This is a genomic window from Bradyrhizobium sp. AZCC 2289, assembly GCF_036924615.1.
In the GTDB taxonomy this organism is placed as follows: domain Bacteria; phylum Pseudomonadota; class Alphaproteobacteria; order Rhizobiales; family Xanthobacteraceae; genus Bradyrhizobium.
In genome coordinates this window covers 1,076,970-1,538,342 of record NZ_JAZHRY010000001.1, presented here as the reverse complement: position 1 = coordinate 1,538,342, position 461,373 = coordinate 1,076,970, and the positions used below count along the sequence as shown (strand labels likewise).

The window sequence follows — 461,373 nt, the reverse complement described above, 5'->3', positions numbered from 1 at the left end:
GCGTCGCGAGCGAGTGTTCGGCTCGGCCAGGAAATGAAGCCGGCGAATTCAGTCGGGCAGGGGGGCGGGAACAGCTTGCTCAGTTTCAGTCGCGGGAACAGAATGAGCTTCTGTCAAGCGTTGTTGACCTCTGTAGAGCCTTAACAAGAACGAATTTAGCGGGGCTTCCACCAGTCGGTAGACAATCGTGCCGGAAATGATGGCCAGAATCGCGAAGACCAGAACGACCAGATCGCCAGGAAACCGTAAAAGGTCGATCAGCTTTCGTGCAATGTCCCGGCTCTCGTAGATCACGATAACATGAAACAGATATATGGAGTAGGATGCGTCCCCAAGCAACAGAAGAACCTGGGGACACTTGATGTGTGCGAGTTCGAGCTTCAGGCACGATAGAAGCACGATCATCGACGGAATTCCCCAAAATATGAACCTTGCGCTTTCCGGGAATGCAAACGCCGAGCCAGCAATCATCAGCCCCAGGCCGATGAATAGAAGGGGCCATGCGTAGGCGGCTGTGATTGCTCGTCGCTGAAACAAGCTGCCGATCGCGCATCCGAACAAAAATTCGAAGACAATGGTATTGGCGAAGAACTTGGATATTGCATCGTGTCCACCGAATATCCAGGCGGTGGCGTTCGCCGCACAAAATATGACGGCTAGCGCGCCGATGATGCGTCGTCGAAAGATCGCTACGACGGCGGCGAAACAGACATAGAAAAACATCTCGTAAAACAGTGTCCAGCCGACACCGAGGATCGGCTGCACGTTGCCGTTTTCGTCAAACGTCGGAACAAATGTAAACGCTGCGACGATTCGGCTCAGGGAAATCGGCGGCAAGGCGTCGATCGAAGAGTGACGATAGAAGTGGAGAAAGGCAATTGCGACGATCAGCGATGCAGCTATCGCATACATCGGATAAACTCGAATTGTCCGTCTGATAATGAAGTCCCGCGCCGGCTTCTCGCGGTTGACGTACGGGGGCGAGACGAAAACCATGATGAATCCGCTAATCAAAAAGAAGATATCGACCCCAATCGCGCCGGCTCCAACAATTCGTTCGGAGCTGAAGATCCGAAAGCCTGGAAGGGCGGCATCCACCGGCCAGTTGGCCGTGAAAGCTCTTGCGGCATGATGAAAAACAACGAGGGAAGCGGCGAGCCCGCGCAGCATTTGCAGCGACGACAAGGTATTCAGGGCATTTGCTTTGGTCGACAAAGTTCTCTCCATGGGTCTGGAGCGCGATTGCGTCTGAAGGAAGCGGTTCAAAGCCGCCAGAGCATTTTCTTCGATAGCGTCACCCAGCCGCGCGGCCAGAAACCGAGCGCGGTAAACCGGGCAAGGTCCTTTGGCGTCGGTTTGATTCCGTAAAAGGTGGAGAACACCTGCAACATCAGTTTCTGCCGGGCCCTGGAATCTTCCGGGAAATGCAAATTCGAGACCAGCTCGTATGCGGCTCTCACGCGGTCCTGTTTCGATGAAATGCGATCGCGGCTTGGCGTTACGTCGAAGCGATAGAGTGGCATGTCCAGTAGCCGAGCCGGTCCAAATCGCTTGACGATCCTTATGAAGAACTCGAAATCCTGCCAGGCCGGCAGTTTCTCGTCGAACAAGCCCGCTTCTCTGAATGTTGAGGTTGGGGCAAATACCTGATTGCCGATATGATTGGCTTCCGCCAGATCGGCGAACTCTACCGTTCCTCTCTTCTTGGTGACAAAGAGCTCCTTTCCGCCGCTCAGGAAAACGTCCTGCGTGTAGATGCATGAAACGGCAATGTCGTGCCGCGCGTACGATGCCCAGCAATCGTGCAGCGCGCTCAGCCGTTGCGGCTCGAACGTATCGTCATCGTCCAGCCCCGTTATGAAGTTACCGGTCGCCTGGGTTATGGCCTTGTTCCGCGAGGCCGGAGCCCCGCGGGGGCTTTCGTTGCGCAGCGCGCGAACTCTCTTGTCTTCGCGGACGATAGACTCCAGGAACAACGCCGTCCCGTCAGTGGAAGCGTCGTCGACCACGATCAGTTCAAGATCGGTGTATCGTTGAGCGAGGACCGATCTCACGGCGGCCGCCAGTAGATCGACTCGATTGTGCGTCGGGATGTAGACGGAAATAGTCAAGATCTTCACCACTCCGGAGCTGACGATTGTTTGTGCTGTGAGGCGGCCCTGTTTAGAGGCTTTATTATCACGTAGGTGCGTGCATGGTAAGCTGCCATGCTCTTGGAGAGTTGGCGCGAGGGAGCGCGCCAAAAGCGCATCAAGGCTTCGATGGGGAGCAAGCATCAACCGCAGGTGCATCCTGCAAGCGGCCCCATTGGCAAAGGGAAAAGCGAGCGCGCGAGCAAAAGGATCCAAGAAGATCCGCTTTGGCTACTTCAATATGAGGCGCCTACTGCGCCAGAGAAGTTCGCGCTTTGCACCGAAGGCCAGGATGACGCCGAGATATACAAGATAAGAAAGTGTCACGAGTGCTGCCATCTGAGCAAGACCTACGGAATGCAGGTTGTATTCGGCGATCTTTAGAATGAGAGCGCTGGCGAGCGTGGCTATCGCGTGAGGAATTGCGAGCTTGACCAGATCACGAGAGCTAACTGGCCCACTGCGTCCGCTCGCGATCCATATTAGCGGGACAAGAGCGATATAATTCATAATTGTATATGACGCGGCAACGCCGACGGCGCCCCACGGGAGCCCGATTATAAATGATGTGACAGTAAGCACCGCTGAATAAGTACCCAATTTGAAGAATTCACTACCACGGCCTTGGCTTAGAAAGAGCCAGCCTGTGGTAGACGACATTACCTGATGGAGGCCGGCCACCCCCAGCCACTGAAAAATTGGAGCGGCTGGAATCCATTTATCGCCTAGCAACAGTTCGAAGAACTGAGGAGCGCATATGATCGCGAATAAGATTCCCGGTTGGGCGGCAATCATGATCAACGATACCGCCTCTGTGTAGGTGCTGCGATAACTGCGTGCGTCACCTTGGATGCGCGATAAGAAGGGCACGAGTACCTGTCCGATGGGCCCATGCAGCTGAGAGATCGGAAAGAGTAGCAACCGATAGGCCCGATCGTACAACCCGAGCTGATCGCTGCCGAGGAAGCGCCCAATCAAGATGTTATCGAAATTCCGCGAAAAATAATTCACCAAGTTGAATCCGGAAAGATGCGAACCAAAGCGGAGCATCTGTGCGGAATCTTTGTCAAAATGCGGTGCACCAGGCCTGTATTTTGTCGCTAGCCAAATGCCAACTCCTGTGATGATAGTCGCGGTAGCGGCAGAAACGAACAGAGCCCAATAACTTCGCCAAATCAGGGCGCCAGCGACGCCGACGGCGAGGGCAATCGTAGCGCTTACGATGTCAATAATAGCGAGCTTGTTAAAGTGCGAGTCCCTGTTCAGAATTGCTGCGGGAACGGCCTGAGGTCCGCCGATTAGAACAAGAACTGAAAACGCAATTGTCAGAAGCTCTACCCTGGGCTCGGCATAGAAGATCGCTAGCAGAGGGGCGCTGGCTCCAAGCAAGACAGCGAAGATTACTGAGGCGACGACAGATACCCAGAACAGAGAATTGATTTGGCCCTGGGTAATCCTCTCGCGCTGTATGATGGCCTGACCGATCCCCAGGTCTTTCACGAGCGCTACCAACGCGGTGGCGGTTGCAGCCATCGCGAGAATGCCAAAATCGGCTGGTGTCAAAAGCCGCGTGCTGATGATTGTTAGGGCAAAGCCGGTGATGAGACGCCATACCTGGGCAATGCCAGTAACGACAATATTTTTGGCCGCCCGAGATTTGCTGTTATTTTCCACCTATCGAGCCATTCCAGTTTCGTGAGCGCCGCAGCCGCTGCCCTGCAACGGCACTCCAGTTGAAAGCCTCAAACATGGTGCGTATAGTAGAAGCGATGTCAGAAGCTGGATCTTTGTTGTGGTTAGGAAAGCCAATGACACGAAGCCATCCCGGAAGCTCCATTCAGAGCCCGAAAAGATATAGCAGAGGGGTTCCTGGCGCCGCTAGTCTTGCAGGAACGCCTAGTCCTTATGGAAGAAATAGAAATCGGCCCACGACGTGTGACTGGGTCTCGCCGGATCTTCCGGAAACGGATTGTCGATCTTTGACAGAAGCTTCCAGGTCGGAGCATTGTTCGCCATCCAGTCGGTGAAAACCCTGTGGCGGACGTGCTTGTCCGGCGACTCTCTGGCGGCATTGCTGCTATAGATGCAGATGAATTTTTCGGCAGCGGAAACGAGGCGCGTCATATACTCATCATAAACGGAGTCCTCAACGAGGTGATAAATCACGTCGAGTGACATCGCCAATTCGGCGCGGGCGGAGCTCGCTTCTGGGCTTGATGCCAGAATGAATCGCTTGGACGGATCGGCCTTGAACCTGCTGCGGCAAAGCTCGACCGCGCGAGCCGAAACGTCGACGCCCGTGTAGGCAGGATAGCGCGCCAGTTCGAGCTGCGCGCCGTCGCCGGAGCCAAATTCGATGACACTTTGCAGTCCGCGGTCTTCGACAAATTTGTTGAGGATCCGGGCTTTGAATTCCGCAAGGTGGCCGTACGAGCCGGCTCCGGAATTGCCTCCGAGTGAATAACGATCTTCCCAATATTGTGCAGAAGAGGAAGAAAACTGCAGTTTCTCTGTCCCCGGTACGATGGCCCGGTAGATGGACTTCGCGATCGGTCCTATGACCGGTAGTTGGCCGACGGTCTGTCGAAGATCTTCTGTCACGTATGTGTCCTTTGAGGTCAGCGCGGCAAGACAGCGGCATCGTACAGGATTTCGAGCTGCCTCGCGCGGTGAGTGAGATCAAATTCCTGCGCAACGTATCGGGAACCCTGTTCGGACATTTGTCGCAAGATTTTGTTCTCCTTGAGGAGGCTGATCAACTTTGTCGCCAATATTTCAATATCACCCTCCGCGAACCTGTATCCGGTTACACCTTCGCGAATGCCCTCCGCCGCTCCACCTCGAGCTGACGTTACGACGGGTACTCCACTGGCCTGGGCTTCCAGCAAGACGAGCCCGAATCCCTCGGCATCTCCGCTTTCCGCCGTAACGCTGGGGAGACAGAAGACGCGCGCAGCGTTGAGTTCCCGCTTTACGTAAGCACTTGATTGGGCTCCGCGGAAGTCCACATTAACGCCGCTTCTTTGTGCAAGCTGTTCAAGGCTGTGGCGCAGCGGCCCGTCGCCCACGACAATGAGGCGAGCGTCCGGAACGTCCTTTTGTACCGCGGACATTGCCTCGATCAGATACCGGCAGCCCTTTTTTTCGACAAGCCGGCCCACGAACAAAACGTGTGCCGGACGTTGTGCGATAGGAATGCTGCCCGGCGCGAACTTGCTGGTATCGATGCCGATGTAGTTGACGGTAATTTTCTCCCCAGGAATGCCGAACTCGATCGCGCGCTGACGAATTGCCTGGGAAACGGCAATGAAGCCGACGCGTGGTTGCTCCACCAACTTCAGCAGCCGCCTGGGATAGGTTCGCATGGTGGGGCCGCCTTTTCCGGCCTCCCACCAATCGCGGTAAGTGTTGATGTCATAGCCGTGCAGGGTTACGAGCATCGGCAAATTCAGCGCCCGGGCGAGCGGCCAAGCGTCGAGCGCATCGGGTCCAAAATGGGCGTGAACAAGGCAAGGGGCCTCGGCTTCCAGGCTGCGCTTGATGTGCGACGGAATGCTGCGAAGCAGCCGGTGTGCTTTCCACGACACTCTGCTCGAGAAAGCAGGACTCGCGGCTCCGACGATCCGAACATTCAGATCGTCCAACGGCAGCTCATTCAGCCGCTTGCGCCCGACGAGCACGGCTCGCCAATCCTCGAGGGCGAGGATCTGCTCCTTGATGAAGGTTTCGGAGACGGGCAGAAGCTCGTTCCGGTACACCAAGACGGTCTTTCTATTAATGGCCACGACTGCAATGCCTCAACAACCGGATTGACGGCAGTACGCGCGTCTCTTCATCAGCCGACCACTCGCCAGTGTTGCCAACGTCATGAAAACTGAACGACCTTCACACCCGCGATATCCATTCGCGCAGGAAAGTCCTTCGGATCGACTGGCGGACCGACCAGGCCGCCAACAGCTACGTCCATCAGCATATACCATGGGCCTGGGCCGACCAAATTCGGCATCGCGTGGTAGGGTCTGCCGTTAAAATAGCAGACGATCTGCGTCGCTCCGAGATAACAGCCGAAACGATTGAAGCGCGCGAAGATGTCGGCGTTCGGTTCGATCTCGCCGAGCTTGATGGGCGTGCCGGATTTTTCATGGCCTTTTATGAAAACCGACCTTCGGCGCGAATATTGAGCTTTTAGATCGCTGGACGTGCCCACAGGGCTGCCTGCCGCGACGTCCATCAGCGCTCAAAGTGTTTCTATCCAGAAGGAAAACCCCTCGGGCTTGCAACCCAATGGTTTGGTGATTGTTTCTATTTGAGCGCGAAGGCGTTCGTCCTGTCCTGCAAACCAATTCGGCAAGAGTATTTTGAACGGTTGTTGGGAGCACAACATCATTGCAGCCAAAATGTATTGCTCGGAATAAAGTCGTCTGTTCCAGCGTGGAGGATAATCCCAAGGAAGGAAGATATCATGGATTTGAACAATGATGCCCGGCTCAAGGCGCGGCAACAGTTCAAGAAAGAACACCGTTACATCCGAATTTGTAAACGTCCGGTGCGAACCATCGAAAAACAGGACGTCGCCCGCTTGCAATTGATCAAATAGAGAAAGGTCGCAATCTTCGACAGGTTGGCGAATTACGTTGTCGCACAGGCTGTCAACTGAACTTCTGGGGTTCGGGTCCAAAGAAGTGATCGTGGTTTTAAGCTTCCCATGATTAATGGCAAAGCGCGCAAACTTCGTCGAATTGCCGGAGCCAATCTCGAAGTAGCGCCTCGGCTTTCGGGAGACCAAAATTCCGATCAGGGCCACCGCGTCGAGGTCTCTAAACCAAACGTTCTGCCAGCCGGGCGTCGTGGATAGCTCGTCGCTAGTGAGCGGTATCTTAGAATAAATGTCCTCGCAGCCTGAGAATGTTTGAATTAGGTGGAAATAATCGGCTCGACCACGTTCAAGGACTTCTGCAAGTTTGGCGTGAGGGGGATTTCCGAAACCCCACCGTGGCTTCGGGTCGACAGGATAGTATTCATCAACGCCGTAGCCCCATTTCCAATCTGTCTCGGAATAAGGATGCAGGTCAAAACCAACTAACTTCGTAGCGGTCCGGACGGTCTTCTTGATCTGACTCAGCATGAAAGACCCTAATCTGAGACCGGAGGTTTCAAAGAAATACTGGACTTGAATTATGGCTTTTTGGTCGCGCTTTCTGCGGAACAGATATCGCGTAGTCGGCAGTCGCTATCGGAGCGGCAAGGAAATACGCAGCGGGTGGCCCGGACGAGGATTGAAAAGATCAGAACTTGTTGTTGGTCTGTTGCCTACCCATACTGTACGACCTTCACGCCGCGAATGTACATCGGTGCGGGAAAGATTGACGGATCGCTCGGTGCGGCAACCAAGCCGCCTACGGCTACATCCATCAGCATATACCACGGACCTGGACCGACCAAATTCGTCATCCCGCGGTAAGGCCTGTCGTTGAAGTACCAGACGATCTCAGTTTCCCCAAGATAGCAGCCGAAACGATTGAAGCGCGCAAAGATATCAGCGCCTGGCTCGAAGTCGGTCAACTCGACCGGTGCGCTCGAGGATTCTTGCCCCTTGTCGCTAACCCAGTGAAGATTGGTCGTCACGCGATCCTGCGGATGAGTGGGCGAGGAAATGAAGGCTTCGATGACGTCGATCTCCGGCGGCCACATGTCGCCGGCGCGCAGGAGCCACAGCGCGGGCCAGCTTCCAGCCATCTTCGAGAGCCTAACCTCAAACTCGACATAACATCCGGTTGTGATCCGGTTGAAGAGCGTTCGTGACGTGACGATCGCCGCGGTGTAGGTGACGGGCACCTCTTTCTGCCAACCGAGTGTGATTTTGCCGCCGCGGCCGTCCGAAAGCCCCTCCGGTATGTATTCGGCCTGAATGAACCGGCGTCCAGTCGATGGGTCGATGCCCCACACTTTGGCTTCCGGATTGAGAGCGGGATCGGCATAGTAGCCCAATTCCCGGTTGCCGACCTGCTGCCGCGTCTTTGCAAGCCGGCTTTGCCAGCAGGGGCTTCCGTTCGGACGAAACCCGCTGTCGCACGCGAAGTCCGGGGCAAGGAGATCATCCGAAAAGACGATTGAGCCGCCGGCCGGAAGTTCCGGGAGCTCGCGGCGCGGCACGGCCGTTTGCCCCTGCGCCTGAGCGCGCAGCAGGGCAGGGGAGGCCACCGCCAGCGCGGCTGTCGCAGCGCGACCGAGGAATTGTCTTCTTGTCGAAAACGCCATTGCACCTGTGACTATGGTTTGCGTGTGTCGGCCTCAAGGGATGTATGAAGCCGATGAAGCCACTGCCGAAATTCGAACAAACATGTGAGCATGGTTTGAAAGCCAAGGACTGCAACGCCGATCGGGAACGCAACAACAAGCGCCCCGTAGCACTTCTTCGAAAGCGCATATTGCGCGGCCGTTGCCATCTCGGTGCGCAGGGCCCGAATGCCGGGCCAATCCCGCCGCAGCCAGGCCGATCTCAACCAGCGAACGACATAAACCGCGCGCGTATCAGAGCGGAGAATGTACTTGGCGAAAAAGCTGCCGCGTCCGCGATCGTAAAATCGAAGCAGCGAAGGCACATCCGCCTCCACGCGACCATGGTCATGCTGCACGACAGGCCGCGGATCAAAACGGGCGTCAAAGCCGGCCCACAGTGCGGCCGTCACCGCATCTATGTCTTCGCAGGGGAAGAGGGTTCCAGCGCCCAGTTCCGGATCGATTCCGTCGATGGCTTCGAGCGCAGCGCGCCGAAACGCGATATTTGCACCCTGCAGCAAGCCGGCGTGCAGGAAGGAGCGCCTTGGAAACAGGTGAGGGGATTGACCTTCTTCGATGGTAATCCTGGCATGCTGCGGGTTGTAGAGCAGAATGCGCCCCCCGATCACGCCGACATCCGGATAGTCGGAGAACGCGGCAATCAGGGCGTCGACATAGTCTGGGGACGGATAGCAGTCATCGTCGGTAAAGGCGACGATCTTGCCGCGTGAGGCCTTCCAGCCGGTGTTTCGGGCGGCTCCTAATCCTATTCTCTCGCCAAAGATGTACCTCGCCATGGAATCATCGGCCAATTCGCTCTTTAAGACGGCTGCGGTGTTGTCGTTCGAGGCGTTGTCCACCCAGATGACCTCGTAGGCATGCTGAGAGCGCAAGGCTCTCAGCGCACCCAGCGTTCTCGGCAATCGGCTCGCACGATTGCGCGTGCAGATCACGATCGATACTTCGACTTCCCTGGTCGAGTCAGTATCCACATCAATATCCGCGCATGTCTCCAAGCCGGTTTCGCCGTGCCGTGAGTGCGGCATCGAAATTGGCTTGTCTGTCGGGCCGACGATCAGTCCGCGGCTCCGGCAATGAAATGAGTAGCGAACAGTTACGTAGCGACAAGGCGACGACACCAGGACCGTACGCGTACGGCAGATGGCGAACCAAACAGACCAGGCACGACGCCAGCCGTCTGAGAGCAGTGTGCGCTCTTCACCAGATCGCCTCCTAGGCGGCTAACCTGTTCCGGTGAACCTGTCGTTCGATCCATTCATAAGTCTTCTCGAGACCGGAGCGCAGCGTTGCTGACGGCTTCCATCCGAGCTTCTGTCCGATCAGCCGGTTGTCTGAATTTCTGCCGCGCACGCCGAGCGGTCCGGGAATGTGTTTCTTGATCACCCTCTTGCCGGCGATGTCGGAAACCAGATCGACGAGCTGGTTGATGGTCACCATCTCCTCCGATCCAACATTGACCGGACCTTCGAAGTCCGACCGCGTCAGACGGATCGTTCCCTCAAGGCATTCGTCGATATAGAGGAACGAGCGCGTTTGGGTACCGTCGCCCCAAATCTCGACCTGGCCATTGTTGGACGCCTGCGCCACCTTGCGGCACACCGCGGCAGGGGCCTTTTCTTTGCCGCCCTCCCAGGTCCCTTCGGGACCAAAGATATTGTGATAGCGCGCAACGCGATTCCGCATTCCGTAGTTGCGATTGTAGGCGAGATATAGCCTCTCCGAGAACAGCTTCTCCCAGCCATACTCGCTATCGGGCGCCGCCGGATATGCCGAGTCCTCCGCGCAATTCGGATTGTCGGGATCTTTCTGATTATGTTCCGGATACATGCAGGCCGACGACGAATAGAACAGTCCGCGCATGTTGCGCTTCTGGCAGACGTCGAGAATGTTGAGGTTGATCGTCGCCGAGTTGTGCATGACGTCGGCATCGTGTTCGCCGGTAAAGATGTAGCCGGCACCGCCCATGTCCGCGGCCAACTGGTAAACCTCGTCGAATCGCCGGTCGGCGATCTGACGGCAGAATTCCTGGTCACGAAGATCGCCGACGGCAAAATCATCGGCCTCGGTATCGGCGAAAGGCGGGAATTTCAAGTCGACGCCGCGTACCCAGAAGCCTTCCCGCTTGAGACGCTTGACCAAGTGACTGCCAATGAAACCACCCGCGCCGCAGACCAGCGCACTTTTCGTCACCATCAGATTTTCCTTTCCACAGTTTTTGCACCGATAGCGTAGTCGAATACTCTCTCGAATCGGTCCGTTACCTTTTTGATATCGTAGTTGTTCAGCGCAAACGACCGTGCTTTCGCGGCGGCATCCGCGCGCAAGGCGTCATCGCCGAGAAGCCGCAACGCGGCTTCGAGGAAGCCCGCCTGATCGACGGGATCGACGACCAGTCCTGCTCCGTTGCTGCGAACAAGCGCGGAGGCGAGGTTTTCCTTGGGGGCTGCGAGCAGCACCGGACGTCCCGCGCAAAAATAGGACTGAACCTTGGACGGAACGGAAAACATGCCCGCTTCGGGTTCGATCGTTGCAACGGCGACATCGGAGGTGGCGAGCACCATGGCAAGGTCGGCAAAGGGCTGCAGCGGCAGCAGGATGAGATTGTCGAGCCCCTGTTCGGCCCTGGCCTGCTCGAGGTGTGAAACGCCAACTCCCTGGCTGACGGTCACGACATTGGCGCGTCCCTTCACCGCCTTGGCAAGCCGGACCAGCAGTTCAGGATTGTGCTTCAGGCCAAGCGTGCCTGAATAGAGAAAGTTGAACGAGTTATGCAGCCCATGACGGCGGGCCCAGTCATTGTCTTTCGGACGGGGCTCGATGTCGTTGAGCGCGCCCCAATTCTCGATGACAAAAACGTTATCTTCCGAACCGGTCCATTGCCTTGCGAGCGGCGAGAATGAATCTGTGATCACCACCACGGCGTCGGAATTCTGGAACTGCCGCCGTTCCAGGAACCGGTAATAGGCACCGACCACGGCGCCGGGCGGCCCCAGTTTTTTGCGCAACAATTGCGACACGGCGATGCTGTAAAAGTCCTGCACCCAGAACACGAACGTCGATCCAATCTTGCGGCACGCCTCGACGATGGCCGACTGCGCCTCTGTCGGCGTATTTCCGGAGATGACGATGTCCGGCCTCTCCGAATGCAGCAATTGCGCGACGATCTTTCCGTAGGACACGTCATCGAATCGACGACGCACGAACGACGCCTTGTCATAAGGACGCGACAGCTTGACACCGGTAAAGGAGAGGCCGCGGGGGTCCGAAGAGCCTCTCTCGAGCTTGCCCTTTGGCCCGAGGTCACCGTGGAAATAGGCGTGGCTGACGCCATGTCCCCTCTGGGCAAGCTCACGGCTGAGATCGACCTGGAAAGGGTGTCCCGCATAATCGTGTACGAAGATCTTCAAAGCGCCCCGATCCTTGCAACGAGCAGATCGCCGTTATGAAAATGCCTGCAACAAGAAGTTGTAGGACATGTATCGGCGAATGGGATTTGTTTATCTTCGGTCGGCATCATCGTTCACTGTAGACTTTGCATCGAACCGCATCGATTTGAAATCTGCGGATTAGTACGTTTAGGAGGCATTCTGCTCGAATGTTAGACATCAGCGAATGTTCACTGATGTTGGTCCCTTCTATTCAACGAGTAAGAATTTCTTGTGTCCATGTGAATTCAAATTCGATGCCAATCGCCTTTCGCTCAGAGCACTCCCGCGTTGGAACAAAGATCATCGCAAAATGGTGCCGGCGATTTGCCTCAAAGCGGCCATAGGATTGGCGAACGTATGCAGAGGTCCGCGCATGTCGCTCGCTTGCGCTGCCGATTGTGCTGGCGCCAAATGACGGCAGAGCATGGACAGGACAATGAACCATTACCATATGAGGTTTCGAAGGCAGGAATCTGCAGCTGGCTCGGCGGTCGCCGGCGGCGCCACTTCCAGCAAAAAAGTGTCAGGTTCATGGCGGCCGGTTGAGCGTTGATCCGTCACCGGACTTACCAATAGCTATTGATGCTCATTTTAAAGAGGATGAGAGTTTCTGGTATTGACGGCGCGGCGTAAGCTGCCGCGGGAAGATAGAGTTCGAAATGGGGACGATATGTCATTTAAAGCTATTGTGGTTGCGCTAGCTGCACTACTGACGACAGGCTATTCCGCTTTCGCCGACCCGATGACGCTGGAGTTTTCCTGGCGTGGATCCAAGGGCTGCGTCACTCTCTTTCCAAATCCCGAGATTCGCCTTCGTAACATTCCTCGCGAAGGCAAATTCCTGTCACTTACGCTGATGCAAGGTCTTCGCGAGATGGGAGGGCAGGAACTGCCGATCCCGGAGGATGGCGTCTTGCCGTTTGGAACAATTCGAACGTTTGGTCCGTGCAACCCTGGCGTATATACGTGGACCGCACTTGTGAAATCAGCGACGGGAGAAATTCTCTCTGAGGCGCATCAAGCTCGCTTCTATCCCACCGATGACCTTGCGCCGGAAAAGCCATAACCGAACCTGCTCGACCAGCAATGCCCCACGAGCGATTTTGTTGCGTGCCCGAGCGCCTGAAATGCGGGAGGCTGCGGTCGCGCCGGTTCGGCCCCTCGGTCGTTGCTATGTGCTTGCCAACGTTCACATAGCATCCCGGCGTCACCGGTCCGTTCGAGCCCACGTTTAGTTACCTCGTCGATCGCGATCGGGGTAAGTTGCGGCCAACGATGCATCTTGACCGCGTGATTGTGAGCCCGGGCACAATGATCAACGACAAAACGATCAACGACAAAACGTCGTATTGGCTGCCTATCCTTCGTGCATCTGGAACTTCGTTTCTGTCTTGCGGAGTGCAGCCATGTCGCTCTCACCATCACATGATCAGCTCGCACCTTCCGTGATCAGCGCCGGCGAAAGTAACAGCCAGTCTGGACTGGTGGACCTCGCAGTCGCTATCGGATTTGGCTCGACGGTATCTTTCGCAATGATTGCTTGGCTTTGCATGCTTGCCTTAGCTCTGTGGGCAGGCTTGCGCTGGTTGATATCGTAATCGCTTGAGCCAGTTCCGTTGGAACCGCGGACGCCACGAAATGTGCCTGAAATCTAGTCATCAACTATTGATACAGCGCCGGGACGTTTCCGGGAGCGCCGCGATTTCTTCGCTGCCTTGCATGACAAATCCGCACGCAGATAGAGCGGGATGTGCGCCTTCGGCGTGACCGACATTGGAAATCTGGCGAGAATGTGCTTGCGGGCGTGCGCTAACTTGCGAGCGTCCGCCAAGAAAAAGCCACCGTAGCATAGGTTAAGGTTCCGTTGACGTGGTTACGCGGGACGATTCAAGACGCGTTACGTAATTGAAGACGTGGTCCCCGCCATTGCGCAGATACCATGACTAAGAATGGGGATGATATTTCCGTTTGATCCGAGGAGGCCATCATCAACGACGATGACTGCATGTCACGGCGTCTCGGTTCATGCCTTGGTTTTCGTCAAGAGTAGCTGCAGGCTGAATGCTGGAGACAGGGAGTTAAGTCATTGTTGGCCCGAAAGAAGCGAATTCTGGTAACGGGTGGTGCCGGTTTTTTGGGTTCGCACCTGTGCGAAAAACTGGTTGACGGAGGACATGAGGTCCTGTGCGTCGACAACTTCTACACGGGCGACAAGGAAAACCTGGCGGGATTGTTGGGTTCGCCCCGGTTCGAAATCATCCGACACGACATCACCTTCCCTCTCTATTTGGAAGTCGACGAGATATTTAACCTGGCGTGCCCCGCCAGTCCTATTCACTACCAGTACGACCCCGTTCAGACGACCAAGACGAGTGTGCATGGCTCCATCAACATGCTTGGATTGGCCAAGAGATTACGCGCAAAGATTCTGCAAGCGTCCACCTCCGAAGTTTACGGAGATGCCGAGATTCACCCGCAGGATGAAACATATTGGGGCAGGGTCAATCCAATCGGGCCGCGGTCCTGTTACGACGAAGGAAAGCGTTGCGCCGAAACATTGTTTTTCGACTATCGACGGCAGCACAATCTTTCTATCAAAGTCGCTCGCATTTTTAACACCTACGGCCCGCGATTGCGTCCTGATGATGGACGCGTCGTTTCAAATTTCATCGTGCAGGCGCTGACCAATCAGCCGATCACAATCTATGGTGACGGGCAGCAGACCCGCTCATTCTGCTATGTCGACGATGTGATTGATGGCCTTGTGAAGCTGATGGATACGAACGACGAGGTCGTCGGACCGGTCAATCTCGGAAATCCTTCAGAGGTTACAATGATGGGACTGGCCGAACTGGTGATCGAACTCACCGGGTCCAGATCTGCTATCGAATTCAAGCCCCTTCCACTTGATGATCCCAGACAACGCCAACCTAACATCAAGCTGGCCCGGGATAGGTTGGGATGGGGCCCATCGGTGCCGTTGCGGGACGGCCTAGTGGAGACGATCGCGTATTTTGAGAACTTCATAATCGCCGCCGACCGCGCAGGTGCGGCGGCATGACGAAAACGGTCCTTATTACTGGCGGTGCCGGTTATGTCGGATCTCACTGTGGTAAGGCGTTTGCGAGGGCCGGCTGGAACGTTGTGACTCTCGACAATCTCTCCCGGGGCAACCGCGACGCCGTACGATGGGGGCCCTTGATAGAGTGTGACATTCGCAATTCAGCCGAGGTTTGCGCCGCCCTGGAGAAATACGGGCCGGAGCTTGTCGTGCACTTTGCGGCATTTGCCTATGTCGGCGAGTCCGTCGCCGACCCCGCGGCTTACTACGGCAACAATACGGCGGGCACGCTTGCGCTTCTCGACTCGATGCGGACGGTGGGCTGCCATCGTCTGCTGTTTTCCAGCACCTGCTCAAGCTATGGAATACCACTTCGCCTGCCGATAGACGAAGCGCATCCGCAAACGCCGATAAATCCTTATGGCTGGTCCAAGATGATCATCGAGCGCATCCTGGAAGATTATGGCCGCGCATATGGACTGGCTTCCGCCTCACTGCGTTACTTCAATGCCGCAGGCTGCGATCCGGAGGGCGAAATCGGCGAACGCCACGAGCCGGAGACGCATGCGATCCCGCTCCTGATAGAATCCGCCCGCCGCGCCGACCGGCCGTTTACGATTTTTGGAACGGATTTTCCCACGCCGGATGGCAGTGCAATCAGGGATTATGTCCACGTCAACGATCTGGCACAGGCCCATCTGCTCGCGGGAGAAATGCTGGTTGCGAGAGGTGGCACGCATGTTTTCAATCTCGGGACCGGTATCGGCACCAGTGTCCTTGAGTTGATCGAAGCCGTGAAGAGGGTGGCCAAGAACGACCCGGTCGTCTGCCATGGCCTGCGCCGTCAAGGAGATCCGCCCGTACTCGTTGCCTCTTTCGCCAAAGCCGAGCTGGAGCTTGGTTGGAGACCGCGCCACTCCCAGATCGATTTCATCATCGAGACCGCGCTCAATTGGCGCGACAGCATGATCCCGCATTGATATGACCGAGGTCAGATCGATCCAAGGCATGTCACTGGGGAAAGGCGTCGCGCACGTTTCCGTGTCCTCGCTTGCGGATATCGCGGAAGCGCAGTTGCCGGAGGGTATGACTGTGTTTTGGCGCCGCGAACGGCCCATCGGTCACGTGCTCATGCATGACGGTTGGGTGACGGATTCCAAGGTAGAGCACATCGATGCCGAGTTTCTCTCGGCGGTTGATTCCCGGATGCAAGCGCCTGCCAAAACGGGGCTTTCGGCGAGCGTGGTAATCTGTACGCGCAACCGGCCGGATGAGCTCGGCATGTGCCTTTCCTCGCTGTCTCGGCAGAGCTATACGGCGCGGGAGATCATCGTTGTCGACAACGCTTCCCATGATCAGCGTACGCGAAATGTCGCGATGGCCGCAGGGGTCACCTACATTCGCGAGGATAGACCCGGACTTGACATCGCACGCAACGCCGGCGCGCTCCGGGCCACCAGCGACATTGTCGCCTATACCGATGATGACGTTTTGCTCCATCCCCGCTGGCTGGAGCAGCTCGTATCGGCATTCGATGAACCACAGATAGGTGCCGTAACGGGACTCGTCCTTCCAGCGGAACTCGCGACCGAGGCGCAGCGGCACTTCGAGACTTATTGGGGTTTTGGCCAGGGCTACGGCGAGCGGGATTTCGACAGTGCTCGCTTCAAATCGCATCGCGGAGGCGTCTTCCCTGCCTGGGACATTGGCGCCGGCGCAAGCATGGCCTTTCGCCGCGAGGTGTTTCAAAGCGTCGGACTGTTCGACGAAAGGCTCGATGTAGGGCAGGCGGGCTGCTCGGGAGATTCGGAATATTGGTATCGACTGCTGGCGAACGGGTATGCCTGTCGTTACGCCCCGGCGTCGGTTGCGTTCCATTTCCATAGAAGGACGATGGAAGGACTCGCCAGCCAGATCTATCATTACATGCGAGGCCACACGGCGGCTCTGCTGGTGCAGTACGAGAGAACAGGAATCGCGGCAAACCGGTCGCGCGCCTTTTTGTTCTTCCCGCAGTGGTATTGCTATCGGCTTCTCCGCAAGCTGCTCCGGCGCGACCGTATCGGCGGCCGCTTCCTAAAACAGGAGGTTGCCGGCTATCTTGCCGGGTTGCTCTTCTATTACCATCACGGGAAGGGCTGGAGGAATCGGAGATGATGTCCGATCCGCTGACGTCCGTCGTGATCCCGGCTCGCGATGCGCAACAAACCCTTGCGCAAACGCTTGAGAGCCTGCTCGCGCAAACCGATCCCGGATGGGAAGCTCTCGTGATCGACGATGGTTCAGTCGATGCAACGTCCGCAATCATTGTCGATTATGCAGCGCGGGACTCTCGCTTTGTTGCTCTCCAATCCCCCGCAAAGGGAGTTTCGACGGCCCGCAATGTCGGCATTTCCCGGGCCGTCGGTGAGCGGATATTGTTCCTGGATAGTGACGATTGGATCGATCCGCAGTTTCTTGCCAAGATGAATGCGGCCCTGAATGCCAATCATTCGGCGGTGGCTGCCTATTGCAATTATTGTCGCGTAATGCCGGATGCCGCAGAAACGCCTGGCGGCAGCGATCCACGGATCAAGACAAGTCCGTTCGAGGCCTTCGCGCGCAGCTGCGCCGCAGCGATCCATAGCGTGCTCGTAAAAAGAAGCGCCGTGATTGGAGTAGGCGGCTTCGATATCAACCTGGGCACATGCGAAGAATGGGATTTATGGCAGCGGATTGCGCGCGCCGGTGGAGACTGGGTTCATGTCAATGAGAAATTGAGTTTTTATCGGGTAAGCGACCACTCCCTGAGCCGAGATGTTCGGCAGATGCTTGCCGACGCGCATATCGTGATTACGCGGGGATTTTCCCGCGATGAGCGGCTCGACGAACCGTTATCGATACACCGAGCCGGCGCGTCGGCGACGTATGGCAGCGCATCGATGGCGTACGCCTATTTCGCATTATGGTGTGCCGGCCTTGAATGCGGTCGAGGGCAAATCGGTGATATCTCGCAGGAAGCTCTCGCTGGCATACCGCAAACGGAGGCCGCGGCCGATCTGATTGCCAATACTCTACTGGACTCGATCACGGTGGGTGCCCGAACAACCCCCAACAGGCTGGCGGAGCGCTGGCATGATTACGGGAAGGGGGCAACTGATGTAATCGCGGCAATCGGACAGGCATGGAATGCCCCGATGGCCGCCCGAAAGGTTCAATATCGATTTGAACGGATGGTACTCGACTATGACGATCTTTCAGCTCCGCGTGCTCTCTCGCTAACGTTGGGCTTGCGTGTTGACCTGAATTGTCTTCCTACGCTCGGGCCCGACGATAACATCGATCGGCTATATGTGTATCTCTGTGATGGTCCGAATATCCTGGCCTTACTGGACATCGGTATTCTTGGCCAGGTCGACCGTGATTTCTGGCTGAAGCTGATCGACGAACATCTCCACCATTTGCCTATCGAAGAGAAGGTTGCAAAGCCGGTTCGAGAAGCGACCAAGGGGCTCAACCCGAGATCACGCATTCGGAGCTTCTTGCGAAACGATCGTACTCATTGCAACCGGCTACGCTTGTTGCAGACCAGGATGTCCCGTCAGGCCACGTCGCTGGCCGTTCCAGGCTCAACCGCATCCAACAGTGGCCTTGGTCGAAGAGCTGGAAAGGCGCATGACATCGCACGAACCGCAAGCAGCCCTGCCGGATCCGAAATGCGGTTGCTCGTTCCTGTCTTGATGTATCGCCGAATCGCCATTGATGGACCAAGCGGTCTCTCTCGCTACCACCTGTCTCCGGATGCGTTTGGCGAACAGATGGCGTGGCTGCGCCGCCATGAGTATCACACAATCGATTCGGAACAACTCGCTTGGTTTATCGCAAACAATCATCCGTTCGTCGGCCGTCCCGTGCTGATCACTTTTGACGACGGCTACGACGAGTTTGCCAGGTATGCGTGGCCGGTTTTGCTGGCGAGTGATTTTTCGGCAGAGGTGTTCATCGCCACGGATCTCGTGGGCAAGAGCGCGGAATGGGATGCATCGCCTGGAGATCCTGCCCCGCTGATGGATGCGGGCAAAATTGCCGCGCTCGCCTCCGAGGGCGTATCCTTTGGAAGTCATTTGGCGAGCCGCCCCCGCAGTGACGAACTTGCGACCCGGAATCTCGCCGAAGAGTTGATGCGGTCGCACGAACAGCTGGAGAAATGGGTTGGGCGATCGGTAACGTCGTTTGCGGCGCCGTTCGGCTGCACCGATCAGCGGCTTAGGATTCTCGCCGCGGAGTGCGGATACAAAACCGGGTTCGGTGCGGTCGGCGAGGCCGCAAGCCTGGGAGGTGATCCGCTGAACCTGCCCAGAATAGAGGTGCGAGGCGATTGCAGACTTGATGAGTTCGTTAGCTGCATGGAGGCGTATCTATGACGGATATGTGCCTGGTGAGCGTGGTTATTCCTGCACACAACGCGTCGTCAACAATCGATGAAACGCTCCGGAGCGTCAGATCGCAGTCGCATGAGCAACTCGAGATTATCGTTGTCGATGACGGCTCGAGCGACAACACCGTTGCTATCGTCCAGCAACATGCCGCGCAGGATTCTCGTATCAAGATCATCGGGCAAGACAATGCGGGAGTGGCAGCAGCCCGAAATCGCGGGTGGCAAAGCGCCAGTGCAAATTTCATCGCGTTCATCGACGCGGATGACCTTTGGGGATCCACCAACATTGAACGCCAGCTTCAGACCCTGATCGCGGGAGGGGAAAGGACAGGCCTCGTCTACAGCTGGTTTACGGTCATTGACGCAGCGAGCCGCGCGCTTGCCAAGGCAGCCCCATGTTTTCACACCGGCGACGTCCTGGACGAGCTCTTGGCGGGGAATTTCGTCGGTAATGGCAGCAGCGTGATGGTCCGCCGGGAAGCGTTGCTTGTTGCCAGGGGCTTCAATAGCCAACTGCGCGCGGCAGGCGCTCAGGGATGCGAAGACCTGCTCTTCTATTGCCGCGTGGCGGAAACATATGACTTTGCCGTTGTGCCCGAATATCTCATTGGTTACCGCTATCTGCCGAACAATATGTCGAGCAACATGCCGCGCATGCTTCGGTCGTGGATGCTGGTCGCAGACGAGATGGCCGCTCGCCATCCCGACCGGACACGCAGGTTAAAGCATGGATTTCAGAACTACAGCGTCTGGCTGATGCGAAAGGCGCTGACTGGCCGCAAGTTTGGCCATTTCAGAACCTGCTTGGAGCTCGTGCTGCGTCGGGATCCGTTGTTGGCGATGAAAATCCTGGCGTTCAAGCTGCCACTCGATATTCTGGTGGTAATACGCTGGCGGCTCGAAGCACGGCTGAGGCGGTGGCGCCGCGGATTTCGGGAGCCAAGTGCGTGTTTCAGCATCGGCGAGCCGAAGCGCGTAATTGGGCAACAATGATCGCATGCCTATGCTAACGCCGGGAGCTGCTCGACGCGCCGCCTTCGCTGATCTGCTGCGGCTGCTCAGGATTACGCCGTTGCCCCGCTGGGCGACGCCATTGCTCATCGTGCTAGGCTTGCTCTCTTCACTGGCCGAGACTGTGGGAATTACACTCGTCCTTCTCTTCTTCTATTTTGCAATGGGCCAGGTAGAACTGGCGACCACCACCAGCGGCCTGCTCGGCGATGCCTTGCGGCATACTGCCGGCTGGTTCCATAACTCTGCGGAAACCGCCGGGGTGATCTTTCTCCTCATTGTGGCACGGGGAGCGCTTGCATTTTCCTATGCGCTTCTGAGTGCGCGGATCGGCGAGCAGATCAGCGAGGTTGCGCGCAACCGTATCCACCTGCAGTATCTCACGGCTTCCTATTCCTTCATTCAGCGTCACGAACAGGCGCAGCTTATGGAAGTATTGGGAACGGAGTCATGGTTGATTTCGGGGGCCTATAGCAGCGTCACCCGCATCATCATCAGCGCGTGTTCCATCCTGCTCTTTACCGCGTTCCTCTTTGCGCTGTCCTGGCGGATTACTGTTATAGCGGTCATCGCTTCGATACTCATTTCAGCCGGGCTTCGCCAGCTGTCGAGCCCGATGCGGCTGCTCGGCAGCAGGGTCAAGAACGTCCATCAGTCGTTGGGCGAGCACATGCTGATGACCATCGAAGGTATGCGCACGATCCGTGCCTATGGCCAGGAGGAGGCGCATCAAGGCCGCTTTGAACATGCTTCGGCAGAGGCTCGTCGCATCGCGCTTGGCCTTACGCGCCTGTCTGCCTTGATCGGTCCGCTGACCGAAGTGGGGTATCTCCTGATATTGTGCCTGATTATCGCCGCTATGGGTTTTTGGGGCACCAGCTTTGCCACCACCCTCACCGCCGTAGCGCTGCTTTATCGTTTGCAACCGCATGTTCGCGAGCTGGAGAGCAGCTTGCTGTACATGGCGCAATTGGAGCCTCAGTTGCGCTCGGTCCGGCTTATGCTGTCGGCGGAGAACAAGGACTATCCGAAGCCCGGGCACTGTCCCGTCACGGCGCTGAGTGATGGGATATCGTTCGAGCGCGTGAGCTTTTGTTATGAGTCAACCTCGGAGCCCGTTCTTGATGAGGTCTCCTTTGCTATTCCCGCAGGCAAGACGACTGCGCTGGTTGGCGCGAGCGGCGCAGGCAAAACGACAATCGTCAACTTGCTGCTTCGGCTCTATCATCCTGCCGCAGGCGTGATCCGCATTGATGGTCGCCCGATGGAGGACATCAGGCGATCAGATTGGCTGGGTTTGCTCGCGATCGCCGGCCAGGATGTCGATCTGATCGAAGGAACAGTGATCGATAATATTCGCATGGCAAAGCCCAATGCGACGCAGGAAGAAGTCATCGAAGCGCTCCGTGTCGCCGGCATTTCAAACCTCGTCGAGGGCTTGCCCGACAAATACGATACTTGGGTAGGACAGCAGGGATTGCGCTTTTCCGGTGGGCAACGTCAGCGTCTGGGTCTGGCACGCGCCATCTTGCGAAATCCGCAGTTCCTGATCCTCGACGAGGCGATGAGCGCGCTTGATCGGAATCTGGAGCGCGCCGTTAGACAAGCCATCAATCAACGATTGGCGGATCGAACCGTCCTGCTTATCACCCATCGTCTTGAAACCGTGATCGATTCAGATCACGTCATCTATATCGAGGCGGGAAGGGTAAGGCTCGAAGGACCGCCAACCGAGTTGCTCAAGGATTCCACAAATAGCTTTTCCAGGGCCTTGAGAGTTTCCGGGACGTCCTCAGATAGCGTGATCACGCGATCCCACGGCACGTACGGTGGCTAGCGTTGACAACGCGCGCGGCCAATTGCCCCACAGACAGCGATCTGCTCAAGCGCCTGACTTGGCCTCGAGTGTGATCGCATTGGAACCCGATCACGACGCGCGCTTCATGCAAGGTTCCGAGCGGGGAACTGTCGTTTCTAGATGGCGCCGCAAGATTTCGCGACTTCAGGAGTTCCGTGGCGCCGCTTCCGTAGTTTTATGTGCTCATCCGTAGTCTTGCGGGCTTTTCGATTTCGAGCATCAACGAGTCGTTCGTGTTTTGCGTGATTGTGCCTGCGGCGCTGCATGATTCCGATCGTGCATTGCCGCTTTCGTTTGAGAAGAGGCGCAGAGCCAACCAGTCGGGCTTACCTCCTGCGTAATGTTGTCGGAAATTCATTAACTGACTTTTGAAAGTCATCGCGGATGGTCGCCGCGCGAAGGAGCGCGGAATTCATCATGGCGACTGCACCGATTTATGCCAGCGTAATCACGGGAACTTCTGGAACTGACATTCTGTTTGGCGGAACCGGCAACGATCTTCTAACAGGAGGAGGTGGCAGCGACGTCTTCGTCGTCTCCAAGGGCTACGGTTCCGACACCATCAGCGACTTTCAGGCCGGAGCCGGCGGCGATGTACTGCGGGTACAAAATTATGGCTTTGCGACGTTTGCGAGCTTTCTTGCCGCCACCCAACAGGTGGGTTCCGATACTGTCGTGACGCTTTCCAGCAGTGAAACCGTCACGCTTCAGAACATCAACCTCTCATATCTGACCGCCGCGAACGTTGTCCTTGATAATCCGCTTCCGGCAAGCGGCTCGCCCAATACCGCAGCGGTCACCGTTCCGGCCGGCGGCACGCTCACGACTGGCGCCACGAACGACTCGCTGCAGGCGTTGGGTGACGGGGTCACCTTGATCGGCGGTGCGGGCGATGACACCTATTTCATGTACAATCACAACACCAAGGTCGTCGAACTGGCGGGCCAGGGCATCGATACCATCTACGACGGGATGGTCGACGGATACAGCCTGTTCAATGCGCCCAATGTTGAAAACCTAATACTGGCAGGTAGCAGTTATAACGCTCCTGCGACCGGCAACGATCTCGATAACATCATCGTCGGCAACGCTGGCAATAACATGATCGATGGCGGCCGTGGCAACGACGTGCTCACCGGCGGCGGCGGCATCGATACCTTCGTCGTTGCCGCGGGCAATGGAAACGACATCATCACCGATTTCCAAACCGGAGTCGGCGGCGACATCCTGCAGCTCAACAACGCCGGCTTCAAGACACTGGCCGATGTCACCGCCGCGATGAAACAGGTCGGCACCGATGTCGTTCTCACGATTGCAAGCGGAGAAACCATCACCCTCGAAAATACCAGTATTCAGAATTTTACCTCGGCAAACGTCAACATTGTCACTCCTCCTGCGGGGCTGATCCAGACCTTCAACCACGATTTCAACGCACTCTCCGCGGGCCAGGATCCGAGTTTGACCTGGCGCACCAGCTATGCCTGGAGCGGAGCAGCCAGTTACTCGCTAGGCAACGAGCAAGAGGTCTACGTTGATCCCAGCTTTTCCGGGCTGCCCGGAACACAGGCCTCACAGCCGCTCGGACTGAATCCGTTCTCGGTACAGAATGGCCAGCTGATCATCACGGCGCAGCCGATTCCCGCGAGCGATGCCCCCTATGTGGGCAATCATCAGTTCTCGTCGGGCATGATCTCGACGCAGAACAGCTTCGTCCAGACCTACGGCTATTTTCAGATGACGGCCACGCTGCCCGGCACCACCGGGGCGTGGCCAGCTTTCTGGATGCTGCCGATCAACCCGCACGGGCTGAACACGGAACTCGATGTGCTTGAAGGGTTGGGGCAGCATCCTGACCAGGCGCATTTTGGTTTCCTTTCCTCGACGACTCCCAATCAGGGATATTGGGCCAACACCGCTAACCTCACGGCTGGCGAGCACACATTCGCGGTCGAATGGACGCCCTACGCCTTGACCTATTTCGTGGACGGCGCCGAGATAGGGCAGGTCGCCACTCCGTCCGACATGAACACCGCGATGTACATGATCGCCAACCTCGCCATGGGCGGGAGTTGGGCGGGCACTGCCGACCCGGCGGCGACGGCGACGATGACCATCGATTCGATCACGGCGTACCAATTGCCGCAGTACACCCTTGCGCACTACACGCTGCTCACCAGCGGAGCCGCGACCAACACAATCGCCGGGACTGCGAACGCCGATACCCTGACCGGAACTAGCGGCAACGACCTGCTCGGCGGAGCAGGTGGTGCCGATACGATGAGCGGCGGAGCCGGCGACGACACCTATATCGTTACCGACTCGAACGCGAAGGTTGTCGAGAGCTACGGCGGCGGCGTCGATACGGTGATCGCTTCAGTGAGCTACAAGCTCCCTGACTACGTCGAGAATTTAACCCTCACGGGCAGCGCAGCCACTAACGCCACCGGCAATTCCGAAGCCAACATCATCATTGGCAACTCCGCGGCAAACATCATCACCGGTGGTCTCGGCAACGACATCCTGACCGGCGGCGGCGGCGCGGACACCTTTGTGATCAACTCCGGTGACGGCTCGGACATCATCACCGACTTTTCTCCGGGATCAGGTGCGGGGCACGACATCGTCCAGCTGAACGGCTTTGCCTTTACCTCGTTCGGCGACATCCAGGCAGCCATGAGCCAGGTCGGCAACGACGTATACCTGGCGCTGACGAGCCAGGACACCCTGGTGTTCCGCAACACGACGGTCTCGGCCTTTACCAGCGATGATTTCCAGCTCCCCGCAACCCTTCCGGTCGGCGGCACGATCACATCCTGGATCAGCGGAAGCACGAGCAGCCACACCGTCTACGGCACGGCGGCGAACGATAAAATCACGGCGGTAAACAGCGATGACACGCTCGTCGGATGGACGGGCGACGATACCTACGTCATCGGCAATTCAAATCAGAAAATAGTCGAGAATCCGGGTGGCGGCATCGACAGCGTCGAGGCCTGGGCCTCCTATACGCTTCCGGCCAACGTCGAAAACCTGACCCTGATGATGGGTGGGTTGACCGGTGTCGGCAACCGTTTGGCGAACCGGATTGTCGGCTCGAGCGGCGCTGATATTCTCAATGGCGGCGGCGGAAATGACTGGATCTTCGGCGGCGCGGGCAACGACACGTTCATTTACGCGCCAGGAAGCGGCAACGTTACGATTGCGGATTTCCACGTTCTTACGAGCGCGACTTCCGAGCACGACAAGCTGATACTGAAGGGTTACGACGCCTCAGCCTATCTGACCAGCGTGAACGATGTGTGGACCGTTCACTATGCGGGGGGAACGGATACCCTGCATCTTGCCGGCGTGACACAGCTGTCCTCTTCGGATTACTCGTTCGTCACTGCAACGAACGCGTCGATGAGCATGACGGCACTGACGGTGCCGACGATCTCGTTCGCTGCCGGAACCAGTCTGACCGGGGCCGGCCTCACCAACGTCAACCATCTGACCCTGACCGGCCAGGCGCAGGCAGGCGTCACCGTGACTGTATTCGACGGGTCATCCCAGATCGGAACAGCGATCGCGGACAACAATGGAGCCTGGAGCTTCGCCACCGCCACGCTGATTGACGGCAGCCACACGTTTGCGGCGCTGGCGTCCGATGGTGGTGGCCATCAAAGCGCGGTCTCGGCCGGGCTGAACGTCGGCATCGACACGGTAGCCCCTGGTGCGCCGACCGTGGCGTCGTTCTCGCCTGACAGTAATGTCATCGGCGACGGCATCACCAGCGCCAATCAAGTGACGCTGACCGGCGCGGCAGAGGCGGGCAGCACTGTGCTCGTGTTTGACGGCGCTGCGCAAATCGGAACGACCATTGCCGATGCCAATGGCGCCTGGTCCTTGGCGACGGGAACACTGGCTGACGGCAGCCATGCCTTCACCAGCAAAGCCGTGGACGCCGCTAAAAATGCCAGCGTCGCCTCGTCCGCATTGAACGTAACCGTGGATACGGTTGCGCCCAATGCGCCCAACCTTGTCTCCGATACGGTCCTCTCCGCGAACACCATGGTCATCTCTGGAACGGCAGAGGCGGGAAGCGCTGTCAAACTGTATGAAGGGGCCACTTTGCTGGGCACGGGCACGGCGGCGTCCAGCGGAGCCTGGAGTATCAATGTAGGCTCGCTTGCCGCAGGTCCGCATCATTTAGCTGCAACCGCAATGGACGCGGCCGGTAATACAAGCCAGTTGTCAAGTGTCCTGGCTGCGGTGGTCGGCACGGTGATCGAGGGGGCTGGCACAACGACGCTCACCGAGGTTGGCAGCAACTTCTATCTGTCCAATGCGAGCGTCGCCGTCCTGCTGAAATACGCGGGCACGGCCTTTGTGGCGGGGCAATTCGGCGCATGGGCGCCGCTTGGCGCGGAGGTGACTTCCGGCGGCTACGAGGTGGCCTGGAAGAATACGTCCACCGGCCTGTACACGGTTTGGAACACCGATAGCAGCGGCAACTTCGTCTCCAACCTGCTCAGCAACGTATCCGGAACGAGTACATCTCTTGAATCGATTGAGACCGTCTTCCATCAGGATCTCAATCGAGACGGCGTAATCGGTATTCCCCAAACGACGATCGAGGCATCCGGCTCGACCAGTCTGGTTCAGATCGGCAGCAACTACTTCCTAAATCCGGTTGCCGGCGGGACTGGGGTCACATTGAAATACGGCGGCACGGACTTCGTGGCGGGGCAACTCGGCGCATGGGTGCCGATTGGTGCCGAAGCCACGTCGAACGGCTATGAGGTTGCCTGGAAGAATACGTCCACCGGCCTGTACACGGTGTGGGATACCGATAGCACCGGCAACTTCGTCTCCAACCTGCTCAGCAACGTACCTGGAACGAATACGTCTCTTGAATCAATGGAGACCTTTTTCCATCAGGATCTCAATCGGGACGGCATAATCGGTCTTCTCACAACGACGATTGAGACATCCGGCTGGACCAGTCTGTCTCAAGCTGGCAACAACTACCTCCTCGGAGCCGATGAGCTTACGCTGAAATATGGTGGCGTGACCTATGTGGCGGGACAGTTTAGCGGCTGGGTCCCGATTGGCGCGGAGGCGACGTCCGGCGGCTACGACGTAGCCTGGAAGAATACGTCTACCGGCCTGTACACGGTGTGGAGCGCTGATAGCAACGGCAACTTCATATCGAACCTGCTGTCCAACGTATCCGGGACCAGCACGTCGCTCGAATCGATTGAGACCACCTTCCATCAGGATCTCAACGGCGATGGCGTAATCAATACTCCATCGACCGTTCTCGAAATCTCCGGAAAGGTCGTATTGAACTTGAGCAACATGACGCAAGCGGCCACGATCGACCCCGGCGCCACCCTCGAATTGTCCAATGCCGCTTCCGGGTCGATCACCTTCAAGGCCTCGACCGGCAACCTGGTGCTCGACCACGCGTCGCAATTCACTGGGACGCTCATCGGTCTAACCGGCGACGGTACGACATCCAACTCCAACCAGATCGATCTGAAGGATATCGCCTACGGATCGGGAACGTCGATGTCCTTTTCCGGCAACACATCCGGCGGCGTGTTGACCGTGGTCGATGCCCAAAATCATGCGGCACACCTTTCGCTTCTCGGAGACTACACCCACTCGACGTTTAATCTGTCCAACGATGGAAGCGGCGGCACGCTGGTGATTGATCCGCCCAAGGAGAGATTCGATTTTGCGCCCGTCGCGGCGCAGCAACCGGCACCGGCCGCGCAACCCGTTGCGCTCGCGCGTTTGGGAGGTGATGGCTTTGTCTTTGGCCATACCGACGCCTCTGGAGGCCCGGATAGCCTCGCCATCGAAACCATCAATGACGCAGGGGCCAAATGGATGTCGATGGCGGATAGCCTCCGATCAGCGTTCGATGCTGGCAGCTATCATCTGGAACTAACTCACACCGCGACGCCGGCAGATGTCCACTTCGCGGAGTTCCACAATTTCATGCTTCACCAGTAGCGCTCGGATGCCGCGGCACCGAGCGGTCCGGACCGGTAGAGCAAGCCGGCGCCGTCCGATCGCCGCCGGCAATTCAAAAGAACGAAATGATCGCCCGCTCACCGAGGGGCGTTCGTCCTGTTACTGTTCAGGTTGGGGTTCGAGGAGACAGCCGGAGGAACACCCTGGCCGATCGGATTTTGGAACGGATTGTTGCTGGGTTGAGTGGCTACGGGCGTGCGCGAGCCGGTCGTGACATGTTGTGAGCGGTTCGTGGTACCTTGCTTTGTCCCTTGCGCAAGCGCGGGTGCGGAAAGGACGAGCTGAACGATCAGTAAAGTTCGCAGCGGCAACATTGAAGCCTCCATCTGCCCGAACCAGGGCGGTCAAAAGACAAGTTCGTGTTTCTCACTTAAGTTCCCGGTCCCGGTCCGGGAAGAGGTCACGGCTTCTTGCAATCGGTATAAGAGGTGCCGTTAGTAGCGACGATCCGCTCGATGCATTACTTGGGATCGACGGGGTTGCCCTCAACGGTGAAATCATAGGCCTGGGTTTTCAGGACAAGCGCATAACGTCCCGGCGTCAGCTCCAGCGCGGGGTCCTCGCTGTGGGCTGATACATTTCAGGATTGTCCCGGCAGCGGCGAGGTTCGAAATGGGAATGAAGCGTTTCGGATGACCCACGTGTCGCCATCCTCCGGTTTCTTGCCGGCGGCCTCGGCGGAGAATTCGCGGGCGATCCTGGCGACGATACGAACCTCGGCGCGATCGGAGAAATTCGCGGCAATATCCCGGCGGAACACAATGAATTTTGGATGGCCGTTCGGCAGCACGGTGTGGCCCGGCATCTTCAGGGCGGCGGATACCGCAACGCGGATGTCGGGCGCGCGCCGGGCAATGGCTGCAGCTCGATAACAGAATCGTTGTCGACCGCGTAGACGCCGTAGTCGGTCGGACGCAACGGATTGGGTTTCGCAGGGGCAGCGTGACCGCGACTGCCGGTCTAGGCGGCGGGGGCTGCTCAGGGGCAATCTGCTTTTGATAGCCCGAGAGGCTGTGCACGACGGAAGCGAGTCGCCCGCACTCCTGGATCACCACAAACACCCCACCGAGAATGATGAGCATTGCGGCGGCGCGCTTGATGATCGGCCATTCGGGATAACCGAGCGCGGATTGGACGGCCGGCGTCGGGTCAATTTGTCGCGCCGGCTGTCGGAGCCAAGCCGGAGGGCAGGATCCGCAGCGGGGAAACTGCCCGAGACCGAACCGTCACCGAGTAGCGGGGCCGGCGACGGCGGTGGAATATCGATCTGTTGCCTTGAAAACGCCTCGACGCCGCGAATAGCCTTTTCGAGAGCCTGCTGCGCACGCTGAATATCTTTCGCGTCCGCATGGGTGAACTGTTTCTGGAGTTTGTAGCGGGCAAGACCGTAAACGGCCTGGCGCATGTGCTCGGGGCTGTTCTTCACCGTGTAGATCATTCGGGCGATGACGAGCGCGAACTGGACCTCGTTGGCGACCGGCTCAACGTGGTCGTGATCGTTCGGTATCAAATCTCCCGAACTCATCGGTTTGGCTGCGTCCCTGTGTGCGCAGTTGCAGATTAATCCAACCCATGCGCCCTGAACGCGGACTTTTCGCCTGTACCAAATTCAGCGTTCTGACTACAATGACCCGTAATCGACGCGGAAGGCAGCGTGTCGTTTGCGGCAGGCAAGGAGAAGGATGACATGTTCGCCAGGGTGAAGTCTGGATGCGTATTGCTCGCATTGGTCTGCATCGCGCTCAGCTTGGTCACCGATTCTGCGTCGGCGATAACCGCCGAAATTGCCCGAAAGTGTAATGCGCTGACCACCAAACAATTTCCGCCCCGCGAGCCCGGTAACCCGGCGGCGGGAAGCGCGAAAGGATCCGGCCGCGCGCAGCACGACTTTTTCAACAAGTGCGTCGCGAATGGCGGCAAGGTAGACGATGATAACGCTAAGTGATCCGACTCAAGCAGGCAAGCCGACCGTCTTACCTGCAATCGGGGAAAGCTCCCTTAGATCTGGGCTGCCGTTTTTCCGTAACCGTAGCGCAACAGACGCTTTGCGAGCGCCCTTTTCGGTGCGGAGTACAGGATGGCAATGAGATATGAGGAGTAGGACAGGGCCAGCAGCGTCGCCAGGCCGGTCAGAGAATTTTCGTCCAGCAACGAGGCAGCCGAGGTCTTTGTGATCGAGGGGCCAGACCGGCAGTTCTTCGGCGCGGACGACATCATCCGCATCGCGCACGATCATCAGCAGGTGTCGAGCAGATGGGAATTTGAAGACGTCGCAACGCAAGGTACTGCAATGCGACGAAATCCGCGGCATTCGCCTGCTTTCGCGGCAAACGATTTGGCTAGAACGCGGTTCGTGATTCAGGCAGCTGTGCGGATGCCTCCGACTGCACCCGGTCGATCACCGAAAGGCTTTCGATGAGCATATAGGTTACCACGATCGCGAAATAAAAAACTTGCATCACCATTGCGCTGACGACGAATGCCGTCACGCCGGTGGCGAAACCCTGCTCATAGCCCAGATACCCCGCTGGAACCATGATCAGAATTGTTGCTGGAACAACCGCGTATCCGCGAAAAAAACGTCCCAAAAGAACACCGGCTATGCCGCTTGCGATTATCAGTGAGACCAAGATCCACCCCCTCCCGCCATTGCGTCAGCGACGCCCAAGGCACGGGCATCGTCGCATTTCAACCACAGAACTGCTGAAAAGATACCACTTTCCGGCTGCGCCGACTAGTCGATTGGTGCGCCTGTCACTTCGCTGGGGCGGACAGCGGAGCAGTTTCCTGGAACATCCTCAGCCATTTACTAACTTCATCCCGCAGGTTGTGGCCGCATTGGAGTATTTCTCTGCGCGAAGGCGCACGCCGGGACTATGCGGCCTGTTCGGTTTCATTCTCGCCCTGCTGTGCGCCGGCCGTCACCCCCGGAACGCCACGCTGCATGTGTGGCTCTGATTTAGCCGGCGGGGTACGAAAATGACCCATAGGGCGGACTTATCTCGCGCGGTAAAACAAGCGACGCAATCGACCAGAAACGTCTCGCGTCCCAGGAAGCATTGTTCTGAAACATTGTTCTCAAGTATTTTTATCGTTCAAACAGTCGACCGGGATAAGTCCGCTTCCCGCATGAAGGCAAGTCCAGGGCGATCTCAAGTCGAGGTCCGCAAAATGCGAACTCGCGTACAGGGCGAGAGAGACTTTCGATCAACCGGAGTACAGGCTTAGCCGTCATGCCTGCGTCGCTGCCAAAGTGCGACCAATTCCTCAAGGCTTTGTTCGATGCTTGCGGGCTGCAAAGGACCGACATCCGGCTCAGGTCGATGAGTCTGAACGAGGTGCAAGTTTGCGCCGGCGGGCTTCGCAGGCTTCGACCCGTGAATGGATACGTCCTGAAATGAGCGCGTGATGTCGTGGTTCGCTCGCCGTCTTTCCGTCATTGGCGGTTCAGACGCTGCATCTCGCGTCCTCGTGCCTTGATCCGAAGCTGGTTGCCTGGGTCTGAGCGTGGGCGAAGTGTAGGCTTGGAATTTCAGGTATTCCGCGTGCCGCTTGCGGGAGATCAGTCCGCGCGTGCCATAGCCGGCGGCGAAACCAATCGCGAGCAGAACAATTATGATAAGCAGCCCTACCATCAAACTATACGTGTGCTCTCACCATTCTGCCCCAAAGCCAGCCTGCTGCATTCTGCCCCAAAGCCAGCCTGCTGCTGTTGCTGTCTATATCCCGTAGTTGACTATTTGAAGGCACGGTTGTTCACCTTCGTGTGCATCTTAAGCTGCGCTCGTTTCAGGATCATGATCTGACGCGGCTTGATTTGTCGGCGACTGCCAATGGAATGAACGAAGCCCGGTTGCAGATCATATAACTCAATCAAAAATCTCAAGAGGAGGTGTGGGCCCAACTGCTGGCGGCTCGCCAGAAGATCAATGCCGCGAAGACGAAGTTGCTGGTGGCTGATGGATCAGCTGAATCGTCTTGAAATTAAGGCGCCCCGCTCTGGAACCGTGCAGAGATCAAAAGTTTTCACGGTGGGACAGGTCATTCGCAGGCGAGTCGCTGATGGAAATTGCACCCAGTGGTGAAACATTGGTCGTGCACGCGCAACTTCCCGTCAATTCGATCGAGCATCTCATGGTCGGGCAGACCGCGGAAAATTCCCCGCGCTGCGATCGCGTCGGATGCAAATGATGACGGGCAAGCTCGCCTCGATCTCCCATGACCGGCTCGTCGATGAGACGACCAAATAGCCTTACTTTCTGGGTCTGATCAATCTATCGGACGCGACGATCGACGAGCGTTCTCGCGAGAAACTCGTCGCGGGAATGCAGGTGGACGTGGTGATCGCCACCGGTGAGCGTACGGCTCTGGAGTACATGGTCTCGCCATTGGCCGACGCGCTGCATGGTTCATTCAGGGATTGATCCAGCCAGGCGGTCATTCGCCTGTTCTGGGTAAAATATGGGCTATATGAGTTGAACGCATATCTGCCCGCCATTTTGCGGACAATATCGGAGGTCATGGCACCATTTTTGCGTATTCAATCTTGTCATCGGCAGTTCGTAAGCCGCGTGCAGATTGAGTTCGAGTGGTGGGAGAATCCTTCGTGCAAGAGACGGGCGTGCATAACGGTGCCTTTGGCGCCGACAAATTCGGCTTAAAAAATCTTGGGGGCGTGAACTGGAACTTTGGCGCGCCCCAGCTTTACGAGCACGCGCTGCGTGCGGGCGAAGCCGTGGTCTCGGCCGATGGCGCGCTCTGCGCCGATACCGGTGTATTCACCGGCCGCAGCCCGAAGGACAAGTTCACGGTTCGCGATGGCTTGACCGACAAGAACATGTGGTGGGCCGGCAACCAGTCGATCACCTCGGACCAGTTCGCCACGCTTTACGCCGACTTCCTCAAGCACGCCGAAGGCATGACGCTGTTCGCGCAGGATCTCTATGGCGGCGCCGACCCGAGCCACCGCATCAAGACCCGCGTCTTTACTGAATTGGCCTGGCACTCGCTGTTCATCCGCACGCTGCTGATCCGCCCCGAGGCGTCGGAACTTGAAAGCTTCGTACCGGAACTGACCATCATCGACCTGCCGAGCTTCCGCGCCGATCCCAAACGTCACGGCTGCAAATCCGAGAACGTCGTCGCGATCGATTTCGCCCGCAAGATCGTCCTGATCGGCGGGTCTTATTATGCCGGCGAGATGAAGAAGAGCGTGTTCACGACGCTGAACTATTATCTGCCCGAAAAGGGCGTGATGCCGATGCACTGCTCGGCCAATGTCGGCCCCGACGGCGACAGCGCGATCTTCTTCGGCCTGTCGGGCACCGGCAAGACCACGCTCTCGGCCGACCCGAAGCGGACGCTGATCGGCGACGACGAGCATGGCTGGGGCGAGGACGGCATCTTCAATTTCGAAGGCGGCTGCTACGCCAAATGCATCAAGCTGTCGAAGGAGGCCGAGCCCGAGATCTATGCCGCCAGCAAGCGCTTTGGCGCGGTGCTGGAAAACGTGGTGCTCGACAAGAACACCCGCGCGCCCGACTTCGACGACGGTTCGAAAACCGAGAACACCCGTTCGGCCTATCCGCTCGACTTTATCCCGAACGCCTCGCGCACCGGCCGCGCCGGTCATCCGAAGAATGTGGTGATGCTGGCGGCCGACGCCTTCGGGGTGATGCCGCCGATCGCCAAACTGACGCCGGCGCAGGCGATGTATCATTTCCTGTCCGGCTACACCGCAAAGGTCGCCGGCACCGAACGCGGTCTCGGCAACGAGCCGCAGCCGGAATTCTCGACCTGCTTCGGCTCGCCGTTCCTGCCGCGCGATCCTTCCGTCTACGGCAACCTGCTGCGCGAATTGATCGCCAAACACAATGTCGACTGCTGGCTGGTCAACACCGGCTGGACCGGCGGCAAATACGGCACTGGCCGCCGCATGCCGATCAAGGCGACGCGGGCGCTGTTGACCGCAGCGCTCGACGGCTCGCTGCGATCAGCCGATTTCCGCACCGACAAGTACTTTGGCTTTGCGGTGCCGACCTCGCTGCCCGGCGTCGAGCCGCACATCCTCGATCCCATCAAGACCTGGGCCGACAAGGCCGAGTTCGACAAGACCGCCCGCGCGCTGGTCGGCATGTTCCAGAAGAACTTTGCCAAGTTCGAATCCCAGGTCGACGCCGAAGTCCGCGCCGCCGCGCCGGAAGTGAAGCTCGCGGCGGAGTGAGGCTTTCGTGTCGTTCTTGGCACGCGCGAAAATGTTTGGAGGCTGCCAATGCAATGTGTTGGGCTGGAATTCGAGTGACTCTAGAATATCGGAAGGTAAACAATGGCTCAGATCCCCTCGTCAATGGTTACGTCAACAGCTGGTCATCGAATTTTTCCCCTGATCATGTGCGGCGGCGCCGGGACGCGGCTGTGGCCGGCGTCGCGCGAGGTCCATCCCAAGCAGTTCCTGCCGTTGTTCGGGACGCGCTCGACCTTTCAGGAGACGCTGCTCAGGGTTTCGGATGCCGCGCTGTTCGAGCGGCCGATCGTCATCACCAACAATGCCTATCGTTTCATGGTGCTGGAGCAATTGGCCGAGATCGGGCTCGAGGCCGATGTGCTGCTGGAGCCGATGCGGCGCGACTCCGGGCCTGCGATCGCAGCGGGGGCGGCTTTCGCGCAGACGCGCGACAAGGACGCAATCGTTCTGGCATTGGCCGCCGATCACGTCGTCCGCGATGTCGCCGCGTTCGTCGTCGCCTGCCGCGAGGGGCTTGCCGCCGCGGAAGCCGGCCGCATCGTGACCTTTGGCGTGCAGCCCGAACGCGCCGCCACTGAATACGGCTACATCAGCCCCGGCGAGACGATTTCCGGCGCGGTTCGCGCGGTCGCCAAATTCGTCGAGAAGCCGGATCCCGCGACCGCCGCCACCTACATCAAGTCCGGCTATCTCTGGAACAGCGGCAACTTCATGTTCCGCGCCGCGGTGCTATCAGATGAATATCGCAACGTCGACGCGGCAAGCGTGCAGGCGGTCAGCGATGCCGTGAGCAACGCCGGAACCGATCTCGGCTTCGTCAAGCTCGATGAAAAAGCCTTCGGATCGGCCAAGGCGATCTCGATCGATTACGCGGTGATGGAAAAAACCTCGCGCGCCGCGGTGGTGCCGGTGGCGTGCGGCTGGTCCGATGTCGGCTCCTGGCATGCAGTGTGGGAGTTGTCCGACAAGGACGGCCAGGGCAACGCGGCGCGGGGCGCTGCCGTGTTCGAGGATTCCCGCAATTGCAATGTCTCGACCGACCGCGCGCTGGTCGCGCTCGAAGGCGTCGACGACCTCGTGGTGGTGGCAACCCAGGACGCGGTTCTGGTGTCGCGGCAGAAGGACGCCAACGGGCTGAAGCGGCTGGTCGCGAAACTGAAGGTCAGCGCACCCGAAGTGACCGAGAGCCACATCAAGGTGCACCGGCCCTGGGGCTCGTATCAATCGGTCGACAATGGCGACCGCCACCAGGTCAAGCGAATCATCGTCAAGCCCGGCGGCCGGCTCTCGCTGCAGAAGCACCATCACCGTTCCGAGCACTGGATCGTGGTCCGTGGCGCCGCGCGCGTCACCGTCAATGAGCTGGTCAAGACCGTGCACGAGAACGAATCGATCTACATCCCGATCGGCGCGGTGCACCGGCTGGAAAACCCCGGCAAGATCCAGCTGGAATTGATCGAGGTACAGACCGGCAGCTATCTCGGCGAGGACGATATCATCCGCATCGAGGACGATTATCAGCGCGTGTGAAATTGCGCAGCATCGTCGGATGATTTCACGACGTCATTCCTGAACACCCCTACAGATCTGCTTTTCCAAGCGAAGAATGCCAAGTGGGTCCAGAGCCTGGTTCGCAAGGGAGAAGTCGATGATATCGTCGGTGACGAATGCCACCATCTGTCGGCGGTAAGCCTTGAACTAGTCGCACGCCGCAGCAAGGCCCGATACATCCTCGGCCTGTCAGCAACGGTTACGCGAAAAGACGGGCATCACCCCATCATCATTATGCAATGTGGCCCTGTCCGCCATCGCGTAGATGCACGTTCTGAGGCCGTCAAGCGCCCATTCGATCACGTGGTGCGGATCAGGGATACCAGCTTCCAACTTCAAGCCACATTGGACACCTCTTCTTCTTCCATCCAGGATGTTTTCAAGGAAATGGTCGCCGATGAAGCGCGCAATGACCTCATATTCGATGATGTCTTGCGTGTGCTGAAAGCGGGCCGTTCACCAGTCGTGATAACCGAGCGTACCGCCCACTTGGAGACCATCGCAGAGCGTCTCGAGCGTTTCGCAAGGCATGTGATCGTATTGCACGGTGGGCAAAGCGAGAAGCAGCGCCGCGACATCGCCGCGCGGCTTGCAGCAATTCCCCAAGCCGAGGAACGTGTCATAGTCGCGACCGGACGCGACCTCGGCGAAGGTTTCGATGATTCGCGCCTCGATACCCTTTTTCTTACTATGCCAATTGCTTGGAAAGGCACGCTTGCCCAGTATGCCGGCCGGTTGCATCGGCTCAACGACGCCAAGCGCGAGGTGATTATATATGATTATGTCGACATGAGAGTGCCGGTTCTGGCCCGCATGGCTGCGAAACGCCGTATTGGCTATCAGGCAACTGGTTACAAGATATTGGGTGCGCGCGATTTGTTTTCTGGTCAGGTGGTCACGTTGAACGTACCTGCGGCAGCTACGCGATAGTTAAGCGACCAAATAGCTAGAGGAGCGCGGGCGGAATAAAAAGATGCGACCAAGCCGGATAGTTCCTTTCAGCCTGTCCGTCGACAAGGGCGGATTTTGTGAGTGGATATCGCCGGCTCTCAAAGGAACGAGACCAACTCCCGGCTATCATTGCAAATGATTCGCGGAGGCACCTCGATGAGCCGAGCCCAGACAAAATCCTCGCCGACGGATGAGCATGCGAGACGGATCGCGCAGGCGATCGCTAAAGGTCGACCGCCCCCGTTCAACGATGCCTTCGATCGGTATTGCGAAAGCTCCCCACGCGAAATCTTTGCCGCTTTCACGGGCGCGGCTCGCCACATGCCTCCGGTCGGCAAGGATGAGCCACTTGCGATCGGTTATCTGTTCCTGCTTCAGCGGCTGCTTGAGCATCTACGTTATCGCACCGATCGCGGCTACGCGGACGCAAGCCAACTGATCGCGGATTTTCAGGCCGATGTCGTCGCACAGGTCGAGGCCGGAAACGTCGACGGGCGCATGCTTGCCTTTGTGGGGGGAGCGCTGCATCAGTCGAAAATCCCTGCGTCGCCAGAGCTTGCCGCGGCGTCGACAAATCAGCTCGTTGATCGGAACCAGGACGGACCGCTTCCGACCGACGTCCTCGCCGCGCTCGCCGGCATCCTCGAAGCGTGCGACGGCGATCCGTTCCTGGCCGTCGGCTCGCTGATCGAAAGCGGCCATGCCATGCCGGCGGAAACCCGCAGCGCCTTGGCGGTGGGCCTGGCGCTTGCCAGTGTCCCCGAAGCGCGTGGCGCCGCGGTTCTGTTCTTGCTCGATCCAAATTCGACTGTGCGCCAGGCGGTTGCCGAAGCGCTTGCGCAGGTCGCAGCCTCGCTGACGTCGACCGAGGTTCGGCGGCTGATTGCGATGCGCAATTGGCGACCCGAGAACGAGCGAGCCGCAGTCGACGCGGTCATCCGCAAGGCGCGGGCGGCGGGGATCGATTGCGCACCATGGGAGGCTGGCAGCATAGAGGCAATTGTCGCCACTAGCGTCGATGGCGCGACAGCGCAAGGATTCCTGCTGATATCCCCGGTCGGACGGAAAAAGCGGATCTCGTCGGTCCTGACCAAAGGCGGGATTGCGAATGCCTGGAGTGGCGAACCGGAATCGCGCCGCCAGATGGAGATGAGCCTCGCCGCCGCGGGGATGGATACCCCTACGCTTGCCGTATCCCGATCATATCTCGATCGCATCGTGGCGCACGAACTGGCGCTCAGTATCGAGAAACGGGAAGCGCCGCCGTTCGGCCTGCTCCAAGTCGCCGAAACTATCGGCGGTGCCGATTGGCAACCCGCGCGCATGGCCTTTGGTGAAATGCTCGCTGGGCTGATCGCCGAGGTCCCCAAGGCGATGTGTGAGCCCGCCGCGCTCGCATCGGTGCTGCGGAAGAGCAACGAACTTGAAGAGCTGGAGGCCGTCGCACAATCTTGGTTCGAGGACGACCCGCAGGTCGCTCAAGCGGTGGAGCGCGCCCGCGGCCGTGATCGCGCCAAACTTGCTACCTATCTATTGCAGAGCGTCATTACGCGACATCGTGATAGATGGGCTGACATTGTTTTGCGCACGGCCCTATGGATGCGCGAGGCTCCACCGGAGGCCGACCTATGCTGGCGCGAGCTCGCGATCGTTGCAAAAGCGCTCGTCGACGGACTGGATGTGACGGAGATCGGATTGATGCGCGATATCGCATCGCGGACGATCGCGGTCCTCAGGGACGCTGGGCGGATGTGAGAGAGCCGGGGCGCGTTTTGCGCCGCCTATTCGCTGAAGTGGGGGCGTAGCAGATGAGATGGCGCTCCCAATGGAATCGATCGCCAAAAATTATACAGCAATTTCAATGACATAAGAGTTCGCGGTTTTATTCTGAATGGCGCGCCAAATTGCCACCGTTCAGAATAAAACTGCGAACTCTGCGGATTCCGTTGGAAGACTGATGGTCTTCCCATCTCGATTGATCTCTGGCGGCGAAAGGAAGTCCGTGTGTCGTTCTCCCGCCCATTCATCGAGATCGTTCCGGTTGCCGCCATGGACGCGGCCATGGCGCCGCCCTTCGTCGTCGTTCTCCCGGTCAAGCTCGCGGCCGGACCAAGTGCGGTCGGTGTGGAGCGCCCAGTGAAGGTCCGCAAAGGGCGCTGGCGGCCGGATGATATTGACTGATTCTGTACGGTGCTGTACGGTTGCTGTCGGAGACAGGCATGGTGAACCTCATCTTGAGTAAAGGCGCTGAAGAAGCTCGCAATCAGCTCCCGGATCTTCTCGAGGCGGCCGAGAAGGGCCGTTCGACGATCATCACCAGACATGGCCGTCCGGTTGCAGCGTTGGTGCCGATCGAGGCGTATAGCGCGGCCATTCGCCAGCAGCCGCTGATTTCCGTCGCAGGATCCGGTCGCGGGTTATGGGGAAAGAATAGTACCCGTACGCTTCGAAAGCTGCGTGACGAATGGAGCCGTTAGATTTTCGGGATCTGCCGGAGGATGCGCTGGTTCTCATCGATTCGGCACCCATCATCTACTTCCTCGAGGGGCACCCGAAATTCGGACCGCGCTTCAAGCCGCTCTTCGAAGCCCATGGAACTGGGCGCCTGCGCTTCGCCGTAACGACCATCACCATCGCCGAGGTGCTGACCGGGCCGCTCCAGGCAGGTGATGACGCGCTCGCGCAGCGTTACCGCGCGATCCTCGAATCGTGGCAACCGATCGCGCTTGACGTCGACATTGCGGAAAGCGCTGCGAGACTGCGGGCGTCGCTCCGCCTCAAGCTTGCAGACGCTGTTCAAGCGGCCAGCGCATTGGCGATCAACGCGGCTGCCCTGGTGACGCATGATCGTGATTTCTCACGCGTGCGTTCGTTGCGTTTAATTTCTTGAAGGCCCAGCACGTCGACATGACGATCGTTCACGAAAACGCTGTCCAGCTTGCGGGGAGTTGCCATGTCGTCGATTGGTACCACGCTGCTCCACAGCCTTCGTTCCATTGAGCGTCCGGGCGACTTTTGCGTCGGCGGAATTCGGGAAATCTTTATGCCGACGATCGATATCGACGGCTTGGGCAGGATCGCCTTTCCGATCCTGCCCGTGCAGGCCGAGCGGCTCGCCGCAATCGCCGAGGCCGCCCCTATGGGCGCGGCGAGGAGACGGTGGTCGATCGCGAGGTCCGGAGGATTCCGCCAAAGTTCGGATCGGAGGGCGTCACTGGGATAAGACCTTAGCCGGCCTCGTCGCCGACATAGCCCTCGGGCTCGGTGTGAGCGAGCCGGTTGCGGCCGAGTTCTATAAGCTTCTTGTTTACGATACCGGCAGCTTCTTCGTCGATCAGCGCGTGTGAAATTGCGCAGCATCGTCGGATGGTTTCACGGCGTCATTCCTGAACACCCCCTACAGATCTGCTTTTCCAAGCGAAGAATGCCAAGTGGGTGGCGAAGTCCGGATCATAGGACTCTGCCTATTTAGAGATTTCAACGCACGGATGGGAAGCTGACTCGTGCAGCTCCCTATCGCAGGGTAAGTTATCTCTCAGCCAGACTCACCTTATCGATTGGGATCGAGCAGAGGCACATCAAGGCAGACGAAGAACGTCGGCTCAGCCGGAGCTTGTGCGAGTGAGACGCGCAGAGTTCCCAAGTCACACATTGACGCGGTGCCGTTTCCACGATGGTAAAGGCGAAGCCCCCGCAGTGCAGCAGCGGTCACGCGCCATCGGGCGGACCTATCATGGTCTTGTACTCTCCCGGGGCCAGCACCAATTACGAGCTGTGGGAGGCAAAATCGCTCCAGGGAGCTACGCGGTGCGACGATTACGCTGTCGAACTTCGGGATGATTGGAGGTCGGTTTGCCAACCTGATCGTCGTACCGCCGCAAGTGGCCATCATCGGCGCCGGCCGGATTGCCCAACGGGTGGTCGCGCATCGGGGCCAGCCACCAACGGTGAGATGGGTGCTGCCGTTGTCGCTCACATTTGACCATCGCGTGGTGACGGGTGGCGAAGCCGCTGGTTTCCTGGTAGCGCTCAAGTCGGATCTTGAACGGATTTCGTGAGACACCTGTTCGCAAGAGCTTCCCTATGACTCTCTCGGCTGGCGTCGATTCAATTCTCCAGAACCTTGGCGTTCACCGCGACCGATATCGGTACGGTACGCGCGCGGTGCGCTCGCCGTTGACCGGCGAGACCGTTGGCCAGGTCAAGGACGCGGACCCTGCTGGCGTTAGCGACGCAATTGAGCAGTCAGAAAAGGCATTTATCGCATGGCGGTCGTTTCCGGCGCCTCGACGTGGAGAATTCGTCCGCCTTCTTGGGGAGGAGTTGCGCGCAACCAAGACCGAACTTGGCCGGCTTGTCACCATCGAGACAGGGAAAATCTTGTCCGAGGGTCACGGCGAGGTTCAGGAGATGATCGATATCTGCGACTTTGCAGTCGGCCTCTCCCGCCAGCTCTATGGCCTCACAATCGCCAGCGAACGTCCGCATCATCGGATGATGGAGCAATGGCATCCTCTCGGGCCCGTGGGCATCATCACCGCTTTCAATTTTCCCGTTGCAGTCTGGTCGTGGAACGCTGCCCTGGCACTCGTCTGCGGCAACCCGGTAATCTGGAAGCCCTCGGACAAGACACCGCTGACGGCGCTCGCCGTGGAGGCGCTGGTCGGGCGTGCTGCGACTAGGTTCGGCGACGCGCCAGCTGGCCTGTCGACAGTGCTCATTGGCGGACGAGAGATCGGCGAGATGCTGGTCGATGATGCAAGGGTGCCGCTAGTCTCGGCGACCGGCTCCACCGCCATGGGCCAGTTGGTGGGCCCCCGACTGGCCCGGCGCTTCGCACGAGCCATTCTGGAGTTGGGCGGCAATAACGCTTCGATTGTCTGTCCGTCGGCCGATCTCGACCTCGCACTTCGCGCGATTTGCTTCGCCGCCGTTGGCACGGCAGGCCAGCGATGCACGTCGTTGCGTCGTCTGTTCGTTCATCACAGCGTCCATGATTCGCTGGTTGCCAGATTGAAACAGGCCTATGCCGCTGTGCAGATCGGCAACTCGCTCACGAACAGCGGCCTGCTCGTCGGCCCGCTCATCGACGAAGCGGCCTTTCACAGAATGCAAGAGACCTTGGCAGAGGCACGAAAACTCGGCGGACAGGTTGTCGGCGGCGACCGCTTCGAGGCGGTGTCATATCCCGCCGCCTACTATGTCAAGCCGGCGCTGGTAGAGATGCCGGAGCAGATCGGTCCAGTACTGCGCGAAACCTTCGCGCCGATCCTCTACGTCATGAAGTTTTCTGACTTTGACGAAGCCTTGGCACTGCACAACGAGGTGCGGCAGGGTCTTTCCTCGTCAATCTTTTCAACCGACATTCATGAGGTCGAGAAATTTCTCTCCGTAGTCGGCTCGGATTGCGGTATCGCAAACGTCAACATAGGACCATCGGGCGCGGAGATCGGCGGCGCATTTGGCGGCGAGAAGGAAACTGGTGGCGGGCGCGAGGCCGGCTCCGACGCATGGAAGGCGTACATGCGCCGGGTCACCAGCACGATCAATTTCGGCAACGATCTTCCCCTCGCTCAAGGTGTCAAGTTTGACATTGTCTGAGACCAGAGCGGTTGACCTGCGATCCGGACCCCTCTTCAATGATTTGCGTTGCCGTCGGTTGTTTTCGTGGGTTCATAACTGCTGTGCGCTTAGCATCCGGCATAGATGCTCGTTAAGGTAGCCTATAGACAGCCAATCGAGTGATGCTCACCCGAAACGTCAAGAGCCTTGATTTATCTATGCCGCCCGATAATCGACTAGAATAATTGAAGGATTGACTAAGGCTGACAACCAGGGGGAGTCACGATGGTAACTTAGGTCGTGCTTGCCAACTTCACCGACCAAGGTATCCGTGGCGCGAAGGAGCCACCGAAGCGGGCAGAGGCTTTCAAGAAAATGGCCGAGACCTTTGGAGTGGTTGTAAAGGAGTTATTCTGGACGCAGGGACGGTATGATGTTGTGACAATTCTCGATGCGCCGGATGAATTTTCCGCCACGGCGCTTAATTTGAATCTTAGCGCCTTGGGCAACGTTCGCACCGAGTCGTTGCGAGGCTTCTCGGCGGCGGACATGACGAAGATTGTCGGCAAGATGCTCTGACAGTCGCGTCTGCGCCAGGACCTGATATCTTCCGCATATGAGTCCAGTCGACGTGCCGAAGATGCGGTGCTTCTGCCGTGGATGACATTCACCGATACCCCGTCAGTCGATGCAGCTCCGGTTCCGGAACGCCATGTTGCTAGACAACTGATCGTGTCCCGTGGCGTGGTGTAGCTTCTTGATGGCCACCACGATCACGGGCCAAGGCCGCGAAGGAATATTGCCCATCTTCATCGACCGTGGCGCGCCATTTGCTTACAAAACCAAGAACATTGTCGTTCGTGGTCTGTTTTCCTGTATTGACCGCCTGCAAGATATCCTTGCTGCCGATGATCCGGAATGCCTCGTGAAAATGGAGGTGATGACGACGGCAACGATGTGGAGGATCACGATCCGAGAAATGATCGACTTGAACCGGATCACGCTACTTTTCCTCGGCGATGAGGTATCCGATTCCACAAATGTATGAATCTGGACCTTGGCGCCCCGCTCCGAAAGTTGCCTGCGCAAGCGGTGAACGTAATACGTGAGCGCCCCGCTACAAGGTGTTCGCCCGTCGTCCGTGCTGAGCAAGTCGCCGCCGGGCCACCCAGATTCTGCGCTCTGGCAAGAGCCAGCTGGAACTGGTCGAGGTTCAGACCCGGAGCTATTTCGGCGAGGACGACATCATCCGCGTCGAGGACGATTACCAGCGGGCCTGAACCGGCCGCTCAGCCGCGCTGCCATCGGTGATGGAGGAAATGGTGGCCGGCGGATCGTTCATCGGCCTTCATCTCCGAAAGCGAGCACCAGAACTCACGCGTGACCGTTCGCTCTTTGCCGTTTACTTCGACGACGAAATTGTTCGCGCCTGTGAACCGTACAAAAGTGGCGGCGTACCCGTCGAGCTGTTTTGCCAGAAACAAATGCGACATCCGGGCCTCCCTTCGAACAACAGCGTTTGCGCCGGCTCTCCCCAATCAAAAGACTGCGTGCAGCAACGCACGGGGCCTACCGGGAACGGGAGAACCCACTCGATGGGCGTTTCCTGATTTTCATAATTCGCGCGCAGTTTTGGGGCGGGCCTTACCTGACGCAACGTCAAAAAAGTATCGTGTCGCTAAATTGGCGGTCAGCGCCTGATGCGGAAAATCATCAATGCCACTTCAGCCGCCCGATCCAAACCCGTTTCGGCCACATGGCGACCAATATCCATCGCGGGATCGCGGCGTCATTGAACCTGGCGACCCCTGCGACCGACCACACGGGATGCGCACCATTTCCAGGCTAGCTGCCTTCCTTGGCTCCATCTTGATGCTTTCGAACACCGTTGCCGCGCCGGCGGCGGCTTCGCCGGAGGATCGTTACATTGCGGCGCGCGATGCGGCGATTGAAAAGTCTTCGAAGCTTTATGACGCCCGCAAATTCGATGATAGCGCGCAGAAGGCCGAGGACGCGACGCGCGGAGAACTTCAGGCGCAGATGAGTGCGATGCTGGCAGAGCCAAATCGAGCAGGATTCGGTCCTGCCAAGCTCAATCTCGATACCTTCTATAAGGGAGACCAGGGATTTGGCATGCTCGACGGCCTGCGCTTCGATGCCGAGACTGGGATAACCGGCGAGAAGGCGGGCAGCAACGGCGCCGATGGCAAATATGTCGAGCCCAAGGCGCACATCATCGTCACGACAGAGCGGTTGTTCGCGCGTTGGCTGCGCGCCCACAAGGACTGGTGGGACAAGGGCCTCAAGAACGTACCGCAGCAGATCGATGCGGCGTTGAAATTCGAAGGCTTCTATACCCAGGCGATTTCGACCGACTCGGCGGTGATCAACTTCAATTCCTTGCCGATTGCCAGGCCGGCCTCCGCCACCTTCGCCCACGGGTTCCTGGCGGGCCGCACCCAATCCGACATCCCCAATGAGGCCGACGAGGTTTTCGTTTCGGCCGAGGTAAACGGGAAGGTGTATCTCGCCTACGGCTCGATCGAACCTCCAGTCCAGGTTCCGGCATGCTCGGCCGTCCGGGCCGGCTTCAACAAACGGGCCGAAGAGGCCGACGACAAGCTTCGCTTCAACCAGATCGACAGGAAGGCCTATGACAAGCTCGGCGACTTCCGTCAGCAGGGCGAAGACGCCTTCCGGCGCTGTTTCACCCAGCGCGCTCCGCAGCAAGCGTCGTTCGCCCTGGCTGTCAAGCAGGCTCAAGCGCTGCTTGAGACCGCGATCGGCAAGTAGCAAAGCCGCGGGCGTGATCCGTCGCGCACTCCGTCGGGCGGATTGGAGCCCAACGGGTCCGCGCAAAGCGCGGCCCGATGGCAGGCTCCGGCGTAATCCGCCGTTTAGCTACAATATCCAATCAGGAGCTCCCGTCGCAGCGAGGAGCGGCTTGTCCGACATCAAGCTGCGGAGCATGATCAGTGCTTCGCCGTACGCTTTGAAGGAAATTCCATGAGCACCGCCATCAAGCCCTTTCGCATCTCGGTCGGCGACGATGTGCTCGACGATTTGAAATCGAGATTGCGCAGGACACGCTGGCCGGAAGCCGAACTGGTCGATGACTGGAGCCAGGGCGCGCCGCTGAAATGGATTCAGGAGGTCTGCGGTTATTGGGCTGAGCAGTACGATTGGCGCAGCCGTGAAGCGCTGCTCAATCGCTTCGCGCAGTTTACGACAGGGATTGACGGGCTCGACATTCACTTTCTGCACGTCCGTTCGCCACATCCGGAAGCAATGCCGCTGATCATCACCCATGGCTGGCCGGGTTCGGTGGTTGAATTCCATAAGGTGATCGAGCCGTTGACCGATCCGACCGCCCACGGCGGCAACGCGGCCGACGCGTTCCACGTCGTCTGCCCGTCGTTGCCCGGCTTCGGCTTCTCGGCCAAACCGGCCACCACCGGCTGGGGCGTCGATCGCATTGCATCAAGCTGGGCCGTGCTGATGGATCGCCTCGGCTATGTCAGGTACGGCGCGCAAGGCGGCGACTGGGGCTCGGCGGTGACGACCGCGCTCGGCGCGCAGGACGGCGAGCACTGCGCCGGCATCCACATTACGCTAGCCATGAGTGCGCGGCCCAACGTCGACGGCAAGCCGACGCCGGAGGAGGCGCGGGCGCTGCAGGGAATCCAGTATTACGCCGACTGGGATTCCGGCTATTCCAAGCAGCAATCGACCCGGCCGCAAACCCTGGGCTACGGGCTGACGGACTCGCCGAGCGGGCAGGCGGCCTGGATCCTCGAAAAGTTCTGGGCCTGGACCGATTGCGACGGGCATCCCGAAAACATCCTCAGCCGCGACGAACTGCTCGATAACGTCATGCTGTATTGGGTGACCGCGACTGCCGCCTCGTCCGCCCGTCTCTATTGGGAGAGTTTTGGGCCAAAACGCCGGACCGCCCACAAGGTCACGATACCCAGCGGCGTGGCGGTTTTTCCCAAGGAGATCGTGGCACCGGTGCGGCGCTGGATGGAGGCGAGCTATACCGACATCCGGCACTGGCACGAAATGCCGAAGGGCGGTCACTTCGCGGCCTTCGAGCAGCCCGACCTGTTTGTCCGGGAGGTGCGGGACTTCTTTCGGCTGTTGCGTCGGCCCTCCGCATAAAGTCGGCTATCGGGGCACCGGGTTCACGGCTAGATTCCGGAAATCAAGGCTCGCCCGAGGGGAAGAAGAAGCCACGCCATCTGAGGAGTGGATAGCCATGCTCGCTTTAGTCGAGGGACACCCGAACATCGACGTCATCATCTTCTACATTCTCGCGTCGACGATCCTTGCAACGATCCTCTATCGCCATCATCGAAAGACGAGTTAACCGGGAACCCGCATCGATATCCCCGGCAGGGCTCAAAAAGCGTCATTTAAGGCCACCACCGCGGGCGAATTTGGCCCGAAACACCGTCACTCGGCACGTTTGTTGCATTTATTTGAGGCAACAAGGGAGTGTGCCGATGACATCCAGGATCCGCCGTCGTGAATTCATTGCTGGTCTTGGGGCCGGACTTGTCGCAGCGCCTGCGATCGTGCGCGCCGAAGGCCAGCCGGTCGTCATCCGGGCCGGCGCGCTCAAGCTGATCCACTCCATCGCGCCCTATTTCTACGAGCAGTTCGTGCCCGCCGGCTACAAGGTCGAGGTGCTGCCGTTCGAGACGCCGACCGAATGCAAGAATGCGGTGGTGACCAAGTCGGTCGATTTCGGCGCGTTTGGCATCGCCGCAGCCCTGCTCGGCGCCGCGGCCGGCGAGCCGGTCGTGGTGATCGCCTCGACCTGCAACCGCGGCATGGCCATCATCGCCAGGAAGGATTCTGGCATTGCCTCGATCAAGGACCTCAAGGGCAAGCGCGTCGCGGTGTTTCCGGGCACCACGCAGGAAGTCTTCTTCCTGGAGCGGCTGCGGATGGAAGGCATGACCATCAGGGATGTCGAGCCGGTTCGTGTCTCCTTCAGCGAAATGCATATCGCTCTGTCGCGCGGCGACATCGATGCCTATGTCGGCGCCGAGCCGGGGCCCGGCGTGTCCTTGTCCAGTGGTGTCGGTTCGCTGGTCGAATATCCCTATTCGACCGCGATGGGATCCCTCAACATGGTGTTCGGCACCCACCGCGACGTGATCGCCGAGAAGCCGGACCTGGTCCGCGTCATGATCGGCATCCACCAGCGGGCGACCGACTACGCCGCCACCAACAAGGACGCCATGGTCGCGATGGCGTCCAGCAAGCTCGGGCAGAAGAAGGAAGCGATCGAAGCCTCGGTCCCCAATGTCGAGCTGACGTGGCGACTGGGGCCGAAGGAAATCGAGGAATCGAAGATTTACGCCGATCACATGCTGGCGCTGAAGCAGATCAAGCGCATACCCGATTTCGCAACCTTCATCGACACCAGCTTTGTCGATGCAGTGAAACCGACCTGATCGTGACCACGCTCACGTCCGATACCGGGGATGAGACTTCCTCCGCACGCGAGAGGTCGTGGGTGACGGTATGGTGGCCGCGCCTGCGGCCTTTGCTGCTCGCGGTCACGTTCCCGGCCGTGCTGCTGGCGATCTGGCATTTTTCCACGGTGGGGCGGCCGGCTAGCTTGATCCCGCCGCCTTACGAGGTCTGGCTCGAGCTGAAGGATCTCGCCTTTGGCGGCATCAATGACGATGCCTACAGCAAGACCCTGCACATCCATCTGCTGGCCTCGATCAGCCGCGTCTATGGCGGCTTTGCGCTGGCCCTGGTCGTGGCGCTGCCGCTCGGGATGCTGATCGGGCGCGTGCCGCTGGTTCGGGAATTGATCGATCCGACCATCCAGATTCTCCGTCCGGTTCCGGTCACGGCGTGGCTGCCGCTGGCGATGATCATCTTCGGGCTCGGGCCGCGCTCGGCCTTCTTTCTGGTGTTTCTCGGCGCGTTCTACCCCATTCTGGTGAACACCATCTTTGGCGTGCGTTCGGTCGAGCCGCGATTGTTCGAGGCGGCTTCGATGCTCGGCTGCACCGGGTCGGCGCAGTTCTTCCGCGTCGTGCTGCCCGCCGCACTGCCGTCGATCTTCACCGGGATGCGGCTCGGACTGGGGTTTGCGTGGGTCGTGATTGTCGTCGGCGAGATGACCGGCGTGCAAACGGGGCTGGGCGCCATCATCATGGAAGCACGCCAGCTCTCGCGCACCGAGATTGTGATTTCCGGCATGATCGTGATCGGCGCGTTCGGCTTTCTGTCCGACCAGCTGGTGATGCTGATCGGGCGTCGGTTGCTGGCCTGGAGTCCGTCGCATGGCTGAAGCCACGATTCCGATCCTGGAAATGAAGAACGTCGGCAAGATCTATTCGCAGAACGGGCGGGCGATCGAGGCGCTGCGCGGCGCCAATCTGCGCGTCAAGAAAGGCGAGTTCATCTGCCTGATCGGCGCATCGGGCTGCGGAAAATCCACGCTGCTGCGTATGGCCGCGGGCTTTGAGGCCGCAACCCATGGCGATGCCTTGATGTGGGGCATGCCGATATCGGGGCCGGGCCCGAGCCGCGGCATGGTGTTTCAGGATTACGGGCTGTTTCCCTGGCTCAATGTCCGCGACAATATCGGTTTCGGTCCGAAATCGCGGGGCCGCACCAAGGCTGAAATTCGCGAGACCTCGGATCATTTCATCGAGCTCGTGGGCTTGCAGAATTTCGCCGACGTCTATCCGCACCAGCTTTCTGGCGGCATGAAGCAGCGCGTCGCGATCGCCCGCGTGCTGGCCAATGATGCCGAAATCGTGCTGATGGATGAGCCGTTCGGCGCGCTGGATGCGATGACACGCGAGCGGCTGCAGGACGAACTGGTCGAGATATGGTCGCGAACCGGTCTCACCGTTCTCTTCGTCACCCATGCAATCGACGAGGCGATCTTTCTGGCCGACCGGGTCGTGGTGATGTCGCCCGGGCCCGGCCGGATCGACAACGAATACAGCATCGATCTGCCGCGGCCGCGCGATACTGCGAGCAACGAGTTCAACGAGTGGCGGCGCCTGCTGTCATCGCAACTGCACAGCCACCACGGACGCAAGGCGGGTTAATCGCAGTCCCTTGCATGAGTGCGCTGCACTCCGCATGTGAGCCTCGCGGAAAACCCCGCTGGCAACCCTGCCGTAAATGTGCAGGGTACGCCAACCCGTAGGGCGGATTGGAGCCCAAGGCGTATGCGGCCTTGGTGTTGACGGTCGGCACGGCCGACATGCCCGGGCGCAGCAGGCCGTTCAGGCTCTGGCCGTCGAGCACGATCTTCACCGGCACGCGCTGCACGATCTTGGTGAAGTTGCCGGTGGCGTTGTCCGGCGGCAGCAGCGCGAATTCCAGGCCACTCGCCGGCGACAGGCTGTCGACATGGCCCTTCCAGTATCCCGGTCACGGCCCCGGACATCGCGGGTGAGAAGCTCGCGCCTGCTCTAGCCCTGCCCGATTCCCCGTCGATCGCGATCCTGCCGTTCCGGAATCTCAGTGGCAACGTCGCGCAAGATTATTTTGCCGACGGGATTGTCGAGGAGATCATCACGGCCTTGTCGCGCATTCGCTGGCTGTTCGTGATCGCGCACAACTCGAGTTTCACCTACAAGGGCAGGACGGTGGACGAGAAACAGGTGGGGCGCGAGCTTGGCGTGCGCTATGTCGTCGAAGGCAGTGTACGCCAGTCCGAAAACCGGATTCGTATCACGGGACAGCTCGTCGATGCGTCGACCGGCACCCACCTTTGGGCCGATCGATTCGCAGGAACACTCGACGATATCTTCGAGCTTCAGGATCAAATCGCGACCAGCATCGTCGGAGCGATCGCCTCCCAGCTCGAGCGGGCGGAGATCGAGCGTGCCACGCGGAAGCCGACCGGAAATCTCAATGCCTACGATAACTATTTGCGCGCCATGCCTCACCTTCATCGGGGAACACGGGCGGCGATCGACGAGGCGCTGCCGCTGTTCTACAAGGCCATTCAGCTCGATCCGGAGTTTGCTTCCGCCCATGCAATGGCGGCCTGGTGTCATTTCTGGCGGAAGATAAATGGCTGGATGACCCGCAGGAAATCGCCGAAGGCGTTCGATTGGCGCGCCTCGCGGTGGAATTGGGCAAGGACGACGCCGTCGCGCTCACGCGGGGCGGACATGCGCTTGCCCATCTCGCCGGCGAACTGGATGGCGGCATCGCGCTGATCGACAGGGCGCTGGTGCTCAACTCGAATCTGGCGGCGGCCTGGTTCCTGGGCAGCTTTCTCAGAACGGTGCGCGGTGACCCCGAAGCCGCCATCGAATTTCTTACGCGCGCGATGCGTTTCAGCCCGCTCGATCCGGAGATGTTCCGGATGCAGGCAGGTATGGCGCTGTCGCATTTGTTTGCGGGGCGCTTTGATATGGCCTCCTCCTGGGCCGAGCAATCGTTCAGGGAAGCGCCGACCTTCTTGGCTGTCGTTGCCATTAACGCCGCAAGTCACGCGATCGCCGGCCGAACTGAGCAAGCACGGACTGCCGTAGAACATTTGCGGAAGCTGGATCCCACGTTTCGTATCTCTGGTCTCGAAGGCTGGATTCCGATCCGGCGGCCGGAGCATCTCGCCCAATTCACGACCGGCCTGCGGATGGCAGGGCTGCCGGAGTGACCTCCCTTCGGGCTCCCAGGCACAAAGCGGACATATCAAGTGACCATCACTCCGGGAGCCCCGCTCCACACAGACCGTCCGAGAAGATCGCGAGGTCTTCCTGGTCGCCGGTGGTATCATCGGCTAGTTCGGCTGAACCAGCAACGATACCGACGTGCCGACGTCGGGTTACGTCGGCATGGCATTGGGCGTCATTTTCTCCTTGGTCGTCGGCGTCGGTTTGATGGCGCTTATCTTTTACAGCAGCCGCAAAGGGTATGACGAACCACCGGTGCAAGCCGCCCACCGCTAAGACGGTCATCAAGGCGGCTTTGCCGGCTACGGTCCACGTATGCCGTCGGCTACGCGGGCGCGGCTCTGCTTTATGCCCGGTTCGGGGTGTGGTGTTTCGTTGTTCCGCCAATCATCTCAGGCATCACGGTTTTTCGTCTGGTCGCTCGCGAAGCGCGAGTTGTGAACGGCTTCGTGCGGATCGGAGGCCAGCCTGGCTGCAGTGCATGATGACAAAATTCCGTAACGCCTCATCCGCGAATCCGCCCAGCCTAAAAATGCCTGGCGGCCCGAAGGGCGAGCAGCACCGCCCCGAGACGGCAGTGACTGCGACCATATTGATCAGATTTTGCGTTGCCACCGATGCCATTGATGCTCCGTGGGCCGGCGTCTACAGCTAGATTTCGCCTATCGGCACGTTATGCAACGCGCGTCGCTATTCAGGCATGACGTTGGTGAACTTGATCACCTTGGCCGACGTTCGTCGGCAACTCAAATTGGAAAATCGAGCCCTTGTCGATTCCCCGCGTCACCCAAATACGGCCGTTATGGCTTTCGATAATAGAATGGCAGATGGAAAGGCCAATTCCCATACCACGCTCTTTGGTCGTGAACATCGGGTCGAAAATACGATCGTGGTTGGATGGGGCGATACCCGTGCCGGTATCCTCGACGGCCACGTGAACAAAATTTGGTTTGCTAACGCAGGATCGTATGCTCAATATTCGCAGCGCTCCCGTCTGCATCGCCTCAATGGCGTTCATGACCAAGTTTAATACGACTTGCTGCAATTGAACTCTGTCGCCTTCCAAGGCCGGGAGTGATTCATCGAGTTCTGTGCGCAGCTCTACTCCATGCCTCTGCAACTCGTGGCGCACAATAGCAAGAACCGTGAAGATCAGCTCGTTAATGTCGATTGGGTTTCTCGCCTGCGTTTCCTTTTTGAACATTCCGCGAAGGCTTGCGATGATTTCACCTGTACGGAGACCATCCCTTTCGATTTGATCCAGCGCGTCTCGCGCCTTTTCTATGCTTGGCTCTCTCAATGCAAGCCATTGTCGGGCGGCACTGGCTTGCACTACAATCCCGGTTAGTGGCTGATTGATCTCATGAGCAATGGACGCTAAAAGGACGCCCGCTGCCGCTAGGCGATTCATGTGGACCAGCTCAGCCATTGTCCGCTGCAATTCAGCCGTCCTTTCCATCACCGTCATCTCAAGTTCGTCGCGGGCTTTGCGAACTTCCTCCTCAGCCCGGCGCCGTTCATTAATCAAGTTCGCGCTGCGGAAGGCTGTCGCCGCATGATTAGCAGCCACTGTGAGCAGCATCCTGTCATTTTCGGTTGGGAAGTTGCTACGCTCACAGCCGATGGCTACAAGACCAGCGTCAGCGTTGAACCCAAGAGGAATAATGATACCGCGGAGCGATTTCAGTCTGTCGTCAAAGCTAATAACATTTGGAATGATCTGCCTACGCAAAGACCCATCGAAAGTAGAAAATTGGGCCTGCAGCCAGTCTAAAAATTCCCTGGTGGCGCATCCACTCGTGACGTCGATCGTTACCCCTCCGGTGGGATCGAGCAAGCGTACGAACGCAAAATCAAAACCCAACGACCCCACCAGTATATCGGCTAGTCCGGCGGCGATCGTGCGCGGTGCGATCCCGATCCACCCCGCCGGGATGGTCGAAAGTGCGACTAAATCCCGAAGCGCTGCTCGCAGCCGGCGATTCTCGTCAGCCATCACTATCAATGTGCTTGGATCGCGCTGCGCCGAGCCGATTTTCTCTCTCGGAGTTCAAGGAGGAACTGGTCTGGAGGAACAAAGAACGGGTTCTCCTGGAGCACCCCTCCGACAATCACGACGGGGTGAACCCGCAACATGTCCATCACCAAGCTGGCACTGAAGTTCGTCAGATCGTAGGTGCAGATTACCGGATCGTTGTATTTGGAGACCGCGTAGTTGACGCGCGTCTCGTATTCCAACCAGTTATCTTCGCCTGCCTTGTCCACCAGGGACGGTTCCACGCGTGACACAAATCTGACGAGGGCATTACCGGCTGCCGCCCCTGATCCGAGCACCTCTTCGAGCAAGGCGAGCATCCCATCTTGATCGAAGCGATCGTCGCGCAGACCAACCGTTCCATCCGTATCGCCGTGCTGCATTTTTCCCATGAAACCGTGACGTTCCTGAAGAACGACACGACCCTCGACGACTTCATCTATCCGGGGTCGCCGGCCAGCGGCGAGGCGTTGCTGGGATCGTATCCGAAATCCTATATGGGCGGCTTTGTGAAGCTGGCGCGGGAGTTCGACGGCGTCGAACTGGTCGGAATTGAATCGCCGTTGTGGCCCAGGACAGGCACCGGATCGGGTTGGATCACCGAACAGGCCTTCGAGACCTTCGTCGCCAGGATGATTGCCGGCATCAAGACTGACGGTCCGTTCGACGGCGTCTATCTCTGCCTGCATGGTGCCATGGCGGTGCGCGGCGTGCCGAGGCCGGAGGCCGAACTGGCGCGGCGGGTTCGCGAAGCGGTCGGGCCGAAGGCCTTCATTGCCGCGACCTTCGACCTGCACGGCAACGAGGATGAGGCGTTTTTGCAACATGCCGATATGGCGTTCACGGTGAAATACTTCCCGCATTACGACGAATATCTGCAGGGCGAGCGCGCGGCGCGCATGCTGGTGCGGGCGATCCGGGGTGACTACAAGCCTGCGCACGTGACCATCCGCGTTCCCGTCATCTCACCCACGGTCCTGCAGTGGACCGGTGCCTTGCCGTGGATGGATCTGGTGCAGCGCGCGTTGGTCTGGGAAGCGCGCGAGCCGGACGTATATGTGAATGTCTTCTTCGGTTTTCCGTTTGCCGATGTGCCCGACGTCGGCATGACGGTGCAGGCGCTGACCAACGGAAATCCTGAACTTGCTGAACGTATCGGCCGCGATCTTTCGAACGCGATCTGGCGGCAGCGCGAGGCGCTGCTGACATCCACGAAAATCCACACCATCGCGGACGGCGTCACGCTGGCGAAGCTAGCCGTGGCCAGCGGCAACACGCCGGTGGTGTTGGCCGATCACAGCGACCGCTCCGGCTATGCGACCTGGCTGCTTCGGGAGATCGTGGCGCAGGATCTTTCCAACACGCTGATTGCGACCATCGCCGACGCCAAGGCCACTACCGCGCTCAAGGCGATGGGCGCCAAGGCCGGTGACAGTTTTGACATGGAGATAGGTGGCTTCGCCGATGAATCCGCCGGCGATCCCGTGCGCATCCAGGGAACGATCATGAACGCGGTCGAAGGCTACGGCCAATTCTGGGTCTGCGTCCGGTTCGGCCGCAACAACGTGCTGATCCTCACCACGTACCTGATGCAGATCATGGAGCCGTTTTCATTGAAGGCGCTGGGACTGGACATCAGCGCGTTCGAGGTCATGGCGATCAAATCGCGGGTTCATTTCCGGCGCGGCTTTGACGACAACGGTTTTGCCAGGACGATCCTGCTGGTCGAGCCGGAGCAGCCGTTCCTCGGAACGACCCGCCTCGACAAGCTGGCGTATGAGCACGTCGACCTCACGCAGTATTATCCTTACGGCGATCCGGCGTTTCCTGCCTGACCTATCAAGAGAGCACTGCGATGACCGAAGGACGCTATCGCCTGATCGGATCGACCGCGTCGCCCTACGCCATCAAACTGCGCGCGCTGATGCGCTATCGGAGGATTCCCTTCGACTGGATCATCATGACCAAGGCGCTGCGAAAGGCGACCGAGCATCTGCGCCCGAACCTGATCCCGGTGCTGCAATATCCCGACGGCACGTTCCGTGGCGAGACCACGACGCTGGCCTACGATCTGGAAGCGCGTCATCGGGCACGTTCTGTCATTCCAGAAGACAAGGCGGTTGGGTTCGTCTGCGATCTCCTGGAAGACCTCGCCGACGAATGGGCAGTAAAGCCGCTGTTTCTGTACCGGTGGTGGGATCCGGAGGATCAGGCCTATGTCTCGCGCTGGGCCGGCGAGGAGTGGTCGGTGTCGGAGGCTGCGACCGGCAGCGCTGAAGAGATCGAGCAATTCCGCCTGCGGCAGATTTCGCGCATGGTCATCCTCGGCGCGACGGCGGAAAACAGGCCGCTGCTCGAGGAAAGCTACTTAAGGGTGCTGGCGGCATTCGAGCCGCATGTCGGCATGAACAGCTATCTGTTCGGCAGCCGACCGTCGCTGGCGGATTTTGCCTGGTTCGGCCAGCTCAGCGAAATGGCGACTGATCCGACGCCGATGCGGATCATGCGCGCGAAGGCGCCGTTCACCGATCATTGGATACGGCGGCTGGATGATGCCTCTGGCGTTGAAGGCGAGTGGTATCCGCGCGAGCGTGCGCTTGGTGGAATGGCCGAGGCGTTGCTCCAAATTGCCGGCGAACTCTATTTACCGTTCCTGGTCGCCAATGCGGAAGCCTTTGCGAAGGGCGTCGATCGGCTGGAGATCAGCGCTTGGGGTTTGCCATACACCCTGGCGCCGTTCAAATATCAGGTCAAATGCCTGCAGCAACTTCGCGAAAAATTTGCCGCGCTCAATGCGGAAGACCGGGCGGCGCTAAGACCCGTGCTGGAGCGTACCGATTGCTGGGAACACCTGATCGCCAAATGAGCGGCTCAGCACTTTGGAAAATCCTTGCGCATCGCGATTTCGGCGGCGTCGCCGGGCGACAGGACAGGGCGGTCGAACGCCGGCTGGCGTTCTGTGAAAATGTCGTAGAGCGAGATTTGCTTGATCGGCTTGGCCAGCAGTTCCCTGATGCAGTCCGCCAGCGTGCCGTTGTAAACGAGATACGGCGTCTTGCTGGTAACCCGCTCGTTCCTGAGCGAAGGCCACTTTTTCAGGTCGGCAGGCGCGTCATAGGCGATCGGGAGGCTTTCTCGGAACATGCCTCGGTTCCGGCGTTTCAACCATCCCGCAGGGTAGCCAAGGATGGTAAACAGATTCGAAACGCGGCGGGCGTCTCATGTCCGATGCCGGCTACCCAGCGCGGTCGCGATGGATTCCGGGTTTTTGATGCGCTCGATCAGCATGTCGATGCGATCGCCGCCCCAGAACAATTCGCCGTTGAACACCATGGTCGGCACGCCGAATACGCCGAGCGTCTCCGCTTCGTCGATGATGCGGTCATGCTCGGCCCGCGCCGGGCCGCGGACGTAAGCCTCGAACTCGCTCGCCGAGCCGCCGACCGAAGCGATCACGCCCGAAATATCACTGAGCTCGTCGATTTCGAGGTCGTGGCTCCAGAAGCGGCGGAACACCGTGTCATGGTAGGGCCGGAACAAGCCGTGACGTTGCGCGAACAACATGCCGGCGCTGGAATAGAAGGCGTCATAAATGCGCCGCGGGCCTTTCATGGTGAGGCCCTGGGCGTTGGCATAGCGCCGCGCGTCCATATAGGCGTAACGCACCTTGCGCCAGAAATGCGGCGTCCGCTCTTCCACCGTTCCCATGAATTCGGCGACGCGCAACGTATAGGGCAGCCATTCCAGTTCGACGCCGTATTTTTCTTCCAGCTCGAACAACCGCTTGTTGGCTACAAACGCATAAGGACTCTTGTAGTCGGTGTAGATGCGCACGCGCGGATTGGCCATCGCCGGTCCTCGTTCCGATCGAACGATCCTTCCCGATCCGGACCAGGGATGCAATCTGCAGGCGCGATCATTGATGTGGGAGAGCGGTCGACTGATCTGGTGTTAGCAGATTTGGAATCAGAAGATTTGAAGTCAGCAGAACTTGCGCCAAAACGAATGGGCCCCGGTGCATTCAAGCATCGCGGGGCCCTACATCTTCGTTTTAGGCGAAGGATCTCTGATAGACATCAGTTCATTTTCAAGATCGAACACCGCGTGGCCTTTGCGTTCCGATCCCGTGGATATGATGTTTGGATTGTTGGCGGCGCAACGGGGGCGAGCAGCTGCTGTTCACCTCTATGCGCCGAGACCTTGCCGTTGAGCAAGGTCACTGGCCTGAGCCGGTGGCATCATGCTCCTCTCCAAGTGTGGTCCCCACGGACAACTGTCCGCGTCCGCTGCCTGCCGTTCGATCATATGATCGGGCGTCATTACCCGCGAAGCGAGGAGCCAGATGCTCCGCTACCCCGATGGGCGCAGCATCGAAATGCTGCGGCAGATATCGTCGGGTGTCAAGTTAAGTCGGACGGAACCCGCTTGAGTTCCACCGCCGGCCTCACTATCCACACGCGAAACATGCGGCCGATCGAGCTCAGGCCTTGGTCTGGCGATACTGGCTGAAGTCGGGATCGTGGGTCATTTTCCAGTAGTCCACGAACCGCCACGGCATCGCCGAGAAAACCCGGCCCTGATTGTTGCGGTAGTACGTCGTCATGCCCGGATGCGTCCAGATCAGCTGCTCATGCTCGGCGTCCACTTGCCGGATGTATTGATCGTGCGCGTCGTAGCGAACGTCGATCGCGGCGATGCCATGCTCGATCATCTCGACGAGGCACGCTGAGATGTAGCGGCTCTGACACTCCGATTGAAAGATCACGCTGCCGCCATGTGCCGGACCGGAATTGGGACCAAGCATCAGGAAGAGGTTCGGAAAGTCCGGTACGGTAAGGCCGAGATAGGCAGTGGGATTGTCGTTGGCCCAGGCTGCCTTGAGATTCTTGCCGTCGCGTCCACTGATGTTGAGGCGCGCCGCCATTTCCGAGACTTTGAAACCCGTCGAAATCACGATGATGTCGGCCGGCCGCAATTTCCCATCAGATGCAACGATGCCATCGCGCGCGAAATGGTCGATCCTGTCGGTGACCAGCTCGACGTTGGGCTTGGTCAGCGTCTTGAACCAGTTATTGTCCAGCAGGATGCGCTTGCCATAGGGCGGATAGGTCGGCACGCATTTCTCGATCAGGTCGGGGCGCTCCTTCAGTTCGGACAGGATGAAATCGGTCAGTTCCTCGCGATGCCGGTCGTTGCCCTTGTTGACAGCGCGATCGGGGTGCGGCCAGTCCGGGTCCTTGCGCAGAAACGGCAGCAAGCCGTCGCCGTAACGCCAGAACATGTTGAAGCGGTACCACTGCACGTAGAACGGCAGATGCGCGAGCAGCCATTGCGCCCCCTCGGTGATCGGATCGGAATAGCCCGCGACCGGCCGCGCCCATTGCGCGGTGCGCTGATAGACCGTGACCGACGCGACGCGATCGGCGATCGCCGGCACCAGCTGCATCGCGGTTGCGCCGGTGCCGATGACGGCAACGTGCTTGCCGTCGAGCTGGATGTCATCGGACCACAACGCGGAGTGCAGCATCGTGCCCTGAAAATTTTCCTCGCCCTTGAAATGCGCGGGCGAGGGGTCGTTGAGCTGCCCGATCGCACTGACAAGCGTGGTCGATTCAAACGTCTCCTCGCCATCTCCGGTCTTCAGAGTCGAAATCCAGCGTCGCTTGCTTTCGTCCCAGCGCGAGGCGATCAGTTCCGTGTTGAGGCGGATGCGGCTGCGGATGTCGTATTCGAGCGCAACCTTCCTGAGGTAATCGAGCAACTCCTGACGCTGCGCGAAATACCGTGTCCACGGGTTTCGCGCGCCGAACGAGAAGGAATAGGAATGGTTCGGCGTATCGACGCCGCAGCCGGGGTAGCGATTGACGTACCAGGTGCCGCCAAGCTCATCGTTCTTCTCGACAATGGTGTAGGGAATCCCGAGCCGGCCGAGCGCGACGCCAAGCGCAATGGCGCAGACGCCGGCGCCGACGATCAGCACATGCTGCTGCGCCAGCGCCTCACTGGGCGGGCGCCTGGTCCAGCGCGCGTCGCGGGGGATGAAGCCCATCTCCTCGCGCATCAGCGGCGCATATTCCGGCGCGACGTTTTCGCCTAGCGTTGCGCGCATCATTCTCAGCATCAATTCGTTGCCGGGATCAGTAATGACGGGCTTGGGTTCACCTTTCGAAAACAGGTTCAGCACCGCGGCGCGGATTTCGTCCTGGATTTTCGGCGGCAAACCGGCCTGGGGATCGGGGATCAGGCGGACATCGCGCCGGGGCTTGTAGGGCGGCTCCAGCCAGCGCGCGTCACCGGTCATGTGCACCAGCACCATCAGCAGGACGCGGATATCGCCTTCGGCGATCGCCGACGACAGATCGAGCTTCTCGCGCGGTACCTCGATGTTCATGTCCGTGTCCTCTTACGCTTCCGGTGCTTCCGGCAAACCGCCATAGGCGGCCCATGTGGTGCCTGCGATGAATCCGGCATCGACCGGCAGATTGATGCCGGTCACGCCGCTGCTCATCGGCGAGAGCAGCCAGGCGATCGCCTGCGCCACCTCGACCGGCTCGACCAGCCGGTTCATCGCCGTGGGGTGTGCAAGCAGATCCTTGTTCAGCGCGCCCGAAGCGATGCCGGCCTCGAGTGCGACGGTGCGGGTAAATCCCGGTGAAACGGCGTTGACGCGCACGCCGACGCGGCCCCATTCGGCCGCAAGCGTCTGCGTGATCTGAATGACGCCGGCTTTGGCGGCGGTGTAGGCGTGGATCGGGCCGGACGTCATGCCGGCGATGGACGCGACATTGACGATGGCGCCATGCCGCCGCTGCGCCATGCGCACGCCGACGCTGCGGGCGACCAAAAACGTGCCGCGCAGATCGATGTTGAGCTCACGATCCCATTGGTCCATCCGTACCTGTTCGACCGGATGCATCTTGCCGAACACGCCGGCGGCATTGACGAGGCCTGTGATCGGGCCGTGCGCGGCCTCGATATCGGCGATGCCGCTGACCACGGCGCTTTCGCTGGCGACATCGAACGGGGCGGGCCAAAGGATCGTCTGCGTTCCCGCGAGCGGCTCGGGCGCGATATCTGATATCACCACGCGCCGGCCTTGATCGGCCAGAAGCGTTGCAGTCGCGGCACCGATGCCGCGGCAGCCGCCGGTGACGAGGACAATGCCGTCAGCGGTCATGGCCGTTTCCGTTGTCGGGCACATTGAACAGCCCACGGGTAATCAGCTTTTGATAGGCCGTGATGACGTGATCGGGCACGGCGGTGACTGCGCCGTCGGAATAGGAGTAGCGCCGGCTGAGATAACCGCGCGCGCCCATCAACATTTGAACGACCGCTTCGAACTCCTCGTCGCGGTAGCCCTCGATGGTGCCGGCAAGCCGCGCGCGTTTCAGAATGCGGACATAGGCGGTCGAAATGTTGTCGAAATGCTTCTGGTAGCCGACTGGCGCAAAGAATTCAGCCTCGTTGAGAATGCGCAGGAATTCCGGTACCTCGCGGATGAAATCGAAGAAAGCGCTGAAGCGTTCGATTTCCTGCCGCGCGGTTTGCGGCGTGCCGGTCCGCTCGCGGATGAAGCGCACCATGTCGGTGCCGATCTTCGGCAGCAATTGATCGAGCAGTTCCTGGCGGTTTTCGAAATGATTGTAGAACGTGCCCTGTGCGACGCCGGCAGCTTCCGTGATGCGGGCGACGGAGGCCTCGGCATAACCATATTTGCCGACGACCTTGGTTGCGGCGTCGAATATCTTGCGCTTGGTCCATGCGTTGCGCTCGACGCGGTTGAGCTTTGTGACCTTGCCGGATGCTTGCGAGGTTTGCGTCATGCGTGGGCCTCCAGTTCGGCGCGCAGCACGCGCTTGAGCACCTTGCCGGATGGGTTGCGCGGCAGGCTGTCGCGGATGATCAACTGCTTCGGGATTTTAAAGCCGGCTAATCGTGCACGGCAGTGGTCGGTCAGATCGGGCAATTCCAGCGCGGTGTTCTCCGCCAGCACCACGATCGCGACCGGCTTTTCGCCCCAGCGTTCATCCGGCAGGCCGATGACGGCGACTTCGCGGACTTGCGGCAGTTCGTAGATGACACGTTCGACCTCGGAGGAGGCGATGTTCTCGCCGCCAGAGATGATCATGTCTTTCTTGCGATCGGTGAGATAGAGGAAGCCGTCCTGATCGAGATAGCCGACGTCGCCGCTGCGAAACCAGTCGCCGAAAAAGGCGGCCGCGGTTTTCTCCGGATCTCTCCAGTAGCCCTGCGTGACCTTCGGTCCCCGCAGGCAGATCTCACCGTTTTCGCCGGGTGCGAGACGATTGCCCTGATCGTCGCGGATTTCGATCTCGACATGGGCGATGGCGCGGCCCGTCGAGCCGATCTTTTCGATCTCGCGTCCGGCCTCCATAAAGGTGTCGCCGCCGCAGGTCTCCGTCAGTCCGTAGGCGTCGATGTAACGGGCATTTGCAAAATATTCGGAGAAGGCGCGGATACGTACCTCCGGCGTCTTCTCGCCGCCGCCGATTGCCCACCGCAGGCTGGAGACGTCATAGCGTTGACGAGCAGGGCAGGTGAGGATCGCCGAGGTCATCACAGGGGCGAACCAGGCGGCGTTCAGCTTTTCCGATTCAATCGCGGCCAGTGCCTGCTCCGGTTCGAAATTGCGGTGGATGGAGAGCATGCCGCCCTGCCAGAGCACCGCGATCCCCGGCAGATCGAGCGCGCCGACATGGTAGAGCGGACCGACCACCAGCAATCGCGTATCCGCGTTCAGCCCCAGCACCAGCGTCTGATCGGCCGATTTCCAGTAGATGTTCTCGTAAGTGAGCATCACGCCTTTGGGGCGATCCGTGGTGCCTGACGTGTACATCAACCGCATCAGGTCGCGCGGCTGCCGCGGCTGTATCGGCGCCGGCGCGATATCCGGCGCCAGCCGTGTGGCGCTCGATTGCGCGGCTTGGTCGAGCAGCACGACCGGCACGCCACCCGCGGCGATACCTGCGAGTTCTTCGTCTGCGATCAGAATGCGCGCGCCGGAATTGCCGACGATATAGCCGACCTCGTCAGCGGAGAGGCGATAATTGATCGGCAGAAACACCGCGCCGATGTGGCTGGTCGCGAACACGAGTTCGAGGAACGCGGCACTGTTTTTCATCAGGACCGCAACGACGTCGCCGGCGCCGATCCCTTGCGACGCCAGCCAGCCACCCACCTTGCAGATCCGCTGGTCAAAGCCGGCGTATGAAATGTCTTCGCCACGGTATTTCAGCGCGCAGCGGTCCGGGGTCCGCCGGGCGTGAAACGCGATGAAGCTCGAAAGATTGATCATTCGCCGCTCAAAAGGGCCGCTTTCGGCCTCGTTTCACCCTATATGAATTATGACTCGTAATTCATCTTTGGCTTGACGTCACCCCCCTTGCTCTGAAAACATTGTGGACATGGAGACGGAACGATCTCCGCCAGGGATTCCTGGGAATACGACCCACAGGGAGGGGAAAATGCAGAGAACCCGCAAACCGGGCATTAGCCGCCGCTCGACTCTTGCACTGATGGGCACCGGCGCAGTGACGTTCGCGACGCCATGGGTGGCGCGCGCGCAAGCCAAAACCATCAAGGTCGGCATGCCGACCATTCTGTCCGGCCGCGTGGCGCAACTCGGAACCTCATCGCGCAACGCGGTGATGCTGGAAGTCGAAAAGGTCAACGCCGCGGGCGGCTTGGCCGGCCGGCAGATCGAAATGGTGATCCGCGATTCCAAGGGGGCGCCGCAGGAAGCCGCGCGCGTCGCCCGGGAACTGGTCAACACCGACGGATGCGAGCTTCTGATCGACGCCGAGGCATCCTCCGGCGCGTTCGCCGTGCACGAAGTCGCGCGCGATCTCGGTGTGTTCTGCATTCACACTAACTCGGAAACCTCGGCACTGACCGCCGATCCGAAGCAGCACATCCCCAATGCGTTCCGCACTGCGCGCCAGGGCGTGCACGACTCGATCGTCGGCGGCGGCGGCAATCGCTAAAACCAAGGGCCTGAAGAAATGGGCAACCTGCGCGCCCGACTACGCCTACGGCCGCGACACCACCGGCGAGTTCACGCTGTATCTCAAGCGCTTCGCACCCGATGTCGAAATTATCAGCGAGTCCTGGCCGAAGCTGTTTCAGCCGGACTACACGGAAGTCGTCACCAAGATACTGCAGGCGAAACCGCAGGCGCTGTATTCCTGCCTGTGGGGCGGCGATCTCACCTCTTATATCGATCAGGCCAATATCTACGCGATGTTCAGCCAGATGGAAGTGTTCGCCGTCAACATGGCTGATTACACCGCGCTCACGGTGGTGAAGAACCTGCCGAAGGGCATTCATTCCGGCAACCGCTACATCAAGACCTATCCGGCGACCGCGGAGAACGCCGCCTGGGGCGACGCCTACAAGGCGAAATACAACGAGTACCCGACCAACTGGTCGTGGGAGAATGCTACCGCAGTCATGCTGATCGCCGAAGCGTCGAAGAAAGCCAATTCTGCCGACGGCAAGAAGATTGCGGAAGCGATGCGCGGCCTGACCATCAAATCGCCGTTCGGCGCCGATGGCACCGTGACGATGCGGGCCGAGGATCAGACCCTGATCGGCTACGCGATCGGCTGGGGGACGACGATCCCGCAAGAGCCCTACGTGCCGGACGTGAAGCCCGGCGACTGGAAGACTATTCTCGAACTCGAAGCCGAGTGGAAGAAGAGCAAGGGTTACGCCTGACAGTCCGGCGAAGGCGGGGGTGGCGCGAGGTGCATCCGCCAACCGCTGTACATTTTCTCGCGAGCCGATAAGCCCGGCCACGCCGTAACGGATATGTTCCTTGGATATCGACGCGCTCACCGGCTGTCTCGCCAGTTCCGCCTGTCTGGTGACGCAAACCACCAGCGGCTTCATCATCGGTATGCTGCTGTTTCTCGTCGCCGTCGGGCTGACGCTGATCTTCGGCGTGCTGAAGGTCGTGAACTTCAGCCACGGCGCCTTTTATATGTTCGGCGCCTATTTCGCGATGACGGCCTATCAGCTTTCGGGCAGTTTTGCGCTGGCGATGCTGTGCGGTGCCGCCGGTACCGCGCTCCTGGGCCTGATCTTCGAGCGCGTCTTCATGAGCCGGGTCTATGGCGCCGACGTATTGATGCAGCTCCTGGTCTGCTACGCCTTCGTCCTGATCTTCGACGACGTCGTGCGGATGGTGTGGGGCCCTGAATTCAAGTCGATGGGCATGCCCGCGGCCTTCCAGGTCGCGCCGCTGTTCATCGCCGGTGGCGTGGTGCCGCCATATTATCTGCTGCTGATCGGCGTTGCGCTGGTGATGGCCGTGATCCTTGGGCTCGGGCTTGCCCGCACCCGGCTTGGCAAGGTGATCCGGGCGGCGGCGCATAATCCGGGCATGGTGTCGGCGCTCGGCATCAATACCGGCCTGATCTATGGCGGCGTGTTTGCGCTTGGCGGCATGCTGGCGGGCCTTGCCGGCGCGCTCGCGGCACCCGTGCGTTCATTGACACCGGGCATGGGATTCTCGGTGTTGATCGAGTCCTTCATCGTCACCGTGATCGGTGGCATGGGCTCGATCCTGGGCGCGCTGATCGGCGCGCTGCTGATCGGCATGATCCGCTCCTTCGGATCGCTCGGCTTTCCCTTGTTCACGGAAGGCCTGATGTATCTGTTCATGGTGATCGTTCTGGTGATCAGGCCCACCGGCCTGTTCGGCAAGGAGGTCGCATGACCGAGCTGCAGGCCGGACGGACCGGCGAGGCCCTCAGCGTTGCGCGCGTCGAGGCCGGGTCGCAGCGCTCGCGCTACCTCGATATCTTGATTGCGCTCGCGGCTTTTGGCGTGCTCGCCAGCCTGCCGCTGTTCTTCGGCAGCAAGGCGCTGCTGGATTTTGTGATCCGTTGCTCCGCGTTCGGTCTGTTCGCGACCTCGCTCAATCTGCTGGTCGGCTACACCGGCATGATTTCGTTCGGGCACGGCATGTTCTTCGGTCTCGGCGCCTATGGTTTTGGGTTGATCATGCAGCGTACCGGCGTGCCGGTCCCGATCGCCTTTGTCGCAACGCTCGTCATCACGGCCGTCATTGCGACCGTGATCGGGGCGATCTGCGTGCGGCTGAAGGAAATCTATTTCGCCTTCGTGACACTGGCGTTCCAGATGCTGATCCACTCGACGATCCTGTCCTGGGCGTCGCTGACCGGCGGCGATCAGGGCCTGCGCGGGGGCATCCCACGTCCGGTCTTCCTCGGCATCGATCTGTCGAACCACGTGCATCTGTATGTCACGAGCTGCGCGCTGCTGGTGATCGGGCTGCTGTTGATGCGCCAGATCGCGCAATCGCCGTTCGGCTACACCTTGCGCATGATCCGCGACAACGCGAACCGTGCGAGTTTTATCGGCATCGACGTCTGGCGCGCCAAGCTCACGATCTTCGTTCTCGCCGCACTGTTTGCATCCACCGGCGGCATCGTCATGGCGCTGTTCGTATCGGGCGCCTATCCCGAATTCGCCTACTGGACGATTTCGGGCGAGGGCATCTTCATCAACATGCTCGGCGGCGTCACGACGTTCCTGGGCCCGATGGCAGGCACCGTTTTGCTGCTGATCCTCAATGATACCGTCACGCGCCTGACCGAGTATTACGGCATCGTGCTCGGCATTGTGATCCTGTTCTTCGCCATCGGCCTGCGCAAGGGCCTGATGGACTTTGTGGTCGAATGGTACGTGCAGCGCCGCGACAGTGCGGAGGAGCGTAGCTAGCCATGCTGGAGATACGCAGGCTTTCAAAATCGTTCGGCGGCGTCAAGGCGACCGACAACGTCACGCTCGACTTTGCCGAGGGTTCGCTGACCGCCGTGATCGGCCCCAATGGCGCGGGCAAGAGCACGTTCTTCAATTTGATCACCGGTGCGCTGAAACCGGATTCCGGCCAGATCCTGCTCAACGGCGTCGATATGGCGGGACGAACGCCGCCCGACATCGTGCGCCACGGTATCGGCCGGGCATTCCAGGTGGCGAGCATTTTTCCCTCGCTGACCGTGCATGAGACGATGCTGGCTGCGGTCTGTGCCGATCAGCGCCGCGCCAGCGTGCTGCACCGGCGCTTTCCGCTCGCCGAAACCCGCGACCGCGCCGAACACGCGATGGAATTGCTTGGTCTTGCCAGCAAGCGCAACCGCACCGCAGCGACGCTGTCGCATGGTGACCAGAAACTGCTCGATATCGCGCTCGCTTTGGTGCTCAAGCCCAAGGTGCTGCTGTTGGACGAGCCGACCGCGGGCATGGGGACCGAAGAACGCTGGCGGATGATTGACAAGGTCAGGGAGCTCTGGGAGAGGCAGAAGATCACCGTCGTGTTCATCGAGCATGACATGGATATCGTGTTCAAGATCGCGCCTGCGATCGTCGTGCTGTGCTACGGTCGGATTCTCGCCACCGGCACGCCCGATGCGATCCGGCGCAACGAGGCCGTCATAGAAGCCTATCTCGGCACCGAACATCACGCAGAGGCCGCGATATGAGCGAGCAGCCGGTCGTGCAGGTCGAGGACCTCGACGTCTATTACGGCACCAGCCAGATCCTGTTCGGGGTCGGCCTCTCCGTGCGGCAGGGCGAGACCATGGCGCTGCTCGGACGCAACGGTGCCGGCAAATCGACCACCATGAAGGCCATCATGGGTCTGGCGCCGGCGCGCCGCGGCAAGGTTACCTTGCGCGGCCGCGTGGTGTCCGGGCTGAAGCCCCATCACATCGCGCGGGCCGGCCTCGGCTTTGTGCCGGAGGACCGCCAGATCTTTCCCGAACATACGGTGGAGGACAACCTGGTCATCGGCCAGAAGAAGGGTCCCGATGGCGAGGACGAATGGTCGATCCGACGCATTTACGACGTGTTTCCGCTGCTGGAGCCGCTTCGCTACCGGAACGCGGGAAGGCTGTCCGGCGGCGAACAGCAGATGCTGGCGATCGCGCGCACGCTGATAGGCAATCCGGCGCTGTTGTTGCTGGACGAGCCGAGCGAGGGGCTGGCGCCGATCATCGTGCAGCGGATCGGCGAATTGCTGCGGCAGCTCCGCGGCACCGGCGCCACGGTGCTGATCGCCGAGCAGAACATGCATTTTTGCCTTGGCCTTGCGAGCCACGCGACGGTTATCGACAAGGGCCAGATCGTCTACACATCCGGGATCGAAGAGCTGAAGGCCAACGACAACATTCGTCAGCGCTATCTTGCGCTGTAGTTTTCAGCCAGCCGGTCCGGGAGCGTAAATGCCAGTTGAACGGAAGCTATCGCCGACGCACGACGCGCCCTATCGCGGCCTGCGCGTGCTCGATTTCGGGCAGGGCATCGCATCGCCCTATTGCGCGATGTTGCTCGGTGTTTACGGGGCCGATGTGATCAAGGTCGAGCCGCCCGAGGGCGACTGGTCGCGGTATCTCGGGACGACGTACGGCAGCCACACGACGCTCTCGGCCGTCTACAATCGCGGCAAGCGCAGCCTGTGCCTCGATATGAAGCATAAGGACGGCATCGCCGTCGCCCAAATGCTGGCGAGGGATTGCGATGTCCTGATCGAGGGCTTTCGGCCCGGCGTCGCCGCCCGGCTGGGCATCGGCTACGAAGACCTCGCGCGTGACAATCCCGGTCTCATCTATCTATCGGTCAGCGGCTTCGGGCAGGGCGGGCCATATTCAAAACGCCCGGGTTCGGATTCCGTAGCTCAGGCGTTTTCCGGTCTGGTGTCGATCAACGTCGGTAACGACAAAACCCCGCACCGGGTCGGCACCACGATCTCCGACGTTGTCACTGGCGTCTACGCCTTCCAGGCCATCGCCACCACGCTGTTTGCCCGCGCGACCGTGGGCACCGGCCGCTGGATCGACGTCAATCTTTCGCAATCGACCGCTGCGCTTCTCGGCCACAAGGTCGCCGAGCATATTCTGGAAGGCGGCGCGCCACGCGCCCTCAACGTGCCGGCGGGCTCCTATCAAACCAGCGATGGTTGGATGATGGTGACGCTGGTGAACGAGCCGCAATACAAACGCCTGTGCGCGGCCGTCGATCGCGACGACCTTGCCAGCGATCCGCGGTTTGCCGATTTTGCCGGGCGAGCGGATTCCGCCGATATGCTGATCTCGCAGATGCGGGAGGTCTTCCTGACGCAGCCGACCGACGCATGGCTGACGCGGCTGCACGCGGCAGACATCATTGCCGAACGCATCCTCAATCCCGGCGAATGGCTGCGCAATATCCACGTCGAAGCGACCAGGGCGGCGGTTTGCCAGGACACGCCCGGCGTCGGCCCGGTCTATGCCCCGCGGACGCCAGGCATCGCGAGCCTTTCCGAAGACAGGCTATGCCCCGCGCCGGATGTCGGACAGGATAGTTATGCGGTACTCATCGAAGCTGGTTTCGAGCGCGGTGCCATCGACGATCTGGTCAAGGCCGGCGCTGTGCGTCAGGCCAAAGGAGGCGGTACATCATGAGCGCTGAACTTGTTCGCTATTCTGTCTCCGACAACATTGCGGAGATCATGCTCGATCGCGCGCCGGTCAATGCGCTTAGCATGGCGCTGATCGACGCGTTGCTGGCGGCGCTGGCAAAGGCGAGGGATGACGAGACAGTGCGCGCCGTCATCATCGGCAGCGCACACAAGGTATTTTGCGCCGGGCTTGATCTGGACATCGTGCGCGGTAAACCGGGCATCGAAACCAAGAAATTCCTCGAGCGGCTGTACTTTGCGCTGAACGATACCCAATACCGGATGGGCAAGCCGACCATCGCAGCGATCGACGGCGCGGTGCGGGCCGGCGGCATGACGATTGCCATTTCGTGCGACATGATCATCGCCGGTGATGCCTCGACCTTCGGTTATCCCGAGATCGACGTCGGGCTTATTCCGGCCATCCACTTCGTGCAATTGCCGCGGCTGGTCGGCAAGCATCAGGCGTTCGGCCCGCTGTTCCTGGGCGAGCCATTCGATGCCGCGACCGCGTTTCGCATGGGGTTGCTCAGCGAAGTCGTGCCGAAGGGAGCGGCGCTGGATCGTGCCCGCGAGATTGCGCGGCGGCTCGCCGCCAAGTCGCCTATTGTCATGAAGATCGGCCGTGATGCCTTCATGCGCGCAGTCGATGCCGATTTTCGGCGGTCGGTCGAGAATGCGGCCGAAAGTTTCGCACTCGTGGCGACCACGGAAGATTGCCAGGAAGGCTTGAACGCGTTCGTCGAGAAGCGGACGGCCAACTACAAGGGACGGTGATGGCTGGGTTATATTTCGAAGAGTTCGAGGTCGGTCGGGAATTTCATCATGAATTCTCAAGGACTGTGACCGAGATGGACAATACGTTGTTCAGCCTGCTGACGATGAATCCGCAGCCGCTGCATATCGACGCCCATTTCTCGGAAACTACCGAATTCGGCCAGCGGCTGTTCAACAGCCTTTATACGCTTGGCATCATGATCGGCATGAGCGTCTATGATACGACGCTCGGAACCACCGTCGGAAATTTGGGCATGACCGACGTCAAATTCCCAAAGCCCGTGTTCCACGGTGATACGCTGAAGGCGCACACCAAAATTATCTCCAAGCGCGCCAGCAAGTCGCGGCCGACGCAGGGCCTGGTCGAGTTCGAGCACACCATGACCAATCAGCGCGGGGAGGTGGTTGCGAGCTGCCGCCGGACCGGCCTGATGCATTGCAAACCGAAGGCTTAAAGCCGATGCGCTCGTTCCTGTTCGTTCCCGGCGACAGCCTCCGGAAGTTCGAAAACGCCAAGAAGACCGCGGCCGATGCCTTGATCCTCGATCTCGAGGACTCGATCGCGCCGGACGAGAAGGTAGGTGCGCGGCGCACGGTGCGCGAGATGCTCGATGCCCGCAATCCGAGCCAGAAAATCTATATCCGCGTCAACGCGCTCGACACCGGCATGACGCTTGGCGACCTTGCGGCGGTCATACCCGGCCGGCCCGACGGTGTCGTGCTGCCGAAATGCGCGGGCGCCGCCGATGTCAATCGCCTCTCTCTGTATCTCGATGCGTTCGAGGCCGCTTCCAATATTGAGGCCGGCACGACGCGGATCGTCACCGTCGCAACCGAGACGGCGCGCGCGGTGCTCAAACTGCTCGACTTCGAGAATATGAGCCCGCGGCTGTGGGGCATGATGTGGGGCGCGGAAGACCTCGCCGCATCGCTCGGCGCATCGCGGAACCGCACCAACGGGCGTTTTCACAGTCCGTTCGTACTTGCCCGCGATCTCTGCCTGATCGCCGCGGCCGCCGCCGGCGTCGTCGCCATCGACACCATCGCCACCGACATCAATGACCTCGAAAGCTTACGGGAAGATTCGATCGCGGCGCGTCAGGATGGCTTTCTGGCCAAGGCGGTGATCCATCCCAAGCATGTCGACGTCGTCAACGCCGCGTTCATGCCGACAGATGAGGAGATTGCGTGGTCCGAGAGAATCGTCAAGGCGTTCAACGACAATCCGACTTCCGGCGTGGTGAAGATCGACGGCAAGATGATCGACAAGCCGCATCTGCGGGCGGCGGAGAAGATTCTCGCATTGCGCGGGCGGTAGGTTTGATAATCTTGTAGCCCGGATGGGCGAAGCGATTCCGGTCCATGGCATCTGGTTCCCCGGATTTCGCTTCATGGCTGATGCCACTACCGGGAAGCGCAGACCCGCGTCAAATGCCTGCCGCTTGCCCCGCGAATTGACTTTGCGCCGCGATCGTCGGCAAATACGGTCAACCAAAATTCTCTGAGGAAAACCCCATGGTAGACGCGCTGATCATCGACGCATGCAGGACGCCGCGAGGCATAGGCAAGGCGGGCAAGGGCGCACTCTCGGGCATCCATCCGCAGCAAGTCGGGGCCGCGGTATTGCGCGCGCTCGCCGATCGAACCGGTATCAATACTGCCGACGTCGACGACGTCATCTGGGGTACCAGTTCCCAGCGCGGTCCGCAGAGCGGCGACCTTGGCCGGATGACGGCGCTCGATGCCGGCTATGACGTGCGCGCCAGCGGCGTCACGCTGGATCGGTTTTGCGGTTCCGGCATTACCAGCGTCAACATGGCGGCCAACTCGATCATGTCGGGCTCGGAGGACCTCGTGATCGCTGGCGGTACCGAGATGATGTCGATGGAAGGCCGCCGCGGCGAGGGGCCGTTCATGATGGACGCCGGCAATCTTCGCCTGCGCGCCCGTCATCCGCAGTCGCATCAGGGCGTCTGCGCGGATGCCGTTGCGACGCTGGAGGGCATCACGCGGCAGGACGTCGATGCACTGGGCCTTGAAAGCCAGAGGCGCGCAGCCGCCGCCATCAAGGGCGGTCATTTCGACAAGAGCCTTGTTCCGGTTCACCGCGAGGATGGCAGCCTTGCGCTCGATCGCGAGGAATATCCGCGCCCCCAGACCACGCTCGAGGGACTTGCCGGACTGAAGCCCGCGTTCACCGCGGTGGCGGACTATCCGCTCGACGACAGGGGCACCACCTATCGCAATCTGATTCTGGAAAAACATCCCGGTCTCGATATCAACTTCGTGCATCACGCCGGTAACTCCTCCGGCGTCGTCGACGGCTCGGCGGCAATCCTGCTGGCGTCACCGAGTTACGCCAAGGCGCACGGCTTGAAGCCGCGTGCCCGCGTCGTCGCGATGGCGAACATGGGGGATTCGCCGACTCTGATGCTGAACGCACCGGTGCCGGCGGCGCGCAAGGTGCTGGCCAAGGCAGGCCTCACGCTCGACGATATCGACCTGTTCGAGATCAACGAGGCGTTTGCGGTTGTCGCCGAAAAGTTCATCCGGGATCTCAAGCTCGACCGCGACAAGGTCAACGTCAATGGCGGCTCGATCGCGCTCGGCCATCCGATCGGCGCGACCGGTTCGATCCTGATCGGCACCGTGCTCGACGAACTGGAGCGGCGCGATCTCAGGCGCGGTCTGGTGACGATGTGCGCCGCCGGCGGCATGGCGCCGGCAATCATCATCGAGCGGGTCTAGGGCTAATTTGTTTGACGCGTTTTCTTCACGCGAACCGGTACCCACCCCCGGATCAAGTCCGAGGGCATGCTTCGCTCGAAAACGCTATGAGCCTCTCAGCCGACCGGAAACTGGAGCTCGAACGCGACGCCCTTGTCCGACGGCAGCAGCCGGATCGATCCGCCGTGGCTGGTCATGACGGCTTGCACGATCGCGAGCCCCATTCCCGTGCCGCCGGTATCGCGGCGCGTCGTGAAAAAGGCGTCGAATATCTTTTCCCGGTTTGGTTCGGAGATCGGGTCACCGTCATTGCTCACGGTCATCCTGACCGTCGTATCCTCACCGACCGCTTCCAGCCGCACATGCTTCGCATTGTGACGGATGGCGTTGTCGGTCAGATGTGACAGGACGATCAGGGCTTTTTCACTGGACATGCCGATCGAACGTTCGAGGCAGCCGTTTGCGTCGATGGCGCGCGTCGGAAACCGGCTTTTCAGCCCCCCGACTACCAGCCCTAGTTCAGTGTGCTCGTTTTGCGGAGCGGTTTCGGCGCGGGCCAGCTCGCGCAGCCGCTGAGTCATCGCCTCCAGGCGCTCGGTGTCGCCCAGAATGTTCGACACGAAGTTCTTCTGTTCCATCCGCGTGAGATTGTCGGACTTGCTCTGCAGCGAGTCGAGCAGGAGCTCGGCCGCGCCCTTGATCGACGTCAGCGGCGATTTCAATTCGTGGGTGAGGTGCGACGAGAAGATCGCAATATAATCCGACCGTCGCGACAATTGCTCCGCCATGTCCAGGAAGCTTTGCGACAATTGCGCAAATTCGCGCGTACCGTAATGCGCGAGCGGCTGAAACGCATCGCCATCGCCGCGGCTGATACGCGCGGCGCGATCGATCAGTTCGCGCATCGGCTGGGTGATGGTCCGGGAAAAGACCAGGCCGATGATGATGGTCGCGAAAATGACGGCCAAACCTGCCAGGATGAACTTGCCGCGCTCCTGATAAAGATGATCGAAGATATTGCTCGGTGTTCGCGATGTGTAGATGACGCCGGCAACCCGGTTGTTGACGATCACGGGCATCGCCGAAAATACGTGAACGCCGACGCCACGGCTGATGGAATAGATCGGGGGAGGGGGCTTGTCCGGAACCCGGATCCGCAATGCCGCGCGATACTGTCCCTGCAGCGCGGTTGCGACTTCCTCGATATGGGCGAGCGATTGCCCCATTTCCTGCCGCCCGGCGATTACGACGCCGCGCGGATCGAGAATCCGAAATCCGGCGAGCGTGACCTTCTGCGTCTCCAGAATGATCGGCATCAGCCGTGCGCCGATCTCGACGTAGGCCGGATCGGCCGGCGCGCTGGCGGCAAGCGCATCAGGCCGTCGTCGCAGCAGGTCGTTGCCGGCCAGATCGAGCGCAGGCCGGATCGGGGTGACCTGCTCTTCCGGATCAGGGCGTGCGCCCAGCGGGATTTCAGCGCCGAGAACGATCCCGGCGTCGAGGCGGCTTTCCACTTCACGTGCGAAGACCGCTGCCAGCACCCGGCTTTGAGCGATCAACTCGGCCTGGGTCTGGTGAATAAGCTGATTGTCATAGAGGCGGAAAAAGAAAAGTCCGACCAGAGGCAGCGCGGCCACCGATGCCAGCACGGCAAAAATGACCAGGCCCAGCGACGGTCGCCATTTTTCGTTCCTCGGCTTCATCATGCCTGTGGCTCGCATCGCCCGAGCTTGAAGCCGACACCGTGGATCGTCTCGATCACGTTGTCGCAGTTCACGGCGGAAAGCTTGGCGCGGATATTGCGAATATGGCTGTCGATGGTGCGGTCCGAAACCTGGATATTGAAGTGATAGGCCGCCGTCATGATCTGCTCGCGACTGAAAACCGCGGTCGGCCTTGTCAGAAATGCCCTCAGGATTCCGAACTCGATGGCCGTCAGGCGAAGCGGCGTGCCCGAGAACGCCGCGACGTGCTGCTCCGGATCGACGGAGAGACTGCCTTGAGAGAGGGCCGCCGGTGGCGTATTTGTGTTCGGCCCGCGAGAAGCGCTGCGGCGCAGGATGACATTCACGCGCGCGACGAGTTCGCGCGGGCTGAACGGTTTGGTGACGTAATCGTCGCCGCCGATCTCGAGGCCGAGCACGCGGTCGATTTCGTCGTCACGCGCCGAAAGAAACAGGATCGGAACATCGGAGGATTTTCGGACTTCCCGGCAGACGTCCAATCCGTCGAATTCCGGCATGCCGATATCCAGGATGATGAGATCTGGCCTGTCGGCGGCGAAACGGGTCAAGGCTTCCTTGCCGTCCCGCGCCTCGAATACGGTCATGGCGGCTTTCTTGAGCGCGACATGGATCACCTCGCGAATATGCAGGTCGTCGTCTACGATGAGGATGCGGTGTGTCAAACGTCTCTCCGGGCCGAAAGTCGTCGGCTTGCCGAGGTCTTCCGGTGGTCGTCGAGGAAGCGCTGCAGCCGCCAGCGCCGAAAACCCCAGGAATGCCAGGAAGCCATTTCCCTACGTTGTTGTTCTACAAGACAATTACGGCGGGAAACAAGATTAGGGTCGGCGCCGCGAAGCTGAATCGCCCTATCGATGGCCGGTAACGCCTGGGGCCCAAGCTGAACCAGATAGTTCATGTCGATCTGGACGCCCTGGCCGGACGCTTCGTGGCCGTGGCTGACATTATAGTCGGCAATAATGGCGGCGAAATTGATCAGCGAGCAGATGTAGAGCGTTGCCGTCAGGGCGATAAGGTTCCCGCGGATCAGCCAATCGTTGGATCTGTGCAGGATGATGCGGGCAACAATGAGTAGAAGCCCCAGTGCGACCAGCAGCATCCAGATGAACGCCGCGACGCGCCAATAGGTCAGCAAGTAAATCTGCACATAGAGGTCAAGGCGAAGTATGGAGGAAGCCACCAGCAGGACGTTCTGCGCCACCCACAGATAGACCAGCGGCCGGATCACCTTTGATCCTTCGGCCGGACCGCCCGGTCTCATCGCCGCCAGGACGAAGCCTGCCGCCAGCAGCGCCGTGAGGATCAAGGGATAGGCGCCGCGATGCGCGTAGGCCGCGTAGCTGATATCGGCGGGTAAAGCCACATTGCCCCAGAGATAGATCACGTCGAGAAGGGTCTGGACCGCAAACAGCAAATTAAACAGGATCAGGGAACGCAGGATGGTCGCAACACCGAGGAAGCCGGAGAAATCGGGCGGTGTTTTGTGTTCGTGCTCGATGGCTTCGGCCGGAGTTTCCACAACCTCGGCTTTCTTGCGCCACCAGACATGAATGAACGGCCAAACGATTGATAGCGCCACGGCCCAGAACAGCACTCTTCCGAAACTGACATAGGAGGCAGCGTTGCCCGGATTCATCAGGTTGATCCACTTCTCCAGTAATGGATTCGCCGAGACGAGCAGGGCTGCAAAGATGCTTCCGAAAAACAACGGAATGAACCATACGGTGAGACCGGTCGTCAGCGCCGGGAGATTGAACACGCCGATGGCGTCCCGGAAAAACCGGAATGGACCGATCAGAAACAGGTCGCACAGCGCCGCGGCCCGGTCTGCCAGGCCAACCAGTTCGCGGCCGGTTGTCAGCAGGAGGCCAACCCCGAGCGCCAGCACCATCAAACACAGCGAGACGGCGTTGAATTCCTCGATGGCGGGCACAAGGCCGGCGATGACGAGGACACCAGCCAGCAACGTCTTCTTTTTGTTCAAGCGAGAGAAATTGGTAAGCAGCGATCCGCATGCCACAGCCAACGCAAAAACGACGGCCGATATTCCAATTTTCTCGCCGTAGAACAGCCAGTCGGCCAGGGCGGTCAGACAGAGGGCGATCGCAAATTTAACCGGCAAGATGTCTTCTTGAGCGGACCGGACGTCGGACTCCGCCGTGGAGAAGCTCGTCATTTTCGCGCTATCTATCGGGAGGGGAATATTGTGAACCAATGCGATCGAAGGGTTGTCGCAGAGCCACCACCCGTCATTGGCTAGTCGTGAGGGAACAGGCATTCGATGACCGCACTCCTGGTTTGTAGTAGGAACTATCGATCGCCATTGTGCAGTCGGCTGGAAGGCCGTCTGCAAGAGTTCAGGATTTTCATGCAGTTTCTGTGCAGACGCGGTTATGCGTTCGCCTCAAGCAGGCAAGTTTGATACCGGCAATGGTCCCGCCCGGTTACACGGGAGCACCGTCACCTTCATGCAAATCCTCAGACGTGTCGGCGTCATCCTGGTCTGGTTCGCCGGACTGGTTTTCGTTTTCGCCGCAGCCAACAAGAACGATCCCTATTTGATCGCGCTACGAGGCTCCGGAAACGTCGTTCTCACCGTGACGAGTCTGGCTGCTTTCGCGGTCTTGATCCGTCGCGGCTACTGGAGCAGGCGAAGGATCGCAGGAAAACTGCTCGTCCTGATGTGGTGTTTGCCGTCATTGGCGATGCTGGGCGCGCATGTTTTCTTCGAGGTCCGCAAGAGAAACGTGCTGCAAACCGACGCCGCGCAGGCTCGCAGCCTCGGAAAGCATTTCGTTGTGGGCTATTCGTCGTTCGATGAAGTGGCGACGCTGGCCGAGAAGGGCCTGATCGCCGGCATCTACATCACCAAACATAACGCGAAGGACAAGACGGCAGAGACGCTGAAAGCTGAAATTGCCGCGCTTCAAGACAAAAGGCGCGCCGCGGGCCTGCCGCCGTTGTCAGTCGCGGCCGATCAGGAAGGCGGTATTGTTTCGCATCTGTCGCCGCCCTTGACCAAATTGCTGGCGCTATCGACCCTGGCCAACCTTCCGCCGGATATTCGTGCCGAGAAAGCAAAGGAGTTCGGGCGTATTCACGGCGAGGAACTGGCGGCGCTTGGCGTCACACTCAACTTCGCGCCGGTGCTGGATCTGCGGCCTGAAGTGTAACGCAACCGGTTCGATTTCAACACGCTGATCGGCTATCGCGCGATTTCAAGTGATCCGGCCACGGTCAGCGAAATCGCGCGGGCCTATATTCGTGGTCTCGATGCGTCGGGCGTCGGCGCTACCGTGAAGCATTTCCCGGGATTGGGACGCGTTCGTACTGACACCCATCATTTCAACGCCGATCTCGACACGCCTGTGGAAGAGCTTGAAGCTTCCGACTGGCGGCCGTTCAGGGAGGTTCTGGCCGCCTCGAAGACTCAACTGATGATCGGGCATGTCACGCTGACGGCAATCGATCCCGATCGGGCGGCGTCGCATTCGAAGGCTATGGTCGACGGGATCATCCGCAAGAAATGGAACTATCAGGGTGTCGTCCTCACCGACGATTTGGTGATGGGCGCGATCTATCAACACAACGTCTGCGCGGCGGTGGTGGAGGCGCTCAACGCGGGTATTGATCTGCTGCTGGTCGCTTACGACGGCGCGCAGTTCTACCGGATCTTTGCCTGCGCCTCGGACGCGTTCGGCCGGGGAAAGCTTGATCCTGCGATGCTGCACGACAGCGAGGCGCGGCTGAATCGTGCTTTTCCGGTGGACTAGGGAGGGGGACACCAGGCGGCCGATGGAGGCGGGCAAGGCGGCCTGATCTCGATGCTGGTAGATCGAGACTTGTCGATGTAAAACCATCCGACGACGCACCGGCCGCCGCTTATGTCAGCGTGGCCCGTAAAAGACGTCGATGGGGTGGTGCAATGCAGTTCGGGATCTTCGATCAGAACGACCACGGGCCGTACCCGCTCGGCGAACAATACGAACGCCGGCTGCAACTGATCGAATTCTACGACCGGGCGGGATTTCGCACCTACCACATGAGCGAACATCACTCGACGCCGCTCAATCTGACGCCGTCGCCGAGCGTGTTCCTGGCGGCGGTCGCACAGCGCACCGAACACCTTCGTTTGGGTGCGCTGGTCTATGTGCTGCCCGCGCATCATCCGCTGCGGCTCGCCGAAGAAATCTGCATGCTCGACCATCTGAGTGGCGGCCGCGTCGAGGTCGGTATCGGCCGCGGCGCGTCGCCGCATGAACTGCAATATTTTGGCGTCGATCCGGACCAGGCACAGGCGATGTATGTCGAGGCCTATACCGTCGTCATGCAGGCGCTGACGCAGGCCGAAGTGAATTTCAAAGGCAAGCATTACGTATTTGAAAATGTGCCGATCGATATGAAGCCGGCGCAGCTTCCGCATCCGCCGCTGTGGTACGCGGTCCCGGTGCCGGAGGGAGCGGCATGGCCAGCACAACACCGGATCAATGTCGTCTGCGGCGGGCCGCTGCAGCGTGTGCGCGAGATCACCGACCGCTATCGCGCTGAATGGGCGGCAGCCGGAAATTCCCTGGATGAATTGCCGTTGCTTGGGATCAACCGTTTCGTCGTTGCGGCCGACACCGATCGCGAAGCGACGGAACTCGGCCGCCGTGCCTGGCCGGTGTTTTACGCCAGCTTCATGAAGCTTTGGAAAAAGCATGGCACCCAGCCACGCTATGCCCGAATACCCGAAGATTTCGATACGGTCGTGCAGAACGGCGGCGCGATCGCGGGATCACCGGGCACCATCCGCGCGCAGGTGAGAACGATGACGGAGGAAGCGGGGGCGAATTATTTCATCAGCCAATTTTCCTTCGGCGATCTCAGGCATGGGGAGGTGTTGCATTCTGCCGGCATCTTTGCCCGTGAGGTGCTGCCGGCAGTGCGGGAACGCGTGGCGCAGGCGATTTGAGAAACTCAACGCTTAAGGAGTTATGCCGGAGCGCCGCACCGCTTTTGTCGCGGTTTGCAACTTCCAGGTCGAATTGGCGACGTGAATCGGCGAAAACGGGGGCCGCTCGATATAGCGGCCGTCACCTTTGTCCGCACGCAGGTCGCCGTCTTTCCAGGCGATCTTGCCGCGCGACAACGTGGCAACAGGCGCGCCCGTGCAGGCGTAACCCTCGAACACGTTATAGTCGATGCGGCTGAGCTGACCCTTGGCGCTGATGGTCTTGCTCGCCGTCGGATCCCACACGACGATGTCGGCGTCCGAACCGACCGCGACCGCGCCCTTTCGTGGGTAGATATTGAGGATGCGGGCGATATTCGATGAGGTCACTGCGACGAATTCTTCTTTCGTCAGCCGGCCGGTGTTGACGCCGGCGGTCCAGAGCACCGGCATGCGATCTTCGAGGCCGCCGGTCCCGTTGGGAATTTTGCGAAAATCGCCGGTGCCGATCCGCTTTTGCTCGGTCGTGAACGCACAGTGGTCGGTTGCGACCACCTGAAGCGAACCGGACTGCAGCCCGGCCCACAGGCTGTCCTGATGCACCTTGTCCCGAAATGGCGGCGACATCACGCGCCTGGCCGCATGGTCCCAATTCCGGTCTTCATACTCGGTCGCATCGAGCAGCAGATGCTGGATCAGGGGCTCGCCGTAAACGCGTTTGCCGCTGGCGCGGGCCCGCGCGATTGCTTCGTGCGCCTCGCGGCAGCTCGTGTGCACGACATAGAGCGGCGCGCCGGTCATATCGGCGATCATGATGGCACGGTTGGTCGCCTCGCCCTCGACCTCCGGCGGACGCGAATAGGCATGGCCCTCGGGGCCGAAAATGCCGCGTGCGAGGACCGCTTCCTGCAGCCGGGCCACGACGTCGCCATTTTCGGCATGGACCAGCGGGATGGCGCCAAGATGGGCGCAGCGTGCAAACGAGTTGTAGATTTCGTCGTCATTGACCATCAGCGCGCCCTTGTAGGCCATGAAGTGCTTGAAGGTGTTGATGCCGTATGTCTTGACGACAATCTCCATCTCGTCAAACACCTGCTTCGACCACGACGTCACCGCCATGTGGAAACCATAGTCGGCGGCGGCCTTTTCGGATTTTCGCCGCCAGTCCTGATATGCCGCGAGCATGGATTGCCCGAGGTCGGGAATGCAGAAATCGACCACCATCGTTGTGCCGCCGGCAAGCGCGGCCTTCGTTCCCCACTCGAAGTCGTCGGCCGACACGCTGCCCATGAACGGCAGTTCAAGATGGGTATGCGGATCTATGCCGCCCGGCATCACATAGCAGCCGCCGGCATCGATCAGCTCTACGCCCCTGGGCGGATCAATCGAGGTACCGATAGCCAGGATTGTCTCGCCGTCGACGAGAACGTCCGCGCGACGGGAATGATCGTGGTTTACTACCGTGCCACCGCGGATGAGGAGGGGCATGGAGTCTCCGATATCAGATCTACGAGGATGACAGCGAAGGGTCGGGCTGCCTGCCGGCAGCTTAGCTCGCAATGCTGTTTTGGACAGCCGAAAATTTGGTCAGCACAAATCCGCTGTCGCCAAGAAATTGATCGACCAGCGCTGGCCGCGGGCGGTTGCTGTGCCGCCGGAGAACCGCGGACATTCGGCCGTCAGGATCGCGCGCCAAGCGCGGATTTATAGTCCTGCCGCCGGGACCACGACACGTAGTAAGCGACGGCGGTCATCATCAAAATTCCGGCGGCGCTGACGAGAACCTGCATGGCGAGTGAATTCGGCCCGGTAATCAGGATGAAATGCGCGGCGAACGACAGAAAGACGCCGGCGCAGAACACCGCCAGCCATTCTTCGCCGCATTTGATGAGCGGCTGCAGGACCGGCCACCGAAATCCACGCCAGCCTCTCGGCACCGCCAGTGTAAAGAGGAAGGCCATGGCGAGCAGATGCAGCACCCTGTAAGGCGCCAGGTTCTCCCTGTCGTTGGGCAGGAATGCACTGAGCAGGGAATCCGGGACCATTTCCGCCAACGCGGGCAGCTTCCCGGCAGAGGTGATCACGAGCGCGAACAAGAGATAGAGCAGTGCCGCAATGCCCAGTGCCGGAAGCCCCTGCATCGATCGGATCAAGCGGGCCTGCCTGGCACCGCTCAGCGCAAACCAGGCACCCAACACAAACAGCAATTGCCAGCTAAGCGGATTGAAGACCCAGTCTCCCTCCGGAAACGACAATAGGTTCCGGTCAAATATGCGCGCCGTGACATAGAGTGTGGCCGATCCGGCCAGCGTCACGGTCGGCCAGCGCAGCATGCCGATCAAGACGATGGGGAGGAAAGCCATGAGTACGATGAACAGCTGCAAGACGTCTAGATTGAGCGGTGTGGCCTGTAGCAGCAGGCCGCGAATCAAGGTGCGGATCGGGTGGTCGATGAATCCCGCAATGTTGAATTCGGCGATGATGTCGGGTGCCGCGGTCTGTGCTGCGACATAGCCGATCAGGTCGACATAGATCACGAACAGGACGACATAGGCCGCGTAAAGCTGCCATAGCCGTTTGAAGATGCGGGTCGCCCCCACCACAGAGCCGCGTTCCACCATTTTTTTTGCGTAGATGATCGCCGCGGCATAGCCGCCGACGAATACGAACAGGTCGGTTGCGCCGCTAAATCCAAAATTCCGCAAGGTCAGCGAGCTGACCGCGTTGTGCGGAACGTGATCCACAAACAGAAACCAGTTCGCGATGCCAAGCAGCAGCAGGATCCGGAGATCGCCATCGCGTGCCGCGATCTCAGTCTTCATACATTGGTTCATTGAGAGTGAAACTTCACAAGCCCGGAGCAACGAATCGCCATTCTAGCGTGACGATACGCGCGATCCGAGTAGACTTTGCGTGAAGAATATCTAATTGGCGCGCTGGCGGATTGAAACTGCCGGCGATCACGTTTTCGAAATCAGGACGTGATCGCCTGCGAGAACATTGGCCCGTCTGCCGGCTCATGTTTGCGCAGGTCGCGGGCGTGATCGAAATGGCCGGCCTGCAGATCTGCGCCCGTTGCGCCGATCTCGGGAACTGCGGCCTCGGCCAGAATATCGGCGGTGACATCCTCGACCGAGGAATCGGCGACTTCGTGGATGAAACTGATGTTCTTGTATTCGCCGGACACAATGCGCGAGACGACCTCGCGCCGGGTGATTTCGGGATCGACAATGGCTTCGCGGCCGCGCCGGCCGTAGTCGATCATCACGACGAAATACTGCATGTTTGCGAGCCGAAGCACATCCCGGGCGTTGGAATCGAATGACGGCAATATTTCTGAAAATCAGAAATAGGTCAAGTCAAAAATTCGGAAAAACAGAAATTGTCCTGGAGCGGCCGATAGTACTTCGGGGCGGCCGGTCGAATCAGGCCCCCGTAACTATCGCGGAAAAAGGATCCTTATTTCTCAGGTGCGCGCCCGCCCTGCGCCTTGGCCGCCTTGCGCGTTCGCGCCGTCGCCTTGGTCCGCAAGCGCTCGATCTGGCCCCTGGGCAGGGTGACGCAAATCTCGCCGATCCACTCCAGCTTTACCCCGCTGATTGGCTTGGCATTGAAGCTCGTGAGGTTGACCAGCGTCGACGACTTTCCGCGCTCGATCGTCTTCAGGTAACGCTCCCCGGTTTTCAGGCGTACCGCGGCTTCTTCGCCGTAGAAGCTCGACAATGGATGACGCTGCTCGCGATAGACCACGATAACATCGCCATTTTCGTATTTTGGCAGCATGGAATCGCCCGCCACCTCGAAGGCGATGATCTCTTCGGCAATCGGGAAGGGCAGTTCAACCTCGCCCAGGCCTTCCGGCGGCACCTGTTCATGTTCCGGCTCGATCGACGCGCCGGCGCCGACGCGGCCCATGATCGGCACCGAATTCAGTTCGAGGTACTCCATGATGGGTGCGATCTCGGATGCCTTGATCAGTCGTATCCCGGACAGGATTTCCGAAACCGCACCCGGGCGAACGCCCATCGCCGTCGCCAGACCGCCTTTGGTCTTGCCCGGCTTCTCCAGTCCCCGCTCGATCAATCTGACGTCCAGCATGGCCTTTCCTTTCACGGATGCCGGGAATGATAGCAATTCCGATTATCCGAAATCAAGCTTGACTTTTGTTTCGGAATATCCGAAATTGCGGAGGCGTCGGGCGACGCCAGGAAAGCAGGCAGGAATGATGGAAGCGACAAACTGGGCGCCCGAGCACTCGGACGCGCTGCGGGAACTTTTTGCCCGAGGCATGACCTTTTCGGAAATCGCCAAAGCGATCAACTCGAAATTCAAAACCAAATATTCACGTAATGCCACGCTCGGCCGCGCCAAGCGGATGGGGCTCGCCGGGCCTGCCCGGCCCGAATCGTTACCTCCGGCGAAGCCACGGCTGAGCAGGCTTGGCGAACTTCGCCCCGCTGAACCCAGGCTGTCCAAGTTCCACTGGTCGCTTCCGGTATTCGAAGAGGGAGAGCCGCTTAATCTGCGTTGCGTCGAGATCGAGCCGCGCCATTTATCGCTGGTCGAATTGGAGCGCCGTGATTGCCGATACCCGTACGGTGGTGATGCCGAGGGCGAAGCCATTACCTTCTGCGGCCACCCAAGGCGGCCAGGCTCCAGCCATTGCACGCCGCATTTTCACCTGAGCCGCAACCCCCATGCAGCCCTGGAACGCCCCGCGAGCACGGCCGCGCTGAAGGTCATCGAAGCGGCCTGAAGGACGATCCATCGCGCCCAGATTCACAAAGGAGGCCATGAGACATGCCACGAGCCAAACGAAAGAAGCCACATGACCCGGCACGGGCGCACGACCGCCGCTCGCGCGATCTGCCCCGCAACGCCGAAGTCGCGACCGTCGAGGTCGACAACCCGCTGGCGCTGGAGCCGGGCGAGAAGATCGTCGTGTTGCGCTCCATCCGTAACGATCCGTTGGGCCGCCTGCATTCGCACCGTCAGATCGACGAGGCGCAATACCAGGGCGGGCGGGCCTTTCAAGACGATTGGGAGAAGGCCGAGCGCGGCCCGCGCGCGGTCGATCCGACCAGAGATTATGTCGATGGCGGGCAGGCGCGCGAGCCGATTACCGAAGGCCAGCGCAAGGCGGTGCTGCGGCTGAACCGCGCCGAGCGCGAGCTTGGCGCCGACGGTTCGGCGCTGGTGCACGACGTTCTGATCCACGGCATGACCATGGAGCAGGTCGGGCAGCGTCGGGGATTGTGCACCAAGCGGTGGCACGACTATTTCGCGCGACGTCTCAAGGAATGCCTCGACCGGCTGGCGCTGATCTATGGATTCGCGACCGCCAATCCCATCGCCGTCAAAAACCTCCGGCGCTGAAGCGGAACGGCTGCACCACGTCATAAGCTGCCTTTGTGATCGGCACCGCGTAGTCGACCGTGAACGCGCCGAACGGCGAGGCCCAGGTCAGGCCGGCACCGACCGACGAGCGTACGACATTCTTGTTGGCGACCTGAAGCGAGGAGCTCCCAAAACTGGTCGGGCCGCCATAGCCGAAGACGCTGCCGGCATCGACGAAGGCCGATGCCTTGAGGCCATATTCGTCGGGCACGCCGGGAATCGAACTCTGCAGCTCGGCGGTCGTTGCCCAGTACATGTTGCCGCCGACATTATCCATGGTGGTACCGGGCGTGAGATCGCGCGGGCCAAAACCGTTGGTCGCAAATCCACGCACCATGGTCGGGCCGCCGAAGAAGCTGTTCATCAGCGGCACCTGTTGGCCGCCCCAGCCGGTGACGTAGCCGCCTTGCGCGCGGACCATGCCGACCAGATCGCTGTTAAGCGAATGGTAATAGCGTACGTCCTCGGTGGTCCGCAGGAATTTGACGTCACCGCCGAGGCCGGCGAGATCCTGGCTGAGCTGCGATTTAATCCCGTCGGTCGGGCTCTTTGGGTTGTCGAGCGTGCTGTAGGTCGCGGTGCTGCCGACCGCCGAAACCCACGCGGGCCCGCTTGCGGCAGCCTGCTGGATCGCCAGTGATGGCGGCAAGCCTGAGGTGGTCGTGCCAAGCGTGATATTCTGATTGTAGATTGAGTAGCGCCACAGCACGCCGAGTTGTTCCGTGATAGGCGTGCCGAACTGCAGTGCCCCGCCGTAGGTGGTGCTGTTATAGGACTGATAGCTGGTCACGTCGCTCTGCCGGCCGAACAGTTCGATTCCGGCCGAAACCCTGGTGCCAAGAAAATACGGTTCCGACGCCTTCAGGTCGATCCCGCGCGCATACTGACCATAGGTCACGGAGGCCTGGACGTCTTTCCCGGTGCCATAAAAGTTGCGGTCGCCGGCTTTGACCTCGACGAGCGCGCCATCGGTGGTGGAGTAGCCGCCAGCGATGCTGAAATCGCCGGTCGATTGTTCGACGGTCTCGACATCGAGCACGATTCGATCCGGCGCCGAGCCGGGTCTGTTCGAGATCTTGACCGTTTTGAAATAGTTCAGATTCTTCAGGCGCCGCTCGGCCCGATCGATCAGGGTCTTGTTGTAGGGATCGCCTTCAGAAATGTCGAATTCACGCCGTATCACGTAGTCGCGCGTGCGGCTGTTGCCGTGGATCTCGATACGCTCGACATAGGTCCGTGGTCCCTGGTCGATCACGAACGCGACATCGAGACGTTGCGCGGCGGCGTCCCGCGTGATGTGAGGTACCGCTTGGGCAAAGGGATAGCCGAGCTTCGCCATTTCGATCGCGAGAACTTCGGTGGTCTTGTCCAGTGCGTTGCCGTCGAACACCGCGCCGGAGCGGGCAACGGGCAGCCGCTGAAGTTTGCCGGAACCCAGCTCCGGAATATTGCTGACGACGCTGACATCGCCGAAATGATAAAGTGGGCCTTCGTCGATAACAAACGTCAGCGTAAATCCCCTGGCTGCGGGATCGTATTCGGCCCCGACAGTTGGCACGATGGCGTCGGCGTAGCCCTTGCCGCGATAATATAGCCGCAACTGTTCCTGGTCCTGCGCGATGCGGTTGGGGTCGTAGACGTCGCCGCCGGTGAGGAAGCTCAGCATATTGGTGGCAGAGGTCTTGATCACGGCGTTGAGCTGGCGATTGCCGAAAGCCCGATTGCCCGTGAAGTTGATCCGCCGCACCGTCGTTTTGCCGCCCTCAGTAATCGCGTAGACGAGATCGACGCGGCCGTTGCCGCGGTCGATGACCTCCGGCACCACGCTGACGTCGTCACGTCCGACATGGCGGTAGGCCTCGATGATGCGGCCGACATCAGCCTGCACCGCGGCGCGCTGCAGTGAGCCACGCGGCTTGGATTCGACGGCGGCGGCAAGCTCGGTGTCCTTAACTTTCTTGTTGCCTTCGAATGCGACGCGATCGAGCACGGGCGCCTCGGTCAGATGCACGACCAGCCGTTCGCCGGCGCGGTCGATTGACACCTTGTCGAACAGGCCTGTTGCGATCAGGGCCTTCAGTGCCGCGTCGCGCGAAACATCGTCAAACCGTCCGTCGGGCGCGGCATGAAAATACGATCGCACCGTCGCAGTGTCGACGCGGCGATTGCCTTCGACGGTGATCGAGTCGGGCGAAGCCGGCGCGGTCTCGGCCGCAACCGGCGTCGCTGGAAACAGTCCGAGCGCGGCAGCCAACCACCAGCCGACAAGGCGTCGCGATCGCCAGTGTTGCGTGATGCGTTCGATCTTCACGTCCCGCCGGCCTCCCATTTGACTGGTTGCGATCGAATTGCCAGCGCAGGGCGAAAGAATGTCACACGCGAGGTCAGATGCGGGCCGATACATTACGGGCCGCCACACTTTTAACGCCTTAACTTAACCTGCGCGTTCTCAGAATTGTCGCAATGGCCGCTTCATGCTCCGGGGATCAAGGAGACCGAGACGTTCGCGCTGTGATCGTCGCTGCGCCGACGTTCGCCAGGAGCATCACATGCGTTATGCAGCCCTCGTTGCCGCCTCGCTCATGCTGATCCGGCCCGCCTATGCGGAGAAGACACCGGATATCGATCCGCGCGCTTCGCTCGGCGTGGTTCAGCAATGGATCTACAATTACCGGGCTAAACCCGACTACGCGCATGTCCCCGCAGCCGTGCGCGTGCTGTTTCATTCGCAGAGTTTCAAGGAGCCGGAGAACGCCGGTATCTATCTGGGCTTTATCGCCGGCGCTATCGGCTCGAACCCCGAAAAGGCCGAGCACCTCATCGCCGGTTTCTTTCCGGTCCCTCCGGAAGACGAATGGGTCGTCGTCCGCGCCATCGCCTATTCGGGATTGCCCGACTGGAGGAATATACTGCGCAGGGTCGCGCCGCGAATGCCGGCGCGACGAGTGATGATCGACAGCTATCTCGAGGGCAAGCTGCCGACCTTGACCGACATCCCATTGGAAGAAGCAAAGCCCGGCATGCTCGACAAGCTGCGCGGCGCGTTCACGCGCAATCCCTTCGCCAAGGAAGACCGGAAGCTGAACACGACGCTGACGTTTGCGGGCAATCAGGACCTGCTGGATACGTTGTGGGGATATTATTTCGCGACCGGCTCGCATGTTCCGATCCAGCGCATCATGCAAATGCTGCCGTGGAGCAAGAGCCGCGACACCGTCGACAAGCTGACGATCGGGGCCATGGCGCGCTACACGCTGGCAAGCTACGCGATCCGCGACGCCGGTTTGCGCGAATTTCTCCGCAGCGAACTTGCCAAACAACCGGCGCCGGTCAAGGCGCCGCTCGGCGAGGTAGTGGAGGCGGCAGACACTGTGCAAATCGCGGCACTCCGCAAGGATGCGCTTGCTGCGGTGGACGAACTCAAGACCAAGGGCTCGGACTCCAGACGCAATCTCGACTTCTGGGGCCAGGTCGGTGTCGGGGCGGTTGCGCTCGGCTGCGTCTCCGCCGCAGCGCTCGGGCAGGTGGCGGTCGGTATTCCCTGCGTGATCGGCGGCTCGGCTTCGCAGGGGCTGTTGTCGTTCTGGGAAAAGCAGCCATGAGGCAGATCAGCCGCGGACCTAATCCAGCCCGGCGCGGCGAAAGCCTTCCAGATAATGCTCGCGGTCGGAGTCGAGCTTCCATGGCAACTGGTTCGAGATCCAGGCAAGCGAGATATTGGGTTGCGTCCGGCGTAACTCCTGGAGTGCGGCCTTGGCGACGTCGATCTGACCGGCCATGCCGGCTGCGACTGTCAGCACCCGGTATGCGCCGGTGAGATCGCCGCGTTGACGAGTCGCTTCGCGCGCCAGCGCGATCGCCTCGGAATAGTTCTTCCCGACGAACTGGGAATAGGCGGCGACGCCATAATAAATCGCGGAAGAGGGGTCACGCGGGCTGAGACGGATGGCGCGCTGGGTCGCCACATAGGCGTCCTGCCAGCGCCCGGAATACGACAGCGCCAGGCCGTAGTAACCCTGGGCCAGCGAAAAGTTTGGGTTGAGCTGCAGCGCCAGTTCGAACTCGGCCAGCGAGTCGTCGAGGCGGCGCGTTGAAAAATATACGCTGCCGAGTGCGGTATGTGCCCACGAATCCTCGCTGTCGGCGGCGATCGCGGCAAGTGCGGCACGCTCGGCGACAGGCGCCGCCGTTGCAATATCCACCCAGCCGAGATGGACGCCGAACATGTGGTTGGTGGCGAACAGGGCCAGCGCCTGGCCGTAGTTCGGATCAATCGCGATCGCCTTTTCCAGCAAGACCTGAGCCGCCGTACTGTCGCACCGTGTCACCCGCCAGTGATGCGACAGCGCCCGCATCACCAGGTCCCACGCGTCAACGCTGTTGGGCGGTTTACGCCGGCTGCGAAAATTCTCGGCAACGTAGATCTGTGGCTCGATCGCCGTGACGATGGCATCCGCAATCTCATCCTGCACCGCGAATACGTCGACGAGGTCCCGGTCGTAACGTTCCGCCCAGATGTGGCTGCCGGTCGCGGTGTCGTTGAGCTGCGCGGTGATGCGCACGCGGTCGCCGCTCCTTCTCACGCTGCCCTCGACGACGTAGCGAACGCCGAGCTCCGCAGCGACCTGTTTCATGTGCACCGCCTTGCCCTTGTAGGTGAACGAGGAGTTGCGGGAGATCACGAAGAACCAGCGCAATTTCGACAGCGCGGTAATGATGTCCTCGCTGATTCCGTCGGAAAAATACTCCTGCTCCTGGTCGCCGCTCATATTATCAAACGGCAGCACGGCGATTGCCGGCCGATCCGGCAATTGCAACGGCGGACGCAGTCGTTCGTTGACGTCTTCCGGTGACATGGCAGCCGGCTGATCGCCGTCCGGTTGGCCGTTCACGGAGCCAACGAAACGAAGTCCCTTTCGCGGAATGGTCCGAATCAGCTTCTGTTCCTTGCCGTTATCGCCGATCGCGTTTCGGGCGGCGTTGATGCGGCTGTCAAGCGTCGAGTCCGACACGATCCGGCCGCCCCATACCAACTCGATCAAATCATCCCTGCTGACGACGTGGTCGCGGTGCCTCAACAGATGAACCAGCAGGTCGAACACCTGCGGTTGCATCGCAACAAGCGCGCCGCCACGGCGCAGCTCGCGAAGGGCGGTGTCGAGAACATGATCTTCAAAAGTTAAATTTCACGTGCGTTATCGCATCATTTCTCAAGAAACAATCAAGTCGGTCTCAGGGAGAGATCAAGCACTGGGCAAAGTCTTGTCGGCGCGTCTCAGGCATTCTGCACAAATTGAGGTTGCGATCCCATTGCCCCTGGCGGAGTCAATTTTATGACCGAAACCCGAGTTATTAGCCCGGCCGTGCCGGGAAATCGGATACTACGGTTCACTGCATTTCTGTTCGGCGCTGTGTCCTACATCACATTTCTGGTCACGATTCTGTATGCCATTGGCTTCGCGGAGGGGCTTGTCGTGCCGAAAACCATCGATACTGGCGCAGAATCGCCGGCTCTCGAGGCGATCGCCGTCAATCTCGCGCTCATGTCGTTGTTCGCCGTTCAGCACAGCGTCATGGCGCGCAAACAGTTTAAACAATGGTGGACGCGATTTATTCCCAAATCCGTAGAGCGCAGCACTTATGTGCTTCTCGCCAGCCTGACGCTGCTTTTGCTGTTCTGGCAGTGGCGTCCGCTGCCGGCCGTCGTCTGGCACGTCGAAGAGCCCGCAATTGCCACGGCGCTCACTGGATTGTCATTCCTCGGCTGGGTGATCGTGTTCACCAGCACCTTCCTGATCAATCATTTCGAGCTGTTCGGATTACATCAGGTTGCCAATAATCTCGTTGGCCGGAAAACGCCAGTGCCGATCTTCCGGACGCCGCTTTTCTACAAGTTTGTGCGGCACCCGATTTATCTCGGCTTCATCATCGCGTTCTGGGCCGCGCCGACCATGAGCACCGGGCACTTGCTGTTCGCGGCGGTGACGACGGCCTACATCTTCGTCGGCATTCTGCTGGAAGAGCGCGATCTCGTCGACATGTTCGGCGACGAATATCGCCGCTACAGACAGCAGGTATCGATGCTGCTGCCCTGGCGCAGGACGATCTGACCAATCCCTAATTGTCTGTTGGAGACATATACCATGAGACATACTGGAACTTGCTTTTGCGGCGCGGTCGAAGTGCAGGTCGGGGGCGCCGGAGGACATGGGTTACTGCCATTGCGGCTCCTGCCGTTCGTGGTCGGGCGGACCGGTCAACGCCTTCACCTTGTGGAAGCCGGAGGCGGTGCAGGTCACCTTGGGCTCGCACCACGTCGCGACGTTCGAGAAGACAGCGATGAGCCAGCGCAAATATTGCACGAAATGCGGTGGGCATCTGATGACCAATCATCCGACGCTCGGACTCGTTGACGTCTTCGCCACGACAATTCCGACGCTTGCCTTCACGCCCGGCGTTCACGTCAATTATGCCGAGACGATGCTCCCGATGCGGGACGGTCTGCCCAAGCTGAAAGACTTCCCGCGGAGTTGGGTGGCTCAGGTGAAATGATCGCCGAGTAGGGAAATCAGTTTCCGATAACAACAACGCAGCCAAGACCGTTCGCCACGGGCTGACCGATCAATCTCCGCAGCTCGATCTCTGGGTAGGACCAGGATCGGGCGGCGGGCTTGTGGGACTGAACCTTCGAAGTGCCCGAGAGCCAGGCCTCCGCGCCAGCTCCCGGAGGGAAGAGCTATGTCAGCGGCAGCTCCGGCCCTGCAAAATCCGGGTTTGGCGTTACCTGCAGGGTTCCGGTAAAAGGCTTCCGAAGCCGCATTTTGCGGCAAGGGCGATCAGTTCCGCCTGACAAAACAACCAAGGGAAGCGCCTGACATGACTGCCAGACCGCAATTGCCGGAGCGCACGCCGCGCGCAAAGGGCGAACCGACTGCCCTCGATGGTCTGCTGGTCGTGGATTTTACCCGCGTCGTTGCTGGTCCTGCATGCACGCAAACGCTCGCGGATTTCGGCGCCGAGGTCATCAAGATCGAAAACCCGGACGGTGGCGACGACACACGCGCCTACGAACATGCCGAAATCGGCGGCGAGAGCGCGGCTTATCTCAGTCTCAATCGCAACAAGCGCGGCATTGCGCTGGACTTCACCAACCCGGCGGCGCTGGAGGTCGCGCGTGAGCTCATTGCGAAAGCCGATGTTGTGGTGGAGAATTTCTCCGGCGGCGTGATGAAGAAATTCGGCCTCGACTATGCGACGGTCGCGCCGACCAATCCGCGCCTCGTGTATTGCTCGATCTCGGCCTATGGCCGTAAGGGCGCATACGCCCTGCGTCCAGGGTTCGATCCGGTCACACAGGCTGAAAGCGGCTTCATGTCGCTGAATGGTTTTCCCGACGGGGAGCCGGTGCGGACCGGCCCGCCGATCGTCGACATGGCGACGGGAATGTCGGCCTGCAACGCCATCCTGCTTGCGCTACTGGCTCGCGACCGGCTCGGCCGCGGCCAGCACGTCGAGGTCGCGCTGATCGACATCGCCGTGGCGATGACCGGCTTCTATGGCATGGCCTATCTGATCAGCGGCGCGAACCCGGGCCGTTTTGGCAACTCGCCTAACGGCTCGCCCACCGTCGGCGTCTATCAGGCGTCCGACGGACCCCTCTACATGGCTTGCGCCAACGACCGGTTGTATCGCCGGCTGGTCACCGAGGTGCTGGCACGGCCCGATCTCGTCACCGATCCCGAATTTGCTCACCGGAAGAACCGGACGGCCAACAGGGAAAAGTTGCGAGCCATCATTGCCGGGGTCCTTGCCAGCGACAAGCTCGAGAACTGGATGGCGAGGATGAAGAAGGCCAACATACCGGTTGGCTATCTGCGCACCGTCGAGGAGGGCTTCAACGCGCCGGAGGTGCGCGATCGTCATCGCCTCAGCCAGATCCCGCATCCGACCGCGGGCGCCGTTCCCAACATCGAAACGCCGCTCAATATGAGCTTGACGCCCACTATCGATCCCATTGCAGCGCCGCTACTCGGCGAGCATACGAAAGACGTGCTGCGCAAGACGCTCGGTTACGATGACCGCCGGATTGCGGCGTTGGCCGAGGCGGGTGCATTCGGAAAGAGCGGGAATACCGGTTGACGGGCGGCTGGCTGGGTGGACTAGCGCAAGCGCAATCCGTCGCCATCCTTCCGATGGAAGCTTCCGCGCCATTCGCCGGTGATCCCCGAGCCTGTCAACGGGCCGCGCCTTGCGGGAAACGGTCGCGCCGACCTCCCTACAATTGCGAACACCCGCCCGATAGCGGACGCACACCACCGGGTATGGGCCTTTCAGACCATCCCGGGATGTTACGTTGATACCGCAAACCGCTGTTCAGAGAGCCAAATCGGGCCGTTTCGGCCGTTCAGTTCGGCTTGCTGCGCAGGTTGTTCCTTGGCATACTTTCAACTTCGTCGGGTTCCGCCCGGTCAATCTCGAGGCGAGCCATACGAAGTATCAAGGTAGCTGTCGTCAGGCCGAGACGTTCGGCCTCCTGCGCTGCGGTATCGACTCTCTGGGCCAAGCCCTCACGTTTACCTGGGTATGCCATTCCTGTTCCTCACCTAAGGTGCGAGATGAAAAATCCCACATATGTTGCAGAGCTGCAGAAGAAACTCGGAGCTCCATCGAGCGAAACCGTGGAAAGCCTGCGGCTGTTGAAGGCTTTCCTCAAACTTGCGCCCGACCAGCGTTCCGAAATCATTGAACTGGTCGAACGTTTGGCGACTGACCCGTCGCCGAGCGATCCCTCATTGTCTTGAAAACATCGTTTGCCTCTTAAGCGTCCTCGTTTCAGTTGCTGATTGGATTGGCGGGCGGGCGCGTCGCGATCGCATAGACCGCGCCGCCCTCCAGCGCTTCGGATTGGTGAAGCGTACCGGCGGGCAGCAGGATGGTGTCGCCGGCGCCGACGATGCGCTGGCCGCCGTCCCACATGAAGTTCAGCCTGCCGCTGATGATCACCAGGATCTCGTCCACGGGATGGGTGTGGAAGCGGTGTACCTTGCCGGCAGCGTCGTGCTGCAATTCGATACTGCCCTGCTCCGGGAGCAGGTTCAGGATTGCGGGATCGATGGCAAATTCGGTCTTGTGACCTTCGATGATCTGGGTCATGCCGCTTGCTCCTTGTTTTCGATGTGAGCCGTCTTCGCTTGTGCGAGCTTGGCAAAAGGACAGCCGCCCGCCACCTGATTGTCGTCATGCAGGAAGTATTGCTGGTACTCGCGTCCGTCGGTCGCGCCGTAACGTCCGAGGTGCGGCGAGGGACTCGCGCTGTCGTAGGGAATTAGCCGTTTGCGCACTTCCGCGAACGCGGCATTGGCAGCCTTCTCGGTTCCAAGAATCTTCTCGAACACCCATCGTGGCTGGAAGGTAAGCATGAAAGCGCTTGATCGGCGGCTTTGCCGCATCACATGTGCGGGCGTCGTGCAGACGACGAAGATCGGCTCCCCTGCGAACGAGAACTCCCACATCGGATGATCGATCTGTTCGGGAATCTCCTCGGGCCACGGGCTCTTGTCGAGTCGCGCCAGCTGGTCGAGCGTCAGCCACATCTTGCGATAATAGGCGTCGAGCGTCTGCACCGGGCGTGGCCTTGTAAACACGATCAGCGATGTGTTGGGTCCATATGATCTGGATTCGGAAACATATTGCGCGAGTTGAACGCCGAGCACCTCGACGTCATAGGGGTCAAGGAACAAATAGCGCAACTGGTCCTGGCGATGGCCGGCAACGCCGAAAACACAGGGAAAGGGCCGCGCCTCGCTGCTCATCTGCGCTTCGAATTCAGAGAACATCACGCATTGCCAGCTGCTCACTGGATACGTCGAAGCAACGTCCCCTTTTCTTAAAAACAAGCGCTCCATAATGCCCCCTGTATGTTTAACGTGACTAACGAATTATCAATTTGCCTCTCATCAATAACGGTCCGGCGATACCCGGCAGCGACATCAGCAGCAGAATTCCGATCAGGGTGCCATAGCCGGCGTCGCCGATTGCCGCTGGACCTTGGGTTGCGTCGGTTGCAGCAAATCGGCTGGCGGCAACCATGGCGAACCCAATGACAGGCTGCGAGATGCCTGCGAAAATTCCCGCCGCCGTCGTATTTACCGACGCGCCAACGCCGATGAGGTCCGCGGTGTAAAGCTTCTTGGTGCATTTCAGCACGAGCGGTACCGTCCCGCCGGCGACAAGCCCGAGTGCGGTGAACACGATGGTGACATAGACGAGGCCGAACGCATGCGCGACCGGTGGCAGCAGCATCGCAATCAGGATCATCCGCAGCGCACAGATGCGGATCAGCGCGCTGTCGAGTGCAGCCGCCGCACGGTCGGCGGCGTGGCCAAGAAAGATCGAGCCGACCGCATTGCCGATCATGAAGGCGAGCAGGGGAGTTCCTGCCGCCGTCGGAGAGATATTGAAGAAATGCGCCACCATCGGAATGCCCCAGACGCCAGACAACGTCGTCACCACCGCGAAGTGGGACGCAAAGGTCATGGCGCAGCCCCAGTTCGCGATATGCGACAGGGATTGCCGGGCGGCGACGACAACGCTTTTCAGCGTCTTGTTGTTGCGCGGCGCCAGATCAGGTTTCAGCGTGACCTTGGCGAAAGCAAGGTTGGCCAGACCAACGCCGGCGATGAACAGGAAACAGGCGCGCCAGCCAAAACCCGTCACCGCCGCCGCGAGCGGCGTTGTCGCAAGGACGCCGCCGACGTAGCCCGACACCTGCGAGATGCCAGACATAACCCCGAACCGCTCGTCGGTGAAGCTCAGTGCGACAAGCTTCAACAGCGCGGTGAAGACGAGCGCGTCTCCGCAGGCGACGATGAGGCGGGCCGCAAAAACGTCCAGCAGGTTCGGCGCCAGCGCAAATGCGGCACTCCCCAGCGAAGATGCCGCCATGCTGCATAGCACCACCCGCTTGACGCCATAGCGGTCGACCAGAAGGCCCGCCGGAATCTGCATCAAGGTGTAGCCCCAGAAATAACTGGAGGCGAGCATCGCGACGCCCGCGGCGTCGGTGCTGAAGTCGTGCATGAAGTTGAGGCTGACCGATTGCGGCGATACCCGTTGCAGGAATGCGATCGCGTAAGCGGTGGCCACCGTCGCCCAGGCCAGATAGGCACGATCAGCGAACCGGGAGGTCGGAGCGAACACGGCTTGTTGTCCAAGCATCGACATCACACCCTCGCATAGCCGACCGAGAACAGGGCATCCGCTGAATTTGGAATCATGCGGGACATCGCGGCATCGACCAGCGACGCCGTGCCATAGTAGGTCTGCCGATGATGCTCGATATGGCCATAGGCGCCCCGCATGATCATGCCGGGCACTTCGAGTGGCTGGCCCGGATAAAGCGACGAGCACATTTCGACGCAGGCCGCTTGCAATGCGGGATCCTGCGCGTCGCCAAGCAGCGAGGGTGTCACCTTTTCGCAGATCTTGGCGTTAGCCGCCCATACGATGGGATTTCGTGTCCGCCATCCGTAGAGCACACTACAGTCGCCTTTCTGGGCGGCTCCGGAGCATTTCAGCACTTCGGAGGTAAAGAAACCGTAAAAGCCGCGGCCCTGGTGGGCGGGAAGCACCTCCGTGCCGCTGCGGTAGACCGCAAGCCCGCCCGAAATCTGCAGCACGCGATAGACTGAAAACGCCACCAGGCCGGAGCCGTCATAGACCAGTATGAGGCTGTACTTGCTGTCGAATGGGGAGGAGGCTGCGGTCCAGTGCGGCTCCGTCGCCTTCCAATTGACGGCGATGATGCCGTTCATGGCGTCCATCAGCGGCTGCCGTTCGGAGGCGGCGATGCGTGACGCGTCGGGGAAACTGTAGACTGCGCAATCCGTCCAGGGCGAGGTGATCGCCTGACATTGGCTGCCCAGATTCCGCAACATGGCCGAACTCCAGTTACCCATCGTGAGCTATACAGGCGAGGCTCGAATGGCTTAAAGGACAATATGCCCTCGAAATCTGCCAAATCCCGCCGTCCCGACCCGCGCGAAGAAACGCTGACGCGGTGCATCGCGATCGTCGCCTTCCCCGGAGTAACCCTGCTCGATATCTCCGGGCCGGCGCAGGTGTTCGCCGAGTTGCAGGCGATCGAACTACCCGGCCCCGGCTATTCGCTGTCGTATCTCTCGACCTCGGGCGGGCTGGTGCCGACAGACGTCGGCATGATGGTGGACACCGCGCCGATCGACAGCGTCCGGCCGCACCAGGTCGATACGCTGGTGATACCGGGCGGCCCCGGCATCTGGGAGATGCGCAAAGACGCCCAGTTGATGAAGTGGATTACGCAGACGCTGCCCAAGGCACGTCGCGTCGCCTCGGTATGCCTCGGGGCTTTCGCGCTGGCCTGGACCGGCGTGCTGGATGGAAAGCGCGCCGCGACCCATTGGCGCTATTGCCCGAGACTGCAGGACAGCTTCCCCAACATCCGCGTCGAGCCGAATGCGATCTTCGTCAAGGACGGACGGGTCTGGTCATCGGCCGGTGTCAGCGCCGGCATCGACCTGGCGCTGGCCATGATCGAGGAGGATTTCGGCCATACCACCGCGCTCGACGTCGCGCGAAGACTGGTGGTTTTTCTGAAGCGGCCTGGCGGCCAGAGCCAGTTTTCCACCGTGCTCGCGGCGCAGGCCTCCGACGTCGAAGGGCGTTTTAGTGCACTGCACGCCTGGATCATCGAAAACATCGCAAGCGATCTCAAGGTCGAGACGCTCGCTGAAAAGGCCGGGATGACGCCCCGGACCTTCGCCCGCACTTACGCCAGCCGTACCGGCATGACACCGGCGAGCGGCGTCGAGGCGTTGCGTGTGGAAACTGCGCGGTTGTTGCTGGAAAGCAGGCAAATAGGCGGTGTGGTGGAGGTGGCCAAACGCGCCGGCTTCGGCGACGACGAGCGCATGCGGCGGGCGTTCCTGCGGCACCTCGGCGTATCGCCCACAGAGTACCGAAATCGCTTTTCGGGCGGCTGAACGGTAGGGGACGCCGCGCCCGCGGCCACGAAGTTCCCCTGTGTTGGTCCGGAAAATGCGCCAAGCTCAGACCTTTTTGGCCACAATCGAACCCGACGCTGGCGTTATGAAACCGCTGGCCGTCATTTCGATTCTCGCGCTGCTTACGATCTCCGGGGCGGCCTATACCGACCAGCTTTTCATGGGCGATCAACAGATGACGCAAGGGACGAATTGAGTTCGCCTCTGAAGCACCTTGGGGACGACAGCAATGCTTTCGATTGATCAATTCCTGAGATTCATCAGCGTCCCGGCCGTCATGGCGCATTCCTGATCGCTTCCCAGGTCTCGGGCGCGGGAATTTTCCACGCCGCGCCGATGCACCTCGCGGGCGAATAGCAGCCCTCCGTTTCTGCGCCGGATTCACCCGTTCAAGGCGGTAGCTTTTCCCGTTTATCTGCGGCTAATGTGCCGCCAAGACGGGAGAGAAGCACCATGAATGACGGGACCCCCATCCGGCCCGCGAGAAACATCGAACTCGGCGCCAGCGGCGAAGAATTCCAGAATCTCCACGAATTCGTGCGGAAAGCCCGTGCCCGGCTGAACCAGAACGCATGGGATTACATCGTCGGCGCCTCGGAGACCGAGACCACCATGCGCCGCAACCGCATGGCGCTCGACGAAATTGCGTTCCGGCCGCGCGTGCTGCGCAATGTTGCCCGGGTCGACGCGTCGGCGAACCTGTTCGGCCGCAAATTGCGCTTGCCGGTGATGATCGCACCGGTTGGCGCGCTTGAGATTTTCGACCCCGGCGCCGGCGCGGCCGTCGCGCGCGGAGCCGGCAGGTTCGGCGCCGCGCATATGCTGAGTTCGGTGTCCGAGCCGGGGCTTGAGGATACCGCAAATGCCGCGCCCGATGCGTTGCGCATCTATCAGCTCTATGTCCGCGGCGATGATGACTTCGTCGAAGACGTGGTCAGCCGCTCCATCGCCAACGGCTATACGGCGTTCTGTCTGACCGTCGACACCGCCCATTACAGCCGGCGCGAGCGCGACATCGCCAAGCGGTACGTCCGCGAAAGCCGCATTCGCGCCACCGGCGGCGACTTCCAGAAGGGGCTGGAGTGGCGCACCGTGAAACTGATCAAGGACAAGTATAAGATCCCGCTGGTGCTCAAGGGGATCGCCACCGCAGAGGACGCGGCCATCGCGCTCGACCATGGGGTGGACTGGATCTATGTGTCGAACCACGGCGGACGTCAGCTCGACCACGGCCGCGGCTCGATGCATGTGCTGCCTGAGATCGTTCAGGCAGTCGCAGGCCGGGCCAAGATCATGGTCGACGGCTCGGTCTGCCGCGGCACCGACATCGTGAAAGCGATCGCGTCCGGCGCGGATCTGGTCGGCATCGGCCGACTGCAATGCTGGGCGCTTGCCGCGGCGGGCGAAGCCGGCATCGTGCGAATGCTGGAATTGCTTGAGGATGAAGTGCTCCGGTGCCTGGGACTGTTGGGAGTCACCAGCTTTGCCGAACTTAACAAGTCCTATCTGCACGCGGCGACGCCGACCAACCTGCCGAGCGTCTTCAGTGCCTTCCCGCTGCTCGATATCGAACCGTATCGCTATTGAGGACGGCGACTTCAGAGCCAACCGGCTTGGTCGGACGGCCTCATACATTGAAGCCGCCGATGTCCGGTCTTCGCTGCAGTCCCCTGTATCGGTTTGAAGGAACCCGGTGACAACTTCGCATGATCCGGCGCTTGCAAAGTTCCGCCGCCGCGAAGACAAAATCTGAGCGAAATGCCGCACTAGTCGAAGCGAATGGTGGACAATCCCTTCGCTGAATTGAGCCTCGAAAGAGCTATCGATCTTCGCTGGACACTGCGCGACATTCAGGCCCGCCGGCTGAAAATGTCGCCTGTCAGCAGCGAGGATTTGCGCGTTCTGATCGACCTCGGTCTGATTGAGCTGCGCGATGAGGGGCCTGTGCTGACGCAGGCGGGAACGGCCGTACTGAACGGATAACACCGGAGTCGGCGATCGGAAAATCCGATCTAGCGTGCCTTCAGGAAGCTCTCACCGGAATTGCAGGGAGTGCATCGGTAGGTCAGCACATCATAGCTTTGATCGCGCGGCTCGATCAGGGCCAGTCTCATCTGCGCGCCGCATTTCATGCAGGGCATTTCTATACTGGTTTGAAAGCGCGTGCATGTCGGTGTCGGCCGGAATGTTTGCAGCATCGTATCCCCAATGTCCCCAAAAGAGACGCAACGCCACAGACTATCGGCCCAAGCCGCGAATCAGTATGCCATATTGCTGACATCATTGGAATCGGGCGCGGCTTCCGTATGAATACGGCAATGCCAAGGAAATAATTCCCTTGTGACGGACCGACGGAGGCCGGCGGGAGGCTTCCTGGGACCGGTCGCATCGGCCAATACTGCACAGACGGCGTCCGGATGTATGCTAACGTCCGGCACGACATTGGAGAAAGCGATCATGATTGAACCGAAAATTGAAGTTCCGGCGGAGCTGCGCGATCTGGCCGAAAAGACCATTGATCAGGCGGAAAAGGCATTTGGCATGTTTTTCGACGCCGCCGGCAAATCGATGACGTCGATGCCAGGCCCGGGAACCGAGATTTCCAGGCAGGCGCTTTCGTTCACCGAACAGAATATGAAGGCAGCGTTCGAGCATGCCCGAAAGCTGGTCCACGCGACGGACCTGCAGGAAGCAATGCGGATCCAGTCGGAATTTTTGCGCAGCCAGTTCACCAACGCCGGCGAACATATGCGACAGATCACGGGCGACGTCATGTCGGCCGCCAAGGACGCAACAAAGGGCAAGTTCTGACGAACGCGATCGTTAGCGCCGGCGCGCGACCGCGACGCCGAACAGGAAGGCGACGAACAGGCTCGCCAGCGGCGCTTCCCGCGTGATCGCGCTTATGGTGGCAAGCGGTTTTCCCGATTGCCGCGCTGTTACGATCGTTTCGCTCAGACGATCGACCGCAGCCTGAAGCCCAGCGGACATTTCGGTGATCGTTCGCGATACGTCGGTCGCGGTATCGATTGCACGCTCCACCATGCCGGGTTGCGGTTGCAGTTCAGGCGTTTCGATGGTCACGTTTCGGTACTCGCCGATCGCTTTTCGGCTTCGCCGAAAAATTCAACGGGCCGACGCCTCTGGTCGTCCGCGATGAGCAACGGCCTCGACTGGAAATGCGTCACCGACAAATTTGTTCCAGCCGCCGGGCCGTGGCTTAGCGCCCGCAAAACGGAACCTTCGCCAGCGTCAAGGCTTGATTCCAGCAGAGGAAACCAAACCAGGCGGTCAACGTGGCGCGGAATCATTCGGAAGAAAATCCTTCGAAGCGACGCGGCGGCATACCGCTGGTAGCGGCAATTGTGATCGCCATTCTCGGCGTGCTCGGTATGCTCATTGTCGATCATGGCCCCTGGAACAAGCCCAGGGTACAGACGGCCGCGATGGCCAATTACACCACAACCGGTGACGCCGCGCGAGCAGTGGGCGCGGCGGTGACGCGGTCCGAACCGAAGTCGCAACTTGAACCGACCGCTCCTGGGCCGAAGCCCGTTCATCCGGCAAACCCCGCGACGCCCTAGGTCTTGCGACTGTCGCCGCGGTCGGCCAAGCTCGACGCCTTGAGCGTGGCATCAATCTTCATGTGAACGCCACGGACAGCCAGGTGGATCAGTCTCGTTCTGGTTTTGCCGGAGCTGGTCTTGTCGCCGATCTGGAGTCGCTATTGCCAGCGAGGAAGGGTCTGGCATCGACACGCCGGCGTTTGACAGGTCGGGCAAATCACGGGCACAATGCCATCATCGCGAAAGTTTCAAGGCTCGGGAGCGCTTCAGCGCACGCTAACGAATGTACCCCAAAGCGCGGCAAGACAGGCGCCAACGAACACGAGAAGCGGATTGTCGCAAAACGGGCTGCCATATTGGCACATCGTGACACCGAACGAGCCGATCTCGTGATAGCTGGCGGCATAGAACAGCCCTGACAAAACCGCGAGCACGGCAGCAGCGAAATACATCGACGGCCTCCTTGCGATCCGATGGGCGTTGGCTCCGCTGCCAAGCGCCCAACAATCTTGTTTCAATGTCCGCGCGCCGAACCGGAAATGTCCACCACTTGACGTGTCGGGCAAATCAGGGGCACACCGACATTATCGCCGATATCATACAGCCCGGGCCGGGAGATCGGCAGCGGGGTTTTTATTTGTCGGGGTCTTATCGAAAGAGACAGTTTCAAATTATCGAACCTGTTTTGTCGAATTTTCCGTAGTTTGTTGACGCCTTCGAAAAAGATTTGACACGTCGGGCAAATCAGGGGCATAGCGGCATCGCAAAACATCTGAAGCCCGCGCGGAGAAATCCGCCGCGGGCTTTTTTATTGGAATTTTCGAATCGGACGGCGGCCGCACGTCACGACGCCACATCTCCCATGCCCGTCGCCTGAGCGTCGTCTGCGCGCCGTCGCCCGAGCCTTCCACTTGAACATCAATGAGCCGGCACGCGCGAAGCGGCGATCGACGCACTGGTCAACTGCTCGTTTGGGACTAGGTGATGGGACTTGGCACGACCGATCCGCTTGCGGGATTTGCATCCGTTACATTGAATCTCGCGGTCTCCGTCTATTTCGCCAAGCGAGGCTTCGAAAACGTCGCGCGTACCATTAAGCGAGGATCACCATGCGAGAGGCCGACATTCGGACGATCGTAGCCGAAATGCTGGTTGAACAACAAAGGCTTTGTCACAACGAAATCGACGCCGTGGTTCTAAAGACGCTCACGACGATCTTGACGTCCTTCGGGATCGAGGAGGAGGACCGCAAGGAGCTACGCGCGGACTTTCAGCACTTGCGACGCTGGCGCAGATGCGTCGAACAGGCGCAGAGTTACACACTCAGGGCGGTCATCACCATGATCGTCACTGTCTTTGCCGGCGCGGTCTGGTTTGGCGTCAAGGCGGCTCTCGGCAAATGATGGATGTCACGCTGTTGGCCTCGTGCCCGGCCCATGCCATCCCTTGTTCGGCGGTCTGAGGAGCGGTTGCACAATATGGCGAAGCGGCAGTCGAAGCATGGGCGCGCGAAAGGGTATTTCTGACCAGGAAATCGAGAAAGCGAGGCGGTGCCTCGGGTAACGGGCTTGATCCGCTTGGACATCGGGTAGCCGGAAGTGCTGCCGAGCCTGCCCCGGGTGGTCCTTCTTCGGAATACCCTTGGGCAAGATAGAAGCGCCGCGCAGTCTCGGCACTCTCGAGCTTGCACACTTCGTTGCCTCGCTCGATTGCGCGCTTTTCGAGACTAGCCAGCAAGGTCGTGCTCACGCCGCAGAATCTCGCGTCCGGTGAAACGTAGTTCAGCGTGATCTCGCCACCGTCGGTAACACAGCCGACGACCAGGATGTCGTTGTTCTCAATGGCAACGAGCAGCGAATTTTTCGGCCTGATCCACGACCGAAATGTTTCCGGCGTCTTATTGCTCAGCCATCTTCCAAGAATTGCCGGGTCATTCTTGTGATCGGCGACGCACAACTCCGCGATCGACCGCCTCGTGACTTCGCAGGCGGCGGTGCCATCTTCCGGGGTGGCCTGGCGGTGCCGCGCAAGCAGCCGATTTCGACAATCCCCAGATTGTGCGCGCGAAGGCCACCATCGCCAGGGCGGCGTACAGCGCAAGGCCCGCCGCGCCGTTAGCTGTTCCATGACGTTCCGGCATATCAAGCCCCCCCGCGGTATGAGATTGTATCGCCCAGAAGCGGATCAGGGTTCATGGCGGGGACAAGGGCTGCCGGCGTCTGTGCCCAGTCAAGCAGCCTCTTTCACCTTCGACCCTAGCCGAGGTACCGGCGATTATGCTTTGATGCGCGCGGGCTGATGCCTGAACAACAAGCCGTGCAAAACGGCGACCGGCGGCCAGGGCTGCCGGGCCAAATCAAAGGGAGGCGTGCCTTGGCGAACTCCGGCCGTACCATGTTGGCCAAGATCTGGGACCAGCATGTCATCGCGCGGCTTGGCGATGATACCGATCTACTCCATGTGGACCGCCACCTGCTGCACGACCTCGGCGGGTCGCGGGGCCTCCTCGATGTCAAAAGTCGCGGCCTTTCCGTCCACAATCCGGAACTGACGTTCGCAACGCCGGACCACACGATTTCGACGGCGCGCGGACGCGCGGGTACGATCAAGATTGGGCAGGAATTGCTGGCGGCCTTGCGGGCGGAAACGTCTGCCAGCGGCATCCAGATGTTCGATATTGACGAGCCAGGGCAGGGGATCGTTCATGTCATCGGGCCTGAACTTGGTCTGAGCCTGCCGGGTTGCCTGATCGTGTGCGGTGACAGTCATACCTGCACCCATGGAGGCCTGGGAGCGCTGGCCTTCGGCATCGGCTCGAGTGAGTTGACGCATGTGCTGGCCACACAGGCGCTGATCCAGCGCCGGCCAAAAACCATGCGCGTGAGGTTCGAAGGCAAGCTGTCGGTCGGTGTCACGGCCAAGGATCTGATCCTTGCGCTGATCGGCCACGTCGGAGCTGCGGGCGGCACGGGATATGCCGTCGAATATGCCGGCAGTGCGATGCGCGAAATGCCGGTCGAGGGGCGGCTCACCATCTGCAATTTGTCGATCGAACTTGGTGCCAAAATGGGTATGGTCGCCCCGGACGAGAAGACTTTTGAGTATCTGCGCGGGCGTCCCTATGCGCCTCAAGGCGAGATCTGGGAGCAGGCCGTGAAGGCGTGGCGCGAGCTTCCGAGCGACCCCGACGCCGATTTCGACCAGGAAGTCGTAATCGATGTCACGAAGATCGTCCCGCAGGTGACCTGGGGCATTAGCCCGGAACATGTCATCGGGATCGATGGCCGCATTCCTGATCCCGAGGCAATTGACGATCCGGCGCGCCGCGCTGCGGTCGAGACCGCGCTGGATTATATGGGCTTAAAACCGGGTGCCGCGATCGCCGGTACACCGGTCGACTGGGTCTTCATCGGCTCCTGCACCAATAGCCGCCTGAGCGATCTCCGCGCTGCGGCTGAAGTCGCGCGCGGCCGCAAGGTTGCCGCGGGCGTGCGGGCCTGGATCGTGCCCGGCTCGGAGACGGTCAAGCGCGATGCGGTCGCCGAAGGGCTCGACAAGCTGTTCATCGACGCCGGCTTCGAATGGCGCGAGCCGGGATGCTCGATGTGTCTCGCCGCCAATGGCGAAACCGTGGCGCCGGGCCAGCGTTCGGTCTCCACCTCCAACCGAAATTTTGTCGGCCGTCAGGGACCTCAGGCCCGGACCCATCTGGCGAGCCCGGCGATGGCCGCGGCCGCCGCGATCGCCGGTGCCATTGCCGATGTGCGGATGATGGAGCGTTGACATGCCGAAGCCATTCAACAGGCTGACCGCGATCGCCGCACCGATCATGCGCGGCAATATCGATACCGACGTTATCATCCGCATCGAGCGGCTGGTCGGAAATTCCATCCGCGGCACGCTGGGCAAATGGGCCTTTGGCGTGCTCCGTTATCTGCCTGATGGTTCGGAAAATCCTGAATTCATCCTGAATCGCGAACCTTATCGACAAGCTGAAATTCTTGTCACTGGCCCGAATTTCGGCTGCGGCTCTTCTCGTGAGGGTGCCGTATGGTCGCTGCAGGAGATGGGCATCCGTGCCATCATCGGCTCAGGCTTCGGCGACATTTTTTTTGCGAACTGCTTCCAGAACGGAATTCTCCCGATCGTCGTCGACAGGGAGATCGTCGACGGGCTCGCTGCGGAGATCGAAATCACCCAGGGCGCAGGGCGGATTGGCATCGATCTCGAGGGGCAGACGATTACGTCGCCAACGGGCAAGAGACACAGTTTCGAGATCGATCCGCGCCGGCGCGAGGGCCTCTTACGAGGGCTCGATGAGGTTGCGTTGACGCTGCAGCGTGACGACGAAATCCGGGCCTTCCAGACCTCCGACCGCGGGACGCGGCCATGGATCCATTTTGCAGGGAAATCGGCATGAATAATCGCTCCAATATGGTCAAGATAGCCGTAGTCGGAGGCGAGGGCATCGGCCCCGAAGTGACGGCGCAGTCGCGCCGGGTTCTCAACTGGTTTGCCGCCAAACGCGGCGTGCCCATGACGATGCGCGAAGCGCAATACGGCATCATCCCGTATCTTGCGACCGGAAAGGTACTGCCCGACGATACCGTTGAGGCGATGGGAGAGGCCGACGCCATCTTATGGGGCGCGACCGGTGGCCCCGAAACCAAGGAGGTGCCGGCGGCGCGCAAGGCGGGTAGCTTGCTTGGGCTGCGAAGCAAATACGACCTTTATGCCAATTTGCGGCCGATCGTTGCCAATCCGGCGCTATCGGATTCCGCGCCCCCCAAGGCACATGTGCTGAAAGGCGTCGACTTTGTCATCATTCGCGAACTGACCAGCGGCATCTATTTCGGCGAGCCGCGCGGCATCGAGACGCTCGTCGATGGGCAGCGGCGCGGTTTCAATACCGAGCAATACACCACCAGCCAAATTCGCCGCGTGGCGCGGTCGGCGTTCGAACTGGCGCGTACTCGCAGGAACAAGGTCTGTTCGGTGGACAAGGCCAATGTGCTTGAGACCAGTGTGGTATGGCGTGAAGAAGTTATCGCTTTGCATAGAGAAGAATTTTCCGACGTCGATCTCACCCATCTATATGTCGACAACGCAGCCATGCAGATCGTTCGCGAACCCGCCCAGTTCGACGTGATGGTGACTGGAAATATCTTCGGCGACATCCTGTCCGACTGCGCCGCGATGGCATCTGGCTCGCTCGGCATGCTGCCGTCAGCTTCGCTTGGTCCAGTGGACAAGTTCGGCCGTCGCAAGGCGTTGTATGAACCGGTTCACGGCAGCGCGCCCGATATTGCAGGCAAAGGCATCGCCAATCCGCTCGGCTCGATCTTGAGTGTCGCAATGATGCTCCGCCTGACGCTGAATCGGCCCGAGGATGCGGATTTGCTTGAGAAGGCGGTAGACGTGGCCTTGGCCGTCGGCGCACGAACCGCCGATATCGCCGAGCCGGGTGCAAAGAAACTCTCAACGATGGAAATGGGCGATGCAGTGCTGAGCGCGCTTGAAAAAGTCGCCGGCAGGGAGAGGGAGCGCGCATAATGGCCTATGTTGCAAGGCGTTCGGCACTGACGATTATCGCGGGCGGCGGTTTCGCCCTGGCCGCGGGGAGGGCGAGAGCCGAAGACAAGATCGGTCGCGCGATCTATCCGGTCGCGGTCCCCGTGTATCAGACGCACTTCATCGCGGATCGGGTCGGATACTTCAAGGACGCGGGCCTCGACTGCAAATTGGTTCAGGGCGGCAGCGGCGTCAAGACGCGTGAGATCGTTGCATCGTCGCAAGGTGACATCGGCATCGGCGATATTACCCATCCAATGCAGCTTAGCAATCATGGTCGTGCGGGGCGCGTCCTGATGCCGGTCGATACCCGCTCGAGCTCGGTAATGTTCATTATCCGCAAGGATTTGTTCGACCAGGGTATCAATACACTCGAAGCGTTGACTACCTGGAAACGGCCGGATGGACGCAAGCCGATTGTTTCGGTCTCGTCATTGGGTGGTACCAACCACGTCTGGGCTTCCTATTACATGGAGACAATGGGGGTCGATCAGATGGTGACGTGGATCGGGACCGGCAACGTCGACACCATGCTGGGTTCGTTGAAGACCAAGCAGGTCGACGTGCTTGTGAGTTCGCTGTCGCTATTGAACGATGCCAGGGAACAGGGTTGGGGCACCCTGTTGTTTGACGGAACGGACGAAACGATCTGGAATAGATATATCGGCGGCAAGGTTCCGGTGACATCACATTTCACTCTTCAATCGACGATCGACAAAGATCCGGCCAAGATGCAGGCCTTTGTCACGGCAATCTGGCGGGCGACACAATGGGTCAAGACGCATACGCCCGAGCAAATTTACGACGCGATCGAGCCCTATGTTGGCAGCACTTCGCGCGCCGCCAATATCCTCGAAATCACGGCGCTGCAAAAGGTCGCCGACTATGAGGCGAGCATCGATGCGGCGGGCTTCGCCCGCGGCGAAAAAGTCTGGTTCCGGGAAATGACCGGGATCAAGCCGCTCACCATTGCCGAAGTCGTCAGCCCGACGTTCGTCGAAGCGGCGCGAAAGGCGTATCCCGCTTGAATTTACCGACGCTATCTCCGGCGCCTGTCGCCCAGCCTGCCGGTGCCGAGCGTATCGACGTCAGGAGTTTGAGCAAATCATTTCAGCTCGGGGGAGCGGCGATCGAGGCGGTGCGCGACGTTTCCTTCAGGGTCCGGCGCGGTGAGTTTGTTGCGTTGCTCGGACCGTCCGGCTCCGGCAAGAGCACAATCCTCAACATGATCGCGACGCTGGTAAAGCCGAGCAATGGGCAGATTTTGATCGACGGCAAGCCGGTCATTGCCGGCAAAGCGACGCCGAATGTCGGCTATGTCTTCCAGCGCGACACGCTGTTTCCCTGGCGCACCGTTGCCGACAACATCGGCTACGGGTTGCAACTTGCCGGCGTCGCTGACGCCGAGCGCAAGGAGCGTGTCGCCGCCTGCGTCGCACAGGCGGGCCTGGAGGAGTTCGAGCAGGCGTACCCTTCGGCCCTCTCCGGCGGCATGCGCCAGCGCGCGGCACGGATGCGAACCTTGGTGGTAGAGCCGCAGATCCTGCTGATGGACGAGCCGTTCGGTGCGCTCGATACCCATACCAAGATCGATATGCATGAGGTGTTGCTGCGGATCTGGGATCGCGAGCAGCAAACCGTCTTGTTCGTGACGCACGACCTCGGTGAAGCCCTGACGCTAGCCGACCGCATCATCCTGTTCTCGGCGCGTCCCGGCCGGATCAAGGACATGTTCGACGTGGATTTTGCGCGGCCGCGCGATGCGGTGAAGGTGCGGGAGACGCCGCGTTACGCCGAATTGTTCCAGCACATCTGGCATTCGCTTGGCGAGGAGTTCGTCAAGGGGCGTAGCCCATGAGGATGCCGCGACACCGCGCCAACACGTTGGCATGGCAGATATCGATCTGCATTGTCGTGCTGTCGATCTGGCAGTGGGGCTACGATCTGCATACCAGATTTCCATCGCTGGTTCCGGACCTGCTCGATCCCTCTATTTTGTGTCGAAGCCATCGGAGATTTTGGAACATTTCCTGATTCTGAGTTGCCTCAAGTCCAAGCTGGGCATGTTCAACGGCTGGCTCAACGGCGACTTCGCCAAATGCATGGCGCGAAACGAGAACAACCTCTGGATCGCGACCGCCATTACGCTGAAGAACACCTTTTTCGGATTTGTCTTTGGCGTGTCGTCGGGCTTTGCGGCGGGATTGCTGCTGGGGCGCTCGGACCGGCTGAGCGATATCTTTCAGCCCTTTATCACCGCGGTTAATTCGATTCCCCGCATCGCGTTGGCGCCGATCATCGTATTGGCGTTCGGAATAGGTGACACGTCAAAGGTCGTGACATCGTGGATCGTGGTAGTGTTTCTGGTGTTCTTCAACACCTTCGAAGGCGCGCGCTCGATTGACGAAGGCTACATTAACGCCGCGCGCCTATTGGGAGCCAGCGAATGGCAGATTACCCGCACGGTGGTGATTCCATCGACCATGGCCTGGGTGTTTGCCTCGCTGTCTCCGGCGATATCCTTTGCGCTGATAGGCGTCATTGTCGGCGAGTTCATCGGTGCGGAACGCGGTATCGGACGCCTCATCATCGAGTCCGAAGCACGGGCGGAGGCCTCGGGCATGATGGTCGCCGTTATCGTGCTGATGTTGGTTGGTGTTGCACTATCGGCGATGATCTGGCGGCTGCAGGCATATCTGTTGCGCTGGCAGCGGCATAATATGGCGGAGTAGCCATTCTTCCATACCGAACTCGCTTTCCACGGCATCCACACCTCCCGCTTGCAAAGAAGCGAAAAGTGTAACCCATGTGTCCGGTACGAAATGTCACCTATGTCTCGGGTTGCTCAATTTCCTTCGCCAATCTACGATTTTCTGCGATCGCGTTCGCTCGATGGTGGCGCTTGGAGCTTCATCGGCTGTAAGCAATAGCGATCTATGCAGAGGTGAGGCCCTGCAAGATGCCCAATGATGGATTGGAGCGAGAGTTTAATTTTTTCAATTAGTTAGAAGGCCTCGTGTGCACGATGTGTGCACCGTGAGATCAAAGAAAATCTAACGACAACCAACGTGCGCAGCCCGGAATGAACGCACTGCAGTGTCGGCGGCGGGCCGTCGTTTTCGGGAGCGGAGTGTCTCGTTCGGCAAGCCGCGAATTTGCGCTGGTCAATTGCCGAGGGTCCAGTTCGCGGAATGAGTGGTCATGGAATGGCCGCTCCTGGCGGATTACCCTCCCAGCAGTTCTCACCGTTGACGACCTTGCCGATCGCGATCAAGTCCGATGACCGCGTCAATTGTTCAATGGAGGTCGTCGCCATCGCAGTTTCAATCCGATGCAGCGAAGAGCGAGCTGCCGGAATTAATAGCCGCAAGGATCAGCTTCGTCGAAAACCTGCGATGTGATAGGCTGACGCTGGTAAGTTCACATCACCGTTCGTCTCCGCTTCGATCCTTCAGGTGATCCGCAGATTGTCGAGCGTCAGGCGCGCGGCGAAACGCGGGCCGGTGTCGACGAAGTTGCTGTCCTTAAGCGTCTCGTAGCGCGGCTCGTCCGGATAGGTCCCCGGCCGCAGCCGCTCCACTTCTTCAGCGAAGACCGACCACTTGTAGCGACGGTATTCGTCGTCGCTGAGATGGAACGCGGCGGTCCAGGTCATACAGGCGGAGCTGCAGCCAGCCTCGATGGCGCGCACGACCTCGGAGTCGGGCAAGCCATCGCCCACCGGCAAGCGCCGGCGGATCAGGCTGAAGTACATCCTCGGTGCCTGCGCCGGCGACGACTCGGGATGTCCGTTGTTGTCACCGGGTCCGGACGCGATGCCTTCGACCGCGGCCGTGACCTCGATCTGCTTTCGCTCGGGATCGAGGTAACGTGCCGTGGCCTTGAGCTTACGCTCAGGCATGATTTGCGCCCATTCGACGATCGGCTCGGATACCTGCAGCGCCCGGGGCGCATTCGCCTGGAACCGCACCAGCCCCAGGCGTATGAAGGGATACACGGCTCCGCAGGGATTAAGTTCCAGATCGGCGTACCAGGTTTCCTGGTCAACATCGAAGCGTGGAGCGTAGGTGATGAGCGAAACGGCCATGAATCCTCCCGGCGGTTGTGCCGCTCTGAGTTCCGCGGCATCCGCGTCGGCCGGCACCGGCATCAGCACGTTCTCGACCAAGACCGGCCCCTTGGGGTGTCTCGCGGGCGGGTCCGTGAATGCTGCGTCCTTGCTCACGCCGGGGAAATTCTCCTTGGACAGCAACCAACCCTGCGCGCCGCCGTACGATCGGATCGGGTCCGCTCCCCAGCGCGTCACCCAACCGCCACCGGGGCCGAGATCCACGTCCTGCAGCTCTGCAATCTTGCTGCCATCGTCCGGCAGCTTGCGAAGGTCGATGTCCAGACGGTCTTCGGGAGGCGGCTTGACGTGGTCGTAGCGGAGGTTACCGACGTTGGCATCGAACAGATTGGGCGGCCAGATCACCACACCGAACCGTTCGCCTTCGCCGGCCGAGAACCACGGGCGTTTCGCGCGCACGCGTACCCGCACCGCGCGGCTCACGAATACCGGCGACACCTTGGCGTTCGCCGGCGTCGGCACGTTGTCGCTCCACGCGAACGAGGGAATCGGGCTGAGCGAAGCTATGCGCGCCGGCCGCACCGTCGCAGGCAGCCAGCGCCGGTCCATGACCGCTATCGTGACCTCCTTTTTCTCCTCCTCCGTCGCATCCGGCTGCAGGGGCTTGGGTCTCGTGAGCCCCTCGGGTAGCTCGTCGTAGCGCGTGCGCAGCGCGCCTGCGTGGCGCGCGATGGCGACAGCAGAAATCTCAAGCCAGCGCGCCCGCGTGTCCGGAAAAGAAGTCGGGCGGAAGGCCCGCAACGGGGGATCGTTCGCAACTATTTGCTGTCCGGGCACAGGCTCGAGCGCCTTGGCCTGACGCTGCAAATCGAGCAGGTCCAGCCGAACCTCGCCGGGCGAAGCCTTGTTCGGACCCGAAGGGATTCCTTCAATGCGCAGCAGCGTGGACGATTCCGGTTCGAAAGAAACCGATCCGTCATCGGCCGGATCAAACCCGAACAGCCGCTTGGCCTTCATCGGCACCTGCGCATCCGGCCTCGGCCACAACCCGCGTGCGCGGTCGTCGCGCGTGCGACCGCGCTCCACGTCATCGAAGCGCCCACGGGCGACGGCGGTGCCGGTCGCGCGGATCTCGATCGCACCGGTGCTCGGGCCGTGAACAGTGAGCGATCCGTCGATCAGGGCGTCGACCGCGTCCGCCATTTGGTTTTCCAGCGTCCAATTGTCGGACTTGCAGAGATCACCAAGGATTGGTTTGCACTCTTTCTCAGATTTCAGCAGAGTGTCGATGTTTTCCGTCTTGTCCGTTTGGCCCGTCACTCGCAGCAACTGCCACTTCCGGCCGACCACTGCCATGGGTACGTGATTCGGCAGGTCGAGTGCGTGCACCGCTTCAATCTCGGTGACCGCCGAAATCACCGGGATCGGTTCCAGCAGCATGCGCTTGCGGATTTCCTGGGCCATCCTGAGCATACGCCCAGGTGCCGGCATCGGCAGCCGCCCCGCAAAGGTGAACGTGCCGTCGGAAGTGTCTTTATTCTTGTCGCCACTCAAATCGATTGAAGTCAGCTGTTTCAGCCCAGTCTCGAAGACATCGTCAACGACAGGAGCGAATGAGGTAATGCTAGCCTCAGTGATAGGTGCTCCGGCCATTTTTTGCACAAGTCCCCTCGCGACCGCGAGGGTCGCAAGCGACTCGTGAGCACCCCACATGTAGGCAAGAAAGGCCGCGCTCGGGACGCACCAGCAGCGGATGCGTGCCTCCTCGCCGGGCGCAAGCGCCACCGTTACGTGGGCGGCCGCTATCGACCGGCCGGGCGGCGGCGTATGCGGGATGTTCCCATAGTCGGTTTTGCCGTTGAACTTGATCAAATCTTGCTTGCCGTTTCCGCGAACGAGATCGAGCACAACCGGGACGGCATCGGGATAGTCCGGCGACGCGGGGCCGTCGAGCGCATCAGTTTTATAAAACGGCAGAGTTTCTATCGCGTGGCGTTGCGCGCCGTCGCCGTCGAACCCGGTGCCGCGGACCGCGACCTCGATGACCAGCGTCACGGCAGCGGGATCTGAATAGTAGGGCTGGCGCTCGACCTCGTTCTCGCGATCGGCCGGCAGCGGCCGGAACACGGCGGTGCCCGATCGGTCGCTCTGCCCTTCCTCTTTCGCAAAAATACCGATCGAGCTCCAAAGGATTTTTCGCTCGTTCGCTTCATCTTTGAAAACGATCTCGCCGTTGCCTTTGACACGGTGAAGGATTTCGCCCTCGTCGCTCATCGCGGCTGGTCTCGTCACCGGAACGCCTTTCTTCGGCGGGACTAGTCCCGCCGAAGCCTTGGCCCGATAAACCGGGAATCCGCCCCAGGCGGCCCGGTGATCGACGCCCTGCAAGCCGCCTCGCGGCCGCGACGCCACCGTGTAGGGCCGCCACGCGACCCGAACATTGCCCCATACGGCTCCGCCCGGATGGTTACGGTCGGGAATCGGCACGAACTCTAAATGTTCCTCCTCGCCGGCAACCGCATGCGTCTCATCATCGTTTGGATCGGGCTTGTCACCCTGTAGGACTCGGGGCTCGCACATTTTGACGTTGCGCTCGATGTACTTGCCGGTCTTGTCGCGGAACGCGTCATGCAGGGCTGCGAAGTCGAGGGACCCGTGCGCGACGCCAACGAGTTGATCATCATTAAGCTGGTAATCGAGTTGATCAGAAAGGGCGGGGTCCGGCTTGAGGGCGGTCCTGATGAAAAGCTTAACGGCGGGGGAGGCGCTTGTGATTTGCTTATTATCCGAGTTGCCTAGGATAATCTCGCGAAACAGACTGGAGGCTGCTTTGGCGCGCCGCGCGAGACGCTCGCCTCCCTTATTCTTTTGATGATCGACCTCGGCTTGCACAGGTCGCGAGACGATAAGGTGCACCTCGGCAAAATCTCCCCACCGATCCCAATCAAGCTCTTCAAGGGCCCGACGAGCAAACAGATTGGTGTCTGGAAACAGATATAGAATCCTCGGAGACATCTTAGGCATCCCGGCTAGCGCCACACTTCCTCACCCTTAACCCCAAAGCTAATCGCATCTGCATAGGGTTGAAGGACCTCGCTAGGAATTGCGTAGGTGATCGGCAATGATTGGCCCGCAGATACCAATCCGCTGGTCACCATGCCTAGCACGGCGCCTGACGTCGGATCGCAAACGACCCCACCGCTGATTCCACCAATAGCGGTCGTGCTGATTTGCAGCAGGCGGGTCTCGGTGTTCTTGGTAGCAGGGATGATTGCACTCACAATGCCGGCGTCGTGAGCGCCAGGAACATATCCTTTCCTAACGGGTAATCTTCCTCGACTAAGCGCACGATCGATTGGCTTGTCCCACAAGAGTCCGACGTAGCTGATAAGGAATCGTGTAGCGCCAACTTGATCTTAAAGAGCGATCTTAGAAGCATTGAGTTAGTTAATGTCGCCGTACGCGGGCGGGATTCGTGAACAGAGCAGGGGGCTAGTCGGCCGCTTCAATTAATTTGAACGGCGATGGGTTTTGTGATTCGATTCCGTCGCAACGCGGGCGACGGAGGCAATCATGGCTGCGAAGGAGATTTCGGTAAAGAAGTATGTTGTTCGGCTGAGCTGCGAGGAACGCGAACAGCTTGAAGCGCTGATACGGAAAGGCAAAAGCCCGGCGCAGCGGCTGCTGAAGGCGCGGATATTGTTGAAGGCCGATGTGTCGGAAGCGGGTGAAGGCTGGAGTGACAACCGGATTATCAAGGCGCTGGAGACCAGCGCCTCGATGGTTTACCGGGTGCGGAAGCAATTGGTGGAAGAAGGCTTCGAGGCTGTGTTGAGCCGCAAGCAACGGGCGACACCGGCGGTTGCACGGATTTTTGACGGCGAGAAAGAAGCCAAATTGATTGCCCTGGCTTGTTCCAAACCTCCCAAGGGACGCGCGCGCTGGACCTTGCGGCTGTTGGAGAAAAAGGTCGTGGAACTGCAAATTGTCGATCGCGCCAGCGACTCGACAATTGGGCGGGCACTAAAAAAAACATTCTCCAGCCCCATCGCCAGCAGTGCTGGGTCATCCCGCCGAAGGCCAATGGCGCGTTCGTAGCCGCCATGGAAGATGTGCTGGCGGTCTACACGCGGCCACGCGATCCCGATTACCCGCTGGTGTGCCTGGACGAGACCTCCAAGCAGTTCCTTGCCGAGACGCGCCTGCCGATCCCGATGAAGCGGGGACGCCCGGCCCGCTGCGATTACGAGTACGAGCGCAACGGCACCGCCAACCTCTTCATGATGTTTGCACCGCTCGAAGGCTGGCGCCACGTCAAGGTCACCGATCGCCATACCGCCGTGGACTACGCTCACGTCTTGAAAGACTTGGCCGATGTCCACTTCTCAAGCGCCAAGACCATTGTTCTGGTTCAGGACAATCTCAACATCCACAGCAAGGCGTCACTTTATGAAGCTTTCCCGGCTGCTGAAGCCAGGCGCCTGGTCGAGCGCTTCGAATGGCACTACACTCCAAAGCACGGCAGTTGGCTTGATCTGGCAGAGTCCGAACTCGGCGTCCTGTCGTCCCAGTGCCTCGATCGCCGGATTCCCGACAAACAGACCCTCGTCGAGGAAATCGTTGCTTGGCAACACGACCGCAACGCCAACCACACCAAGGCCAATTGGCACTTTTCAACATCCAACGCACGTATCAAACTCAAGCACCTCTACCCCTCAATCTGAATGAATCGGGCGACTAGCCTTTTTGGTCCGGCCGCTTCCGCTTTTGCTGGTGACGCGGACGATCTGGCCTGCCTCCCGGCGTGCCTTGGGGCCGCGTGGCTTTCTTCCACTTCCTGACTAACCTCGATCGGTTCGACGTCCAGCTGTCCGTCAAGCGATTATGACCGGCCGCGCGACGGCCGAGGGATTCCCTCATCGACCGGCAACGGCTGCAGCCTGTTGCGCACCAACTTTGTTGGGGAGTGCTTGCTTCTGACGGCCGCGTTTGCTTGCAACAGTGATCAAGAGGAGACGAGGGAGTAGCTTGTACTTCGGCCCCCACCTTCGTCCTTGGCGAGGATGCCCTGATCAACGAGATCCTGAATGTCGCGCAAGGCTGTATCGGGCGAGCACTTCTCAATCGTTGCCCATTTGCTCGATGTCAGTTTGCCCTCGAAACCGTCTAGCAGACGGTTCAGCATTTCGCGCTGCCGGTCATTGATCCTGGCAGCGGCATGCCGTTTCCAGAATTCCGTCTTTTCAAGCACAGCTGCGAGAATAGTCTCAGCTCCACTGAATGCGCGGTCGAGACAGCCCAAGAACCACTCAAGCCACGGCGTGACGTTGAGATCGCCCTTCTGGGTGCTCTCCAGCATACCGTAGTAGGCCTCCCGTTCCGCGCGTATCTGGGCGGACATGCTGTAGAAACGCTGCGGAATTCCTTCAGAACGGGCAAGCGACATGTCGGCGATGGCGCGCGCGATACGTCCGTTGCCGTCCTCGAAGGGATGGATGGTCACGAACCAGAGATGGGCGATTGCGGCCTTGATGATCGGATCGATTTTCTCTTCGGTGTTGTACCAATCAAGGAACGCGGTCATTTCAGCGTCGAGTTTTTCGGCGGTCGGCGCCTCGTAATGCACGCGCTCACGACCGTAGTCGCCGGAAACGACCTGCATCGGTCCTGCCGACCCGTCGCGCCAGGCTCCCACAGCGATCTTCTTCATGTTGCTGCGGCCCGTTGGAAAGAGCGACGCGTGCCAGCCGAAGAGTCTCTCTGCCGTGAGCTCGGCTTTGAACTCCTGAGTGGCGTCGAGCATCATCTCGACAACGCCTTCGACATTGCGATCCGCCGACGGCAAGGCGCCCGCGTCCATGCCAAGCCGACGCGCCAGCGATGAGCGCACCGCATCCTTGTCGAGTTTTTCTCCCTCGATTTCACTGGACTTGAGGACTTCTTCGGTCAGGGTGGTCAGGACGGCCTCCTCCTGCTGGGGGAAACCCAATGCCTGCATCCGGCCTATGAGCTGTCCCTGCCGCAGCCGGACGGTTGCCAGCTGCTTCGTCAGGGCATCGGTATCCCAGGAAAAGTGAGGCCAATTAGGTAGTTGGTGGATATAGCTCGGCATTCTCCGCACTCCTTGCGGAGAATATGGCAGCTTTTCACCGCAACCGGAAGGATATTCACCGCAAATTATGCGGAGAATATAGTGGCTATTCTCCGCATTGGGCCTGAAAGAATGAGCAAAGGTTAGCCGGGAAGGTTCCGCAAACCATCTCGCCCTGAGCGACGTTCCCCACTCTCCAATTCGGCCACCGCCGCTCAAACGTGCCTTGCGACGGATCGCTCTGCCGATGCTTTGGCTGAAGGGACCTTCCGTACCCTTGAGGAGACGGTGATGGCAGAGCGGGCCGTTCGTTTCGCAGAATGAGTATAACCCGCCCCCTTTTCGGGCCGTTCGTTGATCCGGCAAATCGAAGCCGAGCGAATGCTCGAAGAGGTTCGTTCGATTCGCAGGGCAGGGCCTCGGGTGTACGGCAATCGAAGCGGGACCGGACGATTGATCCAGTTTGATCATGCCGTTCACCTTCTATTGAGGTGCTACCCAAACCACCCGCTCCAAGCTTTCAATTCCAGCCCGGCGACATAGGTAACAGGTCGTACCTAAGACATAGGTGACAACCTCGGGCCGAACGGGTTGTCGAGGGGTTGCAGGGTTTTCTGCTCCAGGTCGAAGTATCCAAGGTCATAGTGCATGAAGCTGACGAGCCAAATGCCGTCATCGACTTCCTTGATGCCGAGTTTCTGGCCGGCCAGCACGGTTGAGATGTTGATCCTCTTGCGATGCAGGCAGAGCCGGCCGCAAGCGGTGACCAGCAGCTCGCGATCGTGGAGTGGATAGTTCAGTTCGGGCAAGCCATCGTAAGGGCGTGGTGAGGCGAGGTAGAGTTCGACGGGGCATTTCATGTCGAGCGCCTCATGCGGCCGTTCGGCATTGAACTCGCGGACGAAGGCATCGAAGCGTTCCTGCTGCTGCAGGCTGTTGGAGCCCGGCGGGCGGGTTGTTTCCGTCTTGAGGGTGAGGTGCATGCGCTCGCGACGCCCGTTCTGCTGTGGATGACCTGGCTGTTTCCTGCATGCCTTGAACATTGCTGATCTGGCGATAGACTGAAGGGATAGTTTTCGGCCGCATCCAGATCACAACGACGGGCCGAGCGAGGAAACGCCAATGGCAGGGAACGGCCGCAGGCCAGATGCAAGCACGCCCGCGGGACCGGGTGCAGACACCTATGTTGCCATGGTCGCGCGTGCCGAGGCGCTAATCCCGAAATTGCGCGAGCGCGCTTCCAAGACCGAAGACCTGCGGCGCCTGCCGCCGGAGACCGAACGCGACTTGCACGACGCCGGTTTGTTCCGAATCGTACAGCCCAAACGCGTTGGCGGCTCCGAGCTCGATTATGTGGCGCTGGTCGACTGTGCCGATGCGCTCGGCCGGGCCGATGCTTCTGCGGCGTGGAATTTTGCCAATCTCGCAAGTCATCACTGGATGCTGGGGATGTTCGATCGGCATGCGCAGGATGCGGTCTGGAGCAAGGACGCCGACGCATTGATTGCGTCCTCCTTTATCTTCGCGGCCGGTCGGGCCACGAAAGTCGAAGGTGGATATAGGCTGAACGGCCATTGGCCGTTTTCCTCAGGCGTGGAGTCCTGCGAATGGAATATGCTCGCCAGCGTCGTTTCGTCCGAAGATGAAGCTGAAGGCGTCGAGTACCGGATTTTCCTGCTCAACAAGAGCGATTACAAGATCAACGACACCTGGAACGCGACGGGTTTGCGGGGAACGGGATCGAACGATGTCAGAGTCGTGGATGCATTTGTTGCGCATCGGATGACGATTGCGGTCGGCGATCTGACCGGCGGACCGACGCCGGGTAGTTCCGTCAATCCGAACGCGCTTTATGCTCTACCGGTGTTTTCGCTGTTTCCTTATGTGCTGTCCGGGGTAGGTCTTGGCAACGCGCAAGCCTGTCTGGATGACTACGTCGAAATCGCTCGACATCGCGCCTCGACCTATAATCGCACCAAGGTCGGCGACATGCAGAGCACCCAGATCAAGATCGCGGAAGCCTCGGCCAAGATAGATGCGGCGCGTCTCATCATGCGTACAAACTGCCTCGAGGCGATGGCGGATGCAAGGCGGGGCCACGTTCCCAATATCGCTGCCAAGACGAGACTGCGGCGTGACGGCGCGTTTTCGGTCAATCTCTGCACCGATGCGGTGTCGCTGCTGTTTACGGCGAGTGGCGCACGGAGCCTGTTTACGTCGGGTGCGCTGCAGCGGCAGTTTCGCGATGCGCATGCGGTGAATTCACACCTCGCGTTCAATTTCGACGCGGCGGGGACCAATTATGGACGCGTGGCGCTTGGCCTGCCGTCCGAAAACTTGACGCTTTGAGGCCGGTGGATGTCTGACGCACCAAAACATCCGGCCGATCCAGCCAATGAATTCGCCAGCGACAACTCGGCAATCGATCCTCGCGATTTCCGCAACGCGCTGGGCACTTTCGCGACCGGCGTTACCATCGTTACGGCGATGGCGGCTGACGGAAAGCCTTACGGGGTGACATGCAATTCGTTTGCCTCCGTGTCGCTCAATCCGCCGTTGGTGCTGTGGAGCCTCGGCATGTTTTCGCAAGGCTTGTCCATCTTCCAGAACGCCAGCCACTTCACGGTCAATGTTCTTGGCGCGTCTCAGCAGGCGCTGGCGTCGCAATTTGCAAAATCGTCGGAGGACAAGTTTGCCGGCGTGAGCTGGACGCCAGGGCTTGGCAGCGCGCCGGTCCTTGCCGACAGCGTCGCCAATTTCCAGTGCCGGGCTGCCAACAGGTATTACGGTGGCGACCACATCATATTTCTGGGCGCCGTTGAAGCTTATGCCTATAATCGACGGGAGCCGTTGTTGTTTGCACGCGGTGGCTTCGGTCGATTTCTCACCGGCGACGGCATCAAATCCTCATGATCAGGAAGGTCTCGCCCAAACGTGCGGACGGCAAGCAGAGGCGACTTTCGCCGGATGATCGGCGCAAGGAGTTCGTGGCGAAGGCAACCGAGTTTTTCTCGGAAGAGGGGTTTGGCGGCGGCACCCGCGCGCTGGCACGGCGGCTCGGCGTGACACAACCGCTGCTCTATCGCTACTTTCCGAGCAAGGATGATCTAATCAAGGAAGTCTACCGCACCGTCTATCTCGATCCGCTCGAGACCGGCTGGGAGAAGCTGTTAAGCGATCGCTCGCGGCCGCTCCGCGATCGGTTGCGGGAGTTCTATGGCGCCTATACCGATGCGATCTTCACCCGAAAATGGTTGCGCATCTATCTCTATTCGGGCTTGAAGGGCCTCGACATCAACCGTTGGTATGTCGGCATGGTCAAGGACAAGATATTGACCCGCATCATCAGGGAATGCCGCCATGAAGTGGGACTTGCCGTGCAAAACAAGCCAACGGCGGCGGAGATCGAACTGGCCTGGGTGCTTCACGGCGGAATCTTCTATTACGGCGTTCGCAAATATATCTATGAATCTCCCGTGCTTGAAGACAAGGAACAGATGATCAGTCACGCGCTGGATGTTTTTCTGGCCGGCTTTGAGCGGATTTCCGAGGCCTCGGCCTACATCCGGCGCACCCCAGTGAAGGTGGTTGGATAGACCGGTACGCTATTTCCTCCCCATCTCCCTACGATACCAGTCGCCGATTTCGCTTGCGGTCATCAGCGCCACGCCGTCATGGCCGATGACGTAGTCGAGCAGGGCTTCCAGGTATTTGATGCGATGTGGCACGCCGGTAATATACGGGTGAATCGAAATCGCCATGATTCGTGCGTTCGACGCGCCTTCGAGATACAGCCGGTCGAATTGATCAGTGCAGCGCTTGAGGAATTGCTCGGACGGCAGATGCTGCAGCGCATGGATGACGATATCGTTGGTCTCGACCGAATAGGGGATCGTGGTGATGGTGCCGTGGGGTGTCCCAATATCCTGCGGCAGATCGTCGATCACCCAGTCCGCGAGATATTCGATACCATGAGGCGCAGGAGATCGAGGGTTTCCGCGGTCTCGGTCAGGCCGGGGCTTTCCCATGAGCGCGGCGGTTTGCCTGAAAAGTTCGCGATGGTCTCGACCGATCGCTTGATCGCGTCGGCCTGGTTGTCGAGCTTGTGCATCGGGCCCTGCATAAACCCATGGCCCATGAATTCGAAGCCGGCTTCGAGCGCGGCAGATGCGACACGCGGGTAGGTGTTGCAGACATTGGCGTTCAGCGCCAACGTCACCGGCATCTTGCGGTCGGTCAACGCCTTGAACTGACGCCAGAAACCGGCGCGCATGCCGTATTCGTGCCATGACCAGTTCGGTACGTCAGGCAACAGCGGCTGGCCCATCGGCGGGCTCAGCACCGTGCGTGGCATCGCGTTCTCGATCCGCCATTCCTCGACATTGAGGATGACCCATACCGCGAGCTTCTTGCCGCCCGGAAGCGTCAGCTTCGGTCGGTCGATTTGTGCTTGATAGGGGATACGATCGCTGAGAGCCACGGCAAGATTTCCCTGGATTGAAAGACTATTCGGCCGCCTTGGTCCGGCCGGACATACCCGCCTCGACTCGCGGCATGACCTTTTCGGCCATCAGGATCATCGATTGGCGCCCCAGTTCGCGATCCTTCCAGTCCTTGCCGGCGTAGAGCAACGTTCCGAAGGTGCCGACCTCTTGCTGAAAAGCCAGTAGTTGATCTGCGACGCTGTCCGGCGTGCCATGAATAATGAGCTTGTCGCAGATGGAGTCCAGCGTCACTTCCTCATCGGGTTGATCGCGGCGGGTCTTGAACAGTTCGATACGGCCGCCGCGCTTCAGCTTGGTGAACAGCGAGCGATAATAATATACATACGGCCCGTCCGGATCGGTGGCATAGGCCTTTGCGGTCGCGGCGTCCTTTGCAACGAACACGCTCTTGGCGACACGCCAGTTCGCCGCATCCACCGTGCGGCCCGCGCGCTCGCAACCCTCGACGTATTTCGGCCAATGGCTCTTCACCCAGGCCGGCATCAGAAAATTCGCCGAGATAGGATCCCAGCCCCGCGCGGCCGCTTCCGTCACGCCTTTCGAGAATGGCGCCACCGCCGTCACCACGATCGGCGGATGGGGTCTTTGTAGTGGACGCGCAATGAAGCCCTGACCAATCTCCTCGATCAGGTTCTTCTGCACCGAAATATTCCAGTATTTGCCTTGCAGATTGTACGGCGGCTCGCTCGCCCAAATCGCCAGAACCTGATTGATGGCTTCCAGAAACATGGCGTTACGGTCGGCTTCGAGATTGCCGAAAACTTCCGCGTCGGACATTAGCCCGCCCGGGCTGATGCCGAAAATCAGGCGCCCGTCGAGCATGTGATCGAGCATCGCAATTGAAGCCGCGAGCGCGGCAGGATGCGTGTTCGGCATATTGATGGTGCCGGTGCCGAGTCTGATTTGCCTGGTCGCTGCGGCGAGCCAGGCGATGAACGCGATGCAGGAGGTAATATTTTCGGCCTTGTCGGTGACGTGCTCCCCGACATAGGCCTCGGTGAACCCGAGCTCATCCGCCAGCAGAAAAGCTTCGCGGTCTTCTTTGAGGGACAGCCGCCAGTCCTTGTCGACAGGATGGATCGGCATCGTAAAAAACCCGAGTTTCATGGTCTGCTCCTCCCCAAGGGCAGGCTTTTGTTTGGCAGGAAACGTGCGTCGTTCGTGGCATGATGACAAGTCCAAAGTCGAAATAATCGGTCGATAAACAAACTTGACCTTTAAAGGTTGCCGCCGTCTAATCCAAAGAAAATGCCGATATCCCGCCGGGGGAGGTTACGTCGAAATGAAGGCCTCGGCTTTCGCTTACGCCCGCGCAACGAGCGTCTTAAATGCGCTGGAACTGCTCGCCGCGCATGGCGACAAGGCCAAGGTGCTGTCGGGCGGCCAGAGCCTGATGCCGGCGATGAATCTGCGCCTCATCTCTCCCGAACTCATTGTCGATATCGGCGAACTCGCTGAACTGCGCGGGATCGCGGTGAAAGGCGACGTCCTTTCCATTGGTGCGTTGACGCGTCATGCCGATCTCCTCAAATCTCCCGAAATCGCCGCTCATGTCCCCCTGCTGACGGACGCGATCACCCATGTCGCACATCCCGCAATCCGCAATCGCGGTACGATCGGCGGTAGCCTTGCGCATGCGGATCCGGCTTCCGAGCTGCCTGCCTGCATGGTCGTGTTGGACGCAACCATCATTATTCGTGGCCCACGCGGCGAGCGGCGGGTCGCAGCGAGGGAATTCTTCACCGGCATCTATGAGACGGTGCTGTCGCCGCAGGAGTTGCTGGTCGCAGTCGAGTTACCGGTGGCGCGAAAAGGTTCCGCGTATTTCTTCCACGAATTCGCTCGTCGACACGGCGATTACGCCATTGTCGGCCTGGCGGCGCAGGCGATCTTCGACGGCAGTCTGTTCGCCGATCTCCGCCTTGGTTTTTTTGCCGTTGGCGATCGACCGCTATTAGCCAGGGCTGCCAGCAAGCTTGTCAACATCACCATTACGCCCGAATTGTTGTCCGATGCCTCGGCAGCGCTGAGCGAAGAGCTTGATCCGCAAGAGGATCACCGGGCATCTCCCGCGATGCGCCGGCATCTGGCGAAGGTATTGCTGGTACGTTGCGTATCTACGCTGCGCTCTCGCCCTGATCTCAGTGCGGGAGGGCCTGCATGACGGCTCCCGTGGCCCTCTCGCTCATTGTCAACGGCGAGCGTGTCGTTGCCAATGTTCTGCCGCGGTTGAATCTCGCGGATTTTCTGCGCGAGCATTTGAAGTTGACCGGCACGCATCTCGGGTGCGAACACGGAGTTTGCGGCGCCTGTACGGTGCGCGTCAACGGCGAGATCGTGCGTTCCTGCCTGATGTTGGCGGTGCAGGCGCACGACGCATTGGTGGAGACGATCGAAGGGGTGTCCGATAGCGGTGAGATCGCCGACCTTCAGGCGGCGTTCCGCGACCGCAACGCCCTGCAATGCGGGTTTTGCACGCCGGGAATGCTGATGGCAGCGCAGGATCTGCTGAAACAGAATTCCAAACCCGATCGAGAACAGATTCGCGAGCATCTTTCCGGCAATTATTGCCGCTGCACCGGCTACCAGGCGATCGTCGACGCCGTCGAAACCACGGCGTTGGCGCGGATGGCGCGCGAGCCATGACTTCAGCGCCGAAAAATCCAGACGCGCTTTCGGTGCTCGACCGGCCGAATTCCTATATTGGCAAGACGGTGCCGCGGCCGAATCTTGATCGGCTGATGCAGGGGCGGGGACTCTATGTGAGCGACATGGAGCTGCCGCGCATGGCGCATGTGGTGTTTCTGCGTTCGCCTTACGCGCATGCAAGGATTGTTGGCATCGATGCGGCCGCGGCGAAGCATATGCCGGGCGTGATTGCCGTCGTTACCGGTTTGGAATTGGCTGCCGCCATTACGCCGTGGGTCGGCGTGCTCTCGCATTTGAAGGGCCTTAAATCCGCCCCGCAAAGTGCAATCGCTATCGACCGCGTGTGCTGGCAGGGCGAGGCCGTCGCGGCCGTTATTGCGAGCAGCCGGGCCTTGGCCGAGGATGCGGCGGAGCATGTCTTGGTCGAGTATGCAGAACTCGATGCGGTAACGGACATGCGCAGCGCGCTCGATACCGCAACGCCTGTGATCCATCCTTCGCTCGGCGACAACCTTGCCTTTGAGCGCAACCATGACGCCGGCACCGTCGACCTGGCCTTTGCTGATTCCGACGAGGTGGTGGAGGCGGAATTTATCTTTGGGCGTCATACCGGCGTAACGCTGGAGCCGCGCGCCGTGGTGGCCGACTGGAACGCCGCCGAAGCGAGGCTGACGATCTACCAGGGCACGCAGGCGCCGCACATGGTGCAGAACATCGCGGCGCTGCATTTGGGTCTACAGGAATCCCAAGTCCGCGTGGTCTGCAAGGACGTCGGCGGCTCCTTCGGCATCAAGGTCCACATCTATGCCGACGAGATGGCGACCTATGCATTGTCGAAGCTGCTGCGACGGCCAATCAAATTCGTCGCTGACCGCGTCGAGAGCTTCAATACCGACATTCATGCCCGCGATCATATCTGCAGGGGAAAGATAGGCGTCAACCGCGACGGCGTGATCACGGCGTTCGAGATCGACGATCTAACCGGCATCGGACCCTATTCTATGTATCCGCGCACCAGCGCGATCGAGGCTAATCAGGTCGTCAATCTCGTCGGTGGGCCTTACACGGCCAAGAACTACCGAGCCCGCGCCCGTGTCGTGTTCCAGAACAAGAACGTGATGTGCCAGTACCGCGCCGTCGGCCATCCGATTGCCTGTTCGGTGACGGAAGGTTTGGTCGATCTGGCGGCAATGAAGATCGACATGGACCCGGTCGAAATCCGTCGCCGCAATCTGATTGCCGATGACGCCTATCCCTGCGCTTCGCCGTCGGGCCTACGGTTTGAGCAATTGTCGCATCACGCGTCGCTCGCGAAGTTAATCAAGATGATGGACTACGACGGGCTGCGTGCCGAGCAGGCGACGTTGCGCGCCAGGAACATTCATCGCGGCATCGGTATCGCCAGTTTCATCGAAGTCACCAATCCCAGCGCGGCGTTCTATGGCGTCGGCGGGGCAAGGATTTCGTCGCAGGATGGTGTGGCCGTGCGACTTGACGCCCAGGGTTCTGTGATCTGCCAGACCAGCATCACCGAGCAGGGGCAGGGGTCGGAATCCCTCACGGCGCAGATCGTCGGCAGCGTGCTCGGCGTCTCCATGGATCGGGTCCGCGTCATCCTGGGAGATACCGATAATACGCCGTATGGCGGCGGCACCTGGGCCTCGCGCGGCGCGGGCATCGGCGGCGAGGCCGCGCTTCAGGCCACGAAAGTGCTACGCAAGAATATTCTCGATGTCGCCGCCGCCATCCTGCAATCCACGTCGAGTGAACTCGACATCGTCAACAACAGCGTTGTGAACGCCAATGATGGTGCTCCGCGTATTGAACTGAACGAATTAGCCAGAATCGTTTATTTTCGGCCGGACACGCTGCCGCCGGGTATTCAGCCAGAACTGATGGCGACGCGGCATTTTGTTCCACGCCAATATCCCTTTGCCTTCACCAATGGCGTTCAGGCCTCCTGGCTGGAGGTCGACACCGATACCGGTTTCGTCAAGCTATTGAAGCACTGGGTCGTCGAGGATTGCGGTACCATCATCAATCCGCAACTGGTCGATGAGCAGATCAGGGGTGGCGTGGTGCAGGGCCTTGGCGCCGCGCTGTTCGAGAAATGCATCTATGACGAGCGCGGCCAACTCACCAATGCCAATATGGCCGATTATCTGGTTCCGATGTCCGGTGAAATGCCTGATATTGATGTCGGCCACGTCGTCTCGCCGACGCTGGAATCCGAGTTGGGCGCCAAAGGCGCCGGCGAAGCTGGCACCGCCGGTGCGGCGGCCGCGGTGACAAATGCCGTCAATGACGCGCTGAGGCCGTTCGGCACCATAATTACGGAGATTCCGCTGACGCCTCAGGTTATCCTGGCGGCCTTGGGGCGAATCGAATTTTGAACGACTGTCGCGACGTCTCCGTTAACAACGGAGATGACCATGCTGACCGACAACGAGCCGCACACTCGCCGGGCCATTTTCACCGTTGAACGGTTACATGCCGAGCTAGGGGGCCAGATATTGGAGAACCGGCGACGGCACGAGGAGTTGAGCGGCCAGATACGGCACGTTGAGGCCGTCGTCAAAATGCTGGACCTCGGCTACAACATCGCTCGGATCACGGTGAAGCGGCGGAAGCCCAACCAGCACAGCCTCAAGAACCATGAGGGGAAAAGCGTGCCGATCATAGGGGAAGGCCGCCCGGCGAGGTGGAAACTGACTGTCGATTGAGCTATCATAAGCATATGGAGAAGCGACCGAATTTTATCGTCCGTTTGCGGGCTTGGCAAAAGCCAGAGGTCAGATATTGGCTCGACGCCTTCGGAGTATTCATGGCTGTCACACTATTCTTCTGCCTGATCCAATTCTTACACGATCGATGATAGTGGCAATTCCTCGATACAGAACCATATCCAATATGGGGTTCCCGTTTCAACCTTGGATATGTCGCTGCCAATGGCTGGTGAAATCGACGCTCTTGCCACGCTTCAACGCCAGCGCCGCTACGCGGCTCACCTGATCGCTGTTGGATACGCGGCGATTATCCTCTCGCCATGACCACTCCTGCGCGTAGCGGAGCAGATGTGCGCCCGGCGATATGGTGAATGCCGATCTCGGAGCGGCGCAGGCGGGAGAAGTATTCTTCGGCCTGACTGGTGCAAGCGCCGTCGAGCGAGTAAGCTTCTTGGTGGTTGTGGCGTTTACGCCATAATACCGCGAATCTGGACGGGACCTGTAGGCGCAAAGCTAAAATGTCAGCACTGAGCAAAGTTGGAATGTTAGTCCTCGACCTCTTGGGTTGGAGGCTGCACCTCCCTCTGTGCTAGGGTCAAAAATCCCGCTGCACGATAGAAACGGGTAAGGCACGCAGCGTTAGCGAGCGTACCTGACACGGCCCTCATCAGAATCATTAAAGAAAGAGAATAGCAGCGTCCACATGGACAGTAGCAAGAATGGCATCAGGTAATAGGGTGTAGAAATAGGATGAGTGAGAAAGAATCCGAGGTTTACAACAATGTTGATAGCAACGATCGATGCCGCGGTCTTTCTGATATTAGCAGCCAAAGCTACGATTGACCAGGTTACCACCAGTAAGGTCAACGCACCTTGCATGTCACTAAAATACTGCCAAGCGATGCTGAAGCTGAAATCTGGAGGCGTCGCGTCTACTGCGCTGTAAGTAGTGGCTATAACACTTCCGGCATTGATCGCATTTGAAACTAGCGTCGGCACCAACCCCACTAGATACGCGACTCCAAACAAAGCTAGCCGAATGAAATCATCCAACTTTGCGGATCGGGCGGCCAGCGCCAGCAGAACTAGGAAGTAGCCAGCGGAGAGTAAGAGGTTTGGAAGCCTGAACGAGACCGCCAGTCCCATGAACATGCCAGCCGCTGCCGCAGCCGTGTTTCGGCGCGATGACCTTGGATCGTTTGCCATGATTGCAGTCAAAAACCCGACGACTGCGCAGACTATCATCGTGGGCGCCATCGAGTAGCTGGCTTTTGACGGGTTCACCATGAAATAGATCGCGGCCATGCCGACGACGCCCGATCCAACAATTTCATGCGGACGCCGGGCGGAATAGATAGCGAGAAGCGCCGCTAGAAAAACGAAGAAGTTCGCGACAGCGTATAGCGGTATCCTTTGGAAATCGGCCGGGAAGACTGAAAGAGCCAAGCCGGTACCTGGGGGATACTGGATTACGTGCTTCTCCCCTATTTGAGTGTGGCAGGGTGCGCGGGCCGGATTGTCCCAAGCTTCATAACCAATCTCTCGCGCTAACGTCGCGAAGTATCGATCGTCGTCTCGATTTATATTGGTGTCGAAGCCACCAAGGCCAAAGCGTTGAAACAAGTGCGCCTGCCTGAGGTAGCAGATGTCGTCATAGACACCGGTTCGCTCGGTCCAATTGCGCATGGTCCAAAAATTTGATCCCAGGATGCCCACGCAAAGGACACAGAAAAGTAGCCTTAAAATCCAAGTTTTGAGCATCGATAAAAGCTACCCCCTGAAATGGCTTCAAATGCGATGTATTGCAGAGGGCGTTCGCGGGCGGCCGCATCGCAACACAACAACGTGCGACCACGTTCATCTGCAACCACATTTTTCAGGGCGATTTACGCGCATAGGAAACCTTGATGCACTCACCGTCCAATTTGGTAAGGCACACACCGGGCTCATGGGAAATCGGCATCTGAGATAGGGCGAACTGCCCCAAAAGGGCCAAGGCAAAGTACACGTACCAATATCGCATAGCGCACCTCGAACCCAACAAACCAGCAAGTATAATTTAGCCTGCGAACAAGTGTAAGTAGTCACTAATATTAAATCAAGAACTCGGTTTCCTTGTAGTCGTCGCGCATGGGGTGGGACCTCGCACGTCTGGCGGTTCTCTCAGCCTGAGCGGTCAGGGGTGCCATCCGCTGGTTTGCTTTCTGCTACTGACATACTGGAGAAGGTTCGATCGCAGCTGACCTTGCCCCTCGGGCTTAATCCAGTTTGAAGTTCGCTCTGGCCCAAGACGAGGACCAGAGCATGAAGCGCAATCGATTTACAGAAGAACAGATCATCGGGATTTTGAAGGAGCACGAGGCCGGGGTCCCGGTCGCCGATCTCTGCCGCAAGCATGGCGTCAGCGACGCCAGCATCTACAAATGGAAGGCCAAATTCGGAGGGATGGACGTCTCTGAGGCCAAGCGGCTGCGGTCGCTGGAGGACGAGAACGCGAAGCTGAAGCGGCTTCTGGCTGACGCCATGCTGGATAATGTGGCGCTGAAGGATCTCTTGGGAAAGAAATGGTGACGCCCGCGGGGAAGCGGAAAGCTGTCGCTCATCTGGTGGAAGCCCACGGGATGAGCGAACGGCGGGCGTGTAAAGCCATCGGCTGCTGCCGCATGACCATGAGATATCAGACGACCCGGGCGGATGATGCCGGCATTCGTCAGCGCATGAAGGCGATCGCCCAGGAACGCCGCCGTTTCGGCTACCGACGCCTGCATATTCTGCTCAAGCGGGAGGGCTACGTGATCAACCACAAGAGGCTGTTCCGGCTCTATCGGGAGGAGAAGCTGGCGGTGCGCCGCCGTGGCGGCCGCAAGCGGGCCATCGGAACCAGGGCGCCGATGCTGGTTCCGATGGCGCCCAACGAACGCTGGTCGCTCGACTTCGTGTCGGATCAACTCACCGACTGCCGCCGCTTCCGCATCCTGACCATCGTTGATGACTGCACCCGAGAAAGCCTGGCGCTGGTGGCCGACACCTCGCTCTCCGGGGTCCGCGTGGCGCGGGAACTGGATCAGCTGATGATCGAGCGCGGCAAGCCGAAGATGATCGTCAGCGACAATGGCAGCGAGCTTACCAGTAACGCCGTCCTCACATGGGCGGACCAAGCCCGCGTCGAATGGCATTACATCGCGCCGGGCAAACCCATGCAGAACGCCTTCATCGAGAGCTTTAACGGCCGGCTACGGGATGAATTGTTAAACGAAACGCTGTTCTCTTCGCTGGCGCAGGCTCGCGTTGCCCTTGGATGCTGGCGCGCCGACTACAACGGCTCACGCCCCCATTCTCAGCTCGGATGGAAGACACCTTCCGAGTACGCCTTCACCTGCAATCCGCGCCGGGATCTGGCGCTGCGCTATGCCGATGGCTCCGCGCCAGCTCCCGTCGCTACCACCGTCCAACCGGGCAACCCAAACGCCACGAGCGAACTCGGGATTGGATAAAACTTGGGGGCAAGGTCACAGCTCCTCTCTCTCCGCCAGCTTGCTCAAGGCCGTGTATTCTCTGGGTGAGCTCGCTGGCTCGTAAGCCCAATAGCCGTGGTCATTTCTGATTTGACCTCTGGACTCCCGACGGGCCAAAACCGCCCTATTATTCTCACAGAGGAGCGTTTTTCTCCGAACCTATGGACTCCAGACTTCAGGTACGTTCTCGAAGTCCAATTGTTTTGAGCCACTTATGAGGTTCGGCGGAAAGAGGGGTCGGCCTTTTCTTTTGGATGGGCGAGAGCCTATTCAGCCGCGCGGGCAATCGCACCGGATTCCCGGTTGGTAACGACGACCTTGATGGCGTCATCGACCCGGTCGCGCGCGTATCTCAGCGCGGTCGGCAGATCAGCCAGCAGAAACGTATGGGTGTGAATCTTGGTCGCATCGAAGCGCTTTTCCGCCATTAATGCCATGGCGCGGCGGGTGGCGCTGCGGCCCTCGCCGCGGATTCCGTAGGCGTAGATGTTGTTCTTCACAAGATGGGCGAGGTCCGATTTCACCGGCTCGTGTGGGAACGCAGCCAGACAGATCTTTCCGCCGCGATTGGTCATGTGGATGGCTTGATTGATCGTCGCCTCGCTCCCCGCGCATTCCACCACATAGTCCGCACCAACTCCCCCAGTAAGCTGTTTGACAATCTCGACGGCATCCTCGTCGTTGATGTTGATAACGCGGTCGGCACCGAGCTCCCGGCCGATCGCCAGCCGCTTGTTGCGCGTTCCCGTCAGGATGACCGGGCTTGCGCCGAGCGCCTTCGCTACTGCGACGGCTAGGAGCCCGATCGGGCCAGGCCCGATCACAACAACGCTCTCACCGGCGACCAATCCCCCCAACTCCGTCAGGCCATACATCGACGTCCCAGCGGTGACCACCAGCGTCGCTTCCGCGTCGCTCATGGTATCGGGCACCCGCGCCAGCGTATTGATGTGATTGACCGCGTATTCGGCAAAGCCGCCATCGGTGGTGAAGCCGTTGGCGCGATGTCCCTTTTCGGGCTTCCCGTAATTCAGGCATGAGGTGTACATGCCCTGGCGGCAGCGCTTGCACTGGCCGCAACCGGCATGGATTTCGACGCTGATCCGTTCGCCAATCCTGAACTCGTCGACGTCGGGCCCAAGTGCTGCAACCGTGCCCATATATTCATGGCCCGGCGTAAAATTCTTGTTGAAGGGCAGGCCTCCCTGGATGCTGGCCGGCGAACCCGAATGGATGATCTCAAGGTCGGTCGCGCAGATCGCGACCGCATCGATCCGAACCAGGACCTCAGCGCGTGCAGGAACGGGAGTTGGCTTGTCGCGCAGGAAAAGCTGGTCGGGCTCGCCCAGAATCCAGGCCTTCATCTGGTCGGGCACAGGAAGGTCGGGTGAGGTCTTGACGCCTGATGGTCGGTACATCTGAGAAATCCCGTTAGGTCAGAAATTCTATCGCAAACGCCGTATTGCCGCGAGCCACGGAGACGCCTTTCGTGCCGGCCTGCGAAGCTTTGCTGCATAGCAATACGACTCGTCGCAAAACCTTCATACGCGGCCTATACTTGGTCACCGGTTGGTGCTGAAATCCATTTGCAGCCTCGCCGATCCGGAGTGACCTTCATGAAGACCGTCCGTCTTTTCCTTGCCTTGCTGGTGCTGTCGCTGATCGCGCCCTGGCAATCCGCTAAGGCGGCCGACGTCATCTGCTACAATTGCCCGCCGGAATGGGCTGACTGGGCCTCCATGCTCAAGGCGATCAAGGCGGATCTCAATTACGACATTCCCCACGACAACAAAAATTCGGGTCAGGCGCTGGCGCAGATCCTTGCCGAGAAAAGCAATCCCGTTGGCGATATCGGCTATTTCGGCGTTACCTTCGGCATGAAGGCCAAGGCTCAGGATGCGCTGGAGCCCTACAAGCCCGCCAACTGGGATCAGGTTCCGGCCGGTTTGAAGGATGCCGACGGTTACTGGACCACGATTCATTCCGGTACCCTCGGCCTGTTCGTGAACAAGGACGCGCTCGGCGGCAAGCCGGTGCCGGCCTGTTGGAAGGACCTCCTGAAGCCGGACTATAAGGGAATGGTCGGCTATCTCGATCCAACCTCTGCCGCGGTCGGATATGTCGGCGCCGTTGCAATCAATCTGGCACTTGGCGGCTCAGCTTCGAATTTCGACCCCGCGATCGGCTTCTTCAAGGATCTGCGGAAGAACGATCCGATCGTCCCCAAGCAGACCTCTTATGCCCGCGTGGTCTCCGGGGAGATGCCGATCCTGCTCGACTATGATTTCAACGCCTATCGCGCGAAATATTCCGAGAAGGGCAATTTTGAATTCGTGATCCCTTGCGAGGGATCGGTGGTGTTTCCTTACGTCGTCGGCTTGGTCAAGAACGCGCCCGACAAGGAAAAGGCCAAGAAGGTGATGGATTATCTATTGTCCGACAAGGGACAGGCGATCTGGACCAATGCGTATTTGCGCCCTGCGCGCCCGATCGAGCTGCCGGAGGCCGTGAAGAACAAATTCCTGCCGGACAGCGACTACGCTCGCGCCAAGAGCGTCGACTGGGGGCAGATGGAAAACATGCAAAAAGGCTTTGTCGACCGCTATCTCGCCGAGGTCCGCTGAGGCAAGATGGTGCCCATCGCGGGGGCGCCATTTTCCAATGTCTCATAAATCCTTTGTCTGGTTGTGCCTGCTGCCGCTTGCGGTGGTCACAGTGGCATTTTTCCTGCTGCCGATGGCGCGGCTCGTCGTGACCGGCGCGGAAGGCCCGCAGGGGCTTGCCGGCTATCTTGCAATCCTGACCGAGCCGCGTTATCGCGCCACGCTGATCAACACGGTCATGCTGGCGGCTGCGACCACGATCGTGACGCTGATCGTGGCGACCATCGCCGGAATGTTCTTGCAGCGCCATCGTTTTCCCGGCCGCGCAGTCCTGATTGCGATGCTGACCTTTCCGCTGGCGTTTCCCGGCGTGGTGGTCGGCTTCCTGATCATCCTGCTTGCTGGCCGCCAGGGTCTGATTGGCGATCTCTCGAGCCGCCTGTTCGGCGAGAGGCTGGTCTTTGCCTATTCGATCTACGGGCTGTTCCTCGGTTATCTCTATTTTTCGATCCCGCGCGTCATTCTCACCATCATGGCAGCGGTACAGAAACTCGATGTCGGTCTGGAAGAAGCCGCGCGTTCTCTCGGCGCGAGCCCGTGGGCGGTACAGCGCGATGTCGTGCTGCCGGCGCTGGCGCCGGCTTTCGTCGCTTCCGGGGCGATTGCCTTTGCGACTGCGATGGGCGCATTTGGAACCGCGTTTACGCTGGCAACGAACGTCGACGTGTTGCCGATGCTGATCTATACCGAGTTCACGCTGGCGGCGAATTTCTCGACGTCCGCCGCGTTGTCGGTCGGGCTCGGCATCATCACCTGGTTCATCCTGGCGATTGCCCGTTCATTCAGCGGCAGCGCCGTCGCCGCAGCCGGATGAGACCATGCGTGATCGCCTGATTTTCACCGGCCAATTCATCTTCACGCTGATCATCGCTGCGTTCCTGGCGGTGCCTGCGATCCTGTCGATTTCCGCCGGCGTGACCGTGAATTACTTTCGCGGCATCCAGTCCGGCCTGACCCTGCAATGGGTGGCCCAAGTCTGGGAGCTCTACGCCGGCACCATCCTGCTGTCATTTGTGATTGCATTTGCAACCCTGGCTGTGACGCTCGCCGCCGGCGTCCCGGCGGCCTACGCCTTGCATGTACGGGGAGGACGGCTGGCCCGGATCGTCGAGGAGATCATCACGCTGCCTCTGGCGATACCCGGACTGGCCATCGCGCTGGCGTTGCTGTTCACTTATCAAGGCTTCAGCGACTTCCGCCGCTCCTGGCTTTTCATCCTCGTCGGCCATGTCATCTTCACCATGCCGTTCATGGTGCGGTCGGTGATGGCCGTATTCGCAACGGTCGACATCAAGACGTTTGACGAAGGTGCGGCATCGCTTGGCGCATCGCCTTGGCGGCGCTTCCGCGACGTGATCGTGCCGAATGCAGTGCCGGGGATACTCGCCGGCGCCTTGATGGTAGTGACGCTTTCGCTTGGCGAGTTCAACCTGACCTGGATGCTGCATACGCCGCTGACCAAGACACTGCCGATCGGGCTCGCCGACAGCTATGCCTCGATGCGGCTGGAAGTCGCTTCGGCCTATACGCTGATCTTCTTTGTCATGATCATTCCGCTGTTGGTAGCGATGCAATTGTTTGCCGAGAAGGAACAGAAGAGATGAGCACGTCGGCTGGACATGGCGCCGCGGTGCGCATCGCGGCCTGCGGCAAGACGTTCGCTGATGGAACGCGCGCACTCGAGCCCGCCACGCTCGATATCGATCGCGGCGAGACTCTGGTGCTGCTCGGCCCGTCTGGCTGTGGCAAGACCACCATGCTGCGCATTATCGCCGGCCTCGAACTGCCCGATACAGGCGGCAAGGTGCTGTTCGACGGCAAGGACATGACGTCCGTGCCGATCGAACGGCGCAATGTCGGCATGGTCTTCCAGTCCTATGCGCTTTTTCCCAACATGAGCGTCTCGGACAATATCGGCTATGGCCTGAAGATCCGCGGCGTACCGAAGGAGGAGCGCGCGGCGCGTGTCGCCGAACTGGTCGCGCTGACGAACATTTCCGGGCTTGAGAACCGCCGCATTGATCAACTCTCCGGCGGCCAGCGCCAGCGGGTGGCACTGGCGCGGGCGGTTGCGATCCGGCCGGGCATTCTGCTGCTGGACGAACCGCTGACGGCGCTCGATGCAGCATTGCGCGATCGTTTGCGCGGTGAGCTCAATCGCCTGCTGCGGGCGCTTGGCATCACCACGATTTACGTCACCCATGACCAGTCCGAAGCCATGGAGCTCGGCGATCGTATCGTCGTCATGCAGAAGGGGACGATCGCCCAGATCGGCTCGCCGCGCGAGATTTACTTTGCGCCGAAAAACCGCTTCGTGGCCGAATTCATCGGCGCGGCCAACATCATCGAAGCCCCTATCGAGGGCGGTCAACTCGTATTGCCGGGCGGTCGCCAGCCAATCGGTGGTGATGCGACCGTGTCGGCCGCGGTCGCCATGATTCGTCCCGAAACCATTCGCGTAGTGGAGGCCGGGAGTGCGCCTCTCTCGGGGCTCATCGACAGCGTCAGCTTCATCGGCGACCGGCAACGCATGGTCGTGAGCGGCGTATCTGGCAAGCTGCTCACCGTCGATGCTCCTAACGCGGTTATCGCCAAAGCCGGCGAACGGGTCGGACTGTTGATTTCGCCGGACGCCGTCCGTTTGCTGCCGCCCGAAAGCTGAGAAGGCCAATGCCGTCAAGACCTGTTCGCATTGCGCAAATTTCCGATCTGCACATCAAGCTGCCGGGATCGCTGGCCTACGGCCGGGTCGATACGGCGAAGGCGCTTGAACGTTGCGTCGCGGCTCTGAACGAATTCAATCCCGCACCTGACTTTGTGGTGATTTCAGGGGATCTGGCGGACACGCCGACGGTTGGAGAGTATGAATACCTCAGGCGGCTGCTGACGCCGCTGAAGCTCCCGTTCGCGGGCGTTCCCGGCAACCACGACTCGCGTGAGCTGATGCGCGCGGCGTTTCCTTCCGCTCGCTATGCCGTTGCGTCCGGGCCGCTCAATCAAGAGATCGAGGTCGGCGGGCTCGATCTGCTGCTGCTGGACTCGAGCGTGCACGGAAAGCCGCATGGCGAACTCGACAAGCTGACGCTGCAGTGGCTCGACGCAAGGCTGGCGACTTCGCCCGATCGGCCCGCGCTGCTGTTCCTGCACCATCCGCCGTTCAAGGCGGGGATCTGGCACATGGATCGCCAGAATCTCCTCAACGCGGGCGAGCTTGCTCCAATCGTCAGGGGTCATCCGCGCGTGCAACTGATTGGGACCGGCCATATTCACCGGGCGGCGCTGACGATGTTTGCGGGAGTGCCGACCACGATCTGCCCGGCGCCGAACCATGCCGTCGATCTCGATCTGGCCGAACTGCGCGAGCCGTCGTTCAAGGTCGAGCCGCCTGCCTTCCACCTACACACCTGGTTTCCGGGCGGGCGGTTTGGCACCCTCGTCACGCACCAGGTGCCGATCGGGACTTTTGACGGGCCGCATCCGTTCTTTGGGCCGGATGGGAAGTTGCTTTAGGACAATCCGGCTAAGCCTCCTTCATCCCGAACAACCGCGCCGCATTGCCACCGAGAATGGCGATCTTCTGTTTGTCCGACAGCGTCGTGGTCGCGAAGACGTGATCGACGGGATGCTGTTCCCATGGGATCGGATGGTCGGTGCCGAGCATCACCTGGCTGGCGCCGACCTGCGCCACCAGATGCCGCAAACCTTCCGGCGTGAACACCATGGCGTCGAAATAGAGCTGGTTGAGATATTCCGACGGCTTCTTCTTCAGCGTGATGTTCGGATTGCAATTTTGGGGCGACACGAAACAAGCATGATCGCCGCGCGCACCGTAGGAGCCCAGATAGCCGCCGCCATGCGCCGCAATGATCTTGAGTCCCGGAAAGCGGTCGAGCGTTCCCTCGAAGATCAGATGCTGCAGGGCCATCGTGGTGTCGAGCGGATTGCCGATGGTGTTCGACAGCCAGCCGTTGCCCTTGAACCGCTTGGCTAGTTCGGGCGTGCTCTGCGGATGAATGAACAGAACCGCGCCGAGTTCCTCCGCCTTGGCCCAGACGGGATGAAATTTCGGATCGGAGAAATCTTCTCCCAGCACACTGGCGCCGACCGCCGCTCCGCGCAGGCCCTGCTTCCTGACCGCGGTTTCCAGTTGCTGCACCGCGAGGTCTGGATACTGCAGAGTCAGCGAAGCAAAGGCGGCAAACCGTTCAGGGCGTGAAGCACAAAGCTCCGCGAGTTTCTCGTTCTGCAGCTTGACGATTTGAGCTGCGGTGTCGCGGTCTTTGCCGTACCAGAATGGATTGATCGACAACACCTCCATGTCGATCGCCATCGCGTCCATTTCCCTGAGGCGCTGCTCGATGACGATGAAGTGCTCGGGAACGCCCTTGACCGGTGGCAAGACTTTATCGGCCTGATCGCCCATCAAACTGATCGATTCGTGAAAGTAGCAGTGAGCGTGGACGTCGACGGTCATCACGCGCTTGCCGTTGACCTTGACCGGCAGGCGAGAGGCTCGCGGTTGCGCGCGGGCCGCATCCAGCATACCGCAACCGCAAAATGCGATCCCGGTCGCGGCGGCGCCTTTCAGGAAATTCCTGCGGTTGGTCACTAGTCGCCTCCCTTGATAGAACGCTTCTGGGGCCGGTCGTTCGCCGACTCATTCTTGATTTCTTCGCCAGGATACATTGCCAAGCCGGAAGCGAGAGGGCAATCATTGCGGCAAGGATTACGCTGATTACTGCAAAACGTGATCCGGTTGACAGGGGAGAAACTCGGTATGCGCTTGCTTCACTTGCTGGTCGCCGCGCTCGCGCTGTTTTTGGGCCCCGGCGCAAGGGCGCAGACGGCCTATCCGGACCGGCCCATCAAGATGATCGTGCCGCTGGCGGCGGCTAGCGCGGTCGATGTTGCCGCACGGATCGTGACGCAGAAGATGGCCGACAATATGGGCCAGCAATTCGTGATCCTGAACCAGCCGGGCGCTTCCGGGCTGATCGGTGCCGAGCAGGTCGCCCGCGCCGAACCGGACGGCTACACGATCGGCGGCTTCAACGACAGCATCATGACCATGGTGCCCAATCTGCAGGCCAAGATGCGCTGGGACATCCTGAAGGATTTCGAACCGGTGTCGCTGGTTGCGACGGTGGAGTGGGGACTGATCGCCAACAACCAGACCGGCTTCAAGAACGCGGCGGACTTGATCGCAGCTGCGAAAGCAGCCCCTGGCAAGATCGATTACGGCTCGGGCGGCCCGGGCAGCCCGCAGCATCTGGCGATGGCGATGTTTGCTTCCGCCGCCGGCATATCCTTGACCCATGTGCCGTATAAGGGCGCGACCCAGGCTGCGACCGACGTCGCCGCCGGCCAGATTCCGGTCGGCTTCCAGGGGCTGGGTACGGTCGCGCCGCTGGTGCGGGGCGGCCAGCTCAAGCTGATCGGCGTGACCACCGAGAAGCGATTGCCGCAATTCCCCGACGTGCCCACGGTCTCGGAATCAGGTTTGCCGGGTTTCTTCTTCAATTCATGGTTTGCGATTCTGGCACCTGCCGGCACGCCAAAGGACATCGTCGCCCGGCTTAATGCCGAGGTGTTGAAGGCGGTCGGCGATCCCGATGTTCGCCGCAAACTCGAGGAACTGGGCTTTGCGGTGCGCGGCAGTTCGGCAGAGGAATTGCGCGTCCTGACGCGCGATCAGCTCGCCAAATATGCGCGCGTGATCAAGGAAATGGGCATCGCCAACGAATGAACTGCCGGCCGGACGCGATCGGCGCCCGCCGGTCTATCCGCGCTCCGGCCCGTGCGGTACCTGCGCGAAAGATTCACCTTGGGTTGCTCTCGCAAAACCTGGGACATGGCAGGGTCGACTGCCGCCCTCCGGGTGCACGGTCGGTTGTTTGCTACCTCCGTCTCCGCTGTATTCTTGGGAGATAGCCGTCCCATCAATACCCACCGGCGTCATGGATCGCCCCAGCAGTGCGCTCGTCAGTCGCAATAGACGCCGCAAACGCTTGTTCCCCCATGATCTTTCGCTAATCTGAGCCACGTGGATAGAGGAAGCTGAGCGTGTTTTGTCAGGTCTGTTCATCGACCCTGAAGGCTGGCGATCTGTTTTGTTCGGCCTGCGGCGCGGTCGTGCCGGACCACCCGCCCAAGCCGCCCGCGGCGCAGGCTCAAGACCGCATCGCGGGCGAGCGGAAATACCTCACCGTATGCCGATCTGCAGCGCTCGACCGATCTGATTTCGGGGCTCGATCCCGAAGAGGCCATTTCCCGGCTCGAACCGGCTCTGATTGCCATGCGCACGGCGGTTCGTCGCAACCGCGGGATTGTCAGCAAGGAAGGCGGCGACGGGCTGATAGCGCTGTTTGGTGCGCCGCACGCGGATGACAATCATGCCGTGATGGCCTGTCACGCGGCGGTCGAACTGGTTCACCGTATCAAGCTGCTGGAAGATCCCGGGCTTAAGGTCCGGGTCGGCATTCATTCGGGCTATGTCGTCGCCCACGTCATCGAAGCTGATTTCTCCTCGATCTATGAGGCGGGCGGACCGGCGGTGCATCTGGTCAAGCGGTTCGAGGGCGCGGCCCAGGCCGGACAAATTCTGGTGTCGGAATCCTGTCAGGCTCTGTCCACCGGACTTGTGACCTTCAACGCGCTGCCGCCGAAACGGATGGAAGGATTTCCCGCACCTGTTCCCTGCTATGAACTCGTCCAGATCAGCGGACTGACGCGCTGGCGCGCGCGCTCGACCAAGGGACTTTCGTCCTTCGTCGGCCGCGCCGAGCAGATTTCGCTGCTGAAGCGTGCGGCGCACGAGGTCAACCGGTCTGGACAAATCGTCGCACTGGTGGGAACGGCGGGTATCGGAAAATCCCGCCTGGCCCACGAATTCGTCAGCTCGCTGCGTCAGAACGACTGGCAGGTTCTGGAAGCCGAAGGCAGTCCGCTGGAGCAGGCTGTGCCCTACGCGTTGCTGAAGAAGCTCCTCCAAAGCGCGCTGCAAGTCGGAAACATCGCACCAGAAGATCAAACCGGCTCGGGCGAAGAGCCGGCATCCGCGCATACCGATCTTTGGCCGGCCGCGCTTTGCTCGGTTCTCGACCAACCTATTGCCGATCCGCGCTGGCGCGATCTCGAACCTCTGCTGCGGCGGCGCGTGATTATCGATGCTGTGCGCGGCACGGTGGGAAAGGTGGTCTCGCAGCCGACGGTGCTGCTGCTGGAAGACCTGCACTGGATCGATGGCCAGAGCGAAACGGTGATAGAGGCGCTGATGCCGCTGGCAGCAACCCGGCCGCTGCTGGTGCTGCTGACATGGCGGACCGAATATACGCCGGGATGGCTGGCGCAGCTCGATGTTCGAAGAATTTGGCTTCGGTCGCTCGATATCGCCTCGGCGCACGCGCTGCTCGACAACCTGCTTGGCACCGCCGCAAACCTCGACGCGCTCAAGGCTCATATTCTTCGTCACACCGGCCAGATCCCGCTCTTCATCGAGGAGGTGGCGCGGCAACTCGTCAACCGCGGCACGCTTGGAGCGGACGCGGGCCGGCTTGCCGCGAGGGTCCCCAGGGATGCGCCGGAAATTCCTCCCACGGTACAGGGGGTCATCGCATCCCGCATCGATCGCTTGCCGCGGGAAGACAAGGCCCTTCTTCAACTCGCTTCCGTCGTCGGGCCGCAGGTTTCGCCGCATTTGCTTGCCGCCGTGACCGGCATGCCCGCGGCACAATTGCAAAGCCGTCTCTGGTCGCTGGAGATCCTCGATTTTCTGACGGAATCGCAATCGCTCACATCCCCTGAATATGTTTTTGCGCACGATCTCATCCGCGAGGTCGCTTATGAATCGATCCTCCGAACGCAGCGGGAGGTGCTGCACCGGCGGATTTTGACGGCGCTTGAAGCGACGTCCGCAGGCCGTGAGGAAGACGTTGCGGAAGCGCTTTGTCATCACGCAGTCAAGGCGCAGGACTGGGCGAAGGCGAGCCATTACGGGCAGCTCGCATCGCGGAAGGCGTTGGCGAGGTCGGCGTATCGGGATGCCACCGAATACCTGGAAATTGCGATGGATGCGGTCGAGAAGTTGCCCGCCTCATTAGAGCGGGAGCGGCGTGCGATAGATCTGCGCATCGAAGCTCGAATGACATTTTCTCCTTTCGGACGAACCGCGGAATGGCTCGAACTGTGTCGCGATGCGGAGATGCGTTCGGAGAAGATTGGCGACGAGAGGAGAAGGCTCGCTTCCATCGCCGTCAGGGCGGCGGCTCTCAACTTTTATGGAACTCCCTATGAGGCGATCACTGCGGGAGAACAGGCTGTCGCACTGGCTGACAAGCTTGCTGACACAACTTGGCTCGGTTTTGCCGAGTATGGCCTCGGACAGGCCTATTTCGTTGCCGGCCGATATCGGGACTCAGAGCTGCTATTAGACCGGGCGATCGGGCGATTTATGTACGCTCCCGAAAATGTTCCGCCGGGCACAACAGGGTCGAGCCTCCTCGTGCTCTGTCATATGATGAAGGCCATGGTCTATGCCTCGATCGGCGAATACGACGATTCCGAGCGAAGCTCTCAACAGGCTGGCGATCTCGCCGAAAGGAACGACCGGCCTTACGATATTATTGCAGCCGATTATGGCCGTGGCATTGTAAAAATGATCCACGGCGATCTTGAGGAGGCTGAACGCGCCCTTGCGGAAGCCTCGCTCTTGTCGCGCGAGAATGAGGTCCGGTTGTTTTTACCTCTTGTCCTGTGCGCACTGGGAAATATTTATTCGCAGCAGGGGCGCGGGGCGTTAGCGAGAGATAGCTTGCTCGAAGCAAAGGCCGAAGCGCAATCGCTGGGGCACGACAGCGGGATTCTGCTCGCATCGACGTATCTGGCTTCCGCGCATGCGCAGCTTGGAGATAGATCCGAAGGTTTGGAAGCCGCGCGGGCCTGCCAGGCGGGGGCGAAGCAGAAGGGCTATCAGGCGATTGAGGCCTTGGCCGCTTTTGCCGAGGCTGGCATATTATCGCTTCAAGGAGCGCCCGGCGCGGCTGAGGCCATCGCCCGTCTCGAGCGAACGATCGAAATTGCCTCCCGGCTCGGGACTAGACCCTTGTTGGGGTTGGCGAAGGGGGCATTGGCCCGTTTGTTGGTCACTTCGGGCAGGACGTCCGAGGCTCGAGATGAGCTATCCCAGGCGGCCGAGCTCTTCGAAAATTCGAAAATGACTGTTCAACTGGAACGTGCTAAGGCAGCCCTCTCCAAGCTATCGACTTTATGACAGATGCAATCAAGGCGCTTATTGCCACTTATCAATGGAGTGAAACATGTCCGGATTGGTCTATGGCGGAAAATTTGAAAAAATCATGAATGAATTGAGCACGCCGGAGAACGTCGCCGCGACGGCAAAGAAATTTGCGGATCTAGAGAAGCAGTACGGCCCCTATTCCTTTGGAAAGTTTGTTAAGCTCACGACCCCGCAAGCGAGTGACTATACGAACTGGGATGCGGACGCGGGAGCGATTCCGGAGTCGATTCAGAACCGCCTCACCGAAATCATTGCCACCAATTTCAGATCGGCATCTCCAATGCCGATGATGCTGAAAGTCGGCGAAAATATCGATGCGACCCACGATCTCCATGTCAGGACGTTTGCTCACAACGGGCAGCTCTACATCGGCCTTCACATGCTTTGCCCGAATTCGGATTTGACATGATCCATTTCCGGGGCGGGCTGACCACTCAGCTCGCTAACCCAAGGGCAACTCGCAAGCCGTCTTTCGGCTTTGGGATTGGCCACATCTGCCAGGCCGGCCGATAGCCGGGCTCGAGCGACACCGTCAGGTTCTGCAGAAAATGCCGCGCAAAGCATTTGGCCTGCATGTAGGCAAAATGCTGCCCGAGGCACATATGTGCGCCGCCGCCAAACGGCAGATAGGCGTAGCGCTGCCGCTCCCGCTGCGCCGCATCGGTGAACCGCGTCGGATCGAACCGGTCCGGCTCGGGCCAGTGTTCGGTCATGTGGTGGGTATAGAGCTGGTTTATTCCAAGCAGCGTGCCGGCGGGGATGGTGTAGCCACCGAACGTAAAGTCGCGCGTCGCGCGACGGACCACCGAAGGTACCGGCGGCTTTATTCGCATCGCCTCCTTGAAGGCCATTTCGGTCAGGGGCAGCGCCGCCAGCTTCTCGTAGGCGAGTGGTTGCGCTGGGGACAATTCAAGCGAGGTTATTTCGTCGCGCAACGCTGACTGCCACTGCGGATTTGTGGCGAGAAAATAGACAAGACTAGTCAACGACGACGTCAGCGTGTCATGCGCCGCCGTCATCATGAAGCTCATATGATCGATGATTTCTTGCGTCGACAACAGGGCGCCGTTCTCGTCTGTCGCGCGGCATAGCTGCGAAAACAGATCCTCCCCGTCGAGGGCGCGGCGTCTCGAGACCTCCGCGGAGAAATAGCCGACGATATGGGCCCGCGCCCTGACGCCACGCGCCATCTTCGTGCCCGGCCACGGCTTTCGGATTGGAGCCACTGCGGCTGCGACCATGTCGCTGATGGCGCACTTGACGTCGTCCACCTCGCGGCCGGTATCGGGGCCAAGAAACGATGTTGCTGCAAGATCGAATGTGAGCTGCTTTATCTCGGGATAGATAAGCGTTGGTCCCGGCCGACTGCGCCAACGCATGACTTGCGCCGCGATGCCGGCGTCAAGCTCGGTCAGATAGGACTTCATGGACCCGGCCTTGAAGGCAACGGAGATCGTACGCCGGTGCAGGCGATGCTCTTCGAAATCGAGCAGCATCAGCCCGCGCGGAAACAACCGGTCAAGCAAGGTGCCCCAGCCGAGGGCCGACGAGAACAAATTGGTCTGGTCGCACAGTACGAATTCGTTCGCTTCCGGCCCGAGGAGGCAGACGCCGGTCTCGCCAAGCATCCGGGTGCGGTAGACCGGGCCGTATTTCGCGGCCATTCGCTCGACCTCGCCCTTGGGATCGGCAAGGACGTTCAGCGTGCGGCCGATGAGCGGCCATCCCTCGTTGCCGGGAATATGCGCCAGCGTATTGCGCCGCGCCCGGCGTATTTGCGCTGGCAAGATCGCGGCAACATCGAGGGTCTGCATCGACATCATCAAATTTTTGGCACGAAAAGTTGTGGTTGTACAATAGAAATCTACGACCTCTGGGACGAGGCGCTCGATCAAGAACAGCGATGCGCGATGGGTTCGATAGGTCTTCCCTTGTCGAAAAGTCTGGCTGGAATTGCACCTCGGTTGGCCAACAATGCGAGAGGAAGCATGGCCGGGATTTACAGCGAAGACCACAAAACAACGTCAATGCGCTGTTCGCCCGCCACGTATTGCGTCAAAGGCGAAGAGATTCGCTGAACTTGAACGGACCAGTGGCCCCCGAAAATCCGGACTGCTCGCCAAGGTGTTGGTCGTGGAGGCCCACGAATTGGGCGGACGCGTACGGTCTGACAGAGGGGTATGGCATCCGGGAAAAGCATCCCGGGGGCATCCCCACGGCAACTTTGCGATCAATTGACCGAGGTGATCGCGTCGAATCTGCGCCCCGCCGACCCGCATCGCATGAAGAAAATGGTCGGTAGCAACGTGGACGCAAGCCACGATCTGCAGATTAAACACATCACGGATGAGGAGATCATCGGCATTCTCATACTGCCCAAATCCGGCCCTGCAGTCTCGCCCGCAATCCGACGCGTCGCAAAAACGGCTGACGAGGTAGCGAGTTAGCACCTAAACCAGGCACATCAGGCGCCGCTCATTTGAAATGGCCCGAACACGATCCGACACGCGGGAACCCGTCGCACTTATCGAAAATTGTAAAGCAATCGTACTCACCTCTTGCGAGCAGTCGATTGAAAGGCCGGGATTTGTTCGAGGCCTTTCTTGCTGGGGGCCCCCTGCGAAGGTATAAGTTCCTCAAGCGCTGCGGACTGGGGCTCCTGGCTCGCCCCTGCATCCAATTTGCGCCGATGATAGGCAATTTTCAGATGGTCATGACCGGCGTGCCTGCGGACGGAAAAGCTGCTGCCTCTCGGCCGGTTGCATCCAGCAAATTGTCCGTCCTGCGCAAGCATCCGTATTTCGCCGATCTTGAGCCCGAAGCATTCGATCAGCTCTGCCGCTACGCCAAGCATACGACACTGAAGCGGGGAGCCACGATCTTTTCCAAGGGGGATCCGGGCAACAGCCTGGTTGCGGTGATCTCCGGCACCGTGAAGATCAGCATCTCTTCACCGGATGGCCGCAATGCTATCCTGAACCTGATCGGGGCTGGCGAAATCTTCGGTGAAATCGCGCTGCTCGACGGGCAGCCGCGGTCGGCCGATTGCACCGCCAATACCAACTGCGAACTCTTCATCATCGATCGCCGCGAATTCATTCCCTTTGTGCGCAGCCAGCCGACGCTGGCGATGAAGCTTATCGAATTGTTGTGCACGCGGCTGCGCTGGACCAGCGACCAGGTCGAACAGGTCATCCTCCAGAACCTGCCGGGGCGTCTGGCCAGCGCATTGCTTCGGCTCACCGAAAAACACAAGCTTGAACCGCAGGGCCGCACCATCGCGATCACCCAGCAGGAAATCAGCGAGATGGTCGGCATGACGCGGGAAAGCATCAACAAGCAGCTGCGATCCTGGGCAGCGCGCGACTGGGTGCGGCTTGAACATGGCGCCATCGTCGTGCTGAAGGCCGAGCCGCTGCAGGCGCTGGTCGATTCCGGGCCGGGCGACGACGGCGAATAGCGCGCCACCGATTGCGCCTTCGCTTGCCGGCACGCCGGCGGATCATCTCACGAACAGGTGAACGAGGAGAACGTGTGAGGCAACTCACACCGGCTGTGCGTGCATTGCTGTAGCTGATGCTCAGCGGAACACACCCGCAATATGGAGGCCACCATGCACGGCTCGCTCGACAGACCACCCCGCGACGACCAAAGCTCGTATCGTGGCTGGGACATTAAATTCGTCGTTCTGCCCATCCTTGTCGTGATCGCGCTGATTGGTTTGGCGGTCAGCCACCCGAACGCGTCGAAATGGATATCGGAAACCGCCCAGGCCGAATTTGTCGGCACCGATTTTGTGCCGGACCTCGCGCCGCCGACGCGGCTCGCCCAGCCGACGAATGAAATCCGGACCGTCAGGTTATACTGACTGCGGATAAGAGATTGGCGCCGCGTTCGATCGTGAACGCGGCGCCAGAGCGCGCTTACCCGCTACGCCGTGAAGTTGAGCAGCTTTGCCGCGGTTCGGCCGAGAATATCGGCCTTGTTGTCGTCGCTGAGCGATGTAGAGGCGAAGATGTGGTCGACCGGCTGTAACTGCCAGGGATAGGGATAGTCGCTGCCAAGCACGATCTGGCTGGCGCCGACCTGGGTCACCAGATGGCGGATCGCCTCGGGCGAGAAGATCAGCGAGTCGAAATAGATCTGCTTGAGATATTCCGTCGGCGGCTTCTTGAGCTTGACGTCGGGGTTGCAGCCCTTCGGGCCAACCAGACAGGCATGGTCCGAGCGGTCAGCATAGGACGGCAGGAAGCCGCCGCCATGCGCGCCAATCACTTTAAGGCCGGGAAAGCGATCCAACGTTCCCTCGAAAATCAGGTGCGACAGCGCCATCGCCGTGCCCAGGGGATTGCCGATCGTATTGGCGAGCCAGCCGTTGCCGGAAAGCCGCTTGTTGAGTTCAGGCACGCCCTGCGGATGGATGAACAGGGGCACGCCGAGTTCCTCAGCCTTGGCCCATACCGGGTAGAACTTCGGATCGGAGAATTCGACGCCGTTCACCACATCGCCGATCGCGGCGCCCTTCAATCCCTGCTTTTTCACCGCAGTCTCGAGTTCTTGCACGGCGAGATCGGGGGCCTGCAGGGTAAGCGAGGCGAAGGCTGCGAACCGATCGGGCTTCGAGGCGCAGAGTTCGGCCAGCTTTTCGTTCTGGATCTTCACGATCTGCCCGGCGAGATCACGCTCGCGGTCGTACCAGAAGGGATTGATCGACAGCACTTCCATATCGACGGCCTGCGCATCCATGGCAGCGAGGCGCTTGTCGATCTCGAGGAAGGCTTCCTCTGCGCCGTTGACCGGGGGTAGCTGGAGTTTGGGGCCATCGGCGCCGAGCAGCGCGCCAGCCTCGCGGAACTGGCAATGCGCGTGAATGTCGATGGTCTTGACCTGCTTGCCGCCGACCTTGACGGGGAGTTTCTGACGGGTCGGTTGCTGGGCGTGCGCGCTGTGCAGCAAACCGCAGCCACAAAAGACGATTCCGGTGGCAGCCGCTGCTGTGCCGGCTTTCAGGAAATTACGGCGTGTAGTCATGACGATTGCCTCCCTGGCATTGTTTTTATGGGAGCAACCTAAGGTATACCAGAGGCGGCCGGCAAGACGGTACGTCGGACGTGTCGCGCAATCTTGATCCGGTTAAACCGGCTTGATGCCGGCTCTGGCGACGATTTCTCGCCATTTCGGCACTTCGTCCTCGATGCGCTTGCGCATGCCGTCCGGTCCATTGGCGATCACCTCGAAGCCGTTGTTGCGCAACTGCTCGGCGATCTTCGGCGTCTTTAGAATTTCGATCGATTTGTTCGACAGCAGCTCGACAATGGCTGCGGGCGTCTTCACCGGCGCCAGAAAGCCCTGGAAGGTGTCGGAAATGAAATCCTTGTAGCCGAGTTCGATCATCGTCGGCACATCGGGCAGGTCGAACCAGCGGTGCGCGCCGGTCACGGCCAGTGCCTTCAGCGCACCGGATTCGATATGCGGGTGTGCCGGCGGCAGGGCGGCGCAGGCGACCTCCGTGGTACCGCTGAGGATCGCCTGGATCGCCGGACCCGCGCCAGAGTACGGCACATGGGTTATCTCGATCCCGCAGACGATCTTGAGCAACTCGCCCGAAAGATGCGGTGTCGTCCCGATCCCTGGACTGGCATAGTTGAGTTCGTTCGGATTGGCCTTGGCACGCTTGATCAAGTCGGCAATCGAATTCACGCCGAGTTTGGGATCGACCAGAATCACGTTGGGCGAGGTGCCAAGCTCGGCGATCGGCGCGAAATCCTTGTAGGGATCGTAAGGGATCCTTGCGTACAGGCCGGGATTGACGACGTACGCGCTCGAGGTGATCAACAGCGTATAGCCGTCCGGCTCGGCGTGAGCCGTGGTGCCGATCCCGATATTGCCGCCGGCGCCGGGCTTGTTCTCGACAACGGCCGTGCCGCCCAGCGCATCGCCGAGATGCTGGCCTAGAATACGCGCCATGATGTCGGTGGGTCCGGCCGGCGCAAACGGCACAATGATCTTGATCGGGCGCTCGGGATAGCCCGCCGCCCTCGCGGGCGCCGGTCCGAGGCTGGAGGCGGCAACCGCGCCGGCCAGGAGGCCGGTGGCCCGCAGCATCTCGCGGCGCGACAGGCGATTGGATATTTCATCAAGCATTAGGTTTCTCCCGACCCGTGTCGCGACAACTTCATATGTCAAATACCGCCACGGCGCGGATCGGGGAAGCCGTGCCCTCTCGCCACTTCATCGGCAGGCCGATGAAGGTGAACTGGCCCTTGCCGAGCAGCGCTTCGAGATTGCACAGGCTTTCTATGTGGGTGATATCCAGGTCGAGGCAAGCCTTGTGAACGAGCAGGTTCACGTCGCTGTCGGGCCCTGGCCGCATCGAATCGATGCCGAAATGCACGACGCCTTGCCCGGCCAGCCACTCGGTAGCGGCGACATTCACGCCGGAATTGTCGGTCGAATATTCCTTGCGAGGGAAGGTTCGCTCATGGTGGCCGGTGCAGAGCAGCACAGTGCCTGCCTTCGGCACCGGCACTCCCGCCTTCTTCACCGCCGCTTTGAGATCGGAGGGCGTGATCTCGGCGCGTGGCGCGATGTGGCGCAGGTCGACGCAGATGCCCGGCACGATACATTTTTCCAGTGGGTATTCGTTGATCGGGATGCCGCTCTTGCCAAAATGCCTGGGCGCATCGATGTGGGTGCCGGCATGGTCGGGCATCGAGATGAACATCGACGAAAGCCCGTAGACGTTCTTGGATTCGGCGAGCGCTTCCTCGTGGTTCTTCCACATGCCGTGCATGACAGGGGGATGGCCCGGATAGCTCGGGGTGCGGTGATAGAGTTCACGGCTGAGATCGACGATCTTCACGGCAGGTGCCCTTTCTTGGCGGAGCTGGCGCGGATGCGCTTCTGGCCGGCGATGCTGGCGCTTTTCCTTAGCTTTCGCAAGACAGTCGGGTCTCTACCGCATGACGTGCCGGGGCAGCCAAAGCGATATTTCCGGCAAATAGGTCACACACATCAAGACGAAGAACATCACCGCGTAAAACGGCCATATCTTCCGCATCACCTGCTCGATTGTGACCTTGTCGACCGCGCAGCCGACGAACAGGATGGCTCCGACCGGCGGGTGGCACAGTCCGATGCCGAGGTTGAGCAGCATGATCATGCCGAAATGGACGGGATCGACGCCGAAGTTCGCCATTACCGGCAGCAGGATCGGCGTCGCGATCAGGATCGATGGCGCCATGTCGACGAGGGTGCCGAGCACCAGCAGGAGGATGTTGATCAGAAACAGGATGACGTATTTGTTGCTGGAGATCGACAGAAAGAATGCCGTCATCTTGGCGGGCATCTGTGTCAGCGCCATGATGTAGCCGACGCTTGAGGCACAGGCGATCAGCGTCAGCACCATCGCGACCGTGCGCAGGGTCCGGTGCAGCAGCACGGGCAGGTCGCGCCAGCGATAGTCGCGATAGATGAACATGGTCACGAAGAACGCCCAGATGCAGGCGACGGCCCCGGCTTCAATGGCCGTGAAGATCCCGCCCAGAATGCCGCCGAGAATGATGACCAGCGTCACCAAACCCCAGGCAGCGTCGATGACGATCCGGATCGCGTCCTTTGCCGGCACGGTCTGGCCGCGCGGATGATCGTTCCGGTATGCGATGACGAGACAAAGAATGATCAGGGAGAAGCCGAGCAAAAGACCCGGGAAGACGCCGGCCATGAACAGGGCGCTGATCGAGATCGTGCCGCCGGTGGCGAGCGAGTACAGCACCGCATTGTGGCTTGGCGGAACCAGCAATGCCTGAACCGAAGCGGTAATCGTCAGGTTGGTCGCGAACACCCTGGGATAACCGACCCTTTCCATTTGCGGGATCATCACCGAGCCGATGGCCGAGGTATCGGCGACCGCTGAGCCGGAAATGCCGCTCAGGAAGGTCGTCGCCAGCACGTTGACGATGGAGAGGCCGCCGCGCAGCCGCGTCAATCCGACCAGCACGTCGGCAAACGCGACCAGCCGCCGCGCCATGCCGCCTTCGGCCATGATGGCGCCCGCCAGCACGAAAAATGGAATCGTCAGCATCGCCACCTTGCTGACGCCGTCGGAGATCTTCAGCATCACCGCTTCCAGTGGAATGCCGATCGAGAAAGCTCCGGCGATCGCCGCCAGCGCCAGCGAATAGGCGATTGGCATGCCGATCAGAAAGCAAACCAGCATCGTCGTGAGCAGAATGAAAATATCCATGATGGCTCCTCCGGGTCAGTCGACCGCGACTTCCCGGTGTTGAGCGATCGGATCCGGCGGGATGCCAAGGAAAATGCGCTCGATGATGAAGAGCAAAAGGCAAACCCCGCCGATTGGAGTCGGCAGGTACGTAACGCCGACCGACAGGAACGGAAAATCCGCGATGGTGTTGTACCAGGTCACCTCTACCAGCCGGCTGCCCCAGACGATCATGAAGATCGCGATCAGTGCCATCAGGAGTTGAACGAGGAGCTCGAGCAGGCGACGGCCTGTTTCCGGCAGCTTGTCGGCGAAGTAGCCGACATTCATGTGCAGGTTGAGTCGGTATCCGGCCGCCGCGCCGATGAAGGTCACGACGATCGTCAGGAGAACCGCAAGCGGCTCGGGCCAGGATGCGGCGCGGTTGAGCACGTAGCGGGTGAACACCGCCCAGGGAATGATCGCCGAAATCAAAACCAGCGCGGTGCAGCCGATGCCGACGCACAGCAAGTACAGATAGTCCATCGCGCGGCGAAACCCGGCCATTCCCGCCTCCCTGAAGCGCTCGATCAAACTGCCTGGATGCGCTTGATCATGTCCTGGTATTTCGGACCATATTTGTCCCACACCGGTTTGACCGCGTTCTGGAACGTGGCCTTGTCGGCGATCTCGACGATCTCGCAGCCCGCGGCCTTTGCCTTCTCCATCGCCTGCGTCTCGTATTTTTTCCAGAGCTCGCGTTCCTCCAGCTGCGCCTCGCGGGCAAATTTCTTGATCAGGGCCTGATCGTCGTTCGAAAGCGAGGTCCAGGCCTTCTTGGAGAACACCAGCACTTCGGGAATGATCAGGTGCTCGGTGAGCGAGTAATATTTTGCCGCCGTGTAATGATTGCTGAAGACGTAGCTCGGTGGATTGTTCTCGGCGCCGTCAATGACGCCGGTCTGCAGCGCGCTGAAGACCTGGTCGTAGCCCATCGCGACGCCATTGCCGCCAAGGGCGTTCATCATATCGACGAAGATCGGGTTGCCGATGACGCGGAATTTCAGGCCCTTGAGGTCTTCGATCGTTTTGATAGGTCTCTTGGTGTTGTAAAGGCTGCGCGCTCCGGAATCCATCCAGCACAATGCGACCAGTCCGGCATTGGGACTGGCCGTGATATTGTCGAGCAGTTCCTGCCCGATTGGCCCGTCCATCATTCGCTGCGCGTGCGCCGTATTCTTGAACAGGAACGGCATATTGACGACATTAATGTCGTCGACGATGGGACCCATGGATCCCACGCTGACGCGCAGCATCTGGATCGCGCCGATCTGGGTCTGTTCGATGGTTTCCTTCTCGCCGCCGAGCTGCATGGATGGAAACATCTGGACCGAGAGCCGCCCGTTGGTGGCGGCCTCGAGCTTCTTTCCCAGATTTTCCGTCGCCGCCACGGTCGGGTAACCTGGCGGCTGAACGTCGGACGCCTTGAAGGCCGCTTTCGCCTGCGCGCGGGCCGGCGTCAGGGCCGGAAGGCCCATCGTCAAGCCCGCCGCTCCAATACCGGCACTCAGCTTTATGAAATCGCGACGCTTCATCGGAATCCTCCCAGGTGTGTTGCTTGTTTTTCCTCCACCGGATCTCCGGCGGAGACGTATGTCCTGCGATATTTGTCGACGATCTTGCGGAACTTCTTGACGTTTCCGCTTTGGTTAGCATGGCCTCCGTCGCACCTGCGCGTTTGGTTTGCGTTATCTGCTCACTTGTCGAAAAACTCTGGATTGAAGTTTTGAGTAACAGCGATGTTGTCGAGAAGATTTTCGAGATGGATCTCCATCGCCATCCGGGCGCGCGAGGGATCATGCGCCTCGATCGCGTCCAGGATGGCCTGATGCTCTGCGATGACCCGCGGGATACGTCCCTGCTGCGGTAGCGTCAGCAGACGGTAGCGATCAACGTGCACCTTCACCTTAAGGATCAACGTCCAAATTCCGGGATATCCAGCAACTTCAGCGATCATCGCGTGAAACATTTCATCCGCGCGATGGAAGGTGTCGCCGTCTCTGGCGGCGTTGGCCTCGCGCTGGCGTTCCAGGATCGAATGCAGGTTGAGGATCTGGCTCGAAGTAGCCCGTTCAGCCGCCAATCGCGCGGTGGTTTCCTCGAGCGCCTTGCGGATGATGATGGCTTCTGGGAGCGCAGCCAGCGGTATGCGGGCGACGAAGATGCCCGATTGCGGAAATATCTCGACGAGACCTTCATCAGATAATTTCAGGATCGCCTCGCGAACCGGCGTCCGGCTGACGCCGTAGGAAAGCGCGATTTCGGCCTCCGAGATCGCCTCGCCAGGACGGCGCTGCAATGACACCAGCTCGGCGCGAAGATCCGAATAGATTCGCGACGCGGCGGTCGCGGCACGCGGGCGGCCCGCCCGGCGATGGCCGACGGCACGGACCGAGTTCTCGCTCTTCTTCTTCGCGCGTGCGGGCATGCTCGCTTGCCTGTTCAATTGATATATTAGTATACGAATTGGTCCAGACCAAGATAAAATTGGCCAATCTGTTCGCAAATTGCCGCTTCGGCGGTGCAAAAAGCGGCGGCGACGCATGCCTCGCGGTGCAGGCCTTTGGCTGGACGCTCATTCCGCAATGGAGATTCTGTCTTGACCGACTATCGCAAGCTTTTCGATCTCACCGGCAAGACGGCAGTCGTGCTCGGAGCGGCCTCCGGCACCGGCAAGTCGTCGGCGGAGGCGCTGGCGTCCCTTGGCGCGAGCGTGATGTGTGCCGATCGCACCGGCGAAGGCGCGGAAGCCATCGCCGCAGCGATCCGCGCGCAAGGCGGATCGGCGATACCGGCTCGTTGCGACGCGGCTGACAGCGCCGATGTCGCAGCACTTGCGGCCAAGGCAGCCGAGCGTTTCCGCGCCTGGATATCGCCGTCACGACGCCGGGGTTGAACAGGCGAGAGCGGCTGATTTCCAATTCGCCATCTTGAGGTTCGAATCCTCCCGCCCCAGCCACGCATTCTGGCCTTCGGAGAGAATTGCCTAGAGACCCGAGAATGGGCCGGAAAATCCGGGCTTTTTGCCCATTCGCTTTGGTCTCCGGACTCCCGCTTTGCCGAACTTCAGGCGGAAATCCCGGAAAGTCTCCGGCCGTTTCCGCGAATATTCCCGTTTTGCGGAGACTATCGGCGGAGACTGGTTCGATCACGACTGCCGCCCGACCCTGCCAGGAGTTCGAATTCCACTCGCTCCGCAATGTAGTCTGCGAGTTGGGGCAATAACAGGACCCTCCGGAGTCGCTTCCTTTCCGACGAGCGGGAATTGCGAAAGCGCCTAAAGATCCGGCCTATAATTCGAGAAATGCCTGCGCATTCTGGCTTTTGCGCATCATTCCATAAAGGTGGAAAACAGTCCCAAAGGCGCATTTTTCCTAGCAAAGAAAGCGACTTGTCGTTGCTATACTCGGGGTACGGCAGCCAATATCTTCATGCTCAAGCTATTCCGACTAGATAAGAAAGCCCCGTTAACTCGCCTTCACTTGATCAGGGAGGGCGAGCAACCTGTGATTGACGTCGTCTTTATGCATGGGCTTGACGGAGATGCTTATAGGACCTGGGGGTTTAACAGCGAGCCATCCTGGTCCACATGGATAGCAGAGAAGTTCCCGAACACCCGCATCTGGTCTCTGGAATATCGCATCCGATCCAGCTGGTGGTTTGGTGGCGCTATGCCGCTCTACGATCGCGCAGTGAATGTTCTCGCTACCGTCAGCTCCGAACTTATCTCAAACACGAAAATCATAGTTATCTGCCACAGCTATGGCGGGCTCGTTGCCAAGGAAATGGTCAGGGCCGCTCTCGACACGGCACCTGAGTATCGCTTGTTCGCCGATCGCATCGCTGGTTTCGTGTTTCTTGGCACGCCTCAGAATGGGTCTGCCATTGCTCAATACGTCGCGGCCTTAGATATCGTCTACAGGGGCAGTCGAGCGCTATCTGAACTTCGCCAAAATCAACCTACTGCAAGACAGTTGGGCCAGTGGTTTCGCCAATCGGCCGGGAAATTCGGCTGGAGGTTGCGCGTATTCTTCGAAACGCTGAAAACGAGTGGAATTTGGGTCGTCGACGAGAGTTCTTCCGACCCAGCAATCGCGGGCGTTACCGCTATTGGGATCGACGCTAATCACATCGATCTGTCAAAACCGACAGAACCAGATGTGCGAGTTAAACGCACCCTCAGCTTGATCCAGGAGGTTCTTGATGCGTTATCGCCACCGGGCGGATGGCAGATAATCGGTTCGATCCAACAACCGTCGGTCAGCGTTAGTTTCAATTTTCACTCTCCTAACGTCCGGCTTCAGGCTCATCAGTCCAAAAGAGAAACTTTTGATCCTGCCAAAGATCGCACTGAGGCCAAACTTGGTCCTGATGAAGCGTTCACGCGTCATCAAGCGTCGCCCGAGAACGCTGCATTGCCTCAAGCAGCCGTCGCCGACGCGCTAGAGCGGGACTTTACGAGCCGCTATGAGCGTGCCCTCCAACGCTCGATTTTCCCCGAGCTACACAACATGGATGAATTCGTGCCGCTCGCGATCGAAGTCCTGGATCCCGCCGGCGCGTCCTTGTCGCCCGATTTGCGGCGGGCAATCTTGTTCCGAGCCACGCGGTCCGCCGCGATCCGTGGCCACCTCCAGGAGGCTCAGCGCTTCCTTGCTGTCGGTCAAGGGCTCTCCGGCTCCGTTTCGGATGCACCGGCACGCGGACGGATAGCCGTCGCGGAAGGTCGAACCGATGATGCCATTCAGATATTGCGCGACGCGCCGAGCGATGATGCCCGCTCGGTCCTTCTCAGTATTCTTGCTGTCGAGCGCAGCGACGACGAAGCCTTGGGGTGGTTCTCCGAGAACGGACTTTCGCCTGCGCGGCTTACGGCATTCGGCGTCCTCACTCTGTGCCAGCTCTATCTGCGACGTAGCGATCTTGAGGCTGTGAGCCGCGTGCTCTTGCAGGCGACATCCGATCAATTGGCGCAGGCGCCGTATCTTTATTTTCTACGTGGCGCGATGAGATTTGCGCGCTTGCTCCCGGTGCCAGAGCAAGCAACCGCGTTAAGCGGCTTACCGATGGATGTGCGTAATGCCAGACCCATCGTTGGCGATTCAGAACTTTCGGCCGCCCTTAATGACGCGATCAATGATCTACGACAAGCCCTGCCGTTGGCGTCGACTCTCGGCTTACGTCGCGCGCCGCGCATCATTGAGTCCTACATCATCTGGTGTGAATTGCTGCACCCTACACGCAAGCAAGCTGCCCTTGCGCAGCTCCGCCGCGACATGGAGGACAATGCGCTGGCGGTATTGCTGGTACAATATGCGCTCGCCTACCTCCGAGACTACAAGCCCGCCAGTCTCGAAGCCTATTTGCAGCGACGAGAATCGTTCGGCGGACTTTCTGATGAGGAGTTGCGCGCAGCGCTCGCCATTCGCTTGCATAAAGACGATGCGGCAGGCCTTGCATCTTTTATCGCTACCAAGCGCCAACAAGCTGAGGCATCGTTTGGAAAGAACGGCATTCTCTCGCTGGAAATTCAGGCGTTAGCGAAAAGCGGTGACGCCACCTCGGCCAAGATCATCTTCGAAAATAACCTCAGCCTGTTCGATGCGGGCCAGGTCGCTGGTCTTCGTACGGAGATTGCGAAAGCGGAAGGGGCGGATCCCGTCGCCGAGCATTTACGCTTGTATGAAAGCGAGAAGACAGCCGACGCCTTGCGCGCGCTTGTAAACGCACTGGTTCGAAAGCAGGATCACATCGGTATCGCCAAATACGCTGAACTCCTCTTCGCAGAAACCAAAGACCGGCAGGACATTGCACTTGCTGCCCAAGCGTCAATCCGCGCAGGGGATGGCGATAATCTCGTTCGGCTCATAGCTGCTCATCCCGCATTGAAAGACTATGATGTCAACTTTCTGCGCAACTACGGCTGGCAGCTATTCAGGCTCGGCCGCCTGCGCGAGGCCAAGGAAATCGCCGAACAGGTCGAAAGAAAATATCCGGCCTGCCGCGACCTTCAGTTCGAATCGGCCATTGCACTTGAAACAGGCGAGTGGGAAACGCTGGCAGCACCGCTCGCGGCCGCGCTCGAACCGGCGCGGAACCTCGACGGCCTCAGCCTGATTCGTGCCGCCCACCTTGCGCAGGCCTCTGGACAAGGCCCGCTTATGGACCTCATTGCTGCCGCGCTCGCCAAGGGCGAGAACGATCCCAACGTTCTGTTGGGCGCTTATTCTCTTTTCGTCGAAGAAGGTCTCGAAGAAGAGCGGCCTGAAGCACATGAATGGTTCCGGAAAGCGCTCGCCCTCTCAGGGCCCGACGGCCCCGTCCAAACTTTCGAGATGAAGGAGCTTCTATCGCAGCAAACTGAATGGAACGAACATACGCGAAACGTTACCGAAAACATGACACGTGGCGATCTTCCGCTAGCGGTGGCGGGCCCCGGCCTCCGCACCACGATTGTGGACATTATCCTTCGGAATCTCATTCGTAATTCAAAGCTTGTCGATGGCCGACGACGCGCGGCAATCCCGCTATTCACTGGCAGGCGATTGCCTGCGCCGGTTGGGACGCCGGCGTCCCTGGCGCTAGATATCACGGCCTTTCTTGTCTTGGGCTGGCTCGGTCTTCTACCCAAGGTCTTCGATGCATTTCCGAAGATTGTTGTGCCAGCCGGTGTGCTGACTGAGCTTTTTGAGGGCCGCAGGCGCATTCGCCAAGCGCAGCGGACGCGACTTCGCAAGGCGATTGAAATTCGCGACGCCATCGCAAAAGGCCAGTTGAAGGTGTTGCGGACGCCAAGCCTTGGCCGTGATCCGCTATCGACCGAGGTAGGCATTGAACTGAGCGCCTTGCTACGCGAAGCCAAAACGGCCAATGGGCTTGTTGTTCGCTCCGCCCCGGTAAACCGGATTGGGCTGGACGAACGCGGCGAAGCCGACATGACCGGCTATAGCGAGCGTCTCTGCGACATGCACGGGCTTCTCAAAGCGCTTGTCGACCTGAACGCGATTGACGAGGAAACTGAAAAATCAGCCAAACGGTACTTCGACGTGCAAGATAGGGGATGGCCCGCATCCGCCGTGCCAGAACCCGGCCGCCCGGTCTTGGTGGACGGCCTTTCGCTCACTTATTTGCAGCATACCGGCCTTTTGCAATCTCTTCTTCGGACGTTTCGGACGGTTTACATTCATGTTTCCACCGAAGAAGAGGCGAACGTTCTCATCGAGCATGATCAAAACGTAAGCGAAGTCTTGCGAGTCATCGACGACATCCGCATTGCGGTCCGGCGAGCCAACGCCGCGGGCCATGTCATATTCGGCCCGAGGCGCGCGGACACCGGCGAGAACGACCCGGACGGGATGCAATCAACCCTGAATCTTCTCACCAATCTCAAAGGTGTCGAGGCCGTGGTCTTTGACGACCGCGCTCTGAACAAGGAACCGTTTGCGGCCGATGAAACCGGCCACCGTGCCCGCATGCTGAGCACCCTCGATATTCTCGAAGAGCTTCTTACGCGCGGCGCGCTAGTGCAGGATCAATATCGCGCACTGCGGTATCGCCTCAGGATCGGCGGAGCTATGCTGGTTCCGGCCGACGCAAGCGAACTCTCCGCAGCGGCCAAGCGCAATCGACAAAATGAAGCGCCCGAATTTCGTGCGATCCGCGACGGCTTCGATCTCGCGCGGCTGTCCGAGATGCCCCAGTTCCCCAGCGAAATGCGCTGGTTCATGAGCTACGTGCAGGCGGTTAAGGGCGCCATCATGCAGATTTGGAACGACGAGCCTGACGAAGAACGAGCGCGGGCGATGGCTTCGGCAATATTCGACATTCGACCCATGCCAGACGATTGGTGTGGTCGCTGGAACGGAAATCCGCCACCGAATTGGATCGCGGCGGTTCGCCGCGCTTTAGTTGCTGGGTTTGCATTGCCAGTCGAAATATCAGACCGTGCCAAGCTTCGCGCCTATCAGAAATGGATTGATGATATCATGATGTCTGAGCTCCGTTCCTTGTCGCCAGAAACCTACCAGCAGGTGGTGGAATACTTGCGAAACTTCGCATTAATGTCGTGGGATGAAGATGACGAAGACTGAACCAGAAATCACGCCTGAGGAGCTTGCGCGGCTCAAGGTCGTCTTCGCTCTTCGCCGCATGGCTCCCGAGCTCCAGAGCGACGTCCTCTCGGACGGCATCGTGGCAGCGCGGGCTGGAATTGACCTTTCCCATCCGATCAAACTGCCGAACGATATAACGATCGATCGCGGAATTCTGTTTTCCGCGTTCCAAAAAGCGGCGGACGGTCAGTCGGTATCAGAGATCATTGATATCAGTGGCATCAAGCGTGAAATGCAGGTGGAGATCGAAGAGGAAAGTGCGTTTTTGACGTACGGGACGCATCGCGTCCGGTTTCCTCAGGGTGCCCTTCATTCGACCGCCGTCGAAAAGCGGCGGATGGCAGCAGGCATTGTCTTGAAGAACAACACGCTTACGGTGCAGGCGCGCAAGGAGTTTAAGGCGATCATAAGCAAGCCAGAGTTTTCTCACAGCGATTTCTTTGCAGCCACCACCATCCTGTTAGGTTCACCAGAGAGCTTTGCAGATACATTACGCGAAGTCGCCAACAAAGGAACGCTCTCCAAAGCCGATTTCATCCCTTCGGAAATCGCGCATTGGGAAAACATCACGGCAAGGCACCTCAACTCCAAAACTTTGCCAGAATTTATTGGGCAGGAACTTGCCGCCGAACGCGCGGCGCGGATCGCCCTTGACGCGGGCGTTGCCATCGATGTGCTTTCGCTGACCTTTGGTGGGCCGGAACTTGTTCCGCTAGAGGCCATGCGCCAAATTGATCCTGAGACCATGATGGCGTCGCTACGCCGTCTCCTGGACTACGCAGATCCTTTCGCTCTCTCGGGCGCATTCGATCTTTGCTCGGATCGCGTTGTGGCCGATGAGCGCTTCGTTGATTTGGGCGACGCGATCCTCGTTAGGCTCTTGAGTGATCCCCAACGCCTTCGCAGCGAACTCACGGTCTTCGCAACCACGTTTGTTATCGCGGGCGCCCATCTTGCCGAGCATGAGACGCTCCGAAAACAGCCAGTCTTTTGGCGTAGGCTCGCAGCCGCATCCCACGCGTCGCTTGTTACGCGAATCCTGGGGCCTGGGAGTGACGACGAGTCCTCGCTCTTGACTTGGGCGATGCGCCTAGCGGGAAAAACCTTCTACCTCTCGGTTCTCAACGACGCGTATGTCGAACCTCGCTGGCGTCCGGATTGGATAAGCCCAAATTTTCTTGTGGCGGACATTTACGGACGCCTTCTCGGATCTGTCCAGCGGCTTGGCGACGCCGCCCCGCCAAGCTGGCGCAAGAAGCTCGACGACGCCCAGCCTTGGGTGATCGCCAGTGCACCGCCGATAGCCCATGCCTTTCCAGCGATGCTTCAAGGAGGGTTGGTGACACCAATCGAGCGGCCGGCTGCTGATACCCTCGTCGGCGAAATGTATGAAAAACTAAGACGTGAATCGACAGTCGAAAATTTTCTGACCTTCATGCAGGTGGTCTATGCCTTTGGATTTCACCCCGATGCGCGCGAATCGGCATTGAAGGTTGTGCAATCGCTTCGCTCGGAGGTCGCAGCTACCCCTCCGGAGTACGCTCAAGCTGCGTTGGACCTCGCAGCCTTCATTGCCGCACGCAATCGCGACGCTGAACTGGCCGATACGGTGGCAGTTGTTTCCATTGAACGGCTCGTTGCCACCCAAGATGTTGACCGTTTGTTGCCGACGGCTTCGGTGATCGTCGAGTGTGCCGCTGCCATGGCCGATCGCAAAGAAGCGCTCGCGACGCTTGCGCGTCGTTTGGAAAATCTTGCGTTCGTTGCACCTGCTAGGTCGTTGCCGGAAGCCCTGGATATTTTCCGAGTCTTGCAATCCATTGATGAAGACCTCAGCCCACTTTTGGGCCGCGCTATCGCAACCGCGCGAGTTGGCATTCCGGCAATCTCGGCATCTTAGGGGTTTTATCAGGTGCCTTTCGGTCAGAGTGTTAGAAATTACATTAACGAAAACTCGCCGCACCTGGCGGATTGATCGCTCCTCGGCCCTAACAGTCCGCTGAAAAACCTGGAAATTTGAGTTTTCTTTGTCTTGCGGTGTGCCGCCGATCAAGTTTCAGGTGCGGTGTTCAGTGGCTTGGGGCAATTTTGTTCATGTGAGCGCGGTCTTGGCGCCCGGCACTGCTACGCAGCGATCAGTTTGGGAATGCGGATCAGGTTGTAGGCGATCAGATTGAGCAGGAAATCGGCGGCGACGCGACCGATGCCGCGATGTTTGGTCTTGCGCATGGTCCCGTGCTGCTTGCCCCAACCGAAGATGCACTCGGCCATCGCCCGGCGTGATTGCGACATGCCATAGCCCGGATGCCGCGTGGTTCGTTCGTCGATGGCGCTGTTGCGGGTCTTGCCGGTTTTGGTGACGGCGTTGTTTTGTGTCACGTGCGGTGTCACGTTGATGGCGCGAAGATTGGCCACATGATCGGCCGTATCGTAGGCCTTGTCCTCACCGACCGTGATCCGATGGCCGGCGGCCTTGCTCCTGGCCTTCAGCATGACCTCCGAGGCTCGGCGTTCGGCGGTGCCATTGGCGTGCGTGACCATGCCGGCCACCGCCAGGCCATGCCGGTTCTCCATGGTGGCGTGGCCCATATAGCAAAGCTTCGCCTCCCGCCCTGCCGCCTTGCGATAAAGCCTGCTGTCGGGGTCGCTGGTACTCGCATGGGTGTCGTTCTTGCGCTTTTGGCCATGGAAGTTCGTGCCGTCGTCATCGGCACCGCTCCCGTCCTTGGGACGAAAGCTCTTCTGTGAAGCCCAGGCTTCGATCAGCGTTCCATCCACCGAAAAATGCTCGTCCGACAACAGTGGCTTGACCTGCGGATGGTTCAGAAGCCTGGCCATGAACTTTGCAAACACCTCGCCGTTCTGCAGCCGATCGCGGTTCTTGGTGAAACTGGTCGGGTCCCAGACCGGGTCGTCGGGCGAAAGCCCCACGAACCAGCGGTACAAAAGATTGTAGTCCAGTTGCTCCATCAACTGGCGTTCCGACCGAATGCCGTAGAACACCTGCAACAGCAAGGCGCTCAACAATTGCTCCGGAGGGATCGAGGGACGCCCTTCGCTCGCATAAAGCTTCCCCAAGCTGCGGCTCAAATCGCCCAATACATCCCGCACCAGCGCCCGGATACTCCGCAGCGGATGGCTCGCGGGCACCCGCGCCTCCGGCGAGACGTACGAAAACAAGCCGCCCTGATCCGCAAACCTGCCACGCATGCTCGTCTCCAGCGATTCGAGGTGATAAAGTGAATCACCGAGTCCACATCGTGGCGAGAGGGTTTTTCAGCAAACTGCTAATGCCTAAAGTTCCATAACATTCGATCGACGAAAAAGGACTCACCCGGCGCGTGCCGCAACCTTCGCGTCAGATGGTTCAAGTTTCGTTTCTCGGCACCAATCGACATAAGGCTCGAAGTCCTTGAGCAGGGCCACGATTTCGTCATCTGTCATGCCCATTACACCTAATAGGCATACTTCCAAAAACAGCCGTGCTTTTTCCCCCAGCACAAAAACCTCACGCGAAGACATGAACTCCTTCGTCAAGCCTCCTATGTCGCCATAGTGCGTCAAAAAATTTCGTGCGTTTTTGAGCAACGCCATATCTTCGTCCCCGCCCGGGAAAAGCGGTTTAAGGCAGGTGGGATATCTATGAAATAAGCACTTCAAACGCTCCAAAAGTGAGGGGCTTCCCACAAAACTCAGTCCCACCTCGAGTTCGCGTTGCAGCGTCTCGTCTAGATCCTTCGGAATTGCCTTTCGAAGCGCTTTGAGCGTGGTTTTTCTCGTAGCAGCATTCGGAAACTTATCGCCCTTATACATTTGTCTGTGGAAAACTTCGAGCGCCTGCAAGTAGGTCAGCGTGTTCGTGTGGATGTAAACGTCATTGAGATAACGCGCGCCGCGAAAGAGCAGCACGGTCATGTCAATGGTGTCCTGCCTTTCCCGCCACTCCTTTAACCGTAGTCCAATGTTTGGACCCAATTTGGATTGATTAAACAATCCGAGGCGGTGATACGGTCTTCTCCTCGGCACTTCCCATTTGCGTTCGGGGACAAACAGACTCATTTGTTGAAATAGCTTGCCCCGCTTTTTAACAATGACGATGTCTTCTAGAAAAGTGGGTATCCGAAGCCCGAACGAGATGAATGTTTGCCATATGCGAACCTCCTCGAGAGCTTGTTCAATCGACACCCGTTTCGGAAAGACAATCTCAATTTTATTCTTCTCCTTCAGTTCGAATTGTTTCTCATGGCCAAAATACTCAGGACCCCGATACAGCGATAATAATCGCAACCGCCGTCCGCCGCCGATGTCAAAAAAAGGCGTGCTGCTGGCTTGAAAGGAGATATTGACGGACACGCTGGCCAAGTTGCCTTTCGGCGGAGGCGGAGAAACTTGCGGTCTGTCAACTTTTCCCGAGAAGCCGGCAGCGTTGCACCATTCTTCCAGGCCACTTAAGCCAAATAGGACGCGGTCGATGAACGGATCTTTCAGGGTTTCAACGTGCGCTCCGCTGAGAACATAACTAGCGGAAAATGCGACCTCCGTTTCTCTCTCTTTTTTCGGCGGATACGTCTTGCTCGGGCCGCGGGTGGGTCGTGCACCAAAAACGGACACGCTGCGCATGGGCTCGCTTGTGAGGTGTCCCCAGAGTGTTGTTAGGTCTGCCGGTCTATCCGAGAGCACAAAATTGCTTTCCTTGCCGCGGATGACGAGTTCGGCGCAGTCATCCTCGTCAACTTTCAGGGTGCCGTTAAATTTTTTCTTGGGCTCATTGATATCCCACCAGCGCCCATGACGTGGATTACTTCGAAAATCGTCCATTGGCATCTCTAACCAATCCATGAACTTCAGTTTTTACCCGCAGCTTGATTTGGCTGCTTGTGCTTGAACCACGCACTGAATTACGGTCCGCCCAATTCACGATCGCGTCCCGACTTTTTGCCGCTCGCCTTAGCTTTAAGAGCGGCGCGCTCGCGTTCAATCTCGGCAATCAACTCTTTCGGAAGGAAGATGTTGTCCTTTACCCAGCTCCACAGTTCATCTGCTTCCCGAAAATGCGCCGGCCCCGCCTCCAAGGGATCGTACAGGCGTCGAACAAGAACTGGATTTTGCGAGGCGTAAGTATAGGTCATTTCATCATGCGGGTAATTATCTCCTACAAACGGAAAATTCCAATTTGACAGTGCGTGACGTAGAGCGGCGTCGCATTTTCCATCCAGAGTCTCTTCCAGCTTGCAACTCAGGTTCGAAGAGGAAGGGTAATCCCTCAACATCCTTTCTCGCCTCGATTGGTCTGGAACGCCTTCGTGCTTATCTCCGAGGAAATGAACCTCAAGCGGCTGGCACAGCTTGCGAATGTGAAATACGAGTTGATCGAGCTTCAACAGATCCTCAGCATGACGGGAATATCCGTACAGCTGATATCGGTTGTTGGCCTGGCCATCGCGATACAGCCGTTCAACGAATTTGTCGGTTGTCTCAGCGTGCCAATACGGATCTGGTATCTCCTTCGGCTTCGTAAGAATGCTGGGTAGTAGTTCAGGCGCCAACGCTCTTACGGCAGGGAATAGCTCAACGATGTCGTGGCCAAACTTCCTTACACTTTTTCCATTCAGAAGGAGCGATGCTTTGAGATACTTCTCGACACAATGGACGGCCAGCCAGAAGAAATCGACGTTTAGGCCTTTTTGGAAGCACCATCTCGCGGCAATATAGTTGTCGTCTGCTGTGGCGATAAAGAGTTCTTTGACGATACTGTGCTTTTCGGCATAATGCTCATCGTAGGGTATCGGCATGGCAGCTCCAAACGTCTGATGAGAGTCCAAAGTCACTCGGCGAATATTGGACAACTCGGTCTATTGGCGCGCAATCTATAGGGGCCACGGGGGGAACAAACCAGTGGTCGATACGCCAGCTCCAGTGCACACATGCATCATATGAAGGACGACCTCATTTTCTCTGAACTGGTCCGGCGCTGCCCAGCCCTTGACCGGGTGACGGCTTACCGCCTCGCGAGCGTATGGTCAGCTCTACAGGGCCGCATTGTCGCGCGCATGTTTGATATTTGTGAAGCCGAAATGGGCGCGTCCCTACATATCGATCAACGAGCCGAAGCGGCGTTTGAGCTGAGCAGGCTGCTGCTCTTTCTCAGTGGACGTATCTTGGACGAGAAAGCGAAGCAGAAAGCGCTCAGCGAGCACGATCCTGATGACGAGGCCGCGCTGTTGGAGACGAAAGAGGAACAGGCCAAGATTGATGCGACTGCCCGTAACATGGCAGACGGCGTCTGGAAGCCGCTCTTGGCCAAATGGCGCAAACGGCGGCCGCTTGTAGAAATGCCCGGCCAAGCGGCAAAACGCTCGAAGCTTGTCAAGCCAGCCAAATCCGTCTTTCGTAAACACATGCACTACGTGCCGCAATCGACTACCAAACAATGGGCTAGCGCAAAGTCGGGCAAATTTACGGTCTACAAGATCGGTGCCGACGGCGAAGTAAAAGCGGAAGCAACCACAGCAAAGCTGTGGGGCGCGGCTCCGTCACTCTATACGCAAGGTCTGGAGCATCTTCTTGGGTTGATCGAAGGCGACGCGCGCCGACCGTACCAGAAGCTCGTCGATATCGTACCGCTTGACGCGATGGAAACTCGTCGCTGGATCGCGTTTCTAATCGCTCAACTCATTCGAACTCCGCGGTTCATGCGCTCGATATTGCGCTATCAGAAAGCTTGGATCGAGAGCACGGGTTTCAATTATCCGACAACTCCGGCGCATCTCGGACAAGTTTACGAGACGTTGTTCACAAACAATGATCTCTATGCGGCCTATTACAAACAAATCACGCGGCGTGCATGGGCAGTGGCGTCTGCGGCGGATGGCCTTACTTTTCTGAAGGGCGAGAATCCCGTGGTGATTAGCGGTAGACCCACAGGGGATTCTTGGCGTCTGCTTTATCCTCTGACGCCCACGCGATGTTTCATCGCGGGTCCAGAACTTGAGGGTGAACCAAGGATGATTATTCCACGCCAGCATGTATTGACCGACGCCGACACGATCGCGGTGAATGCGGCTACGTGTAACTACGCAGAGACTTCGGTAATTGGTATCAGCATCGCCGATCGCATTGACCCAAGGCCGACGATCAAAACGCACCTGTCGAGGCGTAATGCGCCGAGTACGGTCGAGCTGCCGCTATGGGGGCTCAATTCGGAACCGGTTTCATCGCTTGTGTCCGGCGTGCCACGACGTTGACTGCGAGAGCCCGTCAGTTAACAGGCTGAACTTCTTATAATGAGCACCTATTTTCACTGCACCCCATGTTCGGATGAGGACGCTTGGTTCGAGGGGGAGTTCATGCCGCTAACTTGCTAAACCCAACTTTGCCATTTGTGTTCAACTCCGACGTCGCCTGAGCAGGCTTGGGCACGACGTGCCGTGGGCGCAGGCGTGAAGTTAACACCAATTTGGGGAGTCCAGAATTCGTAATCGTCATCGCCCCATATTCGTTCAACAACTGTACCCATGTCTTTGGCGTCTAATTTGACCGATCCGTCTGGATCGACGCTGAGGTGAATCGAGCGAAATGTTTCGCCAGTTTGCCTAAATATTTCGACTGAATAGTTTTCAGACATTGGTGTCCTCCAGTTAGAAAAAATCGAGAATGCAGCTCCCAAGTTCGATAGGCGCAGAAGCCGCAACAGTTGCGGGAAGAGCCGATAGCATAGTTGCTAATTACCTTGGCGCCTTTGCTGACGACTGGAGCAACTGCCAAAACGAGCGCTCTCAAAAAAACCGAACCGTCAGACGAGTAGGGACCGATGTTCGGTCCACGCCAAAGGAAGAAGCTTCGGGATGCGTGCCAATGAGAGTCTAGCCGGTTGCTTGCCCTCTAAAATTGCTGACGCAACGTCGGGCGAAAGAAACGCGAGCCTGAGGGCGTGGCGAACGACTTTTGGATGCAGGCGGTTCGCCTCGGCGAGCGCTTCGATGGACTCAAACGCTCCGTCCTGAAGCGATTGGACCCAGGCCTGAGCACGGACGATAGATCGGACCAAGCTTTCGTTATGCTTGGTCTCCTGCGCATCCTCGTTGTCCATTGCGGTTGCCGTATCCTTTGTTTTTTGCGACCAGGCGATTCTTATTTGCACGCTGGTCCCGTTCACATCGGTGGGGCCATCAGGGCCAGAGATTGTTACCAACAGCCGGTCGCGGGCAACGACGACGCGCTCAAGCATTTTAATGAGGTCAGGCGCAGTATCGGATTCTGTCCGCCCTTGATGGGTTTTAAGGGCAGCAAGAACGGCGCTCTCTATCTCTGCGGCTGGGACGCGTCCTACCGAGCCCGCTGTTGCTTTCCGCCCGCGCAGCAGCGCCGAGCTGACGTAGAAGCGATAACGCACGCCGTTTTTGCTGGAAAAACTCGGGCTCATGCGGTTTCCCCGGTCGTCGTAGAGCTTGCCCAAGAGCAGGGCGCCGCTTTCGGATCGTTTTGCCTTCCGGCCGTTGGACTTGGTGGCGAGGAGTTGCTGAACCCGATCGAAGGTCGCGCGGTCGACGATGGCTTCGTGCTCGGCCTCGAACCATTTGCCGTCGTGATGGATCTCGCCGAGATAGACGCGGTTCTTCAGGAAATAGGCGAGGGGACCATAGGTAAAGGGAATGCCGCCCTGGTACTTGGCGACCTTAGTGCTGCGCCGTTTGGTGGCGATGCCCCTGCGATCGAGTTCGGCCACCAACTTGCTGAAGGACTTTAGTTTTAGGTAGAGCTGGAAGATGGTTTGGACGGTCTCGGCCTCGGCCTTGTTGATCACGAGCTTCTTCTCCCTGGCGTCGTAGCCGATCGGGACCGTGCCGCCGGTCCATTTGCCCTTACGTCGTGAAGCCGCGATTTTGTCCCGCACCCGTTCGGACGACAGCTCCCGCTCGAACTGGGCAAAGGACAGCAGTACGTTCAGAGTCAAGCGCCCCATCGACGTCGTAGTATTGAACTGCTGGGTGACGGCCACGAACGAGATTGATCGGGCGTCAAAAGCTTCGACTAGCTTGGCGAAATCGGCGAGCGAGCGGGTGAGGCGGTCGATCTTGTAGACGACTACCACGTCGATCCTGTGGGCCTCGATATCGGCCAGCAGCTTTTTCAGGGCGGGCCGATCCAGGTTGCCGCCGGAATAGGCGGGGTCGTCATAATGCTGGGGGAGGGCCTTCCAGCCCTGCGAGGTCTGACTCTTTATATAGGCCTCGCAGGCGTCCCGTTGGGCATCCAGCGAGTTGAACTCCAGCTCTAAGCCATGCTCGGTGGATTTGCGGGTGTAGATGGCGCAGCGGAGTACCTTGGCTTCATTTGCCATCGGCACCCTCCCGCTTGGGCGCTGATCGCAGTCCAAAGAACCGCAGCCCGTTCCATTTGGTGCCGGTAATTTCCGAAGCGATCTCGGAAAGGCTGGCAAAGGTTTTGCCGTCATGGGCAAAGCCATCGGCCATCACCATGACGCGATGGGTCTTGCCCTTCCACGTCCGTACCAGTTCGGCGCCGGGCTTGATCCGCCGGGGTAGCTCAAGCCGGCCGTTGGGTTTTGCCCTAGCAGCCTTCACCAATTGATCTAGAAGGCGCCGCGTCGAGTGAGATAGAACACCGTAGGCTTTTTCCTGGATCCGTTGCGCGATGCTGCGTCTCAGCAGATCCGGACCGAACGCTTTTGGCGGTTCGGTCCGGAACAGCTCGCGGTATCGATTCCGCAAATCCGCGATCGGCATCGCCGGCAAACGATCCAATTCGGCCTCAACTGCCGGATCGGACGCCGTCTTCATATGCTGCCGACCCGATGTCATGAGGCCGCGCCCGATTTTGCGATCCGGTAGATTCGCTCGTCGCCGACCTTGTCGGAAACGAGGTTCAGCTTAAGCTTCTTCTTGACCACGCCGGCAAAGAAGCCACGCACCGAATGCTGCTGCCAATCCGTCGCTTTCATGATCGCGGCGATCGTTGCGCCCTTCGGTTGGCGGAGCATTCCAAGGACGATTTCCTGCTTCGACGAAGCGCTGGTCAGCTTAACCGCTGCCTTTTGGGGCGCGGCCGTCTTGGATGCGGCTGTCGACTGGGTGGCGCTTCGCTTCCCCGACGAAGCCCTCATGGTTCCCGGTTGTTTGGTGCCGCGCTTTGCTGCTCTCGATTTTGATTTGCTGGTGGCCATCTGGCTCTCCCTGATGTCAATGACAGCATCAAGTGCGGCCACTGACACGAGCCCCGCGATTGGGCGGGGCAAGCAGGAGAATTTAAGCTTGCGACAACCTGTTCAATATGGACGCCGTGGAACCGTGCTCAAGATCGCGGTTTGATCACGTTGGCCTCCGCTAACCTGCCACTACACACGCTCCATCCGGCGCGGAAGTCGAGCAGATCCTGAGCAATCTTGTGACGTTGTTCGCTGCTCGCCGAGCACCTTGTGATCGATAGCCCCCAATAACTGGCATTTCAGGGGCGGCGCGGAGTAGATCTCACCATCTACTCATGCCCGGGTAATCATATTCGTCAGGACGGCCGACGGAGATGGGTGCAAAAATTTCAATGTTATCGTACATCGCACGGGCAGCGGCCCATTTCAAAAACTGAGAGATGCTGTCGACCTGATCGTCATGTTTGCCCTGGGGAAAAGCCAGTAATTCTAGCAAAAAAGCATCAAGCCATTCCGCCTTCGCCGGCAAGAACACCTGTCCTGCTTCAATTTTGAAAGATTGTGCTACCATCCGATCGGCCTTGCTGCCCTCTGGCTTGATGCCAATCGGAGGGGGCATTCCCTTCGGCGTATCGCGCCGAAGGTCCTGCAGCAGCGCCATCCCGGGTCCGGCGTCCTCGATCAGGACGGTCTCCGCGCCGTGCCGTGTGGCCAGGCTCGCGACGGTGCGCCTGAGGTCCGGATATTTCTGGCGCCCCCGAAACACGTCGAGCAGGTAATAATCTTTCTTCACGGTCCGCCAGGTGGTGCAGACTGAGTAGTCATTCTCCGGACCGGTCATGGCGGCGGTATCCCAGCTTTGCGCGATATGCTCGCGTGGGCCAGGTGCAGGTAGATGATCATAAAATCGAAACCACTCGCGCTTGATGAGATTGCCCTCCAGCGGGATCGGCCGCTGCTGGTATTGTGCGGAGAACATCAGGCTTCCGATTTCCGCCTTGATCCGATCGAGAACAGCTCTGTCCTCCCGCTTCGCGTGAAGTACATCACCGGTACGGCGACTGAATCGCTTGTTGCGACCAATCGGGATATCGCGCTCTTCGAGCTCAATCGCGGGGAGATCGAGATGGTGCCATCCCTCTAGCTGCAGAAGATGACCTGCGAGATCGTCTTCATGCAGGCGTTGCATTACAACGACGATAGGGCCCTTCTCCTTGTCGTTGAGGCGCGAGACGAGTGAGCCGCCATACCAGTCGATCACGCGCTTGCGCGCCGGTTCCGACATCGCGTCCTCGGCCTTGAGGGGATCGTCGATGATGATGAGATCGGCGCCACGACCGGTCAACGTACCGCCAACGGAGGTGGCATACCGGCTCCCGCCAGCCGTGGTGACTAACTCCGTACCGGTGTCCTTTGCCGGGCGCATTCCGGGAAACAGCGCGCGATACCAGGGAGCATCGATCACCATCCGAAACTGGCGGTGTAGTTCGGCTGCAAAATCATTGGAGTAGCTGACGACGATGATACGGCGGCTGGGATCATGACCGAGCGACCAGGCGACGTAGGCTATCGAGACGCAGATCGATTTCAGGGAGCGGGGAGGCTGGTTGACAAGAAGGCGTTGATTTTCTCCAGCATCGATACGCATCAATTGGTAAACGATGGCATCGATGTGCCAGTTCGGTAGAAATTCGGTGCCTGGCAGGATAGTGTTGAATACCTTTTGAACGAAGTAACGTAGGTGAGTCCGCAGCAGTGCCGCGAGAGCGTCATTCATTCGATTCCCTCGTCGTGGAGCCCTCGTCGGACGTGTCCGTGGAACCCGCTCTCGCGGTTGCTAGAAGCTCTTCGCGAAACGCGTCCAAAATGGCTTGATCGTCAGCCGAGACGATCTTGGTGGTGGTTTCGGTCGGGTCAACGCTGAAGATGCGGGCAAACTCCAGCAGGCGGTCAAGTGCACGGGCATCGCCTTTAAGGGCTTTTTCCCTCATTCGGAGCAATACCGCCTTCTGCGTCGATACGCGTTTGGTCTTGCCCCCGTCGTTCAGGGTTATCGGAGCTTCGAGCGTACGCTTCAGATCGGTCGCAAAGTTCAATGTGCCCTTGGGCCGGCCCCGCGGGTTGCCGGACTGTCCAGGCTGGAATTGACTGTGAATTGGTGGATTGCCATAGCCGGTCCCGGTGCTGGATTTTTTCCTTCTCATAGGCGGCCTCCAACCTCAGTGAGGCCGGCATCGGCCGATGCGCCAATGTCCGCGCTCGCACCGAAGGGCTGAGCAGTCTCGGCATGGACGGCGATTTTCCCGGTCAGGTGCTGCCAGCGGCGAACCGTCGCATCGACATAGAGCGGATCGATCTCGATCAGCTTGGCGCACCGTTCGGTTCGCTCCGCTGCGATCAACGTCGTTCCGACACCCCCGAACGGATCAAGGATGACGTCATTCTGGTTGGAGCAGTCGCGGATCGCATCGGCAACCAGAGCGACCGGCTTGACGGTTGGATGGATCGAAAGCTTGCCCTTTGCGGAGTTGGCCCAAACGTTCTGACTGGGATAGTCCCACACATTCGGACGATGCCTGCCAAACCGGCCGAGCTGGATGTTGTTGACGTGGGCGGCATGCCCCTTCTTAAACACGAAAACCAACTCATGTTTGGAGCGGTAAAGCGATCCCATGCCTGCGTTTGATTTGTTCCAGACGCAGAGGTTTTTCATCTCTGCGTACACCGGGGTGGCGGCGGCCAGTAGTTCCTTGATCCGGCGCCAGTCCATACAGACAAAGTGGATGGAGCCATCAAGCGCATATCGCGAGGCATGCCCGAGGGCGGTCGCCAGGAACACCTCGAATTCCGTCGAGGACATCTCTCCGGACGCCATCGCGAACTCGGAATGCCTTGTTCTGCCAAGTCCGGAAACATGGCCGTCGATTTCGACATTATAAGGCGGATCGGTGAACACCATCGAAGCGCGCTGGTCACCTAACAGGTAATCAAAGCTCTTGGTGTCCAGTGCATTGCCGCAGTGGAGCCGATGGTCGCCCAGGATCCAGGTGTCACCCGGTCTCGTGACCGCCGCTCCTGCCTCGATCGGTGGCAATTCGTCTTCCTCGTCTCCCGCTCCAAGGAGGTGGGCGTCGATTTCGCCCATTTCAAATCCGCTAATCTGAAGGTCGACGTTTTGGTCGAGCGCGAGGACGTCTGAGAACTCAAGGGCCAGGGCTTCAGTATCCCAACTGGAATCTTCACCGAGGCGGTTCAGCGCTAGTCGAAGAAGTCGGAGCTTGCTGTCGTCGAGGTCGGCAATGGTGACCGCGGGAACTTGCGGCAGACCCAGCTGCCGCGCCGCGAGAACGAGGCCCCAGCCGGCCACAACACGCTGCTCGCCGTCCACGATAACGGGAAGAACAAACCCGAATTCGTCCAGGCTCGTCGCCAGTTTCTCCAACTGCCGGCGGGGGTGCCGGCGAGTTTCCCGGCCCAGCGCCTTTAGCTTGTCTGTCCGAACCAAGGTGGGACTAAGGTCCCGAGAAACCGCATGCCCGTTCCCGCGGGCGCTCGTTGACGACGTCATCGCTCCTCTCCGGCTTTCGACGATTCACGGACTCTTTCCGCTCAGTGTTGAGTTTGGCCAGGAGAACGGGTCTTACAATTAGGGAATCGTCTCCCTCGCCATCATCTTTCGCCGGGAAGGCGCGTTTCGGGAATGAATGAGGCCGGCCATCCACTGACTGACCTGTTTCGGTCTTATGGAAGGGTCGCAAATTGTTAGGAAGTCTCGGACGAACTGGCCGGCCTTGGATTGCGGCTTGCCGTCATACTCAGTTTTCACGTAGGGCGTATGGGTAAATTTGCCGCCACAGGCCTCAAATATTTCGGCTAGTCTGGCAACCACCTCCTTCATTTCGCCGACAGGCTTTGGACCACCTCGTTTCTTGCCGGTCTCTAGCGCTAGCCCGGTCGCCTCAAAAACTCTTCGCGCGATATGGACAACCTCTTTCAACGATCGCAGGTGATAGTCGCTCGTCCACGGCATAACCCCAAGCACCTCGCTTTGGGATGCGAAATCGAGGAAGTGCAGAGCATCCGCAAGGCCGTCAGCCGACGACGAGAAGACAAGTAGACCGTTTGCATGAGGTTTTTTAGCGCGGGCTGTCGATTTTGCACTGGCCGCCAGCGCGCGTAGCGCAAGGGGAAGCGACAAAAATACCTGAAAGGCTGTCGCATGACCAACACCGAGGATTTTGATCGATTCTAGATCCCGAATTGTAGGTTCATCCAAATCAGCGGTCGCAGCTAAAAAAGATCGGAGCCGGTTGCCGACAATCTTAAGCGCCTCGTGAATGGCTTTGCGACGTGGTTTTTGAGATTCAAAAAGAACGCTCTTAACCAGGAGTTCACGGACAAAATCGAGATTTGATCTCAACGGCTGTTTCAGAAGCGAAACGTCGGAACGATTTAGATGAGCGATGAGGCGTTCGAATTCGCTGTCACTGAACAAAGCGCCGATATCACCACGGCTATGTTGAGCCGACGTGAGGAGACGTGCCTCCATTTCCTTGGTTGTCTGTCCATGGCCCCGGACGCAGACCATTCCAGACCAGCCCCACGCAATGTTCACTCGTCTCGGCATCTGATCCTCTGGCGGTGAAGGGGACAGAATCACGTGCGAACATAGCAACCTCCAACAGGTTACCGGTTCGTCAACAGTTGCCGCAAATTCGTTTGAGGCACCGGATTGTCCTCATCAGATTCGCGGAATGGACCGTTATGGAACGCTACTTGGCTCAAAGCGCTCAAAAATGCGTCGCTTCAGATCGGCTCGCCGAGGGTACGAAGGTTTGCACGACCTCGTAGATGCCTGGGTTCCGAAGCAGTGAACGCTGGAGGCGGACAAACCGACCCCACGGTGACGTTTGAGTTCACTCTGCCGGTAAGCGCAAGCAGTGCATCGTGAAGTCTCTGCCCTAAGCCTTGCAAGGAACGGGCGGTCCGGCCGAGAGTTCAGCTCTCGATTAAGATTGCCGGGACGACGGAGAAGCTGTTCCTGTGCCTTCACGCCCACAGGTTCGATCGTGCGAGATCGACGAGATCGTCACCGCGGCCGTTGAACACGGCTTTCACCATGTAGAGCGTGAAGCCTTTGGCCATTTCGGCCGTGATTGCTGGCGGGATGGGCAGCACCGTCCGGCTCACCACCGCATCGACCAGCACCGGTCCGTCATGGGCAAGTGCGGCAGCGACGCCCTTGTCGACGTCGGCGGGATCCTCAAGCCGGATCCCGCGCACGCCGCAGGCTTCGGCCATGGCGGCAAAGTTTGGGTTCTTGAACTCCGTGCCGAAGTCGAGAAAGCCGGTGGATTTCTGCTCGATCTCGATGAAGCCGAGCGCGCTGTTGTTGAACACGACGACTTTTACCGGCAGGCCGAGCTGAGCAAGGCTGAGAAAGTCGCCCATCAGCATGGTGAAACCGCCGTCGCCCGACAGCGAGATTACCTGCCGGCCCGGAAACGCAGCCTGCGCGCCAATCGCGTGCGGCATCGCATTGGCCATTGACCCATGCCAGAACGATCCGATCAGCCGCCGCTTGCCGTTCATCGCCAGATAGCGCGCGGCCCAAACCGTGGGTAGGCCGACATCACAGGTGAAGATGGCGTCCGCTGAAGCCTGATCGCTGATCGCTTTGGCGACCTGCTGTGGGTGGATCGGTTTGCGACCGGGTTTGCTGGCCGCGAGCCCATCGAGATCCTTGCGTGCCTTGCGGTAATGTTCCGTCGCTCGGTCGAGATGGGTGGCATCGCGCGTCTTCTTGATGAGTGGCAACACGCTTTCAATGGTCGCCCGAACGTCGCCCACCACGCCGATATCGACCGGCGCGCGGCGGCCGATCTGTTCGGGCCGCACATCCACCTGCGCGATGCGCACCCGCGCGCCGTGGGGGTAGAATTGGCGATACGGAAAATCGGTGCCGAGCATCAGCAGGATATCGCAGTCGAGCATGGCGTAGTAGCCGGAAGAGAAACCAATCAGTCCGGTCATGCCGACGTCAAACGGATTGTCCCACTCGACATGCTCCTTGCCCCGGAACGCATGCACGATGGGAGCTTTAAGACGGTCCGCGAGCGCGAGGAGTTCATCATGCGAGCCCTCGCATCCCGAGCCGCACAGCATGGTCACGCGGCCCTCGCCGTTGAGAAGCGCCGCGAGCCGGTCGACATCGACGCGCGCCGGCATCGCGACGGCTCGGCTGGGCAGCAGGCCCGCGGCCTTCGGCAGCGGCGCATCTGCGGCGGGCTGAAGGGCGACGTCACCCGGAAGGACCACGACCGAGACGCCGCGATTGCCCACCGATTGCCGAATCGCGATCTCCAGAACGCGGGGCATCTGGTTGGCTCCCGAAACCAGCTCACAATAGTGACTGCACTCCTTGAATAGATTCTCGGGATGGGTTTCCTGGAAATACCCGGCGCCGAGTTCGGCCGAAGGGATCTGCGCCGCGATCGCGAGCACCGGCGCGCGCGACCGGTGACAATCGAACAAGCCATTGATGAGGTGCAGATTGCCGGGTCCGCAGCTGCCGGCACAGACGGCGAGGTCTCCGGTCAAGTGCGCTTCGGCGCCGGCCGCAAAGGCCGCGACCTCTTCGTGCCGCACATGTACCCATTCGATCTTGCCCTGGCGGCGGATCGCATCGGTCAATCCGTTCAGGCTGTCGCCGACGATGCCATAGATCCGCTTGACGCCAGCGGCAGCGAGAGTTTCCGCAAACTGATCAGCGACTGTCTTTGCCATAGCTATTTTCCTTCTATGCGGACTTGAACGATTAGCTTGTGGATCCGGCTATCGATTGGTTTGCCGGCATGATTTGGCACTATTCTCGCATTCCGAACCAGAAAGCAGCGCAACCAACTGATCCTGACGTCTGAACCACGGCGGATTCTTGGCGCCAACGTGGGTTGACGTCCGACCGTGACACGCTGGCATCCCTAGCGACGGCTGAAGACTTTGAAGCACTCCGCCAAATGGCAATCTGCAGTCGTGGGCTTATCTTATCGGGGAGAGTCTCGATAAATAATCGATCTCCAGCTCGCCTTCATAAGTTTCGGCGCCGGCCTTCAATGCTTCCGTCACGCGCGCTTGCGTTACCTCGCTCGCGACACTCAAATCGGACTCATGGGCTTCCACCAGAAGCCCCTCTGCCATGGAACTAAATGCTCCAGTATCCACGGCCGCCTTGGCGTGAGCGATGGCATGCATAGGAAATGAGGCGATGCGGTGAGCCAGTTTCTCGACAAAAGGAGTCAGTTCGTCCGCTGGCAACGCTCGATTGATATAGCCGTAACGTTCTGCCAGCTCCGCCGAGAGATCATTGCAACCCAAGAGCACCTCCAAGGCGCGTCCCCGCCCGATAAGCCTTGGCAATCTTTGCGTCGCGCCCCCGCCTGGAACAAGTCCAACCGCCACCTCTGGGTGGCCGAAGATCGCTTTGCCAACGGCAGCAAAACACATGTCCACGGCCAGCGCGATCTCACTCCCTCCGCCCCGGGCCCGTCCCTCGATTTTGGCGATGGTTACCTTGGGCATGTTCCTGAACCGCTCGCCGATCATCTGCGTAAGACGAAAGCTGCGCGTATGGGATACTATTTTGGAGGCGGCTCCAACCCGGCCCAAACCAGAGTGGGCTATAAAGAAATCAGGGAGCTCGCTCTGCAACACCACGACCCGGACGCTCTCATCGGCCTCGAGTTCCCTGCCGAGTTTGTCGAATTCCTGCGACAGAGCTTCGTCAAGAAGATTTATCGGCGGGTGATCGATGCTGACGAATGCGACGCCGGAATCAAACCTGAACCGGAAACATTTGTAATCAGAATATCGCATGGGAATAGCTCCATTTGGCGACCGTTCCAGACGGCCGATCTGTCGGCGAGAGAACTTCTCGATAAGCTGGGGTCATCCGTTAGCCCGCCTCCGGACGACTCAGTTCCTCAAGCAGGAAAATAAACGACTCATACGGTCGCCCGGTCGCGTGCCGAAGGCCCATCTCACAGGTTCGGTTCGCCGAAATGTAGGCCTCGGCCGGGTGAGCATCCAGAACGGCTTTGACCTCGCGGGTCGCTGAAACGACGAGTTCGGGATGCAGGAGACCTCTATCCCCGGCCGTACCGCAGCAGGTCGTACCGATTGGCACCTCGACCTCATCGGCCAAATGCGTCGCGATCTGCTTGAGCTTCCCAGCCAATTCCAGGTGCGTGATGGAGCAGGTTGGGTGCACGGCGATCCGCCCGAGCTTCCTCCGGATCGTCAACTTCGGAAGTAGATCGTGACACCACGCGATCGAGTCGATGATGGTCAGACTCTCGTACCTGGCCTTGGTCTCGGCGTCGAGTAGTGACGCAATATCTTGGCTGAGACCGAGAGTGCACGATGCCGCATCAACGACGATCGGGATCTTACCGCCGTCGCTCCACCGCAGCATGGCGTCGGCGATGGATTTGGCCATGAACTCGTGGCCCTGGGGATAGCCTTTCGACTTCCAGGGGGTGGAGCAACAAAGACCGGCGACGTCAGGCGGGATCCACAACGGCATTCCGGCTCGTTCGGATAGTGCGACGAACGCCTCCGGCAAGGACGGCGAAGCCGGGCCGTCCGGATCGCGGCCAAACATCCGATTGATGCAGGCGGGAAAGTAGACGGCTGCGGCAACGTTCCTTTGGGTCGACCGTAGAGCCCGAGCTGCCCGAGGCATCGGACCCGGCACGCTCGGTATCAGATCGGGATTCGCGACTGCTCGCGCAACCCCGGTCAAGGCCGTCAGCGGCTTGACTCCGAATAGAGCGGAGAAGGCATGCGTGGCGGACAGGCTCGCTCGGGATACCTTCTCGACCGCGCTCCAGTTCTTGGCTAATCGTAGCGCGACCTTGTCGGCTGTCGGAGTGGTCTCGACCGCACGCAATTCGCGGATCAGAGCACCGGTGTTGATTCCGATCGGGCAGGCAATCGCGCATGTGCCATCGCCGGCGCAGGTCTCGATTCCGTCGTACTGGTACTCCTCCTGCAGCCGTGCAAGCATCGGTGATCCCGGCGATTGGCGAGCCATTTCACGCCTCAGCACGATCCGTTGCCTTGGCGTCATAGTGACGTTACGGCTGGGACAAACCGGTTCGCAGAATCCGCACTCGATGCATTGCGAAGAATCCGTGACGCTCTCGATCTGGGGCACCGATTTCAAATTCTCCAAATGGAGTTTTGCGTTGCGGGTCAGGATCACGTTCGGTCCCAGAATGCCTTTCGGGTCGGCGAGCTCTTTGAGCCGCCACATCATGCCGGTGGCCTTCGCGCCCCATTCCGACTCGACGAAAGGCGCCATGTTGAGACCGGTACCGTGCTCGGCCTTCAGCGAGCCGTCGTGCTTGCGGACGACGAGATCGACGAGTTCTTCGATGAAGGCCGCGTACCGTTTGTGGCCCTTTGGATCGCCAAAGTCCGCGACCAGCGTAAAGTGAAGATTTCCGTGGGCTGCGTGGCCGGCGACCCCGGGGATGAAGCCGTGCTTGCCGAGCAGTTCCTGGATGTCCCTAGCTCCTTGCGCCAGGCGTTCTGGCGGAAAGCACACGTCCTCGGTTATGAGCGTCGAGCCCTGGGGACGCTGTTTGCCGATCAGTCCGAGCAGTCCTTCGCGTACGTGCCACGCCAGCTCGACAGCTTCCGCCACGCTCGTGAACTCTACCGGATGAATCAGATTGGCTTTGGAGGTAAACTCGACGACCTTGTTCTGCAAAACCTCGAGCGCTCTCATGTCTTCGGCGCCGAACTCCACGAGAAGGGCCGCAGCCTTCGGATTGAGAGTTTTCCAATAGGAAGGGGTGTGCGCGAAGGCCTGGCCGGCGGCGGCGAGAGCGGGGGCGACCATCAGCTCGACCGCGGAGGCTCCGAGACCGACGAGGCCGGACACAAGGCCGACCGCTTCGTCGATGGTTGGGACCGGTATCCAAGCGACGCTGGTCACGCCAGGAACAGGAACGGTGTCGATCACAGCCTCGGCGACGAACCCAAGCGTTCCCTCAGATCCCACGAGAAGACGACGAAAGATTTCGAGTGGCGTCTCGCCGTCGAGCAGAGCGCAGAGCCGGTAGCCATGGGTGTTTCGTATCGAATATTTTCGTCGCACGCGGTCGGCCAGCTCGCGATCGGCGAGCAACTGTCCGCGGAGTTCCAGCAGCCCGATCGCAAGATCTGGTTCGGCTCGTTCGAATGCCGCCTCCGCGTCGGGAGCCGAGGTGTCGATTACGGCGCCGGATGGCGTTACGAACGTCATCGCCGAGACCGTCTGGTAAGCGTCGTTTCTGACGGTGCAGCGCATGCCGCCAGAGTTGTTGGCTATTACGCCACCGACGGTGCATGCGTGCGAACTTGCCGGATCCGGTCCAACCCGTCGGCCGTATCGCCCGAGCATTGCGTTGACGTGGCCCAGGATCATTCCTGGACGCGCGCGCACCCGGCGGCCATCGTCCTCCACTTTGGCGCCGTACCAATGACGGCGCACGTCGATGAGTATATCGTCCGACTGGGATTGACCGTTCAGGCTGGTTCCCGCCGCGCGGAACGTCGCGTGCCTTCCGTTCTCTCGGCAATAGCGAAAGAGATTGGCGATGTCATCGGTCGTTCGAGGCAGCACGACAACTTGAGGGACGAGCCGATACGGGCTCGCATCGGAGGCATACCGTACGAGATCGATTGCTCTGTGGAGGACGTTCGCTTTTCCCAGGAGGGCGATGAGATCGGCCTTCAGGTCACCTGGGGTCCCGTCGAGCAGGGAGGCGGAGACTGCATCGCACGTCGGTGGCCCGTCGAACCGTCCTATGCGCGCGGGGTTCGTGGAAAATAGCTTTCTGATCAACGCGGCGTCTCCTCTTTCACTCGTCCTGGACGGGGTTGCTCAAGACACCGATCCCCTCGATCTCCACTTCGAAGACATCGCCCTGCCGCATGAAGACAGGTGGCTTGCGCGCCGCCCCAATGCCACCGGGTGTTCCGGTGATGATCACATCACCCGGCTCCAGACTCATCGCGACGCTGATCATTTCGATCAGCGCGGGGACGCTGAAGATGAGCTGGTCGGTACGCGCATCCTGCATCACCCGGCCGTTCAAGCGGCCCTGAATGCGCAACCCGTGGGCCCCCGGCGGCACGGCATCGGGCGTCACCAGCCAGGGGCCGAACGCCCCTGTGGCATCGAAATTCTTGCCCATCGTCCATTGCGGCGTGCGCAGTTGAAAATCGCGTATCGACGCATCGTTGAATAGGGAGTAGCCCGCAACGTGATCGAGGGCTCTGTCGCGGTGGATGCGGCGACCGCTCCGGCCGATCACCACGGCGAGCTCCGCCTCATAGTCGAGCGCGGACGATTCGCGTGGCCGCCGGATCGTTTCACGGTGGGCGATCAGACTCGTCGCGAAGCGCGCGAAAATTTCGGGATAGACCGGCTTTTTGAGTCCGCTTTCCTCGAGGTGATCATCGTAGTTGAGACCGACACAGAGGATCTTCGGCGGCTTGGGCACCGGAGGCAGTATCCGAACTGCATTCAGGTCGATTGCGGGCATGGGCAGAAGGTCTCTGCCTGTGCGCAACAGATCCGCACCTTGCGCAATCAGTTCAGGCAGAGTGCCTGGAAAGCCGCTTTCGCGCTCCGTAAGGCCATGCCAGCCCGAGCCGTCATCCGCCGCGATTCCGGGGAGACCCGCCTTCTCGAAATGGACAATGCGCATGGGTTTCCTCCAGTGGCCTGCGGACACGTGCCTCAGCGCCATAGATTCGTTCTGGCCAAGTCAATGACCTCGTCAGCCTCGCGGTACGGTGCTGGCGGCGTGGAGCTTTTCGATCTGGGCAGCGTCGAAGCCGAGCTCCCTGAGAATTTCGTGATTGTGCTCGCCGAGGCCGGGCGCGCGGCGCGCGGGTTCCTTTGCAACGCCGTGCACCTGCATAGGGCTGCTGACTGTAAGCGTCAGCTTGCCTCCCGCGCCCTCGAGCGGAACGACCATGTCGTTCGCGCGCAATTGCGGGTCGTTGATGACTTCGCTCGGCTCCACAATCGCTCCGTACGTGATGTGCGCTTTGTTGAAGACCTCGCGCCAGTGCTGCATCGGCTGCTTGGCGAACACGTCATCCAGGATTGTCCTGAGCTGTATCGCGTTCACCGCTTGTTTTTTCGCATCACTGAAGCGCGGATCGGTCATCAAGTCCGGCCGGTCAATGGCGGCCGCCAGCGCCTGGAATTTATCCGGCGTGACCACCAGCAGGAACCAGCTACCCTCAGACGCCTTGTAGGGATTGAAGAACGCGTTCGACGGGCTCTGCCGATCGTGCAGCGGATAGAAGATCGCCCCGGCCAATGCCCCGGCAATGTGGGCGCCAGCGGCCCAGACGCCCTCGGCGAGTAGCGATGTCGTGACATAGGAGCCTTTGCCCGTGCGCTCACGCCGGTACAGGCCCATGACGATCGCAGAGAACAGGCCAACCGCCGTCGCATGATCGCCGCTGGTCACCATGGGCGTTGTGGGCGGCGCCCCCGCATCGCGTGTCTCCGACAGCAGGCCGCTGCGCGACCAGTAGGCCGTTACATCGAAGCCTGGAAGGTCGGCGTCAGGGCCGTTGTCGCCGAAGCCCGAGATGTCAGCGTAGATCAGCCGGGGGTTCCATTGCACGACGTCCTTGTATTCGAGCTTGAGCCGCTCGCGCGCCGGATGTGGCGTGTTGACGATGAGGACGTCGGCCCACTTGACCAACCGTTCGAGCACTTCTGCGGCGTTCGGCGATTTCAGGTCGAGCGCCAGCCCACGTTTATTGCGGTTGTCCAGATGCCACGTGTAATTGTCGCTGGCGCGCGGCTGCGGCGGAAGCTTGAAGACGATTCGATACATGTCGCCGGAGGGCGGTTCGACCTTGATCACGTCCGCGCCGAAATCGGACAGGATCACCGCAGCGCCTGGGCCCGCAACGAAGCTGGCGAGGTCCACCACTTTCAATCCCGAGAAGATGTTATCGCTTGCCATTGGTCTCTCCTGAATTGTCATGCTCGGCGAGTAAGGTTCAACGCCCGTGGAACTGGGGCGCGCGCTTCTCAAGGAAGGCGGACAGATCCCTCCACGTCGGCCTATTCAGGGCGTTGAGCACCCTTGGCCGATTGACCGTCACGTAAGCGATCGCACCCTTTTCTCGTACAGAACTATCGCGAGCGTCAGTGCTGCCGCTGCCGAAGTGATGGGCATCACCGCCGGTGAAGGCGTGAGCGTTGCTGTGGCGGCCATGTTGGTATCTCCTGTCTGGGAAATAAGCGGGCGAGCCAGCGGGGAGCGGGTGGCCGCTGGCTCGCCCTCGCTCATACGAACGCACTGAACCCGGTGATCGCTTTGCCGACCATCAGGTTCTGCATCTGGTACGTACCCTCGTAGTTGTAGATCACCTCGGCATCGGCGAAGAAGCGGGCCACGTTATAGTCGGTGCTGATGCCGTTGCCGCCGAGGATCTCGCGGGCCCACGCGACCGTCTCGCGCATTCTGTAGGTGCAGAACGCCTTGGCCAGTGCCGCATGATGGTCCCCCAGCTTGCCTTCCGCGGACAGTTGCGCCGTGCGCACCACCATGCACTGAGAAGCTGTGACGTTCGCGAGCATTCTGGCGAGAAGGTCCTGAATCAGCTGGAACGAGGCGATCGGCCTGCCGAACTGCAAACGCTCCTGAGCGTACTTGAGCGCATGCTCGTAGGCTCCCATCTGGCATCCCGTCGCCTGCCACGCGACGAGATACCGCAGAGTGCGCAGCACCCGCGCGGTGTCGCGGAACGAGTTGCCGGACTGAAGGTGATTCTCTGCAGGCACGCGGCAGTCCTTCATCGTGATGAGGCCGTTCTGCACCACCTTGAACGCGATCTTGTTATGGATCTTCTCGACGCTGAAACCCGGCGTCGTCTTGTTCTCGACGATAAAGCCCTTTTCCTCGTTGTCGGCGACGTCGCGCGCCCAGATGATCGAGATGTCGCACCAAGGCGAGTTGCCGATCCACTTCTTCTGGCCGTTGAGGACCCAAGTGTCCCCCTCCTTCTTCGCCGTCGTCATCAGGCCGCGGCTCGCCCCGGAGCCCACGAGCGGCTCGGTCAGGCCGTAGCAGCCGATCTTCTCAAGGCGGGCCATCGGCGGCAGCCACTTCTGCTTCTGCTCCTCCGAGCCCGCGGCGTAGATTGAGCCAATCGCCATGCCGTTGTGGATGCCGAAGAAGCCCGCGAACGAACAATCCACACGCGCCAGCTCCATCGCGACCAGGCCCGACAGCAGGAGGCTTCCTCCTCGGCACCCGTATCCCTGCATACCCAGTCCGCCGATGTTCAACTCCTTGAACGCCGGCAGCACCTCGAACGGGAAGGAATCCTCGATCCAGTACTTATTGATAATCGGCGCGACCTTGGTCTCCATGAACGCTCGCACTTGTTTTAAAACCGCCTGTTCCTCCGCGTTCAAGGTCTCTGCGAATTCGTAGAAGTCGCTGTTCGGCGGGGGCAGCTGTTTTGGAGCTTTCTTCGCCGGTGCTGCTGCGCCCGCGATCGGCGCTGGTGTCGTTACCATGTCGGTACTCCTTCAATTCGACAACGGCTCTGCGCCGTCGCTTCCGTGTGCATAGAAGTCGCACAAGCTTGTGCATCAGGACTAGGTGAAGGTGACAAAGGGCGCTTTGACAAACATGACTCACTTGGAATGTTTAGGCCCTGCGGCGCGCCAGGCACTGTGACAGCGACGTTGCCGACCGAGCTTGCGCTCACCTGGTAGGCTGGCGTGAACTCTTCGGTGGGTCAGCTGCGGTGACTGCCGGCTGCGCAGTCACGATCTATCTCGTCGTGCCCGAGGCAGCACCGGTCGCAAACGGGGCGGCGTCGGTGCGCTTGAGGAATGTTTATGCTGATTCGCGTTTTTGGCGTCTCACGGCCCCTCTCGGCGACCTCTATCGGAACGGCCTGGCCGGACTCTGGGCGGCGCAGTGGCTCGACTTTGTGCTTTGTATTGGGTTCATATGCCGGCAAAGGCAAGCAACGGTTGTTCATCAAGCGCAATGATCACGCGACAATGTCGGCGGCATCAGCCCGAAGTGTTCATTATTCCAAATGATTAGAGGCGGCCGGGCTTTTGCCGATGCGATCAGCTTTCTTGAACTTGCGGCGGATTCCATCGATCCAGCCCGCGACGAGTGCGCGTGTCCGTTTAGTTTCGCCGACCTGCAACGGCTAAGATCAGGTAGGCGATTTCCTTGGGATGAGACACCAGAGACAGGTGGCCTGCGTCCAGTTCCGCGCTGGTTGCGTTCATGCGTTTTGCCAGAAATCGCTCCCCTTGGCTTCACTCAGGCCGCCGCTCCAGATGGCAGATCCAAAGCGCTTCATGGCTTCTTGCTCCTTTCGTACTGTGTATGCGCTGGGTTCGTCAGGTTTGCTGTCCCGCGGCTTCGAGGATCAGCCGCGTGATTTCATCGGGATGGGAGATCAGCGAGAGATGGCTGGCCTTCACTTCGATGGTCTTGGCGCCCATCCGTTTTGCCATGAAACGCTCAAGGTCTGGATTGATGGTGCGGTCTTCGGTCGAAACGGCATAATAGCTGGGCTTGGATCGCCATGCGGCGTGGGTGGTCTTGCCTGACAGCAGAGCCTTGTGGAACGGCTCCTGCACGGCGTAAAGCACCCTGGCCTTCGCTTCCGGCAGGTCGCCGGCAAAATCGCGAAGGAAAGCCTCCTCGGAAAGGCGTCCTTCATCGCCATCGAACGCGATCCCGGCCGTCGCCGGCGGCGTCGGATATGTCTTCGCCAGGGCGGTGTAATCCTCGCCCGCATCCGGCGCGCGCGCCGCCACATAGACGAGCGCGGAGACGTTCGGATGCACACCGGCTTCCGTGACGATCATCCCGGAGAAGGAATGACCCACCAGCACCGTCGGGCCATCCTGCCGCGCCAGCACACGCTGGGCCGAAGCCACCGCTTCAGGCAGCGTCGTCAGCGGATTTTGCACGGCCGTGGCGTTGAGCCCCGCCGCCTGCAATCGCGCTATCACTTCGGACCAGCATGAGCCATCGGCAAACAGCCCGTGCACAAGCACGACGTTGCTCGCCTTCGCTGGAGTTGAATTTGCGGCCATGCCACGTGTGGAAATCAGCGAAGCCGCTAGACCGGTCACGAGGGCGGCGGAAAAAGCGCGTCTGTTCATCATGATATCTCTTCCTTCAAGGATAGGTGGATTGTCTGGTTGCACGGTGTGGGCGGGGCAGAGCGGCGCCGGACGCCCGAGATTTCGATGTCATGTCGCAGTTCACCGCCTTTCTGCAGCCCCCCGCATGGGCTCAGTTTCGAGCAGTGTGTCGACCTCGGGCGAACGCACGATAGTCCCGTCTCGCACGAAGGCCTCGTGGTTGTTCTCGATGCTGTCATGGTCGTAGAGATAGTTGACCATGATGCCGAAGGATTCCTGGATGCCGCGTGGCGCGTTGTTGCCGAGCCAATTGACACGTTCGAGCCGCGCACCGTTGCCGAGGTGAAAGCGCGCTACCGGGTCGATGCGTATCGAGGGTTGCCGCGTCAGATAGCGGGCGCAAAGCCGCAGCAAGGGCGCACGCAGCTTCTCGCTCTGCGTCGGGTCATTCCACCAGCCGCAGCTCTCAAGTTGTGGCAACAGCGCGGCATCGGGATCGCTTCCGTTCGCAAGCCGTGGACCGAGCCAGCTCCGAAACCCCGGTACCGGCGAAAGGGTGGAAAAACGCTTCAGCTGCGGAAACTCCGCCTTGAGCTCCTCGACCACCTGCTTGATCAGGAAATTGCCGAACGATATGCCGCGCAGGCCGTCCTGGCAGTTGGAGATCGAATAGAAAATCGCGGTATCAGCGCGCGCAGCTTGCGCCCGTGCGGCCTCCTCGTCCGTCTCCCGTGCGAGCAGCGGCGGCATCGCGGTGGCCAACCCCTGCACCAGCGCGACTTCGACGAAGATCAGCGGCTCGCCGGGAAGCGCGGGATGGAAGAATGCGAAGCAGCGGCGGTCGGGCGCAAGACGCCGCCGCAGATCGTCCCAGCCCTTGATCTCGTGCACTGCCTCATAGGCGATCAGCTTCTCCAGCACCGCGGCCGGCGTCTGCCAGTCGAGGCGCCGCAGCTCGATGAAGCCGCGGTTGAACCACGAGGCGAACAGATGCTTGAGGTCGGCGTCGAGCAGCTTCAGTTCCGGTTCGCCGCGCAGCCATGAGGCAATTTCACTGCGCATCGCGATCAGCGCCCCGGTGCCGCCTGGCGCCATGTTGATTCGCCGCAGCAATTCCTGGCGGGGCGGATCGGCGGCCCGCGCGAGCGCGGCCGCGGCTTCCGCCGCATCGTCGGCGAGATAGCGCTCCGACGCCGCGCGCAGCGCAGTTCTGTCGGGCCGAAACTCCGTCGCAAGATAGCGCAGGAAGTTGTGCCGGTCGTCCGCATCGAGGGCGCTCAGTACGTGGTGCAGTTCGCGCGCGACCTGCGCGCCGGAGGCCTCACCGCCTTCCGACAGCAGTGCCGCTGCGAGGTCTTTCGCGCGATCGACCGGCGCGGGCTTCGAGTTGGACAGGCCACTTGAGGTTTGCGTGTTCGGGGTCATCGTTGCCTCCTATCCTCAACCGTGGGGGACCGTGGTCGGGCGGAATTTCGCCGGCGGCACGTAGAGTCCGCCTGACGCCGTCACGAGGTCGTCGATGGTTTGGGCCGCGAGCCGGTCGCGGGTTGCGGTGTTGACATCGATGCCGAGGTCAGAGGGCAACATCACGATGCCGCGGCGGCGCAGGCTGTCGCTTGTTTCGGACGGCTGTCGCCTGCCGAACTCGGTATCGCCCGCGACGGCGCGCAATGCCGCCTCGCGTTCCTGCGGCAACCGGCAACGCAAAAGGTTGGCCACGCCACGCTCGGTAACGACATGGGTGACGTCGTCGCCGTAGATCATCACCGGCGGTAGCGCAAAACCGGCCGAGGCTGCGAGATCGAACGCGTCCAGCCGTTCGACAAAGCTCGGTGCGCCATTCGGCTGATGGGTCTGCACCATCTGTACCACAAGCTTGCGTCCGCGCAGGCTCTCGCCGGCTTCCTGACCGGCGCGCCGCCAGGCGAGACTGTCGTGGCGGCGGCCACGCGGGTCGGCGCCCATGTTCGGCGCGCCGCCGAAGCCCGTGATCCGGCCCTTGGTGGCCGTCGAGCTGTTGCCTTGCGGGTCGATCTGCAACGTACCGCCGATGAAGAGGTCGCAGGCATAGTGTCCGGCGACCTGTGCCAGCGCGCGGTTGGACCGCAGATTGCCGTCGGCGCCCACCGGGAATATATCGGCGCGGTTCGAAACGTAGCGTTCCATGCCCAACTCGGAGCCGAAGCAATAGACGCTGTCGACGAAGCCGGCTTCGATCGCTGGGATCAGGGTCGGGTGCGGGTTCAGCACGAAATGCCTGGCGATCTTGCCCTTCAGTCCGCGCTGGACGGCGTAGGTTGGCAGCATCAGTTCGATCGCCGCGGTCGCATAGCCGATACCGTGATTGAGCCGCCGCACCTGGTAGGGTTCGTAGATCGCCGCGATCGCCATCATCGCCATCAGCACGTTCTCGTTCCTGATCTTGGCGGGATCGCGCGTGAACAGCGGATCGATCAGATACGGCTTCGGGCTCTGCACCACGACATCGACCCAGTCGCCGGGCACGTCGACCCGCGGCAGTCGATCGACGATCTCGTTGACCTGCGCGACAACGATGCCACCACGGAACGCTGTGGCCTCGGCGACGGTCGGCGTGTCTTCGGTATTGGGGCCAGTGTAGAGGTTGCCATCGCGATCCGCCTTATCGGCGACGATCAGCGCCACGCGCGGCGTCAGGTCGACCAGCATGCGAGCATAGAGTTCGAGATAGGTATGGATCGCCCCGATCATCACCGTCCCGTTCGCGACCAGTTCGGCGAGCTTGCGGCTTTGCGGCCCCGCGAAGGCGAAATCGAGCCGGCTCGCAATGCCGCGCTCGAAGACGGCCAGATGTTCGGGTAGTGCCAGCACCGACTGCACCATGTGCAGATCGTGCAGCCGCGCCGGATCGGCCTTCGCGAGCGCGGCGGCCAGAAAATCGGCCTGCTTCTGATTGTCGCCCTCGATAGCGACGCGGTCGCCCGGTTCGATGATTGCTTCGAGCAACAGCGTCGCGCGGTCGGCGGGGCAGACTTTTCCGCTCGTGCCGCTGAGCGCGGCAGCCCGCGCGAGACGGGGGGCGCGAACTGCTCCGCGTCGTGAAGCGTTTGACATGATGGACCTCCGCTCAATGCTGTGCTCGAAGCGAAAGGTAGGAGGCCATCATTGCCGCAAGTATCCGTAATTTCATCATCGATCTAACTCCGTGGTTGAATTGTCTGCGTTAAACGTGGCACCCGCCGTCCTGCTACTTCGCCGATCATCGACCCAGAGTTACTGGGGATCATAACGTTTTAGCCACCTCCATAATTGTCCTTAGCGCGGGGCTGTGGTGGAACCTCGTATGCCATGCGCGCCAAGGATGGTGATACGGTCACGCTCTCTCCTTGTCCGAAAACTTAAATGGTGGTCAGCTTGACCGGGATATTGCCCTTGGTAGCCTTCGAGTAAGGGCAGACCGTGTGGGCTTCCTCAACCAGATGCTGGAGCTTTTCCTTGTCAGCGCCAGGTATTGAAACCTTCAGCTCGACGGCGAGAGCGAAGCCACCGTCCTTCTGATCCAGCGTCACTTCGCAGGTGACCCGCGCGGCATGCCCATCGAGGCCGTATTTTTTTGCAATCAGCAGAATTGCTTGTCCGTAGCAGGATGAATAACCCAGCGCGAACAACTGCTCGGGATTATGTCCGTCGCCGGCGCCGCCGATTTCCTTGGGCGCGGCCATTGCGAGCGCAAGCGCGCCATTGTCCAGCATCGCGCGGCCGTTGCGGCCGCCTTTGGTCGTCGCAGATGTGACGTAAGCCATGGTTCGCCTCCTATCGATATGCGGCCATCAGATCGCCTCGCGGCCGGGGATGATTTCAATCAGCTCCTTGGCGATCATCGCCCGACGGGTTCGAATGTAAATCAGTGGGGCGTGCGCTTCGGCTCGCCGGTCCGCATCACACGCTTGGGTTGCCGATGTTCCTTCGGACGCTTGCACTTCTGCACTTGCCGTGGCCATGGGACTGCTCCTCGTCCGTGTTCGGTATGAACTTGTGCATCAGGCCTAGAGGAAGGCGGCAAAGGGCCGCTTGCACAATTATGCCTCGCTTGGAATGTTTAGGCCTGCGGCGTGAGGGGCGTGATCTCGCTGTCAGGCGAGCGCGATCAAACCGAAGCAGCGGATCTTTTTCAGAATGCTACGCGGCTTAACACCGAACAACGAGAGCTCTTGCGCGGGCTGCGCCATTGTTTGGCCTGACGGAATAGCCGTCGGTGTTGAACGGGAAGAGATTCTCAAATGTACTCATCGGAGACGTTACCCACTGCTCCGCGGGCGCGGGGCTCCAATGCGCGAGAAACGGCGCAAATTGTCGTCGAATTGTTGCGGACAGGCCTGGAGGCGCTCGACACGAATCGCGAGGCGGCAATAAGGCACCTCTCGAAAGCGCGCCTAATTCTCGAGACGGCGGGTCCTTCGATTTTCTACGGGGCGGCGGTTGGTCTCGTGCCCGGCGGGCTCGCTCCTTGGCAGGTCCGGCGCGTGAAGGTTTACATCGAAATGAACATCGACAAGCCCGTGACCGCAAAGCAACTATCTGCCGTCGTCCGTCTGGGTCCGAGGCACTTCCAACGTGCCTTCAAGAAGTGCTTCGGCGTCGGCCCGCATACCTTCGTGCTCGAACGTCGCGTCCAGCGAGCCCAGGAACTCATGCTTGCGACCGACGAGCCGCTGTGCCAGATCGCGCTTGCTGCGGGATTCGCTGATCAGTCCCATCTCACGAAGCGGTTTCAATATGCCGTCGGCATTACCCCCAGCGTCTGGCGTCGGCACAAAACACAAGATCCGTTCGCTAGAGCCGCATAGTTCGCGCAGCGGCGGTCGATCCTGAGAGGCCCTGTAGCCACGATGTCTGACTCAATGCAAGGCTGCGGACGTACCATGAATCGTCAGAATGTCGCCGATGCGTTGAGACTAGTCGGATGCCGGCCAGCTTGGAACGGATGCAACGCGACGCCTCCTGACTTCCAGGATCCAGGCGATACCGCCATAAAGTAACGTCAGCCCCCACAGCAGCAAAAACTCGCCTCGCACGTCGGCGAGCGGAGCACCGAGCTGAGCGAGCCGGGTAAATCCGTTAATCGCGGAGGTACTTGGCACCAGCAATGAAACTACATGGACAGTGGGTGGGATCACTTCGGTCGGCCATCCAAACCCTGCGAGGTAGAAAAAAGGCAGTCCAATCGCTGCCAGGACAAGTTGAACCGACAGCGGGTTTTTGAAGATGGCCGCAACGACAAGGCCTAGCCCGCTGACAGAGAGAACAAACGGCACGGCGAAGATGAGTATCGGGATGACGCCGCCAAGCCGCGGTAGTCCATAGAGATAGGGCAGCGCGATCAAATATAGCGGCAAGATGATCGCCTCGAGCAGTAGATAGGCCAGCATCTTTCCCACAACGGTCGCAAAAGGGCCTGGCGGCGGATCGTCTGTTGCATTCTCGGACGGATCGGCCCCGGGCAACGTGCCGAGCAACCCGACGCCCATGAGCAAGATCTGGTGCAGGATTATAATGAAGGCACCCGGCAGAACATAGGTCGCATAGCCCCCCTGAGGATTGAACAGCGGCACCGCCGTCAATTGCATCGGGTCGGATGCGGCGCTGGCGAGAGCCGGATCGACGCCGATGCCGATCAGGCGGGCGGCTTCGATCTCCGCGCCCAGGGTTTGCGCCACCGCCGCGACGCCCCCGGCAACGCGCTGATACAACAGGAAATAGCTGGCGTCCGCATAGAGCGCGATCGGCGACGCGCGGCCATGCAGCAGGTCGCGCTCGAAATTTTTCGGGATCGCCAGAATACCAAAAATCTTGCGCGCAAAAACCTCGCGCTCTGCACTGGCAACGTCGGGTAGTACCATCGTCACTGCGATGTCGGACGTCGCATCGATGCGGCGCGCCAGTTCGCGGCTGGCGGGCGTCCCGTCACCATCGACGACGGCAATCGGCACGTTGCGCAAGGCTTCATTGAGGTAGGGCTGCGGATAAAACACCGCATAGAACGCAGAACCAATGACCAGCACCGAGAATACCGGCCGCAGCGCGAAGATGCGCCGGAGTTCATCCCTGAAGACTGTAAGCATTGCCTTCATGGGAGTGCATCCTTAAGCGTCGGCGGAGCGCCGGCAGCATCACGAAGGGCATGCGCGCGCATGCTTTCCAGCCGCAACGCGACAAGTCCCGCGAGACCGACGACAAAAGCGAGCAGAACGAGGATCGGTTTCCACGACAGGTCAAGCGGCGTGCCCCGGATGGTTTGGTCGATCCGCGCCGTCAGGTACCAGGTGCCGGGCAGGATGGCGCCAAAGCCATAAGCGAACGCATTCATGCCCAGGCGCGGGAAGCCAATTCCCATGAAGCCGAAGGCCGGCGACGTCAGCAGCGTGCCGATGCTGACGGCGCTCGCCGTCGGCTTGAAAAGCAGCGCTAGCAGAACGCCGAGGAATTGGCACGACAGGACAAAAAGCAATCCGGCCATGTCGAGCAGCCAGCCCCGGCCGTGCAGCGGCAACTCAAGAATGCCGAACAGCACGGCATCCGACAAACCGAGCATCATCAGAAACACGATCGTATAGGGCAGCACCTTGCCCGCCATCGCGGGCCAAAGCCCGCCGCCAAGCCGGCGAAGGATTCGCAATCGATGGCGCGTTTCGACGTCTATTCCGACGGAATAGGCTGACGCCGTCACGACAACGATTTGCAGCACGCTCGGCAGAATCGCGGCAAGCAGAAAGTACACATAGTTCAGCGTCGGATTGAACAAAGCGTGGGTCTGTACCGGGATCGGTGAAATCGCGGCCTGCGCTTCTTCGATCGGCTGACCTTGCGCGGTGCGCAGCGACAGGCGGATACCTGCGGCAGCGGTCGGCACCGCGGCGCTCACGCCGCGCAAGGTAAGATTACCAATGGTTAGCGTCTGGGTGTTGTAAAAGAAGACGACTTCCGGCCGGCGGCCAGCGAACACGTCCCGCTCGAGATTTCGGGGCAGCATCAAGAGCCCGTGGACCTTGCCGGAGAGAATCATGCCGCGTCCCTCCGCCAACTCGCCGACGCGAACCGCGACCGCGGTATCCGGCGTGGCGTCGACCATGCGTATGATCGAGCGGGAAAGATCGGAACTGTCCAGATCGAGAACCGCAATCGGCAACCGTGTCGCAAGACCTGCGCTGAATATCAGGGTGAGCAGCGCCATCAGGCCAATCGGCACGACGGTGATAAAGACGAGCAGCAAGGGACGGCGGCGAAGCCAGTCGATTTCCCGCCAGAACACCAGCCAGAAGCCGGGCCGCAAATGTCTTCGGGCCAGCATTTCAGCTTCCTCGTTTCGTCCAGGCGACGATCGCGCTCATGCCCGGGCGCAAGCCCTCGACAGCTTGCGTCGGCACCGCGCGAACCTCGAAGGTACGCAAATCAAAATCACCGGTGGCCCGTGTGGCACGCCACGTCGCATATTGTCCCTGAACATTGATCATGGTCACGCGCACCGCGATGACCTGGGACTTGAACGCGGGCACGGTGACATCAAAGGTATCTCCGATCTTCAGCTCGCCGAGCAAATCCTCCCGCAGATTAAAGGTGAACCAGATACTGTGGGTGTCGAGCAGCGAGAACAGCGGCGAACCGGCGCTGAAATTCTCGCCGAGCGCAGCGACACGCGTCGTGACCTGGGCGGTGATCGGGGCGCGGATGAGCAACTCGCCGACATCCACATCGCGCTGGTTCAGCGCCGCCTCCGCCTGCTTGACCTGTGCAGCCGCAAGCGCCTTTTCTTCCGGACTGGCGCCGATGGTCGCCAGTTGCAGTGCGGCTTGAGCCGACTCGCGTTTGCGGATGGCCGATTCCAGATTGTGGGTAGCGTCATCGACCATGGCCTGTGGCGCGTTTCCCGTGCGGGAAAGCTGAGCCTTACGGTCATAGGTCTCCTGGCTGAGCGTAACGTCGGCTTCAGCCGCCTTGAGTTCGGCCTTGCGGGCAGCAATGGTTTCCGGCCGCGTGCTGTTGATGCGACCGAGATCGGCTTTGGCGACGCCGAGTGCCGCCCGCGCGGCAATCAGGGTGGCGACGAGTTGCGGGCTCTCAAGCTCGGCGATTACCGCACCTCGTTCGACGGAATCACCGACGTCGACGTGAAGCTTGACGATACGACCGGCGACGCGGGGACTGATATCGACGCGGTCGCTGGACACCTCGCCTTGCACGGTGAGCGGCGGCGGGCGCGTCGCGAGCCAAAGCACGGATGCGAGCGCCGCGAGCGCAAATGCTCCAATGATCCATCGAAGTCCCTTGAGGCGTCCCATATAGGTTTCTCCTGACATTCGAACATTTGGTTCTGGCGCCTGCGGTGGGTTCATCCGTGAAAAGAAGCGCCGTGCCTCTTCCCTTTCAGAACTGAGCGCGGAGTGACTCGAACTCTGCGCGACATGTCTCGCTGAATTCGTGGAGAAGGTCGATCGATCCGCTATTCGTCATCTCCCGAAGCCCGAGGAAGGTCTTGTTCGGTACCAGATACGTATCGATGATCCTTCGCGCGACCGTCTCAGCACTTTCAACGACCTATGGCGAGGAGAGGATTCGCATCCTGCCGACCTTTGCGTAAATCTCGACCAGGGCCGGTATGTCCGGCTCATCGTGCTGGAGCGCGCGGATATTGCATTTCGAAGCAGACTCGATGAATTTCTTGTAGAGTTCTTGTCGGCGAAGCTTGTCCTGCGCGAGCCGCTGCGCCTTGGCCTGTGCGTGTTGGCTCAACCACGACGCGAGGACGGATGTGAGTCCGCCGATGGTTACACCTGCGAGTGCCGCGAGGGCGGAGATTACTGATGCGTTCATTAGGACGATCACCGTTGAGGTCTGCGTGATAGATTGACCTTTGCAAGATCGATAAGCTCGTTGGCCCGGCCGTTTAGGACCGCCTTGATCATGAACAGGCTGAAGTGGCTGATTGGGAAACTTCGCCGCACCTGTCGTCAGCCCTGCCACGGTGCCAGGAAGGCCTCGAGCGCCGCGTTAACCTCTGCTGGCCGCTCCTCGTGCGGGAGGTGTCCAGCCCAGGCAATCGGCGCCGTGGTAAGGTCCTCGGCGATGCCGCGCCAGAGTTCGGCCATGTCGACCATCTTCGCCGCCTCGAACTCACTTCCCCACAAAGCGAGGGTAGGGCAGCGAAGTTTGACGTCCTTGTCCTCTTCATCCTGCGCGATGTCTTCTCGCCAGGCCCGATAGTCCTCGAACGCGCCGCGCAACCCGCCCGGTTGCGCATAGGCGTGGACATAGGCGGCGATGTCGGCGTCGCTGAGGGCTCCCGGGTCATAGGTCCAACTGGTCAGGATATAGCGAAGCCAGAGTTCCTCCCGGCCCTGGATGAGCGCTTCTGGCAAATCCCGGACGCCCTGGAACAAGAAGAACCAACTTGCCTGTGCAACCCGGGCATTCATCATCCCAAAGAGCAAACGCGTCGGAATGTTATCCAGCGCCGCGAAGCGAGCCACGGCGTCGGGATGATCCTTGGCGAGCCGCAGGCCGACCCGCGCTCCGCGATCGTGGGCGACGATCGCCGCCCGCTTGATGCCGAGGTTGGACATCAGGGCGAGAATGTCATTCGCCATGGTGCGCTTGTCGTAGCCGGTGGGCGCCTTGTCCGTCGCGCCGTATCCACGCAGGTCCGGCACGATCAGCCGGTAGCGCGTCTTCAATGCCTCGATCTGATACCGCCAAGCATAGGAGGTCTCAGGAAAACCATGCAAGAGGACGACCGGCGGACCCTCACCAGCCTCGGCATAGTGGAACTTGATGCCGTTCGCCACACATCGATGGTGTGTAGTCGATTGTGTTACCATGACCTTCGCTCCTCTTGGAATCCTTGTGCAGGCCGCACAACTGTCCTTGTAGATTTCGGAGCCCGCGCGCATCATCCCATTATCGGATAGATTTCATTTCAGACGCGAAGCCGAAGTCGTGTAAATCATGTGCATCCGGGCCGCTCCAACCTCGTTTATGCGACAACTTCTTTTAAAAACTCATCGATGGTGGCGTTGACCGGTTGTGGAGCCTCCAGGGCAGCAAGATGCCCGACCTTGGGTAGCACTTTGAACAGACCGCCGGGGATGGCCTCCGCCATGGCGCGGGTTTCGGCGACCGGAAATGTTCGGTCCTCCTCGCCAGCCACCACCAGAACTGGTTTTCGAATGGCGCCCAAAAGGGCACGATGCTCGACGCGGTACGGAACGATGCTATCGATCGCCCAGCAGACGGACTCAGCACGGGCTGCGGCCACCGTCGAGCGGATGTATTCCACCACTTCAGGCTTCGTCCTTTCGCTCGTCGCACCGGCAAAGGCCTTGACTGCGCGGCTGACGATCGATTTTGGGACGGTACGCCGTCGGCGCAGCATTGACGTCATCAGTAAGAACTCCATCTTCTGGCGCCAACCAGCCACCGAAGCCGTGCAGTTCATCAATACGGCGGCGCGTGCCCGGCTCGGATACAGGGCAACGAATACGCCGCCCATCATTCCGCCCCAAGAGTTACCGAGCAGGACGCAGTCCTCAATCTCCAATTGATCCAGGATCTGGGTCAGGCATAGGGCACATTCCTCAAGTGTGAAACGCCGGTTCAAGGGATCGCTTTCGCCGTGGCCGGGCGGGTCGATCAGAACCATCCTATGGCTGCTTGCGAAATGGTCGACTTGTCCCCGCCACATCTGCCCCGTCATCAAAAGGCTGGGCCAGCAAACCATGGCCGGACCGTTGCCGACGACGTGAACATTGATTTCCCCCAGCAGGGTGGCAATGCGCTGCTTGCGGAGGATAGCAACGCGTTGGTGTTCGGTCGTCTGCATGACAAGCTCCATTTTCAGGGCGATAGACTCAGCTATAGCGATTTGCGATCGTCATTGGTTGTGCATGCGCCTTAAGCATTCTAGCGATGAGGTGCTTTTGTACTCGGCGAGGCATCGATGATCGAGAAATCTTCGGGTTACCGTGATGCTGCAGCTGACGGAGGTTCGTCGCAATTGCTCGTTGCCTCCAGGCCAGCAAACCTCGCGTTCACCCAAGCCTCGATATCGGATCTGGCCACGTCCACCACTCCCGCGTGGCTTGCGTCGGGGTAGGTCCGGTAAGATACGGAGTCACCGACCCGGCAAAGATCGCGAGCCACCGCGTCAATGTTTTTCGGCGGTATCGTTCGGTCGCTAGTTCCTTGTATGAGTAGTGTCGGTGCTACGATGCGAAGCTGTCCCGGCTCGTTGGCAGCTGCGGCCTTTAGCAAAGGACTAAGGTCAGGCTGGGTAACAAACTGGTGGCTGGGAATTGACTCAGCCCAGTAACCGGCAGCGAGCGCGTCATCAATGCATCCATCCCAGGTGTCCGACAGATGCTCCAAGGCTCGGGGTTTCAGGATTCGCTCGAGAGCTATCTCAGGATAATAAGCCGCGTAGGATTGAAGCATATAAGTAAGGAAGGGAAGGATTGGAGACGGGTGCGACCCGATCACTGCTTCCTGCACAAGCTCACCGATGTGCGATGCCGGTGCCATTGCGACATTACCGAGAAGAGTAAACTCGGGCGCATAATCTGGTCCGATTGCCGCTGTGAAAAGATCAGCTTGACCGCCTTGTGAGTGACCCATCACCACGTATCGCGTCCCGACAGCCAAATCAACCTTTCGAGCGGCTCGCATGATATCAATCGCGCTTCGTGCCTCGCCCATACCAACGAGGTAGGCTTGTACACCGGCCCCACCGAATCCTTGGTAATCGGTTGCGACGACGACGTAGCCGTGCCGTACAAAGGCGTCGAGCATCGCTTGGGTGGCAGAGAGATACCTGTGCTCAGGCCCGTCCACAGTATCGTTCGACGGCGCGCAGTGAGGCGCAAGGCCGGTCGTGCCATGCGTCCAGGTGATCAGCGGCCAGCCGCCAGCAGGCGGATTCCCCGCCGGGACTGAGACCGTGCCAGAGACCACCACGTCTGAATCGTCCGGGGTCCTCGAATTATAGAGAACAAGAAAATTTCGCGCTGCGCTTGGTAATGCTGCCGCGGTGTTCAGTGGTTGGGCTGAGATTAGTGCTCCTCGCGCCGGGCCTGGCCTTCGTGAAGACGGTGCATCAAGCGACGGATCTTGGCGGTTCAACTCAGCCTCGGCCAAGCACAAGGGCGCCGATCCGATTATCAAACCACACGATAGTCCAGCGGCTCGAAATAATGCCAGCAACACCTTCATCCGAGCACGCTTCGGCTTATCTGATATTACACGGTTCATGTTGGGCTCTTTCTCAGGATCGTCATTCCAATGCTCCGTGCTTCTGCTCGGACGCGATGATGTGGCTCCTCTCGTCGGTTCGCGCTGCGAATACGGAAACGCGGGATCCTCGGGAGGCGACAGAGCTAACGTCGATGCGATGCCCGAGCACTTCGATGGCCCGGCGCACGATGAATAACCCAATACCGAGTCCATCACACCGCGTGGAATCAAGTCGGGTAAATGCCTCAAAGATTCTAGACAGTTGCTCACCCGCGATACCGATGCCCGTGTCGCAAACGTCAATGCGCATGTTTTGGCCCGAACGGCGACAGCCAATGAGAACCCGGCCTTTGGGTTCGGTATATTTGATAGCGTTGCTGACCAAATTTTGGAGGATGCCGTTGAGAAGCAGCGCTTCGCTCATGACGGACGCGCCAGTTGGGCAGATACGGATATCAATTCTTTTCTGAAATGCGCTTTCCTCATTTTCATAGCATGCTTGCCGAAACAGCGGTTCGAGCGCGACGGGCGAGAGCTTAGCCTCCTTGGAGTGTTCATAGAGGCGAACGGCTCCCAACAGTTGATCGAGTTGCCCATTGAGGCGATCGATCGCGTGCTGGCCCCTCTGCAGCAGATTTTGCTCAGATTTGGTCCGGACGCCGATGCCGAGAAGTTCGTGGGAACTTTGGATGATCTGCAGAGGCTGTCGAAGATCATGACCAGCCATGGCGAGGAGCACGACCTGAAAGTCGGTGGTCCGTTGTGGGTCTGCCCTGCCTACCATTCCCAAGGTCCCTGGCTGCTCGGTCGTCCGCGTGAGGCTGGCCCCCTGGTGACAGTCGCAAGCCTTCTGTTTGTGTCGCGCAAGCCTTCTGTTTGTGTCGGTCATGATATCCTCTCTTCCAGCCAAGGGCTCGCGTTGGATGACCTGGTCGCCGGGAAGAGATTTACGCAGCATCGGATTGGACGCGAGTTCAGCGTTGTAAGGAGGTGTAAATTGTCGCATAGTGTAAAATCTTCAGTTGGACCTCTGGGCAGTAGTTCGTCGGCCGTAAAGGCGGCAATCCAGCGGTCTGGATTGCGGCAGCCGATGCGGTCTTTCATATGTCGTACTGATTGCGAAGAATGATGAGCTGAACGATCTGATCGCCGTGGGCTGAGAAGTAGAAGGCGAGTACCAGCGGATCGGGCAACCATCGTTTGTCGTAGTTGCCATCGACGTTTGCCGTTACGATGAAGTGCCCATAGTGCTCTACTATCTTGACCACATGCATCGTCAATCTTTCGCCAATGATGTCGCGCTCTGCCCATTCCCTGATGGCCGGCTTTCCCCAATAGTCGTGCAGCTGATCGTTAACGAGCGCATCGTCCGCGAAAGCGGACAGCAGCCCTTCGAGATCGAAGCTGTTGGTCGCTTGGACGTAGGCCGACACGGGCGGCGGAAGCGCAGGCAGCGGGACTTGCGGAAGATGGGGATGGGACATGACGGGCCCTTGAGGTCGTGGCATGCGGATGTTTGCTACGATCATGGCCCACGGAAGGCGCTCTGGCGCGTTGTAACTTGTAAAAAGTTGAAAAGCGGACTGTCGGTACGGGATAAGCCTCCGGGTGAGCATCGCGTGAACTTGGCGAGCTTGTCAGCCGGCGCAGTCGACCTAGTCGGTGATAATTCCCCGAGGGATCCGCCAGCAGGCGCGCGGCCTTTTTCTCTTTCGACTGGGTCGATCAATCGGCCGTCGCAATCGATGCTACGACCTGCCGCGAGCGCCGGACCTGCAACTGGCAGGTCAAGGATCAGCTATCTCCGGCCAATCGCGGGCGCTCCAACTCTTCAAGGACACTTTTCGCCCGTTTAAGATCGTGACTTTCGAAGCCTTCGGTGAATCGGTCGTAGACAGACGACAACGCGCCGTGCGCTTCCCCCCGGCGCTCTCGCTTCGCCGGAAGCAAGGCGAGACTTGTCGCAGCTCTCAGCTCCCAAGCCAAAGCACCTTGTACGCGTGCTAGTTCGAATGACCGTTGGAAATAATTCCTGCAGACGTCTACATCCGCGAACGGCGACGACGCCAATACGCTGCCTTTTAGGCGAAGGAGCTCGGGCATCATGAACAGGTCACCGTTGCGCTCGACAAGAGCGATGGTTTCGGTGATCGTGGTCAATGCGTCCTCAAACCGTCCCCTCATAGTGAAACCTTCCACTAGCGCGCTATTGAACGCTGTGGTCAGTAGTTCATAGCGCAGTCCGTGCAACGCCTCCAATGCACCATGCACCAGCGCGATTCCTGTTTCAGTTTCGCCGCGCTTGATCGACAATTCGCCTTTGACGCCGCGGCCCACCGCCTGGTAGGGCGCTAACGAGTATTGGTCGGCTTGCGCGATGAATTTGTTGATGGCCACATCGGCGGCCGCCAAATCGCCGGTCCAGATGTAGACGGACACTGCCCAAATCAGCGCGATACAAAGTGAGATCGGATGGGTTAAGGTTTCGGCTTCTTTGACCGCCTCACCGGCGACCGATATTGCTTGCTCCGGAAAGCCTTCAAGCCACAGGTTGCGTGCAAACGCTATTCGAGCCCGATTGCGATAGTCGAAACCGAAACGGAATGTGTTGGCACCTTGCGAAGACGGGACCGGCGCGAGAGCTGCCTTCAGATGGGCATGTGCACGCAGCGTGCTTCCCTCTAGATGACGAGAGATGCCAAGTATCGAATGCGCCTCGGCGATTCCGACCGGATCGGCTGCTTCGGCGGCGATCGCCTCACTGCGCTGTGCGAACGCAAGCGCCGCGTGAAAATCCCCTATTCTTTCGTGGAAGATGTGAAGCCTTCCGAGCAATCGTAGTTGGTTGGCTCGATCGTTTAATTGTTCGGCAAGCGCGAGTCCCTTGGTAAGTGCGATGCGGGCTTCCTCGCTGTTGCCTTTGGTAAACATCAGCGACAAGCCGAGCGACGAATGAAGCTCCATTTCGCGGCTTGTGCCCCGAGTGTCGTCATCGAGAGCCGCGATCGCACGTTCGGTCCAGCGATGGCATTCAGCGAGCAGTGACAAACCCAAGAACATGCGCGCCGACGCAGCGGCAAGTGCGGTGCCGATCTGAATGTCGCCGCGCTCGAAGAAGCTCCATTCCAAAGCGGCCCGCACATTGCCGAGATGCTCGCGATGCGAAGCAAGGGCTTTTGCCTCGAACGTGACTGGTCCGGAGTTAGCGGCGCGTTCGAGGAATTCAAGGAAATGGATCGCGTGACGCCGCGCTGCATCGTCAGCAGCATCGGCGTCGATCAGCTTCGCCAAAGCGTAGGCGCGAGTGGTGTCGAGCAGGCGGTACCGCGACGTTACGTCGACGGTATCGACAGATACGAGCGACTTCGTCACCAGCCCCACTACAGCCTCAACGACCTGCGCTGCGCTCAGGTCATCCGCCATCGCGACTGATTGGGCGGCATCGAGGGTAAAAACTCCGACAAAAGCCGACAGCCTCTGTAGAACCACACGTTCGCTTTCGGAGAGGAAGTCATAGCTCCAATCGAGTGTGGTTCTTAAGGTCTGATGACGAGGCTGTGCGGTGCGGCGCCCCCGCCAGAGAAGCCGAAAGCGGCTATCGAGGAACTCTGCAGTTTCCCGCAGACCAAGGGCGTTTACGCATCCCGCCGCGAGCTCGATCGCGAGCGGGATACCGTCCAGCTTATGGCAGATTTCAGCAACGATCGGCGCATCTGCATCTCTAGGTTCAAAGCGGCTGCCCCCAGCCGTCACCCGCTCCATAAAAAGCTGTGCCGCGGGAAACGCAAGCACTTGCTCTGCGGTAAGGCTCGCATCGTCGGGAGAGTTGTCCAACGGTGATAGTTGATGAACATACTCTCCTTCAATACGAAGCGATTCCCGGGTGGTGGTCAGAATATGCACATTCGGAGCGTCTCCCAAAATGCGCTCTGCCAATGCTGCCGCCGACCCGATTACGTGCTCGCAACTGTCGAGGATCAACAGCATCCGCCTGTCACGGAGAAAGGTAATGAGATCTGGGGTCGGATCGTTGGAATGAATCAGCAGGCCGAGCGTCGACGCGACCGCGCTCGGCACGAAAAGAGGGTCATTGAGCGGCCCAAGATCAAAAAAGCAAACGGCGCCGTCAAAGTCGGTCAACAGCCTGTGCCCCATTGAGACAGCGACCGTCGTTTTACCCATGCCACCAGGCCCGACAATACTAACGAAGCGCCGGGTGGAGAGCTGTGAGCAAAGATCCACGACTGTCTTCTCGCGACCAACCATTCGGGACAGTGGAGCAGGTAATCTATGCGTCGTGGCGAGACTTTCCGCGGCGCGGAATCGGAAGACCTGGCTCTGAGCCCGCTGAGTGCCGGACGGGTGCGACGAAGCAATAACCTCGTCCGGCGACGTTGGTCACGTATCGGGCCCCGTCGCGGCCGTCACCAAGTGCTTTGCGCAAATTGGCGACATGCACCCGAAGATTAACTTCTTCCACGATGACGTCGGGCCAGACCCGGTCGATCAGTTCCCGTCGGCCCACGACGTCCCCCGCACGCTCGATAAGAACGATTAGGATGTCCAGGGCACGCGCGCCCACTGATACGGGACCGTCCTCCTTCATGAGCAATCTTTCCGCCGCAATTAGACGAAACGGGCCGAATGACGCAACCCACCTTCTCGGTAATTCGTCGCCCATCACTACAACTCCGCGCGCGTCTTTCCCGAGCGTGCTCTAGTGTTGTCCGCGCTTGCACAAGTTGGGGCGGGAGCTTTCCCGACTACCGTCGATCCCGTCGAAATGCGCCACTGAAGGTGGCGTGCGAGGAGAATTGGGAGCTGAGGGCAATATCGCTCATTCGACGATGATCCAGCCCGCCTCTGCGGCAAAATACCCAGCATTTTTCTGAAGGCTAGTTGCATCGCCGGCGCCCGGACCATGCGATAGCTACGGCGGCTCCGCCTGGCCAAGGGAAACGACGAGCTACGCCAAATCGTGGATGAGACGCTGCGCGACACGAAGATCCTCCGTTTCGAAACCTTCCGTGAACCGGTCATAGACCGGAGCGAGTGTGTCGCGGGCCTGGTCGCGCTGTCCGTTCTCGGACAGCAAGCGGGCCAAAGCCGTTGCCGATCGCAGCTCCCAGGCCAGCGCAGACTGCTCTCGCGCCACGGCGAGCGAATGCATCAGGCAGTCCGCGGCTGACGCCCAGTCCGGTCGCGGCATTGCCGCGATAATTTGTCCCTTGATCCGCAGCAGTTCCGCCATGTCGAACGTCGCTCCGCAACTGGCTGCCTGCGCGACGGCTCCGTTGATGATGACCAGCGCCTCGTCGAATTGCCCGGTCTTCCGCAGACCTTCCGCCAGCGCGCTGGCGAAAACCGTGGCCAGGATGTTGTGCCGTTCGGCGTGCAGCGTCTCCAGCGCGTTCCGCAACAAAATCAGGCCGGATCCCGCTTGGTCACGGGTGACGGCGAGTTCACCTTTTAGCGCCATCCCGACGGCGCGATACGGCGCCAGCGAGTATCGTCCGGCATACGCGACCAATCGCTCGATGAGGTCCGCGGCTCGTTCCAGGTCGCCGCTCCAGAGAAAGACCGGTGCCGCATAAATCAGCGAAATGCAGACCGAAACCGGATGATCACGACGCTCGGCTTCGTCGATGGCCTGTTGTGCCATTCTGAGCGCCTGCTCTGAAAAGCCGCGCAGCCACAAGGCACGGGCGAGGGCGACGAGCGCGCGGATACGATGATCGTAGCCAAAGAAGTTGGCATTGAGCGGGCCCAACTCGACGGCCTTGGCCATACCGGCCTCGCAATGGTGTTGTGCCTCAGCCTGATTTCCCACCAAATGATGAGAAACGCCGAGCATCCAGTCCGACATGACAAGGCCAGCCGTGTTTGCAGCTGCCCGAGCGATCACGACTCCCCGTTCTGCAACAATCAATGCGCCGCGGAAATCGCCAATTCGCGTGAGGAAAATGTTCAGACCGGCAAGAAGCTGAAGCTGATGGTCTTGGTCCTCGAAGGTTTCCGCAAGCACTATTCCTCGCTCGATTGCGGCGCGAACCTCGTCACCGTTTCCTTTGGTAAACATCGACGATAGCGCCAGGGCCTCCTCGAGAATCATCTCCCGTCTGGTCCCGCGGCCGGCATCGTCGAGAGCGGCCAGCGCCTGCTCGCACCAGCTCCTGCATTCGTCGAGCAGCGACAACCCCACGAACAATGGCGCCGCCCAGGTGGCGAGTTCGGAACCGACGGCGACGTCACCGCGATCCGAGAATGCCCATTCGAGGGCCGCTCGCACATTCCCGATATGAGGCGCGTATCCTGACAGATCGTGCCCGCCAAAGGCCGATTGGACGACCTCGTCGTATTCGAGATAATTGGAGTAGTAAATCGCATGGCGCCTGGCGAGGTTGTCAGCCTCGTCGCGTTCGGCAAGTATGCTCGCGGCGTAGGCCTGTGTGGTGTCGAGCAGCCGATAATATGTCGATTCGCCAATGGTTATCGTCGATACCAGCGACTTCGCAATCAGGCTCGCCACCGCATCGACGACCTCCGGGTCGTTTGCCTCCGTGCCGGCGACCGACAGAACGGCCTTGAGCGTGAAGACCCCGACGAAGACCGACAACCTGCACAGGACCAGCTTGTCGCGCTCCTGCAGCAGGTTATAGCTCCAGGCGAACATCGCGTTCAGTGTCTGGTGGCGCGGCAGCGCAGTGCGCCGGCCCTGCCAGAGCAGCTTGAAACGATTATCGAGCAGGTCTGCCGTTCCGCGAATCCCAAGGGATCTGACGTGACTGGCCGCAAGTTCGATGGCAAGCGCAATTCCGTCGAGCCGGCGGCAGATCCCGGCGACGATCGGCGCATCGGCATCGCTCAACCCTGAGCGATTGCCGCTCGCTGCCGCGCGCTCCACGAAAAGCTGCACAGCCGGAAATGTGAGCGCTTCAGCAGCTGTCAGGCCGACATCATCGAGTGGGCCACCGAGCGGATACAGCAGGTGAACATGTTCGCCTTCGACCCGCAGTGCTTCCCGGCTGGTTGCCAGGATGTGCGTTTGCGGCGCCGCGCTGACAACTGGTTCGGCCAACGCCGCCGCTGCGTCGATCACGTGCTCGCAACTATCGAGCACAATGAGGACCCGCCTCTTACCGAGAAAGGCCAACAGATTCCGGAAAGGATCCCGAGCTTGCATCATGAATCCGAGCGCCGATGCAACCGCCGTTGGCAGAAGACCGGGATCGGTCAACGCTCCCAGGTCGACGAAGAAAACCGCGCCCTCGAAATCATCAATCAGCGCGTGGGCAATCGAGACTGCGACGGTTGTTTTGCCCATGCCGCCCGGGCCAACAATGCTGACGAAGCGCCGCGTCATCAGCTGGGCCGACAGCGCGCGGACGGTATCGTCGCGGCCGACCATTCTCGTCAACCGCGCCGGCAGTTTGTGGCGCCGATCGCTGACAAGCGACCGGGCTTGCGGGGCTGATCGTTGTGATGCCGATCGTGTCACGGGAGCGACGAAGCAATAGCCCCGACCGGCGACATTTGCGACGTAACGGGCGCCGTCGTGGCCCTCTCCAAGCGCTTTGCGAAGGTGAGACACATGGACACGGAGGTTGGCCTCCTCCACAATCACATCCGGCCAGACTCGCGAGATCAGTTCCTTGCGGCTGACGACTTCTCCGGCCCGTTCGACCAGAGCAATCAGGATATCGAGTGCGCGACCGCCAAGCTGAAGCGGCTCGCCCGCTTTCTCAAGCAGCCTTTCGGCCATAAACAGATGAAATGGGCCAAATGAAGCGACGTCATTGGTTCCTAAGTTGTCGCTATCATCCATACGCGCGTGTCCACTTGCTGACTGTCCGTCTCGGAAAGGTGAACCAAATGTGACAGGAGGCCTTTCCGAGCCCGGCCGCGTGCAGTGTGTGGCCGACCTTTACAGCGACGGTTATCTTGCCAATCCCATCGGCTCCGACGACGCTGACGAAACGCCGTAACCGCCTGCGTCCCTGACCAAAGCTGCCGCTGCGGCACTGAGTGAGGTCGGCACGGTTCCGAATGATGATTGAATTGAAGAACTGTGCAATTTCGGTCAGGCTACTGGCAGCAGTCGCGAATGCAGGGTTCGCGGCGGGTCCGGGTGAAGGAATGTCCAGATAATGGACCATGCGGTATGCCATCCCGGGACAATGCTTATCCTGGCAAGCACAGCAATTCCTTGAAGCAGTGCTGAAAAATCCTGAAATATCGAGGGGCGTTGCCCGAAACTCAAAGCGTGCTATGCAGCACGGGTTGTCGTGACGCGACTGAACCGATCGGGGGCCGATTGGTCCGAAGCTTCTATTGTGCGTCGCCAAATTGTAGGTAAAAACCTGAAATATTCTGAAAAGGGGTCCGACGTGCCCACGCCAGGCCGATGTTTGGTGTACGACTCGGACGAGTGGGAGGTCGATCTCGCTCGGCGCGAACTGCGAGCACGCGGAGTTCCTGTCCCGATCAGCGGTCGCGCGTTCGACATCGTCGAAGTTCTGGTTCAGTCGGCAGGTGAGCTTGTCACCAGGGACGACCTCTCGACTCGCGTATGGCCGGGCGCGATCGTTGAAGAAAATACGCTTCAAGTTTACATATCCGCGATTCGCAAAGCGCTTGGTCCGGATCGTGAAATGCTGAAGACGGTGTCCGGTCGCGGCTATCGCCTGCTCGGAGCCTGGACCTCCCGGAAGGAGAGCGTATCGGCAGCAAATTCGACTGATCTCGAGCCGCGAAGCCCCGCCGAGCCATTTCAGACCAACTTGCCTGCAGCAGCATCAGAACTGATCGGGCGAACCGATGCAGTGCGGCATTTGGGCGGTCTTCTGTCCGCCCATCGGGTAGTCACGCTGACCGGACCGGGAGGGATTGGAAAAACCAGGCTGGCATTGGAAGTGGCCCGTAACTTGTTCCCGAGACTTCACAGTGACGTTCGGCTCGTTGAGCTGGTGTCGCTGTCGGATCCCGCTCTCGTGCCGACCGCCGTGACAGCAGTCCTCGGCCTGAAGTTGGGGGGCGGCGAGATTTCCGCCGAATCCGTCGCTCGGGCCATCGGGGCACAGAGACTTCTGCTTGTTGTCGACAATTGCGAACACGTGATCGACGCAGCCGCCAGGTTGGCGGAAACGATCGTGCAAATGTGTCCCCGCACCACCCTTCTTGCAACGAGTCGGGAAATCCTGAAGATCGAGGGCGAGTACGTTTATCGCGTTCCCCCGTTGGATGTGCCGTCACTGGATGAGGAACCCGGCAATATTCCTGGTCACAGCGCGGTGCAGCTTTTCATCGCCACGACGAGGGCGTTGTGCTCGGATTTCGCACCGGATGGAGAGAGCCTTGCATCAATCGCCGCAGTCTGTCGGCGGCTCGACGGTATTCCGTTGGCCATCGATTTGGCGGCGACTCGCGTCGCCACGCTTGGGCTCCAACAGGTCGCCGCAGGTCTGGATGATCGCTTCGGAATGCTGACTGGCGGTCGGCGAACGGCTCTGCCGCGGCACCAGACACTGCGCGCGACGCTGGACTGGAGCTATAAGTTGTTGTCCGAGTCCGAGCGCCTGGTGGTGCGGCGCATCGCCGTCTTCGGCGGGGACTTTACGGCGGAGATGGCGAGTTTGATCGCGGCGGGTGGTGAGATCAACGCATCGGAAGTGCTCTGCTTTCTGGCGAACCTCGTCACCAAGTCTCTCGTGATGGTGGAGGCCGGAAGTGCGATCGCACACCATCGGCTGCACGAGACCACGCGCGCCTACGCCCTCGAGAAGCTCGCTGAAAGCAGCGAGTTCGACCAGGTGGCGCGACGCCATGCCAACTATTACCAGGATCTCTTCGACAGCGCCGAAATAGAGCTGGACACATTGCCAATGGACGTGTGGCTGGCACGCTACGGCCGTCAGATCGGACAGGTGCGCGCGGCTTTGGACTGGGCCTTCTCGCCGACTGGCGCCGCCGAGGTCGGCGCAGCATTGACCGTGGCTGCGGTGCCGCTGTGGATGCACTTGTCGCTGATCGAGGAATGTCGCGGCCGCGTCGAGCGGGCGCTTTCCGGCCCGGCCGAGACCCGAGACGCACGTCGTAACATGCAATTGCATGCGGCGCTTGGCGCGGCGCTCTTTCTCACGAAGGGCTCCGGCCCCGAGACGTTAGCCGCCTGGACAAACGTCTTTGAGATTGCGGAAAGCCTCGACGATGCGGATTATCGCCTGCGAGCGCTTTGGGGCTTGTTTGTCGACTGCTTCACGAGCCGCCGCTATCGGGAAGCGCTCGCGGTGGCCGAACGGTTTTGCCTCTATGCGGCGAAAACGACCGATCCTGCCGACGGGGCGATCGGCGACCGTCTGGTCGGCGTGGCGCTGCTTGCCCTGGGTGACCTGAAAGGTGCGCGGCGGCACATCGAGCGCATGCTCGGTCGCTATGTCGCCAGGAAGTCGCACATCATCAGGTTTCAATACGACCAGCGCTTGTTGGCGCATTCGCATCACTCCCGAATACTCTGGCTGCAGGGATTTGCCGAACAGGCCATCCGTAGCGTCGAATCCCAGGTCGTCGACGCTCGCGCCAGCGGTCACCCGCTGTCGCTGGCCAATGCCCTGCTTCAGTCAGCCCTTGTTGCGCTTCTCGCCGGTGATCTAACCTTGACGGAGCGCTACATGAAGGCGCTTCTGGAGCTTTCCGCCAGGCACGCGCTGGAGAGCCTCGTGGGTCGATGCTTTGGAAGCGTCTTGCTCATGAAGCGCGGCGACATTGGTGCCGGGTTGGAGCTTATGCGCACCGCGTTCGCCAGCGTCCCACACAACGCGTTCAGCATGCTCTTCACCCCATTTCGCGCCGAGATGGCAGACGCCCTTGGTCGCGATGGTAAAGCTGCCGAAGGGCTCTCGATCATCGACGAGGCGCTCGCACGGTCCGAGCGCAACGAGGAGCGCTGGTGCGTCGCCGAGCTTCTGCGCATCAAAGGCGAACTCATCCTGCGGGAGAGTGCGCCGCGGGCCACGACGGCGGCCGAAGAGCACTTCTTGCAATCGCTCGACTGGGCGCGCCGGCAGGGCGCCCTGTCGTGGGAGCTGCGAACATCCACAAGCCTTGCACGCTTGCAGCATGATCAAGGTCGGATCGCCGAGGCACGCAGCCTTCTGCAATCGGTGTATGATCGCTTCAGCGAGGGCTTTGAAACCGCCGACCTGAAGACCGCGAAGGCGTATCTCAGCTTCTTGCAGTGACGCATCCTGGTGCGATTAAAACGGCCAATATGGCCGATCGAACGCAGCGTCGCTCCACCGATCTTGTGCACGCGCTCGGCGATTGTGTCAGCGGCGGCGAAGATTTGCTCGGCCTGCCCGCTTTGTCAGGCCTCGAGTTTGGTCGGCCCTGGTGAACGTCGGCTAAAGCCCTCTCGTACGCAGCTAAATTCTGATAAAACGTGAGATATTCTGAACAGGGGACATGAGTGCGCGCACAAGGCCGACAACCGGTGTACGAATCGGGCGAATGGGAGGTCGATCTCGCTCGGCGCGAACTGCGAGCGCGGGGAGTTCCTGTCCCGATCGGGGGGCGCGCGTTCGACATCCTCGAGGTGCTGGTACAGTCGGCGGGTGAGCTTGTCACCAAGGACAACCTCTCGGCTCGCGTATGGCCGGGCGCGATCGTTGAAGAAAATAGGCTTCAAGTTCACATATCCGCGATTCGCAAGGCGCTCGGTCCGGATCGTGAATTGCTGAAGACGGCGTCCGGTCGTGGCTATCGCCTGCTCGGTGCGTGGACATCTCGGCAGGAGACCACATCGTCAGTCGATGCGATTGATCTCGAACCGATGCCAAGTCGAGCCGAGCCATTTCAGACCAACTTGCCTGCGGCAGCATCCGAACTGGTCGGCCGAACTAATGCCATGCAGGATGTTCGCGGTCTTCTGTCTGCTTACCGGGTGGTCACCCTGACCGGACTGGGGGGAATAGGGAAAACCAGGTTGGCATTGGAGGTGGCCCGTAACTTGTTCCCGAGACTTCACAGTGACGTTCGGTTCATCGAGCTGGTGTCGCTGTCGGATCCCGCTCTCGTGCCGTCCGCCGTAGCAGGGATCCTCGGACTGAAGTTGGCTGGCGACCAGATTTCCGCCGAGTCCGTAGCCCGGGCCATCGGAGCACAGAAACTTTTGCTTGTACTCGATAATTGCGAACACGTGATCGACGCAGCGGCCAAGTTGGCGGAAACGATCGTGCGCATGTGTCCGCGAACGACCATTCTTGCAACGAGCCGGGAGATCCTGAAGATCGAGGGCGAGTACGTTTATCGCGTTCCCCCGTTGGACGTGCCCCCACAGTATGAGGAACCCGGCAATATTCCTGGTCATAGCGCGGTGCAGCTTTTCATCGCCACGACGAGGGCGTTGCAGTCGGATTTCTCGCCGAATGCAGATAACCTACCATCAATTGCCGCCATCTGTCGGCGCCTCGATGGCATCCCGCTGGCCATCGATCTGGCGGCGACTCGCGTCGCCACGCTTGGGCTTCAACAGGTCGCCGCGGGCCTGGATAACCGCTTGGGAATGTCGACCGGCGGCCGCCGAACAGCTCTCCCGCGGCACCAGACACTGCGTGCAACGCTGGACTGGAGTTATGAGTTGCTGCCTGAGCCCGAGCGCCTGGTGATGCGGCGCCTTGCCGTTTTCGCCGGCGACTTTACGGCAGAGGCGGCAAGTGTGATAGCGGCGGGTGGCGAGATAACCGCATCCGACGTGGTCCGCGCCCTGGCGAACCTTGTCACGAAGTCTCTGGTTACCTCGGAAACCGGAAGCGTGATTGCGCACCATCGGTTGCACGAGACCACGCGCGCCTATGCCTTGGAGAAACTCACCGAGAGCGGCGAGTTCGAACAGGCGGCACGACGCCATGCCAACTATTACCGGGATCTCTTTGACAGAGCCGAAATAGAGCTCGACACATTGCCAACGACCGTGTGGTCGGTGCGCTACGGCCATCAGATCGGACAGGTGCGCGCGGCTTTGGATTGGGCCTTCTCGCCGATTGGCGCGGCCGAAGTCGGCGTAGCGCTGACGGTAGCTGCGGTGCCGCTATGGGTGCTCTTGTCGCTGATGGAGGAATGTCGCGGTCGCGTCGAGCGAGCGCTTTCCGGCCCCGCCGAGAGCCGAGACGCGCGTCGCAATATGCAACTGCATGCAGCCCTTGGTGCCGCGCTGTTTCTGACCAAGGGTTCGAGCCCGGAGATAGTAGCGGCCTTTACAAATGCCTTTGAGATCGCGGAAAGCCTCGACGACGCGGATTATCGCCTGCGAGCGTCTTGGGGCTTGTTTATGGGCTGCATCACGAGCGGTCGCTATCGGGCGGCGGCGGCGTTGGCCGAAAGATTTTGCAGCTATGCAGCGAAATCGGTCGATCCTGCCGACGGCGCAATTGGCGACCGTCTGCTCGGTGTGGCACTGGTTTCCCTGGGTGACATGGAAAGTGCGCGGAGGCATATCGAGCGCATGCTGGATCGCTATGTCGCCAAGCGGTCTCACATCGTCAGGTTTCAATACGATCAGCTATTGTTGGCGCATTCATATCACTCCCTGATACTCTGGCTCCAGGGATACGCCGACCAGGCGATGCGTAGCATCGAAGGTCATGTAGTCGACTCTCGCGCCAGCGATCACCCGGTGTCGCTGACCGGTGCCCTGCTTCGATCAGCCTGCCCCGTTGCGCTTTTCACCGGCGATCTGACCTTGGTGGAGCGCTACGTAAAGGTGCTCATGGACCTTTCCACCAGACACGCACTGGAGCTGTTGAACGTCGCGGGCCAATGTTTCGGAGGTGTGTTGCTCGTCAAACGCGGCGAGGTTGGCGCCGGGTTGGAGCTTCTACGCACCGGCTTCGCCCGCGTTCCTCAGGACGCGCTTAGCCTCCTTTACGCTCTATTTCTCGCCGAGATTGCGGACGCCCTTGGTCGCGATGGTAAAGCTGCCGAAGGGCTCTCGATCATCGACGAGGCGCTCGCACGGTCCGAGCGCAACGAGGAGCGCTGGTGCGTCGCCGAGCTTCTGCGCATCAAAGGCGAACTCATCCAGCGGGAGGGTGCGCCGCGGGCCACGACGGCGGCCGAAGAGCACTTCTTGCAATCGCTCGATTTGGCGCGCCGGCAAGGCGCCCTGTCATGGGAACTGCGAACATCCACAAGTCTTGCACGCTTGCAGCATGATCAAGGTCGGATCGCCGAGGCACGTACCCTTCTGCAATCGGTCTACGATCGCTTCAGCGAGGGCTTTGAAACCGCCGACCTGAAGGCCGCGAAGGCGTTTCTCAACTCTTTGCGCTGACTCATATTTTGCGCTTAGTTCGGATAGGTGAAGACTGATCTCGTTGCGTAAGCGTCCATTCCTTGCACGTGACCTATACCTTGGCGTTTATAGGCTGCCAGTTCCAGGGCAAGAGTTCGTCGAGGCGGCTGGCGGGATGACCGTCGGTCATGCGCTGCAGGACGGCTCTGAGCCAGGCAAAGGGCTCGACGTTGTTGAGCTTTGCGGTGGCGATGAGGGAGCAGATGGTTGCCCATCGGACGCCGCCACCGTCCGAGCCCGCGAACAGATGGTTTTTGCGCCCGTCATCGAGGAATCGGGTGAGGGCTGGCCAGCGCGCGAGCGCATAACGAATGGCCTCGGCGAGGGGGCCGGCGGGTGGAACGCGGCCAAGCTCCGTCTCGAGCCAAGGCTTCATCATCTCGATGAGCGGCCGGGCACTGGTGTTACGAACATGCCGGCGTGCGTCTGCGGTGCTGCCTTGGATCGATCTGTCGATCGCATAGAGTTCGGCGATCCGCCGCAAGGCCTCGGCGGCGATCGGTGAACCGGTCGCTTCGTGCAGATCGTAGAACTTGCGTCGTGCGTGAGCCCAGCACGCCGCCAGTACGATGTCGCCCGGCGCGGTCAGCCGCTCGAAGCCAGCATAGCCGTCGACTTGCAGCACACCACGGAAGTGCTGGAGATGGGCGGCAGGACGCTCTGCCTTGCGATCCGGACTGTCGAAGTAGACGGCGGCCGGCGGTTCGGGCCCGGACCAGGGTCGATCGTCGCGCGCATAGACCCACAACCGGCCGGTCTTGGTGCGGCCGCGGCCGGGATCGAGCACCGGGATCGGCGTGTCGTCGGCAAACAACTTGGCTGATCCAAACACATGGGCTGCGAGGCGGGCCTGCAGCGGCTCCAGCCACCAGCAAGCGCTGCCCACCCAGTTCGCCAGGGTTGGGCGGTCGATCTCGACGCCCTGCCGGGCGAAGATTTGGCTTTGCCTGTAAAGCGGAAGGTGATCGCAGTATTTAGCGATCAGGACATGAGCGAGAAGAGCTGGACTGGCGAGGCCCTTGGCGATTGGACGCTCCGGGGCGGGGGCCTGATGAATAGCCCCGCAGGCCCGGCAGCCATAGCGCGGCCGGCAGATGCGGATGACTCGAAGCCGCGCGGGCACATGATCGAGCATCTCGCTGACGGTCTCGCCGATCACATGCAGTTCGCCGCCGCAGCAGGGGCACGCTTGATACTCGAGATCGAGCCGCATGTCCTCGCGGGGCAGATGCGCCGGCAGGCTTGGTCGATCGGGCCGCGATCTCGGCGTCCTGACCGTCGTTGATGGAAGCGTGGCTTCGACCCGCGCGATATCGGCGTGGAGGTCTTCAAAACCGAACTGCAGCTGGTCGTCATCGAGCCGTTCGGCGCGCCGACCAAATTGGCTGCGCTGCAGCTTCTGAACGATGAGCCGGAGGCGTTCGATCTCCGCCTGCGCCGCAGTGAGGTTGACGCGCTCGGTCGCGAGCGTCCGGACCATCCGCTGCAGCATCTCCACATCATCTGGCAAAGTGGCAAGATTGATGTCCATGAGCCGGAAGTTTACGCTGACTCGCGCGCGTCCTCACTGATCCACATGCAAGTGAGTCAATCGGCCGCAGCGATCATCCCGCCACAGCCGGTCGCCACTGCCGCTCGGGTGCGCGCCAGTCGACGCGCCGAGTTCAGCATCAGCGTTCCACCCGGGTCGACGTTCGACGGCCAGAGGAACACGCCGTGCTCGAGCCGCTTGGTGAAGAGGCACAGGCCGGTGCTATCCCAGAACACAATTTTGATGAGGTTGGCCTTCCGACCCCGAAACACGAAGAGATGGCCCGAGAAGGGATCCTGCCGCAGCACGCCCTGGACCAGCATCGCGAGCCCATTGATGCCCTTGCGCATGTCGATATAGCCGAAGGCCAGGTGCACCTTCACGCCCGCAGGAAGCAGCGTCATGATGTGCGCTCCTCGGTGGGCGGGGTCGCATCCACAATCTCTACCGCCACGAATAGCGGTGCCACCTGCGTCAGTTCCTGCTTCCAACGGAACAGGACACGCTCTGCTATCCCATAGCGGCGGGCCACCTGCTGCAAAGCACGCATCCGGCAGTATCGCCTGCTCGAGTATTTGTCTTTTATCAGCTTCGCTGAACTTCCTACGCCGACCCTCGCGCGCAGGTGGGATAGTAGGGCGTAAGTCATGACTAAGCCCATGACTTAGACCATGACTAAGGGCATGACTTAGGCCGCTGCGCCGATAGAGCACCTTGCGCGCCGGTAGTTGTGGCTCGGCCTTGAACTTCGCACGCGAATTGCCGAACGCCTTGAGCGGAATCCCGTAAGCCTCGCAATACTCACGCTGATTGAGCTCACTTTCTACCCAGGCCTCATGGTGCGCCCGCCAAAAAGCCTCGCCGTAACGTTCGCGAACTGGCGACATCTCGTCCTCCACCTGAAAATTTATCGGCGAGAACAGATCGCGTCCGAACCGCGAGGAAACAAGCGTGCAAGAAATGGACGCTTACCTCGTTGCCGTCAAAAATTACCTGATACTCAAATAAAATTCCCTGTTCTTCGAAAACTTTTCCCTGTTAATTCAACTAGGGAATTGCTCCAGAAGTGGCTGCAGCACAGGGACTTCTTGCCGCGAAATCGGTACAAGGAGTCCCAAAAGCGCAGTTTTCCCTGTAGAATTCCCTGTTAGCAGGGTATTTGCGTGGAGACGGGTGCGATCAGCACTGCGTCGCCAGCCAGCCACTCCGGCGTTCGGCCAGGCTCCCCAAGAACCGCGACAATGGGCCGGAAATCCCGGCTTTCGCGCATTCGATTTCGTCTCCGGACTCCCGGTTCGCCGATCTTGAGGCGCAAATCGACGAAAGTCTCCGGCCTTGTCCGCGAATATTCCCGTTTTGCGAAGACTATCGGCGGAGACTTGTTTGATCATGACTGCCGCCCGAGGGCGGCGTCCGAGAGAGGGGCCGGAAGCCAGACTATTGGCGCCTCAATTTCGTCCAGGCTGGACGAGGCAGATTCCTGGGGGGCATACCCAGGCCCGTCACCGTCACTGGGATTCGCTTGCTCCCAATCAGCAATCCATTCAATTTGATCGCGACATCCATGAAGTGCGTCCCACGGTAAGCTGAATCCCTCGCGACCGAAATTCCCTCGCCGGCGCGGTGACCTAAGTCGTTAATGTCCTCGGCCTCTTTGCCCGAGTTGCGGACCATCCAGCTAACGGTCGCTCCCGCCGGAAGCGCTTGGTAATTGGCTAACGCGAACTTGATCTCGCAACCTTTTGGAATTGGTCCAATCCCGTCAAGTCCGGTAAATACTCTGCCGCGATTGGTCGCTCGCACGTTGACAATGGGGTCAAATTTGAGTGTGGCGAGCGAGCGGCTTTCGGCAATTTTGAGGACGGCTTCTTCTTCATCGCCCGCCGCCGGCACTGGAAAGAAATGGTCGAAGGCCTCTGACCATACCTCCGCGCTCACTGTTTTTGTTTGAGCGGCCAATGCACGATCGGCTATAGCGAGCAAATCTTCCAGCTTGCCTACGAATGCGGAACTGTTGTCTCTGGAAAGCCGGTTAAGATTCTCCTCGGTGTTTGCAGGATTTGGAACCCGGTAAGCGCCGTTTAGACGGTTCACGATCTCTTGGGCAATTTCTCGCAAAAATTCATCGTCGCCAGTAAGGTTGCCTTTGTCGAGTTGTTGAAACGCTTCGGCCACCAAGATCGTCAGCAGAATTGACGATGGTCTAGCCTCTTCTTCGATACGAAGCGCTGTCCACATCTTGAAATAACGGACCAGGCGTCGACAGCGGGCCCGATCGGCGTCACCCGTGGTGTCCTTCCACCAATTATAGATCGCCTTAGGGTCGCTATCTTCCCATTTGTTTTCCGCGGTCGCGAGCGCACGGCATCCCGGGTGCCATCGAGATGGTAGGCGGGAACGTCGATGTGGAATCCATCACCGAAATGAACCCTGCTGCATTTCGCCCTCGGTTCACCAACGCTGGCAGCGTCGTTGTCGTCATTGCTGGAATAATCCTTTAAACTTGCCTGCACCATCTTTTTGAGATCGCTCGCATCGTGGTCGCCATCTTCCGGCTCACCGGACCACCTGAAGTACACGCCGAGGTCAATATCGAATTCCTGTTCTGGCCCGGCCGGCCTCACTTGTGTGCCAAATTTGTATGACCCCTGAAGCCACGACGCGATCGAGCAATCAGACCGTTCCGCGAGATCGTCGCGGAGATAGTCCGCCAGATCGTTCCTGCGCTCTTTTTGCGCATCATACTGTTCGTCGGACGGGCGAACGCGCCAGTCCAAACAGTTTTCAGTGTCCGACGTCGAATAAAACAAGCTCGCAGCGATTCCCATTTAGGTGCCGCTCCTGTTGTAGAAGGCTGGGGGTGCGGCAACATGCTTAAGCAGGGCGGGTAGGTTGGTCTTGCCGAGAGCATCGCGCACGGAGGACTCGGCTAGCGCTTTCATGTCTGAAATGGCACCAGGGCTTGCGACGTCCAGAGCGAGAAAACGTTCTTGCTCAGGCGACTGTTGATGATCTATTCGGAGATAATTGTCTTTCAGACGGTGCCGCATCATATATTCAGCGTTAAGCTGTTGCGATGAGATCATGACTCGGGGAAGGCGCTGATTGTCCATCCATCCCATCCATCCCAGATCGGTGTCGCCAGAGTTGGAAAACGAAAATTTGGCCGTCGTCGTCCCGACGCTCAGCATGGAAATTTCTGAGCGGGCTTGGTCTAGAAAATGCTCCGCTTCGTGGAGAGCGAGATCATCGGGTGAGTTTGCGTAAAGGCCGCCGTCAGCGAAAAGCTCTCCACCAATCCGGTGAAGCGGAAAGAATGTAGGGGCGGCGGACGTCGCAAGTGCAACGTCCACGATCGGCACTTTCCAGTCTCGCTGAAAGGTCGGGTGATGGTCTGTTTTGAAAACCTGCGGCGAGCCCTTAGTTAGATTGACTGTTGGGATCACAACCCGGTGAGCAAGGTCTCCGATCTTAGAATCCTTACCCACGATCGCTTCAATTGTGCTTCTAAGAACACAAGAACAATATTTTGCCGATGTCGCGTTATCGAGTAACGCGAGCCGCTTTCCCAAAGTGCTCTGTGGCGGCCGCTTGCGGCGCGGTGGCGTTGAAACTAAGCAATGACCTTGCGTCGGCGAGCGCCATGAAGCCGATCGCCGCCCGGCGCGAGGCTCGTGGAGTTGCGATCCTTCCGCCGCTAAATGGTCAACAGGCTTGATTTGATCCACGCAGTCAGGGGAACCGCCCAGAAATAGCTGGATGGAGTCCGATCTCGCTTCGAGCCTGTCGAGATATCGGCTATGGGCACGGCCAGCCACGACGTTGATTGCGCAAATCAAGACCAAAACGAGCAGCCAGATCATGTGGACCCCAATCTTCGTGGACGCCTTGTCTCGTTTTTAGTTTCCACTCGATTTGGTGCTACTTTGTGGCGTTGCCATGTTTGAGATGCGTGGCTGCTAAGTAGTTTTGAGGTCGCGGTTCAATGCTCGCATCACACCATTGCGCGCGAACATCAACCGCGAACCGTTCGAAACTCGCGCCCGCACGTCGGGCCGCTTGCTGGGGAGCGTGGGCAATGTGCGCGCAGGTTATAATTTTCGACAGGATTTTGGACTAGAAAGGGGGCAGTTGGTTTGAATGGTGTTTATAGGGAATGGCGAAATCTTCGAAACTGGTGGCTGCGAAACGCGGACGGGTGTTGCTCGTAAGACGAAAGCGCGATGGACTTTGGATGTTTCCCGGAGGCCGCAAGCGCGCGCGAGAAAGCGATAAGGATTGCCTGCGCAGGGAGATCAAAGAAGAGCTTCCGAAACTCAAGCTTGGACGTCTCAGGCTTTGGAAAGATGTTAGAGCCAGGAACCGCCGTTCGGGCCGGAAAATGAGCGACGCGATTTTCGTCGCAGCAAAAGCGTCCGGTCGCCTGACAATCGGCGACAAAAAAGAAATCGATAGGGCAATCTGGCGCAGGCCGCGCGGCATTCGTCTGACGCCAACGTCGCGCTACATCAGGGATAAACTCTTCCCAAAATCAAATTAGGCATCTTTGCGCGGCCCCAGCCTTCAGCCCCAGCTGGGGCCGGCTTTTTGTGCTTCGGCGAACAAGGGATTGGTCAAGGCGCGGCGAACGCTCTAGGTGTGTCGCTCTCGCAACGTCACAATTGTTCCATTGATCTTCGAGCCCCTTTTGACTTCACAGGGTGGCGAATGCGGAGTTTGATAATGGCGGACTTGGGGCAAGGGATTTCATCTCGAAGCCATTTTTGAGGCCGGGTTCAAGAGGCCGCTGTCCAGCGCCAGCGGTCTCTTCGTTTTGTTTTATTTGCGGGAGGGGCCGTCCGATGCCGACGCAAGTACGGACTCTCGCGACGTCAATCGGCTGGACAGCCGTCGTGGCCGTGATCCTGCTCTATATAATCTTCAGCCCTAGCTAATCGGGTATTGGCGCTGCGATGGCCGCATGCACCGACGGCTCCGCGCAGGCTAGCACGGCGTCCGAACTCGCCCCCAGTAGGAGCTTCATTTTCCAGCACGTTCCCAGATGATCGCGACAGAATACCGCTCCACCGCTGGGCTGGGGGCTAATCGCGATGGAGCGGCAGCCAGAGGCATTTGTCAGCAGCAGCACGGCCTCCGACCCGTCGCAAGTGCGACCATGATTCGGGCACGTTGAGGGCGATTGCAGGGAGCGATTGTTTTTATCCGCCGAACAAATTCCACATTATCGCCAGCGCAGCGATCAGTAGCATGGCGAAGACTGTGCGGCGGCCGATACGATTCATTCCAGAACCTCATATTCGAACGCTACGCCTTCCGGGTCGTTTTCCTGCAGCCACGTTTCCGCGGCGGCATCGCTCGCAAAGACCTTGAGATGATTGCGGTCGCCCACCTGCTTGCCAGTGTCGACGTAAATTCAGACCGTCATTGCTGGTCTCTTTTCAGCTTCCGGCGTCCCCAGTGGGGATCCTTCCGTGAAGTATTGAACTCGCGAACATGGTGACGGTTCAATGCCCGCATGACGCCAACCCGCGCGAACATCGCCGGGCCGTCGCGCTCGACCGCCAGCATCAACGTCTCGATTGCGGCTTGCCATTCGGGGAGAGCCGATTCCCTTTTCGGCAAGCTGGCGATGTAGTCACCGGCGTCCCGCAGCGTGCCCGTCGGGCAGCAGTATTGGATTCCTCAAATTCGCGCTGCCAGCCGTTGTCAGCCAAGCCGCGCTTTCATGTAGTAAGGATCAGTAACGGTGCCGTGCCAGGGGACTGCGCCTGCCTAACGCGATCTCCCGTGCAACCAGCCAGTGTAGCACTGAGCGCGATGATCATCAGGATACGCATTTGCTGATCTCCCAGATCAGGACGACCTATACAACCGCAACTCTTGGTGGCGAGCAAGTGTGGACGGGCAAAAGCTGCCCGTGAAGGCTGCGCAAGCTTACTGTTTTTGACCGGTGGGCGGGGTGGTTTCGGCTGTGGACGCGGCGTCTCTAAGTGCCGCCGCGTCCATGCAGTCTCCGGCCCAAAGCTTGGTCCCTTTAACCGTCCCGACGAGCTTGCAGCCCATTGGCTCTTTCGGCTTTGTCTGAGCGAGCAGCGGCTTCTTGCCGCTTTTGGGGGGCGATGGGCTTTGAGCGAATGCGGTCGCCGAGAAGCAGACCGCGGCAAGGATGACCAGCGCCCTCATCGTCATTTTCGAGAGTCCGCTTCATCTCTTCTATCTTGACCCGATCGCCTATCGAGTCCGGATCGACGTTCGCCAGTTAATTGTTTTTCCTCTGCCGATCGGGTGTCTGTTCCAGACCGTCGTTCTTTCTTCGCTCGCCTGTCTTCGCCCGACCGCTTCTCATCGTTGCCCATCGTGGTCTCCGTGGGTTGCCGAGAATCATGTTGGATCGTGCGCATTATCGCACAAAAGCTGCCATGAGGGCTTGGCAATCCTCGTAGTCACCCAAGCGCTGGCTCAAAACTTCATTCTCGCCAATTGCGGGACGCGGCTCGCCGGCACCTGAGCGTTAAATGAACCGCCTGCGTATTCCGCTGCACAGGCGGTTTTCCGCCACGAATCGCATCTACGTTCGATCTTGGCCATGCCTAGCGGGCCAAGGGGATGGTCAGGCCCGACGCGTGTCGTTCACCACTCACCGCGCGCCGGGCCGTCTCTTCGCCCCGTCCAGTTGAGTGAGGCTCCGTTGCTCCTCCTTGGCTATAGCCGTCAAATCGACCGATAGGCGACGGCCGGCGGACATTTTTCTGCCGTCACAAAAACAAAACGGTTCGACAGTTTTTCAAGCGCGACGAGAATCGCTAGCAGGGGAGCGGCGTCAATGTTGCGGGAGCAAAGCATCGTCTACTATCCGGAAGAACTCTCGCTTTTGGGGCACATCTTGGATCAAGTGCTTGAGTCGCTGCCGGTGGCTATGCGGACACCTTACAATCGAACGGAGATTGCAAAAAGCCTCCTAGCTTGTGTAGCTTCTGGTGAACGCGACCCGATCAAACTCACACTGGCAGCCACAATAGATTTGAAAGTCTCTACTGCCGCGTGACGCAGGGGCATTCAATCCAGCGCGCGTTCAGGCGCCACTCGATATCCAAGCCGCTGGGGCTGAAGCGGCGAGGCCGTTCGCGGTGCGGCAGCACCGGGGCAGGGCGCCTTCGATCACGAAAACAGAAAGACGCCGATCAGCAAACCTGCTGCAAATGCCCAGAGGCCTAATGTGCAAGCTGAGACCATGCGGACAAGGCTACGGAGGTCGTCCTGCGGGATCTCGTGGGATCGATCCGTCATTACAGCCGCCTCCTGCGGTGGCCGCTAGGTTACGGGGAGAATGCTAAGACCGTCATGTTCCTCCTCTTAAGTACCCAAAAAAAGGCAACAGATGGGCGGTCAAAGTTCTGGTACTGACCCGTCCTAGATCGGCTCGATCGAACTGGCGATTTCAATGAGCTGGCGCGCGGCTGCTTTTGCGTTGCTCTCGAAGGGCCTCGTCCGCCAATACGGCGACAACTGGACGGTGCAACATTCATGAGAGGCGAACTATTGGCAGGAGGGCGCAACGAGAAGGTTGGGTTCAGCTGGTCTAGGCGTCCAATATCCCCGCTGATTGAAGCCTGTACCGTTTGTTGTCGGAGCGCACACGTAACTTGTTTTGCCAATGCAGATAGGCGAGCCAATGGAGTAGATGAGGCTCTCATAGATGCAGTAGTTGCCAATCCCGGACGGTAGGTCTGTCGGCGGTATTGCGGCTCCGCCGACAAAAGGTGGCTGTGGATCTTGTGCTGGCCGCTGATCTTGCGCGCCGGCAGTGTGTGCAGAAATAAAAAACGCCAGGAATGCGAACAAGCGCAGCATCATGTGACCCCGCGGTTGGTTACGTGGTTACGGCCCCTATAGGGGGCCACGCCGATGATCCACTGATGATGCGTTTGAAATACCCCAAGGCGACGTGCGACGCGCGCGAGGTCCAATGCTGCTCATAATGGCCTTGGAGAATCACGAGGCCGCTGTTTCCGCGGTTGTCAGGCGGAATGTATGCTCCATCCCACCAAACGCGCAGGCGATCGTTTATGGCCAGCAAAATTGGGCGCCGGCTCGTCACTACTCAAAATCCTTTTCCGTAGCTTCGCGGTGACCGGGCGGGTTGCCGTCATCCAACTCGTCCGCAAGAATGGTGTGGGTCGCCGTCGACCCGGGTTGAGACGTGTTGAACGAGACAATTTTTACGTGGACCTTTTCGCGGTTCACGACTGCGGCGATCGCTTCGCCTTGCACCGGCGCGCGACGTTGATCCAGCCTGATATCTGCGATCTCGCAGTCAGCCTGGCCGACTTTGCGGACCTTGATGTGCCAGATGTGCTGCATGAGACGGTCCGCCTCCGAATCGGGAAGCCCTCACGATGCCACGGTTCCGGGTGCCCAATGGGGGGACCGATTCACTTTTACCCCCGCTGTGCACAGGGTCGTCTCGCCCTGAAGCAAGGGGCATAAAAAATTCCCGCCCGCAGAACTGCTGCCGGGCGGGTAGTTCGTTACGACGGGTTTCCGGCCGCCATAACAGTGCGGGGCTAGCAACGATTTGTGACAGGTGGATTACGGTCCCCGCGCCCTGGGGCCGCCAACCTGCTGGACAGGTTTTCTTCCGGCCGAGGCTATGGGGGGCATTCCGGCCGAAAGCCACGACTCGACTTCCCGCCCCTCGATAAGTTCCAACCACGGGGAAGAGACGTTCGGCCAGCTTGACCAATCCAAAGGGGGCGACGCCGAACCCAGCGTTGCCCCCATGCTGGGGCCGTTTCTTTTGCGGACTCGCCGTTTCAAAACAGGCCAGTCTCACGCGGATTTTAATGGCAGCAGCGGATTCGCGAACCCATATCACAATCGTGCCGTTATCGCCCCACGGCACAATTCCAAGACGGCCTCAGCTCACCCCCAGCGCTGGGGCCGTTTCCTTTGACGCCAGACGACTTGCTAACTTGGCAGAGCCTTACTTCTACCATGAGTAGTTGGCCTCATTCGTGCATCTGGAAAACCAATTGGGAGGGCGCGATGAAGCGTGACCTTTTGGTTATAAGTGGTGGAATGCTCGTCGTCGGCGTTGTCGCCTGGACGTTCTGGGGCAACCCGGAAAGCATGCCCCGCATGCATTCCGTCCAAGAGATGAAGGCCGACCCTGACCTAAAGCTCGTCTCGGAGCGAAGTCCCTACATGCGGACTGAACGCTAGGTGCATCCGGACGAGGAGAGGTGAGGACGCCGGGCTAGGCTAGCTAAATGCGAGAACGAGCCAGCTTGAGCACAACAGCACAAGGGCGGCCACGATTAGCGCGAGGAAACCGTCGGACACGAAGTCATGATCACGCATGGTACACCTCCTGTCGCTCAGGGAGGCTGGTCCGAATTTATTAAAGCTTTCGGAATCGGTTTCTTGCGTCCTCTGTTTGTGGGTTGGTTTGTGGATACATCGGAACTATTGTAAATATAATAAATACATCAATGTCTTAACTAAGATACTTGCGGCTGCAGCCGCCGCTCGCACCCTTACGGCCCGGCAGTTACGATTTCGGCCGCGACCTGTATTTTCAGGGCATCGGCGCCTCCGGCTTTGTGATGGGGGCCATCAAGGCGAAGGAGCCGCCGGCCAGCGGCTGCCTTTTGCTCGGCTACGCCGCCTTCATGCAGGGCTTGCGCGACGCGATCGACGCGCGCAAACGTCGCGTTCTTCATCCCTGGTCAGGATCACCGGCATCGCCTTTGGGTGGCAGAAAGCAAACGAGCGGCGAAGACTCATGGCCCCTCTGAGATGATTCAGTCTGTCAGCGAGTGGCCTTGCGCCATCCTGCGGCCTCGGCCTCGACCTCAGTGCAGAACCACCGCTCGCCAAGACCCTTTGCCATGTTGATCTGTGCATAGTTCAGTTGACCCGGCACGTGATAGATGCGCTCGCCCTTGCGGTTGACGTTGCCTTTGATCACGCATTCGGGTGACGGCGCGTCGGACGCCGAAACCGCACCGAGAAGAATAGTCTGAGCGTTCACCGGTACCGACGCAGCGCCGAGTATGATGGTCGTTTTATTCCGGTGCCGCCAATCCCCCAGCGCGATGAACGATCCGGACCACAGGCCCGCACGGTTCCATCTCGCCGCGATCTCGTCGGTATCGTAAGCGTGGGAATACCGGACGAACGACAATGCCCAACCTGATCGCACCATCCACTTGCTCACGTCCTCGCCCTCGATGAAGCAACTGGCGAGCGATCTACCGTATTGGTCGGTGCCGGTCGTTGTGCATTCCCAAGCCTGCCCGTTGGAATGCATGATTAATTCGTCGCGGGCCGCGATGCCGCAGGCCTATTTTTCTCCTTTCGCGTCGAGGCAAATCTGATCGGTCTCCGGCGCATCTATTCCGGACAGGCGAATCTTCACATGACCGATCTCAACGGTATCGCCGTCAACAATGCGAGGGATGCCAGTGATCTCCGCCGCAAAAGCCGGGGAAGCCATTAAAGCAGCATTGCGACAAGGGCGATCCATCGTTTTAGGGAATTGTTCCAGAAGTGACTGCAGCACAGCGGTTTCGTACTACGATAGTTGCCTATGGGTGGCTGAAATCTCGAAATTCCCTGTAAAATTCTCTGTTAGCAGGGAATTTCCAGGGAGACGGGTGCGATCACCACTGCGTCGCCAGCCAGGCATTCTTGCGTTCGGCTAGGTTTCTGACGGATGTTCATTTCCAATTGATTTTCGTTCGATAATTGTTGTTCACCCCAGCGAACATCGCGACACGCTCTCAAAGTACCCTGACCATCTCCTATGGGCTCACGAGTTTGGACACCTGACAGGTTTGGGGCATCGACGTTCGTCGTCCGCACTCATGACATCCTGTTCTGTTGCGAGGCTTTTCGTGTCAATAAGAAGGAATGCCGTTGCTTGCTCGGGGGGCCGGGATCTTGCCCTCTGCCAGGTGCGCTCAGTTGCCAGCAGTAAATGGGCTAGGTCGCTCGCCGCTCGGCCATGCCGACGAGGAAATTGAACACGATTTTTCTCAATGACAGCTTCATGCTGCAATAGGATGGGCGACACTGGCCGGCAAGGTAGTCGACAGCTATGACTTTCCCGATGGCCGGCTGGAGATCGGCTGGAGGGGACTGCCCTTGTCCTACTCCGTCTTCGACCATTTGCAGCGCGTCAGTCACGCGGCCATCGTCGAGAACAAGCGTCTCGGCGAAGTGCTGGCCTGGATCAAGCAGCAGCAGGACGAGCACCCCCATTATCGTGACAACTTAGCCGGTCCCAGGCGGTCAAATCAGAAAGCCGGCCTGATGAAGGACCGCGTTGATCGTCTCGTTCAGCGAAAAAAACCAGCCAGACGCCCCGTCCGCCGGGGCCGCCGCAGCTGCGATACCGGCGTCTACGCAGCGACGGCCCCGGCTACGTCAGAAGCTGCCGAGTGACATCTTAACTTTGCAGAACAAGGGACATCTCAACTTGGTTGCAACACGCCCGGCCTAAAAATGCCTGGCGGCCAGAAGGGCGAGCAGCACCGCGCCCGAGACGGCAGTAACTGCGATCATATTGATCAGGTTTTGCTTAGCCACCGACACTATCGATGCTGCATAGGCTGGCATCGGGCTCGCATTTGATATCCTGCGTTTCGCCTTTTGTGGCGTTGTCTTCGCACGCATTGCGTTCCCCGGAGATGGCGGGTCAGGCCACTTTTGCAGCCTGACCCTGACGCTTTCCCTGTCGAGGTTTGTCCTCGATCTGGCAGGCACCATGTCACGGGCTCGGCCGTGAAAGCTTAAGGGGACTGGTAAATCAAAGCTGACCGGCGCTGATGGTTTATGATTTCAGATCGATCTCTAAGCGCAGGTAAAACCGAGAGCAGGTGAAACCCACTAAATTCGCACCGAAAATCGATCAAGCGCCGACAGCGTCTGCGCGAACAACTCAACGTCCCGAAGATAAATCGATTGCCTCAAATAGGCGATCTCGTCGTCTCGGTCGGCTTCATCGACGTCGATATACCAAGCCTTCGGACGACCCTCATCGCCAGGGCTCCAGCGGTCGCCGCGCTTTTTGAGTTCGTCTTTGAGATCGAACGGGGCTTGTTCCGCCCAGATCCGAATGGTTTTTCGGCGGGCGTTCTCAAGCAGCAACGACAACGCGGTTCGATCGACCCCTGAGATGGTGTGCGCCAGAATTTCCAACAGCGCATGGCAGTCGTCGACGGCCCGGTGTGACCTGTGAAACAACCCGATGCCGTTGAGTAAATAGCCCAGCCTTGATCCTTCAAATCCGTGGGCGCGCCATTCAATTTGGCTCACCGAGCAGGCCCAAGGCTTGGTCGCAAAAATCGGCCAATATCTTTCGGCAAATTTGCGGTCAAAGGCCGCGTTGTGGGCGATAATGATCGCGGCGTCGGAAGCAAAAGCGGTGACGGAATCGCCATCGATTTTGTGGCCGGCGGCCATTTCGTTGGTGATGCCGTGCAGCTTGATGGCTTCTTCGGGAATCGTTTTGATAGGCTCGTTGAGAGAGCTAAACCTATCAAGGACGGCTGCGACCGTGCCGTCTGGATGATAGGAGAACTTGACCATACCGAGCTCGACTACCTCGTCAGAGGCGGTATCCAGGCCGGTGGTCTCGACGTCGAGTAAAATTCCGACTTTGGTGAGCCCCGTCGGTGTCGAAAACCGCTGCCGAAAGGCTAATCGTCGTAGAACGCGATATTCTCCTGACTCTTCGAGCGTTTGGGCCATGGCCGCGAGGTCTTGGTCGATAGTCGTCATTCGCGTGCTCGGGCGAATTTTGGCGCGAGAGGGGACGGCAATGCTATGCTCGCACGGGTCGAATGTTTGGGTAATTAATCATAGTGTAGGACCATAAGCCTAAATTCCTTGTTAAATCAATGGGATCCATGGCGCTGCGCTTGAGCTATCTCCAGATCTGGAGTATATACTCCATATTTGGAGTTTAGCATGGTAATCCCCGAAAAGGTCCCAACCATCGCCGAGCCGGTCGCTTTGGACCGTCGATCAGACCCCGACGTCCGCAAGAAGATGTCCGGGCCTGCGATGCGCACCTTCTTCAATCTTGCCGACCGTTGGAAGCTCTCCGTCGGCGAGCGTCGCGCGCTGTTGGGGTGGCCGAGCGAATCGACCTATCACAACTATCGCAACGGTAACGTCGGTACGCTGTCCTACGATGCCCTCACCCGTATCTCGCTCCTGATCGGCATCTTCAAGGCGCTTCATATTCTCTACCCCGACTTCGCGGACCGCTGGATCAGGCTGCCGAACTCCAATCCGCTATTTGGTGGGCGCCCGCCGATCGAATGGATGACGGCGGATGGCGGGATGGATGGGCTGTATCGGGTCCGGCGGCTGCTTGATGCCCGGCGAGGTGGCTGGAATTGAGCCCGCCGATTAGTGCGGCGAGCCTGAAGCATACGCATCGCCTGATCCCAAGCCGCTATCCGCCGACCGGGATCCTCGACCTCATCACGTCGCCCCAAGATTTTGAAGCGGTCGCAGAGCTTGAAGGCTGGACCAACGATCGAATATCGGCCGAGCTTGGTGTGCTCAGCATTCTTCCGGCTCCGGAATGGGTATTGGGACGCGCCAATGCGACCGCGATTATGGCAGCGTACTGTCACCCGCACGAGACGGGTGGCCGCTTTACGAGCAGTGACCGCGGCGCCTGGTATGCGGCGCTGTCAATTGAGACTGCGATTAAGGAGACAGTTTTTCACAGGACCAAAGAGATCGCCGAAAGCGGCATCCTCGAAACGACGGTTCAGATGCGTCAGTACCTGGCGGATTTCGAAACCGAATTTCATGACGTGCGAGCGAGCCCAGAGTTCGATGCGTGTTACGATCCGAATAGCTACGTCGCAGGCCAACAGCTCGGTGCCACGCTTTTGGAGAGAGGATCGAACGGCCTGTGGTACCGCAGCGTCCGCAATCCGGGTGGCGAGTGTATCGTTTGCTTCCGCCCCGCTCTTGTCAATAATGTACGAACAGGCGCGCACTTCGAATACAAATGGGAAAGCCACCCAGAACCTCAGGTGACACAAATAAGCGCGGGCTGATTTTATCGGATTTGAATAACCGTGTCACAGGTGTCAGCGTGCGCCGGTCTCGCACGCTGACACACATTTCATCTGTCCGGCCAGCGAAAACTCGACCAGCCTGATGGGCTCCGGACGGGTTCGCCGCCATCCCTATCGCCGCAATCGATCCACCCCAGCGTGCGGCTTCTCCTACGGTCCCCGCGCCTCATTCGGCCGTGGGATTTGCTGTGACGTTGATCCAGACGAGGTCTCTACGGTCTAGCCGGACGATGACGAAGGCATAGAGCAGGTCGAAACCGATAGTTGGAACGGCGAACAAGTCCATGGCGGCAATGTCCGGCGCGTGGTTACGCAAGAAGGTTCGCCAGCCCTTGCTGGGCGGCCCGCGTCGCTTGACCATGTACTTGGCGACGCTCGACTGCGCGACCTCAAATCCGAGCTTGAGCAGCTCGCCGTGAATGCGTGGCGCGCCCCAAAGCGGATTTTCGACTCTCATCCGCCGGATTAATCCGCGACAGCTCCGTGTCGATCTGCGGTCGCCCTCCCTGTGGGCGCGACTTCCAACGCCAGTAGCAGCGAAAGCCGGCCCTGTGCCAACGCACGAGCGTCTCGGGCCGGATGATCGCCAGGACCTGCAGGATCGATGGAAACCAGCAATACAGCTGGATAAAGAACCAGCGATCATGGTTGGTGAGCCGGACGCGACCCTGCAGCCCACGCTTCAAGACAATCAACTGATGTCGAAGCACCGCGTTCTCAGCTTCAAGCCGCAACTTCGACTTGAATGGCGAGGCCAGGACGGCCAGAACGAAACAGAGCAGCCCGATCGTTCCGCCAGCTTATGCGATTCCAACGCGGCATCACACTCGGATTGGGTTTTCGGTACACACAACGGATGATTAGGGCTCATCGGGTAACACCCGTCGGATGGCGGGTTCTCGTGCTACATGATGTCCGCTTATGGCGGATGCTGTCGAAAAAGTCAGTTTTTTCGATTTGGCCGCTTTTCCGGGGCTGGTTGATTGGGTTGCGATGGGCGGCGTTCGCCTTGATCCCATTTGCAGTTCACGCGAGTGGCACATGTCGTCGTAGTGCGGCGGGCGGCAAAGCCGTTGATGGCGATCGCTTCCGATACGACCAGCGCGAGCTCTTCAAATGACCAAAGTCACGTTGACTTGCTCCGCAGGCCGAGGTGGTCGAGCAGATTCGTTGGCAGCGGAAAGACCACGGTCGAGGACCGTTCGCCCGCGATGTCATGCAGAGCTGCGAAATAGCGCAGATGCATCGCCTGCGGCTCCTGGGCGAGGATCCGGCCGGCCTCGACGAGCTTTTCGGCGGCCTGCTGCTCGCCCATCGCGTTGATCACTTTGGCGCGTCGCAGCCGTTCCGCCTCGGCCTGCTTGGCGATCGCACGCACCATGGTTTCGTTGAGGTCGATATCCTTGATCTCGATTGCGGTGACCTTGATGCCCCAGATGTCGGTCTGCTTGTCGAGGATCTCCTGGATGTCGGCGCTTAACCTGTCTCGTTCCGCAAGCATCTCGTCGAGTTCATGCTTGCCGAGCACCGAGCGCAGCGTGGTTTGTGCGAGCTGGCTGGTTGCGGCCATGTAATCGCCAACCTTGATGATGGCGCGCTCGGGATCGACGATGCGAAAGTAGAGAACGGCATTGACCTTGACCGAGACGTTGTCGCGCGAAATCACGTCCTGGGGCGGCACGACCTGTACCATCACCCTGAGATCGACCTTCGCGATTTGCTGCACGACTGGAATGAGGATGATGAGGCCCGGTCCCTTTACTCCAGTGAATCGGCCGAGCGTGAAGACGACGCCGCGCTCGTACTCCCGCAGGATGCGAATGGCCTGGGATAGAAATATGATGATGAGCAGCGCAATCGCTGGATAGGTCAGATAATCGAGCATCATGATGTACCTCCCTTGCCGGTCGGGGCGGGCGCGCGCCGCACCATCAGCGTCAGATCGACGATGTTGGCGACTTCAACGACCTCGCCCGGCTTGAAGGTTTCGGTGCTGCGCGCTTGCCAGCGCTCGCCGTGCGCAAAGACGTGACCTTCATTCTCGGACCAATCGAGGATCTCGGCAGACAGGCCTCGCATGGCTTGCGCGCCGACTCGTACTGGACCGCTGCGAGCGCGTCGAAGCGCGCCGAGCACGACGAGAATAAAGCCGATGAACGTCGCCGTTACGATGGCGATCACCGACCACGACAGTCGGTAGCCGGGCGCTTCGACCTTGAAGAGCATGACCGCTCCCAGCACAAAGGCGATGACCCCTCCGAGGCCCATCACGACGGTCGGGTTGAAGGCCTCGATGGCGAGAAGCGCGATCCCGACCAGCATCAAGGCGAGGCCGGTATAGCTGATCGGCAGCATATTGAGGGCGTAGAGGCCCAGCAGCAGGCAGATCGTGCCGACGACACCTGGGGCGACCGTGCCGGGGGACATGAATTCAAAGATCAGCCCGTAGATGCCAACCATCAGGAGAATAAACGCGACGTTGGGATCGGTTATGACCGCCAGGAATCGGGAGATCGATCCGGGATCGATGGCTTCGATGACGGAGCCCTTTGTCACCAGGCGCTGCGTCTTGCCACCTGCAACCTCGACTACGCGACCGTCGACCAGCCTGAGCAGTTCGGCAGGATCGCGTGCGATGAAGTCGATGACATTTGCCTGCAACGCGCCGTTGGCAGAGAGGGTAGCAGCCTCACGGACCGCCTTCTCGGCCCAGTCGGCATTGCGGCCACGCAGTTCGGCGAGGCTACGGATGAAGGCGACGGCATCATTCGTCGCCTTCGCGGTCATGGCGTCCTTCGGCTCGGGCTGGCGGTCGTTATCCTTCTTCTCTTTGCCCTCCTTGTCCGGGGCGCCACTCGGCAGACCTGGTATCGGACCGCCAATCTGGACCGGGGTCGCTGCACCGATATTGGTACCCGGCGCCATGACCGCGATATGGGTCGCGTAAAGAATATAGGTACCGGCGCTCGCCGCGTGCGCTCCGGAGGGAGCGACGTAGCCGATGATGGGAACGGGGGAGGCGAGTACATCCGTGACGATCTCGCGCATACTGGTGTTGAGACCGCCCGGTGTGTTCATGCGCAGAATGACAATCTCGGCGCGTCGTTCGCCTGCCTTGGCCAAGGCGTCCTTCACGTAACTGGCCGTCGCTGGTCCGATCGCTCCGTCGATCGAAATAGTCAGTGCAAGACTGCCCTCCGCTAAACCGGGAAGGAGAGAGATAACCAGAGCGACGATCGCTATCGCCGCAACGAGGGCCGCCTTTACAGTACGCACGGCAAGGACTCCCATGCCGAAAATATGGGTTCCGCTGCCCGAACCTCAATGCCCAGGGATAGGGATCAGGGATTCCTGTAGGCCGTTGTGCAATGCAATGGCTGGGCTGAAAGCCTCTTTTTGGGAGCACGCGCAAACAGGTGGTTCACGACATCAGCTCAAGCTCGGACTTGAGTGCGACCAGGAAGCGAGCGGCTTCGCCGCCGGTCACGATGCGATGGTCGAAGGTGAGCGACAACGGTAGCACACGCCTCACCGCAGGCTGGCCGCGATGCGCGACTGCTTGCTGGGAAATCCGCCCAGCTCCTACGATTGCCACCTGCGGTGGCACGATGACCAGATTGGCAAACCTGCCTCCGATCATTCCGAAATTCGACAGTGTAATGGTCGCGCCGCGCAGCTCATCAGGGGGTATCGAGCGCGCGATTGAGTCAGCCCGCAGGCGGTCGAGACCGGCCCGCAAGTCCGACACGTTGCGCTCTGCGACATTGCGCAACACAGGAACGATGAGGCCGCCCTCAGTATCGACGGCGATGCCGAGATCGACGCGCGCGATGAGGCGTCGTTCCCCCGTGCCGGAATTATACCAGGCATTGAGAACCGGTTCTGCCTTGCAGGCGGCAGCGATGGCCCGCACCAGGCGGATCGTCACGTCCTCGCCCGTCGGCCAATCGTCGATGTCGGCTTCGTCGGTTACGGTGGCGGGGACGATTTGCGCATGGGCTGCTGTCATGCGTTGGGCCATCGCGCGCCGCATGCCTCGCAAGGGCTCGGCGCGGCCGGCTTGGGACATACTCTTCGCAGCCCGTTCAACATCGGTCCGTGTGATGGTGCCGCCGGGTCCCGTAGCCTCGACGCTCTCAAGATCAACATCGAGATTGCGCGCGAGCGCGCGCACGGCTGGAAACACCTGAGACTGCTGCCCGATCGGCCGCTCGGAGGAGATTCCTGCCGCGGGTGGATGTTGGCCGCTGCCGAGTTCGCCGACAATTGTGCCAGTGTCCTGTTCGGCGTCTTCGGCAAATTCGACGAGCGGCATGCCGACCTTCACGATGTCTCCCTTGGCGCCAAACACGCGGGCGATGCGTCCGCTCGATGGCGACGGTATTTCAACGACCGCCTTGTCGGTCTCGACGGAAACCAGCGGCTGATCGGTGACGACGTGATCGCCTTCGTTGACATACCAGGTGACGATCTCCGCCTCTTCAAGACCTTCTCCCAGATCCGGCAGCATGAACTGGCGCATAGGACAAAGTCCGTTGAGATTTAGCTGAACTGGCACACCTTGCGTGCCCCGGCGACGATGCGTTCGAGCGAAGGCATATAGTATTGCTCGAGGCGTGCCATCGGGATGACGGTGTCATAGCCGGTGACGCGGGTTACAGGCGCGAGCAGCGAGGACAGGCCACGTTCGGCGATAAAGGCTGCAATCTCGGCCCCGAATCCGCCGGTGTGTGCCGCCTCGTGCACGATGACGCAACGTCCGGTCTTTGCGATCGAACCGAGCACCGTTCTTTCATCATAAGGCTTGAGTGTGGCAAGATCGATGACCTCGGCAGCGATGCCTTCGGCAGAGAGCGCTTCGGCCGCGGCCATGGTCTCTTTCAACGCCGCGCCCCAACCGATCAGCGTGATGTCGCGACCTTCCCGCAGGACAAAGGCACGATCCAGCGGCAAGGTTTCGCCATCGTCCTGCACCTCGCCTTTTGCCGCGCGGTATAAGCGCGTTGGCTCCAGAAACACCACCGGATCGGGGTCGCGGATCGCGGCGAGCAGAAGTCCATAGGCGCGTTCCGGCGAAGAGGGGATGACGACGCGCAAGCCGGGAATATGGGCGAGCATCGCCTCGGTGCTTTCGGAATGATGCTCGGGCGCGCGAATTCCGGCCCCGTGCGGCGTGCGTAGAACCATCGGACAGGTGAGCCGTCCTTGGGTGCGATTACGCAGTCGGGACGCGTGGTTCACCAGTTGATCCAGGCAGGGATAAATAAACCCCATAAACTGGATTTCGCCGACGGGCTTAAGCCCCTGCGCCGCCATGCCCACGCAGAGCCCGCTGATCAGGAGTTCAGCAAGCGGCGTATCGAGGACGCGCTCCGCTCCAAAGCGCTTCTGCAGGCCCGCGGTCGCGCGGAAGACGCCTCCGTTGACGCCAACGTCTTCGCCAAGCACGACCACATCGGGATCGTCCTCCATCGCGCGTCCGAGCGCCAGATTGACGGCTTCCACCAGCGTTACCTCAGGCATCGTGCTCTCCCGCGAGTTCACGGCGCTGTGCGGCACAGACCTCGGGCAGATCGGCATAGAGGTGGTCGAACATGGTTTCCGGCCGGCGCGGCGCCGTTGCTAGATAGCGCTCGACCGCCGCCTCGACACGGTCATGGCACTCGGTGGCGAGCCGCTCTTCGTCTGCTTTGCCCCACATTTTTTGCCCAACAAGATAAGCCCTCAAGCGGGCAATCGGCTCTTCCTTCCAGTGAGCCTGGACTTCGTCAACCGAGCGATAGCGTGAAGCGTCATCGGAGGTTGTATGGTCTCCGAGCCGGTAAGTGACCGCCTCGATGAAATGGGGGCCTTTGCCGTCACGGGCTGCGGCAATGGCCTCTTCGGCAGCGGCGCGCATCGCCACCACGTCGTTGCCATCGACCTGCTCGCCGGTGAATCCAGCGGCGATAGCTTTCTGCGCCAGCGTTTCGGAACCGGTCTGCAGTCGCAACGGGACCGATATGGCCCATTGATTGTTGGTGGCGACGAATACGACGGGCAATTTATGCACGCCGGCAAAATTCATCGCTTCGTAGACGTCGCCTTTCGAGGTGGCGCCATCGCCGAACAGGCACACGGCGACACGCGGCTCCTTGCGCAGCCTGAAGGCATAGGCGACGCCGGCGGCATGAGGCGCCTGAGATCCCACAGGAACGCAGAATGGAAAATCGTGGAGCGGTCCGGAGAAACAATTGCCCCGTTCGTCCCCGCCCCAAAACAGAAGGATCTCTTCAAGCTTGACGCCGCGCCAAAGCAGCGCGCCATTGTCGCGATAGGAGGGCAACAGCACGTCTTCTTCCCGCATCGCACCGGCTGTCCCAACCGATACCGCCTCCTGGCCGAGCGAAACGGCATAAGTCCCAAGCCGGCCGGTACGCTGCAATGCAACAGCCTTCCTGTCAAAGACGCGCAGCAGCACCATGGCCCGGTAGAGCGCGATGAGCAGCTTGGCATCGGAGGCGAAGGCGGGGAGCGGCCGGATTATCGAGCCGTCTGGCGCAAGGTAATTGCGATGGCGCACCTCAAAGCGCGCGATCACGGGGAGATCTTGGTTTACTCTTCGGCTGGCCACGCTCTCACTCCGGAGCGATTATGCCTTCTATAACTTATTCAGTTGGTGTTTGTGCCGAGACGATGCAAGACCACGGCCGCGACGTAGACCCAAACTGTCATTGTCTCTGCTCCAGAAGGGTCAGACGCTTACGAACTGATAAAATCCGGGCATTCATCCCGGGCGGGAAGGTGGTCAACTTCTATCGGAACGCAAAAAAGTGGCAGGTCGCCGGCTTCTTCATTGGCCGGAAAGCCCGTATCAGGTTCGAAAATTTTGTATGTCTTACGTTCCAGGCGCGCCCATTGCATCGCCTGGCGATAGTCACGGCAGCGGGGAATCATTTCCTGGTCCCGAACGACAACCACGACGTCGCGGATCGGAGAATCCGGATAACTCCGGATCGTAACTGCCGGCGGAGCGTATTTGCCGGTCATCGCAACATCTTTCCTTGCCCGAAAGCATTTCCCGGCTGGATGACACGGGGCTGTGCCGGGCAGCTTCACGGAACGCGGTCCCTGAGTTATCGACTCAAACTAGCCTGAGAAGATTCGTTCCACCCGCCAGGGCGCAATTAGCCTAGAGTTTTGTCGGCTGCTGGTCTCAGGAGGCATTGGCGTTGGGGCAGACCATGCCCCATCCGCGCCATTAGGGTGCATCCGGACGAGGAGAGGTGACGGCGCCGGTTCACGCCGGCCGATCTTGCACGGTTGATCAGGGGAGGCCGCGCTCCGCTTACGCCGCGCTACTCCCGACAAGCCTCGATTGCCGCAGTGGAACCTCAGCGTTCGTGCCCGTTACACCTCCAAATCAAGCGCAAGGAGGACTCTCACATGATGAAGATCACTCTTGCCGTGGCGGCAGCGGCAGTTGTGCTGACAACTGCCCCGCTCGCCACTCCGGCCAAGGCCCAAGGCCTCAAGATGGCCCAAGGCGTCGATGTTCAGGTCGGGCGGGACCGCGACGACCGCTACAATCGCGACGACCGCTACAATAGGGACCGTCGCCGGGGTACGACTCCGACACCACAGTTGGCGTCGGCCCAGGTGGTGTCACCGTCGGCCCACAACAGCGCTGCCACATCGAGACAACGACGGTTGAACGGGACGACGGCCGCAGGATCACGCGTAGGGAGCGTCGCTGCGACTAAAAGGCGAGCAACAAGGAATTCGCCGCCGATCCGGTGCCGCGAGGCGAGGGCGAGGGGGATTCGATTTGTCCGCCATCGCCTTCGGACACCGCGTCTTAAATCCAACGCGAAACGCCGCAGGTTTTGAAAGATTTTTGGGGACATCCGGACGAGGAGAGGTGCGCGAGCGGCGCCCCGGGATTTTTTCCGGCGGTATCGCAACCAAATCGGTTTGCGAAGGTTCGTGAGTTGGGGTGACGGTCTATAGGAGGCGCATCCATGTGCGATTACAGCTTACATGCGGTCGAGACCCGTCCCGCTGAGGTCGCGGAAACCTTGGTCTCGACCAATTTTTCTACAGGGACTGGCGGCTTTGCGAGCCCGGACGATCCGAAAGTCGCGGTCTGCCTTCGTCCCGGGACCGAGATCGCATTCGAGAATGAGGTTGAAACTGGCGGCATGATGTTTCGCAAGAGCGTCGGCGATCGATTGGCGCGGTTTCGCCAAATAGCCCTCGACAAGCCATACCGACATCATGACGCGCTGGAATTCTCAAACGGTGCAATCGTTCTAGTCACGCACCTCACTGTCGGGCAAAGGGCTACGGTACTACAATTGCCTGCAAGCCCAATCGAGGAAAAGCCTCAGGTGCCCCACCCTGCAGCTCGGTATGAGACCGCCGACGTGTGATGGGCCTTTCGCCGCCGCCTGAGACCCCGCCGGATCGGCGGCGGGGGGGGGGGGCAGTCATTCGGCATCCCTAGCCGGACAGGCGATGAATCGATATCGAGGAACCCAAGCGGAGTTCCAATTCTCGATATTTTCACCCCACACGGCGCATTCAAAGCTGCTGATCTCGCGTGCCTCTGCAATGTGTTCGCTGCCGGTCATAAACCGCGCCGCACTTACAAGTTCGATGGGTACCGATCATTGGACATCATCCCCGCCACATTCAAACTGAAACAGCCCCAGCGCGGACGGCACTGAGGCCGCCTGTGTCGGAACTCCCGACTGGGGAGGGGCGACTGGGGTGGTCTGCCAGCTGAGGTTCTTGCACACGGGTGTATAAGGTCAAATTGCTAAGTCACGAATGGTTCCAACAATCCCGATGATTCTCTCTTGAACCTTGGCACGATCTGCGCCGACAAAACGCTGCTGAGGATTTGAGGGCAGCTTGAAATACGTAACGCCACCAAGCGAAGATACTCCGCTTGGTGGCGTTGTGCGTTTCAGTGGCCCGAACCGCGCAGCCCATCGCCGCTCAAACCTTCTTTGAATGTGAAGAGGAACACCGCTCATAGCCAAAGCTTCGCGTTCGTGGCCGCCCCGGTCTCAAAGGCCTCAACGCGGTCGGTCATTTTAAGGTCCGCCGCAAATGGAGCTGTCTCTTCGAGAAAATCACAGAAAGAGGCCACCAACTGAGGTTGCCCCTGGTTATAATTGGTGCCGTCGCGGGGTTGGTAGGAATTGAGTGTGGCGTAGTCTCCGGGGTGATCAACCTCGAATCATCCGGCGTTGAAGCGTCGGACTGGAGACCACGCCATGACGAGCACTACCACGAAGCCTGATTCTTTGCAGCCTGCGGCCGATATGGCCGGCGATCTTTTCGACAATTGGTTTGATCCGCTTGAGGCCGAAGTGCGGGCTCGATCGCGTGAGTTCATCGAAGAACTGCTCCGCGGCGAGCTCGAGGCGGCACTTTCGCGGCCACGTTACGGGCGCATCCCGATGTCCGGCAACGAAGGAAGAGCGAGCGTTGCGGGCCACCGCCACGGCAGCCGGACGCGATCGCTGACCGGCACGTTCGGACCGATCGAGATCGCGGTGCCGCGCGCCCGTCTGACCACTGCCGATGGCAAGACGACCGAATGGAAGAGCCAGACGCTGCGGGCCTATCAGCGGCGCACACTGGCCGCCGACGCGCTGATCGCGAGCACGTATCTCGCTGGCACCAACACGCGGCGGGTGCGTCGCGCGCTCGCGGCCTTGTTCGGCGGGACGGTCGGCAAGGACACGGTGAGCCGGACCTGGCGCAAGGTGAAGAGCGACTGGGACGCCTGGCACACCCGCTCGCTGACTGGAGAGCCGATCGTGCGCCTGATCCTCGACGGCACCGTGGTGCGCGTGCGGCTCGACCGCAAGGCGACCTCCATCTCGCTGCTGGTCGTTCTCGGCGTGCGCTGGCGCAGCGTGCGCACCACCAATGCAATCGAGCGGCTGCACGAAGAGTTCAAGCGAAGAATCAAGACGCAAACCGTGCTGCCGTCAGCAGACACCGCAGCCATGTTGTTCTGGGCGCTGCTCGCCTCTGGACAGATCAACATGCGCAAGGTCGATGGATGGCAGACGCTCGCCGTAAAGCCTGGCAATCAGCCGATTGACCTCGCAGCCTGAAACGATACCCTCATGTTCCCGGAGAATGCGCCACGCCCAATTCCAACCACTTCTCCGACGGCACCTTATAATTTTCGACGGGATTTGGGACTAGTAAGGGGAGATGTTGGTTTGAATGGTGTTTATAGAGAATGGCGAAATCCTCGAAACTGGTGGCTGCGAAACGCGGACGGGTGCTGCTCGTAAGACGAAAGCGCGATGGACTTTGGATGTTTCCCGGAGGGCGCAAGCGCGCGCGAGAAAGCGACAAGGATTGCCTGCGCCGGGAGATCAAAGAAGAGCTTCCGAAACTCAAGCTTGGAAGTCTCAGGCTTTGGAAGGATGTTAGAACCAGGAACCGCCGTTCGGGTCGGAAAATGAGTGACGCGATCTTCGTCGCAGCAAAAGCGTCCGGTCGCCTGACAATCGGCGACAAAAAAGAAATCGATAGGGCAATCTGGCGCAGGCCGCGCGGCATTCGTCTGACGCCAACGTCGCGCTACATCAGGGATAAACTCTTCCCAAAATCAAATTAGGCCGCTGCGTATTCAGATTAGGCCATTAGGGGTCGAAACAGGCCAGTACCGAAAGGGGATGGATTCTAAGTGTCGCAGAAAGCGCTCCAGAGGCCGATCGCTATAGGGATGAGAGCGACGCAAATCCATAAAGCAGGCGCGCTGTAGCTTAGGCCGGCAATAAGGATCCAAACACCGAAGCCGACGATTAAGGCTGAGATCGCATAGGCGGCCGCTTTGTCCATACTCGATCCAAAAGCGAAACCGGGGATCGATTGCCGCTGCTACTACTTGCTACGGGCCAAAACGTTCCAATCAGGACTTTGGCTTCACCTTCAGCCCAAGTACCGACTCGCTAATTCGACGGAGAGGGTAGCGACGCGCCTTGTGAATAGGGCGGGTGCCTGCATCCGAAGTGACGGAGCGGAACTGGCACTTCCGCAGCGGGTCTTGTGTCACGAAGCGTAGCCGGTCCAAACGGCTGCGCGCAACTTTATAGGAGATGAAGGTAGGTCCTTCGGGTTCGGCGATCAGGTCGCTGATCCCAAGCCACCGCGGGCCGCTTTGGTCAAAAGCCACGGTGGTGAGCGCTGCGGAAACGTCGGGACGATGATCCCGGCAGGTACGGTTCGGAGAGGCGAGCGCAAGCGAACCGTCGATGAAGTGTCGAAAGCGGATTAGGTGATGTCAAAGCCGAGGGTTGACCCTACCTTCGGGATCAGTTCGGTGGACGTCCTGATACTGACCGAGCGACATCCGGCATGTAGATGGCGCGAAGCTCAACCAGGCTCTTGTAAGGAACGTGAGAACCTGGCCGGCGATGCCAAGGGAAAAGGCCCAAGCGGCTCCAACCGCAAGGCCGAAAGTACCGATGCGCCGGAGAGGGGCGGACTGCTCCGTAGTAGCGAGGAAGCGGCTGTAATGGTCGTGGAGCGAAGGGGGCGGGTCATCGACGACGAATCGGGCCAACTGGCAACGGGAGGAGCCCGAAGCTCAACGGAAGGCGGCAGCCTTCAATCGATGGCACGAGCCGGATGATGCGAGAGTATCAAGTCCGGATCTGTGAGAGGAAATTCCCCGAGCCTACTCGGCAAGAGCGCCGCTTTCACGGCCAACCGGCCGCTTCCGGTCTTCCCCTATGGACAGACATCGGCAGCACCGGTCGGCATGTCTCAAAGGTGCCACAAACGGACTCGTGCACCGCAGCAAACAAGGTACGGCGCATTTCGTCCGAAACGCGCGGCTTGCCGCCGAGCGGAATCATGATCGTAGCTCCCCACTCGCCCGCCATCGTTCGCCTTGGCATCTTTGATGGTCATTGCGACTTTGCGATGCGCTGTGACGGGTGCCACCAGAGCTTGCGCTTGAGCCGTTTCAGTATTTCTCTTCTTCGACCGTCAGTGGTTTCCAGTGCGTCGGCGGCTCTGGACTGATTACGCGGTTTTCGATGCCCGGGATGCGCGTGTTGGCAGACCAGGACTGACTGCCCTTGTGCCAAAATCCTTCCACATCGTTCGACCAGCGGTCATTGTGCAGCAGAACGAACACCCCGTCTCTAGGCGCGGTACTGATGTCCCGCCATTTGCTCATTGTGCGGGTCCTTCGCTTGATTCCGTTTAGTTAATGCCTCAAAGCACGGCTTCAAGTGTATCGCGCTCCTCACTTGTCAGCAGTGCCGGCGGTGTAGTCGAATGCCCCACCTCATAAGGCTTGCGACACGGACCGGTCCCGGATCGCCGCCCTCGGTCGGGACGACTAGCCGCCGGGCTCGCCTACATGGCCGGGACCGCACTTCGCTCCGTCCGGAGCTCCGCCACTCGGACAGAACACAGAGACCAACGTTTCGTTCGCCTCGCAGCTTACAGAGCCGTCGGCTTGCACGGCGCGCCGGGGTGATCCCGCGGGCCCGGAGGCTGGCGCCTACTTTCCTTCCACGTCTCGACGAATTAACTCGCGTTTGAGACCGTGGAGGCGCATACTCGGACAATCACCGCTCCGCCTCCTAGGCATTACCGGTGACAGAGAGTGTTGCGCTCCCGCCTGTTCGGGGGAAGCATCATGCCCCAGCCTCGACGCCTGTCGTCCGTCATTCCATTCGTTGCAATTGAGCGCCCCGCTTGTCCGAAGTGCAAGCCACGATGATGCTCGTCAGTATCGAGCTGGCACGCCCGGGCGTCGACTTGCATACGTTTGAATGCGCTATCTGCAGTGGCGTACATAAGACCCTTGCCGCGTATGAAGACCCTATGAAGTCCAAGGGTCTTGGGCGCTGGCTTCAAGGCGATTTGCACTCACCGAAGTAAGGCGCGCCGGCGTGAACCGCGCGGATTTTGTAATGCTTGAATTGAGGAGGGCCGTAGAATTGCCCGCAAGGGTAATATTCACCACTGGACCACACTGATAGACGCCCGCGCCACCGCGGGTGCGGGTGCGCTATCTCGAAAGAGGAGCAAATCTGATGTGTGACTATAGTCTGCATGCCATGGCATCGCGTCCCGCCAAAGTTGGAGAGACGCTCGTCACCACAACGTTCCCCAGGACCTCGACCCGTGGCTTTGCTGCAGAAGGCAAACCCGGTGTGGCGGTCTGCCTGCTTCCCGGAACCGAGTTAGCCTTCGAGCAAGACGTTAAGTACGACCAGGGATCGATCTGGACGAGAACAACCAGCTTCCGCGTTGCCAAGTTTGGTGTGGTCGAACCAAATGTGCCGCATCGCCATCACGACGCGATTGAATTTCCCGATGGAAGCAATGTCCTGGTGACGCTGCTCGTCGAAGGCCAGCGAGCGACTGTGCTGCAATTGCCAGTTGTCCATCAGATATCGGGGCGCACCACAAAAGCTGAGGAGCACGGAAGCACACCGGCAGCAGCAGCTTCGGCCGCCGTGGAACTTGCGCGCTGCCCGCGGACCATCGTTTGAGGGAGGAGCAGCCATGGCCATCGATTTCAGGCTGACGACAGAACAGCAGAATCTGCGGGAGACCGCGCGTGACTTCGCGCAGAACGTGCTCGCACCGCTGGTTCCCGATGCAGATGCAACGCGCGACCCGCATGAGGCCTTCGCCAAGACCAAGCCGGCTTACGTCGAGTCTTATAAGCTTGGGTTCGCCATGGGATTCCTTCCCAAGGAGTACGGTGGCGGCAGCGTCAGCAACCTCGACCTCCAGCTGGTCGCCGAGGAGATTTGCGCCGTCGACCCGGGCTTCGCGACGACGCTCCTGGTCAATGGTTTGGGCCTTATGAACGTCGCCTGGTTTGGCACCGATGCCGAAAAGGAGAAGTGGCTTCGGCCGGCCTGCACGGATGCGAAGGGAGAGTATCTTGCCGGCTGGGTGGTAAGCGAGGCAGGGGGCCGTCCCGGCGGCACCGCAAATTTCGATGCACCACAGCCGTCGCCCGTAGGCATCGGTCTCACCGCCGAGCTGACGAACGGCGAGTACGTGCTGAATGGACGCAAATACTGGCCGTGCAATGCCGGCGGGTGGGACAAACAGGGCGCCGACGTCAACGTATGCATCGTCAGGACGGACAAGACGAAGGGCGGCAAGGAGGGTCTGAGCGCAATCATGGTCCCGAGAGGCGCGCCGGGCTTCCGCGTCGAGAAGGTCATCGACACGATGGGCCATCGCCTCTGTCAGAACAATTCGCTCGTGTTCGACAACGTGCGTGTTCCCGAAGAGAACATCATTTCCGGCACGAAAGGCAACGGCGACCTCGTCATCAGCAAGGCCTTCACATGGTCGGGCCCGGTCGCGGCGATCGCCGCAGTCGGCGTCGCCAGAGCCGCCTACGAATACACCCTCGAATGGGCCAAGGGTCACACGGCAGGTGGTGCTCAGCCGATCATGCAACACCAGCATGTGGGTTATCTGCTGTCGGATGTGGCTATGAAGATAGAGGCTGCGCGCTATCTCTCCTGGAAATCGGCCCAATACCTCGATCTCTATGACAGCGAGGGCCATGTCCCAGGCGCCTGGTCGAAGATTTTCGGCGGGGAGACCTGTGTCGAGGTCGTATACACGTGCATGCGCATCATGGGCGTCAACAGCTACGATAGGAGCCATCCGCTCGAGAAATATATGCGTGAGGCCCTGTGCTTCCCGATCTACGACGCCGGCAACATCGGCATGCAGCGTCGTAAGATTCATGGCGTGATGGCCCACGATTCATTCGACCCGCGCGCCTTCGTCGACAACAAGGCGATGGTCTTCTCGAAGGATATGGAAGGATTGGACACGTCCCCGAACCTGGTCGAAACGGGGACGCCTCCGGAGCCGCACAGAGTGGCGGCCTAGTGCGCAGTCCGGAGTGGGCAGACGATTCGCGGGCCGAGCGAAGGCCGAGGCCCAGCGAGGGGCTGCTGCTGTCGGCGCCCCTGAATAACACAGGTCGCTTCGCGCCGCTGCCAGGATGGGCCACTGACTAGACCGGTCCATTCTAGAGAAAAGATTGGGCCCGGGGTAAGGAAACGGTTCTGTCTACACGAAGAAAGCCCCGCCGGTTCCGGCGGGGTTTTATGGCGGGGTTTTCATTTTTCTGACTAGGGGACCTACTTTGCCCGGTAAAGGGGACAAACTTGCAGGGGACCAACTATGCCCGGTGCTGCAGCGGGAGCGGTCTTCCACCGGAAGGATCGCACCAGGGTACCGCACCGTCAAGCAAGCGGCCGGGCTTGCCGGAACGAGAAACCGTTCGGAACGAAGTTTCTGGCGACGGCGAGCGCGCCGCTCTCGCGGCATTCGAGCGCGATCTTCTGGGCGAGCATGACGTCTCCGATCGGCAGATCGCCAATCGGCAGGAAACACAACCCAGCCTTCGGGCGGCCCCGTTCATCGATCTCGCACACGTTCGTCGCCGTCTCGGCATGGATCCTGTACTGCTTGCCGGTCTCGCCACCGACGACCTCGAAATAGCCCTTCTCCGCGAACTGCGCCCGTTGGGCCGGGGACAGCCACTGCCGCAAAAGCCGCAGCGAGCGTCCTTCCGGAGTTTTCTCGGCGCCGTGCCTCATGAAGAGGGCCCTTGCGGCTCTCATGCGCGAGCGCCCGCCCGGCGGTGATGGTCGAAAGCCGAACATGAGCTGGCGGCTACCCGCCGACCAGCCTGGGGATGAAGACTGTTTCTTCCGCGTTCGGGTCGAACGATCGAATCTGAGATACCTGACCGGGATCCGTCCGGACCGCGGCAGTGAAGCCGACCTTCGTCAGCTCGTAAAACCGCTGCTCCGCCGTCGCCAGTTCTTGTGCGTCGTTCGGGTCGAAAGGGTGACGGCTGTCGCCGGTGCGGTCCATCACGATCTGGATTGCCATGATCGTCCTCCCTCGGATTGCTAATGGCCAAGGACCTCGATCCAGTATCCGGCCGAAGCCGCGGAGTTTCAAGAGAAGAAGATTCCGTCGCGAAGCCTTGGGATCCTTTCAAAACCAGTCTGTATTTCGTTCGATCGAGGCTGCCTGCAGAATAAAACTTCCCGCTCACAATCACCCGACTTCCGAGTATGTTACCGTACTCGCTGGTGATTTTTTGCTTCGGGGTGGAGACAAACTCGACCCCAAGTGCGGTAGGCAGTCTTAGAAAATGGACCTTGCCTTTCTCTCGGGTTCTCTCATTCGTTTGATCCAGGTTCACGGACCTTGGGTCATTTCCGTCGTTGTTGCGCTCGAAAGCGCCGGCGTGCCCCTTCCCGGAGAGACGATCCTTGTTGCCGCTGCTCTCCTGGCCGCCACCACCAATCAGATCGATATCGCCGTCGTTGTAGCCGCGGCCGCTGCAGGTGCGATCGTCGGAGACGGGATCGGATATACCGTCGGGCGCCGCTTCGGAATGCCGCTTCTACGCAAATACGGGCGATACATTCGTCTCGATGAAAACCGATTGCTGATCGGTCGATATTTGTTTTTTCGGTATGGGAACGCTGTCGTGTTTTTTGGCCGCTTTGTCGCGGTGCTACGCATGTTTGCAGCTTTGCTTGCTGGCGCAAATGGCATGCCGGCGGGCCGCTTTTTCTTCTTCAACGTGACCGGGGGCATTTGCTGGGCGTGTCTCTTCGGTTTCGGTGCCCACGCTGTCGGAACCGAAATCTATAAGATTTCTGAAACGCTGAGCCTGGTGTCACTGGGATTGTTTATTGGCGCTGGATCTGCACTTTCGATCATCATTCGGCGATATGAAATTGTGCTTCTTCGCCGGGCCGAGCGCGCGCTGCCGGTGCTCCGCAAACGGTGCGGCGCTAACCCTGATGCGGAAACCTGAGCAGAAGGGGTAAAATCCCCCGGGGTCCACAGCCGAGGAGCAACAACATGAAGCAACACACCCCCGAGGAATTTTCCACCAGGTTGATCGACTGGAGTCCCTTCGTGATCATGGGCGACACGATGCCGCCCCGAGATCCTGATGAAGACGAAGAGGACGATGAGGAAGAAGAGGAAGAGGACCACGCCGACGAACCGCCGGTCGTGCGCGAGCCGGACGAAGACTAGACTAGCCTGTAGTTGGCAGGCGGCGTTATAGTATCTCCCATGAGCTGGGATGCGGAAGACGTAGCGCTGCTCAAAAAACTCTGGTCCGTAGGACAGAGCGCCGCGCAGATCGCGCGCCGTCTTGGGTGTAGCCGTAACGCGGTCTGCGGCAGCCTAACTCGTTTGGGCCTGAAGCGTGGGCACAAGCCGCCAACAGCAAAGCCCAAGATAAGGCCGGTCCCGAAGCGAAGGCCGGCGTCGTTAGCCGCCTGTGCCCGCCCGGTGGCAAAGAAGGTGTCGCGGAAGACAGCAGGGAAGCAGCCTAAGGAATTCAGCAAGCGCCAGCTTTACGCCATTCTAGCTGAAGCGGTCAGGAATACGGGCTAACGGGCTCACCGCGACATCGTTGCGGTGCTGCCTCCACAACTGGTTCAGTTCCGGCAATCAACGATGCCCCTGAACGCGCCATGGCGGTAATCCGTGACTTCATCCAGCAGTGACTGAACGATATCGTTCAGCGTCGTACAGGTGATTGCGTGCCGCTTCACTTCCGCTTGTGGCCCTCTGCAACGACGAGCTCCATCGCAAGGTTGCACGATGAAGAAGGTAATCAACTCGGCACCGTCGCGCCGCCACTTTTTGCGGCTAACATCGATGGCCGCGGCATCAGCCCTGGCTCCAACAATTTTGTGGGCCGAGCAGCGAGAAGCAGCGGATTCGGCCACATCCCAGGCCGCGTCCGCACGCCTCGCCACGTTCGAGGAGGTATGGCGGACCGCGCGAGACCGGTTCTACGATCCGCACCTACACGGACTCGATTGGTCGGCGGTCCGGGAACGTTACTTGCCGGACGCCACACAGGCGAGCTCCGAAGAGGCGCTGGCCAGCGTCATTAATAGCATGCTCTCTGAGCTGCATGCTTCGCACACCCGCTACTACACACCGTACGAACCAGAATACTACCAGCTTTCCGATATCTTTGCTGGTGCGCTAAGGCGGCGCGGACTGGAACGCGCTTTTCCGAGTGGCCGTATCTCCTATCCCGGCATTGGCATCCTCTCGCGTCTCGACATGCAGGGCCGCAGCATGATTACCGGTGTTATAGAAGGCACGCCGGCCCAACAAGCCGGCCTGCTCGCTGGCGATGTGATCGTCTTCGCCGATGGTGCACCGTTTCAGCCGGTACAGTCATTCCGTGGCAAGATTGGCAAGGAAGTCGTGTTGGGCCTGCATCGTGCCGGCGCGTTTATGCAAATATCGGTTGCCCCGGTCGATATTGAGCCCAACAAAATGTTCTTGGACGGCTTGAAGGCCAGCGCCCGTATAATACCGGCCAACGGCCGACGCATCGGCTATGTTCATGTCTGGTGCTACGCTGGCTCCGTGTATCAGCGGACGCTCGAGCATCTTCTATCGCATAGTCCGCTGAACGACGCCGACGCGCTGATCTGGGACCTGCGCGATGGCTGGGGCGGCGCGATCCCCGAGTATCTTGATTTGTTCAACACGCGAGCGCCGACGATGCAGGTCACTGATCGCAATGGCGCCAGCGAACTCGAGAACGTGAAGTGGCGCAAGCCTGTCGCCATGCTTGTCAACGGTGGCACCCGCAGCGGCAAGGAGATCCTTGCCTATGGCTTCAAGAAATATCGGCTTGGCGAGGTCATCGGTAGCCGGACCGAGGGAGCTGTCCTCGCTGCGACGGCATTCCTCATTGGCGGCGGCTTGCTGTTGCTCGCGGTCGCGGACGTGCAGGTCGACGGCGAGCGACTGGAAGGCGTTGGCGTCGCACCCACGATCGAGGTCCAAGCTGACCCGTCCTCCATGGGTCCAGGTGATCCTCAACTCAATCGTGCAATCGCGGCCCTATCCGGGGCCTGATCCTCGGGAGGCGGCCTTGCTGGCTCTTACACTGATCCGCGAGGACCGGATGGCCATTGAACAGCATCTAAAGAATTTTCGGTGGAAGAAACCGGAGGACATCGCTCGCTATTGAGACGGTCTCGCCCGTGCTGAGGTTCCGATGGAGTGACTGCCGGCTCGGAGCCGCCGCCATTCTCACGAGCGTCCGCTGTGAGTTCCAAGTCACGAGTCTTCGGGCGAGCCGGCCGGAGAGCCTTGCTGCCGCACTCGCGGCAGCCCGTCCTGCAGCGATAGCAACCGTCGTCTCGTTTTCAAGAGGCTCTGAATGTGCTTGGTGCTCAAGCGACCGTGCCGGGCGAAGCTCGCGGGACGTGCAAGCTCCAGCAGTCGATAAAACGTGCCTCGCCTCTGCACCGGATCTTCTCCGGACCCCCAGACGCTCGGCTGTCTGCCGAACGCGTTCTCGTAGATATCCGCCAACTGAAGGATCCATCTCTGGGTGGCGTGATCGATCGGCTTACCGCTTGCTTGCGTTTGACGATCGAGTACGTCGGCCTCATGGTGCAGCAGATTGAGGAGGCCGATCAGATACTCGATCTTTTCGGGGCCTATCCGACTGTCCAATTCATCTCGGTTCAGGATGTCGAGCGTGCAAAGAGCCGCGGAGAGACTCTCCGTCAGCTGCTTGATCTTGCGCAAGCGCTCCCTGCGGCGGCTGAATTTCCACCAATCATCCCGCCTTTGGCTGTACCGGTCGTAACGTTCTCCGGTCTCCTTCACAGCGCTCGCGAAAAACTCGGCCTGGTCTCGCGTGCGTGGCGGCAGTTCGCGTCCCAGGAGATTCGATGAGCGTCTCATTGCTCGTGCGGCTGCGGAGGCGCGGCATCGCTTATCCCTCCAATCTCATGGCAAAAATCAGCAGCCTTATGCGCGCAAACTACCCATAAATGCTTGCAGTACCTTTAAGATTCCTGCGGCCTAAATAACAGGGATTTAGGCTGGCCATCTTCCTCGCGTCCCCAGAGCTACAAAGCCGACGTCGAACGTTGAGGAGGTTCCAATGAGCTTTTCCAGGCACGCGACAGTTCGGACCCGGCAGCGTGGCGTGTTACCCGCCCAAGTCTCCGCTCTGCTTGTCCATGGAGACAGGGAGGTCCGTCGAGGTAGCGGATGCTACGCGATCTGGATCTCGAAAAGAGCGCTCCGGCAGCTCGGGCCGATTACTCCGGAGGGTGTCCCGACCGACAGGCTTAGAGGACTCACGGTCGTGCAAAGCGACCGCGAGTTATCGGTCACAATTCTCCGGAACGATCGCGGGAAGATCTATCGTCGCGAAGCGCGAAGGAGGATGCGGTGATTACGACGCCTTGCTCCTTTGACCATGACCGGCGCCGACTGCAAAACGTCTTCAACAAGTTGGCGGTGCCAAATCACCCGCTTCGGGCCGCAGCCTTCCAACTCCGCGACGAGATCTCAACGACCTGGTGCCGCCAAGCCGAAGCCAACCGATGGTTCGCCTGGCCAAGCACAGTGGCTCCCGACGGATTCCACAAACTGGGAGAGCTCAAGTGGAGACCGCAAGGGATGCTAAGTGTCCTCGGGTACCATGTGGGCGAAACGCTTACCGTGAACGCGCAGGTGCGAGAATGCATCTTGGAGTACGCGTTCGAGCAACATCTTCCACCGGTTGGAGATGCCATCTACTTTCACGAATGGGGTAAGCCGGAGACCGCACGTCGTCTGCAAAAGCTGGCTAATACGCTGGCGTCGCTGGCGCGGAATGCCAAGCGGCGTCGTACCGCCTCATTTGAAAGGGCAATCCACGAATGGGAGCAGGATCTGGAATTTCTGTACGAGAAATACTACGCCGGATTGTTCGGATTTGGTTGGCCTGCCACCGAACCCCAGGGCCCTACCAGTGTTCGTTCCGATCACGGGGGCCGTGAATCGCTTTCATTCCGGTAATCCTGCCCGTCGGCAGACCAGCCCTATTCGGCAGGAAAACAAGAAACAGTCAGCGCAAGCTGTTGCGCCAAAGCGCCGGGCAGCTCCGCGCTAAAGATTTCGCTGAGCTTGCGGTAATACCAGATCGTCCCATCGCGTCCGCCGGTGAAGCGTTCCCAAAGACCGTCGCCGATATTGCGGTAGTCGTTCAGGATCGCCTCCGCATTATCGACTTTATCGGCAAGCGAAACCAGGAGCGATGAAGCGGGTTTTCTTGGCAAGCTGGAAAGGTAGGCTTCCTTCCGCGGCCGCCACGCTGGTTTCGGTTCTACCCAGGAATCCGTGCAATCGGCCACTATCTGCGCCACCTCGTCGCCGAATCTTTCCCTGATCTCGTCGAGCGTCGCTTGGCCGCCCTGGTCTTCCGCGGCGTCGTGGAGAAGGCCGGCAATCGCCTGAACTTCGGTCCCTCCTGCGGACAGCACGCGACTGGACACGCTCAACAGATGAGCGATGTAGGGCGTCCCGCTTCCTTTCCTGACCTGAGCTCGGTGAAGCTCAGACGCGTAGACAAGGGCCTCGTCGTACAATTTGGACAGGGGCATCAATCATCCTTTCTCAACGTGATAACTACTCATCTGAAGAAGCCCGTCACTCAGAGTTGCTCTGAGCCGTCCCGTGATTAGGAACAATTGTATAGTCTTGGCCCTGATCGCTTGGGCCGGATAAGATGGAAGAGCCAAAGGAAGGTTCTTGTTTATGGCTGAAACCCGGGAAGAGACAATAGCAACGCTTCGTATGCGTCTTGGCCGCGAGCCCACGGAGGATGAAATTCGCGCGGCGCGCGATGAGGTCATTCGGAGGGCCTACGCGGCAATGGCGGTCACCGACATGCTGCTGAGAGACGAAGCCGAGGAAGAGCCGCCGGCAAGCGGCTCAACGTAAGGAAACTCCGACACAAGCTGGAAAGGCGAAAATCTATTCCGCATCCCGCGATTTGATGTTCTGTTTGAATTCCTTAAGGGCCTTGTATTGCGCCTCATCGACGCTATCCGGTCTCACCGGCGCGTCGGAGAAATAGATCATCGCCGGCTTGCCGGCTCCAAGGTGCCTCTCGATTTCTTCGACCGAACCGCTGACCGCCTCGCCAGTCGGCGTCCCGATGCGCGTCCAGAAGACTGTCCCTGTCGGAAACTCAATCTTGCTGGCAACTGATATCGAATCGGGCGATGCTCCTGCCCTATGCGAAAGGTTTGTAGCCTAATCTGGTTGGCGTTGGTCGGAGCGTTCCGGTCGCGGGCCTCGCTTGAGGCTGAAAACATGATTCTGCGTCATCAGCTTAACGTGTTGCAGCGGAAATCGTCGAAACGGCCGACGTTCGGGATGTTGGACCGTCTGATATTCGCTGGCTTGTATCGTTTGGCTCCGAAGGTGCTCGGCGCCTTGGCGATCGTGAAGCCGGAGACCGTGATTAAATGGCACCGCGCCGGGTTCAGATCGTACTGGCGGTGGAAGTCGCGGAGCCGTGGTGGCCTACCAACTGTAGCGCCTGAGATACGCAAGCTTATCCACGAGATGAGCATTGCCAATCCGCTGTGGGGAGCGCCGCGGATCCATGGAGAACTCCTCAAGATCGGTATCGATATCGGACAGACCAGCGTGGCCAAGTACATGGCCAAGCGAAGAGACCCGCCATCCCAAGGCTGGAGGACGTTCCTTCGCAATCATGCCGACGGCATCGCCGCGATGGATATGTTCGTCGTACCGACAATCTCATTTCGTCTGCTCTACGGCTTGTTGATTGTGGGGCATGGTCGACGGCAGATTTTATGGTTTGGCGTCACAGCGCATCCGACCGCAGAATGGATCGCAAATCAGATCACGGAAGCATGCGGCTGGGAACAAGCTCCCCGCTATCTCATTCGTGACCGGGACGGGGCCTATGGTGAGGTCTTCATCCGAAGGCTTCGATCAATGGGCATTCGCGATCGACCGACGTCGCCGCGCTCTCCTTGGGAAAATGGATATGCTGAAAGGCTGATCGGTTCGATCCGCAGGGAATGCCTTGACCACGTTGTTGTGTTCAGCGAGCGCCATCTCCGTCACCTACTGCTATCGTACATGAAATATTACAATGGGGCCCGCACGCATCTATCCCTGGAGAAGGATGCACCGGTCTCGCGCGCCGTCGATCGCGCCGGGCACATTCTTTGTCGCCCAATCCTGGGCGGGCTGCATCACCAATATGCCCGGATTTAATTTACGACAGGCACAGGGAGCTTTATTGGGGTTCAAACCAAAGTCAAAGCAGGCTGCGTTTGCGGCTCGCGCGTTTCGCTGCTTGCCCCAAGAGCCGGGCTTACCCCAGCAGCAAATCCGCGACCCCCGCCTTGAGAAAGGCGGCATCTGCCGGGTTGGCGCTCGGATTGCCCGCGCGATGACCCCACACGCTCGGGATCGGCCGCAGGGTCCCGGTTGCAAGATGGGGAAGCTCGGCCGCATTATCCGCAACGCGGAAATAGAGATCCGTCTCGCTCGGCATCAGGAGCATTTGCGCCTTTATGGACTGCAGCGCTTGCGTGAGATCGCCGTTGTAAAGAGTGTTGCCGCTGATATCGCCGTGAAACCAAGCGAGTGCCTGCGCATAGAGGTTCGCCGCGCGGCATTGCGAAAACCGCTCGGCCCAATTGGTGCGGACGAAGGTTTCGAGATCTGGCGCGCCAAGCGCGCTTTTGTAGAGGCCGGCACGGTAGAAATCCTGGCTCAGGCCCCAGGCGGCATAAATGTGGCCAAAGGCCTTGAGCGCCAGCACCGGCTCGCTCGAAAAGCGGCCATTGCCGGTATGCTCGGGCGCGGCTTCGAGCGTGCGCAACAGGCCCGACAGAAAAACCTTGTTGTGATCGGCGGTGCGGGCGCTGCCGCAGACGACGAAGGCGCGTTCCACCATTTCGGGGTAGAGCGCCGCCCAATGATAGGCCTGCATGCCGCCCATCGAAAATCCATAAACGGCGGCGAGCTTGTCGACGCCGACCATTTCCGTGACGAGACGGTATTGCGCCCGCACATTGTCGGCCACGGTGACGAGCGCGGGATAATCCGGCGTCTCCGCCGCGCCGGACGATTCCCCGTTCGAGAACATGCCCACGGCGATGATGCACCAGCGCGTAGGATCGAGAATGCCCTCCGGCCCGATCAGCCAGGACATATCCGAAAGACGGGCGGAATAGCTGCTGGGGTAGAGGATGAGATTGTCGCGCTTGTCGTTGAGCGTGCCAAAGCGCTGCCAGGCGAGCCGGGCCTCGCGGATCACGCCGCCTTTTTCGACGGCGAAATCGCCGAGGGCAAAGCTGCCCGTCTCATTCTCCCAACTCATCGCTCTTCTCCCGGGGTATCCGTCTACGGCTTTTCGGCGGCCTGCGCCTCGAAAGCAACGGCGACACGCAGAAGGTCGAGGTCCGTCCCGCGCGCGCCGATGATGGAAAGCCCCACCGGTGCGCCATCGACGGTGGCACCCGGAAGATTGACCTGCGGCACGCCGGTGAGGCCGCCCTGGCTGGTCAGGCAGCTGATGCGTTCGCGCAAGGGGTCTAATTGGTGAAGCGGAAGACCTTTTTGCGGCGCCGGAAATGGTGTCGTCGGCAGGCAGAGGATCGTGCCTGATGGCAGGAGCATGCGGATCCGGGCGCGGGCTTCTATCCGCATCAGGCTTGCGGCATTGCGCTCCGCATCAGTCATCATCGAGCCTTGCAACAAGCCCCGTGCCACGCTGAAGGCGAGCCGCGGATTATGGCTGTCGAGCCAAGGCTGGAACGTGCGCCAGGCCTCGCTCGCTTGCAACACGCGTTGCGCGCGCTGCCAGACCGAAAGGCCCTGCGGCGCCAATGTGACATGGCGCCGTTGGCCAATCAGCGCCGCGAGACGGCCGACGGAAGGGGCGAGCGCCTGCTGCACATTTTCGTCCGCGAAGCCGAAGGCATCCGTGGCCACCAACAGCGTCGTGGGCAGCGTGACGGGCAGGGCGCTTCCGAACAAAACCTCGCCAACACGCGCGAACGTCGCGGCGTCGCGCGCGAACCAGCCGCAGGTATCACTGCCTGGAGCCTGCACGGCAATGCCGGTGAAATCGATCCGCCCATGCGTCGGCCGGATGCCGTAAAGGCCGCAAAAGCTTGAGGGCACGCGCACCGAACCGCCGGTATCGGTGCCAAGCGCGAAATCGCAGGCCTTGGCGGCCACGGCCGAGGCCGATCCGCTCGACGAGCCGCCCGGCACGCGGCCGGGCGCTGCCGGATTCAACGGCGTGCCGTCATGCGCGTTCTCGCCGAGAATGCCGAGCGACACCTCGTCGGTGATCGTCTTGCCCACGACCGAGGCGCCGGCATCGAGCAAGGTCTGCACGACCCATGCGTGACGGGCCGGCGTTGGGGCGAAGCGCGGCCAGTCGGGATTGCCGCCGCCGGTCGGCACGTCGGCGATATTGATCAGATCCTTGACTGCGAAAGTCAGGCCGGCGAGCGTCCCCGCCGCACCCGCCACCTGCGTGCGCGGGCCCGGCACAAAAGCTTCGGTCGAGATCATGACGCTTTCCGGTCTTGCCAGGTGCCCCCAGGCACGGCCGCGAACAACGCCTTTGTATAAGGATGCTGCGGATTGAAAAAGATCTCGGCGGTCGGCGCCACTTCGACCACTTCGCCTTGTTTCATCACGGCGATGCGGTCGCAGACTTGCAACGCGACGCGCAAATCATGGGTCACGAACAGCATGCTGAGCTGCAGCCGCGCCTTGATGTCAGCGAGGAGAGCCAGCACTTGCGCTTGCACCGATACGTCAAGCGCGGAAACAGGCTCGTCCGCGACCAACACTTCAGGGCGCAGCGCAAGCGCGCGCGCAATACCGATCCGCTGGCGCTGGCCGCCACTGAACTCATGCGGAAAACGTTTCGCTGCCGAGGCGTCGAGCCCGACGAGGCCGAGAAGCGCTTGCGCCTCCTCGCGGGCTCTGAAGGTCGGAGTGCCGTGGATGATGGGACCTTCGGCAATAATGTCGATGATGCGTTGCCGCGGATCAAGCGAGGCGTACGGATCCTGAAACACCATTTGCACGCGTTTGCGGATTGGGCGGAGCCGGTGGCGCGGGAGCCGGGCGATGTTGGTGCCGCCAAGCAGAATTTCGCCGCCATCGATTGGTAGCAGCCGGGTGATGGCGCGCGCCAAAGTGCTTTTCCCGGAGCCGCTTTCTCCGACGAGGCCGAGTGTTTCGCCGCGGCGTAGTTCCATATTGACACCCGCCAGAGCCATCGTGACGCGCCCGCCAAACAGGCCTCGCGTGCCATAGGTCTTCTTAATATTGCGCGCCTCAATGATGATCGGTTGCGTATTCACCGGCAGCGTTGCCGGCGGTACGAGCTTGGGTACCGCGGCGATCAGGGCCTTGGTATAGGGATGGGTCGGCGCGCCGAGCACCGCCCCGGCCGAGCCGCGTTCGACCAACGTGCCACGCTGCAGCACCGCGACCTCATCGGCAATGTCGGCGACGACGCCGAAATCATGCGTGATGAAGAGAACAGACGTGCCGTGCTCGCGCTGCAGATCGCGGATCAGGTAGAGGATTTGCGCCTGGGTCGTGACGTCGAGCGCCGTCGTCGGCTCGTCGGCGATCAACAGGCGCGGATTGAGCAGCAACGCCATCGCGATCATCGCGCGCTGGCGCTGACCGCCGCTCAGTTGGTGGGGAAACGAACGGATAATGCGGCCGGGTTCCGGCAGATGAACGCTGTCGATCAATTCGAGCACGCGGGCGCGGCGTGCAACTTTCCCGAGCGACGTGTGGATGCGCAGCACTTCATCGAGCTGGCGGCCGATCGTGTGCAGCGGGTTCAGCGCCGTCATCGGCTCCTGGAAGATCATGCCGATTTTTGCGCCACGAATGGCGCGCATCTGGTCTTGCGGCGCGACGGCGAGATCCTGGCCTTCGAACAGGATGCGGCCGCTCCCGACGCGCACGTGGGGGCGGGGCAGCAGGCCAAGGATCGAACGCGCGACCAACGATTTGCCCGATCCGCTCTCGCCGATCAGGCATGTCACCTTGCCGGCGCGCAACACCAGATCGACGTCACTCACCGCATTGGCGCGATCGGCGCCCGGCGGTAAAGCGATCGTGAGCTTTTCAAGATCAAGAACGGTCTGGCTCATCGCTCACGCAGCCTCGGATTGAGGGCTTCGTTGAGCCCATCGCCAATGAGATTGATGCCGAGCACCGTGAGCAGGATCGCGATGCCCGGAAAGGTGCAGATCCACCAGGCGGAGCGCAGCACCGCGCGTCCCGCGCTGATGATCAACCCCCAGCTCATGACATTGGGGTCGCCGAGGCCCAGAAACGCCAAGCCGGCTTCGAGCAGGATCGCGGTGCCGATCAGCAGCGAACCGACCGCGATGATGGAGGAGGCGCAGTTCGGCAGCATATGATTGAGGATGATGCGCGCATCGCTGGCGCCGAGGCCGGCGCAGGCCTGCACGAATTCGCGGCCGCCGAGCGCGACGAATTCGCCGCGCACGAGCCGCGCGATGCTTGGCCAGGAGACGGCGGCGATGGCGATGATTTCGCTGGAGACCGAGGGCGAGAGGATAGCGACAATCAACAGAGCGAAAATGAAGGCCGGGATGGTCTGGAAAAATTCCGTGATGCGCATGAGCACGGTTTCGGTCCGGCCGCGATAATAGCCGGCGATGCCTCCGGCCACTGCGCCAAACACAATGGCGGCGAGGGTCGCGCCGACACCGATGATGAGCGAGGTGCGCGCGCCGTAAGCGATTTCCGCCGCGACGTCGCGGCCGAGCGTGTCGGTGCCGAGCAGAAAGCGGCCGCCAGGCGGCTGCAAGGCGGGGCCGGCGAGCTTGAACGGATCGTCGGGGTAAATCACCGGCGTGAGCACGACGAGCAGCAGCAGGCACAGCAGCACGGCCGCGCCGAACAGAGCCATTCGGTTGCGCGCGAACCGCGCAGAACCCTGCCACATGTCAAATCTCCATGCGCGGGTCGAGCATGACGTAGATCACGTCGACGGCGAGGTTGATGATCACAATCAGGCAGGCTGACATGAAGAAGATCGCGAGCAGCAAATTGAGGTCGCGCGATTGCAGCGCGTTGAAGGCCAGCGTGCCGATGCCGGGCCAGCCGAATACGGTCTCCACCACGATGGAGCCGCCGATCAGATTGCCGGCCTGAACGCCGGCAATCGTCACGATCGGCAACATTGCATTGCGCAGGACATGACCTGTCATGATGCGGCGCTCGGTCTGGCCCTTGGCGCGCGCCGTGGTCACGTAATCCATGCCGGTTTGTTCCAGGACGGACGCGCGCATCAGGCGCGCATAGAGCGCGAGGTAGAACAGCGCGAGCGAGACGGCGGGCATCACGAGATGCCGAGCGACATCCAAAACCTCGGCCCAGCCCTCGTGGCCGGCGCCGACCGTGTCGAACCCGCTTGTCGGCAGCCAGCCGAGGCCAATCGAAAAGATCACGATCATCATGAGCCCAAGCCAGAAGCCGGGCGTCGCATAGGCGATGAGGCTGATCAGCGAAATGATATTGTCGCGCCAGGAATTGCGCCCGGTCGCGGCAACGAGACCGAGGATGATGCCGAGTACCACGGCGGTGCCGAACGCCGTCAACATCAGCAGGCTGGTTGGCCCGAGCCGTTCGAGGATCAGGCTGCTGACATCGGCATCGTTGCGGTAGGAATAGCCGAGGTTGAAATGCGCCATGTTCGAGACATAGGTCAGAAATTGCATGCCGAGCGATTGGTCGAGGCCGAATTTATGGCGCAGCGCGTCCATATATTCGGGCGTCGCAGCGCCGCTCTCGCCGGCGAGCACGGAGGCGGCGTCGCCCGGCGCGAGATGGATCAACAGGAAGTTGAGCACAATGATTCCGAAGATCACCGGCAGCGCGGTGACGAGCGCGGTATCCCATATAGCGGGCAAATCGCACGGCTTACGTTTCCAGCCAGGCCCGTTCGAAAGCCTGCTGCGTGCCGAGCGGCCCGGTCGTGTGATCGTGAAGCTTTCGATTGAAGACCGAGACATATTGCACGTCGACGAGCCAGACAAGCGGGCAATCCTCGGCAAGAATCTGCTGCGCCTTCTTATACAGTACGGCGCGCTTGTCGTGGTCCTGCTCGCGCATGGCCTCGTTAAGAATGCCGTCGAATTCCGGGTTGGCGTAAAAGCTGTCGTTGACGAAGGTCACACCCTTTCGGATTTGCGACGTGAGATATTGCTTGTTGAGACCATAGACCGGATCGACGCCCTGGCTCAGGAAGGGCTCGTTGATGTCGTAATCGTAATCGGTGTAGACGCGCCGCAACCAGGTGGCGGTATCTTCCGATCGCAGCGTCAGATCGATCCCGACGGTCGCAAGCGCCTGTTTCAGATATTCGGCCTGGCGCAGCCATTGCTCGCCGAATGAATTGACTTCGAGATGCATGCTGAAGCGCATGCCATTGGCGCCGCGCGGCAAGCCCGCGCCGTCGAGCAGCTTGTTGGCAATCTCGAGACGGTCGGGCACGTCGTATTTGCGCACATCGTCGGTATAGAACCCGACGGTCTTGAACAGACTGCTGAGCGGGCCCGTGGCCGGCTTGCCGTAGCCATACATGACATCGCGCAGGATCACCTTGCGATCGATCGCATAAGCGATCGCCTGGCGGACTTCTTTCTTGTCGAGCGGCGGGTGTTTGGCATTGAGTTCGAGCACGCTCAAGGCGGGCGTCATCTCATAGCCTTTCATCGTCGTATCGAGGATCGGGTTGGTCTTCATCCGCGCGAGATCGGCATAATTGACGGCGCTATAGCCGGCGAAATGTGCCTCGCCGGTCTCGAGCGCGGCAGAGCGCGTCGCGGCATCGGGGATGAAGCGTGCGATGATATGGTCGAGATAGGGCAGTCCCGGCTTCCAATATTTGTCGTTGCGATCGAGCCGCACGAATTGTCCACGGTCCCATTGCCCGAATTTGAACGGCCCCGTGCCAATCGGCTTGTTGGCCGACGGATTCTGCAGGATTTGCGTTCCCTCGAAAACCGATTTGCACATGATCGGCAGATCGCGCCCGGCAAGCGCCTTCATGAGATAGGGCGCGGGATTGGCGAGACGCAGAATCGCAGTCATTGCGTCCGGCGTGTCTACGCCGGTCAGCTCGGCGAGCAGGAGCGGCGCGAAGGGGTGATATCTCTTCAAAATCTCCATGAAGGAGAATTGGACGTCGGCGCTCGTGAAAGGCTTGCCGTTGTGAAAGAAAACGCCTTCGCGCAGCTTGAAGGTAATGGACTTGCCGTCGAGCGCGGTCTCCCAAGAGGTCGCGAGATTGGGTTGAGGATTCTGATCCCAGTCGTAGGTCACCAGACCTTCGTAAATCTGTGTGGCGATCGGTGGGATATTGCCGGCGGTCACGGCATAATGGGCGAGCGTCGAGGGCTCGGGCTGCACGATCATGATCATCGTGCCGCCCCGCACCGGCTCATCGGCCTTGGCGAAACCGTTGGAGAAGATGGTGCCGGACGAAGCGGCCAACCCAAGGGGCAAAGCCAGAGCGGTACGGCGTGAGATTTTATTCAGATGCGGATTGTCAACCAAAATGCGAGCTCCTCGATGGTGCCCGGAATGAAGCAATTGGCATGCCAACTTTGCCGCTGCGGCAACCGGGCCACGGCAAAGTGAAGCATAGCGATGGCTATTTGGTTCAAGTGGCGAATAGACAGTGCGTCGAATATGTCGAGCCACATCGTAAGGCCATGATTGAGGTGGATTTCGGAAATTCGGTTGGGGTCGATATAGAGACGCTAAATGGTTGGCTAAGTTTTCATATGAACACTCCCATTAACGTTTGGAGTGCTAATCACCGTGGGCGTTTTAGGTTCCGAAACGCGTTATAAATCCCCTCTAGGTGTCTGAACAACCATTGATATTGATTAACGATCGGTGCACGCGTTACCCCCCATCTCGGACATCAGGTGCTGAATGCAGGCGGATGTAGTGCGCGGGCACCCGTCATCCGTTCGATCGAGCAACCATTCGCTATTGATGAAGTCTTTCGCAGGCAGTTCTGCGGTGGGCCGCTCGCCGTTTAGCTATTGGTTCTTTGCTGGTGCGCCCGGAAGCACGGCTGCCACACCTTCCGGATTGATGTTGAAGGCCAAGAATATCAACGGCTCGTTGCCTGGGTTTCCCCATTAATGCACGAGGGCGTACGGTTCATAGATCAAGGAACCCGGTCCCTTTGCTTCGGTCTTGCCGTCGACTGTGTTGGCCCCGGTGCCGGAGATGATAAAGTATAGAGCCGCGCCTGACCGATGGTGTGGCGGGTTGGAAGGGGATCGGACTCGCTGTGCGATACAATTCTCTCACGGCGGCAGGTGCTGTCTCGGCAGGCCGACCCAAGTCCCCAGCGGGAGCAAGGAGGAAGTGGAGGAAAGTCGAGGGCCTTCCGCTACCCGCCGTTAGCGCCGCGGTCTTTCCGCCGGCGATGAACAGCCCCTCTCCGGCGTTGAGCATTTTGGCCTCGCCATCGAGCGCGACCTGGGTCGATCCTGACATCTGGTAGAGGATGCCGTTGGCCGCCGAGACGCTGCTCCTCTCGTCCGGCTGAAGAGTGATGCTCACCGCTTTGAAATGGACCGGCGCGTCCGTGACGGTCGAGAGTTTGGTTGCGGCGATCACTGTTCGTGTAATTGCCGGAGGAGTGGTTTGTGCGGTCCCGGAGGCGGGAAGCGCCATCGCGCCGAGCAACAATAATCCGGTTGTCCTGAACTGCATGATTGCCTCCCAGGTTCAGCGGATAATCGGAGCACCATACGCTCTCCCAGCACCTCTTGGAATGGCAGGCCGCTTCGAGCTGCTACTGGACGGAAACGGACGGTGCCCAGGTAGCCATCATCTCCGGGGATCCATTCAAAACCGGTCTGTATTTCGTTTGATCGAAGCTTCCTGCAGAATAAAACTTCCCGCTCACAATCACCCGACTTCCGAGTATGTTACCGTATTCTCTGGTGATTTTTGCTTCGGGATGGAGACAAACTGGACCCCTCGCAGCAGGCAGTCTTAGAAAATGGACCTTGCCTCTTTCTCGAGTTCTCTGATTCATTTGATCCAGGTCTATGGACCGTGGGTCATTTCCGTCGTTGTTGCGCTCGAAAGCGCCGGCGTGCCCCTTCCCGGAGAGACGATCCTTGTTGCCGCTGCTCTCCTGGCCGCCGCCACCAATCAGATCGATATCGCTGTCGTTGTAGCCGCGGCCGCTGCAGGTGCGATCGTCGGAGACGGGATCGGATATACGGTCGGGCGCCGCTTCGGAATGCCGCTTCTTCGCAAATACGGGCGATACATTCGTCTCGATGAAAACCGATTGCTGATCGGTCGATATCTGTTTTTTCGATATGGGAACGCAGTCGTGTTTTTTGGTCGCTTTATCGCGGTGCTACGAATGTTTGCGGCCTTGCTTGCTGGCGCAAATAGCATGCCGGCGGGTCGCTTTTTCTTCTTCAACGTGACCGGGGGCATCTGCTGGGCGTGTCTCTTCGGTTTCGGTGCCCACGCTGTCGGAACCGAAATCTATAAGATTTCTGAAACGTTGAGCCTGGTGTCACTGGGATTGTTTATTGGCGCTGGATCTGCGCTTTCGATCATCATTCGGCGATATGAAATTGCGCTTCTTCGTCTGGCCGAGCGCGCGCTGCCGGATCGCTAATGCAAATCGAAACGAATCTGTTGTTGGCACTTTTGCGAGGTGGCGGCCGACACTCAAGACGTCCGATTATCGGGGTAGACCAGAAGTGACCGGCCGACGGTCAAAACGGCGCTTTTGGCACGAAACGGACGTCGCGGTCGCGAGAGTTGATGCTGCTTTGTGACCCGATTCCGACAAAGGTGATAGCTTGTATGAAAAGCGATTGGCTGTTGCTGTCAGTCCGGCTTATCTGGTGCTGACGTAACACGATTGTCCGGAAGGCCTTCTGGCTTTCAGCTAACAATCAATTTCTGTACTGGACGGCACATTGAGCGAAAATCCCGCACCGGATGCGAGCGAGGCCGCGCGACAGGCTCCGAAAGGCAAGCTGCCAATTCTGGTCCTGTCGGCGCTTGGCATCGTATTTGGCGATATCGGGACCAGCCCTCTTTATACGTTCAAGACCATTCTCGGCACCACCGAAGGCCCTCCCGATGCAGGTATTATCCTGGGCGCGCTTTCGCTCGTGCTCTGGACTCTCTTCATCATTACAACGATCAAATATGTCTCGTTCGCTATGCGCGTCGACAATGACGGCGAGGGTGGCATTCTAGCCTTGATGGCCTTGTTGGGAGTTAAGAAGCAACGGCGGCCGACCATCGTGGCGGTCGGCCTGTTCGGGGCGGCCTTGATCTACGGTGATGGGGCGATTACGCCGGCGATTTCGGTGCTGTCGGCACTGGAGGGCCTGAACATGGCGACCCCGGCATTGCAGTCCTATGTCGTTCCCGCAGCCGTTGTGATTCTGCTCGCGCTGTTTGCCATCCAGTCACAGGGCACGGCAGCGATTGGCCAGTTCTTTGGTCCAATAATGCTGCTCTGGTTTGTCGCCCTCGCGCTGATGGGGATATCGGGTATTGTCCAGCATCCTTCCGTGTTCGCCGCACTGAATCCTGTCTATGGTCTCTCGTATCTGTTCTCACATGGGGCCACCGGCTTTCTGGTTTTGGGCGCGGTGTTTCTCTGCGTCACCGGCGCCGAAGCTCTCTACGCTGATATGGGTCATTTCGGTAGGGGCCCCATTACACTGGCATGGTTCGCGATCGTCTTCCCTAGTCTGATCCTGAACTATGCCGGGCAGGCGGCGCTGGTTCTGGAAGGCGCTCCGACGGACGGCAATATTTTCTTTCGGCTTTGTCCCGAGGTTCTCCTGATCCCGCTCATCGCGCTGGCGACAGTAGCGACGATCATTGCCAGCCAATCGATCATAACAGGGGCTTTCTCGATGACGCGGCAGGCAATTCAGCTCGGCTGGCTGCCAAGGCTGCGGATCAAGCAGACCTCATCGGAAGGTTACGGCCAGATTTACGTCGGTGTCGTCAACTGGCTGCTGATGTTTGTAACCCTCGGGCTCACAATCGGGTTTGGCAAATCCGACAATCTGGCAGCTGCCTACGGCATCGCGGTTTCGCTGACGATGCTGATGACGTCGGCACTGCTGTTCATTGCGATGCGCGAGATCTGGGGCTGGAGCATGTTGGCTGCCGGCTCTGTTGCAGCCTTCTTTCTCATCGTCGATTGCGCCTTCTTCCTTGCCAACCTAACCAAGATCGCCGAGGGCGGATATGTGCCGCTTATCTTGGCTACTTCTGTCTACGGCGTGATGTGGATCTGGCATCGCGGAGCGGCGGCCGTAATGACGCGAATCCATGAATCTCTGATCCCCATCCCGGATTTCATGCAAGATATTCGATCCAAAAACATTCCTCGCGTTCCCGGCACGGCCGTGTTCCTGACCCGGACCGAGCGCGATACGCCGCCGGTCATGGTCTGGCACGTCAAGCATAACCGTGCATTGCATGAGCATCTCTTCGTGCTGCGCGTGGAAATTCTATCAGTGCCGTGGGTCGCGCCCGGCAACCGCATGACAATCGACGAAGTCGCGCCAAATTTCTGGCGTGCGGAAGCGCGTTTCGGCTTCATGGAGCGCCCGCATATTCCGGAACTGCTTACGGCCAGCAAGGCGCTGGGATGCACCATCGACCTCGACGACGTGACCTATTATGTGGGCCATGAGACGGTGGTCGGCCGCGAAGACGGCATGGGCTTGCCTGCCTGGCAGGAGCGGTTCTTTGCTGTGATGGAGCGCAACGCCGTCCATGTTAGCGACTTCTTCAGCCTTCCCAGCGATCAGGTTGTTGAGATCGGTCGGCAGGTTTCAATTTAGACACCACGACTATGCTGTTCCGTCGACGCTCTCGATTGCTGCGGTGCATGAGTCTCTTGTTGGCACCTTGGAGACACGCCGGAAAACACTGAGAATGTCTGTTGATTGGGGGAGACCGGAGTGCGCCGGGAGACCGGCAAGGAGTAGATGGTGCAAGTCCATCACGATGAAGGAGTAGCGAACCGCATCGACCCCGAGTCATGCGCCAGTACCCGCGAGGGTATTGGCGAAGCGTTGACAGGGGAGCGCATAGGCCAGCCATTGAGCCGCGATAATACCCTCATCCTGGGTGCCGACGTCGTTCCGGTGACGGAAGGCAACACGGATGGGCGCGATAACGCGAGCGCCCAGACGACCCGGCGTGGTCTTGGACACTGGCATGTGCGGACGCTCTTTGCTCGGGAACCGGGAGATTCTCATGGTCGGCCAGCGCCACATGCGTGTAGCACTGGTCCGTGTCGGGAAGGCGAGGAGCCGTAGCCGATGATGTACGATCATGAGAAGTCTGACCCCGCCATAGTAGCTGTGAAGCCGACGAACAAAGCCGGGCAACCGGCTGCGGAGTTGGTGGAGCCAAGGGCGGGGGCCGAGGGGAATGTGTGTCAGCAACGCACGGGCCGGGCACAGTACCGGGAAACCGTGTCACAGCGAGTCCGGTTGGAAAAAGCATTCGGGCAAGGCCACCCAGGACGAACAGCCAGCCAAGGATGGTCACAAGCACCGGCCATCCGTTCGTCCAGCGATTGTGAACGCGCACAATGGCAAGCCCAGCGACGAACAAGAGGATGCCTGACACGAAGATGAGCGCGGGGTCGCGGGGGAAACCTGTTCCGCCAATGTCGGGAACGAGCCAATGTTAGCAGCATGCCGGCAGCGATAGCGACAAGGGTAGGACCGATCAGGCCGGCGATCGTTTTCGAGGTGGTCATCTATGCTCCGTTACGGATGCGCCACGGGGCTTATGATGAGCCGGGTTCAGTCCCCTCGAGTTGAGAGAATCGGACGGGCAGAATCTCTTTCATCGTCATTCTGCCGTTGGCGAGCTTCTCGGCCACAATGAGCTGCTGCGTATTGGGCAGGCCGGCCGGTATCACCATTTTCCCACCCGCTTTCAATTGGTGGATCAGCGAAGGAGGAATCAGATCGGGAGCGGCCGTCACGATCACCTTGTCAAAGGGGGCGTGGTCTGACCAACCGTGATAGCCATTGGCAATCTTGAGTTCGACATTGCTGCAGCCTTGCTGTCGGAGTCGTCGTTTCGCCTTTTGGCCACGCTCTTCGATGATTTCGACGGAGTATACCGTGTGGGCCAGCTGCGCGAGGATGGCGGCCTGATAGCCAAGACCGGTGCCGATTTCGAGAACGCTGTCGTCGGCCTTGATGTCGAGCAGATCAGTCATTAAGGCGACGATAAATGGCTGCGAGATCGTCTTTTCGAAGCCGATTGGAAGTGGAAAATTGGCATACGCGTAGTGCTGAAGTTCGATTGGCACAAACTCGTGCCGCGGCACCTTGCCCATGGCCGTCATGACGCGTTCGTCTAGCGCATTCTTGCCGATCGCGTCGCGCAGCTCAAAGGCGCCGGCGGCGATGACCGCGAGCATGTGTTCGCGCAGGGCCTCAAGATCTTCTGCTCGCATTGGCAACTTTCAATGCGGACGAGGTTCCTCAAGTGGAACTTGGTCGCCCGTGGCGCGCTGACGACATCGCAGGTCCCTTGAGGACAACGAGACGCCTTCAAACGCCTTGGAAAGATTGTACAATCTCGCCAGCTGCCCTTGAAGCGGGGCATGTCGAAATCTTCGTGGCGGAGCGGGCAGCGACCGTGCTGTCGGGAGGCATTTTGACGGGCAATCCGGCGCCGTTCCTTTGCTTGCGATGCCAGTTACATTTCGCAGGCTCGCGCTGCTCCTGCAGCGCAGAATGCTTTGGTGAAAGCGACGGAGGAAGCACGCATCGCGCCGCCGCAGAGAGAGGATAATTGCATGCGCCAGATTCCGTTGGGAACTCAAGGAAGGTTCACATTACATGTACAACCGGAACATCTCGCCAACCGCTTCAAGGATGCCATATTGCCGCAAGTGCTGGCGACCCCCGTGATGATTCTGCTCATGGAAAACGCCGCGCTCAACGCCATCAGGCCATTTTTGGATGCAGGTGAGAGCGCGGTCGGCGCGGCCGTAGTTGTACGACATTTCGCCGCGACGCCTGAAGGTCGCGACGTGACCGCGACGGCCGAGGTGGTCAAGGTTGAGGGAAAACGAATACACTTTAAGGTCGCGGCAAGCGACGGCATGGAAGAGATCGGCGGAACTCACGAGCGCGTCGTGATCGATCTTCGTTCGTTCAACGAGCGCCTAGCCAAAAAGAGCAGACTCTAGCTCGACGCCGGCTCTACACCAAATAACCCTGCCTGAAGCAAGCCGGAGTAGGGTTGGCGGTCGCCCGTGCGGTGGTGCCGTTTGTCGAGACCCAGGCGGCTATGCCGCACCGGCAGCAGGAACCGAACAGCGCGAGCTCGATTAGATTGGAATGAGCGAACGAGTTCTCTACCAAAGCAGCAATGGCGACGCCTGGCTGTTGACGCGCGACCCGGTTTCGAAGATGCCCGCCGTGAAACACGACCCAAACGTTAGCTCTGGTGGACAGATATCCTACACGGATATCGGTAAATTTCTCCGAGATGGTGCCAACGGCCCAGAACACCAAGCGCTGCTGAATCTTATCGGCACGCTAATTGATGACTGATGGCACGAGCCAGCATGGAGTTCGGAATTCGTAGCCTCAACTCAACGAGTTTAGAGCGGCTTGGCCTTGACGTGCGGCAGATGCCCCGGGATGCTCGCCTGCTGCCAGAGGCATGCCCAAGGAATGAGACAGGGCGATCATTTCACTTCTAATTGGCATTCTGATCATTGTGGTCGTGGGAGCAATCTGTTTTTGGGCCATCGACAAGTTTGCTTCCGACGGCCGATTGGCAAACCTTCTTATGTTGCTTGTGGTGCTCGTTTGCTTAGGCGCGATTGTGCAACGCCTCAACGCCTGCTTGTGCTGACTTATTGAGCGGCGCTATCTGTCCTCGCCCGGATGCACCCACTTATAGGGCGTAATCTCGCGCGTCTCGGTCAGCCTGATCATGTGCACCGGCGCCGCGTGGCGGCCCTTTGCGTCAGGATCTGCAACATCGCCAACCCCGAGGCTGCCTTTACACGCTCACGTAATAGGCGTCGCCGACACCCTTGCGGGTGACTACTACGTAAGTAGTGCCGCGCAGGCTGGGTCTGGTGCTCGACAGTTCCGCCGCTAACCTCGGAGGCTCGCGTCAGATTGCTCGCGAGCCTCCTGTTTCCGGACGCCGGTGTTGCCGGTATCCGGCAATTCGTTACTGCCGTCTACCCGACGATCTGGAACGCGTCAGCCGCACGCAACACGGTGCCGTCCTCCCAGTGGCGTCCGACCAGCATCATGCCAACGGGGAGCCCTGCCGACATGCCTGCCGGAACCGTGGCGGCAGACAGGATGGCCAGTGACGTCGAACGGGCATGCGCCCGTTTCTCGCCCAGTTCAGCGAACCGGAGTGGTCAGGTCACTTGCCATCCTGGGCGGACTTCATCACTACTACCTCAGGGTTTAGGTTTTCGGTACACACAGGCAGGTTACGGCTCTGACAATGGACAGGCCGATGCCGAGCGCGTCCTCGCCGCAATGCGCGAGCTGGAAAAGTTCCCGGTCGTCGCCGCATATCGAGACCTTGTGTCATCGCTTAGCGCGTAATCGACAAATGCAAAAAATGCCCCTGCCTCCGGGCAGGGGCTTTTCTCCCTCTTTGCCCTTTTTATTTGTCCCGTTCCAATCGGCGATTTCCTAAATTGATCGGGGAGGTCCTTCCGCGCGGCGCGCCGCGCTGTGCGTTTCGCCCCATAACGGGCGACATTTAGCGTTTAGCGATGGTCGGGGGCGCTGCATCGCTGATGACACCCGTCGGCGCGTTCGCTTTTGCAAGTGAGCGAAGCTGTCTAGCTCCACGGCTGGCGTGAGCGACGCGGCGCGCAAGGTCCACAAACCCAGCTCTCTGCAACCCGGCCGATCCAGCGGCAGGCTGGCACGGATTTACTCTATAGAAACCATAGAAAATGATCCGAAAACTTTAGCGAAACAACTCGGCCGCCTCTGCGTCGTTTGTCGGAGGGCACAACTCATGACAAAGCGCCAGTTCAGAGAGCAGGAAGTTCAGATCGCGCATTATCAGCTTTTGTCGCGGGAGGTTACTGATCCACTTGCCGCGTGTTTGCTTCGGGTCATTGTCGAAGAACTTGAAGCCGACCTGCGAAGGGATCGCGACATCGGTCAGAGCTGCTCCGAATGAGGGGTCGCGCCGGTAAGCTCGCTTACGAGCAGCCGTGACAACACCATCACGATGTCAGACTTGCGGGCTCGCAAAGCGTTGCGGCTGAACGTTGGCGTCGGAAGTGGTGGCAGCGCGTTGTTGCCACCGCCGCCGAATTCAAGCCCGCGCCAACTTTAGATCGCCACGCACCGAGACCGGGACGGGCCGCATGCCCGTCTTTTCGGCTTTGGCCATTCCCAATCACTGGCGCGACGGCTACTTGGCAGGCGGTCCGCTCTTGTTTCCTGGCAAGCCTTGAACCTTAGACGGGTCCTGCTGCCGAACCGTTGGGTTCTCCTGACTATTCGCGTTCGCGCCTTCGGTCTCTGCCACACTGCTCTGGGAGCGATCAGCGCTCACATCAAGACCTATGTGAACCCGAACCCGAAAGTATTCGCAATCAACCGCGCCTCCGCTGCTGCAGAGAACGCAAAATTTAGTTCTGAGTCATAATCATAATGACTCCGACGCAAAAATAAAAAATAGGGTGGGGAAAACGACGGGGAGGATGGAATGGAAACTGTACGCCGCTTGCGCGCGATGGCGTCATTGTGTCGGCAGAGCGCCGCATACCATCCTGACAGAAGCTGGAAGCTGCTCGCCGAGGCAGAGTATTGGGAGCACCTGGCCAATGCCGCGCTCCTTGAGCACTTCGAAGATTGCACCGCCGGCTTGAGTGACCAGACGCAACCACAACCAACTGCAAACGCGATAACACGCGATGAAAGACGATTGCCGGTTGCCTTTGCCTGAGTAACTCTCATGCGAACGGCTGGCTTCCGTAGCAGATGCGGCGTTCCTATCCGCCCACTATGCAAGAGTCCTAATGGAAAGGCTTCAATCGCTGTCCTGCTCTAGCATGGGAGCTGGCGCAGGTGGAATTTCGTCCAGCAGCATGCTATTAGCTGCCCCCAGGGCTTCTCGTGAGATGGACGGCGCGCCTCCTTCGGAACGTAGCCTGACAGGTGCCCCACTGAGGGACGAAAGAGGCGTTTGGGCGCTCGCCTGTCTTTACATTCCTCACGGATGTGCGTTCGCATCATCCGAGCAACCCGCCGGTCGTCCGTTTGCCCTAATGCAGGCCCGATACAGCCACGGCTCAACATAGCTGCCCGCCCATATCCCGCGCCCTACGTGCTCGGCATCGCGCTGGGCCGCGTCGTACTTGCGCTTTGAATACTGCGGCCAGTCGAGCGCGAGGCCGCTGCGGGCAAGCCATTCGCCGAGGTCTGCTCCGCCAACCGAACACGTCGCCACAGTTCGCCCCATATTGATCCAGGGTGATCGGGACGCAGCTCACCGGCCGCCGCGCGATGAAGGCGTCGAGATCGTTGGCGGCCTTGGCACCGCAGCGATATTGTAGGCTGTCCTTGCCCCGGCAGAGCTGACTACTCTCCGGCGCGTCTATGCCCCAGAGGCGAATGCGCTCGCCGTGAATTTCGAGCGTGTCGCCGTCGGCTCTGCCGGGGCGAGGACAGCTCGGCGCCGGACAGCGATATCCAAGAACTCCTGCACAGAACGCGGCACCTCGTCGTATTCAGCAAAGCGTCGGCGCAGCTCGTCGGCAATATCGACCGTGACGTCGCGCGACCAGCCCTCGGCGGTGTTGAAGGCGACAATGCGGACGGGGTGACTATACTTGTCTTCCATGAGACGGGAGCTATCGCTGAAAGTTGGTGACGGCGGGAATCGGGAAGGCGGCATATCGTGGGGGTGCTTGACGCCTCCACTTCTCCACCGAAGGAGCGATATGCCGTGTCCAAAGATAACATCATCAAGCTGATTCAGCCAGGAAACGTCGACGATCAACTCACCGAAATCTTGCGCAATGGGGCGCGTGCTCTGTTGGCCCAGGCGGTCGAGGCCGAGGTCGCGGACTTTCTCGGCAAGCATGCCGATTTGAAGACTGCGGACGGCCACCGGCGCGTCGTGCGCCACGGTCACCTGCCGGAACGCGAGGTGATGACCGGTATCGGTCCGGTCTCCGTCCGCCAGCCGCGTGTGCGCGATCGCGAGGCGGACGCTACCGACCCCGACCGCATCCGGTTCTCTCCGTCGATCCTGCCGCCCTACATGCGCCGCTCGAAATCGATCGAGACGCTGCTGCCGATCCTTTACCTGAAGGGTATCTCCACCGGCGACTTCTCCGAGGCTCTGACGGCGCTGCTCGGCAAGGATGCTGCCGGGTTGTCGGCATCCGCAATCGGCCGCCTGAAGGACGGTTGGCTCGACGAGCACGCCGCCTGGCAGAAGCGCGATCTGTCGGCAAAGCGCTACGTCTACATCTGGGCCGACGGCATCCATCTTCAGGCGCGCCTCGAAGACGAAAACTTCAGGCGCGCCTCGAAGACGAAAAGCAGTGCATCCTGGTGCTGATCGGCGCGACGCCGGAAGGCCGCAAGGAACTGGTCGGCTTCACCGATGGCGCCCGCGAGAGCGCGCAGGACTGGCGCGATCTGCTGCTCGACCTGAAGCGGCGCGGCCTCGACGTGCCGCCGCGGCTCGCCATCGCCGATGGCGCGCTCGGGTTCTGGAAGGCCGCCGGTGAGGTCTGGCCGAAACCAAGGCCGCCGCCGAGCTGGCGTTCGACGCCTTCATCGAGAGCTACACGCCCAAATACGAGAAGGCGGCCGACTGCCTGAGCAAGGATCGGGACACGCTACTGGCGTTCTACGACTTCCCGGCCGAACACTGGAAACACCTGCGGACGACCAATCCCATTGAAAGCACCTTCGCTACCGTGCGCCACCGCACGATCCGATCGAAGGGTTGCCTGTCCAACAGGACGGCGCTCGCGATGGTCTTCAAACTGCTTGAGGCCGCGCAGAAAAGCTGGCGTCGTCTCGATGGCCACAACCAGTTGCCAAAACTCGTTCTCGGTGTGACATTCAACGATGGGATCGAGGTCATCGCCAAACCGACTGACCGTCAGCCCATAACCGCCGCCGCCTGACCGGCCAGGCCGTCACCAAAATTTAGCGATAGCTCATGAGACGGCGGATCAGCGTCTTTCGGTCAGTGCCTTGCTCATCTGCTTCGCACCAAGCGCGCCCGAGCCTGCCAAAATCGTTTAGCACCACATAGGTGTCGCAGTCGGCGCCATGCGGCACGATGGAGGGGGAGCGACGCATCACCTTTGGCTCCAGCAAGTCCCACGCAAAGCGACCCCGCTTCGCGGGGTGCTTGGCAGGGTCGCCTGCTCTCCGGGTCCGGGGCTGGGGGGCGTGAGCCCGGTAGGCCGAGACACTTTATCCGAGGGAACCTGATGGAATGACTACTAAAAAGGAGCACCCCTTAAGTTCCATCCACCTTCCGGACGCGCGAGCGGGGACGAACGGTTCCATCTCCGGCGCTGACCGGCTGGGCTAGGCGCGCCTTGATGGGCGGACACCCGCCTTTTTAGGAGAGCCATCGGCCAGAACGTTCGACACGTTTTCCGCGATCTGGGACGAACATCGCGGTAGCTGCCGCGAAACCAATTTCTGTTGGCCACGAAATGATCCTGAAACACAGGCCGTTAACAATCCCAGTTTTCGATAAAGGCTTATTGCGGAGCTAAACCATGAACCGGGAAACAGATAAAATTGCCGTTGGCACCCGCTTTAAAATCAGCAAACTTGGAGCGGTTCGTTGCCCAAGTCTGGCTGACAAGTTTGGCATCGTTGTCGGCTTGAGCCGTCACAACTCCGGTATCACCGTGCTGTTCGATGGCGACAGAAGACCGACCTGCTTGCACAGGGGCTATATATCTTCAACAAACAGCACTGAGGCCGCCTTAAGCCATTCAGTGCTGGCGGGCTGATCCTAGCGGGTACTTAATTATACCCAGTCTTGTGCCGTGCCAGGCGCGCCGAAAACACTATTTTTGGAGCGGTGGATAAGCATCAGCTTTGGGCACCAATGACACCGCTTCATTATGCTGCCACCCGATCTTCCTTCTCGCCCCCGCGCGCGACAATCTTGAGCGTGTCGTCCCGCAACGGCCTTTGCAGCGCCTTCGCCTCATCCCATGGCGCGCGCATCCAGACATCGCGCTCCTCATCAGTGGTCAGGATCACCGGCATTGCCTTCGGATGGATCGACTCGACGACCACATTCGGCGAGGTGGTGAGGAAGCCATAGACTTGATGCGGTCCTGGGATCGGCTTGGACTTGGTGCCGCGATCTCCGTTGAAGGTCGTCCAGATGCCCGCGAAGGCGAATAATGGCCGGTCTTCCGACAGCGCGAACCAGACCACGTCCTTCTTCTTGGTCTCAGGGTTCGGCTCCGGCGCGTATTCAGCGAAGCTGTTAGCGGGGACCAAACACCGGTTCTCCGGCTTGAGCCACCCCGCCAGTGTGGCGACGACGTGTTGCGGATGTTGGTGACCGGCGGGCCCGTGCGCAGTGGCGGCGGCATGCCCCAGCGCATCGTGATCAGCTCGCGCTCATCTCCCGCGTTGCGCACTACCGGGGCCGGATAGTCCGGGAAGACACCGGGCATCGGCGGCAGGTTGCCGACGTATCGGTTGACCACGCGGAAGAGTGCCCGGATCGCTTCTTGGTTCGTGGTGATCGAATAGAGATTGCACACGCGAGCCGCGCTTCAAAACCCGGACTTGATCCTAGTTTGTCTTCAACTCACTCCGCTTCCGCATGTAATAGCCCTGCCTCTGAACGGTAGACTTAATCTCGTCGCTGACGCTGGCGACCCTCCTCTTTCTCTTTTGCCATCTCCCCGACGTGCCACCGAGAGGTATCGACGATCCCTGCCTCACCACCAGCAGATCACGTTTATGGTTTAGGTACACGTCGAACATGTGCCACCTCCGATCTGAACCCAAAACACTATCGTTCCGGAGCAGAAAGAAGGTTGCGTGAATGCAACAGCCCGAGCGGTATTTTGGTGATCTTCACCGTTCACCCGGCCACCATGCTGAGCGTGGATTGTCGGCTGAAATTCTGGTTGGCCGCAACGCCACCAGATGGCTGCGCTTGTAGGGATAGCTGCTTTTACTGTTTCGCGTTGTTTTTGCGCCTGATGCGCTCTTGTCCATACGCTTCAATAAAAGCTCGTGGCATATGGACGTTTTCTTTGGCCCACAACCAAACATGATCGGCGAGCTTGTCGCCAGCGGGCGTTCCGGCATCAAGCGGATCAAGCAAACGGCGGACAAGCACCGGATTGATCATGCTAAAGCCATGGTATTGCATTCTTCCATGCTTGAAATCCTTCGGAGCGAATGGAAAATGCCAATTTAGCAAAACGCGGCGCAGCATCTTGCCGCGTTTTCCTTGGACGACTTCTTCAAGCGTTGAGTACAAATTGCGTGATGCTGGATCGTCCTTCAACATACGCTCGCGTCTCGTTTGATTAGGGTATCGAAGCTACGCAATAATATCACGTGGTTTCGGCCGCTCGGTGAACTCTGCTCAAAACAATCGTGTATCCGCGCTGTCAATGATGGCCGTTTTCCGACGCCGACCAAAGCCAACGGGAAGATTCGTTGGTTAAAGGCCGACCTCGACAAGTACGACGCCGACAACACCCGCACGGCAAACGCTCGCTAAACGCGGCCTCCCCCGCGTTAGCGTTTTCGCGAGGCCGGACGTATGCGCCACTACCATTTACGGGGCAATACACCATGTCATCCAACGATGCGCGTGCGGACTTCGCGCGCCTAAACGACGCTACAAAGATTCTCGAAGAGGCCGGTTTCGACGAGCACGGGCGCAGTCTTACCGAAACACCGGACGACAAATTCGAAGGCGAAGCGACGCGCTTCCGCGACTATTTCGGGCGACGCAACTCCCTCGACGAAGACGAAGTCGCGCCACGACCTTCAGGCAGAACGCTGCCGAACTCGACGACATCAGACAAGCGGCGCTGCGCGACGAAGAGCGCGCGGCGGCGTTCGAGGCCATCGGCGAGTATGAACGCGCCGACGAGGCGAAGCGGCATGCACACGAGTTGCGCCAACTTGCCGCGACGACTGGAATCATCTGCTCTCGCTCGACACCGACAAGGGGAACGCGTGGCTCGCCGAAGAGGCCGATAAAGCCCTCAGAAAACGCGTTCTAGGCGCGGTCGCCGCCGCCGACGACACCGACGACGCGACTTTGACACCGACCGATACGCCTGCCGACAAGATCGCCGGGGCACTGAGAGCCTTGCAGACTTGCGCCGGGAGAACTGCCGACGCCACGGGCGACGATCCTAGTGAGATCGGTGTGTCTGCCGGTGACGTGTACGTGCAGCACAATAAGGATCGGAAGGCGGCCGGGCTGCCCGAACCGAAAGACCGGAGGATTGCGACGCGGCTCCTCGCGAAGCTGGAACAGGCTGGGAAGGTCGTCAGGGCGGGAGCTGGCAGGCGGACGGAATACAGGCTCTCAGACTGAGGGCGTTCGGCCAAATCGACTTTGCATCCGACTTTGCACGGCACCACCATGCGTAGGGACAGCCCGGAGTCTAGTCCTCCGGGCTTTACCGTTTGCTCGTCAGAACGGGCTAAAGATAATTCCCGTCGCCCATATACCCGCCTGAACCGCCGCCGCCAGCACTGTCGCCACTGTAGTCACCCCCTAGGGAAGGCGGGGGATCGATTGGCTGTCGAACACGTGACCCGCCGGATGGCGTCAGCTTTGCACCCACCGTTGCAATGCCGGTGAAGCCGCCGCTGACCTGTTCCATCATTTCAAGAGACAGTGCGCGATCACTACTCATCTTCGTTCTCCATAGCTGATTGATGTCATTATCGACAATTGCAGGATCCAGCATTTCAGAGGCTCTTTCTGTGACGTTGCTCACGCACGCCCCGGCATAGCGGACATCGAAGCCCGTCAGCATCGGCGCAACGAATCGCATTTTTGCAATCAAGTCGCTGCAATAGGTAGGGGCTCGGATTTCTCCGTCCCGTTTACGCCATGCGGCCTGAAGGTCTGCCCCGGCCCAAGGCGTGCGGCCATCGGTGTACGCCCGCGCGGTTGGCCGGTTGGCCTCGGGTCAGCCGCGCGGCGCTCTCACGCTTAATCTCTCACCGGACGGAACACCCACAATGAGCGAATCCGACTTGCCGACTATGCCTCTGTCCGACCTGTTGCTTCTGAGTGCCGAGCATCGACCTGGCCGTATTGCCGACGCTGCCGAAGACGCGTTGAACCCCTTGGGGCGCATCGCCGATGCACTGGAAACCTTCAACGCGCTGTTCGCGTCGGTCATCGGAGTTGGCCGGGCGACCTGTTACCCACCCGAAAGCACGGGCGACATAAAGACAGAAGCCGTCAACTTTATCCGGTCAGGCGAGGGACTACGCAAGTTCACTTGCGACGCGGATAGCCAAGAGTCAGCCGATGACGAGTGAACACAACGCACTGGCCGTTCCGACCTGGCGACAACCTTGCTGCGCCAAGCGTGCGAGCATTAGGCGTCGGAAGGCCGCGTTTATGAAGAGCTGACGGCCGCGTTAACGCCCTACATGCCGAACAAGCATCACGACGTTTTGTCGTTCATAGCGTCGGCGCACGAGTTCGCGAGCCTCATTCTACATTCGCAGCACGAATACCCCGCCCATGTCGTCGATTTTGCGACGGGTGTCTTGAGCGAAGCTCTCGCGCTCGTACGGGCAGATCGGACGGCGACATGGGATTAGTCAACGTCAAGCTTGATACCACGAAGCTGGCGACCTGGGCCGAAGAGCTGTCAATTAGAGGCATACGGAACGCCGCTCGCCGAGCCATAGACCAATCGGCACGCGCTGCGCGGAAGGTCGCTATCGCTGTGATTGCCGCCGACATCGGCGTGTCAGCCTCGAAGATCAAACCTGCCACGCCCAAGGTCGTCGCCACGAAGGCGGGCGACCTTGCTGCACGATGGACAATCAGCAAGCTCCGAATTGGCATTCTGAACGTGCAGGGCGCGGCCGTATCGCGACTTGGCGGACTGAGCGCCTCAACGCATCGTCTCACGGGCGGCGGCTCTGCAAGCCTCAACTCGGCAAGGCGTTCATCGTGAACGCCAATGGCGGCCGGTTCGTCGCGTTCAGGCGCGGCAGCGAGCGGCTACCGATCAAAGGCATTTACGCCGAGTCACCATCAACGGCGATGGGGCAGGACGGAGCAGCGGCGCGGGTCACGTGGCAGAATGAAGCCAGTAAGCGGCTCGCCACGGGCTTGCCTGCCGAAGTGCAAAAGCAGCTTGCGGCCGAAGGGCTGTCCGCCGTCACGCCCGATAACAGCGGCGATTAGACCAACCGAACACCGTTGCGCGCGGGTCGACAACGCGAGCAACGGGTCGGCGTCGCATCCGTGCGGTTCGGGCGGTTCGTCCGCGCGGGTGCGGCGCGTCCTTAACTGCTCGAGCCGGATCCGGAAGCAACTCGACACCGTCGTCAGTCCCAAATCGAAGCTGACGAAGCCGATCAGGGCGCCCAAGGCCACCTGGGTCGAACCGGCGTTCGTCGCCGAAATCGAGTACCGCGACATCACGGTGTCATTCGGCCTGCAATATTGACCCCCTAAGCCGGGGGATCGGCGTCCAAAATTGACCCCCTACAGGTTGGTCTGTTGCGCTGCCTGCTTTGTAACGAAGCAGGTGGTCGGGGATGCTGATCGTGGAGACAATTGCCCGGATACGGCGCGAGCACTTCATCAAGGGCAAGACCATCAGGGAGATCGCCCGCGACCTGAAGGTATCGCGGAACACGGTTCGGAAGGTGTTGAGGTCGGGAGAGACCTCATTCGAGTACGAGCGTGTTGTCCAACCGCGGCCGAGCGCGGGGAATCCACGGCTGCGGCCTACGTCCCGCTGAGCTTTGCGCCGGGAGAAGCCTATCAGTTCGACTGGAGCCATGAGGTCGTCCTGCTCAATGGCGTGACGGTGATCGTGAAGGCCGCCCATGTCCGGCTCTGCCACAGCCGGATGCTGTTCGTGCGGTGCTACCCGCGCGAGACACAGGAGATGGTGTTTGACGCCCACGACCGGGCGTTCGCTCTGTTCAAGGGCACCTGCGTGCGCGGCATCTACGACAACATGAAGACCGCAGTGGAGACGATATTCGTTGGCAAGGGTCGTCTCTACAACCGCCGCTTCATGCAGATGTGCAGCCACTACCTGGTCGACCCGGTGGCTTGTACGCCGGCCTCGGGCTGGGAGAAGGGCCAGGTCGAGAACCAGGTCGGACTTGTCCGTGAACGCTTCTTCACGCCGCGGCTGCGGTTCAAAACCCTCGACGAGTTGAACGCGTGGCTGTTGGACAAGTGCATCGCCTACGCCAAGGCGCACCGGCATCCAGAACTGGCCGAACAGACGGTCTGGGAGGTGTTCGAAGCCGAGCGACCGAAGCTCGTACCCTATGCCGGCCGGTTCGACGGATTCCACGCGGTGCCGGCATCGGTCTCGAAGACCTGTCTGGTGCGCTTCGACAACAACAAATACTCGGTCACGGCCAGCGCTGTCGGGCGGCCGGTCGAGGTTCACGCCTACGCCGACCGCATTGTGATCCGCCAGGACGGACGCATCGTTGCCGAGCATGCTCGCTCATTCGGCCGCGGCGATACCGTCTACGATCCCTGGCATTACGTGCCGGTGCTGGCTCGCAAACCCGGCGCCTTGCGCAACGGCGCTCCCTTCAAGGACTGGGTACTTCCGGCTGCGATCGAACGTGTACGGCGCAAGCTCGCCAGTGCCGACGATGGCAATCGGCAGATGGTCGACATCCTCAACGCGGTTCTAACCGACGGCTTGCCGGCCGTCGAAGCAGCCTGCACCGAGGCGATCGCTCACGGCGTTCATTCCGCCGATGTCGTGCTCAACATCCTGGCCCGCCAGCGTGATCCTGCGCCGCCAGCCAACATCCTCACCCCGGCTGCACTGACTTTGCGCCATGTCCCGATCGCCGACTGTGCCCGTTACGACAACCTCAGGAGAACCATCTGATGGAACGTACTCAACTGTTCGACCTCATGGGCGAGCTCAAGCTCTACGGCATGAAGGCCGCCTTCGACGAGATCATGGCGACCGCTGTCAAACGCCAGCACGAACCTCAACGCATTGTTGGCGATCTGCTCAACGCCGAGATCAACGAGAAGCAGGCCCGCTCGATCAAGTACCAGCTCACCATCGCCAAACTGCCGCTTGCCAAGGATCTTGAGGACTTCCAGTTCGAAGGCACACCCATCAACCAGACGCTGGTCAATGATCTCGCCGGCGGCGGCTTCCTCGCCCAGCAACGTAACGCCGTCCTGGTCGGCGGTACCGGCACCGGCAAAACACATATGGCCATCGCAATCGCCAGAAGCTGCATCCGATCCGGTGCCCGCGGCCGCTTCTACAATGTGGTCGACCTCGTCAACCGCCTGGAGATCGAGACCCGTAACGGACGGCAGGGTCGTATCGCCGAGCATCTGACCCGGATGGACTTCATCGTCCTCGACGAACTCGGCTACCTGCCGTTCGCTCAATCCGGCGGCCAGTTGCTGTTCCACCTCGTCAGCCGGCTCTATGAGCGCACATCCATCGTCGTCACAACCAATCTCGCCTTCGGCGAATGGCCCAGCGTGTTCGGCGACGCCAAGATGACCACCGCGCTGCTCGATCGGCTGACCCACCACTGCGACATCGTCGAGACTGGCAACGACAGTTGGCGCTTCAAAAGCCGCGACGACGATCACACAGCCCGCGCTCGCCACGTCTCCGCAACCCCGGCCAGCTCCGACGAGGCGAGCGCTACCGTCAAAACCCGCCGCTCAAAGGGGTCAAAATTGGACGCCGATACGGGGTCAAACTTCAACGCCGATTGACAGGGTTCTCGGTTGGCCAACTCCCGACATTGTACATAGAGCGCGTGATGGATGCGATCGAGCGTGCCGTCCCAAGTCCACAAGTCAAAATAACCGTGCACCGTGCTGCGCGGCGGCAGATCCTTCGGGATCGCTCGCCATTGGCAACCGCTGCTCAGCACATACATCAGACCATTGACCACCTCACGCACATCCACCGTGCGCTTGTTTCCGCCTCGCTTGGCTGACGCAATCAGCGGCTTCACCAACGCCCATTCCTCATCGGTCAAATCGCTGGGATAGCGTAGCCGGCTGCGGTCGTAACGACCGCGGTTCTCTTTCGTCCACATCGGCGCTCCTTCAGATTCGGACCGCCTCCCTTGAATCACAAATGATTCCGATGATTCAACATGTTTTCGGACAGACACTGAGAGTCTGAAAGCGAACAGACGCCCTAAGGCCCGTACGTATCTTGATGGTACGCAACTGGGGATGCGGGGACCGGGCCGTGTTGGAAGTGTTGATTACCAAGCCCGACCAAGTGGGAATGGCGGGTCTGTGACCGCTACGGGGCCACGATTATGGGCGGGTTTGAAAGCACTCAACCAGCGGCCAAGTACAGGGGGAACCGGGCGCTATTTCTCCTCTTGTCTACGCGCTGGACTCGGTGATCGCGCGAAGTCGGACCGGCAAATTCGGCATAAGGCAGAACACGGACGTCGAACAATCGATGCGTTTCCGTCGTTCTCTTAGAGACGCCAAGATGATTGATCTCAAGGCTAAATCATTGGGGGCTCGACAACGAGGAGGAATGCCACAGCCTTGCGCCGTTCCCGGAAGGAGCGGCTAAGAAGACGGCCGAGGATCTTCTTCCTTATCAAGTGCCGAGGACCATCCTTCATCGCCGCTCGTGCTGGTTGGGTTTCAAGGCGAGCTTGGGAAACCCGATCTCTCCAGGTTTAGATGCCCGGACTGTGGCCGATCAGAAACGTTTACCGACGACGAGCCACAGGCACTTGGAATTGCCACGACAAGCCCACTGAAGCCGTCCCCGATCCTAGACGAGTTCGAGCAAGCTCAGACCGAACTTCTCGGCAAGGCCGCCTCACTGACGGAAAGGCCGGGACGGTGGGGCAAGTTTGGCTTGACGAGCTTCACGGTCTGCGGATTTCGATAAGCGCCACGATGGTAAGTGGCCCGTCGCGACCATCAAATTTGCACAGAGCTAGACCGTTTTCCCGACGATACGTATATCGGACCCCTCGCCAGCTTGCGCGGTCTTCCGGCTTCCGGTTGAATGAAGCCAGGAGGGGCAGGGCGGTGCTATTTCTTCCGGGGGATTCGGCATCTGGGGCCTACTCGGCAGGCTATGCATCGCTTTACGAAGAGTGATTTGGGATCCTATTCGGCCAAATGGGAATCTCGATCGCCCGGAGTTTTGCCTGCCGGCGCGGCCCTAATGTGAGGCTTTGTCGTATCCAGTGGAAAAATCTGGTGATATTGGCAGCGCATAACCTTGTAGCACTCGCATGCCGATTCTTCGAGCCGCGGTCTGTCAATCTCGACCAAGCCCCGCCGGGCGGATCGGAAAGCACCCGACGCCCGCAGTTTGCGCACAGCCAGCGTCACTGTCGTTCGTCGTACTCCAAGCAACTCCGAAAGCGCCTCCTGCGTCAGCGGTATGAAGTTGCCCTCAATTCGATCGTGGATGTGGAGCGACCACCGGGCCATGCGGGACTCGACGGGGTGTAGCGCGTTGCAGGCGGCCACATGTTGAAGCTGCATCAGCACTGCCCTCGTGTGGGTCTGGACCGCATGCTTGATGGCGCTACTCTGACCGAAGGCTGCATGAAATCGTGACGCGGAGATCTGCGACGCGATCCCGGCCACGCGCACGACCGCCGTGGTAGGAGAACGGGAGGGCCCCAGCACTGATAGCATACCCACCGCTCCCTCATGCCCGATGACCGAGGTTGCTACTGTTTGTCCGTTCGGCATGTCGAGCATGAACGAGATCGTCCCGCTGTGGGGAAAATAGACCTGTTCATTCCGATCTCCCAATCGCACCAGCACCGCGTCTTGTTTGAGCGATATTTGCTGGAGATGAGGGGCGAGCAAACCAAGGTCCGCTGGCGGCAGCGCAGCTAACAGTTGATTATCAACGCTGGTATGGCCCTTCATCATGGCAGAGTTTTTCCCTCAGTGACTTTGATGGCGCCCGCGGGCAGGACCATCAGCGAAGAACCGCCGCCTGACATCAGCGCTTGTTCATCGTCAATGCGGCGAAGCCGATGTTCACGCGGTCGATGAACGCAATGAAATAAAGCAGCATCACGAAAGGAACGATGCGCAATGTGACCTTGCGCAGTACGCGCTTTTCCAGCTCCGAATGGGCTCCTCGCCTGACTTGAATTGCTTTTGATTTCCGGGCCATTGGCACGTTGAAGACCACCCTGCGACCTCGACCGCCGGGACACAATTGGCTCTGGTTTATACAAAAAAATGATATAATCGAGATCCGGGAGAGAGCCGATGGATCTTCATCAATTGCGATGCTTCGTGGCGGCGGCCGAAGAACTGCATTTCGGCAGGGCAGCGGCTTGAAATGCTGCCCTCGGCACTCGGACGCTTTATCCGGCTTCTCGAAGAGGACCTCGGTACCCGGCTGATGACGCGCACCACTCGCAGCGTCACGCTGACCGACGACGGGGCCGTTCTCGTCAAGGAAGCCCGCGCTTTGCTGGAGCAGGCCGACGCTCTTGCCGCCAAATTCCGAACGCGCGGCCGAAAGCAGGCTGCAACTGTCCGTGTAGGCGCGATCGATAGTGCTGCGGCTGGATTACTGCCGATGCTGCTTCACGATTTCCGAGAGCAACGGCCGGACGTCACTGTTCGATTGGTGGAGGGTAAGACGGTAACTCTGCTGCCTCGACTACTATCCGGCCGACTCGATCTTGCTTTTGTCCGCCCCCCGGAAAGTCCGGACAAGCGGCTGGAATTCATGTTTCTCTTTCACGAGACCGCCGTCGTCGCGGTCTCTGATCATCATCCGCTCGCATGAAGAGAGCGAGAAGTTGCGTCGAGCACCAACGTGCCTTGTCGCTCAATTCGTCTTGCGCGGTAGCCCTTTATTTTGGTGCCCACATCCACGCCTTTAATGGCAACTCCGCCGCTGTATCATACTACGCTAAGCGCGCGCTACGCCTGAGCCCATTCGATACGTTGTCGTTCGACGCCCATAACGCGCTGGGATTGGGGGCCGTCCAGGAGGCACGCTATGATAAGGCGGCATTGCACTTTGCCAATGCAGTACAAGCAAATACCCGTTCAGCACCCTCTATTTCCTGCAAGCCGTCGCGCTGGCGCTCGCCGGACGCTTAGAAGAAGCTGGTCCGATTGTTCGGCGCGCGCTCGAACTCGAACCGGGGTTCAGGAATCGCTTTTTCTTGGGTATCGGAATGGTCCCAGCAATTGCAAACAAACTCGTGGAAGGCGCGCATCTGCTCAGTTTGCCTGATTAAGGCGTGATCCGGAAGGCGAGGCCCTCCGTGACACCGAATTAAACGCTCTGTCCCCCGTCAAATCCAACAAATCAACATCCGCTAATGGGATGGTCCGGCCGTGCTCCGGCCCTGCCAGCACGAGAAGCTGGCAAGGGGGCGCTCAAGACAAGGCCATGTCTCAGAAACTCAACGCCGCGATCGCCGTGATCGGCATCGATATCGGCAAGAACTCGTTCCACATCGTGGGTCATGATCACCACGGTGCCATCGTGCTGCGGCAGAAGTGGTCACGCGGCCAGGTGGAAACTCGGCTCGCCAACCCGCCGCCGTGCTTGATCGGAATGGAGGCCTGCGTCGGCGCGCATCATCTCAGTCGCAGGCTCCAAATGCTTGGCCACGACGCCCGCCTGATGCCGGCGAAATACGTGCGCCCCTACGTCAGCCCAGTTGAGTTCGAACGCAAGGTGGGATTAGCTTAAGGAGGTGTCCATCAAACCGCCAGCAGCCCAGGTTGTCTGCTGTACCGGCCGGCCAGGGAGAAAACGCTGTCATCGCCATCCTGGGTGACGGCGACTTTTTCGGCGAAGGATGCTTCATCGGGCAGCCGGTGCACCTGGCTACGGCCACCGCGATCACGGACTGTTCGCCCACGCGCATAAAAAAGTGAACCATGGTCAAAGCACTCCACGGCCAGCCGTCGTTTGCAGAGGGGTTGGCCCAAGCAACAGTCACACTTGAACGCCCACGACTTCTGATCGCGGCGCCGCGGCTCTGTGCGCTGATCTTGTTCAGCGTTGCCGATGTCACAGATGCCTTCGCCGCGGAGGTCGCAAAGGGACCTTCGGAAGTCGTCTTTCTGGCTCAGTTGATCGCGCTGATGGTGATCGGCCGGCTGCTCGGCGAAGCCATGAATCGCATTGGTCAGCCGTCAGTCATGGGCATGTTGCTTGCCGGCGTTCTGCTCGGACCGTCGGTGCTGGGCACGCTCTCGCCCGAGATGCAGATCGCGATCTTTCCAAAGAACCCCGAACAGAAGGCCATGATGGATGGCATCTCCCAGTTCGGCATATTGCTTCTGCTGCTGCTGACCGGGATGGAGACCGACCTCAAGCTCGTAAGGCGAGTCGGCCAGGCCGCGTTGAGCATCTCGCTCAGCGGCGTCGCGGTACCCTTTCTTTGCGGCTTCGCGCTCGGGCAGCTTCTGCCGGAATCCCTGCTGCCGCATCCCGACCAGCGCCTTCTCACCTCGCTGTTTCTCGGCACCGCCCTTTCGATTTCCTCAATCAAGATCGTAGCAGCGGTCGTGCGCGAAATGGGCTTCACCCGCCGCAACCTTGGTCAGATCATCGTCGCATCGGCGATCTGCGAGGACTCCGTTGGTTGGGTCATCATTGCGATCACGCTGAGCTTGGCAGAGGCGGGAACGATCGACGTCGCCAGTGTCGCCAAGAGCGTATTGGGCACTGCTATCTTCTTGGCCGCGAGCTTTACGGTTGGTCGTCGGCTGGTGTTCTTCGCGATCCGTTGGGCGAATGATAGTTTCGAGAGTGACTTTCCCGTGGTTACGACCATCCTCGTGATCATGGGTCTGATGGCTCTGACGACGCACTTCATTGGTGTGCACACAGTGCTGGGCGCCTTCGTCGCGGGTATTTTGATCGGCGAATCGCCGATCATGAGCAAGCACATCGACGAGCAGCTTCGCGGCCTCATTCTAGCATTCTTCATGCCAGTATTTTTCGGCATCGCTGGTCTTTCCGCCGACCTCGCGATCTTAAGGAATCCTGAACTCGCGATAGTGGCGCTTGGTCTGATCTCGGTTGCGAGCCTAGGGAAATTCGCCGGTGCGTTCCTTGGTGGCACGATCGGGGGCCTCACGCGGCGCGAATCCCTTGCACTTGGCTGTGCTATGAATGCGCGCGGATCGACTGAGATCATCGTCGCCACCATTGGCCTATCGATGGGCGCACTCAGCCAAGATCTGTTCACGATGATCGTCGCTATGGCCGTGGTCACGACGATGGCAATGCCGCCGATGCTGCGCTGGACCTTGCGGCGGGTGCCGATAAGAAAATCGGAGAAGGAGCGGTTGGAGCGCGAGCAACAAGAGGCCAAAGGGTTCGTGTCGAACCTGGAACGGCTCTTGCTCGCGGTCGATGACAGCCCGAACGGCAAGTTCGCGGCGCGGCTTACTGGCTTAATCGCCGGCCAGCGGGGCATGCCGACCACGCTACTCTCCCTGCAAGCCGACAAGAAGTCGAACGGTAGCGATCCGAGGTACACGGACACAGACTCCGGCTCGCCGGAGGTGACCAGCGCAGACGTGCTGAAGGCCGCTGCAGCAGAGAGCGGAGGGAGCCCGGATGACGGCGCGCGGTCCCGGATCGAGGTTACGGTGCGCGTGCCCATCGGCTCGGCGGAAGATGCGGTGGCAAGTGAAGCCAAGAAGGGCTATGATCTCCTGGTGGTCGGAGTCGAGCAGACCAGAACGAAATCCGGTGATTTCAACCCGGCTCTCACGCCGATCGTCGCGGCCTTCGACGGCCCGTTGATCCTGGTGGCAGGTCGCGACCGGCATTTCCAGCAACTGGACGTTCCCCCCGCAAGAATTCTCGTCCCGGTCGCCGGCACCGACGTTTCACGGCGCGCGGCCGAAGTCGCCATCGCGCTCGGACGCGCGTGCAGCGCGTTGGTGACGGTCCTCTATGTGTCTGGAAGAACATCGCATGGCTCAAAACCAGCCCGCGCTCGCCAGCATGAGCAGGCGATTCTGAGGGACATCGTCGAGATCGCCGAGGGCTACGGTACCGCGGTGAAGACGGCAGTACGCGCCGCTCCGGCTCCAAACGAGGCCATTCTGGCCGAAGCAAAGAAGGGTCGGCATGATCTGATCGTGATCGGGGCAAACCGCAGACCTGGCGACAAGCTGTTCTTCGGCGATACTGCGGCATCCGTATTCGAGCAGGCGCCGGGCTCGATTATACTGGTGATTACCTGAGAAACGCGAGTTAACCTGACGGAGCCGCGTGCGGACAAGGAGAACTCAGATCTGATGCGACGATAGAGGAGGTGACCGGCCAACCGCAAGGCCTGGGTGTACCGAAAACCTCATCCGAGTGTGATGCCGCGTTGGAATCGCCTAAGCTGGCGGAATGATCGGGCTGCTCTGTTTCGCTCTGGCCGTCCTGGCCTCGCCATTCAAGTCGAAGGTACGGCTTGAAGCTGAGAACGCGGTGCTTCGACATCAGTTGCATGTCTTGAGGCGCAGGCTGCATGGTCGCGTCCGGCTCACGAACCATGATCGCTGGTTCTTTATCCAGCTGTATCGCTGGTTTCCATCAATCCTGAAAGTTCTCACAATCATCCGGCCCGAGACGCTCGTGCGTTGGCACAGGGCCGGCTTTCGCTGCTACTGGCGTTGGAAGTCGCGCCCTCACGGAGGGCGACCGCAGATCGACACGGAGCTGCGCGTATTGATCCAGCGGATGAGCATGGAGAATCCGCTTTGGGGTGCGCCACGTATCCACGGCGAACTGCTCAAGCTCGGATTTGAGGTCGCGCAGTCGAGCGTCGCCAAGTACATGGTCAAACGACGGGGGCCGCCGTGCCAGGGATGGCGAACCTTTTTGCATAACCACGCGCCGGACATTGCCGCCATGGACTTGTTTGTTGTCCCGACCATTGGCTTCGACTTGCTCTATGCCTTCATCATCGTGCGGCTCGATCGTAGGGACCTCGCGTGGATCAACGTCACAATGAACCCGACGGCGGAGTGGGTTGCACGTCAGTTGACCGAGGCCTTTCCTTGGGACGGGGACGGGTTACATGATCCGAGACCGCGATCGGATCTACGGCACCGTCGTCACACGCCGATTGCGTGCCATGGGCATTCGGGACAAGCCTATTGCACCGGCCTCACGATGACTGGGCGGCAAAGAATACGCCCTGCCCTCTTTACGGTGCGCGATAGGGGCGCATCCTTCTCCAAGGCCAAGTGCGTGCGCGTCTCATTATAGTAGCGAGCGTAGGATTTATAGTAGCGAGCGTAGGATTTCAGAATCCGGCGCAGATGTGCCTCGCCAAAGACAATGATGTGATCCAAACACTCACGTCGGATCGATCCGATCAACGGCGGATTGCATCACGAATATGTCCGGATTTGATTTCCGACAGGCACAGGTGCCGCTGAGGGCGTGATCTCAAATTCACCCAGCTTCCTAGCTTAAATCCGGACCAGTTTCCTCCTCAGCTTTGCCCGCGATAAACTCAGCGATGCGTTTCGATTCCGAGGAATTGCCGGCCATCCAAAGCCCGATGAACGCGGACGAGACGATAGCAGTTGGAATGAGGCCGGCCTTCTGCCCGACTTGGCTAAAAAGCAGATGAGGATCGCGATTACTCTGATTTACCTCCTTCACAACGCGCTTAACTCGATTTTCTTGGTCCGGCTGCAGATGGAGTGCCACGGCTAGCTTCATCGAAAGGTCATCGATGTTGGCGGCAACATAGTTGAACACCTCTGACTCCGGTGCCTGGCCTGGCAGCTTGATAATGCCTGCCGTTTCATCGGGCGACTTCGGACTATCGCCATCCAGAATGCAAATCGATTTCAGCCTTTTCGAAACTGCCGGATTCTTCTGGTGCGCAGAATGGATGCTATACGCCTGCCCATCGCCACTGACTGCATACACGCCGATCTCGTCGATGTGCTCAGCAACAGAATTTCTTATGATGCTTTCTATCCATTCTTTAGCAAAGGTATCTTCGACAAAAATTGCGAGAGACTCGTCGATGCGGCCGGTGATCGCACGGAGCGCCTCGATAGAGATTTTTCCTTGTCTGACCTTGCCGTCGATTGACGACCAGATCGCTTCCGTTGGGAGAGGCAACAGCGCATCTTCGGAGTGTGTTGTAAACATCGATTGTATTGATTTGCGTTCAGCAACATCAATTAAGTACTCAACCATCCGCCGGACCGCGACGGGATGAAGACCGTTTTCAATCTCTTCGATTAGAATTAACGCATTGTCCGGCGCGGATTCGATTTCACTCACCATCCGAATGATCGAAGATTCGCCCGCCCCAAAGTGAAACTCTGAGTATGTGATTTTACCGTCACCTCCGACGTAGAAGCTTTGTGAATTCGAAATTGCAGCATGCTCGAAGTTGGAAACGTCCTTGCCAAGCACCTTAGCAACCTGTGACTGGACCTCAGCCGTCAGCTCGCTTCGCTTGCCTGAAAACTTGTAGTTCACAGTCGCCAGCTTCTTGAATTCGCGGCGTTCTCCGGCCGGCACGGTCCGTTGTATTCCGAAATAGAGCACGGGCCTTTCGATTAGATCGTCTCGAACCCATTTGGAGCGCTTAAATTTTGCACTGCGCTGAACGAGCTGCGTCGGGTTTTTAGTTTTCTGCACGATTTCGTAGCTGATGCCCCAATCGGACATCGTTTCGTCGCCGATAAAGCTTTTTGGAAAGAAGATCGCGGGGCGGATCGCTTTATGAGCTATTGCTGCAGCACCCAAGATCGTTGATTTGCCGCCGCCGTTTGTGCCGATCAATGCAGTCACAGGAAAGTCGAAGCCGACCGTCTCGTTTTCGAACGCTCGCGCCTTGATGAGCTTCATGCGCCGGAGGTACGACCCGTAATTATTCGATTTCACCTTTTGGACGAGGTCGCGAATCTGGCTGTCCCGAATTTCTGATTGATATGGTCCCATTGCGCCCCCAGGACCCGGCGGCGGGACGTCCCGCCGCCGGGTTAGATGGGAGATTAGCGATGATTCCGCAATCAGCGATAGCGAAAGACCAAGCTTTCCCCAGAGGGTGGCCGCGATTGCCCTTTAAAAATCGGTCCGCTGCACCGCACCCAACCCGGTGACTAGCGGGGAGAGGCTCGACTCAAGTCAGTCCGCTTCAACTATAGAATGGCGATGGCAGCGACGGCCACCGGTCTGCCGCGACTCAGGCTCTGCAATCTGTCGGCGCAATTGCGGCCGGCATGACGAAGGAAGCAGCGTTGCTGCTTTTCAACTCAGTCCCTATTACCGTAAGCACAATCTGCCGGATCAGCTTCGTATGCGCCCAAGCTCAGATCGAAGCGGAACAGTGTAGAGCAATAGGGGCAGACGATCTCACTGGCATCGACCATCTTGAGGTAGATGTGTGGGTGATCTTGCGGCGGTTTATCCCCAATACACTTGAACTCGCGGCAGCCAATGCGCACGATCGGCACCCCGGCTTCATTATGAAACGTCGGATAACTTTCCATCTGCAGCGCGCGGCCTAGGCCCCGATCGATGACGCAAAGTGCCGTGCATGGATCGTCGAGCGAGGGCTCGATCAGCACCCGGTGAGCGGCGCCCCTCTCGCGTCGTTCGGTTGCCGTAAAACGCATCCATAGCGACGCGTCCATCGTCAGTTTCTCGCACGGGAGAGGGTTGGAAGCTAACGCATTTGCAGAGGCGCCGGGGTCGCCACCGCCGCGACGCGGTGCTTCACTGCGTTCTGCACCTTCGCGAAGGCGCTCACCTCGATCTGGCGCACGCGCTCGCGCGAGACGCCGAATTCCTCGGCCAGCTCCACGAGCGTGATCTGTTCCTCGGCGAGCCGGCGGGTCTCGAAGATGCGCCGCTCGCGCTTGTTGAGCACGGCGAGCGCATCGGACAGCGTCTTGCGGCGGTTATCGAACTCCTCGCTCGCGGCGAGCGTCGTCTCCTGGTCCGGGGATTCGTCCACCAGCCGGTCTTGCCACTCGCCGGAATCGCCGTCCTCGCGGATCGCGGCGTTGAGCGAGGCGTCGCCGCCGAGCCGCCGGTTCATGTAAATCACGTCCGATTCGGTGACGCCGATCCGCCGGGCGATGATCTTCACCTGGTCCAGCCGCATATCGCCATCGTTGACTACGGAGATTTTGCTCTGGGCCTTGCGCAGGTTGAAGAACACCTTCTTCTGGTTGGCCGAGGTACCCATCTTCACCAGCGACCACGAGCGCAGGATATATTGCTGGATCGCCGCCTTGATCCACCACACGGCGTAGGTGGCGAACCGGAAGCCCTTCTCCGGCTCGAAGCGCTCGACCGCCTGCATCAGGCCGACATTGCCCTCGGAGATCGCCTCGGAGATCGGCAGGCCGTAGCCGCGATAGTCCCTGGCGATCTTGGTCACGAGCCGCAGATGGCTGGTGACCAGCTTGTGCGCCGCGTCGCGATCGCCGTGCTCGCGCCAGCGCTTGGCTAGCAGGTATTCTTCCTGGCGCTCCAACATCGGGAACCGCCGGATTTCCTCAAGATAACGGGTGAGGCCGGGTTCGGCCGTAAGGATCGGCGGGGCCGCGTTGCGGGCCATGATCAAGCCCTCAATTTAGTTTCGAAACAAAATTATCTGCATCCGATCGGTTGTCAAGTTAATTTCGAAACGCTATTATATTTTCGAAGAGGTGAAATATGTCAGCGCGCGAAACGGCAGAGCTCCTGCTGCAGGTGGGACGGCTCGTACAAGCTGAGGGCTATGACGGCGAACTCAGCCCGGCCCAATGGATGGCGCTCCGCTTCTTCGCGCGTGCCAACCCGTTCTCGCGGACCCCGTCGGCCTTCGCGGAATTTCAAGCGACAACCCGCGGCACCGCAACACAAGCCATTAAGGCGCTTGAAGCGGGTGGGTACTTGGTCCGACAGCCATTCAAGACGGACCGGCGAAGCGTAAGCCTGCGACTGACGAGCAAGGGCAAAAAAGCGCTTGCACGCGATCCGTTCGAGGTTCTGGTGCGCGCCGTGGATTCGCTCGACGCGACAGAGCGAACTGCGATGCATCGCGCCCTGCACCAAGTGTTGTCCACTCTAGCTACGAGCGGGGAGCATCGGCGCTTCGGTGTTTGCCCGGACTGCATGCACTTCGGCAGAGAGATGTGCGGCAACCTGCCGAGCACGGGTCCCCCGGCCGCTGAATGCCTGCTCCTCGGTGTTCCGATTCAGCCAGAGGACGTAGGTCTTCTGTGCGTCCATTTTCAACCAATGAACCAGCACCGCGAGGACGGACGGACACCTTGACCAACGTTACTACTACTGAATAAAACCAGTTCTCTCGCACTCGCATGAGCCCGCAATTTTCTTTTCCATATTTTTTACATAAGCTTGTACCAACTCATTCCACCGCTACAGAAAAACACGCAATAAAGTTATCCGCATTTTGCACAAGCGGGAACATCTTGAGTCTGCTGTGAAGTCGGACTTAGGATGTGGATAATCCAAGTCCAGGGAGGAGACCCCATGAGCGATATCGCTGATTGCCGCGCTATGGAGTTGTTGTGCCGGCAGCGTGCGAAAGCAGACCCCGAAAATAGCTGGAAGTGGCTTGGACAGGCGGAGAGGTGGCACGAGCTTGGACGCAATCAGATTGCCTGGCGATTTCAACAGAGAAATAACCAGCAAATGCATGCAGGCCCGATGGCGATGGGGCCAAACACTATCAAGGGCGATACCCGCTTCAAACAACAGGGCTAATACCCTCTGAAGGATGAGTAACAGCCCAGCTCAAGTGACCTAACGAAATCGAACAATCTCGAAGTTCGATGAGACACGATGGAAGACGGTTGTCGCCGCGTGCACCGGTCTGGTCATCATGCGCGAGATATTGCGCACTATGCTTCTCACACCGTCTGGAAAAACCGTGCCACCTTTGAGACGTTCCGGGCAGCGCATAATCGAGCAGGGGACAGCAAGCCGCGGTAGCTGGATCACCCGCTGTTCGAGAAGTTCGAGGTGCGCCAGACGGTACGGCGCGACAAGACCGTGGCATGACACATACGCCGCAAGTGACGGGAGTGCGAGAACCCCAGGTTGATGTTCGCTACACGACCACGACGCGATCGGCAGCAGCCTCCATGGTATCCCCTGTTCGGCCGTAAGGCTCGGATGGAACAAATGTTCCAGTCACGGGTTAGGGGTGGAAAACCCGGGAGGATTTCATGGATCGAACAACGCGCTGCCCGAAATGCGGAAAACGAATGGTACCGGTAGTCACCATCTCCGGCCGCACCGACCTCCAATGCATAGTTGTGACGACCCCGCGGTGAAATGGGCTGAAAGTCCGCTTACAGCGCCTGAGAAGCCAATCGTAGTGGAACGCGTTTAGATCGCTCCGCCCGCCTTGGGCTCATGTCTACCGTCATGAAGTCTCCGGGCGTGAACCCAATCAGGATGCCTCAGCGCAACATCGTCCCGAAAACGTGATCCCACAGCGTTGTGCTGACGCCGTAATTTCGAGTTGCAAATCTATGATGGCTTCGGTGGTGCTTGAGCAGTGGTAACGGCAATTTATCGGGACCGTGATGCGCGCAGTGATGCACGAACAGATACCAGGTATAGGCAACTAGCGCGCCCGCAACGAAAGCACCTCCCGCGATCAAATGGACCAGCGCGAAACAAATCCATATCTGCCAAAAAATTGTGATGACCGCTTCGTCGGGATTGGCGTGATGCAGCCGATGTTCGGTTGGTGCGAAACCATGCAGCACGAAACGATGCGCGATATATTCGGCAAGGGTCCACGCAATGACACCACCGGCGAAAAGCACAGCGTCAGAACTCATTGGCAGTCGCGAAATTGCGAGCAGGGCGATTGCGAGAAGAGACGCCACCAGCATTTCGCCGAAATAGATGATGGCGGTCATGGGCCATCCTAAATGCTGTACTGTCAGCAGCGCGGCTTCCCGAGGGTATGATTAGCAGCCATGATGCAATGCATGCCGCGCGCGTAACCGGCAGAGAGGCCGACCAAGACAATTGCGCACGTCAGCAGCAGTTTTCGCATTCCAACCCTCCATAGAAGGTCGCCTTCCCATTATATTGTAATGGCCTTGCGCCGGGCCCGTTCCGTAGTCAGCCGGCCTATCCGACAAATCGGCGTGGCCCTCCTTCCTTGCATGGCAACCTGAATGGCAAAAACCCTACTTTCGATGCACGATTTGCGGCGACGGGCGTTGGCAGAAATCCGACAGCAGCCCGGTTGTCATAACGTCCAGGACATCGCCATCAATCGCGTGACTGATGATCGGGCTGAACACAATTGGTCCCTATGTGTGTTGTCCGCGGGCGCTGCGGATGCCAACACCGCGGCTCGCGCCGCACTCCACGTCCAAAGCGTTTTGCGCCGCGATTATAATCTGATGACGGGTTGACTGCACCGCATCGCGTCGTCCGGCTGAACTCAGCGCGCCGCGCATCTTGCCGTCACCTAGCACCTCCGGCAAATGTTTCCAATCTTCCGATCGAGCGCGACGTCGAAAGGCTATCTTGCCACCTTCGACAAGGCCATTAAAGCCCGCCTTCTGAACGGCCTTGATATGCACACACAGCCTTGCCGCCGCCGTCGTCGGGCTGAATGAAACCATAGCCCTTAGTCTCGTTAAACCACTTCACAGCCCCGCTGGACATCCTGATCGCTTCCCACGCGAGGTGATGACCGAAAACGTTAATTCGGTAACTGCTCGTAGCGCAACCCTTAAGGGGTAAGGTTAAACCGCTTACGATTGCGGCCACCCGCTGCATTGCTATCGTCATTCAATGAGTAGCAAGATCGCTTATGACGTGTATCGGGGAACGACCGACCGGACGTTGCGCCTGGCGACGATGCCGGGCGCGGGGTTGCCGGCTCAGGTTAAGCGCAAGGATTGGGTGCGAGTTTGCGGCTCAGGTGATGTGCGCCGACGCAGGCTTCCATGCCAATCAGGCAAGGTGGTATATTGGCAAGCCGCGCTTCCACTTGGCCACGCGACCACTTTTGCCGCAGCACGATGGTGCCGCGCGCATCGTGGCCCACGACGTGGAACGAGTTCTTGCCGATATCGATGCCGATCACGGCGATCGCGGTATTGGGTGTCTGAGACATGGCGTGCTCCTTGTCTTTGGCGCCCCTTGCCAGCTTCGCTTGCTGGCGGGGCAGGAGCACGGCCGGACCATCCCATTAACAGAAATCGCAGACAGAGACGGTCCGGAACTTGACACGGACCAGACTCGCTCGCGTGTGCAACTACCTTGGGAATTTCCCGTTCAACCAATCCGCAACAATCGGATATTGCGAGTCCCCGCAACCATTGCCCCCTGCGACTCTGAAGGTCACAGGGGGTGCTTGTTTCGTGCCACCGTAACCAAATTCTCAAAAGATGGTCAGCGTTCGCCCGCCTTTGGCGGGCTTTCTCATGCGCTCCGAAGAGACCCTCGGGGTCGATGTGTTCCGCAGTGCCGCGATAAAGGCGACGGACGCAACCGACTAGGGTCCTGCCGCCAAACCTGCGAGCACCATCGCTGCCTTGAGTTCGTGGATGCTTGCTTTGCCGCCGCCGTCAGCCTGGAACGGCAGAGGTCCCGGATTCAGCGGCAGGCGAGTCACATTGGCCGGACCGCGCAGCGGCTCGAACGGCATCGCCTGGCTTGCGCCGAGCTGAATCTCGTTGAGCTGCCGAATGGCGTTGCGCATCTCGCGCAAGCCGACATTTAGCGGCACGACCAGCGGCCGTTGCTCCGACCAGATGCCAAGCGCCTGGGCTGCGTCCGGCAGCCCGGCGCCGGTCTGCCATGGATGTCCGATTGGCTGCGCAGTATCCTTGAGAATCTGGAATAGCCGCTCGACTCGTTGAAAGTCCTTGGCAGCGAAGCTTCCCTTGAAATCGCCGTGGTCGGCGAGGATCAAGGCTGCGAGAGCAGCGACGTGAGCCGCCGCGAGCGAGGTGCTGTCGCAGATCGCGTAGGTGTCCGGCGACTGACAGGCAATGACCGCGACGCCGGGCGCGCACAGGTCGAGTTCGGGCCCGCGACAGGAAAACGTCGGCACAAATCCGCCCGCGACCGCGGTGGCCACCACGGCCTGCGCCGCCTGTGGACTGTCTTCCGGATAGCTTCCCATCTGTCCGACCGCGCCTACCGCCAAGACGCACGGGGAGCAGGCCGGAAACAGCACCGCTCCGGCAGAATTGCCGGAGGCAGCGATGATGCTGACGCCTTGCTGTTTTGCCATCGCGATACGCTGCTCAACCAGAGCGGAGCCGCGCTCGCACCCGAAACCGAGGCACGCCACGTCGATGCCGTTCTGCAGGCAATAGTCAAGCGCCGCGATCAGGTCGCTGCAATGGGCATCGGGAGGAAGCTTGCAAACATGCAGCTCGCTATCCGGGGCGTAGCCGCGGATGCCGTGAGCTGTCTGGGGAGCGGCGTTGATGAGGCCCGCGCAAGGTGTGCCGTGGCCGATTGGGTCCTTCGACCAGGATTGTCCTTTCGCGCTCCTGATATCGATACCGTGATCGATCCTGGTCAATTGCTTGTGGCTGGTCGCAACGCCGCTGTCGATCAGGGCGATCCTGATTCCGGCGCCGCGGCACTGGTTCGGAATCCGATCGAACTGCATGGCTGCGCCGCCCCAATCCAACGCCTCCGGCAGCGACAAGGGTTTTAGGGTGAAGGTGTTCACCGCATCGGTCTCGAGATAAGGCCGATCCTGCCACAGGCCCCAAAAGCCTGAACGCGCATTGACGAATATGGCGGCGACCGTTTCCGGCAGCTCGCCCTGCAGCGTCAGATCGACTCTGCCGTCGCTATCCGTCAGTCCCTGAATTGACGCCTGCTCGCCAATGAGCCTCACCGCCGCCTGCTCCACGGGCGTGCCGGCTTCGCTCACGATCCGGATCGTCACCTTCAAATCCGGCCCGAGCGCAGTCATCATCGCGGCCGCCGGGAAAAACGATGACGCGCCAACGAATGATGCAGCTCGCAGGTGACCGTCCGGCTCGATGATCAAGGTGCCGGTTGCGGAGCGGCGCAGTGCGGCGGTGGCATCGTCCGACATGCGCACGACCGCAATCGCCGGCGCAATGGCGTCGCGCCTGTCATGTGTCCGCAGGATCTCGATGTTGCCGAACTGGTTGAGCCGCTCGGCTAGCGCTTGACCGCTGACGCCAGGTCCCGCCGATGCGATCATGTACTGATTGGTGCGGGCCGGTTTGCGTCGATCGCCGCCCGGGGCTGGGCGCGGATCGCGCGCGGATTTGCGCCGGTCCCTGCTCGAGGTGGAGCGCGGATTATCTCGACTTGCTGCCATGGCGTCGCCTCCCATTTTTCAGTGGAGTGAGGATTGAGTCTCGGTCGAATCCTGCCGCAGCAACGGAAGGCGGGGGTCGGCTGCGCGGATGGTTTCGATGGTGCGATAGGTCAGCCAGATCAGGTTGAAGGCCTGCGCATAATCCCGCGCGGCATACCTGTGCGCGGCTTGGGTAACGATCGGGACACAGTTTTCCAGGCCGGCATGCTGCGCAGCGTTGGCTTGGAGAAAGGCGGAAAGCGCGCGCAGCGATTCCGAAATCATGTCTCCGATCATGTTTTCAGCGGCCTGACGATCGAGTACCGGGTTCGGTATCGGCAGGCCGCCGGGCATGGTCTGGAACGGTTGCTCGAAAGCCTGCGACTGCAGGCGCATGAGAAGCGGCATCAAATTACCGAGCAGGCCTACGAGCTGCTGGATGTCTGACGGGCGGGGCGGTGATGCGGTAGTGGCAGAAGGATTCCAATCTGACATGGGTATTCTCCTCCGGAGGGAAGCGTGCGTGGCGGCAGTAAGCGCGACCGCCGCTTTCGGCGGCGGCCGCTGGTTGCCGTGTGGACCGGCTCTGACTTGCGGTCAGATCATCCGCTGCTGGCTATAGGCCTGAAGGTTAGCGATGACCTGAGGGATTATGCCGACCAGCTGGCGGGTGATGTCAGCGACGTCCTGTTGTGTTAGTTGCCGCTGCTGGCCAAAGGCTGAAGGAGCGCCGAACGCCGACTGGAATTGCGGCGCGCCGAACTGCGTACCCCAAGTCTGCGCAGGATGGCCAAGGCCGAATTGGCCGAGACCTCCGAATTGGCCCAAGCTGGGGCTGCCCTGCATGGCGGCATAGTGAGGTTGCTGCTGGCTCTGCAGCGTTCCCACCATCTGGGGAACGATGGGCAGGATCTGCCGCACGACTTCATTCACGTCCTGCGGGCTTAGCTGCCGTGGCCCTTGGCCGTAGGCCGCGTAGCCCATTCCTGCGATCGGAGTTTGTGCTTGCGCGAGGATTTGAGGCAGCGCCGGTATTAGTTGACGCACGACCTCGTTCACATCCTGTTGCGACAGCTGGCGCTGTTGGCCACCCCACTGCTGCTGACCCCAACCCATCGGTTGTCCGCCCCAGCCGGGATTATATCCAACTGCGCCAAAAGGCTGCTGACCGCCGTATTGCCCGTGTTGCTGGCCGTAGGCCGCTTGTCCGAATCCTCCTCCGTACGGTTGGCCGGCTTGCGATCCGAACGCTCCCCATTGTTGCGGACCGAACTGCCCAAACTGCGAACTGTGCCCGAGGTTCTGTTGCGGGGTGTCATAGTAGGTCATCGCTCGTTCTCCTTGCGATGGTTGGTGCCCTCAGCCCAAAACCCTACGAAGACGGTCCGCCTTCGAGGTCCTTCGGTGGCGACAGCGGTCCGTCACGCGATGTGACGGCGTTGCATTTTTTTCAAATTCAAATGCTCAACGCGAAATCGAAGCGATAAGCGATGCCTCCCCGTTTGAGGCGCGGGTTTGTGTTCCTCAAGGGCAACAAGCGAACGGCAAAACATTGGGCGGCAAAGAAAAGCCGTTGAGAGGTGCGGGAAGCGGGTTGTCGTTTCTTGCTGGCCACCCCCCAAAAGGCCAGCCACCTACGTCCGCTCAGACGCTCCTCCGATTCTTCAACGTTCGGAATTGGACCCAAGAGGAATTGGACCCAAGAAACGTGTCCAAGCCGAAATAGTTTCGCGAAGGCGCTGCGATATTTTCGTGGCAACTCGGTGCAAATTCCAAGTCGTGTTTGTCAGCACTCTTTGCCTAGTCAGCGCTCTTGCCGAGGTGCATCCGCCTTGCTTACGCGAATGCTAATAGGCGAGGTTGAGCAAAGTACCGACGCGCTCGGAGGTCGCGGGATGGCTGCGAAGCAAGCGCATCGGATCATGCCCGAATGCAGACACAGGCATTGGCGCAGAGCCGGTGTGATGGCGCTCCAGCTTGTCGAGTGCGGCGATGAGCGCCCGTGAGTCGCCGGTCAGTTCGAGCGCGGTTGCATCCGCATCCAGTTCGCGAACGCGGGACAGTGCAAGGCCAAGTAACTGACCGAGGGCAGGAGCTGCGCTCAGTAGGGTCGCCAATGGCCGGCCTAAGCTGCCGTGATGGTGTCGCGTTCGCAGCAGCGCGAGACCAGCGAGCGACGTCCAATCGATCGCGCGACGCAACGCCGTCGTCCAGCTCATCGTCCAGGCGTCATTGTTGCGGATATGCGCAACTTCGTGGGCCAATATCCCGGCGATTTCCTCGCGCGTCATGCCGCGCAGCAGGCCCTCGGTTAAGACAATGGCGCTGCGTTCCGGTCCGCCGAGTGCATAGGCATTCATATCGCCCGGTGCCGGCAGACAATAAAGATCCGGCACTCGAGCCAAGCCGGCTCGGCTGCAAACCTTCGTCAGAATGGCGAACAACTCCGGCACCTCGGCGTGGGACAGCAGCCGGGCGCCGAACCAGCGATGCATGCTCTCGCGCGAGATGACCGTTCCATTGGGGCAGGGCGCGGTTCCCTGTAACGCTCGCTGCACCCCCTCGGGCCCGCCGACGATCCAGCCGCATACCGCAAGCAGCGTCATCATTGCGACAATCGCCAACGCCGATGATTGATGGTTCGCGGTTTGATGGGCGAGCCGCCGGCGGCGCAGCACCTCCTGGTTCCGGGATTGCCACTCGAGCCGGCAGCGGAGGAAAACGCCCGCTTCTCCCGACGGCCAATGGATTTCCGGGATGACGACGGTGTCGTGCTGCGAAACGCGCAGCATTTGCATCGGCGGCGCACAGCGCACCAAAGCGAGTGAAACGCCTGGCGCGAGGCCGGCGACGACATCCCGCCCCGGCCGACTACCACGCAAAGCCATCCAGTTTAGGCCAGCGTCAAACACCCCTGTCCCTGCCCCCTGGTCCACGCCCAACGCGAAAGGTTACGGATCAACTTGCGCCTTGTCATGCCAAATCCATGCCATAGACACAGAATTGTTGCGGAATGAACACGAAGAGTTCCACTGCAGCGAAAGCCATCGGGAACGGCCTTTGATTGCCTAGAGCATGATCCGGAAAAGCCCTCGAGATTGTCGCCAGGTCGATCGAGAGCGAGACAGCAAACAAGAACATTCGTATCACGAGCATGATTCCGTAAGCCGGCTAGCGGGTGGCGGCGTTAGCCGTGTCGCGACGGCGTCCATAAACCGGCGAAAGCTGGTGCTGCCCGGCCGGGGGTAGGACTTCAGAACCGAATCTTAGCCAGGGCTGATGCTTGGCGCGCCATTTCGGGCCGGGGCCACGCATGTAGTGCAGCTCGGGCCGGTAGCTGTCGCGCACGTCCATGATCAGGTTGTGAACAACGCTGGCGAAGTCGGAGGCTGACTCAGCCGCCTTGCGAGCAAAACCTGACAATGCGGTTGCATCCATGATTCTCATCGGTGAATTCCTCCTGTTGTCTCGCCGCTCGACACATCGGCAATTACGGACCAAGCGTACTCACAAAGAGATGGACCAAACCATTGCACAGAGGTTGATCCGTAACGGTAGATTTGGCTGACAACCGCATACCTAGGTTTAGGATCTGCCCACCTGGGGCTTGCGACTGATGGGAACTTCCTCCGTCGAGCGACATCGGTCGATCAGCCGGGTGACGCTGTTGTTCTCCAAGTGCGCTCGCGAGGTCGCAAAGCCCCTGCCAAGCGACAACTCGAATCCTCCGCGAGCGGAAGACGCACGGCGCGTCTACGCCCGATGGCCTTTCCATTGTTGTCGATGCCATCGGACTGAGCATGGTAGACGCGCACTCTTTAAGAGATGATTGGAAGATTTGGCGAATACTCTTACGTTGAGTTAGTGAAAGGCTTCGATGATGGCAGCGATAACGTCCTACCTTCGCGAAGCTCACCGCACTCATTCCTAAAGCTTAATACTTTGACGGGTGCCTTTGCGATTATCTACCGCGGCGAGCCCAATTCTGCCGCATGGTCAAGCGTAGCCTCATCGAGAGACGGCAAACGAATTGTAGGGTTGAATAATAATGATTTAAGTTATTTGGATCTGACGAAGGATCAACGGCCCAGAGCTTTGCAGCAAAATCTCAAGGAGGCATATGTTGCCTCGATCTCTCCGGATGGAGAAAAAATAGCAGTCGGCTATAGAGGAGAGATCGCATTATTCGATGCAAACACGGAGAGGAGCTTTCGAAAAATTCGAGGAACCTTCCTGACGGCAACCACCGACGATGCCCCGGCGCTGGAGGGCTATCGCGGCCACGGCGTGTTCACCTATGCGCTGCTGGATGCGCTCGACCATGCCGACGTTAACAAGAACGGCCTGATCGAAGTCTCAGAGCTTGCCGACTACATCGACCAGAAGGTTCCCGACTTCTCCTTCGAGGCGTTCAAGTTGCGCCAGATTCCGCAGCGAAGCATCGTCGGCAATAACTTCGCGCTGACCAACAAAGCCGAGGTGCTGACCACCTCAACGGGCCCTGCTGCCGCGGGCAACGCCAGCCCAACGACCCAATCCCCCGCCACGGCCTTTCCAGCCAAACCGACACATGTCGTGATCGCACCGACGCCCGTAGATGTTTTCGAACGAGCGCATGGAGCCGGCGCATCCCTCCAAAAGCTTCCCGCCGGCACGCTGGTGACTGTCGTTAGGACCGCTGACGGATGGACCTTCATCGCTAAGGATGGCAAATCACTTGGCTATATCGCTCAGACCAACCTGGCACCGATGCAATAGTCTGGGGGTGCGGTTGTTGAGAAATTATATAGTAATTTCAATTACATAAGAGTTCGTAGTTTTATTCGGGATGGCGCGCCAGCAAACTCAGGCACTTAGGTAGCCATTCAGCCGCGTTCGTTGATTAAGACGCTGGTGAACAGCGGCGAGCGCTTGCGGAATTTACTGCCGACATTAACAGACCCGCCTCGGCGCGATGCCTCACCGTCGCCGGCGCATTCGCGAATAATTTCCTCGTCGCCTTTGGTATCCGGAAATATTCAAACCGCCGCTGACGTGCGCTGTCGTACGCGAGGGCCATCGGATGTTCGCATTGACGTTGCTCGTCGCACAATCAACTCTTGTTCCTGTCGAGCTTTGTGCGAATAGGAGGGCCACGTGAGATACTCTCGACGAGAGAAAACTGGCGGACAACTGTCACAAGTCAGTCTATCCACTCCAAATGCCGCAGAACCGAGCACGATGCCATTCGCACAGCGGCTCACCTGCACGATTGACGATGCATGCGAAGTGACCGGCTTGGTACGCACGAAGCTGTACAAGTTGATAGGAGCTGGGCATATCGTCACGACAACGATCGGACGTCGGCGACTAGTAGTGGTGCAATCACTTCTGGCGCTCCTTGACACCAACATGTCGAACTAACGCAGGTGCGACTTAAGGAAGCCACCCCCAGCCAGGCCGAACTCGGTCCATTCCGCCTGTCGCAACTCGCTAGGTCGCACAAAGACCAGCGGAGCCAACATCGGGAAAGGCAGCACGGTGCGGGGGGAACAGGATCATGCGGGCTCGGGAGCGGATAGCTCGGCGGCGACCGGCAGAGTTCATCGTCTCGGAGAGAAGTATACTGTAACCATCCGCTATGGGGACGAGAATCCCTCCCTCTCCGCCAAAAGCCCGCAGAAATCCAGGAAATTCAAATTGAATCGATGAACTAAGGCTTTTCGAAAACGGCCGGTGGTACACAGGGGTGGTCCACCATGGGTCTTCGAATGCTGTCGCCTTGGCAAAATCCCCGCAGCCGCTTCTACTGGTTCAGGCGGCGCGTCCCCGCGAAGCTCGCCAAGTTCGGTATTCGCGGCGAGATCAAGAAGTCGCTCAACACCACCGACTGGGACGAAGCCGTGCTCCTATGTCAGGAGGAGAATCTCAGGCTCGAGCGGGCGTGGCGCCAGAATCTGTACGGCACGCCGCCGTCCGATCTGTCGCATGAGCAGATCACGGCTCTTGCCGGCGAGTTCTACAACGAGATGGTGGCATCACACCGCGCCAATCCCGGTCCGCCGCGGGACTGGGAGGAGGCGCTCGTCAAGCATGCGAGCCGCAAGAGGCCGCTCGTCGGAGGTGGGCATTGGGGATTGCATCTTCTGAGCGCCTTCGGCACGGAGGTGCTCCCTTTCCTGCAGAGGCGAGAGCTCAATCTGGTCGGCGACCAGTTGATCGGTTTCGTTCGCGCCTACGTGGAAGCGAAGGAGCAGGCTGCCAAACAGCTCCTCAAGAACTCTCGTGGGGACTACCGACCCGATCCGGACGCCGACCGTTTTCCGAAGTTTGTGCCGAGCAACGCCAAGCAGTCTTTCGACACTCTTTGGCAGGAGTTCTGTGAGGCCAAGAGGATCGCTCACTCCACGAAGAAGAAGTGGGAGCCGTATTTCCGCACACTGATTCGCCGCACCGGAAGCAAGGATATGAGCAAGGTGACCGAAACGCATCTACTGGATTGGCGGGACGCTTTGATGGCGTCCAAGCTTTCGAAGGTCACGATTCGCGATGGGTATATCGCGGCCATGAAGGCCTTCTTCGGCTGGGCGAAGCGGATGAAGAAACTGACGACTGATCCTAGCGCGGAGGTGCACGTCGACGTCAGCGACAAGCACGAAACCAAGATGCGCGGCTTCTACGAGGACGAGGCCGACAGGATTCTCTCGGCCGCGCTCGGTCCTCCCAACGAGCTGATGAGCAAGGAAAACGCCGCGGCCCGGCGGTGGGTGCCGTGGATCTGCGCCTACACCGGCGCCCGGGTCAACGAGATCACCCAGCTCCGCGCGAAGGACGTAAAGGAGATCGAGGGCATCTGGTGCATCCACATCACTCCGGAGGCCGGGACGGTAAAGACGCTGAAGGAGCGCAATGTGCCGCTGCATCCGCACCTCCTCGAACAAGGATTCCCGGATTTCGCCCGCCGCAAACGCGGCAACGCGCCCCTGTTCTACTCGATCGAAAGGCAGCGGAATCCGAACAGGAAAAATCCGACGTATGCAAGCGTCGGCAACAAGCTTGCCGAGTGGGTGCGCGGTCTTGGCATCGACGATCCGCTGGTTAAGCCGAACCACGGCTGGCGCCACCGCTTCAAGACTGTCGGCCGGAAATCCAAAATGGATTGGTTGATCCTCGACGCCATCCAGGGCCACGCGCCGCGAACCGAAGGTGAAGAATACGGCGAAGTGCCGCCCGACGTCATGTATCCGGAAATCCTGAAGCACCCGCGGTACGAAGTGACAGCAGCCGAACAAGTCGATCGGAGGAGGACCAAGCGCCGTCCGGCTAGACTAGGCTTCGCAACGGCCACCGCGGTTTTTCGAAAAGCTGCGGGTTAGAAGTCTTTGATCCGCGAGGAGAAATTCGAGTCTGGCTGGGGAACTAGGATTCCAGCCAAGACTCGATCGCCGATCAAAAACCGTTGCCTTGCAGCGCTTTCCTGTCCAGCCACGGCGGTCGTGTCGGCGCACTGTGGACCATTACTGTGGACCATTCAAGCCGCCGCGGGATAGTGGGCACACCAACGCCGCCCTGGGCGGCTAGGGCCTGGACTGGCCACGAGACTCCGTCTTGCCGAAGCTGGTAGATGACCGGCAGGCGGTCCTGACGGCTGCGGTCGGTCGTGCCCCCGGGAGTGGTGTAGCCGGGCGGTAGCGGAGCGGCTAGCGAGCGCGCCCCCCATAGCGCGGAGCGAGCGAGCGGCGGTCATCGGCGATTTCCTGGCGCGGTGTCGTGCCCTATGGTCGATCACACGGAAGGCTGCCTGCTCCGGGCACGCGAATTAAGCCAGGCATAAACCTCGGCATTACCCGGAAGCGTCTGATCGAGACCGTCGGTGATGGAGTCCGGTTCACCCCCAACTCCGGACATGGCGCCGCGCCGCAACAATTGACGCGATGTGCCGATATTGTTGCAAAAGTCTTTTTGGGGTGGCGAAGGAAAATTTCTACAGCCGCTGATGCGCTTTACGCGCGGCGACGTGAGGGGACCGTATCGTTTCATTCAAAATCGATCACGGACCTCCGTAGTGGCGTTGAAAAGCGACGCAGCAGCAGAGAAGTCCGAAGATCGACTTCCGCGAGATTTTTAGGGTTTTTCGATTTTCGATTTTTGCAACAATATCTGCCAATAGGCGACATCCAACAAAGGCGGCTCGCTACTTCTTCGGGTTGCCGATAAGGCGTTTGCAGCCGGCCCGATTACTCAGCTCGTTCGTAGGTGGAAAGAAAGTCCACCTCGCCCCCGGTCGAACTCTTGATAGTCGTCGCCATCGATAGTTTCTGTCCGTCAATCTTGAATTTGTAAGTGACATTTTGCCCCACAAAGCCGGCATTTGTGGCCTCATCGACATGAAACAGAACGTTGTCGGGTTGGTTTAGGTCGGCCCGAGACCACTTGATCCATGCAGTGAATATCTGCTGGCCGGCTAAAATTTCGAGAGCAATCTGGCGCCGCTTTCATAAAAGCCGAATAAGACAGCGATGCGTAGATGCGGGCGCCATCGGCGAGATTGAGATTGTCAACCACACTATCCAAGCGTCAGCGTTGCTTACTTGCTTCGAACTCCGGGACTGCTACCACGGTTCCGTGCGACGACATAAAGAATTGAAAATGACCTTCGAACTGATCGACGCACCGCGATTGAGCAGCTTGAACAGGTGTGCCGATGTTGTTTCGGATAACTCTGTGTGTTCCGGTAATCATCATCGTTGTGTTAGGTGCGGGCTCGAATGATGCGTCGGCCATTCGCTGCAGTCGCAACAGTTCAACCTGCCGAGAACAACCGATAGCTCAGGCCAGCAATTATGACGCCAGGCATCACAGGCGTCGTCCGGTTGCTCGCTTCCACCTGAGAACCACCGACTGCTCCGGGTTCGATCACGGCCCGGTCTATGGTCCCGAGCCCTGCAATTTTCCCTATAATTGCGAAATGTTCGACGGCGCCTGCGGTGACAGTCGGGCTTGGGCAAACACCATCGGCAAACATTAGAACGCTTCATATTGTTGTCCGCTCTGTCCTCGCTGACGGACATGCCGGTGCACCAAGGCCACGTCCGAAAAGTGCCAACAGGCGACATCACACGTTTGGCCTAAAATGAAAGAGGCCGCCAACTTAGGGCGGCCCCGCTTGATTGATGTTTCGTCACTCACAGTCTTGAACAGCGAGCTCTCCTTTTTACTGCAAGAATATTGCAAATCAACGTATCTAGGAACAATGCAAAGAATGGAGAAGCCCCATACGCGCCTAGTGGTTTTATCGAGTATGAATTGATCGCCTCTGTAGTATTATTTTATGGAACTCTGGGAATTCCCTGTCGGCGCCACTACTCGCCATTTTTGTGATGCGACAGATAGGCTTCAGTGCTAAGTTGATTTTTTAGGTGTCTATTTAGGCCACCCGGGCGGTCCCGGGCGAACAGTGCTCACAGTCCGGCTCGAGGCTGTGCGATGCCCAAGATCCTGCTGGTCGAAGACAACGAGATGAACCGCGACATGCTTTCGCGGCGCCTCGTGCGCGGCGGCTACGAGGTCATCATTGCTGAGGACGGAGCGCGCGGCGTTGCAATGGCGACGAGCGACAGGCCCGATCTCATTTTGATGGACATGAGCCTGCCGGTGATCGACGGTTGGGAGGCGACGCGCCAGATCAAGGCCACGCCCGAGCTGCACAAGATCCCCATCATCGCGCTCACGGCACACGCCATGGCGACCGACCGGGACAAGGCCCTCGCGGTCGGCTGTGACGACTACGACACAAAACCGATCGAACTGCAGAGGCTGCTGGGCAAGATCGAGACGCTGCTCACGGCTGCGGGACAGTAGACCCTACAAGTTCCGGACAGATGACGAGAGGAAACAACTCATGAAAACGGCTCAGTACAAATGGTCCCAAAGTGACGGGTGGCGGCCGAATTTGCCAACTGGCGAAGTCGGACGTCAGAGTGTCGTGTTCGTTTTCGGTGCTAGATCATTGATGCAGGCAGGTAACCTCGTGGGCGAGTTGCGCGACCACTTCAAAGAGGCCGCGATGCTTGGTTGCTCGACTTCCGGCGAGATTCTCGGCGACGTGGTCGTCGACGACTCGGTGACTGCCACCCTCGTCGACTTCGAACATACGCGACTGCGGTTCGCCTCCGCTACGATTGGTGAGGCGAAGGCAAGCTACGACGTCGGCAAGGAGCTCGCGCAGCAATTGAACGACGCCTCATTGCGCCACGTGTTCGTGCTTTCGGACGGCTTACACGTCAATGGCTCCGACCTGGCGCGCGGTCTCGCGGGCGGCGTCTCGGAAGGCGTGTCGATCACTGGCGGCCTTTCTGGAGACGGAACGAACTTCGCCGAGACTTGGGTCGTTGCCGACGGTGGCGCGGGCCCCCAGCGTGTGGCGGCGGTCGGTCTTTATGGCAACGACTTGCGCATTGGCTACGGATCGATGGGTGGCTGGCAGCCCTTCGGGCCGCTGCGCACCATCACCCGGGCCGAGGGCAACATCCTCTATGAGCTCGATGGGCGGTCAGCGCTCGATCTCTATAAATCGTACCTGGGCCCACACGCCGACCAGTTGCCAAGCTCTGCCTTGCTTTTTCCAATCCTAGTCACCGAGGCAAAGGGCGGCCAGGGTGTCGTCCGGACCGTCCTGTCTGTGGACGAGCAGAACAAGTCAATGACGTTCGCGGGCGACATCCCACAGGGCGGAACGGCGCAGTTGATGAAGACCAATGTTGACGATCTGGTCGACGGCGCGACCGCCGCCGCCAAGGCCAGCCTCAGCGGGCTGGGCGACAGGCGACCGGATCTTGCAATTCTGGTGAGCTGTGTCGGTCGTAAGCTTGTGATGAAGCAGCGCACCGAAGAAGAAATAGAGGCGATCCGAAATGTCTTCGGGACGGATGCGAAGATTTCCGGGTTCTACTCGTACGGCGAGCTTAGCCCCTTCATGCACGGTGGCGAGTGCCGCCTGCATAATCAAACCATGACCATAACAACTTTCGCCGAGGACTGAACGTCACAGGGCACAGATGCACCGGCTGCTACGACGCCAGCTCAAAAAGCACCTCGGTGTCGAGGGCGAAGTACCGGCTGCCTTGCAGTCTTTCGTGGCAGCCGTCGATGCCGCATACACCGATTTCGACAGCGATCGGGCGATGGTCGAGCGCTCGCAGGAGCTGAGCTCGAAGGAGCTGTCGGAGGCACGCGACAAGGCTACGCAGGCCCAGACTCGGCTGAGCGACGCGATCGAAAGCATCTCGGAGGGTTTCTCGCTCTACGATGCCGATGACAAGCTGGTGATATACAACCGGCGGTACCGGGACATGCACGGTATCGGCAGCATCGATGTCGTGAAACAGGGCGTATCGTTCGAAGCGATCCTCCGAAATGCTGTCGCGAGCGGCGAGATCGGCGACGCGGAGGGGAACGTCGAGGCCTGGGTCGGGGAACGTCTGGCCCTGCATCGCGATCCCAAGGGCACGCATGTCCAACGCCGCTCCGACGGACGCTGGATTCAGATCAACGAGCGCAAAACCGACGACGGCGGCACGGTCGCGACCTACACCGACATCACCGACGTGAAGCAGGCGGAACAGGCGATCCAGGAGAGTGAGCAGCGGCTGCGTGTCATTGCCGAGGCCGCGCCGATGGCGGTGGCGATCGTCACCTTCGATGACGGGATCATCCGGTATGCCAATCAACGCTTCAGCGAAATGTTCGAGCTCGAAGGGTCGTCCGCCCTGGGCCTGCAAGCGAAAACCGTCTACGCAGACCCGCAGCATCGCGATCGCTTCATCGGCGCGCTCACCGAGCACGGCCATGTGGAGGGCATGGAGATGCTGCTCAAGCGGGCTGGAGGAGAGGAGTTCTGGGCGCTCATAGCGTCGCAGCGCGTCCAGTTCGAAGGGCGCCCAGCGATGATCAACGGCCTTGCCGACATCAGCGACCGCAAGCGCATGGAAGGCGAACTGCACAAGGCGATCTGGGCGAGCGAGCAGGCGACCCGCGCGAAGTCGGACTTCGTCGCCAGCATGAGCCATGAGCTGCGCACGCCCCTGAACGCGATCATCGGTTACAGCGAGATCCTGTTCGAGGACGCCCAGAGCGCCGGGCGCGAATCGGAAACGGCGGACCTGCGCAAGATCCAGGATGCCGGCAAGCATCTGCTCGGCCTGATCGACAACATCCTCGATCTTTCCAAGATCGAGGCCGGCAAGATGACGCTCTATCTCGAGACCTTCGAGCTGCGGCCCATGATCGACAGCGTCGCGGCGACCATCACCCCGCTGGCCAAAAAGAATGGCAACGCGCTCGTGGTGAACTGCGCCGACGAGGTCGGCACGATCCACAGCGATCTGACCAAGGTGCGGCAGACCCTGTTCAACCTTCTGAGCAATGCCTGCAAGTTCACACGGAACGGGACGATCACGCTGACCGCGCACCGCGACACGAAAGAGGGCGTCGACTGGATCGAGTTCCAGGTGCGCGATACCGGTATCGGCATGACGCCAGATCAGAAGGCCAAGGTGTTTGAGGCCTTCACTCAGGCCGATAACTCGACGACCCGCACCTATGGCGGCACCGGCCTCGGTCTCGCCATCACCAAGAGCTTCTGCCGGCTGATGGGCGGCGATGTGACGCTGACCAGCGAAGCCGGCAAGGGAACGACCTTCATGGTTCGTCTGCCGGCGGTGACACGCGCTGCATCGGAGACTGCGGTCTCGGAGGCGGAGCAGCGTACCGAGGGTCCGCAGGTCACGGAGCCCGAGCATGCACCGACCGTTCTCGTGGTCGACGATGATCCCAACGCGCGGGAGCTGCTGCGCCGACACCTGCAGCGCGGCGGTTACGCCGTTCGCTTGGCTGCCAATGGCGAGGAGGCGATGCAGCTCGCCCGTACGCTGCAGCCCGATGTCGTCACGCTCGATGCTCTGATGCCGCACATGGATGGCTGGGCCGTGCTCAGCGCCATGAAGGAAGATGCAGTCCTCGCCGAAATTCCCGTGATCATGGTCACGATCGTAGATAACCAGAGCATTGGCTTCTCGCTCGGCGCCGCCGATTACCTGGTCAAGCCGATTGATCGCGACAGACTGGTCCGTGCGGTGGACAAGTGCTGCCCAAGGGGCGCGCCACGGCAGGTGCTGATAGTCGAGGATGACGCTCCGACCAGTGAGCTGATGGGGCGCGCCTTGCGGCAGATCGATTGCACGGTCACTCTAGCTGAGAATGGTCGGGTTGGTCTCGAGCGCTTGAGCGAGGCTTTACCCGACGCAATTCTGCTCGATCTGATGATGCCCGAGATGGACGGGTTCGAGTTCATCGCGCAGGTTCGCGCCGAATCCCGCTGGCGGCGCATCCCGATCATCGTCGTCACCGCCAAGATACTGACCGCCGAGGATCGCGCGCGACTCAACGGCCAGGTACAGCATTTGGTGCACAAGGGCGAATACAGCGGCAAGGCCGTGCTGGCGGCGCTCGACGAGCTGGTACCCCGGCACGCCCAGCGCGCGAGTCCGGATCGGCCATGAGCATCATTGATACCCACAGCGCGCGCGCCTGGCGCATTCGGCTTGCCCACCTTCGCCAGGAACTGCTGTCGCCGGTCAACGCCTTGCTCGGCTATGCAGAGATCCTGCACGAAGACGCGTCCCGGAACGGGCGCCCGGACATCCTCCCTGATATGAACCGCATCCTCGGCGCAGCCCGGGATCTCGCCGGCAAGGTCGACAGGCTGGTGGACGGCGATCGCGCCAGGAGCCCGCCCGGCGCAGCGGCCGCCACGCAAGAGCAGGAGCTGCGTCACGAGCTGCGCACGCCGCTCAACGCGATCAAGGGCTACGGCGAGATGCTGCGCGAGGACGTAGCCAATTTCTCAGGCGACTCGCTGCGGGCAGATTTCGATCGCCTGCTGGCGGCGGTCACCGACCTGTTGCTGCGTCTCGATCGCATCGTGCGATTCTCGGTCGATGTCGAGGAGACGAGCTTGGCCTCCGATCAGACCGGCGCGGTCATGGTGAGCGACTTGATGCGCAGCCTCGGGCCGGTCCGGCCGTATGCTGTCACCGAAACCGGCTCCATTCTCGTCGTAGATGATATCGAGGCCAACCGCGATCTCCTGTCGCGCCGGCTGACCCGCGATGGGCATCGCGTCGCCTCGGTGGCCGGCGGCCAGCAGGCGCTGCAGGCGCTCGCCGACGATGAGTTCGACCTCGTCCTGCTCGATTTGATAATGCCCGATATCAACGGGCTCGACGTGCTGGTGCGTATGAAGGCGGATGAGCGGCTGCGCCGCATTCCGGTGATCATGATCACGGCCTTGGCGGAGATCGAGAGCGCCGTCCGCTGCATCGAGGCCGGGGCCGAGGATTATCTGCCAAAACCGTTCGATCCGGTCCTGCTGCGCGCGCGGATCAATGCTTGCCTGCACAAGAAGCGCTGGCGCGACCGCGAGCAGAAGTACCTTCGCCGCATCGAGGACGAGACCGCCAAGTTCGAGCGGCTGCTGTTGACCATCCTGCCAAGACAGGTGATTGGCCGCCTGAACCACGGCGAAGCCATGATCGCCGACCGCTTCGAGGGCGTGAGCGTTCTGTTCGCCGATCTGGTGAGCTTCACCGAGCACTCGGCACGGGTCACACCTGCAGCGATGGTCGAGTATTTGAACCGGCTATTCTCGGAATTCGACGCGCTTGCCCGCGAACTCGGTGTCGAGAAGATCAAGACCATCGGCGATGCCTACATGGCCGTCGCCGGCTTGCCCGATCCAAATCCCGATGGGTTCGCAGCGATCGCGAAAATGGCGCTCGGCATGATCGATCGGCTGGGCCGCGTCAACGGCCATTTCGGCTGGCCCTTGCAAATCCGGATCGGCATACATTCCGGTCCCGTGGTTGCCGGCATCATCGGCATGCACCGCTTCATCTACGACGTGTGGGGCGATACTGTAAATGTCGCCAGCCGGCTCGAGGCCTATTCTCTGCCCAATCGAATCCACGTGTCCCAGGATACCGCCCGCCACCTCGTCGGTCCCTTCGCGCTGGAGCCGCGCGGCAGCATTGACGTGAAGGGCAAAGGCAAACTGGAGACGTTTTTCTTGAGCCGGATCTAGCTGCGCGCACCGGCGGAGTGCATCTGACGCCGCTCGGGCGCGAAGGGCGATCGAAGCTTGTGCTGACCGACAACGCTCCGCACCGCTTTCCGTTACGAAAATTTAAGTGTCCCGCCCCCACGCCAACGACTGCCCCGTCGTGCCCGCGTGGTGGCTCAATTGGAAGGGCCATTTGAAGCTTTTTTGCCCCATCGGACAGGCGGGCGACTTCCGAGTTGGGTCAAAAGGCGAAATACTCGCTGCGAGCATTTGTTTTCCGCTCTACCCCCGAAAGCGGACTCAAGTCGGACATCGCTGGTCCGTTTTGTGCCATGAACGGAAGTCCCACTTTTACTTGTCGCCTCGTGGGGGATGCCGGTTGGGACGTCATTCGGGAGCCCAGCTTTCCGCAATCCCTCCTCGTATCGCGCCAGGTCTTCAGCACGTCGATAAGGGCCAAGAACGTGTTTGAGATTCGAAACACGCAGCGTGGGATTTAGCCGTCAACTGACAGTTTTGAGCATGATTGGCCCCAATCGAGCATACTCAATCATATTAGGAAAGGTTTGTCGGAGTTTGGCGAACTTTACTGGCTTCACCATCCCGCTGTCCCTGTCGGAAACCTAATTCGGCTGGCAAGTGAGGCCGAATCGCGCAATGTTTCTGGCTTATGAGAGAAGCTTGCAGCCTGGTCTGGTCGGTGCTGGTCCTATTGTTCCAGTCGCGGGCCTCGTTGGGAGCTGAGAATCGGTACAGAACTTCATAAATAACCCGTTCTACGCCCGGTGTACCAGCTGCGGTTGAAGAGAACCAACTCCTGCGCCGCAGGAAGATGTGTCGCGTAGCGCTGAAAGTACCAGGAGGTGCTGTCCCGGTCGGACGGCTTGCCGAGCGCCACAACGCGGGTTTCTCGCGGGCTGAGGTGCTCGACGATCCGCTTGATCGTCCCGTCCTTTCCAGCCGCATCACGACCTTCGAATATGACCAGCACCTTGTGGCCGTGCTTGATGACGTGTTTTTGAACCTTGACAAGCTCGATCTGTAGATCGCGCAGGGTCGACTCGTATCGGTTGTGGCCGCCTTGCCCGCGGCGCGTCTTCATGGTTTTCGCCATTTTTTAGATCTTTTCCAAAGGGGGCCCATTACTGTTCATTCGTTGACATATGACCGAGTGATCTCCCGGAATATTTGCCTGCGTTAAAGCTGGCACAGCGATTGTAGTGCTCGTCCGTCACGCGAGAATGCGGAATGACATCAGCTCGTCGACATCATCCTGTTGAATATCGGTTATCCACAAAATCGGCAGCGCTGGCGCTAGTGTCGGCGCCGCCGGGGCACAACGATCAAAGACAAGCTGGAAATTGGCCAGAAGGCTGACGGCAACGGGAAGTCGAGCTGCCCTGTCCGCTCACAATGGCGTCGCCCGGTCCTGCGCGACGCCGCTCGCATGGACAGCTAGGCAGCGGGAGTTTTGGTTTTTCCCGACCGCGCGACCTTTGCCCTTTTTAGTAGGTTTCGTCGCTACCGTGTCAGCTGCGGCAGCGGTGCTGGCCAAGCTTTCGACTGATGTCGTGAGAATTTCGTGTTGAGCATTCAGCCAATAGATGTCCGCCTTGCCCTCGGGTTGACCATCGGCGATCCAGAGGTGGTAGGCACGTTCGCGAATTGCCTCTTCCAGATTTGGCATGGGATTCTCCTTGCTAATGATGTGCCCAGCCCCGGCAAAGTCTTGCTTCCGCAAGGTTAATGAAATCTTAAGCGGCGGGACGTGCACCGAGAGCGAAAGAGGGCGAGGGCGGCCGGAGCGGGTTGCCAGCATGTGTGACGGAGTCGAGAGAGACCAGGGCTGCTGATTTCCCAGGCGACGGTTCGCAATTGGCCGCTGGAGCGTCGGGCTGGAATGGTCTGCCGAATATTGCCGAGCCTCGGCCGAAGAGTTGGAGCAGGGCGGTTCATCGCCTCGTTCACGAGATGAACTTGGACGCGGTAGCCGTCGAACTTGATTTCGTGAATGCAAGCGCTTGCCTGACGGGACCTTCTCGATCGAGGGTCGCCAACGTCGGCCCGATGAATCCCGGGTAGGGCGCCTTGACCGCGACGCTGAACCGGAGCACGCCGAGGACGGCGCCGACGACGAGCCGTCGCTGGGGTCGCACGAATTGCGCCCGGCCGGTGCGGTCAGCTACCTACAGTCGGCCAGTTTCGGCGAAATCGACGTCGAGGCCGACCCTGCCGAGTCCGGCATCGCCGACCTTGACGGCCTTCTTGAGCAGGTCGGTACGCAGGACTGGCAGCAAGGGGCGATGGCATAAAGGAGTGCAACTGGCATCGGCGCCACGCGCTCCAGGTGGCGTGCATGCTTCCCGAAGAACCGGCCGACGCCTTGCTTGTTCTTCGGATGGCAACTGAGCTTGTGACAGGCTTCCTCGCCGAACCGAAACCGACGCAAAAACCGGCGCCGGTTGTCGCTCTGATCGGCGGCAGCGAGCGCGCCTGATCAGGCGCTACGCGCGCTGAAGGGGCCCGCCGGTTTCACCGCCGGCGGGCTTTTTCAATTTCGCCAATGAGTGGGCAGAGTGTGTGCAGGCGGGTTTTTGCCACGAATCGTCCTTACGCCCGATTTCGACCATGCCTCGCGCGGACCAAAGGGGAATGGTCAGACCCGGCGCGCGTCGTCCACTACTCACCGCGCGCCGGGCCGCTCCTAGTGACCAGTATGCGCAGGCGGGATCAGGCCGGCGGGTTTTTCTTGCGGTTTCCTGGGTGACCGACCTCGGTTGTCACCGTGTTAAAAAAGGGGAGTGCGGACGTGGCGATAGGTACTGTGAAGTGGTTCAACGCGACCAAAGGATACGGATTTATCCAACCCGACAAAGGCGGCAAAGATGTATTCGTGCACATCTCGGCCGTCGAAAAAGCCGGCCTGAGCAGCCTCAATGAGGGTGCCGAGGTGAGCTATGAAGAGATGGAGAACCGGGGCAAAACGTCCGCGGAGAATCTAAGAGTCGGCTAAGAACGCTGATCTGCATCCAGCCCGCCGGTTCACTTCGGCGGGCTGGCGTCTCTTGCGACCCGCCTTAGTAGATGCGGCGGCGATGCCGCCGATAACCCGCGGGCTCATCTGCGCCCGCGAAATATGGATTGATGACGCACTGTGCTGCGCGGCCCGATGCCGACGCGTTGCACTGAGTCAGCGACGCGTAGCGGCATTCGTAATAGTTGGCCCCGCGGCTGTAGACATGCAGGCAAACCGGGTAAGCCGGATCATACGTCTGGGCCACCGCCGGCTCTATTGATGCCGTCCCGATCGCCAAAATCGCCAAGGCTAGAATGCGGGCTTCGACCTCGCCAGCCGGACCGGTGAAAATCGCGAGGAATCCATGAATGTCCAAACGGTCGCTCGAGCTAAGCCATTGATTCATTGGTGGGCCCGGCAGGACTCGAACCTGCAACCAGACCGTTATGAGCGACGGGATATCGATCAGCTTCGTTGATTTTGCTGATCGCGTTTGTTGGGCTTCGTTCAGGTCGTTTCTGGTGCGTGCGGTTCATCTGGAGACCGATTACCCGAGGTTTTGTGTTTAAGAATTCCGCTTCCGGATCAACGCGGACAATCCTTGGTTCATCGAGGTCCGCCTTGGGCCCAAAAGCAGACATCAAGTGCGGATGATGCGCGTGCACTTTGAATGCGAAGCCGGCGTTCGCTTTGGAGGTACTTCCAATGCGACGCACAACCCCGCTGGCCGGTATCGAGGACGTCAGTCTCAAACGCGTACGGCAAGCCCCGTCGGCTAAGCGGGCCGCGAAGGCAGCGAAGTCATCGCTTCCAGTTGCGCTGTTCGCGTTGCTAACGCAGCGAGCAAGCTCTTGTGCAGGCGATCCTCGGGTTCGAAATTTTGCGCGAGCCTTCGGACGGTCTCGACAAATCGCAAGCGATATGTCGCTGCCCTGTCGACGTCTCCGTACTTCGCGAAGATCTCGGCGGCCGTGCGGTAAACCCGCCAAGAAGCGATCGGGAAGTCGGCATTGTCGACGATCTCCAGCGCGCGGGACAGGTGCAACTGAGCCTCCGCTGAATCACCCAAGCCAAGCGCCGTACGCGCGAGTAGTCCGTGGGCCTGGGCCAGGTGATTGAGATCTGGAGCCGACGCCACATAGTCGTGGAGCTGGCGTGCACAGCTCTGAGCCTGCGTAAAGTCGTCAACCTGCAAGTAATATTCGCCGAGGCAATGATACACCTGCGTCGCGGCGGTAAATTCGATGTCGATGCCTTCTTCATGCCTGCGGCGCTCAATATCGTCAAATTGCCTGCGAGCTCCCGACGGATCGTTCAGGCCGACATAGGCCTTCGCAAGGACGGCTCGCTTGTGGAAATACGTCGACTGATCGCCGACCAGCAGACTATCGTCGACGCTTTCGCAGAGCTCCCGGGCTCCATCAAAATCCATCGCTTCGACGTGCAACCACGCAAGCGTCAGCCGGCACAATGCGCTGCTGGGGCCGTTCGCGTTCCTGACGGCCAGTTCGAGGCCGGCCGCGATTTCACGTCGCAATTCGCGCCATTCGCCCAGATGAATGAGCGCGATTGATTCAAGAACGTTGAACAGAACAAAAGTGTAAACGTCGCCAGCCAAACGCGCCAATCGCTTTCCTTCCGTGCCGGCGCGGCGGCACTCCTGGTACCGCGACCTCCAGCAATCAACGATACCGGATATTCCATTGCGTCTGATCAAGATGCCATAGTTCGTGGCACTCGCACTCAGCTCGATCGCCCTGTCGCAGAGCGTGGCGTCCTGTTTGCGCCAGCCGTTGAGGAACAGGTTGACGCTCGCGCTGCTGCCCTGGACCAGAGCCTTGAATGTGTCGTCCGCAAGCGCCTGGCTTCGCGACAGTACGTCTTCAGCGGCCTCAAGGCAGGCGTGGCGATCCACGCGCAAGCAGAGACTGCTCACAGCCGTGAGGCCGTTGAGCTGTTGCTTGATCTCGCCCGCCTGTTCGGCGCAGGCAATCATGTCTCGCAGATCACGGATGGAGCCGACGAGGTCGCCGCACGAGCGAAGAGCCCAGCTTCGCTGCCGCAGAAGAGCGACGCGGGCTGAGAATTCGTCGGCAGCTTCGAAACGATCAAGTATGCCAAGCGCGCGGGTGAGATAGCTTGCGGCCTCCGCATGGCCGAGGCGTTTCGTCGAGCTCTCTGCCGCTTCCCGGAGGTAGCGCAACGCGCTCGGAAATTCGCGACCCTGCTCAAAGTGAAGTGCGAGCGCGGGCGCTATTTCAGGGGTGCGGCCGGCATGGGCCTCCTCCAGCCTCTTGCCCAAGCGCTTGTGCGTTTGTGCGCGGTGCCCCGGCGGCAGATTCTGGTAAATGATATTCTGATAGAGAATGTGACGGAAAGCGTAGGAGCCCGAATATGTTCCATCGGGCCACTCGGAAACCCCCGAACGAACGAGGATATGATCCTTCCGGATCAGCGCTTCGATGTCCCTTTCAACGTCGATCGCATCATCGGACAGGCCGGCTGCAACGAGAGCCGCAGAAAAATCTTCGCCGGCAACGCTGGCGACATCGAGCAGACGCCGTTCGTTGTCGGTGAGGCGGTCGAGCTCATGGCCGATCATGTTCAAGAGGCTGTCTGGAATGCGATCTTGGGCAAATGCCGCCTGCGAAGACAGGCGCCATCGGCCGTCCATTTCGACGATCGACCCCTGGTCGATGAGGTGTTTGAGCAGCGAGGCAACGAACAGAGGGTGCCCCAGCGTCGGCTCGAATACCGGCTTTGACAGGCTCGAGGCCAATTCCGCGTCGTCGAAGCGCAATGCGAGATAGCGCTCGACCTCCGAGTGCGACAATCGATCGAGGCGCAATTCGCTGCAAAATCCATGAATCTCGAGATCACGATGCAGGCGACGGATCGGATGCCCGTCCGCGGCGCTGTCGGCTGGACGATAGGAGCAAAGGGCCAGCACGCGCGCCTTGCCGTTCCCGCGCGCGAAGCGAGACACCACGTCAAGCGTTGCGAAGTCGCTCCAATGCAGATCTTCGAGAACGAGGACCCACGGGCGGCCGGCGCTGAGCGCTTCCAGAAGATCGCAAAATTCCCGCAGCATCCGCTCGCGCGTCGCACCGAACACTTCATCCTGGAAAGCCGCGCGTTCCGATGCGTCGATGGCACCTGGCAATTGCAATATCCAGGTGGGCGCGTGCGCGCGAACGGCCGAAATCAGTTCCGGGCCGTTCGCCCGATAACGGTTCACCAGCGCATCGATGAGTGGCAGGAAGACCTCGTCCGTTCCAAACCGTTCGGTGCAGCGCCCATAGAGTAGGTCGAAGCCCTGTTCCGTCAATCGCTCGATCGCCTTGGCGATGAAGGCCGTCTTGCCGATCCCGGCTTCTCCCGTGACAAAGGCCATTTGCCGTTGACCGGACAATGCTTGCCGCGTCATCCGGTCGATCGTCTCGAAGGGGGCTGTCCGGCCGACCACCAGGCTGGATATCTCGACCTTCGGAGGTGCGACCGCGCTCTCGACCTCCTTGGCTGCTTCGCGCACCGTGCCGATAAAGCGCACGCCTTTGCGCGGCAAGGTCTTGATTAGTCGCTGCGCCTCGCCGGAATCGCCTATTCCCGTGCGGGCTGCGTTGATGCGGGTAGTGAGCGCTGACTCCGAGACGATGCGACCGCCCCAAATTGCACCGATCAGATCGTCCTTGGTCACCACCCGGGCTCGGTGGCGGATCAGATACTCGAGGAGGTCGAAAACCTGAGGCTGCAACGGAATCGGAGATCCGCCACGGCGCAATTCCCGCTGGTCGGTGTCGAGAACGAAATCGTCAAATAAATACAGCAAAACAATGCCTTCGCAGGAGCGGCGAGGTGGATATTCAACCGGCACGCGGGCCCGAAATCAAGGACACCCTTCAAAAATCAAGGAAACGATAAGGACAAGTTAAGCTCGCGTTAAAGCGTGGCCCGGCGTCCCATTCGATACTTCCAGCCGCATCCAGTCACTCACATAAGGTGTTCGTGTCATGCGCATGGAAGAAAAGGCATGGCGTCTCACTCGCGTGTTCTATGGGTTGTTGTTTCACAAGATGTTTCAGTCGATCGCGGCATCCTTCGTACCATTGTTTGACAGCAGAGCTTCAACCAGGAGTGATGCGTCATTTTCAGCGAATTCGTTTGTCGCCTCCGAGAGTTCTTCTCGAAAGGAAGGCTCGTTTGGGCGCCTCCTTCAAGCGCTGCACTATTCGCGACGGCTGCAGGCAGAGCGCACCCTTCGACAGTATTGTCACCTGATCGACAATAGGTGGCACCAGTTTGACTCTCGGTCAGATGTTGGAGGACGTGACAATGTCGCTCAGTGAAAAGTCGTCCGAATCCAAACTTCAGATTTCGGCACCCGGCGAGAATAGGCTGCTGGTAACGATCGCCATCTGCTTTGTCATTCTGCACATCCTTGCGGCCACGATATCGACCTCCGCCCGCCAGAGCGACGCCGGGGCAGCGCCCGAGCCGCCCGGACTGTCGTCCGGGGACTAATCGCCAAGCCGTTATTCGAGGATCTTATCCACCCGGAGGGTTCGCTCATGGGCGACATTGCGTCGTTTTGCCTGCTCAGTATCGCCGTGTTTTGCGGCGCCTTCGTCTCGGGCCTCGCGGGCTTTGCCTTTTCGGCGGTGGCCGGCGCGATTCTCCTTCACGTTCTCCCACCACTGGAGGCGGTCCCGCTCATGATGGCCTGCAGCATCACCGTGCAGGCCACGAATCTTTGGGCGTTGAGAAAAAGTATCCGCTGGAAGCAGAGCTCGGTATTGGTCGTCGGCGGATTGCTTGGCGTTCCGATCGCCGTCTGGTTGCTGCAAGCTGCAGACGCGCGGATCTTCAGAGAGAGCTTTGGTCTCGCCATCGCCTGTTATGCAGTCTACACGTTGTTCCGGCCGGTGCTTTCTCGTCGCCTGCAGATGAATGTGGGACGCAATGCATTAATCGGCTTCGGCGGCGGCTTTGTCGGCGGGTTGACCGCAATGCCGGGTGCAATACCGACCATATGGTGTGACATCCACGGCGTGCCAAAAACTGAGCAGCGCGGGCTGGTTCAGCCTTTCATTGCTGCCATGCAGATTTTCGCGCTCGTGCTGATGCTGTTGCAGAATGATTTGTCTTCGAAGGTCTTGGTTGAGTTCGTCGCCAGTATTCCGGCACTGCTTGCCGGCGCGGCGCTAGGGATTTTCGCTTTCCGCTGTGTCAATGAAGCGTCGTTCCGGCGGAAAATCCTCACCATGTTGCTATTTTCTGGATTGCTGCTGGTCTTGTAGTTACGCCAGTCGCGCCTCTGGTTACAATGGCAGCCATTCGAGCACGTACGGGCTCGCTTTACGCCGGCTTCGGGTCAAACGGTGACCTCGTGCGTGCAAAGCGGACACTTGCGAGCGGCCGTTCATTGTGAGCACAAACACGCTGCTTGGGCGTTTTCTTGCGATAAAGCCCGTCGTAGCTACGATCGATTGGAAAAGACCATGGCCAGATCAGACGTTGATCGGTAGTTTGCGGACTGCTGAAATATGGCGAACAACGAGGTGAGGCGTTTCTGGTGCGGTAACCCGACGACCGTAGAAGTGAAGGCCGGATAAGTAGTTGTGCGGACTACGAAAGAACGACTCGGGTAAGTGCTTGATATCCCATGAGGTCGCATTTTAGGACCGACTCGATTTCCCCTTTAAGAACGACTCGATTCCGGGGTTTTCGCTTTAAGAACGACTCGATCTACCTAGGTCGCTGAAAACCTTGACGATTTAGGCGTCGTTTTTTACGTGCGCGCAGCCGGTTTGAACGGCCGGCTCGCAGGTTCTCCCCGATGCGGCCCCTCTGATCAGATGGTAGTCCTGCCCCAAGACGAAGCTGTTCAGCAGCACGCCGTTCAAGACTACGTTTGCTTGGTGGGTCGCGTCCCAGACGATGTGAACGGTCGTATTTGCCGTTGGCCTGCGAGAGGGTGAAGCGACGCGAAGGGCGCGGCCAACAGCCCCGCATAAGGCCATGCGGCAAGATGATGACCGGCGCCACTATGCGAGCAAGTCAGATCGTTTGGAGCGACTTGCGCGACTATCGAACGCTGAAACCGGGCGACAGTCATGCACGGCGCCCTTCTGGAAGCGGGCATGAACACCCATCGCGACGGCGGAAGTACCCGCGCGGTCAATAGCTGGGACGTCGGCTCTCCAGGCGTCGCCAGTTGGCGCGTGCCGCGGGAACCGGCACGCGCCAAACATCACCAAATGGGACTGACGGGTGCGGGGACTCTCAAAAGGCTGGCGAGGACACCGGAACCGCATGGGTAAGCAAATTTTTACGCGTGCAATACGGAAAACAAAAACATGGGCAGACCGCGGAAACCAACTCATCTCAAGCTGCTATCTGGCACCCTGCAGAAATGCAGGGTCAATGACGCTGAACCTGCCGGCGATGGCGCTTGGCCGGAGACGCCGTCGTGGCTGTCCCAGAAGGCCGCGGCTATTTTCCTCGAAACCTGCGGCAAGATGGCTGCCCTGGGCACACTCAGCACCCAATGGTCGGACGCTATTGCCGACTAAGCCTGTCGCGCTCCACCCCAGATGGAGTGCCTCGGGCTTCTTTCCGCAAACGTTCGGCCTCTTCCGAAAGGCGCTTGTCGAGGGGATCGATTTGTTCGAAACGACGCCGTTCCTGCATGGCGCGCTCCTTTCCATTAGAGGAAGGCGGGAGCGCAATCGGCGTTCTCAGTCACCGATAAAAGCCACGGGCCGTTCGGCGATAAGCGTTAACTCACGCCTCTAATGATTGTTCCCAAAAAGGAACTTCGTTCGCGGTCGGAGAACTACGGAAGCAATCCTGCCCTAGATGCCGCGGACCGTGTTTGAGATCCGCGGGCTTACGCAGTTTTTTAGCCGCCTCTTTCTCGGAAGGTGGGGCGCCGGGCTTGCCTCTCTGGCCAATCGCTCAGCCTTTAGACGCTCTCGGTTTTTGTGGAAGGCCGTTTGCGCTTTCGCGTAATCGGTCAAAGCTTCCTTCGCTTCAGCCTGTCTGAATACCTTGAGGGCTTCGCGTTCCGCGGATGTCGTCGCCCGTCCGTCTCGGTCATTGATCATCGTTGACCTCCCATTTGGGCTCAACAGTCAAACGCGGGGCGCCGGCTTTCGATCCTATCGGCCATAGGCGGCGAAACCGCGCACGTCGCAACGAAGCCGCCGCCTTGAGTATCGCGCAAAGCTACGGCCTCACAGCTACACGGCACGACACGAGCGAGATTTCTTGTGGACCCCGGTCCGCCGGCCGAGTCACGCGGGAAAATGCAGAACCAGCAAGACAGTCGAAACGGCGACTAAGGCGGTAAACGCCAAGACCTTGCCGTTCGTTCTGCTCGGCACTTTGCGCCAGTGCATGGCAGTCTCCTCGCTCAGATTTTCGGCGCAGCACCGGCCCGGTCAAATACTGGCGTTTTTTCGATATCGCTGGAGCCACTCCCGGAAGGCGTATCTTCGGCGGCGTGCCGCAACGACTCGGCGCTGGCGTCGAGTCCGTCGACGGTTTCGTTTGCCTGACTGCCGGAGTCGTGTGGGTGAGCAGGAACCTGCCCGGCGCCGGAATTACTAACGACATCCATTGCGCTCGACCGACGTGGCGTCCGATTTTTCTGTGTCATCGGAACCTCCCTGACGAGTCAATTTTTTCGCTCGCTGCAGGTTCCGCCCAGCAATCAAACCGGACCTGTGAATAAGGCGGATACGAGCCCCCCGATCGTTGCGACTCGATACGGGGGAGGGTGATTATGGCCCTCGTGGCGCCAACGCCGGAGTGAATCAATGACGACCGTGCGGAATCCGAGGCAAAGCGGCCACCGATTCCGACGGAAGGCGGCCAGCGATTCCGATCGAAAGCGGCCACCCAATCCGAACGAAGGCGGCCACCCTGTTGATAGGGTGAGACGGGGGGCGTTGTCGGCAATCTGAACGGGGCAAGGTCCTGCTTTTGCGGTTCACGCAATTGGAGGTCCGATGCCCGCCGAGAGATTGCCGATGCGGAAGATTCGAGAAGTTCTGCGCCTGAAGTATGCCTGTCGGGCGAGCGATCGGGTGATCTCCCGATCGGTCGGGATCGGTCGCACGGCGATCGCGGAGTATGTCCGCCGCGCGGCGGTGATCGGCATCAGCTGGCCGATACCGGGAGGAGCTCGACGACACGGCGCTGGAACGCAAGCTATTTGCGCCGGCCGGCTACAACCCGCCGCGATCGAAGCCGCTTCCGGATTGGGGGCATGTCCATGCCGAGTTGCGCCGCCGCGGCGTAACGCTGGCGCTGCTGTGGGAGGAATATCGCGGCCATCATCCCGATGGCTACGGCTACAGCCGGTTCTGCGACCTCTACGTCGAATGGCGCCACGGGATCACGGCGACCATGCGGCAGACCCACGCGGCCGGCGAGAAGCTGTTCGTAGACTTCGCCGGCGATACTGTGCCGGTGTTCGACGGGCTCACCGGGGAGGTGCGCGCCGCCAAGATCTTCGTCGCGGTCATGGGAGCGTCGAATTACACATTCGTCCAAGCTCGGTTCAGCGAGGCGCTGCCCGACTGGATCGGCGCCCATGTGGATGCGCTTAGCTTCCTGGGCGGGGTGCCGAAGGCGCTCGTCTGCGACAATCTGAAGGCCGGGGTCACGGCAGCGAGCCGCTACGATCCCGGGATCAACCGAACCTATGCCGAGATGGCCGGCCATTACGGCACCGCGATCCTGGCGGCGAGGCCGAGGCGGCCAAAGGACAAGACGATCGCTTCATACTGCACCTTGTTCTGATGATGGCGCGGTGATTGGGACGAGCCGCGCCGGTCGCGCACCTCGACCGCCACACCCCTTGAGGATGGTCTGCTGCACTGGTAATGCCCACAGGCCACGATTCAAATTATCACTGAAGCACTTCGTAATCAGCCCCTGTCGACCCCACTCGTGCACGGCCGTCTCCGAGATGCCGAACTTCGCAGCGACCTCGCGCGTCGTGAGCATGCCGCGGCGGCGCAACCGATCGTACCGGCTTGCCAGTTTGTAGGCGCCGCGAATGAACGCAACCTTCTTCAGGTTGAAGGGCTTGCCTTCCCAAGTGCGCCATCCGTCGCGGTTCAAAATGTCGGCAATCTCGCGGTCGCAATGCTGATCGAGTAACCGGTCGACGGTCGCGACAAGCTCGGGCTTGAACTTGCGCAGCTGAGCGATAGGCAGCGGCCGTTCGAGTTCCAATGTGCGCGTAGCCCCGCCGGACAGACGCACATGGGCGGTGATCTTCTGCGCTTTGATCAATGTCACGTCATCGATCAGCAGGCGCACGATGCGTTTGCGCTCACGGAAGTCGACGCGCGAGTCGTTCCAGAGTCGTGGCAGCTGCTCGGCAAGACCGAGAATGCGTTGGCGGGCCTCGGCGCTGAGTGTCGCAGCCTGCTGCCTGCTGCGGCGTTCGTATTCCTCGACAGCTTCGGTATGACGGCGCAGCTTGTCGTTCCATTCCGCCTCAAGCGTATCGGCGACGAGACGGTTGTCGGGGTCGACCTTCATGTAGCGTCGGCGGGCAAGCTCGGCATCGTAGCGCAATCGCTCGACATGCTGCCGACGCGCAGCATCCGTCTCGTGAGCACGCATCTCAAGCTCGCGCTGGACTTCCAGAGTGACGGCCAGCGTCATCGGCGTCATCATCTCGATCAGCAGCGCAACAACTGCCGCATCGACGATCTTGCCGGGCACCGTTTGACACGTTTTTCCGGCGCGGCGCACCGCGCTCTCCTGACAGATATAAGTCGGGACCGTACTGCCATGCTCGCGGCTGTAACGCACCCCCATGCGTTCGCCACACAAGCCACATAGCACGCGCCCCTGAAGCAACGCCGGTCCCTCGCGCGCCGGCCCCGACAGCCGTTCGCCACCGAATGCGCCGGCATTGTCGGTAAGGCGCCGCTGATTGGCTTCGAACCGTTCCCAGTCGATGTAGCCCTGGTGCATGCCCGGCATCACGAACTGCCAGTCCGCCCTGGCGACCTTGACGACGCTGACGCCCCCATCGGGCCGGTGGCGTGTGCGCGTGCGGCCATAGACAAAGGCACCGGCGTAGCGCGGATTGTGCAGCACCTGCAGGATGCGTGAGTGCTGCGGCGTCGCCCACAGGAGGTCGCCTTTGTTGGCACCCGTCCGCAGCCGGCGTGGGAACTGCAAGCCTTGCTCCCGGAAGAAGCGGACGGTTTGGACTGCGCTCCCCGTCCGCTCGAAAGTCTCAAAGACCATGCGAAGGGCGCTCTGAACCTGGACGTCGGGATCGAGACCGATGGTGCCGTCAGTCCGGTAGACCAACCCGACCGGCGGGCCCATCTCCAGCTCGCCGCGCCGGGCCTTGTTGAGCTGGCCGCCACGCATGCGCGCTTTGAGGATGTGCAGCTCAGCCTCGCTCATCGTGCCTTTGAGACCGAGCAGGAGGCGATCGTTGAAGCCGGCCGGATCATAGATGCCGTCTTCATCGAGAATGAGCGTCGCGGTCAACGCGCACAGTTCTATGAGGCGATGCCAATCCGCAGAGTTGCGCGCCAGCCGCGAGACCTCCAGGCCCATGACGATGCCGGCCTTGCCGAGCGCTACCTCGCTCACGAGCTGCTGAAAGCCGTCGCGTGCGGCGCTGCTGGAACCGGACTTGCCGAGATCGCGATCGATCACGCGAATGCGCTCGATCGGCCAGCCTGCCGCAATCGCACGAGCACGCAACGCTTATTGGCGCTGCGTGCTCTCGCCGTGTTCGGCGACTTGCCGCAATGTGGATTGGCGGACATACAGGTACGCATCGCGCTTGAGATGGTCGGCCGTGACCTTGAGCTCAGGCATGGATGGGCTCCATAGCGAGGGAGACGATGATTCCGGCGATTAGACGGGTGACGTCGCTCGCCGGTGGCGACAGATCGGGTTTGGCGAAGGGCGGAGGCTGGGGAGCGCGGCAAGCCGCCTCGGCATGCCCCAGTGCCCGCATCCATGCCGCCAAACCTTGGCGGCGAAGAATGCCGAGGCCGGGACTCGGGGTGGCTTCGGCTGACAGGACTGCGGCGCGCGCCTTCTCGTAAGTCGCGGCCGTGTCCGCTGGCGCGACAATCAGGCTCGATGGATTCGTTTTTTTTTGCGCGCCAGCGCCCGCTCCAGGCTGCGCCTGTGCACCTTGACGCCGAAGCGTGACTCGATTGCATCGAGACACTGCGAGGTCGTCATCTCTGGCTTTGCCGCTCTGAGATCGGTCACGAAGGCAATGACCTCGGAGGAGACCTTGTGGCCGGCTTTGGGACCGCGCCGGCCTGGCAGCAGACCGGCGAGCCCAACTGTCTTCAGTGCGCTCTGAGCTTTGTAGAACGTCGGCCGGGTAACGCCGAACGCCGCGGCAGCTTCGCTGATGGCAATGCCATCGACCTGATGGCGCCGCACCATCTCGTAGCGGACCTGGACCAGATCCTTGGTATCGAAGAATGGGTTGCTGGTGAACAGAACGTCGCGAACGGCTTCGGGGTTGGGATTGAGGACACCGTCCTGCGCCAGCGCCTCGCTCTTCGGGTCCCGTCGTTTTGGTTTCGCCATGGACGGCCTCAATGCTTCGTAAAGATAAATACGCCTCAATATGTTGGATGTCAATCACGACGTCGACACTAAATGCAGTTATTATGCCCAACAATGCGGTATAACGCTCTGCGCTTTGATCGCGTAGCGGCATTGTTCGTTTTACATATGAGGCGTAGTTGACTTTACGCATTGCCGGCCCCCAACCGCTGCGCAAGCCGGTCCAACGCCTCGCACAGCGCCAGCAAATCGGCGGTGCGGAAGGCCGCTCTACCCGCCGCCAACATTCGGAACTCATCCGCGCCGTCGATATCGGTGAACGCGCTTGCGATCGTACAAAGCCGCCCGTCGTCAGCCGCGTAGACCACCCGGTCTTCGCCCCAATGACGGCGCCGGCAGATCAGCTCAAAGGCGCGGCCGTTCAGCGGATGAAACGGGTGCGTGATCCGCACCTTGAGGCGAGTCGTGCCGACACGCCCTGCATTTGACGACTTTCGATAAGGCCAAGGTCGAGGCGGCGGTTCTCATCGTTCAGCGATGGATTTTGGCGCGGCTGCGCGATCGGCGCTTCTTCTCGCTCGCCGAGCTGAACGTCGCAATCCGCATCCTGGTCGAGGACCTCAACGCCCGCCTGATGCGCAAGCTCGGTGCCAGCCGCCGCGAGTTCTTCGACACCATCGATCGTCCGGCCCTGATGCCGCTGCCGACCGAGCCCTACCAGTACGCTGAATGGCGTCGCGCCCGCGTGGCGCCGGATTACCACGTCGAAGTTCAGGGGCACTTCTACTCGGTTCCATCCCGCATGATCCGCCAGGTCGTCGAGGTGCGGGCCACCGAGGCGACCATCGAGGTGTTCCATCGCGGCACCCGCATCGCCAGCCACGCACGCTCGGGCGTGAAGCGCCGGCACACCACGATCCCAGAGCACATGCCGAGCGCGCATCGCCGATACGCCTTCTGGACGCCGGCGCGTCTGCTGGCCGCCGCCGAGCAGATCGGTCCATCCACAGTCGCGCTGTGCGAAGCGATTATGCGGACAAAGCCGCATCCTGAACAGGGCTTCCGATCCTGTCTCGGCATCCTGCGGATGGAGAAGACCTATGGGGCGCGGCGGCTCGAGGCCGCATGCCGCCGTGGGATCAGCATCGGTGCAGCGAGCTATCGGTCGATCGCCTCGATCCTCAAGACCGGCCTCGACAAGGCCTTCCTTCCAGACACCACCCCCGACGCCGATCCCATCCAGCACGGCAACATCCGTGGCCGCGGCTACTACCACTGACCAGCAAGAAGGAGACCCTATGCTCAGCAACCACACCCACGAACGTCTCGCCGCTCTCGGGCTCGCCGGCATGGCCAAAGCCTTCGATGATCAGCAACGTCAACCCGACGTCACCGCGCTGACCTTCGAGCAGCGGCTCGGACTGATGATCGATCGCGAAGCAACCGAGCGAGAGAACAAAAGGCTCATCGTGCGCCTGAAGTTCGCCTCGCTACGGCAGACCGCAATCGTCGAAGATGTCGATCTGCGCGCGCCGCGCGGCATCGATCGCGCCTTCTTTGCCAGGCTCGTCGATGGCGATTGGATCGGCCGCAAGCAAAATTTGCTCATCACCGGGCCGACTGGCGTCGGCAAGAGCTGGATCGCCTGCGCGCTCGGCCACAAGGCATGCCGCGATAATCGATCCGTCTTATACCATCGCCTGCCAAGGCTGTTCGAAGCTCTTGCGCTCGCCCGCGGCGACGGACGCTATGCGCGACTCCTCAAGACGCTATCGAGGGTCGATTTGCTCATCCTCGATGACTGGGGCCTCGCTCCGCTTACCGGCGAGCAGCGGCGCGATCTCCTCGAAGTCGTCGACGATCGCCACCAGCGCGGATCGACCATCATCACCAGCCAGGTACCGATCGAAAATTGGCACGAGGTCATCGCCGACCCGACCATCGCCGACGCCGTCCTCGATCGGCTCGTCCACAACGCTCACCGCCTCGCACTCAAGGGAGATAGCATGCGAAAGATCACTGCGCTGCGCGCCAATCTTGACGCAACCAAGAAAACCTGACCCAACTCCTCATGCCGGCAACGACACCCCGGCCGCCTTCGTCGGAACAGGTGGCCGCCTTCGATCGGACTGCATGGTCGCGTTCAATCGGAATCCCTGGCCGCAATCCCCGGAATCCGCAACGACCGTGCAGGCCATTGCATTTGGAGCCATGCTAGCTTGGACTCCAGGGCTCATCGTTATGGCGTTCTTGCTGTGGGACGTTCCTGAACTCGAGGAGGATTAGCCCTTTTTTTGGGCGTGTAGCGCCCGCCCGTCCATCCGCTTGGCCCGTTTTGTGCTTTGCCAGATCATGGGCAAAGAGAGGGGCGAATAATGATTGCTGAGCACATCTTGGTCTGGGCTGCGCTATTGGGCGCGTTCACCTTCCTAGCCTTCCATTCAGCGGGGCACGGGCGCGGATAGTTTATTGACTCATTCAGGGGCGCCAGTGGCGCTTGTCGACGCCCAGAAGGCTAGAGCAAGCCTTGATAAGGCAGTCTGCTCATCCGCGAGGCGACGCTCAATGAAGTGGCGTTCGATATCCGAGAGCGGGGTCTGGAGCAAACGGCGATAGCGCTCGATGTTATTTTCGTGCGCGTGCTGACGAGCCAATTTCTCATCGATCATATCGTCATCCTGGGAGGGCCAGTGAACGACCCCGACGCGACCGGGACACCAGTCAAAGCCCGCAAGCCGTCCACCATCCGATGGGCGCTCAATAGAGCACCAACTACTGTACCGGGGAAAAGCGGCAACGGGGAGGTGTGATCCATGGGTACCCCGTTTGGCGATATTCGCGTTGACGGGGTCCCTAGCTAGTTACCTTGCTGAGTGTTCGAAGAGGCTAGGAGCCAGGCCCTAAACGGGAAACCTGCCCACGATTGCCGCGATCACTGACATCGCCAACAATGCCGCCGCAAACCATAGCCACTGCGAACGCGCGTCCGGCTCTAGCTCGTTCACGCGAGCCCCTGCGGAAGTTTGCGGGCGGTGCCTTCTAGCTTCACCGCCATTTCTTCCAGCTCCTGGAGCCCACTTAGCGTCATTTCCCCTTCGCCTTCAGCGCAGGGACCAATACATGGCCGTCTCTCAAGACCACTCTCAGCACTGAAGCAAATTCTGGATCGGCAAGGATGGCGTCGGCCACGCTGAATGAAGGGTCCGGATTCCACTTCGCGCCGTTGCCGACTTCAAACAGCGCGGCTTCGGTCATCGCGTAGCCTATTCGGCCGCTACCAACCTCAACGAACTTCCTGACCCTGTGCACGCTCTATGCCCCCGGTTTTACCTTCAGCCCGATCTCGACCAGCCGCGAACATTGACTAATATGTCAGCGGCAGCACTCGTTGCACAATCGCGCCGAGGCAAACCAGCACCACGAGCAACTTGAGCAGATTTGCGAGTCGGCCGTCGGTGGCGAACTTGTCGATGGCCCAAAAGCAGATTGCGCCGACGACGACGATAATTAAAACCCCTATCAAAACTGAGATCATGGCAACCTCGTTGTGCTGTCGATCTTCATTTCGCCTTCACCTTCGGCTGATCAACGCGAGCCTCGCGAAACTCTGTCGGCCCCTTGGTTAGCCGTCGTCGGCGCTGGGCATGTTCTTCCGGCGGTGCAGCGGGATCGATAATCTTTTCGATCGTCTTTGTGGCGAGCTCCTGAGCGCGCAACCTCCGGCCGGGCTTGCTGACGGCAGGTCTCGCTGGCGTCTCGACCTTGAGGCCCAACTCTACAAGCCGGCGGATGGCTTCGGAGCGGTTAAGCTCGCGATCTTCACCCCAAGCATCAACCTTTTCGGTCAGGCCAGCAGGAAGTCGCACAGCGCTTACAGGATCTACGCCCCCTTGCTTCTTGGGTCGTCCCCTCGATTTTTTGTTTACGGAAATTGACTTCTTCATATTTTCAGTTTACAGAAAAAACAAGCCGAGGGGAAGCTGTAACTTCCGCCCCGGCTCTAACCCGAGCAAGGAGCTCCTCTCAATGCCCAAGGCTGACAGCGTGTTTAGCACGCCACTCGAAACCTATGAACCATTTGCTACCCCAGACACTTTTTGCGAGGCTCTGGTGCGCATTGAGCGCATCGGCTCTGTCCGGCGGCTCGTTTTCGCTGTGGCCGACAACAACTGCCCCGGAAGGCCCGCAAGGGCAGTTGTAGCCAAGGCTGGTAGTGCCGGCGGAGTTGATGGCCGAGCTCGCCCAGATGATCGCGGCCGATCGCCCCGAGCCGGGTACGGCGTTCGCCCGTCTTCCCATCGACGCCGTAGCGCATTGAGGGGGCAGGACCATGAAAGCACATACCCAAGCCACTGCGGAGGCACGGGACGCGCCGCTTTACCTGCGGACCGATATTTCCCCGGAAGAACTGTTTAAAGCGATAGGGCGCCTCCGCAAGGAAGCCCGGGACGAAATCGACCGGCTGATTCGGTTCCTAGACGACACCGACAACCACATGGAGCTCGAGCCGGACGACGAGGGCGACGATTCGGAGATGGAGGACGACGACCCGGCAGAGGACGACGAATTGCGCGAGCCCTCCCTAGGCAGCCTCGGGGATCACCACCCGAATCAAGAGCGATGGGCCGCTGGCAGCCGCCGCGACCTTGAGCAGGATGACGCCGAATCCGGCATCGCCGACTATGACGGCCTCCTCGAACAGGTCGGGACGCAAGACTGGCAGCAAGGGGCGATGGCATGAAAATAAGTTCAGACCACCACCACCGCCTGCACGCAATTCAGATCGCCAGTGCGCTCCCCAATGATCCCGAGGACGCTCTGATAGTCCTGCGGCTGGCAACGCAGCTCGTGACGGACTTCCTCGCCGTCGACGAGCCGGCGAAAAGGCCGGCTCCGGTTATCGCGCTGATCGGTGGCGGCGAGCGCGCCTGATCAGGCGCTGCCGCGCACTGAAAGGGCCCGCCGGTTCACGCCGGCGGGTTTTTTTCGGCGGTATCGCAACCAAATAGGTTTGCGAAGGTTCATGATTCGGGGGTGACGATTTATAGGAGGCGCATCCATGTGCGATTACAGCTTACATGCGGTTGCGACACGTCCCGCTGAGGTCGCGGAAACGTTGGTTTCGACTAACTTTTCTACAGGGACTCACGGCTTTGCGAGCCCGGACGATCCGAAAGTCGCGGTCTGCCTTCGTCCCGGGACCGAGATCGCATTCGAGAATGAGGTTCAAACTGGCGGCATGATGTTTCGCAAGAGCGTCGGCGATCGATTGGCGCGGTTTCGCCAAATTAACCTCAACGAGCGATACCAACATCACGACGCGCTGGAATTCTCAAACGGTGCAATCGTTCTAGTCACCGACCTCACTGTCGGGCAAAGGGCTACGGTACTACAATTGCCTGCAAGCCCAATCGAGGAAAAGCCTCAGGCGTCCCAACCTGCAGCCCGGTATGAGACCGCCAACGTCTGATGGACAAAAAAGGCCCCGGAGCGATCCGGGGCCTTGGGCCTTACAAGTGGGTGCATCCGGACGAGGAGAGGTGAGGCCTCGCGAGTAGATTCAATCACGATACGCCTATGGCCGTGCTAAATTGGCAAGGCCGACGGCATTTCGCCTTCGGCAAGAGGCTTAGGGAGGCATCATCATGACGATCAGAATGTTTTTCACGATCCTCGCCGTTCTCTCCTTCCTCTTCGGCGTCGGCTTTGTGCTGGCCCCGGATCAGGTCCTGGCCAACTACGGTATTGAAGACTCGCCCGCTTTGGCGCTGCTGGGGCGATTATTCGGCGGGGCGTTGCTGACATTGGGCGTGATCCTCTGGCTCGCCAGGGACTTCCGTGACGAAGCCGCCGTGCGCACGGTGCTGATCGGCGGCCTCGTAGGGGACGTCGTAAATCTCGTTGTGGCAACTATGGGCACCTTGGCCGGCACGACGAACGCGTTGGGGTGGTCCACTGTGCTGATCTATCTCTTCGCGGCCGTGGGAAGCGGATACTTCCTGATGGCGCAATCGCGGCGGCCAGCGCGCCTGTAAGCTGGAGGTGAGGGGCGACGGTTCCCGCCGGCGGGTTTTATTCTTATGCTTGGCCAGTTACGTCGACTATCCAAGTTTCATCATTCGAATTATCGATTATCTTCAGCGAATTCGAGCGCGCGAAACTCGCCATGTAACAGTGGTGCACACTCAGAATACCTTCCTGAAACCCCTGATTCCCCTCTAAGTGTCTGTCCGAAAACATGTTGAATCATCGGAATCATTTGTGATTCAAGGGAGGCGGTCCGAATCTGAAGGAGCGCCGATGTGGACGAAAGAGAACCGCGGTCGTTACGACCGCAGCCGGCTACGCTATCCGAGCGATTTGACGGATGAGGAATGGGCGTTGGTGGAGCCGCTGATTGCACCAGCCAAGCGAGGCGGCAACAAGCGCACGGTCGATGTGCGCGAGGTGGTCAATGGCCTGATGTATGTGCTGAGCACCGGTTGCCAATGGCGAGCGATCCCGAAGGACCTGCCGCCGCGCAGCACGGTGCACGACTATTTTGACTTGTGGGCTTGGGACGGCACGCTCGATCGCATCCATCACGCGCTCTATGTACAATGTCGTGAGTTGGCCAACCGAGAACCCAGCCCGAGCGCCGCCATCATCGACAGTCAAAGCGTCAAGAGCGCGGAAAAAGGGGGGCGTGGATTGACCCGCATGGCTACGATGCGGGAAAGAAGATCAAGGGCAAGAAGCGCCACATCCTAGTCGATACCCAAGGCTTGCTGCTCCACGCCCTCGTGCATTCGGCGGACATCCAGGATCGTGACGGCGGGGCGCTGGTGATGGCCACACTGTTTGGCCTGCATCCATTCCTGCTGAAGCTCTATGCCGACGGCGGCTACCAGGGGCCGATCTTTCAGTCCGCCGTTCGCAAAATCCTCCGGCAAATCGACGTGGAGATCGTCAAGCGCTCCGATATCGCAAAGGGCTTTGCGGTCTTGCCCAAGCGATGGATCGTCGAACGCACCATCGCCTGGCTCAACCGCTGCCGCCGCTTGGCCAAGGATTGGGAGTGCCTCAACCGAAAGGCCTTGGCGTTCTTGCGCCTTGCCTCAATCCGCCTCATGCTCAGAAAGCTCTGTCAAAAAACAGCATGATCCCGGACAGACTCTAATCTAAGGCTTCGACACGAAGCCCAATCTCGGCGCACTTATCGATGAGAAAGTGGTGGGAGTGCTCGGTGGTTCCGGCGTAGTCCATCAGTTTCGAAACAACCGTCTCGGCTGCGGAGTGTGGATCGGCTTCGGACGCAAGCATATTTTGCTCAAGCCATTCCTTGACCATTGTTCGTGCGCCTTCCACAGACCTTTCGCAGTCAGAAATGAAGGCCGGTGGATATTTCGAAAAAACTTGCTGCCACAGAATTTGCTTCATCGGATTTTCTTTAATTTCATCCATGGCACGGTCGACCTCGGCCAAAATTCCCATCGCTGCAAAACCTCGGATCTGTGGATCTGTCGGTCCAAGACACGAATGCTTGCCGAGAACTATTGTCCTTGCTGCACAAGCAATCATGGTCCCCGCCGACATCGCCATGTGAGGCACGACAACGCGAAGATCTTTGCCGAACATTTTGTATAGGTATTCAACGATGCCGCGCGTTGCCTCAATACCTCCTGTCCCTGTCGCAAACCTTATCTGGCTGGCAGTTGATAGAGAATCGGGCGATGCTGTTGTGCCATGAGGGATCTTTGCAGGCTTATTGGTTGGATGGTCGTCGATTTGATGCGCTCGCGGGCAGCGCTTGAGGCAGAGATTTGGACGTTGCGGCAGCAAATAAACGTTCTGCGGCGGACTGCTCCAAAGAAACTCTCCTTCAGCGCCATCGACCGATTGGTATTCGTTGGTCTGTATCGATTGTTTCCTAACGTTCGCGATGCGTTGGCGATTGTGAAGCCGGGAACCATTGTCCGTTGGCACCGCGCCGGATTCAGATCGTACTGGCGCTGGAAGTCGCGACCTCGTGGCGGTCGACCAACGGTGCCGCTCGAAATACGCCGGCTGATCCGAGAGATGAGCATTGCAAATCCACTGTGGGGAGCGCCGCGGGTCCATGGAGAGCTTCTCAAGCTCGGCATCAATATCGGACAGACGAGCGTGGCCAAGTATATGGTCAGGCGAAGACACCCGCCGTCCCAAGGCTGGAAGACCTTTATCCGCAATCATGCCGACGGCATCGCGGCGATGGATCTGTTTGTCGTGCCAACAATCTCGTTTCGTTTGCTCTACGGTTTATTGATCATGGGGCATGGTCGGCGGCAGATTCTATGGTTTGGCGTCACATCGCATCCAACCGCGGAATGGATCGCAAATCAGATCACGGAAGCATGCGGCTGGGAACAAGCTCCCCGCTATCTGATCCGCGACCGGGATGGGGCCTATGGCGAGGTCTTCATCCAAAGAATGCGATCAATCGGCATTCGCGATCGCCCGACGTCGCCGCGCTCCCCAGAACGGTTGATCGGGTCGATCCGACGGGAATGCCTTGACCACGTTGTTGTGTTCGGCGAGCGGCATCTTCGTCACCTACTGCTCTGTTACATGAAATATTACAATGGGTCTCGCACGCATCTATCCCTGGAGAAAGATGCACCGGTCTCACGCGCCGTCGATCGCGCCGGGCACATTCTTTGTCGCTCAATCTTAGGCGGACTCCACCACCGATACTCCCGGATTTAATTTACGACAGGCACAGGCACTCGTCGCGTATTTTCCCCTTGCGTCCGGCCGCCTCACGCAGCCGTCGGACAGCATGGGCACGAAAGCGTTGCTGACGTGTCTCGCCGATATTGCCCGCGCGCACGACGCCAGCATCAGTCAGGTCGCCCTGAACTGGCTGTTGGCGCGCGACAGTCACGTGATTCCCATCCCCGGCGCAACCAAGCCTGATCACGCCAGGGCCAATCTCGGTGCACTCGGTTGGCGCTTGAGTGAGACCGAGTTCGACGCGATCGACCGAGCCTCAGCAAAGAGTGGAACGTGATCCGGCGCCTATCAAACCCTCATCTCCACCTCTGACCTCGACACGATCGGCATCTATCCTTGTCCTGGCGGCCGCGCGCCCGCTGCGCAGCGGAGCCTGACCCCACCGCTGGCGCCGTTCACCTATGCGGCGCGAACGTAGCCGTAACGCAGGTTCGAGGGTTGTTTCGCAGCTTGCGTGTACTCGTTCTTGAGCGCCGCGAGGCGGTCCTCGGAAAAGGCGGGCATCCTGGTGTTATCGGCCGCCTTCAGCTTGATCTTGTAAAACCTGGTGGCGTTGCCCGCGAAGATCAGCTGCTTGGTTGCGCTATTGGCGTCGCCGAGCGGCGCAAAGCCGTATTTCTTCTGCATGTCCTCCGGGATTTCGAGCCGGCGCAGCGCCTCGATCTGCCACTGCGGTGAGCCGTACCAGACCGAGTCAGTCCCCCACATCACGTGGTCGACCCCCATGCCCTTGATCAGCGTGCCGACCAGCGCGGCGCAGAACTTCGGAAGCGCCACCGCCGAGTTGGCAAAGGAGGTGCCGAGCTCGGCATAGACATTGGTGACACCGAACTTCTGCGGGATTTCCGCGAGATCCGACGCCCACTGGATGCGGCCGGTCTGCTCGAACTCCGCCCACGCCTTGTCCGGTAGCTCGAGGAACGGCCGTAGCGCCGAGTGATAGACAATGAAGTTCATCTGTTGCCAATCCTTCGCGGCCTTTCCAATGTCCCACGCCGTTGCGTATTCCCACACGCCGGCGAACGACTTCTCGTAATCGGGCGGCAGCAACCCCTTGTGGATACACAGCGTGTTGATGCCGGCCTTCACCGCTTTCTCGTAGAACGGATACATCAGCTGCTCGTCGTCGAGCCGCCATGGGAACTTCGAGGGCGCCAGCGGATCGCCGATCGTGTAGGACTTCCAAGAATCCGGCTTGTAGACCTCGATCGCCTTGTCCACCTCCTCCATCCAGCCGGGTTGCTTGGGGGTGATGACAGAGTGTGCCAGCAGGCGCCGGGAGCCAGCGAAGTCGTTGATCAGCTCGCGAGCCTTGACGATCTGCTCGTTGGACAGGAGCCACCAGCTCGGGTCGTCGAACGGCGCGCCGCTCAGGAGCGCCATGTTGGTGTCGCTGTCGTAGTAGACCTCCTTCACATAGTTCTGGAACTTGTAGCGGGCGAGCGAAGAGACGCCTGCCTCCTTCATCTTTGGGTTCCAGTGTTCGCCCGCGAACTTGCCCAGATCCAGGAGCTCCGCGTGGTTGAAGTCGTCGCGGACGAAATGGGTCTGGACGTCGAAGATGAACTGGTCGGCGAGGCTCTGCGCACGCGCCAGCATCAACTCGGGCTCATGGGCCTCGGCGGGCGCGACTTGGAAAACGTTGCCGTAGATGTCGTTCATGGCGAGGAACGCCGCCGCCATGCCGCAGCTCGTGTGCAGGAACTGCCTGCGGCTCAAGCCGAGGTGCTTGCTGTTCACGTCGGCGAGCTCGTTGATCCGTGCCTCGACCTTCTTTTGCGTAGCGCTTTGCGGCGGCGGGAGATACTCTCCATTGGAGACAATCTGAGTCGGAATCGGCGTCGCCGCCGATGCCGCTTCCGCGCCAGCGACGAGACGTTGTTCTCGCTCACTAAGCCAAGTGCTCATGTTCTCCTCCCATTTGTTGGCCATCGACAGTGCTGGGCGGTGCGCGCATGACGCCGCGCGCTTGGCCACTCCCGATAAGTTGGGTGGACCGATTAGGCGTACCTCCCTATTGAGCTACGTATGAAGAGGCCATCACCTCGCCTCACGCCCCGGCGATCTCTTCATCGCTTCATCCTGTAAGAGCGCAGGAACACTCGTAAAGCTGCTTACGGTGGTGACGTATCTCCCGCTGAATTCAACGCTCAAACTCTCATTGGTGCAAGCGACGTAGTCCGACAGACACACTGTCCCAACCCCTTACCTCTACGACGCGCTGACGTGGTTGGCGAACAAAGGCGTGATGTCGCCTTTTGGCCCACACCGACCAAGCCGGAGGCGGGCCTAAGTGTCGGCTGTTAGGGGTGGACCGGAAATGGCTGGCCTGCGGCTAGACCGACGCGAATGACCCACCACAGAAACTATCGGCCAGCGGATTGAGACGTCATCGTTGGCTGGTTTTCACTCAACAGCGCGTTGTTCATTGGGAATGCGCACCATTGTATCGATTGGGCCATAGGACAAGGCAAACCGCCGCATTGGCTGCGAGCGCACAAACTGAGTGCAGTCAGCGCCGTGGCCTGGCGGCGATCTCGGCGATGACGGCATCCTTCGCCTTTCATTGATATTCTCGCTGATCGCAGGTTCAGTATACTATAGCTGCCTGGGTTTGATGCTGATCAAGTTTAGCAGCGTTGCGGTCGCGATCATCGCCGCGATGCCAACGAGACTCACCGCTATCTGCATCGCAAGCCCCTCCGAGATGTCGAACAGTGCCATGTGGCTGGCGAACCCCAGCAGAACGCCGAGGCAAAAGATTGGCAGCGAGTTCTGGCCACAGCAGATCGCGCCGCGCATCACCGGCGTCGTCAGTCCTCGCCAGTTGCGAGGCACGAACCATGCTGCCAAAACCGCTATGGCCAAAAAATGCAGCAATCGCAATGGATCGAGATTCGATTTATCCAATGGGTGCAGCTTCGCCAGCGGGATCAGTGCTTCCAGCGGTTTGATGCGCCAGCTCAATGCGATGATCAGGCTGAAGAGCAGATACAGGACGGCAAGTCCAAGCACCGTGCGTGACGTGACCCACGGCCGGACTCTCTTGTCCTCGAGCATCCACCACGCGCCAAGCACAACCAGCAGCTGCCAGGCCAGCGGATTGAAGGCCCAGTGGCCGTTCGGCCACGCCGGGACGGTCCAGCCGAAGACATGCACCAGCGCATAAAGCGCCTGCGACGCGCCAAGCGTCACGTTAGGCAGTCGCAGCAGCAGCCACAGCAACGGCGCGAACAAGAGATGAAGAAGCACGAAGATCGGCAACACGTCGGTATTGACCGGACGGTATTGCAGGATCGCCGCGTGCGCGAGCGACGCGCCCGGATGGTCCAATAGAATGCGCGTATTGCTCTCGTCAGCGAGACGGCCTCCGCCTGCGAGGTGAACCAAGATGGCGCAGGCGAGCGTGAGCAGCAGAGATGCGACATAAATGTCCCAGCTTCGCCGCAGCGTCCGGCGGATCACTGCGGTCCAGCCCTCGCAGCGCCATGCCTTGCCGTAGGCCAGCGCGCAGGTTACGCCCGAGACGAACATGAATATTTCCGCGGCATCGGCGAAGCCGTAGTTCCGCAGCGTCAGCCAACTTCCGATGTTGTTGGGGACATGGTCAAGAAATATCCACCACAGCGCGATGCCTCGGCAGGCATCTATTCGCAGGTCGCGGGCGTGGCCTTTCAGCTCCGGAAGCTCGCCGACCATTAGCTTTGGGGTGGCGATTCGATCGTGCATCTGGGTTACCCCAAGCTGGCAAAATGGACCTGCCGCTGGAGCTCCTGGTGTGAACTGGTTCACCTTCAAAGACTTATTTTTGCGCTGTCATTTGAGACCAATCTGCGCGCCAGCGTTGAGCTTTGCCGGCTTCGCACGTGATCAGTTGAGCCACGCGATTACGGCCGTTCGTCTTCGGCGCTTGACGAGGTCTTCCCTAAGTCGGCTGTTAGAGAAGAGGCGGACCTGGTTCGCGTGGTCAGGCAGTTCCGAATGTGACCCGAATGTATGGTCCGACCGTGCGTTGCAAGCGGTTTCGCCGAGCTGGCGGCGGCGGTCTTGCATCAATGTATCCGGCCTCTGATTGGAGCATGGTGGTGCTCCGGGCCATCATGGATATCAGCGCGCGTGCGTTCTAATTAGCGGACAGGCCTCGATTGGGCCATTTGGGTCACCAGTGTTCGCACGCGCTCGGAAGACCGAACCTCCATCTCGTCTCATCCTCTCGCAGACCTCGGCTGGAAACTGTTGATAGGGTTACGTCATCGCTTGCTCCTCATGTCGCGTAGTTCCTTTGTTCGAGCCAAGGGTCGTTCCTTCGTCCCGGCCCGCAGAGCGTCGATCGCGTCGCGCGCAGGGGCGGTCAAGGCCGGCCGTCGTGCTTGGCTTGCGGCGGGCTCCGGCGTTGCCAGGCCGCGCCTTGACCGCGCCGAGCACGGCGCGAGGATCACGCGGGTCGGACGCCTGCATCGTCGGTCCTCGTCAGCTCGAAGGCGCGTCCTTTGGCCAGCACCGCCCAGGCGATCCGGGCAAGCTTGTTGGCGAGCGCGATCGCCAGCACGTTGTGGTGCAATCGCCTCTTGGCGGCTTCGATCCAGGATTTGAGCCCGTAACGTTCCCAGTCCTTTATCCTGACCAGCACAACCCATGCCGCCTGCACGAACAGAACGCGCAGGTAGCGATTGCCGCGCCTGGAGATTTTGCCGAGGATCGTGCGGTCTCCCGTCGAGATCTGCTTGGGCACCAGTCCGAGCCAGGCGCCGAAGTCGCGGCCTTTGGAGAATACGTCTCCAGTGCCGATCGCGGCCACCATGGCGCTCGAAATGATCGGCCCGATGCCGGGCACCGTCATCAGGCGCGAACATGCCTGATCCTGACGGGCCAGGGCTTCGATCTCGCCGGAGAGGCCATCGATACGCTGATCCAGCCGGCGCCAGTCGCCTGCCAACTCCTCGATGACACGCAACATGCGGGGCGACAGGACATCGGTGCGCGTTGCAAGGATGGTGGGCAGTTCCGTGCGCAGGAAGCCGATCCCCTGACGCACGGCGATCCCGCGTTCCAGCATGAAGGCGCGAATCTGGTTGATGATGCCGGTGCGTTGCGACACCAGCCGCTCGCGCACCCGATGCAGTGCCTGCAGATCAAGTTGCTCCGCGGTCTTGGTCGCCACGAACTTCATCGTCGGGCGCTGCACGGCTTCGGCAATCGCTTCGGCATCATTGAAGTCGTTCTTCTGTCCCTTGCTATAGGGGCGGACATATTTGGCCGGCATCAACCTGGCATCGTGACCAAGCGATGCGAGTTTGCGGCTCAGGTGATGCGCGCCGACGCAGGCTTCCATGCCGACCAGGCAGGGCGGCATATTGGCGAGCCGCGCCTCCACTTGGCCACGCGACCACTTTTGCCGCAGCACGATGGCGCCGCGCGCATCGTGGCCCACGGCGTGGAACGCGTTCTTGCCGATATCGATGCCGATCACGGCGATCGCGGTATTGGGTATCTCAGACATGGCGTGCTCCTTGTCTTTGGCGCCTCTTGCCAGCTTCGCTTGCTGGCGGGGCAGGAGCACGGCCGGACCATCCCATTAACGGTCATGGCGCTCCTTCCAAGTTTGTCCCGGAAAAGCCAGAGCAACGAAGGAGCATGCGCTCGAGAAGCATAGGCGTAGGCGAGTTAAACCGAAAGGCTTAAAGTACATTTCGCAGCACATGGCGGATGCCAGTCATCGGGAGGCCTCTATGCCGGAGATCAACACCAGGTTTCTATTCACGCTCGCTCTCGAAATTCAAGTATCCAGTCTGGGCGATACTCCCTAGGGCCGCCGACGCATGTTTCATTTTGATGGCGGCAGCTTCGACGGACCGAAGCTTAAGGGCAAGATGTTGCCAGGCGGCGGTGGTTGGTCGCTGATCCGCCGCGACTACGTGATGGAGGTGGATGCGCGGTTGATCCTTGAGACCAACGACAACCATCAAATCTACGCGGCCTGGAAGGGACTTCGCCATGGTCCGAAAGAAGTCATGGATCGCCTTTATCAAGGCGAGATTGTCGACCCGGGAGCCTACTATTTCCGCACCACACCTTACTTCGAGACGAGTTCAGAAAAGTACAGTTGGATGAACCGCATCTGCTCGATCGCCAGCGGCTCGCTTTCTGCGAATGCACGAACGCTAGATGTTTTTCAGGTGTTGTAGTCGATGCATCAAACGTCCGCTGCTGGCCGTTACCGACTAACCCCGACAGTGGTCGCCACGTCGACTGTCAGGGGTAGACCAGACATCGCCCGAGCCAGGCTGGATCGGCGCTTTTGACCCGCAACAGACATTCATCTCAGTTGATCGAAAGGTAGGGAGGAATACGGTTACCCTTTAAAGTGATATCTGTCATTATCGGAAACTCAATCCGGCTAGCAAGTGAAGTCGAATCGGGCGATGCTCTTGGTTGATGAGAGATGTTTGCAGGCTGATTTGCTTGGCGCTGATCGGATTGTTCCGGTCGCGAGCGTTGCTGCAAGCAGAGATCTTGACGCTTCGTCATCAACTCAACGTGCTGCGACGTAAATCGCCGCAGCGACTAACCTTCACCAGCATCGACCGTTTGGTATTTGCCGGGTTGTATCGGCTGGCACCTGGCGTGCTGGACGCTTTGAAGATCGTCGGGCCGGAGACCGTGATCCGCTGGCATCGTGCCGGCTTCCGAGCGTATTGGCGCTGGAAATCAAAACCGCGCAGTGGCCGTCCAAAGACCCCGCTGGAAATCCGTCAGCTCATTCGCGAGATCAGTCTCGCCAACCCATTGTGGGGCGCACCACGGATTCATGGCGAGCTTCTCAAGCTCGGCATCGATGTCGGACAAACCACCGTTGCAAAGTATATGGCGAGGGGAAGGCGACCGCCGTCCCAAGGGTGGAAGACATTCCTTCATAATCACGCCGACGGCATCGCGTCGATGGACCTATTCGTGGTTCCGACAATCTCATTCCGACTGCTCTACGGGCTGCTGCTACTGCATCACGATCGCCGCCAAATCCTGTGGCTGGGAGTGACTGCGCACCCAACGGCTGAATGGATTTCGCACCAACTCACCGAGGCCTATGGTTGGAAAGTAGCGCCGCGATACATCATTCGTGACCGCGACGCCGTCTACGGCGACGTCGTCATCCGCCGCCTTCGGGCGATGAGCATTCGGGATCGGCCAACCGCTGCACGAGGCTCGCACGCACCTTTCGGTCAACAAGGACGCGCCGTCGCCGCGAACAGTACATGCCGTTGGTCGCATTTTGCCTACGCCAATTCTCGGCGGACTTCATCATCTGTATGTGCGAGTTTGATTTCCGACAGGCACAGCCGTCTCCGAACCATGCTCAAAGCAATCGAATAGGCAATCAGCTCAGATGGTGGGCCTTCTGGAGACCGTAAACCGGTGTGGGAATGCCTTCCATTCGCGCTTTCAACTGGAGGGACAGAAACTGGGAGTAGTGACGTGACTGGTGCAGGTTACCGCCATGGAACCAAAGCCCCTCCTGCTGCGTCGGCTTCCACATATTTCGCTGTTCGCCTTCCCATGGGCCCGGGTCTTTGGTCGTATTTGAGCCTAGTCCCCAGACCTTGCCTACCTTGTCGGCAACTTCCCTGGAGATCAGGTCCGCGGCGAAGCCGTTCATCGAACCGTAGCCGGTGGCGTAAACGACGAGATCTGCCGGCAGCTCGGTCCCGTCGTTCAAGATGACGGAATGTTCCGTGAGCTTTTTGACATCGACGCCGCTCTTCAGCTTGATGCTGCCATTAGCTACCAATTCCGAAGCACCGACGTCGATGTAGTAACCGGATCCACGCCGCAGGTATTTCATGAACAAACCGGAATCGTCGTCACCATAATCGAGCAGGAAGCCTGCCTTCTCGAGGCGTTTGTAGTAATCGGCATCGCGTTCCCTGATCGCGTTATAAACCGGGATCTGGAACTCGTGCAGAATCTTGTAAGGCAGTGAAGCAAAGATCAAGTCGGCCTTAGCCGTCGTCATGCCAGACTGGACCGCCTGTTCGGAGTAAAGCGAGGCCAATCCGAGCTCCATCAGGGAGTCCGACTTCACAACATGGGTCGTCGAGCGCTGAACCATGGTAACGTCCGCTCCGGCTTCCCAAAGCGCGGCACAAATATCGTGGGCGGAATTGTTCGAGCCGATCACAACGGCTTTCTTGTTCTTGTATTTGTCCGGCCCCGGATGCTGCGACGAATGGTGCTGATCGCCCTTGAAAATGTCCATGCCTTCGAATTTCGGCATATTGGGCTTGGCTGACATTCCCGTCGCAAGTACGAGCTGTTTTGGCTTGAGGACGACTTCCTTGCCGTCGCGCTGCACGATAAGGGTCCATTCGCGGCTCTTCTCGTCGTAAGATGCCTTCTTGCATTCGCTTGAGCCCCAGTAATTGAGCTCCATCACCTTTGTATACATTTCGAGCCAGTCCCCGATCTTGTCCTTCGGCGAGAAGACCGGCCAGTTCCGAGGAAACGGCAGATAGGGCAGATGATCATACCAAACCGGGTCATGCAGGCAGAGTGACTTGTAACGCTTGCGCCAGCTGTCGCCAGGCCTTTCGTTTTTTTCGACGATGATCGTCGGTACATTGACCTGGCGCAACCGGGCTCCGAGCGCGATGCCGCCCTGACCGCCACCAACGATGACGCAATAGGGCTGGCGCGAGTAGCCGAGTTCGGCAGCTTCCGCCTCGCGTTCTTCCTTCCATGTCTTTCGATTGCGTTCGGCGCCGTGTTTTGCCCCCATCGGACGGTCGAAGCCCACCGGCTCTTCGTGTCCCTTAAGTTCGCTCATGGTCGTCAGCAACGTCCAGATCCGGCCGTCCTTCAGGCGCAGATGGCCAAAGCCGCGTGCGACCCCGGTTTCGAATTGTATCCAGCTCTCCGTAATTCCATCCGCTTCAGAAGCGTCCTCATTATCGGCAATTTTCCAGTTCGATGGCTTCGTATCGGCGAGCCGCGCCTTGAGCATGTCGCGAACCTGTTCCTTGCCCTCCATGGTCTTGATGTTCCAGGTGAAGGTCACGAGGTCGCGCCAGTAGCAGTCTGTCCGAAAGAGGTCGACAACGCGTCCTACCTCGCCAGCGGACAGTGCCTTGTCGAGCGCATTGAGAAGATCAGATACTTTTCCGTTTGGGGCTTTGTCGAGCATGATGATGTCCTCCCTTGTGCTGATGGCGAGAGCCTGCGCTCTTTTTCTTTGTTCAACGAACCGAAGCCGAGGCACTCGCGAACGCGACAAGCTCATGCGGCGTCATTCGATCTTTTAAGACAGACTTGAATTTAGCACTTTGCGGCGAAGAGGCGAGGGAGAAACAGCCAATCGGGTTAAAATGCGGGCCAGGCGGGTCGCTGGTCTCTGCCGACAGAACGTACACGCATGACGGTTCCCGCGCCACCCCGCCCTCCGCGTCGCTCTATCGCGAGCGTATTAATTGTAACGACTGAACAGTCTGACTCTCCCCAACAGAATTCGCGATCGACCGCTGTTGGGCGCAAAGCGGACGTACGCAAAAGAACACTCCAATACATAACATGGTCAGGATAGAAAACTCATCGGATCGTTCTCGCGATATTCCATAACCGCTCATCGGCGAAATTTTGGCGTGCCCCAAAAATGCCGAGCGGCCAGAAGGGCGAGCCGAACCGTGCCCGAGACGGCACTGACTGCAACCATATTGATCAGGTTTTGCGTGGCCATCGAGACCATCGATGCTGCATAGGCCGGCGGCGGGCTGTTCCTGGATCTCTTGCGTTTCGCCGTTTGTGGTCTTGTCTTTGTACCCATTGCATTCCCCGAAGGATGGCGGGTCAGGCCGCTTGGCAACCTGACCCTGACGCTTTCCCTGTCGAGGTTTTGCCCCCGATTCTGGAAGCCACCATGTCATGGGCTCGGCCTGAAAGCCTTAGTGCCGTAGTTTGTCTAGCGAGGCAGGCACCCGCCGCAGGTGGCGAGCCGCGCATACTCGAGCGCGAGCGAAAAGGGCCAACAACTGTCTTTTCAGACGCTGCTGTTGCCGCCTTCACTGCGTCGGAAGGACAAAGATCTGCCCGGGATAAATCAGATTGGGATTGCGGATCTGCTGGCGGTTCGCCTTGTAGATGACGACGTAGCGCGTGCCCGCGCCATAGATGAGGTGGCTGATGCGCCAGAGGCTGTCGCCGCGCGAGACGGTGGTGGTCGCGATCTTAGGCACAACCACGGTGGAGGGCGGCGAGCCTCCGGGCAGAACGGTGGTCCCGGCGGCGGCCAGCTGCGGCTGCTGTGCCGCGGCTATGTCCGCCCGCTTCGACGCTGTGGCCTGCGCCGGCAGGGACCCGGTGACCACCGTGTCGGGAACGTTGAACGGCACTTCGGCGCGTGAGCGCACCGCGCCGGAACTTGACTCCAACTCGTCCAGCCTGACGCGGTAGTTGCCGGGTGCGACTCCTTGGTTGATCGTGACAGCAAAGCGTCCATCCGCGCCGGCCGTTACCGACGCAACAAAGCTGTCATTGAGATAAAGTCCCACTGCGGCGCCCGGTTGCGAGCGACCGCTCACATGGAACTTGCCGTCCGGCTCGATCTCGACCGCTTCCACAGCCACTGCGCCGGCCATCGGCTTTGGCGCAGCCGGCTGCGACAGCACGACGGTGGGTTTGTCCGGCGCCATCAGCGCCACGATCGGCCGGTCGGTCGGTCCCGGCTCAAGCGCTACCGCCACGCTCTGTTTGGACGTAGCCTGCTTGCCGTCTGGCTGCTTGGAGCGCAACGTCAGATCGTAAGTGCCTGTGGGAAGGCGGGGCGGGACCATAACGAATTGTCCGGATTGATCCGCGACCGCGCGATCATGCAGTTCGCCGTTGCGTAGCAATTCCACCGTCGCGCCCGGCGCTGCCCGGCCCGCGATTACGGCTTCGCCGGTCGGCTCGATACGCGCGATGTCGAAAAGTGGCGCGCCGTCTCCGCTGTCCGGCGGTGGGGGCGATCCGGCCAGCCCGGCCGACGCGGTCGTGGCTTCAGCTTGCGCCGCTGCGAGCGCTGCCGGACCCGGATCTCGTACGTCCGCTGTCGGCTTTGAGACCACCGGCGCGATGGCTGCGACCTTGGTGTCGCCCGGCGGTTCGCGGCGGACGTGCTGGACGGCGAAGACAAGCGCCACGCCACAGGCCGCAACAGCTATGAACGGCACGACCATTCGGCTCACAGCTGTGGCAGTCATGATGTTCGTCCGTCGGCCGGACCCGTTAGCTCGTCAGCATTATACAGCGTTTTCCAGCGAAGTAGGTACCGGTCGGACACCGAAAACGGGACGTTAGAGTTACCCACACCGGAAACTAATAGCGCCGCGTGTTTTGGCCTAGAAAGGCGCTTGTTGTTGTCCTTTCGGGTATTGCCTCCATCGGGCGAAGCCCCTGGCAGGGCGGTTGCAGGCGCTCCGTACGCTGGGTTACTTTCCGTCGCGTGGGCCTACGTGGAGAAGGTTCGAACCCAGTTCCTCTCCCGCCGCCAGCTTGGCCGAAGCCGCGTGTTCTCTGCGTGAACTTGTTGGGAATTAGGCCTAGTAGCAGCACAATTTCTCATTTGAACTCCCGACTTCTAAGGCTGCGTCCGGCCTGTGATTGGCTTATCATTTGACGGCAGTATGTGTTGTGCAGCATCCGCCAAGAGCTGCCGTACGGTTTGTGTGTTGGCGCGTTCAGTGGCGATCCGTTGGCAGCGATCGATCAGCTCGAGCAGTCGCACTTTCTCAGCATGATCAGGCGACGATATCATGCTCAGTATCCCGATCCGACTCCGTCGCCACCTGCCGCCGTGTCATCCAACGGTCGATAGTCATCACGACGGCAGTTAGAGCGGCCTCCCGTGTCTTACGCTGGCCCGACTCTGCTGTGTCTCTATCTAGATCGACGGTCCATCTCCAAGTGTCCCGATCGACATCCTGGGTGACGGCATAATCAATACCGCGATAGTTCATGGGAAAAACTCCAACGAAACTGCTTTGGTCGAAATTCACTGGACTGAAAGCGCTAATTTAATTCAATCTATTAAAGGAAATCAATGGTGAGCACCAATGCGGGCTGCTGCACTGCACCCAAGTCTGACCAACGCGCGGAGCGATTATCGTCAAGGCCATGATGCGGCTAACGCAGCATCACAGCACGCATCCGCATCGGGCAGATTTGGCGTAGGCCAACAGCCTAGGATCGGCTTCTGGAGAGGCCTCGCAAAAGTTGTCGATGATCGCGGCAACCCTCTCTTCGTACTCCGGCTGCCAATGCCCAAGCCCGTGCAGGGCACTCTCTTGGCAGGCGAGTGAGTCGAGGTGAAGTATGCGCTCCATGGATTTCAGCGCGGCATCATCGAGAATTGGCAAGCTAGGATCGCTGGCGAGTGCGAGAGATGGAAAAACATCCCACCACATATAGCAGACGCCGCAGCGGCCGGATATCTACAATCTCTACGCCGGTCACACGGTCTTCAATCGCTGGAGCAGCGCCGACGAAGTCGCGACCGCCGTCGTATATCTGGCTTCGGATGCGGCGAGCTATGTCAGCGGCAGCACCTTACGTTGACGGCGGCTGGACCGCCATCGACGGTCCGCCGACGGGCTTGACGCAATTGTCGCGCTAAGTCTCGGTTCACTGGGTGAGGCTACTTTGGTCCGCTGACAAACCCTGCGCCCTTGCGCTGCTCCTGTGCGTCGGCGGCTGTCAGAAGATCGATCAGCCGCTGCGCCTGTTGCGCTGACGTGGCCTGCGTTGTGACCGCAGCCGTGTACATGGTCGCAAGCGCGCAGCCCGGTGGCAGCGAGCCGGACAGAACGACGCCGTCGGTGCTGATGATTTCGGTCGATTGCGTGCAGCCGATCGGGTGTCGCGCATCCGACTCGGCCATATGACGCATCGCGGTGGCGCCGTTCGGAAAGATCTTCAGCCGATCGGCAACTTTCTCGGCAAGGCCAAGTTGCCCAAGCACCTTCGCGACATGAATTCCGGCCGTGGAAACCTTGGTGTCGGGCACAAAGATCGCGTCCGAGCCAAGAAATGCCTCACGCAAGGCTGCGGCATCGGTGACCGATATCTTGGGGTCGCCGACGCGAACCGCGAGCGCGGTTTCGACTAGGCCGATATCGCGGATCGATGCCGGGACTACCAGCTTCTCCTCGGCAAGTTGCGCGACGATCGCCGCGGTCAAAATCACCATGTCGGTGGGCGCGCCTTTGCGCAGTTTGTCGGCCATGGCACCGACCGCGCCGAACTCGCCGCCAATTTCGAAGCCGGTCTGCGTCCTGAGCGCCGTCGCCACGCTTCCGACCAATCCCTGCGCCGCGCCGCCGCTCAGGATGTTCAAGGTACTCATGAGCCCAATTCCATGGCTGCGATCAGGCTGTCGCGCGTGATCGGTAGATCGCGGACGCGTACGCCGAGGCAATCGAACACTGCATTGGCAATGGCTGCCGTGACGGGCCCGTGGGCGGCTTCGCCGGCGCCGACCGGGTCCAGTTCTACCCGTTGGATCACTTCAATTTCTACCTCGGGCACCTCGCTGAAACGCAGGATGGGATAGTCCGTCCAATCCGTGCTGGTGATGCGCTGCCGGTCGAAGCGGACCCGCTCCTTCAACACCCAACTCGTGGCCTGAATGGCGCCGCCCTCGATCTGGTTGATGACGCCATCCGGATTGATCGCCTCGCCGACATCGACCGCGAGGGTCAGCTTCCTGACACGGATATCCTTCTCGCCTTCGATCTCGGCCACTGCGGCGCAATAGGCGCCGGTGTTCTTGTAGCGGGCAAAGCCGATGCCGTAACCTATGCCGGGTTGCTTGTCCGGTCTCCACTTCGCGCGCTTCGCGGCCGCGCGGATCACGTCCTTTGCGCGCTCGTCGCGGAGGTGGCGGAGCCGGAACGCGACCGGATCTTCATGACACTCGGCCGCGATCTCGTCGAGAAAGGATTCGATCGCAAACACATTGCCCTGTGCGCCGAGCGTGCGTAGCGCGGAAGTGCGGACCGGCATGGTCTTCAGGCGGTGGCTCTCGATATGCCACGACGGGAAATCATACAGCGGAACCGAATTGCGGTCGGCGCCGCCGCCATTGGCCTGCGGCGGATTGCTCGAGATCATGCGGGGAAACGGGTTTTCCAGTTCGAAGGCCGCAAGCAAGGCAGGCTGCGCCGCGCGTCCCGGCCTCGCGGCATGGCCGTTGCTCCAGACCGAATGTCGCCAGTCCACGATTTCGTCCTCGGCATCGAGACCGGCCTCGATCTCGATCGCCATCGCGGCACCGAATGGCGCGTGTGACATCTCGTGCTCGCGCGACCACATCACCCGTACCGGCCGGCCACCCGCGGCTTTCGCCAGTAGCACGGCGTCGAGCGCGACGTCGTCGGCGGCGTTATGCCCGTAGCAGCCGGCGCCTTCCATATGTTCGACGGTGATATTATCGACCGGCAGTCTCAGCACCAGCGCCAGATCGGCGCGCAAGAGATAGACGCCCTGGCTATGGGTCCAGACATGAACGCGGTCGCCGTTCCACTGCGCCATTGCGCAAGATGGCGCGATCGAAGCGTGAGCTATGTAGGGCCGGCTATACTGCCGCCGCATGGTGCGCGTCTTTGCAGGAGCGGCTGGCGGCGTTCTGTCGTCGATGATGGTCAGCTCGGACGGCTGGGCTTTCAGGAATGCCGAGAGGTCGCTTTCGTCAGGCAATGGCTCGCCGTCAGACCATGTTGCGCCCTTGCCCAAGCCGGCGAGCGCCGCCTCCGCGCTATGCTCGGTCTCGCTGACGACACCTGCGAAACTGCCGTCGCGTACGACCGCGACGAGACCGGCAATCGCGCGAGCGCCATCTTCTTTCAGGTCGGTGAGTTTCGCGCGCGAATTCACCGGCCGTAGCACGCGGCCGTGCAATATTCCCGGCAACGCGCAGTCGTGGATGAAACGCGGCCGCGCAAACACCTTGTCGGGAATATCGATACGCTGGATCGAATTTCCGGCCAGCGCGCGTCGCGTTGCCAATTTGGCCGTCGCGCCAGGCGTCGCGTCGCGATCGAGCCTGATGTCACCGGCAAGCTCCCAATAGCTGGTCCTGACATTGCCGGGTCCCGAGATGGTGCCGTCCTCGATAGCGAGCGTGTCGATCTCCACACCCAGCCGTTCTGACGCCAGTTCGAGAAAGATCTGGCGAACCTCGGCGCAGACGTGTCGCAGCGCCCGCCCTGACTGCTGCACCGAGAGACTGCCCGACGTGACGCCCTCGTTGGGACTGGTGGCTGTCGACGCGCGGAGCATCTGCAGACGCGAAATGTCGACGTCGAGTTCGTCGGCGGCGATCTGCGCCAGCGCGGTGACGATGCCTTGCCCAATTTCGACCTTGCCGGGCGTGACGGTGACCTGGCCCTGCGGCGAGAATTTCAGCCATGACGACAGTTTCGGGTTTGCCGCAAGACTTACGGGCAATTGGGCCGGCGGCGGCGAGGGCGCTTGCGGGTTCATCTCGCCGCCATTTCGTCTGCCGCGCGCAGCACCGCCCGCACCATGCGGTTATGCGAACCGCACCGGCAAAGGTTGCCGTCGAGCGCTTGCTTCACCTCCTGGCTGGAGGGGGCGGGATTTCGCATCAGCAAGGCGGCCGCGCTCATCAGGATGCCGGAAACGCAATAGCCGCACTGCAACGCCTGCTCGGCGATGAAGGCGCGCTGCAGCGGATGCGGTCGCTCGGCGGTTCCGAGCCCCTCGGGTGTCGTGACGTCCTTGTCCACGATCGACCATAGCGGCGTATCGCAGGCGGCCACCGCGCGATCGCCGATAATGACGTTGCAGGCGCCGCATTCGCCGGCGCCGCAGCCGAAATGCGGCCCGGTCATGCCAAGCGGCCCGCGTATTATGTCCAGCAGTGATCGATCGGGATCGGCGTCGACATCCATCTCAGCGCCGTTGAGGCGAAATCGAACGCTCGGCATCGAGGCGGACCTTGGTTGAAGGATCTCTATTGCGGCTTGTCGAATTTCTTGACGACTTCGGTCCATTTCACAATATCGCCGCGCAGGAATTTGTCGAATTCCTCAGGAGTCATCGACATCGGAACGGCGCCCTGCGCGGTCCAGAGTTTGACGATGTCGGGCCGTTTGATCGCGGCATTCACGGCCGCATTGAGCTTGTCGATGATCGGCTTGGGCGTGCCCGCCGGCGCCATCAGTCCGAGCCAGATTGTGGCCTCATAGCCGGGAATGCCGGCCTCGGTCACCGTCGGCACGTTGGGCAGTACGCTCGAGGGCGTCTTGCCGGTCGTGGCAAGCGCGCGGACCTGATTTTCGGCGATATTGGGCGCCATCGCCGGAACCGCGTCGATCATCATCTGCACCTGGCCGCCGATCACGCCGCTGCGCGCCTCGCCGCTGTTGCGGTAGGGTACGTGCAGGACGTCGATGCCGGCCATGGCTTTGAAGAGTTCGCCGGCCATGTGGTACGGCGTCCCCTGGCCGGACGAGGCATAGTTCAGTTTGCCGGGCTGGGCTTTGGCGAGCGCGATGAACTCCTGCAGCGTCTTCGCCGGCACCGCGGGGTGGACCACGATCACGAGGTCGGAATAATTCAGCGGCGCGATCGGCGCGAGGTCGCGCATCAGCTCATATTTGCGCTGCGGCACCAGCGATTCATTCGCGGTCTGGGTGTTCGACATCATCAACAGCGTATAGCCGTCGGGCGGCGACTTGGCGGCCTCCAGCGTGCCGATCACCCCGCCAGCGCCGGTCCGGTTCTCGACCACGAAGGGCTGGCCGAAACTTTCCTGTAAAATGCTGCCGATCTGGCGGGCGGTGACGTCCGCCGGCCCGCCGGCGCCGAAGGGAACGATGACCCGGACCGGCCGCGCCGGATAATCTTCCGCGGGTAACGGCGAGTTGAGAATCGGCATCACCAGCAGAGCGGCCGTCAGCGCCAGCGCAAACCTTGAGCCCGTCATTTCTCCCCCTCAAACTTTAGTCTTGTTCCTTGCGGCGAGTTTAGCTGCAATGCAAAGCCGCTGTCGACGATAGACTCTGCCTACGGCATCGGAATAAAAGACTAGAACCGGTGTACCCAACTTCGCTAACAAGCGCGGGGAATGAAACGATGAAACACCAAGGGATCTCTCGCCGCGCGGTGTTGCGAGGCACCGGCGCCGTGCTGGCGGGCGCGGCATTCTCGACCCGCGTCATGGCCGATGCGCCGCCGGCGGAATCGGTCACACCGGCGCTGATCGAGGCGGCGAAGAAGGAAGGCCAGGTGATCTACTACACCTCGACCGACCTGCCAGTCGCGGAAAAACTGGCCAAGGCGTTCGAGGCGAAATACCCGGGGATCGCGGTTCGCGTCGAGCGCACCGGCGCAGAACGGGTGTTCCAGCGAATCGGTCAGGAATATTCCAGCAACATCCACGCCGTGGACGTCGTGAACTCGTCGGATGCGGCGCATTTCATCGTCTGGAAACGCGACGGCATTCTGGCGCCGTATGTGCCTGAGGATGTCGCAAAATTCTATCCTGCCGACCACCGCGATCCCGACGGCCAGTTCGCAAGCTTCCGCGTCTGGCTCTCAATCATCGCCTACAATACCAATCTGGTGAAAGCGGAAGACGCCCCCAAGAGCTTTGCCGACCTGCTCGATCCCAAATGGAAGGGCAAGATCGTCAAGGCGCATCCCGGCTACAGCGGCACCATCATGACCGCGACCTACCAGATGCAGCGCGATCTCGGGTGGAGCTTCTTCGAACAGCTCGCCAAGCAGAACATCATGCAGGTGCAATCGTCCGCCGATCCGCCGAAAAAGCTCGAGCTCGGTGAGCGCGCCGTGATGGCCGACGGCAACGAGTACAACATTTTTCAGATGAAGGAATCCGGCCGCCCGGTCGAACCGGTCTATGCCACCGAGGGTTCGCCGCTGATCATCGGCCCGAACGGCATCTTCAAGGGCTCGCCCAATCCGAACGCGGCAAAGCTGTTTCAGTCGTTCAGCCTTGGCCGTGAGGCCCAGCAGCTCATCATCGACGTCGGCGGCCTGCGCTCCGTCCATGCGCAGACGGCCGAGAAAGCCGGACGCAAGCCGCTAAAGGACATCAAGACCATGAAGGATGACGCTGCAGCGGTGGAAATAGAGGGCGATTCGATCAAGGCGCGCTACACCAAAATCTTCCACGTCTGATCCGAATGACCTCTGAACTGCCCAGGACGTCCGTCGCCGAGACGCTCGCTGCGAAGATTGTCGCGTTGCAGCCGGGCGGTTTGCCGGCCGCCACCACGCGCAAATGCGAGGATTTGCTGATCGATGTCGTCGGCCTCTGCGTCACCGCGCGCAACGAGGACTATATCAGGAGTGCGCTGGCGGGTTGCGACGATGATGGACCCTGCACGGCGATCGGGCACACGCGCACTCTGAACGCCGCCGGCGCCGCGTTCGTCAACGGCACGGCCGCACATGGTGAGGATTTTGACGATACATTCGAGGGCGGCCCGGTGCATGCCGGGGCTGTCATCGTGCCGGCGGTTCTGGCCGCCTGCGAGCGTCATAACCCCGATGGCCGCATGGCGCTGATCGGGATTGCGGTGGGGACCGAAGTACTCTGCCGCTTAAGTCTCGTGGTGCCGAAGGCCGTCCACAAGGCGGGCTTCCATCCGACCGCAATCTTCGGCGCGATGGGGGCGGCGGCCGGTGTCGGTGCGGCGCTCGGCCTCAACGTCAGACAAATCGTCGATGCGCTCGGCATTGCCGGCAGCATGGCGGGCGGCATCATCGAATATCTCGCCGAGGGCGCCTGGACCAAGCGGCTGCATGCCGGTTGGGCGGCGCAATCGGGCATTCGCGCGGCGCTGCTGGCGCGAGGAGGATTCGTCGGCCCGCGTACGGTGTTCGAAGGCGTCCATGGCCTGTTCCACGGCTTTGCCCACACCGTCAAAGGCGACTACGACGCGCTGACCGGCGATTTCGGCACGCGCTGGGTGACGGACACACTGGCGTTCAAGCCATATCCCTGCGGAACGATGGCGCAGCCCTATATCGATTGCGCGCGACGGCTCGCCGCGCGCGGTATCAAGCCCGAGGACGTCACAGGAATCGTCTGCGAGGTTGCAGAGGGGACGGTGCACCGGCTGTGGGAGCCGCTGGCCGACAAGCAGCGACCGCGCAACGGCTATGCCGCCAAGTTCGCCACGCCCTATCTGCTGGCGACCGGTTTCGTGCATGGCGGGGTCGGGCTAGGCGCGTTCACGGAAAGCGCGATCCGCGATGCGCGCGTGCTGGCGCTCGCGGCCAAGGTGAAATTCGCGATCGATTCGGACAATCCCTATCCCAACAACTACACCGGCCATATCCGTGCGACGCTCGGCGACGGCAGCGTGATTGAAGAGCGGCAACCGCATATGCGCGGCGGCGCGCAGGAGCCGCTGACGCGCCAGGATGTGACTGATAAATTCGCGCTCAACGCGCTGCATGGCGGCTGGAGCAAGGCGCAGGGCGATGCGACGTTGAAGCTGCTGGCGGGGTTGTATCGGGGCAGGATCGAATTATCGTCGTTGCGTGGATAGGTTTGCATGACCAAGGAACTTTCCGGCAAGGTCGCCATTGTTACGGGTGCGGGCCGCAATATTGGCCGCGCGATCGCACTGGCGCTGGCGAGCGACGGTGCGTCCATCGTGGTGAATGCGCGCAGCAACCGCGCCGAGGCGGAAGACGTTGCGCGCGAGATCGAGTCCGCGGGCGCCAGGGCGCTGGTCCATATCGGCGACGTCGCCCACGCCGAAGCGGTGCAGGCGATGGCGGATGCGGCTGCAAAACAGTTCGGCCGGATCGACATCCTCGTCAACAATGCCGCGCTGCGGCGGGAAAAGCCGTTCGCGGACATGGACTATGCCGCGTGGCGTGAAATCCTTGACGTCACCCTCGATGGCACCTTCCATTGCGTGAAGGCCTGCCTGCCGGCGCTGCGCAAATCCGGCGCGGGGACTATCGTCAATATCGGTGGCCTGAGCGCGCATACGGGTGCAAAAAATCGCGCGCATGTGGTGACGGCGAAAGCGGGGATCATCGGCTTCACCCGCGCGTTGGCCCACGACCTCGCCGATGACGGCATCACCGTGAACTGCGTGGTGCCCGGCCTGATCGGCACGCCGCGGCCCAAGGACAAGCCCGAACCGGCGCATCATCTGACCCACCAGACCATTAGCGGCGAGCGGGGCCGGCCGGAAGACGTCGCGGCCACCGTGCGGTTCCTCTGCGGAGCGAGCGCACGCTACATCAACGGGCAGGCGATCCATGCCAATGGCGGGGCTTATCTGGGCGCCTGATGCATGGCATTGCTGTCGTTTTCGCTGGGGTATTCCCGGATAAAGCCCCTCGGCGAACAGGTCATTTGATGTTACCTAAGAGCGCATGAACCAGCACGCCAAGGTCGACATCCGCCACTCCACCTGTCCGCATGACTGTCCGTCGGCCTGCGCGCTCGACATCGAGGTGATCGAGGGCAAGAGCATCGGCCGGGTCCGCGGGTCCAAGCTGCAGACCTATACCGCCGGTGTCGTCTGCGCCAAGGTCGCGCGCTACGCCGAACGTATCCATCATCCGGACCGGCTGCTCTACCCGATGCGCCGCACCGGGCCGAAAGGTTCCGGCCAGTTCGCGCGGATCTCCTGGGACGAGGCGCTGGACGAGATCGCCGCGCGGTTCGATCAGGCCGAAGGTGAATTCGGCGCCCAATCGGTGTGGCCGTATTATTACGCCGGCACCATGGGGCTGGTGATGCGTGACGGCATCAACCGTCTGTCCCATGTCAAGAAATATTCCCGCTTCTACTCGACCATCTGCGCCAACATCGCCCGCGTCGGATTTTCCATCGGCACCGGCAAGATCGCCGGCGTCGATCCGCGCGAGATGGGCGTCTCCGACCTGGTCGTGATCTGGGGCACCAATCCCGTGAATACCCAGGTCAACGTGATGACGCACGCGATGCGCGCCCGGAAGGAGCGCGGCGCCAGGATCGCAGCGGTCGACGTCTACAACAACGACACCATGAAGCAGGCGGATATCAAGATCATCCTGCGGCCCGGCACCGACGGCGCTTTCGCCTGCGGCGTGATGCATGTGTTGTTCCGCGAAGGCTATGCGGACCGTGCGTATATGGATCGCTACACCGATTGCCCGGATGAGCTGGAGGCGCATCTGGCGACCCGCACGCCGGAATGGGCCTCATCGATTTCGGGCGTTCCGGTGGCGGAGATCGAGGCTTTCGCCCGTCTGGTCGGCCAGACCAAGCGTTCGTTCTTCCGGCTCGGCTACGGCTTTACCCGCAGCCGCAACGGGGCGGCGCAGATGCACGCGGCGCTGTGCATTCCGGCCGTGACGGGTGCCTGGCAATATGAAGGCGGCGGCGCGTTCTTCAACAATGCCGGGATCTGGAAGTTCAATGAATCCGTCATCGAAGGTCATGACGCGATCGACCGCACGACGCGCTGGCTCGACCAGTCCCAGATCGGGCGGATCCTGACCGGAGACACGGAAGCCTTGAAAGGCGGCCCGCCAGTCAAGGCGATGCTGATCCAGAACACCAATCCGATGACGGTGGCGCCGGAGCAGACGCTGGTGCACCAGGGCTTTGCCCGCGAAGACCTGTTCATGGCGGTGCACGAGCAGTTCATGACCGAGACCGCCGCCATGGCCGATATCGTGCTGCCCGCGACCATGTTCATGGAGCACGACGATCTCTATTACGGCGGCGGCCACCAGCATATTTCGGTCGGCGCCAAGCTGATCGATCCGCCCGGCGAATGCCGCTCAAACCATGAAGTGCTGCAGGGCCTTGGCCGGCGCCTCAAGGCCGTCCATCCAGGATTCGAAATGTCGCCGCGCGAACTGATCGACGTGACGCTGCAGAAGAGCGGTCATGGCGGTATCGAAGCCCTGGAGGCGGATCTGTGGCGTGACATCCAGCCCGATTTTCGTACCTCGCATTACCTCGACGGTTTTGCGCACGCGGACAAGAAGTTCCACTTCAAGGCCGACTGGGCGCATCCTCCCTTCGGCAACCCTGGTCTGGGGCCATGGCAGCAGATGCCGTCGCTGCCGGATCATTGGACCATTATCGAGGAGGCGGACGAGGCGCATCCGTTCCGGCTCGCGACCAGTCCGTCGCGTAGCTTCCTCAACACCAGCTTCAATGAAACGCCATCGTCGATCGCGCGCGAGGGAAAACCCTCGGTGATGATGCATCCCGAGGATGCCGCCGCGCTTGGGGTCGTCGACGGCGAGATTGTCACACTCGGCAACGTCAGGGGCGAGACTAATCTGACCGTCAAGGTGTTCGACGGCCTTCGCCGCGGCGTGCTGATCGCAGAATCGATCCAGCCGAACAAGGCCCACATCGGTGGTCGCGGCATCAACACGCTGACCGGGGCCGCGGCGGTCGCACCCGTCGGCGGCGCCGCCTTCCATGACAACAAGGTCTGGGTCAAGAAGGTCGCATCCGCGGGCTAAATCTCTCTTGCGGTCCAGCGCCATCCTGCCGCAAATGTTCGCCGACATCTGGCAAACAGGCGAGTGGGACAATGACCGACCATAACAGCGTGATACGCGAAAAGCGCGGGCAGGCCCTCTGGATCACCATCAACCGGCCCGACAAGCGTAACGCCATCAATGCTGACGTGGTGGCCGGCATCGCCAGGGGCTATCGCGACGCGCATGACGACAAGGAAGTCCGGGTCATCGTGCTGACCGGCGCGGGCGAAAAGGCGTTTTGCGCCGGTGCCGATTTGCAGAACAGCGGTGCTGCGTTTGCGATGGACTTTTCCAGGCCGAACGTCGACTACGCCGATCTATTGCGGCTGTCGCAAAATGCCACCAAGCCCGCGATTGCGCGGGTGGGCGGCGTCTGCATGGCCGGCGGGATGGGCTTGCTGTGCATGACGGATATGGCGGTCGCCGCGGAGCACGTCATCTTCGGGCTGCCAGAGGTCAAGGTTGGCGTGTTCCCGATGCAGGTGATGAGCCTGCTCCAATCGATGGCGCCGCCGCGCCTCGTCAATGAATGGGCGCTGACCGGGGAACCCTTCGACGCCAGAAGCGCGCAGGCCGCCGGGCTTCTCAACTACGTCGTGCCGTCGGCCGAGCTCGACGCCAAGGTCGAATGGCTGATCGGCCGCATCGTCGACAAATCGCCGACCGCGATCCGGCGCGGCAAATATGCCATGCGCGCGATCGCCTCGATGTCGTTCGATGAAAGCATCGCCTATACCGAAAGCCAGATCGCGCTATTGGCGATGACCGAGGATGCCAAGGAAGGCCTGAAAGCGTTCAGCGAAAAGCGCAAGCCTTCGTGGCCCGGCAAATAGCTCGGCGAACCAACAGCTCCCAGCTGAGCCCTGGAGAGCCCGTAGACTTAATCAATGATTTAGGACGCGTTAGGTGGTCATTCCGACGGGCGAGCAGGGGCTGCTTTTGTTCGCTCTTCACGGCGCTTCTTGGAGCCTGAGATCAGTTGTTTACGCGTGCGCTTGGCATAGGTTGGCAGCTGGTGTGGGGATCGATGGCGGGCCGCGGCGCGTAACTCAGCATCTGTGAGGTCGCTGTCGGCACCTTCGGTGAAGCCACCGTGGCGGAAGGAAGTAAATGAGAGTTCGCTTCGTAGCCCAGCTGCTGCGACAATCTTTTTTACGACACTCCGGAGGTAACGCAGGTCCTTGCGTTCCGTAATCCAAGGGAGCGGGGCGCGCGACCTGCGATGCCCATGATCGCGCCGAAAGACCAAACCCGAGGCCCCCGTTTCCTTGATGGCGTCGAGCTCCGCCATCAACTCGGGGAAAAGGGGCTCGCCGGTTTCGTCGAATAGGGGCCACCAGGCTTCTTCGCCATTCTTCGGATGCACAATCTTCACGCTGTTCGGCCGCTCCTTTGGCCGATAATGCGAGATTTCGAAGGCGCCGAATACGTGCTCTTGCCGCTGCAACCACTCCCAAGTCAACAACGCGGCCGTCCCGACTGAGCGGTATCCGAGCTTGTTCGCGGCTACCCTAAATGCAACGAGTTCATCCCAAGTCGCTGTCGGCGTCTCACGTACAGGCTGGCCAAGCGCGCGGGTTTTTAGGCCCATGCGTGAGAATGGATTGACCGCCGGCACTTCTGTTTCTCGAGCGCGTTGACCAACAAACCAGGCGCGCCTGCAAGCCGACATGGATGCATTTGCAGAGCGGCGACGCTCGCGCTTGACGACGTTGCCGTCCGCGTCTTCGTCTTCTACAACGAGCAGCTTCGCGTAAACTGCGTCGACGAATCTTTTCGTAAAGTCAGGAATCTGCTTTGAGCCCGCGCGGCTACCATCCTTCAGTTTGTGGTTTGCAAAAAGTGCCAACCCCTGTTCGTAAAAGCGCTGCGTCTTGTGATCAATTTCTTTCCATTTTTGATGTCCCTTGAAAAGATAGACCAGCCAATCGAAGGTGCCAGGCACTGGAGAAGCTGGAATCATGTCGGTCAATCCTCTTGAACGCCAGCTGTCGAAGGCGGGCAACAGAACATTCTTGGCTCGGTCTACGGCAGCTGCATATTCCTCTCCTAACGCTTCAGCCTGGACGTCGCAGCCCTGCTTGCGTGCCCAAGTTGGCGGCTCAAAGAAGTATGCCCATCGACCACTCTTCAGTGGCTTTCGCCGGCAGTAGCGGGGAAGCTTCAACGCAGTGTGGGGCAGTTTCATACGAGGGAGACCAAGTCTTGTCCTTCTAATCGATCTGGATCCATAGCCTTGCCAGGTGCCGTGACTTTATCGATAATCGCCTTTGACCAAACTGGCTCTCGAGCCCGCCCAACTCCGTGATAGCCGATTGGCGGTGGTGCCTCCCCGCGGCCCACAGCGCGCGCGAGCTCGCCTGTATCGCGGTAATCCAGGTAGGCGGCGGCCATATCCGCGCGCATGAGTGCAGGCCACGCGCCGATTGGTGGATAACGGGCAGGAAGGGCGACGCGTCGTATCATGACTGCCGGCTCGCGCGTTAATGGATCAGCTGCCTGAATTGCTAATTCATGCCACCGACGAAATCGCACGATCTCTCAGAGGGTCGTCACCCGGTGTGCGACCTCAGAAACTACAAGCTTAGGTCGTTCAGCCCGCTCTTGACCGTTTTCCGTACCCTTTGCTTGCATGCTCCCTCACTTTTTTAGTCAACCGGGCCTTCGATATAGAGAACGAGAAGACTTCGGACAAAAAGGCGGCTGCCAACAGCTGGTGTGGGAATTGGGTAATCTGGCGTGCAAATAGGATGGGTGAACTAAGAAGAAAGGAGCGATCGCAGCTCGGGTGTACAGCCGCACTGGAAGGCTCGGAAGAATGCTCGCCGAAGGGCGGCGCTGAAGATAGCGGTGCACCGCTGTTGGGCCGGCAGTACCCGATCCGTCTGAGCCGCAGCTACGCCGGAATGAAGATCGTCGAGCACGATGCACGAACTCTTCCCGTCTCATGGGTCGCCGGCGGTGCTACCCAACACCGTCGCACATATCTTGCAAGCGGGTCCATATTGCTCGCGCGGCTAACGCCGGCTTCAGCGACACAGCCTGTCGAATGTACAGCGGCCGACTTTGCGATAGGCGCACTACCTGAAGGGCGCGGCGACGCTGATCGAGATATAGCGCGTTCCACTTCGGATGACCGCACATCAGCAGAAGCAGGATTGATAGATCGTAACGCAGCGGGGACCACTGGCTGTGCGCACATTTGCATGTGCCTATGCCGCCCGCTGTTTGAGAGGCATATGATTCTAGCAGACTATCAACGGTCAATCCGACAAATCTGTCGCTCACCTTACATTGAAACCACGACAAGTCTTCGCTTTGTCGGAATGACAGACATCGCTAGATATCGCCGCCACCATTGGTCCCTCGAACACGCATATTGATTTGCGGGCGACCACTGATTTGCCCGACATTGCGAATCCAAACTTTGTTTGACTGTGCCCGTCAGGCTCGCTCGCGAACGAGCGACATTGCGCAATGTCCACGCTGGCCGTCACTGTTGAGGGAAGTACACACCATGCCGATGATGATCGGCCCCGATGAACGGGCGTTCGCCGCAAGGATGTCGTCAGCGCTCAGGCCAAGCAGGCGCGGGTGATTTACACGGGCCTGATCACATACCGATAGAGCTGTGGTGTGTCCTTGCCGTGTCCCCACCAGTAGTCGTGTTCGCCGACGAAATCGGAATGGTCGGATTTCCCGGCCAGCGCTTTCGCCAGCGCGCTGGCGCCGACGGGACGTCGGGTCGTCGGGTCGTCGGCAGGGAGTCCCGCTGGACCGGCCACGGCCAAGTTTCCTCGTACACGCCGATAAGCACCGGTTTCTCCCTTCGGAAATCGAAATGGCCTCGGCTCAATTTATCAATGAGGGGTTAAGAGAAATCCAAACGCCGCCGAATCCTAGTTGAAGATATTGACTTATATGGAGAAAGCGCGGGTCGCCCGATGGCTCCTCATGTCAGCGATCGATGACATTTTTGGTTGTCGCCGAACGCTGACATTTTAAAATTGTCAACGAACGCCGACGCGCGCTGAGCTTGGGCTGATCCTTCGCGCCTTTGACGCCCTGGACATCCGCCTAGATGCGGGCACCGAACAAACATCCGCCCGGGGATCCACCAGGCCTGCCGTCGATATCAACGCCATCGTGGCCAAGGCCAGGAAGAAAAAGGCATGACGAGCGAGCTCGTTGCGCTGCTGGATGGCAGGGAAGTCGGCTGCGTGCGCAACGACGCTCGCGGCCGGCTCACCTTTGTCTATGACAACGACTGGCGCCAGTCCGAGGGAGCCTATTTAGCATTTCGGTGCGGGCCCCTTTTCGCTCTTATTCAAACAGAATGAAGCGAATTCATTCTATATGTCGCGCCGGAGGCAAAAACACTCGATAGCTTGCAATGTGGCCAATGGAAGCATAGTCCCGCTGGCGCGATCTGAACGACTCACGCTAAACATTTGCCGTCGATCAGCTCCATGCGCGAAGGAACAAGATGGTTGCAACTGCCCATGAATTGCCCGCTTCAGGTTACGCGCTCGAAGTTGACGGCCGATTCAAAGCCGAGTTTGCGACCAGGGACGGGGCCAAGACCGGTGCAGAAGAGTTGAAGAAGCGTTTTCCCATGCTTCGGATTAGAATATATGACGCCGAGACAAAGTCTCGGGAAGAGGTCCAGCTTCCACCGGTGTAGGTTTTGGTTTTGATGCGCGTGCGGAAAGGGCCTCACCGGGCTCTTGTGAACCGAGCCGTCAGCGTCTCGGCCATGCGGCTTCGATCCCTCGCGCACAACAAGGTGTCCCTCGCCGGAGGCACTCGGTCCCGGGTCCCGCCGCGTTCCGCGCCGGCGCTATGCTGACCCTCCTGCGGGTGCCTTCTTAACCGGTCTCAGGACTGCAGTCGGTCCCGCGTCCCGCCTGACGGCGGCGCTATGCTGACGCTCCTGCGGCTGCCTTCTTTGGTCTCGCCGCCGGCGAGTAGCTGCGCTTGCACTACGCAAACTGCTTTTCCCATCGTCTCTACTTCCAAATGGAGCCTCGCACCATGGATCCTTGTTGGCCTTTGATGCGGATCGACCGACCAGCCCCTTAGGTTCTCGCAGCGCGACCGAAGAGTTAGAGGGACGGCCGGGTGTGCCGTGACGGGTTCATGGTCGCGAGAGAGGCTCGCGGCGCCCGTCGCGGAGAACCGCGATGCCCAGACATGTTCGCAAGGCCAGAATCGGCACCGACCGGACCAACTTCTATGAAGACATCACTCGCAAAATTATCGCCGAACTGGAGGCTGGGTGCGTGCCGTGGGTCCAGCCCTGGAAAACGGCTGCGGCTAGGGCGCCGCTTGCGCTGCCTCAGAACGCCGCGACCCGTCGGCGGTATGGTGGCATCAACATCCTGATCCTGCTGGGCGCCGCCGTCGAGCGGGGTTTTTCAGGCCAGAGCTGGCTCACCTTCCGCCAGGCATTGTCGCTCGGTGGCTGCGTTCGCAAAGGCGAGCGCGGTACGACCGTTGTCTATGCTGACCGCTTCGTGCCCGCCGAGGACATGAAGCGAGCGAGTACGGCGGGTGATGAAGCCCAAGCGATTCCATTCCTGAAGCGCTTTACGGTCTTCAATACCGATCAGTGTGACGGCCTGTCCGCCGATGTTTCTAGCATCGCACCATCGCCTCATATGGTCGAGCCGCAGGTCGAAGCGCTGATCCGTGCGACCGGCATCGACTTTCGTATCGGGGGCAATCGGGCCTTCTACTGTCCTGCCAAAGACTACGTTCAGGTGCCGCCTCCGGCAGCCTTTTTTGAGCCGATCAATTGGTACCGGACTGCTCTGCATGAGTTGGCGCATGCCAGCGGGCATTCCTCCCGGCTCAACCGCGACCTTTCGGGCGGTTACGGTACCAAAAGATACGCCTTCGAGGAGATGGTCGCAGAGATTTCCTCTTCGTTTTGCTGTGCGTCGCTCGGCATTGTGCCCACCGTGCGGCACGCCGACTACATCGGCTCATGGCTCGAGGTGCTGCGCGAGGACAATCGCGCGATTGTGCGGGCGGCTTCGCAAGCCAGCAAGGTCGCGGATTATCTCCTCGGTTTCCTGCCCGATCTCGCGGCAGGCTCGACGACGTTGGCCGCCGATCACGAGGCGGCGTGATGCGTCTCCGCTGTCTGCTGAGAGAGTGAGAGGACGGGCCGGTTTCTGTGACGGGGTGGAGGTCGAGAGAGGTTTTCGGCCGCCCGTCATGGAGATCTGAGATGACGAAGCCTATCCAAAGGATCACGTTGTCGCCCTCTCGCGACATTCCTTTCAACAAGCCGGTGCTGAGCCAGTCGACCGTCCACTGTGTAAACGCAGGTGTCTTGATCGAGCAACTGGCCGAGAACATCGCGCGGCGCAGCTTGCTGCAGGGTCTCAACGTTCGCGCCGTGCTGATGGAGGGCCGCACTGTCCTCACACTTGACGAAGGCCTCCAGCTCCGTCGGGTTCGCGTCATGGGCGCGTACCGCATCGAGCTGTCCGGCTTCACCGACGCCATGTGCAACCGCCTCAAGGCTTACGGCCTCTTCCACGGGATCATCTCCTGGAAGCTGCGCATGTTCGTGCCCACCGACGCGGCCGGCGTTGGCGTCTCGGCCAAGGTAGTGCAGCGCTTTCGCATCGCGTGCATTGGCGAGGAGGAAGTCGCGTGATGCCGCGCGACGCTTCCGAACTGGTGCACCGTCTCGCGCGCGATGCCGAGGCGGTGTGCCGCCACTATCTTTCCAACGGAAGGCGCCAGGGGAGCTACTGGTTGGTCGGCGATATCAGAAACACGCCGGGCCGCTCCATGTTCGTCCGGTTGAGGGAATCGCCGAAACGACCAGCCGGCAAATGGACTGACGCTGCGACGGGCGAGCACGGCGATCTCCTCGACATCATCCGCGAAAGCTGCGGTCTCCTCGACTTCCGCGATGTCGCCGACGAGGCACGCCGCTTCCTGAGCCTGCCACGATCCGAATCGGACTATCGACCGCATCTGTCAACCGTACCGACCAGCTCGCCGGAATCGGCGCGGCGGCTCTTCGCCATGTCGAACCCGATTACCGGCACGGTAGTGCAAACCTATCTACGTCAACGCGGCATAACCGACTTGCATGGCATCGACAGCCTGCGATTCCATCCGCGTTGCTACTACCGTCCCGAGACAGACGCCACAACCGAAATGCGGCCCGCTATGATCGCGGCTGTTACCGACCTGACGGGCCACATCACCGGCGCGCACCGCACATGGCTCGATCCGTCTGGGTGCGACAAGGCGCCAGTCGATACCCCACGCCGGGCGATGGGCCACCTTCTCGGGCATGCGGTTCGTTTCGGTCCGGCTAGTGACGTGATGGCGGCGGGCGAGGGCATCGAGACCATGTTGTCGCTCCGCTGCGTTATGCCCCGCATGGCGATGGTCGCAGCGCTCTCGGCCGCGCATCTCGCAGCGATCCTGTTTCCAGCAACGCTGCGCCGACTCTATATCGTCCGCGACGACGATCGGGCGGGCGATGGCGCGGTGGCAGGACTGTTCGACCGGGCGCAGTCGGCCGGGATCGAGGCGATGGTGCTGTCGCCGCAATATGGAGATTTCAATGAGGATCTGCGGAATTTCGACATCAACGCGCTGCGTGCAGCGTTGCAAATCCAACTCGCCCCTGAAGACGTGGTCCGGTTCTTGAATACGAGCGTTTGGACCGGAACAGGGGACAAGGCTGCTACGCCGCTCTGATGGTACGTCGCCGATCATGGAGCCTCTCCTGTTGTCGGAGGGGGTCGCGCTCACGGCCTTCTTGAGAGGGCGACCCTGCGGCAAGCGGTCCGGCCAGGCAATGGCGGGAGCCGGCTATTTTCCGTCGCGCCGCCAAAGCGGCGCTTTACATCGCGAGCCAAAATAGCCGGCTCCCGCCATCCTCCGCTTTGCTTCGGCCGCTGTCGCTGCGCTCGGCGATGCAGGTCCGCTCCGCCCGCCGCCTTTCGTCGCCATGAAGGCCGCGATGGGCGCGGCCGATCCGACCAAAGGAGTCCCCCATGAAGATCGCGCACGACGAGACAGACCACGAGCTGCCGCACGCCTCATCCCCGACCGATCACGTCCTCACCGAACTCCAGCTTCACGGCTATCGCCCGTTCCAGGACGAACCCGACCCGAGACCGCTGCCCGAAGCCCGTATCGTCGCGGCCGCCGTCGCCGACATCTTCGACGCCCTCATCGCGAGCTTGAGCGAAACCCGGCTCGAACCCGACCTCGCGGATCTCTTGTGGTCGGCCGTCAATCTCTTCCACCGCGCCAACGAGCGCATCGAACGCGAGCTCGACGACAACGAACAGGCGCAGAAGCGCAGCCAACGCGACCAGGATGGCTCCGAAATCCGCTCGGTCGAACTGGAGCGTCTCACAGCCGAGGGCATGACGTTGATCGAGCGGCGCAACAGCATGGAGTACTTCCGCGATCAGGCGGCCGACCACTTCGCCCGTCACACCGGATCGCACTGGAATCCGCGCAGCGGCTCGATGGTGAACCACCGCGCCGTGACTTCGGCCGTCATCGACAGCCGTGACTTCCTCGCCGCCAAACGCCGGGCCGAGACCGAGGTACTATTGCCCGCCGGGCCGAAGATCGCCTTCACCGGCGGCCTCGAGTTCAACGATCACCGCCTGATTTGGGACAAGCTCGATCAGGTCCACGCCAAGCATCCGGACATGGTCCTGCTCCACGGCGGTTCGCCGAAGGGCGCCGAGCGTATTGCCGCCCGCTGGGCCGACCACCGCAAAGTTCCGCAAATCGCCTTCAAGCCCGATTGGACCAAACACGCCAAGGCAGCACCTTTCAAGCGCAACGATCAGATGCTCGACGTACTGCCGATCGGTGTCATCGTCTTCCCCGGCACCGGCATTCAGGAGAACCTGGCTGACAAGGCACGGAAGCTCGGCATCCCCGCCTGGAAATTCGGCAACGGTGGCGCGTAAGCGCCACCGTGTCTCCAGCTTGAGCTGCTATCCATTGAACCTGCAGAGCGGCAATGTCCGCTCTGCACCGTAACAGCGAACTGGGCCGCACGTGCTCACTCCGCCTGTGTCGAACTGAAACTTGGCTCGCCGGCCGACCGCAAGGGATTCCAAACGCGCACGGGATCGGCTATTCCCAGGACCGCGCCGTGGTGGTGGTGGAAGGCGCGACCCTTGCATTCCTTGTCACGGAACCATCACCATGCTCATCGTCGGCGTTCTCCTCAATATCGTCGGGCTCGGTATTTTCTGCTGGGCGCCGTTCGCGCTCGCAACCCATGCATTGCCGTTCTTCATCGGCATGACCGTGGGGATCTATTCATTTCAAGCCGGAGCAGGTCCGTTCGGTGCCATCGTCGTTGGCTTCGTTACGGCCGGTTTCACGCTCGTGGTCGGGCAGCACGCCTTCTCCGTCGCGCGCTCTCCGATCGTCCGCCTTGCCATTGGGCTATTATTCGCGGTTCCGGCGGCACGCGCCGGCTATGATGTGACGCTTGCCTTCGCACACCTCGGGATTCCCTCGGAATGGTGGCGGGAGTCGTTCGCCGTGCTTGGCGCAATCGCTGTCGGGGGCACCGCCTGGGCGAATGTGTCGATGCAGACCGACATCGCTCTCAGATCGGGCGCTGCATCCAGCCCCATTCAGCCACCGAATGGGCCGACGACCACGGGCGGGTGACTGCGCGCGTTTGTCGTCTCTTTCGGTTGGCATAACGCTGAGATCTCGTCGTCGTTGCTGATCGCGGCAACGGGGTCCTCTCTTAGCGTTTCGATTGAGCCGGGTGATCTCTTCGGCGGACTGCAACCCTGTGGTTACCGGCACATGCGCCGACTTCCGTCTGCTCGGTAACAACGGGGCGGCCTTTCTGCACGCCAGGTTTCCTTTTCCTTCGCCGGGAAGGCGGGGCTTCTTGTGTTAGCCGATTGCCCGCTGGCACGTCTCCTAAAGCTGTTCAGCGCACGCGATCACCTGGCCTCTCATTGGCTTGATCTGGCCGAAGGCCGGCTGCGCCTCGATCGCCTGAACCGCAATGGCGGCGGCGAGACTTTCTTCCCCTGGGCTTCGCCCATTCCTCGCGAGGCAAGAAAGTCTCACCGCCGCCATCCTCCGCTACGCTGCGGCCCAAACGGGTGCGGCGTCGATCGCCTTCAGCTTTCAGATCGCCATCGAGGCCGCGGTGGTCGCGGAGCTCGAAAACAGCAAGGAGAAGTAACATGGCTAACATCGGCTCATTCAAGAAATCCGGCCAGGAATTCCAGGGCGAAATCGTCACCCTGAGCCTCCAGACCAGGGGCGTCCGCATCGTTCCCGAAACTGACCGGACCAACGACAACGCGCCGAGCCACCGGGTCTATGTCGGTCGTGCCGAGATCGGGGCCGCCTGGCCGAAGCGCTCCACCGAAGGCCGCGATTATCTCTCGGTCAAGCTGGACGATCCGAGCTTCAACGCGCCGATCTACGCCAACCTCTTCGACGACGAAGACGCCGAAACCTACACCCTCATCTGGTCCCGCAGCCGCAAGCCGAATGGCGACTAAGGCCCAATTCGCCCCGCCCGAGTTCCTCGGGCGGGGCTTTTTTGCTTTAAAAGCCCGCTCACGGCAGTCACAAACCTTGATGTGGACGCCGTGGCTTGGGCGCGCGCATCGCGTGCGATAGGCTTCAACGCGTTGGTCCCCCAAACGACGTTCTTGGTGAGGATTATGCGAATGCGTTTACGCCTGTAATCGATGCGCAATTGTCCCTTGCCGACATTTGCCTCGCTCAAATCCTCAATGATGCATTCAAGTGATGGTGTACCGGTCTTCAGCGTTGGGCGCGTCCGCTGGCCGCGGACCGGGCTCTCGTGCACCGAGCCGCAAGGCGTCTCGGCCATCCGGCTTTGATCCCTCGCGCGATCATGGGTCGCTCGCCGGAGGCACTCGCCTTCGGGTCCCGCCGTCATTTCATTCCGGCGTCGCTATCACTGCCCCTCTGCGGGTGCCTTCTTAACCGGTCTCGCGACTGCAGTCGGTCCCGCGTCCCGCCGCTTTCAGCGTCGGCGCTATGCTGACGCTCCTGCGGCTGCTTCTTCCTCCTGCCGGCGCTTCGCTTCGGCACGATCTCACCGGTCACCGGTAGGGGACGAAAATTGGAGGCTAAATCCGAGGTCCGGTTATCATCATAAGCCGCACGTTCCGTTCGGTCCCGGGTACGGTTCAGGCACGCTTCGCAGAACTGGTATGATCCATAAATAGTCCATATGTAAGTAAATGGCGTATTTATGATACAGTTCGTTTGACCACCAAAATGGAAAGAGCTATAAGAGCACCACAGAAACTAATATGTGCTATTTATGGACCATCATATATGTCGAAAACCCAGCGCCCTCTCTCCCCCTATGCTGCTGACGCGGTGGCCCTTCTTGGCCAGCTCATTCGCAAAGCGCGCATCGAACGCAAGCTCAGGGCCGTCGATGTGACCGACCGGGCAGGGATCTCGCGTGGTCTCCTGCGGCGCATCGAGACGGGCGATCCCGGATGCACGATCGGCGCGGTGTTCGAGGTCTCGACAATTGTCGGCGTGCGACTATTCGATACCGATCAGACAGCACTATCCAAGGCCGTCGAGACCAATCGCGAAATAATGGCGCTGCTGCCGAAATCGGTTCGCAATCCACATATCGAGGCCGACGATGACTTCTGATGCCAAATTCACCCAGGCTTTTGTCTGGGTCTGGCTCCCAGATCAAACAGAACCCGTCGTCGCCGGGCTTCTATCGGCAAGTGGCAAGCAACTCGTATTCAACTACGGGCGAAGTTACCTCGCGCGCAAGGACGCCATTCCGCTCTACGAACCGGAATTGCCGCTGCGGAGCGGAATCTTGCCGCTCACGGCGGGGTTAAGCATGCCGAACTGTATTCGCGATGCGGCTCCCGACGCATGGGGCCGCCGCATTATCATCAATCGAAAATTCGGAGCGCAAAGCAGGAATATCGATCCGGGTAGCGTCGATGAGTTCATCTATCTGCTGGAATCCGGTTCAGACCGCATCGGCGCACTGGATTTTCAGACATCCTCCGCGAACTACCTGGCGCGAGAAGGAGCTGAGGTCTCCCTCCACGAGCTCCTGAACGCCGCAGCGCTGGTTGAAAAGGGAGTTCCGGTCCCGGCCGAACTCGACCGGGCCCTTCTCCATGGAAGCTCGATCGGAGGTGCACGCCCCAAGGCGGTGATCACGTCGGGCAACAAGAAATTTGTTGCGAAGTTCTCATCGCAGAACGACCTCTACGGCGTCGTCAAGGCCGAATACATCGCCATGCGTCTGGCCGCCGATGTCGGCCTGACCGTTGCCCCGGTGAGCCTTGAGCGCGCAGCGGGAAAGGACGTCCTCCTTATCGAACGCTTTGATCGCGTCAAAGTGGAAGGAGGCTGGAGCCGGAAAGCCATGATTTCCGCCCTCACGCTGCTCGAGCTCGACGAACTCATGGCCCGCTATGCCGGCTACGAGCAACTTGCGACCATCATTCGTCACCGGTTTCAGGCGCCAAGGGAGACGCTCAAAGAACTCTTTGCACGAATGCTGTTCAACATTCTCTGTGGAAATACCGATGACCATGCACGCAATCACGCCGCTTTCTGGAACGGCAAGGAACTGTCCTTGACCCCTGCATATGACATCTGTCCGCAAAATCGGACAGGTGGAGAAGCTACCCAAGCCATGCTGATCATGGGCCAGGAGCGCGCAAGCCAAATTGCTCTGTGCCTGAAAGCGGCGCCGCTGTTTCTGATGAACAACGCCGAGGCAATCCTGCTCGCCACCAAACAGGTCAAAACGATCAAGCAGCGCTGGCCCGCGGTATGCGATGAGGCAAAGCTCAGCAAGGTAGATCGGAATTTCCTCTGGCGTCGCCAATTTTTAAATCCGTATGCCTTCCTGGAAGCACCGGAAGCCCTAACCAACCTGATCGATTAGAAGAGCACCTCAACGGCGAGTTACGCCAGACGCGAGTCGAAATTACCAAATCCGAGACCTCGAAAATCATCGAAACCGTCTTGGGCGAGGAAAATCGCAAGCCGGAAAGCATCTTTGACTTCGTGCAGGGGATTACGGCGTTGCCCGGACCAAATCGCATCAGGACGCGAGGCTTGAACTGGAAGGGAAGACGAAGCGCTTGATGGAATGCGCAATCTATGGGGCGAGCCACCCAATCGGCATCGGTTGCGCGGCTACTTCCCTGTAGCCTAACCGCAGCAGCCTGAATCCGGACATCCGAAGCCAAAAATGGCGGCTCAGAGGATGATGCCGGCGTTGTCGGCGGGAGATTATCGACTGTTTACCATCCGATAGATGTGACCGACCACTGCCCCAAGCGGGACATGCCGAGCGGGGGATCGCTGCAACAAAAAGATCAAAGTTCCGGAAGGCCTATGTCTCATTAGGCTTGCAACGGCGACTCGACGAAGATGAGCGCCGGAGTAAATCTGCGGCCTCGAGGCGAGAACCCGCGCGCCGGGATTTTCGCCTACGATCTGGTCGCCCGCCCAGACCGCTTGAGCAAGTCTCCCGGTTCGGTCCCCAGCGCTTCTGCAATCTGTCCGAGCACGGTGACGCTTGCCGATACATCGCCGCGCTCGATCGCGCCGACGTAGCGGGCGCTTAAGCCCGCGCGCTCGGCCAGCTCCTCTTGCGTCATTTGCAGATCGTGGCGTTTCCGACGCAGGTTCACTGCCATGATCTCCTTAAGATCCATGGCGACATGGGAACCCGAATAGGAATGATCGTTCTAGGAACGATCGTTCCTATTCGTCTCAAGCTGTGGTATCCATGAACAGCCAATCCTATGAACGGGAACCGCCAATTAAGGTCACGCGCCGCCGTTCGAACGGAGCTTCGAAAGAACGGACATCATGCAGAAACCACCCCTTGATCCAGATGTCGACGATACGGCGCCGACGGGCGCCGCGCTGATGGTGTACGACGAGGAGCACATCATCACCTATCTGCGGCTGCTTGATGCCGACGCGGAGGGCGCGGATTGGCGCGAGGTGGCACGGCTCGTGCTCCATATTGATCCGGAACTTGAACCCGCTCGTGCAAGAACTGCATTCGATAGCCATCTGACCCGCGCGAAATGGATGACAGAGCAGGGATATCGCCATTTGCTGCGGGGTGGTGCGTCCAATTCAGAATAATCGCCTGCGTATTCGCAGCCCGTTGGAAAAAGCTGCTCCCAGCATTGAAGATCGTCCGGATGCATCACGTGATGCATGATCAGGGACTTCCACAACCTCTGCTGATCAGAATTATCGTGCCGCAATTTCTTGCAGTGCAAAGTGGGGACACGAATGTCTAAGTTTGATTGGAGGTCAGCGAGCGGCTACGATCGCGCTCAAGGCGCAGAGATCACCGGATTTGCTTGGGAATGCTTGCGTCGCAATCAGAATTATCAGCGGGACCGTCGCGGCGTCCCCCCAACCTCCACCATGAGTGACGAGTTCCGCCAACGATGGGGGCTGTGTTTTCGCAGCTAACCCCGACCAATCTTTCTCTGAACAGATGGTGTTTTGGGCGCCGGAGGTCTTGCCGACGGTGATCCCAATTCGTCCAGCGCTGCCGTTCAGCGCAGACACTCACGTCAGTCTTAAGCTGGGCGAATTGACTGCGGGAGAGCTGCGGCAAGCGCCCGACGGCTGGTACGCCGTGTTGAATCTGCGCGGCGTCGAACACCGCGTGTGGCTGAAGGAAGCACCGGTCATCGCCGAAACCTATGCGGTCGAGCTTCAGCTCGACCGCGACTTCGAATTCCGTGCGCATGCAGCGCGTCGGCTGTGGCGAACCCTGAACGACCGTCCGCCCGGACCACCGTTGCACGTGTTTTCCGCGCAGCGCCGCCGTCGTCTGGCGCTCGCCCTTCGCGCCCTCGATGCGCGGATGGACGGCAGTACGTACCGCGAAATCGCGGAAGTCCTGTTTGGCGCCAGGCAGATTCCGGAACGCGCCTGGAAAACCCACGACCTGCGTAATCGAACCATTCGTCTCGTTCAAACCGGCTTCGCCCTGATGCGCGGCGGCTATCGCGCGTTGCTGCGACCGCCACCTCGCAAAGAATAGAAGATCGGCAGGGTATCGAAAACCCACCCCCACTTCTTCGGCATCCCCCTTCGCGGGGCTTCTCCGCGATCGTGACCGTCGACGCGCCGCCGACCTCACCGGCGCTCCAGACGATCACGGAGCCTCTCCAATGCCCGATCCGAACGCCGGCTTGCCGCCGCGTTACCTGCGCACGCCCGAAGCTGCCCGGTTCCTCAGTCTCTCGGGCCGCACGCTGGAAAAGCACCGAACCTACGGTACGGGCCCCGCCTATCGAAAGATTGGCGGCCGCGTCGTCTACGCGCTCGACGATCTCAAAGCCTGGGCCGACCGCGGGACCAAGACATCAACCTCCGATCCCGGCAACGGCACGGTGCTGCCGGCCAAACGTCACGCCGGCCCCATTCCCTATGCCGGCAAGGCGCGGCGTTGATGCAAGCGGAGTGCGATATGTCTGCACGGCGAAGGCCTCGATCAGAGCGTGACCAACTCGACCTGTTTCGCGCGCAGCCGGGCGACCTGGCGCCACGCGATGCACAGGACCTGATGGCTTATCCGTTCTTTTCGCTGGCAAAGTCCAAGCGCATCACACCCATCGATTTCCGCGCCGGGACCATCACCATTCGTGTCGAAGCCGTGCCGGAACATGGCATGGCGACGATTTGGGACGCGGATGTTCTGATCTGGGCCGCCTCGCAAATCATGGAGGCCCGCGACGCCGGTCTGAAGACATCCCGTCTAATGGCAGCAACCCCGTACGAAATCCTGACCTTCGTCGGTCGAGGCACCAGCGTGCGGGATTACGATCGCCTCAAGGCGGCGCTCGACCGGCTGCAATCGACCACCGTGATGACCTCGATCCGTCAGCCGACGGAGCGGCGGCGGCATCGTTTCTCCTGGATCAATGAATGGAAAGAGACAGCCGATGTGCACGGCCACGCCCGCGGACTCGAGTTGATCCTGCCGGATTGGCTCTATACCGGCGTCCTGAACGAAGCGCTCGTACTGACCATCGATCGCACGTATTTTGATCTCACCGGGGGATTGGAGCGTTGGCTTTGCCGCCTCGTGTGCAAGCACGGCGGTCGCCAGGAGGGCGGCCGGAGTTTTGATTTTGTGCATCCCCACGCCAAATCCGGCAGCCCCTCACCGCTCAAGGATTTTGCCTACGATTTGCGCGAGATCGTCCACCGCCAGACGCTGCCCGGCTACCGATTGGTCATCACGCATGACCCGCGCGGTGCAGAGCCGCTGAACTTCGGGCCTGTTCCCATCGATGCCTTTGCGGGGCGGTTGCGCAAACGCGGGCTCGTTCCTCCATCAGGGGGCAGCCTGTGATTCCTCTCGTGCTATCAGGGACCGGGACCGTCGTGCCGTCGGGGACCCGATCCTCGTGCTATCGGGGACCGGAATCGAAGCTAACTCCTTGGCGTTCAATACCTAGGTCGCCCCGTAACTTTCCTAAGCTGGAATCCTTCGGATTTTTTCCAACGGATCGCAACCCCTTGCGGGCTGTGGATAACGCTCTTGTAGCAGGGTCTCGCGCGTCCGATCGACAATCGCTTGGCCAACGCGAGTCGCCGACAAGCGGTCGTAACGCATGCGCTATCCGCAAGATCTTGGCCGTCAAAGTCAACCTCGATCCTGCAAATGCGCATCGGATTCTGTCCTTCCCAAATCCTCTCAAAAAACAACGGAGAACGTCGTGACCGACCACACGACCGTCGAGCTTTTGTGGCTCGAGAAGCGTATCGAGAATCGGGTTCGGTTCGGCCGCACGGTGGCGGAACAGACCATCGATCGCCACCGGCGCATCCTGTCATTCGCTCCCGGCTCCATTTTTGCGTTTGTGCGCTGGACGTCCAACGATTTTGGCACGGTCATCTCCCGTGTCGACATTTTGCGCGCCGCGACGCCCGGACAGCGCTATTCGACGGTGCCTTGGGTCAAGCCCGGCGGCGACATCTTGTTGCGGCTAACAGGCTGGCCGAAGGTCGAGCGCGTGCTGCAACTGATCGATGCGGTAGAAGCGCTCGACATCCATCCGGCCGACGTCGCACCGGAATACTGGCATCACGTCCACAACCGCTTGTCGGTGAACGAGACGCCGCGGCCGTACACCCGCGGGCGCCACCAGGCCTGGCTGCGCCGGCGGAGGATCGCGCCATGAGGAATCGGCTGGCGACAATTCTGACTACGTTCGGCGCTGTTGCCCTTGTCATGTCGACGATGGGAGAGGCAACGCCAGCCTACCTTTGGAACGCCTCGAAGAGCGTTCCGGTCGGTCTCTACCAGCTGCAGCCCGTTGGCAGGCTTGCTGTCACCGAACTCGTGGCTGTCCGACCGCCCGAGCCGCTTGCGACCTTTCTCGATCTGAACGGCTATCTGCCGATCGGCGTTCCCATGCTCAAACGCGTGCTGGCGCTCCCTGGACAAACGGTCTGCAGGAAAGGGCTGACGATCTCGGTCGATGGGATCGACATGGGAGAAGCGCTGTCGCGCGATAGCCGCGGCCGTCCCTTGCCTGTCTGGCAAGGATGTCGCGTCGTTGGCGCGGGCGAGCTCTTTCTCATGAACTGGCAATCGGAAGACTCTCTGGACGGCCGTTACTTTGGGCTTGTCCCTCACTCGTCCGTCATCGGCAAGGCATTGCCTGTGTGGACCAGAGAGGAGTGATCGTGAGCACCCTTGCCGAAAAAGTTGTCATTCCTCTGTTCGATCGAACGCAGCACCATTCCTCCGTCCCGACCACCTTCGCGACGGCCGTCGCGCGCAACGGCGGTCCAGGGCGGCCGCGAGGCCGGCGCAAGTGCACTTTACCCTGGACGGCCGTGAGCACGATGGCGGGCTCCCGGCTTCTTCGGTTGGCAGCCTGTCTTTCCGGGGTCCTTCTGACAATCGTGTCGCTATCCGACGCAATGGCCGATGCTGAATCGACGGCCCCTGGGTCACGTTCGTCCCGCGCGTTTCGTGTCGAATCCCTTGCAACTTTTATCACCGAAGCATCCCGTCGCTTTGCGATCCCGGAGCATTGGATTCGCGCAGTCATGCAGCTTGAGAGCGGAGGCGACGAGCGAGCCATATCGCCGATGGGCGCTCTTGGGCCGATGCAAATCATGCCACGGACCTGGGTTGAACTGAGCGTCCGATACGGGTTGGGCATCGATCCCTTTGATCCGCGCGACAACATCATGGCAGGTGCTGCGTACCTTCGCGAAATGCACGACCGCTTCGGATCGCCTGGATTCCTGGCCGCCTACAATGCGGGTCCAGAGCGTTATGAACAGCACCTGGCCACAGGTCGACCGCTTCCAGCAGAGACGCAGGCGTACGTTGCTGCGCTCGCGCCGATTCTTAAACCCGAACTCCGGGACGGTAGGGTTTCTGTCGCCAACCCCGTCGTTCTCTGGCGCCACGCTCCGCTCTTTGTCGGGCACATCGAGAGCGTGCCGGTTGCCGGCCGATCAGCGTCCACTTTGCCCTTGAAGTCGTCGTCGGATGTGCTGTCCGGAGCGAGTCCCTCTCGGCTGACGCCTCATGCCGAAGGCCTGTTCGTGCGTCGATCAAATGAGATGCGATCCCGATGATGGAAATCGCAATTCGTTGCAGGGCGTCGGAAGTTTTGGCGGGTCCGAAAGTGATCGGGTGGGCGCAGGGAGAAGTCGACCGCGGATGGCAAGATAAAAGCGCCGACGGCTGTCGAGCGCATGTGGTTGGTTGGATGACGATTTTCGTCACGTTGGGTCCTCAGCAGGCTGGCCCATTTTCCGAAAAGGGCAACGGCGTCAATGATGCAGACGCCAGCCGCCCGCAAAAGGGCGAGGAGGTGCCATGAGCCCACACGATAGCGACCTGCGGATTCGACCTGGCCGCATTCGAGACAGCGGGCGTCGTGCGGTCAGGCAGAAGAGCTTTGTCGGTCAGGTGATGCATGCTGCCCGCAAGGCTGGCCACACAGGTCAAGGGTCCGGCCGGTCGTCGCGGAGCAGTTCATCTCGGTTTGGACGTGGCCAAGCGGCAGCACTAGGCCCGAGATTGCGCTCGCCGGGTCGTCGCGTGGCAATCAAGGCGCGCGTCGTGCGTCATCGTGGAAGCCAGTTCCGAAAGGCGCCGCTAGCCAAACATCTGACCTATCTCAAACGCGATGGGGTCACCCGTGACGGCGCCGACGCCAGGATGTTCGACGCACGCTCGGATCAGGTGGATGAACGGGGATTTGCTGAACGATGCGGCGAAGACCGCCATCACTTCAGGTTCATCGTTTCGCCGGAGGACGCGCGGGATATGGCGGACCTGCGGGCGTTTACGCGAGAATTGATAGCGGACGCCGAACGCGATCTTGGCACCACGCTCGACTGGGTCGCGGTGGATCACTGGAACACGGACAATCCCCATGTGCATGTCCTCGTCCGGGGACGCGTTGACGATGGACGAGATCTCGTTATCAATCGCGACTACATCAGCCGCGGATTTCGGTGGCGGGCCGAAGAGCGTGTCACGTTGGAGCTCGGACCGCGGACCGAGCGCGAGATCCGCTCGGCGCTCGAAAGAGAGGTGGATGCTGAACGATGGACTGGGCTGGACCGGGCCCTGCGCGTTGCCGCCGATGAAGGCGCCGGCATCGCCGATCTTCGCCCAGGGGACGTCGGCGAGGATCCCGAACTTCGCCGGCTCATGGTTGGCCGTGCGGCAAAACTGGAACGGCTCGGCCTCGCCGAACAGTCCGCGCGCGGCCGCTGGAGCCTAAGGCCTGGCTTCGAGCAGACATTGCGAGAGCTTTCGACCCGTGGCGACATCATCAAGACGATGCATCGCGCCATGACCGGGGCGGGGCGGGAACCGGATATTTCCGGCTTTGCCCTTCATGGCGATGAACTCTCCAACCCGGTGATGGGCCGGTTGATCGAACGTGGCCTGCACGACGAGCTCAAGGGTTCAGCTTACGCTATCGTCGAGGCCGTTGATGGCCGAACTCATCATTTGCGTTTTCCCGATCTGGAATTCACCGGTGATGCCAAGACGGGAGCCATCGTCGAGGTACGCACCTACGATGACGCGAACGGCAGGAAAAGACTTTCATTGGCGGTCCACTCGGATCTGACGGTGCAGGAGCAAGTTACGGCACCCGGTCCGACCTGGATCGACCGCCAACTGCTTGCGCGCGAACCTTTGTCAGCCGGCGGTAACTTTGGTGCTGATGTGCGTGACGCAATGGAACGCCGCATTGACCATCTGGCAGGAGAGGGGCTCGCGCGGCGGCAAGCTCAGCGCGTCGTCTTTGCGGGCGATTTACTCGAAACCTTGCGGCGGCGGGAACTGGATAGCGCGGTCGGCAAGATCAGCGGTGACAGCGGGCTCGCCTACCAACCCTCAGCGGAAGGCGAGCACGTCGCTGGAATCTTCCGTCGGCGTATCACCTTGAGTTCAGGCCGGTTCGCGATGATCGATGATGGATTGGGATTTCAGCTTGTGCCTTGGCGACCCATCCTGGAGCGGCATGTGGGAAGCCAGGTTTCGGGCGTCATGACGCCTGGTGGCAGAGTCGACTGGAGCTTTGATCGGAACCGCGGACTTGGACTCTAGCGCCGGGCCGGTTGTCCGGTTCGTACGCCGTACCCGCCATTTATTCGCTCCGGCGAAATCCCTGCCTTGCCAATCGCAGGCGGCGGCATTTGATCCCGCGCCATCATGTCTACGACCAAGATCCTTTGGGGTCAGATCACTCTCGTCTGTTTCATTGTGCTCGTCACGATGTGGGCTGCCACGCAATGGATCGCCTGGAAGCTCGGGTATCAGCCGCAACTTGGCACCCCATGGTTTGAACTGGGAGGGGGAAGGCCTGTCTACGTTCCGCCCGCCTTCTTCTGGTGGTGGTACGCGTACGACGCCTATGCGCCACAGGTGTTCGTTGAAGGCGCCTGCATCGCGGCCTCGGGCGGGATCATGTCGATCGTCGTGGCCTTCGGCATGTCGGTGTGGCGCGCACGTGAAGCGAAGACCACGGCGACCTATGGCTCCGCTCGATGGGCCGTGCGTCGCGAGATCGATTCGGCAGGCCTTCTGAGACCGGACGGCGCAGTGCTCGGCCGCTTCGAGCGCAGCTATCTTCGTCACGATGGTCCGGAGCACGTACTTTGCTTCGCACCGACACGTTCCGGCAAGGGCGTAGGTCTCGTCATCCCCACGCTGCTGACCTGGCCGGGCAGTTGCATCGTCCACGACATCAAGGGCGAGAACTGGGCGCTCACCTCGGGCTTCCGCTCCCGGTATGGCAGGGTGTTGCTGTTCGATCCGACCAATCGCTCCTCCGCGGCTTACAATCCCTTGCTGGAAGTCCGCCGGGGCGAATGGGAGGTCCGAGACGTCCAAAATATCGCGGATGTCCTCGTGGATCCGGAAGGGGCATTGGAACGGCGCAATCATTGGGAAAAGACCAGCCATTCTCTTCTCGTCGGCGCAATCCTACACGTCCTGTATGCGGAGGCGGACAAGACGCTCGCGGGTGTCGCCAACTTCCTGTCCGATCCCAAGCGCTCCATCGAAACCACCCTGCGTGCGATGATGACGACGGCGCATCTTGGCGACACCGGGCCGCATCCCGTCATTGCCTCTGCAGCACGAGAGCTTCTGAACAAGAGCGAGAACGAGCGCTCTGGCGTGCTCTCGACTGCAATGTCGTTCCTTGGGCTTTATCGCGATCCTGTGGTGGCACAGGTCACACGGCAATGCGACTGGCGCATTCGCGATCTTGTCGAGGACGAGCGGCCGACAACGCTATATCTCGTAGTCCCTCCTTCCGACATCAGCCGGACCAAGCCGCTCGTACGGCTCATTCTCAATCAGATCGGCCGCCGCTTGACCGAAGACCTGCATGCAAAGCGACGACGGCACCGGCTTCTCCTGATGCTTGACGAATTCCCGGCCTTGGGCCGGCTCGACTTCTTCGAATCCGCGCTGGCCTTCATGGCAGGATACGGCCTGAAGAGTTTCCTGATCGCGCAATCGCTCAATCAGATCGAGAGGGCGTACGGCCCGAACAATTCCATCCTCGATAATTGCCACGTCCGTGTGTCCTTTGCGACCAACGATGAGCGGACCGCGCGGCGGGTGTCGGATGCGCTGGGGATGGCGACCGAGCTGCGGGCGATGAAGAACTATGCCGGCCACAGGCTCAGTCCTTGGCTCGGTCATCTCATGGTCTCCCGTCAAGAGACCGCACGGCCACTCCTTACGCCAGGGGAGGTCATGCAACTACCGCCGGACGATGAACTGGTTCTGATCTCTGGATGCCCCCCAATCCGCGCGCAGAAAGCGCGCTACTATGAGGACCGGCAGTTACGGGAGCGCGTGCTTCCGCCGCCGAAACCGAACCATGATGCAGTCAGTCATCGACCGGCTGACGATTGGAGCAAGCGGCCGCTGCCAGCCGGCGTGCTGGCAGGTAATGAGCGAGATCGAAGAGATTGTACCCAGCCCGTGGACGATCCTGCCAATGGCGGCATCCGACGCGAACCCGAACTTGCCGTGCATGAAGAAGTCGCACCCGAACGAACTCCGCCAGTCCCTGAATTCGCGTTCTCTGACGAAGAGCCTGACGATGAGGTGCAGCGTAACAGTATTTTGCGCCGGCAGGTATCCAGCGTGGCTCGTCAGGCGGCCATGGATCCCGGTGATGGCATTGATCTCTGAGAGGATCTGATGCGTACCAAGCATACGTTCCGTCTGCCGCCGGAGTTGGCACGTCAACTCGCCGACTACGCCAACCGCAAGCGCGTTCCCCAGGCGCTTATCGTCGAGACGGCGCTTTCGTCCTACCTCTCGCCGGACAATTCCGAACGGATGGAGGCGGCACTAGGACGCCGGCTCGATCGACTGACGCGGCAAGTCGAACGCCTTGAGCGTCATGTCACGATTTCGAATGAAGCCGTGGCGCTGTTCGTTCGGTTTTGGCTGACCGCAACGCCACCTCTTCCGGACACGGCGCAACCGGCGGCACAGGCCAAAGGACGCGGACGCTACGCGGGGTTTGTCGAGGCCTTGGGCCGGCGGCTCGCCAAGGGACAGAGCCTGGCGCAGGAAATTTCACAGGACGTCGCTCCCGGTGATGGAAGCTCAGGCGCAAACGAGCAGCGGTCCGAATGATCCCGCCGTCTCTTTCTCTTTCTACGCCAAAGCCCTACGCCGCATCGGATCTCGTTGCTAAATTATGTGTCCTGATTTTCTAGTAGCTCCACACCGAGCGGCCGTTGCGGTCGACAGCGTGGGTGGGGGCGGCAGTGGCGGTTCAATCTTTTCAATCGGAAGCGATTTTGCGTGGCGCGCGCATGCTGCGCAGCGCGCTTGGACCGGCCATCGCCTCGTGGCTTGAAGATCCCGCCGTTGTTGAGGTGATGCTCAATCCGGATGGTCGGTTGTGGATCGACAGGCTGTCCGGCGGACTGTGCGATACGGGTGAGTATCTCGCCGCGGCTGACGGCGAACGGATCGTTCGGCTCGTCGCCCATCATGTTGGTGCGGAGGTCCACCCGCTAAGTCCCCGCGTGTCGGCGGAGTTGCCCGCGACGGGAGAGCGGTTCGAGGGTCTACTGCCTCCCGTGGTTGCCGCGCCCACCTTTGCGATTCGCAAGCCGGCGGTCGCGGTATTCACACTCGACGACTATGTGGCTGCCGGCATGATGGATTCGGAGCAGGCCGCAGTTCTTCGCATTGCCGTCGCCAAACGCCGCAACATCCTGGTGGCTGGTGGTACCTCGACCGGCAAGACCACGCTGGCCAACGCGCTCCTCGCCGAGGTTGCCAAGACGGCCGACCGTGTCGTGCTGATCGAAGACACCCGTGAACTGCAATGCACGGCCCCGAACCTCGTAGCCCTGCGAACCAAGGATGGCGTGGCCTCGCTTTCCGACCTCGTCCGGTCGTCGTTGCGGCTGCGGCCGGACCGGATCCCGATCGGCGAAGTCCGGGGAGCTGAAGCCCTCGATCTCCTGAAGGCCTGGGGCACCGGCCACCCCGGAGGCGTCGGCACCATTCATGCCGGCAGCGCGCTCGGCGCGCTACGCCGGCTTGAGCAGCTGATCCAGGAAGTTGTCATCACGGTTCCGCGCGCACTCATCGCCGAGACCATCAATCTAATCGCCGTGCTGTCCGGCCGCGGCTCCGATAGGCGCCTCGCCGAACTCGCGGAGGTCAACGGCCTCGAACCCGACGGCGATTACGCAATTTCATCAGCAGGAGACCAACCATGATTTGTTCATCGCTTCGACGCCAGGCGATCGGCGTCACCGCTTTCTCTTTCTCTGTCCTCGCGATGTCCTCTGCGGCATATGCCGCAGGTTCGAACATGCCGTGGGAGCAGCCGCTCAATCAGATCCTGCAGTCGGTGGAAGGACCGGTCGCGAAAATCATCGCCGTGATCGTCATCATCGTAACAGGGCTCTCGCTAGCCTTTGGCGACACGTCAGGCGGCTTTCGACGCCTGGTCCAAATCGTGTTTGGCCTCTCGATCGCGTTCGCCGCCTCCAGCTTCTTCCTGTCGTTCTTCTCTTTCGGCGGCGGCGTGGTGATCTGATGGACGAGCCTGTCGCCGGCTTTTCCGTCCCGGTTCACCGGGCTCTGACGGAACCCATTCTGCTCGGAGGGGCGCCGCGCGCGGTCGCGATCCTCAACGGCACCCTGGCCGCAGCGCTCGGCCTCGGACTTCGCCTCTGGATCGCCGGCCTCTTGTTGTGGGCCGTCGGCCATGCCGCCTCGGTGTGGGCCGCCAAGCGCGATCCGCTTTTTGTCGATGTGGTTCGCCGGCACCTGCGAATCCCCGCTCATCTCACTCTTTGAGCCATCCCGATGATGAATCTTGCCGAATATCGTCGTTCGACCACCCGTCTTGCAGACTTCCTGCCATGGGCTGCGCTGGTCGACGAGGGCGTCGTCCTCAATAAGGACGGTTCATTCCAGCGCACCGCACGGTTTCGGGGGCCAGACCTCGACTCTGCGGTGCCGGCGGAACTTGTTGCCGTTGCTGGCCGCATCAACAACGCGCTGCGCCGGCTGGGTTCTGGCTGGGCGATCTTTGTGGAGGCACAGCGTCATTCCGCCGGCCGCTATCCTATCTCGAACTTCCCCGATACAGCCTCCGCGCTGGTCGATGCCGAGCGCAGGGCCGAGTTCGAGGAGGAGGGAGCCCATTACGAATCGAGCTATTTTCTCACCCTTCTGTATCTGCCGCCGCCAGAGGATGCTGCAAGGGCGGAGCGCTTCCTCTACGAGGGACGCGAGCGCACGGAGAATGCGGACGCGCGCGAAACCCTGCGCGGCTTCGTCGACCGCACCGACCGGATCCTGCAACTCGTTGAAGGCTTCATGCCCGAGAGCCGCTGGCTCGATGATGCGGAGACCCTGACCTATCTGCATTCCTGCATCTCGAGCAACCGTCAGCGCGTCCGCGTGCCCGAAGTGCCGATGTATCTCGACGCGCTTCTGGCCGACCAGCCGCTGACCGGTGGTCTTGAGCCCCTGCTTGGCAAAGCGCATTTGCGAGTTCTGACCATCGTGGGTTTCCCCAGCGCAACCACGCCGGGGATTCTCGAGGAACTCAATGCGCTGTCCTTTGCCTATCGCTGGTCGACCCGGGCGATCATGCTCGACAAGACCGATGCAGTAAAACTGCTGACAAAGATCCGCCGGCAATGGTTCGCCAAGCGTAAGTCGATTGCAGTCATCCTAAAGGAGGTGATGACCAACGAGACCTCAGTGCTCGTCGATACCGATGCAAACAACAAGGCGATGGATGCCGATGCCGCGCTTCAGGAACTCGGCTCTGACCTGATCGGCGAGGCATATGTCACCGCAACTGTAACGGTCTGGCACGAAGATCCCCGTATCGCCGACGAACGGTTGCGCCTCGTCGAGAAGCTGATCCAAGGACGAGACTTCACCTGCATGGTAGAGAGCGTGAACGCGGTTGACGCCTGGTTGGGCTCATTGCCGGGTCACGTCTACAGGAATGTCCGCCAGGCGCCCGTCTCCACCCTCAACATCTCCCATATGATCCCGCTGTCCGCAGTCTGGGCGGGGCCGCCGGTCGACGAGCACTTCAAGGCCCCGCCACTGTTCTTTGCGCGGACTGAAGGCTCGACCCCGTTCCGGTTCTCTCTTCACGTCGGTGACGTCGGCCATACGCTGGTGGTTGGCCCAACCGGCGCCGGCAAGTCGGTGCTGCTGGCCCTGATGGCGCTTCAGTTCCGCCGCTACGCGGGCGCGCAAATCTTCGCCTTCGACTTTGGCGGCTCGATCCGGGCAGCAGCGCTGGCTATGGACGGGGACTGGCACGATCTCGGTGGCGCGTTGTCCGAGGATGCGTCCGAGCCGGTCGCGTTGCAACCGCTTGCCTTGATTGACGCCGCGGCCGAGCGCGGCTGGGCCGCCGAATGGATTTCGGCAATCCTGGCTCGCGAGAAGATCAGCATCACCCCGGAGGTGAAAGACCATCTGTGGTCAGCACTGTCATCGTTGGCCTCGGCACCGGTCGGCGAGCGGACACTGACCGGCCTCTCGGTGCTATTGCAGTCGTCAAGCCTGAAGCGCGCCCTCCAACCCTATTGCCTGGGCGGCCCATACGGCCGGCTGCTCGACGCCGAAGCTGAGCGGCTAGGAGAGGCGTCTGTACAAGCGTTCGAAACCGAAGGACTGATCGGCACCGGCGCAGCTGCAGCCGTGCTCGCCTATCTGTTTCACAGGATTGAAGGGCGGCTTGACGGCCGGCCGACACTTCTGATCGTCGATGAGGGTTGGCTGGCTCTCGACGACGAGAACTTTGCTGGCCAGCTCCGCGAGTGGCTGAAAACGCTGCGTAAGAAGAATGCCTCGGTCGTATTCGCCACCCAGTCGCTTTCCGACATCGACGGCTCAGCGATCGCGCCCGCTATCATCGAGAGCTGTCCGACCCGGCTATTCCTGCCGAATGAGCGCGCGATCGAACCGCAGATTGCGGCGATCTACCGCCGCTTCGGCTTGAACGATCGTCAGATCGAGATTCTAGCCCGCGCCACACCGAAGCGCGACTACTACTGCCAGTCACGCCGTGGCAACCGCCTGTTCGATCTCGGTCTTGGAGAGATCGCGCTCGCCTTTACCGCTGCCTCCTCGAAAGCCGATCAGGCCTTGATCGAGCAGGTGCTTACCGAGCACGGCCGCGAGAGCTTCGTGCCCGGCTGGCTCAAGGCGCGCGACGTCGCCTGGGCCTCCGATCTCATCCCACATATCACGAAAGAAGGAGCTTCCTCATGAGTCGCATCCGTCAACTCGCGGCAGTGAGTTTGATCGCCATTGCCATGTTCCACGAACCAAGGCCAGCAGCAGCGCAATGGATCGTGTTCGATCCCAATAACTACGCACAGAACGTGCTGACAGCAGCGCGCGAATTGCAGCAGATCAATAACCAGATCACATCGCTGCAAAACCAAGCGCAGATGTTGATCAATCAGGCAAGGAATCTGGCGAACCTGCCGTATTCATCGTTGCAGCAACTCGAGCAGTCCATCCAGCGTACCCAGCAGTTGCTCACCCAAGCGCAGCGCATTGCTTACGACGTCCAGCAGATCGACCGGGCATTCTCCTCCACCTATGCGCCGGCGTCGTCAAGCCAACCGGATCAGGCGCTGATGGCCAATGCGCAGGTACGCTGGCAAAACGCGGTCGCCGGTCTTCAGGACGCCATGCGGGTCCAGGCCACCGTCGTCGGCAATCTCGACACCAACCGCACCCAGATGTCGGCCCTTGTGACCGCGAGCCAGGGCGCGACAGGCGCTTTGCAGGCGAGCCAGGCTGGCAATCAGCTCCTCGCATTGCAAGCCCAACAGCTCGCCGATCTTACGGCAACAGTTGCTGCGCAAGGCCGTGCTGAGAATCTGGAATCCGCCCAACGAAGTGTCGCACAGGACCAGGGCAGGGAGCAGCTCCGGCGTTTCCTTAACCCCGGTCAGGGATATCAACCCACAACCGTGCAGATGTTCCACTGATGCAAGAGCAAGACAAATTGTTCAGGCGGTTTCCGCTAATCGCGGCAGTCGGCCTCGTGGTGCTGACTGTTGCGGCGTGCGCGGTCCAGCTTCGCCGTGACGAGGGGACTCAGCCATCCGTCTCGACCGAATCATCAGAAAGCGACCATCCTCTAGCGCCGAAGCTCGAAAGTTGCCTCACAGTTACACCGGATCAGACGGCTATCTTCGAATACTGCCGGCGGGTCTGGGCCGAGAATCGACGTCGCTTCTTCGGACCAACGAAGAAATCATTACCTTCCGGCGCAGTCGGACGGGCGAGCGATCAATCTTCGTCTGAGACGGGTCCAAAGGATCAAAGTCGCCTACCGCAGGGCTATCCGTCTATCGCCACACCTGAACAGGAGTAAGTGGTGGCAGGCACCGGCGTCATTGACCAGTTTCTGGAAACCTTTACTCGCTACATCGATTCCGGCTTCGGCTTGCTGGGCAGCGAGGTCGGGTATCTCGCGACCACGCTCGCTGCGATCGATATAACGCTTGCGGCGCTGTTCTGGTCTTGGGGAACAGACGAGGACATTATCGCTCGCCTCGTCAAGAAGACCTTGTTCGTTGGCGTCTTCGCTTACCTCATCGGCAATTGGAACAGTCTCGCCCGGATTGTTTTCGAGAGCTTTGCGGGGCTGGGCCTCAAAGCCTCCGGCACGGGTCTGTCATCTGCGGATTTCCTGCGACCAGGACGGATTGCGCAGGTCGGGTTCGATGCTGGAAGGCCGATCCTCGACTCCGTCTCTGGACTGATGGGCTACATCAGCTTCTTCGAGAATTTCGTGCAGATAGTGGTGCTGCTGTTCGCCTGGATCGTGGTGTTGCTTGCCTTCTTCATTCTCGCGATCCAGCTCTTCGTTACCCTGATCGAATTCAAACTAACCACGCTAGCGGGATTCGTGCTGATTCCCTTTGGTCTGTTCGGCAAGACCGCTTTTGCCGCTGAGCGCGTGCTCGGCAACGTCGTTTCGTCGGGTGTCAAGATCCTGGTGCTTGCCGTCATTGTCGGCATCGGCTCGACGTTATTTTCCCAGTTCACATCCGGATTCGGCGGCAACCAACTGACCATCGAGAACGCCATGGCACTGGTGCTTGCGGCGCTCTCGCTGTTGGGCCTCGGGATCTTCGGACCCGGCATTGCGAACGGCATTGTCTCCGGCGGGCCGCAGCTCGGGGCCGGCGCCGCGATCGGTACAGGGCTAGCCGCGGGCGGGGTTATCGCGGCTGGAGCTGGCCTCGCTGCAGGCGGGGTCGGGCTTGCAGGTGGCGCATTCGCAGGTGCCGCAAGGGGAACGACGGCCATTGCGAGTGGAGCCGCGAGCGCGTTTCGGACGGGAGGTTTGTCTGGTGTTGCCGAGGCGGGCGCTTCCGCTGTGGCAAGTCCCTTGCGCCGGGTCGCCGCGCGCGTTGGCGGCACCAGCAACGCAGGCGGTGACCTAGGCAATGCAGATCCCGGTTCAATCGCATCAGGGACCCCACCGGCGTGGGCGCGTCGCATGAAGCGTACGCAAACCATCACGCATAGCGCTTCCACCGCAACGCACGCGGTACGCGCAGGTGATCAGGCTGGAGGAGGCGCATCCGTCGATCTCTCCGAGGGCGATCGCTGATGGCCAATGATCTTATGCGGGGTGACGTCAATTGGTTTGATGGTCGGCATTCACAGCGTCGGTCGGCGAAGGCCAGTGGTCGCCGAAAGACCGTCGCTACCGCGCGGGACGAACGGCGACGACTAATAACGCTAGGCTTGATGATGACGTTCGCCAGTCTCGCGGCGCAATCCAACCCGCGGTGCAGTTACCGCCTGAAGACAGAGGATTACGAGTTCGCTCCGAAAGCTGCATCGCTTGATGGCTACCGGTCGCGAAATCATCTGGGGCCTACCGTTGATCTTCCGCGCGCGCTTCCTGAAGCGAGAGGTCTCGGCGTCCCGGTGCGGCGTCGGCAATGCAAGGATTGTCGACGATTTCGGTGTCTGTGCGTCTTCTGGCGGTTCGCGCCCTCAGGAGATGGCACGCCTCGCCGTTCTTCGCTCCATCCCATTTCGCTGGTTCGTGAAGGCGATGGCTATCGCTTTCGCTTCCCATATTCTCGAGGAGATTGTCACATGTTTAAACGATCGGCCGTTCACTATGGCCGCACGCCTGAACCGGTCACGCCCTATCAAAGCGCGGCTCAGGTTTGGGACGAGCGAATCGGCGCCGCCCGAGTGCAGGCGAAAAACTGGCGCTTAATGGCCTTTGGATGCCTGTTTCTAACGGCTGGCCTGGCAGCGAGTCTCGTCTGGCATTCGGCCCAGGGGACAATCACGCCGTGGGTGGTGGAGGTTGATCGTCAAGGCCAGGCGCAAACTGTCGCTCCGGCGAATCCTGTCTATGAGCCGACCGACGTACAAATCGCTTTCCACCTTGCCCGCTTCATCGAGCATGTGCGTGGACTTCCCATGGACGCCATCGTGCTGCGCCAGGATTGGCTCCGTGCTTACGACTTCACGACCGACCGCGGCGCCGCCGCGCTTAATGATTACGCCCGCGGCAATGATCCTTTCGCCAAGCTTGGCAAGATCCAGGTCGCCGTCGACGTGTCGAGCGTCATTCGTGCCTCGCCGGACAGTTTCCGCGTGGCCTGGACCGAGCGGCGCTACGACAACGGTCAACTTGCTGCCACCGATCGCTGGACAGCCATTCTCACCATCGTCGTCGAACCTCCACGCGATGTCGATCGACTGCGGAAAAATCCGCTCGGCATTTACGTCAACGCCATTAATTGGTCAAAGGAACTCGGACAGTGATGATGTCAGCTATCGGGCCTGCACGGCCAAAATTCCAGCCGGGCTTGCGTCCGGTTCTCTTGATCTGCGTATGTGCGCTCGGCGCCTGTACGACGTTCAAGCCGCCGCAGATCAGCTACGATGACGAGGTGCCGGCGCTCTCCAATCCGGCGGCACTTACGGATGATCGTCCACGACCGCTTCACATTCCGCCGGCCTGGAGCCCGGCACGAGGTGGTAAGAAGGGCGCGACCGAAGCCAACGAGCCGGTCGCTCGGATCGAGAGCGCTAATGACGCCGCACGCGTCGAGCCCCGCAGAGCCGGCTATTTCAATGCCGTGCAGGTGTTTCCTTATAGCCCGGGCGCTCTCTACCAAATCTATGCGGCGCCTGGACAGATCACGGATATCGCCCTGGAGCTAGGCGAGCAGTTGGTCGGCTCCGGACCGGTGGCCGCTGGTGATACCGTGCGTTGGGTGGTCGGCGACACTGAGAGCGGTAGCGGGGACACGAGGCGTGTGCACATCATGGTCAAGCCGACGCGATCGTCCATTGAGACCAATCTCGTCGTCAACACTGATCGGCGAACGTATCTGATCGAGCTGCGCTCGCGCGAGAAGCCGTATATGCCATCGGTCGCCTGGTTCTATCCTGAGGACCGCGCTAGTCGTGGGCGGAGTCTGCCGCCGACGCCGTTTATTCCGGATCAAACTCAGCGCCGCTATCGCTATACCATCGAGGGTGACAGTCCGCCTTGGCGCCCGCTCAACGCGTATGACGACGGGCGCAAGGTCTACATCGAATTCTCTGCCGGAATTGGCCAGGGCGAGATGCCGCCGCTGTTCGTGATCGGCCCGGACGGCAAGACCGAAATCGTCAATTACCGCGCCTACGGCAATGTGTTGATTGTCGACCGGCTATTTGCAGCGGCTGAGCTGAGGTTGGGCGGCGAGAACCAGCAAAAGGTTCGGATCGTCCGCAGTGATGGGAGGTCGATGTGACCGACACCGGGCAAGCGAATGGCGGAGGCGAGGCATCGGTAGAGCAGCGGACTCAGGAGGATATCGCCCAGGCCCTGCGACTGCGACCCGAACGGCCGCGGGTGACGCGCCTCTCGCGCAAAATGTTAGCCAGTGCCGCAGCTCTAGCCCTGGTTCTCGTCTGTGGGGCCGTGCTGTGGGCGTTGCAAAACAACCAAAAACGTGGTCCCGCCCCGGAAGAACTCTACACGACTGACCATCACAACGTCGCTGACGGTCTTGGCGGGTTACCAAAGGACTATACCGGGATTCCGCGCGATGTGCCCCGACTAGGACCGCCTTTGCCAGGCGATCTTGGCCGTCCGATTGTCGCGGCGCAGAATCAATCCGGTCCGCTTGCGGCTGATGCTGAACAGCAACGCGTGAACCAAGAGTCTGAAGCAGCACGCACTAGCAAAGTATTTGCCGCTACGAATGTCCGACCATTGGCCTCAACGACGGCGTCCAATGAAACACCAGCAAGCGCGGTATCATCGTCGGACGAGGCCTTCTCTCAGAACGGTCAGGACCGGAAGCTTGCATTCGTCAACGCGTCGGTCGATCGCCGGACCACAAGTCCCGATCGCTCAGCGAAGCCGGCTTCTCCCTTCGTTGTCCAGGCCGGGACAGTCATTCCGGCCGCACTCATCACCGGGATTCGGTCCGACCTGCCGGGCCAGATCACCGCGCAGGTTACCGAAAATATCTATGACACGCCGACCGGTCGGGCTCGACTAGTCCCGCAGGGCGCGAGACTGATAGGGGTCTATGATAGTCAGGTGGCTTTCGGGCAATCGCGCGTGCTCCTGGTTTGGACCCGCCTCATTATGCCAAATGGGCGCTCCATCGTGCTCGAACGTCAGCCGGGCGCCGACGCAGCCGGTTATGCTGGCCTTGAAGATGAGGTCGACAATCACTGGCTCGAGCTGTTCAAAGCCGCGGCGCTCTCGACCTTGCTGGGCGTTGGGACCGAACTCGGCTCCAGCGGCAACGACAGCGACATTATTCAGGCGCTGCGGCGCGGGGCAGGAGATTCCCTCAATCAAACTGGTCAACAAGTGGTTCGGCGCAATCTGAATATCCAGCCCACGCTGACGATCCGGCCGGGCTTCCCGGTTCGGGTGATCGTGAACCGCGATCTGGTACTTGAGCCGTACAAGGGGTAGCGGGAAAAAAGATGGCTAAGCTCAAACTCGGCTCTATCCCGGACGATAAACTGGTGAAGTTGGCAGTCGAACTCCCGGCAGCCGTGCATCGTGATCTGCTTGCGTACGCGGAGGCTCTTGCGCGCGAGACCGGGCAGCCAAAAGCAGAACCTTCAAAACTGGTTGCACCTATGCTGGCTCGGTTCATGGCGACCGACCGGGCATTCGCAAAGGCTCGTCGAAAAACTCATGTCGAAGGCGATGGATAGCGTTCCCGGAGAAGCTTCAGGAAACTTGCTAGAGCTGGATTTTCATTGTCAGCCCTCCAATGTGCCGAATAGCCGATCCGGCTCGGGCCGGTGCCGTCACGTAGTTCTCGATAGATCAGGCCAGAAAAGCTCGCACCGATGTCTGATTCTGTTACGAGACTAACTCCAAAACCGACACTGACAAGGCTCTTGATGATACCGCGACTAACGTCATGGCGTTCGATTTTAGGTCTATCTTGGGGAGACACGAGTTTCGACATCAGAAGATCTTCAAACTCGCGGCCTGAATCATAGTGACTCAAGAGCAAGGTCTCGCTTCTGAGGTCTGTCCAATGAATCGCGTCTCGATTGGCCAGCGAATGACCTTCAGGCAGCGCAATCAACGTGCGTTCGCTCCATAGCGACAATGTATCGTTACCCTGGAACGGTGCATCGCCAGTAACGATCGCAACGTCCAAGGCGCCGTTCCGTAGCGCAGTAATGAGCCGCGCGCGCGTCCGCTCAGTCATTCCGAGTTCGACCTGCGGAAACCGATGCTTGAAATCTATGAGACTCGCGCGCAAATTGCCAGCAGACAGCGACGTGTAAAAACCGATCGCCAGCCGGCCGGCTTCGCCGCGGCCGGTGCTGTGCGCATGTGTGACGAGCGCGTCCATCTGTTCAAGAATTGATCGTGCGCTTCGTAGAAAGCTATGACCCGCCTGAGTCGCCTGAACACCTCCGCTTGATCGGTCAAACACGATCACACCGATTGCTTCTTCCAGCTGCCGAATACAGCGGCTGAGCGTTGACTGTCGAAGCAGTAACGCCTCGGCCGCCTGTCGAAAGCTTCCGTGGTCAGCCGCTGCCACCGCATAGACTAGGTGCTGCAGGTCGATTTTTGCTGACCCGCTTCGGAGTAGCGTATTGTTCGACTCGGAGTTGTCATTCATGCCCAAATTCGCCTTACGCGGTCCAGCATTGCGCCTCCTAAGCTGCGGCCAGTGTGACGGGTGCCCAGAGTACTGGACCACGAATCCCGCCCGCGTTGCGGACGCGTGCCAAGCTCTCAATTGAGGTATCGAGGTGTCCCGCGACGGCAAGTGTGCTGCCAAAGGCGTGCGGTTTGCCGATCCGCCGCAAGGGCCACCCTGCACGGCGCAAAATTCGCTCCATTCGAGTATCGGTGACAGTCACGATCTCGGTGAGTTGTCGCGAGAGGCCGAACTCGATCATGCCCGCAAACAGTTGGTAGGTGGCGTTTGCCAGGCCGTGAGTTGTCATTGGCGCGGCAGGATGAAGATCGAGGGCAAAGCGGCTGCTCTCCCAGATGGCCGGACTAGCAGGGGCGGGCGCGCCGTCAAGGAGTATGGGAAAAGTGTCGCGAAGCATGGTAGGACCGGTCGAGGGCAGCAGGCGCACACATCCTTGGACGCGGCCATCGTTTGTTCGCTGGATCAAATACGCCGGGCGAAGTGCGTCGAATTCGTCAATTTCCATGTCCCCGCTGATCTGGACTTCCCAATCCAGCCTCTCCTTGAACACGCGGTGCCGAAGCCGGTGCATCTCCGAGAGCTCGTTGACAAATTGACCATAGTAATCTGCCGTAATTAGCTGCATCATGATCGCCTCCTCGATCGCTGAACGTTCAGCATGGGAGGCGAGTTTCTGCGAAAACACATCCTGTGCAGATGCACAGGGTGACTTATGCGGTCGGATTATCCATCGTCGCTCCTGACGCGATCAGACGCGCGACCGCTTGGCAAATTGAGTGAACGCCGAGTTTCGCCTTTGCATTGTCGAGATGGAAAGCTGCGGTGCGGCGTGAAATGCCGAGAATGCGGCCGATCTCCCAGGCTGACTTTCCTCGCGCAGCCCATTCAAGGCATTCGAATTCGCGAGGCGATAAGGGCACGCCACCGATCTCTCGGCTACAATCGAATCTGCGCCGGGCATGGGCATGAAAGTACATTGCCATGAGTTGGAGAACCCGGCCGTGTTCCGTAATGCGCTTTTCGAATCTTGGTAGTCGTTCATCGGCGGCGAAGGTTACCGCGGCGATCGGGCCCTGGTGGTCGTGAACCGGAACCGTGAACCCATAGCGGATACCAAATGTGGCCGCCTCTGCAAATAATTCTTGCTGTAGTTTGGAATCGCCCATTGTCCCGATTCCAAGACCCCACTCGAACGGCTCAGGGTTGCGAAGCGCCCGGATGATTACTGGATCGAGACGCTCGTAGTGGCATCGAAGATAGTGCTCAGTCCACGCCAATGGATAGTTTGCAATTAGTGTAGGATTTGATCGCGGCTGACGCGGCATCGACAGGTAAGCGAAGCACGAAAGGTCGAGAGCTGTCGCTGCTTCGGCCATAGCATCACGAAACCCCTGGGCGTCTGGGGCAGTCGATAAACTTTCGATAAAATTCCTGAAGATGTGATGCATCACGTCACCAGCAGCATTAGGTCTAGTAGCAGAACCAGCGGTAGGAAAAGGATCCGGTATTTCGCCTGATATTGCCGACATTAGAATTAGAAGCCGCGCTTCACACGAGTGACAACAGCAAAGCGCCAGTCTAAGTTCTCAGAAAGACATTGATTGTCTTGATCAGACCGCGTGCCGCCGGTGACATCGATTGACCCTTCAGTGTCACTACCGAAACCGATCGAAGCAAAGGAGGGTTTCCAATGGGAAGCGCCTGCAGGGTCTACCTCAATGCAGGCCTGCCGAAAGGCGGTGGACCCCGAAGCCGACGCGTTTTCGATATGAAGCAGCGGCGCTCCCATTGCGCCCAGATGGCGTAGCATCGGCCGGCCGGATGCCATGCCAAGAAGGGCCGTCGCGACATAGGTCGATTCCACCGCTGGCCATTCGATATTCGCGTCAGCGAGCGCCTGACGGATGGCCGTGAGACCAAGCGCGACATAAGGGTTTCGCTGGGATTTTGGTATCGATGCCAACCAATCCCAATCACGTAGACCGGCCGCAGTTCGTTAAGGGCTTTTGCCATTGCCGGCGGGAAGATGCTGTCATACATCGCGCGGGCCTCTCGAATTAGGCGGGCTCGCTCGCGCTCAGACTTTGGGACAAATCGAAGAACTTCGCCCATATTCGCTCCAAACATTATTTAGAGAAGAGGTCCGCAGTTAAAGAACGAGTCCGGCATTAGATGACGACAATCATTCCATATTGATCTAGGATATCAGCTCCAACTTTGAAGCTCTCAGGCGGTAACGAAGGAATAAAAAGCTCGTGACCGGGCCGCGCGCTTGGCATCCCAACGCCACTAGGCATTTCTCCCGGAGGTTGGGCTGTGAAGCTGCCCATCAGGTCATGTACGCCACTCGCCTTCAGCGTTAGCAGCCGATCGAGCGGATGCTTTGGCCGCATCAACATGCGAAGCTTTCTCAGCTCGCCGCTCGTAGTCGTCGGCAAGGGCCTTAAGCTGACCCGCAATCGCTCGGTCGGTCATGGTTTGGGCAGCGCGGAGCAAAGTCCGTGCTGTTTTTAAGTATTCCTTGCCTCGTTGTGAGATCTGAAACGTCATAGAGCCCTCGCGCGGTTCTCTGGCGCCTGGTTTAAGGTGATTTCGAGCCAGGGCAGCCAATTGCGGTCACTCGCCCGGCGAGCTCTGAAGCGATCGACGCACTTCTTGGAACAAAGGGGGGGTCGCCACGAGTAATGCCGGACGAGACCAAACCTGCCACCACAAACTGCGCATCGCGCGGCTCTGCCAGATCGAAGACCTTCGGAGCAGTTGGGCATTGTAGCCTCCTCTTGGTTTTATCGCAGATGTTCGTCGATCATCCTTTTTTCACCGTCGCACTTCATGAGCCTGTGCGCTTTTCCAACGCATGCAGCCTAAGACGATCGCGATCAGCAGCTCAATTGAACGTAGGTAATCGCCTGGCATCTAGAGGGCTTACGGAACGCTACAAAAGGTTTATGGCGGTCACCCTTAAAGCCAACCACTTCCGCTAATGGGATGGTCTCGACCGGCGACCGCACAATCCTCGGCAAGATATCGAAGCGCGGCAACCGCTACACTCGGGGATATGCTCCATCTCGCGATCGCGCTTTTGCGAGCCGGTGTGCAAACAGGCCGATCTTCAAGCTAGGCGACCTCTTTGGGGGGTGCCTCAACGTTCGTGGGCCCGCTCTTGCAATCGTTGCGCCATTTCACGCGGCTCGAGTCGCACGCAGAAAATGCAGGCGGGACCGGATGGGAGGGGGGAGCCGCTCCCGCCTGCTATCCGACGCGATCGCGTGCTATAGAGGGACGCGAGTTGGGGTGGCGTCGGATTAACCGATAACTAGATGACTTACCAATAGCGTGGTGATCGGATGTTCTTTCGATAGAGCATGGGTCTAACTCGTCAGCTGTCCTCTCGTTGAGTTCGAAAACAGCCTCGCGCAATTGTCTCAGGAGTGCGAGTTCAACGTTGTAGATTTTTGTTAATCCTGCTGCCGAGTGCTCCGACGGGCGAGGATAGGCGCGCACCTGAGACTCGCCGCCCACCAATCTTCACAGTCACTCGGCGACTGTTGCTGCCAGCTGAACTCGCAAGGAGTCGTCAATCTGGCTGGGTGCGTGTCGCGGCAGCCTCAGCGCGCCCGAAATCTCCTGGCATCCGGTCTAAGACGTGAAGCTCCCTCCCACTCCGGACGCCTTTCGCAAATCGCGGGTCGCATACTGGTGGCAGGAAAAAAGGTCTACTCTTTCTGCAGGAGTGTTTCCCTCGTGACTCACCATAGAACCCTTTTGTTGCAGCGCAATAAGCGGTATACTTCGGCGCTGCTCGCTTCTGCTGACTGGCCAAACCGCTTTAACGAGCGGCAGGGTTGACGCTGATGGAAGAGGCGCTAGCAATGCTGGGCACGGACAACGCCCAACAGAACGAACAAGAGAAGATGGCCCGGCTCGTTGATCAAGGGTTGCGGACGAAAGTCGGCCGGATTCCGGCATTGCCCGCTCGTCATCGTGCGGATGGAACGATCGAGTTTTTCGTCAATCGGACTTGGCGCAACTCTACCGGGCTTTCAAAATCAAAACAAAGCTGCGAGGAGCCCTGGATTGAGATCATCCATCCGGATGATCGTGCCCAGGTCGAGGAGTCCTTGCTTACGCATCTCGTCGGATCTGGTTGTTGCTTATGAAAGAGAAGGTGGAAAACCAAATTGTGCTCGTGGTCGACGACGACCCATCCGTGCGAAAGGCATTGACATATTTGTTCCAATCCATGGAGCTACCGGTGAAATCGTTCGCCACGGCCTCCGAATTGCTCGATAGCAAACTCCCGGACCTGCCAAGCTGTCTAGTGCTCGACATCAGATTGCCAGGAGGCAGCGGGCTCGAGTTTCAGGAAGTATTGGCTAAAGCTGGTGTCCAGATTCCAATCGTTTTTTTGACGGCGCACGGCGACATTCCCATGTCCGTAAGGGCGATGAAAGCCGGAGCTGTCGATTTCCTGACGAAGCCCTTCCGTGATCAGGACATGTTGGATGCCGTGACAAAGGCACTCGATCAGGATCGCAGGAGACGCGCAGGCGAAAAGTCGCTATCCGATTTGCGGCAGCGGTTTGAGACGTTAACCCAGCGCGAGCAGGAAGTGATGGCATTGGCTACTTCTGGTTTGAGAAACAAGCAAATCGCATATCAGCTCCAGGTCGAAGAGATTACTGTGAAAATTCATCGGGGAAGAGCAATGAAGAAGATGGAGGCGCGATCTTTCGCCGATTTGGTGAATATGGCAGGAAGGCTTGGAATTAGGCGAGCGGCCTAGCGAGAAGCAAACCTAAGTATGATTTTCAGGCATAGCGCCACAGATAGACTAAATGTCGGGATGTTTTCGAGTTTTTCTGATGAGGCGAATGTTTGACGAAAGCTCCGACGATCGCAATCATCGATGACGATGAAACTATTCGTACCGGCTTGCATTACTTGGTCACCTCGCTCGGGTACGATGTATATACGTTTGGCTCAGCCCCGGACTTCCTTCAATCTGAGCAACTGCACGCTGCTTCGTGCGTGATTTCTGACGTTCGTATGCCATTCATGAGTGGGATTCAGCTGCAAGCTCATCTGCGCAGTACGGGCTACAAAGTACCGTTCATTTTCATTACGGCTATCCCGGAGGAGAGCATTCGACGTCAAGCGTTTAACGATGGCGCCATCGGCTTTCTGAATAAGCCTTTGGACGACGAAGCTTTGATAGCCTGCCTACAAAAGGCTCTACGGCGGCCGTCTGTTTGAGTGCCACAAACTCTCGCTAGGCTGTTGTTCGACCCGCGAACGGACGCTGGCCGACGCCTCATCCGCCGGTCCAAAACTGCGGCGGCAGCGCGACCGTGCTCACGTTCATTGGAGTTCTTTCCCGGGCGCTACCTTTCCCAAGGTGGCTTAAGTCGATTCTCAGGCTAACGGATCGTTGATTCCGTCCGCAGACGCAAGAGTTTCCAGATCTGCGCGCGCATGTAGACAAAGGGCGGACTCTCCATTACGTCCTCGCTCGCTCGGCTTTCCCATTTCTCTGCATCGCGCACCCGGCGGACGTCGATAATCTCCACCACACTTCCGGGACTCCGGGAAAGCACCACGACGCGGTCCGCCAGATACACGGCCTCCTCTACGCTGTGTGTGACGAAGAGTACGGTGCGGGGACTGACACGCGAAATCCGGATCAGCTCCTCCTGCATCACGGTCCGCGTCTGCGCGTCGAGCGCGCCGAACGGCTCGTCCATCAAAAGCACCTCGGGATCGATGGCGTACGATCGCGCGATCGCGACGCGCTGCTGCATGCCGCCTGAAAGCTGGTGCGGATAACTCTCCTCCGTGCCCGCCATTCCCAAGAGGTCAAGATACTGCTCGACTACGCGATCGCGTTCCTGCCGGCTGACGTTCTTGCATTTCAGACCGAACGCGATATTCTCCCGGACAGTCTTCCACGGAAACAGTGCGAACTGCTGAAAAACCATGGCGCGATCCGGGCCCGGTCCGACGACCTGGCGGCCGCCGACGCGCACACTCCCCAACGACGGCCGTTCGAGACCGGCCACGATTCGGAGCAGCGTGGTCTTGCCGCAACCGGACGGTCCCACGATGGCCACGAACTCGCGCTCGCCGACCGAGAAGCCCACGTCCTCGAGCGCGGTTAAATCCCCGCCGTTGCGGGGAAACATCTTGCTCACATGCTCGAAGATGATGTCGCTCATGGCTCAACTGAACAAGGGATTACATTGACGAACGTGTTGCAGCCATCTTCTAACATCGGGGTCTGTCGTCGGCTGGCTTGACAGTGCGGCGCAGCACTAGATTTAATGCTCGATGGGGCCCGCTTACAATATCCTCCGGGTAGGGGGCGCCGAGCTCTTACTCGTAAGACGCGAGGATCTTTCTGAGGTTCCACGATGCGCACTGTCGAAAGGCCGGCCTGGCGTTGGCTCATTGGCGGAGGCAGCGTCGTCGTGCTCGCGGTCGCGTGGTATCTGTTGACGGGCCCGCTCGAGCTTTTGAGTCCGGTGCAATTCCCCTCTACCGAGGATGCCATCGATGCCCTCGCACAGTTGATGCGCCCCGGATACGCCGGTGCCACACTGTGGAGCCACATCCTGTCGAGCGTAGAACTGGTCTTGCTCGGGTTTGCCGTAGCGGTTGCGACTGGCACGCCGCTCGGCCTGCTGATGGGGCGCAGCAGGGTCGCCCACGCGTATTTCAACAGCATCTTTCAACTCATTCGTCCAATCGCGCCGATCGCCTGGATTCCCCTGACAATCCTGTGGTTTGGGTTGGGAATTGCGGCAAAGGTGTTCGTGGTATGGCTCGCCGCCTTTGCGCCGATTGTGATCAACACAATCGCTGGTGCGCAGAACATCGATCCGGTGCTCGTTGCTGCCGCCCAGGTGCATGGGGCATCGCGGCGCCACATTCTTTTCGACATCGTGATCCCGGCCTCGATGCCGACGATCTTCACCGGCCTGCGCATCTCGCTGCAAGCCTGCTGGATGGTGCTGGTGGCTTCCGAATTCGTCGGGTCATTCACGGGTATCGGGCATATCATGATTCTTGCAACCCGAGATCTGAACGCGGGAATGATTTTCATCGCCATGTGTTGCGTGTCCCTCCTCGGGGCTCTCTCCAGTTGGGCGTTGGCACGGGTCGAGCATTGGGTGATCCCGTGGCGACCCTAGCACTGTATGGCGCCTCTCCATTGCGTCTCGCGCGAAGAATTGCCGAGCGCTTGCTACTACCGGCCCTCGGCCTGCTCACCTTGTTCGGCGGGTGGGCGCTCGTGAGTTCGCTTGAACTGGTGTCGCCTCACTTTTTGCCCAGCCCCTTCGCCGTGCTCACCACCATGGTCGAGCTGACGCACGAGCCTTACGCGGGCTCGACGCTGCAGCAACATCTGCTGGCGAGTCTCGACAAATTCGCTGTGAGCTATGCGCTCTCCGTGGCGATCGGAGTGCCGCTCGGTCTTCTCATGGGGCGCTTCGAGATTCTGGACTGGGTCGTCACGCCGGTCTTCGAGGCATTCCGATACATTCCCCCGATCGCCTGGGTGCCGTTTTCGATCCTTTGGTTCGGCACCGGCTTTCTTGCTCCGACACTGGTGATTTTCGCGGCGACATTTGCACCCTGTCTCCTCAATGCCTATCGGGGCGTTAGGTTGATTGATGGGACGCTCCTGGAGGTCGCGCAAGGTCTCGGCGCGGGACGCCTCCGGACGATGACCGAGGTGCTGTTGCCAGGCGCGCTGCCGCATATTGTGGCTGGGCTGCGGGTCAGCGCCGGGTTCGGCTGGCAGTCACTGATCGGGGCCGAGCTAATTGTCGGCTCAACCGGCCTCGGCTATATGATCGTGCAGGGGGAGAGCAATGTCGCCCCCTCGGTGGTGCTAGCTGGCATGATCACCATTGGGCTCGTTGGCGCATCGATTGATTATGGCCTGCGAAAGGTGGAGGATCGTATCCGCCGCAACTGGGGACCCTCGGGACCGTAGCCGGCAAGTCGCGTCTGCCTGCAGCACATGTGATCGGCGCGGACAATGAGCGAGGCGCGATGCGCCGAGACCGCCGCCGGGATTTCGGTTGGCTCGTGCTGGCCACAAGGCAATCGAAGGAGGACGGCAATGAACCGATGGATCGGAGCAGTCACGGCGTCGTTCGTTTTGATGCTCGCAACAGCGTCGCCCATCGCGGCCCAAGACACGACAGCACAAGCATATCCGCTGCGAGTCGCCCAGCAACCGCAACGCTGGTCACTCGCATGGTATCTCGCCCGGGAGAAGGGCTGGTGGAAAGCCCTCGGGATCGAGCCGACCATGTCGATGTTCGCCTCGGGCGCGCCCGAGGTTGCCGCAGGGGCCTCGGGCTCCTGGGACGTGGGCGGCGCCGGCGACATCCCGGCTGTGCTCGGCGCGGCGCGCTATGGTCTGCTTACCATCGGGATTGCCGACGAGGAACCGGCTATCAACGCCATCATGGCCAGCAAGGATATGGCGGAGCGATATACCAGCGACCCATCTCTGATCAAAGGCAAAACCATCCCGGTCGCGACCAATTCGACCGGCCATTGGGCTGCTTCCACGTGTCTCGAGAAAAAATTCGGGCTGAAGCCCGACGAGTATCGCTTCCTCAATCTGTCGGCACCGGAAATCAACGCGGTATTGACCAGCGGGCAATACGACATCTCCATGGTATGGTCGCCCAACACCTATATTCTGGCTTCGACGATCGGTGCCAAGGTCATTTGTACTGGCAAGGACGTGGCACTGCCAATTACCAGCAATCTGTTGGCCATGCCGTCGTTTGCCGACCAGCACCCGAAGATCGTGGCGAAATTCCTCGCGATCTATCTTCGGTCGGCGGCGTGGGAACGTGCTCATCCACAGCAAACAATTGAGTATCTGAGTGCCTTGTACAAATCCGTCGGGGTCAACATCTCCAGAGAACATCTATCACAGGAACTGCAGGATCGGCCGACGTTCACGCTTGCGGAGCAGCTGAAGATGTTCTTGCCCGGTCTAGACGGAACGTCCAAAGTTGCTCAATGGAGCGATCAGGTAGCCGAGTTCATGAAATCCGCGCAGATCATCAAGAGGGCGCCCGACGCAAAGAAATACGTCACCGGGAAGTATCTGTTGATGATAGAGAACGATCGGCAGCTGAAGGCATTTGCGGAAAACAGCCAGGACTGAACCTGTTTATCATTTGCAAGGAGCGCGAAGCCGTGCGCATTCGTTGCGGAATTATGTTCCAGCTTCCAGGCTTCTCGACGGGGTAAATCCTAAGCATCACCTTGCCCTGATTTCGGCAACGTGAAATGAAAAACGGCCCCCTGAGGCGCGAAGTTTCTCGCCCAGAGTCGTCCGCCATGCGCTTCGATGATCGAGCGACAAATTGAGAGCCCCATCCCCAAACCGCCTGGCTTCGTGGTGTAGAAGGCGTCGAAAAGGTGCTCGAGTGTCCCCGGCACCAGTCCCGGACCCGAATCGCGCACTTCGACGAGCACGCTGGAAGGCTCCGCCTTCCTCGTGCTGATGAGCAACTCTCGTGTTCTATTGCTCGTGACGCTCATGGCCTCAACTGCATTGACAGCCAGATTGAGGATCACTTGTTGCAGTTGTACCCGATCGCCCTCAATAAGCGGCAAGTCCTTTGCGAAATCTATCTGCACTGAGGTGCCGTTCCTCACCGCTTCGCCCCGGATGAGCTCAATCACCTCGAGAATCGCCTCATTGATCTCGATGGGCTCGTTCCGAGTGGGCGCCTTCTTGATCAGAGCGCGGATCCGGTCAACGACGTCACCGGCTCGATGGCCGGTTTCAACAATGGCCTCAAGTATCTCGCGCACCTTGCCCAGGTCGGGCGGTCGTCGACCTAAGAAACGTAGAGCAGCTTGGGCGCTGGCGACCGCGGCCCCGATCGGCTGTTTTACTTCATGTGCGATGGAGGCCGTGAGCTGACCCATGGTGGCCACGCGATTGGCGTGCGCCAGCTCCATCTGTACGTCACGGAATCGCTGCTCGCTCGTGCGTGCCTCTATCTCGGCGCGCTTGCGCTCGGTCAAATCGAGCACGAAGGCGACACCTTCCTCCTGGTCTTCCTTGAAGGTCGCTGCGCCGACCAGTACGGGAACACGGCTGCCATCCTTTCGGAAGTATTCCTTTTCGTAAGGTTGCAAGCTCCCGCTCATCTTGAGCTCTGGGACCCGCAATCGTTCGTCGACATCAAGCCATTCCGGCGGTGTCAGGTCCGACCAGCGCAGGCGGCCGGAGATGAGATCCTCACGGTCGTATCCCACGATCTGGAGAAACCGGTCGTTGGCTTCTAGAATCTGACCTCCCAGCTCCCAGGTGAAAACCCCGACGATGTTGGAGTCGACCAGCCGCCTTATTTTCGTTTCGCGGTCCCTCAGATCATCATAGAGGCGGATGTTCTCCAGCGAAATCGCCGCCTGGGAGGCCAGCAATGTGAGGACGGCCATCCTGGCGGGCGTGAAGGCATGCCCGGTCAGATTGTTTTCGAGGTAGAGAGCTCCAACCAATGTGGTCTGCTTGACCAAGGGTAGGCAGAGAATTGATCGTGCTTGATGCCGATAGATGTACTCATCGCTAGAGAACGGGTTCTCGCGTAAGACATCGTCCAGGAGAACGCGCTCCTTTGTCCGGACTACATAGTTGAGCACTGACAATGGAAGATCAGCAGCCGTTACGCCTGTTAGCCGCGGACCGACTGCCACCGCATCACCGCCGGTCGTGGCTTCCGCCACAATCTGATAGTCATCGCCTCGCGCAAGGATCAATAGTCCTCGTCCAGCGCCCGCGTTCTCAATTGCTGTACGCATCAGCGTGTCGATCAATCTCTCCAGGACGCTCTCGCCCGATAAGACTTGTGAGAGTTTTATCACCGTAGCAAGATCCAGTTGTTCGACAGATGTCAGGATCGTGCTCATCGGATCGCGCAGCGGTATTTCATGTCTGAGATACGAATTTAGGTTCTCGAGTTGCCGCACCTTGCCATCGGCTCCCCATTGCTGGTAGCAATCGCGGGCGTCCCGCAAATACGTGTGTGCGATCTTATCGAGGCCATGTGCCAGGCAGAACCGCGCGGCGAGCTCGTTGGCAAGTGCCTCGTTATGGACAAAGCCGTTTACGCGCGCGGAGCGGATAGCCTGCTCATACAAGCGCATGGCGTCGAAGTGGCGGCCTTCAATGCGTGCGATTTCCGCCCTCACCAGCGCGGCGCGGTTTTCGAAGTTTTCTGGACAATTCTCCGCCCATAGCTCGAGAAAGGTACGGTGAATCATCAGAACGTCAAAATGTTGGCGCTTCTCATCCGCAACCGCGGAATCCCAGCGCACCGCATGAGCAAGCGCACTGTAGAATCGAAACTCCGCCGTCTCGAAGTGTGACGTCGAACTCCAAAGCAGCCGTTGCGCCCTGGATGACTCGGCAACAGCGGCAGCGTACTCCCCAGCAAGGAAGTGTGCTTGTACCTTTCGAACCCGATAGCGGAACTCGGCGGGCGCCAGAATCCGATTGCCGGCTAGGTGATGCTCGAATCGAAGCTCATCGAATTCCGGTTCGTCGAAGGAGCCGAATTTCCGCGTCAACCCGCGAAGCGTGCGGATAAATCCGAGTTGCGCAGTGAGGTTGTCAATGACCAGGCCGAACCGAACCTTCTGTGCGAACTCAAGACTATTCTGAGTCTGACGTTGCACTTCCGCGAGCGGATCTCCCGCCGCGATAAGATTTGTGACCAGGTAGTTGCTGCCATAAGCCGCAAACGTGAGATCGCCTTTCTCGCTGGCAATATCGAAGGCGCGATTCAGGAGATCCCGGGCATTCCGGATATGTTCCATCCATGGCAGGACCATATTGCCAAAGCACATATACGTTCGCGCCTGATAACGTGTTAATCCACGTTTTTCGACCAGCTCGTATCCAAGCCGACCAAAGTCCCATCCAGCCTTGTAGTTGCCGAAGCGTGGTCCAGCGATGATGGCAAGCCACACATAAGCGAAGCACGACGCGTCGCTGTTACCATGCTCGAGACTCAGATTAACCATCCGGCAGATGACAAGTGAAGAAAGGTTCTCGTCAGCGATAAAGACCGCCGACATAATTCTTGTCAGAACATCCATGGTCGAGAGAGAAGTGGGGTTCGTCATTAAAGGCAGCTCGATAAGGCTTCCGATCGCACGACTTCCGAGCAGCGACCAGACATAGTCGTATTCTCGCTGGGCTTCCTCTTCCGTCGGATGCGCGGACCAGTCGATGCCAAGATATCGAAGGTAGTCGAGACAAACGGCGACCGCGCGGTCAAAATCATCCAAGATCGTGTATAGATCTACGCGTAAGCATGTAACGGCGGCAAGTTCGAACGTGCTCACTGCACGCGTTGAAAGTATGGCCAACCGATTCTCTGCAGCCATGGATTGGCCAGTCAGAAACTCGCATTCGGCTCTGTGCAGTTCTATCGAGAAGACGAGATCACGCTGGCGCTCCCAGGCCTCCTCGGCCAGCAGCGCGGCGCCAGCCATGAAATACGTGAGCGCTGCGGCGTGGGCCGCAGACGCCTTCGCACGTTGCCCGGCGATCAGGTTGAGCTTTGCCACTTGCTCCCGTTCGTTAAGCGAGCTGATCAGGCCCGCGGCGCGGTTAAACTGATTGACTATCTCGAAGATCGCATCCTCTCGCCGTTCGGGAGGCATGTGGGACAGCAGAAGGCGTCCAATTCGCAGATGCGCCGCGGCGCGCAAGTCCTCCGGAATCACAGAATACGCTGCCTCCTGGACACGATCATGGAGAAATCGATAGGCATGTTCGGACGAGAGGACGAGCCCGGCTTGGACGGCTTCGTGCAAGGCGTCGTGAATTCCCTCCTCCGAAGCCGCACAAATCACTGCAAGAAGTTTGAAGTCCGCGCTGTTACCCAGGCAGGCAAGCTGCTGTAAGGCGTTCTGCGCTTCTGCGGGCAGCCGGTGCAATTTTTTCACCATGAGGTCTAGCACATTATCGGTGTACCCCTTGGCGTGAATTCGTTCGAGATCCCAAAACCATCGCCCTTCGCGACTACGGAAAGTGAGCAAGCCCTCTTCAGCGAGAGAGGATATGAACTGAATGGCGAAGAATGGATTGCCCGCCGTCTTCTCGTGCAGTAGCCGCGCGAGCGGCGCGGCTCTGTCTGGCTCGCAGCGAAGAGAATCCTCAATCAACTGTGTCAGGTCTTCACGAGCCATCGGCGCAAGAACGACCTCCTGCACGCGTGCTCCAGCGTTGCGAATCGCTTCCAGCTTGCGCGTCAGCGGATGGGTTGAATCGACCTCGTTGTCTCGATAGGCGCCAATCAACATCAGATGCCGCATATCCCGGTCGCTCAACAGGTCCTCGATCAAATCGAGGGTGGCCGCATCGAGCCATTGCAAGTCATCGAGGAAGAGAACAAGTGGATGGTCCGGTCGTGCGAATACGCTTATGAATCGTCGGAAGACCAGCTGGAAGCGACGTTGGGCATCTTGTGGCGGAAAAGCAGGGACCGGCGATTGCTCTCCGATAACAAACTTTAATTCAGGAACGAGATCGACCATAAGGAGCCCGTTTGTGCCGAGCGCCGTTTTCAGGGCATCGCGCCAGTCCCGCAGCTCGGCTTCGCTTTTGCTCAGGAGAGGACGCACAAGGCTCTGCAACGCTTGCACCAACGTCGCATAAGGTATGTCACGCTTGTACTGGTCGAACTTGCCCGAGGCAAAAAGGCCGCGCGGTGAAACGAATACCTTCTGCAGCTCATTGACGACGGACGACTTGCCGATCCCAGAGTAACCGGACACCAGCACTAATTCTGGGGTGCCACTCGCTACGACGCGGTTGAAGGAGGCGAGCAGGGCTCCGGTTTCGGATGCTCGCCCATACAATTTCTCAGGAATCAGTAGCCGATCTGGCGTGTCGTGCTCGCCAAGCGGAAATTCGCTGATCTGGCGCCGAGCTTCCCATTCGACAAGACAGCGCAGCAAGTCACGGTTGACGCCGGCCGCCGTCTGGTAGCGTTCCTCCGCCGTCTTGGCGAGGAGCTTCATGATGATCGCGGAGGCAGGGGCTGCAACATTCTCCAAGCGCTCGATCGGCGCTACCGCCTTTCTCGCGATATGGCAATGAACCCACGCCATGGGATCGGAAGCCGTAAATGGAAGACTGCCGGTCAGCATTTGGTAGAGCGTGACCCCAAGCGAGTAGAGGTCACTCCGGGAATCGATCGATCGGTTCATCCGTCCGGTCTGTTCCGGCGCCATGTAGGCGAGTGTGCCCGCGATGATTTCGGGAGGATCTGGCGGCTGGCGCTGACGCGGGAGGCGCGACGCAATTCCGAAGCCCGTCAGCCACGCACGGCCGGACGCAGAATCGACAAGGACATGGGTTGGCTTGATGTCCTTGTGAAGGAGACCCCTTTCGTGTAAACGGCAAACTGCAGCCGACAGCGCGACTGCAAGGCGCAAGAAGATGCCAATGTCCATGGGGGCGCCGATAAGGCGGTCGAGCGGCTCGCCCCCAGGATCCTTGAGCAAAAGTATCGCCCGGCCGCGTTCTCGCAACAGCTCAAGCGGTCGCGCCGCCCACGCGTCGTCAAGGTCGCCGCGCAGCCCAAACTCGTGCGTGACACGATTGAGGTAGTCGGGCGTCGGGTGCTCTGTCGCCGAAAGCATGACGAGAACCCCATCCCGATCGCCCTTTGTGCCACGCGCCGTCCTGTAGACGACACGTTGGTCGTCCTCCCATAACACGTCTCTAACGCCAAAATCCCCATCCGCGCTAAACCAGGGGGGTGAGCTCACGTGCCGGGCTCCTCTAACGACCGCTGTTCCGGACAGACAGACTTCCACATTAGCATCAAACTTTCTCCGATATTAGGCCTATCCGAGCGCGCTCCAGCCCGGTTCCACCATCTGCGAGGTGGTGTTGAGCAAACCGCCCGTTCGCTAGACAGCGAGCCGGGACCGTTCGTTGCTCGCAAGCGGCCTGAACCGTAAAATCATAGGCTTTCGGAACTTGGCGGCTCGATGTGCCTGTCCGATGTCCGAAATGAATGGTGGGGCGAGGTCGCACGATTGCGGGCATCGTGTTCGATAGCCACACTGGCCCCGCGGCAATGCTGGCGATTGGCGATCGGTAGTTCCATCCTTCGACCCAAGCTCCTTCCGCTCGATCGACTACTGAAGAGCATGTGGGCCAGCGCATCTTGCTGGAAGAATTCCTTCGTGACTCAATTCAGTGTTTTGAGGAACGCAACCGCAGCGGGATCAGCGACGTGTCGTTGAATATGATGATCTTGTCATGACGCGCAACGGCTGACAAGTTGGCCTGAGGCAGTACGACTTCCCAAAAGTCGTCCAGCATTGCGACTCTCAACCCGCGCCCCTGCGTCAGCATGGCCGACGGCTGTCCTAGACGGAAGCTTCGCGGGCAAGCATTCAGCGATGGTGCCATCGGCTCCTCTGAGCGAGCCCTTGGGCGACTGAGCTTTGATCGCCCGCCTGGACAAGGCTATACAGCGGCCCGTCTAGTATCGAGCGGTAGACACTAATGTAAGGCCAGGGTTCGTACCTATAAAACCAAGGTATAACTGAGGCGATCGCCCATGGAAACCTAAGTGGGATTTAGCGTTCACACTACTCCTCTATGCTGCGTCAATGGAGCGGCGCAAATGGGTCAGTCATCCGATACAGACTCTAGCGGACGCGCCGTCGAAAGCTACAAATCCGTTCGAAGTTAATCCAAAATGGTGGCGCGCCATGCTCATAGAAAAGTCGTTCGACACGAAGAGCCGCCCACGTTTGCCGGTCGGACTTCTACACTGTAGGGCTGCAACTTTGCCGATGGAAGAACGCGCATCTGAGCCCCTCCCTGATATTACTGGTCCGCGGGTCAAGAACGCGTTTGCGTTTGGCCCATTCAAGCTGTCCGTGGCTGAGAGATTATTGAAGCGGGGGGAGGAGACCCTCCCGATTGGCGGTCGTGCGCTCGATCTTTTGACGGTCATGGTAGAGCGCGCCGGCGAAATTATCAGTCATAAGGAGCTAATCGCGCGAGCTTGGCCTGGCGTCACCGTGGAGGAAACAAATCTACGGGTGCATATCTCCGCTCTTCGCAAAGTGCTCGGCGATGGTCTGGATGGTGCTCGGTACATTTCCAATGTCGCAGGCCGAGGCTATTGCTTCGTGGCGACCGTGGTGCGTTCCGGTGTACAGCAAACTCTCCTGCAGGACGACAATGCTGGTATCGCAAGCCGAACACATAATCTGCCCGCTCGGCTCGCGACAATGCGCGGCAGGGAGCAGTCCGTCCGCCAACTGCTAACCAAACTCAAGACATGTCGTTTCGTCAGCATTGTTGGTCCGGGGGGCGTCGGAAAAACGACAGTCGCAGTCGCGGTCGCCCACGCGTTAGTGGAGGGCTTCGACGGCGCCGTCTTCTTCGTCGACCTGGGTGCCTTAGCTGAATCGCGGCTAGTGCCGACTGCGGTCGCGTCGGCGCTAGGCGTCGTGGCACCGGCAGAAGACGCATTGTGCCGCCTCCTTGATTTTCTTGGTGGCGGAAGAATTCTTCTTCTGCTCGACAATTGCGAGCATGTCGTCGACGCGGTTGCGCAATTGGCCGAGCGCGTTGTGAATGAAGCACCACAAGTCCACATTCTCGCGACCACGCGCGAGGCGCTGCGGGCCGAAGGCGAGCACGTGCACATGCTTCATTCGCTTGAGACGCCACCAGACGATCCTAGACTGTCTGCGGCCGAGGCGCTCAGATATCCCGCCGTGCAGCTTTTCTTGGAGCGCGCGCTTGCCGGCGGTCATCATTCGCAGTTGTCGGACGCCGAAGCGCCTAGCGTCGCAAACATTTGTCGTCGGCTCGACGGTCTACCGCTCGCGATAGAACTCGCGGCAAGTCGCGTTGGGTCACTTGGGGTCAGCGGCACCGCAGAATTGCTCGACAACAGGTTCAAAGGTCATCTGGGAGGGCCGACGGACGGCTCTTCCGAGACATCAGGCGCTGAAGTCCATGCTGGACTGGGGCTACAACCTGCTGTCGGATCTCGATAAGCAGGTTCTTTGCAGACTTTCCATCTTCGTCGGGGACTTTGCAATCAAGGCTGCTTGTGAGGTCGCCGCCGATGGAGAAGTCGATGACGGCCTCGTCACTCACGCGATCACGAGGTTGTTGGAAAATTCGCTGATTTCGACTGTCTTTCGGCGTGGGGTCTCGGCGCCGATCGGCGCTCCAACTGCTTGATTGAGCTTATGTCTATGGGTCAACGCTCCAGGCGCGAGGACTTAAGCCGACGAGTCGGGTAAATACACGTGTGAAGTGGCTTCTGTCTACGAAACTGCAACTGTGAGCAATCGCGGACAGCGACGCATCTCGATCCCGAAGCATGACCTTCGCCGTGTCGCCACGCGCCTGGAGCAGCCAGGCGTGCGGAGCGAGGCCGGTTGATTTACGGAATGCCCGCGAGAAGTGGCCGACCGACAGCCCGCACGTTTTGGCGATTTCACTCAGTGATATTGCACCAGCCACATTGTTAGTAATCAATTCCTTCGACAGTCTTTCCTGCCACGGTGCGAGTCCACCCTTGAGCGGCTTCGAAAGCGTGCGGATGCCGCCGTATTTGTGCGCTGTATGACTTGCGAATGCGAGCGTCACGTAATCCATGAACAGTCGATTGGCTTGGTCAGGAGCGCGAAACGCAGGCATCAGCGATAAGCCCAAATGCTTCAGTGTCTCGTCCGAGATCCCCACGCCAGGCTCGTACTGAAGTTCGTCTATGCGCGGCACGTCGGCCTGATCCGTCAGAGCATCGATTGCCACTCTCGGTAGATAAAAGAGGACGGAATGGAAAGGTCGGTCCATCAGCACACGTGGTTCACGCCTCATATCGCTGATTAGGATTTGTCCCGCCTGGACTCATGCAGTGGAAACCTGACGGTCGCATTCCCAATAGCTATTTTTAGCAACGTCACTCATGACTAAGGTGATCCCATAGGCGTTTACGCGTGGCAAAGGAGCCGATAGCGTCCCCGACGGATTGATCACGTGTATGTCGGTCACCGCGATCTCAGCTTTTCCCAGCGTTCGCGTCACGATGGCGGGCGCATCCTCTAGGCCAAGTTTTTCTGCCAGGCTGCGACCGTAAGGAAAGTGTGGGCTGCGCGAAGAATTTGGATCTGTCCATTGCAGCTTCCAATTCATATTCGGATAGCACTCAGGCCCGCGATTAAATCACAGCAACGTTCGTACCAAAAGCGCCGAGAGGCCTGCGCCGCAACCGAACTTGGTGCCAGTAAGCTCGAGGTCCTCCCGGATCACCCACAGCAACGGGGTTGCCGGCGGTGCCTCGGTTGAGGCCAACTTGCCGTTTACGGAGAAACTGGTCGCCATGACTTCCTCGCGAACCGTTCCGTCTCCCTGGGGAGAGTGGCTATTAGTCTACTGTTTTGCTTGGATGGGTCCATACCGTCTCCGATCGATTGGTACGGCCAAACCCAACACGATGACTGGTCTCGTATTCTCCTGCACGTCCTAACTCTCACCAGCCTGGAAGGCCGTACTACGGCTCGAGGGAGGCGAGGTAGGCCGCGATTCCCACCATGTCGTCGACGCTCAGCTAATAAGTTGTTCGAAGACGTAAAATTTACATTTTTTTTCAGCCTTTTACTCGCCAATCCCTCTTATTAGGCAGAACTTGGTGCCTGCCTGCGCGGGGCGCCCGGACGGTGAGGGAGGTATCCGATGCAATTCTCCTCAATACCCGGCAAGACTTCGGTCCCCGCGTCAACGCCCGCGTCAACGCCCGCGGCGACGCCCGGCGTTTCGGATGAATTGTCTGCAGCGTTGACTAATTGGCTGGCTGAGGCGCGATTGGCTATCAGCCACGATCCGCGCACAGCGGATCGGTATTGGGACCGGTCCGCTTGGCGTCGAGGACAGCAGTTGCGTCGAGTGGAGGCGCCTGCGCTTGACCACGGCCTGGTCGGCGTGAGTTACAGGTTCTGCTCGAGTATCAACGCGATTGGACCAGAAAAGAAACTTACGACGGAGCCAGAGCCATCGTCGAATCGAATGGGAGCGGCATCGGCCTCGCTTACTCAAGAGATATGATTCATCCAGCGGGATAGGGCAATTCGCCATCGTCCAGATGAAAGTGCGTCATCAATCCTAGCCACCTCGTCCAAAACGGAGAACGAACAATGACGGAACTCGAGATGCTCACCCCACAAAACAGCGCAATTGCCCTGGTCGACTATCAGCCCGCCATGTATCAGGGCGTGCAATCCCATGACCGACTAGTAGTCTTCAACAACATACAGATCCTCGCTAAGGCCGCGAAGCTTTTTAGCATTCCCACTATAATTTCGACAATCGCCAAGGACTCCTTCTCGGGTCCTTTCATGCCGGAAGTGACCGAACTGTTTCCGATGCATGAAGTGATTGACCGAACCGCCATGAACGCGTGGCTGGACCCGAACTTCCGCAAGGCTGTTGCGGGGACCGGTCGCAAGAAGATTGTCATCGCTGGTCTCTGGACCGAGGCCTGCGTGATGTTTCCGACGCTCGACATGCTGAAGGCTGGTTACGAAATTTACATTCCCGCGGACGCATGTGGAGACATTTCGCCGGAGGCACATAACCGCGCAATGGATCGCGGTGTCCAGGCCGGCGCGATCCCGATCACGTCGCTTCAATATGTGTTCGAGCTTCAGCAGGACTGGGCCCGCTCGGAGACCTACGAAGGCGTGATGAGTATCATGCGTGAGCACACGCCCTACGGCATCCAGGTGCGATTCTCCAAATGGGCGCTCGGTGAACATGCCTCCGAGGGTGGGCTGAAGGCAGCCGAATAGGGCGCTTTGCGTTCGCATCCTCAACGGGGACCGACGATGAGAATATATCTGCTGTCGCTCGGCACCGGTGTTTTGGTCGGGGTGATTTACAGCCTTCTGAATGTCCGCTCTCCGGCGCCTCCTCTCGTAGCGTTGGTCGGTTTGCTCGGAATTCTTATTGGTGAGCAGGTCATCCCGATCGGGAAGCAAGTGGTTGCCGGAACTTCGCTGCGCAGTGCCTGGCAGCAAGCGAAATGCGCCTCGCACATGTTTGGCATGCTGCCCGGCGGCCACGCCGGCGCAGCAGCTACAGCGACCACGACGACTGCGGTTTCCACGGAGACACAGTCATGACGCACGGAGACACGTCCATGACGACCGACATGCCCGATCTGATCCTCCACCGCGGCCTGTTTACGACCCTAGACCGCTTAAATCCGACGGCGAGCGCGGTCGCCATCAAGGACGGCAGGTTCACCGGGGTAGGTCAGGACCAGGAGATCATGCCTCTTGCTGGTTCCCACACGAAAATCATCGACCTGAAGGGACGCCGCGTTCTACCCGGCTTGATCGACAACCATCTTCATATCATTCGCGGCGGCCTGACCTTCAACATGGAGCTCCGTTGGGACGGCATCTGGTCGCTCGCCGACGCGATGGCCATGCTGAAGCGTCAGGTCGCGATCACGCCACCGCCGCAATGGGTCCGGGTGGTCGGCGGCTTCACCGAACACCAGTTTGCCGAAAAACGCCTGCCGACCATCGAAGAGCTCAATGCCGTCGCTCCGGATACTCCGGTTTTCCTTCTGCATCTCTACGACAGGGCGATCCTGAACGGCGCTGCGCTGCGCGCGGTTGGTTACACCAAGGGCACGCCCGAGCCGCCAGGCGGAGAGATCACGCGCGACGCTAGGGGCAATCCGACCGGCTTACTGCTCGCTAAACCGAACGCCAATATTCTGTACGCGGCACTGGCCAAGGGGCCGAAGCTGCCGTTCGACTATCAGGTCAATTCGACCCGTCACTTCATGCGGGAACTGAACCGGCTCGGCGTCACCGGCGCGATCGACGCCGGCGGTGGTTCCCAGAACTATCCGGAAGACTATGCGGTCATCCAGAAGCTCAGCGACGAGGGACAGCTAACGATCCGGCTTGCCTACAACCTCTTCACGCAGAGGCCGAAGGGGGAGAAGGACGACTTCCTGAACTGGACCAAGACCTCGAAATACAAGCACGGCACCGACTACTTCCGCCATAACGGCGCCGGCGAGATGCTGGTGTTCTCGGCGGCCGATTTCGAGGATTTTCGCGTTCCGCGGCCCGACATGCCGCCGGAGATGGAAGGCGAACTTGAAGGGATCGTCCGGATCCTGGTCCAGAACAAGTGGCCGTGGCGGATGCACGCGACCTATGACGAAACCATCTCGCGGGCGCTTGATGTTTTCGAAAAGGTCAACCAGGACATGCCGCTCGAAGGCCTGCACTGGTTCTTCGATCACGCCGAAACCATCTCGGACCAATCCATCGACCGCATCGCTGCGCTTGGCGGTGGCATCGCCGTACAGCACCGCATGGCCTATCAGGGCGAATATTTCGTCGAGCGCTACGGATTTGGCGCGGCGGAGGCGACGCCGCCGGTGAAGAGGATCATCGACAAGGGCGTCAAAGTATCCGCCGGCACTGATGCCACCCGTGTCGCGTCCTACAATCCCTGGGTCTCGCTGGCCTGGCTCGTGACCGGCATGACCGTCGGCGGTCTTCACATCACGCCGCAGCGCAACTGCCTCGACCGCGAGACAGCACTGCGGATGTGGACGGAAAACGTGACCTGGTTCTCGAACGAGGAAGGCAAGAAAGGCGGAATCCAGGTCGGTCAACTTGCGGACCTGATCGTGCCTGATCGCGATTACTTCTCCTGCGCCGAAGCAGAGATCGCCGAGACGACGTCCGATCTGACAGTGGTGGGTGGCAAGGTCGTGTACGCGGCGTCCGGTTTCAAATCTTTGGACAGCGCCGCTCCGCCACCTGCGATGCCCGACTGGTCCCCGGTTCGCGCGTTCGGTGGTTATGCGGCTTGGGGCTCCGCCGAATCTGCGGGCCAACCGGCGTTGGCACGGAAGATGGCAATGAGTTGCGGCTGCGCCAATCAGTGCAAAGTCCATGGGCACGATCACGCCACGGCTTGGTCGAACAAGTTGCCAATCGCCGATCTGAAGAGCTTCTGGGGCGCGCTCGGCTGCGCCTGCTGGGCGGTGTGATCATGCAAGCAACTGCCTAAGGTTCGGAAGTTGGGACGTGCCCCAAGCGGAGCGACGAATGAATACGGCTCCAAACTCTATCTTTGGTTCCATCGGAGCGGTCGTCGCAACGCTGCTTGGCGTAGCCTTCTTCTTCATCATCATCGGCGTGTTCGGTCTTTCGGCTTCGATCGCAGCCCTCGTGCTGTTCCTCGCGCTGGCGGTATTCATCTTCCGACGTCCCCAGGATCAGGAGACACGGCCATGAATCTCGACCCAGCCCTCCTTGCCCGCATCCAGTTCGGCTTTACGGTCAGCTTTCACATCATCTTCCCGACCATCTCTATCGGGCTCGCGATGTTTCTGGCGATTGTCGAGGGCCTATGGCTGAAGACCAAGGATCCACTGTACCTCCAAATCTATCGTTTCTGGCTCGGCATTTTTGCGATGGCCTTCGGCGTCGGTGTTGTCACCGGAATAGTATTGTCGTTCGAGTTCGGTCTTGCCTTCGCGAAGTTTGGTCAGATGGCCGGACCGGCGATCGGCCCGATGATCGCCCTCGAAGTTCTGACCTCGTTCTTTCTGGAGGCAGGCTTTCTCGGGATCATGCTGTTTGGCCTCCATCGGGTCGGGCCAAGGCTGCACTTCCTCGCCACCTGCATGGTGGCGCTTGGAACCTTGCTGTCGGCATCCTGGATTCTCTCGGCTAACAGCTGGATGCAGACGCCCGATGGCATCGAGGTCGTGAACGGCCATGTTGTCGTGACCGATTGGCTGAAGGTGGTCGTCAATCCGTCCTGGCTCTATCGCCTGCCGCACATGCTGACCGCGGCCTATATCACGGGCTCTTTCCTCGTTGCGGGCGTGGGCGCCTGGTATCTGTTGCGCGGCGAGCACGTGGCGTTCGGACGCCGGACCGTGTCAATGGGCACGGCCTTCGCTACCATCCTGATCGCAACTCAGGTTTTTCTCGGCGACATCCTGTACGGGAAAATGGTGCAACTCCAGCCGGCCAAGATGCAGGCGGCCGAGGGATTCTGGGACAAGCAATCGGAATCGCCGGCACCGTACTACTGGATCATCGTTCCCGATCAGGAGCATCAGCGCAACCGCGTCGCGCTCGGCATTCCGGTTCTTGGCAGCATCTGGCTGACCCACAGCCTTGACGGCCGCGTCGATGGACTGAAAAACACGCCGGTAGATCGTCAGCCGCAAATGGGCTGGGTCTTCTACGGCTTCCGGGTGATGTACGGCATCGCGATCATAATGTTCGGTGTCGCCGTCACATCGTTGTGGCTGCGCTGGCGAGGGCGTCTGTTTAACACGCGCTGGTTCCTGCGGGCGCTCGTCGTGATGACGCCATCCGGCGTCGTGGCGACGGTAGGTGGCTGGTATCTCGCCGAGACCGGCCGTCAGCCCTGGGTGATCTATGGAATTCTCCGCACCATCGATGCTGTATCGCCGGTGCCGGCCGACGCGTTGCTGTCGAGCCTAATTGCCTTCGTTTGCATCTACGGATTGTTCGGAACCTCGTTCGTTCTGTTTGCCTTCCGCATGATCCGGCGGGGCCCGCAGGACGCGCCGGCGCAGGCCGAAGCCTCGGGCTCCCTGAAGCAGGCGCTGAAAGCCCGCATGATGAATGCGCCGATCAGCGGCAACCCAGTTCCGGCGGAGTGATGACCATGGATTTGCCACTGCTTTCCGCCCTGTTCGCCGCCTTCGCGCTATCGCTTTATGTGATGCTCGACGGTTTCGACCTCGGTGTCGGCGCCTTGCTGCTCGCGCAATCCGACGAGCAGTTGCGCGACCGCATGGTCGATTCCATCACGCCGACCTGGGACGGCAACGAGACCTGGCTGATCATGGCCGGTGTAACCCTTCTTGCTACCTTTCCGATAGGCTATGGCATCCTGCTGTCGGCCTTCTACATACCGCTGATAACAATGCTGCTGGCGCTTGGCTTGCGTGGCGTCTCCTTTGAATTCCGCTATCAGGCCGAGAGCGGTCGCCGGGCTTGGGACGTCGCATTCGGCTTCGGCTCCATCATCGCGGCGCTGATGCAAGGCTTCATCATTGGCGGCCTCATCCAGGGCGTCGCAGTCGATGGCGAGCGCTTCAGCGGCAGCGTCCTCGATGTCTTTCAACCGTTTTCCCTTCTCGTCGCGGTATCGGTATTGGTGGGGTACATGGTGCTTGGGGGAGGGTGGCTGCATTTGAAGGCGACCCGCAACTTGCAGGGCTTCGCGGACCGCAGCCTGCGGCGGACGACGCCCGTCTTCGTCGGCCTGGCGGTGGCGACCTGCGCCGCTGCTTCCTACGTTCAGCCCGGCGTCTCGGACGCGTGGACATCTCATCCGGTGGTGCTCGGACTCATCGGTCTCCTGTTTCTTTCCGCCGCCGCTGCGCTTTTGCAGGCGATCGGTGGACCTTCGGCACTTCGACCGTTTCTTCTCGGGCTCGTCTTGTTTGCTCTTGGCGTTGCGGGCCTCGGCTTCACGATTTTCCCGGACGTCGTGCCGTTTCGCCTGACGCTCTGGCAGGCCGCATCGGGAAGCCTCAGCCACGTCTTCCTGCTGATCGGGGCTGCCATCGTCACGCCGGTCGTGCTCGCCTATTCCGCCTTCGCCTATCGGGTCTTCCGTGGCAAGACGCCCGAGACGGGGTGGGAAGGATGAGCGGACGGTCCCAGCGCCTGCGATGGTTCGGGGGTCTGTATCTGGCGTCGCTTGCGGCGCTCGCTCTCACCGCGCTCCTGATTCGGACGGTCCTGTGGCTTGCCGCCTGACCTTACCGGACGCTGGGTCGTTCCAAGCTGATCGGATGCCAACGAACAGTGATTGATAATTATGAGAATGTTTCAATGAAACGCTCGAGGCGCTGGGTGTCAGCATGAGAGAGAGTTTGAGATCGTTATTTTGTTTGCCCGGGGCGCGCTGGATCGCATTGTTGTGTCTGTGCGCCGCCTACCTGCAGGGCGGCATAGGCAAGGCAATGGACTTTGACGCTGCCATCGCTGAGATGCAACATTTTGGCTTTGCGCCGGCTGCGCCCTTCGCGATTGCCGTGATCATCTTGGAAATCGGCGCGTCGATGTTGATCCTGAGTGGTCTGTATCGATGGGCAGGCGCGCTGGCGCTGGGAGGTTTCACGCTGTTTGCGACATTCCTAGCCAACCGTTTCTGGGACGTGCCGCCGGACGAAAGGTTTATGATCGAAAACTCGTTTTTTGAACATCTTGGCCTTGTCGGTGGCTTCGTCCTGGTGGCCTGGCACGATCTGCAAAAACAAGGATTCGAGGCAAACTCGCGGGAAAAGAAACTCTAACAAGATATCAGAGCTAGAGGATGAATATCCTTTTCATCGGATTCCAGGTGTTTCAATGGTTGAGCTAAGCGGATCCATGGCCATTGTCGCCTCGCCACACGTCGAGGCGCCGCCCGCAGGTTCCCGGCAGCTTCGTCTGATGCTGCTTGGCCTCGCGTTTGCGGCTGGTATGGAATTCTACACGGCCGACAGCATCAACCTTGTGTTGACGGATATTACCGGGAGCTTTGGCGTGTCGGGCGACGAAGCGAGCTGGAGCCTCACGGTCTACAGCTCCGCTTTGTTCCTCGGAGTGCCGGTCTGCGTCTGGCTTGCGGGGTATGTCGGCCACAAGAACTACCTGATTGGAACAGTGCTGTTGTTTGCCGCAGCATCGGTCGTGAGCGCGACCTCGTACAGCTTCCAGACCATGTTGATGGCGCGTGCCATCCAGGGACTGGCGGGCGCTGGTCTCGTGGTCTGGTGGCGCGGCAGCGTTTATCTCTTGTTACCGAAGTCACAGCGCAGCGAATCGCTCATGCGCATATCGACCGTGCTTTATCTTTCCAGCGCACTCGGCATGCTGTTCAGCGGCTACGTCACCGATCACTTCAGCTGGCGGTACATCTGCCTCCCAAACCTTGCCTACGCGGCTGCCGCGATCTGGCTGTTGGTGCGCTATTTCCCCGATATGCCGGCGAAAAGGGCGGAGCAGCCGAGCGCGACCGACTGGCTAGGCATCGCTCTTATCGCCGTGACCGTAATTTCCTTGCAGGTCATTCTCAGCCGTGGCCAGATCGATGACTGGTTGGGGTCCTCACGCATTCGTCTACTCTTCGGGCTGGGGACCACGACCCTTATCTTGTTCGCGATCTGGCAAACGAGTCTCCGCAACCGCGCTCCGCTGCTTCGGATCGAACTGTTGCGCGACCGCTACGTGCTGTCTTCTGTTCTCATCGGCATATGCACAGGGATGATCCTCTCCGGCAGCCTGTACCTGCTCCCGGAATTCCTTCGTAACGTCGCCTCACAGCCGCTAAGCGCGACCCAGACCGGACGGGTCATGGCTGTATATGCGTTAACGGCAGCCGCAATTCGCCCGCTGGTGGTCGGCGTCGTCGCCCGTTTCGGACAACGGAAGACAATCTGCGGGGCTCTCTGCTGTCTCGTCGCGTCGATGTTGCTGTTCAACCGGCTTCTAACTACCGCCACGCCTGCATACTATTTCTATCTACCGCTGGTCCTGTATGCCCTGTGTCTGTCGGCGTTGCTGCCATCGGTCGGTAGCGGCACCGTTGCCCGCACCGAGCAGAACAAGCTCATGGATGGCGTCGCTCTTTACATGACTTTCCGTCAGTTCGGCGCAGCGCTCGGCGTCGCTGTGCTAACGATCCTGGTCGAACGACGCGAGACACTTCACTCCTCGCGGCTATTCGATCACCTTCGTACCTCAAGCGAGGTAATGCAGAATTGGATGATGACTGCGTCATCCGCCATCGTGTCACGCGGTGGTTACTCAGCGCCGCATAGCCAACAAGTCGCCACCAAACTGCTGGCAGAGATCGGAGGCCGCGAGGCCGCCACACTCGCCTATGCAGATGCCTTCCTTTTCATGGCGCTCATTGGGATAGTCACGCTCTGCCTCGTCCCGATTATCCCGCCAACTCCGGTATCTAGAAAAAAATGAAACGGGAACAACACTACCGCCGATTATCGATACATCTTACCTCAAGAACACAGCTATGAACGATCAACCCGCGCTCAAAGAATTACCGCCCGCTCCGACCCTACGTGTCGAGGCGCCGCCTGGCGTGAAAATTCCATCGTCGCCCGAAGCGCACTCCCGCCGGCGACCTATCGTCATCGGCGCCCTTGCATTCGGCATCGCTGCCGTCTGTCTCTATTTGTTTCTGCCGGGCTTTTGGCGGGTCAGTACCGATGACGCATTCGTCAACGCGCACGTGGTCTTAATCGTACCGAAGGTGTCGGCTTACGTTTCGAAACTGCACGTGGACGACAACTCGAAGGTCACGCGCGGCGACCTGGTGGTTGAACTAGACCCAAGAGACTTTGAAGTCGCGGTAGATATGGCCAACGCCGACGTGAAGAGCGCTCAGGCCAACGCGGAGAACGTCAAAGCGCAGCTCCAAGAGCAGCAAGCCCTCGTTGCGGAGAGCCAGTCTGCCGTCGATGGCGATCAGGCCATAGTTGATTTCGCTCAACAGCAATTCGAGCGTTTCAAATCCCTTGCGTCCAATGGGTCCGGAACCGTCGAGCGATTTCAGCAGGCGGAGTCCGATGTCGCGGAGCGACGTGCCACGCTTCAGCACGATCTCGCGGCACTCGACGCCGCTCGCGCCCATCAAGGCGTGCTCAAAACCCAGGAGCAGCAGGCGAAAGCGACGATCGAACGTCAGCAGGCTGCGCTGGCGCAAGCGCAGCTGAATTTGTCGTACACAAAAATACGTGCGTTTGAGACCGGCAGCGTGACAAACAAGACGGTTGAGGTCGGAAACTATGTGCAACCCGGGCAGGTTCTGTTTTCGATCGTTCCAGACACCCTCTATATCACAGCGAACTATAAGGAAACGCAATTGACGGGCGTGCGGCCCGGCCAACGGGTGACGATCCGGGTCGACGCATTTCCTGAATTGCGTCTCCAGGGACGTGTTGACAGCATCCAGCGTGGTACCGGCTCGCAATTTGCCTTGCTGCCTCCGGAGAATGCGACGGGCAACTTCGTCAAAGTTGTGCAGCGCGTGCCGGTCAAGATCACATTCGACGATCCGGGCCAAGCGCTGCACTGGATCTCTCCTGGTATGTCCGTGGAGGCGAGGATTTATACGGCGGATCCGCCTGCTTGGCTGAGCTTCCTCGACTAGCCACGTACGCGAAAGTGAGATCGAGTGATGCGAAAGATGAGAAAGAGTGTGCTCGCGGTTGTGCTCCTCGCCGCGCTGGTTCCTGGACCCGGGGTTGCTAATGCCGATCTAGACACGGCTATTGGCGTAAGTGATACCGAGATACGCATCGGCAACATCATGCCTTATACCGGTCCGCTGGCGGCGTTCGCGACGATCGGAAAAGCCGAGGCGGCCTATTTCGATATGATCAACGATAATGGGGTATCAACGGCCGCAAGACCAAGTTCATCTCCCACGACGATAACTCCAAGCCGGTGAGAGCCCTCGAACAGACCCGCAGGCTGGTCGAAACCGATAAGGTTTTCCTGATTTTCGGCTCGTGCTTGTTTGGAAATGGGCACTGTCGGCGCAAATATAGGCGAACATAGGCACAAAGCGCCAATCGAATTAGCGACGACCATCAGCAATCAATTTCGGAGGACGACAAATGGCTCAGTTCGACGCCTACAAGGACGCCTTTCCTAACGCGCGGCTGACGCGCTCAACTGCCGGCGTCCTCGAGATCGCGCTTCACAGCAACGGTGACACTCTCGTTTTCGACGGCTACACGCATGAGCAATTCGTCGACCTCTTCGACGCCGTCGGTCGCGATAGCGCCAACCGCGTCGTAATCCTGACCGGAACCGGCGATGCCGTCATGGAGGAGATCGCTCCCGGTGGCTTCGACTTCTTCACGCCCACCGGCTACGACAAGATCTATCGCGAGGGTAAAAAGGTTCTCATGAACATCCTAGACATCGAAGTGCCGATGATCGCGGCTCTCAACGGCCCGATCCGCCTTCATTCCGAATACGCGCTACTCTGCGACATCGTAATTGCGTCGCCCGATACTGTTTTTCAGGACAGGCCACACCTCCAGCTCGGAATCGTGCCGGGAGACGGGATGCACGTTATATGGCCGGAGGTCATCGGAAGCATCCGGGGCCGCTATTTCCTGCTAACTCGACAGGAGCTTGATGCGGAAACCGCCAAGGAGTGGGGTGTCGTCAACGAGATCGTAGCAAAACCCGAACTCATGAATCGGGCTCGGACTATTGCCGCTACCTTGGCGGCAATTCCCCCGCTCACGTCACACCTCACGCGCGTTGCTCTTACGCAGCGCCTCCGCCGGCTTATCGAGGAGGGCGTCGGTTACGGACTCGCGCTCGAAGGCATTAGCGCCGCGGAAGTCGCCCGGTCAAGTAAGGCGTAAGTTTGTTCTGCAACGTTCGCGCGGCACCGTGAGCTAGGCGAGCCATCACAAAGAACACACCAGTCATCTAACCAATCTTTGGTGCTCGAAGGCCGTGCGGTGTACCCGCACGAGGTATCCCGTCGGTTAGCAGTCCACGTTTGCTCAGGACCTGCGCCGCGATCCGGATGGGCGATCCGGCAGGTCGTGCCACCGCACTTGGCCCGGTAATCTCCGAGAAACAAATGAAAAGCGTTGTCGATTACGTGGATATCGGCGAGAAGGAGGGCGCCGTGTTGACGACCGGCGGCAGGCGTGTCGGCGACCGCGGCTACTTCATCAGCCCCGCGGTGTTCGCCGACGTCGAGCACGAGATGCGCATCTCGCAGGAGGAAATCTTCGGTCCCGTGGTGAGTGTCATCAAGTTCCGCGACGAGGCCGATGCGCTGCGCATTGCCAATGGTACTGCCTACAGCCTCGCGGCTGGGGTATTGAGCCGCGACATCGGGCGCGTGCAGCGTTTCGCGAAGAAAGCGAACGCCGGCACCGTCTGGATCAATACCTATGGCTACACCGATGTGCGGTTGCCATGGGGCGGCGTGCGCGATTCTGGCTTCGGCCGCGAACACGGCTCGGCGGCGATCGATCTCTGAGAGGGCGTCGAGCGATCGACGCCACTATCAATTGATGCGCAGTCTGCAAAAGCGTGTCTCCAAGAGCATCAGAAGAAGTTGATGGCGCGACTTGATCCGGCGGAAGCGGAGACGATCATTTCCAGGCTAGGAGACTAGCATACCGCGCTCCCGGAGGAACGAAGCATCTCACTCGGGCCGCCGTAACGCCTCACCCCCCGAGCTTCTTGGACAACCTCTGAAACTTCACGTCTAGGGCCAACTGAAAAGGGCAGCGGATTTGAAGAGAAGAGTCCCAGGAAGTTCTTGCGCGTCAAAACAGAAGTTCGCGTCGAGCACCATCCGACGATCCCTGGGGAACGCCCGCACGCCACCCGTCTCTCGATGACAAAGGCACAGAAGAAGCCCATCCCTCCTCGGACATTCGATCCCGCATCAGAGCCAACCTCCGCAAACAGCAGCTTTTAAGTCACGGATCAGGCGTGACTGTTATCCGGTTTGTCCCCGCGACCTGGTCTTTACGAGGGTCGATAGGGTCAGTTGCTGCGGGGCGGCCGTAACTGGCTGGCGTTTGCGACCGCCGCTCTGAGCGTCTTTCGCAACCACATTAATGCTGGCTCCGCATCGAAACGCTCGTGCCAGAACTGTCTGATAATCAGCTTCGGAAGCTTGAGCGGATGCGGCAGAATCTCGATTGGGGCCGCATCCGCCATCAGCACACCCAGAGGCCTGGGCACTGTCGCGACCAGATCGGAGGATCCCACGATCATTGGAAGCGCGAGAAAATGTGGCACGCGTACCGCGATATGTGAATCAAGCCCGTGTTTGCGCAGTGTCCTCTCGACGATGGCGTGGCCAGTTCCTTCGGCTTTCGCAAGCGCATGTCGCTCTCTCAGAAAGATCGCTTTGGATATTGCCGATTGTTTCACGCCGGGATGGCCACGCCGGGCCAGTGCGACATAGTCGGATTCGAACAGAAGCTGTTGCCTCACGCCAGAGCGAAGCTCCGGGATAAATCCGACGGCCAAATCAACCGCTCCTGTGCGCAATGCAGGGAGTATTTGTTCCATGGGCAGTTGTATCGTGCTGAAAAAGATGCCGGGAGCACTCTCTCGACACGCATTGAGTAGATGAGGCAGGATCACAGCTTCCGCAATATCGCTCATCACGATCGTGAAGGTGCGCTTGTCGGTCGCACTATTGAAATCCGACCGCATGGCAAGCCCGCGTCGCACGGAACTCAAGCCATCGCACCAGTGGGTCGCGAGCCGTTCGGCAAAGGGCGTTGGCTCCATTCCACTCCCGCTGCGAACGAAAAGCGCATCGCCCGTGAAATCTCTCAGCCGCCGCAATGCGTTCGACACGGTGGGCTGACTGGTGTTGAGCTCAACCGCGGCCCGCGAAATATGCCGACGGCGCCAAACGGCATCGAATACGATCAGCAGATTGAGGTCGATTTTATTATTCATAGCGAAAATATCTAGCATTCTCGCATTCTCATTGCAAATGAGCTTGCGATCGATAGCCTCACTCTCATGAACAGCATTGAATTTTTCGGCGCGGACCGCGAAACGCTATCTGCGCCCCTCGTACTTCCCAAGTCCGGGAAACCCAAGGTTCCAGGCATTGTGCTTCTTCCGGCCATCGCTGGAATGAACGACTATGTGAGGAGTGTTGCGCATCGCCTATCAGCAAGCGGCTTCGCGGTCGCGATCCTCGACTACTTCGCCCGCGAAGGCAGGTCCCCCGATGTCTCGTCCCCTGCCGCCATCGATGTCGCGGTGAATTCGCTCCCCGATCATCGCGTGATCGCGGACGCCTGTGGTCTCGTCGGTGCCTTGCGCGAACACGAGGCGGTTGATCCAGAACGGATCGGTTCACTGGGCTTCTGCATCGGCGGCATGTATTCGCTGATGCTGTCCGCGGAGTCGCCCGATCTTTCCGCGTCGGTCGATTATTACGGTCTGGTTCGCTACGCGAAACCTTCAGATCAGAAACCTGTGTCGCCACTCGACCGTGCCAAAGATATCCAAGCTCCGTTCCTTGCGCACTTCGGCACATTCGACCGGCTGATTTCCGCTGCGGACATTGAAGCGCTCGAGGGCGAACTCAAACGCGCGTCGAAGCCATACGAACTTTTCAGCTATAACGGAGCACCTCACGCGTTCGATGAAGACTTTCGGCCCGTGGCATATCGCCCCGTCGCATCGAAACTCGCCTGGCAGCGCACGATGACTTTCCTGGACTGGCATCTGAAGGGTGTGCCCGCACGATAAAATGCTTCGTCAAACAGAAGAGGAGGACGCTGATGAACAAGATGACAACGACTATCCCCGCCGATCCGGGCGCGAACATGAAAAATACGGATACGACCGAGTGGTCGAAGTTTATGACCGACGACGAGTATTATCCGTTCCTCGTCAAAAAGAATATCCGCCCAGCGATCTGGCGCTGGCGCGACCTCAAGCCGAGGCTTGATGACGTCGCGCAAGATCCTCTGCGTCGCGCGGACCGGCGATTCATCGCCTTGGTCAATTCGGATACCGGGGAGGCGGGCGGTGTGCTGCCGTCCATATTCCTCGGTATCCAAATTATCAATCCGGGCGAGCACATCGTGCCGCACCGACACAATTCTTACGCGCTGTATCACATCATTCAGGGTAGCGGTTACTCCATCGTGGGCGATCACAAGTTTGAATGGTCGCGCGGTGATACATTCGCTTGTTCGGCTTGGGCCTCGCACGAGCACATCAATACCGGCACTGAGCCGGCGATTCAGTACGTCATTCAGGACATGCCGGCTCGCGCCATGGATCGCAATCTCATCTGGGAAGAGCGGGTTGGCCATATGTTCCACATGGTCGAAGGAAATCTTCCGCACTCGGACTGATTTGACTTCCTGCCGCGCCTCCGATTTCGTCGGGTCGGGTCGGGTCGGAGGCGTTGAGCCGCACGAGACAAGAGGGCTTGATGACGAAGAGCTACGTGTTCGATCCGCCGATTCCGCCGACGGTCGCGGTTGCAGGCGAACCCGGGAGGTTCCCGGTCCGCCGCATCTTCTGCGTTGGCCGCAACTATGCCGCGCACGCCCGCGAGATGGGTAAGGATCCGGATCGCGAGCCGCCGTTCTTCTTTACGAAGCCAGCGGATGCTGTCGTCGATAATGGCACGACCGTGCCTTACCCTCCGGAAACAGGCAATTTTCAGTACGAAATTGAGCTTGTCGTAGCGATCGGCCGAGAAGGCTTCGACGTCAGCCGCGAGGCGGCGCTTGACCTCGTGTTCGGCTACGGCGTTGGCATCGACCTGACTCGTCGGGATCTGCAGTTGGAAGCGAGGAACAAGGGGCGTCCTTGGGATTGGGGCAAGGCGTTCGACCAGTCGGCGCCCATTGCGCCGCTGCATCGTGTGAACGGCGGATGGCACCCGGCCGCGGGCCGCATCTGGCTCGCCGTCAACGGTGCGGTGAAGCAGGATGCGGACCTGGCCGAATTGATCTGGCCGGTGCCGGATATTATCTCGATCCTATCGCGCTCCATGGACCTCAAACCAGGTGACTTAATCATGACCGGAACGCCGGCCCGCGTCGGTGCGATTGTTGCCGGCGACAAGGTCATCGGCGGCATTGATGGTCTCGGCGAGATCGACATCACGGTCGACCAGCCGATCGTACGGCACTCGCTGCGCGTTGTTCGAAATTCACTATTTTGACCCAGTCTGAGAAGGAGCACTAAACGGATGGCGAGCGACCATTCAAAGAAGCTGCGGTCGATCGGCTGATTCCGCCTGACGATCGTGGGCCCCAGCGGCAAGGATGCCGGTTGCGCAATTTTCATCGACCGGCAATTGGCCGGACCCTGCGGCCACGCGGCCGGTCTCTATACGAGACCGCCATTCATGCATGGTGTGGCCACGCAAGGTTGCCAGCTTCCCGACTCTCCCGTGGCGCGATACCGCAACGGATTTCTCACCGGCCTATGCGCGGGACGAATTGCGCTATGCGGTTCGTCTGAATCTGTTCCTGCGGCCCGAACAGGACACGATGACGTTTCGCAACAATGCCAGTCAGGCAGCGCTCCCCATCCGCAGCTTCTCGGGCTTTCTTCCCAGCAACGGCGTCGGCGGGGCGGGCGTGAACTGGAACGGACAAACGTGGCGGTTCCTGCCACGCGGTGATGAGGCCCCAAACTTCGTCGACCGATTTCGGACCATCCATCGTCCTGAGCAAGCCAAGCTTTTGACGATCAATGGCGCGGTCTCGGATCGATTATCGCCCCTGATCAGGCCTTGACGTGCGCTCCGAGCGGACGCGCGCGGTGCGATGGCTCCGCTGCGCCTTCTGAAAATGCGCCGTCTTTCGGAACAGCGCCGTTCAAGACGGCCTGCATCCGCGCATAGTCCAACTCCCTCTCCCACTTTGCCATCACGACGGCCGCGACCCCGTTTCCGATCATGTTCACCAGTGCGCGGGCCTCGCTCATGAAGCGGTCGATACCCAGGATCAGCGCCATTCCGGCAACCGGGATCGTCGGGACGACCGACAGTGTTCCGACTAGCGCGATAAAGGACGCACCGGTTACGCCTGACGCCCCCTTGGAAGTCAGCATCGCCACACCGAATATCGCGAATTCCTGAATGAACGTCAGATCGGTATTGGTCGCCTGCGCCACGAACAATGCCGCGAGTGTCATGTAGATCGAACTGCCATCGGTGTTGAAGACGTATCCGGTCGGCACGACGAGCCCGACCACGGGTTTGGAACATCCGAGCCGCTCGAGCTTTTCCATCAGGCCGGGCAGGGCAGGGTCGGAGGAAGACGTTCCGAGAACGATTAGGATTTCCTCCCGGATATACCGCAGGAACTTGAAGATGTTGAACCCGGCCCACCAGGCGATAACGCCGAGGATGCCGAACACGAAGATGGCGCTCGTCAGATAGAATGTGCCGACCAGTTTCGCGAGCGGTCCAAGAGAGCCGACGCCGAATCGACCGACGGTGAAGGCCATTGCCCCGAATGCACCGAGCGGCGCCAGCCGCATCAGCGCATTCGTCGTACCGAATACCAGATCTGCTCCGGCATCGATCAAATCCCTGACAGGCCTGCCGCGCTCGCCAAGGCGGGAAAGTACATATCCGAATAGAACCGAGATGAGCACCACCGGCAGAATGTCGCCGCGGGCGAACGCATCCACGATCGTATTCGGGATGATGTTCAGGACGAATTCAGCGACGGTTTGCTCCTTGGCCTTGCCGGCATAGGCGGCAACCGCTTTGAGGTCGAGCGTTGCGGGATTGGCGTTGAGCCCCGCACCCGGCTTGACGACCGTCGCGACTGCCCACCCGATCAGAAGCGCAACAGTCGAGACGGCCTCGAAATAGAGCAACGCCTTGCCGCCGACCCGGCCGACCTTCTTCATGTTCTCCATACCGGAGATGCCTGACACCACGGTACAGAAGATGACCAGTGCGATGACCATCTTGATGAGCTTGATGAAGCCGTCGCCAAGGGGCTTCATTTCGACGGCGGTCGCCGGCCAGAAATGCCCGACAGCAATCCCGAGCGCTATCGCGAGAAGAACCTGGACGTACAGGATCCGGTACCAGGGCTTTCGGCCTCCCGAAGCGATGAAGTTTGGCATTTCTTCTCCTTCTCAGCAGCACGACGGTATGAACTTCCGGTATGTCGGAATCTTTAAATTCGCGGCGAGCTCGGGCTGGCTTATGCCGACGGTTTGAGGATGACGCGATCGCGCGAGGAACCGATCACCGCGAGATAGGCTGCCCTGGCGTCCGTCAGCGGATATATCGCGTTGCCTGCAATCGGATACGGCTTGAGATGACCGCTCGCAAAACCCGGCAAAGCGTCCCGCAAAACGTCGCCGCTTGCGATCGAGGAGAATGCGAGCGTATCGATGCCCACGTAAGTATGGCGGCCTCGATAAAATTCGAGAATGTTGAATGATACGATCTTGTCGACGGCAGCGATCAGGATCTGGCGGCCGGCGAGGGCGAGGGATCTATTCGCTGCCTCGAAATACGGATCGCCAACCGTGTTGAAGACGATGTCGGCACCCCTGCCGTTGGTGAGTTCGCGGACCCGGGTGGCGACATCGGTCGTGTCCGCGTTGATGACTTCGATTGGCCCGTTGGCGTGGCCTGCATAGGCCTCGTCCTTGCGAACGACGCCAATGACTTTGGCTCCGCGCCAGGTGGCAAGCTGGGTTGCGGCCTGGCCGACCTTGCCGTTCAGGCCCATCACCAGAACCGTCTCCTGCCGCGTCGGCATTCCAGCCCGACGAAAGCCTTCGATGGCGGTGACGAACGGTACGCCCACGCCCGCGGCCTCGTCCATCGAAATATTGCCTGGCATTTCCACCAGCGCGGCTGCCTCGACGACGAGATGGCTTGCATGGGTGCCGTCGCGGCGAATGCCGAGATCGCCGGATGATCCGAATACCGCCCGTCCCAGCCATTCGGACGGACCATCGACGACGATGCCCGCAAAGTCACGGCCCGGCGTTCGCGGAAAAGCCGCATAGGGCATCAGACCGGTAGCCGCCTTGACATCAGATGGATTGACACCTGCGGCCTTGATTTCGACGATCGCGTCTTGTGGTCCGCGGGTGAGCCAGTACTCTTCGATGACCGGCGCGATCGATGCGGCATCGGCGGCCTTTGACTTTAGCCGGAGCGAGGTCGCATTGAAGGCGAAGTCGGCTGCACCTTTCACGGGCGATGTTGCTGTCGTCATGCTGATATCCTCAGGCCACGTGCGACGCGCCAGCGAGGCGCGTCGGCAATCCGATAATGTCTCTTGCTTCGCGCGGGGTCGCGATCTGTCCGCCCAGATCTTCCACGATGCGGCGCGCCTTCTCGACCATGGCGGCGTTGGAGGGCGCGAGCTGGCCGCGCGACAGATAGACCGAGTCTTCCAGGCCGACCCGGACATGCCCGCCAGCCAGATAGGATTGGGCGACAGCGGTGAACGCCGCCTTGCCGATGCCGATCGCCGTGAACTCCGCTGCCGCTGGCAGCATGTCGCGCGCATACAGCACCGTTTCGGAGCTCGGCTGAAATCCGTAGCGGACTCCCATGACAAACGAACACAAAGGCGGCCTGTCAAGCGTTCCGTCCTTCAGCAGATCGTGCAAGAGGGCAATGTCGCCGGAATCGAACAGTTCAACTTCCGGCTTTACGCCGGCATCCCGCATCACCTTCGCCATGCGCCGCACATTGCCGGGCGTGTTGATCACGACTTCTTTGCCTGAATTCATCGTGTTCAAATCGATCGTGCAGATTTCCGGACGAACCACGGCGATATGCTCGACGCGCTTTTCGGGGTTCATCAGCGTGGTGCCCGGCGCGGCGACGCGCGGTTCGTCCGGTGACGGCACGAAGCGTCCGCCTGGCCCGGTGGTGATGTTGAGAATGAGTTGGGTATTTCTGGCACGGATGCGCTCGACCACGTCGCGATAATAGCCAAGCTCCATGGATGGCTTACCGCTACCTGGCTCGCGCACGTGGATGTGCACGATGGCGGCGCCGGCTTCCGCGGCGCCAAGGCAGGCGTCGGCGATCTGTCCCGGCGTGATCGGCAGATGCGGCGTCTGATCCGGCGTGGTCAGGTTACCGGTGACGGCGCAGGTGATGAAGATTTTGTCGCGGGGTTGGCGCATGAGGGTGCCTTCAGAGTGATCTGCCGCCATCGACGGTGATGGTCGTGCCGGTTGAAAATGTGAGATGCGTGGCGCAGGAGAGGATTGCGGCGGCGACGTCGTCGGCCGTCGCCACCCGTTTCAAGGGAGTCGTGGCGGATGTCTTTTCATTGAAATCCGCGCCGCGTCCGGGGACGAAGCCGGTATCGACGACACCGGGTGCCACGCCGAGCACGCGAACCTGCGGCGCCAATGCGCGTGCCAGCGATTTGGTCATGACGTCGATGCCGGCCTTGGTGGCGCAGTAGGCGATCGAGGACCCCGCCCCCGTGGTGCCCGCAATCGATGAAACCGACACGATAAGGCCGTCGCCGGAGGCCTGCAGGAGTGGCGCAAAGGTGCGGATCGCGGCGAATTGTCCGCGCCAGTTGACCCGAAACATCCGGTCGATCAGTTCGTCGTCCAGCGCCTCGAGATCGGCATGCGGAACGGGCTTGGTAAATCCCGCCGTGTTGACCAGAATGTCGAGGCGTCCATAGCGCGCCACGACGGCCTCGCGCAGCGCGATCAGTGTCGCGGTCTCGGCGACCTCGGCGGCAAAGGCCGCGTGCTCCCGGCCGGCGAATGTCGCCAGCAGCGCGTTGGCGGCGGCCGCCTTATCGGGGCCGGCGCGATGCGTAATGACGACGCGCGCGCCGCCCTCGGCGAACTGTCGCGCCGTCGCGGCACCGATGCCGCCGGCACCGCCGACGATCAGTGCGACCTTGTCTTTCAGGGAAATCGGGTAGGTCATGTCAGCTCACTTGATGGGGGGCACAGGAAGCTTGGCGTCGCCCGCTTCCATCACGAACGCGTAGTCCAGTGTGTACCAAGGCGCTTTCACGTCCGGCGCGGGCGGTGTGTCGGAATCGTGGCGCCGGAAATCGCCGATCAGCGCGCGGGTTACGCCAAACACGACGTCGCTGCTGAGGTGCTGGTCATCGTCGACAAAGATCTGCGTGATCAGCGTCTTGAATCCGGGCTTGTAGCCGAGGAAATGAATATGCGCCGGCCGATACGGATGCCGGGACTGGGCGCGAAGCATGTCGCCGACGGGACCGTCGGTCGGGACCGGGTATCCCGCCGGTTTGACGGACCGGAAGCCGAACCGCCCATCTGCATCCGTCAGAAACTTGCCGCGCAAGTTCATATCCGCCTGGGTATCGTCCTGATTTTCGTAAAGTCCGACCGGCGATGATTGCCAGACGTCGACCTCTACGCCCTCGATCGGCTTGCCGGCCGCGTCGACCACTTTGCACGAGGCGAACAATTCCGGCCCCGGTGTAGGAGAGCGAACGATCGAACCGCCATTGGCGGTCTTTGGCGAGCTCATGCGCCAGAACGGACCGAGCAGCGCCGCCGCCGTTTCGGTGGCCCCGGCGTTGCCATTGTTCAGCAGACAGACCAGTGTCGAAAAGCCGATGGCGTCGGCAAACAGAATGCCCTCGTTATGCCGGTCGTTGGTTGCCTGACCGATGCGGTTCATCAGATCTATGCCGATGTCGTATTCGGCCTCGGTCAACTTCACCTCACGCGCGAAGGCATGGATGTGCCGGACAAAGGATGCCGCGATCTCGCGGAGGCGGCCGTCGGGCGTTTGCGCCATGGCAGCCAGAACCACCGGCGTCACCTCTTCCTGGCTCTCAATAATGCTGCCGAAATTTTCTTTGCCGCTGTGTGGCGCCGATACTGAATTCATGGACGGCCTCCTGCTTGGGGAATGTCGATGCAATCGTTTGCATCCTATATTGCAATCGATTGCAAAACGTCAAGTGCTCTGCGATAATGCTGCCGGGCCCCGGGCCTAAGCTCCAGAAAGACCTCATGAATCCCGTCGCACTCACAACACTCAAGCAGATCGCTGCAGCGATCGGCGTGCACACCTCGACGGTGTCCCGCGCGCTGGACCCGCAGAAGCGCCACCTCGTGGCGGACGATGTTGCCGAGCGCATCACCCATGTGGCGCAATCGCTCGGCTACCAGCCCAACCGCATCGCAACCAGCCTGCGTACCGGACGATCGCAACTCGTCGGCGTTCTGCTGCCCGACATCGCCAATCCGGTATTCGCGCCGATTCTCAGCGGCATCGCCGAAGCGCTGGCAACCCAAAATTATTCGCCGATCGTTGCCGATGCCGGCAATGACTCCTCGCAGCAAATCGCGTTTGTCGACAATCTTCTCAACCAGCGCGTTGACGGAATCATCCTCGCGACGGTGTCCCGCGACGACGACGTGGTCGGACATTGCCTCGACCGCGGCCTGCCGGTCGTTCTCGTCAACCGTTTTGAGTTTCGCGACCGGGTATCATCGATCGTATCGGACGACGAACTGGGCATGCAGCTCGCCGTCGATCATCTTGTGTCGAACGGCCATCGTCATATCGGCCACCTGTCGGGACCACTCAGCACGTCGACGGGATTGTTGCGGCGCGATGGATTTTCGCGCGCGATGGCGCATCACAATTTGCCGATTCACGTCGAGGAAGCGTCCCACTTCACGCGCGACGCCGGCGTCGCGCCTGCGCGCGCGCTTCTTGCGGGCACGGATGGGATCACGGCAATCGTGGCGGCCAACGACCTGCTCGCACTCGGAACGTTCGATGCAATGCGGATGCTCGGCTTGCGCTGTCCCGATGATATTTCGGTGGTTGGCCACAACGATATGCCCCTGGTCGATCTTATCTCGCCGCCGTTGACCACGATCCGAATTGAGCATCGCGAAATGGGACGCGGCGCAGCGAAGCTGCTGTTGAAGGAAATCAATGAGCGCGATGCTGCCGTCCAACATGTGATCCTGCAACCGGAGCTGATCGTAAGAGCATCAACAACGCCATTGCGAATGCTCTCCGAAATCGAAAAATATTAGCATCACGTTACAGCGGTGCGGTCCTGCCAGGTGTCGGCGCTTGGCGCGGCCAACTGTGTCTGAATACGGCCGGCTGCCCTGGTGATGCTGATGGCAATCCTGTCGATCGGGCGGATGACGCAATCATTCGAAGTTAGCCCTGGCGGCGAAGAAATGCGGTAATCGAAATTTTGTCCCAGATGCCGGCGGCCGCGAATGGGTCCGCTCGATGGAACGACTCGACGTCGGCGCGGCCCGGCGCCTCGATCAAAAACAGACTGCCGATCATGGCCTGCCCGTCGTCAGATGTGAGCGGTCCGGACATGACAATCGTCACGCCGAAGCGTGAGGTGTCCGACAGGAACGCCTTGTGCGCATCGTAATTCGCGAGTCGGACCGGCAGCGCGCCGGCCCGGTCGAGGGCATGGATTGCAAACAGCATTTTATCTCCGCAGGTCATGGAAACGGCCGCTGCGGCGGGCGTTTCCGGTTTCAGAACAGCCGCGTTATTTCGCGCCGAGCTTGGCGGCGTCCTCCCAGGACGGGCAGGTCCGCGACTCCAGCGGCTGGTCGTAGGGCTTATAGTTGTCCGTCGTGATGACCGTCGGCTTCAGCACGACTTCGGAAATCACCGGCTCCTTACGCAGCGAGCGAATGGCGATCATGGTCCCGACGCAACCTTGCAGGAAGCCGTTGTAGTCGCCGCTCGCGAGCAGTTTGCCGGTCTTGATCGCATCGATGGCCTCCTTGGTGCCGTTGATGCCGATCACCTGCACCGTGCGATTGGCGCCGTCGAGCGCCTCGATAGCGCCGACCGCCATCGCGTCATTGGCCGCGAGCACGCCATCGATCTGCGAATTCGACTGCATCAGGTTTTCCATGACCTGCAACGCCTGCAACCGCTGATAGTTGGCTGGCTGCGACGCCAACAGCTTCGCGCCCGGATTTTCCTTCAGCGCGTCATTGAAGCCTCTCACACGATCGACGTTGGTCAGTGATCCCTTGACGCCTTCGATGATGACGATGTTGCCCTTGCCGCCCACGGTCTTGAGCAGATAACGCGCGGTCTCGAGGCCAAGGCTGTAGTCATCGGCTCCGACAAAGGCGACGAACTTACCGCCGGACGACCGGTCGGTGACGTTGACGACCGGAATTTTCGCATCGTTGATCTTCTCGACGCCGGGCACCATGGCCTTGTAGTCAACCGGGACGAAGACGATGGCGTCGGGCTTCTTCACCACGACATCTTCGATCTGGCTCAGCTGTTCGGGAATGCTGTCGGGCTTGGTCGGAATGTAGTGCAGCGTCTTCGCACCCAGCGATTTCGCCGCCACATCGGCCCCGACCCGCACGGTCTGGAAATAGGGGTTGGTCTGGTTCTTGGTGAACACGGCGATGGTTTCACCGTCCGCCCTGGCGCCGGTCGCAAGCCCGCCCGAGACAAGCAGCCTCAGGACCACGCATAGCGATTTATAGTTGTGTGTCATGTTTCCGTCCCTCTGTTGGATTGGATGTTGAAAGATTCACCGCGCGCGCTGGCGCGTTTTCATGTCGAGCCAGACGGCGAGAATGAGAATGATTCCGGTGACGAGCGGCTGCCAGTTCGCATTGACCTGCAACAGGTTCATCCCGTTGAGAACCAGCGTGAGAATGAGCGCGCCGACGAACGTGCCGAACACGGTGCCGACACCGCCGAACAGCGACGTGCCACCGATCAGCACCGCCGCGATCGCAGGCAGCGTCAGGGTCTCGCCGATGTCGGCTTCCGCAGAATTCAGCCGCGCGAGAAAGATGATGGAGGCAAGTCCGGCCATGGTGCCGGAGACCGCATAGACCAGAAGCAGCCGCCGGTTGACCGGAATTCCCGATAGCCGCGCCGCCACCGGATTGGCGCCGATCGCGTAGATCTCCTGTCCCCAGGTGGTGCGCTGCGCGCAGGATGGGCCCCGTCGTCACAAGTGGTGCGACAACCTTCGGACTACGGGCGTACAATTGACATTGGACCTGCTCAAACTGGTTCGGTTCGACGATGGCGGGAACCTTAGACGTGACGACCTCCTCGTCAGGCTTCTATCTCCCGGTGCGGGATGACATCCGGTTGAATTTCCACTCACCCTTGTAGGTCGTGTTGGTGAGGATCTTGTAGATGGTCCCAGCGCCAAACGTTTCCCCTGCGCGTGCGATAGCCGCGGCTGTCAAGCCATTTGACGACCTCTTTGACACCGAGTGCGCCCGACGTGCCATCGCAGTAAAGATAGAGCTTGAAAATGACATGGACAGCTTCGGCATCGACGGGGTCGATGGCCAAGGTCTTCTTGATCTTGGTCCCGCGCTTAGGCCATTCGAGAACGGGGTTGAAGAACAAGCGCAAGCGGAAAGCTCAGGCTACGAGAGTTCGTTAGATGATCCGAAGGAAGCCGCGATGAAGTGAGTGACCTTAGGCTCCCCGGCGGCGCCGAACTCGCGGATGGCATCCTGAACGACCCTGTCCGCATTGGTCACGCGATGGTGCTGCCGGAGATGCTCAAGCCAGGACGTGACCATGAAGGTCTCGAGGAAGCGTCCTTTTTCGGCCGCATCCTCGTAGACGTTCCAAGCGTAGGCGCCGTCCCGCCGGCGCTGTTGACCCAAATCTCTGACGGCGACCAGGAACGCGTCACGTTTCTCTGGGGCGATGCGGTACTCGACCGTGACTAACACCGGACCGCGATCCCCATCGGCGTCGATCGCCAAGGCTGGCGCCGGCCAATGCATGGAGGGCGCGAGGTCCACTCCTGCACCGGACAGAAGCTTCCAGTGCCAGGTCGCCGCGATTCCGACGAGAGCGCCGGCGGCGGCGATGTAGTGGGTCGCCGGTAACCCGAGCGCCGAGGCAAGCAGCCCCCAAAGCGCGCTGCCCGCCGTCATCGCGCCGAAGAACGCGGTGACGAACATGGCCAGGCCGCGGCCACGCACCCAGTCCGGCAGGGCCATCTGAACCGAGACGTTGAGGCTGGCGAGCACTGCGATCCATGAAACGCCCGCGACCAAGCAGGCTGCAATGCCGATCGCTGAATGCCGGGCGATCCCTAGCAGGACCAGACTGAGCGCTGTGCCGAGCGTGCCGGCCGCAACGAGCCGGTCGGATCCGAGAGCCGCCTTCATCGAGGGCAGCGCGAAGGCGCCGACGACGGCGCCGATGCCGATCGCTCCCAGCAAAATGCCGTAAAGCTCGGGGCCGCCCGCGATCTGATTGCGTGCGACGAGCGGGAGCAGCGCCCAATAGGCACTGGCGAAGAAGAAGAACGCTACCGCTCGTATGAGCGTTGCGCGCAAATTCGGATTGTGTCGCGCATGCCGGAAGCCGATCACTAGGGCGCCGCTGAGGCGCTCCGGCGGAAGCCCGCTTCCCTGCGACGCCGGTGGTCGCCACCAGAGCAGGGCACCGATCACGGCGAAGTTGCTCAACGCGTTGATCCAGAACGGTGCCGCGATGCCCAACCCGCCGATGACCATGCCGCCCAACGCAGGTCCGATCGCCCTGCTAATGTTGACGCCGACGCCGTTGCTCGCCACCGCCGCGGCCAAGTCCTGCTTCGGCACAAGCTGAGGCACGACGGACTGCCATGCCGGTGCGGTGAATGCCGCGCCGGCGCCGAGCAGGAACGTGAACAGCAACAGGATGGACGGGGTGATGAGGTCGAGCCAGACCAGCACTGCGCTCGCTGCCGCGACGACGGTGAGGACGATCTCCGCACCGATCAGGAAGCGGCGCTTGTCGACGGTATCCGCCAGAGCCCCGGCGGGGAGCGCGAACAGGAACATCGGAAGGCTGCCCGCAACCTGGACCAAAGAGACCGTCAGCGGATCGGGATTGAGGCTCGTCATCAGCCATCCGGACGCGGCGTTGTACATCCAGGTGCCGACGTTGGCGACGACGGTCGCGATCCAGACCACGGTAAAGGCCCGATGACGAAACGCGATCCAGGGGGAGGCGCGCCCCTCGGCGTGCGATGGACTGGGTCTTTCGTCAGGATTGGTCATGCGTCCTGCTTTGTCCGCTTGCTAAGCTGCGTCCACGCCGAAGCGCTCGATCAGAAAATCGATGAACAGTCGCACCTTGACCGACAGATGTCGCGTGGGTTTTCGGGAATTCGCGGATGTGGGTGGACGTTTTTTGTGCGGACCAAATCTAGTCAAACTCTCAGGGCGGGCTGTGGAATACGTGGATATGATTGCGAAGGGTACCAAGACGACGGACCTGCCAATCGAGCGGCCGACGACTTTCGAATTAGTCCTCAACTTGAGGACTTCCAAAAACCGTAGGGTCGATATTCCAGAATCTTTGTTTCTCCAGGCGGACGAGGAGTGATCGTCGTTCGAGTAGTGGGGCTTCTTCCATGAGTGGGAGTTTGGAGGAGCCGGTCTGTTCGGAATCTGACTATCTGCTCCAGCGGTTACCCAGCGCGACACCGTAATCGAATAGAGCGTTCCCATACTCCAGCTGCAGCTGCTCCACGGAGCGCCAGGCAACGTCAACGTTCGCGCGGGCGCTCCTGAGAGCACGCGCGAGCGCCGATGCTTCGTGAGCTGCCTTGGGGGTCCCTCCGGCCGTATGGGTCGCAGGTGGTGTGCCGCAACGTTTTGCCGCCAGCCTCGATCTGGAAAAGATGAACGCCGCCACTCTCGACGAGACCTACGCGCCGACCAACGGCATGCACGTTCTTGAGTATAATGGCCGCGGATATTCCATGGTGGCTCAAATCGGCCAAGGCGCTCGCAAAGTAGCGCTGGCCGGCGACAGTACGATGTTTCACTACGGCCCTCGTTTGCAGCAACTCGCAGACGAAGGGCGGTTAGCGGTCCGTGCTTATTTCGTGACAGGCCCAGCCTGCCCGTTGGTACCTGGCGTGATCGCCCGCGATGAATTTGCACACTGCGCCAACGTCGCGAACAGATTGTCGGAGTTGGTACAAAGAGAGAAGGTGCAAACGGTCGTTCTCGGTCCTCATTATTGGCCCAGGAAAAATGCCTTCATCGAACGGGAGGGCAAGTCTATTCCTCTGGATGGGGGAGAGGAAGGGAGGCGTGCTTTTTATGCCAACCTCGAAGATTATGTTCGCGAACTGGAATTGAACGCGACAGTTTACCTCGTGCTAGGTGCGCCGCAGTCTCTTACAGTCCTAAACCCTCAACGTATGGTCACGCGAGGTGTCACCGGGATTCGCGTCGATCCGAATGCTGAGAAGTCCGTGCCAATTGCCGATTTGCGAGCGGTTTATGCTCGGCATGACGCTGATTTGCGTGCCGTCGCGGAGCGCACCGGAGCGAAGCTCCTAGATGTCTTTCCCGACGTCTGCGGGAACGGTGAAACGTGCTCACCCTTTTTCGGAGCACGCGAGCCGAAATTTACAGACGGTGTCCATCTGCGTCCTGTCTTCGTACGGGAGCATTTGCACTTCCTCGATTTTTTATTGATGTAGTTGTCTCTCGCCTTCCCGGAATGTCCGAAGCTGGCACATTTGAGACATACCGATTGCGGCCAATGATGTCCGCTAATCGAGCAAGACCGGAAGTGACCGGCGCCGCTATCAACGCCCTGTTCGACGCCCTACCAGTTGATCGTGTAATCCTCATTTCCCTTGTCGGTTGCGACGATCGCAGGGACGGCGTCGGTGACCGCGGGTGCGGCGCCGGCAGACGGCAACCGAAGTCGAGGGGAACGACATGGATTCCCTGTTCTACCCCGTATTTTTGCAACAGCCTTTGCGAATACTTTCTCGAAACCGGCGGCGCAAAAGCGAGCGGTGCAACTTTACGCCTTTACGTCCCAGGCGCCGGATCGTTGGCCCATCGCGTGCTGGCCAGGATCGCGTTCGTCACCGCAAATGTTGCGACGGCAAGGCGGCACTTGTCCGCTGCTCTTGCCATTGTCGGGACTGCCGAACTGCCGCTGGCCGCCTGGAAGGTCTATGGCGCGGCCGCGGCGCTTTACGGCAAATTCCTCAGTCGGTCCAATCCCTTGCAGGATCGAGTGGAGACAAAATAGATCGATAAAATGAAAGGCTTACGCTGGAAATTCTCCGCGGTCCCCATGATGGATTGGACCGAAAGTACAATTTATTCACAGAGTTAGAATGTGACGTGTGCACAGGGAGATCGAGAAAAATCTTACGACGCCAATATGGGCAGACGTTCTGAACCGTGTCCGGACAGCGCGATGAGATGCGCGAGAGCAGGGGATCGGCTGTTAACAAAAGCGCAGAGTTCATTGCGAAACGCTGAAGTGTTTGAAGCGCGTGGGATCATTCCTGTTCCGCGATGGCGTTCCTGTGGGCATTTGCACCGTTCGTGCGGATACGAGCCCAGCTTCGTCGAAATCGCCTCAGACAGATGCCGAGGCGGGTTGACCGGCGGGTGCGTCCCATTTGTCGAATTCGCGCACCAGCTTGATCAATTGCTTGAGCAGCACAGAGGTGTCATTCTTGCGATAGCTCATGATAATCGGAGAGATCATCTTCGGCTCGTCGAGATCGATGAAACATACGTCGTCTCGTCCCAGGCGTCGCACCGAAGCCGGCACGATGCAGATTCCTCCACCGGAGGCCACCAGCCCGAGTGCGGTCTGCAATTCCCTCGCTTCCATCGCAATCCTCGGCTCAATGCCTGCATCGCGGTAAAATGAGAGCACCTGATCCGCGTAGCTTGGCCGCGGTGACTTGGGGTAGACGATGAGCGGCTCATCCGCCACCATGCGCAACCGTAGTTTTCCCCTCTTGGCCGCCAACTTGTGTCGGCGTGGCGCCACGAGGCACAGACGTTCTTCGCGGATGACGCTGCGGACGATCGCCTCATCGTCGAATCGCAGCCGGCCGAAGCCCACATCGATACGTCCGTCCTTCAAGGCCGCTACCTGCTCGAGCGTCGTCATCTCCAGAAGATTGACTTCCGCGCCGGGCACGATGATGCGGAAGCGGCGGATCAGTTCCGGCAGCGCGTCGTACAGGGTGGATGCAACGAAGCCGATGTTGAATTGCAGCACCATGCCCTTGGCGATCCGCTTCGTCATCGCACGCATCTCGTCAATGCGCTGCAGAATCTGACGTCCCTGTTCAAAAAGGTATCGGCCCGGCTCGGTCAACGTAAGCGGTCGGCCACGATCGAGCAGCCGCACCCCCAGCTCTTCCTCGAGCTGTTGCACCTGGCGGCTCAACGGCGGTTGCGCAATGTGGAGCTTTTCAGCGGCACGACTGAACGAGCCTTCCGCAGCCACAGTGGTGAAGTAACGCAGATGACGGAGCTCCATGGGATTGTCCTCCAAAACGGCTCCATACCTTTCGGGTATCAAAATAGACACAATCGATCCTGGGCTTCAAGCGGGTCGGGGCCTACACATTCCCCAACCAAGGACAACGCCCGTGCCGATCGCCGCCACCAGAATTGAGAATGTTGAGACCATCCTCGTCGACCTTCCGACGATCCGCCCGCATCAGCTGTCGATGACAACGATGAAAGGGCAGACGTTGATGATCCTTCGAATCCGCATGTCGGACGGGATCGTTGGCGTCGGCGAGGGGACGACGATCGGCGGGCTCGCCTACGGGCCGGAGAGCCCCGAAGGCATTAAGCTTGCGATCGACACCTATCTCGCCCCGATCCTTCTTCAAAGCGATCCGAACCGGATCGGTCGCACTATGGGCGCGATCAACAAGGCCGTTCAGGGAAACAACTTCGCAAAATGCGCCGTCGAGACGGCCCTTATCGATGCGTTTGGCAAGCGGAGCCGGGTCACCGCCGCGGAACTGATGGGGGGGCGCATCCATGACCGGCTGCCCGTCGCCTGGACGCTGGCAAGCGGTGATACCGCGACGGACATTGCCGAAGCTGAAGAGATGCTAGCGAGGCGGCGGCATAACATTTTCAAGCTGAAGATCGGCCGGCATGATCCGCGGAACAGCATCGCCCATGTAGCCGCGGTCAAGAAGGCGCTGGGGGATCGGGCAAGCATCCGCGTGGATGTCAACCAGGCCTGGAGCGAGGCTACTGCGTCGAGGTGCTTGCCGCTGCTCAGCGATGCCGGGGTCGACCTGATCGAGCAGCCGATTGCACTGAGAAACGTCAAGGGCCTGGCGCGGCTGGCGCGTGAAACCACCATGGCGATAATGGCGGACGAAGCACTGAGCGGCCCGGAAACAGCGTTCCAACTCGCCCAATCGGCGGCAGCCGACGTGTTTGCCCTGAAGATTGCGCAATCCGGCGGCCTGTTCGCCACCGCCAAGGTCGCTGCGATCGGCGAGGCTGCAGGTATCGGTCTCTACGGCGGCACAATGCTGGAAGGTGCGGTTGGAACTGCCGCGTCCGCGCAGCTCTTTTCGACTCTTTCCCAGCTCGAATGGGGCACAGAACTGTTCGGGCCGCTCCTTCTCACCGAGGAAATCCTCGAAGAGCCACTCGAGTACAGCGAGTTCAGCCTGAAAGTGCCGACCGGCGATGGTCTCGGAATCTCGATCGATGAGGACCGCCTCAATTGCTTTCGTCGGGACCGCGCAGAGCACAGCTTTCATGTGCTGCCCAATCGCAAGACGGGGTCGTAGCCATGCTGTTCCAGGTCGAAATGGATGTACGGCTACCTCACGACTTCCCGGCCGAGAAGGTCGAAGCGCTCAAGCAGACAGAGCGTGCCCGCGCACAGGAGCTGCAAGGCGCGGGTATCTGGCGGCACCTGTGGCGGGTGGCCGGCCGCTATTCGAACGTCAGTATATTCGATGTGTCCGGCCCACAGGATCTGCACGACATCCTGTCCAGTTTGCCGCTCTTTCCGTTCATGGACATGCGGATCACTCCGCTCTGTCGTCACCCTTCATCTGTCCATGACGATGATCGATAGATTTCGGTTCAATTGAGCTTCATCAAAGGGAGAACGCCAATGCCTGCCAATCTGATCAACAAAGCCACCATCAAGGAACTCGCAGCGAAGGCCGCCGGGCTGGACAACGATCAAGGCGATCCACGCCTCAAGGAGGTGTTTAACCGGTTGCTTCATGACGTCATGGTCGCCATTGACGATCTCGACGTGTCCATGAACGAGTTCTGGAGCGCAATCGCCTATATCGGCGAGGCGGCCAAGGCGAATGAGCTGGGCCTGGTCGTACCCGGCACCGCGCTCGAACACTTTCTTGATCTGCGTCTTGACGAAGCCGAGCGCCGCGCCGGTCTCGGCGGGGGCACGACCCGCACGATCGAGGGGCCGCTCTACGTCGCCGGTGCTCCGCTGGTGAAGGGGGAGGCGCGCCTCGACGACGGCACGGACGAAGGCGAGATACTGTTCATGGAGGGCCAGGTGTTCGACATGGCAGGGAATCCGGTGGCGGGCGCAATCGTCGACGTTTGGCACGCCAATTCATTCGGCTTCTACTCATTCTTCGGTCCGCCGCAGTCGCCCTACAACCTGCGTCGGCGCATCGAGACCGATCGCGCAGGTCGCTACCGCTTCCGTTCGATCATGCCATCGGGCTACGGCTGCCCGCCCGGCTCGAACACGGAGCAGCTGCTGACGAAGCTCGGCCGCCATGGCCAGCGTCCGGCACACATCCACTTCTTTGTGACGGCGCCGGGCTGTCGCCAGCTCACGACGCAGATCAACATCGACGGCGACAAGTATCTGCACGATGATTTCGCTTTCGGAACCCGGAATGATCTGATCCCGCCGGTCGAGCGTGTGTCGAACGCCGAGGAGATCCACAAGGCCGGCCTTAACAAGCCGTTCGCCCGTATTCGGTTCGATTTCAAATTGACCCGGGAAACCGCCGGTGCGCCAAGCACGATCGCGCATCGCGAGCATGCGGTCGCCGCCTGAGGCCAGTCTCAAGCGCCGGGAACGCCGGTCCACCACACAAGCGGAGTGATGCCCATGTCAGACAAGGTTATCGAACGCCTGGAAGCCTCCGTCGAGGATAATTCCGAGACCGGCGTCTTCCGCTGCCGTCGCGACATCTTCACGGACCTCGATCTGTTCGAGCTGGAGATGAAGCACATCTGGGAGGGGAACTGGATCTATCTTGCTCACGAGAGCCAAATACCCAACAACAACGACTACATCACCGGCTACATCGGCCGCCAGCCGATCGTCATCTCGCGGGATCGCAAAGGTGAGCTACACGCTTTCCTCAACGCGTGCTCGCATCGTGGCGCCATGATCTGTCGTCACAAGCGCGGCAACAAGTCGAGCTATACTTGTCCGTTCCACGGCTGGACCTTCAACAACACCGGCAAGTTGCTCAAGGCGAAGGATCCAGAGGGCGCGGGATATCCGGAGAACTTCAACAAGAACGGCTCGCATGACCTGACGAAGGTTGTGCGTTTCGAGAACTATCGCGGGTTCCTGTTCGGCAGTCTCAATGCCGATGTGATGCCGCTCGAAGCGCATCTGGGCGAAGCAAGGAAGATCATCGATCTGATCGTCGACCAGTCGCCCGAAGGCCTGGAGGTTTTGCGCGGGAGTTCATCGTACATCTACGATGGCAATTGGAAACTGCAGACCGAGAATGGTGCGGATGGCTATCATGTCGCATCCGTGCACTGGAATTATGCCGCCACCACCAACCAGCGTAAGGCCGCCGCCGAGGCGGCGGCGACCAAGGACGCAATCCGAGCGATGGATGCCGGCGGCTGGGCCAAGCAGGGCGGCGGCTTCTACTCCTTCGAGCACGGGCATCTGCTGCTATGGACTAACTGGGCGAATCCCCAGGACCGGCCGCTTTACGAAAGGCGCGAAGAGCTGGTCGCCAAGGTCGGCGAGGCCCGTGCGGATTGGATGATCGAGAAATCGCGAAACCTCTGCCTCTACCCGAACGTCTACCTCATGGATCAGTTCTCGTCGCAGATCCGCACGTATCGACCGATCTCTGTCGACAAGACGGAGGTGACGATCTACTGCATCGCGCCGAAAGGCGAGAGCGCCGAGGCTCGTGCGCGCCGTATTCGCCAGTACGAGGATTTCTTCAACGCGTCCGGCATGGCGACGCCGGATGATCTCGAAGAGTTTCGTTCCTGTCAGGTCGGATATGGCGCGCGGAATGCCCCATGGAACGATCTTTCGCGTGGCGCCACGCACTGGATCAACGGCCCCGACAGGGACGCCGACGCGATCGGGCTGAAGCCGCTGCTCAGCGGCGCGAAGACCGAGGACGAAGGTTTGTTTGTGGTCCAGCACCGCTACTGGAAGGACGCGCTCGTCAAGGCGGTCGCCGGCTGACGCCCCGCTTCGACTGAGATCGGGCCGAAGGGTGCGATCATCCTTAGATCACTTCACCAACATCCATGATCAAAATCATGGGGAGGCTGCCTATGTCTGCCATTCCGATGTCCGTCCCGAAGGGCCGGCCCGTCACCATCGAGCAAGTCCAGGCTTTCCTGTATTCAGAGGCCCGTTGCCTCGACGACAAGGATTGGGACGGTTGGCTCGCGCATTATGCGCCGACCGCCACGTTCTGGATGCCGGCCTGGGACGACGACGACACTCTGACCGAAGATCCCGAGCGCGAAATTTCGCTGATCTGGTACGGCTCGAAGCAGGGTCTTGAAGATCGGGTGTTCCGTATCCGCACCGAGCGATCGAGCGCGACGAGCCTGCCCGAGCCTCGTACGTCGCACAACATCAGCAACGTGGAACTGCTGGAAGCAGCAGACGGTCTTGTAAAGGTGAGGTTCAATTGGGTCTCGTTGAGTTTTCGTTACAAAACGACCGACACCTATTTCGGTGCTTCGTTCTACACCATCGATACCTCGGGTGAGAGCTTCGCGATCACCGAGAAGAAGGTCGTACTGAAGAACGACTACATCCATCACGTGGTCGACATCTACCACATCTGACAAAGCAAGTCGGGAGGAACCACGACATGGTGCACCGCATTGCCCTCAACTTCGAGGATGGAGTGACACGCTTCATCGAGGCACGGCCCGATGAGCTGGTTGCGGACGCCGCCTATCGCGCCGGTCTTAACATCCCGCTCGATTGCCGGGACGGTGCCTGCGGCACCTGCAAGTGCCATTGTGAGTCCGGTGATTATAGTCTTGGCAGCTACATAGATGATGCGCTGACCGAGGACGAGGCGGCCGAGCGGCAGGTTCTCACCTGTCAGATGAAGGTGAAATCCGATTGCGTGCTTCGCATTCCGGCCTCCTCGACCATTTGCAAAGTGAAGGCTGGCTCGATGTCGGCCGAGATCGAATCGGTCCAACAGCTTTCTGCGTCCTCGATAGGCTTTTCGCTCGCGCTGAAAGATCCAGGCGGGATGCGCTATCTGCCCGGACAATACGTTAACGTCTCGGTTCCGGGCACGATGCAAACGCGCTCGTACTCCTTCTCGTCCATGCCACGCGACGGGGTCGTTCAATTCCTGGTGCGCAACATCCCCGGCGGATTGATGTCATCCTATCTGGCCGAGCGGGCGAAGGCAGGAGACGTGGTAACCATCGCAGGCCCGATCGGGAGTTTCTATCTGCGCGATGTCGCAAGGCCTGTGTTGTTTCTCGCCGGCGGCACCGGACTGGCGCCGTTTCTGGCGATGCTTGAGGAGTTGGAACGCGGGGGCGCGAACCAACCTGTTCACATGGTCTATGGCGTCACCAACGATGCCGATCTCGTCGAGCTCGACAAGCTGGAGGCCTTTGCTGCGAAAATTCCAAGCTTTACCTTCACCACCGTCGTCGCGGCCGCAGATAGCACGCATCCGCGGAAGGGTTACGTCACCCACCATCTGCCTGAGACAGCGTTGAACGGCGGCAATGTGGACGTCTATCTCTGCGGTCCGCCGCCCATGGTCGACGCTGTACGCGCGCACCTCCACGAGAAGGGGGTCGTTCCCACGAGTTTCCATTACGAGAAATTTTCACCGTCCGAGGCGCACAAATGAGTTCCGCATCCCGCTTCGCGCGCAAGAGCATGGTTGTCACCGGAGCGGCGCAAGGCATCGGCAAGCAGGTTGCGATCGATGCGGCTGGCGAAGGCGCGTGCGTCACGTTGATTGACCGGTCGCCGCTCGTCGAGTTCGTTGCCGCTGAGATTACCCGTTCTGGAGGTCAGGCCACCGCTACGATCGCAGATCTCGAAACCTGGGACGGCAATGTGGAGGCGATGAACGCGGCACACAAGGCGCATGGAGCCATCGACATTCTGGTAACGAACGTCGGCGGTGCAATCTGGATGAAGCCGTTCCAGCACTTCGACGAGAAAGAGATCGTAGCTGAAGTGCAGCGCTCGCTGTTTCCCACGCTCTGGGGCTGCCGTGCGGCACTGCCCTACATGCTCGACCAGGGCCGGGGGGCGATAGTAAATGTTTCTTCGGTCGCAACGAGGGGAGTCAACCGCGCTCCGTACTCCGCAGCGAAAGGCGCCGTGAATGCGTTGACCGCGTCGCTCGGCTTCGAGCTGGGGACAAGGAATATCCGCGTCAATGCGGTCGCCCCGGGAGGGACGACTGCGCCGCCACGTGGCGTACCACGCAATGCTCTCGTCCCGAGCGACGATGAGAAAGGCTGGATCGAGGACGTCGTTGCCCAGACGCTCGGGTCAAGTCACATGAGGCGCTACGGTCTCTTGCGCGAAATGTCGGCCGCGATCCTCTTTCTCGCGTCGGATGCCGCCTCCTATATTACTGGCACCGTGCTGCCGGTCGGCGGCGGCGACCAGGGTCAATAGAGGAACCCGAATGCGCCCGATCATCATCTCCGTTGCAATCACCGGTTCGGTTCCGCGCAGGAAGGATAATCCGGCGCTGCCGGTCTTGCCTGTAGAGCAGATCGAATCCACACACGCAGCCTACAAGGCCGGGGCGACCCTGGTTCACATCCACGTGCGCAACGATGATGAGTCCCCGTCCTCGGATCCGGATCGGTTCGCCGAGGTTCAGGCGGGCGTGCGGAAGCACTGCCCGGGCATGATTGTACAGTTCTCGACGGGGGGCAGGGGGCGCGATCCTGCTGCACGCGGCCTCTCGCTCGTACATCGACCGGACATGGCCTCGCTCTCGACCGGATCGACGAACTTTCCCACGATTGTGTACGAGAATCCCGCGGCGTTGGTGCTCGATCTTGCAACTCAAATGAAGCAGTTTGAGATTGCGCCCGAGATCGAGATCTTCGACCTGTCGCACATTCACGGTGCGAAGTGGCTGATCGATGCCGGTCTTATGCCGCCGAGACCGCACGTGCAATTCGTTATGGGAGTCCAGAACGCGCTGCCCGCGGATGAACATCTGCTCGATATTTTGGTTGCGGAAACCAGGCGCGTCATTCCCGGCGCGACCTGGACCGCGGCCGGCATAGGTCGCCATCAATCGCAGGTCATGGAATGGGCCCTGCAGCGCGGCGCGAATGCGGTGCGTACGGGCATGGAGGACAACATTCGGATCAGCAGGGATCGCCTCGCATCCGGCAATGCCGAGCTCGTGAGCGTCGCAGTGGGTTTGATCCAGAAGCACGGCTGCAGGCCGGCGACACCGGCCGAGGCACGGAATGCGCTCGGCCTTCGCGCAGCCCAGTGATTGGCGTGGGCTTCTGAAGCTGGCATTGAAATGCGGGTGCGGCAGTTCTTATTACAGGAGCGCCGGAATCCCAGAAATGTGAGATCTGGTGGCTGTAGCAGCGGCCATCGAGGCTGGCGCCATGACAATTTTGGCTGGAAGCGTCGCGTCCTGGGCGCGGAGGAGGTCGGGATCGTTCAGCCCGAAGTGCTGTGCAAGCTTGACGCCTGGATGACGGCGCATGAGGCCGTCCGCGTCATACTCGGCGGGTATCAAAATAGACACAAATGATCCTGTCTTGGGCGCGCAGCGATCACTACTGTGGTTTTCGAGAGGAAGGACCAACGTCATGTCTGCCCTGGCCGTCGATATTCAGGAACTCGCCTATGCCCCCATTTGGTCCGTTTCGGACCACGGTTCTAACGTCTTTTTTCCCATCGGCGCCGCTGACGGCTTCGACACAACCGCGGTCGGCTTCATCGCGCCAGCGCTGAAGCTCCCACCAGCCAGGAGCGCGACGTGATCATCTGCAGCTGTAACGTCCTCACCGACGGTCAAGTAAGATCTGCGATCGCAACCGCCGTATCCAGTGCGCAGATGAGAGGGGTCTACGCCTCGCTCGGCTGTGTGGCGAAATGCGGCCGCTGCGCCCATGCCATCAAAATCATACTCGAGGATACCTTCGCGCCGTTGGCGAAGGAGTCTGTGAGCTAGATCTGCCGGGCCGGGCAGCCGTCGATCGAGCGCCGCAATGAAAGACGAAACGAGCATGAGCAAAACGTGGTGAGCGCATTCGCCACAGCAGCAAGAAAGATCGACAATTTAGAAGATGTTCACAGCGTGCGGAACGCTGGGTGCAGATTCGAATCCCGCCACTGCGACTATTCTTTCAAGTGCCTATACTTTAGGCGATTTTCGTGCGCGATGATTTGAGGCAATGCTGCCGTGCTCGAAGCGTTCGCGTGCGGGCTGTGCATGCGCAAGAAACTGTCTCGCCAGCACCGCACCGATCATTGCAATCGCCGCCATCGCAAGCGGCCAGATGACGAAGAGCTGGTGACCGATCAGCGCACCACTCACGAGCGGGGCGCTAATGTTGGCGCCTGACATCAGCGATTGATTGAGGCCCATGATCATGCCCTGGCGATTCATCGCCGTGCTGCGCGACAGTTCTGCCGTTAGCGTGCTGCGGGTGAACATGGTGCCAATGATGATCAGCGTCAGGAACACCGCGAGCAGGCCGATGCCGTTCCTGATCGCAAGGCCCAGAAATCCAAGCCCATGCAGGCAAACGCCGCTATGACGATGCTGCGATCGGATGCGAACTGGTTGGCGCGCGTGATCAGAAAACCCTGGACGACCAGGTTGATGAAGCCGGCATAGGCGAACATCGAGCCGAGTTCGCGGGCGCCGAATGGATGCCCGTCTGAACCGCGCCGACAGGAAAAGGCCAATCTGCGACAGGAACATCGAGTTCACGAAGAAGAATACGATGAGCAGGCCGAGCAGGTGCCACGCATAGCGCATCCCGAGTATCGTGCGCGCCAACGTCGGCTCAGGCACGCGCTGCTGGTAGAGCGGTTCGGAGGCCGAGTGATCCGGCGGCAGCAGGACGATCGTGGCAAGAATGCTGATCAGCGACAAGGCCGTTGCTGCCCACACCGGCGCGGTGTCGCCATAGTGGACGAGAATGCCCGAGAGCGCAGGGCCCACCAGCAATCCAGTTCCAATCGCTCCGCTGGTCATGCCGAGCGCCTGCTAAGTCTCCTCTCCGTGCTCGACGTAAAGGCCGCATTAACAACGCCGTAGGCGCCGGCAAGCGCATCCGCGACTGACCGTTCGTCGTGAATGTTGGCCCCTACGGATTGAAGCTGCGGATCATCGGGACCAAACAGTCTGTGCCCCCGATCCGGATGCCTTGACGCGGTCCGAACAGGAAATCCGTGAGAGCGCAGATGCCGAACGATGCGGCGGCCGAGAAAGCCGGTTCCGCCGAACACCGTGACGGTTCGATCGTGCGTTGCCATCATGATTCAATTCGCCAATTCATGTGGAATCGAACGGTCCTCCGGAGCCGGGCCGCCACTAGCTATTGTTTCTTGGCTGGTGCACCCGGAAGCACGGCCGCCACACCTTCCGGATTGATGTTGAAGGCCAAGAATATCAACGGCTCGTTGCCTGGGTTTCCCCATTGGTGCACGAGAGCGTACGGTTCATAGATCACGGAACCCGGTCCCCTTGATTCCGTCTTACCGTCGACCGTGTTCGCTCCGGTTCCGGAAATAACAAAGTATAGAGCCGCGCCTGACCGATGGTGTGGCGGGTTGGAGGGCATCTGCGCTGGAAAGGTGACTCGCGTGAGATTGAGATCATAACCACCTGGCTTCAGGTCGGGGATCGAATTCGCTGTGTGATACAATTCTCTCACGGCGGCAGGTGCTGTCTCGGCAGGCCGACCCAAGTCCCCAGCGGGAGCAAGGAGGAAGTGGAGGAAAGTCGAGGGCCCTCCGCGACCCGCCGTTAGCGCCGCAGTCTTTCCGCCGGCGATGAACAACCCCTCTCCGGCGTTGAGCATTTTGGCCTCGCCATCGAGCGCGACCTCGGTCGATCCTGATATCTGGTAGAGGATGCCGTTGCCCGCCGAGACGCTGCTCCTTTCGTCCGGCTGAAGAGTGATGCTCACCGCTTTGAAATGGAGCGGGACGTCTATAACGGTTGGCAGTTTAGTTGCGGCGATCACTGTTCGTGTAATTGCCGGTGAAGCGGCGGTCGTTTGTGCGGCCCCGGAGGCGGGAAGTGCCATCGCGCCGAGCAACAGTAGTCCGGTTGTCCTGAACTGCGTGATTGCCTCCCAGGTTCAGCGGATCATCGGAGCACCATACGCTCTCCCAGCGCCTCTCGGAATGGCAGGCCGCTTCGAGCTGCTATTGGAGGGAAACCGGGAGCAAAGGCCGAGCGAAACTGAGTTCGTGGCCATCGGGGTCAATTAGGTGGTAGAAGCGCTCACCCCATTCGGCATCGCGAGGCGCGGTAGCTGGCTCGTATCCCGCTGCGAGTGCGCGGTCGTAAAGTGCGTCAACATCGGCAACGTAGAAGATTAGCCGCCCCCACCAGGACCAGTGCCGCTCGGTAGGCTGGGTGATGAGGTTGAGATAGCTCGTTCCTGCTCGAAAGCTGGTGAATGAAGACTCTTCGCCGCCATACAGGACCTCAAACCCTAGCGCGCGGTAAAACCGGACAGCTCGTGGCGTTTCGTGGGTGCCCAGTGTAACCGCGCTGATCCCCTCGATCATGGACGGAACTCTCCCGTTCCATTTTCCCCGCGCCGTTGCCACAGGCCCAGACTGGCAATTGGCGGCGGACGCTCACCGCATCGGGCGGGAGCTTCCGGTTTCGCAATTTCCGCGAGGCGCTTACCTTCCTTCCAAATATCAGCGAATTAACTCGCGTTTCAGACCCCTGGCGGCGCATAATCAAACAATCACCGCTCCGCCTCCTAGGCATTACCGGTGACAGAGAGTGTTGCGCTCCCGCCTGTTCGAGGGAAGCATCATGCCCCAATCTCAACGCCTGTCGTCCGTCATTCCATTCGCTGCAATTGAGCGCCCCGCCTGTCCGAAGTGCAAGGCCCATATGATGCTCGTCAGCATCGAGCCAGCACGCGCCCGGGGCGTCGACTTGCATACGTTTGAATGCGCTGTCTGCAATCGGGTACTTACGACCTTTGCCGCGTTTGAAGACCCCATGAAGTCCAAGGCCCTTGGACGCTGGCTTCAAGGCGATTTGCACCCACGGAATTAAGGCCCGCCGGCGTGAACCGGCGGGTCGGGCGGCGCGGGACTAGCTCGCGCCCTCGTCGTCAGATCTCCTCGGTTTCAGCCTCCGGCTGGCTGCGGTAGGCGTCTCGGAGCCACAGGCGATTGAGGGGGCCGTCCGCGCTAAACGCGCGCGAGCCGCCGGGCTTCCCCAGCGGCTCAAGCGTTGCGTAGCGATGTGTTGCGACGCGCAGCGTCGCGTGGCGGAACGTTGCGATGCGCCGAGGCGCGTCGAGTTGCCTACCGTGATGTCGATAAGTCCTACGCGTCTCATCGACGACCCTAACGTGGTGCAGTCGCGAGGCGACTTCAAGACAGCGTTGCTGCCACAAAACGTGCGCCATCTGATTATGATGCCATCTCTTTATGATCGTGCCTAAGAAGGCCGCAACTGCCATAACGAGATGTAACAAAACCATGTAACAGACACGCGCGTTGTTTTTCGATTACGATGCCTGCCTCGTCCAAGCCGGTCATCCTCATCAGCGCCGACCTATTCAAGGAGTGAAGAGCTTTCGCCTGCTGCCGGGAAGGGTGAACGCTCAACATCAGGAGCACGGGACTTCCTGAAAGCAGTTGAATGCGATGTCGTAGCCTGCCCGGATCTTCAAGGTTGCCTCCATTTTTGAACTCGGCGAAGGCACCGGCGGGCGCTAAAAGAGTAGGCAATACACCGCCAGTACTTCGCACGGCACTTCCGGACCTGATTTATCGGATAGATAAAAATGGGCTTCGCAAGTGGCCTTCTTGGAAGCTAGAGTCGAATGACGGACTGGGCCTTTGCCGCTATGACTGTTTTCAGCGTCCATCACACGACGACGTATCGGTACAAGAAGCCGGTAATGCCGCGCCGGCATCAGATGCTGTTCCGGCCCCGCGATAGCTTCGATCAGCGCCTGCTCGATTCCTGCCTTACCGTGACGCCGGATCCTGCCGAGGTTCGCTGGATCCACGACGTTTTCGGAAACTGCGTGACGCTGGTCGACTTTGCGGAGCGTACCCGGGTTCTGAAGTTCGAGTCTGTCATCCGCTTGGAACATACACCGGAGAACACTCCTGATTTTCGGATCGAGGATTACGCGCGGTCGCACCCCTTCGCCTATGCGGAGGACGAGTTGCCCGACCTGGCTGCCTACATCCGCCGCCATCATCCCGGAAGTGGAGTGGGGGACTGGCTGGCTAAATTCGTCACGACGGACGTAAGCAGACCGACGGGACAACTGCTCATGACGCTCAATGAAGCCATTGCGGAGGGCTTTTCATACAAGCGGCGGTCCTCCCGCGGAACCCAAACGCCGAGCGAAACTCTCGAAAGCCAGCAAGGGACATGTAGAGACTTCGCCTTGCTCATGATGGAAGGGGCGCGCTCATTGGGCTTTGCCGCGCGCTTCGTTACTGGGTATGTTTACGTGCCCGATCGCGACGGGCCGGTTCGTCTGGGCGGAGGCTCGACCCACGCATGGTGCCAAATCTACGTCCCTGGCTCTGGCTGGGTCGAATTCGATCCCACGAACGGGATCGTCGGCAATCGCGACCTCATCAGGGTGGGGGTCGCCAGAACACCTCAGCAAGCAATTCCGCTCTCCGGTAGCTACTGGGGCGATGCCGACGAAGAACTCGGGATGGAAGTCACCGTGAACGTGAAGACGGAGGGCGGCTCGCCGAGCCTGTCGGCGGTGGACGCAAAGTGACGAGGTAGGTTCGTTCCTCGAAGCCACACTTATAGACCGACTAAGTCAGCCGCGAACGAAATCGTAGATTTAAATCGCTTCGTCGGAAGCCGCTATCGCCGCCAGAACAGGCCGGCGAGGTGATCCCGAAATCAGATAACCAAGTCGCCAGCGACATCGCGGATTCTGTAGACCGAGCTACGCCGAGTTGCTGCAAAGGGATTTTCGGATCATTGACCTGGACGAATTGCGCGCAGCCCCAGCTGGCTGAGGTTTAGGCGACTTCGGCAACCGCACGACCTTGCGCTCTGTCTCCGGTTTGCGGGCTTGCCGTTCGGGCGCCGCGCCCAAGCCTTCCATCTCGCTGTAATAAGCGCTGTAGACCTCGCGGAGGGCCAGCGCCGTGGACTCGGCTTCGCTCATCGTTTCGAGCCGGGCTCGATAGTTGGTCAGAAAGTTCTGGGCGTTTGACGGAAGGTCATCGAAACTGCCTAGCTTGGCCATCATGAGCCAAGTGGCAAAATCCGCTTCGGCCTTGGAGCGAGCTCTCTTGGCGATATTGGTGCTGGAGGCCATGGTGGTCCGGGTGTTTCGCCGGCCAAACTCGCCGGCGTTCATGGCGATCGTTGGACAGCTCGCTTGGGAATCTCAATTGACGTGGCAAACTGAACCGGATTGCCGTCAATGACGCACGCAAGATATACGCTCCGAAACGTAATGACTTTGTCGTCAAGACGGGCCTAATGTGTCTCGGAAAATGCATCTCCCAGGAGGTGACAATGAAAGACCTTGTGCAGTGCCGCAAGTTAGAGGCTAAGTTTCGCCAGCTCGCAGTGAGCGACCCGACTAAACGTTTCATATGGCTCGCCGAAGCTGAAAAATGGGAGAACGAGGCCGAAGCGGAAATCGCCTCTCACTTCGAAGCATGCAATGCTGTGCGAACTACCGGTGCAATTGACCAATAGCCACAAAATCTAGCACCGCCTCCCTGGAGGCGCCGCTTTGCGTTACGCCGCAACTTGAAATCACCACCCTGCGCCCCTAAGTAGTGTGGGTTAGCATGCTCACAGTGCTCTTGATCAAGCGGCGATCCCAGTCGCACACGGACGACCGTTTTGCCGCTACGCAGACCGTTCCGATGTGAATGCGATTTCGAAGGCAAGCGCCCGCTTGAGGTCGCCGATGCGGCCAGCGATCCGCCACGAGGCACAGCGCTCACATATCGACGGGCACACACATATCGACGGTACGACTAAGGCAACGCCGCGATAATCCCGGTTGGAAACCGAAACCTAACTCTTGCGGGTTGACGCTGAAAAAACTGAGCAAGTTCGTGGCCGCATGGCTGTGTTAATCAGCGTGACCGTTACAACTGCCATATAGGGAGCGAGCAGTGTGCGACGGCTCGAGGACAGCCATGACTATGAATCAATCCAGATCCGCCGCGCGGTCGCGAAAACGGGCGGAGCGCTCACCTCCCGCGGAGGGGCGTTCTAAAAACCGCCAAAGCGTGAGGACCAACTATGAGCGGTATCTCGCGTTGGCTCGTGCCCAAACTCTAGCTGGCGATCAAGTCGAGGCGGAGAATTCCTACCAACACGCCGAACATTATTTCCGCTCCATGAGCGAGAGCACGCGGTAACCGAATGGGAATCCGCCCTCGCTTCCTTCGAGTGACTCAAACCAGGCGCCGAGTTTCGAAGCTTCAATCGGATGTGTCGCTCAGCACGGGGGGGTAACTGAAGGAAGATCGCGATAGTTAGCAAGTCTACCACATTTGAATTGAATGGCTTTCTTTTTGATTTGCCGGAACGAATCACCCGTATGCTCGGTTGTCATATCTTCCCGACCATTAGGGAGACGTGATGACAAACAGAATGATCCCAACAAGTATAGTCAGCAGAATCGACAGGGCGATTAGTCCGCTAAGTCCGGCCAGAACCCGAATCAGACGCCTGGCCAACAGACGCAAATTCCAAACCAGGGCGGCCAGCAAAGAGATCCGCAACGCTAATGGAAACGAACTGCTCGCTTCGACGAGCAGTTTTGTTTAGCAAAATTCTTCCGGCTCCCAATCCGCGTTCTTCGACACTTCCCATTCTTAGGCGCACGATGCCCTTCGGTCCATGCCCTCAGAGGAGGTAGCTATGGAACATCAATTTTTCATTCGCCAGCAAAACCTTAGGCTCTATCGCAGTCTCGTGGCTGCATCGGAGGCGGCGGCAGCGAAAGCTGACGCGCGGCAGGAGAAGCTTTTAAAGCTACTGGCAGAGGAAGTAGCGAACGAACCGCAGCCCAGAAAGAACTAAGGCGCTTGATGCCGGCGTGAGTGGCTTAACCTGCCAACAGATGACGAAACCTGTGCTGAGCGTAAATCGCAGCGCGGTTTGCGGCTTGGGAGTTAACTGCTTCGCTGCTTACGACTTGGACAGACCAATTTGCTTTCGGCCACCTCACCTGTGAGGGGATAAATACCGACGGCGGATTACCGCGGTCAGAGTGTCCCTCCCGCGGCAACTTCGCGAGAGCAAGATGCTCGATCTCGGCTCGGTGCCTTACAAAGATAGCGATGAGCTGCGCATGGCCTGTGTCCTTTCTGCTCACTCGCTCTCTGTTTAGAAGCGCCATCTCCGTTAGCCGGCACTTTTCGATTTTGCCGCCGTACTCCACGACGAAATGGATGTAATCGCCGCCAGCAATAACCATGAGAATGGTCCTCAGACGGGGGTGAGCCTAAAAACAATTGCAGCAGCGCGAGGAATTCAAGAAACTTGCCGATCACCAAATCATCCCCGTCGGCGCGAGTTTCCTTTTTCGCGATCACGAGGTACCGTCGGCGAGCCCGCGAAAAACAACCTGGTCACGCTTGCCAAGGGCGAGCATCTTGCGGATCGCGGCAGGCACGGTGGTTTAGCCGCGCGCCGTAACGGTGGCGGGGATTTCGAGGATTTCTGTCGTCTTCGCCATTGCCGGCTCCCTGGATTGCGACACGATCTCGTTTAATGCATTTGCATTGTAAGTCAGGGAGCCGGCCGCCCCAGAAAATGCACGATAATCCGATATTTGCGCGCCGTGGATGCTTCAGGTTTCAACACGATGTTCCGGATAGTCGTTTCTTCTTATAGCCTTTAGGGTCTTTCTTGCGGGCGTTCTCCACCGAGCCGATTATCACCTCAAGCTGGTCGAGGAGCAGCGGGTGCGCATAGGCGGCTCCATGACGGCGATCTTACGTGCGCTCTGCGCGCTCGGTGTTAGGGCGTCCGCACCTTGATGCCGCCAAGGGCGTTGGCGGCCTTGGCGAAATCCTGGTCGAAGCTGATGAAGGCCTCACAGCCTTCCGCTTTGGCCAGATGCAGACCATCCGCAAAGTCCACGCCCTGCCGCATCCAGCCCAGCGCCTTCGCCGCGGCGGTAGCATCTTCCAGACTCGCGCGCGGCAGCCCCGCGAAATCGGAGAGGGCCTTGGCGCACTGGGCAGCGGAAAACCGATAGACGCTCCGCAGCACCCACTCGGTCTCTAGCAGGACTGTGGTGCAGACGAATACGTCATTGCTGTCGATCAGCCTGCGCGCCCGGGCAGCCTGTCCGGCATCGTCGCCCACCAGATAGCGGACGATGAGATTAGTATCGATTGCGAGCATGCCGCCGTTTCGCCTCGGCGGCGATCCCCGCTTCCATATCCGCGATCGATTTTGCCGGCCCCTTATAGGGTAGGGAGCCAAATACGTCTTTCGGCCGGGTGGGCGCAAAGGCGGGCTTCGTCTTCAGCAATACGCCCTCGGGGGTATCCTCCACCACCAGTTCCGTTCCGGCGGGCCAGTGCAGCCGTTCCCGGATCGCCTTGGGCAATATCACCTGGCCCTTGGTCGAGACGGTGGTGGTCAGTTTTTGCTTGGCGGACATCGCGGTTTTCATTCGGTAAGACAAAAGTAAGATAGTCCGACTTGGGCCGGATGGCAAGGACTATGCCGGGACCTCGAGGTGAAGTGCAGGCGGTGTTCGACCTACTCGCTGATCGAACCCTTACCGTTCATGGGCTGATTCATCGTTTGACTCACTTGATCGCTGGTTTGGGAAGGATTGTTTCGCGTTTTCCATAACGAAGCGTAGTTCAGCGTGTACCAAGGGGCGCGGACGCCGGGTACAGGCGGCTCTTGGCGCAAAGCGGTCGTTCATGATTCCTGGCTGTCAAACGCAATCAACTGGATCACAGCTGCCCTGGTATCGGAAGCTGACCGATCACGCCAAACAATGCGACTGACCCACAATGGAATCAGCGTATTGCTGGTGCAACTGCTCGACGTGCGGCTCTTAGGTCCTAAGCCAGGATGACAGTCATCTTGTCAACGGGGTAGGGAGCAAGAAGTCCGTCGAAACCATCGAACCATCGTTGATGTTCTCCGGCGGCAATAATCGCCGGCATGCGGTCATGAATCTTTCGGACTAAATCATTTGCTTCAACGGTAATGATGCAAAACGTTCGCTCCCATTCTCCTGCTGGGTTTCGCCAGTTCTCCCAGATGCCGGCCACTCCAAACGGTTGCCGGTCTTTCATGAAAAATTTATAGAGCCGTCCCTTTTTCTTTTCGTAGAACGCATCCATCGGAACGATACATCGCCGCTTCCGGTATGCCTCCTTGAACATCGGCTTCTCGGCGATCGACTCCGCGCGTGCGTTGACCGGCTGAATTTCGGGACGTGAAGTCTCATTGCTTCGCACGCTCCTGCTGCATGAACATGGTGATCGGGTCTTCGAAATTGCCGTGGCGGGCTTTTCGACACGATCAGAGACAGCGGCCCGTTCGGAAGTCCGTCAATGCTGCCGATCCCTATGGGCAATACCGATGGAGCGAGCCACATGTTTCAGTCTAGATGGGCGGTCTCGGGAGCGGCGGCGATCTGATAGACCTGATTGTCGAGGACGGACACTCTCGTCATCGTCAGGTCCAGGAACTTGTGCTCGTCGGGGACAAGCAGCTCTTTGTGGATCCAGCTCGATCTCGGCCGCGCCATGCTGACGGCCAGCGGCGCCGATCGCGTTCGCGCGACGGTCGAATTCCTCGGTGGCGAGCTGCTGGTCGACGGCGAGGTCACGGCAAATAACGTGACCTATGGCGGCGGCTTCGATCTCGGTCAGATGACCGTGCGCGGCAAGGACGGTGAGGCGGTGCTCGGCGTCTACAACGAATTCATGACCGCTGATTTCGCCGGCAAGCGCGTGGCGACATTCCCCGACATGATCGGAACGCTGGATCCCTTGACCGGGGAGGTGGTTTCGATTTCGGAATCCAAGCCCGGCAGCCGCGTCGCCGTCATCATCGCGCACCGGTCGAAATTCCCGGTCGGCAAGGGCGCGCTCGACCCAGCCGTGTTCCCCGAGGTCGAGAAGGCCATGGGTGTCGACATGCGATCCTATCTCTGAAGGAAGGTCAAGTTAGCCATGCTGCGTCTCTACGACAGCCGGTTGTCCGGCAACGCCTGGAAAGTGCGCATCGTGCTGACGCAACTCGGCATCCCTTTCGAGCGCGTCACCCTCGATCTCGCCAAGGGCGCAACCAGCGATCCGGCGTTCCGCGCCAAGAGCCGCTTCGCGCGCGTGCCCGTGCTCGAACTCGAGGGCGGCCGCACTATCGTGGAGTCGGCGGCGATCATGCTCTATCTGGCGGAAGGCTCGCGGCTGCTGCCAGACGATCGCTATCTCCGCGCCGAAGTCACGAGCTGGTTGACGTTCGAGCAGGCGGATTTGCTACGCGCGCTGGCGCTGCCGCGGTTCTACCATATGCGCGGCATCGCAGATCAGATGAAAGGCCGCATCGCCGATTTTCAGGAAGGCGCCTATGTGGCGCTGGCCAAGGTCGACGATTGGCTTGCCAGGCACGTTTGGCTTGCCGACAATCGCTACACCATCGCCGACATCGGCATGTTCGGCTACGTCTCGATGATGGGCGAAGGCGGCTACGATATGGAAAGATTTCCGGCGATCCGCGCCTGGCTCGCGCGCGTCAAGGCCCAGCCCGGCTGGGTTCCTCTGGTTGAGGAGGCCTGACGATGAACATTCCCATCCGTGGCGGCACAGAGGTCAAGGCGGGACGTGGCAACGTCTTGCGCTGCAAGGGCTGGCGGCAGGAGGCGATCCTGCGCCTGCTGGAGAACAATCTCGAGAACGGCGAGGATCCCGACAATCTCGTGATCTACATGTCGATTGCACGCGCGGCGCGCGACTGGGAGAGTTTTGATCGTATTGTTGCGACGCTGGCGTCGATGCGTGAAGACCAGACGTTTGTCATGCAGTCGGGCAAGCCGGTCGGCGTCTTTCCGGGTCAGTCAACGACGCCGCTAATGATCATGGCCAACGGCAATATCGTGGGTGAGTGGAGCGGCGAGGAGAGCCGCCGCAAGCTCGACGACATGGGTCTCACCGTCTATCCAGGCATGACGGCGGCGGCCTGGCAATATATCGGCAGCCAGGGCATCCTGCAGGGTACGTTCGAGACCTTCATGGCGATCGCGCGCCAGCATTTCGGCGGCACCCTGGCCGGCCGCTTGCTCCTCACGTCGGGCTGCGGCGGCATGAGCGGCGCGCAGCCGCTGGCCGGAAAGCTCGCCGGAGCATCGACGCTGGTGATCGAGGTCGATCAGGCCCGCATCGACCGCCGTATTGCCTCCGGCTATTGCGATGCCACCACCGATGATCTCGACGATGCGATCGCGCAATGGCAGGCCGCGCGCGACGAGCGGCGTCCACTGGCGCTGGCGCTTTGCGCCAACTCAGCGGTCGTACTACCAGAATTGGCCCAACGCGGCATCCTGCCCGACATCGTCACCGACCAGACCTTTCCCGATCCTCTGAAGGGTTACGTGCCGGCGGAATTGTCGCTCGAACAGGCCCGCGCCATGCGGACCAGCGATCCGCAAAAACTGATGGCGCTGGCGCGGCAATCCGTAGCCGCGCATCTTCGGGCGATGCTGGGGTTCATGGACCGTGGCGCGATTGTGTTCGAATACGGCAACAGCCTGCGCGCCGAGGCGAAATCCGCCGGCGTGGAAGACGCATTTCGGATGCGGTCTTTTGTCGACCTCTATATCCGCCCGCTGTTCTGTCAGGGCATCGGACCGTTTCGCTGGATCGCGGTTTCGGGCGATCCACAGGACATTTACACCATCGACGAGATGATTCTGGATACATTCTCGTCCAACCATCCGATCTCGTCCTGGATCGGGAAGGCGCGCGAACATGTCAAATTCACCGGGCTTCCGGCGCGGATCGGTTGGCTCGGCTATGGCGAGCGCAGCCGTCTAGCCTTGCTGGTCAACGAAGCCGTAGCGAGCGGCCGGATTTCCGCGCCGGTCGCCTTCACCCGGGATCATCTCGATTCCGGCTCGGCCGCGCTTCCGCACCGGGAAACCGAGAACATGAAGGACGGCTCCGACGCGATCGCGGACTGGCCTATCCTCAATGCGCTGTTGAATTGCTCGTCCGGTGCCGACCTCGTGGCGATCCATGGCCTCGGCGGACGCGGCGTCAGCGCCGGCGTCACGATCGTGGCCGACGGAAATCCGGCGACCGCCGAGCGGCTCAAGCGTGTGCTCGACGGCGATCCCGGCATCGGCGTGTTGCGTCATGCCGACGCCGGCTACGATATCGCGATCGAGCAGGCCGAGCGTTCGGGGCTCGCCGCGACGGTTCCGCCCGGCCTTGCATCCTAGGCAACCAGTCTGGCTTGTCGGACCGGTTGACTTTCCCAAGCCCCTCAATAATGTATAGACATATTAAGTCGGGCCCGCGACTTGCTCGCGGCGTCCCGGCCTTGGTCGCGCGCCGGAGGGCGACCGCGGTCGTCCTGTCGAGGAGGTTCAATCTTGCCGCCGATCTACATCGCCTATCTCAACCGCCTCGATATCGACGAACTCAAGATCACCGACGAGGAAATCCTGTCGGCCATCGAAGCAAGCCTTGCCAGTCAGGGCAGGGGCGAAACGGTGATCGAGCCGCGCGTTCATCTCGAACCCGGGGTGGCCAACGGCCATTTCAATGTGCTGCGCGGCGCCATCAAGCCGCCAATCGATTCCGCGGGCGTCAAGATTGTCGGCGACTTCGTCGACAACTACAAGCTCGGCTTTCCCTCCGAACTTGCGATCCTCGCTTTGTTCGACCCGCGCACCGGGGCGCCGAAGGCCATCCTCGATGCCAGCGGCATCACCGACATGCGCACCGGCGCGGTGACCGCGATCGGCGCCAAACATCTCGCGCGGAAGAACTCGAAGATCCTCGGCCATATCGGTGCGCGGGGCACCGCCTACTGGAACGTGCGGCTACTCAACCATCTGTTCGATTTCGACGAGATCCGCGTTCACTCCCGGCGAGAAGAGAGCCGCAACAGCTTTGCGGAGCGGCTGAGCCGCGATCTCGGCAAGAAGGTTGTCGCCACCGAAGACTGGCAGAGCTGCGTCGAGGGCGCCGACATCGTGGTCGAGGCTTCACGGCTCGACAAGCCGACGCCGATGCTGAAGACCTCCTGGATCAAGAAGGGTGCCTTTGTGGTTCCCTATGGGACAATGAGCGCGATCGAGCTGTCGCTCACCGACATCATGGCGAAGCTGGTGGTCGACGACTGGGGCCAGTGCAAGGGCGGAAAGTTCGGCAGCCTGCGCGCCCATGTCGAGGCGGGAAAGCTGTCCGAAAAGACGCTTCACGCTGAACTCGGACAGATCGTGGCCGGTCTGAAACCGGGACGGCAGACCGATGACGAAACCAATCTGTTCTGGCATCGCGGACTGTCGCTGTCCGATATCGCGCTTGGCCATGCGATGCTGGAGAAATCCCAACGTCTGGGGATCGGACAGCGTCTTCGCTTTGCCTGAGGAACAATGCCGATGCCGTACGTCGCGAATGCACGAATGTATTCGGTCAATCCGGCGGCGGCATCGGCTTGGAAAGTGCTGTTCGGCTGGCTGGCGCGGGAATCGCACGTCGATTTGCGCGCGATCGACCATGCGTTTCCATTGCCGCTTGCCGAACTCTGGACGCGTGCCGATCTTGCCTGCGGCTTCATGTGCGGCTTTCCCTATGCGCTTGCAGCGGTGAGGCCGCAGCCGGTCGCAGCCCCCGTTCCCGCGGGCGCACCTGTTCCTGGAAAACCGGTCTACGCGACGCGCCTCGTGGTGCGCGCGGATTCGAGGTTCTATTCGCTCGAGGACACGTTTGGCGGCCGGCTAGGATATACGGTCGAGGATTCCCATTCCGGCTATAACGCGCTGCGGCATCATTTGCTGCCGTATCATTCCGCGCGCGGGGGGCGCCTTTACCGCGAAAGCGTCGGCCCGCTGTTCACGCCGCGCCGGGTCATCGAGGCCCTTCTCGCCGGCGATATCGACGTCGGCCCGCTCGATAGCTATGCGCTGGGCTTGATGCTGCATCACGAGCCGGATCTGGCGGCCCGGATCAGGATCGTCGCGACCACCGATCCTGCGCCGATTCCGTTTCTCGTCGCGGCACCGGACTGTCCCGTCGAAACCGTGTCGGCGCTGCAGGCTGCGCTGGCGACCTTCGCGGACGCGCCGGCCTGCGCCGATTTGAGGGATCGGCTTTGCCTTGAGGCATTTGCTCCGGTCGACACCGAAGACTACGAACTGATGATTCGGTGGGACGCCGAAGCCCGCGCGGCAGAGTATGGCGAGCCTGGTTGACCGCGTAGCTTAAGTCGCCTGATGTTCGTGCAAGAGCACCAGATAGCAATCGCTCGATCTTGCCGGCACGATCCGGAAGGAATCCTCTCGTGCGCCGCTCAAGATGGCAGCATCGCCGTGATCCAGCGTCGCGATATCCTGGTCCGAGGCCAGCGTCGTGCTGCCGTTGAGCGACAGCACGACCGCGATTTCCTTGCCGCCACATTCGCAGGAGGCGGGCTGCCCAATGCGCCGCAATCGATGGCTGAAGCGCGACCGCCGCGTCATCACGTTGAGGTCGGTGATCTCGCCTGCGGTTAGCCGCGCCGATGTCCGGAAGTCACCGGCGAAGCTGATCGGATCGGAGCCGCGTTCGAGGCGGATCGGTGCGTTGCCTCCGATGGTGAGCATCAGGCCTTTCCCGTTGATGACGGCAAGCGTGCGGTCGATTCCGGCAAATTCGGAGAAGGGGCCATCGGCGGCGACCCTTGCCATGCTGATGCGCCAGTCGAAGTCGTCGAGCGAGGCGCCGGGTGGCTCGGCAACGATCTCGGTCGTCGAGCCGCCGCCATTCTTCCATGGCGTGGTGCGGCAACTTCCGGCGCGGATGATCTTCAATGGCGCGTCTTTCCTCAGCGCAGGCTCGGCAGGTCGAGCTTGTTGGCGCGCGCGCAGTCGATCGCGAGGTCGTAGCCGGCATCGGCGTGACGCATCACGCCGGTGGCAGGATCATTCCACAGCACGCGGCCGATGCGGGTAGCGGCCTCCGGCGTGCCGTCGCAGACGATCACCATGCCGGAATGCTGGGAAAAGCCCATGCCGACGCCGCCGCCATGGTGCAGCGACACCCAGGTGGCGCCGCTGGCGCAATTCAAGAGCGCATTGAGCAGCGGCCAGTCGGACACCGCATCGGAGCCGTCCTTCATCGCCTCGGTCTCCCGGTTGGGGGAGGCCACCGAGCCGGAATCCAGATGATCCCGGCCGATTACGACCGGCGCTTTCAATTCGCCGCGCGCAACCATTTCATTGAAGGCAAGCCCGAGCCGGTGGCGATCGCCAAGACCGACCCAGCAAATGCGCGCCGGCAGGCCCTGGAACGCTATGCGCTCGCGCGCCATGTCGAGCCAGTGATGCAAGGCGGCGTTGTCCGGCAGCAGCTCCTTGACCTTGGCGTCGGTGCGATAGATGTCTTCGGGGTCGCCGGACAAGGCCGCCCACCGGAACGGTCCGATGCCGCGGCAGAATAGCGGCCGGATATAGGCCGGGACGAAACCCGGAAAATCGAACGCGTCCTTGACGCCTTCCTCGAACGCCATTTGGCGGATGTTGTTGCCGTAGTCGACGACCGGTATTCCCATTCTGTGGAAATCGAGCATGGCGCGGACGTGTTCCGCCATCGATTTCCGCGCGGCGCTCGCGACCGCCTTCTGGTCGGTCTCGCGCCGGGATTCCCACTCGCTGGTGGTCCAGCCTTTCGGCAGATAGCCGTTGACGGGATCGTGCGCGGAGGTCTGGTCGGTGACGGCATCGGGCCGAACGCCGCGCCGCACCAGTTCAGGAAAAACGTCGGCGGCATTGCCGAGCAGGCCGACCGATACCGGCTTGCCGTCGCGGCCTGCCTGTTCGATGATCGCCAGCGCCTCGTCGAGACTCCCAGCCTGGCGGTCGAGATAGCGGGTGCGCAGACGCATTTCGATCCGCGACGGCTGGCATTCGATGGCGAGGCAGGATGCGCCCGCCATCAGGGCCGCGAGCGGCTGGGCGCCGCCCATGCCGCCAAGTCCCGCGGTCAGAAACCATTTGCCCCGGAGATTGCCGCCATAATGCTGGCGGCCAAGTTCGACGAAGGTCTCGTAGGTGCCCTGAACGATGCCCTGGGTGCCGATGTAGATCCAGGAGCCCGCCGTCATCTGGCCGAACATCATCAGGCCCTTGCGGTCGAGCAGATTGAAGTGCTCCCAATTGGCCCAGTGCGGCACCAGATTGGAATTGGCGATCAGCACCCGTGGCGCGTCGGCATGGGTGCGAAACACCCCGACCGGCTTGCCCGACTGCACCAGCAGGGTTTCATCGCCTTCGAGCCGTTTCAGAGTTGCGACGATGCGATCAAAACTTTCCCAGTCGCGCGCGGCGCGGCCGATGCCGCCATAGACGACGAGTTCGCTCGGCTTTTCCCCGACCTCGGGATCGAGATTGTTCATCAGCATGCGCATCGGAGCTTCCGTTTGCCAGGATCT

General features: G+C 60.0%; 415 protein-coding genes and 33 pseudogenes (2 of these 448 running past the window's edge). 243 read left to right on the top strand and 205 right to left on the bottom strand.

The genetic code is table 11. The features are described 5' to 3' along the window. On the top strand, window positions 1-37 hold the 3' portion of the coding sequence (locus tag V1289_RS07610) for a beta-1,6-N-acetylglucosaminyltransferase (RefSeq protein WP_334396354.1). Its footprint begins 917 nt before the window's first position; only the last 37 of its 954 coding nucleotides appear in the window; its start codon lies beyond the left edge, outside the window; its stop codon occupies window positions 35-37. Between the two features lie 11 nt (window positions 38-48). Here V1289_RS07610 and V1289_RS07605 read toward each other — a convergent pair whose 3' ends face one another. The 11 genes from V1289_RS07605 to V1289_RS07555 form a co-directional block, all read right to left on the bottom strand. Further along, on the bottom strand, window positions 49-1,215 hold the full coding sequence (locus V1289_RS07605) for an acyltransferase family protein (protein ID WP_334396353.1): 1,167 nt from the start codon (window positions 1,213-1,215) through the stop codon (window positions 49-51). A 47-nt stretch (window positions 1,216-1,262) separates the two neighbouring features. After that, a complete protein-coding gene (locus tag V1289_RS07600; RefSeq protein WP_334396352.1) occupies window positions 1,263-2,348 on the bottom strand; it encodes a glycosyltransferase family 2 protein in 1,086 nt (361 codons plus the stop codon). A gap of 15 nt (window positions 2,349-2,363) precedes the next feature. After that, the gene (locus tag V1289_RS07595) at window positions 2,364-3,806 is read right to left on the bottom strand and encodes a lipopolysaccharide biosynthesis protein (protein WP_334396351.1); all 1,443 of its coding nucleotides are present in this window, start codon (window positions 3,804-3,806) and stop codon (window positions 2,364-2,366) included. Between the two features lie 222 nt (window positions 3,807-4,028). Beyond that, entirely contained in the window at window positions 4,029-4,733 is a 705-nt protein-coding gene (locus tag V1289_RS07590; RefSeq protein ID WP_334396350.1) for a class I SAM-dependent methyltransferase, read from the bottom strand. Between the two features lie 17 nt (window positions 4,734-4,750). Next, the gene (locus V1289_RS07585; protein WP_334407335.1) at window positions 4,751-5,890 is read right to left on the bottom strand and encodes a glycosyltransferase; all 1,140 of its coding nucleotides are present in this window, start codon (window positions 5,888-5,890) and stop codon (window positions 4,751-4,753) included. Between the two features lie 107 nt (window positions 5,891-5,997). Further along, complete coding sequence (locus tag V1289_RS07580; RefSeq protein WP_334396349.1) at window positions 5,998-6,363, bottom strand: hypothetical protein; 366 nt, start codon at window positions 6,361-6,363, stop codon at window positions 5,998-6,000. A gap of 6 nt (window positions 6,364-6,369) precedes the next feature. Then, window positions 6,370-7,257: a class I SAM-dependent methyltransferase gene (locus V1289_RS07575; RefSeq protein WP_334396348.1), complete on the bottom strand. Its 888-nt coding sequence runs from the start codon at window positions 7,255-7,257 to the stop codon at window positions 6,370-6,372. Window positions 7,258-7,442: 185 nt separating this feature from the next. Continuing rightward, window positions 7,443-8,078 (bottom strand): glycoside hydrolase family 16 protein, encoded by a 636-nt coding sequence (locus V1289_RS07570; protein WP_334396347.1) that lies wholly within the window; start codon window positions 8,076-8,078, stop codon window positions 7,443-7,445. A gap of 323 nt (window positions 8,079-8,401) precedes the next feature. After that, window positions 8,402-9,457 carry a glycosyltransferase family 2 protein gene (locus V1289_RS07565; protein WP_334407333.1) on the bottom strand — a complete coding sequence of 352 codons (1,056 nt, stop codon included), beginning with the start codon at window positions 9,455-9,457 and terminating at the stop codon, window positions 8,402-8,404. Between the two features lie 187 nt (window positions 9,458-9,644). Next, window positions 9,645-10,625 carry an NAD-dependent epimerase/dehydratase family protein gene (locus tag V1289_RS07560; protein ID WP_334396346.1) on the bottom strand — a complete coding sequence of 327 codons (981 nt, stop codon included), beginning with the start codon at window positions 10,623-10,625 and terminating at the stop codon, window positions 9,645-9,647. Then, entirely contained in the window at window positions 10,625-11,839 is a 1,215-nt protein-coding gene (locus tag V1289_RS07555) for a glycosyltransferase family 4 protein (protein ID WP_334396345.1), read from the bottom strand. Before V1289_RS07555 ends, V1289_RS07560 begins: the two co-directional genes overlap by 1 nt. Window positions 11,840-12,530: 691 nt before the next feature. On the opposite strand from V1289_RS07555, the gene V1289_RS07550 reads away from it, so the two are divergent. From V1289_RS07550 to V1289_RS07515, 8 genes are all read left to right on the top strand, one after another. Continuing rightward, complete coding sequence (locus V1289_RS07550) at window positions 12,531-12,926, top strand: hypothetical protein (RefSeq protein ID WP_334396344.1); 396 nt, start codon at window positions 12,531-12,533, stop codon at window positions 12,924-12,926. Window positions 12,927-13,949: 1,023 nt separating this feature from the next. Next, window positions 13,950-14,921, top strand: a complete 972-nt coding sequence (locus V1289_RS07545) for a UDP-glucuronic acid decarboxylase family protein (protein ID WP_334396342.1) — start codon at window positions 13,950-13,952, stop codon at window positions 14,919-14,921. Continuing rightward, window positions 14,918-15,901, top strand: a complete 984-nt coding sequence (galE, locus tag V1289_RS07540; RefSeq protein ID WP_334396341.1) for a UDP-glucose 4-epimerase GalE — start codon at window positions 14,918-14,920, stop codon at window positions 15,899-15,901. Before V1289_RS07545 ends, galE begins: the two co-directional genes overlap by 4 nt. Window position 15,902: 1 nt before the next feature. Next, window positions 15,903-17,078, top strand: coding sequence for a glycosyltransferase family 2 protein (locus V1289_RS07535; protein ID WP_334396340.1), 1,176 nt, complete (start codon window positions 15,903-15,905; stop codon window positions 17,076-17,078). Beyond that, window positions 17,075-19,324, top strand: coding sequence for a glycosyltransferase (locus V1289_RS07530; RefSeq protein ID WP_334396339.1), 2,250 nt, complete (start codon window positions 17,075-17,077; stop codon window positions 19,322-19,324). The genes V1289_RS07535 and V1289_RS07530 overlap by 4 nt, the downstream gene beginning before the upstream one ends. Beyond that, window positions 19,321-20,331 carry a glycosyltransferase family 2 protein gene (locus tag V1289_RS07525; protein ID WP_334396337.1) on the top strand — a complete coding sequence of 337 codons (1,011 nt, stop codon included), beginning with the start codon at window positions 19,321-19,323 and terminating at the stop codon, window positions 20,329-20,331. Before V1289_RS07530 ends, V1289_RS07525 begins: the two co-directional genes overlap by 4 nt. Beyond that, on the top strand, window positions 20,318-22,186 hold the full coding sequence (locus tag V1289_RS07520) for an ABC transporter ATP-binding protein (RefSeq protein ID WP_334396336.1): 1,869 nt from the start codon (window positions 20,318-20,320) through the stop codon (window positions 22,184-22,186). Before V1289_RS07525 ends, V1289_RS07520 begins: the two co-directional genes overlap by 14 nt. 438 nt (window positions 22,187-22,624) lie before the next feature. Then, window positions 22,625-28,210, top strand: coding sequence for an Ig-like domain-containing protein (locus tag V1289_RS07515; RefSeq protein ID WP_334396334.1), 5,586 nt, complete (start codon window positions 22,625-22,627; stop codon window positions 28,208-28,210). 601 nt (window positions 28,211-28,811) lie between these two features. On the opposite strand, the gene V1289_RS07510 is transcribed toward V1289_RS07515, so the two are convergent. Beyond that, window positions 28,812-29,036, bottom strand: coding sequence for a hypothetical protein (locus tag V1289_RS07510; RefSeq protein ID WP_334396333.1), 225 nt, complete (start codon window positions 29,034-29,036; stop codon window positions 28,812-28,814). Between the two features lie 243 nt (window positions 29,037-29,279). Beyond that, on the bottom strand, window positions 29,280-29,669 hold the full coding sequence (locus V1289_RS07505) for a hypothetical protein (protein WP_334396332.1): 390 nt from the start codon (window positions 29,667-29,669) through the stop codon (window positions 29,280-29,282). A gap of 216 nt (window positions 29,670-29,885) precedes the next feature. On the opposite strand from V1289_RS07505, the gene V1289_RS07500 reads away from it, so the two are divergent. Then, the gene (locus V1289_RS07500) at window positions 29,886-30,176 is read left to right on the top strand and encodes a hypothetical protein (protein ID WP_334396331.1); all 291 of its coding nucleotides are present in this window, start codon (window positions 29,886-29,888) and stop codon (window positions 30,174-30,176) included. A 53-nt stretch (window positions 30,177-30,229) separates the two neighbouring features. Here the strand turns inward: V1289_RS07500 and V1289_RS07495 are convergent, their stop codons facing one another. Both V1289_RS07495 and V1289_RS07490 read right to left on the bottom strand, forming a co-directional pair. Further along, window positions 30,230-30,448, bottom strand: coding sequence for a hypothetical protein (locus V1289_RS07495; protein WP_334396330.1), 219 nt, complete (start codon window positions 30,446-30,448; stop codon window positions 30,230-30,232). 122 nt (window positions 30,449-30,570) lie between these two features. Next, on the bottom strand, window positions 30,571-30,861 hold the full coding sequence (locus tag V1289_RS07490) for a hypothetical protein (RefSeq protein WP_309178661.1): 291 nt from the start codon (window positions 30,859-30,861) through the stop codon (window positions 30,571-30,573). 1,976 nt (window positions 30,862-32,837) lie between these two features. On the opposite strand from V1289_RS07490, the gene V1289_RS07485 reads away from it, so the two are divergent. The 13 genes and pseudogenes from V1289_RS07485 to V1289_RS07425 form a co-directional block, all read left to right on the top strand. Further along, on the top strand, window positions 32,838-34,454 hold the full coding sequence (locus tag V1289_RS07485; RefSeq protein ID WP_334396329.1) for a phosphoenolpyruvate carboxykinase: 1,617 nt from the start codon (window positions 32,838-32,840) through the stop codon (window positions 34,452-34,454). Between the two features lie 123 nt (window positions 34,455-34,577). Continuing rightward, window positions 34,578-36,005: a mannose-1-phosphate guanylyltransferase/mannose-6-phosphate isomerase gene (locus V1289_RS07480; RefSeq protein WP_334407330.1), complete on the top strand. Its 1,428-nt coding sequence runs from the start codon at window positions 34,578-34,580 to the stop codon at window positions 36,003-36,005. Between the two features lie 39 nt (window positions 36,006-36,044). Next, window positions 36,045-36,218 (top strand): annotated as a pseudogene (locus V1289_RS07475) (hypothetical protein); the annotation flags it as partial. 114 nt (window positions 36,219-36,332) lie between these two features. Further along, window positions 36,333-36,956, top strand: coding sequence for a DEAD/DEAH box helicase (locus V1289_RS07470; RefSeq protein WP_334396328.1), 624 nt, complete (start codon window positions 36,333-36,335; stop codon window positions 36,954-36,956). A 177-nt stretch (window positions 36,957-37,133) separates the two neighbouring features. Next, window positions 37,134-38,732, top strand: coding sequence for a hypothetical protein (locus V1289_RS07465; protein ID WP_334396327.1), 1,599 nt, complete (start codon window positions 37,134-37,136; stop codon window positions 38,730-38,732). A 249-nt stretch (window positions 38,733-38,981) separates the two neighbouring features. Next, complete coding sequence (locus V1289_RS07460) at window positions 38,982-39,158, top strand: hypothetical protein (protein WP_334396326.1); 177 nt, start codon at window positions 38,982-38,984, stop codon at window positions 39,156-39,158. A 38-nt stretch (window positions 39,159-39,196) separates the two neighbouring features. Continuing rightward, window positions 39,197-39,454 (top strand): type II toxin-antitoxin system Phd/YefM family antitoxin, encoded by a 258-nt coding sequence (locus tag V1289_RS07455; protein WP_334396325.1) that lies wholly within the window; start codon window positions 39,197-39,199, stop codon window positions 39,452-39,454. Further along, window positions 39,442-39,867 carry a type II toxin-antitoxin system VapC family toxin gene (locus V1289_RS07450; protein WP_334396324.1) on the top strand — a complete coding sequence of 142 codons (426 nt, stop codon included), beginning with the start codon at window positions 39,442-39,444 and terminating at the stop codon, window positions 39,865-39,867. Before V1289_RS07455 ends, V1289_RS07450 begins: the two co-directional genes overlap by 13 nt. Before the next feature lie 904 nt (window positions 39,868-40,771). Next, window positions 40,772-41,035 (top strand): annotated as a pseudogene (locus V1289_RS07445) (2-oxo acid dehydrogenase subunit E2); the annotation flags it as partial. 25 nt (window positions 41,036-41,060) lie between these two features. Further along, window positions 41,061-42,578, top strand: coding sequence for an L-piperidine-6-carboxylate dehydrogenase (amaB, locus tag V1289_RS07440; RefSeq protein ID WP_334407328.1), 1,518 nt, complete (start codon window positions 41,061-41,063; stop codon window positions 42,576-42,578). A 261-nt stretch (window positions 42,579-42,839) separates the two neighbouring features. Further along, window positions 42,840-43,118 (top strand): GYD domain-containing protein, encoded by a 279-nt coding sequence (locus V1289_RS07435; protein WP_334396323.1) that lies wholly within the window; start codon window positions 42,840-42,842, stop codon window positions 43,116-43,118. Between the two features lie 181 nt (window positions 43,119-43,299). Continuing rightward, window positions 43,300-43,587, top strand: a complete 288-nt coding sequence (locus tag V1289_RS07430) for a hypothetical protein (protein WP_334396322.1) — start codon at window positions 43,300-43,302, stop codon at window positions 43,585-43,587. Window positions 43,588-43,723: 136 nt separating this feature from the next. Further along, a pseudogene (locus tag V1289_RS07425) lies at window positions 43,724-43,819 on the top strand (hypothetical protein); the annotation flags it as partial. Window positions 43,820-43,828: 9 nt separating this feature from the next. Here V1289_RS07425 and V1289_RS07420 read toward each other — a convergent pair. Next, the gene (locus V1289_RS07420) at window positions 43,829-44,032 is read right to left on the bottom strand and encodes a hypothetical protein (RefSeq protein ID WP_334396321.1); all 204 of its coding nucleotides are present in this window, start codon (window positions 44,030-44,032) and stop codon (window positions 43,829-43,831) included. A gap of 379 nt (window positions 44,033-44,411) precedes the next feature. Here V1289_RS07420 and V1289_RS07415 point away from each other — a divergent pair, with 379 nt between their 5' ends. From V1289_RS07415 to V1289_RS07395, 5 genes are all read left to right on the top strand, one after another. Further along, window positions 44,412-45,332, top strand: a complete 921-nt coding sequence (locus V1289_RS07415; protein ID WP_334396320.1) for a hypothetical protein — start codon at window positions 44,412-44,414, stop codon at window positions 45,330-45,332. Between the two features lie 213 nt (window positions 45,333-45,545). Further along, window positions 45,546-46,700, top strand: coding sequence for an epoxide hydrolase family protein (locus V1289_RS07410; RefSeq protein WP_334396319.1), 1,155 nt, complete (start codon window positions 45,546-45,548; stop codon window positions 46,698-46,700). A gap of 344 nt (window positions 46,701-47,044) precedes the next feature. After that, window positions 47,045-48,004, top strand: a complete 960-nt coding sequence (locus V1289_RS07405) for an ABC transporter substrate-binding protein (protein ID WP_334396318.1) — start codon at window positions 47,045-47,047, stop codon at window positions 48,002-48,004. Window positions 48,005-48,066: 62 nt separating this feature from the next. Then, entirely contained in the window at window positions 48,067-48,858 is a 792-nt protein-coding gene (locus V1289_RS07400; RefSeq protein ID WP_334407326.1) for an ABC transporter permease, read from the top strand. Further along, entirely contained in the window at window positions 48,851-49,630 is a 780-nt protein-coding gene (locus V1289_RS07395; protein ID WP_334396317.1) for an ABC transporter ATP-binding protein, read from the top strand. Before V1289_RS07400 ends, V1289_RS07395 begins: the two co-directional genes overlap by 8 nt. Here V1289_RS07395 and V1289_RS07390 read toward each other — a convergent pair. Further along, window positions 49,566-49,943: pseudogene (locus V1289_RS07390) on the bottom strand (HlyD family secretion protein); the annotation flags it as partial. The gene V1289_RS07395 and the pseudogene V1289_RS07390 overlap by 65 nt on opposite strands. Before the next feature lie 47 nt (window positions 49,944-49,990). On the opposite strand from V1289_RS07390, the pseudogene V1289_RS07385 reads away from it, so the two are divergent. Further along, window positions 49,991-51,198 (top strand): annotated as a pseudogene (locus V1289_RS07385) (tetratricopeptide repeat protein); the annotation flags it as partial. Between the two features lie 710 nt (window positions 51,199-51,908). On the opposite strand, the gene V1289_RS07380 reads toward V1289_RS07385, so the two are convergent. After that, on the bottom strand, window positions 51,909-53,210 hold the full coding sequence (locus V1289_RS07380; protein ID WP_334396316.1) for a sensor histidine kinase: 1,302 nt from the start codon (window positions 53,208-53,210) through the stop codon (window positions 51,909-51,911). Between the two features lie 5 nt (window positions 53,211-53,215). Then, window positions 53,216-53,569: an MEDS domain-containing protein gene (locus V1289_RS07375; protein ID WP_334396315.1), complete on the bottom strand. Its 354-nt coding sequence runs from the start codon at window positions 53,567-53,569 to the stop codon at window positions 53,216-53,218. Between the two features lie 6 nt (window positions 53,570-53,575). Between V1289_RS07375 and V1289_RS07370 the strand changes: the two genes are divergently transcribed. Beyond that, on the top strand, window positions 53,576-55,084 hold the full coding sequence (locus V1289_RS07370) for a M81 family metallopeptidase (protein WP_334396314.1): 1,509 nt from the start codon (window positions 53,576-53,578) through the stop codon (window positions 55,082-55,084). A gap of 20 nt (window positions 55,085-55,104) precedes the next feature. Further along, the gene (locus tag V1289_RS07365; RefSeq protein ID WP_334396313.1) at window positions 55,105-56,115 is read left to right on the top strand and encodes a glutathione S-transferase N-terminal domain-containing protein; all 1,011 of its coding nucleotides are present in this window, start codon (window positions 55,105-55,107) and stop codon (window positions 56,113-56,115) included. A gap of 5 nt (window positions 56,116-56,120) precedes the next feature. Here the strand turns inward: V1289_RS07365 and V1289_RS07360 are convergent, their stop codons facing one another. The 6 genes from V1289_RS07360 to V1289_RS07335 form a co-directional block, all read right to left on the bottom strand. Continuing rightward, window positions 56,121-56,393, bottom strand: coding sequence for a hypothetical protein (locus V1289_RS07360; protein ID WP_334396312.1), 273 nt, complete (start codon window positions 56,391-56,393; stop codon window positions 56,121-56,123). Between the two features lie 75 nt (window positions 56,394-56,468). Continuing rightward, window positions 56,469-57,098, bottom strand: a complete 630-nt coding sequence (locus V1289_RS07355; RefSeq protein WP_334396311.1) for a 2-hydroxychromene-2-carboxylate isomerase — start codon at window positions 57,096-57,098, stop codon at window positions 56,469-56,471. Window positions 57,099-57,729: 631 nt separating this feature from the next. Next, window positions 57,730-59,640, bottom strand: coding sequence for a flavin-containing monooxygenase (locus V1289_RS07350; RefSeq protein WP_334396310.1), 1,911 nt, complete (start codon window positions 59,638-59,640; stop codon window positions 57,730-57,732). A gap of 12 nt (window positions 59,641-59,652) precedes the next feature. Then, window positions 59,653-60,426: an SDR family NAD(P)-dependent oxidoreductase gene (locus V1289_RS07345; RefSeq protein WP_334396309.1), complete on the bottom strand. Its 774-nt coding sequence runs from the start codon at window positions 60,424-60,426 to the stop codon at window positions 59,653-59,655. Next, window positions 60,416-61,072 carry a TetR/AcrR family transcriptional regulator gene (locus tag V1289_RS07340; protein WP_334396308.1) on the bottom strand — a complete coding sequence of 219 codons (657 nt, stop codon included), beginning with the start codon at window positions 61,070-61,072 and terminating at the stop codon, window positions 60,416-60,418. The genes V1289_RS07345 and V1289_RS07340 overlap by 11 nt, the downstream gene beginning before the upstream one ends. Further along, window positions 61,069-62,565, bottom strand: coding sequence for an AMP-binding protein (locus tag V1289_RS07335; protein ID WP_334396307.1), 1,497 nt, complete (start codon window positions 62,563-62,565; stop codon window positions 61,069-61,071). Before V1289_RS07335 ends, V1289_RS07340 begins: the two co-directional genes overlap by 4 nt. A gap of 169 nt (window positions 62,566-62,734) precedes the next feature. On the opposite strand from V1289_RS07335, the pseudogene V1289_RS49560 reads away from it, so the two are divergent. The 10 genes and pseudogenes from V1289_RS49560 (at window position 62,735) to V1289_RS07280 (ending at window position 72,258) form a co-directional block, all read left to right on the top strand. Then, window positions 62,735-63,986: pseudogene (locus tag V1289_RS49560) on the top strand (ABC transporter substrate-binding protein). Between the two features lie 100 nt (window positions 63,987-64,086). Further along, window positions 64,087-64,989: a branched-chain amino acid ABC transporter permease gene (locus V1289_RS07320; RefSeq protein ID WP_334396304.1), complete on the top strand. Its 903-nt coding sequence runs from the start codon at window positions 64,087-64,089 to the stop codon at window positions 64,987-64,989. After that, entirely contained in the window at window positions 64,986-66,017 is a 1,032-nt protein-coding gene (locus tag V1289_RS07315) for a branched-chain amino acid ABC transporter permease (protein ID WP_334396303.1), read from the top strand. The genes V1289_RS07320 and V1289_RS07315 overlap by 4 nt, the downstream gene beginning before the upstream one ends. A gap of 2 nt (window positions 66,018-66,019) precedes the next feature. Then, window positions 66,020-66,778 carry an ABC transporter ATP-binding protein gene (locus V1289_RS07310; protein ID WP_334396302.1) on the top strand — a complete coding sequence of 253 codons (759 nt, stop codon included), beginning with the start codon at window positions 66,020-66,022 and terminating at the stop codon, window positions 66,776-66,778. Then, a complete protein-coding gene (locus V1289_RS07305; protein WP_334396301.1) occupies window positions 66,775-67,491 on the top strand; it encodes an ABC transporter ATP-binding protein in 717 nt (238 codons plus the stop codon). The genes V1289_RS07310 and V1289_RS07305 overlap by 4 nt, the downstream gene beginning before the upstream one ends. 28 nt (window positions 67,492-67,519) lie before the next feature. After that, window positions 67,520-68,737: a CaiB/BaiF CoA transferase family protein gene (locus tag V1289_RS07300; RefSeq protein WP_334396300.1), complete on the top strand. Its 1,218-nt coding sequence runs from the start codon at window positions 67,520-67,522 to the stop codon at window positions 68,735-68,737. Further along, a complete protein-coding gene (locus V1289_RS07295) occupies window positions 68,734-69,510 on the top strand; it encodes an enoyl-CoA hydratase/isomerase family protein (protein ID WP_334396299.1) in 777 nt (258 codons plus the stop codon). The genes V1289_RS07300 and V1289_RS07295 overlap by 4 nt, the downstream gene beginning before the upstream one ends. Continuing rightward, window positions 69,510-69,965, top strand: a complete 456-nt coding sequence (locus V1289_RS07290; RefSeq protein ID WP_334396298.1) for a MaoC family dehydratase — start codon at window positions 69,510-69,512, stop codon at window positions 69,963-69,965. Before V1289_RS07295 ends, V1289_RS07290 begins: the two co-directional genes overlap by 1 nt. A 5-nt stretch (window positions 69,966-69,970) precedes the next feature. Beyond that, the gene (locus V1289_RS07285; protein WP_334396297.1) at window positions 69,971-70,828 is read left to right on the top strand and encodes an HpcH/HpaI aldolase/citrate lyase family protein; all 858 of its coding nucleotides are present in this window, start codon (window positions 69,971-69,973) and stop codon (window positions 70,826-70,828) included. 197 nt (window positions 70,829-71,025) lie between these two features. Next, window positions 71,026-72,258 carry an acetyl-CoA C-acetyltransferase gene (locus V1289_RS07280; RefSeq protein WP_334396296.1) on the top strand — a complete coding sequence of 411 codons (1,233 nt, stop codon included), beginning with the start codon at window positions 71,026-71,028 and terminating at the stop codon, window positions 72,256-72,258. Window positions 72,259-72,353: 95 nt separating this feature from the next. Here V1289_RS07280 and V1289_RS07275 read toward each other — a convergent pair whose 3' ends face one another. From V1289_RS07275 to V1289_RS07265, 3 genes are read right to left on the bottom strand one after another with little or no spacing between them, the layout of a single operon-like run. Then, window positions 72,354-73,943 (bottom strand): ATP-binding protein, encoded by a 1,590-nt coding sequence (locus V1289_RS07275; RefSeq protein ID WP_334396294.1) that lies wholly within the window; start codon window positions 73,941-73,943, stop codon window positions 72,354-72,356. Beyond that, complete coding sequence (locus tag V1289_RS07270; protein WP_334396293.1) at window positions 73,940-74,644, bottom strand: response regulator transcription factor; 705 nt, start codon at window positions 74,642-74,644, stop codon at window positions 73,940-73,942. Before V1289_RS07270 ends, V1289_RS07275 begins: the two co-directional genes overlap by 4 nt. Then, window positions 74,641-76,101, bottom strand: a complete 1,461-nt coding sequence (locus V1289_RS07265) for a DUF4153 domain-containing protein (protein ID WP_334396292.1) — start codon at window positions 76,099-76,101, stop codon at window positions 74,641-74,643. Before V1289_RS07265 ends, V1289_RS07270 begins: the two co-directional genes overlap by 4 nt. 271 nt (window positions 76,102-76,372) lie before the next feature. Here V1289_RS07265 and V1289_RS07260 point away from each other — a divergent pair. Both V1289_RS07260 and V1289_RS07255 read left to right on the top strand, forming a co-directional pair. Further along, a pseudogene (locus V1289_RS07260) lies at window positions 76,373-77,752 on the top strand (glycoside hydrolase family 3 N-terminal domain-containing protein). A 152-nt stretch (window positions 77,753-77,904) separates the two neighbouring features. Further along, window positions 77,905-78,933 carry an LLM class flavin-dependent oxidoreductase gene (locus tag V1289_RS07255; RefSeq protein WP_334396291.1) on the top strand — a complete coding sequence of 343 codons (1,029 nt, stop codon included), beginning with the start codon at window positions 77,905-77,907 and terminating at the stop codon, window positions 78,931-78,933. A gap of 12 nt (window positions 78,934-78,945) precedes the next feature. On the opposite strand, the gene hydA is transcribed toward V1289_RS07255, so the two are convergent. The 4 genes from hydA to V1289_RS07235 form a co-directional block, all read right to left on the bottom strand. Further along, the gene (gene hydA, locus V1289_RS07250; protein ID WP_334396290.1) at window positions 78,946-80,400 is read right to left on the bottom strand and encodes a dihydropyrimidinase; all 1,455 of its coding nucleotides are present in this window, start codon (window positions 80,398-80,400) and stop codon (window positions 78,946-78,948) included. Between the two features lie 191 nt (window positions 80,401-80,591). Beyond that, window positions 80,592-81,746, bottom strand: coding sequence for an OpgC domain-containing protein (locus V1289_RS07245; RefSeq protein WP_334396289.1), 1,155 nt, complete (start codon window positions 81,744-81,746; stop codon window positions 80,592-80,594). Window positions 81,747-81,886: 140 nt separating this feature from the next. Then, a complete protein-coding gene (locus tag V1289_RS07240; protein ID WP_334396288.1) occupies window positions 81,887-82,195 on the bottom strand; it encodes a hypothetical protein in 309 nt (102 codons plus the stop codon). Between the two features lie 176 nt (window positions 82,196-82,371). Then, window positions 82,372-83,010: a S24 family peptidase gene (locus V1289_RS07235; protein ID WP_309178606.1), complete on the bottom strand. Its 639-nt coding sequence runs from the start codon at window positions 83,008-83,010 to the stop codon at window positions 82,372-82,374. Here V1289_RS07235 and V1289_RS07230 point away from each other — a divergent pair. Both V1289_RS07230 and V1289_RS07225 read left to right on the top strand, forming a co-directional pair. After that, the gene (locus V1289_RS07230; RefSeq protein WP_334396287.1) at window positions 83,009-83,668 is read left to right on the top strand and encodes a GcrA family cell cycle regulator; all 660 of its coding nucleotides are present in this window, start codon (window positions 83,009-83,011) and stop codon (window positions 83,666-83,668) included. The two genes, V1289_RS07235 and V1289_RS07230, sit on opposite strands and share 2 nt — an antisense overlap. A gap of 44 nt (window positions 83,669-83,712) precedes the next feature. After that, window positions 83,713-84,288, top strand: coding sequence for a DUF6456 domain-containing protein (locus tag V1289_RS07225; RefSeq protein ID WP_334396286.1), 576 nt, complete (start codon window positions 83,713-83,715; stop codon window positions 84,286-84,288). On the opposite strand, the gene bamA is transcribed toward V1289_RS07225, so the two are convergent. After that, on the bottom strand, window positions 84,269-86,620 hold the full coding sequence (gene bamA / locus V1289_RS07220; protein WP_334396285.1) for an outer membrane protein assembly factor BamA: 2,352 nt from the start codon (window positions 86,618-86,620) through the stop codon (window positions 84,269-84,271). The genes V1289_RS07225 and bamA overlap by 20 nt on opposite strands. A gap of 238 nt (window positions 86,621-86,858) precedes the next feature. On the opposite strand from bamA, the gene V1289_RS07215 reads away from it, so the two are divergent. After that, window positions 86,859-87,911, top strand: a complete 1,053-nt coding sequence (locus V1289_RS07215; protein WP_442895967.1) for a hypothetical protein — start codon at window positions 86,859-86,861, stop codon at window positions 87,909-87,911. An 18-nt stretch (window positions 87,912-87,929) separates the two neighbouring features. Here the strand turns inward: V1289_RS07215 and V1289_RS07210 are convergent, their stop codons facing one another. Continuing rightward, entirely contained in the window at window positions 87,930-89,423 is a 1,494-nt protein-coding gene (locus tag V1289_RS07210) for a winged helix-turn-helix domain-containing tetratricopeptide repeat protein (RefSeq protein WP_334396284.1), read from the bottom strand. Window positions 89,424-89,642: 219 nt separating this feature from the next. Here V1289_RS07210 and mddA point away from each other — a divergent pair, with 219 nt between their 5' ends. From mddA to V1289_RS07190, 4 genes and pseudogenes are all read left to right on the top strand, one after another. Next, complete coding sequence (gene mddA / locus V1289_RS07205) at window positions 89,643-90,419, top strand: methanethiol S-methyltransferase (RefSeq protein ID WP_334396283.1); 777 nt, start codon at window positions 89,643-89,645, stop codon at window positions 90,417-90,419. Window positions 90,420-90,452: 33 nt separating this feature from the next. Then, window positions 90,453-90,872: pseudogene (locus V1289_RS07200) on the top strand (GFA family protein). Between the two features lie 313 nt (window positions 90,873-91,185). Then, window positions 91,186-92,448 (top strand): CaiB/BaiF CoA transferase family protein, encoded by a 1,263-nt coding sequence (locus V1289_RS07195; protein WP_334396282.1) that lies wholly within the window; start codon window positions 91,186-91,188, stop codon window positions 92,446-92,448. 476 nt (window positions 92,449-92,924) lie between these two features. Next, a complete protein-coding gene (locus V1289_RS07190; RefSeq protein WP_074274285.1) occupies window positions 92,925-93,110 on the top strand; it encodes a hypothetical protein in 186 nt (61 codons plus the stop codon). A gap of 31 nt (window positions 93,111-93,141) precedes the next feature. Here V1289_RS07190 and V1289_RS07185 read toward each other — a convergent pair whose 3' ends face one another. From V1289_RS07185 to V1289_RS07170, 4 genes are all read right to left on the bottom strand, one after another. Next, the gene (locus tag V1289_RS07185) at window positions 93,142-93,462 is read right to left on the bottom strand and encodes a cupin domain-containing protein (protein WP_309178596.1); all 321 of its coding nucleotides are present in this window, start codon (window positions 93,460-93,462) and stop codon (window positions 93,142-93,144) included. After that, window positions 93,459-94,145, bottom strand: coding sequence for a YqcI/YcgG family protein (locus V1289_RS07180; RefSeq protein ID WP_334396281.1), 687 nt, complete (start codon window positions 94,143-94,145; stop codon window positions 93,459-93,461). The genes V1289_RS07185 and V1289_RS07180 overlap by 4 nt, the downstream gene beginning before the upstream one ends. Before the next feature lie 94 nt (window positions 94,146-94,239). Beyond that, on the bottom strand, window positions 94,240-95,532 hold the full coding sequence (locus V1289_RS07175) for an MFS transporter (protein WP_334396280.1): 1,293 nt from the start codon (window positions 95,530-95,532) through the stop codon (window positions 94,240-94,242). After that, the gene (locus tag V1289_RS07170; protein WP_334396279.1) at window positions 95,532-96,245 is read right to left on the bottom strand and encodes a hypothetical protein; all 714 of its coding nucleotides are present in this window, start codon (window positions 96,243-96,245) and stop codon (window positions 95,532-95,534) included. The genes V1289_RS07175 and V1289_RS07170 overlap by 1 nt, the downstream gene beginning before the upstream one ends. 63 nt (window positions 96,246-96,308) lie before the next feature. Between V1289_RS07170 and V1289_RS07165 the strand changes: the two genes are divergently transcribed. From V1289_RS07165 to V1289_RS07145, 5 genes are all read left to right on the top strand, one after another. Then, entirely contained in the window at window positions 96,309-97,328 is a 1,020-nt protein-coding gene (locus V1289_RS07165) for a GlxA family transcriptional regulator (RefSeq protein ID WP_334396278.1), read from the top strand. Window positions 97,329-97,383: 55 nt separating this feature from the next. Continuing rightward, window positions 97,384-97,545, top strand: coding sequence for a hypothetical protein (locus tag V1289_RS07160; RefSeq protein ID WP_334396277.1), 162 nt, complete (start codon window positions 97,384-97,386; stop codon window positions 97,543-97,545). Between the two features lie 257 nt (window positions 97,546-97,802). Next, window positions 97,803-98,936, top strand: coding sequence for an alpha-hydroxy acid oxidase (locus V1289_RS07155; RefSeq protein ID WP_334396275.1), 1,134 nt, complete (start codon window positions 97,803-97,805; stop codon window positions 98,934-98,936). 192 nt (window positions 98,937-99,128) lie between these two features. Next, entirely contained in the window at window positions 99,129-99,332 is a 204-nt protein-coding gene (locus V1289_RS07150) for a hypothetical protein (protein ID WP_334396274.1), read from the top strand. Between the two features lie 474 nt (window positions 99,333-99,806). Further along, window positions 99,807-100,160 (top strand): phasin, encoded by a 354-nt coding sequence (locus tag V1289_RS07145; protein WP_074278281.1) that lies wholly within the window; start codon window positions 99,807-99,809, stop codon window positions 100,158-100,160. Between the two features lie 12 nt (window positions 100,161-100,172). Here V1289_RS07145 and V1289_RS07140 read toward each other — a convergent pair whose 3' ends face one another. The 3 genes from V1289_RS07140 to V1289_RS07130 form a co-directional block, all read right to left on the bottom strand. Beyond that, window positions 100,173-100,433 (bottom strand): hypothetical protein, encoded by a 261-nt coding sequence (locus V1289_RS07140; protein WP_334396273.1) that lies wholly within the window; start codon window positions 100,431-100,433, stop codon window positions 100,173-100,175. Further along, window positions 100,430-100,759: a hypothetical protein gene (locus V1289_RS07135; RefSeq protein ID WP_334396272.1), complete on the bottom strand. Its 330-nt coding sequence runs from the start codon at window positions 100,757-100,759 to the stop codon at window positions 100,430-100,432. Before V1289_RS07135 ends, V1289_RS07140 begins: the two co-directional genes overlap by 4 nt. A gap of 422 nt (window positions 100,760-101,181) precedes the next feature. Further along, on the bottom strand, window positions 101,182-101,367 hold the full coding sequence (locus V1289_RS07130) for a hypothetical protein (protein ID WP_334396271.1): 186 nt from the start codon (window positions 101,365-101,367) through the stop codon (window positions 101,182-101,184). Between the two features lie 657 nt (window positions 101,368-102,024). Here V1289_RS07130 and V1289_RS07125 point away from each other — a divergent pair. Continuing rightward, window positions 102,025-102,318, top strand: coding sequence for a hypothetical protein (locus V1289_RS07125; protein ID WP_442895966.1), 294 nt, complete (start codon window positions 102,025-102,027; stop codon window positions 102,316-102,318). Here the strand turns inward: V1289_RS07125 and V1289_RS07120 are convergent. Then, the gene (locus V1289_RS07120; RefSeq protein ID WP_334396270.1) at window positions 102,296-102,871 is read right to left on the bottom strand and encodes a GNAT family N-acetyltransferase; all 576 of its coding nucleotides are present in this window, start codon (window positions 102,869-102,871) and stop codon (window positions 102,296-102,298) included. The two genes, V1289_RS07125 and V1289_RS07120, sit on opposite strands and share 23 nt — an antisense overlap. 438 nt (window positions 102,872-103,309) lie before the next feature. On the opposite strand from V1289_RS07120, the gene leuC reads away from it, so the two are divergent. From leuC to V1289_RS07090, 6 genes are all read left to right on the top strand, one after another. Continuing rightward, complete coding sequence (gene leuC, locus V1289_RS07115) at window positions 103,310-104,698, top strand: 3-isopropylmalate dehydratase large subunit (RefSeq protein WP_334407321.1); 1,389 nt, start codon at window positions 103,310-103,312, stop codon at window positions 104,696-104,698. Between the two features lies 1 nt (window position 104,699). Continuing rightward, complete coding sequence (gene leuD / locus V1289_RS07110; protein ID WP_334396268.1) at window positions 104,700-105,335, top strand: 3-isopropylmalate dehydratase small subunit; 636 nt, start codon at window positions 104,700-104,702, stop codon at window positions 105,333-105,335. Continuing rightward, window positions 105,332-106,468, top strand: coding sequence for a 3-isopropylmalate dehydrogenase (gene leuB, locus V1289_RS07105; RefSeq protein WP_334396267.1), 1,137 nt, complete (start codon window positions 105,332-105,334; stop codon window positions 106,466-106,468). The genes leuD and leuB overlap by 4 nt, the downstream gene beginning before the upstream one ends. Beyond that, complete coding sequence (locus V1289_RS07100; protein WP_334396266.1) at window positions 106,468-107,514, top strand: ABC transporter substrate-binding protein; 1,047 nt, start codon at window positions 106,468-106,470, stop codon at window positions 107,512-107,514. The genes leuB and V1289_RS07100 overlap by 1 nt, the downstream gene beginning before the upstream one ends. Before the next feature lie 68 nt (window positions 107,515-107,582). Beyond that, window positions 107,583-108,344 carry an ABC transporter ATP-binding protein gene (locus tag V1289_RS07095; protein ID WP_334396265.1) on the top strand — a complete coding sequence of 254 codons (762 nt, stop codon included), beginning with the start codon at window positions 107,583-107,585 and terminating at the stop codon, window positions 108,342-108,344. Between the two features lie 139 nt (window positions 108,345-108,483). Beyond that, window positions 108,484-109,218: an ABC transporter permease gene (locus V1289_RS07090; protein WP_334396264.1), complete on the top strand. Its 735-nt coding sequence runs from the start codon at window positions 108,484-108,486 to the stop codon at window positions 109,216-109,218. A gap of 719 nt (window positions 109,219-109,937) precedes the next feature. Here the strand turns inward: V1289_RS07090 and V1289_RS07085 are convergent. Beyond that, window positions 109,938-113,570, bottom strand: a complete 3,633-nt coding sequence (locus V1289_RS07085; RefSeq protein WP_334396263.1) for a hypothetical protein — start codon at window positions 113,568-113,570, stop codon at window positions 109,938-109,940. Window positions 113,571-114,128: 558 nt separating this feature from the next. Here V1289_RS07085 and V1289_RS07080 point away from each other — a divergent pair. Next, window positions 114,129-115,279 (top strand): IS630 family transposase gene (locus V1289_RS07080; protein WP_334396262.1). Its coding sequence is split into 2 segments (ribosomal slippage): window positions 114,129-114,591 and window positions 114,591-115,279, totalling 1,152 coding nucleotides; the frame shifts between segments, so codons are not numbered across the junction. Between the two features lie 281 nt (window positions 115,280-115,560). Here V1289_RS07080 and V1289_RS07075 read toward each other — a convergent pair. Beyond that, on the bottom strand, window positions 115,561-116,667 hold the full coding sequence (locus V1289_RS07075; RefSeq protein ID WP_334396261.1) for a Fic family protein: 1,107 nt from the start codon (window positions 116,665-116,667) through the stop codon (window positions 115,561-115,563). 536 nt (window positions 116,668-117,203) lie between these two features. Then, a pseudogene (locus V1289_RS07070) lies at window positions 117,204-117,674 on the bottom strand (integrase core domain-containing protein); the annotation flags it as partial. 94 nt (window positions 117,675-117,768) lie between these two features. Between V1289_RS07070 and V1289_RS07065 the strand changes: the two are divergent. From V1289_RS07065 to V1289_RS07055, 3 genes are read left to right on the top strand one after another with little or no spacing between them, the layout of a single operon-like run. Beyond that, window positions 117,769-118,995 (top strand): acyl-CoA dehydrogenase family protein, encoded by a 1,227-nt coding sequence (locus V1289_RS07065; RefSeq protein WP_442895965.1) that lies wholly within the window; start codon window positions 117,769-117,771, stop codon window positions 118,993-118,995. A 9-nt stretch (window positions 118,996-119,004) separates the two neighbouring features. Further along, window positions 119,005-119,559 carry a flavin reductase family protein gene (locus tag V1289_RS07060; protein WP_334396260.1) on the top strand — a complete coding sequence of 185 codons (555 nt, stop codon included), beginning with the start codon at window positions 119,005-119,007 and terminating at the stop codon, window positions 119,557-119,559. Then, a complete protein-coding gene (locus V1289_RS07055) occupies window positions 119,556-120,242 on the top strand; it encodes a TetR/AcrR family transcriptional regulator (RefSeq protein WP_334396259.1) in 687 nt (228 codons plus the stop codon). The genes V1289_RS07060 and V1289_RS07055 overlap by 4 nt, the downstream gene beginning before the upstream one ends. A 9-nt stretch (window positions 120,243-120,251) precedes the next feature. On the opposite strand, the pseudogene V1289_RS49555 reads toward V1289_RS07055, so the two are convergent. Both V1289_RS49555 and V1289_RS07040 read right to left on the bottom strand, forming a co-directional pair. Beyond that, window positions 120,252-121,126: pseudogene (locus tag V1289_RS49555) on the bottom strand (polysaccharide deacetylase family protein). Window positions 121,127-121,151: 25 nt separating this feature from the next. Next, complete coding sequence (locus V1289_RS07040) at window positions 121,152-122,258, bottom strand: LLM class flavin-dependent oxidoreductase (RefSeq protein ID WP_334396256.1); 1,107 nt, start codon at window positions 122,256-122,258, stop codon at window positions 121,152-121,154. A 175-nt stretch (window positions 122,259-122,433) separates the two neighbouring features. On the opposite strand from V1289_RS07040, the gene V1289_RS07035 reads away from it, so the two are divergent. The 4 genes from V1289_RS07035 to V1289_RS07020 are packed head-to-tail and all read left to right on the top strand — an operon-like array spanning window position 122,434 to window position 126,523. Then, window positions 122,434-123,315 (top strand): FAD binding domain-containing protein, encoded by an 882-nt coding sequence (locus V1289_RS07035; RefSeq protein ID WP_334396255.1) that lies wholly within the window; start codon window positions 122,434-122,436, stop codon window positions 123,313-123,315. Continuing rightward, window positions 123,312-123,797 carry a (2Fe-2S)-binding protein gene (locus tag V1289_RS07030; protein ID WP_334396254.1) on the top strand — a complete coding sequence of 162 codons (486 nt, stop codon included), beginning with the start codon at window positions 123,312-123,314 and terminating at the stop codon, window positions 123,795-123,797. Before V1289_RS07035 ends, V1289_RS07030 begins: the two co-directional genes overlap by 4 nt. Then, window positions 123,794-126,193 (top strand): xanthine dehydrogenase family protein molybdopterin-binding subunit, encoded by a 2,400-nt coding sequence (locus tag V1289_RS07025; protein WP_334396253.1) that lies wholly within the window; start codon window positions 123,794-123,796, stop codon window positions 126,191-126,193. Before V1289_RS07030 ends, V1289_RS07025 begins: the two co-directional genes overlap by 4 nt. Window positions 126,194-126,232: 39 nt before the next feature. Continuing rightward, the gene (locus tag V1289_RS07020; protein ID WP_334396252.1) at window positions 126,233-126,523 is read left to right on the top strand and encodes a hypothetical protein; all 291 of its coding nucleotides are present in this window, start codon (window positions 126,233-126,235) and stop codon (window positions 126,521-126,523) included. Window positions 126,524-127,165: 642 nt separating this feature from the next. Here the strand turns inward: V1289_RS07020 and V1289_RS07010 are convergent. Next, on the bottom strand, window positions 127,166-128,287 hold the full coding sequence (locus V1289_RS07010; RefSeq protein ID WP_334396251.1) for a hypothetical protein: 1,122 nt from the start codon (window positions 128,285-128,287) through the stop codon (window positions 127,166-127,168). Window positions 128,288-128,830: 543 nt separating this feature from the next. Here V1289_RS07010 and V1289_RS07005 point away from each other — a divergent pair. Beyond that, window positions 128,831-130,020, top strand: a protein-coding gene (locus tag V1289_RS07005) for an IS3 family transposase (RefSeq protein WP_442895964.1) whose coding sequence is annotated in 2 segments (ribosomal slippage) — window positions 128,831-129,077 and window positions 129,077-130,020 — 1,191 coding nt in all. Because the reading frame shifts where the segments join, the coding sequence is not laid out codon by codon here. Between the two features lie 287 nt (window positions 130,021-130,307). Here the strand turns inward: V1289_RS07005 and V1289_RS07000 are convergent. Then, the gene (locus V1289_RS07000; RefSeq protein WP_334396249.1) at window positions 130,308-131,459 is read right to left on the bottom strand and encodes a zinc-dependent alcohol dehydrogenase; all 1,152 of its coding nucleotides are present in this window, start codon (window positions 131,457-131,459) and stop codon (window positions 130,308-130,310) included. A 198-nt stretch (window positions 131,460-131,657) separates the two neighbouring features. Between V1289_RS07000 and V1289_RS06995 the strand changes: the two genes are divergently transcribed. From V1289_RS06995 to V1289_RS06975, 5 genes are read left to right on the top strand one after another with little or no spacing between them, the layout of a single operon-like run. Beyond that, window positions 131,658-132,665 (top strand): ABC transporter substrate-binding protein, encoded by a 1,008-nt coding sequence (locus V1289_RS06995; protein WP_334396248.1) that lies wholly within the window; start codon window positions 131,658-131,660, stop codon window positions 132,663-132,665. Between the two features lie 37 nt (window positions 132,666-132,702). Continuing rightward, window positions 132,703-133,518: an ABC transporter permease gene (locus V1289_RS06990; protein WP_334396247.1), complete on the top strand. Its 816-nt coding sequence runs from the start codon at window positions 132,703-132,705 to the stop codon at window positions 133,516-133,518. A 4-nt stretch (window positions 133,519-133,522) separates the two neighbouring features. After that, on the top strand, window positions 133,523-134,308 hold the full coding sequence (locus V1289_RS06985; RefSeq protein ID WP_334396246.1) for an ABC transporter permease: 786 nt from the start codon (window positions 133,523-133,525) through the stop codon (window positions 134,306-134,308). After that, on the top strand, window positions 134,305-135,366 hold the full coding sequence (locus V1289_RS06980; RefSeq protein WP_334396245.1) for an ABC transporter ATP-binding protein: 1,062 nt from the start codon (window positions 134,305-134,307) through the stop codon (window positions 135,364-135,366). The genes V1289_RS06985 and V1289_RS06980 overlap by 4 nt, the downstream gene beginning before the upstream one ends. Before the next feature lie 8 nt (window positions 135,367-135,374). Next, window positions 135,375-136,214, top strand: coding sequence for a phosphodiesterase (locus V1289_RS06975; protein ID WP_334396244.1), 840 nt, complete (start codon window positions 135,375-135,377; stop codon window positions 136,212-136,214). 10 nt (window positions 136,215-136,224) lie between these two features. On the opposite strand, the gene V1289_RS06970 is transcribed toward V1289_RS06975, so the two are convergent. Further along, window positions 136,225-137,313, bottom strand: coding sequence for an amidohydrolase family protein (locus V1289_RS06970; protein ID WP_334396243.1), 1,089 nt, complete (start codon window positions 137,311-137,313; stop codon window positions 136,225-136,227). Between the two features lie 168 nt (window positions 137,314-137,481). Between V1289_RS06970 and V1289_RS06965 the strand changes: the two genes are divergently transcribed. The 3 genes from V1289_RS06965 (at window position 137,482) to V1289_RS06955 (ending at window position 142,408) form a co-directional block, all read left to right on the top strand. Then, window positions 137,482-138,450 carry a Bug family tripartite tricarboxylate transporter substrate binding protein gene (locus V1289_RS06965; RefSeq protein ID WP_334396242.1) on the top strand — a complete coding sequence of 323 codons (969 nt, stop codon included), beginning with the start codon at window positions 137,482-137,484 and terminating at the stop codon, window positions 138,448-138,450. A gap of 351 nt (window positions 138,451-138,801) precedes the next feature. Beyond that, the gene (locus V1289_RS06960) at window positions 138,802-141,972 is read left to right on the top strand and encodes an ATP-binding protein (protein ID WP_334407317.1); all 3,171 of its coding nucleotides are present in this window, start codon (window positions 138,802-138,804) and stop codon (window positions 141,970-141,972) included. Between the two features lie 46 nt (window positions 141,973-142,018). Further along, the gene (locus V1289_RS06955) at window positions 142,019-142,408 is read left to right on the top strand and encodes a hypothetical protein (protein WP_334396241.1); all 390 of its coding nucleotides are present in this window, start codon (window positions 142,019-142,021) and stop codon (window positions 142,406-142,408) included. Between the two features lie 25 nt (window positions 142,409-142,433). Here the strand turns inward: V1289_RS06955 and V1289_RS06950 are convergent, their stop codons facing one another. Beyond that, on the bottom strand, window positions 142,434-143,819 hold the full coding sequence (locus tag V1289_RS06950) for a cytochrome P450 (RefSeq protein ID WP_334407315.1): 1,386 nt from the start codon (window positions 143,817-143,819) through the stop codon (window positions 142,434-142,436). Between the two features lie 414 nt (window positions 143,820-144,233). Between V1289_RS06950 and V1289_RS06945 the strand changes: the two genes are divergently transcribed. The 3 genes from V1289_RS06945 to V1289_RS06935 all read left to right on the top strand — a co-directional run bounded on the left by V1289_RS06945 (window position 144,234) and on the right by V1289_RS06935 (window position 145,867). Further along, window positions 144,234-144,446, top strand: a complete 213-nt coding sequence (locus V1289_RS06945) for a hypothetical protein (RefSeq protein ID WP_334396240.1) — start codon at window positions 144,234-144,236, stop codon at window positions 144,444-144,446. A 266-nt stretch (window positions 144,447-144,712) separates the two neighbouring features. Further along, window positions 144,713-145,459, top strand: coding sequence for a Crp/Fnr family transcriptional regulator (locus V1289_RS06940; protein ID WP_309185106.1), 747 nt, complete (start codon window positions 144,713-144,715; stop codon window positions 145,457-145,459). Between the two features lie 153 nt (window positions 145,460-145,612). Then, window positions 145,613-145,867, top strand: a complete 255-nt coding sequence (locus V1289_RS06935) for a hypothetical protein (protein WP_334396239.1) — start codon at window positions 145,613-145,615, stop codon at window positions 145,865-145,867. Between the two features lie 62 nt (window positions 145,868-145,929). Here V1289_RS06935 and V1289_RS06930 read toward each other — a convergent pair whose 3' ends face one another. The 7 genes from V1289_RS06930 to V1289_RS06900 all read right to left on the bottom strand — a co-directional run bounded on the left by V1289_RS06930 (window position 145,930) and on the right by V1289_RS06900 (window position 152,690). Further along, window positions 145,930-147,030: an amidohydrolase family protein gene (locus V1289_RS06930; protein ID WP_334396238.1), complete on the bottom strand. Its 1,101-nt coding sequence runs from the start codon at window positions 147,028-147,030 to the stop codon at window positions 145,930-145,932. A gap of 102 nt (window positions 147,031-147,132) precedes the next feature. Beyond that, window positions 147,133-148,143 carry a Bug family tripartite tricarboxylate transporter substrate binding protein gene (locus V1289_RS06925; protein ID WP_334396237.1) on the bottom strand — a complete coding sequence of 337 codons (1,011 nt, stop codon included), beginning with the start codon at window positions 148,141-148,143 and terminating at the stop codon, window positions 147,133-147,135. A 31-nt stretch (window positions 148,144-148,174) separates the two neighbouring features. After that, entirely contained in the window at window positions 148,175-148,861 is a 687-nt protein-coding gene (locus V1289_RS06920) for a cyclase family protein (protein WP_334396236.1), read from the bottom strand. A 93-nt stretch (window positions 148,862-148,954) separates the two neighbouring features. Continuing rightward, window positions 148,955-150,244, bottom strand: a complete 1,290-nt coding sequence (locus V1289_RS06915; protein WP_334396235.1) for a TRAP transporter large permease — start codon at window positions 150,242-150,244, stop codon at window positions 148,955-148,957. Window positions 150,245-150,259: 15 nt separating this feature from the next. Continuing rightward, window positions 150,260-150,769, bottom strand: coding sequence for a TRAP transporter small permease (locus V1289_RS06910; protein WP_334396233.1), 510 nt, complete (start codon window positions 150,767-150,769; stop codon window positions 150,260-150,262). 23 nt (window positions 150,770-150,792) lie between these two features. Further along, window positions 150,793-151,797 (bottom strand): TRAP transporter substrate-binding protein, encoded by a 1,005-nt coding sequence (locus tag V1289_RS06905; protein WP_334396232.1) that lies wholly within the window; start codon window positions 151,795-151,797, stop codon window positions 150,793-150,795. A gap of 161 nt (window positions 151,798-151,958) precedes the next feature. Then, a complete protein-coding gene (locus tag V1289_RS06900) occupies window positions 151,959-152,690 on the bottom strand; it encodes a GntR family transcriptional regulator (protein WP_334407313.1) in 732 nt (243 codons plus the stop codon). A 171-nt stretch (window positions 152,691-152,861) separates the two neighbouring features. Here V1289_RS06900 and V1289_RS06895 point away from each other — a divergent pair, with 171 nt between their 5' ends. From V1289_RS06895 to V1289_RS06885, 3 genes are all read left to right on the top strand, one after another. After that, window positions 152,862-153,158, top strand: a complete 297-nt coding sequence (locus V1289_RS06895) for an SDR family NAD(P)-dependent oxidoreductase (RefSeq protein WP_334396231.1) — start codon at window positions 152,862-152,864, stop codon at window positions 153,156-153,158. 610 nt (window positions 153,159-153,768) lie between these two features. After that, window positions 153,769-158,352 carry an HTH domain-containing protein gene (locus tag V1289_RS06890; RefSeq protein ID WP_334396230.1) on the top strand — a complete coding sequence of 1,528 codons (4,584 nt, stop codon included), beginning with the start codon at window positions 153,769-153,771 and terminating at the stop codon, window positions 158,350-158,352. Then, window positions 158,339-160,273 carry a hypothetical protein gene (locus V1289_RS06885; RefSeq protein WP_334396229.1) on the top strand — a complete coding sequence of 645 codons (1,935 nt, stop codon included), beginning with the start codon at window positions 158,339-158,341 and terminating at the stop codon, window positions 160,271-160,273. The genes V1289_RS06890 and V1289_RS06885 overlap by 14 nt, the downstream gene beginning before the upstream one ends. Window positions 160,274-160,497: 224 nt before the next feature. On the opposite strand, the gene V1289_RS06880 is transcribed toward V1289_RS06885, so the two are convergent. The 3 genes from V1289_RS06880 to V1289_RS06870 all read right to left on the bottom strand — a co-directional run bounded on the left by V1289_RS06880 (window position 160,498) and on the right by V1289_RS06870 (window position 164,165). Beyond that, window positions 160,498-161,583 carry an IS5 family transposase gene (locus V1289_RS06880; RefSeq protein WP_334396227.1) on the bottom strand — a complete coding sequence of 362 codons (1,086 nt, stop codon included), beginning with the start codon at window positions 161,581-161,583 and terminating at the stop codon, window positions 160,498-160,500. Between the two features lie 120 nt (window positions 161,584-161,703). Next, window positions 161,704-163,191, bottom strand: a complete 1,488-nt coding sequence (locus V1289_RS06875) for a HEPN domain-containing protein (RefSeq protein ID WP_334396226.1) — start codon at window positions 163,189-163,191, stop codon at window positions 161,704-161,706. Window positions 163,192-163,271: 80 nt separating this feature from the next. Further along, complete coding sequence (locus tag V1289_RS06870; RefSeq protein ID WP_334396225.1) at window positions 163,272-164,165, bottom strand: HEPN domain-containing protein; 894 nt, start codon at window positions 164,163-164,165, stop codon at window positions 163,272-163,274. 141 nt (window positions 164,166-164,306) lie between these two features. Here V1289_RS06870 and V1289_RS06865 point away from each other — a divergent pair, with 141 nt between their 5' ends. Next, window positions 164,307-165,617: a DUF4238 domain-containing protein gene (locus tag V1289_RS06865; RefSeq protein ID WP_334396224.1), complete on the top strand. Its 1,311-nt coding sequence runs from the start codon at window positions 164,307-164,309 to the stop codon at window positions 165,615-165,617. Between the two features lie 116 nt (window positions 165,618-165,733). Here the strand turns inward: V1289_RS06865 and V1289_RS06860 are convergent, their stop codons facing one another. From V1289_RS06860 to V1289_RS49550, 4 genes are all read right to left on the bottom strand, one after another. Continuing rightward, the gene (locus V1289_RS06860; protein ID WP_334396223.1) at window positions 165,734-165,997 is read right to left on the bottom strand and encodes a hypothetical protein; all 264 of its coding nucleotides are present in this window, start codon (window positions 165,995-165,997) and stop codon (window positions 165,734-165,736) included. Between the two features lie 168 nt (window positions 165,998-166,165). After that, a complete protein-coding gene (locus tag V1289_RS06855; protein ID WP_334396222.1) occupies window positions 166,166-167,713 on the bottom strand; it encodes a recombinase family protein in 1,548 nt (515 codons plus the stop codon). Then, the gene (locus tag V1289_RS06850) at window positions 167,703-168,194 is read right to left on the bottom strand and encodes a DUF2924 domain-containing protein (RefSeq protein WP_334396221.1); all 492 of its coding nucleotides are present in this window, start codon (window positions 168,192-168,194) and stop codon (window positions 167,703-167,705) included. The genes V1289_RS06855 and V1289_RS06850 overlap by 11 nt, the downstream gene beginning before the upstream one ends. After that, entirely contained in the window at window positions 168,191-168,373 is a 183-nt protein-coding gene (locus V1289_RS49550; RefSeq protein WP_442895963.1) for a DUF3489 domain-containing protein, read from the bottom strand. The genes V1289_RS06850 and V1289_RS49550 overlap by 4 nt, the downstream gene beginning before the upstream one ends. Between V1289_RS49550 and V1289_RS49545 the strand changes: the two genes are divergently transcribed. After that, window positions 168,333-168,701 (top strand): hypothetical protein, encoded by a 369-nt coding sequence (locus V1289_RS49545; RefSeq protein ID WP_442896238.1) that lies wholly within the window; start codon window positions 168,333-168,335, stop codon window positions 168,699-168,701. The genes V1289_RS49550 and V1289_RS49545 overlap by 41 nt on opposite strands. A gap of 159 nt (window positions 168,702-168,860) precedes the next feature. Here the strand turns inward: V1289_RS49545 and terL are convergent, their stop codons facing one another. From terL to V1289_RS06765, 15 genes are all read right to left on the bottom strand, one after another. Next, on the bottom strand, window positions 168,861-170,315 hold the full coding sequence (gene terL / locus V1289_RS06840) for a phage terminase large subunit (RefSeq protein ID WP_334396219.1): 1,455 nt from the start codon (window positions 170,313-170,315) through the stop codon (window positions 168,861-168,863). After that, window positions 170,308-170,742 carry a DUF5681 domain-containing protein gene (locus tag V1289_RS06835; protein WP_334396218.1) on the bottom strand — a complete coding sequence of 145 codons (435 nt, stop codon included), beginning with the start codon at window positions 170,740-170,742 and terminating at the stop codon, window positions 170,308-170,310. Before V1289_RS06835 ends, terL begins: the two co-directional genes overlap by 8 nt. Continuing rightward, window positions 170,739-172,106: a DNA modification methylase gene (locus V1289_RS06830; protein ID WP_334396217.1), complete on the bottom strand. Its 1,368-nt coding sequence runs from the start codon at window positions 172,104-172,106 to the stop codon at window positions 170,739-170,741. Before V1289_RS06830 ends, V1289_RS06835 begins: the two co-directional genes overlap by 4 nt. Before the next feature lie 78 nt (window positions 172,107-172,184). Beyond that, window positions 172,185-173,087 carry a hypothetical protein gene (locus V1289_RS06825; RefSeq protein WP_334396216.1) on the bottom strand — a complete coding sequence of 301 codons (903 nt, stop codon included), beginning with the start codon at window positions 173,085-173,087 and terminating at the stop codon, window positions 172,185-172,187. Window positions 173,088-173,587: 500 nt separating this feature from the next. Beyond that, complete coding sequence (poxB, locus tag V1289_RS06820; RefSeq protein ID WP_334396215.1) at window positions 173,588-175,324, bottom strand: ubiquinone-dependent pyruvate dehydrogenase; 1,737 nt, start codon at window positions 175,322-175,324, stop codon at window positions 173,588-173,590. A 252-nt stretch (window positions 175,325-175,576) separates the two neighbouring features. Continuing rightward, complete coding sequence (locus V1289_RS06815; RefSeq protein ID WP_334396214.1) at window positions 175,577-176,410, bottom strand: enoyl-CoA hydratase/isomerase family protein; 834 nt, start codon at window positions 176,408-176,410, stop codon at window positions 175,577-175,579. A 79-nt stretch (window positions 176,411-176,489) separates the two neighbouring features. Next, a complete protein-coding gene (locus tag V1289_RS06810; RefSeq protein ID WP_334396213.1) occupies window positions 176,490-179,207 on the bottom strand; it encodes an FAD-binding and (Fe-S)-binding domain-containing protein in 2,718 nt (905 codons plus the stop codon). A gap of 238 nt (window positions 179,208-179,445) precedes the next feature. Continuing rightward, window positions 179,446-180,297, bottom strand: coding sequence for a fumarylacetoacetate hydrolase family protein (locus V1289_RS06805; RefSeq protein ID WP_334396212.1), 852 nt, complete (start codon window positions 180,295-180,297; stop codon window positions 179,446-179,448). Between the two features lie 72 nt (window positions 180,298-180,369). Then, complete coding sequence (locus tag V1289_RS06800) at window positions 180,370-181,581, bottom strand: CaiB/BaiF CoA transferase family protein (protein WP_334396211.1); 1,212 nt, start codon at window positions 181,579-181,581, stop codon at window positions 180,370-180,372. Window positions 181,582-181,907: 326 nt separating this feature from the next. After that, window positions 181,908-183,146: an acyl-CoA dehydrogenase family protein gene (locus V1289_RS06795; RefSeq protein WP_334396210.1), complete on the bottom strand. Its 1,239-nt coding sequence runs from the start codon at window positions 183,144-183,146 to the stop codon at window positions 181,908-181,910. Window positions 183,147-183,995: 849 nt separating this feature from the next. Beyond that, a complete protein-coding gene (locus V1289_RS06785) occupies window positions 183,996-184,775 on the bottom strand; it encodes an alpha/beta fold hydrolase (protein ID WP_334407311.1) in 780 nt (259 codons plus the stop codon). A gap of 96 nt (window positions 184,776-184,871) precedes the next feature. Continuing rightward, entirely contained in the window at window positions 184,872-186,176 is a 1,305-nt protein-coding gene (locus tag V1289_RS06780) for a malonyl-CoA decarboxylase (RefSeq protein ID WP_334396208.1), read from the bottom strand. Between the two features lie 15 nt (window positions 186,177-186,191). Next, complete coding sequence (mdcA, locus tag V1289_RS06775) at window positions 186,192-187,844, bottom strand: malonate decarboxylase subunit alpha (RefSeq protein WP_334396207.1); 1,653 nt, start codon at window positions 187,842-187,844, stop codon at window positions 186,192-186,194. A gap of 284 nt (window positions 187,845-188,128) precedes the next feature. Next, window positions 188,129-188,533, bottom strand: coding sequence for an organic hydroperoxide resistance protein (locus V1289_RS06770; protein ID WP_334396206.1), 405 nt, complete (start codon window positions 188,531-188,533; stop codon window positions 188,129-188,131). Between the two features lie 27 nt (window positions 188,534-188,560). After that, window positions 188,561-188,731 (bottom strand): hypothetical protein, encoded by a 171-nt coding sequence (locus V1289_RS06765; protein WP_334396205.1) that lies wholly within the window; start codon window positions 188,729-188,731, stop codon window positions 188,561-188,563. A 522-nt stretch (window positions 188,732-189,253) separates the two neighbouring features. Here V1289_RS06765 and V1289_RS06760 point away from each other — a divergent pair. After that, complete coding sequence (locus tag V1289_RS06760) at window positions 189,254-189,577, top strand: AraC family transcriptional regulator (RefSeq protein ID WP_334396204.1); 324 nt, start codon at window positions 189,254-189,256, stop codon at window positions 189,575-189,577. Between the two features lie 108 nt (window positions 189,578-189,685). On the opposite strand, the gene V1289_RS06755 is transcribed toward V1289_RS06760, so the two are convergent. From V1289_RS06755 to V1289_RS06745, 3 genes are read right to left on the bottom strand one after another with little or no spacing between them, the layout of a single operon-like run. Then, entirely contained in the window at window positions 189,686-190,861 is a 1,176-nt protein-coding gene (locus tag V1289_RS06755; RefSeq protein WP_334396203.1) for an ABC transporter permease, read from the bottom strand. Further along, complete coding sequence (locus V1289_RS06750; protein ID WP_334396202.1) at window positions 190,858-192,078, bottom strand: ABC transporter permease; 1,221 nt, start codon at window positions 192,076-192,078, stop codon at window positions 190,858-190,860. Before V1289_RS06750 ends, V1289_RS06755 begins: the two co-directional genes overlap by 4 nt. A 1-nt stretch (window position 192,079) precedes the next feature. Further along, complete coding sequence (locus V1289_RS06745; RefSeq protein WP_334396201.1) at window positions 192,080-193,066, bottom strand: HlyD family secretion protein; 987 nt, start codon at window positions 193,064-193,066, stop codon at window positions 192,080-192,082. A 139-nt stretch (window positions 193,067-193,205) separates the two neighbouring features. On the opposite strand from V1289_RS06745, the gene V1289_RS06740 reads away from it, so the two are divergent. Continuing rightward, window positions 193,206-193,589, top strand: coding sequence for a hypothetical protein (locus tag V1289_RS06740; protein ID WP_334396200.1), 384 nt, complete (start codon window positions 193,206-193,208; stop codon window positions 193,587-193,589). 146 nt (window positions 193,590-193,735) lie between these two features. Here the strand turns inward: V1289_RS06740 and V1289_RS06735 are convergent, their stop codons facing one another. The 8 genes from V1289_RS06735 to V1289_RS06705 all read right to left on the bottom strand — a co-directional run bounded on the left by V1289_RS06735 (window position 193,736) and on the right by V1289_RS06705 (window position 203,205). Beyond that, on the bottom strand, window positions 193,736-194,602 hold the full coding sequence (locus tag V1289_RS06735) for an alpha/beta fold hydrolase (protein WP_334396199.1): 867 nt from the start codon (window positions 194,600-194,602) through the stop codon (window positions 193,736-193,738). Between the two features lie 155 nt (window positions 194,603-194,757). Continuing rightward, window positions 194,758-195,603: an alpha/beta fold hydrolase gene (locus V1289_RS06730; protein WP_334396198.1), complete on the bottom strand. Its 846-nt coding sequence runs from the start codon at window positions 195,601-195,603 to the stop codon at window positions 194,758-194,760. Between the two features lie 137 nt (window positions 195,604-195,740). Next, window positions 195,741-196,988, bottom strand: a complete 1,248-nt coding sequence (locus V1289_RS49540; protein ID WP_442895962.1) for an alpha/beta fold hydrolase — start codon at window positions 196,986-196,988, stop codon at window positions 195,741-195,743. A 61-nt stretch (window positions 196,989-197,049) separates the two neighbouring features. Next, on the bottom strand, window positions 197,050-198,015 hold the full coding sequence (locus V1289_RS06725) for a sensor histidine kinase (protein ID WP_334396197.1): 966 nt from the start codon (window positions 198,013-198,015) through the stop codon (window positions 197,050-197,052). 94 nt (window positions 198,016-198,109) lie between these two features. Then, window positions 198,110-198,538, bottom strand: coding sequence for a hypothetical protein (locus tag V1289_RS06720; RefSeq protein WP_334396196.1), 429 nt, complete (start codon window positions 198,536-198,538; stop codon window positions 198,110-198,112). Window positions 198,539-198,803: 265 nt separating this feature from the next. After that, window positions 198,804-201,149: an ATP-binding protein gene (locus V1289_RS06715; protein ID WP_334396195.1), complete on the bottom strand. Its 2,346-nt coding sequence runs from the start codon at window positions 201,147-201,149 to the stop codon at window positions 198,804-198,806. 148 nt (window positions 201,150-201,297) lie between these two features. Further along, window positions 201,298-201,615: a winged helix-turn-helix domain-containing protein gene (locus V1289_RS06710; RefSeq protein WP_334396194.1), complete on the bottom strand. Its 318-nt coding sequence runs from the start codon at window positions 201,613-201,615 to the stop codon at window positions 201,298-201,300. 360 nt (window positions 201,616-201,975) lie between these two features. Next, a complete protein-coding gene (locus V1289_RS06705) occupies window positions 201,976-203,205 on the bottom strand; it encodes a hypothetical protein (protein WP_334407992.1) in 1,230 nt (409 codons plus the stop codon). Between the two features lie 189 nt (window positions 203,206-203,394). Here V1289_RS06705 and V1289_RS06700 point away from each other — a divergent pair, with 189 nt between their 5' ends. Then, window positions 203,395-203,883, top strand: a complete 489-nt coding sequence (locus tag V1289_RS06700; RefSeq protein ID WP_334407990.1) for a hypothetical protein — start codon at window positions 203,395-203,397, stop codon at window positions 203,881-203,883. A 204-nt stretch (window positions 203,884-204,087) separates the two neighbouring features. On the opposite strand, the pseudogene V1289_RS06695 reads toward V1289_RS06700, so the two are convergent. Further along, window positions 204,088-204,771: pseudogene (locus V1289_RS06695) on the bottom strand (winged helix-turn-helix domain-containing protein); the annotation flags it as partial. A gap of 649 nt (window positions 204,772-205,420) precedes the next feature. Here V1289_RS06695 and V1289_RS06690 point away from each other — a divergent pair. Beyond that, window positions 205,421-208,246, top strand: coding sequence for an ATP-binding protein (locus V1289_RS06690; protein WP_334396193.1), 2,826 nt, complete (start codon window positions 205,421-205,423; stop codon window positions 208,244-208,246). Between the two features lie 11 nt (window positions 208,247-208,257). Here the strand turns inward: V1289_RS06690 and V1289_RS06685 are convergent. After that, window positions 208,258-208,362: pseudogene (locus V1289_RS06685) on the bottom strand (DNA starvation/stationary phase protection protein); the annotation flags it as partial. A 111-nt stretch (window positions 208,363-208,473) separates the two neighbouring features. Here V1289_RS06685 and V1289_RS06680 point away from each other — a divergent pair. Next, on the top strand, window positions 208,474-211,335 hold the full coding sequence (locus tag V1289_RS06680) for an ATP-binding protein (RefSeq protein ID WP_334396192.1): 2,862 nt from the start codon (window positions 208,474-208,476) through the stop codon (window positions 211,333-211,335). 73 nt (window positions 211,336-211,408) lie between these two features. Here the strand turns inward: V1289_RS06680 and tnpC are convergent, their stop codons facing one another. The 6 genes and pseudogenes from tnpC to V1289_RS06655 all read right to left on the bottom strand — a co-directional run bounded on the left by tnpC (window position 211,409) and on the right by V1289_RS06655 (window position 216,750). Then, window positions 211,409-212,887, bottom strand: a complete 1,479-nt coding sequence (gene tnpC, locus V1289_RS06675; protein WP_334396191.1) for an IS66 family transposase — start codon at window positions 212,885-212,887, stop codon at window positions 211,409-211,411. A 56-nt stretch (window positions 212,888-212,943) separates the two neighbouring features. After that, on the bottom strand, window positions 212,944-213,291 hold the full coding sequence (gene tnpB / locus V1289_RS06670; RefSeq protein ID WP_334396190.1) for an IS66 family insertion sequence element accessory protein TnpB: 348 nt from the start codon (window positions 213,289-213,291) through the stop codon (window positions 212,944-212,946). 384 nt (window positions 213,292-213,675) lie between these two features. After that, window positions 213,676-213,774: pseudogene (locus V1289_RS49535) on the bottom strand (hypothetical protein); the annotation flags it as partial. A gap of 550 nt (window positions 213,775-214,324) precedes the next feature. After that, the gene (locus tag V1289_RS06665) at window positions 214,325-215,125 is read right to left on the bottom strand and encodes a nucleotide-binding domain-containing protein (protein ID WP_334396189.1); all 801 of its coding nucleotides are present in this window, start codon (window positions 215,123-215,125) and stop codon (window positions 214,325-214,327) included. Further along, window positions 215,071-215,715 (bottom strand): cyclic GMP-AMP synthase DncV-like nucleotidyltransferase, encoded by a 645-nt coding sequence (locus tag V1289_RS06660; RefSeq protein ID WP_334396188.1) that lies wholly within the window; start codon window positions 215,713-215,715, stop codon window positions 215,071-215,073. The genes V1289_RS06665 and V1289_RS06660 overlap by 55 nt, the downstream gene beginning before the upstream one ends. After that, window positions 215,716-216,750 (bottom strand): CBASS cGAMP-activated phospholipase, encoded by a 1,035-nt coding sequence (locus V1289_RS06655; protein ID WP_334396187.1) that lies wholly within the window; start codon window positions 216,748-216,750, stop codon window positions 215,716-215,718. It lies immediately after the preceding gene. A gap of 293 nt (window positions 216,751-217,043) precedes the next feature. On the opposite strand from V1289_RS06655, the gene V1289_RS06650 reads away from it, so the two are divergent. Beyond that, window positions 217,044-217,427, top strand: a complete 384-nt coding sequence (locus V1289_RS06650) for an NUDIX hydrolase (RefSeq protein ID WP_334396186.1) — start codon at window positions 217,044-217,046, stop codon at window positions 217,425-217,427. Window positions 217,428-218,308: 881 nt separating this feature from the next. Here V1289_RS06650 and V1289_RS06645 read toward each other — a convergent pair. Further along, window positions 218,309-218,455 carry a hypothetical protein gene (locus tag V1289_RS06645; RefSeq protein WP_334396185.1) on the bottom strand — a complete coding sequence of 49 codons (147 nt, stop codon included), beginning with the start codon at window positions 218,453-218,455 and terminating at the stop codon, window positions 218,309-218,311. 598 nt (window positions 218,456-219,053) lie between these two features. Between V1289_RS06645 and V1289_RS06640 the strand changes: the two genes are divergently transcribed. Further along, entirely contained in the window at window positions 219,054-219,395 is a 342-nt protein-coding gene (locus tag V1289_RS06640; protein WP_334396184.1) for a hypothetical protein, read from the top strand. A 315-nt stretch (window positions 219,396-219,710) separates the two neighbouring features. Next, window positions 219,711-219,932, top strand: coding sequence for a hypothetical protein (locus V1289_RS06635; protein WP_334396183.1), 222 nt, complete (start codon window positions 219,711-219,713; stop codon window positions 219,930-219,932). Between the two features lie 1,052 nt (window positions 219,933-220,984). On the opposite strand, the gene V1289_RS06630 is transcribed toward V1289_RS06635, so the two are convergent. Continuing rightward, window positions 220,985-221,248: a hypothetical protein gene (locus tag V1289_RS06630; protein ID WP_334396182.1), complete on the bottom strand. Its 264-nt coding sequence runs from the start codon at window positions 221,246-221,248 to the stop codon at window positions 220,985-220,987. Window positions 221,249-222,399: 1,151 nt separating this feature from the next. Here V1289_RS06630 and V1289_RS06625 point away from each other — a divergent pair. After that, window positions 222,400-222,606: pseudogene (locus V1289_RS06625) on the top strand (DUF4131 domain-containing protein); the annotation flags it as partial. A 92-nt stretch (window positions 222,607-222,698) separates the two neighbouring features. Here the strand turns inward: V1289_RS06625 and V1289_RS06620 are convergent. The 5 genes from V1289_RS06620 to V1289_RS06600 form a co-directional block, all read right to left on the bottom strand. Next, the gene (locus V1289_RS06620) at window positions 222,699-223,223 is read right to left on the bottom strand and encodes a thermonuclease family protein (RefSeq protein WP_334407309.1); all 525 of its coding nucleotides are present in this window, start codon (window positions 223,221-223,223) and stop codon (window positions 222,699-222,701) included. 9 nt (window positions 223,224-223,232) lie between these two features. Then, window positions 223,233-223,451: a thermonuclease family protein gene (locus V1289_RS06615; RefSeq protein ID WP_334396180.1), complete on the bottom strand. Its 219-nt coding sequence runs from the start codon at window positions 223,449-223,451 to the stop codon at window positions 223,233-223,235. 422 nt (window positions 223,452-223,873) lie between these two features. Next, window positions 223,874-224,146: a hypothetical protein gene (locus V1289_RS06610; RefSeq protein WP_334396179.1), complete on the bottom strand. Its 273-nt coding sequence runs from the start codon at window positions 224,144-224,146 to the stop codon at window positions 223,874-223,876. A gap of 243 nt (window positions 224,147-224,389) precedes the next feature. Further along, on the bottom strand, window positions 224,390-224,566 hold the full coding sequence (locus V1289_RS06605; protein WP_334396178.1) for a hypothetical protein: 177 nt from the start codon (window positions 224,564-224,566) through the stop codon (window positions 224,390-224,392). Window positions 224,567-224,779: 213 nt separating this feature from the next. Next, window positions 224,780-225,673: a 3'-5' exonuclease gene (locus V1289_RS06600; RefSeq protein WP_334396177.1), complete on the bottom strand. Its 894-nt coding sequence runs from the start codon at window positions 225,671-225,673 to the stop codon at window positions 224,780-224,782. 189 nt (window positions 225,674-225,862) lie between these two features. On the opposite strand from V1289_RS06600, the gene V1289_RS06595 reads away from it, so the two are divergent. Beyond that, window positions 225,863-226,300: an MbcA/ParS/Xre antitoxin family protein gene (locus V1289_RS06595; RefSeq protein WP_334396176.1), complete on the top strand. Its 438-nt coding sequence runs from the start codon at window positions 225,863-225,865 to the stop codon at window positions 226,298-226,300. Beyond that, a complete protein-coding gene (locus tag V1289_RS06590) occupies window positions 226,297-226,974 on the top strand; it encodes an RES family NAD+ phosphorylase (protein WP_334396175.1) in 678 nt (225 codons plus the stop codon). Before V1289_RS06595 ends, V1289_RS06590 begins: the two co-directional genes overlap by 4 nt. A gap of 187 nt (window positions 226,975-227,161) precedes the next feature. Here V1289_RS06590 and V1289_RS06585 read toward each other — a convergent pair whose 3' ends face one another. The 7 genes from V1289_RS06585 to V1289_RS06555 form a co-directional block, all read right to left on the bottom strand. Then, window positions 227,162-227,452 carry a hypothetical protein gene (locus V1289_RS06585; protein ID WP_334396174.1) on the bottom strand — a complete coding sequence of 97 codons (291 nt, stop codon included), beginning with the start codon at window positions 227,450-227,452 and terminating at the stop codon, window positions 227,162-227,164. Window positions 227,453-228,121: 669 nt separating this feature from the next. Continuing rightward, window positions 228,122-228,883: a slipin family protein gene (locus tag V1289_RS06580; protein WP_334396173.1), complete on the bottom strand. Its 762-nt coding sequence runs from the start codon at window positions 228,881-228,883 to the stop codon at window positions 228,122-228,124. Continuing rightward, window positions 228,880-230,271: an NfeD family protein gene (locus tag V1289_RS06575; protein WP_334407307.1), complete on the bottom strand. Its 1,392-nt coding sequence runs from the start codon at window positions 230,269-230,271 to the stop codon at window positions 228,880-228,882. Before V1289_RS06575 ends, V1289_RS06580 begins: the two co-directional genes overlap by 4 nt. A 145-nt stretch (window positions 230,272-230,416) precedes the next feature. Beyond that, window positions 230,417-231,517: a dihydrolipoamide acetyltransferase family protein gene (locus V1289_RS06570; RefSeq protein ID WP_334396172.1), complete on the bottom strand. Its 1,101-nt coding sequence runs from the start codon at window positions 231,515-231,517 to the stop codon at window positions 230,417-230,419. A gap of 20 nt (window positions 231,518-231,537) precedes the next feature. Beyond that, window positions 231,538-232,518: an alpha-ketoacid dehydrogenase subunit beta gene (locus tag V1289_RS06565; protein WP_334407305.1), complete on the bottom strand. Its 981-nt coding sequence runs from the start codon at window positions 232,516-232,518 to the stop codon at window positions 231,538-231,540. After that, complete coding sequence (gene pdhA, locus V1289_RS06560) at window positions 232,511-233,575, bottom strand: pyruvate dehydrogenase (acetyl-transferring) E1 component subunit alpha (protein WP_334396171.1); 1,065 nt, start codon at window positions 233,573-233,575, stop codon at window positions 232,511-232,513. Before pdhA ends, V1289_RS06565 begins: the two co-directional genes overlap by 8 nt. 161 nt (window positions 233,576-233,736) lie before the next feature. After that, entirely contained in the window at window positions 233,737-234,024 is a 288-nt protein-coding gene (locus V1289_RS06555; protein ID WP_334396170.1) for a hypothetical protein, read from the bottom strand. 971 nt (window positions 234,025-234,995) lie between these two features. On the opposite strand from V1289_RS06555, the gene V1289_RS06550 reads away from it, so the two are divergent. The 3 genes from V1289_RS06550 (at window position 234,996) to V1289_RS06540 (ending at window position 237,625) form a co-directional block, all read left to right on the top strand. Beyond that, window positions 234,996-235,406, top strand: a complete 411-nt coding sequence (locus V1289_RS06550; RefSeq protein ID WP_334396169.1) for a hypothetical protein — start codon at window positions 234,996-234,998, stop codon at window positions 235,404-235,406. Between the two features lie 900 nt (window positions 235,407-236,306). Beyond that, window positions 236,307-237,110, top strand: coding sequence for a transposase (locus V1289_RS06545; protein WP_334407303.1), 804 nt, complete (start codon window positions 236,307-236,309; stop codon window positions 237,108-237,110). Window positions 237,111-237,241: 131 nt separating this feature from the next. Continuing rightward, window positions 237,242-237,625 carry an NUDIX hydrolase gene (locus V1289_RS06540; RefSeq protein ID WP_334396168.1) on the top strand — a complete coding sequence of 128 codons (384 nt, stop codon included), beginning with the start codon at window positions 237,242-237,244 and terminating at the stop codon, window positions 237,623-237,625. Window positions 237,626-238,978: 1,353 nt separating this feature from the next. Here V1289_RS06540 and V1289_RS06535 read toward each other — a convergent pair. Beyond that, complete coding sequence (locus V1289_RS06535; protein ID WP_334396167.1) at window positions 238,979-239,194, bottom strand: hypothetical protein; 216 nt, start codon at window positions 239,192-239,194, stop codon at window positions 238,979-238,981. A gap of 868 nt (window positions 239,195-240,062) precedes the next feature. On the opposite strand from V1289_RS06535, the gene V1289_RS06530 reads away from it, so the two are divergent. After that, window positions 240,063-240,524 carry a hypothetical protein gene (locus tag V1289_RS06530; RefSeq protein ID WP_334407301.1) on the top strand — a complete coding sequence of 154 codons (462 nt, stop codon included), beginning with the start codon at window positions 240,063-240,065 and terminating at the stop codon, window positions 240,522-240,524. Window positions 240,525-240,537: 13 nt separating this feature from the next. Further along, a complete protein-coding gene (locus tag V1289_RS06525) occupies window positions 240,538-241,899 on the top strand; it encodes an acyl-CoA dehydrogenase family protein (RefSeq protein ID WP_309182863.1) in 1,362 nt (453 codons plus the stop codon). Between the two features lie 359 nt (window positions 241,900-242,258). On the opposite strand, the gene V1289_RS06520 is transcribed toward V1289_RS06525, so the two are convergent. Together V1289_RS06520 and V1289_RS06515 are read right to left on the bottom strand one after the other, a co-directional pair. Next, window positions 242,259-242,639, bottom strand: a complete 381-nt coding sequence (locus tag V1289_RS06520) for a hypothetical protein (RefSeq protein ID WP_334396165.1) — start codon at window positions 242,637-242,639, stop codon at window positions 242,259-242,261. A gap of 52 nt (window positions 242,640-242,691) precedes the next feature. Continuing rightward, the gene (locus V1289_RS06515) at window positions 242,692-242,913 is read right to left on the bottom strand and encodes a hypothetical protein (RefSeq protein ID WP_334396164.1); all 222 of its coding nucleotides are present in this window, start codon (window positions 242,911-242,913) and stop codon (window positions 242,692-242,694) included. A 268-nt stretch (window positions 242,914-243,181) separates the two neighbouring features. Here V1289_RS06515 and V1289_RS06510 point away from each other — a divergent pair, with 268 nt between their 5' ends. From V1289_RS06510 to V1289_RS06495, 4 genes are all read left to right on the top strand, one after another. After that, on the top strand, window positions 243,182-243,856 hold the full coding sequence (locus V1289_RS06510; protein ID WP_334396163.1) for a DedA family protein: 675 nt from the start codon (window positions 243,182-243,184) through the stop codon (window positions 243,854-243,856). Window positions 243,857-243,903: 47 nt separating this feature from the next. Continuing rightward, window positions 243,904-244,083: a hypothetical protein gene (locus V1289_RS06505; protein WP_334396162.1), complete on the top strand. Its 180-nt coding sequence runs from the start codon at window positions 243,904-243,906 to the stop codon at window positions 244,081-244,083. Window positions 244,084-244,122: 39 nt separating this feature from the next. Continuing rightward, the gene (locus V1289_RS06500) at window positions 244,123-244,449 is read left to right on the top strand and encodes a GcrA family cell cycle regulator (protein WP_334396161.1); all 327 of its coding nucleotides are present in this window, start codon (window positions 244,123-244,125) and stop codon (window positions 244,447-244,449) included. Window positions 244,450-244,659: 210 nt separating this feature from the next. Beyond that, the gene (locus V1289_RS06495; protein ID WP_334396160.1) at window positions 244,660-245,943 is read left to right on the top strand and encodes a S41 family peptidase; all 1,284 of its coding nucleotides are present in this window, start codon (window positions 244,660-244,662) and stop codon (window positions 245,941-245,943) included. A gap of 204 nt (window positions 245,944-246,147) precedes the next feature. Here V1289_RS06495 and V1289_RS06490 read toward each other — a convergent pair whose 3' ends face one another. Continuing rightward, a complete protein-coding gene (locus tag V1289_RS06490; protein WP_334396159.1) occupies window positions 246,148-246,624 on the bottom strand; it encodes a hypothetical protein in 477 nt (158 codons plus the stop codon). Between the two features lie 654 nt (window positions 246,625-247,278). Between V1289_RS06490 and V1289_RS06485 the strand changes: the two genes are divergently transcribed. Further along, window positions 247,279-247,890, top strand: a complete 612-nt coding sequence (locus tag V1289_RS06485) for a hypothetical protein (RefSeq protein ID WP_334396158.1) — start codon at window positions 247,279-247,281, stop codon at window positions 247,888-247,890. Window positions 247,891-247,913: 23 nt separating this feature from the next. On the opposite strand, the gene V1289_RS06480 is transcribed toward V1289_RS06485, so the two are convergent. Further along, window positions 247,914-248,459 carry an HD domain-containing protein gene (locus V1289_RS06480; protein ID WP_334396157.1) on the bottom strand — a complete coding sequence of 182 codons (546 nt, stop codon included), beginning with the start codon at window positions 248,457-248,459 and terminating at the stop codon, window positions 247,914-247,916. A gap of 169 nt (window positions 248,460-248,628) precedes the next feature. Between V1289_RS06480 and V1289_RS06475 the strand changes: the two genes are divergently transcribed. Next, a complete protein-coding gene (locus V1289_RS06475; RefSeq protein WP_334396156.1) occupies window positions 248,629-248,814 on the top strand; it encodes a hypothetical protein in 186 nt (61 codons plus the stop codon). 375 nt (window positions 248,815-249,189) lie between these two features. After that, a complete protein-coding gene (locus V1289_RS06470; RefSeq protein WP_334396155.1) occupies window positions 249,190-250,128 on the top strand; it encodes an integrase core domain-containing protein in 939 nt (312 codons plus the stop codon). A 100-nt stretch (window positions 250,129-250,228) separates the two neighbouring features. Here V1289_RS06470 and V1289_RS06465 read toward each other — a convergent pair whose 3' ends face one another. The 6 genes from V1289_RS06465 to V1289_RS06440 are packed head-to-tail and all read right to left on the bottom strand — an operon-like array spanning window position 250,229 to window position 257,436. Next, window positions 250,229-251,242 carry an alpha/beta fold hydrolase gene (locus V1289_RS06465; protein ID WP_334396154.1) on the bottom strand — a complete coding sequence of 338 codons (1,014 nt, stop codon included), beginning with the start codon at window positions 251,240-251,242 and terminating at the stop codon, window positions 250,229-250,231. A 23-nt stretch (window positions 251,243-251,265) separates the two neighbouring features. Further along, entirely contained in the window at window positions 251,266-252,447 is a 1,182-nt protein-coding gene (locus V1289_RS06460) for an amidase (protein ID WP_334396153.1), read from the bottom strand. Further along, window positions 252,444-254,060 carry an ABC transporter ATP-binding protein gene (locus tag V1289_RS06455; RefSeq protein ID WP_334396152.1) on the bottom strand — a complete coding sequence of 539 codons (1,617 nt, stop codon included), beginning with the start codon at window positions 254,058-254,060 and terminating at the stop codon, window positions 252,444-252,446. Before V1289_RS06455 ends, V1289_RS06460 begins: the two co-directional genes overlap by 4 nt. Next, window positions 254,057-254,884, bottom strand: coding sequence for an ABC transporter permease (locus V1289_RS06450; protein ID WP_334396151.1), 828 nt, complete (start codon window positions 254,882-254,884; stop codon window positions 254,057-254,059). Before V1289_RS06450 ends, V1289_RS06455 begins: the two co-directional genes overlap by 4 nt. Window position 254,885: 1 nt before the next feature. Beyond that, window positions 254,886-255,851 carry an ABC transporter permease gene (locus V1289_RS06445; RefSeq protein WP_334396150.1) on the bottom strand — a complete coding sequence of 322 codons (966 nt, stop codon included), beginning with the start codon at window positions 255,849-255,851 and terminating at the stop codon, window positions 254,886-254,888. A 10-nt stretch (window positions 255,852-255,861) separates the two neighbouring features. Next, complete coding sequence (locus V1289_RS06440) at window positions 255,862-257,436, bottom strand: ABC transporter substrate-binding protein (RefSeq protein ID WP_334396149.1); 1,575 nt, start codon at window positions 257,434-257,436, stop codon at window positions 255,862-255,864. A 1,534-nt stretch (window positions 257,437-258,970) separates the two neighbouring features. Between V1289_RS06440 and V1289_RS06435 the strand changes: the two genes are divergently transcribed. Beyond that, window positions 258,971-259,609 (top strand): DedA family protein, encoded by a 639-nt coding sequence (locus V1289_RS06435; RefSeq protein ID WP_334396148.1) that lies wholly within the window; start codon window positions 258,971-258,973, stop codon window positions 259,607-259,609. 307 nt (window positions 259,610-259,916) lie between these two features. Next, window positions 259,917-261,815 (top strand): potassium transporter Kup, encoded by a 1,899-nt coding sequence (locus V1289_RS06430; RefSeq protein ID WP_334396147.1) that lies wholly within the window; start codon window positions 259,917-259,919, stop codon window positions 261,813-261,815. A 959-nt stretch (window positions 261,816-262,774) separates the two neighbouring features. Here V1289_RS06430 and V1289_RS06425 read toward each other — a convergent pair. Next, the gene (locus tag V1289_RS06425; protein ID WP_334396146.1) at window positions 262,775-263,455 is read right to left on the bottom strand and encodes a protein-L-isoaspartate(D-aspartate) O-methyltransferase; all 681 of its coding nucleotides are present in this window, start codon (window positions 263,453-263,455) and stop codon (window positions 262,775-262,777) included. A gap of 345 nt (window positions 263,456-263,800) precedes the next feature. Between V1289_RS06425 and V1289_RS06420 the strand changes: the two genes are divergently transcribed. The 4 genes from V1289_RS06420 to V1289_RS06405 all read left to right on the top strand — a co-directional run bounded on the left by V1289_RS06420 (window position 263,801) and on the right by V1289_RS06405 (window position 266,955). Further along, window positions 263,801-264,196, top strand: a complete 396-nt coding sequence (locus V1289_RS06420) for a thioesterase family protein (protein ID WP_334396145.1) — start codon at window positions 263,801-263,803, stop codon at window positions 264,194-264,196. 151 nt (window positions 264,197-264,347) lie between these two features. Beyond that, window positions 264,348-264,563, top strand: coding sequence for a hypothetical protein (locus V1289_RS06415; RefSeq protein WP_334396144.1), 216 nt, complete (start codon window positions 264,348-264,350; stop codon window positions 264,561-264,563). Window positions 264,564-266,013: 1,450 nt separating this feature from the next. Then, on the top strand, window positions 266,014-266,181 hold the full coding sequence (locus tag V1289_RS06410; RefSeq protein WP_334396143.1) for a hypothetical protein: 168 nt from the start codon (window positions 266,014-266,016) through the stop codon (window positions 266,179-266,181). Window positions 266,182-266,715: 534 nt separating this feature from the next. Further along, window positions 266,716-266,955: a hypothetical protein gene (locus V1289_RS06405; protein ID WP_334396142.1), complete on the top strand. Its 240-nt coding sequence runs from the start codon at window positions 266,716-266,718 to the stop codon at window positions 266,953-266,955. Window positions 266,956-267,222: 267 nt separating this feature from the next. Here V1289_RS06405 and V1289_RS06400 read toward each other — a convergent pair. After that, a pseudogene (locus V1289_RS06400) lies at window positions 267,223-267,739 on the bottom strand (thermonuclease family protein). A gap of 218 nt (window positions 267,740-267,957) precedes the next feature. Here V1289_RS06400 and V1289_RS06390 point away from each other — a divergent pair. After that, window positions 267,958-269,155, top strand: a pseudogene (locus V1289_RS06390) (IS256 family transposase). A gap of 609 nt (window positions 269,156-269,764) precedes the next feature. Continuing rightward, window positions 269,765-270,004: a hypothetical protein gene (locus V1289_RS06385; protein ID WP_334396140.1), complete on the top strand. Its 240-nt coding sequence runs from the start codon at window positions 269,765-269,767 to the stop codon at window positions 270,002-270,004. A 112-nt stretch (window positions 270,005-270,116) separates the two neighbouring features. Here the strand turns inward: V1289_RS06385 and V1289_RS06380 are convergent. The 4 genes and pseudogenes from V1289_RS06380 to V1289_RS06365 form a co-directional block, all read right to left on the bottom strand. Then, window positions 270,117-270,775, bottom strand: a pseudogene (locus tag V1289_RS06380) (SOS response-associated peptidase). Window positions 270,776-271,194: 419 nt separating this feature from the next. Further along, window positions 271,195-271,536 carry a hypothetical protein gene (locus V1289_RS06375; RefSeq protein WP_334396138.1) on the bottom strand — a complete coding sequence of 114 codons (342 nt, stop codon included), beginning with the start codon at window positions 271,534-271,536 and terminating at the stop codon, window positions 271,195-271,197. Between the two features lie 436 nt (window positions 271,537-271,972). Further along, window positions 271,973-272,143 carry a hypothetical protein gene (locus V1289_RS06370; protein ID WP_334396137.1) on the bottom strand — a complete coding sequence of 57 codons (171 nt, stop codon included), beginning with the start codon at window positions 272,141-272,143 and terminating at the stop codon, window positions 271,973-271,975. A 549-nt stretch (window positions 272,144-272,692) separates the two neighbouring features. After that, on the bottom strand, window positions 272,693-273,049 hold the full coding sequence (locus V1289_RS06365; RefSeq protein WP_334396136.1) for a hypothetical protein: 357 nt from the start codon (window positions 273,047-273,049) through the stop codon (window positions 272,693-272,695). A 190-nt stretch (window positions 273,050-273,239) separates the two neighbouring features. Here V1289_RS06365 and V1289_RS06360 point away from each other — a divergent pair, with 190 nt between their 5' ends. The 6 genes and pseudogenes from V1289_RS06360 (at window position 273,240) to istB (V1289_RS06335) (ending at window position 276,981) form a co-directional block, all read left to right on the top strand. After that, window positions 273,240-273,545 (top strand): hypothetical protein, encoded by a 306-nt coding sequence (locus V1289_RS06360; RefSeq protein WP_334396135.1) that lies wholly within the window; start codon window positions 273,240-273,242, stop codon window positions 273,543-273,545. A gap of 416 nt (window positions 273,546-273,961) precedes the next feature. Then, window positions 273,962-274,195: a hypothetical protein gene (locus V1289_RS06355; protein ID WP_334396134.1), complete on the top strand. Its 234-nt coding sequence runs from the start codon at window positions 273,962-273,964 to the stop codon at window positions 274,193-274,195. After that, complete coding sequence (locus V1289_RS06350; RefSeq protein WP_334396133.1) at window positions 274,192-274,428, top strand: hypothetical protein; 237 nt, start codon at window positions 274,192-274,194, stop codon at window positions 274,426-274,428. Before V1289_RS06355 ends, V1289_RS06350 begins: the two co-directional genes overlap by 4 nt. A gap of 88 nt (window positions 274,429-274,516) precedes the next feature. Beyond that, a complete protein-coding gene (locus V1289_RS06345; RefSeq protein ID WP_334396132.1) occupies window positions 274,517-274,693 on the top strand; it encodes an ATP dependent DNA ligase in 177 nt (58 codons plus the stop codon). 91 nt (window positions 274,694-274,784) lie between these two features. Next, a pseudogene (gene istA, locus V1289_RS06340) lies at window positions 274,785-276,109 on the top strand (IS21 family transposase); the annotation flags it as partial. Window positions 276,110-276,117: 8 nt separating this feature from the next. Continuing rightward, a complete protein-coding gene (istB, locus tag V1289_RS06335) occupies window positions 276,118-276,981 on the top strand; it encodes an IS21-like element helper ATPase IstB (protein ID WP_334396131.1) in 864 nt (287 codons plus the stop codon). Between the two features lie 7 nt (window positions 276,982-276,988). Here the strand turns inward: istB (V1289_RS06335) and V1289_RS06330 are convergent. Beyond that, window positions 276,989-277,310, bottom strand: a pseudogene (locus tag V1289_RS06330) (transposase); the annotation flags it as partial. Window positions 277,311-277,999: 689 nt separating this feature from the next. On the opposite strand from V1289_RS06330, the pseudogene V1289_RS06325 reads away from it, so the two are divergent. Beyond that, window positions 278,000-278,189, top strand: a pseudogene (locus tag V1289_RS06325) (PRC-barrel domain containing protein). Between the two features lie 172 nt (window positions 278,190-278,361). Here the strand turns inward: V1289_RS06325 and V1289_RS06320 are convergent. Together V1289_RS06320 and V1289_RS06315 are read right to left on the bottom strand one after the other, a co-directional pair. Further along, window positions 278,362-279,144 carry a Crp/Fnr family transcriptional regulator gene (locus tag V1289_RS06320; protein WP_442895961.1) on the bottom strand — a complete coding sequence of 261 codons (783 nt, stop codon included), beginning with the start codon at window positions 279,142-279,144 and terminating at the stop codon, window positions 278,362-278,364. Window positions 279,145-279,217: 73 nt separating this feature from the next. Next, window positions 279,218-279,412 carry a hypothetical protein gene (locus tag V1289_RS06315; RefSeq protein WP_334396130.1) on the bottom strand — a complete coding sequence of 65 codons (195 nt, stop codon included), beginning with the start codon at window positions 279,410-279,412 and terminating at the stop codon, window positions 279,218-279,220. Between the two features lie 80 nt (window positions 279,413-279,492). Here V1289_RS06315 and V1289_RS06310 point away from each other — a divergent pair. The 5 genes and pseudogenes from V1289_RS06310 to V1289_RS06295 all read left to right on the top strand — a co-directional run. Then, a pseudogene (locus V1289_RS06310) lies at window positions 279,493-280,018 on the top strand (LysR family transcriptional regulator); the annotation flags it as partial. A 618-nt stretch (window positions 280,019-280,636) separates the two neighbouring features. After that, window positions 280,637-280,900: pseudogene (locus V1289_RS06305) on the top strand (IS110 family transposase); the annotation flags it as partial. Window positions 280,901-280,974: 74 nt separating this feature from the next. Then, the gene (locus V1289_RS49530) at window positions 280,975-281,130 is read left to right on the top strand and encodes a cyclic nucleotide-binding domain-containing protein (protein WP_442895960.1); all 156 of its coding nucleotides are present in this window, start codon (window positions 280,975-280,977) and stop codon (window positions 281,128-281,130) included. 3 nt (window positions 281,131-281,133) lie between these two features. Beyond that, window positions 281,134-283,461 carry a cation:proton antiporter domain-containing protein gene (locus V1289_RS06300; protein WP_334396129.1) on the top strand — a complete coding sequence of 776 codons (2,328 nt, stop codon included), beginning with the start codon at window positions 281,134-281,136 and terminating at the stop codon, window positions 283,459-283,461. A gap of 154 nt (window positions 283,462-283,615) precedes the next feature. Beyond that, the gene (locus V1289_RS06295) at window positions 283,616-284,479 is read left to right on the top strand and encodes a hypothetical protein (protein WP_334396128.1); all 864 of its coding nucleotides are present in this window, start codon (window positions 283,616-283,618) and stop codon (window positions 284,477-284,479) included. Between the two features lie 201 nt (window positions 284,480-284,680). Here the strand turns inward: V1289_RS06295 and V1289_RS06290 are convergent, their stop codons facing one another. From V1289_RS06290 to rpoH, 3 genes are all read right to left on the bottom strand, one after another. Further along, on the bottom strand, window positions 284,681-286,090 hold the full coding sequence (locus V1289_RS06290; RefSeq protein WP_334396127.1) for an ATP-dependent nuclease: 1,410 nt from the start codon (window positions 286,088-286,090) through the stop codon (window positions 284,681-284,683). Between the two features lie 407 nt (window positions 286,091-286,497). Beyond that, the gene (locus V1289_RS06285) at window positions 286,498-286,734 is read right to left on the bottom strand and encodes a zinc-finger domain-containing protein (RefSeq protein WP_334407299.1); all 237 of its coding nucleotides are present in this window, start codon (window positions 286,732-286,734) and stop codon (window positions 286,498-286,500) included. A gap of 176 nt (window positions 286,735-286,910) precedes the next feature. Further along, window positions 286,911-287,810: an RNA polymerase sigma factor RpoH gene (gene rpoH / locus V1289_RS06280; RefSeq protein ID WP_334396126.1), complete on the bottom strand. Its 900-nt coding sequence runs from the start codon at window positions 287,808-287,810 to the stop codon at window positions 286,911-286,913. Between the two features lie 98 nt (window positions 287,811-287,908). On the opposite strand from rpoH, the gene V1289_RS06275 reads away from it, so the two are divergent. Continuing rightward, a complete protein-coding gene (locus tag V1289_RS06275) occupies window positions 287,909-288,511 on the top strand; it encodes a MarR family winged helix-turn-helix transcriptional regulator (protein WP_334396125.1) in 603 nt (200 codons plus the stop codon). 219 nt (window positions 288,512-288,730) lie between these two features. Continuing rightward, window positions 288,731-288,964: a hypothetical protein gene (locus V1289_RS06270; RefSeq protein ID WP_334396124.1), complete on the top strand. Its 234-nt coding sequence runs from the start codon at window positions 288,731-288,733 to the stop codon at window positions 288,962-288,964. Between the two features lie 701 nt (window positions 288,965-289,665). Here the strand turns inward: V1289_RS06270 and V1289_RS06260 are convergent. The 8 genes and pseudogenes from V1289_RS06260 to V1289_RS06225 all read right to left on the bottom strand — a co-directional run bounded on the left by V1289_RS06260 (window position 289,666) and on the right by V1289_RS06225 (window position 296,978). Continuing rightward, window positions 289,666-290,133, bottom strand: coding sequence for a sterol desaturase family protein (locus V1289_RS06260; protein ID WP_334396123.1), 468 nt, complete (start codon window positions 290,131-290,133; stop codon window positions 289,666-289,668). Between the two features lie 612 nt (window positions 290,134-290,745). Then, window positions 290,746-290,896, bottom strand: a pseudogene (locus V1289_RS06255) (cold-shock protein); the annotation flags it as partial. A 241-nt stretch (window positions 290,897-291,137) separates the two neighbouring features. Then, window positions 291,138-291,350, bottom strand: a pseudogene (locus V1289_RS06250) (IS110 family transposase); the annotation flags it as partial. A 381-nt stretch (window positions 291,351-291,731) separates the two neighbouring features. After that, window positions 291,732-293,552 (bottom strand): S8 family serine peptidase, encoded by a 1,821-nt coding sequence (locus V1289_RS06245; RefSeq protein WP_334396122.1) that lies wholly within the window; start codon window positions 293,550-293,552, stop codon window positions 291,732-291,734. A gap of 18 nt (window positions 293,553-293,570) precedes the next feature. After that, window positions 293,571-294,026, bottom strand: coding sequence for a hypothetical protein (locus V1289_RS06240; protein ID WP_334396121.1), 456 nt, complete (start codon window positions 294,024-294,026; stop codon window positions 293,571-293,573). 102 nt (window positions 294,027-294,128) lie between these two features. After that, window positions 294,129-294,860, bottom strand: a complete 732-nt coding sequence (locus V1289_RS06235; protein ID WP_334396120.1) for a hypothetical protein — start codon at window positions 294,858-294,860, stop codon at window positions 294,129-294,131. Window positions 294,861-295,378: 518 nt separating this feature from the next. Next, complete coding sequence (locus V1289_RS06230) at window positions 295,379-296,329, bottom strand: M48 family metalloprotease (RefSeq protein ID WP_334396119.1); 951 nt, start codon at window positions 296,327-296,329, stop codon at window positions 295,379-295,381. A gap of 373 nt (window positions 296,330-296,702) precedes the next feature. After that, window positions 296,703-296,978: a hypothetical protein gene (locus V1289_RS06225; protein WP_334396118.1), complete on the bottom strand. Its 276-nt coding sequence runs from the start codon at window positions 296,976-296,978 to the stop codon at window positions 296,703-296,705. A gap of 591 nt (window positions 296,979-297,569) precedes the next feature. On the opposite strand from V1289_RS06225, the gene V1289_RS06220 reads away from it, so the two are divergent. From V1289_RS06220 to V1289_RS06195, 7 genes are all read left to right on the top strand, one after another. Continuing rightward, a complete protein-coding gene (locus V1289_RS06220) occupies window positions 297,570-298,289 on the top strand; it encodes a hypothetical protein (protein ID WP_334396117.1) in 720 nt (239 codons plus the stop codon). A gap of 462 nt (window positions 298,290-298,751) precedes the next feature. Next, window positions 298,752-298,934: a helix-turn-helix domain-containing protein gene (locus tag V1289_RS49525; protein ID WP_442895959.1), complete on the top strand. Its 183-nt coding sequence runs from the start codon at window positions 298,752-298,754 to the stop codon at window positions 298,932-298,934. A gap of 335 nt (window positions 298,935-299,269) precedes the next feature. Beyond that, on the top strand, window positions 299,270-300,886 hold the full coding sequence (locus V1289_RS06215) for a site-specific integrase (RefSeq protein ID WP_334396116.1): 1,617 nt from the start codon (window positions 299,270-299,272) through the stop codon (window positions 300,884-300,886). Between the two features lie 2,110 nt (window positions 300,887-302,996). Continuing rightward, entirely contained in the window at window positions 302,997-303,371 is a 375-nt protein-coding gene (locus tag V1289_RS06210) for a response regulator (protein WP_334396115.1), read from the top strand. Window positions 303,372-303,411: 40 nt separating this feature from the next. Beyond that, complete coding sequence (locus V1289_RS06205) at window positions 303,412-304,551, top strand: FIST signal transduction protein (protein WP_334396114.1); 1,140 nt, start codon at window positions 303,412-303,414, stop codon at window positions 304,549-304,551. A gap of 142 nt (window positions 304,552-304,693) precedes the next feature. Continuing rightward, complete coding sequence (locus V1289_RS06200) at window positions 304,694-307,069, top strand: response regulator (protein ID WP_334396113.1); 2,376 nt, start codon at window positions 304,694-304,696, stop codon at window positions 307,067-307,069. Then, a complete protein-coding gene (locus V1289_RS06195) occupies window positions 307,066-308,649 on the top strand; it encodes an adenylate/guanylate cyclase domain-containing protein (protein WP_334396112.1) in 1,584 nt (527 codons plus the stop codon). The genes V1289_RS06200 and V1289_RS06195 overlap by 4 nt, the downstream gene beginning before the upstream one ends. Window positions 308,650-309,415: 766 nt before the next feature. On the opposite strand, the pseudogene V1289_RS06190 reads toward V1289_RS06195, so the two are convergent. Continuing rightward, window positions 309,416-309,742: pseudogene (locus V1289_RS06190) on the bottom strand (polyphosphate kinase 2); the annotation flags it as partial. A gap of 294 nt (window positions 309,743-310,036) precedes the next feature. After that, window positions 310,037-310,315 (bottom strand): DUF2934 domain-containing protein, encoded by a 279-nt coding sequence (locus V1289_RS06185; RefSeq protein ID WP_334396111.1) that lies wholly within the window; start codon window positions 310,313-310,315, stop codon window positions 310,037-310,039. 334 nt (window positions 310,316-310,649) lie between these two features. Between V1289_RS06185 and V1289_RS06180 the strand changes: the two genes are divergently transcribed. Together V1289_RS06180 and V1289_RS06175 are read left to right on the top strand one after the other, a co-directional pair. Further along, window positions 310,650-310,940, top strand: coding sequence for a hypothetical protein (locus V1289_RS06180; protein WP_334396110.1), 291 nt, complete (start codon window positions 310,650-310,652; stop codon window positions 310,938-310,940). 497 nt (window positions 310,941-311,437) lie between these two features. Then, window positions 311,438-311,641: a cold-shock protein gene (locus tag V1289_RS06175; RefSeq protein WP_334396109.1), complete on the top strand. Its 204-nt coding sequence runs from the start codon at window positions 311,438-311,440 to the stop codon at window positions 311,639-311,641. Between the two features lie 64 nt (window positions 311,642-311,705). Here V1289_RS06175 and V1289_RS06170 read toward each other — a convergent pair whose 3' ends face one another. Continuing rightward, a complete protein-coding gene (locus V1289_RS06170) occupies window positions 311,706-312,020 on the bottom strand; it encodes a DUF3551 domain-containing protein (protein ID WP_442895958.1) in 315 nt (104 codons plus the stop codon). Window positions 312,021-312,419: 399 nt separating this feature from the next. Continuing rightward, window positions 312,420-315,473: an AAA family ATPase gene (locus tag V1289_RS06165; protein WP_334396108.1), complete on the bottom strand. Its 3,054-nt coding sequence runs from the start codon at window positions 315,471-315,473 to the stop codon at window positions 312,420-312,422. Window positions 315,474-315,976: 503 nt separating this feature from the next. On the opposite strand from V1289_RS06165, the gene V1289_RS06160 reads away from it, so the two are divergent. The 3 genes from V1289_RS06160 to V1289_RS06150 all read left to right on the top strand — a co-directional run bounded on the left by V1289_RS06160 (window position 315,977) and on the right by V1289_RS06150 (window position 318,216). Continuing rightward, window positions 315,977-316,165, top strand: a complete 189-nt coding sequence (locus V1289_RS06160; RefSeq protein WP_334396107.1) for a hypothetical protein — start codon at window positions 315,977-315,979, stop codon at window positions 316,163-316,165. A 47-nt stretch (window positions 316,166-316,212) separates the two neighbouring features. After that, the gene (locus tag V1289_RS06155; RefSeq protein ID WP_334396106.1) at window positions 316,213-316,941 is read left to right on the top strand and encodes a sulfite exporter TauE/SafE family protein; all 729 of its coding nucleotides are present in this window, start codon (window positions 316,213-316,215) and stop codon (window positions 316,939-316,941) included. A 1,059-nt stretch (window positions 316,942-318,000) separates the two neighbouring features. Beyond that, complete coding sequence (locus V1289_RS06150) at window positions 318,001-318,216, top strand: hypothetical protein (protein ID WP_334396105.1); 216 nt, start codon at window positions 318,001-318,003, stop codon at window positions 318,214-318,216. Between the two features lie 842 nt (window positions 318,217-319,058). Here the strand turns inward: V1289_RS06150 and V1289_RS06145 are convergent. Beyond that, window positions 319,059-319,304 carry a hypothetical protein gene (locus tag V1289_RS06145; protein WP_334396104.1) on the bottom strand — a complete coding sequence of 82 codons (246 nt, stop codon included), beginning with the start codon at window positions 319,302-319,304 and terminating at the stop codon, window positions 319,059-319,061. Window positions 319,305-319,846: 542 nt separating this feature from the next. On the opposite strand from V1289_RS06145, the gene istA (V1289_RS06140) reads away from it, so the two are divergent. Continuing rightward, complete coding sequence (istA, locus tag V1289_RS06140) at window positions 319,847-320,452, top strand: IS21 family transposase (protein ID WP_334407296.1); 606 nt, start codon at window positions 319,847-319,849, stop codon at window positions 320,450-320,452. Here the strand turns inward: istA (V1289_RS06140) and V1289_RS06135 are convergent. The 3 genes from V1289_RS06135 to V1289_RS06125 form a co-directional block, all read right to left on the bottom strand. Further along, window positions 320,432-322,345: a recombinase family protein gene (locus V1289_RS06135; RefSeq protein WP_442895957.1), complete on the bottom strand. Its 1,914-nt coding sequence runs from the start codon at window positions 322,343-322,345 to the stop codon at window positions 320,432-320,434. The genes istA (V1289_RS06140) and V1289_RS06135 overlap by 21 nt on opposite strands. Window positions 322,346-322,771: 426 nt before the next feature. After that, entirely contained in the window at window positions 322,772-323,245 is a 474-nt protein-coding gene (locus tag V1289_RS06130) for a helix-turn-helix domain-containing protein (protein ID WP_334396102.1), read from the bottom strand. A gap of 164 nt (window positions 323,246-323,409) precedes the next feature. Beyond that, window positions 323,410-323,676, bottom strand: coding sequence for a DUF5372 family protein (locus V1289_RS06125; RefSeq protein ID WP_334396101.1), 267 nt, complete (start codon window positions 323,674-323,676; stop codon window positions 323,410-323,412). Window positions 323,677-323,720: 44 nt separating this feature from the next. Between V1289_RS06125 and V1289_RS06120 the strand changes: the two are divergent. Together V1289_RS06120 and istB (V1289_RS06115) are read left to right on the top strand one after the other, a co-directional pair. Then, a pseudogene (locus V1289_RS06120) lies at window positions 323,721-324,503 on the top strand (Mu transposase domain-containing protein); the annotation flags it as partial. A 19-nt stretch (window positions 324,504-324,522) separates the two neighbouring features. Beyond that, the gene (gene istB, locus V1289_RS06115; protein WP_334396099.1) at window positions 324,523-325,284 is read left to right on the top strand and encodes an IS21-like element helper ATPase IstB; all 762 of its coding nucleotides are present in this window, start codon (window positions 324,523-324,525) and stop codon (window positions 325,282-325,284) included. 414 nt (window positions 325,285-325,698) lie between these two features. Here istB (V1289_RS06115) and V1289_RS06110 read toward each other — a convergent pair whose 3' ends face one another. From V1289_RS06110 to V1289_RS06095, 4 genes are all read right to left on the bottom strand, one after another. Further along, window positions 325,699-325,893, bottom strand: coding sequence for a hypothetical protein (locus V1289_RS06110; protein ID WP_334396098.1), 195 nt, complete (start codon window positions 325,891-325,893; stop codon window positions 325,699-325,701). A 415-nt stretch (window positions 325,894-326,308) separates the two neighbouring features. Continuing rightward, the gene (locus V1289_RS06105; RefSeq protein ID WP_334396097.1) at window positions 326,309-326,479 is read right to left on the bottom strand and encodes a hypothetical protein; all 171 of its coding nucleotides are present in this window, start codon (window positions 326,477-326,479) and stop codon (window positions 326,309-326,311) included. A 109-nt stretch (window positions 326,480-326,588) separates the two neighbouring features. After that, window positions 326,589-326,759: a hypothetical protein gene (locus V1289_RS06100; RefSeq protein ID WP_154070762.1), complete on the bottom strand. Its 171-nt coding sequence runs from the start codon at window positions 326,757-326,759 to the stop codon at window positions 326,589-326,591. Between the two features lie 25 nt (window positions 326,760-326,784). Next, complete coding sequence (locus V1289_RS06095) at window positions 326,785-327,168, bottom strand: hypothetical protein (protein ID WP_334396095.1); 384 nt, start codon at window positions 327,166-327,168, stop codon at window positions 326,785-326,787. A gap of 386 nt (window positions 327,169-327,554) precedes the next feature. Between V1289_RS06095 and V1289_RS06090 the strand changes: the two genes are divergently transcribed. The 5 genes and pseudogenes from V1289_RS06090 (at window position 327,555) to V1289_RS06070 (ending at window position 330,366) form a co-directional block, all read left to right on the top strand. Then, on the top strand, window positions 327,555-327,965 hold the full coding sequence (locus tag V1289_RS06090; RefSeq protein ID WP_334396094.1) for a hypothetical protein: 411 nt from the start codon (window positions 327,555-327,557) through the stop codon (window positions 327,963-327,965). Continuing rightward, window positions 327,962-328,156 carry a hypothetical protein gene (locus V1289_RS06085; protein ID WP_334396093.1) on the top strand — a complete coding sequence of 65 codons (195 nt, stop codon included), beginning with the start codon at window positions 327,962-327,964 and terminating at the stop codon, window positions 328,154-328,156. Before V1289_RS06090 ends, V1289_RS06085 begins: the two co-directional genes overlap by 4 nt. A 127-nt stretch (window positions 328,157-328,283) precedes the next feature. Next, complete coding sequence (locus tag V1289_RS06080; protein ID WP_334396092.1) at window positions 328,284-328,694, top strand: hypothetical protein; 411 nt, start codon at window positions 328,284-328,286, stop codon at window positions 328,692-328,694. A 175-nt stretch (window positions 328,695-328,869) separates the two neighbouring features. Continuing rightward, entirely contained in the window at window positions 328,870-329,259 is a 390-nt protein-coding gene (locus V1289_RS06075; RefSeq protein ID WP_334396091.1) for a hypothetical protein, read from the top strand. Window positions 329,260-329,524: 265 nt separating this feature from the next. Next, window positions 329,525-330,366 (top strand): annotated as a pseudogene (locus V1289_RS06070) (IS5 family transposase). A gap of 13 nt (window positions 330,367-330,379) precedes the next feature. Here V1289_RS06070 and V1289_RS06065 read toward each other — a convergent pair. Further along, window positions 330,380-331,045 (bottom strand): SDH family Clp fold serine proteinase, encoded by a 666-nt coding sequence (locus V1289_RS06065; protein WP_334407294.1) that lies wholly within the window; start codon window positions 331,043-331,045, stop codon window positions 330,380-330,382. On the opposite strand from V1289_RS06065, the gene V1289_RS06060 reads away from it, so the two are divergent. Next, window positions 330,980-331,948: a hypothetical protein gene (locus tag V1289_RS06060; protein ID WP_334407989.1), complete on the top strand. Its 969-nt coding sequence runs from the start codon at window positions 330,980-330,982 to the stop codon at window positions 331,946-331,948. The two genes, V1289_RS06065 and V1289_RS06060, sit on opposite strands and share 66 nt — an antisense overlap. A gap of 28 nt (window positions 331,949-331,976) precedes the next feature. Further along, window positions 331,977-332,252, top strand: a pseudogene (locus V1289_RS06055) (aldo/keto reductase); the annotation flags it as partial. Between the two features lie 122 nt (window positions 332,253-332,374). On the opposite strand, the gene V1289_RS06050 reads toward V1289_RS06055, so the two are convergent. The 3 genes from V1289_RS06050 to V1289_RS06040 form a co-directional block, all read right to left on the bottom strand. Continuing rightward, entirely contained in the window at window positions 332,375-333,883 is a 1,509-nt protein-coding gene (locus V1289_RS06050; RefSeq protein WP_334396089.1) for an amidohydrolase family protein, read from the bottom strand. A 690-nt stretch (window positions 333,884-334,573) separates the two neighbouring features. Beyond that, window positions 334,574-335,704, bottom strand: a complete 1,131-nt coding sequence (locus V1289_RS06045; RefSeq protein ID WP_334396088.1) for an OpgC domain-containing protein — start codon at window positions 335,702-335,704, stop codon at window positions 334,574-334,576. Window positions 335,705-336,410: 706 nt separating this feature from the next. After that, window positions 336,411-337,475 (bottom strand): IS110 family transposase, encoded by a 1,065-nt coding sequence (locus V1289_RS06040; RefSeq protein ID WP_334396087.1) that lies wholly within the window; start codon window positions 337,473-337,475, stop codon window positions 336,411-336,413. A 319-nt stretch (window positions 337,476-337,794) separates the two neighbouring features. Here V1289_RS06040 and V1289_RS06035 point away from each other — a divergent pair, with 319 nt between their 5' ends. Beyond that, the gene (locus V1289_RS06035; RefSeq protein ID WP_334396086.1) at window positions 337,795-338,160 is read left to right on the top strand and encodes a DUF3237 family protein; all 366 of its coding nucleotides are present in this window, start codon (window positions 337,795-337,797) and stop codon (window positions 338,158-338,160) included. 277 nt (window positions 338,161-338,437) lie between these two features. Continuing rightward, a complete protein-coding gene (locus tag V1289_RS06030; protein WP_334396085.1) occupies window positions 338,438-339,346 on the top strand; it encodes a hypothetical protein in 909 nt (302 codons plus the stop codon). Window positions 339,347-339,350: 4 nt separating this feature from the next. On the opposite strand, the gene V1289_RS06025 is transcribed toward V1289_RS06030, so the two are convergent. From V1289_RS06025 to V1289_RS06010, 4 genes are all read right to left on the bottom strand, one after another. Beyond that, window positions 339,351-341,153, bottom strand: coding sequence for an NAD(P)/FAD-dependent oxidoreductase (locus V1289_RS06025; protein ID WP_334396084.1), 1,803 nt, complete (start codon window positions 341,151-341,153; stop codon window positions 339,351-339,353). 871 nt (window positions 341,154-342,024) lie between these two features. Continuing rightward, the gene (locus V1289_RS06020; RefSeq protein WP_334396083.1) at window positions 342,025-343,203 is read right to left on the bottom strand and encodes a LysM peptidoglycan-binding domain-containing protein; all 1,179 of its coding nucleotides are present in this window, start codon (window positions 343,201-343,203) and stop codon (window positions 342,025-342,027) included. Window positions 343,204-343,740: 537 nt separating this feature from the next. Next, window positions 343,741-343,959: a hypothetical protein gene (locus tag V1289_RS06015; RefSeq protein ID WP_334396082.1), complete on the bottom strand. Its 219-nt coding sequence runs from the start codon at window positions 343,957-343,959 to the stop codon at window positions 343,741-343,743. A 177-nt stretch (window positions 343,960-344,136) separates the two neighbouring features. Further along, on the bottom strand, window positions 344,137-344,358 hold the full coding sequence (locus tag V1289_RS06010; RefSeq protein ID WP_334396081.1) for a hypothetical protein: 222 nt from the start codon (window positions 344,356-344,358) through the stop codon (window positions 344,137-344,139). Window positions 344,359-344,419: 61 nt separating this feature from the next. Between V1289_RS06010 and V1289_RS06005 the strand changes: the two are divergent. Beyond that, a pseudogene (locus V1289_RS06005) lies at window positions 344,420-344,615 on the top strand (SDR family oxidoreductase); the annotation flags it as partial. 21 nt (window positions 344,616-344,636) lie between these two features. Here the strand turns inward: V1289_RS06005 and V1289_RS06000 are convergent. The 4 genes from V1289_RS06000 to V1289_RS05985 are packed head-to-tail and all read right to left on the bottom strand — an operon-like array spanning window position 344,637 to window position 348,950. Then, window positions 344,637-345,344, bottom strand: a complete 708-nt coding sequence (locus tag V1289_RS06000; protein WP_334396080.1) for a molybdate ABC transporter substrate-binding protein — start codon at window positions 345,342-345,344, stop codon at window positions 344,637-344,639. After that, on the bottom strand, window positions 345,341-347,482 hold the full coding sequence (locus V1289_RS05995; protein WP_334396079.1) for a xanthine dehydrogenase family protein molybdopterin-binding subunit: 2,142 nt from the start codon (window positions 347,480-347,482) through the stop codon (window positions 345,341-345,343). The genes V1289_RS06000 and V1289_RS05995 overlap by 4 nt, the downstream gene beginning before the upstream one ends. Continuing rightward, on the bottom strand, window positions 347,479-347,949 hold the full coding sequence (locus V1289_RS05990; protein ID WP_334396077.1) for a (2Fe-2S)-binding protein: 471 nt from the start codon (window positions 347,947-347,949) through the stop codon (window positions 347,479-347,481). The genes V1289_RS05995 and V1289_RS05990 overlap by 4 nt, the downstream gene beginning before the upstream one ends. Window positions 347,950-347,975: 26 nt before the next feature. Next, entirely contained in the window at window positions 347,976-348,950 is a 975-nt protein-coding gene (locus tag V1289_RS05985; protein ID WP_334396076.1) for a Bug family tripartite tricarboxylate transporter substrate binding protein, read from the bottom strand. A gap of 149 nt (window positions 348,951-349,099) precedes the next feature. On the opposite strand from V1289_RS05985, the gene V1289_RS05980 reads away from it, so the two are divergent. The 5 genes from V1289_RS05980 (at window position 349,100) to V1289_RS05960 (ending at window position 355,341) form a co-directional block, all read left to right on the top strand. Further along, on the top strand, window positions 349,100-350,167 hold the full coding sequence (locus tag V1289_RS05980; protein ID WP_334396075.1) for an ABC transporter substrate-binding protein: 1,068 nt from the start codon (window positions 349,100-349,102) through the stop codon (window positions 350,165-350,167). A 5-nt stretch (window positions 350,168-350,172) separates the two neighbouring features. After that, window positions 350,173-351,546 (top strand): MmgE/PrpD family protein, encoded by a 1,374-nt coding sequence (locus V1289_RS05975; RefSeq protein ID WP_334396074.1) that lies wholly within the window; start codon window positions 350,173-350,175, stop codon window positions 351,544-351,546. 6 nt (window positions 351,547-351,552) lie between these two features. Next, window positions 351,553-352,305, top strand: coding sequence for a 3-oxoacyl-ACP reductase FabG (gene fabG / locus V1289_RS05970; protein ID WP_334396073.1), 753 nt, complete (start codon window positions 351,553-351,555; stop codon window positions 352,303-352,305). Window positions 352,306-352,390: 85 nt separating this feature from the next. Then, entirely contained in the window at window positions 352,391-354,487 is a 2,097-nt protein-coding gene (locus tag V1289_RS05965) for a molybdopterin-dependent oxidoreductase (protein ID WP_334396072.1), read from the top strand. A 71-nt stretch (window positions 354,488-354,558) separates the two neighbouring features. Then, the gene (locus V1289_RS05960; RefSeq protein ID WP_334396071.1) at window positions 354,559-355,341 is read left to right on the top strand and encodes an enoyl-CoA hydratase/isomerase family protein; all 783 of its coding nucleotides are present in this window, start codon (window positions 354,559-354,561) and stop codon (window positions 355,339-355,341) included. 77 nt (window positions 355,342-355,418) lie between these two features. On the opposite strand, the gene V1289_RS05955 is transcribed toward V1289_RS05960, so the two are convergent. After that, the gene (locus V1289_RS05955) at window positions 355,419-356,471 is read right to left on the bottom strand and encodes a hypothetical protein (protein ID WP_334396070.1); all 1,053 of its coding nucleotides are present in this window, start codon (window positions 356,469-356,471) and stop codon (window positions 355,419-355,421) included. A gap of 1,636 nt (window positions 356,472-358,107) precedes the next feature. After that, window positions 358,108-358,293 carry a hypothetical protein gene (locus V1289_RS05950; RefSeq protein WP_334396069.1) on the bottom strand — a complete coding sequence of 62 codons (186 nt, stop codon included), beginning with the start codon at window positions 358,291-358,293 and terminating at the stop codon, window positions 358,108-358,110. A gap of 387 nt (window positions 358,294-358,680) precedes the next feature. Between V1289_RS05950 and V1289_RS05945 the strand changes: the two genes are divergently transcribed. The 11 genes and pseudogenes from V1289_RS05945 to V1289_RS05895 all read left to right on the top strand — a co-directional run. Beyond that, a complete protein-coding gene (locus V1289_RS05945; protein WP_334396068.1) occupies window positions 358,681-358,848 on the top strand; it encodes a hypothetical protein in 168 nt (55 codons plus the stop codon). A gap of 843 nt (window positions 358,849-359,691) precedes the next feature. Continuing rightward, window positions 359,692-360,642 carry an ArdC family protein gene (locus V1289_RS05940; protein WP_334396067.1) on the top strand — a complete coding sequence of 317 codons (951 nt, stop codon included), beginning with the start codon at window positions 359,692-359,694 and terminating at the stop codon, window positions 360,640-360,642. A gap of 101 nt (window positions 360,643-360,743) precedes the next feature. Beyond that, on the top strand, window positions 360,744-361,178 hold the full coding sequence (locus tag V1289_RS49520) for a hypothetical protein (RefSeq protein ID WP_442895956.1): 435 nt from the start codon (window positions 360,744-360,746) through the stop codon (window positions 361,176-361,178). Further along, on the top strand, window positions 361,178-362,242 hold the full coding sequence (locus tag V1289_RS05930; protein ID WP_334407292.1) for a DUF7146 domain-containing protein: 1,065 nt from the start codon (window positions 361,178-361,180) through the stop codon (window positions 362,240-362,242). The genes V1289_RS49520 and V1289_RS05930 overlap by 1 nt, the downstream gene beginning before the upstream one ends. Window positions 362,243-362,541: 299 nt before the next feature. Continuing rightward, window positions 362,542-363,480 (top strand): DUF2493 domain-containing protein, encoded by a 939-nt coding sequence (locus tag V1289_RS05925; RefSeq protein WP_334396066.1) that lies wholly within the window; start codon window positions 362,542-362,544, stop codon window positions 363,478-363,480. 241 nt (window positions 363,481-363,721) lie between these two features. Beyond that, window positions 363,722-364,198: a hypothetical protein gene (locus V1289_RS05920; protein WP_334396065.1), complete on the top strand. Its 477-nt coding sequence runs from the start codon at window positions 363,722-363,724 to the stop codon at window positions 364,196-364,198. 352 nt (window positions 364,199-364,550) lie between these two features. After that, window positions 364,551-364,733: a hypothetical protein gene (locus V1289_RS05915; protein WP_334396064.1), complete on the top strand. Its 183-nt coding sequence runs from the start codon at window positions 364,551-364,553 to the stop codon at window positions 364,731-364,733. Between the two features lies 1 nt (window position 364,734). Continuing rightward, on the top strand, window positions 364,735-365,058 hold the full coding sequence (locus tag V1289_RS05910) for a DUF736 domain-containing protein (protein WP_334396063.1): 324 nt from the start codon (window positions 364,735-364,737) through the stop codon (window positions 365,056-365,058). An 811-nt stretch (window positions 365,059-365,869) separates the two neighbouring features. Beyond that, window positions 365,870-366,205 carry a helix-turn-helix transcriptional regulator gene (locus tag V1289_RS05905; protein ID WP_334396062.1) on the top strand — a complete coding sequence of 112 codons (336 nt, stop codon included), beginning with the start codon at window positions 365,870-365,872 and terminating at the stop codon, window positions 366,203-366,205. Then, window positions 366,195-367,475, top strand: a complete 1,281-nt coding sequence (locus tag V1289_RS05900; protein ID WP_334396061.1) for a type II toxin-antitoxin system HipA family toxin — start codon at window positions 366,195-366,197, stop codon at window positions 367,473-367,475. Before V1289_RS05905 ends, V1289_RS05900 begins: the two co-directional genes overlap by 11 nt. Before the next feature lie 44 nt (window positions 367,476-367,519). Continuing rightward, a pseudogene (locus V1289_RS05895) lies at window positions 367,520-367,743 on the top strand (hypothetical protein); the annotation flags it as partial. Window positions 367,744-368,025: 282 nt separating this feature from the next. Here the strand turns inward: V1289_RS05895 and V1289_RS05890 are convergent. After that, window positions 368,026-368,253, bottom strand: coding sequence for a helix-turn-helix domain-containing protein (locus tag V1289_RS05890; RefSeq protein ID WP_044592761.1), 228 nt, complete (start codon window positions 368,251-368,253; stop codon window positions 368,026-368,028). Between the two features lie 157 nt (window positions 368,254-368,410). Between V1289_RS05890 and V1289_RS05885 the strand changes: the two genes are divergently transcribed. The 23 genes from V1289_RS05885 (at window position 368,411) to V1289_RS05780 (ending at window position 387,836) form a co-directional block, all read left to right on the top strand. After that, the gene (locus tag V1289_RS05885) at window positions 368,411-368,695 is read left to right on the top strand and encodes a DNA -binding domain-containing protein (RefSeq protein WP_334396060.1); all 285 of its coding nucleotides are present in this window, start codon (window positions 368,411-368,413) and stop codon (window positions 368,693-368,695) included. Window positions 368,696-368,848: 153 nt separating this feature from the next. After that, the gene (locus V1289_RS05880; protein WP_334396059.1) at window positions 368,849-369,034 is read left to right on the top strand and encodes a transcriptional regulator domain-containing protein; all 186 of its coding nucleotides are present in this window, start codon (window positions 368,849-368,851) and stop codon (window positions 369,032-369,034) included. Window positions 369,035-369,092: 58 nt separating this feature from the next. Next, window positions 369,093-369,614, top strand: a complete 522-nt coding sequence (locus tag V1289_RS05875) for a DUF2285 domain-containing protein (RefSeq protein ID WP_334396057.1) — start codon at window positions 369,093-369,095, stop codon at window positions 369,612-369,614. 130 nt (window positions 369,615-369,744) lie between these two features. Beyond that, the gene (locus V1289_RS05870) at window positions 369,745-370,026 is read left to right on the top strand and encodes a helix-turn-helix transcriptional regulator (RefSeq protein WP_334396056.1); all 282 of its coding nucleotides are present in this window, start codon (window positions 369,745-369,747) and stop codon (window positions 370,024-370,026) included. 17 nt (window positions 370,027-370,043) lie between these two features. Further along, window positions 370,044-370,931 carry a replication initiator protein A gene (locus V1289_RS05865; protein ID WP_334396055.1) on the top strand — a complete coding sequence of 296 codons (888 nt, stop codon included), beginning with the start codon at window positions 370,044-370,046 and terminating at the stop codon, window positions 370,929-370,931. A gap of 367 nt (window positions 370,932-371,298) precedes the next feature. Continuing rightward, window positions 371,299-371,763 (top strand): DUF2840 domain-containing protein, encoded by a 465-nt coding sequence (locus tag V1289_RS05860; protein WP_334396054.1) that lies wholly within the window; start codon window positions 371,299-371,301, stop codon window positions 371,761-371,763. Beyond that, the gene (locus V1289_RS05855; RefSeq protein ID WP_334396053.1) at window positions 371,760-372,269 is read left to right on the top strand and encodes a S26 family signal peptidase; all 510 of its coding nucleotides are present in this window, start codon (window positions 371,760-371,762) and stop codon (window positions 372,267-372,269) included. The genes V1289_RS05860 and V1289_RS05855 overlap by 4 nt, the downstream gene beginning before the upstream one ends. A 2-nt stretch (window positions 372,270-372,271) precedes the next feature. Then, window positions 372,272-373,180 carry a lytic transglycosylase domain-containing protein gene (locus V1289_RS05850; protein ID WP_334396052.1) on the top strand — a complete coding sequence of 303 codons (909 nt, stop codon included), beginning with the start codon at window positions 372,272-372,274 and terminating at the stop codon, window positions 373,178-373,180. Beyond that, complete coding sequence (locus V1289_RS05845) at window positions 373,177-373,428, top strand: hypothetical protein (protein WP_334396051.1); 252 nt, start codon at window positions 373,177-373,179, stop codon at window positions 373,426-373,428. The genes V1289_RS05850 and V1289_RS05845 overlap by 4 nt, the downstream gene beginning before the upstream one ends. Further along, entirely contained in the window at window positions 373,425-375,176 is a 1,752-nt protein-coding gene (locus V1289_RS05840) for a relaxase/mobilization nuclease domain-containing protein (protein WP_334396050.1), read from the top strand. The genes V1289_RS05845 and V1289_RS05840 overlap by 4 nt, the downstream gene beginning before the upstream one ends. 105 nt (window positions 375,177-375,281) lie before the next feature. Further along, window positions 375,282-377,282, top strand: coding sequence for a conjugal transfer protein TraG (locus V1289_RS05835; protein ID WP_334396049.1), 2,001 nt, complete (start codon window positions 375,282-375,284; stop codon window positions 377,280-377,282). 9 nt (window positions 377,283-377,291) lie between these two features. Then, a complete protein-coding gene (locus tag V1289_RS05830; RefSeq protein WP_334396048.1) occupies window positions 377,292-377,735 on the top strand; it encodes a ribbon-helix-helix domain-containing protein in 444 nt (147 codons plus the stop codon). Window positions 377,736-377,869: 134 nt separating this feature from the next. Next, window positions 377,870-378,838, top strand: a complete 969-nt coding sequence (trbB, locus tag V1289_RS05825; RefSeq protein ID WP_334396047.1) for a P-type conjugative transfer ATPase TrbB — start codon at window positions 377,870-377,872, stop codon at window positions 378,836-378,838. Beyond that, entirely contained in the window at window positions 378,835-379,161 is a 327-nt protein-coding gene (locus V1289_RS05820; protein WP_334396046.1) for a TrbC/VirB2 family protein, read from the top strand. Before trbB ends, V1289_RS05820 begins: the two co-directional genes overlap by 4 nt. Further along, window positions 379,161-379,424 (top strand): VirB3 family type IV secretion system protein, encoded by a 264-nt coding sequence (locus tag V1289_RS05815; RefSeq protein WP_334396045.1) that lies wholly within the window; start codon window positions 379,161-379,163, stop codon window positions 379,422-379,424. Before V1289_RS05820 ends, V1289_RS05815 begins: the two co-directional genes overlap by 1 nt. Window positions 379,425-379,433: 9 nt before the next feature. Then, on the top strand, window positions 379,434-381,875 hold the full coding sequence (gene trbE / locus V1289_RS05810; protein WP_334396044.1) for a conjugal transfer protein TrbE: 2,442 nt from the start codon (window positions 379,434-379,436) through the stop codon (window positions 381,873-381,875). After that, a complete protein-coding gene (gene trbJ / locus V1289_RS05805; protein ID WP_334396043.1) occupies window positions 381,872-382,606 on the top strand; it encodes a P-type conjugative transfer protein TrbJ in 735 nt (244 codons plus the stop codon). Before trbE ends, trbJ begins: the two co-directional genes overlap by 4 nt. Next, a complete protein-coding gene (trbK-alt, locus tag V1289_RS49515) occupies window positions 382,606-382,995 on the top strand; it encodes a putative entry exclusion protein TrbK-alt (protein ID WP_442895955.1) in 390 nt (129 codons plus the stop codon). The genes trbJ and trbK-alt overlap by 1 nt, the downstream gene beginning before the upstream one ends. 3 nt (window positions 382,996-382,998) lie before the next feature. Continuing rightward, complete coding sequence (trbL, locus tag V1289_RS05800; RefSeq protein ID WP_334396041.1) at window positions 382,999-384,243, top strand: P-type conjugative transfer protein TrbL; 1,245 nt, start codon at window positions 382,999-383,001, stop codon at window positions 384,241-384,243. A gap of 497 nt (window positions 384,244-384,740) precedes the next feature. Next, window positions 384,741-385,424: a conjugal transfer protein TrbF gene (trbF, locus tag V1289_RS05795; protein ID WP_334407290.1), complete on the top strand. Its 684-nt coding sequence runs from the start codon at window positions 384,741-384,743 to the stop codon at window positions 385,422-385,424. Continuing rightward, window positions 385,424-386,404, top strand: a complete 981-nt coding sequence (trbG, locus tag V1289_RS05790; protein WP_334396040.1) for a P-type conjugative transfer protein TrbG — start codon at window positions 385,424-385,426, stop codon at window positions 386,402-386,404. The genes trbF and trbG overlap by 1 nt, the downstream gene beginning before the upstream one ends. Further along, window positions 386,401-387,588: a TrbI/VirB10 family protein gene (locus V1289_RS05785; protein ID WP_334396039.1), complete on the top strand. Its 1,188-nt coding sequence runs from the start codon at window positions 386,401-386,403 to the stop codon at window positions 387,586-387,588. Before trbG ends, V1289_RS05785 begins: the two co-directional genes overlap by 4 nt. 11 nt (window positions 387,589-387,599) lie before the next feature. Continuing rightward, a complete protein-coding gene (locus V1289_RS05780) occupies window positions 387,600-387,836 on the top strand; it encodes a DUF2274 domain-containing protein (protein WP_334396038.1) in 237 nt (78 codons plus the stop codon). On the opposite strand, the gene V1289_RS05775 is transcribed toward V1289_RS05780, so the two are convergent. From V1289_RS05775 to V1289_RS05755, 5 genes are all read right to left on the bottom strand, one after another. Then, complete coding sequence (locus V1289_RS05775; RefSeq protein ID WP_334396037.1) at window positions 387,815-388,768, bottom strand: LysR family transcriptional regulator; 954 nt, start codon at window positions 388,766-388,768, stop codon at window positions 387,815-387,817. The two genes, V1289_RS05780 and V1289_RS05775, sit on opposite strands and share 22 nt — an antisense overlap. A 37-nt stretch (window positions 388,769-388,805) precedes the next feature. Then, entirely contained in the window at window positions 388,806-389,438 is a 633-nt protein-coding gene (locus V1289_RS05770) for an acyl-homoserine-lactone synthase (RefSeq protein ID WP_334396036.1), read from the bottom strand. A gap of 82 nt (window positions 389,439-389,520) precedes the next feature. Then, window positions 389,521-390,258 (bottom strand): helix-turn-helix transcriptional regulator, encoded by a 738-nt coding sequence (locus tag V1289_RS05765; RefSeq protein WP_334396035.1) that lies wholly within the window; start codon window positions 390,256-390,258, stop codon window positions 389,521-389,523. 86 nt (window positions 390,259-390,344) lie between these two features. Further along, the gene (locus V1289_RS05760) at window positions 390,345-390,773 is read right to left on the bottom strand and encodes a hypothetical protein (protein WP_334407987.1); all 429 of its coding nucleotides are present in this window, start codon (window positions 390,771-390,773) and stop codon (window positions 390,345-390,347) included. Between the two features lie 371 nt (window positions 390,774-391,144). Next, window positions 391,145-391,360: a hypothetical protein gene (locus tag V1289_RS05755; RefSeq protein ID WP_334396034.1), complete on the bottom strand. Its 216-nt coding sequence runs from the start codon at window positions 391,358-391,360 to the stop codon at window positions 391,145-391,147. 1,295 nt (window positions 391,361-392,655) lie between these two features. Here V1289_RS05755 and V1289_RS05750 point away from each other — a divergent pair. The 3 genes from V1289_RS05750 to V1289_RS05740 all read left to right on the top strand — a co-directional run bounded on the left by V1289_RS05750 (window position 392,656) and on the right by V1289_RS05740 (window position 394,066). After that, window positions 392,656-392,970, top strand: a complete 315-nt coding sequence (locus V1289_RS05750) for a PAS domain-containing protein (protein ID WP_334396033.1) — start codon at window positions 392,656-392,658, stop codon at window positions 392,968-392,970. Then, window positions 392,967-393,596 carry a response regulator transcription factor gene (locus V1289_RS05745; RefSeq protein WP_334396032.1) on the top strand — a complete coding sequence of 210 codons (630 nt, stop codon included), beginning with the start codon at window positions 392,967-392,969 and terminating at the stop codon, window positions 393,594-393,596. Before V1289_RS05750 ends, V1289_RS05745 begins: the two co-directional genes overlap by 4 nt. A gap of 92 nt (window positions 393,597-393,688) precedes the next feature. Beyond that, window positions 393,689-394,066: a response regulator transcription factor gene (locus tag V1289_RS05740; protein ID WP_334396031.1), complete on the top strand. Its 378-nt coding sequence runs from the start codon at window positions 393,689-393,691 to the stop codon at window positions 394,064-394,066. A gap of 164 nt (window positions 394,067-394,230) precedes the next feature. Here V1289_RS05740 and V1289_RS05735 read toward each other — a convergent pair whose 3' ends face one another. Continuing rightward, complete coding sequence (locus V1289_RS05735) at window positions 394,231-395,025, bottom strand: ABC transporter ATP-binding protein (RefSeq protein ID WP_334396030.1); 795 nt, start codon at window positions 395,023-395,025, stop codon at window positions 394,231-394,233. Window positions 395,026-395,220: 195 nt separating this feature from the next. Here V1289_RS05735 and V1289_RS05730 point away from each other — a divergent pair, with 195 nt between their 5' ends. From V1289_RS05730 to V1289_RS05720, 3 genes are all read left to right on the top strand, one after another. Then, on the top strand, window positions 395,221-396,000 hold the full coding sequence (locus tag V1289_RS05730) for an ABC transporter permease (RefSeq protein WP_334396029.1): 780 nt from the start codon (window positions 395,221-395,223) through the stop codon (window positions 395,998-396,000). Continuing rightward, window positions 395,988-396,809, top strand: a complete 822-nt coding sequence (locus tag V1289_RS05725; RefSeq protein ID WP_334396028.1) for an ABC transporter permease — start codon at window positions 395,988-395,990, stop codon at window positions 396,807-396,809. Before V1289_RS05730 ends, V1289_RS05725 begins: the two co-directional genes overlap by 13 nt. A 129-nt stretch (window positions 396,810-396,938) precedes the next feature. After that, window positions 396,939-398,006, top strand: a complete 1,068-nt coding sequence (locus V1289_RS05720; RefSeq protein WP_334396027.1) for an ABC transporter substrate-binding protein — start codon at window positions 396,939-396,941, stop codon at window positions 398,004-398,006. Between the two features lie 89 nt (window positions 398,007-398,095). On the opposite strand, the gene V1289_RS05715 is transcribed toward V1289_RS05720, so the two are convergent. Together V1289_RS05715 and V1289_RS05710 are read right to left on the bottom strand one after the other, a co-directional pair. Next, window positions 398,096-403,510 (bottom strand): trifunctional serine/threonine-protein kinase/ATP-binding protein/sensor histidine kinase, encoded by a 5,415-nt coding sequence (locus V1289_RS05715; RefSeq protein WP_442895954.1) that lies wholly within the window; start codon window positions 403,508-403,510, stop codon window positions 398,096-398,098. A 562-nt stretch (window positions 403,511-404,072) separates the two neighbouring features. Further along, window positions 404,073-404,234 (bottom strand): hypothetical protein, encoded by a 162-nt coding sequence (locus V1289_RS05710; protein ID WP_334396025.1) that lies wholly within the window; start codon window positions 404,232-404,234, stop codon window positions 404,073-404,075. Window positions 404,235-404,494: 260 nt separating this feature from the next. Between V1289_RS05710 and V1289_RS05705 the strand changes: the two genes are divergently transcribed. Both V1289_RS05705 and V1289_RS05700 read left to right on the top strand, forming a co-directional pair. Then, window positions 404,495-405,901: an ATP-binding protein gene (locus V1289_RS05705; protein ID WP_334396024.1), complete on the top strand. Its 1,407-nt coding sequence runs from the start codon at window positions 404,495-404,497 to the stop codon at window positions 405,899-405,901. After that, entirely contained in the window at window positions 405,861-406,091 is a 231-nt protein-coding gene (locus V1289_RS05700) for a hypothetical protein (RefSeq protein ID WP_334396023.1), read from the top strand. The genes V1289_RS05705 and V1289_RS05700 overlap by 41 nt, the downstream gene beginning before the upstream one ends. Window positions 406,092-406,103: 12 nt before the next feature. Here V1289_RS05700 and V1289_RS05695 read toward each other — a convergent pair whose 3' ends face one another. From V1289_RS05695 to V1289_RS05685, 3 genes and pseudogenes are all read right to left on the bottom strand, one after another. Further along, window positions 406,104-406,709, bottom strand: a complete 606-nt coding sequence (locus V1289_RS05695; protein WP_334396022.1) for an AraC family transcriptional regulator — start codon at window positions 406,707-406,709, stop codon at window positions 406,104-406,106. Between the two features lie 54 nt (window positions 406,710-406,763). Then, the gene (locus V1289_RS05690) at window positions 406,764-407,048 is read right to left on the bottom strand and encodes a hypothetical protein (protein ID WP_334396021.1); all 285 of its coding nucleotides are present in this window, start codon (window positions 407,046-407,048) and stop codon (window positions 406,764-406,766) included. Window positions 407,049-407,108: 60 nt separating this feature from the next. Continuing rightward, a pseudogene (locus V1289_RS05685) lies at window positions 407,109-407,237 on the bottom strand ((2Fe-2S)-binding protein); the annotation flags it as partial. 809 nt (window positions 407,238-408,046) lie between these two features. On the opposite strand from V1289_RS05685, the gene V1289_RS05680 reads away from it, so the two are divergent. The 13 genes from V1289_RS05680 to V1289_RS05625 all read left to right on the top strand — a co-directional run bounded on the left by V1289_RS05680 (window position 408,047) and on the right by V1289_RS05625 (window position 418,967). After that, window positions 408,047-408,700 (top strand): hydrolase, encoded by a 654-nt coding sequence (locus tag V1289_RS05680; RefSeq protein WP_334396020.1) that lies wholly within the window; start codon window positions 408,047-408,049, stop codon window positions 408,698-408,700. Window positions 408,701-408,736: 36 nt separating this feature from the next. Beyond that, window positions 408,737-409,033: a XapX domain-containing protein gene (locus V1289_RS05675; RefSeq protein ID WP_334396019.1), complete on the top strand. Its 297-nt coding sequence runs from the start codon at window positions 408,737-408,739 to the stop codon at window positions 409,031-409,033. Window positions 409,034-409,050: 17 nt separating this feature from the next. Then, window positions 409,051-410,937: an amidohydrolase gene (locus V1289_RS05670; RefSeq protein WP_334396017.1), complete on the top strand. Its 1,887-nt coding sequence runs from the start codon at window positions 409,051-409,053 to the stop codon at window positions 410,935-410,937. A 58-nt stretch (window positions 410,938-410,995) separates the two neighbouring features. Further along, entirely contained in the window at window positions 410,996-411,184 is a 189-nt protein-coding gene (locus tag V1289_RS05665) for a hypothetical protein (protein WP_334396016.1), read from the top strand. After that, entirely contained in the window at window positions 411,181-412,593 is a 1,413-nt protein-coding gene (locus tag V1289_RS05660; protein ID WP_334396015.1) for a cytochrome ubiquinol oxidase subunit I, read from the top strand. Before V1289_RS05665 ends, V1289_RS05660 begins: the two co-directional genes overlap by 4 nt. A gap of 5 nt (window positions 412,594-412,598) precedes the next feature. Beyond that, on the top strand, window positions 412,599-413,591 hold the full coding sequence (gene cydB / locus V1289_RS05655) for a cytochrome d ubiquinol oxidase subunit II (RefSeq protein ID WP_334396014.1): 993 nt from the start codon (window positions 412,599-412,601) through the stop codon (window positions 413,589-413,591). A gap of 214 nt (window positions 413,592-413,805) precedes the next feature. Next, on the top strand, window positions 413,806-414,240 hold the full coding sequence (locus tag V1289_RS05650) for a DoxX family protein (RefSeq protein WP_442895953.1): 435 nt from the start codon (window positions 413,806-413,808) through the stop codon (window positions 414,238-414,240). Between the two features lie 76 nt (window positions 414,241-414,316). Further along, a complete protein-coding gene (locus V1289_RS05645) occupies window positions 414,317-415,906 on the top strand; it encodes an MFS transporter (RefSeq protein ID WP_334396012.1) in 1,590 nt (529 codons plus the stop codon). A 55-nt stretch (window positions 415,907-415,961) separates the two neighbouring features. Further along, complete coding sequence (locus V1289_RS05640) at window positions 415,962-417,101, top strand: HlyD family secretion protein (protein WP_334396011.1); 1,140 nt, start codon at window positions 415,962-415,964, stop codon at window positions 417,099-417,101. A 27-nt stretch (window positions 417,102-417,128) separates the two neighbouring features. Continuing rightward, entirely contained in the window at window positions 417,129-417,401 is a 273-nt protein-coding gene (locus tag V1289_RS05635; protein ID WP_442895952.1) for a hypothetical protein, read from the top strand. Next, window positions 417,398-417,511 carry a hypothetical protein gene (locus V1289_RS49510; protein ID WP_442895951.1) on the top strand — a complete coding sequence of 38 codons (114 nt, stop codon included), beginning with the start codon at window positions 417,398-417,400 and terminating at the stop codon, window positions 417,509-417,511. Before V1289_RS05635 ends, V1289_RS49510 begins: the two co-directional genes overlap by 4 nt. 59 nt (window positions 417,512-417,570) lie before the next feature. Then, window positions 417,571-418,335 carry an enoyl-CoA hydratase/isomerase family protein gene (locus V1289_RS05630; protein ID WP_334396010.1) on the top strand — a complete coding sequence of 255 codons (765 nt, stop codon included), beginning with the start codon at window positions 417,571-417,573 and terminating at the stop codon, window positions 418,333-418,335. A 74-nt stretch (window positions 418,336-418,409) separates the two neighbouring features. Beyond that, window positions 418,410-418,967: an aldehyde dehydrogenase family protein gene (locus V1289_RS05625; protein WP_334407288.1), complete on the top strand. Its 558-nt coding sequence runs from the start codon at window positions 418,410-418,412 to the stop codon at window positions 418,965-418,967. A gap of 515 nt (window positions 418,968-419,482) precedes the next feature. Here the strand turns inward: V1289_RS05625 and V1289_RS05620 are convergent. After that, window positions 419,483-420,433, bottom strand: a complete 951-nt coding sequence (locus tag V1289_RS05620; protein WP_334396009.1) for a LysR family transcriptional regulator — start codon at window positions 420,431-420,433, stop codon at window positions 419,483-419,485. 48 nt (window positions 420,434-420,481) lie between these two features. Here V1289_RS05620 and V1289_RS05615 point away from each other — a divergent pair, with 48 nt between their 5' ends. The 4 genes from V1289_RS05615 to V1289_RS05600 all read left to right on the top strand — a co-directional run bounded on the left by V1289_RS05615 (window position 420,482) and on the right by V1289_RS05600 (window position 423,237). After that, entirely contained in the window at window positions 420,482-421,222 is a 741-nt protein-coding gene (locus tag V1289_RS05615; RefSeq protein ID WP_334396008.1) for a dienelactone hydrolase family protein, read from the top strand. Between the two features lie 32 nt (window positions 421,223-421,254). Continuing rightward, window positions 421,255-421,836: a cupin domain-containing protein gene (locus tag V1289_RS05610; protein ID WP_334396007.1), complete on the top strand. Its 582-nt coding sequence runs from the start codon at window positions 421,255-421,257 to the stop codon at window positions 421,834-421,836. Between the two features lie 80 nt (window positions 421,837-421,916). Further along, complete coding sequence (locus V1289_RS05605; protein WP_334396005.1) at window positions 421,917-422,657, top strand: fumarylacetoacetate hydrolase family protein; 741 nt, start codon at window positions 421,917-421,919, stop codon at window positions 422,655-422,657. A gap of 190 nt (window positions 422,658-422,847) precedes the next feature. Further along, window positions 422,848-423,237 carry a hypothetical protein gene (locus tag V1289_RS05600; RefSeq protein ID WP_334396004.1) on the top strand — a complete coding sequence of 130 codons (390 nt, stop codon included), beginning with the start codon at window positions 422,848-422,850 and terminating at the stop codon, window positions 423,235-423,237. Here the strand turns inward: V1289_RS05600 and V1289_RS05595 are convergent. The 5 genes from V1289_RS05595 to V1289_RS05575 form a co-directional block, all read right to left on the bottom strand. Continuing rightward, window positions 423,227-424,585 carry a dicarboxylate/amino acid:cation symporter gene (locus V1289_RS05595; protein ID WP_334396003.1) on the bottom strand — a complete coding sequence of 453 codons (1,359 nt, stop codon included), beginning with the start codon at window positions 424,583-424,585 and terminating at the stop codon, window positions 423,227-423,229. The genes V1289_RS05600 and V1289_RS05595 overlap by 11 nt on opposite strands. An 80-nt stretch (window positions 424,586-424,665) precedes the next feature. After that, the gene (locus tag V1289_RS05590) at window positions 424,666-425,697 is read right to left on the bottom strand and encodes a quinone oxidoreductase family protein (RefSeq protein WP_334396001.1); all 1,032 of its coding nucleotides are present in this window, start codon (window positions 425,695-425,697) and stop codon (window positions 424,666-424,668) included. A gap of 10 nt (window positions 425,698-425,707) precedes the next feature. After that, window positions 425,708-426,622: a 3-keto-5-aminohexanoate cleavage protein gene (locus V1289_RS05585; protein WP_334396000.1), complete on the bottom strand. Its 915-nt coding sequence runs from the start codon at window positions 426,620-426,622 to the stop codon at window positions 425,708-425,710. A gap of 10 nt (window positions 426,623-426,632) precedes the next feature. Next, window positions 426,633-427,394 carry an SDR family NAD(P)-dependent oxidoreductase gene (locus V1289_RS05580; protein ID WP_334395999.1) on the bottom strand — a complete coding sequence of 254 codons (762 nt, stop codon included), beginning with the start codon at window positions 427,392-427,394 and terminating at the stop codon, window positions 426,633-426,635. Window positions 427,395-427,400: 6 nt separating this feature from the next. Next, window positions 427,401-428,339, bottom strand: coding sequence for a dioxygenase family protein (locus V1289_RS05575; protein ID WP_334395998.1), 939 nt, complete (start codon window positions 428,337-428,339; stop codon window positions 427,401-427,403). A 125-nt stretch (window positions 428,340-428,464) separates the two neighbouring features. Here V1289_RS05575 and V1289_RS05570 point away from each other — a divergent pair, with 125 nt between their 5' ends. After that, window positions 428,465-429,505 (top strand): LacI family DNA-binding transcriptional regulator, encoded by a 1,041-nt coding sequence (locus tag V1289_RS05570; RefSeq protein ID WP_334395997.1) that lies wholly within the window; start codon window positions 428,465-428,467, stop codon window positions 429,503-429,505. A gap of 133 nt (window positions 429,506-429,638) precedes the next feature. Here the strand turns inward: V1289_RS05570 and V1289_RS05565 are convergent, their stop codons facing one another. From V1289_RS05565 to V1289_RS05545, 5 genes and pseudogenes are all read right to left on the bottom strand, one after another. Further along, window positions 429,639-429,926, bottom strand: a complete 288-nt coding sequence (locus V1289_RS05565) for a YciI family protein (protein WP_334395996.1) — start codon at window positions 429,924-429,926, stop codon at window positions 429,639-429,641. Window positions 429,927-429,990: 64 nt separating this feature from the next. Beyond that, complete coding sequence (locus tag V1289_RS05560; RefSeq protein ID WP_334395994.1) at window positions 429,991-430,971, bottom strand: sugar ABC transporter substrate-binding protein; 981 nt, start codon at window positions 430,969-430,971, stop codon at window positions 429,991-429,993. A gap of 36 nt (window positions 430,972-431,007) precedes the next feature. Continuing rightward, a pseudogene (locus V1289_RS05555) lies at window positions 431,008-431,430 on the bottom strand (ABC transporter permease); the annotation flags it as partial. A gap of 164 nt (window positions 431,431-431,594) precedes the next feature. Then, complete coding sequence (locus V1289_RS05550) at window positions 431,595-431,855, bottom strand: hypothetical protein (RefSeq protein WP_334395993.1); 261 nt, start codon at window positions 431,853-431,855, stop codon at window positions 431,595-431,597. 14 nt (window positions 431,856-431,869) lie between these two features. Continuing rightward, the gene (locus V1289_RS05545) at window positions 431,870-433,507 is read right to left on the bottom strand and encodes an MFS transporter (RefSeq protein WP_334395992.1); all 1,638 of its coding nucleotides are present in this window, start codon (window positions 433,505-433,507) and stop codon (window positions 431,870-431,872) included. Between the two features lie 587 nt (window positions 433,508-434,094). Between V1289_RS05545 and V1289_RS05540 the strand changes: the two genes are divergently transcribed. Together V1289_RS05540 and V1289_RS05535 are read left to right on the top strand one after the other, a co-directional pair. Then, on the top strand, window positions 434,095-434,946 hold the full coding sequence (locus V1289_RS05540) for an SGNH hydrolase domain-containing protein (RefSeq protein WP_334395991.1): 852 nt from the start codon (window positions 434,095-434,097) through the stop codon (window positions 434,944-434,946). Between the two features lie 362 nt (window positions 434,947-435,308). Beyond that, window positions 435,309-435,512 (top strand): hypothetical protein, encoded by a 204-nt coding sequence (locus V1289_RS05535; RefSeq protein ID WP_334395990.1) that lies wholly within the window; start codon window positions 435,309-435,311, stop codon window positions 435,510-435,512. A gap of 336 nt (window positions 435,513-435,848) precedes the next feature. Here V1289_RS05535 and V1289_RS05530 read toward each other — a convergent pair whose 3' ends face one another. After that, window positions 435,849-436,769, bottom strand: a complete 921-nt coding sequence (locus tag V1289_RS05530; protein ID WP_334395989.1) for a LysR family transcriptional regulator — start codon at window positions 436,767-436,769, stop codon at window positions 435,849-435,851. A 112-nt stretch (window positions 436,770-436,881) separates the two neighbouring features. On the opposite strand from V1289_RS05530, the gene V1289_RS05525 reads away from it, so the two are divergent. The 10 genes from V1289_RS05525 (at window position 436,882) to V1289_RS49505 (ending at window position 444,699) form a co-directional block, all read left to right on the top strand. Continuing rightward, window positions 436,882-438,057 (top strand): muconate/chloromuconate family cycloisomerase, encoded by a 1,176-nt coding sequence (locus V1289_RS05525; RefSeq protein ID WP_334395988.1) that lies wholly within the window; start codon window positions 436,882-436,884, stop codon window positions 438,055-438,057. Window positions 438,058-438,059: 2 nt separating this feature from the next. Then, window positions 438,060-438,350, top strand: a complete 291-nt coding sequence (gene catC, locus V1289_RS05520; RefSeq protein WP_309178427.1) for a muconolactone Delta-isomerase — start codon at window positions 438,060-438,062, stop codon at window positions 438,348-438,350. Between the two features lie 39 nt (window positions 438,351-438,389). After that, a complete protein-coding gene (catA, locus tag V1289_RS05515) occupies window positions 438,390-439,319 on the top strand; it encodes a catechol 1,2-dioxygenase (protein WP_334395987.1) in 930 nt (309 codons plus the stop codon). 54 nt (window positions 439,320-439,373) lie between these two features. Continuing rightward, entirely contained in the window at window positions 439,374-440,717 is a 1,344-nt protein-coding gene (gene benA, locus V1289_RS05510; RefSeq protein WP_334395986.1) for a benzoate 1,2-dioxygenase large subunit, read from the top strand. A gap of 92 nt (window positions 440,718-440,809) precedes the next feature. Further along, window positions 440,810-441,334: a benzoate 1,2-dioxygenase small subunit gene (gene benB, locus V1289_RS05505; RefSeq protein WP_334395985.1), complete on the top strand. Its 525-nt coding sequence runs from the start codon at window positions 440,810-440,812 to the stop codon at window positions 441,332-441,334. 26 nt (window positions 441,335-441,360) lie between these two features. Then, window positions 441,361-442,377: a benzoate 1,2-dioxygenase electron transfer component BenC gene (gene benC / locus V1289_RS05500; protein WP_334395984.1), complete on the top strand. Its 1,017-nt coding sequence runs from the start codon at window positions 441,361-441,363 to the stop codon at window positions 442,375-442,377. After that, window positions 442,374-443,162 (top strand): benzoate diol dehydrogenase BenD, encoded by a 789-nt coding sequence (gene benD / locus V1289_RS05495; RefSeq protein WP_334395983.1) that lies wholly within the window; start codon window positions 442,374-442,376, stop codon window positions 443,160-443,162. Before benC ends, benD begins: the two co-directional genes overlap by 4 nt. A gap of 10 nt (window positions 443,163-443,172) precedes the next feature. Then, complete coding sequence (locus V1289_RS05490) at window positions 443,173-444,006, top strand: 3-keto-5-aminohexanoate cleavage protein (protein ID WP_334395982.1); 834 nt, start codon at window positions 443,173-443,175, stop codon at window positions 444,004-444,006. Between the two features lie 328 nt (window positions 444,007-444,334). Further along, the gene (locus V1289_RS05485) at window positions 444,335-444,508 is read left to right on the top strand and encodes a hypothetical protein (protein ID WP_309178420.1); all 174 of its coding nucleotides are present in this window, start codon (window positions 444,335-444,337) and stop codon (window positions 444,506-444,508) included. Beyond that, the gene (locus V1289_RS49505) at window positions 444,505-444,699 is read left to right on the top strand and encodes a (2Fe-2S)-binding protein (protein WP_442895950.1); all 195 of its coding nucleotides are present in this window, start codon (window positions 444,505-444,507) and stop codon (window positions 444,697-444,699) included. The genes V1289_RS05485 and V1289_RS49505 overlap by 4 nt, the downstream gene beginning before the upstream one ends. A gap of 183 nt (window positions 444,700-444,882) precedes the next feature. On the opposite strand, the gene V1289_RS05480 is transcribed toward V1289_RS49505, so the two are convergent. From V1289_RS05480 to V1289_RS05465, 4 genes are all read right to left on the bottom strand, one after another. Continuing rightward, on the bottom strand, window positions 444,883-445,731 hold the full coding sequence (locus V1289_RS05480; RefSeq protein ID WP_334395981.1) for a hypothetical protein: 849 nt from the start codon (window positions 445,729-445,731) through the stop codon (window positions 444,883-444,885). Beyond that, the gene (locus tag V1289_RS05475; RefSeq protein WP_334407286.1) at window positions 445,728-446,012 is read right to left on the bottom strand and encodes an SDR family oxidoreductase; all 285 of its coding nucleotides are present in this window, start codon (window positions 446,010-446,012) and stop codon (window positions 445,728-445,730) included. The genes V1289_RS05480 and V1289_RS05475 overlap by 4 nt, the downstream gene beginning before the upstream one ends. A 62-nt stretch (window positions 446,013-446,074) precedes the next feature. After that, window positions 446,075-446,800, bottom strand: coding sequence for a cupin domain-containing protein (locus V1289_RS05470; RefSeq protein ID WP_334395980.1), 726 nt, complete (start codon window positions 446,798-446,800; stop codon window positions 446,075-446,077). Window positions 446,801-446,909: 109 nt separating this feature from the next. Continuing rightward, window positions 446,910-447,278, bottom strand: a complete 369-nt coding sequence (locus V1289_RS05465) for a VOC family protein (protein WP_334395979.1) — start codon at window positions 447,276-447,278, stop codon at window positions 446,910-446,912. A 1,310-nt stretch (window positions 447,279-448,588) separates the two neighbouring features. Here V1289_RS05465 and V1289_RS05460 point away from each other — a divergent pair. Further along, window positions 448,589-449,491 (top strand): transglutaminase family protein, encoded by a 903-nt coding sequence (locus V1289_RS05460; RefSeq protein WP_334407284.1) that lies wholly within the window; start codon window positions 448,589-448,591, stop codon window positions 449,489-449,491. Between the two features lie 177 nt (window positions 449,492-449,668). On the opposite strand, the gene V1289_RS05455 is transcribed toward V1289_RS05460, so the two are convergent. Beyond that, window positions 449,669-450,088 carry a hypothetical protein gene (locus V1289_RS05455; protein ID WP_334395978.1) on the bottom strand — a complete coding sequence of 140 codons (420 nt, stop codon included), beginning with the start codon at window positions 450,086-450,088 and terminating at the stop codon, window positions 449,669-449,671. Window positions 450,089-450,249: 161 nt separating this feature from the next. Here V1289_RS05455 and V1289_RS05450 point away from each other — a divergent pair, with 161 nt between their 5' ends. The 3 genes from V1289_RS05450 (at window position 450,250) to V1289_RS05440 (ending at window position 451,779) form a co-directional block, all read left to right on the top strand. Next, window positions 450,250-450,435, top strand: a complete 186-nt coding sequence (locus V1289_RS05450; protein ID WP_247832865.1) for a hypothetical protein — start codon at window positions 450,250-450,252, stop codon at window positions 450,433-450,435. Window positions 450,436-450,887: 452 nt separating this feature from the next. Next, window positions 450,888-451,112 carry a DUF4167 domain-containing protein gene (locus V1289_RS05445; protein WP_442895949.1) on the top strand — a complete coding sequence of 75 codons (225 nt, stop codon included), beginning with the start codon at window positions 450,888-450,890 and terminating at the stop codon, window positions 451,110-451,112. A 505-nt stretch (window positions 451,113-451,617) separates the two neighbouring features. Further along, entirely contained in the window at window positions 451,618-451,779 is a 162-nt protein-coding gene (locus tag V1289_RS05440; protein ID WP_309178414.1) for a hypothetical protein, read from the top strand. Window positions 451,780-452,222: 443 nt separating this feature from the next. Here V1289_RS05440 and V1289_RS05430 read toward each other — a convergent pair. The 4 genes and pseudogenes from V1289_RS05430 to V1289_RS05410 all read right to left on the bottom strand — a co-directional run. Further along, window positions 452,223-452,437 (bottom strand): annotated as a pseudogene (locus V1289_RS05430) (type II toxin-antitoxin system PrlF family antitoxin); the annotation flags it as partial. Between the two features lie 284 nt (window positions 452,438-452,721). Then, window positions 452,722-453,111 (bottom strand): type II toxin-antitoxin system VapC family toxin, encoded by a 390-nt coding sequence (locus V1289_RS05420; protein ID WP_334395976.1) that lies wholly within the window; start codon window positions 453,109-453,111, stop codon window positions 452,722-452,724. Beyond that, window positions 453,092-453,373, bottom strand: a complete 282-nt coding sequence (locus tag V1289_RS05415; RefSeq protein ID WP_309178412.1) for an AbrB/MazE/SpoVT family DNA-binding domain-containing protein — start codon at window positions 453,371-453,373, stop codon at window positions 453,092-453,094. The genes V1289_RS05420 and V1289_RS05415 overlap by 20 nt, the downstream gene beginning before the upstream one ends. 415 nt (window positions 453,374-453,788) lie before the next feature. Beyond that, window positions 453,789-454,190, bottom strand: a complete 402-nt coding sequence (locus V1289_RS05410) for an SOS response-associated peptidase (RefSeq protein WP_334395975.1) — start codon at window positions 454,188-454,190, stop codon at window positions 453,789-453,791. 261 nt (window positions 454,191-454,451) lie between these two features. On the opposite strand from V1289_RS05410, the gene V1289_RS05405 reads away from it, so the two are divergent. The 5 genes from V1289_RS05405 to V1289_RS05385 all read left to right on the top strand — a co-directional run bounded on the left by V1289_RS05405 (window position 454,452) and on the right by V1289_RS05385 (window position 459,157). Continuing rightward, the gene (locus tag V1289_RS05405; protein WP_442895948.1) at window positions 454,452-454,892 is read left to right on the top strand and encodes an S-methyl thiohydantoin desulfurase domain-containing protein; all 441 of its coding nucleotides are present in this window, start codon (window positions 454,452-454,454) and stop codon (window positions 454,890-454,892) included. An 18-nt stretch (window positions 454,893-454,910) separates the two neighbouring features. Then, complete coding sequence (locus V1289_RS05400) at window positions 454,911-455,516, top strand: glutathione S-transferase family protein (protein WP_334395972.1); 606 nt, start codon at window positions 454,911-454,913, stop codon at window positions 455,514-455,516. 2 nt (window positions 455,517-455,518) lie between these two features. Continuing rightward, on the top strand, window positions 455,519-457,177 hold the full coding sequence (locus V1289_RS05395) for a urocanate hydratase (RefSeq protein ID WP_334395971.1): 1,659 nt from the start codon (window positions 455,519-455,521) through the stop codon (window positions 457,175-457,177). A gap of 153 nt (window positions 457,178-457,330) precedes the next feature. Beyond that, a complete protein-coding gene (locus V1289_RS05390; protein WP_309178396.1) occupies window positions 457,331-458,332 on the top strand; it encodes an ornithine cyclodeaminase family protein in 1,002 nt (333 codons plus the stop codon). Between the two features lie 12 nt (window positions 458,333-458,344). Beyond that, a complete protein-coding gene (locus V1289_RS05385) occupies window positions 458,345-459,157 on the top strand; it encodes a phosphate/phosphite/phosphonate ABC transporter substrate-binding protein (RefSeq protein ID WP_334395969.1) in 813 nt (270 codons plus the stop codon). A gap of 9 nt (window positions 459,158-459,166) precedes the next feature. Here V1289_RS05385 and V1289_RS05380 read toward each other — a convergent pair whose 3' ends face one another. Further along, window positions 459,167-459,754 (bottom strand): HutD/Ves family protein, encoded by a 588-nt coding sequence (locus V1289_RS05380; RefSeq protein ID WP_334395968.1) that lies wholly within the window; start codon window positions 459,752-459,754, stop codon window positions 459,167-459,169. 14 nt (window positions 459,755-459,768) lie between these two features. After that, window positions 459,769-461,373 carry the 3' portion of a urocanate hydratase gene (gene hutU / locus V1289_RS05375; RefSeq protein ID WP_334395967.1) on the bottom strand. It continues 60 nt past the right edge of the window, so the window shows 1,605 of its 1,665 coding nt (coding positions 61-1,665); its start codon lies off the right edge, out of view; it ends in the stop codon at window positions 459,769-459,771.

Bases quoted from the DNA above. Each gene is read 5' to 3' on its own strand.
- V1289_RS06570 (WP_334396172.1), bottom strand. From the start codon at position 231,517: ATGCGCCAGTTCATGCTGCCGGATCTGGGAGAAGGTCTTGAAGAGGCG.
- V1289_RS06080 (WP_334396092.1), top strand. From the start codon at position 328,284: ATGTGCGATTACAGCTTACATGCGGTTGCGACACGTCCCGCTGAGGTC.
- V1289_RS06870 (WP_334396225.1), bottom strand. From the start codon at position 164,165: ATGCCGATACCCTACGATGAGCATTATGCCGAAAAGCACAGTATCGTC.
- V1289_RS05400 (WP_334395972.1), top strand. From the start codon at position 454,911: ATGCTGCGTCTCTACGACAGCCGGTTGTCCGGCAACGCCTGGAAAGTG.
- V1289_RS05665 (WP_334396016.1), top strand. From the start codon at position 410,996: ATGAATACGGCTCCAAACTCTATCTTTGGTTCCATCGGAGCGGTCGTC.
- V1289_RS07000 (WP_334396249.1), bottom strand. From the start codon at position 131,459: ATGTACCGACCATCAGGCGTCAAGACCTCACCCGACCTTCCTGTGCCC.
- V1289_RS07210 (WP_334396284.1), bottom strand. From the start codon at position 89,423: ATGCAACCGCAGGTGTTCGACCTGCTGGTTCATCTGTTGAGGCACCGC.
- V1289_RS06975 (WP_334396244.1), top strand. From the start codon at position 135,375: ATGCCGTCAAGACCTGTTCGCATTGCGCAAATTTCCGATCTGCACATC.
- V1289_RS06660 (WP_334396188.1), bottom strand. From the start codon at position 215,715: ATGGGAATCGCTGCGAGCTTGTTTTATTCGACGTCGGACACTGAAAAC.
- V1289_RS07125 (WP_442895966.1), top strand. From the start codon at position 102,025: ATGCGAGAGGCCGACATTCGGACGATCGTAGCCGAAATGCTGGTTGAA.
- V1289_RS05680 (WP_334396020.1), top strand. From the start codon at position 408,047: ATGACGGAACTCGAGATGCTCACCCCACAAAACAGCGCAATTGCCCTG.
- V1289_RS05845 (WP_334396051.1), top strand. From the start codon at position 373,177: ATGATGGAAATCGCAATTCGTTGCAGGGCGTCGGAAGTTTTGGCGGGT.
- V1289_RS07285 (WP_334396297.1), top strand. From the start codon at position 69,971: ATGCGCTCGTTCCTGTTCGTTCCCGGCGACAGCCTCCGGAAGTTCGAA.
- V1289_RS07455 (WP_334396325.1), top strand. From the start codon at position 39,197: ATGGTGAACCTCATCTTGAGTAAAGGCGCTGAAGAAGCTCGCAATCAG.
- V1289_RS07040 (WP_334396256.1), bottom strand. From the start codon at position 122,258: ATGAAACTCGGGTTTTTTACGATGCCGATCCATCCTGTCGACAAGGAC.
- V1289_RS05630 (WP_334396010.1), top strand. From the start codon at position 417,571: ATGGCTCAGTTCGACGCCTACAAGGACGCCTTTCCTAACGCGCGGCTG.
- mdcA (WP_334396207.1), bottom strand. From the start codon at position 187,844: ATGTCAAACGCTTCACGACGCGGAGCAGTTCGCGCCCCCCGTCTCGCG.
- V1289_RS06450 (WP_334396151.1), bottom strand. From the start codon at position 254,884: ATGTGGCAGGGTTCTGCGCGGTTCGCGCGCAACCGAATGGCTCTGTTC.
- V1289_RS06015 (WP_334396082.1), bottom strand. From the start codon at position 343,959: ATGAACTATCGCGGTATTGATTATGCCGTCACCCAGGATGTCGATCGG.
- V1289_RS05960 (WP_334396071.1), top strand. From the start codon at position 354,559: ATGACCGACCATAACAGCGTGATACGCGAAAAGCGCGGGCAGGCCCTC.
- V1289_RS06365 (WP_334396136.1), bottom strand. From the start codon at position 273,049: ATGCGATTCGTTGCGCCGATGCTGACGGGCTTCGATGTCCGCTATGCC.
- mddA (WP_334396283.1), top strand. From the start codon at position 89,643: ATGACCGAAACCCGAGTTATTAGCCCGGCCGTGCCGGGAAATCGGATA.
- V1289_RS06655 (WP_334396187.1), bottom strand. From the start codon at position 216,750: ATGATCTGGCTGCTCGTTTTGGTCTTGATTTGCGCAATCAACGTCGTG.
- V1289_RS05600 (WP_334396004.1), top strand. From the start codon at position 422,848: ATGGTGTGGCCACGCAAGGTTGCCAGCTTCCCGACTCTCCCGTGGCGC.
- V1289_RS07550 (WP_334396344.1), top strand. From the start codon at position 12,531: ATGTCATTTAAAGCTATTGTGGTTGCGCTAGCTGCACTACTGACGACA.
- V1289_RS06635 (WP_334396183.1), top strand. From the start codon at position 219,711: ATGTTGCGGGAGCAAAGCATCGTCTACTATCCGGAAGAACTCTCGCTT.
- V1289_RS05450 (WP_247832865.1), top strand. From the start codon at position 450,250: ATGAAAGACCTTGTGCAGTGCCGCAAGTTAGAGGCTAAGTTTCGCCAG.
- V1289_RS06880 (WP_334396227.1), bottom strand. From the start codon at position 161,583: ATGCGTGGCAGGTTTGCGGATCAGGGCGGCTTGTTTTCGTACGTCTCG.
- V1289_RS07255 (WP_334396291.1), top strand. From the start codon at position 77,905: ATGCAGTTCGGGATCTTCGATCAGAACGACCACGGGCCGTACCCGCTC.
- V1289_RS06900 (WP_334407313.1), bottom strand. From the start codon at position 152,690: ATGCCCGCACGCGCGAAGAAGAAGAGCGAGAACTCGGTCCGTGCCGTC.
- V1289_RS05490 (WP_334395982.1), top strand. From the start codon at position 443,173: ATGCGCCCGATCATCATCTCCGTTGCAATCACCGGTTCGGTTCCGCGC.
- V1289_RS07060 (WP_334396260.1), top strand. From the start codon at position 119,005: ATGTCTGACGCACCAAAACATCCGGCCGATCCAGCCAATGAATTCGCC.
- V1289_RS05610 (WP_334396007.1), top strand. From the start codon at position 421,255: ATGAACAAGATGACAACGACTATCCCCGCCGATCCGGGCGCGAACATG.
- V1289_RS06770 (WP_334396206.1), bottom strand. From the start codon at position 188,533: ATGGCTTACGTCACATCTGCGACGACCAAAGGCGGCCGCAACGGCCGC.
- V1289_RS06285 (WP_334407299.1), bottom strand. From the start codon at position 286,734: ATGGAAAGTTATCCGACGTTTCATAATGAAGCCGGGGTGCCGATCGTG.
- V1289_RS07305 (WP_334396301.1), top strand. From the start codon at position 66,775: ATGAGCGAGCAGCCGGTCGTGCAGGTCGAGGACCTCGACGTCTATTAC.
- V1289_RS05570 (WP_334395997.1), top strand. From the start codon at position 428,465: ATGAATCCCGTCGCACTCACAACACTCAAGCAGATCGCTGCAGCGATC.
- V1289_RS06830 (WP_334396217.1), bottom strand. From the start codon at position 172,106: ATGACGTCGTCAACGAGCGCCCGCGGGAACGGGCATGCGGTTTCTCGG.
- V1289_RS07025 (WP_334396253.1), top strand. From the start codon at position 123,794: ATGACTTCAGCGCCGAAAAATCCAGACGCGCTTTCGGTGCTCGACCGG.
- V1289_RS05885 (WP_334396060.1), top strand. From the start codon at position 368,411: ATGCAGAAACCACCCCTTGATCCAGATGTCGACGATACGGCGCCGACG.
- V1289_RS05965 (WP_334396072.1), top strand. From the start codon at position 352,391: ATGAACCAGCACGCCAAGGTCGACATCCGCCACTCCACCTGTCCGCAT.
- V1289_RS06795 (WP_334396210.1), bottom strand. From the start codon at position 183,146: ATGGTAACGACACCAGCGCCGATCGCGGGCGCAGCAGCACCGGCGAAG.
- V1289_RS07130 (WP_334396271.1), bottom strand. From the start codon at position 101,367: ATGTATTTCGCTGCTGCCGTGCTCGCGGTTTTGTCAGGGCTGTTCTAT.
- V1289_RS07185 (WP_309178596.1), bottom strand. From the start codon at position 93,462: ATGACCCAGATCATCGAAGGTCACAAGACCGAATTTGCCATCGATCCC.
- V1289_RS07180 (WP_334396281.1), bottom strand. From the start codon at position 94,145: ATGTTCTCTGAATTCGAAGCGCAGATGAGCAGCGAGGCGCGGCCCTTT.
- V1289_RS07295 (WP_334396299.1), top strand. From the start codon at position 68,734: ATGAGCGCTGAACTTGTTCGCTATTCTGTCTCCGACAACATTGCGGAG.
- V1289_RS06435 (WP_334396148.1), top strand. From the start codon at position 258,971: ATGGACCTTGCCTCTTTCTCGAGTTCTCTGATTCATTTGATCCAGGTC.
- benA (WP_334395986.1), top strand. From the start codon at position 439,374: ATGTCAGACAAGGTTATCGAACGCCTGGAAGCCTCCGTCGAGGATAAT.
- V1289_RS06720 (WP_334396196.1), bottom strand. From the start codon at position 198,538: ATGATCGTAGCAAACATCCGCATGCCACGACCTCAAGGGCCCGTCATG.
- V1289_RS07360 (WP_334396312.1), bottom strand. From the start codon at position 56,393: ATGTTCCGAGAAAGCCTCCCGATCGCCTATGACGCGCCTGCCGACCTG.
- V1289_RS06700 (WP_334407990.1), top strand. From the start codon at position 203,395: ATGGCGCCTGGCGAGGTTGTCAGCCTCGTCGCGTTCGGCAAGTATGCT.
- V1289_RS07450 (WP_334396324.1), top strand. From the start codon at position 39,442: ATGGAGCCGTTAGATTTTCGGGATCTGCCGGAGGATGCGCTGGTTCTC.
- V1289_RS07165 (WP_334396278.1), top strand. From the start codon at position 96,309: ATGCCCTCGAAATCTGCCAAATCCCGCCGTCCCGACCCGCGCGAAGAA.
- benC (WP_334395984.1), top strand. From the start codon at position 441,361: ATGGTGCACCGCATTGCCCTCAACTTCGAGGATGGAGTGACACGCTTC.
- V1289_RS05385 (WP_334395969.1), top strand. From the start codon at position 458,345: ATGCCGTACGTCGCGAATGCACGAATGTATTCGGTCAATCCGGCGGCG.
- V1289_RS06090 (WP_334396094.1), top strand. From the start codon at position 327,555: ATGAAAGCACATACCCAAGCCACTGCGGAGGCACGGGACGCGCCGCTT.
- V1289_RS05565 (WP_334395996.1), bottom strand. From the start codon at position 429,926: ATGCTGTTTGCAATCCATGCCCTCGACCGGGCCGGCGCGCTGCCGGTC.
- V1289_RS06755 (WP_334396203.1), bottom strand. From the start codon at position 190,861: ATGAAGGCAATGCTTACAGTCTTCAGGGATGAACTCCGGCGCATCTTC.
- V1289_RS06150 (WP_334396105.1), top strand. From the start codon at position 318,001: ATGGGCAGACCGCGGAAACCAACTCATCTCAAGCTGCTATCTGGCACC.
- V1289_RS05915 (WP_334396064.1), top strand. From the start codon at position 364,551: ATGGCGGCGGCGAGACTTTCTTCCCCTGGGCTTCGCCCATTCCTCGCG.
- V1289_RS06260 (WP_334396123.1), bottom strand. From the start codon at position 290,133: ATGACCGCCATCATCTATTTCGGCGAAATGCTGGTGGCGTCTCTTCTC.
- V1289_RS06410 (WP_334396143.1), top strand. From the start codon at position 266,014: ATGACAAAGCGCCAGTTCAGAGAGCAGGAAGTTCAGATCGCGCATTAT.
- benD (WP_334395983.1), top strand. From the start codon at position 442,374: ATGAGTTCCGCATCCCGCTTCGCGCGCAAGAGCATGGTTGTCACCGGA.
- V1289_RS07085 (WP_334396263.1), bottom strand. From the start codon at position 113,570: ATGTCTCCGAGGATTCTATATCTGTTTCCAGACACCAATCTGTTTGCT.
- V1289_RS06990 (WP_334396247.1), top strand. From the start codon at position 132,703: ATGTCTCATAAATCCTTTGTCTGGTTGTGCCTGCTGCCGCTTGCGGTG.
- V1289_RS06245 (WP_334396122.1), bottom strand. From the start codon at position 293,552: ATGGCAGCAAGTCGAGATAATCCGCGCTCCACCTCGAGCAGGGACCGG.
- V1289_RS06110 (WP_334396098.1), bottom strand. From the start codon at position 325,893: ATGATCGATGAGAAATTGGCTCGTCAGCACGCGCACGAAAATAACATC.
- leuB (WP_334396267.1), top strand. From the start codon at position 105,332: ATGAATAATCGCTCCAATATGGTCAAGATAGCCGTAGTCGGAGGCGAG.
- V1289_RS05890 (WP_044592761.1), bottom strand. From the start codon at position 368,253: ATGGATCTTAAGGAGATCATGGCAGTGAACCTGCGTCGGAAACGCCAC.
- V1289_RS06455 (WP_334396152.1), bottom strand. From the start codon at position 254,060: ATGAGCCAGACCGTTCTTGATCTTGAAAAGCTCACGATCGCTTTACCG.
- V1289_RS05880 (WP_334396059.1), top strand. From the start codon at position 368,849: ATGTCTAAGTTTGATTGGAGGTCAGCGAGCGGCTACGATCGCGCTCAA.
- V1289_RS06215 (WP_334396116.1), top strand. From the start codon at position 299,270: ATGGGTCTTCGAATGCTGTCGCCTTGGCAAAATCCCCGCAGCCGCTTC.
- V1289_RS06640 (WP_334396184.1), top strand. From the start codon at position 219,054: ATGACCAGCGCCCTCATCGTCATTTTCGAGAGTCCGCTTCATCTCTTC.
- tnpC (WP_334396191.1), bottom strand. From the start codon at position 212,887: ATGGACATCAATCTTGCCACTTTGCCAGATGATGTGGAGATGCTGCAG.
- V1289_RS05830 (WP_334396048.1), top strand. From the start codon at position 377,292: ATGCGTACCAAGCATACGTTCCGTCTGCCGCCGGAGTTGGCACGTCAA.
- poxB (WP_334396215.1), bottom strand. From the start codon at position 175,324: ATGGCAAAGACAGTCGCTGATCAGTTTGCGGAAACTCTCGCTGCCGCT.
- V1289_RS07290 (WP_334396298.1), top strand. From the start codon at position 69,510: ATGGCTGGGTTATATTTCGAAGAGTTCGAGGTCGGTCGGGAATTTCAT.
- V1289_RS06050 (WP_334396089.1), bottom strand. From the start codon at position 333,883: ATGAGCACTTGGCTTAGTGAGCGAGAACAACGTCTCGTCGCTGGCGCG.
- V1289_RS05715 (WP_442895954.1), bottom strand. From the start codon at position 403,510: ATGCTTTCGGCGACAGAGCACCCGACGCCCGACTACCTCAATCGTGTC.
- terL (WP_334396219.1), bottom strand. From the start codon at position 170,315: ATGAATGACGCTCTCGCGGCACTGCTGCGGACTCACCTACGTTACTTC.
- V1289_RS06580 (WP_334396173.1), bottom strand. From the start codon at position 228,883: ATGATGCTCGATTATCTGACCTATCCAGCGATTGCGCTGCTCATCATC.
- V1289_RS07035 (WP_334396255.1), top strand. From the start codon at position 122,434: ATGAAGGCCTCGGCTTTCGCTTACGCCCGCGCAACGAGCGTCTTAAAT.
- V1289_RS06525 (WP_309182863.1), top strand. From the start codon at position 240,538: ATGGCCATCGATTTCAGGCTGACGACAGAACAGCAGAATCTGCGGGAG.
- V1289_RS07065 (WP_442895965.1), top strand. From the start codon at position 117,769: ATGGCAGGGAACGGCCGCAGGCCAGATGCAAGCACGCCCGCGGGACCG.
- V1289_RS07275 (WP_334396294.1), bottom strand. From the start codon at position 73,943: ATGATGAAGCCGAGGAACGAAAAATGGCGACCGTCGCTGGGCCTGGTC.
- V1289_RS07345 (WP_334396309.1), bottom strand. From the start codon at position 60,426: ATGACCGCTGACGGCATTGTCCTCGTCACCGGCGGCTGCCGCGGCATC.
- V1289_RS05675 (WP_334396019.1), top strand. From the start codon at position 408,737: ATGAGAATATATCTGCTGTCGCTCGGCACCGGTGTTTTGGTCGGGGTG.
- V1289_RS06235 (WP_334396120.1), bottom strand. From the start codon at position 294,860: ATGACCTACTATGACACCCCGCAACAGAACCTCGGGCACAGTTCGCAG.
- V1289_RS05815 (WP_334396045.1), top strand. From the start codon at position 379,161: ATGGACGAGCCTGTCGCCGGCTTTTCCGTCCCGGTTCACCGGGCTCTG.
- V1289_RS05545 (WP_334395992.1), bottom strand. From the start codon at position 433,507: ATGACCAATCCTGACGAAAGACCCAGTCCATCGCACGCCGAGGGGCGC.
- V1289_RS05440 (WP_309178414.1), top strand. From the start codon at position 451,618: ATGGAACATCAATTTTTCATTCGCCAGCAAAACCTTAGGCTCTATCGC.
- V1289_RS06555 (WP_334396170.1), bottom strand. From the start codon at position 234,024: ATGACCGGCAAATACGCTCCGCCGGCAGTTACGATCCGGAGTTATCCG.
- V1289_RS06060 (WP_334407989.1), top strand. From the start codon at position 330,980: ATGGTCGTCGATTTGATGCGCTCGCGGGCAGCGCTTGAGGCAGAGATT.
- tnpB (WP_334396190.1), bottom strand. From the start codon at position 213,291: ATGACGCTGCTTCCTGCGGGCGTGAAGGTGCACCTGGCCTTCGGCTAT.
- V1289_RS07375 (WP_334396315.1), bottom strand. From the start codon at position 53,569: ATGCTCGCCTTGCTCGAAGAGGTGCTCGGATCAGGGGCGGCAGCCGGT.
- V1289_RS06750 (WP_334396202.1), bottom strand. From the start codon at position 192,078: ATGCTGGCCCGAAGACATTTGCGGCCCGGCTTCTGGCTGGTGTTCTGG.
- V1289_RS49540 (WP_442895962.1), bottom strand. From the start codon at position 196,988: ATGAAGGTGTTGCTGGCATTATTTCGAGCCGCTGGACTATCGTGTGGT.
- V1289_RS06535 (WP_334396167.1), bottom strand. From the start codon at position 239,194: ATGAGCAAATGGCGGGACATCAGTACCGCGCCTAGAGACGGGGTGTTC.
- V1289_RS07155 (WP_334396275.1), top strand. From the start codon at position 97,803: ATGAATGACGGGACCCCCATCCGGCCCGCGAGAAACATCGAACTCGGC.
- V1289_RS06200 (WP_334396113.1), top strand. From the start codon at position 304,694: ATGGTCGAGCGCTCGCAGGAGCTGAGCTCGAAGGAGCTGTCGGAGGCA.
- V1289_RS07225 (WP_334396286.1), top strand. From the start codon at position 83,713: ATGCCACGAGCCAAACGAAAGAAGCCACATGACCCGGCACGGGCGCAC.
- leuD (WP_334396268.1), top strand. From the start codon at position 104,700: ATGCCGAAGCCATTCAACAGGCTGACCGCGATCGCCGCACCGATCATG.
- V1289_RS05560 (WP_334395994.1), bottom strand. From the start codon at position 430,971: ATGACACACAACTATAAATCGCTATGCGTGGTCCTGAGGCTGCTTGTC.
- V1289_RS06270 (WP_334396124.1), top strand. From the start codon at position 288,731: ATGAGCGATATCGCTGATTGCCGCGCTATGGAGTTGTTGTGCCGGCAG.
- V1289_RS06130 (WP_334396102.1), bottom strand. From the start codon at position 323,245: ATGGCGAAACCAAAACGACGGGACCCGAAGAGCGAGGCGCTGGCGCAG.
- V1289_RS05865 (WP_334396055.1), top strand. From the start codon at position 370,044: ATGTCTGCACGGCGAAGGCCTCGATCAGAGCGTGACCAACTCGACCTG.
- V1289_RS05870 (WP_334396056.1), top strand. From the start codon at position 369,745: ATGCCCGATCCGAACGCCGGCTTGCCGCCGCGTTACCTGCGCACGCCC.
- cydB (WP_334396014.1), top strand. From the start codon at position 412,599: ATGGATTTGCCACTGCTTTCCGCCCTGTTCGCCGCCTTCGCGCTATCG.
- V1289_RS06100 (WP_154070762.1), bottom strand. From the start codon at position 326,759: ATGATCTCAGTTTTGATAGGGGTTTTAATTATCGTCGTCGTCGGCGCA.
- V1289_RS05940 (WP_334396067.1), top strand. From the start codon at position 359,692: ATGCCCAGACATGTTCGCAAGGCCAGAATCGGCACCGACCGGACCAAC.
- V1289_RS05690 (WP_334396021.1), bottom strand. From the start codon at position 407,048: ATGAATTGGAAGCTGCAATGGACAGATCCAAATTCTTCGCGCAGCCCA.
- V1289_RS06665 (WP_334396189.1), bottom strand. From the start codon at position 215,125: ATGTGGACAGCGCTTCGTATCGAAGAAGAGGCTAGACCATCGTCAATT.
- V1289_RS06955 (WP_334396241.1), top strand. From the start codon at position 142,019: ATGTCCGGATTGGTCTATGGCGGAAAATTTGAAAAAATCATGAATGAA.
- V1289_RS49545 (WP_442896238.1), top strand. From the start codon at position 168,333: ATGATCGCGGCGATCGTTGCGCCCTTCGGTTGGCGGAGCATTCCAAGG.
- V1289_RS05670 (WP_334396017.1), top strand. From the start codon at position 409,051: ATGACGACCGACATGCCCGATCTGATCCTCCACCGCGGCCTGTTTACG.
- V1289_RS07280 (WP_334396296.1), top strand. From the start codon at position 71,026: ATGGTAGACGCGCTGATCATCGACGCATGCAGGACGCCGCGAGGCATA.
- V1289_RS05595 (WP_334396003.1), bottom strand. From the start codon at position 424,585: ATGCCAAACTTCATCGCTTCGGGAGGCCGAAAGCCCTGGTACCGGATC.
- V1289_RS07575 (WP_334396348.1), bottom strand. From the start codon at position 7,257: ATGCTGAGTCAGATCAAGAAGACCGTCCGGACCGCTACGAAGTTAGTT.
- V1289_RS06885 (WP_334396229.1), top strand. From the start codon at position 158,339: ATGACGAAGACTGAACCAGAAATCACGCCTGAGGAGCTTGCGCGGCTC.
- V1289_RS05420 (WP_334395976.1), bottom strand. From the start codon at position 453,111: ATGCTCGCAATCGATACTAATCTCATCGTCCGCTATCTGGTGGGCGAC.
- V1289_RS06765 (WP_334396205.1), bottom strand. From the start codon at position 188,731: ATGGCCACGGCAAGTGCAGAAGTGCAAGCGTCCGAAGGAACATCGGCA.
- V1289_RS05980 (WP_334396075.1), top strand. From the start codon at position 349,100: ATGAAACACCAAGGGATCTCTCGCCGCGCGGTGTTGCGAGGCACCGGC.
- V1289_RS06950 (WP_334407315.1), bottom strand. From the start codon at position 143,819: ATGTCGATGCAGACCCTCGATGTTGCCGCGATCTTGCCAGCGCAAATA.
- istB (WP_334396131.1), top strand. From the start codon at position 276,118: ATGGAACGTACTCAACTGTTCGACCTCATGGGCGAGCTCAAGCTCTAC.
- V1289_RS06645 (WP_334396185.1), bottom strand. From the start codon at position 218,455: ATGCTGGCGGTCGAGCGCGACGGCCCGGCGATGTTCGCGCGGGTTGGC.
- V1289_RS05905 (WP_334396062.1), top strand. From the start codon at position 365,870: ATGTCGAAAACCCAGCGCCCTCTCTCCCCCTATGCTGCTGACGCGGTG.
- V1289_RS07150 (WP_334396274.1), top strand. From the start codon at position 99,129: ATGGTGGACAATCCCTTCGCTGAATTGAGCCTCGAAAGAGCTATCGAT.
- V1289_RS05755 (WP_334396034.1), bottom strand. From the start codon at position 391,360: ATGACGTTTCAGATCTCACAACGAGGCAAGGAATACTTAAAAACAGCA.
- V1289_RS06905 (WP_334396232.1), bottom strand. From the start codon at position 151,797: ATGAAGCGTCGCGATTTCATAAAGCTGAGTGCCGGTATTGGAGCGGCG.
- V1289_RS06160 (WP_334396107.1), top strand. From the start codon at position 315,977: ATGTCGCTCAGTGAAAAGTCGTCCGAATCCAAACTTCAGATTTCGGCA.
- V1289_RS06930 (WP_334396238.1), bottom strand. From the start codon at position 147,030: ATGACTACACGCCGTAATTTCCTGAAAGCCGGCACAGCAGCGGCTGCC.
- V1289_RS06530 (WP_334407301.1), top strand. From the start codon at position 240,063: ATGTGTGACTATAGTCTGCATGCCATGGCATCGCGTCCCGCCAAAGTT.
- V1289_RS07430 (WP_334396322.1), top strand. From the start codon at position 43,300: ATGGCCACCACGATCACGGGCCAAGGCCGCGAAGGAATATTGCCCATC.
- V1289_RS06745 (WP_334396201.1), bottom strand. From the start codon at position 193,066: ATGGGACGCCTCAAGGGACTTCGATGGATCATTGGAGCATTTGCGCTC.
- V1289_RS05945 (WP_334396068.1), top strand. From the start codon at position 358,681: ATGACGAGCGAGCTCGTTGCGCTGCTGGATGGCAGGGAAGTCGGCTGC.
- catC (WP_309178427.1), top strand. From the start codon at position 438,060: ATGCTGTTCCAGGTCGAAATGGATGTACGGCTACCTCACGACTTCCCG.
- V1289_RS05975 (WP_334396074.1), top strand. From the start codon at position 350,173: ATGACCTCTGAACTGCCCAGGACGTCCGTCGCCGAGACGCTCGCTGCG.
- V1289_RS06940 (WP_309185106.1), top strand. From the start codon at position 144,713: ATGACCGGCGTGCCTGCGGACGGAAAAGCTGCTGCCTCTCGGCCGGTT.
- V1289_RS07415 (WP_334396320.1), top strand. From the start codon at position 44,412: ATGCTTTCGAACACCGTTGCCGCGCCGGCGGCGGCTTCGCCGGAGGAT.
- V1289_RS05640 (WP_334396011.1), top strand. From the start codon at position 415,962: ATGAACGATCAACCCGCGCTCAAAGAATTACCGCCCGCTCCGACCCTA.
- V1289_RS06545 (WP_334407303.1), top strand. From the start codon at position 236,307: ATGGCCGGCGATCTTTTCGACAATTGGTTTGATCCGCTTGAGGCCGAA.
- V1289_RS06025 (WP_334396084.1), bottom strand. From the start codon at position 341,153: ATGCTCGACAAAGCCCCAAACGGAAAAGTATCTGATCTTCTCAATGCG.
- V1289_RS06370 (WP_334396137.1), bottom strand. From the start codon at position 272,143: ATGCCGCTTCGCCTCGTCGGCGCGTTCATACTCGCCGATGGCCTCGAA.
- V1289_RS05700 (WP_334396023.1), top strand. From the start codon at position 405,861: ATGCTGGACTGGGGCTACAACCTGCTGTCGGATCTCGATAAGCAGGTT.
- istB (WP_334396099.1), top strand. From the start codon at position 324,523: ATGCTCAGCAACCACACCCACGAACGTCTCGCCGCTCTCGGGCTCGCC.
- V1289_RS07010 (WP_334396251.1), bottom strand. From the start codon at position 128,287: ATGCTCAAAACTTGGATTTTAAGGCTACTTTTCTGTGTCCTTTGCGTG.
- V1289_RS06595 (WP_334396176.1), top strand. From the start codon at position 225,863: ATGGTAATCCCCGAAAAGGTCCCAACCATCGCCGAGCCGGTCGCTTTG.
- V1289_RS06360 (WP_334396135.1), top strand. From the start codon at position 273,240: ATGAGCGAATCCGACTTGCCGACTATGCCTCTGTCCGACCTGTTGCTT.
- V1289_RS07315 (WP_334396303.1), top strand. From the start codon at position 64,986: ATGACCGAGCTGCAGGCCGGACGGACCGGCGAGGCCCTCAGCGTTGCG.
- V1289_RS05735 (WP_334396030.1), bottom strand. From the start codon at position 395,025: ATGAGCGACATCATCTTCGAGCATGTGAGCAAGATGTTTCCCCGCAAC.
- amaB (WP_334407328.1), top strand. From the start codon at position 41,061: ATGACTCTCTCGGCTGGCGTCGATTCAATTCTCCAGAACCTTGGCGTT.
- V1289_RS05920 (WP_334396065.1), top strand. From the start codon at position 363,722: ATGCTCATCGTCGGCGTTCTCCTCAATATCGTCGGGCTCGGTATTTTC.
- V1289_RS06500 (WP_334396161.1), top strand. From the start codon at position 244,123: ATGAGCTGGGATGCGGAAGACGTAGCGCTGCTCAAAAAACTCTGGTCC.
- V1289_RS06085 (WP_334396093.1), top strand. From the start codon at position 327,962: ATGAAAATAAGTTCAGACCACCACCACCGCCTGCACGCAATTCAGATC.
- V1289_RS07505 (WP_334396332.1), bottom strand. From the start codon at position 29,669: ATGATCTACACGGTGAAGAACAGCCCCGAGCACATGCGCCAGGCCGTT.
- V1289_RS05485 (WP_309178420.1), top strand. From the start codon at position 444,335: ATGTCTGCCCTGGCCGTCGATATTCAGGAACTCGCCTATGCCCCCATT.
- V1289_RS05730 (WP_334396029.1), top strand. From the start codon at position 395,221: ATGCGCACTGTCGAAAGGCCGGCCTGGCGTTGGCTCATTGGCGGAGGC.
- V1289_RS05465 (WP_334395979.1), bottom strand. From the start codon at position 447,278: ATGATCGAGGGGATCAGCGCGGTTACACTGGGCACCCACGAAACGCCA.
- V1289_RS05955 (WP_334396070.1), bottom strand. From the start codon at position 356,471: ATGATTCCAGCTTCTCCAGTGCCTGGCACCTTCGATTGGCTGGTCTAT.
- V1289_RS07160 (WP_334396277.1), top strand. From the start codon at position 97,384: ATGCGCCAAGCTCAGACCTTTTTGGCCACAATCGAACCCGACGCTGGC.
- V1289_RS07365 (WP_334396313.1), top strand. From the start codon at position 55,105: ATGACCGAAGGACGCTATCGCCTGATCGGATCGACCGCGTCGCCCTAC.
- V1289_RS05445 (WP_442895949.1), top strand. From the start codon at position 450,888: ATGACTATGAATCAATCCAGATCCGCCGCGCGGTCGCGAAAACGGGCG.
- V1289_RS07075 (WP_334396261.1), bottom strand. From the start codon at position 116,667: ATGCCGAGCTATATCCACCAACTACCTAATTGGCCTCACTTTTCCTGG.
- V1289_RS05705 (WP_334396024.1), top strand. From the start codon at position 404,495: ATGGAGCGGCGCAAATGGGTCAGTCATCCGATACAGACTCTAGCGGAC.
- V1289_RS06460 (WP_334396153.1), bottom strand. From the start codon at position 252,447: ATGATCTCGACCGAAGCTTTTGTGCCGGGCCCGCGCACGCAGGTGGCG.
- V1289_RS07195 (WP_334396282.1), top strand. From the start codon at position 91,186: ATGACTGCCAGACCGCAATTGCCGGAGCGCACGCCGCGCGCAAAGGGC.
- V1289_RS05720 (WP_334396027.1), top strand. From the start codon at position 396,939: ATGAACCGATGGATCGGAGCAGTCACGGCGTCGTTCGTTTTGATGCTC.
- V1289_RS07020 (WP_334396252.1), top strand. From the start codon at position 126,233: ATGCTGACCGACAACGAGCCGCACACTCGCCGGGCCATTTTCACCGTT.
- V1289_RS06510 (WP_334396163.1), top strand. From the start codon at position 243,182: ATGGACCTTGCCTTTCTCTCGGGTTCTCTCATTCGTTTGATCCAGGTT.
- V1289_RS07405 (WP_334396318.1), top strand. From the start codon at position 47,045: ATGACATCCAGGATCCGCCGTCGTGAATTCATTGCTGGTCTTGGGGCC.
- V1289_RS05620 (WP_334396009.1), bottom strand. From the start codon at position 420,433: ATGCTAGATATTTTCGCTATGAATAATAAAATCGACCTCAATCTGCTG.
- trbF (WP_334407290.1), top strand. From the start codon at position 384,741: ATGTTTAAACGATCGGCCGTTCACTATGGCCGCACGCCTGAACCGGTC.
- V1289_RS05780 (WP_334396038.1), top strand. From the start codon at position 387,600: ATGGCTAAGCTCAAACTCGGCTCTATCCCGGACGATAAACTGGTGAAG.
- V1289_RS06075 (WP_334396091.1), top strand. From the start codon at position 328,870: ATGACGATCAGAATGTTTTTCACGATCCTCGCCGTTCTCTCCTTCCTC.
- V1289_RS06600 (WP_334396177.1), bottom strand. From the start codon at position 225,673: ATGACGACTATCGACCAAGACCTCGCGGCCATGGCCCAAACGCTCGAA.
- rpoH (WP_334396126.1), bottom strand. From the start codon at position 287,810: ATGGCCCGCAACGCGGCCCCGCCGATCCTTACGGCCGAACCCGGCCTC.
- V1289_RS06205 (WP_334396114.1), top strand. From the start codon at position 303,412: ATGAAAACGGCTCAGTACAAATGGTCCCAAAGTGACGGGTGGCGGCCG.
- V1289_RS05840 (WP_334396050.1), top strand. From the start codon at position 373,425: ATGAGCCCACACGATAGCGACCTGCGGATTCGACCTGGCCGCATTCGA.
- V1289_RS49520 (WP_442895956.1), top strand. From the start codon at position 360,744: ATGACGAAGCCTATCCAAAGGATCACGTTGTCGCCCTCTCGCGACATT.
- V1289_RS06300 (WP_334396129.1), top strand. From the start codon at position 281,134: ATGGTCAAAGCACTCCACGGCCAGCCGTCGTTTGCAGAGGGGTTGGCC.
- V1289_RS05580 (WP_334395999.1), bottom strand. From the start codon at position 427,394: ATGACCTACCCGATTTCCCTGAAAGACAAGGTCGCACTGATCGTCGGC.
- V1289_RS05930 (WP_334407292.1), top strand. From the start codon at position 361,178: ATGCCGCGCGACGCTTCCGAACTGGTGCACCGTCTCGCGCGCGATGCC.
- V1289_RS06860 (WP_334396223.1), bottom strand. From the start codon at position 165,997: ATGTCTGAAAACTATTCAGTCGAAATATTTAGGCAAACTGGCGAAACA.
- V1289_RS06505 (WP_334396162.1), top strand. From the start codon at position 243,904: ATGAAGCAACACACCCCCGAGGAATTTTCCACCAGGTTGATCGACTGG.
- V1289_RS07170 (WP_334396279.1), bottom strand. From the start codon at position 96,245: ATGTTGCGGAATCTGGGCAGCCAATGTCAGGCGATCACCTCGCCCTGG.
- V1289_RS06405 (WP_334396142.1), top strand. From the start codon at position 266,716: ATGGAAACTGTACGCCGCTTGCGCGCGATGGCGTCATTGTGTCGGCAG.
- V1289_RS07395 (WP_334396317.1), top strand. From the start codon at position 48,851: ATGGCTGAAGCCACGATTCCGATCCTGGAAATGAAGAACGTCGGCAAG.
- V1289_RS07480 (WP_334407330.1), top strand. From the start codon at position 34,578: ATGGTTACGTCAACAGCTGGTCATCGAATTTTTCCCCTGATCATGTGC.
- V1289_RS06375 (WP_334396138.1), bottom strand. From the start codon at position 271,536: ATGTTGAAGGACGATCCAGCATCACGCAATTTGTACTCAACGCTTGAA.
- trbG (WP_334396040.1), top strand. From the start codon at position 385,424: ATGATGTCAGCTATCGGGCCTGCACGGCCAAAATTCCAGCCGGGCTTG.
- V1289_RS05765 (WP_334396035.1), bottom strand. From the start codon at position 390,258: ATGCATCACATCTTCAGGAATTTTATCGAAAGTTTATCGACTGCCCCA.
- V1289_RS49550 (WP_442895963.1), bottom strand. From the start codon at position 168,373: ATGCTCCGCCAACCGAAGGGCGCAACGATCGCCGCGATCATGAAAGCG.
- V1289_RS07525 (WP_334396337.1), top strand. From the start codon at position 19,321: ATGACGGATATGTGCCTGGTGAGCGTGGTTATTCCTGCACACAACGCG.
- V1289_RS07230 (WP_334396287.1), top strand. From the start codon at position 83,009: ATGGCCTTTCCTTTCACGGATGCCGGGAATGATAGCAATTCCGATTAT.
- V1289_RS06000 (WP_334396080.1), bottom strand. From the start codon at position 345,344: ATGAGTACCTTGAACATCCTGAGCGGCGGCGCGGCGCAGGGATTGGTC.
- V1289_RS05775 (WP_334396037.1), bottom strand. From the start codon at position 388,768: ATGAATGACAACTCCGAGTCGAACAATACGCTACTCCGAAGCGGGTCA.
- V1289_RS07335 (WP_334396307.1), bottom strand. From the start codon at position 62,565: ATGATCAATCTTTCGAGCTTCATCGCGTTTCACGCCCGGCGGACCCCG.
- V1289_RS05530 (WP_334395989.1), bottom strand. From the start codon at position 436,769: ATGGAGCTCCGTCATCTGCGTTACTTCACCACTGTGGCTGCGGAAGGC.
- V1289_RS06240 (WP_334396121.1), bottom strand. From the start codon at position 294,026: ATGTCAGATTGGAATCCTTCTGCCACTACCGCATCACCGCCCCGCCCG.
- V1289_RS07145 (WP_074278281.1), top strand. From the start codon at position 99,807: ATGATTGAACCGAAAATTGAAGTTCCGGCGGAGCTGCGCGATCTGGCC.
- V1289_RS06980 (WP_334396245.1), top strand. From the start codon at position 134,305: ATGAGCACGTCGGCTGGACATGGCGCCGCGGTGCGCATCGCGGCCTGC.
- V1289_RS05635 (WP_442895952.1), top strand. From the start codon at position 417,129: ATGCGAAAGATGAGAAAGAGTGTGCTCGCGGTTGTGCTCCTCGCCGCG.
- V1289_RS05855 (WP_334396053.1), top strand. From the start codon at position 371,760: ATGAGGAATCGGCTGGCGACAATTCTGACTACGTTCGGCGCTGTTGCC.
- V1289_RS05585 (WP_334396000.1), bottom strand. From the start codon at position 426,622: ATGCGCCAACCCCGCGACAAAATCTTCATCACCTGCGCCGTCACCGGT.
- V1289_RS06290 (WP_334396127.1), bottom strand. From the start codon at position 286,090: ATGAAGCTCATCAAGGCGCGAGCGTTCGAAAACGAGACGGTCGGCTTC.
- V1289_RS06710 (WP_334396194.1), bottom strand. From the start codon at position 201,615: ATGAAGGAGGACGGTCCCGTATCAGTGGGCGCGCGTGCCCTGGACATC.
- V1289_RS06155 (WP_334396106.1), top strand. From the start codon at position 316,213: ATGGGCGACATTGCGTCGTTTTGCCTGCTCAGTATCGCCGTGTTTTGC.
- V1289_RS07215 (WP_442895967.1), top strand. From the start codon at position 86,859: ATGCGTTATGCAGCCCTCGTTGCCGCCTCGCTCATGCTGATCCGGCCC.
- V1289_RS07495 (WP_334396330.1), bottom strand. From the start codon at position 30,448: ATGATGTCGTCCGCGCCGAAGAACTGCCGGTCTGGCCCCTCGATCACA.
- V1289_RS06475 (WP_334396156.1), top strand. From the start codon at position 248,629: ATGGCTGAAACCCGGGAAGAGACAATAGCAACGCTTCGTATGCGTCTT.
- V1289_RS06040 (WP_334396087.1), bottom strand. From the start codon at position 337,475: ATGTCTGAGATACCCAATACCGCGATCGCCGTGATCGGCATCGATATC.
- V1289_RS07355 (WP_334396311.1), bottom strand. From the start codon at position 57,098: ATGGCCAATCCGCGCGTGCGCATCTACACCGACTACAAGAGTCCTTAT.
- V1289_RS06095 (WP_334396095.1), bottom strand. From the start codon at position 327,168: ATGAAGAAGTCAATTTCCGTAAACAAAAAATCGAGGGGACGACCCAAG.
- V1289_RS05475 (WP_334407286.1), bottom strand. From the start codon at position 446,012: ATGGCAACGCACGATCGAACCGTCACGGTGTTCGGCGGAACCGGCTTT.
- leuC (WP_334407321.1), top strand. From the start codon at position 103,310: ATGTTGGCCAAGATCTGGGACCAGCATGTCATCGCGCGGCTTGGCGAT.
- V1289_RS06605 (WP_334396178.1), bottom strand. From the start codon at position 224,566: ATGCGTGCGAAGACAACGCCACAAAAGGCGAAACGCAGGATATCAAAT.
- V1289_RS05925 (WP_334396066.1), top strand. From the start codon at position 362,542: ATGAAGATCGCGCACGACGAGACAGACCACGAGCTGCCGCACGCCTCA.
- V1289_RS05455 (WP_334395978.1), bottom strand. From the start codon at position 450,088: ATGAACGCCGGCGAGTTTGGCCGGCGAAACACCCGGACCACCATGGCC.
- V1289_RS06650 (WP_334396186.1), top strand. From the start codon at position 217,044: ATGGCGAAATCTTCGAAACTGGTGGCTGCGAAACGCGGACGGGTGTTG.
- trbK-alt (WP_442895955.1), top strand. From the start codon at position 382,606: ATGCAAGAGCAAGACAAATTGTTCAGGCGGTTTCCGCTAATCGCGGCA.
- V1289_RS06985 (WP_334396246.1), top strand. From the start codon at position 133,523: ATGCGTGATCGCCTGATTTTCACCGGCCAATTCATCTTCACGCTGATC.
- fabG (WP_334396073.1), top strand. From the start codon at position 351,553: ATGACCAAGGAACTTTCCGGCAAGGTCGCCATTGTTACGGGTGCGGGC.
- V1289_RS07175 (WP_334396280.1), bottom strand. From the start codon at position 95,532: ATGTCGATGCTTGGACAACAAGCCGTGTTCGCTCCGACCTCCCGGTTC.
- V1289_RS06210 (WP_334396115.1), top strand. From the start codon at position 302,997: ATGCCCAAGATCCTGCTGGTCGAAGACAACGAGATGAACCGCGACATG.
- V1289_RS06045 (WP_334396088.1), bottom strand. From the start codon at position 335,704: ATGCACGATCGAATCGCCACCCCAAAGCTAATGGTCGGCGAGCTTCCG.
- V1289_RS06910 (WP_334396233.1), bottom strand. From the start codon at position 150,769: ATGGCCGGGTTTCGCCGCGCGATGGACTATCTGTACTTGCTGTGCGTC.
- V1289_RS05995 (WP_334396079.1), bottom strand. From the start codon at position 347,482: ATGAACCCGCAAGCGCCCTCGCCGCCGCCGGCCCAATTGCCCGTAAGT.
- V1289_RS05660 (WP_334396015.1), top strand. From the start codon at position 411,181: ATGAATCTCGACCCAGCCCTCCTTGCCCGCATCCAGTTCGGCTTTACG.
- V1289_RS06725 (WP_334396197.1), bottom strand. From the start codon at position 198,015: ATGCGACAATTTACACCTCCTTACAACGCTGAACTCGCGTCCAATCCG.
- benB (WP_334395985.1), top strand. From the start codon at position 440,810: ATGTCTGCCATTCCGATGTCCGTCCCGAAGGGCCGGCCCGTCACCATC.
- V1289_RS07245 (WP_334396289.1), bottom strand. From the start codon at position 81,746: ATGAACCAATGTATGAAGACTGAGATCGCGGCACGCGATGGCGATCTC.
- V1289_RS07310 (WP_334396302.1), top strand. From the start codon at position 66,020: ATGCTGGAGATACGCAGGCTTTCAAAATCGTTCGGCGGCGTCAAGGCG.
- V1289_RS06835 (WP_334396218.1), bottom strand. From the start codon at position 170,742: ATGAGAAGGAAAAAATCCAGCACCGGGACCGGCTATGGCAATCCACCA.
- V1289_RS06495 (WP_334396160.1), top strand. From the start codon at position 244,660: ATGAAGAAGGTAATCAACTCGGCACCGTCGCGCCGCCACTTTTTGCGG.
- V1289_RS05460 (WP_334407284.1), top strand. From the start codon at position 448,589: ATGACTGTTTTCAGCGTCCATCACACGACGACGTATCGGTACAAGAAG.
- V1289_RS05835 (WP_334396049.1), top strand. From the start codon at position 375,282: ATGTCTACGACCAAGATCCTTTGGGGTCAGATCACTCTCGTCTGTTTC.
- V1289_RS05900 (WP_334396061.1), top strand. From the start codon at position 366,195: ATGACTTCTGATGCCAAATTCACCCAGGCTTTTGTCTGGGTCTGGCTC.
- V1289_RS06805 (WP_334396212.1), bottom strand. From the start codon at position 180,297: ATGCGCATTGTCCATTTCGAGAAGGCGGGTCTCCCCGGAATCGCGGCG.
- V1289_RS06915 (WP_334396235.1), bottom strand. From the start codon at position 150,244: ATGGATATTTTCATTCTGCTCACGACGATGCTGGTTTGCTTTCTGATC.
- V1289_RS05710 (WP_334396025.1), bottom strand. From the start codon at position 404,234: ATGCTGACGCAGGGGCGCGGGTTGAGAGTCGCAATGCTGGACGACTTT.
- V1289_RS06425 (WP_334396146.1), bottom strand. From the start codon at position 263,455: ATGCGAGCAGAAGATCTTGAGGCCCTGCGCGAACACATGCTCGCGGTC.
- V1289_RS06865 (WP_334396224.1), top strand. From the start codon at position 164,307: ATGAAGGACGACCTCATTTTCTCTGAACTGGTCCGGCGCTGCCCAGCC.
- V1289_RS07560 (WP_334396346.1), bottom strand. From the start codon at position 10,625: ATGGTGACGAAAAGTGCGCTGGTCTGCGGCGCGGGTGGTTTCATTGGC.
- V1289_RS06465 (WP_334396154.1), bottom strand. From the start codon at position 251,242: ATGAGTTGGGAGAATGAGACGGGCAGCTTTGCCCTCGGCGATTTCGCC.
- V1289_RS06815 (WP_334396214.1), bottom strand. From the start codon at position 176,410: ATGCGATATTCTGATTACAAATGTTTCCGGTTCAGGTTTGATTCCGGC.
- V1289_RS05480 (WP_334395981.1), bottom strand. From the start codon at position 445,731: ATGACCAGCGGAGCGATTGGAACTGGATTGCTGGTGGGCCCTGCGCTC.
- V1289_RS07340 (WP_334396308.1), bottom strand. From the start codon at position 61,072: ATGACGCAAACCTCGCAAGCATCCGGCAAGGTCACAAAGCTCAACCGC.
- V1289_RS06295 (WP_334396128.1), top strand. From the start codon at position 283,616: ATGATCGGGCTGCTCTGTTTCGCTCTGGCCGTCCTGGCCTCGCCATTC.
- V1289_RS06780 (WP_334396208.1), bottom strand. From the start codon at position 186,176: ATGACCCCGAACACGCAAACCTCAAGTGGCCTGTCCAACTCGAAGCCC.
- V1289_RS05615 (WP_334396008.1), top strand. From the start codon at position 420,482: ATGAACAGCATTGAATTTTTCGGCGCGGACCGCGAAACGCTATCTGCG.
- V1289_RS07535 (WP_334396340.1), top strand. From the start codon at position 15,903: ATGACCGAGGTCAGATCGATCCAAGGCATGTCACTGGGGAAAGGCGTC.
- V1289_RS05985 (WP_334396076.1), bottom strand. From the start codon at position 348,950: ATGACGGGCTCAAGGTTTGCGCTGGCGCTGACGGCCGCTCTGCTGGTG.
- V1289_RS06735 (WP_334396199.1), bottom strand. From the start codon at position 194,602: ATGGTAACACAATCGACTACACACCATCGATGTGTGGCGAACGGCATC.
- V1289_RS06540 (WP_334396168.1), top strand. From the start codon at position 237,242: ATGGCGAAATCCTCGAAACTGGTGGCTGCGAAACGCGGACGGGTGCTG.
- V1289_RS05415 (WP_309178412.1), bottom strand. From the start codon at position 453,373: ATGTCCGCCAAGCAAAAACTGACCACCACCGTCTCGACCAAGGGCCAG.
- V1289_RS05650 (WP_442895953.1), top strand. From the start codon at position 413,806: ATGAGAGAGAGTTTGAGATCGTTATTTTGTTTGCCCGGGGCGCGCTGG.
- V1289_RS05395 (WP_334395971.1), top strand. From the start codon at position 455,519: ATGAACATTCCCATCCGTGGCGGCACAGAGGTCAAGGCGGGACGTGGC.
- V1289_RS06730 (WP_334396198.1), bottom strand. From the start codon at position 195,603: ATGCAGACGACCGAACACCAACGCGTTGCTATCCTCCGCAAGCAGCGC.
- V1289_RS07135 (WP_334396272.1), bottom strand. From the start codon at position 100,759: ATGATCGACAATGAGCATACCGAGCACGCCGAGAATGGCGATCACAAT.
- V1289_RS06520 (WP_334396165.1), bottom strand. From the start codon at position 242,639: ATGAGAGCCGCAAGGGCCCTCTTCATGAGGCACGGCGCCGAGAAAACT.
- V1289_RS06585 (WP_334396174.1), bottom strand. From the start codon at position 227,452: ATGAGAGTCGAAAATCCGCTTTGGGGCGCGCCACGCATTCACGGCGAG.
- V1289_RS06385 (WP_334396140.1), top strand. From the start codon at position 269,765: ATGAACCGGGAAACAGATAAAATTGCCGTTGGCACCCGCTTTAAAATC.
- V1289_RS07350 (WP_334396310.1), bottom strand. From the start codon at position 59,640: ATGAACATCGAGGTACCGCGCGAGAAGCTCGATCTGTCGTCGGCGATC.
- V1289_RS05910 (WP_334396063.1), top strand. From the start codon at position 364,735: ATGGCTAACATCGGCTCATTCAAGAAATCCGGCCAGGAATTCCAGGGC.
- V1289_RS06035 (WP_334396086.1), top strand. From the start codon at position 337,795: ATGTTTCATTTTGATGGCGGCAGCTTCGACGGACCGAAGCTTAAGGGC.
- galE (WP_334396341.1), top strand. From the start codon at position 14,918: ATGACGAAAACGGTCCTTATTACTGGCGGTGCCGGTTATGTCGGATCT.
- V1289_RS07420 (WP_334396321.1), bottom strand. From the start codon at position 44,032: ATGTCGCATTTGTTTCTGGCAAAACAGCTCGACGGGTACGCCGCCACT.
- V1289_RS05575 (WP_334395998.1), bottom strand. From the start codon at position 428,339: ATGAATTCAGTATCGGCGCCACACAGCGGCAAAGAAAATTTCGGCAGC.
- V1289_RS06230 (WP_334396119.1), bottom strand. From the start codon at position 296,329: ATGCAAATGCTGCGCGTTTCGCAGCACGACACCGTCGTCATCCCGGAA.
- V1289_RS07530 (WP_334396339.1), top strand. From the start codon at position 17,075: ATGATGTCCGATCCGCTGACGTCCGTCGTGATCCCGGCTCGCGATGCG.
- hydA (WP_334396290.1), bottom strand. From the start codon at position 80,400: ATGCCCCTCCTCATCCGCGGTGGCACGGTAGTAAACCACGATCATTCC.
- V1289_RS06515 (WP_334396164.1), bottom strand. From the start codon at position 242,913: ATGGCAATCCAGATCGTGATGGACCGCACCGGCGACAGCCGTCACCCT.
- V1289_RS07465 (WP_334396327.1), top strand. From the start codon at position 37,134: ATGAGCCGAGCCCAGACAAAATCCTCGCCGACGGATGAGCATGCGAGA.
- trbJ (WP_334396043.1), top strand. From the start codon at position 381,872: ATGAGTCGCATCCGTCAACTCGCGGCAGTGAGTTTGATCGCCATTGCC.
- V1289_RS06225 (WP_334396118.1), bottom strand. From the start codon at position 296,978: ATGAGAATCATGGATGCAACCGCATTGTCAGGTTTTGCTCGCAAGGCG.
- V1289_RS06800 (WP_334396211.1), bottom strand. From the start codon at position 181,581: ATGGCAAGCGATAACATCTTCTCGGGATTGAAAGTGGTGGACCTCGCC.
- V1289_RS07580 (WP_334396349.1), bottom strand. From the start codon at position 6,363: ATGGACGTCGCGGCAGGCAGCCCTGTGGGCACGTCCAGCGATCTAAAA.
- V1289_RS06195 (WP_334396112.1), top strand. From the start codon at position 307,066: ATGAGCATCATTGATACCCACAGCGCGCGCGCCTGGCGCATTCGGCTT.
- V1289_RS05605 (WP_334396005.1), top strand. From the start codon at position 421,917: ATGACGAAGAGCTACGTGTTCGATCCGCCGATTCCGCCGACGGTCGCG.
- V1289_RS07055 (WP_334396259.1), top strand. From the start codon at position 119,556: ATGATCAGGAAGGTCTCGCCCAAACGTGCGGACGGCAAGCAGAGGCGA.
- V1289_RS06550 (WP_334396169.1), top strand. From the start codon at position 234,996: ATGTGCGATTACAGCTTACATGCGGTCGAGACCCGTCCCGCTGAGGTC.
- V1289_RS05745 (WP_334396032.1), top strand. From the start codon at position 392,967: ATGAAAGAGAAGGTGGAAAACCAAATTGTGCTCGTGGTCGACGACGAC.
- V1289_RS07300 (WP_334396300.1), top strand. From the start codon at position 67,520: ATGCCAGTTGAACGGAAGCTATCGCCGACGCACGACGCGCCCTATCGC.
- V1289_RS06965 (WP_334396242.1), top strand. From the start codon at position 137,482: ATGCGCTTGCTTCACTTGCTGGTCGCCGCGCTCGCGCTGTTTTTGGGC.
- V1289_RS06020 (WP_334396083.1), bottom strand. From the start codon at position 343,203: ATGACTGCCACAGCTGTGAGCCGAATGGTCGTGCCGTTCATAGCTGTT.
- V1289_RS07380 (WP_334396316.1), bottom strand. From the start codon at position 53,210: ATGGCTGACGAGAATCGCCGGCTGCGAGCAGCGCTTCGGGATTTAGTC.
- V1289_RS07565 (WP_334407333.1), bottom strand. From the start codon at position 9,457: ATGCCGCACTCACGGCACGGCGAAACCGGCTTGGAGACATGCGCGGAT.
- V1289_RS05990 (WP_334396077.1), bottom strand. From the start codon at position 347,949: ATGCCGAGCGTTCGATTTCGCCTCAACGGCGCTGAGATGGATGTCGAC.
- V1289_RS06105 (WP_334396097.1), bottom strand. From the start codon at position 326,479: ATGACCGAAGCCGCGCTGTTTGAAGTCGGCAACGGCGCGAAGTGGAAT.
- V1289_RS06630 (WP_334396182.1), bottom strand. From the start codon at position 221,248: ATGCAGCACATCTGGCACATCAAGGTCCGCAAAGTCGGCCAGGCTGAC.
- V1289_RS06275 (WP_334396125.1), top strand. From the start codon at position 287,909: ATGTCAGCGCGCGAAACGGCAGAGCTCCTGCTGCAGGTGGGACGGCTC.
- trbE (WP_334396044.1), top strand. From the start codon at position 379,434: ATGATGAATCTTGCCGAATATCGTCGTTCGACCACCCGTCTTGCAGAC.
- V1289_RS07100 (WP_334396266.1), top strand. From the start codon at position 106,468: ATGGCCTATGTTGCAAGGCGTTCGGCACTGACGATTATCGCGGGCGGC.
- V1289_RS06935 (WP_334396239.1), top strand. From the start codon at position 145,613: ATGCACGGCTCGCTCGACAGACCACCCCGCGACGACCAAAGCTCGTAT.
- V1289_RS05645 (WP_334396012.1), top strand. From the start codon at position 414,317: ATGGCCATTGTCGCCTCGCCACACGTCGAGGCGCCGCCCGCAGGTTCC.
- V1289_RS06855 (WP_334396222.1), bottom strand. From the start codon at position 167,713: ATGGCAAATGAAGCCAAGGTACTCCGCTGCGCCATCTACACCCGCAAA.
- V1289_RS06470 (WP_334396155.1), top strand. From the start codon at position 249,190: ATGATTCTGCGTCATCAGCTTAACGTGTTGCAGCGGAAATCGTCGAAA.
- V1289_RS07240 (WP_334396288.1), bottom strand. From the start codon at position 82,195: ATGCAGTATTTCGTCGTGATGATCGACTACGGCCGGCGCGGCCGCGAA.
- V1289_RS06565 (WP_334407305.1), bottom strand. From the start codon at position 232,518: ATGCCTGAGGTAACGCTGGTGGAAGCCGTCAATCTGGCGCTCGGACGC.
- V1289_RS06995 (WP_334396248.1), top strand. From the start codon at position 131,658: ATGAAGACCGTCCGTCTTTTCCTTGCCTTGCTGGTGCTGTCGCTGATC.
- V1289_RS06825 (WP_334396216.1), bottom strand. From the start codon at position 173,087: ATGGAGGCACGTCTCCTCACGTCGGCTCAACATAGCCGTGGTGATATC.
- V1289_RS07235 (WP_309178606.1), bottom strand. From the start codon at position 83,010: ATGCTGGACGTCAGATTGATCGAGCGGGGACTGGAGAAGCCGGGCAAG.
- V1289_RS06420 (WP_334396145.1), top strand. From the start codon at position 263,801: ATGCGCCAGATTCCGTTGGGAACTCAAGGAAGGTTCACATTACATGTA.
- V1289_RS07510 (WP_334396333.1), bottom strand. From the start codon at position 29,036: ATGCCGGGCCACACCGTGCTGCCGAACGGCCATCCAAAATTCATTGTG.
- V1289_RS06415 (WP_334396144.1), top strand. From the start codon at position 264,348: ATGAGCGAACGAGTTCTCTACCAAAGCAGCAATGGCGACGCCTGGCTG.
- V1289_RS07190 (WP_074274285.1), top strand. From the start codon at position 92,925: ATGAAAAATCCCACATATGTTGCAGAGCTGCAGAAGAAACTCGGAGCT.
- V1289_RS06145 (WP_334396104.1), bottom strand. From the start codon at position 319,304: ATGACACAGAAAAATCGGACGCCACGTCGGTCGAGCGCAATGGATGTC.
- V1289_RS06925 (WP_334396237.1), bottom strand. From the start codon at position 148,143: ATGCTTGATGAAATATCCAATCGCCTGTCGCGCCGCGAGATGCTGCGG.
- V1289_RS49525 (WP_442895959.1), top strand. From the start codon at position 298,752: ATGCCATTCGCACAGCGGCTCACCTGCACGATTGACGATGCATGCGAA.
- V1289_RS07515 (WP_334396334.1), top strand. From the start codon at position 22,625: ATGGCGACTGCACCGATTTATGCCAGCGTAATCACGGGAACTTCTGGA.
- V1289_RS07030 (WP_334396254.1), top strand. From the start codon at position 123,312: ATGACGGCTCCCGTGGCCCTCTCGCTCATTGTCAACGGCGAGCGTGTC.
- V1289_RS06850 (WP_334396221.1), bottom strand. From the start codon at position 168,194: ATGACATCGGGTCGGCAGCATATGAAGACGGCGTCCGATCCGGCAGTT.
- V1289_RS06320 (WP_442895961.1), bottom strand. From the start codon at position 279,144: ATGATGAAGGGCCATACCAGCGTTGATAATCAACTGTTAGCTGCGCTG.
- V1289_RS07410 (WP_334396319.1), top strand. From the start codon at position 45,546: ATGAGCACCGCCATCAAGCCCTTTCGCATCTCGGTCGGCGACGATGTG.
- V1289_RS05770 (WP_334396036.1), bottom strand. From the start codon at position 389,438: ATGATGCAGCTAATTACGGCAGATTACTATGGTCAATTTGTCAACGAG.
- V1289_RS05590 (WP_334396001.1), bottom strand. From the start codon at position 425,697: ATGACGACAGCAACATCGCCCGTGAAAGGTGCAGCCGACTTCGCCTTC.
- V1289_RS06185 (WP_334396111.1), bottom strand. From the start codon at position 310,315: ATGCCAAATCTGGAAGAGGCAATTCGCGAACGTGCCTACCACCTCTGG.
- V1289_RS05820 (WP_334396046.1), top strand. From the start codon at position 378,835: ATGATTTGTTCATCGCTTCGACGCCAGGCGATCGGCGTCACCGCTTTC.
- catA (WP_334395987.1), top strand. From the start codon at position 438,390: ATGCCTGCCAATCTGATCAACAAAGCCACCATCAAGGAACTCGCAGCG.
- V1289_RS05695 (WP_334396022.1), bottom strand. From the start codon at position 406,709: ATGGACCGACCTTTCCATTCCGTCCTCTTTTATCTACCGAGAGTGGCA.
- V1289_RS06875 (WP_334396226.1), bottom strand. From the start codon at position 163,191: ATGGACGATTTTCGAAGTAATCCACGTCATGGGCGCTGGTGGGATATC.